The organism is Mucilaginibacter sp. SG564, from assembly GCF_013149275.1.
GTDB lineage: Bacteria > Bacteroidota > Bacteroidia > Sphingobacteriales > Sphingobacteriaceae > Mucilaginibacter.
On sequence record NZ_JABGNA010000002.1, the window covers coordinates 114590 to 575962 of the forward strand.

General features: G+C 43.2%; 404 protein-coding genes, 5 tRNA genes and 3 pseudogenes (2 of these 412 only partly in view). 208 read left to right on the forward strand and 204 right to left on the reverse strand.

Annotated elements, in window-relative coordinates; genetic code table 11:
• The 3 genes from FHW89_RS05030 to FHW89_RS05040 form a co-directional block, all read right to left on the reverse strand.
• A protein-coding gene (locus FHW89_RS05030) for a S41 family peptidase (RefSeq protein WP_172333939.1) crosses the window boundary here: on the reverse strand, window positions 1-1271 show its 5' portion. It extends 484 nt beyond the left edge of the window; only the first 1271 of its 1755 coding nucleotides appear in the window; its start codon is at window positions 1269-1271; its stop codon lies beyond the left edge, outside the window.
• A gap of 53 nt (window positions 1272-1324) precedes the next feature.
• Entirely contained in the window at window positions 1325-1540 is a 216-nt protein-coding gene (locus FHW89_RS05035; protein WP_172333940.1) for a hypothetical protein, read from the reverse strand.
• A gap of 735 nt (window positions 1541-2275) precedes the next feature.
• The gene (locus tag FHW89_RS05040; protein ID WP_172333941.1) at window positions 2276-2917 is read right to left on the reverse strand and encodes a pyridoxamine 5'-phosphate oxidase family protein; all 642 of its coding nucleotides are present in this window, start codon (window positions 2915-2917) and stop codon (window positions 2276-2278) included.
• Window positions 2918-3417: 500 nt separating this feature from the next.
• Between FHW89_RS05040 and FHW89_RS05045 the strand changes: the two genes are divergently transcribed.
• On the forward strand, window positions 3418-4866 hold the full coding sequence (locus FHW89_RS05045; RefSeq protein WP_172333942.1) for a PLP-dependent aminotransferase family protein: 1449 nt from the start codon (window positions 3418-3420) through the stop codon (window positions 4864-4866).
• 260 nt (window positions 4867-5126) lie between these two features.
• Window positions 5127-5699, forward strand: coding sequence for a porin family protein (locus FHW89_RS05050; protein WP_172333943.1), 573 nt, complete (start codon window positions 5127-5129; stop codon window positions 5697-5699).
• A 368-nt stretch (window positions 5700-6067) separates the two neighbouring features.
• Here the strand turns inward: FHW89_RS05050 and FHW89_RS05055 are convergent, their stop codons facing one another.
• Window positions 6068-9499 carry a ThuA domain-containing protein gene (locus tag FHW89_RS05055; protein WP_172333944.1) on the reverse strand — a complete coding sequence of 1144 codons (3432 nt, stop codon included), beginning with the start codon at window positions 9497-9499 and terminating at the stop codon, window positions 6068-6070.
• A 486-nt stretch (window positions 9500-9985) separates the two neighbouring features.
• A tRNA-Asp gene (locus FHW89_RS05060) sits at window positions 9986-10097 on the reverse strand.
• Between the two features lie 152 nt (window positions 10098-10249).
• On the opposite strand from FHW89_RS05060, the gene FHW89_RS05065 reads away from it, so the two are divergent.
• Complete coding sequence (locus FHW89_RS05065; protein WP_076373882.1) at window positions 10250-10726, forward strand: Lrp/AsnC ligand binding domain-containing protein; 477 nt, start codon at window positions 10250-10252, stop codon at window positions 10724-10726.
• A 116-nt stretch (window positions 10727-10842) separates the two neighbouring features.
• Here FHW89_RS05065 and FHW89_RS05070 read toward each other — a convergent pair whose 3' ends face one another.
• The 3 genes from FHW89_RS05070 to FHW89_RS05080 form a co-directional block, all read right to left on the reverse strand.
• Window positions 10843-13116, reverse strand: coding sequence for a Tex family protein (locus tag FHW89_RS05070; RefSeq protein ID WP_172333945.1), 2274 nt, complete (start codon window positions 13114-13116; stop codon window positions 10843-10845).
• A gap of 300 nt (window positions 13117-13416) precedes the next feature.
• Entirely contained in the window at window positions 13417-14190 is a 774-nt protein-coding gene (locus FHW89_RS05075; RefSeq protein WP_172333946.1) for a GDSL-type esterase/lipase family protein, read from the reverse strand.
• Between the two features lie 333 nt (window positions 14191-14523).
• Complete coding sequence (locus tag FHW89_RS05080) at window positions 14524-16647, reverse strand: prolyl oligopeptidase family serine peptidase (protein WP_172333947.1); 2124 nt, start codon at window positions 16645-16647, stop codon at window positions 14524-14526.
• A 400-nt stretch (window positions 16648-17047) separates the two neighbouring features.
• Here FHW89_RS05080 and FHW89_RS05085 point away from each other — a divergent pair, with 400 nt between their 5' ends.
• Entirely contained in the window at window positions 17048-17800 is a 753-nt protein-coding gene (locus FHW89_RS05085; RefSeq protein ID WP_172333948.1) for a hypothetical protein, read from the forward strand.
• A gap of 298 nt (window positions 17801-18098) precedes the next feature.
• Here FHW89_RS05085 and FHW89_RS05090 read toward each other — a convergent pair whose 3' ends face one another.
• From FHW89_RS05090 to FHW89_RS05100, 3 genes are all read right to left on the reverse strand, one after another.
• Entirely contained in the window at window positions 18099-18305 is a 207-nt protein-coding gene (locus tag FHW89_RS05090) for a hypothetical protein (protein WP_172333949.1), read from the reverse strand.
• Complete coding sequence (locus tag FHW89_RS05095; protein ID WP_172333950.1) at window positions 18302-18439, reverse strand: hypothetical protein; 138 nt, start codon at window positions 18437-18439, stop codon at window positions 18302-18304. The genes FHW89_RS05090 and FHW89_RS05095 overlap by 4 nt, the downstream gene beginning before the upstream one ends.
• Window positions 18440-18500: 61 nt before the next feature.
• Window positions 18501-18749 (reverse strand): hypothetical protein, encoded by a 249-nt coding sequence (locus tag FHW89_RS05100; protein WP_172333951.1) that lies wholly within the window; start codon window positions 18747-18749, stop codon window positions 18501-18503.
• 114 nt (window positions 18750-18863) lie between these two features.
• On the opposite strand from FHW89_RS05100, the gene FHW89_RS05105 reads away from it, so the two are divergent.
• Window positions 18864-19616, forward strand: coding sequence for a UDP-2,3-diacylglucosamine diphosphatase (locus FHW89_RS05105; RefSeq protein WP_172333952.1), 753 nt, complete (start codon window positions 18864-18866; stop codon window positions 19614-19616).
• Here the strand turns inward: FHW89_RS05105 and FHW89_RS05110 are convergent.
• Window positions 19613-19939, reverse strand: coding sequence for an SHOCT domain-containing protein (locus FHW89_RS05110; RefSeq protein WP_216650488.1), 327 nt, complete (start codon window positions 19937-19939; stop codon window positions 19613-19615). The two genes, FHW89_RS05105 and FHW89_RS05110, sit on opposite strands and share 4 nt — an antisense overlap.
• Before the next feature lie 239 nt (window positions 19940-20178).
• Here FHW89_RS05110 and prfA point away from each other — a divergent pair, with 239 nt between their 5' ends.
• The 10 genes from prfA to FHW89_RS05160 all read left to right on the forward strand — a co-directional run bounded on the left by prfA (window position 20179) and on the right by FHW89_RS05160 (window position 28804).
• On the forward strand, window positions 20179-21252 hold the full coding sequence (gene prfA / locus FHW89_RS05115) for a peptide chain release factor 1 (protein ID WP_172333954.1): 1074 nt from the start codon (window positions 20179-20181) through the stop codon (window positions 21250-21252).
• Between the two features lie 308 nt (window positions 21253-21560).
• The gene (locus FHW89_RS05120) at window positions 21561-22508 is read left to right on the forward strand and encodes an FAD:protein FMN transferase (protein WP_172333955.1); all 948 of its coding nucleotides are present in this window, start codon (window positions 21561-21563) and stop codon (window positions 22506-22508) included.
• A 193-nt stretch (window positions 22509-22701) separates the two neighbouring features.
• A complete protein-coding gene (locus tag FHW89_RS05125; RefSeq protein WP_172333956.1) occupies window positions 22702-23031 on the forward strand; it encodes a hypothetical protein in 330 nt (109 codons plus the stop codon).
• Window positions 23032-23052: 21 nt separating this feature from the next.
• Window positions 23053-23931: a hypothetical protein gene (locus FHW89_RS05130; protein ID WP_172333957.1), complete on the forward strand. Its 879-nt coding sequence runs from the start codon at window positions 23053-23055 to the stop codon at window positions 23929-23931.
• 6 nt (window positions 23932-23937) lie between these two features.
• A complete protein-coding gene (locus FHW89_RS05135; protein ID WP_172333958.1) occupies window positions 23938-24621 on the forward strand; it encodes a response regulator transcription factor in 684 nt (227 codons plus the stop codon).
• A 3-nt stretch (window positions 24622-24624) separates the two neighbouring features.
• On the forward strand, window positions 24625-25959 hold the full coding sequence (locus tag FHW89_RS05140; protein ID WP_172333959.1) for a cell wall metabolism sensor histidine kinase WalK: 1335 nt from the start codon (window positions 24625-24627) through the stop codon (window positions 25957-25959).
• 230 nt (window positions 25960-26189) lie between these two features.
• A complete protein-coding gene (locus FHW89_RS05145) occupies window positions 26190-26870 on the forward strand; it encodes an OmpA family protein (RefSeq protein WP_172333960.1) in 681 nt (226 codons plus the stop codon).
• 143 nt (window positions 26871-27013) lie between these two features.
• Window positions 27014-27403, forward strand: coding sequence for a hypothetical protein (locus FHW89_RS05150; RefSeq protein ID WP_172333961.1), 390 nt, complete (start codon window positions 27014-27016; stop codon window positions 27401-27403).
• Between the two features lie 77 nt (window positions 27404-27480).
• The gene (locus tag FHW89_RS05155) at window positions 27481-27981 is read left to right on the forward strand and encodes a heavy-metal-associated domain-containing protein (protein ID WP_172333962.1); all 501 of its coding nucleotides are present in this window, start codon (window positions 27481-27483) and stop codon (window positions 27979-27981) included.
• Window positions 27982-28003: 22 nt separating this feature from the next.
• Complete coding sequence (locus tag FHW89_RS05160) at window positions 28004-28804, forward strand: hypothetical protein (RefSeq protein ID WP_172333963.1); 801 nt, start codon at window positions 28004-28006, stop codon at window positions 28802-28804.
• Window positions 28805-29024: 220 nt separating this feature from the next.
• Here the strand turns inward: FHW89_RS05160 and FHW89_RS05165 are convergent, their stop codons facing one another.
• Window positions 29025-29939, reverse strand: a complete 915-nt coding sequence (locus FHW89_RS05165) for a hypothetical protein (RefSeq protein ID WP_172333964.1) — start codon at window positions 29937-29939, stop codon at window positions 29025-29027.
• Window positions 29940-30290: 351 nt separating this feature from the next.
• On the opposite strand from FHW89_RS05165, the gene FHW89_RS05170 reads away from it, so the two are divergent.
• Window positions 30291-31853, forward strand: a complete 1563-nt coding sequence (locus FHW89_RS05170; RefSeq protein WP_172333965.1) for a glycoside hydrolase family 10 protein — start codon at window positions 30291-30293, stop codon at window positions 31851-31853.
• Here the strand turns inward: FHW89_RS05170 and FHW89_RS05175 are convergent, their stop codons facing one another.
• From FHW89_RS05175 to FHW89_RS05190, 4 genes are all read right to left on the reverse strand, one after another.
• Window positions 31854-32603, reverse strand: a complete 750-nt coding sequence (locus FHW89_RS05175) for an SDR family NAD(P)-dependent oxidoreductase (protein WP_172333966.1) — start codon at window positions 32601-32603, stop codon at window positions 31854-31856. It lies immediately after the preceding gene.
• Window positions 32600-33394: a DUF1835 domain-containing protein gene (locus FHW89_RS05180; RefSeq protein ID WP_172333967.1), complete on the reverse strand. Its 795-nt coding sequence runs from the start codon at window positions 33392-33394 to the stop codon at window positions 32600-32602. Before FHW89_RS05180 ends, FHW89_RS05175 begins: the two co-directional genes overlap by 4 nt.
• A 181-nt stretch (window positions 33395-33575) precedes the next feature.
• Complete coding sequence (locus FHW89_RS05185) at window positions 33576-34316, reverse strand: carboxypeptidase-like regulatory domain-containing protein (RefSeq protein ID WP_172333968.1); 741 nt, start codon at window positions 34314-34316, stop codon at window positions 33576-33578.
• 696 nt (window positions 34317-35012) lie between these two features.
• On the reverse strand, window positions 35013-38339 hold the full coding sequence (locus tag FHW89_RS05190) for a vitamin B12-dependent ribonucleotide reductase (RefSeq protein ID WP_172333969.1): 3327 nt from the start codon (window positions 38337-38339) through the stop codon (window positions 35013-35015).
• Window positions 38340-38623: 284 nt separating this feature from the next.
• Here FHW89_RS05190 and FHW89_RS05195 point away from each other — a divergent pair, with 284 nt between their 5' ends.
• Window positions 38624-39118: a thioredoxin family protein gene (locus FHW89_RS05195; RefSeq protein WP_172333970.1), complete on the forward strand. Its 495-nt coding sequence runs from the start codon at window positions 38624-38626 to the stop codon at window positions 39116-39118.
• A gap of 154 nt (window positions 39119-39272) precedes the next feature.
• Here FHW89_RS05195 and pyk read toward each other — a convergent pair whose 3' ends face one another.
• Window positions 39273-40709 carry a pyruvate kinase gene (gene pyk / locus FHW89_RS05200; RefSeq protein ID WP_172333971.1) on the reverse strand — a complete coding sequence of 479 codons (1437 nt, stop codon included), beginning with the start codon at window positions 40707-40709 and terminating at the stop codon, window positions 39273-39275.
• A gap of 69 nt (window positions 40710-40778) precedes the next feature.
• A complete protein-coding gene (locus FHW89_RS05205) occupies window positions 40779-41198 on the reverse strand; it encodes an IPExxxVDY family protein (RefSeq protein ID WP_172333972.1) in 420 nt (139 codons plus the stop codon).
• 154 nt (window positions 41199-41352) lie between these two features.
• Here FHW89_RS05205 and FHW89_RS05210 point away from each other — a divergent pair, with 154 nt between their 5' ends.
• From FHW89_RS05210 to rnc, 3 genes are read left to right on the forward strand one after another with little or no spacing between them, the layout of a single operon-like run.
• Window positions 41353-41589, forward strand: a complete 237-nt coding sequence (locus tag FHW89_RS05210; protein WP_031266521.1) for an acyl carrier protein — start codon at window positions 41353-41355, stop codon at window positions 41587-41589.
• A 19-nt stretch (window positions 41590-41608) separates the two neighbouring features.
• A complete protein-coding gene (gene fabF, locus FHW89_RS05215) occupies window positions 41609-42862 on the forward strand; it encodes a beta-ketoacyl-ACP synthase II (RefSeq protein WP_172333973.1) in 1254 nt (417 codons plus the stop codon).
• A gap of 12 nt (window positions 42863-42874) precedes the next feature.
• The gene (gene rnc / locus FHW89_RS05220) at window positions 42875-43600 is read left to right on the forward strand and encodes a ribonuclease III (protein WP_172333974.1); all 726 of its coding nucleotides are present in this window, start codon (window positions 42875-42877) and stop codon (window positions 43598-43600) included.
• 142 nt (window positions 43601-43742) lie between these two features.
• On the opposite strand, the gene FHW89_RS05225 is transcribed toward rnc, so the two are convergent.
• Window positions 43743-44540, reverse strand: a complete 798-nt coding sequence (locus FHW89_RS05225; RefSeq protein WP_172333975.1) for a hypothetical protein — start codon at window positions 44538-44540, stop codon at window positions 43743-43745.
• A 249-nt stretch (window positions 44541-44789) separates the two neighbouring features.
• On the opposite strand from FHW89_RS05225, the gene FHW89_RS05230 reads away from it, so the two are divergent.
• The 4 genes from FHW89_RS05230 (at window position 44790) to FHW89_RS05245 (ending at window position 47683) form a co-directional block, all read left to right on the forward strand.
• Window positions 44790-45665: a YicC/YloC family endoribonuclease gene (locus tag FHW89_RS05230; RefSeq protein WP_235953954.1), complete on the forward strand. Its 876-nt coding sequence runs from the start codon at window positions 44790-44792 to the stop codon at window positions 45663-45665.
• Between the two features lie 62 nt (window positions 45666-45727).
• Window positions 45728-46330 (forward strand): guanylate kinase, encoded by a 603-nt coding sequence (gene gmk, locus FHW89_RS05235; RefSeq protein WP_253952174.1) that lies wholly within the window; start codon window positions 45728-45730, stop codon window positions 46328-46330.
• 90 nt (window positions 46331-46420) lie between these two features.
• Complete coding sequence (gene nadD, locus FHW89_RS05240; RefSeq protein WP_172333976.1) at window positions 46421-46993, forward strand: nicotinate (nicotinamide) nucleotide adenylyltransferase; 573 nt, start codon at window positions 46421-46423, stop codon at window positions 46991-46993.
• A gap of 90 nt (window positions 46994-47083) precedes the next feature.
• Complete coding sequence (locus FHW89_RS05245) at window positions 47084-47683, forward strand: tRNA-(ms[2]io[6]A)-hydroxylase (protein ID WP_371742426.1); 600 nt, start codon at window positions 47084-47086, stop codon at window positions 47681-47683.
• Window positions 47684-47840: 157 nt separating this feature from the next.
• Here the strand turns inward: FHW89_RS05245 and FHW89_RS05250 are convergent, their stop codons facing one another.
• Window positions 47841-49439, reverse strand: coding sequence for an FAD-dependent monooxygenase (locus FHW89_RS05250; protein ID WP_172333977.1), 1599 nt, complete (start codon window positions 49437-49439; stop codon window positions 47841-47843).
• A 7-nt stretch (window positions 49440-49446) separates the two neighbouring features.
• Window positions 49447-50157: an SAM-dependent methyltransferase gene (locus tag FHW89_RS05255; RefSeq protein ID WP_172333978.1), complete on the reverse strand. Its 711-nt coding sequence runs from the start codon at window positions 50155-50157 to the stop codon at window positions 49447-49449.
• A 57-nt stretch (window positions 50158-50214) separates the two neighbouring features.
• Here FHW89_RS05255 and FHW89_RS05260 point away from each other — a divergent pair, with 57 nt between their 5' ends.
• The 4 genes from FHW89_RS05260 to FHW89_RS05275 all read left to right on the forward strand — a co-directional run bounded on the left by FHW89_RS05260 (window position 50215) and on the right by FHW89_RS05275 (window position 52387).
• Complete coding sequence (locus FHW89_RS05260) at window positions 50215-50931, forward strand: hypothetical protein (RefSeq protein ID WP_172333979.1); 717 nt, start codon at window positions 50215-50217, stop codon at window positions 50929-50931.
• A gap of 108 nt (window positions 50932-51039) precedes the next feature.
• A complete protein-coding gene (gene gcvH / locus FHW89_RS05265; protein WP_172333980.1) occupies window positions 51040-51420 on the forward strand; it encodes a glycine cleavage system protein GcvH in 381 nt (126 codons plus the stop codon).
• Between the two features lie 190 nt (window positions 51421-51610).
• Window positions 51611-51991 (forward strand): glycine cleavage system protein GcvH, encoded by a 381-nt coding sequence (gene gcvH / locus FHW89_RS05270; RefSeq protein WP_172333981.1) that lies wholly within the window; start codon window positions 51611-51613, stop codon window positions 51989-51991.
• On the forward strand, window positions 51992-52387 hold the full coding sequence (locus FHW89_RS05275) for a VanZ family protein (protein WP_172333982.1): 396 nt from the start codon (window positions 51992-51994) through the stop codon (window positions 52385-52387).
• Window positions 52388-52589: 202 nt separating this feature from the next.
• On the opposite strand, the gene FHW89_RS05280 is transcribed toward FHW89_RS05275, so the two are convergent.
• Entirely contained in the window at window positions 52590-52976 is a 387-nt protein-coding gene (locus tag FHW89_RS05280; RefSeq protein ID WP_216650489.1) for a hypothetical protein, read from the reverse strand.
• Window positions 52977-53188: 212 nt separating this feature from the next.
• On the opposite strand from FHW89_RS05280, the gene FHW89_RS05285 reads away from it, so the two are divergent.
• The 10 genes from FHW89_RS05285 to FHW89_RS05330 all read left to right on the forward strand — a co-directional run bounded on the left by FHW89_RS05285 (window position 53189) and on the right by FHW89_RS05330 (window position 61219).
• Window positions 53189-53404 carry a FeoA family protein gene (locus FHW89_RS05285; RefSeq protein WP_076373926.1) on the forward strand — a complete coding sequence of 72 codons (216 nt, stop codon included), beginning with the start codon at window positions 53189-53191 and terminating at the stop codon, window positions 53402-53404.
• A gap of 12 nt (window positions 53405-53416) precedes the next feature.
• The gene (feoB, locus tag FHW89_RS05290; RefSeq protein WP_172333983.1) at window positions 53417-55531 is read left to right on the forward strand and encodes a ferrous iron transport protein B; all 2115 of its coding nucleotides are present in this window, start codon (window positions 53417-53419) and stop codon (window positions 55529-55531) included.
• A 139-nt stretch (window positions 55532-55670) separates the two neighbouring features.
• Window positions 55671-56282: a SprT family zinc-dependent metalloprotease gene (locus tag FHW89_RS05295; protein WP_166094937.1), complete on the forward strand. Its 612-nt coding sequence runs from the start codon at window positions 55671-55673 to the stop codon at window positions 56280-56282.
• Window positions 56283-56483: 201 nt separating this feature from the next.
• Entirely contained in the window at window positions 56484-57122 is a 639-nt protein-coding gene (locus tag FHW89_RS05300; RefSeq protein ID WP_172333984.1) for an MBL fold metallo-hydrolase, read from the forward strand.
• A gap of 118 nt (window positions 57123-57240) precedes the next feature.
• Window positions 57241-58416: an FtsX-like permease family protein gene (locus FHW89_RS05305; RefSeq protein WP_253952175.1), complete on the forward strand. Its 1176-nt coding sequence runs from the start codon at window positions 57241-57243 to the stop codon at window positions 58414-58416.
• A gap of 9 nt (window positions 58417-58425) precedes the next feature.
• Window positions 58426-58797 carry a hypothetical protein gene (locus tag FHW89_RS05310; RefSeq protein WP_172333986.1) on the forward strand — a complete coding sequence of 124 codons (372 nt, stop codon included), beginning with the start codon at window positions 58426-58428 and terminating at the stop codon, window positions 58795-58797.
• A 106-nt stretch (window positions 58798-58903) separates the two neighbouring features.
• Window positions 58904-59275, forward strand: coding sequence for a 30S ribosome-binding factor RbfA (gene rbfA / locus FHW89_RS05315; protein ID WP_172333987.1), 372 nt, complete (start codon window positions 58904-58906; stop codon window positions 59273-59275).
• Window positions 59276-59284: 9 nt separating this feature from the next.
• Window positions 59285-59971 (forward strand): peptidoglycan DD-metalloendopeptidase family protein, encoded by a 687-nt coding sequence (locus tag FHW89_RS05320; RefSeq protein WP_172333988.1) that lies wholly within the window; start codon window positions 59285-59287, stop codon window positions 59969-59971.
• Between the two features lie 61 nt (window positions 59972-60032).
• A complete protein-coding gene (locus tag FHW89_RS05325; protein ID WP_172333989.1) occupies window positions 60033-60707 on the forward strand; it encodes an energy transducer TonB in 675 nt (224 codons plus the stop codon).
• A 26-nt stretch (window positions 60708-60733) separates the two neighbouring features.
• Window positions 60734-61219 carry a hypothetical protein gene (locus FHW89_RS05330; protein WP_172333990.1) on the forward strand — a complete coding sequence of 162 codons (486 nt, stop codon included), beginning with the start codon at window positions 60734-60736 and terminating at the stop codon, window positions 61217-61219.
• Here FHW89_RS05330 and FHW89_RS05335 read toward each other — a convergent pair.
• Window positions 61208-62062, reverse strand: coding sequence for a hypothetical protein (locus tag FHW89_RS05335; protein WP_172333991.1), 855 nt, complete (start codon window positions 62060-62062; stop codon window positions 61208-61210). The two genes, FHW89_RS05330 and FHW89_RS05335, sit on opposite strands and share 12 nt — an antisense overlap.
• A 96-nt stretch (window positions 62063-62158) precedes the next feature.
• Window positions 62159-62725, reverse strand: coding sequence for an RNA polymerase sigma-70 factor (locus FHW89_RS05340; RefSeq protein WP_172333992.1), 567 nt, complete (start codon window positions 62723-62725; stop codon window positions 62159-62161).
• Between the two features lie 243 nt (window positions 62726-62968).
• Between FHW89_RS05340 and FHW89_RS05345 the strand changes: the two genes are divergently transcribed.
• The 4 genes from FHW89_RS05345 to FHW89_RS05360 all read left to right on the forward strand — a co-directional run bounded on the left by FHW89_RS05345 (window position 62969) and on the right by FHW89_RS05360 (window position 70772).
• Complete coding sequence (locus FHW89_RS05345) at window positions 62969-64021, forward strand: FecR family protein (protein ID WP_172333993.1); 1053 nt, start codon at window positions 62969-62971, stop codon at window positions 64019-64021.
• A 232-nt stretch (window positions 64022-64253) separates the two neighbouring features.
• Window positions 64254-67742, forward strand: a complete 3489-nt coding sequence (locus FHW89_RS05350; protein WP_216650490.1) for a TonB-dependent receptor — start codon at window positions 64254-64256, stop codon at window positions 67740-67742.
• 22 nt (window positions 67743-67764) lie between these two features.
• Window positions 67765-69534 carry a RagB/SusD family nutrient uptake outer membrane protein gene (locus tag FHW89_RS05355; RefSeq protein ID WP_172333995.1) on the forward strand — a complete coding sequence of 590 codons (1770 nt, stop codon included), beginning with the start codon at window positions 67765-67767 and terminating at the stop codon, window positions 69532-69534.
• Between the two features lie 107 nt (window positions 69535-69641).
• Window positions 69642-70772, forward strand: a complete 1131-nt coding sequence (locus tag FHW89_RS05360) for an acyltransferase family protein (RefSeq protein ID WP_172333996.1) — start codon at window positions 69642-69644, stop codon at window positions 70770-70772.
• 743 nt (window positions 70773-71515) lie between these two features.
• Here the strand turns inward: FHW89_RS05360 and FHW89_RS05365 are convergent.
• The gene (locus FHW89_RS05365; protein ID WP_172333997.1) at window positions 71516-71878 is read right to left on the reverse strand and encodes a hypothetical protein; all 363 of its coding nucleotides are present in this window, start codon (window positions 71876-71878) and stop codon (window positions 71516-71518) included.
• Window positions 71879-72133: 255 nt separating this feature from the next.
• On the opposite strand from FHW89_RS05365, the gene FHW89_RS05370 reads away from it, so the two are divergent.
• From FHW89_RS05370 to FHW89_RS05380, 3 genes are all read left to right on the forward strand, one after another.
• Window positions 72134-73582, forward strand: coding sequence for a circularly permuted type 2 ATP-grasp protein (locus FHW89_RS05370; protein WP_172333998.1), 1449 nt, complete (start codon window positions 72134-72136; stop codon window positions 73580-73582).
• 141 nt (window positions 73583-73723) lie between these two features.
• Window positions 73724-74659: an alpha-E domain-containing protein gene (locus FHW89_RS05375; protein ID WP_172333999.1), complete on the forward strand. Its 936-nt coding sequence runs from the start codon at window positions 73724-73726 to the stop codon at window positions 74657-74659.
• 8 nt (window positions 74660-74667) lie between these two features.
• Entirely contained in the window at window positions 74668-75627 is a 960-nt protein-coding gene (locus tag FHW89_RS05380; RefSeq protein WP_172334000.1) for a transglutaminase family protein, read from the forward strand.
• A gap of 115 nt (window positions 75628-75742) precedes the next feature.
• Here the strand turns inward: FHW89_RS05380 and FHW89_RS05385 are convergent, their stop codons facing one another.
• From FHW89_RS05385 to FHW89_RS05445, 13 genes are all read right to left on the reverse strand, one after another.
• Complete coding sequence (locus FHW89_RS05385; RefSeq protein ID WP_172334001.1) at window positions 75743-76234, reverse strand: thioredoxin-like domain-containing protein; 492 nt, start codon at window positions 76232-76234, stop codon at window positions 75743-75745.
• Between the two features lie 41 nt (window positions 76235-76275).
• The gene (locus FHW89_RS05390) at window positions 76276-77295 is read right to left on the reverse strand and encodes a Gfo/Idh/MocA family oxidoreductase (protein ID WP_172334002.1); all 1020 of its coding nucleotides are present in this window, start codon (window positions 77293-77295) and stop codon (window positions 76276-76278) included.
• 449 nt (window positions 77296-77744) lie between these two features.
• On the reverse strand, window positions 77745-78329 hold the full coding sequence (locus FHW89_RS05395; protein ID WP_172334003.1) for a DUF4142 domain-containing protein: 585 nt from the start codon (window positions 78327-78329) through the stop codon (window positions 77745-77747).
• 202 nt (window positions 78330-78531) lie between these two features.
• A complete protein-coding gene (locus tag FHW89_RS05400; RefSeq protein WP_172334004.1) occupies window positions 78532-79791 on the reverse strand; it encodes a pyridoxal phosphate-dependent aminotransferase in 1260 nt (419 codons plus the stop codon).
• A 360-nt stretch (window positions 79792-80151) separates the two neighbouring features.
• A complete protein-coding gene (locus tag FHW89_RS05405) occupies window positions 80152-80886 on the reverse strand; it encodes an acyl-CoA desaturase (RefSeq protein WP_172334005.1) in 735 nt (244 codons plus the stop codon).
• Between the two features lie 333 nt (window positions 80887-81219).
• On the reverse strand, window positions 81220-82230 hold the full coding sequence (locus FHW89_RS05410; protein ID WP_172334006.1) for an LLM class flavin-dependent oxidoreductase: 1011 nt from the start codon (window positions 82228-82230) through the stop codon (window positions 81220-81222).
• Window positions 82231-82715: 485 nt separating this feature from the next.
• Window positions 82716-83177 carry a MaoC family dehydratase gene (locus FHW89_RS05415; RefSeq protein WP_172334007.1) on the reverse strand — a complete coding sequence of 154 codons (462 nt, stop codon included), beginning with the start codon at window positions 83175-83177 and terminating at the stop codon, window positions 82716-82718.
• Between the two features lie 64 nt (window positions 83178-83241).
• Window positions 83242-84858, reverse strand: coding sequence for an ATP-dependent DNA ligase (locus FHW89_RS05420; RefSeq protein WP_172334008.1), 1617 nt, complete (start codon window positions 84856-84858; stop codon window positions 83242-83244).
• On the reverse strand, window positions 84855-86132 hold the full coding sequence (locus tag FHW89_RS05425) for a ligase-associated DNA damage response exonuclease (protein WP_371742427.1): 1278 nt from the start codon (window positions 86130-86132) through the stop codon (window positions 84855-84857). Before FHW89_RS05425 ends, FHW89_RS05420 begins: the two co-directional genes overlap by 4 nt.
• Before the next feature lie 64 nt (window positions 86133-86196).
• Window positions 86197-88350 (reverse strand): carboxy terminal-processing peptidase, encoded by a 2154-nt coding sequence (locus FHW89_RS05430; protein ID WP_172334009.1) that lies wholly within the window; start codon window positions 88348-88350, stop codon window positions 86197-86199.
• A 184-nt stretch (window positions 88351-88534) separates the two neighbouring features.
• Complete coding sequence (locus tag FHW89_RS05435; RefSeq protein WP_172334010.1) at window positions 88535-89158, reverse strand: tetratricopeptide repeat protein; 624 nt, start codon at window positions 89156-89158, stop codon at window positions 88535-88537.
• 461 nt (window positions 89159-89619) lie between these two features.
• Window positions 89620-90462, reverse strand: coding sequence for an isoaspartyl peptidase/L-asparaginase (locus FHW89_RS05440; protein WP_172334011.1), 843 nt, complete (start codon window positions 90460-90462; stop codon window positions 89620-89622).
• Window positions 90463-90652: 190 nt separating this feature from the next.
• A complete protein-coding gene (locus FHW89_RS05445; RefSeq protein ID WP_172334012.1) occupies window positions 90653-91573 on the reverse strand; it encodes a cyanophycinase in 921 nt (306 codons plus the stop codon).
• A gap of 270 nt (window positions 91574-91843) precedes the next feature.
• Here FHW89_RS05445 and cphA point away from each other — a divergent pair, with 270 nt between their 5' ends.
• Window positions 91844-94477, forward strand: coding sequence for a cyanophycin synthetase (gene cphA, locus FHW89_RS05450; protein WP_172334013.1), 2634 nt, complete (start codon window positions 91844-91846; stop codon window positions 94475-94477).
• Window positions 94478-94559: 82 nt separating this feature from the next.
• Here the strand turns inward: cphA and FHW89_RS05455 are convergent, their stop codons facing one another.
• Window positions 94560-95207: a DNA-3-methyladenine glycosylase gene (locus tag FHW89_RS05455; RefSeq protein WP_172334014.1), complete on the reverse strand. Its 648-nt coding sequence runs from the start codon at window positions 95205-95207 to the stop codon at window positions 94560-94562.
• Window positions 95208-95397: 190 nt separating this feature from the next.
• On the opposite strand from FHW89_RS05455, the gene FHW89_RS05460 reads away from it, so the two are divergent.
• A complete protein-coding gene (locus tag FHW89_RS05460; RefSeq protein WP_172334015.1) occupies window positions 95398-96678 on the forward strand; it encodes a replication-associated recombination protein A in 1281 nt (426 codons plus the stop codon).
• Window positions 96679-96762: 84 nt separating this feature from the next.
• Here the strand turns inward: FHW89_RS05460 and FHW89_RS05465 are convergent, their stop codons facing one another.
• The gene (locus FHW89_RS05465; RefSeq protein ID WP_172334016.1) at window positions 96763-97113 is read right to left on the reverse strand and encodes a hypothetical protein; all 351 of its coding nucleotides are present in this window, start codon (window positions 97111-97113) and stop codon (window positions 96763-96765) included.
• 206 nt (window positions 97114-97319) lie between these two features.
• On the opposite strand from FHW89_RS05465, the gene FHW89_RS05470 reads away from it, so the two are divergent.
• Complete coding sequence (locus tag FHW89_RS05470; protein ID WP_172334017.1) at window positions 97320-98795, forward strand: DUF5687 family protein; 1476 nt, start codon at window positions 97320-97322, stop codon at window positions 98793-98795.
• 1 nt (window position 98796) lies between these two features.
• Window positions 98797-99546: an ABC transporter ATP-binding protein gene (locus FHW89_RS05475; RefSeq protein ID WP_172334018.1), complete on the forward strand. Its 750-nt coding sequence runs from the start codon at window positions 98797-98799 to the stop codon at window positions 99544-99546.
• 122 nt (window positions 99547-99668) lie between these two features.
• Here the strand turns inward: FHW89_RS05475 and FHW89_RS05480 are convergent, their stop codons facing one another.
• Both FHW89_RS05480 and FHW89_RS05485 read right to left on the reverse strand, forming a co-directional pair.
• Window positions 99669-100913 (reverse strand): peroxiredoxin, encoded by a 1245-nt coding sequence (locus FHW89_RS05480; protein ID WP_172334019.1) that lies wholly within the window; start codon window positions 100911-100913, stop codon window positions 99669-99671.
• Between the two features lie 221 nt (window positions 100914-101134).
• On the reverse strand, window positions 101135-102274 hold the full coding sequence (locus FHW89_RS05485) for an acyl-CoA dehydrogenase (protein ID WP_172334020.1): 1140 nt from the start codon (window positions 102272-102274) through the stop codon (window positions 101135-101137).
• Window positions 102275-102674: 400 nt separating this feature from the next.
• Between FHW89_RS05485 and FHW89_RS05490 the strand changes: the two genes are divergently transcribed.
• The 3 genes from FHW89_RS05490 to FHW89_RS05500 all read left to right on the forward strand — a co-directional run bounded on the left by FHW89_RS05490 (window position 102675) and on the right by FHW89_RS05500 (window position 107288).
• The gene (locus FHW89_RS05490; protein WP_076373966.1) at window positions 102675-102917 is read left to right on the forward strand and encodes a helix-turn-helix domain-containing protein; all 243 of its coding nucleotides are present in this window, start codon (window positions 102675-102677) and stop codon (window positions 102915-102917) included.
• 87 nt (window positions 102918-103004) lie between these two features.
• Window positions 103005-105056, forward strand: a complete 2052-nt coding sequence (locus tag FHW89_RS05495) for a M13 family metallopeptidase (RefSeq protein ID WP_172334021.1) — start codon at window positions 103005-103007, stop codon at window positions 105054-105056.
• 180 nt (window positions 105057-105236) lie between these two features.
• Window positions 105237-107288, forward strand: a complete 2052-nt coding sequence (locus FHW89_RS05500) for a M13 family metallopeptidase (RefSeq protein WP_172334022.1) — start codon at window positions 105237-105239, stop codon at window positions 107286-107288.
• Between the two features lie 172 nt (window positions 107289-107460).
• On the opposite strand, the gene FHW89_RS05505 is transcribed toward FHW89_RS05500, so the two are convergent.
• Window positions 107461-107955, reverse strand: a complete 495-nt coding sequence (locus FHW89_RS05505; RefSeq protein WP_216650491.1) for a GNAT family N-acetyltransferase — start codon at window positions 107953-107955, stop codon at window positions 107461-107463.
• A gap of 12 nt (window positions 107956-107967) precedes the next feature.
• On the reverse strand, window positions 107968-109218 hold the full coding sequence (gene pepT, locus FHW89_RS05510; RefSeq protein ID WP_172334024.1) for a peptidase T: 1251 nt from the start codon (window positions 109216-109218) through the stop codon (window positions 107968-107970).
• 78 nt (window positions 109219-109296) lie between these two features.
• Between pepT and FHW89_RS05515 the strand changes: the two genes are divergently transcribed.
• From FHW89_RS05515 to FHW89_RS05530, 4 genes are all read left to right on the forward strand, one after another.
• Window positions 109297-110049 carry an outer membrane beta-barrel protein gene (locus FHW89_RS05515; protein ID WP_172334025.1) on the forward strand — a complete coding sequence of 251 codons (753 nt, stop codon included), beginning with the start codon at window positions 109297-109299 and terminating at the stop codon, window positions 110047-110049.
• On the forward strand, window positions 110046-110402 hold the full coding sequence (locus FHW89_RS05520; protein ID WP_172334026.1) for an MmcQ/YjbR family DNA-binding protein: 357 nt from the start codon (window positions 110046-110048) through the stop codon (window positions 110400-110402). Before FHW89_RS05515 ends, FHW89_RS05520 begins: the two co-directional genes overlap by 4 nt.
• Window positions 110403-110501: 99 nt before the next feature.
• A complete protein-coding gene (locus FHW89_RS05525; protein WP_172334027.1) occupies window positions 110502-112250 on the forward strand; it encodes a M14 family zinc carboxypeptidase in 1749 nt (582 codons plus the stop codon).
• Complete coding sequence (locus FHW89_RS05530) at window positions 112251-112880, forward strand: rhomboid family intramembrane serine protease (protein ID WP_172334028.1); 630 nt, start codon at window positions 112251-112253, stop codon at window positions 112878-112880.
• On the opposite strand, the gene FHW89_RS05535 is transcribed toward FHW89_RS05530, so the two are convergent.
• The gene (locus FHW89_RS05535) at window positions 112849-113838 is read right to left on the reverse strand and encodes a hypothetical protein (protein ID WP_172334029.1); all 990 of its coding nucleotides are present in this window, start codon (window positions 113836-113838) and stop codon (window positions 112849-112851) included. The two genes, FHW89_RS05530 and FHW89_RS05535, sit on opposite strands and share 32 nt — an antisense overlap.
• A gap of 164 nt (window positions 113839-114002) precedes the next feature.
• On the opposite strand from FHW89_RS05535, the gene FHW89_RS05540 reads away from it, so the two are divergent.
• A complete protein-coding gene (locus FHW89_RS05540; RefSeq protein WP_172334030.1) occupies window positions 114003-115022 on the forward strand; it encodes a dipeptide epimerase in 1020 nt (339 codons plus the stop codon).
• 44 nt (window positions 115023-115066) lie between these two features.
• On the forward strand, window positions 115067-116608 hold the full coding sequence (locus FHW89_RS05545) for a P-loop NTPase fold protein (protein WP_172334031.1): 1542 nt from the start codon (window positions 115067-115069) through the stop codon (window positions 116606-116608).
• Between the two features lie 68 nt (window positions 116609-116676).
• Here the strand turns inward: FHW89_RS05545 and FHW89_RS05550 are convergent, their stop codons facing one another.
• The 5 genes from FHW89_RS05550 to FHW89_RS05570 all read right to left on the reverse strand — a co-directional run bounded on the left by FHW89_RS05550 (window position 116677) and on the right by FHW89_RS05570 (window position 120043).
• Complete coding sequence (locus tag FHW89_RS05550) at window positions 116677-117462, reverse strand: alpha/beta hydrolase (RefSeq protein ID WP_172334032.1); 786 nt, start codon at window positions 117460-117462, stop codon at window positions 116677-116679.
• Window positions 117463-117566: 104 nt separating this feature from the next.
• Window positions 117567-118418 carry an AraC family transcriptional regulator gene (locus FHW89_RS05555; RefSeq protein WP_172334033.1) on the reverse strand — a complete coding sequence of 284 codons (852 nt, stop codon included), beginning with the start codon at window positions 118416-118418 and terminating at the stop codon, window positions 117567-117569.
• 207 nt (window positions 118419-118625) lie between these two features.
• The gene (locus FHW89_RS05560; protein WP_172334034.1) at window positions 118626-119528 is read right to left on the reverse strand and encodes a prohibitin family protein; all 903 of its coding nucleotides are present in this window, start codon (window positions 119526-119528) and stop codon (window positions 118626-118628) included.
• 9 nt (window positions 119529-119537) lie between these two features.
• Window positions 119538-119726 (reverse strand): DUF6358 family protein, encoded by a 189-nt coding sequence (locus FHW89_RS05565; RefSeq protein ID WP_172334035.1) that lies wholly within the window; start codon window positions 119724-119726, stop codon window positions 119538-119540.
• A 2-nt stretch (window positions 119727-119728) separates the two neighbouring features.
• A complete protein-coding gene (locus tag FHW89_RS05570) occupies window positions 119729-120043 on the reverse strand; it encodes a rhodanese-like domain-containing protein (protein ID WP_172334036.1) in 315 nt (104 codons plus the stop codon).
• Window positions 120044-120253: 210 nt separating this feature from the next.
• Between FHW89_RS05570 and FHW89_RS05575 the strand changes: the two genes are divergently transcribed.
• Entirely contained in the window at window positions 120254-121372 is a 1119-nt protein-coding gene (locus tag FHW89_RS05575; protein WP_166095059.1) for a DUF4407 domain-containing protein, read from the forward strand.
• Window positions 121373-121464: 92 nt separating this feature from the next.
• Window positions 121465-121893 (forward strand): PepSY-like domain-containing protein, encoded by a 429-nt coding sequence (locus tag FHW89_RS05580; protein ID WP_172334037.1) that lies wholly within the window; start codon window positions 121465-121467, stop codon window positions 121891-121893.
• A 54-nt stretch (window positions 121894-121947) separates the two neighbouring features.
• Here the strand turns inward: FHW89_RS05580 and FHW89_RS05585 are convergent, their stop codons facing one another.
• From FHW89_RS05585 to pafA, 7 genes are all read right to left on the reverse strand, one after another.
• Window positions 121948-122292, reverse strand: coding sequence for a four-helix bundle copper-binding protein (locus tag FHW89_RS05585; protein WP_172334038.1), 345 nt, complete (start codon window positions 122290-122292; stop codon window positions 121948-121950).
• A 157-nt stretch (window positions 122293-122449) separates the two neighbouring features.
• Window positions 122450-123532, reverse strand: coding sequence for a GDSL-type esterase/lipase family protein (locus FHW89_RS05590; RefSeq protein WP_172334039.1), 1083 nt, complete (start codon window positions 123530-123532; stop codon window positions 122450-122452).
• 142 nt (window positions 123533-123674) lie between these two features.
• The gene (locus FHW89_RS05595) at window positions 123675-124760 is read right to left on the reverse strand and encodes a DUF6515 family protein (RefSeq protein WP_172334040.1); all 1086 of its coding nucleotides are present in this window, start codon (window positions 124758-124760) and stop codon (window positions 123675-123677) included.
• A 162-nt stretch (window positions 124761-124922) separates the two neighbouring features.
• Window positions 124923-125498, reverse strand: a complete 576-nt coding sequence (locus FHW89_RS05600; protein ID WP_172334041.1) for a thiamine diphosphokinase — start codon at window positions 125496-125498, stop codon at window positions 124923-124925.
• Window positions 125499-125884: 386 nt separating this feature from the next.
• Entirely contained in the window at window positions 125885-126379 is a 495-nt protein-coding gene (locus tag FHW89_RS05605) for a hypothetical protein (protein ID WP_172334042.1), read from the reverse strand.
• Window positions 126380-126534: 155 nt separating this feature from the next.
• Complete coding sequence (locus FHW89_RS05610; RefSeq protein ID WP_172334043.1) at window positions 126535-127158, reverse strand: thiamine phosphate synthase; 624 nt, start codon at window positions 127156-127158, stop codon at window positions 126535-126537.
• 85 nt (window positions 127159-127243) lie between these two features.
• Window positions 127244-128917 carry an alkaline phosphatase PafA gene (pafA, locus tag FHW89_RS05615; RefSeq protein ID WP_172334044.1) on the reverse strand — a complete coding sequence of 558 codons (1674 nt, stop codon included), beginning with the start codon at window positions 128915-128917 and terminating at the stop codon, window positions 127244-127246.
• 93 nt (window positions 128918-129010) lie between these two features.
• Here pafA and FHW89_RS05620 point away from each other — a divergent pair, with 93 nt between their 5' ends.
• Window positions 129011-129151: a hypothetical protein gene (locus tag FHW89_RS05620; protein ID WP_172334045.1), complete on the forward strand. Its 141-nt coding sequence runs from the start codon at window positions 129011-129013 to the stop codon at window positions 129149-129151.
• 58 nt (window positions 129152-129209) lie between these two features.
• On the opposite strand, the gene FHW89_RS05625 is transcribed toward FHW89_RS05620, so the two are convergent.
• The 4 genes from FHW89_RS05625 to FHW89_RS05640 all read right to left on the reverse strand — a co-directional run bounded on the left by FHW89_RS05625 (window position 129210) and on the right by FHW89_RS05640 (window position 134380).
• The gene (locus FHW89_RS05625) at window positions 129210-129491 is read right to left on the reverse strand and encodes a hypothetical protein (RefSeq protein WP_172334046.1); all 282 of its coding nucleotides are present in this window, start codon (window positions 129489-129491) and stop codon (window positions 129210-129212) included.
• Between the two features lie 476 nt (window positions 129492-129967).
• Entirely contained in the window at window positions 129968-131053 is a 1086-nt protein-coding gene (locus FHW89_RS05630) for an acyl-CoA dehydrogenase (RefSeq protein WP_172334047.1), read from the reverse strand.
• Between the two features lie 65 nt (window positions 131054-131118).
• Entirely contained in the window at window positions 131119-131721 is a 603-nt protein-coding gene (gene pnuC, locus FHW89_RS05635; protein WP_172334048.1) for a nicotinamide riboside transporter PnuC, read from the reverse strand.
• Window positions 131722-131926: 205 nt separating this feature from the next.
• Window positions 131927-134380, reverse strand: coding sequence for a TonB-dependent receptor (locus tag FHW89_RS05640; RefSeq protein ID WP_253952176.1), 2454 nt, complete (start codon window positions 134378-134380; stop codon window positions 131927-131929).
• Between the two features lie 406 nt (window positions 134381-134786).
• Here FHW89_RS05640 and aspS point away from each other — a divergent pair, with 406 nt between their 5' ends.
• The 9 genes from aspS to FHW89_RS05685 all read left to right on the forward strand — a co-directional run bounded on the left by aspS (window position 134787) and on the right by FHW89_RS05685 (window position 143002).
• Complete coding sequence (gene aspS, locus FHW89_RS05645; RefSeq protein ID WP_172334049.1) at window positions 134787-136532, forward strand: aspartate--tRNA ligase; 1746 nt, start codon at window positions 134787-134789, stop codon at window positions 136530-136532.
• A gap of 224 nt (window positions 136533-136756) precedes the next feature.
• Window positions 136757-138253, forward strand: coding sequence for a hypothetical protein (locus FHW89_RS05650; protein WP_172334050.1), 1497 nt, complete (start codon window positions 136757-136759; stop codon window positions 138251-138253).
• A gap of 59 nt (window positions 138254-138312) precedes the next feature.
• Window positions 138313-138804, forward strand: a complete 492-nt coding sequence (locus FHW89_RS05655; protein WP_172334051.1) for a hypothetical protein — start codon at window positions 138313-138315, stop codon at window positions 138802-138804.
• 147 nt (window positions 138805-138951) lie between these two features.
• The gene (locus tag FHW89_RS05660) at window positions 138952-139419 is read left to right on the forward strand and encodes an FKBP-type peptidyl-prolyl cis-trans isomerase (RefSeq protein WP_172334052.1); all 468 of its coding nucleotides are present in this window, start codon (window positions 138952-138954) and stop codon (window positions 139417-139419) included.
• Window positions 139420-139570: 151 nt separating this feature from the next.
• Entirely contained in the window at window positions 139571-140050 is a 480-nt protein-coding gene (locus FHW89_RS05665) for an FKBP-type peptidyl-prolyl cis-trans isomerase (RefSeq protein ID WP_172334053.1), read from the forward strand.
• 87 nt (window positions 140051-140137) lie between these two features.
• Window positions 140138-141442 carry an amidohydrolase gene (locus tag FHW89_RS05670; protein WP_172334054.1) on the forward strand — a complete coding sequence of 435 codons (1305 nt, stop codon included), beginning with the start codon at window positions 140138-140140 and terminating at the stop codon, window positions 141440-141442.
• Between the two features lie 27 nt (window positions 141443-141469).
• The gene (locus tag FHW89_RS05675) at window positions 141470-141982 is read left to right on the forward strand and encodes a nuclear transport factor 2 family protein (RefSeq protein ID WP_172334055.1); all 513 of its coding nucleotides are present in this window, start codon (window positions 141470-141472) and stop codon (window positions 141980-141982) included.
• A gap of 25 nt (window positions 141983-142007) precedes the next feature.
• Window positions 142008-142673, forward strand: coding sequence for a hypothetical protein (locus FHW89_RS05680; protein WP_172334056.1), 666 nt, complete (start codon window positions 142008-142010; stop codon window positions 142671-142673).
• A gap of 14 nt (window positions 142674-142687) precedes the next feature.
• A complete protein-coding gene (locus tag FHW89_RS05685; protein ID WP_172334057.1) occupies window positions 142688-143002 on the forward strand; it encodes a low molecular weight protein tyrosine phosphatase family protein in 315 nt (104 codons plus the stop codon).
• 101 nt (window positions 143003-143103) lie between these two features.
• Here FHW89_RS05685 and FHW89_RS05690 read toward each other — a convergent pair whose 3' ends face one another.
• From FHW89_RS05690 to FHW89_RS05705, 4 genes are all read right to left on the reverse strand, one after another.
• Window positions 143104-145998 carry a DEAD/DEAH box helicase gene (locus FHW89_RS05690; protein WP_172334058.1) on the reverse strand — a complete coding sequence of 965 codons (2895 nt, stop codon included), beginning with the start codon at window positions 145996-145998 and terminating at the stop codon, window positions 143104-143106.
• Between the two features lie 347 nt (window positions 145999-146345).
• Window positions 146346-147464: a DNA polymerase IV gene (dinB, locus tag FHW89_RS05695; protein WP_172334059.1), complete on the reverse strand. Its 1119-nt coding sequence runs from the start codon at window positions 147462-147464 to the stop codon at window positions 146346-146348.
• 109 nt (window positions 147465-147573) lie between these two features.
• A complete protein-coding gene (locus tag FHW89_RS05700) occupies window positions 147574-148134 on the reverse strand; it encodes a DUF922 domain-containing protein (protein WP_172334060.1) in 561 nt (186 codons plus the stop codon).
• A 21-nt stretch (window positions 148135-148155) separates the two neighbouring features.
• The gene (locus FHW89_RS05705; RefSeq protein ID WP_172334061.1) at window positions 148156-149106 is read right to left on the reverse strand and encodes an SPFH domain-containing protein; all 951 of its coding nucleotides are present in this window, start codon (window positions 149104-149106) and stop codon (window positions 148156-148158) included.
• Between the two features lie 92 nt (window positions 149107-149198).
• Here FHW89_RS05705 and FHW89_RS05710 point away from each other — a divergent pair, with 92 nt between their 5' ends.
• Window positions 149199-149384, forward strand: coding sequence for a hypothetical protein (locus tag FHW89_RS05710; RefSeq protein WP_172334062.1), 186 nt, complete (start codon window positions 149199-149201; stop codon window positions 149382-149384).
• 177 nt (window positions 149385-149561) lie between these two features.
• Here FHW89_RS05710 and FHW89_RS05715 read toward each other — a convergent pair whose 3' ends face one another.
• From FHW89_RS05715 to FHW89_RS05735, 5 genes are all read right to left on the reverse strand, one after another.
• Window positions 149562-150020: an SRPBCC domain-containing protein gene (locus tag FHW89_RS05715; protein ID WP_172334063.1), complete on the reverse strand. Its 459-nt coding sequence runs from the start codon at window positions 150018-150020 to the stop codon at window positions 149562-149564.
• Window positions 149974-150345: a helix-turn-helix transcriptional regulator gene (locus tag FHW89_RS05720; RefSeq protein WP_172334064.1), complete on the reverse strand. Its 372-nt coding sequence runs from the start codon at window positions 150343-150345 to the stop codon at window positions 149974-149976. Before FHW89_RS05720 ends, FHW89_RS05715 begins: the two co-directional genes overlap by 47 nt.
• A 122-nt stretch (window positions 150346-150467) precedes the next feature.
• Entirely contained in the window at window positions 150468-152813 is a 2346-nt protein-coding gene (locus tag FHW89_RS05725) for a DPP IV N-terminal domain-containing protein (protein ID WP_172334065.1), read from the reverse strand.
• Between the two features lie 77 nt (window positions 152814-152890).
• Window positions 152891-154027 (reverse strand): CapA family protein, encoded by a 1137-nt coding sequence (locus FHW89_RS05730; protein ID WP_253952177.1) that lies wholly within the window; start codon window positions 154025-154027, stop codon window positions 152891-152893.
• Window positions 154028-154153: 126 nt separating this feature from the next.
• The gene (locus FHW89_RS05735; RefSeq protein ID WP_172334067.1) at window positions 154154-154741 is read right to left on the reverse strand and encodes a C40 family peptidase; all 588 of its coding nucleotides are present in this window, start codon (window positions 154739-154741) and stop codon (window positions 154154-154156) included.
• Window positions 154742-155238: 497 nt separating this feature from the next.
• Between FHW89_RS05735 and pdhA the strand changes: the two genes are divergently transcribed.
• Entirely contained in the window at window positions 155239-156234 is a 996-nt protein-coding gene (gene pdhA, locus FHW89_RS05740) for a pyruvate dehydrogenase (acetyl-transferring) E1 component subunit alpha (protein ID WP_172334068.1), read from the forward strand.
• A gap of 131 nt (window positions 156235-156365) precedes the next feature.
• The gene (locus tag FHW89_RS05745; protein WP_172334069.1) at window positions 156366-158039 is read left to right on the forward strand and encodes a dihydrolipoamide acetyltransferase family protein; all 1674 of its coding nucleotides are present in this window, start codon (window positions 156366-156368) and stop codon (window positions 158037-158039) included.
• Between the two features lie 465 nt (window positions 158040-158504).
• Here FHW89_RS05745 and FHW89_RS05750 read toward each other — a convergent pair whose 3' ends face one another.
• Window positions 158505-159032 carry a DinB family protein gene (locus FHW89_RS05750; RefSeq protein WP_172334070.1) on the reverse strand — a complete coding sequence of 176 codons (528 nt, stop codon included), beginning with the start codon at window positions 159030-159032 and terminating at the stop codon, window positions 158505-158507.
• Between the two features lie 519 nt (window positions 159033-159551).
• Here FHW89_RS05750 and FHW89_RS05755 point away from each other — a divergent pair.
• The 7 genes from FHW89_RS05755 to FHW89_RS05785 all read left to right on the forward strand — a co-directional run bounded on the left by FHW89_RS05755 (window position 159552) and on the right by FHW89_RS05785 (window position 165867).
• Window positions 159552-159980, forward strand: coding sequence for a cytochrome B (locus tag FHW89_RS05755; protein ID WP_172334071.1), 429 nt, complete (start codon window positions 159552-159554; stop codon window positions 159978-159980).
• A 233-nt stretch (window positions 159981-160213) separates the two neighbouring features.
• The gene (locus tag FHW89_RS05760; RefSeq protein WP_172334072.1) at window positions 160214-161626 is read left to right on the forward strand and encodes an anthranilate synthase component I family protein; all 1413 of its coding nucleotides are present in this window, start codon (window positions 160214-160216) and stop codon (window positions 161624-161626) included.
• 85 nt (window positions 161627-161711) lie between these two features.
• Complete coding sequence (locus FHW89_RS05765) at window positions 161712-162287, forward strand: aminodeoxychorismate/anthranilate synthase component II (RefSeq protein ID WP_172334073.1); 576 nt, start codon at window positions 161712-161714, stop codon at window positions 162285-162287.
• Window positions 162288-162430: 143 nt separating this feature from the next.
• A complete protein-coding gene (trpC, locus tag FHW89_RS05770; protein ID WP_172334074.1) occupies window positions 162431-163213 on the forward strand; it encodes an indole-3-glycerol phosphate synthase TrpC in 783 nt (260 codons plus the stop codon).
• Window positions 163214-163531: 318 nt separating this feature from the next.
• Window positions 163532-164092 (forward strand): hypothetical protein, encoded by a 561-nt coding sequence (locus tag FHW89_RS05775; protein ID WP_172334075.1) that lies wholly within the window; start codon window positions 163532-163534, stop codon window positions 164090-164092.
• Window positions 164093-164103: 11 nt separating this feature from the next.
• Window positions 164104-164841 (forward strand): DUF4184 family protein, encoded by a 738-nt coding sequence (locus FHW89_RS05780; protein ID WP_172334076.1) that lies wholly within the window; start codon window positions 164104-164106, stop codon window positions 164839-164841.
• Window positions 164842-165021: 180 nt separating this feature from the next.
• Window positions 165022-165867, forward strand: coding sequence for an NAD(P)H-binding protein (locus FHW89_RS05785; protein WP_172334077.1), 846 nt, complete (start codon window positions 165022-165024; stop codon window positions 165865-165867).
• Window positions 165868-166041: 174 nt separating this feature from the next.
• Here FHW89_RS05785 and FHW89_RS05790 read toward each other — a convergent pair whose 3' ends face one another.
• The 4 genes from FHW89_RS05790 to FHW89_RS05805 form a co-directional block, all read right to left on the reverse strand.
• Window positions 166042-166911, reverse strand: a complete 870-nt coding sequence (locus FHW89_RS05790; RefSeq protein WP_172334078.1) for a M57 family metalloprotease — start codon at window positions 166909-166911, stop codon at window positions 166042-166044.
• Between the two features lie 226 nt (window positions 166912-167137).
• The gene (locus FHW89_RS05795) at window positions 167138-168028 is read right to left on the reverse strand and encodes a DMT family transporter (protein WP_172334079.1); all 891 of its coding nucleotides are present in this window, start codon (window positions 168026-168028) and stop codon (window positions 167138-167140) included.
• Between the two features lie 271 nt (window positions 168029-168299).
• Window positions 168300-168767, reverse strand: coding sequence for a DoxX family protein (locus FHW89_RS05800; RefSeq protein ID WP_172334080.1), 468 nt, complete (start codon window positions 168765-168767; stop codon window positions 168300-168302).
• Window positions 168768-168849: 82 nt separating this feature from the next.
• Window positions 168850-169446: a Crp/Fnr family transcriptional regulator gene (locus FHW89_RS05805; RefSeq protein WP_172334081.1), complete on the reverse strand. Its 597-nt coding sequence runs from the start codon at window positions 169444-169446 to the stop codon at window positions 168850-168852.
• A gap of 376 nt (window positions 169447-169822) precedes the next feature.
• Here FHW89_RS05805 and FHW89_RS05810 point away from each other — a divergent pair, with 376 nt between their 5' ends.
• The gene (locus FHW89_RS05810; RefSeq protein WP_172334082.1) at window positions 169823-170641 is read left to right on the forward strand and encodes an SDR family oxidoreductase; all 819 of its coding nucleotides are present in this window, start codon (window positions 169823-169825) and stop codon (window positions 170639-170641) included.
• A gap of 90 nt (window positions 170642-170731) precedes the next feature.
• The gene (locus FHW89_RS05815) at window positions 170732-171622 is read left to right on the forward strand and encodes an AraC family transcriptional regulator (RefSeq protein WP_172334083.1); all 891 of its coding nucleotides are present in this window, start codon (window positions 170732-170734) and stop codon (window positions 171620-171622) included.
• A gap of 57 nt (window positions 171623-171679) precedes the next feature.
• On the opposite strand, the gene FHW89_RS05820 is transcribed toward FHW89_RS05815, so the two are convergent.
• From FHW89_RS05820 to FHW89_RS05845, 6 genes are all read right to left on the reverse strand, one after another.
• Entirely contained in the window at window positions 171680-172261 is a 582-nt protein-coding gene (locus tag FHW89_RS05820; RefSeq protein WP_172334084.1) for a TetR/AcrR family transcriptional regulator, read from the reverse strand.
• A 165-nt stretch (window positions 172262-172426) separates the two neighbouring features.
• Window positions 172427-173176 (reverse strand): SDR family NAD(P)-dependent oxidoreductase, encoded by a 750-nt coding sequence (locus FHW89_RS05825; RefSeq protein WP_172334085.1) that lies wholly within the window; start codon window positions 173174-173176, stop codon window positions 172427-172429.
• Between the two features lie 264 nt (window positions 173177-173440).
• Window positions 173441-173863 (reverse strand): GCN5 family acetyltransferase, encoded by a 423-nt coding sequence (locus FHW89_RS05830; protein ID WP_172334086.1) that lies wholly within the window; start codon window positions 173861-173863, stop codon window positions 173441-173443.
• A gap of 25 nt (window positions 173864-173888) precedes the next feature.
• Window positions 173889-174764: a subclass B3 metallo-beta-lactamase gene (gene bla, locus FHW89_RS05835; RefSeq protein WP_172334087.1), complete on the reverse strand. Its 876-nt coding sequence runs from the start codon at window positions 174762-174764 to the stop codon at window positions 173889-173891.
• Between the two features lie 55 nt (window positions 174765-174819).
• A complete protein-coding gene (locus FHW89_RS05840; RefSeq protein WP_172334088.1) occupies window positions 174820-176121 on the reverse strand; it encodes an HlyD family secretion protein in 1302 nt (433 codons plus the stop codon).
• A gap of 135 nt (window positions 176122-176256) precedes the next feature.
• On the reverse strand, window positions 176257-178434 hold the full coding sequence (locus FHW89_RS05845; RefSeq protein ID WP_172334089.1) for a peptidase domain-containing ABC transporter: 2178 nt from the start codon (window positions 178432-178434) through the stop codon (window positions 176257-176259).
• A gap of 386 nt (window positions 178435-178820) precedes the next feature.
• On the opposite strand from FHW89_RS05845, the gene FHW89_RS05850 reads away from it, so the two are divergent.
• A complete protein-coding gene (locus FHW89_RS05850) occupies window positions 178821-181343 on the forward strand; it encodes a DUF5686 family protein (RefSeq protein ID WP_172334090.1) in 2523 nt (840 codons plus the stop codon).
• 306 nt (window positions 181344-181649) lie between these two features.
• On the opposite strand, the gene FHW89_RS05855 is transcribed toward FHW89_RS05850, so the two are convergent.
• The 3 genes from FHW89_RS05855 to prpB form a co-directional block, all read right to left on the reverse strand.
• Window positions 181650-183101: a bifunctional 2-methylcitrate dehydratase/aconitate hydratase gene (locus tag FHW89_RS05855; protein WP_172334091.1), complete on the reverse strand. Its 1452-nt coding sequence runs from the start codon at window positions 183099-183101 to the stop codon at window positions 181650-181652.
• 214 nt (window positions 183102-183315) lie between these two features.
• A complete protein-coding gene (prpC, locus tag FHW89_RS05860) occupies window positions 183316-184470 on the reverse strand; it encodes a 2-methylcitrate synthase (RefSeq protein WP_172334092.1) in 1155 nt (384 codons plus the stop codon).
• Window positions 184460-185362: a methylisocitrate lyase gene (gene prpB, locus FHW89_RS05865; protein ID WP_172334093.1), complete on the reverse strand. Its 903-nt coding sequence runs from the start codon at window positions 185360-185362 to the stop codon at window positions 184460-184462. The genes prpC and prpB overlap by 11 nt, the downstream gene beginning before the upstream one ends.
• Window positions 185363-185934: 572 nt before the next feature.
• Between prpB and FHW89_RS05870 the strand changes: the two genes are divergently transcribed.
• Window positions 185935-186858, forward strand: a complete 924-nt coding sequence (locus FHW89_RS05870) for an aldo/keto reductase (protein ID WP_172334094.1) — start codon at window positions 185935-185937, stop codon at window positions 186856-186858.
• Between the two features lie 168 nt (window positions 186859-187026).
• Here the strand turns inward: FHW89_RS05870 and FHW89_RS05875 are convergent, their stop codons facing one another.
• From FHW89_RS05875 to FHW89_RS05900, 6 genes are all read right to left on the reverse strand, one after another.
• Window positions 187027-187692 (reverse strand): hypothetical protein, encoded by a 666-nt coding sequence (locus FHW89_RS05875; RefSeq protein ID WP_172334095.1) that lies wholly within the window; start codon window positions 187690-187692, stop codon window positions 187027-187029.
• A gap of 111 nt (window positions 187693-187803) precedes the next feature.
• Window positions 187804-188184, reverse strand: coding sequence for a VOC family protein (locus FHW89_RS05880; RefSeq protein ID WP_172334096.1), 381 nt, complete (start codon window positions 188182-188184; stop codon window positions 187804-187806).
• 102 nt (window positions 188185-188286) lie between these two features.
• The gene (locus tag FHW89_RS05885; protein WP_172334097.1) at window positions 188287-189582 is read right to left on the reverse strand and encodes a leucine-rich repeat-containing protein kinase family protein; all 1296 of its coding nucleotides are present in this window, start codon (window positions 189580-189582) and stop codon (window positions 188287-188289) included.
• A gap of 511 nt (window positions 189583-190093) precedes the next feature.
• Entirely contained in the window at window positions 190094-190852 is a 759-nt protein-coding gene (locus tag FHW89_RS05890; protein WP_172334098.1) for an SDR family NAD(P)-dependent oxidoreductase, read from the reverse strand.
• Window positions 190853-190880: 28 nt separating this feature from the next.
• Entirely contained in the window at window positions 190881-191501 is a 621-nt protein-coding gene (locus tag FHW89_RS05895) for an NADPH-dependent F420 reductase (RefSeq protein WP_172334099.1), read from the reverse strand.
• An 18-nt stretch (window positions 191502-191519) separates the two neighbouring features.
• Window positions 191520-192272: a glucose 1-dehydrogenase gene (locus FHW89_RS05900; RefSeq protein ID WP_172334100.1), complete on the reverse strand. Its 753-nt coding sequence runs from the start codon at window positions 192270-192272 to the stop codon at window positions 191520-191522.
• A gap of 106 nt (window positions 192273-192378) precedes the next feature.
• Between FHW89_RS05900 and FHW89_RS05905 the strand changes: the two genes are divergently transcribed.
• Window positions 192379-192756, forward strand: a complete 378-nt coding sequence (locus FHW89_RS05905) for a helix-turn-helix domain-containing protein (RefSeq protein ID WP_172334101.1) — start codon at window positions 192379-192381, stop codon at window positions 192754-192756.
• Between the two features lie 255 nt (window positions 192757-193011).
• Here the strand turns inward: FHW89_RS05905 and FHW89_RS05910 are convergent.
• Together FHW89_RS05910 and metG are read right to left on the reverse strand one after the other, a co-directional pair.
• Window positions 193012-193083: transfer RNA gene (locus FHW89_RS05910), tRNA-Arg, on the reverse strand.
• A gap of 127 nt (window positions 193084-193210) precedes the next feature.
• Window positions 193211-195280, reverse strand: coding sequence for a methionine--tRNA ligase (gene metG / locus FHW89_RS05915; protein ID WP_172334102.1), 2070 nt, complete (start codon window positions 195278-195280; stop codon window positions 193211-193213).
• Window positions 195281-195564: 284 nt separating this feature from the next.
• On the opposite strand from metG, the gene FHW89_RS05920 reads away from it, so the two are divergent.
• Both FHW89_RS05920 and FHW89_RS05925 read left to right on the forward strand, forming a co-directional pair.
• Entirely contained in the window at window positions 195565-196491 is a 927-nt protein-coding gene (locus FHW89_RS05920; protein ID WP_172334103.1) for an LD-carboxypeptidase, read from the forward strand.
• A gap of 342 nt (window positions 196492-196833) precedes the next feature.
• Window positions 196834-197241, forward strand: a complete 408-nt coding sequence (locus FHW89_RS05925) for a DoxX family protein (RefSeq protein WP_172334104.1) — start codon at window positions 196834-196836, stop codon at window positions 197239-197241.
• 82 nt (window positions 197242-197323) lie between these two features.
• Here FHW89_RS05925 and FHW89_RS05930 read toward each other — a convergent pair whose 3' ends face one another.
• The 4 genes from FHW89_RS05930 to FHW89_RS05945 form a co-directional block, all read right to left on the reverse strand.
• A complete protein-coding gene (locus FHW89_RS05930; protein ID WP_172334105.1) occupies window positions 197324-198763 on the reverse strand; it encodes a SusD/RagB family nutrient-binding outer membrane lipoprotein in 1440 nt (479 codons plus the stop codon).
• Between the two features lie 5 nt (window positions 198764-198768).
• Window positions 198769-202104 (reverse strand): SusC/RagA family TonB-linked outer membrane protein, encoded by a 3336-nt coding sequence (locus FHW89_RS05935; protein ID WP_172334106.1) that lies wholly within the window; start codon window positions 202102-202104, stop codon window positions 198769-198771.
• A gap of 395 nt (window positions 202105-202499) precedes the next feature.
• On the reverse strand, window positions 202500-204029 hold the full coding sequence (locus FHW89_RS05940) for a SusD/RagB family nutrient-binding outer membrane lipoprotein (RefSeq protein ID WP_172334107.1): 1530 nt from the start codon (window positions 204027-204029) through the stop codon (window positions 202500-202502).
• Window positions 204030-204051: 22 nt separating this feature from the next.
• Window positions 204052-207192 carry a SusC/RagA family TonB-linked outer membrane protein gene (locus FHW89_RS05945; RefSeq protein ID WP_172334108.1) on the reverse strand — a complete coding sequence of 1047 codons (3141 nt, stop codon included), beginning with the start codon at window positions 207190-207192 and terminating at the stop codon, window positions 204052-204054.
• A 184-nt stretch (window positions 207193-207376) separates the two neighbouring features.
• On the opposite strand from FHW89_RS05945, the gene FHW89_RS05950 reads away from it, so the two are divergent.
• The 4 genes from FHW89_RS05950 (at window position 207377) to FHW89_RS05965 (ending at window position 212449) form a co-directional block, all read left to right on the forward strand.
• Window positions 207377-207709, forward strand: a complete 333-nt coding sequence (locus FHW89_RS05950) for a PadR family transcriptional regulator (RefSeq protein WP_172334109.1) — start codon at window positions 207377-207379, stop codon at window positions 207707-207709.
• Window positions 207710-207733: 24 nt separating this feature from the next.
• Window positions 207734-209407: a PspC domain-containing protein gene (locus tag FHW89_RS05955; protein ID WP_172334110.1), complete on the forward strand. Its 1674-nt coding sequence runs from the start codon at window positions 207734-207736 to the stop codon at window positions 209405-209407.
• Window positions 209408-209435: 28 nt separating this feature from the next.
• On the forward strand, window positions 209436-209654 hold the full coding sequence (locus tag FHW89_RS05960) for a hypothetical protein (RefSeq protein ID WP_172334111.1): 219 nt from the start codon (window positions 209436-209438) through the stop codon (window positions 209652-209654).
• A gap of 344 nt (window positions 209655-209998) precedes the next feature.
• Window positions 209999-212449 (forward strand): outer membrane beta-barrel family protein, encoded by a 2451-nt coding sequence (locus FHW89_RS05965; RefSeq protein ID WP_172334112.1) that lies wholly within the window; start codon window positions 209999-210001, stop codon window positions 212447-212449.
• A 150-nt stretch (window positions 212450-212599) separates the two neighbouring features.
• On the opposite strand, the gene FHW89_RS05970 is transcribed toward FHW89_RS05965, so the two are convergent.
• Window positions 212600-215104, reverse strand: coding sequence for a M14 metallopeptidase family protein (locus FHW89_RS05970; RefSeq protein ID WP_172334113.1), 2505 nt, complete (start codon window positions 215102-215104; stop codon window positions 212600-212602).
• 201 nt (window positions 215105-215305) lie between these two features.
• Here FHW89_RS05970 and recQ point away from each other — a divergent pair, with 201 nt between their 5' ends.
• Together recQ and murF are read left to right on the forward strand one after the other, a co-directional pair.
• Window positions 215306-217462: a DNA helicase RecQ gene (gene recQ / locus FHW89_RS05975; RefSeq protein WP_172334114.1), complete on the forward strand. Its 2157-nt coding sequence runs from the start codon at window positions 215306-215308 to the stop codon at window positions 217460-217462.
• Between the two features lie 194 nt (window positions 217463-217656).
• Window positions 217657-219000, forward strand: a complete 1344-nt coding sequence (gene murF / locus FHW89_RS05980; RefSeq protein WP_172334115.1) for a UDP-N-acetylmuramoyl-tripeptide--D-alanyl-D-alanine ligase — start codon at window positions 217657-217659, stop codon at window positions 218998-219000.
• Here murF and FHW89_RS05985 read toward each other — a convergent pair.
• Window positions 218997-219596 (reverse strand): short chain dehydrogenase, encoded by a 600-nt coding sequence (locus FHW89_RS05985; RefSeq protein WP_172334116.1) that lies wholly within the window; start codon window positions 219594-219596, stop codon window positions 218997-218999. The two genes, murF and FHW89_RS05985, sit on opposite strands and share 4 nt — an antisense overlap.
• Before the next feature lie 122 nt (window positions 219597-219718).
• Window positions 219719-220459 (reverse strand): SDR family NAD(P)-dependent oxidoreductase, encoded by a 741-nt coding sequence (locus tag FHW89_RS05990; protein ID WP_172334117.1) that lies wholly within the window; start codon window positions 220457-220459, stop codon window positions 219719-219721.
• 94 nt (window positions 220460-220553) lie between these two features.
• Between FHW89_RS05990 and FHW89_RS05995 the strand changes: the two genes are divergently transcribed.
• The gene (locus FHW89_RS05995; RefSeq protein WP_172334118.1) at window positions 220554-220952 is read left to right on the forward strand and encodes a helix-turn-helix domain-containing protein; all 399 of its coding nucleotides are present in this window, start codon (window positions 220554-220556) and stop codon (window positions 220950-220952) included.
• Window positions 220953-221276: 324 nt separating this feature from the next.
• Here the strand turns inward: FHW89_RS05995 and FHW89_RS06000 are convergent, their stop codons facing one another.
• Window positions 221277-222416 carry an FAD-binding oxidoreductase gene (locus tag FHW89_RS06000; protein WP_172334119.1) on the reverse strand — a complete coding sequence of 380 codons (1140 nt, stop codon included), beginning with the start codon at window positions 222414-222416 and terminating at the stop codon, window positions 221277-221279.
• 189 nt (window positions 222417-222605) lie between these two features.
• Here FHW89_RS06000 and FHW89_RS06005 point away from each other — a divergent pair, with 189 nt between their 5' ends.
• A complete protein-coding gene (locus FHW89_RS06005; protein ID WP_172334120.1) occupies window positions 222606-223334 on the forward strand; it encodes a zinc metallopeptidase in 729 nt (242 codons plus the stop codon).
• Between the two features lie 109 nt (window positions 223335-223443).
• Here FHW89_RS06005 and FHW89_RS06010 read toward each other — a convergent pair whose 3' ends face one another.
• Window positions 223444-225120, reverse strand: coding sequence for a GMC oxidoreductase (locus tag FHW89_RS06010; RefSeq protein WP_172334121.1), 1677 nt, complete (start codon window positions 225118-225120; stop codon window positions 223444-223446).
• A gap of 292 nt (window positions 225121-225412) precedes the next feature.
• Between FHW89_RS06010 and FHW89_RS06015 the strand changes: the two genes are divergently transcribed.
• Window positions 225413-226444, forward strand: a complete 1032-nt coding sequence (locus FHW89_RS06015; RefSeq protein ID WP_172334122.1) for a YXWGXW repeat-containing protein — start codon at window positions 225413-225415, stop codon at window positions 226442-226444.
• 108 nt (window positions 226445-226552) lie between these two features.
• On the opposite strand, the gene apaG is transcribed toward FHW89_RS06015, so the two are convergent.
• The gene (gene apaG, locus FHW89_RS06020; RefSeq protein ID WP_166095331.1) at window positions 226553-226939 is read right to left on the reverse strand and encodes a Co2+/Mg2+ efflux protein ApaG; all 387 of its coding nucleotides are present in this window, start codon (window positions 226937-226939) and stop codon (window positions 226553-226555) included.
• 46 nt (window positions 226940-226985) lie between these two features.
• The gene (gene dusB, locus FHW89_RS06025) at window positions 226986-227978 is read right to left on the reverse strand and encodes a tRNA dihydrouridine synthase DusB (protein WP_172334123.1); all 993 of its coding nucleotides are present in this window, start codon (window positions 227976-227978) and stop codon (window positions 226986-226988) included.
• Between the two features lie 39 nt (window positions 227979-228017).
• Here dusB and FHW89_RS06030 point away from each other — a divergent pair, with 39 nt between their 5' ends.
• From FHW89_RS06030 to FHW89_RS06045, 4 genes and pseudogenes are all read left to right on the forward strand, one after another.
• Entirely contained in the window at window positions 228018-228962 is a 945-nt protein-coding gene (locus FHW89_RS06030) for a CPBP family intramembrane glutamic endopeptidase (RefSeq protein ID WP_172334124.1), read from the forward strand.
• Window positions 228962-229174, forward strand: coding sequence for a DUF2007 domain-containing protein (locus FHW89_RS06035; protein WP_090473416.1), 213 nt, complete (start codon window positions 228962-228964; stop codon window positions 229172-229174). The genes FHW89_RS06030 and FHW89_RS06035 overlap by 1 nt, the downstream gene beginning before the upstream one ends.
• Window positions 229175-229321: 147 nt before the next feature.
• Complete coding sequence (locus tag FHW89_RS06040) at window positions 229322-230122, forward strand: phosphatidate cytidylyltransferase (RefSeq protein ID WP_172334125.1); 801 nt, start codon at window positions 229322-229324, stop codon at window positions 230120-230122.
• Between the two features lie 134 nt (window positions 230123-230256).
• Window positions 230257-230910, forward strand: a pseudogene (locus tag FHW89_RS06045) (phosphatidylserine decarboxylase family protein); the annotation flags it as partial.
• Between the two features lie 539 nt (window positions 230911-231449).
• Here FHW89_RS06045 and rplS read toward each other — a convergent pair.
• From rplS to FHW89_RS06080, 7 genes are all read right to left on the reverse strand, one after another.
• Complete coding sequence (rplS, locus tag FHW89_RS06050) at window positions 231450-231797, reverse strand: 50S ribosomal protein L19 (protein ID WP_166095341.1); 348 nt, start codon at window positions 231795-231797, stop codon at window positions 231450-231452.
• Between the two features lie 224 nt (window positions 231798-232021).
• Entirely contained in the window at window positions 232022-232696 is a 675-nt protein-coding gene (gene trmD, locus FHW89_RS06055; RefSeq protein ID WP_172334126.1) for a tRNA (guanosine(37)-N1)-methyltransferase TrmD, read from the reverse strand.
• A 176-nt stretch (window positions 232697-232872) separates the two neighbouring features.
• Complete coding sequence (locus tag FHW89_RS06060; RefSeq protein ID WP_172334127.1) at window positions 232873-233262, reverse strand: VOC family protein; 390 nt, start codon at window positions 233260-233262, stop codon at window positions 232873-232875.
• An 11-nt stretch (window positions 233263-233273) separates the two neighbouring features.
• Window positions 233274-233474, reverse strand: a complete 201-nt coding sequence (locus tag FHW89_RS06065; RefSeq protein WP_172334128.1) for a helix-turn-helix transcriptional regulator — start codon at window positions 233472-233474, stop codon at window positions 233274-233276.
• Entirely contained in the window at window positions 233471-234385 is a 915-nt protein-coding gene (locus tag FHW89_RS06070) for a hypothetical protein (RefSeq protein WP_172334129.1), read from the reverse strand. Before FHW89_RS06070 ends, FHW89_RS06065 begins: the two co-directional genes overlap by 4 nt.
• A gap of 122 nt (window positions 234386-234507) precedes the next feature.
• Window positions 234508-235035, reverse strand: a complete 528-nt coding sequence (gene rimM, locus FHW89_RS06075; protein WP_172334130.1) for a ribosome maturation factor RimM — start codon at window positions 235033-235035, stop codon at window positions 234508-234510.
• A gap of 97 nt (window positions 235036-235132) precedes the next feature.
• Window positions 235133-235660, reverse strand: a complete 528-nt coding sequence (locus tag FHW89_RS06080) for a 30S ribosomal protein S16 (RefSeq protein WP_172334131.1) — start codon at window positions 235658-235660, stop codon at window positions 235133-235135.
• 155 nt (window positions 235661-235815) lie between these two features.
• Here FHW89_RS06080 and FHW89_RS06085 point away from each other — a divergent pair, with 155 nt between their 5' ends.
• Together FHW89_RS06085 and FHW89_RS06090 are read left to right on the forward strand one after the other, a co-directional pair.
• The gene (locus tag FHW89_RS06085; protein ID WP_253952178.1) at window positions 235816-236358 is read left to right on the forward strand and encodes a 5'(3')-deoxyribonucleotidase; all 543 of its coding nucleotides are present in this window, start codon (window positions 235816-235818) and stop codon (window positions 236356-236358) included.
• A gap of 67 nt (window positions 236359-236425) precedes the next feature.
• Window positions 236426-238144 (forward strand): PAS domain S-box protein, encoded by a 1719-nt coding sequence (locus tag FHW89_RS06090; protein WP_172334132.1) that lies wholly within the window; start codon window positions 236426-236428, stop codon window positions 238142-238144.
• A 16-nt stretch (window positions 238145-238160) separates the two neighbouring features.
• Here the strand turns inward: FHW89_RS06090 and pfkA are convergent, their stop codons facing one another.
• The 4 genes from pfkA to FHW89_RS06110 all read right to left on the reverse strand — a co-directional run bounded on the left by pfkA (window position 238161) and on the right by FHW89_RS06110 (window position 242290).
• A complete protein-coding gene (pfkA, locus tag FHW89_RS06095) occupies window positions 238161-239138 on the reverse strand; it encodes a 6-phosphofructokinase (RefSeq protein WP_172334133.1) in 978 nt (325 codons plus the stop codon).
• Between the two features lie 147 nt (window positions 239139-239285).
• Window positions 239286-241040 (reverse strand): protein-disulfide reductase DsbD, encoded by a 1755-nt coding sequence (locus FHW89_RS06100; RefSeq protein WP_172334134.1) that lies wholly within the window; start codon window positions 241038-241040, stop codon window positions 239286-239288.
• A gap of 22 nt (window positions 241041-241062) precedes the next feature.
• Complete coding sequence (locus FHW89_RS06105) at window positions 241063-241515, reverse strand: protein-disulfide reductase DsbD domain-containing protein (protein ID WP_172334135.1); 453 nt, start codon at window positions 241513-241515, stop codon at window positions 241063-241065.
• A gap of 4 nt (window positions 241516-241519) precedes the next feature.
• A complete protein-coding gene (locus FHW89_RS06110) occupies window positions 241520-242290 on the reverse strand; it encodes a biotin--[acetyl-CoA-carboxylase] ligase (RefSeq protein ID WP_172334136.1) in 771 nt (256 codons plus the stop codon).
• Between the two features lie 47 nt (window positions 242291-242337).
• Here FHW89_RS06110 and rsfS point away from each other — a divergent pair, with 47 nt between their 5' ends.
• The 8 genes from rsfS to FHW89_RS06150 all read left to right on the forward strand — a co-directional run bounded on the left by rsfS (window position 242338) and on the right by FHW89_RS06150 (window position 250384).
• Window positions 242338-242712 (forward strand): ribosome silencing factor, encoded by a 375-nt coding sequence (gene rsfS / locus FHW89_RS06115; RefSeq protein ID WP_172334137.1) that lies wholly within the window; start codon window positions 242338-242340, stop codon window positions 242710-242712.
• A 94-nt stretch (window positions 242713-242806) separates the two neighbouring features.
• Window positions 242807-244909, forward strand: coding sequence for an ATP-dependent zinc metalloprotease FtsH (ftsH, locus tag FHW89_RS06120; RefSeq protein ID WP_172334138.1), 2103 nt, complete (start codon window positions 242807-242809; stop codon window positions 244907-244909).
• A gap of 55 nt (window positions 244910-244964) precedes the next feature.
• On the forward strand, window positions 244965-245615 hold the full coding sequence (locus tag FHW89_RS06125; RefSeq protein ID WP_172334139.1) for a lactate utilization protein: 651 nt from the start codon (window positions 244965-244967) through the stop codon (window positions 245613-245615).
• Window positions 245616-245958: 343 nt separating this feature from the next.
• Complete coding sequence (locus FHW89_RS06130; RefSeq protein WP_172334140.1) at window positions 245959-246468, forward strand: hypothetical protein; 510 nt, start codon at window positions 245959-245961, stop codon at window positions 246466-246468.
• Window positions 246469-246695: 227 nt separating this feature from the next.
• Entirely contained in the window at window positions 246696-247061 is a 366-nt protein-coding gene (locus FHW89_RS06135; RefSeq protein ID WP_172334141.1) for a hypothetical protein, read from the forward strand.
• Window positions 247062-247843: 782 nt separating this feature from the next.
• The gene (locus FHW89_RS06140; RefSeq protein WP_172334142.1) at window positions 247844-248674 is read left to right on the forward strand and encodes a sensor histidine kinase; all 831 of its coding nucleotides are present in this window, start codon (window positions 247844-247846) and stop codon (window positions 248672-248674) included.
• Complete coding sequence (locus tag FHW89_RS06145) at window positions 248640-249284, forward strand: response regulator transcription factor (RefSeq protein WP_172334143.1); 645 nt, start codon at window positions 248640-248642, stop codon at window positions 249282-249284. The genes FHW89_RS06140 and FHW89_RS06145 overlap by 35 nt, the downstream gene beginning before the upstream one ends.
• 29 nt (window positions 249285-249313) lie before the next feature.
• A complete protein-coding gene (locus tag FHW89_RS06150) occupies window positions 249314-250384 on the forward strand; it encodes a PA0069 family radical SAM protein (protein WP_172334144.1) in 1071 nt (356 codons plus the stop codon).
• On the opposite strand, the gene FHW89_RS06155 is transcribed toward FHW89_RS06150, so the two are convergent.
• The 5 genes from FHW89_RS06155 to FHW89_RS06175 all read right to left on the reverse strand — a co-directional run bounded on the left by FHW89_RS06155 (window position 250381) and on the right by FHW89_RS06175 (window position 253542).
• On the reverse strand, window positions 250381-250755 hold the full coding sequence (locus FHW89_RS06155; RefSeq protein WP_172334145.1) for a DUF2809 domain-containing protein: 375 nt from the start codon (window positions 250753-250755) through the stop codon (window positions 250381-250383). The genes FHW89_RS06150 and FHW89_RS06155 overlap by 4 nt on opposite strands.
• A complete protein-coding gene (locus FHW89_RS06160) occupies window positions 250755-251201 on the reverse strand; it encodes a DinB family protein (RefSeq protein ID WP_172334146.1) in 447 nt (148 codons plus the stop codon). Before FHW89_RS06160 ends, FHW89_RS06155 begins: the two co-directional genes overlap by 1 nt.
• Window positions 251202-251300: 99 nt before the next feature.
• The gene (locus tag FHW89_RS06165; protein ID WP_172334147.1) at window positions 251301-252044 is read right to left on the reverse strand and encodes a zinc ribbon domain-containing protein; all 744 of its coding nucleotides are present in this window, start codon (window positions 252042-252044) and stop codon (window positions 251301-251303) included.
• On the reverse strand, window positions 252044-253141 hold the full coding sequence (locus FHW89_RS06170; protein ID WP_172334148.1) for a Nif3-like dinuclear metal center hexameric protein: 1098 nt from the start codon (window positions 253139-253141) through the stop codon (window positions 252044-252046). Before FHW89_RS06170 ends, FHW89_RS06165 begins: the two co-directional genes overlap by 1 nt.
• Window positions 253142-253173: 32 nt before the next feature.
• A complete protein-coding gene (locus FHW89_RS06175; protein ID WP_172334149.1) occupies window positions 253174-253542 on the reverse strand; it encodes a TM2 domain-containing protein in 369 nt (122 codons plus the stop codon).
• Window positions 253543-253748: 206 nt separating this feature from the next.
• Between FHW89_RS06175 and FHW89_RS06180 the strand changes: the two genes are divergently transcribed.
• The 7 genes from FHW89_RS06180 to FHW89_RS06210 all read left to right on the forward strand — a co-directional run bounded on the left by FHW89_RS06180 (window position 253749) and on the right by FHW89_RS06210 (window position 259400).
• The gene (locus FHW89_RS06180; protein ID WP_172334150.1) at window positions 253749-254417 is read left to right on the forward strand and encodes a family 16 glycoside hydrolase; all 669 of its coding nucleotides are present in this window, start codon (window positions 253749-253751) and stop codon (window positions 254415-254417) included.
• A gap of 59 nt (window positions 254418-254476) precedes the next feature.
• The gene (locus tag FHW89_RS06185) at window positions 254477-255559 is read left to right on the forward strand and encodes an NAD-dependent epimerase/dehydratase family protein (protein ID WP_172334151.1); all 1083 of its coding nucleotides are present in this window, start codon (window positions 254477-254479) and stop codon (window positions 255557-255559) included.
• Complete coding sequence (locus FHW89_RS06190; RefSeq protein ID WP_172334152.1) at window positions 255547-256338, forward strand: SDR family oxidoreductase; 792 nt, start codon at window positions 255547-255549, stop codon at window positions 256336-256338. Before FHW89_RS06185 ends, FHW89_RS06190 begins: the two co-directional genes overlap by 13 nt.
• 7 nt (window positions 256339-256345) lie before the next feature.
• Window positions 256346-256621: a hypothetical protein gene (locus tag FHW89_RS06195; RefSeq protein WP_172334153.1), complete on the forward strand. Its 276-nt coding sequence runs from the start codon at window positions 256346-256348 to the stop codon at window positions 256619-256621.
• A gap of 111 nt (window positions 256622-256732) precedes the next feature.
• A complete protein-coding gene (locus FHW89_RS06200; RefSeq protein WP_172334154.1) occupies window positions 256733-257167 on the forward strand; it encodes a VOC family protein in 435 nt (144 codons plus the stop codon).
• A gap of 188 nt (window positions 257168-257355) precedes the next feature.
• Complete coding sequence (locus FHW89_RS06205; protein WP_172334155.1) at window positions 257356-259014, forward strand: glutamine--tRNA ligase/YqeY domain fusion protein; 1659 nt, start codon at window positions 257356-257358, stop codon at window positions 259012-259014.
• Window positions 259015-259166: 152 nt separating this feature from the next.
• Window positions 259167-259400, forward strand: a complete 234-nt coding sequence (locus FHW89_RS06210; RefSeq protein ID WP_172334156.1) for a hypothetical protein — start codon at window positions 259167-259169, stop codon at window positions 259398-259400.
• Window positions 259401-259416: 16 nt separating this feature from the next.
• Here FHW89_RS06210 and FHW89_RS06215 read toward each other — a convergent pair whose 3' ends face one another.
• The 4 genes from FHW89_RS06215 to FHW89_RS06230 all read right to left on the reverse strand — a co-directional run bounded on the left by FHW89_RS06215 (window position 259417) and on the right by FHW89_RS06230 (window position 261824).
• Complete coding sequence (locus FHW89_RS06215) at window positions 259417-260250, reverse strand: N-acetylmuramoyl-L-alanine amidase (RefSeq protein WP_172334157.1); 834 nt, start codon at window positions 260248-260250, stop codon at window positions 259417-259419.
• A gap of 8 nt (window positions 260251-260258) precedes the next feature.
• Window positions 260259-260465 carry a neutral zinc metallopeptidase gene (locus tag FHW89_RS06220; RefSeq protein ID WP_172334441.1) on the reverse strand — a complete coding sequence of 69 codons (207 nt, stop codon included), beginning with the start codon at window positions 260463-260465 and terminating at the stop codon, window positions 260259-260261.
• A 52-nt stretch (window positions 260466-260517) separates the two neighbouring features.
• Window positions 260518-260703 (reverse strand): hypothetical protein, encoded by a 186-nt coding sequence (locus FHW89_RS06225; RefSeq protein WP_172334158.1) that lies wholly within the window; start codon window positions 260701-260703, stop codon window positions 260518-260520.
• 254 nt (window positions 260704-260957) lie between these two features.
• Window positions 260958-261824: a neutral zinc metallopeptidase gene (locus FHW89_RS06230; protein ID WP_172334159.1), complete on the reverse strand. Its 867-nt coding sequence runs from the start codon at window positions 261822-261824 to the stop codon at window positions 260958-260960.
• A 273-nt stretch (window positions 261825-262097) separates the two neighbouring features.
• Between FHW89_RS06230 and FHW89_RS06235 the strand changes: the two genes are divergently transcribed.
• From FHW89_RS06235 to FHW89_RS06250, 4 genes are all read left to right on the forward strand, one after another.
• Complete coding sequence (locus FHW89_RS06235; protein WP_172334160.1) at window positions 262098-262778, forward strand: DUF6134 family protein; 681 nt, start codon at window positions 262098-262100, stop codon at window positions 262776-262778.
• Window positions 262779-262856: 78 nt separating this feature from the next.
• Window positions 262857-263444 (forward strand): RNA polymerase sigma-70 factor, encoded by a 588-nt coding sequence (locus FHW89_RS06240; RefSeq protein WP_172334161.1) that lies wholly within the window; start codon window positions 262857-262859, stop codon window positions 263442-263444.
• On the forward strand, window positions 263437-264420 hold the full coding sequence (locus FHW89_RS06245; protein WP_172334162.1) for a FecR domain-containing protein: 984 nt from the start codon (window positions 263437-263439) through the stop codon (window positions 264418-264420). The genes FHW89_RS06240 and FHW89_RS06245 overlap by 8 nt, the downstream gene beginning before the upstream one ends.
• Before the next feature lie 18 nt (window positions 264421-264438).
• Window positions 264439-266136 (forward strand): hypothetical protein, encoded by a 1698-nt coding sequence (locus tag FHW89_RS06250; RefSeq protein WP_172334163.1) that lies wholly within the window; start codon window positions 264439-264441, stop codon window positions 266134-266136.
• Between the two features lie 371 nt (window positions 266137-266507).
• On the opposite strand, the gene FHW89_RS06255 is transcribed toward FHW89_RS06250, so the two are convergent.
• Together FHW89_RS06255 and FHW89_RS06260 are read right to left on the reverse strand one after the other, a co-directional pair.
• Window positions 266508-268460 (reverse strand): hypothetical protein, encoded by a 1953-nt coding sequence (locus tag FHW89_RS06255; protein ID WP_172334164.1) that lies wholly within the window; start codon window positions 268458-268460, stop codon window positions 266508-266510.
• A gap of 174 nt (window positions 268461-268634) precedes the next feature.
• Window positions 268635-270173, reverse strand: a complete 1539-nt coding sequence (locus FHW89_RS06260) for a Do family serine endopeptidase (protein ID WP_172334165.1) — start codon at window positions 270171-270173, stop codon at window positions 268635-268637.
• Window positions 270174-270360: 187 nt separating this feature from the next.
• Between FHW89_RS06260 and dapF the strand changes: the two genes are divergently transcribed.
• Complete coding sequence (gene dapF / locus FHW89_RS06265) at window positions 270361-271155, forward strand: diaminopimelate epimerase (protein WP_172334166.1); 795 nt, start codon at window positions 270361-270363, stop codon at window positions 271153-271155.
• A 361-nt stretch (window positions 271156-271516) separates the two neighbouring features.
• Here the strand turns inward: dapF and FHW89_RS06270 are convergent, their stop codons facing one another.
• The gene (locus FHW89_RS06270) at window positions 271517-272026 is read right to left on the reverse strand and encodes a hypothetical protein (protein ID WP_172334167.1); all 510 of its coding nucleotides are present in this window, start codon (window positions 272024-272026) and stop codon (window positions 271517-271519) included.
• A complete protein-coding gene (locus FHW89_RS06275) occupies window positions 272023-272604 on the reverse strand; it encodes an RNA polymerase sigma factor (protein ID WP_172334168.1) in 582 nt (193 codons plus the stop codon). The genes FHW89_RS06270 and FHW89_RS06275 overlap by 4 nt, the downstream gene beginning before the upstream one ends.
• A gap of 316 nt (window positions 272605-272920) precedes the next feature.
• On the opposite strand from FHW89_RS06275, the gene FHW89_RS06280 reads away from it, so the two are divergent.
• Both FHW89_RS06280 and FHW89_RS06285 read left to right on the forward strand, forming a co-directional pair.
• Window positions 272921-273610 carry an SIMPL domain-containing protein gene (locus FHW89_RS06280; RefSeq protein ID WP_172334169.1) on the forward strand — a complete coding sequence of 230 codons (690 nt, stop codon included), beginning with the start codon at window positions 272921-272923 and terminating at the stop codon, window positions 273608-273610.
• A 236-nt stretch (window positions 273611-273846) separates the two neighbouring features.
• Complete coding sequence (locus FHW89_RS06285) at window positions 273847-274221, forward strand: DUF6249 domain-containing protein (protein WP_172334170.1); 375 nt, start codon at window positions 273847-273849, stop codon at window positions 274219-274221.
• Between the two features lie 78 nt (window positions 274222-274299).
• Here the strand turns inward: FHW89_RS06285 and FHW89_RS06290 are convergent, their stop codons facing one another.
• Window positions 274300-274818: a DinB family protein gene (locus FHW89_RS06290; protein ID WP_172334171.1), complete on the reverse strand. Its 519-nt coding sequence runs from the start codon at window positions 274816-274818 to the stop codon at window positions 274300-274302.
• A complete protein-coding gene (locus FHW89_RS06295) occupies window positions 274796-276016 on the reverse strand; it encodes a HAMP domain-containing sensor histidine kinase (protein ID WP_172334172.1) in 1221 nt (406 codons plus the stop codon). The genes FHW89_RS06290 and FHW89_RS06295 overlap by 23 nt, the downstream gene beginning before the upstream one ends.
• A gap of 150 nt (window positions 276017-276166) precedes the next feature.
• Between FHW89_RS06295 and gltX the strand changes: the two genes are divergently transcribed.
• On the forward strand, window positions 276167-277696 hold the full coding sequence (gene gltX, locus FHW89_RS06300) for a glutamate--tRNA ligase (protein ID WP_172334173.1): 1530 nt from the start codon (window positions 276167-276169) through the stop codon (window positions 277694-277696).
• Window positions 277697-278096: 400 nt separating this feature from the next.
• Entirely contained in the window at window positions 278097-278510 is a 414-nt protein-coding gene (locus tag FHW89_RS06305; RefSeq protein ID WP_172334174.1) for a hypothetical protein, read from the forward strand.
• A gap of 10 nt (window positions 278511-278520) precedes the next feature.
• On the opposite strand, the gene FHW89_RS06310 is transcribed toward FHW89_RS06305, so the two are convergent.
• The gene (locus FHW89_RS06310; protein WP_172334175.1) at window positions 278521-279846 is read right to left on the reverse strand and encodes an APC family permease; all 1326 of its coding nucleotides are present in this window, start codon (window positions 279844-279846) and stop codon (window positions 278521-278523) included.
• Window positions 279847-280329: 483 nt separating this feature from the next.
• Window positions 280330-282132, reverse strand: a complete 1803-nt coding sequence (locus tag FHW89_RS06315; protein WP_253952179.1) for a M61 family metallopeptidase — start codon at window positions 282130-282132, stop codon at window positions 280330-280332.
• Between the two features lie 383 nt (window positions 282133-282515).
• Between FHW89_RS06315 and FHW89_RS06320 the strand changes: the two genes are divergently transcribed.
• The 6 genes from FHW89_RS06320 to FHW89_RS06345 all read left to right on the forward strand — a co-directional run bounded on the left by FHW89_RS06320 (window position 282516) and on the right by FHW89_RS06345 (window position 289953).
• Window positions 282516-282950, forward strand: coding sequence for a MarR family winged helix-turn-helix transcriptional regulator (locus FHW89_RS06320; RefSeq protein WP_172334176.1), 435 nt, complete (start codon window positions 282516-282518; stop codon window positions 282948-282950).
• A gap of 34 nt (window positions 282951-282984) precedes the next feature.
• The gene (locus tag FHW89_RS06325) at window positions 282985-284067 is read left to right on the forward strand and encodes an efflux RND transporter periplasmic adaptor subunit (protein ID WP_172334177.1); all 1083 of its coding nucleotides are present in this window, start codon (window positions 282985-282987) and stop codon (window positions 284065-284067) included.
• 138 nt (window positions 284068-284205) lie between these two features.
• On the forward strand, window positions 284206-287331 hold the full coding sequence (locus FHW89_RS06330; RefSeq protein ID WP_172334178.1) for an efflux RND transporter permease subunit: 3126 nt from the start codon (window positions 284206-284208) through the stop codon (window positions 287329-287331).
• Between the two features lie 5 nt (window positions 287332-287336).
• On the forward strand, window positions 287337-288653 hold the full coding sequence (locus FHW89_RS06335) for a TolC family protein (RefSeq protein WP_172334179.1): 1317 nt from the start codon (window positions 287337-287339) through the stop codon (window positions 288651-288653).
• A gap of 68 nt (window positions 288654-288721) precedes the next feature.
• A complete protein-coding gene (locus FHW89_RS06340; protein ID WP_172334180.1) occupies window positions 288722-289102 on the forward strand; it encodes a response regulator in 381 nt (126 codons plus the stop codon).
• Window positions 289099-289953, forward strand: a complete 855-nt coding sequence (locus tag FHW89_RS06345; RefSeq protein ID WP_172334181.1) for a BadF/BadG/BcrA/BcrD ATPase family protein — start codon at window positions 289099-289101, stop codon at window positions 289951-289953. The genes FHW89_RS06340 and FHW89_RS06345 overlap by 4 nt, the downstream gene beginning before the upstream one ends.
• 91 nt (window positions 289954-290044) lie before the next feature.
• Here FHW89_RS06345 and FHW89_RS06350 read toward each other — a convergent pair whose 3' ends face one another.
• The 3 genes from FHW89_RS06350 to rsmI form a co-directional block, all read right to left on the reverse strand.
• The gene (locus FHW89_RS06350) at window positions 290045-290239 is read right to left on the reverse strand and encodes a hypothetical protein (RefSeq protein ID WP_172334182.1); all 195 of its coding nucleotides are present in this window, start codon (window positions 290237-290239) and stop codon (window positions 290045-290047) included.
• Window positions 290240-290381: 142 nt separating this feature from the next.
• The gene (gene lnt / locus FHW89_RS06355) at window positions 290382-292010 is read right to left on the reverse strand and encodes an apolipoprotein N-acyltransferase (RefSeq protein WP_172334183.1); all 1629 of its coding nucleotides are present in this window, start codon (window positions 292008-292010) and stop codon (window positions 290382-290384) included.
• A gap of 256 nt (window positions 292011-292266) precedes the next feature.
• Complete coding sequence (gene rsmI, locus FHW89_RS06360) at window positions 292267-293010, reverse strand: 16S rRNA (cytidine(1402)-2'-O)-methyltransferase (RefSeq protein WP_172334184.1); 744 nt, start codon at window positions 293008-293010, stop codon at window positions 292267-292269.
• A gap of 129 nt (window positions 293011-293139) precedes the next feature.
• On the opposite strand from rsmI, the gene serS reads away from it, so the two are divergent.
• Window positions 293140-294411: a serine--tRNA ligase gene (gene serS / locus FHW89_RS06365; protein ID WP_172334185.1), complete on the forward strand. Its 1272-nt coding sequence runs from the start codon at window positions 293140-293142 to the stop codon at window positions 294409-294411.
• 139 nt (window positions 294412-294550) lie between these two features.
• Here the strand turns inward: serS and FHW89_RS06370 are convergent, their stop codons facing one another.
• Entirely contained in the window at window positions 294551-295441 is an 891-nt protein-coding gene (locus tag FHW89_RS06370) for an AraC family transcriptional regulator (RefSeq protein WP_172334186.1), read from the reverse strand.
• A gap of 305 nt (window positions 295442-295746) precedes the next feature.
• Between FHW89_RS06370 and ppsA the strand changes: the two genes are divergently transcribed.
• Together ppsA and FHW89_RS06380 are read left to right on the forward strand one after the other, a co-directional pair.
• Complete coding sequence (gene ppsA, locus FHW89_RS06375; protein ID WP_172334187.1) at window positions 295747-298197, forward strand: phosphoenolpyruvate synthase; 2451 nt, start codon at window positions 295747-295749, stop codon at window positions 298195-298197.
• 133 nt (window positions 298198-298330) lie between these two features.
• Window positions 298331-299989 carry a M28 family metallopeptidase gene (locus FHW89_RS06380; RefSeq protein WP_172334188.1) on the forward strand — a complete coding sequence of 553 codons (1659 nt, stop codon included), beginning with the start codon at window positions 298331-298333 and terminating at the stop codon, window positions 299987-299989.
• Between the two features lie 128 nt (window positions 299990-300117).
• On the opposite strand, the gene FHW89_RS06385 is transcribed toward FHW89_RS06380, so the two are convergent.
• From FHW89_RS06385 to FHW89_RS06395, 3 genes are all read right to left on the reverse strand, one after another.
• Window positions 300118-300480 carry a TM2 domain-containing protein gene (locus FHW89_RS06385; RefSeq protein ID WP_172334189.1) on the reverse strand — a complete coding sequence of 121 codons (363 nt, stop codon included), beginning with the start codon at window positions 300478-300480 and terminating at the stop codon, window positions 300118-300120.
• A 203-nt stretch (window positions 300481-300683) separates the two neighbouring features.
• Window positions 300684-300992, reverse strand: coding sequence for a DUF2752 domain-containing protein (locus FHW89_RS06390; RefSeq protein WP_253952180.1), 309 nt, complete (start codon window positions 300990-300992; stop codon window positions 300684-300686).
• Window positions 300985-301398: a DUF4199 domain-containing protein gene (locus FHW89_RS06395; RefSeq protein ID WP_172334190.1), complete on the reverse strand. Its 414-nt coding sequence runs from the start codon at window positions 301396-301398 to the stop codon at window positions 300985-300987. Before FHW89_RS06395 ends, FHW89_RS06390 begins: the two co-directional genes overlap by 8 nt.
• Window positions 301399-301681: 283 nt before the next feature.
• On the opposite strand from FHW89_RS06395, the gene mfd reads away from it, so the two are divergent.
• Window positions 301682-305038 (forward strand): transcription-repair coupling factor, encoded by a 3357-nt coding sequence (gene mfd / locus FHW89_RS06400; RefSeq protein WP_172334191.1) that lies wholly within the window; start codon window positions 301682-301684, stop codon window positions 305036-305038.
• Between the two features lie 123 nt (window positions 305039-305161).
• On the opposite strand, the gene hpt is transcribed toward mfd, so the two are convergent.
• Complete coding sequence (hpt, locus tag FHW89_RS06405) at window positions 305162-305698, reverse strand: hypoxanthine phosphoribosyltransferase (protein WP_172334192.1); 537 nt, start codon at window positions 305696-305698, stop codon at window positions 305162-305164.
• Window positions 305699-305851: 153 nt separating this feature from the next.
• On the opposite strand from hpt, the gene FHW89_RS06410 reads away from it, so the two are divergent.
• Together FHW89_RS06410 and def are read left to right on the forward strand one after the other, a co-directional pair.
• On the forward strand, window positions 305852-307078 hold the full coding sequence (locus FHW89_RS06410; RefSeq protein ID WP_172334444.1) for an insulinase family protein: 1227 nt from the start codon (window positions 305852-305854) through the stop codon (window positions 307076-307078).
• A gap of 23 nt (window positions 307079-307101) precedes the next feature.
• Window positions 307102-307674 (forward strand): peptide deformylase, encoded by a 573-nt coding sequence (def, locus tag FHW89_RS06415; protein WP_172334193.1) that lies wholly within the window; start codon window positions 307102-307104, stop codon window positions 307672-307674.
• A 114-nt stretch (window positions 307675-307788) separates the two neighbouring features.
• On the opposite strand, the gene FHW89_RS06420 is transcribed toward def, so the two are convergent.
• From FHW89_RS06420 to FHW89_RS06430, 3 genes are all read right to left on the reverse strand, one after another.
• Window positions 307789-308478, reverse strand: coding sequence for a hypothetical protein (locus FHW89_RS06420; RefSeq protein WP_253952181.1), 690 nt, complete (start codon window positions 308476-308478; stop codon window positions 307789-307791).
• A 60-nt stretch (window positions 308479-308538) separates the two neighbouring features.
• Window positions 308539-308817 carry a NifU family protein gene (locus FHW89_RS06425; RefSeq protein WP_166095485.1) on the reverse strand — a complete coding sequence of 93 codons (279 nt, stop codon included), beginning with the start codon at window positions 308815-308817 and terminating at the stop codon, window positions 308539-308541.
• A 126-nt stretch (window positions 308818-308943) separates the two neighbouring features.
• Entirely contained in the window at window positions 308944-310023 is a 1080-nt protein-coding gene (locus FHW89_RS06430; RefSeq protein ID WP_172334194.1) for an Mrp/NBP35 family ATP-binding protein, read from the reverse strand.
• 117 nt (window positions 310024-310140) lie between these two features.
• Between FHW89_RS06430 and FHW89_RS06435 the strand changes: the two genes are divergently transcribed.
• The 10 genes from FHW89_RS06435 (at window position 310141) to FHW89_RS06480 (ending at window position 319626) form a co-directional block, all read left to right on the forward strand.
• On the forward strand, window positions 310141-312387 hold the full coding sequence (locus tag FHW89_RS06435; protein WP_172334195.1) for a transglycosylase domain-containing protein: 2247 nt from the start codon (window positions 310141-310143) through the stop codon (window positions 312385-312387).
• Between the two features lie 108 nt (window positions 312388-312495).
• Window positions 312496-313125, forward strand: coding sequence for an NAD(P)H-dependent oxidoreductase (locus FHW89_RS06440; RefSeq protein ID WP_172334196.1), 630 nt, complete (start codon window positions 312496-312498; stop codon window positions 313123-313125).
• A 146-nt stretch (window positions 313126-313271) separates the two neighbouring features.
• Window positions 313272-313649: a PleD family two-component system response regulator gene (locus FHW89_RS06445; RefSeq protein ID WP_172334197.1), complete on the forward strand. Its 378-nt coding sequence runs from the start codon at window positions 313272-313274 to the stop codon at window positions 313647-313649.
• A 77-nt stretch (window positions 313650-313726) separates the two neighbouring features.
• Window positions 313727-313957, forward strand: a complete 231-nt coding sequence (locus FHW89_RS06450) for a hypothetical protein (RefSeq protein ID WP_172334198.1) — start codon at window positions 313727-313729, stop codon at window positions 313955-313957.
• Window positions 313958-314128: 171 nt separating this feature from the next.
• A complete protein-coding gene (locus tag FHW89_RS06455; protein WP_172334199.1) occupies window positions 314129-316159 on the forward strand; it encodes a sensor histidine kinase in 2031 nt (676 codons plus the stop codon).
• Complete coding sequence (locus FHW89_RS06460; RefSeq protein WP_172334200.1) at window positions 316152-316775, forward strand: response regulator; 624 nt, start codon at window positions 316152-316154, stop codon at window positions 316773-316775. The genes FHW89_RS06455 and FHW89_RS06460 overlap by 8 nt, the downstream gene beginning before the upstream one ends.
• 170 nt (window positions 316776-316945) lie before the next feature.
• Window positions 316946-317407 carry a hypothetical protein gene (locus FHW89_RS06465; protein ID WP_172334201.1) on the forward strand — a complete coding sequence of 154 codons (462 nt, stop codon included), beginning with the start codon at window positions 316946-316948 and terminating at the stop codon, window positions 317405-317407.
• 43 nt (window positions 317408-317450) lie between these two features.
• Window positions 317451-317660 carry a hypothetical protein gene (locus FHW89_RS06470; RefSeq protein ID WP_172334202.1) on the forward strand — a complete coding sequence of 70 codons (210 nt, stop codon included), beginning with the start codon at window positions 317451-317453 and terminating at the stop codon, window positions 317658-317660.
• A gap of 41 nt (window positions 317661-317701) precedes the next feature.
• Window positions 317702-318541: a hypothetical protein gene (locus FHW89_RS06475; protein ID WP_172334203.1), complete on the forward strand. Its 840-nt coding sequence runs from the start codon at window positions 317702-317704 to the stop codon at window positions 318539-318541.
• A 101-nt stretch (window positions 318542-318642) separates the two neighbouring features.
• On the forward strand, window positions 318643-319626 hold the full coding sequence (locus FHW89_RS06480) for an NAD(P)-dependent oxidoreductase (protein WP_172334204.1): 984 nt from the start codon (window positions 318643-318645) through the stop codon (window positions 319624-319626).
• Window positions 319627-320145: 519 nt separating this feature from the next.
• Here the strand turns inward: FHW89_RS06480 and FHW89_RS06485 are convergent.
• The 11 genes from FHW89_RS06485 to FHW89_RS06535 all read right to left on the reverse strand — a co-directional run bounded on the left by FHW89_RS06485 (window position 320146) and on the right by FHW89_RS06535 (window position 336245).
• Window positions 320146-321030 (reverse strand): AraC family transcriptional regulator, encoded by an 885-nt coding sequence (locus tag FHW89_RS06485; RefSeq protein ID WP_172334205.1) that lies wholly within the window; start codon window positions 321028-321030, stop codon window positions 320146-320148.
• 34 nt (window positions 321031-321064) lie between these two features.
• The gene (locus FHW89_RS06490) at window positions 321065-321865 is read right to left on the reverse strand and encodes a heparin lyase I family protein (protein WP_172334206.1); all 801 of its coding nucleotides are present in this window, start codon (window positions 321863-321865) and stop codon (window positions 321065-321067) included.
• 3 nt (window positions 321866-321868) lie between these two features.
• Window positions 321869-323296 carry an alpha-L-fucosidase gene (locus FHW89_RS06495; protein WP_172334207.1) on the reverse strand — a complete coding sequence of 476 codons (1428 nt, stop codon included), beginning with the start codon at window positions 323294-323296 and terminating at the stop codon, window positions 321869-321871.
• Between the two features lie 118 nt (window positions 323297-323414).
• The gene (locus FHW89_RS06500; protein ID WP_172334208.1) at window positions 323415-325469 is read right to left on the reverse strand and encodes a discoidin domain-containing protein; all 2055 of its coding nucleotides are present in this window, start codon (window positions 325467-325469) and stop codon (window positions 323415-323417) included.
• Between the two features lie 15 nt (window positions 325470-325484).
• Window positions 325485-326906: a polysaccharide lyase 6 family protein gene (locus FHW89_RS06505; protein ID WP_253952182.1), complete on the reverse strand. Its 1422-nt coding sequence runs from the start codon at window positions 326904-326906 to the stop codon at window positions 325485-325487.
• Between the two features lie 115 nt (window positions 326907-327021).
• Complete coding sequence (locus tag FHW89_RS06510; protein WP_216650493.1) at window positions 327022-328716, reverse strand: glycoside hydrolase family 28 protein; 1695 nt, start codon at window positions 328714-328716, stop codon at window positions 327022-327024.
• A gap of 83 nt (window positions 328717-328799) precedes the next feature.
• A complete protein-coding gene (locus FHW89_RS06515; protein ID WP_172334209.1) occupies window positions 328800-329471 on the reverse strand; it encodes a fasciclin domain-containing protein in 672 nt (223 codons plus the stop codon).
• A 19-nt stretch (window positions 329472-329490) separates the two neighbouring features.
• Window positions 329491-330939: a RagB/SusD family nutrient uptake outer membrane protein gene (locus tag FHW89_RS06520; RefSeq protein ID WP_172334210.1), complete on the reverse strand. Its 1449-nt coding sequence runs from the start codon at window positions 330937-330939 to the stop codon at window positions 329491-329493.
• An 11-nt stretch (window positions 330940-330950) separates the two neighbouring features.
• Window positions 330951-334292: a SusC/RagA family TonB-linked outer membrane protein gene (locus tag FHW89_RS06525; protein ID WP_172334211.1), complete on the reverse strand. Its 3342-nt coding sequence runs from the start codon at window positions 334290-334292 to the stop codon at window positions 330951-330953.
• A 223-nt stretch (window positions 334293-334515) separates the two neighbouring features.
• Entirely contained in the window at window positions 334516-335595 is a 1080-nt protein-coding gene (locus FHW89_RS06530; RefSeq protein WP_172334212.1) for a FecR family protein, read from the reverse strand.
• Window positions 335596-335657: 62 nt separating this feature from the next.
• Window positions 335658-336245, reverse strand: a complete 588-nt coding sequence (locus FHW89_RS06535) for an RNA polymerase sigma-70 factor (protein ID WP_172334213.1) — start codon at window positions 336243-336245, stop codon at window positions 335658-335660.
• Between the two features lie 337 nt (window positions 336246-336582).
• Here FHW89_RS06535 and FHW89_RS06540 point away from each other — a divergent pair, with 337 nt between their 5' ends.
• The 4 genes from FHW89_RS06540 (at window position 336583) to FHW89_RS06555 (ending at window position 342171) form a co-directional block, all read left to right on the forward strand.
• Window positions 336583-339411, forward strand: a complete 2829-nt coding sequence (locus FHW89_RS06540) for a TonB-dependent receptor (protein WP_172334214.1) — start codon at window positions 336583-336585, stop codon at window positions 339409-339411.
• Window positions 339412-339430: 19 nt separating this feature from the next.
• Complete coding sequence (locus tag FHW89_RS06545) at window positions 339431-340855, forward strand: hypothetical protein (RefSeq protein WP_172334215.1); 1425 nt, start codon at window positions 339431-339433, stop codon at window positions 340853-340855.
• Between the two features lie 61 nt (window positions 340856-340916).
• Window positions 340917-341474 carry a histidine phosphatase family protein gene (locus tag FHW89_RS06550; RefSeq protein ID WP_172334216.1) on the forward strand — a complete coding sequence of 186 codons (558 nt, stop codon included), beginning with the start codon at window positions 340917-340919 and terminating at the stop codon, window positions 341472-341474.
• A gap of 175 nt (window positions 341475-341649) precedes the next feature.
• The gene (locus FHW89_RS06555; RefSeq protein ID WP_172334217.1) at window positions 341650-342171 is read left to right on the forward strand and encodes a DUF937 domain-containing protein; all 522 of its coding nucleotides are present in this window, start codon (window positions 341650-341652) and stop codon (window positions 342169-342171) included.
• Window positions 342172-342394: 223 nt separating this feature from the next.
• Here the strand turns inward: FHW89_RS06555 and FHW89_RS06560 are convergent, their stop codons facing one another.
• The 5 genes from FHW89_RS06560 to FHW89_RS06580 all read right to left on the reverse strand — a co-directional run bounded on the left by FHW89_RS06560 (window position 342395) and on the right by FHW89_RS06580 (window position 351427).
• Window positions 342395-342754 carry a DUF2019 domain-containing protein gene (locus tag FHW89_RS06560; RefSeq protein ID WP_172334218.1) on the reverse strand — a complete coding sequence of 120 codons (360 nt, stop codon included), beginning with the start codon at window positions 342752-342754 and terminating at the stop codon, window positions 342395-342397.
• Window positions 342751-346416, reverse strand: a complete 3666-nt coding sequence (locus FHW89_RS06565; RefSeq protein WP_172334219.1) for a DUF6443 domain-containing protein — start codon at window positions 346414-346416, stop codon at window positions 342751-342753. Before FHW89_RS06565 ends, FHW89_RS06560 begins: the two co-directional genes overlap by 4 nt.
• A gap of 31 nt (window positions 346417-346447) precedes the next feature.
• The gene (locus tag FHW89_RS06570) at window positions 346448-349717 is read right to left on the reverse strand and encodes an RHS repeat protein (protein WP_172334220.1); all 3270 of its coding nucleotides are present in this window, start codon (window positions 349715-349717) and stop codon (window positions 346448-346450) included.
• Window positions 349718-349849: 132 nt separating this feature from the next.
• Window positions 349850-350809, reverse strand: coding sequence for a hypothetical protein (locus tag FHW89_RS06575; protein ID WP_172334221.1), 960 nt, complete (start codon window positions 350807-350809; stop codon window positions 349850-349852).
• Window positions 350810-351353: 544 nt separating this feature from the next.
• Window positions 351354-351427, reverse strand: a tRNA-Pro gene (locus FHW89_RS06580).
• A 180-nt stretch (window positions 351428-351607) separates the two neighbouring features.
• Here FHW89_RS06580 and FHW89_RS06585 point away from each other — a divergent pair.
• The 5 genes from FHW89_RS06585 (at window position 351608) to FHW89_RS06605 (ending at window position 358410) form a co-directional block, all read left to right on the forward strand.
• The gene (locus FHW89_RS06585; protein ID WP_172334222.1) at window positions 351608-353209 is read left to right on the forward strand and encodes a serine hydrolase; all 1602 of its coding nucleotides are present in this window, start codon (window positions 351608-351610) and stop codon (window positions 353207-353209) included.
• A 454-nt stretch (window positions 353210-353663) separates the two neighbouring features.
• A complete protein-coding gene (locus FHW89_RS06590; protein WP_172334223.1) occupies window positions 353664-356993 on the forward strand; it encodes a DUF4175 family protein in 3330 nt (1109 codons plus the stop codon).
• Window position 356994: 1 nt separating this feature from the next.
• A complete protein-coding gene (locus tag FHW89_RS06595) occupies window positions 356995-357420 on the forward strand; it encodes an ATP-binding protein (protein WP_172334224.1) in 426 nt (141 codons plus the stop codon).
• Window positions 357420-357851, forward strand: coding sequence for an rRNA maturation RNase YbeY (ybeY, locus tag FHW89_RS06600; RefSeq protein WP_172334225.1), 432 nt, complete (start codon window positions 357420-357422; stop codon window positions 357849-357851). The genes FHW89_RS06595 and ybeY overlap by 1 nt, the downstream gene beginning before the upstream one ends.
• A gap of 43 nt (window positions 357852-357894) precedes the next feature.
• Window positions 357895-358410: a glutathione peroxidase gene (locus FHW89_RS06605; protein ID WP_172334226.1), complete on the forward strand. Its 516-nt coding sequence runs from the start codon at window positions 357895-357897 to the stop codon at window positions 358408-358410.
• A 186-nt stretch (window positions 358411-358596) separates the two neighbouring features.
• Here FHW89_RS06605 and FHW89_RS06610 read toward each other — a convergent pair whose 3' ends face one another.
• The 4 genes from FHW89_RS06610 to FHW89_RS29055 all read right to left on the reverse strand — a co-directional run bounded on the left by FHW89_RS06610 (window position 358597) and on the right by FHW89_RS29055 (window position 361755).
• Window positions 358597-359385, reverse strand: coding sequence for an MlaD family protein (locus FHW89_RS06610; protein ID WP_172334227.1), 789 nt, complete (start codon window positions 359383-359385; stop codon window positions 358597-358599).
• A complete protein-coding gene (locus FHW89_RS06615) occupies window positions 359382-360173 on the reverse strand; it encodes an ABC transporter ATP-binding protein (RefSeq protein WP_172334228.1) in 792 nt (263 codons plus the stop codon). The genes FHW89_RS06610 and FHW89_RS06615 overlap by 4 nt, the downstream gene beginning before the upstream one ends.
• A 1-nt stretch (window position 360174) precedes the next feature.
• On the reverse strand, window positions 360175-360951 hold the full coding sequence (locus tag FHW89_RS06620) for an ABC transporter permease (protein WP_172334229.1): 777 nt from the start codon (window positions 360949-360951) through the stop codon (window positions 360175-360177).
• 93 nt (window positions 360952-361044) lie between these two features.
• On the reverse strand, window positions 361045-361755 hold the full coding sequence (locus FHW89_RS29055) for a pirin family protein (protein ID WP_172334230.1): 711 nt from the start codon (window positions 361753-361755) through the stop codon (window positions 361045-361047).
• Between the two features lie 85 nt (window positions 361756-361840).
• On the opposite strand from FHW89_RS29055, the gene FHW89_RS06630 reads away from it, so the two are divergent.
• The 5 genes from FHW89_RS06630 to FHW89_RS06650 all read left to right on the forward strand — a co-directional run bounded on the left by FHW89_RS06630 (window position 361841) and on the right by FHW89_RS06650 (window position 368387).
• Window positions 361841-362497, forward strand: coding sequence for an oxidoreductase (locus tag FHW89_RS06630; RefSeq protein ID WP_172334231.1), 657 nt, complete (start codon window positions 361841-361843; stop codon window positions 362495-362497).
• Complete coding sequence (locus FHW89_RS06635; RefSeq protein WP_172334232.1) at window positions 362494-364359, forward strand: ATP-binding cassette domain-containing protein; 1866 nt, start codon at window positions 362494-362496, stop codon at window positions 364357-364359. The genes FHW89_RS06630 and FHW89_RS06635 overlap by 4 nt, the downstream gene beginning before the upstream one ends.
• 1 nt (window position 364360) lies before the next feature.
• Complete coding sequence (locus tag FHW89_RS06640) at window positions 364361-364606, forward strand: hypothetical protein (RefSeq protein ID WP_216650494.1); 246 nt, start codon at window positions 364361-364363, stop codon at window positions 364604-364606.
• 150 nt (window positions 364607-364756) lie between these two features.
• Entirely contained in the window at window positions 364757-366619 is a 1863-nt protein-coding gene (mnmG, locus tag FHW89_RS06645; RefSeq protein ID WP_172334233.1) for a tRNA uridine-5-carboxymethylaminomethyl(34) synthesis enzyme MnmG, read from the forward strand.
• A gap of 115 nt (window positions 366620-366734) precedes the next feature.
• The gene (locus FHW89_RS06650) at window positions 366735-368387 is read left to right on the forward strand and encodes an Ig-like domain-containing domain (protein WP_172334234.1); all 1653 of its coding nucleotides are present in this window, start codon (window positions 366735-366737) and stop codon (window positions 368385-368387) included.
• Here the strand turns inward: FHW89_RS06650 and FHW89_RS06655 are convergent.
• Window positions 368377-368889, reverse strand: a complete 513-nt coding sequence (locus FHW89_RS06655) for a gamma carbonic anhydrase family protein (protein ID WP_172334235.1) — start codon at window positions 368887-368889, stop codon at window positions 368377-368379. The genes FHW89_RS06650 and FHW89_RS06655 overlap by 11 nt on opposite strands.
• Window positions 368890-368967: 78 nt before the next feature.
• Between FHW89_RS06655 and FHW89_RS06660 the strand changes: the two genes are divergently transcribed.
• Window positions 368968-369040, forward strand: a tRNA-Gly gene (locus tag FHW89_RS06660).
• 15 nt (window positions 369041-369055) lie between these two features.
• Here the strand turns inward: FHW89_RS06660 and FHW89_RS06665 are convergent.
• Complete coding sequence (locus FHW89_RS06665) at window positions 369056-369679, reverse strand: hypothetical protein (RefSeq protein ID WP_172334236.1); 624 nt, start codon at window positions 369677-369679, stop codon at window positions 369056-369058.
• Between the two features lie 3 nt (window positions 369680-369682).
• A complete protein-coding gene (gene nadB, locus FHW89_RS06670) occupies window positions 369683-371275 on the reverse strand; it encodes an L-aspartate oxidase (protein WP_172334237.1) in 1593 nt (530 codons plus the stop codon).
• Window positions 371276-371682: 407 nt separating this feature from the next.
• On the opposite strand from nadB, the gene nadA reads away from it, so the two are divergent.
• The 3 genes from nadA to FHW89_RS06685 all read left to right on the forward strand — a co-directional run bounded on the left by nadA (window position 371683) and on the right by FHW89_RS06685 (window position 374498).
• Window positions 371683-372675, forward strand: a complete 993-nt coding sequence (nadA, locus tag FHW89_RS06675; RefSeq protein ID WP_172334238.1) for a quinolinate synthase NadA — start codon at window positions 371683-371685, stop codon at window positions 372673-372675.
• Between the two features lie 344 nt (window positions 372676-373019).
• Complete coding sequence (thiL, locus tag FHW89_RS06680) at window positions 373020-374063, forward strand: thiamine-phosphate kinase (protein ID WP_172334239.1); 1044 nt, start codon at window positions 373020-373022, stop codon at window positions 374061-374063.
• Window positions 374064-374069: 6 nt separating this feature from the next.
• Complete coding sequence (locus FHW89_RS06685; protein ID WP_172334240.1) at window positions 374070-374498, forward strand: hypothetical protein; 429 nt, start codon at window positions 374070-374072, stop codon at window positions 374496-374498.
• Between the two features lie 121 nt (window positions 374499-374619).
• Here the strand turns inward: FHW89_RS06685 and rmuC are convergent, their stop codons facing one another.
• From rmuC to FHW89_RS06715, 6 genes are all read right to left on the reverse strand, one after another.
• Complete coding sequence (rmuC, locus tag FHW89_RS06690) at window positions 374620-375987, reverse strand: DNA recombination protein RmuC (RefSeq protein WP_172334241.1); 1368 nt, start codon at window positions 375985-375987, stop codon at window positions 374620-374622.
• A 96-nt stretch (window positions 375988-376083) separates the two neighbouring features.
• On the reverse strand, window positions 376084-376671 hold the full coding sequence (locus FHW89_RS06695; protein ID WP_253952183.1) for a DUF4269 domain-containing protein: 588 nt from the start codon (window positions 376669-376671) through the stop codon (window positions 376084-376086).
• Entirely contained in the window at window positions 376650-377792 is a 1143-nt protein-coding gene (locus tag FHW89_RS06700; RefSeq protein ID WP_172334242.1) for a hypothetical protein, read from the reverse strand. Before FHW89_RS06700 ends, FHW89_RS06695 begins: the two co-directional genes overlap by 22 nt.
• A gap of 48 nt (window positions 377793-377840) precedes the next feature.
• Window positions 377841-378323, reverse strand: coding sequence for a gliding motility lipoprotein GldH (locus FHW89_RS06705; protein ID WP_172334243.1), 483 nt, complete (start codon window positions 378321-378323; stop codon window positions 377841-377843).
• Window positions 378323-379738: a regulatory iron-sulfur-containing complex subunit RicT gene (locus FHW89_RS06710; protein ID WP_172334244.1), complete on the reverse strand. Its 1416-nt coding sequence runs from the start codon at window positions 379736-379738 to the stop codon at window positions 378323-378325. The genes FHW89_RS06705 and FHW89_RS06710 overlap by 1 nt, the downstream gene beginning before the upstream one ends.
• A gap of 2 nt (window positions 379739-379740) precedes the next feature.
• Window positions 379741-380886, reverse strand: a complete 1146-nt coding sequence (locus FHW89_RS06715) for a hypothetical protein (RefSeq protein WP_172334245.1) — start codon at window positions 380884-380886, stop codon at window positions 379741-379743.
• 189 nt (window positions 380887-381075) lie between these two features.
• Between FHW89_RS06715 and ruvX the strand changes: the two genes are divergently transcribed.
• Window positions 381076-381489 (forward strand): Holliday junction resolvase RuvX, encoded by a 414-nt coding sequence (gene ruvX / locus FHW89_RS06720; RefSeq protein ID WP_172334246.1) that lies wholly within the window; start codon window positions 381076-381078, stop codon window positions 381487-381489.
• A gap of 138 nt (window positions 381490-381627) precedes the next feature.
• Here ruvX and FHW89_RS06725 read toward each other — a convergent pair whose 3' ends face one another.
• Window positions 381628-382017: a GxxExxY protein gene (locus tag FHW89_RS06725; RefSeq protein WP_256367763.1), complete on the reverse strand. Its 390-nt coding sequence runs from the start codon at window positions 382015-382017 to the stop codon at window positions 381628-381630.
• A gap of 112 nt (window positions 382018-382129) precedes the next feature.
• On the opposite strand from FHW89_RS06725, the gene FHW89_RS06730 reads away from it, so the two are divergent.
• From FHW89_RS06730 to FHW89_RS06755, 6 genes are all read left to right on the forward strand, one after another.
• On the forward strand, window positions 382130-382768 hold the full coding sequence (locus tag FHW89_RS06730) for an O-methyltransferase (protein WP_172334248.1): 639 nt from the start codon (window positions 382130-382132) through the stop codon (window positions 382766-382768).
• A gap of 3 nt (window positions 382769-382771) precedes the next feature.
• Window positions 382772-383317 (forward strand): glycoside hydrolase family 73 protein, encoded by a 546-nt coding sequence (locus FHW89_RS06735; RefSeq protein WP_172334249.1) that lies wholly within the window; start codon window positions 382772-382774, stop codon window positions 383315-383317.
• A 104-nt stretch (window positions 383318-383421) separates the two neighbouring features.
• A complete protein-coding gene (locus tag FHW89_RS06740; RefSeq protein ID WP_172334250.1) occupies window positions 383422-384255 on the forward strand; it encodes a glucosaminidase domain-containing protein in 834 nt (277 codons plus the stop codon).
• A 134-nt stretch (window positions 384256-384389) separates the two neighbouring features.
• A complete protein-coding gene (locus tag FHW89_RS06745) occupies window positions 384390-385187 on the forward strand; it encodes a hypothetical protein (RefSeq protein WP_172334251.1) in 798 nt (265 codons plus the stop codon).
• 372 nt (window positions 385188-385559) lie between these two features.
• Window positions 385560-386480, forward strand: coding sequence for an NPP1 family protein (locus FHW89_RS06750; protein ID WP_172334252.1), 921 nt, complete (start codon window positions 385560-385562; stop codon window positions 386478-386480).
• Window positions 386481-386685: 205 nt separating this feature from the next.
• Window positions 386686-388194, forward strand: coding sequence for an MAC/perforin domain-containing protein (locus tag FHW89_RS06755; protein ID WP_172334253.1), 1509 nt, complete (start codon window positions 386686-386688; stop codon window positions 388192-388194).
• 88 nt (window positions 388195-388282) lie between these two features.
• On the opposite strand, the gene FHW89_RS06760 is transcribed toward FHW89_RS06755, so the two are convergent.
• The 5 genes from FHW89_RS06760 to FHW89_RS06780 form a co-directional block, all read right to left on the reverse strand.
• The gene (locus tag FHW89_RS06760) at window positions 388283-389527 is read right to left on the reverse strand and encodes a CehA/McbA family metallohydrolase (protein WP_172334254.1); all 1245 of its coding nucleotides are present in this window, start codon (window positions 389525-389527) and stop codon (window positions 388283-388285) included.
• A 169-nt stretch (window positions 389528-389696) separates the two neighbouring features.
• Window positions 389697-390038: a hypothetical protein gene (locus tag FHW89_RS06765; RefSeq protein WP_172334255.1), complete on the reverse strand. Its 342-nt coding sequence runs from the start codon at window positions 390036-390038 to the stop codon at window positions 389697-389699.
• A gap of 29 nt (window positions 390039-390067) precedes the next feature.
• Window positions 390068-392464 carry an ABC transporter permease gene (locus FHW89_RS06770; protein ID WP_172334256.1) on the reverse strand — a complete coding sequence of 799 codons (2397 nt, stop codon included), beginning with the start codon at window positions 392462-392464 and terminating at the stop codon, window positions 390068-390070.
• Between the two features lie 165 nt (window positions 392465-392629).
• On the reverse strand, window positions 392630-393265 hold the full coding sequence (locus tag FHW89_RS06775) for a response regulator transcription factor (protein WP_172334257.1): 636 nt from the start codon (window positions 393263-393265) through the stop codon (window positions 392630-392632).
• The gene (locus tag FHW89_RS06780; RefSeq protein ID WP_172334258.1) at window positions 393252-395216 is read right to left on the reverse strand and encodes a sensor histidine kinase; all 1965 of its coding nucleotides are present in this window, start codon (window positions 395214-395216) and stop codon (window positions 393252-393254) included. Before FHW89_RS06780 ends, FHW89_RS06775 begins: the two co-directional genes overlap by 14 nt.
• 371 nt (window positions 395217-395587) lie before the next feature.
• Here FHW89_RS06780 and FHW89_RS06785 point away from each other — a divergent pair, with 371 nt between their 5' ends.
• Complete coding sequence (locus tag FHW89_RS06785) at window positions 395588-396058, forward strand: hypothetical protein (RefSeq protein WP_172334259.1); 471 nt, start codon at window positions 395588-395590, stop codon at window positions 396056-396058.
• 108 nt (window positions 396059-396166) lie between these two features.
• Here FHW89_RS06785 and FHW89_RS06790 read toward each other — a convergent pair whose 3' ends face one another.
• Entirely contained in the window at window positions 396167-396697 is a 531-nt protein-coding gene (locus FHW89_RS06790) for a YceI family protein (protein ID WP_172334260.1), read from the reverse strand.
• A 98-nt stretch (window positions 396698-396795) separates the two neighbouring features.
• Complete coding sequence (locus FHW89_RS06795; protein WP_172334261.1) at window positions 396796-397377, reverse strand: Crp/Fnr family transcriptional regulator; 582 nt, start codon at window positions 397375-397377, stop codon at window positions 396796-396798.
• A gap of 172 nt (window positions 397378-397549) precedes the next feature.
• Between FHW89_RS06795 and FHW89_RS06800 the strand changes: the two genes are divergently transcribed.
• Entirely contained in the window at window positions 397550-397891 is a 342-nt protein-coding gene (locus FHW89_RS06800; RefSeq protein ID WP_172334262.1) for a hypothetical protein, read from the forward strand.
• Between the two features lies 1 nt (window position 397892).
• On the opposite strand, the gene FHW89_RS06805 is transcribed toward FHW89_RS06800, so the two are convergent.
• The gene (locus tag FHW89_RS06805) at window positions 397893-398399 is read right to left on the reverse strand and encodes a hypothetical protein (protein ID WP_172334263.1); all 507 of its coding nucleotides are present in this window, start codon (window positions 398397-398399) and stop codon (window positions 397893-397895) included.
• Between the two features lie 88 nt (window positions 398400-398487).
• The gene (locus tag FHW89_RS06810) at window positions 398488-399006 is read right to left on the reverse strand and encodes a 3'-5' exoribonuclease domain-containing protein (protein WP_172334264.1); all 519 of its coding nucleotides are present in this window, start codon (window positions 399004-399006) and stop codon (window positions 398488-398490) included.
• A gap of 173 nt (window positions 399007-399179) precedes the next feature.
• On the opposite strand from FHW89_RS06810, the gene FHW89_RS06815 reads away from it, so the two are divergent.
• From FHW89_RS06815 to FHW89_RS06835, 5 genes are all read left to right on the forward strand, one after another.
• The gene (locus FHW89_RS06815) at window positions 399180-399737 is read left to right on the forward strand and encodes a TetR/AcrR family transcriptional regulator (protein WP_172334265.1); all 558 of its coding nucleotides are present in this window, start codon (window positions 399180-399182) and stop codon (window positions 399735-399737) included.
• 38 nt (window positions 399738-399775) lie between these two features.
• Window positions 399776-400510 (forward strand): SDR family NAD(P)-dependent oxidoreductase, encoded by a 735-nt coding sequence (locus FHW89_RS06820; RefSeq protein WP_172334266.1) that lies wholly within the window; start codon window positions 399776-399778, stop codon window positions 400508-400510.
• Window positions 400511-400804: 294 nt separating this feature from the next.
• A complete protein-coding gene (locus tag FHW89_RS06825) occupies window positions 400805-401827 on the forward strand; it encodes a DUF3078 domain-containing protein (protein ID WP_172334267.1) in 1023 nt (340 codons plus the stop codon).
• Window positions 401828-401942: 115 nt separating this feature from the next.
• Entirely contained in the window at window positions 401943-403136 is a 1194-nt protein-coding gene (locus tag FHW89_RS06830; RefSeq protein WP_172334268.1) for a hypothetical protein, read from the forward strand.
• A gap of 4 nt (window positions 403137-403140) precedes the next feature.
• A complete protein-coding gene (locus FHW89_RS06835; RefSeq protein WP_172334269.1) occupies window positions 403141-404568 on the forward strand; it encodes a hypothetical protein in 1428 nt (475 codons plus the stop codon).
• A gap of 6 nt (window positions 404569-404574) precedes the next feature.
• On the opposite strand, the gene FHW89_RS06840 is transcribed toward FHW89_RS06835, so the two are convergent.
• Window positions 404575-405528, reverse strand: coding sequence for a helix-turn-helix transcriptional regulator (locus FHW89_RS06840; protein ID WP_172334270.1), 954 nt, complete (start codon window positions 405526-405528; stop codon window positions 404575-404577).
• Window positions 405529-405600: 72 nt separating this feature from the next.
• Here FHW89_RS06840 and FHW89_RS06845 point away from each other — a divergent pair, with 72 nt between their 5' ends.
• The 7 genes and pseudogenes from FHW89_RS06845 to FHW89_RS06875 all read left to right on the forward strand — a co-directional run.
• The gene (locus FHW89_RS06845) at window positions 405601-406260 is read left to right on the forward strand and encodes a CatA-like O-acetyltransferase (protein WP_172334271.1); all 660 of its coding nucleotides are present in this window, start codon (window positions 405601-405603) and stop codon (window positions 406258-406260) included.
• A gap of 36 nt (window positions 406261-406296) precedes the next feature.
• Window positions 406297-406854 (forward strand): DUF1543 domain-containing protein, encoded by a 558-nt coding sequence (locus FHW89_RS06850; protein WP_216650496.1) that lies wholly within the window; start codon window positions 406297-406299, stop codon window positions 406852-406854.
• Between the two features lie 476 nt (window positions 406855-407330).
• On the forward strand, window positions 407331-408659 hold the full coding sequence (gene ffh, locus FHW89_RS06855; protein ID WP_172334272.1) for a signal recognition particle protein: 1329 nt from the start codon (window positions 407331-407333) through the stop codon (window positions 408657-408659).
• A 121-nt stretch (window positions 408660-408780) separates the two neighbouring features.
• Window positions 408781-409884 (forward strand): hypothetical protein, encoded by a 1104-nt coding sequence (locus FHW89_RS06860; RefSeq protein ID WP_172334273.1) that lies wholly within the window; start codon window positions 408781-408783, stop codon window positions 409882-409884.
• Window positions 409885-409992: 108 nt separating this feature from the next.
• Window positions 409993-411570: a M1 family metallopeptidase gene (locus tag FHW89_RS06865; protein WP_172334274.1), complete on the forward strand. Its 1578-nt coding sequence runs from the start codon at window positions 409993-409995 to the stop codon at window positions 411568-411570.
• Window positions 411571-411809: 239 nt separating this feature from the next.
• Complete coding sequence (locus FHW89_RS06870) at window positions 411810-412205, forward strand: hypothetical protein (RefSeq protein ID WP_172334275.1); 396 nt, start codon at window positions 411810-411812, stop codon at window positions 412203-412205.
• A 139-nt stretch (window positions 412206-412344) separates the two neighbouring features.
• Window positions 412345-413202: pseudogene (locus FHW89_RS06875) on the forward strand (YifB family Mg chelatase-like AAA ATPase); the annotation flags it as partial.
• A gap of 1222 nt (window positions 413203-414424) precedes the next feature.
• Here FHW89_RS06875 and FHW89_RS06880 read toward each other — a convergent pair.
• Genes FHW89_RS06880 through FHW89_RS06890 form a run of 3 tightly spaced genes read right to left on the reverse strand, consistent with a single transcriptional unit; the run spans window position 414425 to window position 417545 of the window.
• Complete coding sequence (locus FHW89_RS06880; RefSeq protein ID WP_172334276.1) at window positions 414425-416632, reverse strand: S8 family peptidase; 2208 nt, start codon at window positions 416630-416632, stop codon at window positions 414425-414427.
• 29 nt (window positions 416633-416661) lie between these two features.
• Window positions 416662-417216 carry an ImmA/IrrE family metallo-endopeptidase gene (locus tag FHW89_RS06885; RefSeq protein ID WP_172334277.1) on the reverse strand — a complete coding sequence of 185 codons (555 nt, stop codon included), beginning with the start codon at window positions 417214-417216 and terminating at the stop codon, window positions 416662-416664.
• A gap of 2 nt (window positions 417217-417218) precedes the next feature.
• On the reverse strand, window positions 417219-417545 hold the full coding sequence (locus tag FHW89_RS06890; RefSeq protein ID WP_172334278.1) for a helix-turn-helix domain-containing protein: 327 nt from the start codon (window positions 417543-417545) through the stop codon (window positions 417219-417221).
• 469 nt (window positions 417546-418014) lie between these two features.
• Here FHW89_RS06890 and FHW89_RS06895 point away from each other — a divergent pair, with 469 nt between their 5' ends.
• From FHW89_RS06895 to FHW89_RS06920, 6 genes are all read left to right on the forward strand, one after another.
• Window positions 418015-418704 carry a multiubiquitin domain-containing protein gene (locus tag FHW89_RS06895; RefSeq protein ID WP_172334279.1) on the forward strand — a complete coding sequence of 230 codons (690 nt, stop codon included), beginning with the start codon at window positions 418015-418017 and terminating at the stop codon, window positions 418702-418704.
• A complete protein-coding gene (locus FHW89_RS06900) occupies window positions 418679-419857 on the forward strand; it encodes a ThiF family adenylyltransferase (protein ID WP_172334280.1) in 1179 nt (392 codons plus the stop codon). Before FHW89_RS06895 ends, FHW89_RS06900 begins: the two co-directional genes overlap by 26 nt.
• Entirely contained in the window at window positions 419838-420296 is a 459-nt protein-coding gene (locus tag FHW89_RS06905) for a DUF6527 family protein (RefSeq protein ID WP_172334281.1), read from the forward strand. The genes FHW89_RS06900 and FHW89_RS06905 overlap by 20 nt, the downstream gene beginning before the upstream one ends.
• A gap of 132 nt (window positions 420297-420428) precedes the next feature.
• A complete protein-coding gene (locus tag FHW89_RS06910; protein ID WP_172334282.1) occupies window positions 420429-420650 on the forward strand; it encodes a DUF2188 domain-containing protein in 222 nt (73 codons plus the stop codon).
• 240 nt (window positions 420651-420890) lie between these two features.
• Entirely contained in the window at window positions 420891-421778 is an 888-nt protein-coding gene (locus tag FHW89_RS06915) for a hypothetical protein (RefSeq protein WP_172334283.1), read from the forward strand.
• 319 nt (window positions 421779-422097) lie between these two features.
• On the forward strand, window positions 422098-422664 hold the full coding sequence (locus FHW89_RS06920; RefSeq protein WP_172334284.1) for a recombinase family protein: 567 nt from the start codon (window positions 422098-422100) through the stop codon (window positions 422662-422664).
• Window positions 422665-422682: 18 nt separating this feature from the next.
• Here the strand turns inward: FHW89_RS06920 and FHW89_RS06925 are convergent, their stop codons facing one another.
• On the reverse strand, window positions 422683-422967 hold the full coding sequence (locus FHW89_RS06925) for a hypothetical protein (protein ID WP_172334285.1): 285 nt from the start codon (window positions 422965-422967) through the stop codon (window positions 422683-422685).
• Window positions 422968-422970: 3 nt separating this feature from the next.
• Window positions 422971-423300: a hypothetical protein gene (locus tag FHW89_RS06930; RefSeq protein WP_172334286.1), complete on the reverse strand. Its 330-nt coding sequence runs from the start codon at window positions 423298-423300 to the stop codon at window positions 422971-422973.
• A 165-nt stretch (window positions 423301-423465) separates the two neighbouring features.
• On the opposite strand from FHW89_RS06930, the gene FHW89_RS06935 reads away from it, so the two are divergent.
• Complete coding sequence (locus FHW89_RS06935) at window positions 423466-425250, forward strand: hypothetical protein (protein WP_172334287.1); 1785 nt, start codon at window positions 423466-423468, stop codon at window positions 425248-425250.
• On the opposite strand, the gene FHW89_RS29105 is transcribed toward FHW89_RS06935, so the two are convergent.
• From FHW89_RS29105 to FHW89_RS06950, 3 genes are read right to left on the reverse strand one after another with little or no spacing between them, the layout of a single operon-like run.
• Window positions 425234-426298 carry a TniQ family protein gene (locus FHW89_RS29105; protein ID WP_371742431.1) on the reverse strand — a complete coding sequence of 355 codons (1065 nt, stop codon included), beginning with the start codon at window positions 426296-426298 and terminating at the stop codon, window positions 425234-425236. The two genes, FHW89_RS06935 and FHW89_RS29105, sit on opposite strands and share 17 nt — an antisense overlap.
• Window positions 426279-427169 (reverse strand): TniB family NTP-binding protein, encoded by an 891-nt coding sequence (locus FHW89_RS06945; protein WP_172334289.1) that lies wholly within the window; start codon window positions 427167-427169, stop codon window positions 426279-426281. The genes FHW89_RS29105 and FHW89_RS06945 overlap by 20 nt, the downstream gene beginning before the upstream one ends.
• Window positions 427166-429043 (reverse strand): Mu transposase C-terminal domain-containing protein, encoded by a 1878-nt coding sequence (locus FHW89_RS06950; protein ID WP_172334290.1) that lies wholly within the window; start codon window positions 429041-429043, stop codon window positions 427166-427168. The genes FHW89_RS06945 and FHW89_RS06950 overlap by 4 nt, the downstream gene beginning before the upstream one ends.
• Window positions 429044-429246: 203 nt before the next feature.
• Here FHW89_RS06950 and FHW89_RS06955 point away from each other — a divergent pair.
• Window positions 429247-429966, forward strand: a pseudogene (locus FHW89_RS06955) (YifB family Mg chelatase-like AAA ATPase); the annotation flags it as partial.
• A 476-nt stretch (window positions 429967-430442) separates the two neighbouring features.
• Complete coding sequence (locus tag FHW89_RS06960; RefSeq protein ID WP_172334291.1) at window positions 430443-432143, forward strand: hypothetical protein; 1701 nt, start codon at window positions 430443-430445, stop codon at window positions 432141-432143.
• A 57-nt stretch (window positions 432144-432200) separates the two neighbouring features.
• Here the strand turns inward: FHW89_RS06960 and FHW89_RS06965 are convergent, their stop codons facing one another.
• From FHW89_RS06965 to FHW89_RS06975, 3 genes are all read right to left on the reverse strand, one after another.
• Entirely contained in the window at window positions 432201-432890 is a 690-nt protein-coding gene (locus tag FHW89_RS06965; RefSeq protein ID WP_172334292.1) for a hypothetical protein, read from the reverse strand.
• Between the two features lie 349 nt (window positions 432891-433239).
• Window positions 433240-435015, reverse strand: a complete 1776-nt coding sequence (locus tag FHW89_RS06970; RefSeq protein WP_253952184.1) for a cellulase family glycosylhydrolase — start codon at window positions 435013-435015, stop codon at window positions 433240-433242.
• A 42-nt stretch (window positions 435016-435057) separates the two neighbouring features.
• Complete coding sequence (locus FHW89_RS06975) at window positions 435058-436467, reverse strand: glycoside hydrolase family 30 beta sandwich domain-containing protein (protein ID WP_172334293.1); 1410 nt, start codon at window positions 436465-436467, stop codon at window positions 435058-435060.
• A gap of 303 nt (window positions 436468-436770) precedes the next feature.
• Here FHW89_RS06975 and FHW89_RS06980 point away from each other — a divergent pair, with 303 nt between their 5' ends.
• Window positions 436771-437145, forward strand: a complete 375-nt coding sequence (locus tag FHW89_RS06980) for a response regulator (protein WP_172334294.1) — start codon at window positions 436771-436773, stop codon at window positions 437143-437145.
• Between the two features lie 74 nt (window positions 437146-437219).
• On the opposite strand, the gene FHW89_RS06985 is transcribed toward FHW89_RS06980, so the two are convergent.
• Window positions 437220-440168: an outer membrane beta-barrel protein gene (locus tag FHW89_RS06985; RefSeq protein WP_172334295.1), complete on the reverse strand. Its 2949-nt coding sequence runs from the start codon at window positions 440166-440168 to the stop codon at window positions 437220-437222.
• A gap of 213 nt (window positions 440169-440381) precedes the next feature.
• Window positions 440382-440987, reverse strand: coding sequence for a collagen-like protein (locus FHW89_RS06990; RefSeq protein ID WP_172334296.1), 606 nt, complete (start codon window positions 440985-440987; stop codon window positions 440382-440384).
• 189 nt (window positions 440988-441176) lie between these two features.
• On the opposite strand from FHW89_RS06990, the gene FHW89_RS06995 reads away from it, so the two are divergent.
• Window positions 441177-441449 (forward strand): hypothetical protein, encoded by a 273-nt coding sequence (locus FHW89_RS06995; protein WP_172334297.1) that lies wholly within the window; start codon window positions 441177-441179, stop codon window positions 441447-441449.
• A gap of 123 nt (window positions 441450-441572) precedes the next feature.
• Here the strand turns inward: FHW89_RS06995 and FHW89_RS07000 are convergent, their stop codons facing one another.
• Both FHW89_RS07000 and FHW89_RS07005 read right to left on the reverse strand, forming a co-directional pair.
• Complete coding sequence (locus tag FHW89_RS07000; RefSeq protein ID WP_172334298.1) at window positions 441573-444215, reverse strand: zinc-dependent metalloprotease; 2643 nt, start codon at window positions 444213-444215, stop codon at window positions 441573-441575.
• An 85-nt stretch (window positions 444216-444300) separates the two neighbouring features.
• On the reverse strand, window positions 444301-445548 hold the full coding sequence (locus tag FHW89_RS07005) for an aspartyl protease family protein (RefSeq protein WP_172334299.1): 1248 nt from the start codon (window positions 445546-445548) through the stop codon (window positions 444301-444303).
• Between the two features lie 58 nt (window positions 445549-445606).
• Here FHW89_RS07005 and FHW89_RS07010 point away from each other — a divergent pair, with 58 nt between their 5' ends.
• Window positions 445607-446932 carry a D-alanyl-D-alanine carboxypeptidase/D-alanyl-D-alanine-endopeptidase gene (locus FHW89_RS07010; protein WP_172334300.1) on the forward strand — a complete coding sequence of 442 codons (1326 nt, stop codon included), beginning with the start codon at window positions 445607-445609 and terminating at the stop codon, window positions 446930-446932.
• A gap of 143 nt (window positions 446933-447075) precedes the next feature.
• Here the strand turns inward: FHW89_RS07010 and FHW89_RS07015 are convergent, their stop codons facing one another.
• Together FHW89_RS07015 and murQ are read right to left on the reverse strand one after the other, a co-directional pair.
• Window positions 447076-447642 carry a hypothetical protein gene (locus FHW89_RS07015; protein ID WP_172334301.1) on the reverse strand — a complete coding sequence of 189 codons (567 nt, stop codon included), beginning with the start codon at window positions 447640-447642 and terminating at the stop codon, window positions 447076-447078.
• Window positions 447643-447765: 123 nt separating this feature from the next.
• Window positions 447766-448572 (reverse strand): N-acetylmuramic acid 6-phosphate etherase, encoded by an 807-nt coding sequence (gene murQ / locus FHW89_RS07020; RefSeq protein ID WP_172334302.1) that lies wholly within the window; start codon window positions 448570-448572, stop codon window positions 447766-447768.
• A 101-nt stretch (window positions 448573-448673) separates the two neighbouring features.
• Here murQ and FHW89_RS07025 point away from each other — a divergent pair, with 101 nt between their 5' ends.
• On the forward strand, window positions 448674-450251 hold the full coding sequence (locus FHW89_RS07025; protein ID WP_172334303.1) for a S41 family peptidase: 1578 nt from the start codon (window positions 448674-448676) through the stop codon (window positions 450249-450251).
• 129 nt (window positions 450252-450380) lie between these two features.
• Here the strand turns inward: FHW89_RS07025 and der are convergent, their stop codons facing one another.
• The gene (gene der, locus FHW89_RS07030) at window positions 450381-451682 is read right to left on the reverse strand and encodes a ribosome biogenesis GTPase Der (RefSeq protein WP_172334304.1); all 1302 of its coding nucleotides are present in this window, start codon (window positions 451680-451682) and stop codon (window positions 450381-450383) included.
• 146 nt (window positions 451683-451828) lie between these two features.
• The gene (gene era / locus FHW89_RS07035) at window positions 451829-452707 is read right to left on the reverse strand and encodes a GTPase Era (RefSeq protein ID WP_172334305.1); all 879 of its coding nucleotides are present in this window, start codon (window positions 452705-452707) and stop codon (window positions 451829-451831) included.
• A 146-nt stretch (window positions 452708-452853) separates the two neighbouring features.
• On the opposite strand from era, the gene FHW89_RS07040 reads away from it, so the two are divergent.
• Window positions 452854-452926 (forward strand) — tRNA-Met (locus tag FHW89_RS07040).
• Between the two features lie 222 nt (window positions 452927-453148).
• Window positions 453149-453571, forward strand: coding sequence for a hypothetical protein (locus tag FHW89_RS07045; RefSeq protein ID WP_172334306.1), 423 nt, complete (start codon window positions 453149-453151; stop codon window positions 453569-453571).
• A gap of 134 nt (window positions 453572-453705) precedes the next feature.
• On the opposite strand, the gene FHW89_RS07050 is transcribed toward FHW89_RS07045, so the two are convergent.
• Window positions 453706-454797: an MBL fold metallo-hydrolase gene (locus FHW89_RS07050; RefSeq protein WP_172334307.1), complete on the reverse strand. Its 1092-nt coding sequence runs from the start codon at window positions 454795-454797 to the stop codon at window positions 453706-453708.
• A gap of 178 nt (window positions 454798-454975) precedes the next feature.
• On the opposite strand from FHW89_RS07050, the gene FHW89_RS07055 reads away from it, so the two are divergent.
• The 6 genes from FHW89_RS07055 (at window position 454976) to FHW89_RS07080 (ending at window position 460529) form a co-directional block, all read left to right on the forward strand.
• The gene (locus tag FHW89_RS07055) at window positions 454976-456385 is read left to right on the forward strand and encodes a DUF3943 domain-containing protein (protein ID WP_172334308.1); all 1410 of its coding nucleotides are present in this window, start codon (window positions 454976-454978) and stop codon (window positions 456383-456385) included.
• 207 nt (window positions 456386-456592) lie between these two features.
• Window positions 456593-457468, forward strand: a complete 876-nt coding sequence (locus tag FHW89_RS07060; protein WP_172334309.1) for an alpha/beta fold hydrolase — start codon at window positions 456593-456595, stop codon at window positions 457466-457468.
• Between the two features lie 204 nt (window positions 457469-457672).
• Entirely contained in the window at window positions 457673-458698 is a 1026-nt protein-coding gene (locus FHW89_RS07065; protein ID WP_172334310.1) for a serine hydrolase, read from the forward strand.
• Window positions 458699-458835: 137 nt separating this feature from the next.
• Window positions 458836-459003 (forward strand): hypothetical protein, encoded by a 168-nt coding sequence (locus FHW89_RS07070; protein ID WP_172334311.1) that lies wholly within the window; start codon window positions 458836-458838, stop codon window positions 459001-459003.
• Window positions 459004-459097: 94 nt separating this feature from the next.
• Window positions 459098-459679, forward strand: coding sequence for a cyclic nucleotide-binding domain-containing protein (locus tag FHW89_RS07075; protein ID WP_172334312.1), 582 nt, complete (start codon window positions 459098-459100; stop codon window positions 459677-459679).
• 139 nt (window positions 459680-459818) lie between these two features.
• On the forward strand, window positions 459819-460529 hold the full coding sequence (locus tag FHW89_RS07080; protein WP_172334313.1) for an alpha/beta fold hydrolase: 711 nt from the start codon (window positions 459819-459821) through the stop codon (window positions 460527-460529).
• Window positions 460530-460545: 16 nt separating this feature from the next.
• Here the strand turns inward: FHW89_RS07080 and FHW89_RS07085 are convergent, their stop codons facing one another.
• Window positions 460546-461373, reverse strand: partial view of an acyltransferase gene (locus tag FHW89_RS07085; RefSeq protein ID WP_172334314.1) — the 3' portion only. The gene runs 279 nt beyond the window's last position; only the last 828 of its 1107 coding nucleotides appear in the window; the start codon falls outside the window, past its right edge — the gene reads right to left on this strand; its stop codon occupies window positions 460546-460548.

Consider the following 461373-nt stretch of genomic DNA (forward strand, 5'->3'; position numbering starts at 1 on the left):
TAAACGGTAGCATAGTCAAATATCAGCAATTTACCTACCAGGGCCTGGGTTACATTGGCAAATTTTTCCTGCTTGATAAAAATATCCGGGTAAATGCCGCTACCATCAAAAACCGAGCGGCCATTTTTTGTTTTAAACTCATGTATCAGCGAGTCGGCTACTTTTACCACGCTGCCGTCATCTTTACGATGGGTATAATCAAGCGCCTGTATACAACGCCCCGATGGCACATAATATTTGGCAATGGTAATTTTAACCAGGCTGTTATAAGGCAGATTAAACGTTTGCTGCACCAGGCCTTTGCCATAACTGCGTTGGCCGATAATAATAGCCCTGTCAAGATCTTGCAGAGAGCCCGCCACAATCTCCGAGGCTGATGCCGAATGACTATTTACCAATACCACCAAAGGCAAATTGGGTTCTAATGGCGTATTTACTGTGCTATAGGTAAAGTTCTTATCCTTGATTTTCCCTTTTTGCGAAACCACCTCTACATCTTTCTGTACAAACAGGTTCACTATCTTTACCGCTTCCTGCAATATGCCGCCGCCATTTGAGCGCAAATCCAGTATGATACCGTTAGGGTTACTCTTTTTTAGTGTTACAAGCGCGTTGGTTACCTCGGCGGCAGAGTTTTCCAGGAACTTATCCAGCTTAATGTAACCCATGTTGCCGTCAACCATACCGAAGTAGGATACATTGGGCTGTTTGATCTCATCCCGGATGAGGTTCTTTTCAAAGGGCTGCGGCGTATTATCGCGCTTGATTAATAATTTTATAGGAGCCCCTTTAGATCCTTTGAGCAATTGGCTTACCTGGTCGTTATTTTTCCCTGTAAGATCAATGTCATTTATTTTCAATATTTGGTCGCCGGGACGAATATCGGCCTTCTGGGCCGGGAAACCGGCAAAAACATCAGATACAAACACCTTCCCATTACGTGCAAAAATGCTGGAACCGATGCCTCCGTACTGGGTGCTTACATAGTGTAGCTTATAGTCTTCAATTTCCGATTCGGGAACAAATTCGGTGTAGGGGTCGAGCCCATCGAGCATAGCATCGACACCGGTTTTTACCATTTTGGCCGAATTGATATTATCTACATAATTGATATTCACCTCTTTATATACCGAGGCAAAAACATCCAGGTTTTTGGAAATCTGGAACAGGTCGTCATTAAAAGCCAGCCCACCGCCTGCCAGCAATGCTATACCGGCAAATAAACCTATCTTTTTGTACCTTTTATTGATCGCCATACCCTGTTTCGTCATTAAGCCTATAAAAATACAAAAAAGCTTATTGTTTTTTACAAACCGGGCCTTATTTACAATCGGTTATTGTCAATATTTACCAAAGCTTTCTTTAAAGTGAACACTACATACTTACGGTCGCGGTTCACCAGGTCCATTAATCTGGTTATCAGGCTTTCTTCCTGACCCTCTGCGTATTGCAATTGCTCGTCGGTAAGGTGGTTATATTTGCGTTGTACCTTTATTTTGATGCGCTCCCAATCTTTGTTGGTGATACTGATCTCAGCCATGATTAATTATTTTCAGCAAAAATATAAAAAATACACGGCAGCAAAATTAAAATGTCAGCCGCCTACAGGTTGCTGCAAAAAAACTTTTTAAACCTTGAATTTTAACAAATTTTGGGGCGAAAATGACATAAAAACTGCCCAAAATTTATTCAAAACATCCATTTTAACACTTTTTAACAAATTTCAGCGCTGTTTTGGCATGTTTTTAAAACTTTAAAAAGTATTAAAAAATTGACTTTCAAATAACTACACACCAAACGATCGGTTTTTGGACTTATTTTTCTTTAAACCAAACAGCCCGGATGCCTGGTAAAAGACACCCGGGCTGCCGGTTGGATATAAATATACGAAATTTTGGGCGGAAGTGGAAATGCCCTCATCTACTCATCCGACCATCGTTACGCTTGGTCATCCTCTCTTCGCCTTTGGCGGAAAGAGGGGAATACTTTCTGCGCGTCATTGAAGCACAGAGTGGCAATCCCTAACTTTACAGAGTCGCTCTGCTTATCGGGGATTGCCACGTCGTTCCTCCTCGGAATGACGCGCGGGGAGCTCCAACCCTCTTTCCAGCGAAGCTGAAGAGAGGGTCGCCCAGCAAAGCGTGGCCGGGGTGAGTCGTATGCAGCGGGCTTTGAGTCACCCGGCTAAACCCCTTCCTCTCCTTCCCGAGGGAAGGAATCGCACGTGCTTCTGCTTTTTTCTATAAACTTTGAACTTAAAAATTCAGTCTCCCAACTAAATCCCCACACCAACCAAATGCTCTGGTAACGCTATATCCCGGCTTAACTCATCGGCTATGGGCGCCATACGGCCGTTTTGCAGCGGGATCAAGCCCGACCAGATGGGCAGCGACTGGTCCTCTTCATCATCAACCGGCATACCGGTACGGAGCTTGGCCGATGCTTCATTGATGCTGAAAGCTAAAGCCGTGGTTTTGCGCACTTCATTTTCTTTTATCGGCCGCAGGTAATCCCAGCTGCCGGGTACAATTTTATCGGTGAGCCATTTAAAGGCTTCTATCTTATCCTGCACCCTTTCTACCTTTTCGGCTTGTGCAAATATCACTACCGAGCGGTAATTCACGGAGTGGTGAAAAGCTGATTTGGCCACAACCAGGGCATCCATTAGGGTTACGGTGATACATACCGGGATACCTTTTTCCAGTTCGCGGATAAAGTGGCTGCCTACCGAGCCGTGGATATAAATTTTATCCCCATACCGCACAAAAGCCGTAGGAATCGAAAACGGCTTGTTTTCAAACGAATAGCTGATGGTGCAATAAAGCGCCTCGTCTAATATACTATGGATGGTTTCCGGTTCATAATTGGCCCTTTTGGCCGACCGGCTTGGAATGAGATGTGATTTTTGGGTTGCCATTGTTTTTATTTATCTATTTAATGATCAATTGTTTATAAACAGCCGCGCTTACCGGTTACAGAAAGCGAGGATATGATTAATGCTCTTTTGTCCACGAGGAGGCTCTCCCAGTATACGTTTACCCAGGGTTATTGCCGGATTTAAACACCTCCTGATCACTTTCAGGAGCCCCGTAGGGTATAATTGAAGCAGATGTGATTCCTGAGTTACCATACTTTTGTTTGTTTAAATCCCCACTTGAGCGGGCAATAGCCCATCTGTTTAAATTTCCGCCATCTTTTCCCCTCTTGAGAGGGGGCGCGTAGGCCTTAGTTGTGGCAGGGGTGTGTTATTAACCGTTTTTTCGCCTTGATGAACACACCCCTCCGCCCCTCTCAAGAGGGGATTCGCACTAATCCACCGTTCTTTAATCTGTCTTCCATTTTGTTTTTTATAAAATTATACCTTTATTGGATCACCATAATCATCCAATTTTTATAAAACGGATAGTCCAGTTTGTTATGCAGATACTTTCATCGCTTTTAAATATTGATAAAAACGCTGCCCAATCGGTTTATTTACAAATTGGTAACCAGCTAATGGCGCTGATTAAGGCAGGCACTTTGCCAGCCGGGTACAGTTTACCCGGAACCCGGCAGCTGGCGCTTTTGTTAAATGTCCATCGCAAAACAGTAATACGCGCTTACGACGAATTACTGGCGCAGGGCTGGCTCGAAAGCCAAACCGGCAGCGGTACCTTTGTAGCCCGGCACTTGCCCACCTTTAAGCCACAGCCTTTAGTTTCCGTTTCAGCAAACACCAATCAAGTGGCTGGTTTCGCCATTCATGGTGCTCCGCATTTGAATCGCAAAATAGCTAACCTGAATACCCCTCTTCACCTTGACGATGGCTTTCCGGATACTCGCCTGGCGCCGGTACTTGATCTGTCAAGGGCATACCGTACACAACTATTAACCGGCGACCCGTATATCCGCTTGGGTTATGGCGATACCCGGGGTACGGCCTGGCTGCGCGAAGAACTGGCTGTGTACCTTAATCAAACACGGGGTTTGCGTATTACGCCCAACAATATTCTTATTGTACGCGGAACGGTGATGGGTTTGTATTTAACCTGTACCGGCTTGCTGCAGCCTGGCGATACCGTAGTAGCAGGGGACCCGGGCTGGGCCGGCGCGCAAATGAATTTTTTACAGGCAGGAGCCAATCTGGTCAAAATACCGGTTGACGACTATGGTATGGACATAGACGAGCTGGACCGCCTTTGCCGCCAACAACCGGTGCGCATGGTTTATGTAACATCGCATCACCACTACCCTACCACCGTAGCGCTGCGGGCCGATCGCCGGATACAATTGCTGGCCCTAGCTCAAAAACATGGCTTTATTATTTTTGAAGATGATTATGACTACGATTTTCACTATCAAAACAAGCCGCTGATGCCGCTTGCCAGCGCCGATGAAGCAGGTATGGTGTTGTATTGCGGTTCTTTTTCAAAAAGCATATCGCCAGTTATCCGGGTGGGATATCTTGTCGGCCCCGAAAATGTGATCACACACCTGGCCCGCCTGCGCCGTATTATCGACCGTCAGGGTGATGCTTTACTGGAAAGCGCGGTAGCCGAGCTGTTACAAAACGGCATCATTCAGCGCCATTTGCGCAAATCGTTACGAGTGTACCGGCAACGGCACGATGTTTTTTGCGATCTGATGACCAGCCAACTGCACAATTATGTACAATTTAAAGTACCCGACGGTGGATTAGCTGTGTGGACACAATTCGATCCCCGGATTGACCTGGCAGCACTATCCCAAAGGGCCTTAAAAAAGGGTTTATTTATTGAAGGAGAGAGCAACGGCTCCAATGCTATCCGGCTTGGCTTTGCCTCATCTACCGTTGAAGATCTGCAGCTAAGTGTTGACATTCTGGCCAAATTGCTCCGGGATATTTAAACCAATAATCAATTTCATCTGTAGAGACGCATACTTGCGTCTGGTTACCAAATGAGCCTTATTACAAACCGGGAGACACAAATATGCATCTCTACAGAAGGGTGTAAAACCAAATTCCACAAGCAACATTTAACCTTTTAGCACGTCAATTGATAAGTTATGTATACGCTTTTGTTACAAAAGCCGTTTATAGACTAATTTATTTTAAAACAGTCGCGTGTGTAAATCAAAACTCATGCGGCATCACCAACATCAAGATTATGAAAAAATTACTATGGAGTACGGCACTACTGATAGCGGTAAGCATCGGGGCCAAAGCACAGGTTTCATTAGGTATTAAAGGCGGTGTCAATTTTTCGAAGATCAGCACCGATAATGTAAAAGAGTCGACCCTTACCGGTTACCAGGCCGGTTTATTTGCCCGTGTAGGTAATACCTGGTATTTTCAGCCCGAACTTTATTTAAGCGGTACAGGCGGTAAATTTGAATCGAGCGATAACAATACCGCTTTTAATGGTAAAGTACGATTCACTAACCTGAACGTACCCTTGCTGATAGGCAGATCATTTGGTCAGAAAGATCTGAACTTTCGGGTAATGGCGGGTCCTATCTACACCTACCAGTTGGATGACAAGGTGAGTTTAGGCAATAACGTGAGCGGAGCCTTCGATAATTTTAATAAAAGCAATTTCGGCTACCAGGTGGGCGCCGGTGTTGATATCGGCTCCATCACAGCCGATTTGCGCTACGAAGGCGGCCTAACCAAGGTGAGCGACAGCTTTGCCAAACGCCAGAATCTTTGGGCGCTTAGTGTAGGATTTAAGATACTTTAAGGATTAATCCACAATAAATTTGTCATGCTGAACGGAGTGAAGCATCTGTTAGCCGTTATACATAGTCCGTTAATAGATCCTTCGCTCCGCTCAGGATGACAAAGAAAATTTAAACCCGAAGTCATGCCGAACTTGTTTCGGCACCCCATCAGCAGGGTTACATACATGATGTATAACGGCCCTGTGGGATCCTGAAACAAGTTCAGGATGACATTCTTTGTAAAACAAAAGCCCCGGCAGGTAACCTGCCGGGGCTTTTGTTTTTATTTATACTTCAGAGCGAAGCGTGACAACCCCCGATTAGCAGAGCGGCCCTGTACAGTTAGGTATTGCCACATCGTTCCTCCTCGCAATGACGTACGGGGAATTTACTTCGCGTTAAACTGCAAGCCTGTTACGCCAGCTACTAAAGCCACTTGTTTTACTGGTTTGTAAATAAAATACAGCTTGTGCATCTTGCCATCTGTTACCGGGTTGATGGTTACATGGGTAAGCCCGGCTTTCTGATCGGCTGTAGGTACAGGCATGCTCCCTTTACCTACCAGCTCACCATCGGGCGCATCTAAACGAGCCTCAAAATCAAGACTTGTGCTTGGTGGTGCCTGCCAGAAGTTGGTCATGTTTACGGAGCGTACACCGGTTAAATCAATATCATCTACCTCAAACCAGCCACCGTTTTGCGGAATGATCAGCAGGTTAATGCCGTTGTATTTAAACGAGGTAAAGCCGCTTACTTTTTCGTTACCGGCAAACTGATAGTTGCTGCTCTTTAATGTTGCCACACCACGACCAGTTAAAGCTTTGATGTTTTTACCGCCATTATCTGTATAAGCAGCTGATAATACCATGGTCGCGTTTGACTGCTTGCTGCCCGGTTTTGGCAGGATGCTACCCTCGGCTGGTAATGATTTCTTTTTATTGCCCTGGTTATTGATCGATAGTACCCAGGTAATGATCTGCTCCACATCGGCTTTCTTGATGCTTGGATGCGCAGACATCGGCACCTCACCCCAAACACCGGCGCCGCCTTTGATTACCTTTTGGATCAATTTGTTCATCGCCTTCGGGTCTTTTTTATATTTAGCCGATACTTCGGTAAATGATGGACCTATTGATTTACCCACTTCTTTATGGCAGCTTTTGCAATCCATGCTCAGCATAATGGCTTTACCGCTATTTTCCGGCGTGGTTTGTTCTAATTGCGTTGCCGATACGGGCTTTTTATAATCATCAATATAATCAACAGCCACCAAAATGCGACTACGGTCAACACTGGCTGTTTTAGTACCATCGGTTACCTTAACCGCGTATTTAACCGGTACGCCTGGAAGGTAAAAAGATTTGTTACCACCGGTAAACTTTACCGTTACCTGTGGTTCTTCGTTACCGGCGTATACATTTATAGGTGTACTTTTGGTTTTGGCTCCGTGTACGTCCTTGGCGGTAACTGTAATGTTATAGCTGCCTGCTTTGGTGTATGTATAGTTTAATTCGGGAGTTGTGGTTTCTTTAGTAACCCCATTACCTAAATTCCATGAATAGGTGATGTTGTCGCCTTCGGGATCAGTTGCTTTGGCGCTTAATTTAACAACAAAGGGTAAATTACCCGACGTTTTATTTGCCTTCACCAAAGCTATTGACGGCGGCCTGTTACCACTGATATAATCGATGCGGAACAATCCGGCATCAGGGTTCTTACTGAACCAGCCGCTGCCATATTCCAAACCATATAGCCTGCCATCCGGACCTACTTCCATATCGATCATAGAGTTCGATTTCAGTTTCGGGAAAAATGGTTCCATTTTATCAAAGTCGCCTTCTGGAGTCATGCTAACCGCTTTTATCCAACCGCGCATCCACTCATAAGCCAAAAATTTGCCGTTATAATAATCGGGCAGGCGTGTCGAATCGGGATACATGTCGGTATAATAAACCGGACCGGCCATAGCGTTACGGCCGCCTGTACCTACCTGCGGAAACTCTGCCGATGCTCCATACGGGTACCATATAAAGGCAGGCTGCGCGGGTGGCAAATCGCGTAAACCGGTATTGTTGCGCGACTCATTAACCGGATGCTCCGGGTCAAACGCTGCACCGGAAGTACCAGTGGCGTAATCATAAACATGGTATGGCTTATTATCAGCCACAAAATACGGCCAGCCATAGTTACCGGCTTTACGGGCCTGGTTCACTTCGTCGTAACCCATTGGGCCGCGGGTATCCAAACTATCGTTGTGCGCGTCGGGGCCAACCTCGCCCCAGTACAGGTTACCGTTCTTTTGATCGACCGAGATACGATAAGGGTTCCTATCGCCCATTACATAAATTTCAGGACGGGTTTTTGGCGTTCCTTTCGGGAAAAGATTGCCTTTGGGAATATCATAAGTACCATCGTCATTGATCTTGATACGCATAATTTTACCGCGCAGATCATTGGTATTACCGGCCGAGCGGCGGGCATCAAACTGGTAGTGGCCTGGCCTGTCGTCTAAAGGCGCATAACCACTGGTTACATATTTCTGCTTTTTCTCGTCAAATGGCGTCGAGTTATCACCTGCCGAGAAGAACAATATTTTATCGGGACCCGGACCAAAGGCGATAGAACCGCCGGTATGACAGCAGATCTCGCGCTGAGCTTTTACTTCCAGTATTACTTTCTCGGTTTTTTTGGTGATCGTATCGCCCTCAAAAGTAAATCTCGACAAGCGATTAACCGAGCTATCAGCCGGACTGTAATAGATATAGATCCAGTGATTTTTGGCAAAGTTAGGGTCTTTAGCCAGGCCCAGCATCCCTTCTTCGGCATTTACACCGGGAGTATGCAGGGTTTTGTAATATACATCAAAAGCGCCTACCTGTTTTACCTTTTGAGTACTGTGGTTATACAACATAATTTCGCCGCGGCGCTGTAACACCAGGATATCAAAATTGGGCAGGATAGTCATCTCGGTAGGCTCATAAAACTTACCTGTTGATAACTGCGTTTTTCTAAACCGGTCTTCATCGGGCGGCAATTGTGTTTTAACTTTCGAATAATTGAGGTCTTTGTTGTCGCCGATGGCATATTTTATACCGCCGAGCAGCATTTTAAGATAGTCGGCATCTTTATAAGTTTCCTCGGTATGGCCAAGCTCGGTATAAAAGGCACGCCCGCCATCAAAATCATGGTACCATACCATTGGGTGATAGCCCATTCTTTTGCCTCCGGTATAGCTGCTTTCGTCAATAGTAACCAATACGTGTACATCGGGGGCCAGCGCTTTTTTAAAGCTGTAAAACTCGTCGGTATGTTTCCATACTTTGGGCAGGTGTTTGGTGGCCGCATTATTGTTATCAACTACATTTAAAACACCCGGCTGCACGTTAGGGCTTTTATCATGAATACCCGGGTGGTCATAAAACCAGGCGCCTGCCAAACGGCCATACCAGCCCCAGTCGTACTCGGTATCTGTAGCAGCGTGCACACCTACATAACCACCACCGGCTTGTATGTAGCGTTCAAATGCGGCTTCCTGGCGGTAGTTGAGTACATCGCCGGTGGTGCTTAAAAAAATAACGGTGGCATATTTTTTAAGATTCTCATCGGTAAACATACCGGCATCTTTAGTAGTATCCACGTCAAATCCGTTTTCACTTCCCAGTTTCTGAACGGCTGCGATACCCGCATCAATGGAGGCATGGTGGTAGCCCATTGTTTTTGAAAATATGAGCACACGGGGTTTACCGCGCCCGGCTATATTGAATGCAAGATAAGTGATGCAGCAACAAGCCGTAAGAAACAGAAGTAGGATTTTTTTCATGGTGCTATTATAGTTGGTTTTTTTGGGTTTAATTGATCGGGAACAAGGGGCTTCGCAATCGATTACAATAATAAGTATTCGATCAAATTTATCATAAAAATATTAAGATAATAATATCAATGCGTAAAAATGACACAATTGGAAAAGAATCAGGAAATTAAGAGCCAGGAATCAGGAAAAATGTATTCAATAAATGCCCATGAATTGTGTATTAGCTTTCTTTCTTGATTCTTGGCTCTTGATTTCCTGCCTTTCCTTGAAAAACCTATAAAAACAGCAAAGCCCCTGATGGGCAGGGGCCTTTACTAACCAATTATAAACCTAAATTATGAGAAGAGCTGTAGGAGAAGGAGTCGAACCTCCACGGAGTGGTTATTTTTATTGCTAAAAGTTTCCCAATTTCTCCGCCACCGCGACAAGGAGGTGTGTCTGCCAAAATTTCACCATCCTACAGGATAAAAGTTCCACGACTTGCTGAGGAACTTGCTGTTGGGGAAGGATTCGAACCTCCACAGAGTAGTTAGCCCGCTTCGGGTTTTCTATGATCTCCGCCACCGGGACAAGGAGGTGTGTCTGCCAAAAATTTCACCACCCAACATTGTTTTTTTGTTTAAAGAACAGAAAGCAATTGTCATTTGCTTGATACAAATTTAATAGACCCATCAATTCCTTGCAAATATTTCAACAAAAATATTTTATTTTTATTCAAATTTTAATTAAACTTGTATTTCAATATAGATATTCAAATTTATGTCCCACAGAAAAGCTCAAAATTTAGAAATTGATAATCTTGATATCCAGATTTTATCAATATTAATGAAGAATGCTACCACTCCATACACCGAGATAGCAAAAGAGTTAATCGTTTCTGGCGGAACCATACACGTGCGAATGAAAAAGTTGGAAGAGATGGGTGTAATAAAAGGAGCCAGCCTGGAAGTAGATCCTCAGAAATTAGGTTATGATATTACAGCGTTCCTGGGTATCTACCTCGAAAAGGGCTCGCAATACAACGAAGCTGTTAAACAATTGAAAACTATAAAAGAAATTGTTGAGCTGCACTATACCACCGGCGAGTGGAGTATTTTCGCCAAGATCGTATGCCATGATACCACCCACCTGCGCGAGGTTTTGAACGAACAGATCCAGGGTGTTAAAGGTATTCAACGCACTGAAACCTTCATCTCGCTTGAAGAAAGCATCAGGAGGCAGATCACTTTGGAATAAAATTTTACTTGATATAAAAAGCGAAGGCTGTCATCCTGAGCTTGTCGAAGGATAGGGCGCAGAGGCCCTACCCACATGCTTCGACAAGCTCAGCATGACAGCCATTAATTTATTCCCTACTTAAATTTGTTCTTCAGCGCTGCCAGTTTTAAAGCCATATCTGTTTCCGGTTCCTGGGCCGGTTTTTTGTTATAAGCGGGCTTGTTGTTATTGCCGCCGGCAGGCTTTCTGTCGTTATTCCGCCTTTCCTGCGGGGCGCTCTTATCATTTTCTTTCATGGATAGGGCTATGCGCTTGCGGTTCACATCAACCTCGGTCACGGTAACCTCTACTTTCTGGTGTACCTTCAGCACCTCGTTCGGATCTTTGATATACCTATTGGTGATCTGGCTCAGGTGAACCAGGCCATCCTGGTGAACGCCGATATCCACAAAAGCGCCGAAATTGGTGATGTTGGTGACGATGCCGGGCAGTTTCATACCCACTTTCAAATCGCCTATGGCATTTACGCCATCGGTAAAGCTAAAGGCCTCAAACTGCTCGCGCGGGTCTCGGCCGGGTTTGGCCAGCTCGGCCATGATATCATTGAGTGTAGGCAAACCCACTGTTTCTGAAGTATATTTTTGCAGCGGGATGCTTTTGCGCAATGGAGCGCTGCCCATCAGGTCTTTCACCGTGCAGTTCATATCTTTGGCTATCTGCTCCAACAAGCTATAACGTTCTGGGTGCACCGCGCTGGAATCCAGTGGGTTTTCGGCATTGTGGATGCGTAAAAACCCGGCCGCCTGCTCAAAAGCTTTATCGCCCAGGCGAGGAACTTTCTTTAGCTGATCACGGCGTTTAAAGGCACCGTTCTGATCGCGGTATTCCACAATGTTTTGCGCCAATTGCGGACCAAGACCTGATACATAGGCTAATATTTGCTTAGATGCCGTGTTCAGCTCCACGCCTACTGCGTTTACGCAGCTCATAACGGTATCATCCAATGAGGTTTGTAGTTTGTTTTGATCCACATCGTGCTGGTACTGCCCCACCCCTATTGATTTGGGATCGATTTTTACCAGCTCGGCCAGTGGGTCCATCAGTCTACGGCCTATAGATACCGCGCCTCTTACGGTGATATCCTTATCCGGGAACTCTTCCCGAGCCACATCAGATGCCGAGTAGATAGATGCCCCGCTTTCGTTCACCATTACAATCACCGCGCCTGGTAAATTCAGGTTGCGCACAAAAACTTCCGTTTCGCGACCAGCGGTACCGTTGCCAATAGCAATAGCTTCGATATTATATTTTTCAAACAAATGTTGAACGGTTTTTTCGGCTTCACGAGCTTGTCCAGCACCGGTATGTGGGTAAATAGCTGTATTTTCCAGCAGCTTGCCCTGCTCATCCAGGCAAACCAGTTTACAGCCCGTGCGGAAACCCGGGTCAATAGCCATAACCCGTTTTTGCCCCAGAGGCGCGCTTAATAACAACTGGCGCGCATTCTCGGCAAAAACACGGATAGCCTCTTCGTCGGCTTTCTTTTTGGTAACCAGGCGCACTTCGGTTTCCATAGATGGTTTCAGCAAGCGTTTGTAACCATCGGCAATGGCCTGTTTAATCTGGTCGGCCGATGGGTTGATACCTTTTACAAAAGTATCTTCCAGTATGGCAATGGCTTCTTGCTCTTCGGGTTTAATATCAAGCCACAGGATCTCCTCTTTTTCGCCCCGGCGCATAGCCAGGATACGGTGTGATGGTGCCGATTTTACAGGCTCTGTCCAGTCGAAATAATCTTTATACTTGATACCTTCTTCTTCCTTACCTTCGGCAACTTTGGATTGAAAGGTTCCCTTTTCAATAAACAACTCGCGGATGCGGGTACGTACCTCGGCATTTTCGCTGATGGTTTCGGCGATGATATCCCTTGCACCGGCCAGGGCTTCTTCTATACTGTTCACCCCTTTTTCGGCATCTATATAAGCCTCTGCAGCGGTTTCCAGGTCGACTTTGTTTTGCTCCAATAACAGATCGGCCAATGGTTGCAAGCCTTTTTCGCGGGCCGCGGTAGCACGGGTTTTGCGTTTGGGGCGATAAGGCAGGTAAATATCCTCCAGCGTCACCATAGTTTCGGCCTCGTCGATCTGTTTTTCCAGTTCGGGTGTTAGTTTACCCATGTCGGTAAGCGATTTCAGGATGGCTTCGCGGCGTTTATCCAGATCGCGCAGTTGTTGTACGCGGTCGCGGATCTCGGTCACCTGTACTTCATCGAGCGTACCGGTAACCTCTTTACGGTAACGGGAAATAAACGGAACGGTAGCGCCCTCATCAAGCAATTCAACAGTGGCACTTACCTGCTTTTCGGCAATGGAAAGCTCCTGGGCTATTTTTTTATAATGCGATATCATAGTAAACTTTGGACTGCGAAGTTGGGTACTCTTTGGTTAAAAAGCAAAAATGGTTTGTAAAAAGAATGGTGAAGGTATCGAAGCCTCACCCAACCCTCTCCAAAGGAGAGGGCTTTAAAATACTTTTTATAAGTTCCTCCGGCCAATGTTGGTGTTGTCACCAACATTATACGTTCTGGTTAATTACTCGTGCAGATTGTTGTTGGTGACAACACCAACAACGGCGGTGCTCCCTGCGGTCGGTTGTCCACGCTGCGCTCGCAATGACATGATATAGTATTTATTACTTAAGATAATCCATTACTTAGCCACCTTCCTCAACACCTTCTCAATCGCCTTACCCCAGAACTCACCCAAAGCCAAGGCGCCTTGTTTGTTGGGGTGCAGGTAAAATGTGCCCTGATTGCCCTTTTCAGGTATCAGATCGGTTAGGTGATGTTTCTTGAAATAGTTGAATCCTTTTTTATCCCCCACAAAAACATGGTTTGGGTTGGTGGTGCCGTAAGCAAATACCAGGCTGTCCAGTTTAGGCACATAGCTTTGCAGGCGGGATAAACCTTCTTGTAAATACCTTGCACCATTATAAGTATTGGGGCTATACCAAAGGGGATGCTGATAAATAACGATAGCTTTCGGAAAATCGGTCAGTAGTTTCTCCGTTATCGTTTTTACATTCTGGATATAATCAACCGGAGAAACTGGCGAACCATGAGGACCTTGAATGGCGCTGTCATTAGTACCCAGTTTCATGGAGAATATGAGCAGAGCATCCTTATCGGCGAAAGCACCCGCGGCTTGTTCTACCTGGGCAAAGGTGTTGGTGCCGGGTAAAAAATCAAGCGTGGTATAACCGCTGTGGCCCTGGTTGCTAAATTCAACCGTCCCCAGGTTGGCCTGTTTACGCAGCCAGGCGATCGCGGTAGCTGGCGGCGCTTCGGTAGCAGGATCAGCCAGTTGTACGCCTTGCGTAATGCTATTACCGATAAAAACAACATTGATATTTTGCTTTTTTGATTGGGCAAAGGTTGATGAAATGCTGCAGAATAATAGTGCAGCAATAAAAAAATGCTTCATAAAATTATTTAGTTCCTCAAATATTGTTTTTCAAATTTCCCGCTCATGAAAAACCATGCAACAAGAGTCGAACGCAGTATAGACTCACCCCGACATCGCTGCGCTCGTCACCCCTCTCTCCGCTTCGCGCATAGAGGGGGTTTTCATTTCTTTTTTCTCAACCCTCTTTCCGCCAAAGGCGAAGAGAGGGTGATCCAGCGAAGCGCAGATCGGGTGAGTCGGCTCTGCGTCATTGTTATTCTTTAACAAAGCTTGTTCTGTCTGATCATGTGCTATTATCCTCTCAAGAGGGGATCCGCACATACCCGGCTTTTTCACTCACTACTCACAACCTTACCATTTCACGCCCATATTCCAGAACATGAATGCCCATTTATCCACCTGGCCGCTGATCACCTGGGCTGTTGACTGCCCGGCACCGTGGCCCGCTTTGGTTTCAATACGGATGAGTACCGGGGCGGTGCCTTTTTGATATTCCTGCAGGCGTGCGGCAAACTTAAAGGAGTGCGCTGGTACTACACGGTCGTCATGATCGGCGGTGGTAACCATGGTGGCCGGGTATTCCTGCGGTTTTAAGGCATGATATGGCGAATAGTTGTACAGGTATTGGAACATCTCTTTCGAATCTTCGGCGGTACCATAATCATAGCTCCAGCCCGCGCCCGCTGTAAATTTGTTGTAACGCAGCATATCCAAAACGCCTACGGCAGGGAAAGCTACCTTAAACAGATCAGGCCGCTGGGTGATCATCGCTCCTATGAGCAGGCCACCGTTTGAACCGCCGGATACTGCCAGGTGCTCCTTAGAGGTATATTTATTTTTGATAAGGTATTCGGCAGCAGCAATAAAATCATCAAACACGTTCTGCTTTTTCATTTTGATGCCCTTGCGATGCCAGGTTTCGCCATACTCGCCGCCGCCACGCAGGTTCGGCACGGCGTAAATACCGCCATGCTCCAGCAATATAATGTTTGATGTGCTGAAAGCAGGTGTTAAGCTGATACCAAAACCACCATAGGCATATAATAAGGTAGGGTTTTGACCATTCAGTACCGTACCTTTTTTATAGGTGATGATCATCGGGATTTTGGTTTTATCCTTCGAGGTATAAAACACCTGTTTCGATTCGTATTGCTCGGGATCAAACTTCACTCCCGCTTTTTTATACAGGGTTGATTTGCCCGTAGCAATATCCAGCTTAAAAATGGTGGTGGGATATACATAATTGGTAAACGTGTAATAGGTTTCCTTCTCTCCCTTTTTTGTTCCAAAGCCAGAGGCTGTACCTACCGATGGCAGGGTAATGGTGCGTTCCAGTTTGCCATTCATATCGTACTGCTGCACAAATGAGGTAGCATCCTGCAGGTATTCGGCGAAGATCTTGCCGCCGCCGGTGGTGGCGCTCAATACATTTTTGGTTTCGGGGATGAGGTTTTGCCAGTGGGTTACGCCTGGGTTTGCCGCATCAACAGTAACAATTTTAAAGTTGGGCGAATAAATATTGGTAAGGATATACAGCTTACTGCCCACATTATTTAATATGGAATGCTGGTTATCAAAATTATCAATCACGTTTACAATATCGCTGCCGGGTTTGCTCAAATCCTGGATATACAATTCATTACCGGTGGTTGATGTAGCCGCGGTGATCACCAAAAAACGCTCATCTTCGGTAAGGTACGCACCTATATAGCGGCGCGGGGTTTTATCACCACCAAAAATAAGCTTGTCGGTACTTTGCGGGGTGCCCAGTTTATGGTAATATAATTTGTGATACTGTGTCATACCCGACAGCTGACTACCTTCCTTTGGTTTATCATAACTGCTGTAATAAAAACCATCTGTACCTTTCCAGGCAAGGCCGCTGAATTTGATATCGGTGAGGGTATCGCCTACCACGCTGTTATCGGCGGTTTTGATCACGATCACCTTGCGCCAATCAGATCCGCCTTCGGATATCTGGTAAGCGGCCAGGTCGCCATCTTTGGTAAAATCTATCCCTTGTAGCGAGGTAGTGCCATCGGCCGAAAATTTATTGGGATCTAAAAACACTTCAGGGGTACCATTATCTCCCATCTGCCGGTACAAAACAGACTGGCTTTGCAGCCCGTCGTTCTTATAAAAATAGGTGTATTTGCCTTCTTTAAATGGAGCGCTGTATTTTTCATAGTTCCACAGAGTTTCCAGCTGCTTGCGTATTTCTTCGCGGTATGGGATCTGGCCCAGATAGTTTTGGGTAACCTTATTTTCAGCTGTCACCCACTCTTTAGTATCAGCCGCCTGGTCATTTTCCAGCCAGCGGTATGGGTCAGGTACTTTGGTGTCAAAATAAGTATCAACGGTATCAACTTTTTTGGTTTGAGGGTAGGGAAGTGTTTTTATAGTCATTTGTTGTTGTGCATGGGTATAGCTGCAAAATAAAACAGCAAACGCGAATAAACAGGTAGTTAGTTTCATATTGACTTTTAAATTACAGGAAAACTAAAGGTAGGAAATTTGTTCATTTGCTCACTGGTTCATTTGTTCATTGGTCTTAGCAAATTGGAGTCGCTGGCTTATCCATCTTGTACCCATGAACAAATGAACCAATGAAAGTTAAAAGTTGTTAATTTTAATTAATCCTGCTATTTAATTGAGCGGGGCGAGCTATATTAGCCCCCGAATAAGGAAACAAGCCCAAACCAGGGTAATTAATCTGGTTTGGATTGATAATGGGCTTCGCGTGTAATTATTTATTTACAATGGATATTTACTATCCGGGCCTTTATTGATAATAATGCTTTTTTTTACACGTTTGCTAAACCGGATAATGCGGTGAACGGCAAACCTATACAAGTTGTTAGTACAAATTTATAACATGAAAAAAATCTTTACATTAATTACGGCAGCCCTAATGATGCTGATAGTGTTGAACGCAAGGGCCCAGGATAGTCAGAATGATGGCGATGCACCGGCCAAGCTTAAAAGCTATATTGGCATATTTGGTGGCCAGTCGCGCGCGTTGAGCGATTTTAAAAGCACCGATTACAGTAATCCAAAAGCAGGCTTTGCCAAAAATGGTTTTGTAATGGGTATAGACGGGGCCGTTTATTTTTACAAACATTTTGCCATAGGTTATACCATATCCAAGCAAGACCAGGGTAATTTAACCTTTGATGATGATCAAAAAATTTCACAAGGATATACTGATGATTTTAAAGCCGACGGTTCAACCGTAACTGCCGACAAGCGTTACCGTAGCTACAATATTTTGCTCGGCCCGCAATATACATTTGTATACCACAGCTTAAGGTTTGACCTGAGAGCATCAGCAGGTGTTATTAAAAATACCGCCACACCAAGTGTAGAAGTTGCCATTACCGGGGTACCTGCGCAAACTGCAACATTTACCCAACAAAGCTCAAAAGGTACCGCCTTTGCTTACGGAGGTAGTGCAGCCATTCGCTTTGATATGGGCTCTGGCTGGGATCTGTTACTGAAAGGCAATTATGTTAAGTCGGACGGGCCAACTATTTCTACCACCGGCCGCACCAGCAACGTGGGCCGTATAGTTACCAAACAACCTATGACCGAAGGGCAGATAGTTTTTGGCCTGGTAAAAGAGTTTTAATTGAAATAAAACAGACGAAATCTGTTTAGCAAAAAAAGAGGCTGTATCATCAATCATGATCGGCCTCTTTTTTTTGCCCTATTCAGATACCGGTTGGGATTGATTCCATTAACAAAAGTGGGTTTACATGGTTTACATTTTTTAGGGTTAACATCGACTTATTTTATTGAAAATCAATTATTTAAATATTTTTTTAGAACAAAAAGTGTAAACCCACTTTTTTATAAATATAACCGGCTAAACTTCAAATTACGGGTAGCCCACACCAAGGGTAGTTTGTATGACACGCCTTTTTTGTTTAATGCACTTCTATCTGTTGAGGCTGGGTAGCCACAACTTCGGGCTGTTCTTTAAACATTTCGAAAGTGCCCGTTACGCAAACTTGCTTGCCTTTGATATGCTGCAGATCTAACGTTGTTTTGCCTTTTACCGCGATGGTATATTTTTGATGCGGGTAAGCACCGCCCAGGTTTAGCAGGGTAAGAGTATCGCTTACCATTTTCATAGAGTAAACAGTATCGCAAAGGGTGCCGGTTTACCCAGGTTGTTTTTAAATTCGGTGGCGTTAAAAGCATGCTGCGCATTTGCCGCTCCGGCAAACATCAACAGCAAAGAAGCCGAGGTTAATATCTTTTTCATTGATGTAAGTATAAATCAAAGCTTTGATATACCGAGCTTGTCATCAAATATTTACAAATGTTTAACCACCCGGTTTGTTATCCTTATTCTTACCTTCCTGCTGATCTGCTTTTGGCGCAATCCCGTCTTCAAAGTTCAACGTAAAGGCTGATTCCGAGGCTCGGCTTGCCCTTTCCAGGCCGCTGATATTGGGCTCGTCGGCATCCAATATTTGGTTGCCGGTATCATGTTCTTCGCCCTGTTCAAATTCATTACCAGGGTCTTTCTCTTCCTGAGCATCGTCGAGGTTGGGGTTTTCTGGGTTTGCCATAATTTTATTGGTTTAGTAGATATATAACCATAAGCAGGGCCGGATGTTTGGCTTATAAATACCGTGCCCAGCTCCGCTTCTTCCTTTCGTGCTTAAACTGTATTTTTGCCGGATATGCCAACCCGTAACAAACTTTACTTTGCTTCTGATTTTCACTTGGGCACCGGCGGCTATGCTGAAAGCCGTAAACGCGAAGACCGGATAGTTCGCTGGCTGGATAGCATTAAAGCCGATGCCGCCGAATTGTTTTTAATGGGCGATGTATTTGACTTTTGGTTTGAATATAAAACCGTAGTACCCAAAGGGTATACCCGTTTTTTAGGCAAACTGGCAGAGCTTACTGATGCTGGTGTAAAACTTTATCTTTTTAAAGGCAACCACGATATGTGGATGTTTGATTATTTTGAAAAGGAATTTGGGGCGATCATCATTAGCAACGAATTGAAAATAGAACGGAATGGCAAAAAGTTTTTCCTGCATCATGGCGACGGGCTCGGGCCGGGTGACGGATTTTACAAAGTGCTGAAAAACTTTTTCCGCAGTAAATTTTGCCAATGGCTTTTTGCCCGCATACATCCTAACCTTGGGGTGGGCATTGCCAATTACTGGTCAACCAACAGTCGTATCAGCAATCAAAAGAAAGAAAACCCCAAACCCGGAGAGCAGGAATGGCTGGTTACTTTTTGCCGCGAAGAACTGCAAACCAATTTTTACGATTACCTCATCTTCGGCCACCGGCACCTGCCACTGGATATACAGCTAAACCCCAACAGCCGCTACATTAACCTGGGCGAATGGGTAAATTACAATACCTACGCTGAGTTTGACGGAACCGAGCTCAAACTAAAGCAATTTGAAAAGCTTTAATATCCGTTTGAGTTTAAAATCCTGGCTTTTTGAATCCGGTATTCCGCTTCGGTTATCGCACCATTATCCAATAGCTGCTTATATTTTTTCAATTCATCTGCAGATGACTGATCAGGGAAGTTGTAGCTCTTTTGCTCATCAATTCTGTTGGTGCAATAAACTATAATTATGCCAATCCAGTTCAAAAACAGCCCTAAGAGTAAACCACCTATAGGTCCGATAGCTCTTTTTGAACCCGCTCGGTACCCCCATACCGGAAAAATGATTATAATGCCAAATGCAATAAGAACAAGAATAATTTCTGGTGCTCCAAGTCCACCCATGATAATAGGATTTAAGTTGATGGATAAATATATGAATTTTCCAGTCATCTATATCACTCGCTGCTCATCATTCGCCGCTTACTACCCATAACTTACAATACACTGAATTATATATGCCTGAAAATATGTATTTTTGTGCGCTTTTTACAGTAAGTCTGTATCCCGAACGAAAACATAAAGAATTTTCTTAACCCGGACCACCATTAACTGTAATAAGTTATAGATATTGAGGATAATATATGTTAGAGAAATTAGAACTGATATTTCAACGTTGGAAAAGTGTTGAAGGTGAACTGAGTAATCCGGAAGTAATGTCGGATATGAAACGCTTTGCCCAACTGAATAAGGAATATAAGGACCTTGCCAAAATTGTTGATGAGTACCATATCTATCGCAACATCATCAGCAATATTGATACTAATAAAGAGATCCTGGCTACAGAAAAAGACGAAGAGTTTCGTGAAATGGCCAAAACCGAACTGGATGAGCTATTGATCCAGCGCGAAGAAAAAGAAGAAGCGATCCGCCTGATGCTGATCCCCAAAGATCCGGAAGACAGCAAAAATGCCATCGTCGAGATCCGCGGCGGTACCGGTGGTGATGAAGCGGCCCTTTTTGCCGGCGATCTTTACCGCATGTATATGCGCTATTGTGAAAAACGCGGCTGGAGAACCGAACTGGTTGATTACACCGAAGGTACAAGCGGTGGCTATAAAGAGATTGTGTTTAACGTAAATGCCGAAGATGCTTACGGTAACTTAAAATATGAATCGGGCGTTCACCGGGTGCAACGTGTACCCGATACCGAAACCCAGGGCAGGGTACATACTTCGGCCGCTTCGGTGGTGGTATTGCCCGAGGTTGATGAATTTGATATCGATCTGCAGGTAAGTGATATCCGCAAGGATCTTTTCTGCGCTTCGGGACCAGGCGGTCAGTCGGTAAACACCACCTATTCTGCAGTGAGGTTAACCCACATCCCAACCGGCATTGTGGCGCAATGCCAGGATCAAAAATCGCAGTTAAAAAACTACGATAAGGCTTTGCAGGTATTACGTTCACGTGTGTATGAAATGGAATTGCAAAAACACCTGGAAGAAACCTCTAAAAAACGTAAAACCATGGTATCAACCGGCGATCGTTCTGCTAAGGTTCGTACCTATAATTATCCGCAGGGCCGCTTAACCGAGCACCGCATCGGGCTTACCATATACAACCTCCCCGGCGTAATGAACGGCGACCTGCAGGACATCATGGAAGCCTTGCAATTTGCCGAGAATGCCGAAAAATTAAAAGAAGGAACAGTAGTTTAAAGCTGTTTTCACCTGATTTGTGATCAGGGCAAAAACCCTTTAATGATATAAAAATGCCTTAAGCCCTATGCTTAGGGCATTTTTAATTTACAGGTAACCCCTCACACCTAACCAACTGTAATCCAATTTAAAAAATGTGAAAACTATCGCGATGCGATAATTACACTGTCTTTTTCATCTTATTTTCATATAAGGGGGCTACTTTCGTTTTTGTACAGCGATAATGTAGCGCTTTTAACAACACTTCCGTATTGCTTTTAGCGTTTTACAACACTGTTTATTTTTTTGACAATAATTAAATTTTATTTATGCTGGCAGTAAAAACTTTAACCAATAATTTAACCACTTACAAGCGCAGTGTACGCTTAATGGGTGATAAATTTGAAATTAGTGTAGTTGGGAATGATCCTCTACTGGCCGATGAACAAATTGATATTGCCATCAACGAAATTAACCGCGTTGAAAAATTACTGTCGGCTTTTAGCGAAGACAGTCATATTAACCAGATCAACCGCAACGCGGGTATCGAACCGGTGAAAGCGAATGCCGAAATTTTCAGACTGATTGACAGGGCACTGCAAATATCAGAGCTTACACACGGAGCATTTGATATTACCTATTTTACCGGTACCACTTATACTGGTGATGATACCGCGCTTACCGAAAATGCCGATGTTAAGATAGCACCTTCGCCGGTGATGCTTACCAATTATAAAAATGTAGTGGTTGATGCCACTAAACAAACCGTTTTTTTAAAGGAAAAAGGTATGCGTATTGGCTTTGGCGCTAACAGCAAAGGTTATGCTGCCGACCGGGCCAAATACATTTTGCAAATGAATGGAGTAAGCAGTGGCGTTATCAACGCCGGTGGCGATCTGCTAACCTGGGGTACGCAACCCAACCAAAAACCATGGACAGTTGCCGCTGCCGATCCGGAACAAAGAAAACAACCATTTGCCCACCTGGATATCAGCAACATGGCATTTGCCACATCAATTAATGCCGAAAAATATGCCAGCATCAGCAACAAAAAATTTGTAAGCGTGATGACTGCCAAAAAGGGATTCCCGGTAAGCGAGATCACCAGCGTGAGCATCATCAGCCCAACAGCCGAATTATCAGATGCTATGGCTTCGCCACTTATCAACATTGGTGTTAACGCGGGCCTGTATATGATCAACCAGTTAAATCAAATTGCCTGTATTATTATTGACGACCAAAACCGTATTTATACGTCAAAGGATGTTAGTATCTGATACAAGCATTTATATATAAACATATCATCATTATTCTGGCCAACCTGCAGTTTCTCATTACCCATCTGCTTTGGCGTTTTGTATACAAAGCGCCAAAGCAGATGGTATTTTTATTAACAGCATCCCTCCCCTTGGATTTAACTGTTTAAATTGACCGATATTTGACAACAATTTTAAGTTTTTCTTCCCCTCAATGATAAAGTGGTTTGCGTATATTGTCCTGATATTGATATTTGCACCATGTTTGTTATTTGCCGGCGCTAAAAACAGGCTGTCAGACCCTGTCTATAGTACTATCGCCATCATTCAGCACTATAAAATTCCTGCGGATACGATATTGGCAAAAAACGCGAAGGATGAAAAAAATAAAATTAAAGAGGTAGCAAAACCAAAAAAGCAGGCTAAGCCCACAAAGGTTGATGATTCAGGGGAACCCGTTACCTCTAAACCCAAACCCAAAAGACAACGCCGGCCAGAGGGCATGGAACGCCCGCCGGAGATACCCAGAAGAAATGGCAATTAACAGGTTAATAAAGATTTATTGATGAAGTACCTTTGCTTACTTTTTTTTATTGCCGGCAGCAATGCCCTATACGCTGCAGGTATTGACAGGAGCCTTCTGCCAAAAGGTCGCGACTATAAACTTACTGCCGATACCGACACCATTGTCAGGAAACAATCGGTTTCTGTGGGTGTAAGTTATGGCAGCGACGCCTTATTTTTCGGTCGCACCGGCCCAATCAAGTACCCCTTTATTACCGGCGATGCGATATATAACAGTAAATCGGGCGTGTTTGTATACGGTTCGGTGCTCAAAGTATTGGGTTATGCCCCCGTTGACGAGGTTGATGTAGGTGGCGGCTATTTTTATAAGTTTTCCAAATCATTCTCGGGCGCGGCCAGTTATACCCGGTTCATATTTAACAAATACGCCAATGTTATCAAATCGGCATCATCCAATGATATCAACCTTAAAAATGCTTACGACTGGAAACTCTTTAAAACCACCGTTATCCTGGATTATCTTTTCGGGAAATCGAACGACTTTTTTACTACCGTAAGCACTTCAAAGTATTTCGAAAGCAGCTGGAGCATTTTTGATGATAAAGACTATCTGTCGTTCAATCCTTCATTCAATGTGATTCTGGGAACACAGAATTTTGTGCAGCGTTATGAAGTTGATCATAACTATCAGCATGTTTTACCTCCCGATGTATTGGAACACCTTAATCTTGCGGCCGCGCGCCGAAACAGGGTTTTCAATGTGCTCAATTATAGTTTTAAAGTCCCGGTTGCCTATAACCGGCCGCATTATACCCTGGAAGCCTCTTGGCGCTACTCGATGCCGGTTAACGTGGAAGGCACCCTCGAAAACAGGCGGGAATCGTTTTTTAACTTTACATTTTACTACCTTTTTTATTAACGGCGTATGAATGTACTGATCATTGAGGACGAACGCGCGCTTGCACAGGAGCTGGAAATATTCCTGACCAATTATAACTACATCTGCGATGTGTGTTTCAACGGTACATCAGCTTCTGAAAAAATAGCGGTTAACTTGTATGATTTTATTCTGATTGATCTGGGCCTACCCGATTATGATGGCCTCGATCTGTTAAGGGAAGCAAAAAAAGTAGATTCTGAAGCCGCCTGTATCATACTTACTGCCCGGGCCGAAATTAATGATCGCATCAAGGGTCTTGACCTGGGCGCCGACGATTATTTACCCAAACCGTTTTCATTGCTCGAGCTTCAAAGTCGTATGCAGGCTATCATTCGCCGCAAATTTGGGGTAAAAAATAATACCATTGAACTTGGAGACTTCCTCATCGATCTTACCAATCGTACTATATCGCATAGCAACAGCGTTGTAAATACCATAACCAAAAAAGAATTTGACCTGATAGCCTATTTAATTTTACATAAAAACAGAACCTTAACCCGTATGCAGTTAAGTGAGCATATCTGGGGCAGCGTGGTTAATAACGACTATGACTCCAATTATATTGATGCCCACATCAAAAATATACGGAAAAAGTTAAACGCCTTTGGCTCGCCAGATTGGCTGGAAACGGTGCGTGGCCTGGGCTATAAAATAAAGATCAACGCTTAAGTATTGAGACTCAGAACAAAACTTACGCTTTTTAACGCCATATCAAAACTGGTTATCGTAGTACTGTTTGTATTGCTGGTACCCGTATTGATCAAAAATATAAGCAGTAACTATGTTGATAGTAAGCTCATCAAACAAAAAAACAAGCTGTTGCAAATAGTAAAAAGCCATGGTATTGAAACTTATATAGAAAATGGCGAGCCTTATGGTAGTTATCTGCCCCTTAAAGAAGAATTCATAAGTTTGGACGAAGTAGATCCAAATTACTTTTTAGATACCATTAAACTGGGTAAACGCTTGTTCAGCGAAGGCGACACCCTCGAATACCGGATACTAAGCCATACATTTAAAGTCAAGAATAAGAATTATCTACTGGAAATAGGCAAAAGTGTGGATACGCTTGATGAAACCAGCATCCCGCTGCAAAATATCGCCTTCCAGGTATTGCTGGGTATGATATTACTGACCATTCTGGCCGATCAGTTTTATTCCAATTATGTGCTCAAGCCTTTGCGGCTTATTATTAAAACCAAGCTTGTTGGCCAAAAGTTCCCCAATTTTAACGCTTATAAAAAAGTACGCACTACTACTACCGACTTTGAATACCTGGATATCAGCATCCATAAAATGGTGGAGACAATTGCCGATAAGTTTCAGAAGGAACGTGAATTTATTTCCAACGCTTCGCATGAACTGATGACCCCCATCTCTATCCTGCAATCCAAGATCGAGAACATGTTTGAGGAAGAGGACATCAGCGACGACCTGAAGGTACGTCTGATCGAAATGCAGAAGATCCTGAACCGTTTAAAGAGTATTACCAAAACCCTTTTGCTGATATCACAAATTGAGAACGAACAATTTTTAAAAGAAGATAAAGTTCCGGTAACTGAATTACTGCAGGATGTATATGACGAAATTTCCATACGCCTGCAAGATAAAAATATCAGTTACAGCATTGATATCCCCGAAAACTGGAACATGGTGAATATTAATAAATTCCTGTTGTTTAATTTATTTTTCAATCTCATCAATAACGCTATCAAATACAATAACGAGGGTGGCTACATCCAGATAACAGGCACCGCCGGACATAATAACTTTATCATCAGCATAGCCGACAATGGTATTGGTATCGACGCCGAAGCCATTCCTTTTATATTTAACCGTTTTAAAAAGTTCAGGCAATCACTTCAGCAGGATAGCTTTGGTCTGGGTTTACCTATTGTTAAATCAATAGCTACCTTTCATGACATCGATATTGAGGTAATTTCGGATAAAGGCGCGGGTAGTACCTTCAAGTTGATATTCCCAACTACACTTATCGTGGCTAATTGATCATATAGGCGGTCATATTTGTATCGACAATTTTACATTTTTTGTACTAAAAACAAGCCATTATTTGCAGTCTGGCCAAAATATCAATCGCCATTTTGAAAATTCCTTACTTAAATATTAAAAAAATATAGCCGCAATACACTTTTAGGCACTTTAAAAAACAAAGCCTGTTTTTTATTGTTTTTGGCACTGGCTTTGCAAATGATATCTAAAACATATCATAATTATATATGAAAACTCTTCGAATTAAGATAGCCTCCCTGAGTTTGGCTTTAGCCACCGTCGGCATTTTAGGCTCAGGCTGTGATTCATTGACTAAAACTCAAAAAGGCGCAGCGATTGGCGCTGGTGCAGGTGGTACAATAGGTGCTTTTATAGGTAAAGCAGCAGGTAATACCGCGTTAGGGGCCATTATTGGTGGTGCTGTAGGCGGTACTGCCGGTGCCTTTATTGGCCGTAACATGGACAGGCAGGCTGCCGAAATAAAACAAACCGTTCCCGGAGCTACCGTTACACGTGAAGGTGAAGGCATTTTGGTTAAGTTTGATTCGGGTATATTATTTGACACCGACAAATCTGATGTTAAACCCGCTGCCCAATCTAACCTGCAAAAATTGGCTACCTCGTTACAAAACAACCCCAACACTAATATTTTGATAGTTGGCCATACCGATAGTACTGGTACAGCACAACATAACATGGATCTGTCTATCAGAAGGGCCGAAGCTGTGAAATCATATATCGTGTCTAATAATGTAAACTCATCCCGCTTAACCACATCTGGCAAGGGTAAAACCGAACCGATTGCTGATAACCGGACACCAGAAGGCCGTGCGCAAAACCGCAGGGTTGAGATAGTAATTGTGGCTAATGATCAAATGAAACAGCAGGCTAAACAATCTGCCCAATAATAACCATATAATAAGATCAAGTTAATTAAAGAACCCGGCCGCGAGGGCCGGGTTCTTTGCGTTTATACCCATCAGCTCAATCTATTCCCGGAATATCTAAAAACAATTTGTAATCAATAAGTTAATCCGTTATTTTTGTTATTATGATAAAAAGATCGGGAGCTTTATTATTAACCTTGCTGTACACGGTTACAGTACTGGGCTTTGCTCTTAATCTGCATTATTGTGGTACGCAGATAGCTTCTGTTAAAATTGATTCGCCGGCCGTTAGTTGTAAAATGGCTCAGGATTGCAGCAAAATGAAATGCTGCAAGGACAAACAAATACAGATTAAGGTAAAAGACGCGCACCAGATTGAACCGGTTTCCATCATCTCTAAACTTTTTGGATTTGATATCCCCCGTTTATCTTTCAGCGGATTTTTTACACCATCCAGGCAATCATTTGCCAGCCCTTCGCCTAAACGCGGGCCGCCCGGCATGCCCTGGCAAAACGTAGCCACATTTATTAAAAATTGTATTTTTCGTATCTGATCAACATTAATTGCTTATCGAATACCCGGTAAAATTACCGGTAGTTTATTTTTCAACAATTAATTTAAAAGATCAAAATGAAAGCTCTAAAAATATTTATTGTACTTTTTGTATTTACTGCTACCGCAGCAAAAGCCCAGTTCACCAAAGCCGAGCTGCAAGTTAGCGGCCTTACCTGCGCCCTGTGCGCCAAATCAACCGAAAAAGCATTACGTACCCTCCCTTTTATAGGCGATATCAAAACCGATCTGATGCACAACTTATATCTCATTACTTTTAAAAGCGATGTGCCGGTAAGTTTTGAGCAGATCAGCAAAAAGGTTCAAGGCTCAGGCTTTTCGGTAAACAGCTTAAAAGCTACTTTTAACTTTGATAATACCAAGATTGCCAATAACATTTTCAGTTATGGCGGCGATACATACAGGTTATTAAACCCTGCTGATAAAGCCATTACAGGCAATGTAAATTTCACAGTAGTTGATAACGGCTTCGCCCCAAAATCGGTGTCCAAAAAATACCTGGGCCAGGTTACCGATACTGCCCCTGCAAGCGGTCGTATTTATCATTTAGCTATTTAATTCTTCATCAAGCATTATCATCATGAAGAAATTGATATTGGCTATTGGCCTTATGGCACTGACGTATCCGGCATTTTCGCAGGAATTATATGTAAATACTGAACCAGCCAGCAATATGGCCACAGGCTCGCTTGGCCTGCGTTTGGAGAACCAGGGATTTTTTAAACCCGACTATAAAAACCGTACAAGCTTTGAGGCCATGTATGGCGTAAGCAGGCATTTAATGATACACGGCTCATTATACGTATCTGATTATTACAGCAATAATCAGCATTTTGAAGGGGGTAGTGTATATGCCAAATACCGGTTCTTATCTATAGATACGGTACAGAAGCATTTTCGTGGAGCATTTTTCGCGAAGACGTCCAGCATCAATAATCCCATTGTTAACCAGGAAATAACGCTGGAAGGCGACAACTCCGGCCTGCAAAGCGGTGTGGTATTTACCCAGCTTTTGCATAAGCTGGCATTATCCGGCTCGGCAAGTTATTTGCGGGCTTTTGATAATCGTGGGGGCTATAACCTTTCGCCGTTACAAGCCCGCAACGCGTTGGCCTATACTTTATCGGCCGGATACCTGTTATTCCCAAAAAACTATCGCGATTATCAGCAAACCAATGTTAACCTGTATGCTGAGTTATTGGGTAAAACCAATCCGGGTCATGGACAAAGTTACCTGGATATTGCACCGGCAGTGCAGTTTATATTTAACAGTGTTTGCCGCCTGGACCTGTCATACCGTACGCCACTTTACAATGACATGGTACGCAACAGCAAGAACATGTACCTGGTAAGGCTGGAGTATAACTTTTTTAATTTGTAAACCGAGAGTGAGAGCCCCTGGGGTGAACGATCAATTCGCGATCATGCATATTGCTAAACAGATCCTTCACTATCGCTAACCATCATCTATTGAACAGAGGCTTTAATCAATTGCGTTATTTCGCCCATAGAGACTCTGGACCTTACAACCCTGGATGAAAAAAACAAAAAGCCCCGTTCCGATATCCGGAACGGGGCTTTTTTATATGTATTAAATAAACTTATTTAAGTGTAAAGCCTGTTTTACCCATGGTACCACCATCGGCATAAAGTAATACGGTATAAGTACCCTTTTGGAAAGGTAGGTTCGGGTTTACCCAATCAATAGTGTACTGGCTGCCGTCGTCCTTAAAGTCGATGGACGTTTTGTAGGTGTATTGCAGATCCTGGTTGTCGGCACTGAAAGTTCCGCCATCGGCAGGGGTAATCAGATTGCCTGTTGGATCAATGATACGCACATAAATATCGTGCAGACCTTTTATAGCGATGCTATTGCTGGCCACTGTAAAGTTGATCTTGATTTTTTTAGCTGGGCCGGCACGGGTAACATCAACCTCTTTACCGCTGTTCTTCACCTTATACGCTACTACATTTGCCGTGGCCAGCTTAAGGGCTTGAGCCACCTTCACCTTCGCGTCCAGATCCTGGTTTTGTTTAGTGAGCGTATCGGCCTTTTTAGCTACCGTAGCCAGGTTGGTTTTTAGCGTATCCCTTTCGGTAGTTAACGATTGATTCTGCTTTTTCAGTTCTTCAATATCGGCAGTGTATTTAGTTACAAAATACCTTAATTGTTTCACATCTTCCTGGGCCTTAACCAATTCAGCTTTGGTTAATTTCCCTTTAGCCAATTGGGTTCTCAATACTTTAATTTTGGAAACCAATGAGTCGTTTTTGGCTTGCATTTGCTGGGATAATTTGGCTTTACCTGCATTTACCTGCTGAATTTGTGATTCAAGACTGTCTAATTCTGTTTGCAGGCGGGTTTGTTCATCATGCTGGTACACGATCTTAGTATCCGACTTGTTTTTTTGCAAGTACAGATACACATCGGTACCCAATAGAGCCAAGACCACCACAATGAGGAAATAAATGACGTTGGAGTTTTTCTTAGATGGTTGACCGGATTGATTTTCCATAGCAATTAAATGTTTAATGTTTTAATACAGTTAAAAAGCAAAGCTGTTTTAAAAAAATGCAGCTATTTAACTATTGTGATTAATTTACAAGCAAATCTAAACTGATAGATATTGCCCGCTTTACCTGTATTTTTCTTTTTATCAGCACTTTCATGCCCAACGATATTTAAACGTTGAAACACTAAAAATATGATTTTAAACAGAATTACAGGTAAACAATTATGTTAGGCAACGGTTAAAAATAAATACAATATGCTAAAATCACAATAAACCTTCAAATTTTATACTTCATAATAAAAGTGCAACGTTATGAGTTTTATATCTTTGCAGCTTTTACTTTAATCCCCGTTGATGCATATATTTCGCCGCTTTATACTACTGATCGCCCCCCTGCTTACCATGGCAACCGTTTACGCGCAGCCTGCCGAACCCGCTTCTGATGAACCAATAGTTAAAACTGAGCCCAAACGGGAATTCAGAGGAGTGTGGATAGCAACAGTAGTCAATATCGACTGGCCCACAAGCACTAAATTTACTGCTGATAAGCAAAAACAGGAGCTGATAGATATCCTCAACTCGCATCAGGAAACGGGCATCAACGCCGTAATGCTGCAGGTACGCCCTGCTGCCGACGCTTTTTATGCTAAAAGCCGCGAACCCTGGTCTAAATATTTAACCGGAAAGCAGGGTCAAGGCCCTTATCCTGCTTATGATCCCCTGGAGTTTGCCATAACCGAAGCGCACAAACGCGGCATGGAGCTACATGCCTGGTTTAACCCCTATCGCGCCACTTTCGATGGTAATTTTGCCGCGCTGAGTCCGCAGCATATCACCAAAACAAAACCCGATTGGTTCTTTACCTATGGCGGTATCAAAACATTTAATCCCGGGTTGCCAGAAGTTCGCGAATATATTGTACAGGTAATACTGGATGTGGTTGACAACTATGATATCGATGGCGTACACATGGACGATTATTTTTATCCATACCCAATTGCCGGCCAAAAGATCAACGACGATGATACCTTTAGAAAATATGGCCAGGGCTATGACAATATTAAGGACTGGCGCCGCCACAATGTGGATCTGCTTATAAAAATGATTGGCGACAGCGTACACGCACACAACCCGGATATCAAATTCGGTATAAGTCCGTTTGGTATATGGGCCAATAAGGCGCAGAATGATGAGGGTTCAGAAACCAGCGGCGGATCATCCTATTATGAAAACTACGCCGACTCACGCGAATGGGTTAAACAGGGCTGGATAGATTACATCAACCCCCAGCTTTACTGGCCTATTGGTAACCGGGCAGCTGATTTTGAGAAACTGCTCAACTGGTGGAGCGATAATACTTTTGGCAGACACCTGTACATTGGGCAGGCGGCTTACCGCATCAATGAGCGAAAAACCGTGGCCTTTAAAAACCCCAAACAATTACCAGATCAGATCAATATGATGCGGGCCAACCCCAGAGTTCAGGGCAGTGTTTATTTCAGCTCCAATTCACTGACCAACAACCCTCTGGGCTTTACTGATTCGCTTCGCGAAAATTATTATAAATACCCGGCCTTGCCGCCGGTAATGCTTTGGCGCGACTCGATTGCTCCGAATGTACCCCGGGAATTTACCGCGAAAGCCATACAGGGCCATGTACAATTAAGATGGATGGCACCCACATTGGCCAGAGACGAACAGCCTGTTTATGGCTACGTGATCTACCGGTTTACCGATGGCGAAAAGATCAATATTGATGATCCTAAAAATATATTGCGCATACAATATAACAGTGGCTTAACCTTTGAGGACAGCACAGTACAAAGAGGAAAAACTTATATGTATGTGATTACCGCGCTTGATAGATTAAAGAATGAGAGTGACCGCTCGCCAACTATCGCGGTCACGGTTCGCTGATCAGCTATTCATCACCGAACCGCAGTTAATATCAAGGGTTTGCCCGGTGATAGACCTCTGGCTTAACAGGTACGCTACCAACCCTGCAATTTCATCGGGCTGGCTCATACGTCTGAGTGGTACACTTTGCATGGCAATTTCATAAAACTCCTGTTTGCTGATACCTATACCATCGGCTATGCCCTGTAAGCCATCCTGCGACATTTCGGTATCTACCCAGCCCGGGCAAATGGCATTCACCAGGATATTTTCGGGAGCAAATTGCACTGCCCATGAGCGCATCAATCCCAGCAAACCTGCCTTAGAGGCGCAATAAGCCGAATAGTTAGCCACACCCAGCCGCGCCAGTACCGACGAGGTGATCAGTATATGTTTCTCCCCCGTTGCATTACGCAGCGCGGGTAAAAAGGTATTCACAAAATTATAGGTACCGGTAAGGTTGGTGTCTATAATATCTGTCCAGCGGTCATCATCACCCCAGTAATTCTCACCCCCGATGCCCGAATTGGCAACCAGTCCGTTCACCACAACGCTCCCCAGTTGTTCAAAAGTACGGGCAAGACTTTGTTGATTCCGGATATCCGCTATCAATAGGCTATGATTGCCCGCAGGCAGGCTTTGCAGTGTTTGTTGTAACTTTTGTTCGTTGCGGCCAAGTAAAATACAGGTATTACCATCATGTGCCAGTTTCTGCGCGATAGCTTGTCCAATGCCGCTCCCGGCGCCGCTAATGATATAGGTGTTGCTCATATTGACAGGCTGATAAGTTGTTTTTGTTGCAGGCTGTCGAGGTAAATATCTATCTCTGAATCGCCCATACCAAATATTTTATCCTCGTTCCAAAAGGTGGCATATATGGATGATCGGGTTTTAGCACCACTATTGTAGATATCCAGCAGTCGCTGTTCAATATAACCCAAACCGGCTTCATTCACCTGTAAACGTTTCAAGTGAGCTTGTAAAGCAGGTTTTAGCAAAGGCATACCTCCCCAGAAGTTATTTTCATTCAGCCACTTTTCCAATACGGCGGCATTGCCCTGTACATATAATTGCCAGGCTTCGGTAGCAAGTTCAAACTCCCATTCGTTCAGGCGTTCACGGCCATCATACAGCTCTTCAAATTGTTCGCCGTTGAGCTCACCCAAACCTTTGGCAAAATTAAACTGGACGCAATCGGCCAGGCAAATGAGGTAAATAGCCGGTGCCGACATATCCGTTTTGCGGCTAAGCATCTGTAAAACACCCAACAAGTTCACCTGACAATGCAGATCAAACTCAAACCAGAGGTTAATCTCGGTATAGTCGCTGTTGAGCTTGCCCAGTTCGTCAATTACCTTATGCTGGTAAAAATCAATGTTTTCATGGAACGTTTGACTGATCCACTGGGCGCGTGCGCTCCAGAAACTGCCCGAAAGTATATTTTCCTGCAATGGGCCCTCAGAAAGCACTTCGCGCCATACCAGTACATCACCATCAAGTCCGGTTTCATTAAAACCCGACAAGGCGGCATCCCCGTTTAAAATATGCAATATGTTACTCATTGGTTTTTAGAATTAGTAGCGGGCCTCAGTCAATGAAGCATCCTGATGGTAAAAATAAATTTAAAAAAGCAGCAATTATACTTCATTAAAAATTTGCAGGAAATTTTGAAGATGAAATGATTTTGTTTTTCAACTCCCTCTCTTCCGATAGCTATGGGGATGAAGAGGGATGAGCGAGGCTTTACTTAGTTTTTACCAAACTATCTCCCATCAATTTTTGCTGACTTGTTTTAATATATACCCGGATGTCATAGTCCGACATTTTTTTGAGCAGTTCGATGCCCGGGCGGTATTTATCCATAAAGTCCAGCAGGGAATCGCCTTTAAGATTGGTGACCGTTCCGACCAGGCTTTCGCTGAACCGGCTGTCGATGTACCGCCTTTCTTCATCCCTGATCAGTACTTTTTTAAATTTATACTCCCGGCTGTGTTTGTAGGTGAGGGCGCGGATAAACTGTGATGGCACAATGGTGATACCAGCTACCGGCAGAAGCCCGGCATTGCTACCCGATACCGCTATCATATCCTTGAGCTTAGGCGGCGAAGAATTAAACTCTTTTGCAAACATTTTACGGTTATTCAACGAATCTTTTATCCTGTCTCTTTTACCTGTTACATGAACTTCGCCCAGCTCAATAACCGCAGCATCTAAACCTATCCTGATATTTTTATTATTTGCCGAATTAAGCGGAAGTACAAATAACTTATATCCCTGCATTTTTACCCGGAGCGTGTCATTATTTTTTTCTGTAGCGATACTAAACTCACCCTGTATACCGGTAATGACATTTGCTTTGGATGTAGCTACCCAGGTCCCAGCGAGTGGTTGCCCCGTTTTTTTATCAGACACCATGCCGCTTATACCTTGCCCGTAGGAGCATAAACAGGTACACATCAAAAACAGGATAAGCAGGCTACGCATTGGTTTATATGTTTTGATAATCAAATCATTACAAACATAACTACCAAACCTAACTCATGAAATTGGTTTAACATTCTTTAACTTATGTGTTTTGTTAAGGAATGATTTGATGCACCCGTTCTGCATATTCAACAATAGATCCTTCGCTGCGCTCAGGATGACAAAGAAAGGTTAAAGTCATGCCGAATTTGATTCACTGCCGTTGTTGGTGTTGTCACCAACAATATGCCGGGCAATTCCCGAAACAAGTTAGGATAGGCTTATTTTTTTACCTTATCCGTTTAAAATATGCGGTAATTGATTGAAATATTGGTGGTTGATGGCTAAATATTCCCTATATTTAATTACCATCAAAAAACCAAAGCCATGAAAACTTTACTTATCGCGATCCTGTTTCTAATGGCAACTGTACCATTAGTACTGGCACCGCCACCACCCATCCCCAGCAAGAAAGGTATTCATCACGCTACCATTTGCAAAGCAGCAATGCTTTCGAAAAAGGGGGGATGCGCTAAGGCATGCAATCATCACTGCCCAAAAACTTAGCACATTTAATAACCGCTCCTTTCGCTCACCATGACACCCTATTTTGTTTATATGTATTATTTAATCATGACAAAAGAACCCTGCCTTGCGGCAGGGTTCGCACATTTAACTATTTATACTGAACAAAAAACTACGATTGTTTAACCCTCTTTACGAACAACCCATCGAGTTGCCGCAGTTGAGGCATTTGTAACAGGTGCCCGAACGCAGGGTGGTGTGCCCACATACGTTACAGGCAGGGGCATCGCTTTGTACACCCATGCTCAGATCAACAGAAAACCCCTGTTTCTTAGCACCGGTAAAACCATCTGGATTATTAACAGGTACATATACATTGCTTTCGTCGGTATTGAAATCCTCGTCGCTCATTTGCGGGTTGCCGAGGGTGGCGTTATTTTCGGTAAGCACGTGTACCAGGTCGGTACGGTTCTGGTATTCGTAACCCAGCATCCGGAAAATATAATCGATAATACTGGTGGAGCTTTTGATGTTGGCATGGCCCACCACCATACCGGCAGGCTCAAAACGGGTGAAAGTAAATTTCTCTACATATTCTTCCAGCGGTACGCCGTACTGTAAACCTACCGAAACAGCAATAGCAAAACAATTCATGAGCGAGCGGAAAGTAGCGCCTTCCTTGTGCATATCCACAAATATTTCGCCCAGGGTACCGTCCTCATATTCGCCGGTGCGCACAAATACATTCTGCCCATCGATAGTAGCTTTTTGGGTGAACCCCCGACGTTTAAAGGGCAGACTCTTCTTTTGCACCACGCGCGACAATTCGCGCATAAAATTGGTATCCTTTGATTTCTCCATAATGGCTATGGCCGCCTCGATCACCTGCTCTGGTGTCAGATCGCTTAGTTTTACGTTGGCGGCTTCGCCCAGTACTTCTTCTACCGTTTCTAGTTTATCGTCAACCTCTTCTTTCGTATCCGATTTGGTGGATAGCGGCTGGCTTAGCTTACAGCCATCGCGGTAAAGGGCATTGGCTTTCAGGCCCAGCTCCCATGACAATTGGTAGCAATCTTTGATTTCATCAACTTTAGCCTCATTGGGCAGATTGATGGTTTTAGATATAGCACCCGACAGGAAAGGCTGTGCCGCAGCCATCATTTTGATATGACCATGCGCATGGATGTAACGCTCGCCTTTGGCGCCGCATTTATTGGCACAATCAAAAATGGGGTAATGTGCTTCTTTCAGATACGGAGCACCTTCAATAGTCATGGTACCGCAGATGTATTCGTTAGCTTCTGCTATTTGTTTTTTATTGAAACCAAGCGCGCGCAGCACGTTAAAGTCGGGCGCGTTGTATTGATCGGCAGTGATGCCGAGGCGTTTCAGGCATTCTTCACCCAACGACCAGATATTGAAAGCGAAGCTGATCTCAAAGGCCGATACCAGTCCTTTGTCGAGCTTTTCCAGTTCATCATCGGTAAAACCTTTTGCTTTTAAGCTATCAGTATTAATATGTGGCGCGCCTTTCAAGCTGGCCGAACCTTTGGCGTAGTTTACAATAGCGGTAACCTCGTGCTCGCGATAGCCCAGGTTGCGCAGGGCTTCGGGCACAGCCTGGTTTATGATCTTGAAATAACCGCCGCCTGATAGTTTTTTGAATTTTACCAGCGCAAAATCAGGTTCGATGCCGGTAGTATCGCAATCCATCACCAAACCGATGGTGCCGGTTGGAGCAATAACGGTGGTTTGGGCGTTGCGGTAGCCATACTTCTCGCCCATTTCCACAGCCTTATCCCAAGCGTTGCAAGCAGCAGACAGCAGATAGTCCGGACAGTATTTAGGGTCGATACCCGGAGGGGCTATCTCTAAATTCTCGTAATTTTCGGTGGAGTTATAGGCGGCATAACGGTGATTGCGCATCACCCGCAGCATATGTTGTTTGTTATCGTTGTATTTGCGGAAAGGCCCCAGCTCACGGGCCATTTCGGCCGAGGTGGCGTAAGCCGTACCGGTCATAATAGCGGTGATAGCGCCGCCAATAGCGCGGGCTTTGTCGCTGTCGTAAGGGATGCCGTTCACCATTAATGCCGAACCTAAATTGGCATAACCCAGGCCCAACGTACGGTAATCGTAAGAGAGCTGCGCCACTTCTTCGGATGGGAATTGCGCCATCAGTACGGAGATTTCCAACACGATAGTCCACATGCGACAAGCGTGTTCAAAACCTTTTACATCAAATACCCGGGTTTGCGGATCAAAGAAATGCGCCAGGTTGATAGAGGCCAGGTTGCAGGCTGTATTATCAAGGAACATATACTCTGAACATGGATTGGAGGCGTTGATACGGCCGCCTTCCGGACAGGTATGCCACTCGTTAATGGTGGTATCAAACTGTACACCCGGATCGGCGCAGGCCCAGGCCGCGAAAGCGATATCGTCCCATAATTTTTGCGAAGCGACAGTTTTGGTCACCTTCCCGGTAATGCGGCTGGTGAGTTCCCAGGGCTTACTGCCTTTGAGGGCATGGAAAAAACTATTGGGGACGCGCACCGAATTATTGGAATTTTGACCCGATACGGTACGATAAGCCTCGCCTTCATAATCGGATGAATAACCGGCGGCTATCAGCGCAGCTACTTTCTTTTCTTCCTCTACTTTCCAATTTACAAAACCTTCTATTTCGGGGTGATCCAGATCAAGGCAAACCATTTTGGCTGCCCGGCGTGTTGTACCACCCGATTTGATGGCACCGGCAGCTCTGTCGCCTATTTTGAGGAAAGACATCAGGCCCGACGAATAACCGCCACCGGCCAGTTTTTCCGTTTCGCCGCGAATCTTAGAAAAATTGGTACCCACACCCGATCCATATTTAAATATGCGGGCTTCGCGCACCCAAAGATCCATGATACCGCCCTTGTTCACCAGGTCGTCATCAACAGAAAGTATAAAACAAGCATGTGGCTGCGGGCGTTCATAAGCCGAGGTTGATTTGCTCAGCGTTTCGGTAAGCGGATCAACAAAGTAATGCCCTTGTGGCTTGCCCGTGATACCATACGAATTATGCAGCCCGGTATTGAACCACTGCGGCGAGTTTGGCGCGGCCAGTTGCCCAACAATGGTATAAACTATTTCATCATAAAAAATATCGGCGTCTTTTGGACTGGCAAAGTAGCCATAGCGTACGCCCCAGTCTTTCCAGCAGTTGGCCATACGGTGGGCCACCTGTTTAATGCTTTTTTCGGAACCGGTGCTGCCATCGGCCTGCGGTACGCCAGCCTTGCGAAAATATTTTTGCGCCAGTATATCGGTTGCCACCTGGCTCCAGGTAACCGGCACTTCTACATCGTTCATTTCAAATACAGCATCGCCGGATGGATTACGAATCACAGACGATCGCTTATCATATGTAAACAGATCAAATACGTTAATTCCGTCTTTAGTGAAATAGCGTGTTGTTTTAAGCCCTTTCCCGCTGCTGGAGGCGGACATTTTGGAGGTAATGTTTTTGGCCATAGTATAATAGATTGGAGGTGAGAGTTGGTATTTTCAAAACACTAAGGGTGTTTTAATCAAAGCTATCAGTATGCGTATTATCTTTTATTTCAGAGTTTTCCACACATGTCAATTAATTGGCTCCAATATCATATATTAATTTTTAATTACCTGATTATTAAATAATTAAACGTGTTAATAATTAAAAAACTATCGTTCTATATCATTTTTTTGTATCTTGAAGCGTATTGATCCTGCCCGATACGTTCATATTAAACTGTCAATTAAATTACCCGTCCCTACACATGAAAAAATTAATTCTGATAGCGTTCATCGTTGTTTTTACACTGAGTGCCCGAGCGCAGGAACAACCCCATGTATATAATCCTAATGCCGATGCCAAAGCCGAGATTGCTGCCGCGGTAAAACAAGCCGCCCAACAGCATAAAAACGTGCTTTTACAAATTGGCGGCAACTGGTGTATTTGGTGCATCCGGTTTAATGACCTGGTGACCAAAGATGCCGACCTGAGCAAATACCTGAATGATAATTACGTGGTTTTGCACGTAAACTACAGTAAAGAGAACGAAAACAAAGCCGTACTGGCCGATCTGGGTTATCCGCAGCGCTTCGGCTTCCCGGTATTTGTAGTGCTGGATGGTAAGGGCACACGCTTGCATACCCAAAACTCAGGCTACCTGGAAGAAGGCAAAGGCCACAGTAAAGAAAAAGTTATGGACTTTTTGAAGGACTGGTCGCCAGCGGCTATCGATCCTAAAACTTACGAAAAAGCGAGGTAGCACCTCTCCCAACCCTCTCCAAGGGAGAGGGCCTTGATTAGCATATTTTTATTATCCGCTTGCGCAAGTTTGTCCTATTCAAAATAATTATTACCAACAAAAAAGGCTCACCATTTGGCGAGCCTTTTTCCATTAAAAGTATATTTAAATAAGGTTATTCAACAACACTTACTTTAAGCATGTTGGTTTTACCTTGTTTAATAATAGGCACAGCGGCAGTGTTAATCACTACGTCGCCGGCTTTGATGAGGTCTTCTGCTTTTAGCATAGCATTTACATCAGCAATAGTTTGATCGGTACTTTCCAATTTATCATAGAAAAAGGCACGTACGCCCCAAACCAAACTTAAAGCATTTAGCAATTGCTTGTTGGATGTAAATATATAGGTGCTAGCCTGTGGTCTGTGGCTCGAGATCTGGAAAGCGGTATAACCCGATGTGGTCATAGAAACGATGCCAACCGCGTTGGTGTGTTGTGCCAGGTGAACGGCCGATTCGCAAACCGCGTTGCTAAGGTAATCTGGCGACGATGGATCGATATCATTAACTTTGGCGGTATTGAAGTTGTAGCCATGCTCTTCTACATTGCGCACAATTTTGGCCATGGTTTCAATAACAATAACCGGAAATTCACCAACTGATGTTTCGCCGCTAAGCATCACCGCGTCGGCACCATCCAATACAGAGTTAGCTACGTCATTCACCTCGGCACGTGTTGGGCGCGGGGTGGTGATCATCGATTCCAACATCTGGGTAGCTACAATTACCGGTTTTGAAGCCGCACGGCATTTTTTGGCGATCATTTTTTGCAGCAATGGCACTTCTTCCAATGGCATTTCTACACCAAGGTCGCCACGGGCTACCATCACACCATCTGTAGCGGCAATAATTTCGTCGATATTATCAATAGCTTCCGGTTTCTCTACTTTAGCGATAACCTTGGCTGCTTTGCCGCTTTGGGCAATAATGCGTTTAAGCTCTATAATGTCCTGACCGGTACGTACAAATGATAAACCTATCCACTCCACATCATATTTCAACGCGAATTGCAGGTTGATTAAGTCTTCTTCGGTTAAGCTTGGGATAGATACTTTGGTGTTAGGCAGGTTAACTCCTTTACGTGAAGTTAGGATACCGCCGTGTACCACTTCGCATATAACGGTATCTTTTTTGTTGGTTTCAATAACGCGTAACTGCAGTTTACCGTCGTCCAGCAAAATAATTTCATTGGCCTGAACATCTTGCGGAAAGGTATCATAAGTAATATAGATCTGCTCGTCGTTACCGATACATTCTTGAGTGGTGATTTTAATATGAGTTCCGTTAACCAGGTGTATGCCCCCATCTTTTACTAAACCAATACGAATTTTAGGGCCCTGCAAATCGGCCAGGATACCTACATTGGTTTTATATTGTTCGTTAATTTCGCGAATGATGTCAATTACGGCTTTATGATCCTCCGGTCTTCCGTGCGAAAAATTAAGGCGGCAAACATTAACACCGGCTTTGATCATGGCTAATAAAACATCTTTTTTAGCTGACGCCGGGCCCATGGTGGCTACAATTTTAGTACGATTATAGTATAGTTTCATATTGTTCGGGTTAAACTGGCTTACATTTATATTTAGTGTAAAACCAACACTCTTTTTTTAAATTTTGCGCTAAAATAACAGATTTTCCCGTGATTTTATTTTTTTCGGATCAATCTTTACGGCGGCCACAACTTCGGGTATCTTATTAATGGTTGATACCAGGCTGTCCAGGTCATCGTCGTCAATGTAATTGCGGATCATGATAAAGTAATCGGCGCTCCTGATCTCGGGCACCAGATAACCGTCAGATCCCTTATTACCAATAAAATAGAAGTCGGTTTCGGTGGTTTCCCACTGATAATGAAACAGAGAGAACAATACAGGCTCGGCCCCCTGATAAATATCAACGGCAAGGTCGTTTGACCTGGTAAAATTAAAATTTAAAGATTTGTTGATAAGGTAACAAATGCGGTAATCTTTTAATGATGTGGTTATGGCGATAAGCACAAAATCAAAATCGATCTCAAACTTTAAAAATTTCCTGTTCAAAATCATTACTTTTACAAACGTCAAAATTACGAATACAAACCGTTTGAATAAAATTTTGTTACCGAAATATATTGTAAAAGTTTTAGATTTGATAATTGACAGAATTTATTTTTCTTTGCACTGAATTTTTATTAATCATTAAACTATAAAGACTATGTCTGATATCGCTTCAAGAGTAAAAGCTATTATCGTAGAAAAACTGGGTGTTGACGAAAGTGAAGTTACACCAGAAGCGAGTTTCACCAATGATCTTGGTGCCGACTCGTTAGACACCGTGGAACTAATCATGGAGTTTGAAAAAGAATTTAACGTGGCTATTCCTGACGATCAGGCTGAAACTATTGGTACTGTTGGCCAGGCAGTTGCTTATCTTGAAAAAAACGTTAAATAAGACTCCCTAACTGGATTAAATGGAGTTTAAAAGAGTTGTAGTAACCGGGCTTGGAGCACTTACTCCTATTGGTAATACCGTTTCGGAGTATTGGAACGGGCTGATCAATGGGGTAAGTGGCGCTGCCTTAATCAAAAGTTTTGATACCGAAAAGTTCAAAACTAAATTCGCATGTGAAGTTAAGGGCTTTGATGCGGATGGTTTCCTGGGCCGTAAAGACGCCCGAAAATTAGATCCCTTTGTTCAATACGCTCTTTTTTCAACCGAAGAAGCTGTAAAGGACGCGGGATTAGATTTCGAAAAATTAGATGTTAACCGTATAGGTGTTATATGGGGAGCGGGCATAGGTGGCTTAAAAACCTTCCTTGATGAGGTGATGAACTTTGCTAAAGGCGATGGTTCACCACGTTTTAACCCCTTCTTTATACCTAAAATGATAGCCGATATTGCCCCTGGTCATATCTCTATCAAATATGGCTTACGCGGCCCCAACTTCACAACCGTTTCTGCCTGCGCTTCATCAAACAATTCCCTGATCGATTCATTTAACTATATCCGCATGGGTAAAGCTAATATGTTTATCAGCGGTGGTTCTGAAGCTATCATTAATGAAGCGGGTATTGGTGGTTTTAACGCTATGCACGCCCTGTCAACCCGTAACGATGATCCGGCAACGGCTTCACGCCCGTTTGATCTGGATCGTGACGGCTTTGTGGCCGGCGAAGGTGCAGGCACCATCATCCTGGAAGAGCTGGAGCACGCTAAAGCACGCGGCGCAAAAATTTATGCCGAAATGATAGGCGGAGGCATGAGTGCCGATGCTTACCACATGACCGCTCCGCACCCGGAAGGTTTAGGCGCGGCAGCCGTTATGCGCGCAGCTTTAGAGGATGCCAACCTTACTCCTGCAGATATTGATTATGTAAATGTTCATGGAACATCTACACCAATTGGCGATCCGCAGGAGATCAAGGCTATACATGATGTATTTGGCGATGATATTTACCGTATCAATATCAGCTCAACCAAATCCATGACCGGTCACTTGTTAGGTGCGGCTGGCGCGGTAGAAGCGATAGCATCAATATTAGCTTTAAAAAATGGTATCATCCCCCCTACTATAAACCATTTTACTGACGATCCTGCTTTTGACCCTAAAATCAATTTCACCTTTAACACTGCTCAAAAGCGTGATATAAGGATAGTTCAAAGCAACGGATTTGGTTTTGGTGGCCATAATGCTTCTGTTATATTTAAAAAGTACGAAGATTAATTGTGGTTGTGAATGCCTATCAGTCAGTTTTATAAGCTATATCTATCACCCAACAGGAAATACGTTAAGATTTTAAAGAATTTGCTCGGTTTTGTGCCGGGCAATTTGTCTTTATACCGTTTGGCGTTCCGGCATAAGTCGGTAGCCCAAAATGTAAAGAAAGGGGTAAAAAACAGCAACGAACGCCTGGAGTTCCTGGGCGATGCTGTGCTTGGCAGTGTTGTTGCCGAAGTACTCTTTAAACTATACCCGTATGAAGACGAAGGTTTTTTAACCGAACTGCGCTCCAAAATAGTAAGTCGTGTAAATCTTAACCAGCTTGCCCGTAAACTGGGTTTTGACAAACTGATTGAATACGATAGTCGTATGCTTAACTCCAGCCGGCAAGGCTCATTACTGGGTGATGCGTTTGAAGCCCTGGTTGGCGCCGTGTATTTGGATAAAGGGTATGATTTTACCAAAAGCTTTTTGATCAATCACATCATCAAATCGCATATTGACATTCATAAGCTGGAGCAAACCGAAACTAACTTCAAAAGCAAACTGATCGAGTGGTGCCAGCGCCATGGCCGCGATATTATTTTTGAACTGGTAACCAACCAAGAAGGCGAAAGTGCCAAGCTTTTTACCGTACAAGCCAGTGTTGATGGTGAAGTAGTGGGCGAAGGCAAGGAATTCAGCAAAAAGAACGCCGAAAAACTAGCCGCCGAAAAAGCCTGTGAGTCTTTAGGGATTTAAGGCATCGGCTTAAAGCGTCATCCTGAACTTGTTTCAGGATCTCACAGGACTTAGACCGATGTTATTCTTTTCATATTTTAAACACTTCTGATGGGATGCCGAAACAAGTTCGGCATGAATGACCCTTTATTTAATTCTCCAGTTAATGTTTTTCTTTTTTCAAAGTTTCACCGGGTTGTGATAGTTGCAGTGTGCTATCCCTTTTGATAAAAGTTGGCGAGTTCAATCCTTCCAACACCTCCTTTTGACCACTGTTTTTATAGTACTCATATGACTTTTGCATGTGCTTGATCAGGTCATAATCGGTCCAGCCTTTCAGGTCTTCGTATGATGGGGTATAGTAATTCATAAACCTGCGGGCGGCGCTATCGGTTGGTAATTTGGTATATTGTTTTACAAAATAAACATTGTAGCGCCTGTTAATTTCGGCCTGTTCAGCTTCGCCCTTGGCAAAGTTGGCAAAACGGCGCGCACGCCCTGGAGTTTTGCCAAAAAGCTCATAAAGCCCCGTAAGCGGACTGCTTAGAAACGAAAGTACTGGTGGTTTGCCGCTATAATAAGTACCCTGTTTGCGGTAATCGTTCATGATGGCATTAAGTTCTTGCTTTTTAGTTTGGCCAAGCACTTTTACTTCGGCCAGCTTAATCACTGGCTGCATGTATACCGGCATATCGCTGTTGTTCAACACCACAATTTTTTGCGGGGTATACTCATCTTTGGTAAAAAGCAAGGTATCGCCGGTAGACGCTTTTATGGAAAACCAACCCAGATCATCGCTGATCATGAGGCTGTTTGTTTTGAGATTTTTGATCAAAACCTGCCCCATTCGTTCGGGCGTGCTCTTTTTTGAGATCACTCCTTTGAGCGTAAATTCCTGAGCTGAAGCTATTAAAGCAGAACAAATACAGGCAATAAGAAGCAGGGGAAAACGATAACGCATGTGTGATATTGAACGCAAAGATACCAACAGTATTTCACACCAAATGTAAAAAAGTGTTAAAGTTCTGTGGTAGGACAAGTCCGATAAGTCAGTAAAGTCCGGAAGTTTTTAACACTAAATATTTCTGGTCTGTTGAGTAAATATATTTCGTCTTTCGGTCTTATCGCACTTTTCGGGCTTTCGGACTTTACCGACTTATCGGACTTCCCCACTCTTTCAAACTTCAAAACAAAAATCCTATCTTTGCACATGATAAAATCCATGACAGGGTATGGAATTGCCAGTTTTGACTCCGGTAATACCAAATATACCGTTGAGATCAAATCCCTGAACAGCAAATTTCTTGAGCTATCCCTTCGCTTGCCCAAAATATTCTCTGAAAAGGAGTTTCAGCTGCGTAATGATTGCAGTAAGCAAATTGAGCGCGGCAAGGTAAACCTGTCTATCAATATTGAGCAGGTAAACACCGCGGTAAAAGCTGCCGGTATTGATAAAGATCTGCTTAAACAATACTACCTGCAGTTAAAAGAGGTGAGCCAGGAGCTTAATGAGCCAACCACCAATCTTTTACAGCTTGCCTTGGGATTACCTGAGGTAGTAAAATACGATGATGAAACCGCATCAGAGGATGAGTGGAAGCTGGTTGAAAAAACATTTCAGCAGGCTTTGGCAGCCTTTCAGCAATTCCGCTCTGATGAAGGTAACGTGCTCGAGAACGATGTAAAACACCGCATCAATATCATTCTGAAAAACCTGGAACTGGTAGAACTGGAAGATCCTAAACGTGTACCCCTGATACGTGAGCGCCTGAATACTTTTTTAAGCGAAGCTGCCGACAGGGAAGCTATTGACCAGAACCGTTTTGAGCAGGAGCTGATATACTATATTGATAAACTGGATATTACCGAAGAGAAAATACGCCTGAAAACCCATTGTGAGTATTTTATCGAAACCCTAAAAAATGCCGACGCCAATGGTAAAAAACTGGGCTTCATCTCGCAGGAGATCGGTCGCGAAATAAATACCCTGGGCTCTAAAGCCAACGATGCCAACATTCAAAAGTTGGTAGTGGGCATGAAAGAAGAGCTAGAAAAAATTAAAGAACAACTGTTAAACGTATTGTAGTAGCTTATAGTTGATGGTTCATAGATCATGGCTTTTTTGCCTTGAGCTATTTGCTATTAACTATGAACCATTATCCATTAACTATGAACCCGGAAGGTAAACTCATCATATTCTCAGCTCCGTCGGGGGCGGGTAAAACCACCATAGTACATCACCTGCTTAGCAAAATGCCCGAGCTTGAGTTTTCCATTTCGGCCACTACCCGTGAATGCCGTGGCGATGAGGTGCACGAAAAAGATTATTACTTTATCAGCAAAGAAGAATTTTTGCATCGCATAGCTAAAAAGCAATTTGTGGAGTTTGAAGAGGTTTACAGCGGCACATTTTACGGCACCCTGCGTACCGAAATTGAACGCATCTGGGCAAAAGGGAAAACCGTGATATTTGACATCGATGTGGAAGGCGGCATGCACCTGAAACGTAAATACGACGGACAGGCCTTAGCCATATTTGTACAGCCCCCTTCACTGGAGGTTTTGATAGAGCGCCTTACCGGCCGCGGTACCGATAGCGAAGAAAAACTGAAAGAGCGTTTTGCTAAAGCCGAAAAAGAACTTAAATACGCCCCACAGTTTGACATTATCCTCAAAAATTACGATCTTGATACGGCTTGCAAAGAGGCTGAAGAACTGGTGAGGAACTTTATTAGCCCCCCAGCCCCCTGAAGGGGGAGCTCTAATTTACTTAGTCAAGAGGTTTACAACATAAAAACATAATTATTCATTCCCCTTCAGGGGGTTAGGGGGCACCTGCTAATGAAAATAGGCTTACTGTTTGGTTCATTTAACCCTATACACATAGGGCACCTGATTATTGCCAATTACATGGCCAACCATACCACGCTTGATAAAGTTTGGCTGGTGGTATCGCCGCAAAACCCACTCAAAAAGTATGGCGACCTGATCAATACCTACGACAGGTTGGAAATGGCTAAACTGGCTACGGATCATGCCACCAACATTACCGTAAGTGATGTGGAGCTAAAACTGCCTCAACCTTCCTACACTATTGATACGCTCGCCCATCTCAAAGAAAAGTATCCGGAGCATGACTTTGCCCTTATCATGGGATCAGATAACCTGGGGACACTGCACAAATGGAAAAACTATAAGTTGATCCTGCGCGATTACAAAATATACGTATATCCACGCCCCGGTTATGAAAATGCCGAACTGGCCGATCACCCTGCGGTTACCATCACCATGACCCCGCAAATGGAACTATCGGCAACCTTTATCCGCAAATCCATCGCCGAAAAAAAGAACGTGCAATATTTTGTACCAGACCCGGTGCTGAAATTTATTGAAAGTAAGGGACTATATAGGTAAGTTTAAAGCCGAAAGGTTAAGGGTTAAAGGTTTTCCCTTAACATCCCTCTGTGCTTTTATCTTTCGCCCCCTTAAACTATCTTTGTTCCTGTGAGCGAAAAAACCATACTGAAACTGCAGCTGCCCACCGATCCGCTTTGGGTCAAAAACGTGGTGGAAAGCAATATTGAGGAGTTACTGACCGATCATGCTTTTTGCGAGCAAAAGGCGGCCAGCAATGCTATTACTCTTATTGTGCAAAACCCCAATCTGAATGATCTGGTACAGGAAATGGCACTGTTGGTTCAGGAGGAGATGGATCATTTTAAACGCGTGCACGATATTATACTGCAACGGGGTTTTGTACTGGGCCGCGAGCGCAAGGACAATTACGTGAATGAGCTGCGCAAATTTATTATCATAGGCGGTGGTCGCGAAGCGCAATTGATAGACAGATTGTTGTTTTCGGCCATGATAGAGGCCCGTAGCTGCGAACGCTTTAAAGTGCTTTCGGAAAACATCGGCGACACCTATTTATCTGAGTTTTACCACGAGCTCATGGTAAGCGAAGCCACTCATTACGCCACCTTTATTCGCCTGGCCAAAAAATATGCGGTTGAGATTGATGTAGATAAACGCTGGGCCGAATTTTTAAAATACGAAGCGCAAGTGATCCAAAACTATGGCAAAAGCGAAACCATACACGGGTAGTTTAATAGTGAGTAGCCATTAGTGAGTGGTTAAAGCTTGTTATCGATAATTTACTCACTATATAACCTAAAAATTATTATCTATAATTCATTACTCACTATTTAAACTGAAAGGTTTATTGCCCACATTTCACTGCTAACCATTCATCACTCACCGCTTAAACCTTAACAAACCCTACCACATTTTGCAGATAATTGTCCATCATCTCGATATCCACTACATCATTAATAAAGCCGATGTGCATATCGGGGCGAACGATGATGGCTTTCTTTTGCTTTTCTTTAATACCAAAAGCATCAAAAACATGTTGGTTTTTGGCTGATGGCGGCAGATAAAAAAAGTTAAGGGCGCCGGTATAGTTTTGGGTGATCCATTTGGCCAGGGTAAACAAGTCGATCTCCTGTAGCTTACCCAGGGTTATCATGGTAAAACCGGGCTTGCTGCACCATTCATGCAGATCGGTTTCCTGCTGTTTCTTTTCGTCAAACACTTTGAGATACGGCAATCTGTCGCCGGCTTTTACGAGCGAATCATGGCTCAGGTGCAGGTTGATCTGGCTTTCGCGATAGTTGATGCCGGTTTGTGAGAGGCGCTTAAAAAACGAATCCCGCAATACGGGCTTACCCCAAACGTTTTTCAGGATAGCAGGAAGTGCCCATTTTTTTAACAGGCCCACAAACCAATTGCGCGACAGTATCAATTTAAAAACACGATCGGTAGTGTTCAACAGGTCTTTGGCTACAGGCATACGCTCGGCAGCGTAGCTATCCAGTATTTTTTCCTGTAATTGATTATTCACTACACCTGCCAGTTTCCAGGCCAGGTTATAGGCATCCTGTAAACCAGTGTTCATCCCCTGCCCGCCCACTGGCGAGTGGATATGCGCAGCATCGCCAATCAAAAAAGACCTCTTTTGCCTGAAATTATCGGCCATGCGATGATGCAGGCGATAGGTAGTAAACCAGTTGGTATGTTCTACCCCAATGGTTTGGCCGGTAATAGCATTCAGGTGAGGTAGTATTTCTTCTATTGGCATATCCTCTCTTTGACTAAGCTCAACGGGCACCTGACCAACAATTCGGTAACAATTTTTTTGGGGCATTGGGAAAAATCCGGCGAACCCTTTTTTCGCTAAAAACAAATTCACCTTGTCGCTAAAAGCATTGCTTATTTTCACATCGGCCAGGTAAAACTGGTATTGGTAGGTATCGCCATTAAACGGTATACCCAGTTGTTTGCGTACCATACTGCGTGCACCATCGGCACCAATAAGCCAGTCGCAGGTAATATGCTGGGTTTCCTCCCCGCTTTGTAGTTGCGCTATCACCTTATCGGCCTGCTGCTCTATGGCCAGCAACGAGGTATTCCAGTAAACCGGGCAGCAGTTCAGTGTTAAAAAATCCAGTAAAAGCCGTTCGTTTTTGCTCTGCGGATACAGATGCACAAATGGAAAGGCAGTTTGCCCATCGCCAACATTATTCAATGATAATTCAAGTACATTTTTGCCTTTCTGGTTAAATACCACGCCAGCGGCCTGCTTGCCTCCTTTTATAATGGCATCAATAACGCCCATTTGCCGGTATATCTCCAACGACCGGGCCTGCACAGCCAGTGCTTTAGAATGGGTAGTTGGCCCTTGCTTACTGTCAATAATTACCGGCTGTACACCATAACGCAATAGCTGGGCAGCCATCATTAAACCCGAAGGACCTGCGCCTACTATCAACACACTGGTATGCTGCTGCGTAACCGTCATTGTTTATTTATGGATGAAAAAGCAGAAAAATGGTTGGCCGCTTGTGCAACTCGGGAACTTTTTTCTGCCACTCGGCAATGGTTTTGGTTTGTACAAATTCTGTAGGCGCAGTTAAATCGGTTGCTATGCAGAGCTTGGTTTTAGGATTTGCTGTTTTTAAAATCTCTTCCAGCATAGGGTTATTGCGAAATGGGGTTTCAATAAATAGCTGTGTTTGATCGAGCTTAATGGCCGCTGCTTCCAGCTCTTTGATCTTTTTGCTGCGCAGCGCTTTATCAATAGGCAAATAACCATGGAAAGTAAAGCTTTGCCCGTTAAAGCCAGATGCCATCAGCGCCAGCAAAATAGAGCTTGGCCCTACCAGAGGCACCACCTTAATACCCATGCGATGTGCCTTATCTACAATCTCGGCGCCGGGATCGGCAATGCCGGGACAGCCGGCTTCGCTCATCAGGCCTACGTCGTTACCCGCCTGTAAGCCTTTAAAAAAATCGGCTTTACCCATATCGCGGTTATGCTTACTGTAATCATGAATGAGGAGTTCGCTTTGGGGCGTTTTTAAGCCCGCCAGCTTTAAAAACTTGCGGGCGGTTTTCTCATTCTCCACAATGTACTCTTTGATACTGTTAATGGTATCAACCAGGTAAAGGGTAAATGATTGGGCGGCTGTTTCTTCGGCCAGCGGTACGGGTATTAAATAAAGGGTTCCATAGGGCATATTGCAAAGTTGCTGTTTTTTGTTTAAATTAAGCTATTGAAAGGAGTCTGAAAAAAAATGAATTCATTGGGCGTAAACTGGTTTATTGAGGGATATATCGATTTTGAACAAAAAAAGTACGTTCTCCTGAATTATTTACAAGAAATTAACCGCCACTTTGATAAGAGTCGACTATATCCCAACCTGGCCGATCTTATTTTTCATTACAACAACCTGGTTGATTTTAGAAAGAACAAAACTGTGTTGCAACAGGCCTTTCCGCAGCGTTTAACGCAGGCTGATATCGACGCAGTAAAGCTTACCTATCAAAAGATCATTAAGGACGATCAGAACATGCAGGAGATTGAGCAGATTATTGCCTATGCCCTGGCACAGATGGATCCTGCGATACAAACGGGTAAAGAGATCTATGATTTTGTGGAGAGCCGCCTAAATATCGATCCGGTAGGTATTGTTCCCCTGATGCCTTATCATGGTTATTTTTCGTTACGCAACGGCAAGGAGCGCACCAATTGGATATATGAATATCACCTCACTATTTTTGAGGATAAGGACGATAAATACCGCGGCATCAACATTTCCTTTATTGATACCTATGAGCACAGCATCACCAATACACCCGAGGCCATAAAGCTGAACCTGATTAACCGTAATAAGTTTTTACCCAACCCCGCGGTATATTATGTGCATAGCGACATCACTTTCCCTCTGGAGCAAACCTTGTTGCCGGTAGCCAAAAGAAGCCTGGTAAAATATATTTCGAGGGCGGCATAAAGTTTTCTGATCCCTTAATCCTATAAAAATCATGGCTAAAATGAATGGGCCTTACCCCTTGTAGTGGTATAAAGTTTTACTACTTTTAAATAACCAAAACCAACGAACATGGATTTTCCAAGTAATTTAAAATACACCCGAGATCACGAATGGGTACTTGCAGAGGGCGATACAGCAACTATAGGTGTTACCGAATTTGCGCAGCGCGAGCTAGGCGATATTGTTTTTGTTGACATCCCAACCGTGGGGAAAAAAATCGAACAGGAAGAGGTTTTTGGGACAATCGAGGCCGTAAAAACCGTATCTGACGTATTTATGCCCGTTGCCGGCGAAATTATTCAATTTAATGAGGAATTGGAAAGCAGCCCGGAGATTATAAATGAAGATCCGTATGGCGATGGCTGGATTGTTAAGATTAAGCTCAAAGATCCAAAATCTGTTAATTCGCTTTTGTCTGCAGACGAATACAAAAAACTGATAGATCAATAATTTTTTATAAAAACTGAGGCTTGCTTTTTAGCAGGTCTCCTTTTTTATCCGTTCCATTTGATCTGAGTGACCCCTGATATTTCGTGGATATTTTCCAGCGATCCTGAAAATTTATTGCCTATAACAATAAATTCCCGGATATTGTGATAGCCCAAAGTTTTACTATTTTTGGGCTCACAAAATTAACAATATGAATTTTCCAGCTGAGTTAAAATACACTAAAGATCACGAGTGGATACGCGTTGAAGGTCAAGAAGCAACTGTGGGCATCACCGAATTTGCACAGCGTGAATTGGGCGACATTGTTTACGTTGACGTTCCTACCAAAGGAAAAGCACTTGAACAGGATGAAGTTTTTGGAACGATAGAGGCCGTTAAAACAGTATCTGACCTATTTTTACCGGTTGCGGGAACAGTTACCGAGCTTAACCCCGACTTAGACGGAGAACCAGAGTTGGTGAATACCGACCCTTATGGCGACGGTTGGATAGTGAAAATACAACTTGCTGATGTATCTTCTGTTGATTCACTTTTATCGGCAGCTGATTACGAAGCTTTGGTAAACGCTTAAATGAAACTATTTTTAAAATATCATGGGCTCACAATTTTGTGGGCCTTATTTGTTTTTACGATGTGCGCCGTTGATCTGGGCAATGCGGATAAGTCGCCTATGTTTTTCCCGGGCTTTGATAAACTAACCCATACCGGCTTCTTTTTCACGCTGATAGTGCTTTTTTGCAACGGAATAATAAGGCAACAAAAACCACTGTCGCTCTCGTATAAACAAATAGTTTTAGTTACCATAGTTGCCATTATTTTTGGTGGGCTGATAGAAATACTTCAGCTCACCATTTTTACTTGGCGCAGCGCCGATTGGAGCGATCTTTTTGCAGATACTTTGGGTACTTGCATGGGTATGTTCGCGGTACTGGTAACATTAGGAGCAACGGGTTATGGTAAAAAATAAATTCATTGTATTAGGGGCACTCGTATTATTAACGGGCTTATCGTCATGCGGCATATTCAAAAAAAGCTGTAATTGCCCGCATTTTTCTGATGTGCGGATGTGCAAATATGCGGATGGGCAGAGGATGGGGTAAATCGATGTGCAGATGTGCGAACATGCAGATGTGCAGATGATGGGGTGGTTTGATGTGCTGGCAGTATGCTCAAATAAGGCGCAAGGGCGGATCTTCCCAAACATCTTCATAATTTTCTGTTATCAAAAATCTCGTTCCAGGAGCAAGGCCTAAATATTTGGCGATTATCGGAAATGATTCAATGACATGTATTACATGTACAGGTTCAAAAAAGTCCGGATCTGATGAAAAGTTTTCTCCGGCCCAGATATACCAACCTGTTGTATCACCCTCTAATGGATGACGAAGCCCATTTATAGGCCAGATACCATCTTTTAAATTCTTCGCTATCCCGATTTTTAAAAACGGCAATGATTCATAATACGCTGAGCCATATTTTTCACATATAGCCATCTGTTCGGTTTTGTAACCCATCATTTTATTTCCTCGCATAAATATCCAAATAATCCATATCATTTCTCATTTGCACATCTGAAATCCGCACATTTGCACATCTTAAAACTGTCATCATTTTATCATTTCTCATTTGCACATCTGCATATTCGCACATCTGCACACCTAAAACGCATCTGCACCTCTAAAATCTGCACATTTGCACATCAATCGCGTTCCCCTTATTTGGATTTAATATAAATAAGATTACATTTGCTGTGGTTTAAAATTATACGATGACACTTTCACAACTTGAAGTAGGCGAAATAGGAATTGTAAAGGAATTTACTGATCTGGAAATGTCGGTAAAACTGATGGAAATGGGTTGCCTGCCAGGCGAGGAAATAAGAATTTCGCGCATTGCTCCCCTTGGTGATCCGATCGCTATTCACGTTTCGGGCTATCAATTAAGTCTGCGGAAATTTGAAGCCTCCACCATCGTATTGCAATAGTATTTGTAAAAATTGAAAGCCGATATAAGAGTTGCACTTGTAGGAAATCCCAACACCGGTAAATCAACTCTCTTTAATATACTAACCGGTCTTAATCAAAAAATAGGAAATTTTCCTGGGGTTACTGTTGATAAAAAAACTGGCTTTTGTCAGCTCCCTGATGGCCGCACCGCCGAAATCATTGACCTGCCCGGTACCTATAGTATTTATCCCAAAAGTAAAGACGAATCCGTTGTATTTTCGGTATTGGCGGATAAAGCCAAAGGACTAACACCCGATTTGATCGTGGTAATACTGGATGCCTCCAACCTGAAACGCAATTTATTGCTTTATACCCAGATAGCCGATTTGAAAATACCCATCGTGGTGGCTTTAAACATGATCGACGTATCTGAAAAAGCAGGTATTGATATCGACATCAACCTGTTCGCTAAAAAATTGGGGGTGCAGGTAGTGCCAATCTCGGCACGTAAGATCAAAGGCATCGACCAGCTTAAAAACGCTATCGCCCACACCAATAAAATAGCCCTGCAGCAAGATACCATTGATGTAGAAGTTATTGCCCCGCAAATTATAGCGCAGATCAAAGACGATCTGAAGATCGACAACTCTTACCTTGCCCTGCAACTGGCGCATCAGCATGAAACGCTGAGCTATCTTTCCACCGAGCAAAGCGACAGGATAGAAAAACTGGAACACGAGTTTTCGTTTCATTCACAAAAATCCCAGGCCGCAGAAACCATCGCCCGCTATAATTTCATCAACGATTTATTGTACGATACGGTTAAAAAGCCCGAAACGGCACATGACGAAACCGTAAGCAATAAAATTGATAAGATATTGACGCATAAGATGTTCGGCTTTGTGATCTTCTTTGCCATACTCATGTTCATCTTCCAGGCCATATTTTCCTGGTCGGCCTACCCTATGTCGCTGATCGAGGATCTGTTTATCTGGCTGCAAAAAGTAATCAGTAATATATTGCCTGCCGGTCCGCTGGTAAGTTTGATAGTTGATGGTGTGCTTGCCGGATTAAGCGGAGTAATGGTATTTATACCGCAGATTGCTATCCTCTTCGCGTTGATATCCATCTTAGAAGATACTGGCTATATGTCGCGCGTTACCTTTATGATGGATAAGGTGATGCGTAAGGTGGGCCTCAACGGCAAATCGGTGGTGCCGCTTATTGGTGGTTTTGCCTGCGCGGTGCCCTCTATCATGAGTACCCGCAACATCGAAAACTGGAAAGACAGGATGATCACCATTATGGTTACCCCTTTGGTAGCGTGTTCAGCGCGATTGCCTATTTATACGCTGATGATCGCGCTGGTGGTACCCAACCGCAACGTATGGTGGATATTTAACCTGCAGGGCCTCGCACTTACCGCTATGTATCTGCTCAGCATTGTTTCGGCAGTTACGGTAGCTTTTGTCATGAAGTTTATTTTAAAAGCCCGCGAACGTGGTTATTTTATTATGGAACTACCTGTATATCGTATGCCCCGATGGAAAAACGTGGGCTTTACTATGTATGACCGTTCCAAAACATTTGTGCTACAGGCAGGGAAGGTAATCATTGCCGTATCGGTGATATTATGGGTGTTGAAATCATATGGCCCCGGCGATACTTTTGCCAAAATTGATCAAAAGTACCATCAACCGCAATACGTAAAAACCATGACACTCGATAGCCTCACCAAGGTTATCGCCTCAGAAAAACTGGAAAGTTCTTACGCCGGCGTATTTGGCCACGTGATTGAACCGGTAATTAAACCATTAGGCTTCGACTGGAAGATAGGCATAGCCCTCATCAGCTCCTTTGCTGCCCGAGAGGTTTTTGTAGGCACCATGGCCACCATTTACAGCGTGGAAGGCGATGCGGATAAAATGCAATCGGTTCAGGAAAAAATGCACGAGGCAACCAATCCCAATACCGGGCAGCCGGTATTTACACTGGCCGTCGCGTTTTCGCTCATGATGTTTTATGCCTTCGCTATGCAATGTGCCAGCACCGTCGCCGTGGTATATCGCGAAACCAAAAACTGGCGCTGGCCCGCCGTGCAGTTTGCCTATATGACTGCCCTGGCTTATACCGCCAGCTTTATAGTTTACCATTGGCTGAAATAGGCTTTGGGTTCATGGTTGATAGATTTTGGATTATGAACAAATAATAATCTCTTTGTAAATACTTTAAAAACTTCTGGCTATGATCCATGAGCCATCAACTATGAACCGATGATTCCCTATATTTGTATAGAGGTAAAAATTGGATAAAGTAAAAGTTTTAGAAAAGTATCTTCCGCCAGACGCGGCTCCCCTTATTGGCCGCTGGATTGATTACTTTAAATGTGAATTTAAAATTTCGCGTAACCGCGGCAGTAAATTTGGCGATTACCGTGCACCTTACGGCGGCAAAGGTCACCGCATCTCCGTTAATTACGATCTTAACCCATACGCTTTCCTGGTAACTACAGTACATGAATTCGCGCATCTGCACACCTGGAACGAACATAAACAAAAAGCCAAACCACATGGCACAGAATGGAAGGCCAATTTCAAAAAAATGATGCAGCCTTTTTTTGAAAAAGACATTTTCCCTGCCGATGTAAAACATGCCATTACCAGCTATCTGAATAACCCGGCAGCATCCAGCTGCTCGGACTTGAATTTGTACCGTTCCCTACGCAAATATGACGCGCCTAAAGAATCTGTACTTACGGTAGAAAAAGTGCCGCTAAAAGCACTATTCAAAATAAAAGGCGGCAGGATCTTCCGCAAGGAAGAGCAATTGCGCAAGCGTTTTAAATGTACAGAGATAGCTACCAAGCGCGTTTATCTATTTAGCCCGGTTGCAGAGGTGGAGTTGGTAGAAGATTAGTTTTGATTCCGGATTTTATCTGAACCATGATTTACCAGATTAAAGGATTATAGGATTTTTTAATATCGTGGTAATCCTCAAATCCCACAAACGGCGTAGCCCTCAACGGAGTTAATCATGGTTCAGAAAAATTCTTCTATCAAATAAATCCGAAATCGAACATCCGAATTCCCAAATCAATAAAATCCTTACTTTTGGGCCATGGCAAAAGTGAAATCGTTTGTGAATAATCCTTACCAGGAAAACACCTATCTTTTATATGACGAAACCGGCGAATGTGTGATCATTGATCCGGGGATGTATACCGCTTCCGAACAAAACGCGCTTACACATTTTATAAGGGACAATAACTTAACACCGGTATTGTTATTAAACACCCATTGCCATATCGACCATGTATTGGGTAACAAATTTGTATTTGACACGTACGGGCTAAAACCAAAATTTCACGAGGGAGAATCTGAAGTACTAGCTGCTGTAGTAGCCTATGCCCCGCAAATGGGCATCCGTTATGAAGTATCTCCCCTGCCCGATGAGTTTCTGCCCGAAACCGGCAGCATCCAATTTGGCAATACCACCTTGCATTTGATCTTTGCTCCTGGCCATTCGCCTGCCTCGTTATGTTTTTATGACAAGGAAGCCAATATACTGATAGGCGGCGACGTGCTGTTCAGGCTGAGCATCGGCCGGTATGATCTTCCCGGCGGCAATTTTAGTACATTAATGGATAACATTACCACCAAATTGTTTCGCCTGCCCGATGATTGCATAGTTTATCCTGGCCACGGCCCAGAAACTACTATCGGTTACGAAAAACAAAACAACCCGTTTTTAAATTAAAAGTCAAAATTAAAAAGTCAAAAGTCCTTCCCAACTCATAACTTGCAACTTACAACTCCAAAACTAATTGAACACCTCGGTATATATAGCTAAACGGTACCTTTTTTCGGGCAAAAAAATGCACGCTATTAATATCATTTCGGGTATTTCCATGCTCGGTGTTTTAATTGGCAGCGCAGCGCTCATCATTATTTTATCGGTATTCAATGGTTTCGAAAAAGTGATCCTTTCGTTGTACAGCAACTTTACCCCAGAGATCAAGATAGAAACCCGCCTTGGTAAAACTTTTAATCCGGATACCGCCTATTTTAATACCTTGCATCAGGATAAACGCCTTATTTCCTACACCGAAGTATTGCAGGAAAAAGCACTGATCAAATATGGCGACAAAACCTTCCTGGCGACTTTAAAGGGAGTAAGTGACGATTTCTTGAAAAACAAACAGCTGGATAGCACCGTACAGGTGGGCTCTTTTACCTTAAAAAGCGGAGGGCGCAACTTCGCTGTTATTGGAGCTACTATTCAAAATAATCTGGGTATTAATGTTCATGATGAGCTTTCGCCCATACAAATATACTCGCCCAGACGGGGGACGGAAAGTTCAGACAATCCGCTTAATGAATTTGTGGTTCGCTCCATCAATCCATCCGGCGTGTTTGGTATTCAGCAGGAGTTTGACGATATTGTAGTAACTCCCCTGGAGTTTGCCCGCGATCTGCTTGATCAGCCCAAAGAGGTATCATCTATTGAGCTTACTTATAAAAAAGGCACCAATCTGGCATCGGTACAAAGCAAATTAATAGAAGATATTGGCAAAACATTCACCATAAAAAATCGCAAACAGCAAAACACCGAACTTTACAAAACCTTGAACTATGAGCGTTGGTCGATATTTATGATACTCACCTTTGTACTGATCATAGCAATATTTAACATTATTGGTTCGTTAACCATGCTAGTAATTGATAAGCGAAAGGACATTGCCATACTAAGCAGCCTTGGTGCCAACAAGCAAACCATTCAAGGCATCTTTTTTTTTGAAGGGATGATGATATCTCTCATCGGCTGTATTGCCGGCATTGCTTTGGGCCTGATATTCTGCCTGCTGCAACAGCATTTTGGCTGGATAAAAATGGGCGCGCAAATGTCGGTGATTGATGCTTATCCGGTTGATATTAACCCGGTTGATGTTGCCTTGGTATTTTTAACAGTTGGCATCATTTCTGTAATAGCATCAGGCATTAGCGCACGATTAAGTATTAAAGGTTTAGATGAAATCAAACAGGATTTGTAAATTTGCGGTATGAGGATAGGGTATATTAAATATTTCGCGTTCTTACTTGTTTTAATTGCTGCATGCTCATGTAACAGGAACTCATCAAAAGCCAAAGAACAAACAGTTTTTAAGGGTTTATATAGTTTTGGCCCCGAAATAAAATCATTCAAAGATTGCGATAGCGGCAGAGAGTTTTGGGTTACCGACAGTTCGGCCCAGTTAGAATTGCAATACTCACAGCTCAATTTCGAAAAACCTTACGAGCCTGTATATGTGGAGGTAGAAGGTATCAAATCAAAATCAGGAAAAGAAGGTATGGGATCTGAGTATGACAGTACCCTGGTTGTAAAAAAAGTTATAAAAATAACCAAAGAGATACCCCAGGACATTTGCAATTAATACGTTATTATTAATAGCTTTAATCATTCACAACGCCTGCTATATTTCAGCCGTTCTAAACCAAATAAATAAAACTCATTTGCCACAGTGGCGTTAATTAACTATTATGGAATCAAAACGTCAGCAAAAATTTGCCGGAGTAATACAGCAGGATCTGGCCGCCATATTTCAGCGCGAAGGCATGAACTATTTGCCAAATACCCTGGTAACCATTACTAAAGTACGCGTAACACCAGACTTGGCCATCGCCCGTATATTTTTAAGCTTTTTTGGCAACAACAACCTGCAACTGGCCCTGCAAACCATTAAATCACACGCATCCGAGATCAGGTATAAACTAGGCGCCCGTATTAAAGACCAGGTAAGGATCATTCCGCAGTTGGAGTTTTTTGTGGACGACACCAGCGAATACGTAGAGCGTATGGACAAGATATTTGAAAAACTAAGCAAAGAAGAGCGCCAGCCCGATACCGAATAACACTGCCGGATGGATCCGCATGCCCGTTTAAAAACTTACTTGCAAAACAACCCTGCAGCCATTGGCAAAGTGGTTGATTATAATGCCGGCTCCGACCGGCTTTTTCCGTTGGATTTTACCGCCGCTAACACCGACCTTAATATAGATATCATTGCCGATACACAACGGTTTACTGATTGGGTAAGTGAGAAATTAAAAGCCAGTAACTCCCGGTATGGCATTGGCGGCTATATGGAGCACCGCACCATTTACGCCGTGAGTTCACACTTTGATACCGATGATGAGCCGCGCCGCTTGCATTTAGGCGTTGATATCTGGGGCGATGCAGGTACGCTTATTTATTCGCCGTTTGATGGTACAGTTCACAGCTTTCAGGATAATAATAACCTGGGCGACTATGGCCCAGCCATTATATTGCAACATAACCTTGATGGCCTAACCCTGTACAGCCTCTACGGGCACCTAAGCCGCAAAAGCTTGAACGGACTGACAGTTGGTATGCCCATCCGTAAAAACCAGCAGATAGCCACACTGGGCAACAACCAGGAGAACGGTCAGTGGCCGCCACACCTGCATTTTCAGCTCATGTATGATATGGAAGGTAAATATGGCGACTATCCCGGCGTATGTAAATACTCCGAAAAGGAAAAATACCGGCTGAATGTTCCCGATCCTGGCTTGGTTTTAGGCTTCTAACCCCACGTAAAAGCTAATTCATATTAAACTTTATATCCGTTTTATTGTCGATATTTATAGGATGATAAAGCGCCTGTTTATATTCGTTTCGCTGATGGTAACAACGGCATTAATGGCCTCCGCCCAGCCTGCTTTCAAAGGCGGCCAAAACGCGCTCCTGGATTTTTTAAGAACCAAGATAGTATATCCAGAATATTCCAGCAAAAATTGTATTTCGGGCACTATTGATGTAGCATTCAGGATTGACCGTAACGGCAAGGTTACCAGCGCCAGCGTTCAGCGGGGCCTGGGTATCGACCTGGATGATGAGGCCCTGCGGGTTATCAAACTTACATCAGGGCATTGGACTATACCAACCGACTACAACGAAAACACCAACCTGGTACAACCTATTCGTTTCGATCCGTCCCAAACCAACTGCGGCTATCAGAATAACACGGCAAATATGCAGGCCGCCATTGATGATTATAAAAACCGGCAGGAGTTGGAAAACGCCGTAACTAATTACTATATCAATAAATACAAAGGCACAGCAGATACCAGTAAAGAACCTGCCATTCTGGCCTTAAAAAAACAGTTGGGTTTTGACGACGAGCTGATCAGCGACCTGCTGAAACAGGCTAATCAAAAATTAAAACAGGGTGATAAAGAAGGCGCCTGCACCGACTGGACCTTTATCCGCAATATAGGCAGCGATAAAGCCGACAGCTTTATTAAAAAATATTGCGGGCAATAACTTTATAAAACCATTACATTCACTGCATGGTTCAACACGAGCAGCAATTACGCAAAAAGGTAAAAACCTGGATCATTATATTCATCATCGGCTTAGTATTAAGTGGTGTAACTGCCTTCCCCATCGAAACTGAACTGGCCTTTTTCGCGGCACACGCCCAGGCTTTCCCCACATTTATGCAACCTTGGATCATGAAGGTGTACCTGGCCGTAAAAACTACCAATCAAAACTATCCTTACTTAAGTTATGGTACCGATTGGCTGGCATTCGGCCACCTGGTAATAGCCATGGCATTTGTTGGGCCGTTAAAAGATCCTGTAAAAAACATCTGGGTTATCCAGTTTGGGATGATCGCCTGTATTATGGTGTTTCCATTGGCCTTTATCGCAGGTCCGATACGCGGTATCCCCATTTACTGGCGCTTTATTGATTGCTGCTTTGGCATTTTTGGCATTATACCGCTTTATATCTGCTATCGCGATATTAAAAAGCTGGAAGCCCTAACTTCCTGAGGAAAGCATATGTGGTGCTTTGGGCTTAGCGTTAACTATATCCCGGCTACCCGAAGGCACTGTCGAATTATTTCGATATAGTTGATTCAAAATATACTGCACTATCAGTTTCCCCATTTTTTGCTTCCCAATTGTTGACAGGTGGCCACTGTTTCGATAGAGGATCTTATGTTTTTTATAATTATCACATACCATACTAAAGGGCACCACTATGGTTGAATCCTGCAGATGGGTGTCTTTTAACAACTGATTAACCTGTTTGCGGTAATCATCAAGGCTACCCGTACTGCCATTATCAATAATTAAAGAAACTACTTCGTTACGGGCCTTTTGTAATACATCCAAACTATCGGTGGTTTCCTTAAAACCAAAATCGGGCATGGTCACAAAAACAGGCTCGATGTTATTTTTTAACAGATCTCCTATAATGAGCGAACAGTAATAAGCGTAAAACTTGGCCCCCATTTCACCGGCGGCATCACTGGTACCTGCTAAAACAATGCAGTAATCAAGGTTGTGGTGTAAAATTTCGCTGCTGGAGTAAGGCGTACCCGGGTTGGTGTAAAGGTTATCATATATCTGTTTTGTTTTGGCCTCCGGCTCGCCAAATGAAATGATCTCTGTTTTTAAACCATGCTTTAAAAACTCATCGCTGATAATGGTATCGAGCGTGGTTCCGCTGGCCCAGCTATCGCCAATAATACCAATCCGGAGTATGTTGTTTTTGTGCTTTATTTCGTGCCGGGATAAATGCCTTGGTTCAAAAGAATATCTTTTATATAAGTAATAACCAAATTCAATTAACAGCACACCTGTTAATAATAACAACAGCTTTATTCGCATACTTATACCAGTTACAAAAGGGGGTTACGTAACAGCATTATTTTACGATCAAATATCCAATAAAGATTTACTTTTTATAAAATATTTCGGGAGTAATTATAGAAAAAACAGGTAAGTTACATGTTTTAAAGTTTGCCGCAGCTTTTCGAGCGCTATGCTCACCTGGCGCTCAACAGTTTTAGGAGAGATATTGAGCTTACTGGCAATCTCTTTATACTTCATATCGCTGAAACGGCTCATCACAAAAATTTCACGGCATTTCTGGGGCAGGGTGTCAATAGCCGCATTAATCTGCCGGGTTAGTTCCTTTTCTTCATACCCACTTTCTACGGTGTTACGTACCTCATCAAAAAGATTATTCTTTTCCAGATAAGCCACGTATAAGTTTTCTATTTTTTGATGTTTTAAGTAATTCAGGCTTCGGTTTTGTACCATTTTAAACAAATAAGACCCAACCGAAGTTGAAAAACTAACCTCATGACCTTTTTCCCATAAAAGAGCGAAAACATCGGCAACAATTTCTTCAGCAATAGAAAGATCATTAACAAAACGGTTGCAAAAAATCGTAAGCCGGGTATAATAAAGCTTAAATAAAGCTTCAAAAGCCCTTGCATCACCCTGCGTAAGTTTTGTAATGAGTATCTCGTCGCTTTTAGTAATCATTTATTCATAATCAAATCAAAATGAGGCACTTTTTAAAAAACTTTAACAAGTTAGCTAAAAAAATTTAAAAGTTTCAAATTTAATATCGAAATAATGATAAAGTAATTATAAAACATTCTGCATAGTGTAGCATAAACACAATTAATTCGGGGTTTTAATGCCCATTGCCGAATATTTATAAAAAATATTTTATAAAGTTTTGAGGGTAAGCCGTTTTTTAGTTGTCTTGCTAATATAATAAGAATGGATAACGAAGAGATAAAATTATTACTGGTAAAGTACATTACCCGTGAGGCCGACGAGCAGGAGACAGATCGCATAAGGGAATGGGTAAAAGCGCATCCGGAAAATGAGCAGTACTTTGCCCAGTTGTATGAAAGCTGGCAAAATATGTTGTACCTGAAGCCAGAAATTGTTGATGAAGAAAAAGCATATCACAAATTTTTGTCGACACTGCCCCAGGAAACAAAATACAGGCAATTGTACAAATGGAGTAAAGTGGCGGCGGCTGTAGCGCTGGTTGGTATATTGTCTGTTTTATTAGTAAGGCATTATGCGCAAAATGTGCAAAGCATCAGAGTAGTATCTGTTAAGCAGGGAGGTATAAAAAAGATAGTTTTAACCGATGGCACCCTGGTTTGGTTAAACGCCGGCAGCAAGCTGAACTATAATACTGATTTTGGCAAAAAAAACCGCACCGTTTATTTGGAGGGTGAGGCATTTTTTGAAATAGCTCCGGGTAAAAAAACAATACCATTTATTGTAAACACAAAAAATTATACCGTTAGGGATATCGGCACCAAGTTTAATTTGAAATCATACTCTAACGACTCTTTCTTTGAAACAACAGTTGTAAAGGGAGAGGTTTCTGTTGAAGGCAATATTGATAATAATACACGCGAAATGAGCCGCATATATGTTAAGCCATGGCAGGTATTGCGAATATACTATCAGCAGCAAAAAGAAAAATACACTTATAAACCCGATGACCAACATGATCTGAACGAGATACAGGTATTACAGATCGATTCGGCCAAGATGGATAAATATGATGGCTGGAAAGAGGATCTGCTGGTGTTTGACGGAAATACCCTTAATGAAATATCAAGGGTACTGGAACGCCGATACAACGTAAAAATAATCATGAATGATGTCGGGTTACAGAACATTAGGTATTATGGAAGCTTTAAAAATATAGCCACCATTGATAAGGTATTGAGCTTAATAAAAGGGAATACAGACATTGACTATACCATAACAGGCAATACCGTAACCATCACTAAAGAAACCAACTAATCAACAATAAAACATAACTATTAAAAAAGCGCATATGGCAAAAAAATAACTCCTTCTCTTTTCAATAAAAAACCCGGCGTGCGCTAACACTCCGGGCTATGTAAAAATTAATAGCTAATACCCTACGCTTGGGGAAGCCTAGTATTAACTAATTAACAAACACAAATTTATGATAAATTTTGACAGAAAATCTGTATGGCCTGCGCATGCATGGCAAAAAACCATTAAAATTATGAAGCTTGTTACTGTTTTGCTCTTTACGGGTATAATGCACATACATGCTGCCGTTTATTCACAAAACGTTTACAATTTTAACCTTAATAACATTTCGGTAAAACAGATGTTCAGGCAGATAGAAAAGAACAGTAAATACACTGTTTTTTACCGGCTTGATCAGGTAAATGCCGACAAAAAAATAAACGTTGAGTTACAAGACGCCAGCATCGAAACGGTGATGAAAAATGTGCTTCAGAACCAACCATTAACGTTCCAGGTAGTTGATGATATTATTATCATTAAACCTGCCGATGGCAAAGCCATTGCAACGGTTACCGTAACCGGGGTGATTAAGGACGCGAGCGGCACCCCGCTTCCCGGAGTAAGTGTTAAACTGGCGGGAACTTCGTTAGGTACGGTAACTGATGTTAATGGTAAATACAGCCTCACGCTGCCCGATGGCAATGGTACGCTGGAGTTTACTTTCCTAGGCTTCACCACTCAACGGATAGCCGTTAATGGAAAAACTTCTATCAACGTAATCCTGGCAGAAGAATCAAAATCACTGAACGAGGTGGTTGTAGTAGGTTATGCGACTCAAAGGAAAAAGGATTTGACAGGCGCCGTAGCTGTGGTTGATGTACAAGCCATGAACAAGCAAGCTTCAGGATCGGTAAATAGCCAGTTACAAGGTCAGGCATCCGGTGTTACCATCATAGGATCTGGTCAGCCTGGTGCCGAACCACAAGTACGTATACGGGGCTTCAACTCCTTTGGCAATAACGATCCATTATACGTTGTTGACGGTATACCAACACAGGATATCAGCACCATTAACCCTAACGATATTGAAAACTTTCAAATATTAAAGGATGCCAGCTCGGCCTCTATATATGGCGCGCGTGCATCTAACGGTGTAATTATCATCACTACTAAAAAAGGCAAGGGAAAAGTTACTATTCAATATGATGCCTACTACGGGAGGCAGGTACCTAAGGGAGGCAACGTATGGCACACGTTAACCCCTCAGGAGCTCGCCGATTTAAAACACCTGGCCCAGGCAAACTCTGGTGTTACCGATTTTCAGGACGATCAGTATAACCCTGATGGAAAAGGCTCAACTTATACTTTACCTGATTACATTTCACCGGCTGGTGCAAAAAATGGAGATCCATCTACCGATCCTTCATTGTACTACGTAAACCCTAATTATACCACTTCCGACGATTACAACAGTTTTTACCGGATCACCAAAGCTAACAAAGCCGGTACAGACTGGTACCACGAAATATTTAAAACCGCCCCTATGACCAGCCACAACCTGGCCGTAAGCTCAGGCAATGAACAGGGAAGTTATTTGTTCTCGTTAAATTATTTCAATCAACAAGGTACACTGATCAATACCTACGAAAAAAGGTATACCATTCGTGCCAACAGTCAGCACAATTTCAATAAGCATGTGCGCATTGGCGAAAACCTGGCTTATTCCGTAGTTAATAATCCTCAGGTAGGCTATAACAATGGTGATGCGGTTATAGCTCATGCCTTCAGGGAGCAAACTATTATCCCTGTATATGACATTAAGGGCAACTATGCCGGTGATAACGGATCTGGCCTGGGCGATGCCTTTAACCCCGTAGCTATGCAGCAACGCACAAGAAACAATAAATCGCTTGCTTACAGGCTGTTTGGAAACGTATTTGCGGAAGCTGATTTTTTAAATGACTTTACTATACGCACCAGTTTTGGTGGCGAAACGGCTTCCGGGGCCTCTCATAGCTTCACCTATCCTCAATATGAAAACGTAGAGAACTCGCAAACCAATCAGTATAATGAGGATTCATACAGCAATTATAACTGGACCTGGACCAATACTTTAGCTTATCATAAAACAATTAATAAGCATGATATTAAGGTACTGGTAGGCTCAGAAGCTAATCAGAGCTACTCCAGCAACCTGGGTGGTGCAAGACAAGGATATTTTAGTTTTGACCCTAACTATGTTGATTTAAGCACAGGTAATGTGAGCAGCGCTAGTAACTACAGCTATCGTGGCGAATCATCCTTGTTTTCGTTATTTGCCAGGGCCGATTACATTTTTGATGGCAAATATCTTTTCAATGCCACCGTTCGCCGTGACGGAGCCTCCAATTTCTCACAAGTTCATCAATATGGCTGGTTCCCGGCTTTCAGTGCAGGCTGGAGGATATCTCAGGAAGGCTTCATGAAAGGTGCTGCATGGCTTAATGATTTGAAAATACGTGGTGGATATGGCATTATGGGTAACCAGCTTAACATCACCTCTTCAAACCGGTTTGATGCGTTTAGCAGTGCCGTAGGCCAATCTTATTATGCACTTAATGGAGGCAACAACGTTGTAGCAGGTTTTTATCAGTCGCAAATTGGTAATCCCAACGCTAAATGGGAAAAAGACGCCAATACCAACATAGGTTTTGACGCTTCTATATTAAACAGCGCTATTACCGTTACAGTTGATTACTATCGTAAAGATATCCGCGATCTATTGTACAATCCGGAGGTGTTAGGCACTATCGGCAACGGCGCGCCACCGTTTGTAAATATCGCTAAAATGAAAACGGACGGTTTGGATGCCAGCATAGCTACCAATTTTAAAGTAAACAAGGTTGGATTTAACGCCACATTCAACATTACCACCTTTAGCAATAAAATAACCAAAGTATCCAATGATGCCAATTATTTTGATAGCGATAACCCCAGAGGTTTTGACATTGGATTTGTACGCAATGAGGTAGGGCATTCATACGGCGAATTTTATGGTTATAAAATAGCAGGCTTCTGGAACTCGCAACAGGAAATAGATGCGGCTAACGCAAAAGTTCAAAAAGCGTCAAATGATCCTAATGCAACCTACCAAACGGATGTAGCTGTTGGTCGTTTCAAATATGCGGATGTTAATGGCGATGGTAAGATCACAGATGCCGACAGAACTTTTATTGGTAATCCTAACCCTAAATTCACTTCAGGCTTAAACCTTGGGGTTACCTACGCAGGCTTTGATTTTAACGCGTTATTTTACGGTGTTTTTGGCAACAAAATATGGAACAACGTTAAACGCTGGAGAGACTTTTACTCATCATTTACCACAGCTAAAAGCCAAACAGCACTTTATGATTCCTGGACGCCAACAAACCAAAACGCTAAAGCGCCAATACAGGAAGTTAACTCTTCATTTAGCAGTAACGCACAGCCAAACTCTTATTTTGTTGAAAATGGTTCATATGTACGCCTGCGTAATGCACAGATAGGCTACACCTTTTCACCAAACGGCCTTAAAAAGTTAGGTATTCAAAAATTAAGATTATATGTATCAGGGACCAACTTATTTACGATAACCGGATACTCCGGCATCGACCCTGAATTACAGGGGCAACCCGACAGTCAGGGGCATACCACTTTTGGAATTGACGAAGGCACCTATGCAAGTCCCCGCACCTTCTTATTTGGTGTTAATCTAACATTATAATTAATCATTAAGCACGATTACAATGAGAACAAAAATATATATCGCTTTAAGTATGGCTCTTGCCATATCAATTAGTTCATGTAAAAAATCATTGGATAAGCCGTTGTTGGGGGCCTTGGAATCTCCTCTGCTCCAAACAAAGGATGGCGTTAATGGCCTGCTTGTAGGTACTTACGCCGCTTTAGACGGCATGGCAGGCACATCGGCCATAGGCGGTGGCAATCCCTGGGAAACCTCGCCAGATAACTGGGTTTTAGGTGGCGTGGCCGGCGGCGATGCGAATAAAGGCAGTATAGCGGGCGACGTATCTGAGATTGAACCCATCATGCAATTTTACAGCGACCCTACCAACGTTTTTTACAACAGTAAATGGAAGGCCGATTATGAAGGCATTTCAAGGGCCAACACTGTTTTAAAGGTAGTAGCCAAGGTACCTACCCTTACTGATGCCGAAAAAGCCAACATCATTGGGCAAGCCCGTTTTTTAAGAGCACATTACTACTTTGATCTGCGGAAGATCTTCAAAAATGTGCCTTATATCGACGAAACGACCACCAATTTTAATCAGCCTAACAATACCGATGTATGGTCGAAAATAGAGGCCGACCTTGACTTTGCTTATAAGAACCTGCCGGCTACACAATCAAGCGTAGGCATGGTCAATAAATGGGCAGCTGGATCTTACCTGGCAAAAGCTTACTTATATCAGCAAAAATACCCACAGGCAAAAACCGTGTTTGACGATGTTATTCAGAATGGTGTTACTTCAAACGGCCTTAAATATGGCTTAAACGACAAGTTTGATGACAATTTTACACCAGAAACAGAAAATTCAAAAGAAGCGGTATTTGCTATACAAATGGCAGCTAATGTTGACCCGGATGGCCCCACCAATGCCAACAATGGCGATATGCTGAACTTCCCTTATGGCACAGACAGCCCATTCCCATGCTGCGGTTTTTATCAGCCATCTGCCGATCTGGTTAACCACTTCCGTACCGATAATAACGGCTTGCCTTACCTCGATGATTTTAACAGTCACGCTATAAAAAATGATATGCACCTGTCATCATCTGACGACTTTACACCAGATGACGGTAATATCGACCCCCGTTTGGATTGGACAGCAGGCCGTCGCGGTATTCCATACCTTGACTGGGGTATACACCCGGGCGACTCGTGGGTTCGGGATCAGAGCTATGCAGGCCCCTACTCGCCAATAAAAAATGTTTATTGGAACGCGACACAAAATACCGATGGCGATAACCACTCCTGGGCACCAGGCTCGGCCATTAATTATAATGTGATCCGCTTTGCCGATGTGCTTTTAATGGCTGCCGAAGTTGAAGCCCAGCAGGGTAATCTGGCCAAGGCAGAAGATTATGTGAACCAGGTGCGTAACAGGGCTGCAAATCCAATTGGCTTTGTACATACCTACATCGATCCTGCAAATCCAACCAAGGGTTTTACAAATACACCGGCGGCTAATTATAAAGTGAGCCCATATCCAGGTGGGGCATTTTCCAGCCAGGCATTCGCTCTGAAAGCCATTTATTTTGAGCGCAAAATTGAATTAGCGATGGAGGGGCACCGCTTTTTTGACCTGGTTAGGTGGGGCATTGCCGATACCGAGCTGAATAACTATTTTAAATACCAAAACACCGTTACTACCGACCTTAGGAGCGGAAAGTATGTTAAAGGTAAAAATGATTACTATCCTATCCCGCAAAGGCAAATTGACTTAAGTGCAAGTGGCGGCAGTCCTGTACTTAAACAAAACGCAGGTTATTAATAAAAATTCAGCTAAAGCTTACCGGGCTAACCCCGCCTGGTAAGCTTTTTTAACCAATTGCTTATCACGCCCCTGTTTTTAAGCACACCAAACCTAAATAATAAATTATGAATAAATCATCAACGCGGTTTCTGTCGCTGGATGTATTTCGTGGTATGACTATCTGTTTCATGATCATTGTAAATACGCCCGGTAGTGGCGCGGCCCCTTTCTCGCCACTTGAACATGCTACCTGGCATGGCTTTACCCCTACCGATCTGGTATTCCCTTCATTTCTATTCGCCGTGGGCAATGCCATGAGTTTTTCCATGAAACGCTACCAGGAACTGGGCAATGCGGCTGTTTTAGGTAAAATATTTAAACGCACCCTCCTCATTTTCCTGATAGGCTATCTCATGTATTGGTTTCCCTTCTTTAGTTTTAAGGGAGGTCATGTTTCCTTATCTCCTATTGCAAATACCCGCATTATGGGCGTATTGCAGCGGATAGCTTTATGCTATTGCTTCGCCTCGCTCATGATCCATTTTCTGTCAAAGCAGTCGGTTGTTATTCTATCTGTACTGTTATTAATTGGCTACTGGATCTTGCTGCTGGTTTTTGGCGACCCGAATGATCCCCTAAGCATGACCGGCAATGCGGGCATATTCCTGGATAAATTCATCCTGGGCGACAGCCACATGTATCATGGCGAAAAAATAGCCTTTGATCCCGAAGGTATCCTGAGCACGCTGCCTGCTATAGTGAACGTGGTTATTGGTTACTACGCAGGTAAATTCATACAGCAAAAAGGCAAGGGTTATGATACCATAGCAAAAATGCTGCTTACCGGCGCGCTGTTCATCTTTCTGGCCTTATGCTGGAACATGGTATTCCCGATCAACAAAAAGCTGTGGACAAGCTCATTTGTACTGGTAACCACCGGGCTCGACCTGGTGATCCTATCATTCCTTGTTTACGCCTTGGAGATCAACAATTGGAACAAGGGCAACTGGACACGCTTTTTCACCATCCTGGGCAAAAACCCATTACCCATTTATGTACTGTCAGAAATACTGGTGATATTCTTTTACATGCTCAGCGTAAAAGGAACCAGTTTTTACGACTGGATCAATACTTCCCTTTACCAGGTAATAGCCCCGGGAGCTATCGGCTCGCTGCTATTTGCCATAAGCTATATGCTTATTTGCTGGTGCGTGGGCTGGTTGCTGGATAAAAAGAAGATCTATATCCGGGTTTAAATTTTTCAACCTAAATATATTGCTAAAAGGGGCTACATCATTAATCATGATCAGCCTCTTTTTTTTATTTGACTTATCCGGATACTCAGCCACGAATTAATGTATCATTCGGGGTTGGACGAATAGGCTCTATTAGCAAAAAAGTGGGTTTACATGGTTTACACTTTTTTGGGTTTACATCGATTTAAATTACTGATAATCAATTAATTAATAATTTTTTAGGCAAAAATGTGTAAACCCACTTTTTGCATCAATATCACAGGTCTAACGTTAATCCATAGATAACAAAATACCTATGAACATCAATTCGATTGATGATAAAACCTCTTTCTGGTAATAGCACATGAGTAGATATAGCACATCAATAACATCACAAAAACAGGGTTGTCACCCTGAGCTCCGTTGAGGGGTGGAGCGCAGAGGCCTACCCACCATACTTCGACGGAGCATGGCATCATCAAAACAGCCAAAGCCTTGTGCGATTCCTTCCCTCGGGAAGGGGAGGAAGGGGTTTATGAAACAGAATAGTCATTGCACGCAGAAACCCCACCCTCCCATTACACCTGTCCTACGCGCCCCTCCCGTGGGGAGGGAATTAAAAATGATTTTACTGTCCCCTCACGGTCTCTCGCAGAGGATCCTGAGGTATAAACTGGTTTAGAAACAACCTCAGGGTCTCTTTCAGGAGACCCTGAGGGGATTAAGACAAATGTCTATTGATTTTTATATCATCCCCCTGGTCATCAGCCTTGTTTGCCAATAAGCTTATAACCATCGGCCATATCAGGAATTTGATCAAAGGACATACCTGCATACCGCTTTTCTATCCTGCCAATATGAGTGCAGGCATGTTCCAGATACTCATCGTCAATAACTTCCTGTATCGTATCTCTGATACCTTCGTGGCTCAGGTTTGCCGCGATGATCATATCAGATGCCCAGAAACTGGCCGAACCGGATTGTGCCATTAATCTTTGAATATTTGCCAGCGTAAATAGTGTAGCTACAAACACGTTACCATTTTCAAGTATAATATGAACATCGATATTGTCATCAAGTTCATTGGTTTCGTTATAGCCAGCCGGAAAAGTGATCTTAAAATCCATCTTTATTTATAAAAGTATAAAGATAAGATTCCCTTAGTTATTCTTTCAAATTAACAAGTTCACCATTTTTCAGTCAAAAGCAACAAATCATCTTAAATAAAAAGCAATAATTTATTAAAATTTACTTAAAATGAATTATTTATATAAATAATTGGATTTTTTTGACATTTTTTTTGCTTTTTTAATAAAACACTTCATAAATTACATTTTATAAAAAATAACTGATTGATAAATTTATAATTATGGCAATTTTACATGAAAGAATCAGCTTATTTTAATCAATACACTCCCATTAACGGCGTATGGGACGAAATGTATGGTACAAATTGCAATGTTCGCGACCATTATTTGAAAGTTATCGAGTACATTTCAAAAGAATCGGCCGATGATCTGAACAAAAAAGAAGAGCTGGCCAAAAGCCTGTTCATGAGCCAGGGTATTACTTTTACCGTTTACAACAGTGGCGAGGGTATCGAAAAGATATTCCCTTTTGATATTATCCCCCGTATTATTACCGCCAGTGAATGGGCTTTTGTAGAGAAAGGCATCAAACAACGGCTTACCGCCCTTAACCTGTTCCTGAAAGATATATATAACAACCAGTTTATTGTAAAGGATGGCATAGTGCCCATTGATATTATTTACTCCTGTCCGCATTTTTTGCGGGAGATGTACCAGCTTAAAGTGCCCTATGATATCTATGTACACATATCTGGCATCGACCTGATCCGTGATGAGGACGGCACTTTTTATGTGCTGGAAGATAACCTGCGCACCCCATCAGGAGTAAGCTATATGCTGGAGAACCGGGAGATCACCAAGCGTTTGTTTCCGGATCTGCTGCCCCAATGCGGGGTTCGCAGCGTAACCGAGTATCCAACTATATTGTACAAGAACCTGCTGGCGCTTTCGCCCAGGCAAATATCAAACCCAACCATTGTATTGCTAAGTCCGGGCATATATAACTCGGCCTATTTTGAGCATACTACCCTGGCCCGTTTGATGGGCGTTGAACTGGTAGAAGGCCGAGACCTGGTAGTTAATAACCATAAGGTATACATGAAAACCACTACCGGCCTGCAGCAGGTAGATGTGATATACCGCCGGGTTGACGACGAGTACCTGGACCCACTCGTTTTTAATCCCGAAAGCATGCTGGGTGTTGCCGGCATCATGGGCGCTTACCGCAAAGGCAATGTGGCTATTGTAAATGCTATTGGCACCGGCGTTGCCGATGATAAAGCGGTTTACGCTTACGTTCCGGATATGATACGTTACTACCTGAACGAGGAACCGATCCTGAAAAACGTACCCACCCACCAATTGGGCAACCCTGATGAACGTGAACATGTGTTCAAAAACCTGAATAACATGGTGGTTAAAAAAACCAATGGTAGCGGTGGCTATGGTATGCTGATGGGTCATGCCGCATCTGAACAGGAAATTGACGACTATAAAAAAGAGATCCTGAAAGATCCGCGCAATTTTATTGCCCAGCCAACTATTAGCCTTTCGGCGGCGCCTTGTTATATGCAGGGCCTGTTAAAACCCCGCCGGGTCGACCTTCGCCCTTATGCCCTTTACGGGCCCGACGGCATTGAGATAGTGCCGGGCGGATTAACACGCGTGGCCCTTAAAGAAGGTTCACTGGTAGTAAACAGCTCACAGGGCGGCGGCAGTAAAGATACCTGGGTGCTCGCCTGATTTGAGATTTCGGACGTTCGATTTCGAATTTAGTGGCAGTCCATTACTTTCGTAATTTAAACTCCGCAACCCATCAGGCACAATAAATCATTAAAATAAATCCGAAATCGAACATCCGAAATCCGAAATAAAAAGACACATATGTTAAGCAGGGTTGCAGCAAGTTTTTATTGGTTAAGCCGTTACATTGAGCGCAGCGACGGCATGCTGCGAATGCTCAAAATAAACTATGCCTCATCGCAGGATACCGTACAGGAATTTACCTGGGAACCGGTGATCAGGATATTTGTTGGTTTGCACGAGACTGATGCCGACACGCTGGACAACGATAGCCGGTCTGTTTTAAAATATATGGTAACTGGTAAAAACAACCCAAACTCCATACTCAATATTATTACCCTGGCCCGTGAAAATGCCCGCGGCGTGCAGGAGCACATCACCAAGGATCTGTGGCAGTGCCTTAACGAGTATTATCATACCGTAAAAGACCCGCGGATAGAACGCGCCTTACAGCGGGAAGACCCGATTGGCGTATTGGATGTTTTAATAAAACAGGTGATGCTCTATTACGGTACCGTCGAAATTACGATGGAACGTGGCGAAGGTCGCAGCTTTATGAACATCGGCAAATACCTGGAACGGGCCATACAGTCGGTCGACATCCTGGATACCAAATTCAGTTCGGTGAGTGACAATCCCAACCTGCTTACTGATACTACTTACTGGAAACACCTGCTGCTTTCATTAGGCGGCTATGAGCTGTACCTCAAAACCTATCGCGAAGGTTTTGAGGCCGAGAACATCCTGGAACAGGTGGTACTCAACAATGATTTCCCGCGATCGGTTATTTATTCGGTAAATAATATCCAACGCTATTTTGACAGGTTGAAAAACGATACCAATGTGGACACCTATCGCGAAATGTCGTTCCAGATAGGAAGGTTGCAGAGCCGTATTAAATATAGTTCGGTACGCAGCATCAGACAGGAAGGCCTGCATGGATTCCTGACCCAGATCAGGAACGAACTGTACAGTGTAGGTAACTCTCTGAATGAATACTATTTTGCCAATTCATAATTAACCATATGCCAGAGTTTAAAATACAACATATAACCAAATACACCTATGAAGGACTGGTACGCGACAGCGCCAACCAGATCATCCTTTTTCCGATAAAGGATGAGTATCAGGATGTAATAAAGCAGGAACTGCAAATTACCGGCAACCCGGTTGTTGACACCCATATTGACTATTATGGTAACGAAGTAGGCAGCTTTACCTATAGCGAGCCGCATTCCCAGTTACTCATCAGCTCTAAACTTGATGTGATCACCCGGCAACGCCCGCTACCCGTGAATGACATTTTCCCCGAACAACAGTGGGAGGATTTAAAACGCCTGCAATACATGGTGCCTTATATTGATTTTTTAAAGCAGGAATACTTTGAAGGACTGCCGGAGCTACAGGTTATTGTAGAACAGGAAAGATCAAAAGACGAAACACCCTATCAGGTAGCTCTCCGTTTTTGCCAGTACGTGTATCAGAACTTTGAATACATTAAAGGCGTTACCACCGTTGAAACCACGCTCGACGAGGTTTGGCAATTGAAGGCTGGTGTTTGCCAGGATTTTGCCCATATTTTAATGGTGATGCTCCGCCTGCTTAAAATACCGGCACGCTATGTAAGTGGCTATATTTGCACTCACAGTAGCGCCATGCGGGGCGAGGGCGCCACCCATGCCTGGGCCGAAGCCTATATCCCTGATTATGGCTGGTTAGGTATCGATCCTACCAATAACTGTATAGCTAACGAAACTCATGTGCGCCTGGCCGTTGGCCGCAGCTTTCCGGATTGCTCGCCGGTAAAAGGTGTGTACAAAGGTTCATCTGGGCATAAACTGGAGGTTGCTGTAACGGTTGACGATGAAAACTCACCCGCGTATGATAACCATACCATTCAGGAAACTGCTCCTCTGCAACCAGTAACCGAGCCCGCCAAAAACAGCTATCAGCGGCATATGGAGATCATGCAACAGCAGCAGTGATGATGATGTGAGGATTTCTGAACCATGATTTTCATGATTAAAAGATTTAAGGATTATCTGTATTTAATCAAGGTGATCCCAGAATCCTACAATCATGGTTCAGAAAATCTGAAAGTTAAACTACTTTTTTAGCCGAGGCTACCAATACCGGGATAACCGGTACCTTATCGTAGGTCTTTGATATCTTGCCATTGCGGTCATAAATGGCAATAAAAGGCGTATTTTTTATCTGAAAATACTTCTGCACCAGGTAAGTATACCCCTCGGTTCCTATGGTGATGTTATGATATTTAGCCAGATCAAAATCACGTTGAAAAACCTGTATGGCTTTCAGTTGAGTAACAAAAGTGATCAGTACGATCTGCACATCCTGCAGATTTTTCAATTGCGGTTTCAGATCATACATCAAATGCTGGCAGTGGCCACAATCTGGCGAAAAATAGATCAGCATTACCGGCTTGTTCTTTTTCAGGTTGGCCGGGGTAACATATACGCTATCGGTAGTTAATATATGATACGGAGGGATGCCGGTATTAGCGCCTAAGGTTTGGGCTTGTGTACAGCCAGCCGCGATAAGCAAACAAAGGAACAGATATATCTTTTTCATTAGATTAATATAGTATTTCATTAAGCATATTTACGATATTTTTAACTCTCCAGCAATTCCAGCTGCCAGGCTATCTGCTCTTCTGTTATAGGGAACAACGCGTTTTCACGCACGGTATGATAAACGGCCTCAAATAAACCATTATAATTACCTTTGTCTGACGGTACCCACTCTACTGTTTTCTGATTATCGGCCCCCATCAGCACCAGTTTACCTTCACTGCCTTCGGGTTCAATACCAAAACCTTCTTCATTTGGCATCGTGCCTGCATCCAGTTGTGCCTCCTGCACGTCGGTACGCAATTTTACAAAGCTACCCAAGGTACCGTGGATCACAAAACCAGGCAAATGTTCGGCTATCAGTAAGCCCGAGGTTAAATATACATTGAGCTGGTTGGGGTACGAAAGGTGAATATTAAAATAATCATCAACCTGCGAGCCCGGCCGGTGCGAAGCCATTGTTTTCACATAGCTCAGCGGTTTGCCAAATATACTGATGGCATTATCCACCAGGTGCGCGCCCAGATCATAGGTAAGTCCATTTCCCGGAGTATCTTTGGTTTCCTTAAATACCTTAGGCCCGATAGGCATCCGGTACCTGTCCAGCCTAAAATGCACCTCGATCAGTTCGCCCAGTCTTCCGCTTTCAATTACTTTTTTTACCGAAATAAAGCCGCTATCGTACCGGCGGTTTTGGTAGACCATCACCTTCAAATTCAGCTTCTTACCCAGATCGAACAAGGTTTTTACTTCTGCCGATGTTACTGCCGCGGGTTTTTCGATCAGCACATGTTTACCCGCGTTCAGGGCCTGTATGGCATAATCAAAGTGGGTATTGTTGGGGGTGTTAACGATGATCAGTTCAATTTCGGCGTCGTTCAGCAACTCATCGGTGGTATTGTAGCTGATCACATCGGGATAAACCTTCCCGGCCTTTTTTTCGTGGCGTTCAACAACCGCTTTAAAGGTAAAACCAGGATTGGTGGTTAAAAATGGCGCGTGAAATATCCGGCCCGACATGCCGTAGGCCATAAGGCCGGTAACGATTGGTTTTGATGACATAGATAGATAATTATTCGTGGGCTGAAAGCTCAAAGCCAAAGGCCCAAAGCTTTTGTTTATTTAGTTTTTTAGCTTATTACAAGAAACAAACAACGTATGTCTCAAAAATACTTTTTAAACCTTGAATTTTAACAAATTTCTTATCGAAAACAGTGTAAAAACAGTTCGGATTTTATCCAATACCATCGCTTTTAACAAATTCCCACTCGACTTTAATCTATTTTAAAAACTTTAAAAAGTATTAGATTATTGATCGTTAATGAACTGCATACCAAACAGCCGTTTTTTATGCCGGTTGTTTCCTTTAACCAAACGGCCCCGCTTGCATTTTTCAAAGCAAGCAGGGCCGTGGTGGTGATGCAATCTCTAAATTCTAAACCCTAAGCTCTAAATTCGAAATCGAACATCTGAAATCATTTGCACATCCGCACATTTGCATATCTGCACATCTATTTCAAACCTTTTTTAATGGCTTCTATTTCTGTAAGGTGACCTTTTATTACCGGTAAAGTGTTGGTAGCAAAAGCCTTCAGGTCGGCATCTTTACAATTTTTGGCAGCATCCTCAAACAGGGTGATGGTTTTCTTATGCCCGTCAATCATGGCATCTACATAAGCCTTGTCAAAATCGGTTGTTGATTTAGCCGAAAGATCTTTCAATTCTTTTTGCTTTTCTTCGCTTGGTTCGGCAGGCAGCGTGATGTTTTTGATCTTGGCTATGCCCATCAATTCCTCATTGGCTTTGCTGTGGTCTTTTACCATCATTTCGGCAAATTTTTTCACCTGCGGATTGATCGCCTTTTGTTCGGCCACTTTGGCTACGGCTACTTCAGCCATACCACCATTTGCGGCATCGGTGGCAAATTTGGCATCGCCCTGGTCAACCGCTATGCCTGTAGCGCCGGTTGTGGTTGTGTCTTTAGTATGATTTGCACTGTCTGCGCTTTCCTTACTGTCGGTTTTGGCACCGTTATTACATGCCTGGAACATCCATGCCGACAGCACGAACATCATCATTAAACTTAACTTTTTCATAGTGAATGTTTATATTGTTTTTATAATCAACAATTTTTACTCAGATAAGTTTCATTTTCTTATTTGTAAAATAATTTAACATAAAAACACGCTACATCCACACGTCATTACTTCGTACCTCGCAATGACGTGTGGAAAAGGAAAGAAAACCCAAAAGGCCATCATGCATGCATGATGGCCTTTTATCTATATCAATGAATACTTATTTCAATTTTTCCAGAGCGGCTTTAAGTCGTGGTATCAACTGCTGAATGTCATCCGGAGTAACGGTACCTACCGAAGCGCGGAACCAGTTTACGTCATCGCCGGTACCAAAGGCCGAGAACGGCACCAGGGCTACCCCTGCTTCTTTGATGAGGTAAAAGTTGATATCGGCCGAATCTTTCAGCACCGCGCCATCGGGCGTGGTTTTACCCGCGTAATCTATTTTTAGTGTGAGATAAATGGCGCCCATCGGTTCAATGGAATCTACCTGCAATCCGTCGGCTTTTAAGCTCTGGAAACCCTCGTGCAGGGTATTCAGGCTGGCTTGGATCTTGGCTTTTATATCGGTAAGGTAATTATCTACAGCAGCGGCATTGGTAATAAAGCCCGCCATGGCCATTTGCTCGGCCTTGGGCGACCATGCACCCATATGCCCCACAATGGCTTTCATATTTTCAATTACGTGGGCCGGGCCAAAGCCCCAGCCTACCCTTACCCCTGTTGAGGCGAAACATTTGGAAGCACCATCAATAAATATGGTATAATCCCTCAGTTCGGGGCGCAGCGTAACTGGGTCAAAGTGTTTGTGTTCGCCAAAGGTTAGCTGCGAGTAGATCTGATCATACATCAGGTACAAGGGTTTTTCGCCGGCTGCACGGGTTTTATTTTCGGCAATTACCAGGTCGCAGATCTCTTCCAGATCCTTTTTGCCAAACATGGTACCGGTTGGGTTCAATGGAGAACATAAAGCCAGCAATGCCGCTCCTTTTAAATGTGGGCGGATCTCATCGGCCGTAGGCATAAAATTGTTTTCGGCACGTGTTGGTATCATTACCGCCTGGGCGTTCAACAGATCGCTGTAGTGGTTATTATTCCATGATGGCAAAGGGAATACCACCTTTTCGCCAGGATTAACCACCGCCAGAAAGGTGGAATAGATAAGCGGACGTGAACCGCCGGAGATCAGTATTTCGTTATTTGCCGAGTAATCCAGGTTAAAGCTTTTCTTTAAAAAGGCCGAAACGCTCTGGCGCAGGTTCAGCATACCATCAGCCTGGGGATAATTGGTTTGCTTTTGGTTATATGCTTCTACTATACCGTCCTTCAGTTCGGCTGGGATGGGGTAAATATTGGAGTCAAAATCGCCAATAGTTAAGTTGGCGATGTTTTGGCCTTGTCTTTTCAATTCGTTCACCTCGGCCGCTATTTTGATAATTTCGGAGCCGTGGAGGTTTTGAGCTAATACGGAGATACTCATTGGAAATATGAATTTTATGAGCGGCAAATATACGGGGAAAAGCTGAAAGCGAAAGGCCGAATTTGGGGATGAGACTCACCGGATTTGTGTTGAGCTCTCTTAAAAACTCCGTCATTGCGAGCATAGCGTGGCAATCCCCAACTTACAGAGACGCTCTGCATATAGGGGATTATTAATGTGTTAGTTATTTTTTAATGGCATTAATGAACTCCCTCCGGTCGGTTGTCCACGTCGTTCCTCCTCGCAATGACGCGTGGAGAGAAAAGCTATTCAGGCTAAAGCTATAAAACAAAAAAAGCGAAAACTAAATATCAGGAGATCTTACTTTTCGCTTTCAGCTTTTTGCCTTTGGCTTTTAGCTTACAAATATGCTTTCCTAAGCTTAATAATGCGCATCCAGTGCATCAGTTTCATCACCGGGTAAACGGGATCGATCTCGAACCATTTGGCGCCGAAATTGGCACGGTTGGGATGTTTGTGGTGATTATTCTGGAACAGTTCGCCCAGCATTAAAAAGTCAAACGGGGTAGTATTTTTTGATTTGTCGCCATTATCAAAATTGGCATAACCGTATTTATGGCCGCACCAGTTTACGATGGCGCCGTGGATTGGGCCCATTAAAAAGTGGATCGGAATTAACAGATACATCCACCATTGTGTGGCAAATACCACGTAAAAAGCGATATACAATATCCCGAATGATATGCGCGATACCATAGATGAACCTACATAGTCAACAAAGCGCCACTCGGGTATATTTCCTTTAAAACGCTCTTCCGGGTTCGACAACCTTTTTACATGCATACTGTAACTTTTGGAGGTGTAGATCATCATCTGAAAAACATCCTTAAAAAAGTGCGGCGAATGTGGGTCCTTCTCGGTATCGCTGTAAGCATGGTGCTCGCGGTGCATAATGGCATAAGCCCGCGGGTTTAAAAACGACGAGCCCTGGCAAATATAGGTAAGCAGGTAAAACACCCCTTCATAAAACTTATTGGTAGTGAACATTTTGTGAGAAGCATACCTGTGTAAAAAGAACGTTTGGAAGAATAGCGACAAAAACCAGTGCGCTATAAAGAATATAATAATTACCACTGAGTTAAATAAATTAGAATTTGAATGTTATTTATAATCTTTCCAAAGATACGATTAAAACCCAAATAAAGTTTTTCCAGTTTCGGAATGATACTTATTTAACGCAAAAAAGGGGGTTGTGTGTGTTGTGGAGAGAAAATTTTTATTGGGGAAGGTGCGGGGAAGAGTGTGCGGTAGTATGTTTTGCTCCAAGCCCTTTTTCACCCTGTCATTTCGATGAGCAAGTGTGTAGGGTTGAATAAGGGGCGAAGAGAAATCTTCTGCAGCTGATGTATCCGGCGTATAAGATCTCTCCTCGTACCTCGTTCGAGATGACAATAGTTAGTTTTTTTATTACAATTCAAATTGCTGAGCCAACAGCTTATAAGACTCCAACCTATCTTCAAAATGCTCGGTAATAGTTACAGCCATAATTTCATCCACGTCATAATCTTCGGCCAGCCAGGTGAGTTTTTTCTTGATCTCCATGGGGTTGCCGGTAATTACGCGGTAGCTGTTCTGCCTGATGCGCTCCTGCTCGCTCGCGTCATATACCACATCTTTCACGTCATTATAACTTAGCGGCACAATGGGGCCGCCCTTTTCAAACTGTAAAAACCGATGACTCATTACAGCCCGGTGTTGTTTTATTTTTTCTTCATCCTCGGAACAAAAAACAAATATGGCTACATTAACCATAGGCTCCGCCAGATCGTCTGAAGGCTGAAAACGTTCGCGATACAACTTCACATTGAGCGGACCACCGCTTGGGTTAATAAAATGCGCGAAGGAAAAGCCCATACCAAAGTGCGCGGCAAACAAACCGCTTTGTCCGCTTGAGCTTAACAGCCATTTATCGGGCACGGTTTTTACCTGTGGGATAGCCGTTATCCGGGCTTGTATAGTACCGGGCTCATAGGTATCATGAAAATAGTTGTTCAGATCGGTCAGCTGCTCCACAAAATCATCTTCCCTGAACTGGTTTGACGGGTTAAGCACCGATGCGGTAATACGATCGGTGCCTGGCGCGCGCCCCATACCCAGGTCGATACGACCGGGAAAAAGAGCTTCGAGCATCCGGAAGTTTTCGGCCACTTTGAGGGTACTGTGATTGGGCATCATGATACCGCCCGAGCCGATCCGCATGCGCTGGGTTTGTCCGGCCAGGTGGGCTATGAGCACTTCGGGCGTTGAACCCGCCAGGATGCCGGTGTTATGATGCTCGGCAACCCAGTAACGGGTATAGCCCAGCTTTTCGGTATATTTTGCTAATTCGATGGTTTCTTTTACGGCCTGTTCGGCAGTGGCGCCTTTTCTTATCGGCGACTGATCCAGCACGCTTAAACGGATTTTCTTTGTGTCCATAATGATAATAAACACAAATGTAATGATAGGGTTGCTGCCCGGGTTTATGAGGGGCTTTTTATGGCATTGGGATTATAATATACAAACGCGTCATTGCGAGGAACGAAGCAATCGCAAACTATGCAGAGGAAGATGTCTGTCGTAGAGCGCTCAATTGCCGCTAAGGCTGTTACTTTTGTCTTGATACAAAAGTAACCAAAAGATCAAGTCATCAGAAATGCTTCTTTGCCCTGCAAATCCGACAGAACCACGGCTGCAATTATTTTGCCCAACTTTGTTCCCACAACCCTATGCTTCTGCAAAATTTGCTATGCCCCTGCAACCGCACCGGCCTGCATTGTTCTGCCCGCTTTCGCCCGAAGCTTATCTGCTGACGGGGAAAGGAATAAAATCAAGATATCAGAATCAGGAATCGAGACAACGGCAATTAAGCAGCTAAATATGTCCCGGCCTCATTCACTAATTCAATAATTAAAATCTGGCTCTTACTCATTAAAATGATACAGAAAAACCACATCGCCGGAAAAGGCGGGTTTCTTTTGGCCTTCAATTTCCAATACAACCGACATGGTGGTTTTTGTAACGCCACGCAGGTTGATGAGGTTAAAGAGTTTAACTTTCAATCGTACTTTATCATTCACCAGCACCGGCTGGGCAAAACGCAGGTTCTCGATGCCGTAGTTGATCTCCATTTTGAGGTTGCGGATATCGGCCACCTGTTTCCACAGGTACGGGATAAGCGACAGTGTCAGATAACCATGGGCGATGGTGCTTTTGAAAGGACTTTCGTTTGCAGCTTTTTCCGGATCGGTATGGATCCATTGATGATCAAGCGTTGCATCGGCAAATTTATTGATCTGCTCCTGGGTGATGGTGTGCCAGTCGGACACGCCCAACTCATTACCTAATTGCGCTTCAAACTCGTTATAGTTATTGATAGTGATCATCCTTTTCTGTTTATATTTTATACAGCAAAGTAATGAATTAATTACGTGATCTGATATTAAATTATCACTCACCCAGGAGGGCCTTTAAACTTTCGAGCGTATCTGCTTCTTCCTTAGGCTTATCATGCCGCCACCGCAATATCCTTGGAAAACGCAGCGCAATGCCCGATTTATGCCGACTTGATTTGTTAATACCCTCAAAGCCAATCTCAAACACCAGCTCGGGTTTTACTGTACGTACGGGGCCAAACTTTTCGATGGTGTTACGCTTGATAAAGTAATCAACCTTGTTGATCTCGGCATCTGTAAGTCCCGAATAAGCTTTGGCAAAGGGCACCAGTTTATCGCCGTCCCAAACGGCAAAGGTGTAATCGGTATACAGATCGGCCCGGCGGCCGTGCCCTTTCTGCGCATAGATCATCACGGCATCGACCGACAACGGGTCGATCTTCCATTTCCACCAGTCGCCCCGGCGGCGGCCCACCTGGTAAGCTGCGCTTTTGCGTTTCAGCATAATACCTTCGGCTATCATGGCGCGAGATTGCTCCCGGATGCTTCCGAGCTCATCCCAGTTATCAAATTTGATGAGTGCCGAAATCCGAAATACCTCCGAATAGGGCGTTGCAGCCTGCAATTGCTCCAATATGACCCGGCGTTCTGTTTGGGTTTTATAGCGAATATCCTCGCCCTTGTATTCCAGGCAATCATAAGCAATTACCGCAACCGGACTCTCTTCCAGTATTTTTTTGCTCAGGTTTTTACGCCCGATGCGGGTTTGCAGCACATTGAAAGGCATGGGCTGGCCATTTTGAAAACTCAGGATCTCGCCATCAATTACAGCACCATCTGGCAAGGCGTTTAAAAAGGGATGCAACTCCGGAAATTTTTCGGTAGCGAGGTCTTCACCCCTGCTCCAGATAAATATTTCGCCCCCTCGTTTGATAAGTTGGGCACGTATGCCATCCCATTTCCATTCGGCCTGCCAGTCGGCGGCGGCGCCCAGTGCAGCGCCAACCTCGGCAGGTGCTTTCTGCTTTTCGGATGTTTCCTGTATGGGATAAGCCAGAAAAAAGGGATACGGGCGTGATATGTTCAAATCGGCATCCTGCTCTTCTACCAGCTGACTGTAGGTATAAGTTTCGGGCATCCAGCTGCCCATAACACGGTGTGTAAGAACGGTGGCTTCCAATCCCGTTACATCGGCCAGGGCCTTGATCACCAGGTTTTGGGATACACCAACCCTAAAGCTGCCGGTAAGCAGCTTATTGAATACAAAACGTTCCTGGCTATCCAGCATGGCCCATGATTCCATAAGCCATAACTTCTTTTCGGCCTCGGTTTTATCAGCTAAAGCGTTGATCTCGGCTATCCACTCCGTGAGGGTTTTATTGCTGCTGTTGGCGGTTTCGGGCATCAGCAGGGCCATGGTTTCGGCCAGATCACCTACCACATGGTAGCTTTCCTCAAACAGCCAGGCAGGGATATTTGATGCTTCGATGGCCCAGGTGCGTACCAGCGTAGAGTTGATCTGCCGCTTGGGCTTACGCCCGGTGAACAAGGCCAGCATGTTCATTTTGTCGGTATCGGGCACCGCATTAAAATAGTCTTTCAGGATCCTGACCTTTTCATTGGTCTTATTGGTTTCATCTAACGAGAGGAAGAGTTGGGCAAAGGCTTTCATGAGACAGAGCCTCCAGCCTCATCTAATCCGATAGCCATCGGATCCTCTCCATTCCGATAGCTATCGGAAGAGAGAACTTTACTTTCATTTTTATCGTTTCCATTGCCGGTATTTTCCTGCTCCCCCTCCCCTGGAGAGGGCTGGGGTGAGGCTTCCTCCTCATCTACCCCATACAAGGTGTGCACTTCGTGAGCGTCGAAGCCTATTTCATTTAAGTACCGGGCAAATGTGGCGGTATAGCCATGGGTAAGGTAAACGCTTTCGCAGCCGGTAGCATCGATGGCGCTGATGAGGCCGTTCCAGTCGGCGTGATCAGACAGTACGAAACCTCTGTCGGCAGCACGGCGGCGCTTGGCTCCGCGAATGGCCATCCAGCCCGAGCAATAACCAAAACTATAGGGCTGAAACCTCCGCATCCAGGGCGTACCTACCGATGATGGCGGCGCCAGGATAATTCCTTTTCGCACGTCTTCCTTAACAGAATCGGGAGTGATCCGCTCCGTTGGGTTCAACAATACGCCATTGCGGCGCAGAGCCTCGTTGGTATTTTCAATAACGCCATGGGTGTATACTTTGCCATTAAACAGGTCGAGGTTTTGCAGTATGCGCTGGGCTTTACCTAAGGAATAACCTACCAAAACCGTAGCCCTATTATTGTGCAGGTTATCGCGCCACCAATTATTGATATCGTCAAATATCTGCATCTGCGGCTTCCAGGTATAAACAGGCATACCGAAGGTACATTCCGAAATAAAGTGATGGCACCTTACCGGTTCAAATGGTGTCGAAATACCATCGTCCTCCACTTTATAATCGCCGGATACTACCCAAACTTCACCCTGGTATTCCACCCTCACCTGCGCCGACCCGATCACATGGCCTGCGGGGTACAATGAAATAGATACGCCATTCTTCAGCACAGTTTCGCCATACTCCACTGTTTGCAGCTGAATTTCGCCCAGGCGATAAAGTAATACTTCTTTTGACAGGTGATGAGCCAAATAATGCCTATGCCCGGGATAGGCGTGATCGGCATGGGCATGGGTGATCACGGCATCGGTAACCGGTTTCCAGGGATCTATATAAAATTTACCCCGGGCGCAGTAAATACCCCGGTCGGTAAATTCCAATAACGGTTTCTTAGCCATAATATTAACATAACCTACAGAAAGCGAATTGGTTTGGCCTCTAACCCCCTGAAGAGGGAACAAAAAAATGCGCAGATGTGCAAATTTCAGATGTGCAGATTTTTTATCTTCTGCTTTTCTGATCATTTGCATATCTGCACATCTATAATCTGCACATCCAACGCTCCCCCTTCAGGGGGTTGGGGGGCTGTTATTTCATCACCCCGGTGCCAGTGCTGGTTAGTTTAGGCTCCAGGCTAATGTAATCTGTCATGATCTGGCCGGCTTCTTTTTTCACAAAATCCAGGTCCTCATCTTTTGGTTTGGCCTGTCCTTTTTTAAGGGCCGGTAAACCGAAAGCTATCCTGCGCAGGTTATTGCGTTCAAAAGTTTTCTTTTCGTCGGCGTCGCGTTGTTTTTTTAGTGCGGCCTCGTTCAGCGTTACGCTGTCTTCAGCATCATGTTTTTTGAAGTCGGCAATATCTTCCAGCATATATTTATAGCTGTCACTGGTAGTCATACGCTGATCATGCAATTTCTGCAGTTGCGGTAAAACCGTATTAAAGTTACCTACTTTAGCAAAGTCGGTTTTCGGGATAATGTCAAATGGCATGGCCGAAGGCTCGGTATCTTCACCATATTTATCCAGCGGAATTAACGATGGGAATGAAATATCTGGTGTTACCCCTTTATGTTGTGTGGAGTTACCACTAATGCGATAAAACTTGGCAATGGTTAAATTCAACTGACCATAAGTGCTTTGGCTGCCGGTTGATATTGCTTTTTTACCTCCGGTTGCTGCACCGGCCAACTGGTTAATTTTATCGCGGATGGGCGAGCCTAAGATCCTGTCGAGATCAATGGCGCTTTGAACCGATCCTTTACCATAAGTTTGCGTACCCATGATAATACCACGGCCATAATCCTGAATAGCACCGGCAAATATTTCGGATGCCGAAGCACTGAAACGATCAACCAGGATACTCAGCGGACCAGAATAAGCCACAGCCGCGTCATCGTCTTTATCTACCTCAATCTGTCCCTGGGTATCTTTTACCTGTACCACCGGGCCTGTTTTGATGAATAAACCGGTAAGCTCAATCGCTTCCATTAATGAACCGCCGCCATTTTCGCGCAGGTCAATAACCACACCATCCACATTTTGTTGCTTCAGGGAGTCCAATATCAGCTTCACATCGTGTGTGGTGCTTTTATAGTTAGGGTTACCCGCTTTATAATCGTTAAAATCGATATAAAACGCAGGGATAGAGATCACCCCTATTTTAACCGTTTTACCATTGCTGTTATACGTGCGGATCTCTTTTTTAGCCGATTGATCTTTCAGGATGATTTTTTCGCGCACCAACTCTATAACTTTAGGTTTAGCACCCGCGCTTGCACCTGCAGGTAATATTTCCAGCCTAACCACGGTTCCTTTTGATCCGCGGATAATGGCGATGGCGTTATCAACTCTCCAGCCTATGATGTTTTGAAATTCGCCTGTTTTACCTTGTGCAACACCAACTATACGGTCGTTAATGTTAACCTGATGACTTTTATCGGCAGGGCCACCCGGTACTATGGTTTTAATGGTCACATACTCATTTTCGGTAAGCAGTGAAGCACCAATACCCTCTAACTGGCGCGACATTTCGATATTAAAGTTTGCCGCGTTTGATGGGTTAAAGTAATTGGTATGCGGGTCGATAGCCTCGGTAAAGGCATCCATAAAATACTGGAAAACATCCTGGTTAGATAGCTTATTGGCTTGCGTCAATAAATTCTGATAACGTTTTTTAAGCGTTTCTTTATTTTTAGCCATATCGTTGCTGGCCAACTTCAGATTCAGCAAATCATATTTTACGCGTTGCGTCCACATGGCATCCATATCGGCCTGTGTAGCGGGCCATGGCAACTTATCGCGGTCATAAACAAAGTTTTCGTCCTTATTGAAATCAAAGTTCGCATTGATCTGCGCCAGGGAATAGTTTACATGCTCCAGGTATCTTTTTTGAAATACGTTGAATATATAAAACGCGTCGTTCAGGTTACCACTTTTCAGATCGTCATCCAAAACGGTTTTATATTTATCAAACTCTTTGATATCTGAAGCTAAAAAATAACTGTGGTTTTCGTCAAGCAGTTTAATGTACCTGTCAAATATCACGGTTGAAATAGAATCGTTCAGATCAACCTTTTTATAATTATGGTTCAATATCAATGAGGTGATCTGCTTGCAAACAACGGTTTGTTGTTCATCAGGTTGCAGATCGGTGGAGCCAGGGACTTTTATTGGTTTTGACGGCGACGCTTTACACGCAAGCGCGGCAGCCAGTAACAATACTAAATATACTTTCTTCAACATATCTTTTACTGTAGTTAAATCGGGATTTGTGTAAAACATCAATACTTGCGCCTTTTATTAATTTGCTAATGTAAATAAAAAGAGACAGTGAAATACTGTCTCTTAATTACAATAACAATAATACGATAATGTTTTGCTTGTAGTATATAACTACCCGCATTTTACGCTATTGTTACAAAAAAAATTACTTTATAGCCGCTTTAGGGTCAGTATCAGGGGTTTCGGCGTAGCGGATCTCGGTTTTCAGACGGGTTTTGTTTTCTTCCAGGTAACGCATTTGTTTATCAACCGCGGCTACATCCATGGTAAGGCCCATTGAACTGGCAATGTTGCGGGCTTCGATCAGATCCTGTTTGGCCTGCGGAAAGTCGCCATAGCCGGTTTTTACCGCGGCCAGGTTAATGAGGTTGGTGATGGTATGCCGGTTATCGTTTTGCTGGCGCGATATCTGCAAACTTTGCAGCAAATACCATTTGGCTTCTGATAACCTATTCTGTTTCAGATACATTTGTGCCAGATCACTAAAATTATAGCTGGCAGAATTATAAACCCTGAAACGCATATTATGCTGCGCCGTTTTCATAACCGACGCTTCCATCAGGAAAAGCGCGTACGGGGTGCGCTCTATCTGCGCATACATGATCTTGGGTTTCGCGATCTGGGCAACGGGTAATCTTTTGATGGAATGATCCTTCAAAAGCGCGATCTGCGGAAAGCGTTCATGCTTTCTGAAAGGGTTGTACTTATACCACTGTGCAGATGCAGAGAGGCTAAGTGAACATAACAATACGAGTAAAATGATCCTCATCTAATCTTTTTAACTGGGCTTAATCAATTTAATCAGCAAACAAATATAATAATATATATTATTGTTATGCAACACCCTGTATGTGGGCTGCTTACATAAACAGCTTCTTTAACGCAGGAAAGAGACCCAATGTTATAATTAATTATTTTAATTTATCCAAAAAGAAAACAAACGGGTAGTTCTTACAGAATATACTTCATAATTTTTTATCGCTACACAGACATGCTCTTTAGGAGCTACCTATTTGTAGTATATCAAAGTTAGTTTGTCTTTGCCTCGTAGAGGCTACCAAAATCGAGTGGCTTTGCTTGTTCTTTAGGGTTGCACCTACGGAGCAATTTGATTGTATAATTCATATCTACAAACAGGTAGTCCCTATGGGACATACTATCCTGCGGATTATCTTGAAAAAGGGTATATGAGAGTTGTAAAACAAACAACCAGTTAAAATTAAACCGCTTTTAATCAAAAACTTCCATATCGCCATCATGCAAGGCCCAAACCATGTAAGGATGGGTATCGGCATGATAAATATGACCGTCGGCTGATATGCCGACAATGCCTGCAAAACCGTCAAAAGGTTTTAATTCATCCAATGATTTATCGGCAGCCGCGGAGATGGGCATACCATCGGTAACCCGGGTAACAATTTTTGAAGCCACAGATCCGCTTACAATATCCTCACCAACCCCGGTACAGGAAATACCCGCATGAGCATTGGCATAATTACCCGCAGTGGTGGCCGAATCGCTCACCCGGCCGGGGATCTCAAAACCTTTACCTCCGGTTGAGGTAGCCGCTGCCAGATCGCCATAAATATCCAGCGCTACGCAGCCTACGGTACCCAGGCGGATAGAGTCGCGCAGCTTTTTCTCATACTCCTGGCGGCGCTGCGGGGTTTCGGGATTATAATAGCCGATGCCATTTTCGGTAGCAAAATCCCGGGCACCTTTGCCGCTCAGTACACGATCATCATAGGCCAGCAGTTTTTCGGCTATACATATTGGGTTTTTAACATCCTCTATATTGATCACCCCCGAAAAACGCTGCGTTTTACCATCCATCAGCGAAGCACTCAACCGTATCTTACCGTCGCTTTGGATCTGCGAACCGGTTCCCGCGTTAAACAGGTCGCAATCTTCCAGCAGCCTAACCGTGTACACTACCGTTTCCAGGGCATTGTGCGTTTGCAGATATTTATATCCGGCTTCCACTATCTCCTTTAAGGCTTGTTGTTTGGCCTGCTTTACTTCCTGGTTGGTTCGCGATTCGCTAAAGAAACCGCCGTGTATAATGATCTTCATAGTAAGCTGAGTTAATTGGTCAAAAAGCTGTATAAACTATAACTCTTTTGTGATGGGTTTATTTTGGGTGTGCAAACCAGCCTGTCATGCTGAACTTGTTTCAGCATCCCACATGCATGGCTTTAACAAGATGGTTAAACCTTCTGATGAGATCCCGAAATAAATTCGGGATGACTCTACTAATTGGTTTTTATTGTAACAAATCGCTATCCGGCGCCTGTATAAACACCCCTTCCTCTACCTTCATTGTTTTTTTGATGATCAGACGGTGCTGTGATAAATCGTATATATCAAATATAGACATAACATGTACTTTCAAATTATCAATAGATACCGGCGAACCCATTTCCACATCATAAATATTGGTGGCTACAATATTCCGGCCATCAACCAGGATGATCAATCCCGAGCCTATGGCTTCCATCATATTACCTCCGGTGATCAGCAAGCCGGTATCTTCGCCCAAACCAATACCCAAAATGCCGGGGTTAGTAGCCACGGCATACATTAAGCGGCCAATACGGCCACGCTGTACAAAGTGAGTATCTACAATTACCGAGTCGATAAAACCCAGGCCGGCTGTGATCTGCACTTCGCCTTTGATGAGGGCCTCGTTGCTTTGGCCGCGGTAGATCATGTGGGTAGAAGCTGCCGCCGCGCCTGCCGATGTACCGGCGATGACAAAGTTCTCGTTTTGGTAACGCTGTTTCAGTATTTGTAAAAATTCGGTACCGCCAAAAATAGCTGTAAGCCGCAATTGGTCGCCCCCGCTGAACATCACCACATCGGCTTTGCGGATACGGTTAAGATATTCGGGATTGGCCGCATCCTCCCGGGTTTTAATGTGCAGTACATTAACATTGGTTACATTGAGCTGCCCAAAAGCTTTTACATATTCGTTACCTACCAGCTCGGGGATCTGCGATGCGGTAGTTATTACTTCAATTAATGAACCTTCGTGTTTGGCCGATTCGGTAATAATTCTTTTTAAAATTCCCTGTTCAAAAAATTTAATATAATCGGGCTGCATGATGTGCTCCTGGATGGTCACGTTACTTCCCATGTCAACAGCGCCGCCTATAATGATTAGTTTACCTTTCGGGACAGTCATAGTTATTATTATATTTAGTTGAAGGGGCTGATCAGGCTATTTCAGGCCGACCGAGTTAGCCTAAATTGGGTAATATCCCATAAATAACCTCTTACTCCGTCAACTTTTTTACCTAATCAACCGGTTTTAAATACAAATTAAGATAAAAACCCGCACAAACGCAGGCTGTTGTGAACATTTAATGCTTTTTAACTTCAAAAGTTTTATTTCCACTATTAAGTTTTATAGTTTTAAAGAAATTAAGCCGGCTAAAATTTTTGTAACCAAGGTATGAAGATCGAGAATATACAAGTGTTACGCGGACCAAACATCTGGAGCATCCGTCGTAAAAAATTAATACAAATGCGGCTTGACCTGCAGGAGATGGAGCACAAGCCCACCAATGAAATTGAGGGCTTTTATGAGCGGCTCGAAACACTGCTGCCCAGCCTGTACACGCATCGCTGCTCGCCCGGCGTACCCGGCGGATTTTTTCAGCGGGTTATCGCCGGTACCTGGATGGGGCATGTGATAGAGCATATTGCACTGGAGATACAAACCCTGGCAGGCATGGATACCGGTTTTGGCCGCACCCGCGAAACCAAAACCAAGGGCGTATATAATGTAGTGTTTGCCTACCTGGAAGAAAAAGTAGGTGTTTTTGCCGCCGAATCGGCCGTGCGTATAGCCGAAGCCCTGATAGCTGGCGAAGATTATACCCTGCAACTGGAAGCCGATATACAGCAAATGCGCGAAATACGGGAGAACACCCGCCTGGGCCCGAGTACTGGTTCCATAGTAGAAGAAGCCATTGCCCGTGATATCCCCTGGATCAGATTGAACAATCAATCGCTGGTGCAGCTGGGTTATGGCAAAAACCAGGTTCGTTTCCGGGCTACCATGACCGAAAAAACCAGCAGTATAGCCGTTGATATTGCCAGTAATAAGGACGAAACCAAACGCATGCTGCAAGAGCAGGCCATTCCCGTTGCCAAAGGTATTACCATATCCTCTATCGAAGGTGTGGCTGAAGCTATCCGCAAGATAGGTTTCCCCCTGGTATTTAAACCGCTTAACGGCAACCACGGGCGCGGCATATCCATCAATATTAAAACCGAGGAAGAAGCCATTGCTGCATACCAGCATGCCGCCAAAATATCCTACAAAGTAATTGTAGAACGTTTTATTACCGGCTTTGATTTCCGCGTACTGGTGATCGACAATAAAATGGTAGCCGCCGCCCTGCGCGATCCGGCCCACGTTATTGGCGACGGCAGCCTCACCATACAGGAGTTGATCGACAAAGAAAATGCCGACCCTCGTCGTGGTTACGGACATGAGAAAGTTTTAACGCTGATCGATATTGACCGCGATACACTTGATCTGTTGGAGAAAAAAGGCTATACGCTGGAAACCGTACCAGCCAAAGGCGAAAAGGTATTTGTGAAATCAACGGCCAACCTGAGCACAGGCGGTACTTCTGTTGATGTAACCGACCATGTGCACCCGCAAAATATTTTTATCTGCGAGCGCATCTCCAAAATTATTGGTCTGGATATATGCGGCATTGATATCATGGCCGAAAACCTTACTGAACCGTTGACCGAAAACGGTGGTGTGGTGTTGGAAGTAAATGCCGCGCCGGGTTTCCGGATGCACATTGCTCCAAGTGAAGGCCTACCCCGCAACGTAGCCGGCCATGTGCTGGATATGCTTTATCCTACCGGTAAATCGGCACGGATACCTATTATTGCCATTACCGGCACCAACGGTAAAACTACTACAACTCGCCTGATAGCTCACATTGTGAAAAACAATGGCCACCGCGTAGGCTTTACCACGTCAGACGGTATCTACGTACAGAACAATATGATGCTCAAAGGCGATACCACCGGCCCGGTAAGCAGCGAGTTTATCCTACGCGACCCAACCGTCGACTTTGCCGTGCTGGAAACTGCCCGCGGGGGTATCCTCCGCTCAGGTCTGGGTTTTGGCTTTTGCGATATTGGCGTAGTAACCAATATCCAGGAAGATCACCTGGGACTGGCCGATATCCATTCGTTGGACGACCTGGCCCGTGTAAAAAGTGTGGTATTGAACTCAGTTAAAAAAGATGGCTGGGGTGTTTTAAATGCCGATAATGAGCATTGCGTACGCATTGGCAATAAGGCTGATTGCAACATCGCTTATTTCAGCTTAAATGAAAATAACCCCATCATCAAGTCGCATTGCCGTAAAGGGGGGATAGCCGCCATTTGCGAAAACGGTTTTATCACCATTCAAAAAGGCGACTGGAAGATCCGCGTGCAGCGTACCATCCTCATCCCGCTTACCTTTGGGGGTACCGTGCCTTTCATGATCGAAAACGTACTGGCCGCCACGCTGGCCACGTTTTTATGGGGCTTCAAAACCGAGGATATCAAAATGTCGCTGGAAACCTTTATCCCATCGGCAGCGCAAACTCCGGGACGGATGAACATCTTTGAGTTCAAGGATTTCCGCTTTATGATCGATTTCGCGCATAATCCGGATGGTTATAACGGCATCAAAGAGTTCTTAAAACATATCGATTCGCCACTCAAGATAGGCATCATAGCCGGTACTGGCGACAGACGAGATGACGACATTCGTGAACTTGGCAAACTATCGGCCGAAATGTTTGATTATATCATCCTGCGCCAGGAAAAACACCTGCGCGGCCGTACCGCCGAAAACATCATCGGTTTACTCAGAGAAGGCATCGAATCTGTTGATGTGAACAAACCAGTAGAAGTAATTCCCAAAGAGGTTGATGCCATAAAACACGCCATGAGCCTGGCCAAACCCGGCACGTTCATCACCGCCCTGAGCGATGTAATAGATAACGCCATCGAAACTGTTCAAAACTACCAGGAACAGGAACGGAACGGGTTGTTTAATGTTTAGAGCCTCACCCTGCCCTCTTCTTTGGAGAGGGCTTTGAATAGTATTATGAAAGCCATTTTGTAAAATAACAAAATGGCTTTTTTTATAAAGTCCTCTCCTTTGGAGAGGATTTAGGTGAGGCTAAGTAATAATGCCACAACAACATACTCGCCACTGTTCGGTATGGTGTCCATTGTTCGGCAATAGCTATCAGCTCTTCCCGGGTAGTTTCTTTGGGTAATGATTTTACTCTTTTAAGCGCGTTTACCGCGGCCAGATCGCCTATCGGGAAAATATCCGCGTGTTGGAGTACAAACATCAGGTATACGTCGGCGGTCCAGTTGCCAATGCCTTTGAGGGTCGTGAGTTTGGCGCGGATAACATCATCGGGTAATTGTTCCAGTTCGGCCAGGTTGATCTGTCCGGTCAGGATAGCCTCGGCCAGGTATTTGGTATACGTAGTTTTTTGACGGCTAAAATAACAGGCTTTAAACTCTTCGTCGGTCAGCAGCAATACTCTTGCCGGAGTGATCTCCTGTATATATCCCCGCAGTTTATTCAACGCAGATAAAGCCGATGCCAGCGAAACCTGTTGCTCAAGGATGATGTGCACCAAAGTTTCAAACGTATTGGGCCGTGACCATAAAGGCGGATAACCATGAGCCTTAATGATATTGGCCAAGTCGGCATCAGATTGGGCAAGCTTATCGCAAATAGAATGATAGTTGGAATGGTTAAACTGTTTTAACATAGGTTTGTTATCATATAAAAAACGCGTCATTGCGAGCGCAGCAATCCCTAACTTTACAGAGTAGTAAAGCAAGTTGGCCTTGCCTATTGGGGATTGCCACGCTGCGCTCGCAATTGACGGCGGGGTATGGCGCCGATTAAATTACTAATTTTTTTAGGATTTAGCATTTAGTTTTCTGAATTTTACCTTTATGAACAATCTGCCGCCTTTAGCCGAACGTATGCGCCCGGGATCGCTCGACGATTATGTGGGGCAAAAACACCTTGTAGGGCCGGGCGCGGTTCTTCGTAAAGCCATTGAATCGGGCTCGCTGCCTTCCATGTTATTCTGGGGGCCTCCGGGGGTTGGTAAAACTACTTTAGCTTATATCATTTCGCAGTCGCTCTACCGGCCGTTCTTCTCTTTGAGCGCTATCAACTCTGGTGTAAAAGATGTAAGGGAAGTGATTGAAAAAGCATCACAGCTTAAGGAATTGGGTGAAACATTACCTGTATTATTTATTGATGAGATCCACCGTTTTTCCAAATCTCAGCAAGATTCTTTGTTAGGTGCCGTAGAGCGGGGTATTGTAACACTCATCGGTGCTACTACCGAAAATCCTTCGTTCGAGGTGATCTCCGCTTTGCTTTCGCGCTGCCAGGTGTATATCCTGCAACCGCTGGCAGAGGAAGATCTGCTCAACCTGCTGGATAAGGCCATGAAAGAGGATGTAGTGCTCAAGGATAAAAAGATCGTGATCGAAGAGCATGAAGCCCTGCTCCGCCTTTCCGGCGGCGATGCCCGTAAGCTGCTCAATATATTTGAGCTGCTCATCAATGCCTTTGATACGCCAGAGATAGTTTTAACCAACGAGGTGGTGCTGGAACACGTACAGCAAAACATGGCCCTGTATGATAAAACCGGCGAGCAGCATTATGATATTATTTCGGCTTTTATCAAATCCATGCGGGGATCTGACCCGAATGGCGCCGTATACTGGCTGGCTCGTATGATCGTGGGCGGCGAAGACCCTTTGTTTATCGCCCGGCGTATGCTCATCCTGGCATCGGAAGATATTGGCAATGCCAATCCCAATGCCCTGTTACTGGCTCAAAGCTGTTTTGAGGCGGTTAACAAGATCGGCATGCCTGAGTCGCAACTGATATTATCGCAAACGGCTATTTACCTGGCAACATCGGCCAAAAGTAATTCGGCCACAACAGCTATCGGCGCGGCTATAGCATTGGTACGCCAAACCGGCGATCTGCCCGTTCCATTGCATCTGCGTAACGCCCCAACAAAATTCATGAAGAATATAGGCTACGGTAAAGACTATAAATATGCCCATAGCTACGAGGGCAATTTTACCGATCTGGATTTTTTACCTGATGCTATCCGCGGCGCGCAAATTTACCAACCCGGCAACAACGCCAAAGAAAATGAATCAAAAGAAAAACTCAGAAAACTCTGGGGCGATAGATATAAATATTAGTTTGGAGAATCAAGACCGGAGGAAAAAACAATTGATCGGCTTTTTTGTCCTGATTCCTGACTCTTAATGTCTTGGTTCTCTAGTTTACTCGTCTTTGATAAAGAAAAACCTGGATGCGTTTTCGTCACCCCAAATTTTTACACCTCCCGCGGTAACCAGCTTCCAGCCATTCTTATAATAGGGTTGTAATAATTGCATGATTTGGGCTTCATGAGCTGCATCCATGTCTTTCACTTTAACCTTGAGGCTAAACTCCACGTATTTCTGAACCTGTGCCGTATCATCCCTGGTAATAAACATATTCGGGACACGTCCCCTCCCAGAAAATGTTTCCATAATGGTGATGGTCATATGTTTGGCTTTGCCATTTTTCTGCGCAAAGGCATGATAAACCGAACCAATAATCAATATCGGGATCAGAATTGCTGTTTTCATAAGTTAAATTGAGTTGTTGTTTAATTGATAGACTCATTCTTTGGTTTTGGTTTAACACACTTATAATTAATACTTTAAAAGCATTTATGTACTTCTTTCGAAAGTAAATAAATGCTTTTTTCTCCTTCTTGATTCCTGCCTCTTATCTCTTGCCTCTAATAATTTTGTATATTGAGCCCATACTTCACCTAATACTTTAAACACTCATGATATCTACTTTCATCAGGCATGAATTAAAAGCTTTCTGGCGATCAAAAAACACGGGTAAAAGTATAGCTGTACGCATAGTGATGATCTTCTTGATCCTTTACCTCTTTGGCTGCATATTGCTGGCCGGAATTGGCATGGATAAGATACTGGAAATTGCATTCCCTAATGACGACCTGGTAAAATCATTTTGCGGTATCGTTCTTATTTATTTTTTGTTTGATCTGTTTATGCGCCTGCAGTTGCAAGAGCTGCCCACCCTTAGAGTACAGCCGTACTTGCATTTGCCCATCAAAAGGAATACACTCGTTGGCTATCTGGCTATTACCGCCGTTTTTTCCATGTTCAATTTGTGGCCTTTCCTATTGTTTTTACCTTTTATCTTTAAAATAATAGCTCCGGATTCAGGCATTATAGTGGCATTGGCATTTGTTGTGGCAATTATAGGGATCTCGGTTTTCAATAACTACCTGGCCTTATATTTAAAAAGAAAATCAAACCTGAACGGCTGGATATTTTTGATAACCGCAGCTGTTTTGATATTGATCGTTATTGCCGATTTCTGGTGGCATTTTTATTCACTGCACAATATATCTTACGCATTTTTTGGCCGTTTGCTTACTATGCCGATACTGGCCATCATACCAGCACTGCTGGGTATAGTGATGTACTATTTTAACTTTTTGTATCTCAAACAAAATCTTTATCTCGAAACCCTCACAGCCCGTAAAGTAAAAATATACAAAAGCAATACCGATATTCCATTCTTATCTCGCTTTGGCACCATAGGTGATCTTGCGGCCAATGAAATTAAACTGGTATTCCGCAATAAACGATCAAGATCGTCATTGATCATCGGTTTGTTTTTTATGTTTTACGGGCTTATTTTTTATACCAATAAAAGCCTTGGCCAGGGTTGGTACCTTTTTGCGGGTATGTATATGACGGGAGCATTTGTAGTTAATTACGGGCAGTTTATGTTTGGCTGGCAGGCTTCACACTTTGATGGTATCCTGGTAAGCAAAATAAACTTCAGCGATTTCGTAAAAGCTAAATATCTGTTGTTTACTACTGTATCTGCAATATCATTTGTACTCACCATACCATACGTTTATTTTGGCTGGCATGTTTTGCTGGTGCATTTTGTAATGTGCGTGTGGAATATTGGCGTAACAACTACTATTGTATTGTTTTTTGCCAATCGCAACTTTAAACGTATCGACCTGTCTAAAAGCGGCACTATGAATTGGGAAGGCGTTGGCGCCAGTCAGCTTTTGTTAACGCTGCCCCTTATATTAACGCCGTACATTATTTATACGCCCTTTGCTGTTTTCAAACATCCGGATATTGGCCTGGCCTTATTGGCGGTAACAGGCTTTATAGCCATACTAACCCGTAATTATTGGATTAAACAACTGGAGGCCGACTACTACTCTAAAAGATACCGGATAGCCGAAGGCTTCAGAAACAAATAATATGATCGAGATCAAGAACCTGAAAAAAATATACGGCAACGTTACTGTTGTTGATATCCCTCACCTATCTATTGCCAAAGGCGAAAGTGTTGGCCTGGTTGGCAATAATGGTGCAGGCAAAACTACGCTGTTCCGTATGATCCTGGACCTGATATTGCCCGAAAGCGGTGAAATAACATCCAATGGCGAGATAGTTGCCGGGCATGAGCATTGGAAAGCTTATACCGCATCATACCTGGATGAGGGCTTTTTGATAGAATACCTTACTCCAGAAGAGTACCTGTATTTTATTGGTGGCCTGCACCAGCAAAGCCGGGCTCAGGTTGATGAAACGCTGACTGCTTTAGGCGATTTTTTTAATGGCGAAATATTAAACCGCGGCAAATACATCCGTGACCTATCCAAAGGTAACCAATGCAAAGTGGGCGTGGCATCATGCCTGCTGCAAAACCCGCAATTATTGATGCTGGATGAACCTTTTGCTAATATCGACCCCAGCACACAGTTCAGGCTGAAAAATATGCTGAAGGATGCCAACAAAAGCAAAGGTGTTACCACCATTGTATCCAGCCATGATTTGAACCACATCACCGATGTATGCGACCGCATCCTGTTGATGGAAAAAGGCGTGATCATTAAAGACATCGCCACCAGTTCATCAACACTAAGCGAGCTGGAAGATTATTTTGGTGTGGGGCAAACTGTGGGTGCGACGCCGGTTGTTAAAATTGACGAAGAAGAAAATCATTAAAAGAAAATTTGTCATCCTGAGGAACGAAGGATCTATTCAACATTATGCATAGTTGAATAATAGATTTTTCACTACGTTCAAGAGATCGTTCTTCACTACGTTCAGAATGACAAGTTTTATATTTATTTAGAAGCCTCTGCCTTTTCAGCCAGCAAATCATTCGTCAGTTTTTCAAACTCACTGATAAACTCGGTATAATATTCGCCGGTGCCTGGGCCGCTAAAACCGGTATGGATCTTGCGTACATCGCCACTTTTGTCAATAATAATGGTGGTGGGGAAACCCACTACTTTGGCCAGCATGGGCAGGCTCTTGGCGGTTTCCACCTTGTTACTGGTGTATCCGGTTATCAGTAAAGGGTAAGGCACATTGAACCTGTTTTTTACCTGCTGTAAAGCCTTTTTTGATTTTTCGAAATCATTGGTGCGCTCGTAAGCTAAGCCAATAACTTCTACACCTTTGGGTCGAAATTTTTTGTAATAGTTTACCATGTAGGCTGTTTCGTCCATACAATTTGGGCACCAGGAACCCAGTATCTGCACAATCACCACTTTATTTTTGTAACGGGCATCCTGAAGCGAAACTTCCTTGCCATTCATGTCCTTAAAGGTGAAATCTATTTTCTTGTAGCCAGGCTTTAGCGCGGTAAGCGAATAAGCATCGGGGAGTTTGGCGTTAGCATCTTTTACGGCTGTCCAGGCTTGTACTGATCCTACACTTACAAATTTGCCATCGGTTATGGTTTGCGCATCTTTAACTGTTGCCGTAAAGGTGTAAGCATGCCCACCGTCAAAGCAGGATAGCAATAATTGATTGCCCGATACCGATCCTTCCAAAAAGCGGTAATCGCCGGTGGTGGTTAAAAATGTACCGGTAAGCTTGTTGCCAGTTTGCTTAAACTCGCCAACGGTGGTATCGGCTCTTTCACCCTCACCAATCACCGCCGACCAGCGACCGCTAATATCAAAGGTTGGTTTTTCGGGACTTGACGTAAAGCGCCATGAGGTATTTGGCTCGGCCGAAAATTCGATCAATGCATCGCGCTCACCTAAATGCCGTACCCAATTTCCTTTTAAATTGCCAGCCTCCACTTTCAGTTTAAATTCCGAATCAAACAGGGGCATGTGGATAAATACCGAGTCGCCTTTGCTGCTTACATCGGTTACTTTTAATCGCTCGGAACTGTTGAGTACAAACAGTTCCTGCTTGCCAGCATTATCTTTCACTTCAAAGTTGAAGGGGATATCTATACCTGATTTTGATTTAAGTGCGCCGCGCCACACCCCTGTTTTAAGTTTGGTTTGCGCGTTTGATGCCTGTAAAATTAAAACGAAGATCAGTGCCGTGATGATCGATTTATAATTCATTTTTTAAAATAGTCTACTAAGTTGATATACTTTGTCAAAAGTATGAAAACATGGCAACTATTTCAAAACTATTTAGGCTCACACACGTTTGAACATGTAACAAAAACATATAAAAAGGGTGTCACCCTAAGCGCCGTCGAAGGGTAGAGCACAGAGACTTACCCACCATGCTTCGACGGAGCTCAGCATGACACCCATACCGGGCAATCATTTTTTATAAACTATTTCAAAACCCCACGCGATATAACAATACGCTGAATTTCGGATGTACCTTCATAAATCTGGGTGATCTTGGCATCCCGCATCAGGCGCTCTACATGATATTCCTTTACAAAGCCATAACCTCCGTGTATCTGCACCGCCTCTGTTGTGGTACGCATAGCTACTTCGGATGCAAAAAGCTTGGCCATGGAACCGGCCTGTGTATATGATTTGCCATGATCCTTTAACCAGGCTGCTTTAAGACATAATAAGCGGGCCGCTTCAATTTCGGTAGCCATATCGGCCAGTTTAAACTGGATGGCCTGCAAATCGGCAATGGTTTTACCAAAAGCTTTACGTTCTTTGGCGTATTGAACGGCCAGCTCATGGGCACCTGAGGCTATACCTAATGCCTGGGCGGCAATACCAATACGGCCACCCTCCAGGGTGCTCATAGCAAATTTAAACCCGAAGCCTTCATCGCCAATGCGGTTTTCTTTGGGCACTTTTACATCGGTAAACATGAGGGAATGTGTATCAGATCCGCGAATGCCCATTTTATTTTCTTTGGGGCCTATGGTAAACCCTTCCATACCCCGCTCAACAATAAGCGCATTAATGCCATGATGCTTTTTAGAAGCATCTGTTTGGGCCATCACAATATAGGTAGATGCGGAATTACCGTTGGTTATCCAGTTTTTGGTGCCATTAAGCAGGTAATAGTCGCCCATATCAATGGCGGTGGTACGTTGCGAAGTTGCATCCGAGCCGGCTTCCGGTTCCGAAAGGCAGAAAGCGCCTATCACTTCACCTTTAGCCAGGGGTACCAGGTATTTTTGTTTTTGCGCTTCGGAACCATATTTTTCCAGTCCATAGCAAACCAGGGAGTTATTTACAGAAACCACTACCGACGCCGACGCGTCGACCTTGGAGAGTTCTTCCATCACCAATACATAGGATATGGCATCCATACCACTCCCACCGTATTGCGGCGAAACCATCATTCCTAAAAAGCCCAGCTCTCCCAGTTTTTTTACCTGCTCGGCCGGAAACTTTTGGTGTTCATCGCGTTCTATTACTCCCGGCTTTAATTCTGTTTGTGCAAAATCGCGGGCCGCCTGGCGTATCATCAGTTGTTCTTCTGTAAATTCGAAATGCATAATATTTAAAAAAATAAATATAGCAATTACTATGCATGCATAGCAAACTTATTCCATAAAAAAAGAGAGCTTTTTTCAAAGCTCCCTTTCCCCTAATTAATTTAAACTATTGATTAAACCCAAAACAAAGAACAAAAAATCTCAACTTGGGCGTCTGAGAATTCAAAAAAAGTTTTTCATTGGTAGATGATTTTTTAATTTTTTCACAGATCAAATGCAGGGCGAGTTGTAGTAAACAATTTTGTTGCCACAATTTTAAATTTTCGCTAACTTAAACGTCAGTAAATATCTGTTCAGACATATATTATTATCAATATTTTTACGCAATTTTAAATACTTATAATTATTTATTTTTTCATAAAGGTAACTTTCCTATTTATAAACCAAGCCGATACCACCTATGCTACTTACTGATTTTGAATATCTTAACAACTCCGACGAAGCCTTTAAGAAAAAAGTAGCGCTGCAAATTAAAAATCTGCGAAGGCAGAATCAGGTAACCCAGGAGAAATTTTTTACCGAAACAAACATCAATATAGCTCGCTTAGAATCGGGCAAAATAGATATCAGACTGGATACTTTAAGGAAAGTTTGTTACTATTTTGATGTTTCTTTAGCCGGTTTTTTTCAAGGCATTTATTAAACAGGTATTTTTTTTATTAAATTGCTATTTCAAATTCTATTATTCCATACATCCGTTGTATTTTTTAACATACACACTTAAAAGTTTATGATCAAAAGAACACTCACTGCGACAGCTATCGCTATTATCTTTGGCATGCTGGCACTTTCGTCTTGTAATGATAAAACCAAGACTTATGCCGATAACGATCCGGTGTTTAAAAACATGGATACTTCCGTAAAGGCAGGGGACGACTTTTTTAAATACGCCAATGGCGCCTGGCTCAAAAAAAATCCGATACCGGCAGCCTATGCTTCCTGGGGAATTGGTAATGTGGTAGAAGAGGAATTACGCAACCGCATGAAAAAAATAAATGAGGATGCGCTTAAAGCCGATGCCCCCAAAGGCAGCAATACCCAAAAAATAGGCGATTTTTACTACAGCGGCATGGATACCGTTGATATCGAGAAGCAAGGTTTATCGCCCCTCAAAGATGAGCTCTCCAAAATTGACCAGGTAAAAGATATTAAAGGCTTAATCGAGGAGTTTGCGCACCTGAGTACTATCGGCGTTACTACGCCTTTGGGTACCTATGCCGGTCAGGATGCCAAAAACAGTGGTAAGATTGTTTTGCAACTGGGTCAGGATGGTATAGGCCTGCCCGATCGTGATTATTATTTTAATACCGACGCTCATAGCGTTACCTTACGAAATGATTACCAGCAAAAACACCTGCCCACACTGTTTAAACTAATTGGTTTGCAAGCTGATGCTGCTACGGTTGCCGCCAAACAAATATATGCCCTTGAAAAGTCACTGGCCGATAGCAGCCGCAAACTCGAAGACCTGCGCGACCCTTATCATAATTATAACAAAATGCCGCTTGCCGGCTTAAGTAAGCTGGTACCTGAGGTTGACTGGAAATCGACATTTGAAAAAATGGACTATAAAAATGTGGATACCGTTATTGTTGGTCAGCCCGAATATGAACGGGCTTTCAGCAAGGCACTCCATGCCTATAGTATAGACGACTGGAAAAACTATCTCCGCAAAAACCTGGTTTCGGAGTTTGGCCCTTACCTGAGTAAACCTTTTAATGAAGAACTTTTCCGCTTTTACGGTACTGTTCTTAACGGCAAAAAGGAACAACTGCCCCGCTGGAAACGCGTACTGGATACCGAAAACGGCGTTATGGGCGAAATACTGGGGCAAATATTTGTAAAAGAATACTTTCCCGAAAAAACCAAGGAGCGGTATGTGAAACTGGTAGAGGCCATGCGGGCTACTTTTAAAGAACACATTGAAAAGCTGGACTGGATGGGCCCACAAACCAAAGAAAAAGCCTATTATAAACTGAGCAAGGTAATGCCAAAAGTAGGCTATCCGGATAAATGGAAGGATTTCTCGAACCTGGAGATTAACCGTGGCCCATATGCTTTAAATGTAATGCGTGCCAATAACTGGTGGCATAAATACAGCGCCGCCAAACTGGGCAAACCGGTTGATCGTACCGAATGGGGTATAACACCACAAACCTATAATGCCTATTATAATCCTTCAAACAATGAAATTGTATTGCCTGCCGGCATATTTACTATTCCAGGTGCTAAAGATGAAAACATTGACGACGCGGTAATATATGGTTATGCAGCAGCCTCCACCATCGGCCATGAGATGACGCATGGCTTTGATGATGAGGGTCGGCAGTTTGATGCTGAAGGTAATTTAAAAGCATGGTGGCAGCCACAGGATTCGGTGAAGTTTACTCAGCGCGCGCAAATGCTGGTGAACCAGTTTAATGGCTACAGCATTTACGGCCTGCATGTGAACGGCAAAGCCACTCAGGGCGAAAACATTGCCGATCTTGGCGGTATTGTAATAGGGCTGGATGCCTTTAAGAAAACCGACCAGTATAAAGAAGGAAAAACTATTAATGGATTAACCCCGGTGCAACGCTATTTCTTGGGTTATGCCCTGGGTTGGCTCGGGCAGGATCGGCAGGAATCCCTATCCAGTCAGATACTTACTAATCCGCATGCACCCGGCTTTATGCGCGTAAACGGACCATTTACCGATGTGCCTGAATTTTATGAAGCCTTCCATATCAAAAAAGGCGATAAAATGTGGCTTGATCCGGATAAGCGCGTGAAGATCTGGTAGAAGCCCCCCGCCCCCCTAAAGGGGGAGCAATAAAAACACATGTCATTGCGAGGAGGTACGACGAAGCAATCTCCTCGCAACTGAACGTTAAGTCGAATAATCCCCATCAACACTGTTACAATCAACAGTAAATCAACAGCTTGTTTTTATTTAAATTTGCTGTAAAACACACATAACCATATGATAAAACTTTACAAAGCAACGCTTCTGGGCTGTGCCTCTGTAGCAATTTTAGCCCTAAGTGCTTACCAGGTTCAGCAAGCAGATAAACCGGTCGATCCGGTTTATGACAATATGGATAAATCCGTTGATCCGCGCACCGATTTTTTTAAATATGCCAATGGCGGATGGCTTAAACGCAATCCTATCCCCGCGGCATATTCCAGCTGGGGAATTGGCAATGTGGTACAGGAAGAGATCCGCAACCGGTTAAAAAAAATCAATGAAGATGCCTTAGCCGCCAGCGCGCCAAAAGGAAGTACTACCCAAAAGATCGGTGATTTTTATTATAGTGGTTTGGATACGGTCAATATCGAAAAACAAGGAATCAACCCATTGAAAACACAGTTGGCCCTGATAGACCAGGCCAGCGATGTTAACGGTATATTGAACGCCGCGGCCGTGTTAACCACTACCGGCACCCGCAATTTCATCGGTAGCCGGGTTGGTCAGGATGCCAAAAATAGTTCAAAAATGATGTTGCAACTGGGGCAATCCGGCCTGGGTTTGCCTAACCGCGATTATTACTTTAAAACCGATGCCCGCACTACCCGTGTGCGCACCGATTATAAAAGCACACATTTGCCAACCATGCTCAAAATTAGCGGATGGGATGAGCAGCAGGCAGCTAAAGGAGCTGAAAGTGCCTTTAAGATAGAACAGTTTCTGGCCGATAGCAGCCGTAAACTCGAAAACCTGCGCGATCCATATCGCAATTATCATAAAATGACCGTTACGCAATTAAACAGGCTTACCCCCAATATCAACTGGACTACCGTATTCAAAACGCTGGAGCTAAAGCCGGTAGATACTGTGATTGTTGGTCAGCCTGAGTATTATCGTGCAGTTAATACCGCGCTGAAAACATTTACCATTGATGACTGGAAAGCTTACCTCCGCTGGAAACTGATATCCTCATATGCCCCTTATCTCAATGCTGCTGCCGAGCAGGAAAGCTTTCGCTTTAGCGGTAAGGTAATATCGGGACGAAAAGAGCAGTTACCAAGTTGGAAACGCGTATTGGACACAGAGAATGGATTGATGGGCGAAGCTTTGGGGCAGCTGTTTGTGAAAGAATATTTCCCGGCTACGGCCAAATTGCGTTATACCGAAATGGTGGAAGCTATCAGACAAGCCTATCGTGAACATATTGCCAAACTGGACTGGATGAGCCCCGAAACCAAGCAAAAAGCCTTAATAAAGCTCAATGCTATACATCCCAAAGTAGGCTATCCGGATAAATGGAAAGATTTTTCGACCCTGGTGATGGACCGCGAATCATACGCTGGCAATGTAATGCGTGCCAGGCATTGGGCTTATGCCGTAAACATTAACAAATTAGGCAAACCCGTTGACCATACCGAATGGGGCATGACACCGCAAACCTACAATGCCAGCTATAGCCCATCCAATAATGAGATCACACTGCCCGCTGCCCAGTTCACCATTCCCGGTGTGAGGGATAGCGAGGTTGATGACGCTGTGGCTTACGGTTATGTAGCGGCATCAACCATAGGGCATGAAATCACCCATGGATTTGATGATGAAGGTCGTTTATTTGATGCAAAAGGCAATCTAAAAGCCTGGTGGACGCCTACCGATTCGGTTAAATTTACCCAACGCGCCAAAGTACTGGCTGATCAGTTTAGCAGTTATGTAGTATTGGATAGCCTGCATGTAAACGGCAAAGCTACCCTTGGCGAAAACATTGCCGATTTGGGTGGTATAGTTTTAGGTATCGACGCTTTTAAAAAGACCCAACAATATAAACAAGGCAAACCGATAAACGGATTAACTCCCATGCAGCGTTTCTTTTTAGGTTACGCACTGGGCTGGCTTGGACAGATCCGTGACGAAGCCCTCGCTAACCAGATTTTAACGGATGTTCACGCTCCTGGCTTCCTGCGGGTGAATGGCCCCTTTAGCGATGTGCCCGAATTTTATGAGGCCTTCAAGGTAAAAAAAGGCGATAAGATGTGGATAGACCCGGCTAAGCGGGTGAAGATCTGGTAGAAGTCCCTATAAAAATATCAAAAAATACCGTCATTGCGCAGCGTGGCAATCCCCGATTTGTAGAGCCGCTCTGTACAGTTAGGGATTGCCACGCTGCGCAATGACGCGTTTTTTTTCCTTTTGGAGAGGGCTGGGCAAAGTTCTCAGCAATGACATGCGTTGATTAAATTAGCTACAACTCCTTGCGCATCACATAGTCATTCATCCAATACGGACCAATGGCTATATCGTCTTCTGAAACAACGGCAAAGCCCATTTTTTCATAAAAGGTTTTGGCGTTGTTATAACGGTTCACGTTCAATTCCAGTATTCTTTTGCCGGCGTCTGTTGTTCTTTGAACCACTTCGTTGATCAGCACTTTACCATAGCCTTTACCCTGGGTTTTGGGCAGACAATACAATTTGTGCAGTTTATAAATATCAGCGTTCTCTTCACGTGGCGAATAGGCGGCAAAGGCTACAGGCTCTTCCCCTTCTAATAACAGCATAAAAGTTTGCGCACCGGTTTCAATTTGCTTACTGATCTTTTCAGCCGCATAGATCTCGTTCAGCATAAAGGTGATCTGCTCTTTTTCTAATATCGGGCTATAAGTTACCCACCAGGTTTCGTCGGCTATTTGTATAATGGCTTCTACATCTTTTACGGTGGCTGTTCTTATCGTATACATATTCATTTATTATTAGCTTCTTTCTTCCCAAATCATACACAGGTGCAATATGGTTTCCACGGCTTTTTGCATGTCCTGTACCGATACCCATTCCTGTTTGCTGTGAAAAGCGTGTTCGCCGGCAAATATATTGGGACAAGGCAAACCCATGAATGATAACCTGGATCCATCGGTACCACCCCGGATGCTGCACAGTTTGGCAGTGATGCCGGTACGGTTAATGGCTTCCATAGCATACTCTACAATTTCCGGATGCTTATCCAACACTGTTTTCATGTTGCGATATTGCTCACTCACGGCTAAACTGTAAGTTGATGCCGGATATTTTTTCAATACCCCGTCTGCAGTTTTACGGATCACATCAGCATGATTGCTTAACTTATTCGCGTCAAAATCACGGATAATAAAATCAATCCCCGCGGTTTCCACATGCCCCTCAATAGCTACAGGATGTATAAAACCCTGAATCTCTTCGGTATGCTCCGGCGATAAATTATCAGGCAAAGCCACGATGATCTCACCGGCAATTTTGATGGCGCTTTCCATTTTCCCCTTGGCAAAACCCGGGTGCGAGCTTACCCCGTTGATGGTTAGTCTTGCTCCGTCTGCCGAAAAAGTTTCATTCTCCATATTACCCGCGCTTTCGCCATCCATGGTATAACCAGCATAGGCCCCCAGTTTGGCAATATCCACATAATCAACCCCATGCCCAACTTCTTCGTCAGGGGTAAATAATATCCGGATATTTCCGTGTTTTATTTCGGGATGATTTATCAGTTGGTAACAGGCATCCATGATCTCAGCAACACCGGCTTTATTATCAGCTCCCAACAAAGTGGTACCACTTGCGGTTATCACATCGTTCCCTATCTGATTTTTCAGGTCGGGATGTTCGGCCTGCTTTATAATTTGTGTGGTATCATCAGGCAATATAATATCTTGTCCCTGGTAGTTTCGATGAACAATGGGTTTTACATTTTTTCCGCTGCAATCGGGCGCGGTATCCATGTGGGAGCAAAAACAAATTACGGGCACTTGTTTGCTGGTATTTGAAGGGATGGTAGCGTATACATAGCCATACTCATCCATGTGGGCGTCGGCTACACCTATTGCAAGTAGTTCGTTCACCAGCAGGCGGGCCAGGTCTTTTTGTTTTTCTGTTGAAGGAAATGAAACAGAAGAGGGGTCTGATTGCGTATCAATGGTAACGTAACGTAAAAAGCGTTCGGTTACGGTGAAGTTTAGTAATGAATTAAAATTCATAAAGCTATATATTAGTAAAGTTTTGCCGGTAACCGTACCCGACATGTTCCATTTGTAAATATTGATTAAAATTTAGCTTTGAAAAAATTTATTCTGCTTTTTGTTTTCACAATCGCTGGTTTTATAGCAAAGGCACAGGACGGATACAACTATTATGAATGGGGTATCGGTGGCGGCATTGGCTATGGCAAGGCTTATGCTGATATGAAAAGGGAAGATTACCACCCTATTTATAATATCAATATCGCCTACAATTTTAACCCTTACGTACCTGTAGCGCTCGAGTACCAGTTCGGCACACTTTCTGGCGGCGGCCGCACGCCTGATAAGGATGCCTTTGGCCGGATCTATAGAAACTCCTACAAAGCCTTACTGCTCCATGCCGATGTACAACTGGGAAGTTTTATTGATTATGCCGACAATGGTTTTTTAAACGTGATCAAAAACTTTTATGTGGGCACCGGCATAGGCGCCATATCCAACAATATGAAGGATATACAGCGTACCAACCTGCCTGCATATGTTCAAAACGGCCCGGTGGGCAGCACCAATGGTTTCCAGGGCAAGGACAAAAGCACCAACATGGTATTACCGCTGCGCTTTGGTTACGAGTTTAAAATTTATGATTCCTATGAGCAGGTAGGTTATACCATTACGCTGGGTTACGAACACAATTATACCTTCGGCGAAGGGCTCGATGGCTATAATGATCCCCCTGCACAGTTTAAGAACAATGCGCCCGACCAGTATGCCCACTTTACCATAGGTTTCCGGTACAATTTTGGAAATACGGTATCTTATAATAAACTGATCAGAAATTTCGGATTTTGAATATAGAAGAATTGCGTGACTATTGCCTGCAAAAGCCGGCCGTAACAGAAGGTTTCCCTTTTGGCGAGGATACCCTTGTTTTTAAAGTTGCCGGTAAATTGTTTTTACTCATTGGGCTGGAAAGCGGCAACCGGTTTAATGTAAAGTGCGAACCAGAACTTGCCGTTGATCTGCGTGAACGTTATCCCGAAGTGCAGCCAGGCTACCACATGAATAAAAAAATGTGGAATACCGTGTATATGGATGGCTCGCTAACCCGCAAACAACTTTGTGAAATGATTGACCATTCCTATGAGCAGGTGATCCTGGGCTTACCCAAAAAACTACAGGCCGAACTAAAAGCAATAGATTAGATATAATAATCGGGGCCAATTACAGTATTTGATGCATCTTGACTCTTGTATCTCATCTCTTGGCTCTCAAATACTATATTTGGGCAATAATACATCTCAATGAAGAAAATTCTATCCGTTTTATTGATCCTCTTAGTTGCTATTGCTTCAGCATATGCACAATTAACTCCATTCGAGCAGCATCCGGACCATAACTATACTGCTACCTATGCCGAAGTGATCGCGTATTACCAAAACCTCAACAGGCTTTACCCCCAACAGATGAAGCTGATCAATTACGGCACAACGGATATAGGAAAACCGCTTACCTTGATTGTGCTGTCGCGGGACAAGGTATTTGATCCGGCGCTGATCAAAAAGCAAAACAAACGGGTGCTCCTGATCAACAACGGCATACACCCTGGTGAGCCCGAAGGTATTGATGCCAGCATGATGCTGGTGCGCGATCTGCTTAAAAAAAATCAGCTCCCAAAAGATGTGGTGATCTGCCTCATTGCTCTTTACAATATTGATGGCAGTTTGAACCGCGGGTTGAGCCGGGTTAGTCAGAACGGACCTGTGGCTTATGGCTTTAGGGGTAATTACCGCAACCTGGATCTGAACCGCGATTTTATTAAAGCCGATAGTCGCAATGCCCAGGCATTTACACAGATTCTAACTGCCTGGAAACCCGAGATCTTCCTGGATAACCATACCAGCGATGGCGCCGATTATCAATATGTAATGACACTTATTGAAACACAAAAGGATAAACAAAACCCTATCCTGGCTAATTATACCACTAAAACGCTTACGCCATACCTGTACAGCCACATGAAAAAAAGCGGCTATGAGATGATTCCCTATGGTGCAGGTGAGGAAGGTTTGCCCGACTCGGGCATTGTGAGCTTTTTAGAAACGCCGCGTTTTGCCACAGGCTTCGCGGCTCAGCACAATATCATCAGTTACATTACAGAAACACATATGCTCAAGCCATTTGACAAACGGGTATATGCTACGTATGATTTTATGCAGCACCTCATCGATATCAATCAACGTGATGCTAAACTGATAGGCGAACTCAAGCAACAAGCCGATGCACAGGTAACTCAACAAAAAACGTTTGCGCTCAACTGGGCCGTCGACCGGCAAGCTATAGATACCATTACTTTCAAAGGCTATGCCGCCGGCTATAAAACCAGCGAAGTGAGCGGCTTAAATAGGCTGTATTACGACCGGAATAAACCTTACACCAAAACCATCAATTTCTGGAACACCTATAAAGTTACCGCCACAGCCGATAAACCCGTAGCCTATGTGATTCCGCAGGCCTGGGGCAAGGTAATCGATTTGTTTAAACTGAATGGGGTTAAAATGCAGCAACTGGCCCATGATACCACCCTGGGCTTACAGATGTATTATATTGAGGATTATAAATCCCCGCAAAAACCTTATGAAGGGCATTACCTGCACTCAGCTGTTAAACTGAACCCGGTGGATACGCGTGTTAAATTTTACACCGGCGATTACGTAGTGTATACTAATCAACCCATAAACCGTTATATTGTGGAAACATTGGAACCGCAGGGTGTCGACTCTTTTTTTACCTGGAACTTTTTTGATTCGGTACTGGGCGAAAAGGAATATTTTTCGGATTATGTATTTGAAGATATAGCTGCCAACTTATTGAAAAAAGACCCTGAACTGAAAAAGAAACTTGATGACGCGAAAAGTAAAGACCCTAAACTGGCCGGCAGCGCGCAGGCGCAATTATTCTTTGTTTACCGCAATTCACCCTATTTTGAAAAAACTTTTATGCGCTACCCGGTGGGCCGCTTGCTAACCGATACCAAACTCGATCTTAAATAAATGGAATATCTTATCCTAACGCCTGTAGCGTCTGTCATTTTTGTTATTACGCTCATCACTTCGTTATATGCCTTTTACAATCAAAACGTGTTAGGCAAAATGATGCTGCACCCTTATACGGTTTCGCGTGGTAAAGATCTGCATACGCTCATCACCAGTGGCCTCATCCATCGCGATACCATGCACCTGCTGTTCAATATGATGTCCTATTATTTTTTCGCCTTCCAGTTGGAACAAGTCATCGGGCATTGGCAGTTCGGCTTATTGTATATAGTAAGCCTGGTATTGAGCGATATGCCTTCGGTGCTTAAAAACCGGGATAATTATAATTACTACAGTCTTGGTGCTTCTGGTGCAATAAGTGCTGTAATATTTGGAGCGATATTATACTTCCCATTGGCAAAAATGGGCCTGATATTTTTACCTATCCTGATACCGGCTTACGTATTTGGTATATTGTACTTAATATATTGTACCTACGCCTCTAAATACAGCCATGACAGCATTAACCATGATGCTCACTTATATGGAGCCCTGAGTGGTTTAATGATCACCATTTTGCTTAATCCCCCGGTTTTGCCAGCATTTATTCAGCAAATTACCGGGGCAATTCAATCGATGCTGCATTAAGGATATTGCCATCGGCATCAAACAGAAAGCTCATTGGTTCTTCGGGATTTTTGATGATCTCGAACAGTAGGAATCCCCAGTTTTTCCAGAAGTTTTCCAGCACCTGGCCATAAACTTTGGGTACCCAATCGTCAAACAGCGGTTTGGTGCTGGTGCCCCGCAGGGGCATGGCTTCTACGTAAATGATATCTTCCACAGGTAAAATATTATACTCTGGCAGGCGATTGAACAGGTATGCCGAATAAAAAAAGCGCGCGTTAACTTCTTCAAACTGGATAGGGTGCAGGGTGTGACCTTTAATTTTCTCCAACGCCTCCCTGTGATAGCTGGCATTGGCGCCGTTATCCTGCAGGCAAATGATCAAACCAAAATCTTTGATCCGAAGCGAAAATGTCAGCGTGTTGATCTCATCGCGATAGCCAAAAATATCCTCAGCATTATCCACTTTAAACAATACCAAACTAAAAGGTTTAAAACCATCCAGCTCGATAGGCAGATTCAGACTTTGCAGCATCAGGTGCAGGTGGCTGAATTTATGGATAATGGCCTGCGACATGCTAAACTCTTCGCCTTGCGCATGCTGTTGTTTAATGCCCGCCTGGATCTCATTAAATATAATACCATACAACAGTTTACTTGCCCATTGAAACAATTTCAGCTCATCCAATTGCTTTACGGCTTCATAGCCAGCGTCAAAAGCAGCAGCGATCTCAGCCTCCAGGGGTTCCAGGAATTGTTCGTTGATGGCAGCGGTGCAGGGCAGTTTCAGGTCTTTGTAAGTGGCCATGCTTTCGTCGAGCAGTTTAAAAGGTTTATCTTCCAGGTTGTAGCGGCTCATGAGCCATTGCGGAAAAACCTGTATCTTTTCTTCTTCAGAATTTAAGGGCTGCCCGCTCAGGAAGCACTTATTATTACTGAAATTAAAACGCTCGAACGGTGAATAAATTTGTGCCGACATGGCCGCAAAGATAAGGATGAAACAGATGTGCGGATGTGCAAATATGCAGATGTGCGGATTTTTTGACATAACTTGCACATCATTTTTCATCTGCACATTTAAAATTTGCACATCCGCACATCATTTTTCATCTGCATATTTGCACATCCGCACATCTAAGAAACATGGAACTGACATATCAACCCTTTGAACTGCAACTCAAACACGCTTTTACTATAGCCAAGTTTTCGCGTACCTCTACCCCTATTATGCTGGTGCAAATTAAGCACGAAGGTTATACCGGGTATGGTGAAGCATCTATGGTGCCCTATATGGGCGAAAGCCATGAAACCGCTACCGCTTTTTTGAGTAAGGTTGATATCAGCCGGATCAGTTATCCCATTGATTTTGGCGCGGTGATCAATTACCTGGACAGCATAGCTCCGGGCAACCCGGCCATTAAAGCCGCTATTGATATTGCCCTGCATGACCTGGATGGGAAGATCAAACAACAACCCTGCTGGCAACTGCTGGGCAGCGACCCTGCAAAAATGCCGGTAACCAGTTTTACCATCGGTATCGATACACCCGAAATGATCATCAAAAAAGTAAAAGAGGCCGAAGGTTTCAAGGTGATCAAAGTAAAACTGGGTAAGGATAACGACAAAGAACTCATCAGCACCATACGCTCTGTGACCGATGTGCCCCTTTATGTAGATGCCAACCAGGGCTGGACAGACCTGCAACAAAGTCTCGACATGACTTACTGGCTGCAGGAACAAGGTGTACAACTGATAGAACAACCCATGCTCAAGACTGATCCTGACAGCAATGCCTGGCTCACCGAGCGCAGTCCCATCCCTATTATTGGCGATGAAGCTGTACAGCGTTTTGAGGATGTAGATAAAGCCAAAGGTGTTTACACGGGCATCAATATCAAACTGATGAAATCGGCAGGTATATATGAGGCCAGCCGGATGATCAAAAGAGCCCGGGAACTTAATCTGAAGATTATGATAGGCTGTATGACCGAAACCAGCTGCGCCGCCCTGGCTGGTCTGGCCCTGGCCCCACAAAGCGACTGGGTTGACCTTGACGGCCCCTTCCTGGTAAGCAATAACCCCTACCAGATGCCCGATTTTGCTGATGGCAAATATATATTGAATAATGACACGGGTTTGGGGATAAGGCATGTAATAAAATAGCAAAAACTCTGGCACATGCACTATATTAGTCATAAAAATAACCTATGCCCAAACCATCACTAACTTTTATTGATCAAGGCAGTGTTAAAACTGATTTTGAACAACATATAAATGACGAATCAAATAAGAGGATATTATTTTCAGCTCGATTCGGAACAGGAAAATCAACCTTTTTAAATAATTTTTTTGAAGAAAACGATAAGTATATCACTCTAAAATTATATCCCGTCAATTACTCAATAGCTCATAATAAAGACGTGTTTGAGTTGATTAAATATGATTTAATTTATGAACTACTATCAAAATATCCTAACGAAATAAATCTTCAAAAAGAAGATTATTCAACGGCTCTCATTGGACAAATGTTCATTCTACACAATTTAAAAATTGAGCCCCTTTTAAAATCTATCTTAAAAGCTGTAAAACCGGGATCAGAAAGCTTTATATCTATTTTTGATGAAATCCAATCCATATCAAATGATTTCAAAGCTCATAAAGATATCGTTTCTGCAGGAGAGAGTGACCTACTATTAAAATACATTAAGAATCTAAAAGCGTTTAAGGGTTCTGCTCACGAATATGATGATATTTCCGAACTAATATCAACGATGCTCGAAAGGGTTAAAACGCCGACTAAAAGCCCGGAAAATAACAGCACAATCATCAAAGAAACGGTATTAATAATTGATGATCTTGATAGACTGGACCCTGAGCATGTTTTCAGATTATTCAATATTTTTAGTGCTCATTATGACAGTGTCAATCAAGAAAATAAATTCGGATTCGATAAAGTAATTTTCGTTTGTGACTACAACAACATAAGACTAATGTATGAACATCGTTATGGGAAAGGAGTCGATTTTAGCGGATATATTGATAAATTCTTCTCCACAGATATTTTCTTATACGACAATCGAAAATATGTAGTAAAAGCGCTTCAAAAAATATTTATAGATAAGCCCCAAAATATCCCACAGAAACTACAAGGTAATTATTCACCGATAAATTCATCCCTTTATAAAGCATTTGAGTATATCTTAATATCATTATTCGAAATAAATGTTATTTCATTAAGAAGTCTTGAACAGTTTATTTGTTATGATACACCGTCATTTAAAATAAGTGCTGGCCAAAGAAAATATAACTATCCAGCGAACGAGTTTCCTTTTTTAGTATTAACACACTTATTAAAAAAACTATTCAGCTCAGTAGATTTAAAAAAACATTTAGAAGCTTTGGCAAATAGGTTTGAAGCTACCTCAGGAAATTTGAACACGATTGATTATCCAGAAAGTATCGAAAGAAGTCTTATTAAAGCATCCCTATTATTTATCATTGATCAAAATATAATTTTTAATGATGCCAACGTTGATGAAAATCAAAATAAAAAGTCAGTAATAGTGAATAAGCAAATAGCAAATTTTTCATTGCATAAAAATTCAAGAGATGATTATAGATATATATCGCTAGATAACGTCACTTATGATAGCGATTACAATCCCCCTGCTATAATGGAAAGACCAAACGTTTTTGATTTTCTAATCTCTGCATTGGAAAAAAGTGAGAATCTTACTATGGTAGATTAATTTTATTTATAACAACAAAAAGACCGCCTATCTTAAGATAAGCGGCCTTTTGTCTTATAATCTAAGAATCATTTGACATTATTTGCTGCATCAATAATTACTTTGGCAACGGCATCTGGATGTGAGATGAATACTACGTGGCTTGCTTTTATTTCGGTTACTTTGGCGCCAGCACGTTTGTACATGTTACGTTCAATATCGGGGTTAATGGCTTTATCTTCAGTGGCTACTATACCATAGCTTGGTTTGGTTTTCCAGGCGGCTTCGGTAATTGGGGCTACAAAACCTTGTGCTGCGATAGGGCCTTGTGAAGCATACATAAAGTCGGCTACTTCTTTGCTCAGGTCGGCAGCAAAACCAGCGTGGAATTTTTCTTTGCTAAAATAAACAAAGCCTTTTTCGTCCGGAGGCAATATGCCGTTTTCTGGGGCGGCTGGTAATGATTGAACCAGTTTTAAAGTAGTTTCGCCATTATCAGGAGCAAAAGCGGCTATATAAACCAGTGCTTTTACTTTAGGGTTTGTACCGGCTTCGGTAATTACGGTACCACCCCATGAGTGACCAACCAATATTACAGGCCCGTCTTGTTTTTCGATAACACGATTGGTAGCATCCACATCATCTTTAAGAGATGTTAATGGGTTTTGAACAACAGTTACATTATAACCTTTTTTAGTCAGGATATCATAAACACCTTTATAGCCAGATCCATCAGCAAAGGCGCCATGCACCAATACTATATTTTTTACGGTTTGGGCTTCGGCTTTAGGGGCTGAACCAATAATAGTTGATAAAATAATAGCTGAGGCAGCTAAGCTTGTTTTTAATGCATTTTTCAGAGTTTGAGTTTTCATTGTCGTGTGTGTTGATGTTTGTTGTTTGAATCAACGATACAAAGGTGCATCAACTATTGCACCTGCGGAATGAGTATACTTCCCGACAACTTGTAATTATTTCCCTACGCTACCATTTTCTTGCTATTTCTGAATTCCGACGGTGATAAAGAGGTATGCTTTTTAAAGAAATTACTGAAATAGGCCGCGTCATCAAAACCCAGTTCATAGGTAATTTGCTTGGCCGATTTATCGGTATAAAATAACAGGCGTTTAGCCTCTATCAATATCCGCTCCTGGATGATCTGGATGGGCGTTTTATGATTGTACAGTGCGAAAAGGTTGGATAAGGTCTTGGGCGATTTATTTAACCTCCCTGCATAATAACTCACACTGTGTTGTTCGCGGAAGTTCATCTCAACCAGTAAATTAAATTTGCGCAGGATGTGAAAACGGTCGTCGTTCAATTTTACATCTGGGAAAGTACCAGCACGGGCCAGCCGGGTGATCATGATAATAAGCCGTTTCAGCAGCATGATGAGCAAATCGGTCTGGATATCGTCCTTGGTATTCAGTTCCTCAATAAATACATCCAGCAGTACTTTCAATTTTCGCTGCGTATCCGGATCCAGGTCGATGAATACATTATCATTCATCCCAAACAAAAAGCCAACGCAGCTTACTTCGGTATCATGGTCAACAATGCAATAAAATTCGCGGTTAAACTGCCAGGCCACCACATCGTTGGGATTTTCAAAATAAAACGACTGGTTAAACATGAGCGGCAGTACAGTATTTGGCATAAAATCATGGGCCACGCCATCAATGGTTACGGTTTGTTTGCCGCCCCGGTTCCAGGCTATGGTAAAATATTTATAGTCGTAATCGCGTGTGTAAAACAAGCGGTCGAGCTGCGGTTCGTTATGGTGCAGCAACAGATCGCCGCCGGTGTTCTGGTCTGATACTGATAATTTCATGCCCGAAGATATTATAAAATCACAGCAATATACTCAGGAAAATGACATTGAATACTTTGTGCTGCATGGTTTACATGGGTTTACACTTTTTACGGTTTACATGCAGCTATATAATTAACAATCAACAGATTATGCGAATTTATGTCTAAAAAAGTGGGTTTACATGTAAACCCACTTTTTTAACAAAATGACCAGATTGTTCAGGTATTACTTATCGCTCAGCATAATAGGATTACCCTTACCGCCAATAATGATCACTTTGGCGTTGGGCGATAAAGCGATCTCTTTTTGGGCCTTAATAGCTTCGTATTGAAGTTGCTTGTCTGATAATCCGGTTGAAAGGATCTTTTGATAATCGGCTATACCCTGGGCCTCTACGCGTTTACGCTCGGCTTCCTGACGTTCCTTTTGCAGCACAAACTGCATTTTCTGGGCGTCCTGTTCGGCATTGATCTTTGATTCGATGCTGGCCCTCACCGAGGCAGGCAGGGTAATATTGCGTACCAGGATCTGCTGTAGCTCCAGGCCGCGTTTTGCAAAATTGGCCGTTATGTACCGGTTTATTTTATCCTGAAACTCCTGTCGCTTGGTGGAGTACAGATCAACAGCGGCATAATTAACCGCATTGTCGCGTATAGCCGTGCGTGATACCGGGCGTACGATCTTATCCAGGTAATTTTCGCCGATATTCTGCAAAATAAAAGGGGCCCTGTCGGCGGTTACTTTGTATAATACAGACAGATCAATGGTAACCTCTAATCCATCGCTTGACAGCACGCGGATGGCGTCGTCACCTTCCTTCTGGCCCTCGTTGCTTACGGCGCTCATGGTATACGTTTGGGTTTGTATATCAAATGTGGTGATATCAACCAAGGGGTTAATGATGTGCAAACCGCTCTCGAGTACATGATCCTGCACCTTACCAAAAAGGGTTTGCACACCCACTTTACCAGGCTCAATTACTTTAAATATGGATAGCAACAGGCCAACGGCTACTATGACTAATCCTATAACGCTTGCTGTGCCGCTAAAGCGGCCTGCAGGTTCGGGTGAACGTTTGAGCACTATACCCACAACGAGCACAATAACTCCCAAAATTGCTATAAACATACAATGAAGTTACTGCTTTTTTTGCGAGTTCCTTACGTCTTTTAACAGTCTTATTTTTAATACAATAACTACCCCGGCAACCAATATGGCCGCACCCAAAAGGGTAAAGTTTTTTGCCGTATTAGCCTGGTATGCAACAAACAGGCATAATACAATGCCTATAGTGTACAATACATTAAGCACTAACTTAAGGGCCATAATTAATATACGTTAAGTGTAGGATCAATTTCGGCAGCCCAGGCCAGGATACCACCGTGTAAATTAGTCAGGTTGCTATAGCCTAACTGCTGTAGCTGCATAATGGCTGCCGCGCTGCGCTTACCGCTGCGGCACATTACCACTACGGGTTTATCTTTACTTACTTTGTCGGCTTCAATTAAAATGCCGCCAAGCGGTATTAATTGTCCGCCCAGGTTTGAGGTTTCATATTCAAACTCTTCCCTTACGTCAATCAGTTGAAAATCTTCGCCTTTGTCCAGTTTTTCTTTTAGTTCCTGTACGGTTATCTCGTTCATGTTAAATAAAATTATAATCCAAAGGTAGCTTTTTTTCTATATCAAATAATTAAGCCCGATTTTTGTAACAATCGATGTCTAAGTGCGTTTTATGTATAATATTGCACAGTATTTGTGTTTTATTACGTTTACGTGCAGTAAAAAAAGAGATGAGCGCTGAAAAGGTTTACATTAACCCAACACGATCGTCCATAAAATGGATCATAATAGATGAAAAAAGTAACACGCTTTTTCTGGTTTTGTTCAGGAGCGCATATTGATACCCTAAAAAAATATCCTATTGAACATAATAAATATGTAGGCATTGGCGCCACCATATTTTTCACGGCATTATTCGCATCACTATCTGGCGGCTATGCTATGTACTTTGTTTTTAACGGAGATGCCTTTGCCGTAGGCTTTGCCATCTTATTTGGCTTGCTGTGGGGTACCGCCATTTTTAACATGGACAGGTACATCGTATCCAGCATCAACAAAGAAGGCAGCACCAATCAGCAGATATTGCAAGCCTCGCCGCGTATTTTATTGGCGATAATGATAGGTGTGGTTATTTCGCGCCCATTGGAGCTCAAGATATTTGACAAAGAGATCCGCCAAAAATTGAAAACAGCTTACCTGAAAGGCCAGCACCGCAAAATTGACACCCTCGAAAAAACCTATCAGCAAAAATACGCGATGGAGATGGGCAAAAACGGCGATCTGAAAAAGGAAAAGGATTCGTTGGAAAAGGATATCAACCGCTCGCGCTATCAGCTTAACCAGGAGGTTTTTGGCGATAAAACCAACCAAACGTCGGGCATCACCGGCTACGGCACCTATGCCAAGCAAAAACAGGCCGTGCTGGAAGAAAAAGAAAGCCGCCTGAAGGAGGTAACCCAAAATTTAGGCCAGATGGACCAATACCTGGCCGCCCGAAAAGACTACGAGGGACTGAACAGTACCCGCCTTTTCACCGAACATCAGCTGGATAGCCTAACCAATATTGCAGGCTTTAGCGACCGTAACTGGGCCCTGGGGCAGCTAACCTATAACGAGAACGGCACTCGCGACCTGGATACATACCTGGCCATATCATTTATAGGCTACCTGTTTATCCTGTTTGAGTGTTTACCGGTATTTGTAAAACTGATGTCGCCCAAGGGACCTTATGACGTGGCCATAGCAAAAACTGCCGAAGCCAATATTCATTTCGCAGAACGGGATAAAGAACGGGAAAATACGGTTACTGATAATATTTATGATCACTCCGTGGGTACCGATATTGAGCGGCGAAAGAAGATCATAACCTCACAATCTGACTATGATTTTGAGCGGCACAGTTACGAGTAACAGCTTATAAGTATTTCTTTAGAGATTTCCCTCAAAAAGCCGCCAGTTTTTCTACAGCTTGATATTTTATACTTGTATAAAGCAAAAATATCATGAAAAAAACATTATCACTGCTGATGGGCTTTGGCTTTATAGCTACTGCCGCGTTGGCCCAGGACCTGAAGCCAAAAGATGTACCTGTTGCTGTTAAATCAGCATTAGCATCAAAGTACCCTGCGGCAAGTAAAGTAAACTGGGAAAAAGAAAAAGGCAACTACGAAGCCAATTGGGGCGGCAAGTCGGGCGAAGATAATTCGGCCGTATTTACACCTACAGGTGCCTTTGTAGAAATTGTAAAGGCCATACCCATTACTGATCTCCCTAAAAGTATCGCGCCTTACGTGAGCATACATTATAAAGGAGCAAAGATTAAAGAAGCCGGTAAAGTTACCGACGCTACGGGAAAAACATTTTACGAAACGGAGATCAAAGGCGGCGACCTGATTTTTGATGAGAACGGCGTATTTGTGAAAAAGAACTAATTAACGCTTGTATAATAAAAAGGCCCATCACCCAACTGTGATGGGCCTTTTTACTTAATCCTGTGTTACAGGCTCGTGATGCTGGTGGCAAGCCCCCGCGCAGGCCAAACAGGTTTCGGCGCATTGGCGGCAATGGTCGTTATTATGCTTGCCGCATTCATCGGCGCAAAGCCGGCATATTTCCTCGCATATAACCAGGTACTGATAGGCAATAGGCGAGTCCCGTTGTAATAGCAGGACTGCCTGCCCGCATATATCGGCGCAATCTCTGTCGAGCCTGATGCATTGGGCCATCATTTTTACATCCTCTTCACGCAAACAGGCATTAGCACAATGTTCGCAAGCCAGCACGCAATTAAACAGCTTCTGAATTAATTGCTGGTGATCATGATTCTTCATAGCTATTTTATTAATTGGTATATAATAACAATAGTCAAAAACCATGAAAGGTTTTTTTTATTTTAAACCATCATGAGCCAAGGTTCGCAAACCGGTGTTAGTAAACCGGCTCAGGATAGCTTCATCACCATTAAAAACAAAATTACGCTGATGAAAATCACCAGCCCTTAAGCTGCTTCAGATAGGAAGTTAATTCGTCGGCAATAAATTCATGTTCTTTCATATCCGGGTGAGTACCACAGCCCTGATAATATCGCCTGGAAAAGAAATATTTATATACCTTTTTATCGCCGCTGTTATTAACCTCGGCGGTAATAGCGGTAAGGTAATTTTGTAATGCTGCTGATAGCTTTTCGTCGGCCATGGGGCTGCTTAAACATACAATATCCGCCGCCGGGTACTTCTGTCTTACTGTTTTAATAAACTTGGTATAGATGTCACAATAGCGGGTAGAATCGCCCAGGGCGTCATTTTGCCCCAGGCAAACAGTTACTACATCGGGCTGGTAATGCTTAAAGTTCCAGGCGATGGAGTCATTGCGCAGAAAAATCTTATCAAATACCAGGGGCATGGTGATATTCATATTACAACAACTATGAGCCATACCAATACCGGCAACCGAAGTAAGCTGCCATTGCGCGTTCAGATTTCGAGAGGTACGCGGTCCGTAGCTCATATAGGCATTATGCTGATCGTACCATTCGCCTTTACCACATGGAGTGATGGATTGATCCATGCCAGCCCCGCTGGTTATAGAATCGCCGATGTATTCAATTTTACGTGCTGGCTGAGCCGGCGGTGGCAAAAGCTTAGCGCACCGAACACCTACAAAATCAATATAACCAATCTGCGATTCGGTGTCTTTGCAAATAACAACTGTATGTTCGCCGTCGGCAAGCTCTTCCCCTATCGTGATCAGATTGGCTTTACCCGTAGTTTGCACCCGGTAAGGTGTATTATTATCAATAGCTATCTCCAGGTAATTGTGACTTTTGCCATACAATACTTCATCATTAATCAGCAGTTCACATTTTTTGCCTTCGTAGCGAAATTTGATATAAACACCCGGCGACCACATCCTGGGTTTCAAGGGGTTTGCAAAATCAACGCGACCAACATATTGTACGTTGGGATTATTGGCCTTGTATAATTTTAAGGCTTCTTTGGGAGCACCTGCATAGACGTTATAGGACATCTGCAGTAATAGGACAAAAAACAGACCAGCTATATATTTTATCATATCAGGGTTAATAGTGTAGCGTATATTAGTTTCTATAACATTTTTACCGCCCTAGTGTTCCCTGAAATTATAAAAAAACGGGCTGCCTCAGTTAAGAAGCAGCCCGTTATATGCTATTTAAGGTATTTTATATCCCTTGCAATTAGTTCTGATCGGCAGGATCATCGGATGGTGTACCTACAATTTTGTAGGCTTTGTTACCATTATTGTCGGTAGTTTCCTGGTAGTAATAACCATCAGGAGATACATACAATTTTTCGCCGTTGATCTTTATTTTCCTGCTGTCTTGCGGTAACTGACCAACCATATCACCTATTTGAGGTGCTTGCTGAACATCACCATTACCACCCTGGTCAGTATTTAATTCACCGTCTTTACCGGCAATTACATAAGTGGCGGTTCCGTCGTCTTTAGTAATTGGCTGATAGTAAACACCGTTTGATTCGTAATACTGTTCGCCATTGATCATTATTGACTGCGCATCTTTTGGCAGCTGTTTGATCTCGGCACCTACAGGTGGCTCAACTACAGTATATTGATCATTGATCTGTTGGTAGTATAAACCATCGCTATAGTAGTACTGATAATCGCCCCAGAAAAATGGGTAGTATCCGTAAGGTAAAAATCCTATGCTAAAGCCCAATCTTGGCAAATAGTATGAGTTATAGTAGTTACGGTATGGATACCAGTAATGATTACCAAAGTAACCACCACGGCCACCGTAACGATAACTGGAATACCCACCACGGGCATAACCACTACCACCGGCAGTTCTGTAATAGGTACCACGGCCACCGGCGTATGCATTTCTGCTCACACTGGCATATCCACGGGTTCCGTAACCATAGGTGCGTGTAGCCACTCCACCACTTGTACGACTAGGCGCTATAGCAGCATTGCCACTAGTACGCTGCGCAGTACCATAAGTACGCTGAGGCGCTGCTGTAACGCTGCCACGTGAAGCAAAACCACTGCTGCCATAGGTACGCTGTGGCGCAGCTATCGCCGACCGTTGCGCACCACCATTAAATGATGGACGTGAAAAACTGGCTCCACCACCAGATGGGCGGGAGAAACCTCCACCGCCGCCGCCGCCACCGCCAGATGATCTTGAGCCGCCACCACCGCCTCCGCTGCTCCTATGCTGTGCACTGGCAGTAAACGCTAAAGATGAACTCAACAGAGCTCCTAAAGCAAGTGTGAATAATTTTTTATATGTGCGTTTCATGATGAAAAATTTTTAACTAACCAACCCGGTATTCTTTGCTGGTATAGGTATATAGACTAATAAATGATTAAACGGTTTAACGCGTATTTAATTATATTTAACAAAAAGTACACCAATATAGTAGTTTGCTGTAAAAACAGCTCAATTATACACTTTTCTGACCTAATCCAGCCCTTCTGCAAGCCATAAAAAGGGCTGTTCAAAGCTCAGGGTAAAAAAACCATCTTCTACAGTTCTGAAACTATCCGGTCCGGTTTGTTCCAGGCCCGTATAGTTTAGCGCTTTTGTACTGTTTAGCACCCTTATTTCCTCGCCTGCCGGTTTCCACTTGCTAAAACCGGAACTCACAGTATAAATTTTTTGATCTCCCTGAAATATCACCAGGTCAATTTTGCCGGTATAGTTTTGCATTTCATCCAATACTGGTTCATCCATTATTACGTTTACAGCAGGGTAATGGTTGGCTATCAGGTAATTTAATGCCGTTGTTGCCAATGTATTATCGCCCGGAACCATCAGTTTAACATCCGATTGTACCAATCCCTCATCCCGGTTATTGCTGATCACCCAGTCAACCTTGATGCCCAGCATGTTTAGCTTTTCGGCGGTATCGGGTGTGGTTATCACTGTTGGGCTCCATTCCAGCAGTTGGCCAAGTAACTCTTCCGGAAAATCATCAAGCCCCAGCACCAATAATGCCGGTTCCTGTTTTTCCCTTACAATATGGTGAGAAGACATCGATTAAAAGTAGATAGAATAAATGAATATTTAATGAATGTGTTTAAACAACTATGTAACAATAACGATCAGACCCAGGGGTTTGCAAAACTTTTTAAACCTTTAATTTTAACAAATTTTTGATCGAAAAGGCGGTAAAAAGTTCTGCTTTTTGGTCGTTTAACTAAACTTTACCACCATTTTAACACTTTTTAACAAATTTTTGGCCTGTTTTAAAAGGTTTAAAAAGCATTAGTTTATTGAAAGTCAACTAATCATGAAATTGTTTTTTGAGCTCTTTTCTCGCTCCGCTGCCGCGGCTTCAGCTTTCACCTGAACTAAAGCTGGAAGCTTTAACCATGCCACCCACGAGATACGCTGCGCCAATCTCGCGGGAGCGAATTGACTTAAATCTCCATGCTTCCGTTTGGATTGGGAAATCCAGAGTAATACACACTATAATTATCAGAAGTCCATGTGCCATTTAGCATTTGAATTATAATATCTATTGTCGAAATCAAACTACTTGTTTTGACGGAAAAAGCCCATTTATTAATAAACGCTGGATCTATTTTATTACTTTCAAATTCATTTAACGTCATAATGCTAAGTTCAGGTCCCTTTGCCTTAAGTATAGGTTTTGTTTTTTCTAAAACAGCAATAAATGCAATTTTATCTTGCGAACCATCTACGTAATCGTCCAAAAAAACATCTACCATTCCGCGGTAGGCCCCAGATCTATTGGCATTACATTGTGTATACGTTTTTTGCAAATTCGACGAAATGTTACTAATTCCAATCTTTTCAAAAGATTCACAAATATATTGGCTCAACACTTCAATAAATGACTCGGATATCCAAAACCCTTTGTCTCTATAAGAGATATTTGTTTGATTTGGCATGTTTTTAACTTCTAATCTATCAGGGCTTTACCTGCTCCTACGGGGTTTTCAGCTGAACTAAAGCTGGAAGCTTTAACCATGACATCCACGAGATACGCTGCGCTAATCTCGCGGGAGCGAATTGGCTTAAAACTCCCCACTGAAAGATTTCAGACTTAATAAACTTTCCTGTAAAACTCTTTTAACGCGGCACCGGGATTGACAGCCAGGTTAACGGCCCCTGATACAGCGATGCCATAAATAGCTGTTTGCAACAGATGCTCCACATCGGCTAATTGTATGCCGCCTACGGCTATCACCGGGATAGCGACGGGCAATTTTTCCAGCTGGCGATAGCCTTCAAAACCCAGCAGCGGGTAATCGTTATGTTTGGTATGGGTATGCGCAAAGGGGCCATAGCCACAATAGTCGGCAACGCCCAGGTTTTGTATTTTTAGTAGTACATCGGGATTAGGGGCCGATGCGCCTAATGTTTTTTCCTCCGTAATCACCCTACGTATAGCTGCCAGATCGGCCAGGGGATCTTCGATGTGTACGCCCTGGGCATCTACCCTATCCAGCAAATGGTAATGGTTGGTGATAATGAGCGTTGAGCCCCAGTCATCACAAATACCGGCTATTTCATTCAGCTCTTCAATCAGCTCATCTTCGGGTTTGCTCATGCAGCGGTATTGTACCCAGTTGGCCCCGGCTTCGCAGGCTATCTGTACCTGCTGTACATGGCTGCGCCCGGGCAGATCCTGCGTAAGGTAGTGTAATTTGGAGATGTACTTTTTCATAGTCTTTTGTCCGAAAGTCAGTAAAGCCCGGAAGAAACTCAGTAAAGATAACTGTTTTAAAACTTCCGGGCTTTCCCAACTAATGCTACAATTTCTCCTGTGTCAGCGCTTCGCTGATGGTTTTGCCGATATTGCCGTTTGGCGCCTGTATGTGTAATAACGATGCTACCGTTGGCGCAATGTCCGTCATGTGTGTTTGGCGGGTAAGGCTGCCATGTTTAATGCCCCAGCCCATAAATACCAAGGGTATGTGGGTGTCATAAGGGTTCCAAGAGCCATGTGTGGTACCCGTACTGCCGTGCCCCGTAAAATATCCAGGTTTCAGGATAATCTGGATTACGCCGCTATGCTCCACGTTATAGCCGTTGATGATGCGCGTACGCAGATCTTCGGGGATATTGGCCGTTTGCGCTTTTTGCATATCTACCGCAAAGGCAATGGCAGGTTGCGCCTGCAGGTAATCTACGCAGATCTGTTTCAGGGCATCAATATTCAAGCCTTCTTTTTTGATGATGCCGTTGTTAAACGTTACCTGGTAGTTGGCCATGCTGCGGATCAGGTTTTTCACCTTGAATTTATCTTCCATCAATTTCTCCATATCCACAACGGCTTTATAATCGTCCCAGTAACCGGCAGGAATATTATGATCAATTAAATATCTGGGGTTATGCGCCGCGCCATGATCGGCAGTTAAAAAAACCGAGTAGTTGCCCTTGCCCACGGTGGCATCCAGATAGCTAAAGAACGCGGCCAGATCTTTATCCAGCCTCAAATAAGTATCCTCTGCCTCAACCGAATTTGGCCCAAACTGGTGACCCACATAATCTGTAGATGATAAGCTCACGGCTAAAAAGTCGGTCACTACGTTTTTGCCCAATTGCTCCCCTTCCACCGCGGCGCGGGCCAGGTCGAGCGTCATGGTATTTCCAAACGGGGTAGATCGGATCATACCCACTTTACCTTTATATAACTCCGATGTTTTAATGGGGAGGGTTGGCGCTTCGGTTCCACCAAATTTACCTTCATAACGCGGACTGTTATCAGGGGCGCTTTGTACATAAGTATTGATCGGGTACAGCGCGTTCCAATCCTGTTTCAGGTATTTTTCGGCCACTTTCTGGTTATTGAAATTTTTAACCCAGGCCGGCAGGTCATTCATATAATAGGTACTGCTGATCCAGTTGCCGCTTTCGTCATCAAACCAGTAGGCCGCGTTTGCCGTATGACCGGCGGGCAGGATACCGCCCCTGTCTTTCAGTGCAATACCGATAACTTTAGAGCGGAAATTGGTAGCCAGTCTTAACTCGTCGGTAACGGTAGTTACCAGCAAATTGCGCGGCGACATTTGGCCGGCTTTTGATGTGCTGCCTACAGCCACCACCGTGCTATCATCTGTACAATACATAGATTTACCGGTGGCCTGTATAATAAAATCATTACCGGCTATGCCATGCAGGGCCGGTACCGAGCCAGTATAGATACAAGTATGCCCGGCAGCGGTTACGGTTGGTATATAGTCTATATTGGTGTTTTCGCAAGTAAATCCTTCGTTCAGTAAACGCTTAAAACCTCCGGCCTGGTAACGGTCATAATACCGGTACAGGTAATCCCAGCGCATTTGATCAACCACCAGGCCAACCACCAGTTTGGGTTGAGGCAGTGAAGTAGCAGCCGGTGCCGTACCGATCTTCTTTTTTTGTGCCGATACCGAAACAGCGGCCACACACAGGGGAACAAGGAGTAGATGTTTAAGCTTCATTTTTTTAGTATTTGGAGAAACCCAAATATCAACAATGCTTTTAAAATGCGGTATAGTTTTTTGTTAAATATAACTTTTAGTTATGTAAAATTGATGAAGCACAAAGGAGTGATACTTTGCGCTATGCCTTCGCTTAAACCGACAGGGGCGTTGCCTTTGGCCCGCGCTATCCGCTCATACTGCACCGGCATTAGGCACTGGCCGGTATCCACTGCTATCGCTAACGCAGTTTAATTATTGAATTACTGATTTTTTGAATTATTGATTAAACCCAGGCTTTGATAAAGTTGCTCTATTTCATGCAAAAATAGAGCGTAATAACCAATAGTATCTGGAACCCAACAGTCGCCGAAAGCCGTTGTATACCCATCACTTTGGATGGGCCAAATAAATAGGCCACCTGTGATAAAAAATATATAATCAGCGTCAGGCCTCCAACTATCAACAGATTTGGGCCCTCCGGATCGTGAAAAAAAACGAACAGCAGTCTGGAACAAATGATAGCCGTTACCGCCAATATCATTAACGAAGCCTTTTTCGACTGAAAATACAGATCTACGGTATTGTTATTCATGGCATTAAGATTAACTGATTAACAAATGTAATCATTTCATGGGATGTTATTTTTTGTCATCCTAAGGTACGAAGGATCTATTATTGAACTATGCTCTCGCCAATGTTGGTGTTGTCACCAACATTCTACTGCTTGGTCGCGATGATAACAAATTGTTGGTGACAACACCAACAACGGCGCGAGGACTCTTCAATTGTTGACGCACGCGTGTCGCGTGCGCATCCGGACGCAGAACCATGATTAAGGCTATTTATGAAGCACACGCAGCATGCATGCGCCAGCGAAGGGCTATGCGGGCTTGAATGATCTTATTTCATAAACCCCTTCCTCCCCTTCCCCGAGGAAGGAATCGCACAGGACCCTGGCTTTTGCGAGGTGTCATCCTGAGGTACGAAGGATCTATTGTTGAACTATGCTGCCAGCAGAATAGATGCTTCACTTCGTTCAGCATGACAAACTCTTGTTTTAAATACGCACTACTCCTCAAACACCAGTAACGAATGCTGACTGGCCGTATGCAGATCGCGCCATACCTGGTTGAGTTCGGTTTCGGGATTGGCGGCTTGCAGCCCGCAATAAGGAAATAGTTCATCCACGCATTCGCGGGCGGTACGGGCCAGTTTGCGGCTGCTTTGGCCAATTTCCTGTAATTGCGTGGCTTTACCCATGAGGGCGCCCTGCCAGGAGGCATCAACGGTGCTGTAAAACTCCAGGCGTGCGGCGTTTAATCTGCCGGTCAGTTTTTCATGGAGTTGTTTGATGACCGCCCGTCTGTTGGTGGTGAGGTATTTATTTTCGGGTTTTTCATCAAAAATAGTGGCGCACAGATCGGTAAAATGAACCGCCATGCCCGATATATTGGCCGCCAGCGTGGCCTCGGCCAGTTGCATAAAAGGGTATTGGTATAAAGGCGCGGCAATTACTGCACTATCCGGATCAATTTTAAAACATCGGTTGCCTGCCACAAAAAGATCACGCACCTCATAGGCATCGCTGCCCGTACCCATCATGCCCATAAACTTCCAGGCCGATATCAGGGTTACGTCTTTACGGTCGAAAATAAAGGGTAAAATCATCGGCGAGCCATCATCATTCAACACTGGTTCATCTCCTTTTTTGATGACGCAATTAGCCGTTAAATGCGTGGCGTGATGTACTCCGCTGGCGTATTTCCAACGCCCACTGATGAGGTAGCCACCATCGGTTATGGTTGCCGTACCCGTTGCGGCTCCGCTGCCAGCCAGGCATAGTTGAGGATCGGCAAAAATACGCGGAGCAACAGCCGGCGATAAAAAGCCGCCAAACCAGCCTGCCCCGGCACAAAGCGTAACCACCCAGCCCAGGCTGCCATTGGCCCAGGCCAGGCTTTCTTCCAGTCGCACCATATCGGGTAACGACAATTGCAAACCACCGTATGCCCCTGGCACCAGGAATTTGAACCAGCCCTGCTCATGCACCAGCGCTAACTGTTCGGGCTGCAGCATCCCCGCCTTTTCGGCCGCGGGTACTGCTGCTCGTATGATATTTACCCATTCGGGTTTGAGGTGGGTTGAGGGATGCATTTGAATAGTGAGTAGTGAAAAACTTTGGTTGCTTGGCCTTTATTTTGAGTTTTACTTCAAACTCACTACTCATCACTCACCACTTTCCGCTTCCAGTCAAAATAGCCAAAACAGGCTACGATGAATAAAAATATAGTGAGCACGGCAAACATGGGCAGTTTTTTATAAAACAACAACGGTACGGCAAACAGGTTAGATATGTTTAAAAATATCCAGTTCTCCACTTTCCTGCGGGCCAGCAGCCACATGCCCGCCCAGGCAGTTGAGGATACAAAAGCATCCCATAAGGGCACGTTTGAGGGTGTAAAATATTTGAGCAAAAAGTACAGCACTGCCCAGCCACCAAAGGAGATGGTGAGGCTGATGATCCACTCTGTTTGGGTTGACCAGGTAATTTTTACCGGCGGCTGATCCCGCTTTTTTATCCAGTATATCCAGCCGTAAACACTCATCACAATATAATACACGTTGAGAAGCGATTCGGCGAACAGCTGCGCCTCCATCAACAACAGGATAGATAAAGCCGTGCCCAGTATCCCCGCAGGGTAAAGCCAGATGTTGTTCACCCGCGCCAGCAGCACCTCGGCAACACCCAAAGCCACGGCCAGCCATTGCACCCAGGTGGTTTCTTTGATCTGCTCTATGAATAAATGAAGAAGACTTTGCATGCAATTCGTTTAACATATTTTTTTAATCCCCTCTTGAGAGGGGGCGCGTAGGGCTTAGCGTTGGCCGGGGTGTGTTCTTACGCGTTTTGTTCGCCTCCATAAACACACCCCTCCCCCCTCTCAAGAGGGGATTCGCACATGGCCATCCTCACTTTTATTTCTTCCCATTCGTGAAATTCGTAACAATCCGTGCAATTAGCGTTCCTTAAAAACTCAAACTTACCGAGGCCATAAAATTGCGTGGCGCCTGCGGGAAAAAGTAATTATAGTTCAGGATATTATTTCCTTTCACATCGGCATAGGTAGCACCATTGGCTTCATACTTCTCGCTGAAGATGTTATTGACCTGCAAGCCCAATCCAATGTTTTTTATACCCTTTACTTTAAAGTTATACCTTATCCGCACATCGTTCACAAAATAACTGTTTAATAAGCGGTTGGCGGCATATGGGTTACCAGCATTTTCGGGGGTTATGGTATAGCCCTGCGGGTTTTGGTTGGAGGTATTATCAATATACTGTCGGCTTACATATTTGCTGATGAAAGAAATCTCGCCGCCTTTTACCGGGCTATAACTGATGACACTTGAACCCGTTAACGATGGTGAGAAAGCGATATCCGTTTTTTTCAGGGTTTCGCCTACCAGAGGACCCTCATCTTCATCGGCAAAAAACTGCTGGTAGTTTTTGATCTTGTTGGTGCTCCAGGTAGCGGTTAGCGCCCAATACAACTGGCTGGCAATTTTCACCTTGCCATCAAATTCCAAACCGGCGCGGTAGCTGTCTTTTACGTTGGTACGTACCGGGCTGCCTACATCATTCAAAGCGCCCGTTAACACCAGCTGATTTTTGTACAGCATATAAAAGCCGTTGATGCCCCCCGTAAATACCGGGCCGCTAATACGGTAACCCGCTTCAAAATCTTTCAGATTTTCGGACTTTGGCCGGTTCTGCGGCGGCGAATCTACATAGTCATCCCGGTTGGGCTCATGGTTACCTACCGCGAAGGAGGCATACACATTACTATGCTCGTTAAACTGATAGGTGATACCCGCTTTAGGGTTAAAAAAGTTGAGCTCGGCGGTTTGCTGCGCGTTGTTCAGGTTTTTATCTATCCCATAAAAGGAGTAATAAATATGGCGGTACTGCATATCGGCATACAGCAATACTTTATCCAGATGCCACTCGGCACGGGCAAATATGTTAAAATCGTTCTTTTTGGCGTTGTCGCGGTAGTACTCATAATCGGCAGGTAAACCAATATCAGTGGCGGTAGAGATCACATCGCCATAATGAGCTCCCTTGTATTGATTATAAGCACCGCCCAGGGTCATGTTCAGGTTGCTTTGGGGCTGATATTTGAGCGCATAGGTTACACCATAAAAATCATTATTGAGCCAAAGCCTGCGCACCAGGTCGGTAGCGCCGATGGTGTTGCCACCAACCACAACGGGGTTTATGCCATAGTTTTTGAGGGAATCGGCATTGCGGTATTCCTCGTAATATCCTTTGCCTTTGGTGTAATGCAGGGCCCCGCTAAAGGATAGCTGGCTGGATATTTTTTTATCGTACAGTAACTGGTAATGGTTTTGGGTATAATGATCTACCTGGTTTTTATAGAATGCCCCGTTCGACATCAGTCCCAATTCATTGTAAGTACGGTTATCTGAGCGGGTATCGTCACCTATCACATAGTCGGCAATACCGTTCCAGGCCTGGTAGGTGGTTTCATAACCCGAAAATACATTGGCCCTTAAAGTGCTGTTTTTACCATACCAGGCGCCGCTCACAAAAAATGATTTGAGGTTGGATGATGCCCTGTCGATATACCCGTCGGAATGGATACGTGACACACGACCGTCCAGACTAAAATGCCCGCCCAATAAGCCTGTACCCGCGCTCACCGTGGTTTTGATAGATCCGTATGAACCTGCCGAAGCATTGATATCGGCATAAGCGGTATCGCGGCGAGTGGTGGTTTGTATGTTGATGCTACCGCCAAAAGCGCCCGCGCCATTGGTTGATGTACCCACCCCGCGCTGTACCTGGATGTTGTCAACAGAGGACGTAATATCCGGCAGATCGACAAAGTACGAACCCTGGCTCTCCGAATCGTTATAAGGGATACCGTTAATAGTGACGTTGATCCGGGTGGCATCTGATCCGCGGATGCGGATACCCGTGTAGCCTATCCCCGCCCCGGCATCAGAAGTAACCACTACCGATGGCGTTTGGTTGAGCAAATACGGCAAGTCCTGCCCGAAGTTATTTTTGGCCAGGTCTTTTTTGCTCAAATTGGTATAAGCCGTTGGTGAATTTTTAATGGCCCGGGTAGCGCTTACCGTTACCTCCTCGGCGGTAAGTGTGCCGTTGGTCAGACTGATGTTGACAACCTCATTTTTATTTAGGCTGATGTTTTTACTAACAGCCTGATAACCGATGTAGCTGGCCTTAAGCACATAAGTGCCGGCTTTAAGATCGGTAAAGCTGAATTTCCCGGTGGCATCGGCAACGGTGCTCAATGCCGGGTTGTTAATAGTGATGGTAGCGCCGGGCAAAACCTCGCCTGCTGTGTTGGTGATCTTTCCGCTGATGGAAAGCTGGGCCGATGCCACAACAGGCAGCAGCAAAGCAGCGATAGCCGCAAACAAATTTTTCAAAATAACGAATATAAAATGTAGTTAAACCATCTGCCTATCAGGGTAAATACGCAGTACACTTAACTTATTACCTATCCCTACGCCGGCATTATCCGGATCAGGTGCATGTTTCTGAAGTCTTAAGTTCTAAGTATGGAGTCTTAAATCGCTTAAGAGTTTTTTACTTTTGAATTTTGACTTCCAAAACAATGGGTTTGATCTCAGCCTGTCTTTCAGTTTGATTGCTCAAAGCAAGGCACCCCCTTGAGAAAATTATGAGGCAAAGATAGTTTTTTAGTCCGAAAGTGGAAAAAGCCTCCAAATGAACAGCCTTAAATTACTTCCGGCATAAAACCTTTCACCTTTTGCCTTTCTCCTTTCACCTCAAAAGTTTACTTTTGCAGACTTTTATAAAACTATTGCTATTATGCTTAGAACTCATACCTGTGGCGAATTAACTATCAGCAACTTAGGCCAAACAGTAACCCTGTGCGGATGGGTACAAAAATCACGCGATTTGGGCGGTACCACATTTATTGATGTGCGCGACCGTTATGGTTTAACTCAATTGGTGATCAATACCGATACCGACGCTGCCGTACGTGAAATTGGCCGCGGTCTTGGTCGCGAGTTTGTGATTAAAGTTACCGGTAAGGTTCTGGAACGTACCAGCAAAAACAACAAAATACCAACCGGCGAAATCGAAATTGCCGTTGAAAGCATCGAAATACTAAACGCCGCCAAACTACCTCCGTTTTTAATTGAGGATGAAACCGATGGCGGCGAAGAGCTACGTGCCAAATACCGTTACCTGGATCTGCGCCGCACGCCTATCCGCAACAACCTGGTGCTGCGCCATAAAATGGCCCAGGAGATCCGCAAGTATTTGGATAAGCTGGATTTTATTGAGATAGAAACCCCTGTGCTGATCAAATCAACACCCGAAGGCGCACGCGATTTTGTGGTGCCAAGCCGCATGAACCCGGGCGAGTTTTACGCCCTACCACAATCGCCGCAAACCTTTAAGCAATTACTGATGGTAAGCGGTTTCGATCGTTATTTCCAGATCGTGAAATGTTTCCGCGATGAGGACCTGCGTGCCGACCGTCAACCGGAATTTACGCAGATAGATTGCGAGCTTTCATTCATTACCCAGGAAGATATATTAAACATTTTTGAGGGCTTAACCCGCCACCTGTTCACCACCGTAAAAGGTATCGACCTGGGCGATTTCCCCCGTATGCAATATGCTGATGCCATGCGTTTGTATGGATCAGACAAACCCGACATCCGTTTCGGGATGGAGTTTGTGGAGCTGAACGACATTGTAAAAGGTAAAGGCTTTGGCATTTTTGATAATGCCGAACTGGTAGTAGGCATCAACGCCAAAGGTTGCGCCAGCTATACCCGCAAACAAATTGACGAGCTGACCGAATGGTTAAAACGCCCGCAAATTGGCGTTACCGGTATGATATATTGCCGTTACAACGAGGATGGCACCCTGAAGTCATCGGTTGATAAATTTTATAGCGAGGATGAGTTGACCAACTGGGCAGCCGCATTCAACGCCGAAAAGGGCGATTTGATGCTGATACTGGCAGGCCAAACCGATAAAGTACGCAAGCAACTGAACGAGCTTCGCCTGGAGATGGGCAGCCGTTTGGGCCTGCGCGATAAAAACAAATTCGCGCCGCTTTGGGTATTGGACTTCCCTCTTTTGGAGTGGGACGAAGAAACCAGCCGCTACCATGCGATGCACCATCCGTTCACTTCACCAAAACCAGAGGATATTGCCCTGCTGGATACCGATCCAGGAGCCGTGCGCGCCAACGCGTATGACCTGGTGATGAACGGTACTGAAGTTGGCGGTGGTTCTATCCGGATCCACGACCGCGCCATGCAGTCGCTCATGTTTAAACACCTTGGTTTTTCGCCCGAAGAAGCACAAAAACAATTTGGCTTTTTGATGGATGCCTTTGAATATGGCGCACCTCCGCATGGTGGCTTAGCGCTGGGATTTGACCGCCTGGTATCTATTTTCGCCGGCTTGGATTCTATCCGCGACGTGATCGCTTTCCCGAAAAACAACTCAGGCCGCGACGTAATGATCGATTCGCCATCCACCATCGCCGATACGCAGATGACCGAGTTAAAAATCAAAACAACGGTTTAAGCAAAACCGATAAAATAATAATAGAAGCTCTCTTCAAATTCCGCACTTTAGCTGATATTTGAAGGGAGCTTTTTTGATTACCAATACTTCTTGCTGGTAAGTCATCTGGCTTACCTTCTTCCTCAGTCAAGGTATGCCACGGTTCACAAATACCGTGTTTTCACCTATTGTGTTACTAAAATTGCAACAATATATTAGGTGTATCATTAGCGATACCTAAACCCATGCTCAAAAAACTATATTTCTTACTTGCCGCCACTTGTTTTATTGCCATTATTATTAACAGCTGTAAAAAAGACTCCAACACAGCACAGCAAGATAAAATTTCTGATCCGGTCATTGCTCAGGCTAAAAACTGGTACGAAAGCACTTACCCGGCAACCAACATCAAACTAAGCACACTCGCTACAGGTTCACATATTGATCTGAGCCAATTGATCAAGCCCGACTGGCAGCATAATGCCAGCTATACCCGTTTTAACCGGTCTGTATTGGAATTGCCGGTTGATGCCTCTTCGGTTAAAACAGCTATCACCTTAAGCAACTCACCAAGCGGAAATCCTGTTTATAAAAAGGAATACAGCCGCAGCTCATTTCTGACACTTAACAATGGCTCGGGCTATAAAGCTTATGTGATGACGGTAATTGCCGATTCATCATACCTGAAAGGCGACCTAACCAAACTTGATCATAACAAATACAATAAACACGATGCTGATTTTAGCGGAGCGGTCATATACTCCACGCCCAAAGGGGCATTTGTGAGTGGCTGGTTTTACAAAAACGGCAGTATCACTGGCAAAATTTCTTTCCCGAAGATAGGTGCCGGTCATTCGAGCACCGTATCAAAAGCGGCGGTTAACAGTCTGAAAACAAATATGCTGAATTGTGTAGACTGGTATCAGGCATATTATGTAAATGGCAATTTAGTGCTTGGCGAATATCTTGGCAGTACAGGTGATTGCAGTGAGGACACACCTGTTTTGCCCGGTAGCGGTGGCGGTAATACAGGTGGGAATGGTGATGGCAATACAGGTGGTGGCGGTGTTATCCCGCCTGGTGATCCCTGCGCGGGCCTGCATTCCGTTTCGCCAACCCAAGCGGTTAACAGTATCAAAGAAATTAATATTGTTAATCCCAATCCCCCGGATGGGTCGCCTAATCCTCCAGGCGACGGCGGTTTTCCACCTCCGGAACCTGATCCGCAGCCATCACCTTGTGTGGTTAGTATGCCGCCGCCGGGTAGTGATGATACTAATGACTCTGGCAATAGAGTAAGTACTGATTGTGGCTCCTTTAACTTTACAAAGACATCTATAGCAAATTGGCAGGAAGCAGGGGTACGTCAAATAAGACTTAAATGGGTGTGGCTTGATGGAAAGAGTATTGGCCAAACACGTACAGTTTATTTACCATCAGTAGTATTTGGGCTGCCCACTCAATATCAAAATACTGATGGCACGGTAACTACTCTTTCACCTGGTGCAGCAGCAGTGAAGGCTGCAAAAGCAACAGAAGCTGCCAAAATTCTTACATATGTTGAGTTCAGAAATAGCCCCTATGTCCCGTCCGATGCAGAAGTACTTCAATACTTCAAGGGAGCTTTAGCAACTGCTATGGCTGCTGAACGAGGAACAGCTGGGGCTACTGGAAGTGGTAGTAGCGCAATCGTTTTTAGAAATGAAGAAAGAAGCGATATTTTTCCTTATAGTTGTGATTAATGAAAACTATCATAAACTTATTTTTATTGTTAGTAATATCAAATTTATCATACTCGCAAGTGAAAAAAACAACATATTTTGAATTAAAAGATATTATTTTTAATGAGCGACTATTAACTTCATTTGTTAAAAGCAAGTTTATCCCCATTAAAAACACCAAGCGAGCCTTACTGGAAAATAATCACCCTTTAGGTTCTTATAATTTTAACAGAGTCATTAGGAGTGCGTTTACTTCATATAGCCTCATGAGTATTCCTGTAACAGGACTTTATGCTTATTTAAAAGACGACAATCAAGTTTGTTTGTATTTACTTATCCAGCTAACTGGCTACAAACAAGTTGACACCCTCATAGATCAAATAGGCTGGCCATGGAATATTACTAAAGAAGACTATGAGTTACGGGATTTTGAATCACTACTTTGGCAAAAGCAACAATTGGAGATTACTTTATCTAAGAATTTTAACTATGAAAATCCCCAAAGCGGGAATTTAATAAGGATCGCCAACATGCCTTTAATTGAACTTATAAATTCGGATTCCTGGGAGTAGATTATAAAATTTAAGTCGAATAAATAGGTGTGACCGAACTTAAGATCAAAACAACGGTTTAAGCAAACCGATAAAATAATAACCAAAAGCTCTCTTCAAATCCTGCATTTTAGCAGATATTTGGAGGGAGCTTTTTGATTAAAAACTATGAAAAAATACATTTTACTATTAAGCGCCTTCGCTTTGATTGTTCTGGCATCCTCATGCGGTGGTTCTATGTCGGCCCAGATGGCGCAGCAGGCTAAGATTGATGATTCCCTGATCCGGGTATATCTGAAGGCTAATCCGCAGATCAAGGCGGTGAAAGATCCCTCGGGCTTGTACTATCAGATCATCAAACCAGGTACGGGTGTTGCCCCTACAGAGAGTTCAACCGTTACTGTTAATTATACCTGCTCTCTTATGGGCGGACAACTGTACGATAAAGGCAGCAATTTTTCGAGCCCCTTATCGGGTCTGGTGAAAGCCTGGCAAATTGCGGTGCCGCATTTAAAACCGGGTGGTAACATGGTGCTGTACGTGCCATCGCACCTGGCTTACGGCGTAAACGGTGCCGGTCCCATCCCCGAAAACGCGGTTTTGACATTTGATATCGACCTTGTCAGCGTGCCATAAAAAGCCCTTGTATTATATCAAGCTGTATCTGAAAGCTGGATTTAGGCCTCAGCCATATCCTGACATTGTATTTTATTCATTACGATTTCGCTTTAATCAACGGTTAAATTTATATTAGATGCGCTCAAACTACTATTAACGACATATAAACATGAAAAGATATTTTTTACTCTTAGGCCTGGCCATCATCACCTTATCGTCCTGCTTAAAAACGGAGCAGCAGAAACCACCCGTTGTGGTTGACCCAGCGGTACAGGCAGCCACCGATGATGCGGCCATAAAAACGTACCTGGCTGCGCATACCGATATTACAGCTATTAAAGATACCTCGGGCATATACTATCAGATTGTAACGCCCGGAACCGGACCTAACCCCTCAGGCGGATCAACCGTTACCGTTAACTTTACCGGCAAACTGCTTAATGACAATCCTTTTGATTCGGAAAATAATGTTCAAACCAGCCTGACAACAGTTATTCCCGGCTGGACCATCGGCGTACCCTTTATTAAAGCCGGTGGCCGCATTATCCTGCTCATTCCATCCCGGTACGGTTATGGCCCTTATCCAAATGGCCCAATACCGGCCAACTCGGTATTAATCTTTACGATAGATCTCCTGAGCTTTAAATAAGCAACGGCAATTATTCATAAAAAAGGCAGCGTGTTAACATGCTGCCTTTTTGTTGTTTATATTTATATTTAGAGTAAATAATGCTGCATGAAAAAACTTTACACCTTATTACTCTCTTTAACCAGCCTGCAAGCGCTTGCGCAAACAGATGCGTCAAGCGCAATAAATACAAAAGCCGATGCCCTGCAAACCCAAATGGTTGCCTGGCGGCGGGATTTTCATGAACACCCGGAACTGGGCAACCATGAGGTACGCACTTCGGGCATTATTGCCAAACACCTGCAGTCCTTAGGCATTCAGGTGCAAACAGGCATTGCTACAACGGGTGTAGTAGGAATTCTAAAAGGCGATAAACCAGGCCCTGTTGTGGCTTTACGGGCCGATATGGATGGCTTACCGGTGGTTGAGCGTACCCCTGTGCACTTTGCATCCAAAGTAAAAACAACTTATAACGGACAGGAAGTTGGCGTAATGCACGCCTGCGGGCACGATTCGCACATGGCCATATTGATGGCTGTGGCGCAGGTGTTATCCACAATGAAAAGTGAGCTTCATGGTACCGTAAAATTCATTTTTCAGCCAGCCGAGGAAGGTGTTGAACCCGGCCAGAAAGGCGGCGCCGAAGAAATGGTGAAGGAAGGCGTGCTCGAAAACCCAAAGGTTGATGCCATATTTGGTTTGCACATCAATTCCCAAACCGAGGTAGGCAAGATCACCTATCGCCCGGGCGGAACCATGGCCGGTGTTAATGATATGCAGATCATCGTAACAGGCCGATCGGCACATGGCGCCTATCCATGGTCGAGCGTTGACCCGATAGTTGTTTCGGCCGAGATCATCAACAACCTGCAGACTATTGTAAGCCGTAATGTTGATGTAACGCAAAACCCAGCCGTAGTAACTATAGGCGCCATCAAAGCTGGCAACCGCTCCAACATTATTCCCGAGCGGGTAGAGATGTTAGGTACCTTACGCTCTTTTACCATCGCTGATGAAAAACTGCTGATTGAAAGGGTTAAACAAATAGCCACCAAAACTGCCGAAGCTCAAGGTGCTACAGCCGAGGTAAAGATCCCATACAGCAACCATTACCCGGTTACTTTTAATGACCCTAAGCTAACGGAAAAAATGTTGCCGAGCCTGCAGCATACCGCCGGGGCCGAAAATGTGCTACTTCGCCCGCCTGTTACCGGGGCCGAGGATTTTAGCTTTTACCAGGAAAAGGTGCCCGGGCTTTTCTTCTTTTTAGGTGGAATGCCCAAAGGCCAGGATCCACTCAAGGCGCCATCACACCACACACCCGATTTTTTTATTGATGAAAGCGGGTTTACATTAGGAGTTAAAGCCCTTTGTAACTTAACTTTGGACTATATGAATAGCCATGGCAAATAGTACAGTTGATATTAAAGCTCCCGGAAAATGAAAAACATATTCACTATAGCATGTGCAGGTTTGCTCTTAACCTTTTCGATTGCGAACAAAAGCTATGCTGCAGGTATTAATAGCGTAGATACTGCAAAAACTATAAAAACATTAAAGCCCGAAGTTCTGGAAATTGTGAATACGGTACTCAAAGCTTCCTATACTTTTAATATCGAAAAGATATCTGATTTTTATACGCCAAATGCAGTAATAAGCGATGAGCAACAGCCTTTTTCATGGGCTGGCCCCCTGGCAGGTGTACAATGGATAAACTCGGTACAAAAGGCGGTAAAAGGGTTTAAAATAAAAGATTTTAAGGTTGAGGTTAAGCGCATTAAGGTTTTTCAACAAACCGAAGAAGTAGCCTACCTGGTAGTACCCGTTGAGTATACGGGCACCATTAACGGCGACCCATTTGATGAAGAGGGCGCCTTTTCATTTGTACTGCGGATTGTGGGCGATAAATGGCTCATCAAAAGCCAGGCCTGGGTACCCAAAAATGGTCTTTGATCTATAATACTTTAGCTCCATCTATATGCAACCTGAACTTATCACCTTTAAACACTTTAATGATCCGGCGTTGGCAGAAGATCTGACCGGGGTTCTGGAACAACATGGCATCCCTTATGAAGTAGAAGAGGGTAAATTTTCATTTGATCCGGCGTTTGTAAATAGTGAATTATCCAAGGATTACGCTGTAAAAATACGTGCGGTGGATTTTGAACTGGTAAACCGGCTGCTTAATGATAACGAACGCTCCAATATTGATCAGGCAGATCCTGATCATTACCTGTTTGGTTTCAGTAACGATGAGCTCATAGATGTTTTGGCCAAAGCCGACGAATGGAGCCCATTCGATTATCAGCTCGCCCGTAAGATACTAACCGAACGCGGGGTTGAAATTAATGATCAGGAACTATCTAACCTTCACAAAAGCAGGATAGAAGCGCTTAAGGAACCCGAAGCACCACAAACCACCTGGATTATCTTAGGATATATATTCGCTATTGCAGGTGGGCTATTAGGCATTTTTATTGGCTGGCACTTGTCATCCTTCAAAAAAACGCTTCCCGATGGCGAACGTGTATACGGCTATAGTGAAAACGATCGAAAACAAGGAAAACGAATATTTTACTTATCCATTGTCTTCTTTATCATCGGTATTATATTCAAATTTTCATCAGCACTTAGTGCAAACTGATATTAGATCAACCTTTGGCCAACCTTCTTTTCATCTGCAGTAAAAATCAATGGCGAAGCCCAACGGCCGAGCTTTTATTTAAAAACCACCCCGTGCACCAGGCATACTCAGCCGGAACCAGCGACAAAGCGCGTATCCGGGTAAACCAGAAAATGATTGACCGGGCAGATGTGATATTTGTGATGGAGCGCAAACATCAGCAACTGTTAAAACAGAGATTTGACGTGACTGGTAAAGCTTTACTGGTTCTGAATATTGAAGATAATTATCAGTTTAATGCCCCGGAGTTGGTGGCGATTTTGGAAGAGGCTTTGAGGGAGTATTTGTAGCACAACTTTAATCAAATAATAATTGCGTCATTGCGAGCGCAGCGTGGCAATGACGTGATGGGTTAGGCCATCTGCACATTTGAAATCCGAATATCTGATCCCTACCCCAATATCTCCCGGATATCATCAGCGGTAAGCGATTTGATAAAACTTTCTTCGGTGGTGATGAGCGCGCGACTCAGGCTTAGTTTGCGCTGCTGCAAGGCCAGGATCTTTTCTTCCACGGTATCTTTAGTGATGAACTTGTAGATGAACACGTTTTTGGTTTGGCCGATGCGGTGCGTACGGTCAATAGCCTGTTGTTCTACAGCCGGGTTCCACCAGGGGTCGAGGATAAATACATAGTCGGCCTCGGTAAGGTTTAAACCTACCCCACCCGCTTTTATCGAGATCAGGAACACGCGTGTTTTTTGGTCTTCCTGGAATTGTTTTACCACATCGCCGCGGTTTTGGGTGCTGCCATCCAGGTATACGTAAGGAATCCCTTCGCGCTCAAAATGTTCGCGGTAAATGCTCAGCTGTTTTACAAACTGCGAAAATATGAGCACTTTATGGCCGCCATCCAATACGTTGGTTAAGGTATGTGTCACATTCTCAAACTTACCGCTATCGCCCTCATAATCATTATCGATCATGATAGGGTGATTGGCTATCTGCCTTAGTTTAATAAGACCCTGCAACACCTGTATCTGGGTTTTGGCGAAGGTGCCATCCTCCAGGCTTTTCAACAATTCGTTACGGTACTCTGATTTTACTTTTTCGTATACCGATGCCTGCTCTTCGCTCATCTGGCAATAGAAAAGGTTTTCGGTTTTTGGTGGCAGCTCGGTAGCTACCTGCTCCTTGGTACGGCGTAAAACAAAAGGTTTTATGAGCGCTTGTAGTTTGCGGGCTTTATCTTCGTCCTTTTTCTTTTCAATAGGCGTTACAAATTCATTCTGAAAAAACTGCTGACCACCCAGCAAGCCCGGATTGATGAACGACATTTGTGTCCACAGGTCATTCACAGAATTTTCCACAGGGGTTCCGCTCAATATCAGCTTAAAGCGCGATTTCAATTGCTTAACCGCCTGAAATGATTTAGATGACGGGTTTTTGATATTCTGGCTCTCGTCCAATATCACATAATCAAAAAAGTACTCTTTGAACATGCCAATATCAATCCGACTGATACCATAAGTAGTGATCACTACATCGTAATTGGCAAACACATCGGCCGAGCGATAACGCATGGTGCCGGTATGTACCATCAGTTTAAGCTGTGGCGCGAATTTTTTAGCCTCGTTAAGCCAGTTATAGATGAGCGAGGTGGGCATAATTACCAGCGAGGTAGCTTTGCTGCCCGCCGCCTCGGTGTCCTCTTTATGTTTTTGCAGCAGGGCCAGGGTTTGTATGGTTTTACCAAGCCCCATATCATCGGCCAGGCAGCCGCCAAAATGATAGTTCTTTAAAAAATGGAACCAGTTATACCCGGCCTTTTGATAAGGTCTTAAATTTCCTGCAAAATGCTCGGGCATAGCCTCCTCTTCCAGCTCTTCAAAGTCGGTTAGTTTTTGCAGCTTGCGGGTCATGGTCACATTAGCCATTTCACCTTCGGCCAGATCATTCACCAGGCCTATATGATGGCGGCGCAATTTCAAGTCGTTATTACCTTCCGAAAAATGGAGCAGGTTGCCATATTGCGAAAACCATTTTTCGGGGATCACTGCGATCTCGCCGGATGGCAGGGTAAATTCCTTTTTACGGTTAAGTATGTGGTTCCGGAGCTGGATGAATGGTATGCTGTAAGGCCCAAACCATACAATGGCATGAATATCAAACCAGTCGTTATTTTCTTTTACTTCCAGGTCAATTTTGCTGTTGCCAAACACATAACGTTTTTGGCCATCGGGTTGCTCCAGCTCAAAGCCCTGCTCAATCAACTCGTCGTGGTGCTGGTTAAGCCATTCAAACACCGAGAACGAATGATCGGCATCTTCATCGTGGTTATCCACCTCCAGGTTCTGGAACAGGCTCGATGCGGTTTTCAGCCCCATCTGCTCCAACTGCTGCATCTTGTTCTTTTCCCAGGTGATGGAACGTTTGATGCGGTGGAATATATAATCGTCCCCATTTTTCTCCATCCGTACCGATACGTGCCTGCCATCGCCGTAAGGGAAAATATAGCCGGCGTATTTAAAATACAATTGCAGCTGCGAAGTGCCTCCTTCAATATAAATAGGCTTCAGCGCGGCCTGCGCATCGTATTTTTCGGTGTTGATGGTAAATCCTTCAGCATAAACATTATGCTTTTCAATCAGCGGAGCCACAAATTTCTCAAAGTATGATTGCTCTGACGACCGTGGAATGGCGATATATCGTTTATTCAGGAATGGCTGTAGCTTTTTACCTTCTATCTCTTTATCAAAATAATAAAGGGTATCGTCCAACAACATCCAGGCTGGGTGGTTACAAATGATCTCGGCATTTTTGAACATGAATTCAATACGCATGCCCTGGTATTTAATGGTGGGGAAATACCTGATCTCCTCCTCATTACGCCTGAAATGGAACAATACCGACGCGGCTTCGGTGGCTATCTGAAGCTTACGCTCGGCAGGGTATCCCTCTTTGCTCATCTGGTATACGGGTTTACTGCAGAGCAAAGCCAATGCTTCGGCCATACGCTTTTCCATTTTGGGGCGGATGGTATCAAAAAGCTGTTCGTTAAATATCTTGGAGAAAAATTCAAAAGGGCGGATAGGCTTTTTATAGTACCGTTTAATCACGTTGCCCTGCTCCATCTCCTCCAATATCTTAATCAGTTTAATATCGGTATCGTCCAAACAATGGATAAATTCCTTGGCTGTATTAGAAAATAAACGCTGATGGGTTAGTGAAAATTCGCCGTTGGGATTAAGCTGAACGATGTGTGGCTCAATAACGTACGACAAATACTCATGCCGGGCAATGGCATAAATGATCTGGCATGGTTTGGTACTGTCGACGCGTAACATTAACTTTTGATAAAAAATTAATAGAAGTTACATCAACAAAAAATTCAAACGTAATGAGAATTTACTTTATTTGAAAGTGTTTTCTGTTAAATAATTGTTAACACGGTCTATTATTTAATTAAAAGTTGATTTTAATTCCCCGCTGCGGTGGGCAAGCTCATTCAATTAAGGGATTTTGTAACCCCAGCGGGGTTAAAGCTTTGTAGAAAATGATATGCTTAAAACTCAGTGCTGTAGGTACTGTACTCAGGTTGCATACCTACGGCATGCTAAATGCTTCTGTTTTGTTTGCTACAAAGCTTTTACTCCTACGGAGTATGCTTAAATAATGACATTGGTGGTAGGGGCTAAAATTCCAAGGCCAGCTGATCGCCCGGGCCGGCTTCTTTTTCCTGCTTAGGCTTGGTTACCACATCGCCGAAGTTGGAGAGGGATATACCCAGCAGCCGCACTTTGGCATCCTCGGTATAATTAGCCGCCATAATTTGTTTAGCTGTTTTACAGATGGTTTCCAGATCATTAAAAGCCTCCGGGAAGGATTGGTTGCGGGTGATCTGTTTAAAATCGCTGTATTTTACTTTGAGGGTGAGGGTGCGGCCTTTCAGCTCATATTTGAGCAGGCGGTTATAAACGGTTTGTGCTATTTTGTCGAGCTCGGCATCCATTTCCTCGAGCGTGGTTAGGTCATAGGCAAAAGTATCTTCGGCCCCCAGCGATTTGGTTTCGCGGTGGGGTTGTACCTCCCGGTTATCCACACCCCGTACTATCTGGTAGTAAAACCTGCCCGTTTTACCAAAATGCCTTACCAGTTCATCTTCAGTTAGTCTTTTGAGGTCGGCACCTGTATGCAGCCCCATTTGCTTCATTTTTTGGGCGGTCACCTTACCCACGCCAAAGAATTTTTCAACGGGCAACTGCTCCATAAAATCTTCGATACTGGATGGGCCGATGAATTTTAGTCCATCTGGTTTATTGATATCCGATGCAATTTTGGCTACAAATTTATTGATGGATACACCTGCCGATGCCGTGAGCCGCAATTCGTCTTTAATAGCTTGTTTTATCTGTTGGGCTATTTCAATGGCCGAACCTATGTTCAGCTTATCGTTGGTTACATCCAGATAGGCCTCATCCAACGATAGTGGCTCGATCAAATCGGTATACCGGCTGAATATCTCCCTGATCTTTTGTGATACTTCGCCATAAGCGGCAAAACGAGGGCGTACAAATATAGCATCCGGACAAAGCTGTAAGGCTCTTTTTGATGACATGGCGGAGCGAACACCAAACTTGCGCGCTTCATAACTCGCCGTAGCTACTACCCCACCCCTGCCTTGCGGCGAACCGCCCACCACCAGCGCCTTGCCCCGGTACTCGGGAAAATCGCGCTGCTCCACAGACGCGTAAAAAGCATCCATATCAATATGGATAATTTTCCGGATGATCAGGGTGGATTCGTTTGACATGCAGGACAAAGATACGGAGAGCCTTTGCTAAAATGAATAGCTAAATAAAGAGTTAACTTAGTCCGACCGTTGCTGTAAAAACGCGTCATTGCGCTTTTATATATTGTGTTTACCGCCCTTCCCTATCCTCTACCGGCCTAAACTGCAACTGCTTTTGAAAATATACATCCCAGCTGTGCTGCTGCACGCGGTTGGTCATGTGTTCGGTGTCCTCATCGTAATCGGTATTCATTTGTTTGTATTTGTTATCGATACGGTTGAACAGGTTCATGGCCTCGTATTGGTAATTGCGACTGAAGCGGGTTTTGCCAATTTCGCGCAGTAATTCCTGCTGTTCCAGGTAGGCGATGGTATAGTGGCCCTGCTCGTGTTTCAATACTTCGGACAGTACCTGATTGGATGTCACGCGGCTTCGGTCAAGCCACGATCTTTCGGTATTCAGCACCAGCTTTACAAAGGCATTGAGCATGTAACCTCCGTTTACCCGGCTGGCCTGGTACTTAAAATCAATGGTACAATTGGTATAAGCAACAACGCCACGCGCGTTTGCGCGCGGCGTGCCGCCAAAATCGTTTATGGTTAGTTGATGAAACTGCTGAGCCTTTGCTCCCGTGATCGTTATTAAAAACAGGGCTAATATTAACGCCCCCTTCAGCCATCTTACATTCATGAAATATGCAGGTTAAAACTTTTACTTTTTGACACCTTTGACGGCGTCATTATGCAAAAGGTTTAAACTCATCATTTCTTTTAAGGTGTGCTGCATCTGATCGGTTGATCCATCCAGGAAGATCACGTTGCCCTGTGAATTTTCGGCAAAATGCTTGATGGACTCTGTCCACATGGTAAACATAATCACCGAAGTATCCATATTGGCCTCGGCCATTTCTTTAGCGGCAACGGTCATACCACGGGCCACTTCCTCACGGAACAGGGCAATACCCTGGCCACGCAATTGAGCCGCTTCACGCTCGGCCTGTGCCGAAATCTTGATGGCGTTACCTTCGGCCTCAGCGGCTTTTGTTTTGGTGATCAACAAGGCCTGGCCTTCGTTTTCGGCAGCGGCTTTCAGGTTGTTGGAAGCCACTACCTGGCTCATTGATTTCATGATCACATCATCAAAGGTAATATCGTTCAGTTGCAGATCCTGCAGGTGATAGCCCCAGCTTTCCAGTATCTGATCAAGCTGTTCTTTTACGTGTTCTACAATATCGCGGCGCAATATCAGTACTTCGCTCTGGCGTTTGGTAGCTACAAAGGCGCGGATAGAACCCTCAACCGTACGGATAAGCGCCTGCATGAGGTTACGCTCATCAACAAACTTAAAGGCTACGTTTTTAATGGTTTCTTCCTGCTGGTCAAGCACCGAATACAGCAGCATGGCCTTGAAATAAACATTAGCCTGATCATACGTTACGGCCTGGAACTCCAGCTCCACCGAACGATTCTGGATAGATATTTTGGAGTATACGTTTTCGATGAAAGGCAATTTAAAATTCAGGCCCGGCGTAAGTATGCGCCGATATTTACCAAATACGGTAATTACCACTATAGTGCCCTGTTTTACAGACACAAAAGAGGTAAATATGATAATTAAAACAATGAACGCAATAATAAAAAAACTGATTTGTCCTGGTCCCATGGTTGATAATATTTAGATAAATAAATGTAGTACAAATTATTGGTGTGTTATTTGTTTTTATAAAAATGCTTTATAAAACAGCACCAGACAACATGAACCTAAAACGAACTTTTGGAGCCGTATTAACCGTACTCGGTATCATTGGCTTAATTTATACCGGACTGGGAGTTATTAATCATAGCAGCCAAACCACCACATTGGTTGTTGTAGGAATTATAGCCGTACTATTTTTCTTTACGGGGATCAGTTTGATACGGAATACAAAAGACGAAGCGTAGGGCTTCGTCTTTTGCCTTTTGTTTTTTTAACCCAATGTCATTTCGAACGAGGTACGAGGAGAAACTATCTCTTGAGCGTAGCGAAAAATTTTCTGCTCCATACAAGCGTGAGCATTGCAGGTTATATAAGACTTCTCCTCGTACCTCGTTCGAAATGACAAGTTTTTTATAGAAGTTTTAGTCTTCGGATTTGCTAAGCAATCCTAAGAGATATTCTCCCAGTTTCTCAACGTTTTGTTTTAATCCTTCATCGGCTTTGTGAACTTTGACAACCGTTTCAAGTATTTCCGCGTTATCGAATACCATTGTCCAATCAACTTGAGTTTCATCGCCTTTGGATTCAAAAAGAACGGTAGTAAAAAAATGCGGATTGAAATGCTCAAACACGATTTTCTTCAAGAGGATAATTTCTTTGTAAATGCTCTTGTTTGGATAGTTGGTACCATTGGGTGCATGCAGCGTCAGGTTCCATTCACCCTCTTCCTTAAAATCCATTTTGTGGATGGTGGTGGTGAATCCGTTTGGCCCCCACCAGTTTATAATATGCGCGGGGTCGGTCCAAACTTCCCATAGCAACTCAACCGGGGCTTTAAAGGTTCTGGTTATCCGCATCTCGTGGTTTTCTGTCTTTGCCATAATTTCTGTCTTTTTGAATTTTTGCTATATAATTTTCAAGGTTATCAAAGCGAGCCTCCCATATCACGCGTATCTGATCAAGCCAAACATCAATCTCCGTCATCTTATCCATTTTGATCTGGTAATAGATCTCCCGCCCCTGCTGGTTTGACTCTACAAGGCCGCATTCTGTCAGTATCTGGATATGCTTGGATATGGTAGATCGGGCGCCATCAAAATTATCGGCTATGGCACCTGCGGTAATGGTTTGTGAAGCCAAAAGTGCCAGGATGGCCCTTCTGGTAGGATCGGCTATGGCCTGGAAAATGTCTCGTCTTAATATCATCTTGTCGTCAAATAACGACAAATATATGTAACGCCAAATGACGACGCAAATTTTTGCTGCATTTTTTATAAAACAAAAAGGCGGATCAATTGATCCGCCTTTTTGTTTTATATCTTCGATGCTTATTGCGCGCTGTTACGCGGATCGGCTTTTGTTTTTAATAGGTATTCTTTAGGTGTTTCGGCACCTGCCAGGTTTTTTACAAAGTAATCCCAGCGGCGGCGCATCATATAGTACGAATTCTGTCCATAACCATGAGCATTGTTCGGGAATACCACCAGGTCATAGTCTTTGTTGGCTTTTTCTAAAGCTTCAATAACCAGCAGGGTATTGTATGGCGGCACATTATCATCCATTAAACCATGGGCAAGCATAAGTTTACCTTTCAGATTTTTAGCATAGTTCTGGTTGGCTTGCGCTTCGTAATTGGATGTACCATCTGCCTGTGTAGTTAACAAACCGATGTAGCGTTCGCCCCAGTCATCCTCATAGTTGCGATTTTCATGGTTACCCGACTCGGATATACCCACTTTAAAGAAATCCGGAAAGCGGAACATAGCCGCGGCAGTCGCGAAACCACCACCTGAATGGCCCCAGATACCTGCTTTATTGATATCGATGTAAGGATATTTTTGAGCCAACTGCTGCATAGCCGTAACCTGGTCTGGCAGTGTATTTTCAGACATGTGGCCGTAGTTCATATCATGATAGCTTTTGGAACGCAGCGGGTTGCTGGTACCTTCTATTTTAACTACCACAAAACCCAGTTCGGCCAAAGCCTGGCAATCGCCGTGGGCGGATGCGAAGCCCCAGTTGCCTACGCTTCCACCCTGTGGGCCAGGATAAATATTGTTAATGATGGGATATTTTTTGTTAGGATCCATATGGGTTGGTACAAACATCACCCCGTAAATATCGGTTTGCCCATCATGCGCTTTAACCGTTACCGGGATAGGCGCTTTCCAGCCCGAAGCCAACAGTCTGCTGACGTCTGTTTTCTCCAAATTGCTGATCAATTTGCCATTCAGATCGCGCAGCACGGTTACCGGTGGTACGTCGAATTTAGAATAGCTATCGATAAAATAGTTTTCATCTGGCGACAAACTGATCTGGTGAGTGCCATCACCCGGGCTCAAAAGCGTAAGTGCCTTGCCATTAAATCCAATTTTGTACAGGTGCGTATAATATGGATTGCCCGGTTCGCGGCCATCGGCCAGGAAATAGATCTGGCGGTTCTTTTCGTCCACTTTCAGTATTTCGGTTACGGCCCAATCGCCTTTGGTGATCTGGTTTTTAACTTTGCCTGTAAGCGCGTCATATAAATACAGATGCCCCCAGTTGTCGCGTTCCGAAAACCAGATGATCTCGTTGGTTTTGGCCAGGTATTTCCAGTTGATAGTACCCTGCCCCGATTCATACTGTGTAGCCACGGTTTCTTCAAAAACCTCCTTTACGGCACCTGTAGCTGCATCGGCAATACGGAATTTTTCCTGTTTGTGATCGCGCGAAGTGGATACAAAAGCCAGTTTGGAGGCGTCGGCCGTCCAGTCCACATCATCAAAAGTACCGCTGCTGGCAATATCATCGCTCAGGGTGGCGCGGTGCGGATCTGGAGCAACTTGTATGTTGATCACTTTGGGCTCATCTACATTAATGATCACCCGGCTTATCATCGCGATTTCCTTATCGCCAGGAAGCGGGTACTTCCATGCCTTTAGTGTCGGGTGACCAACATTGGTAGTCACCAGGTACATATCGCCCACATTACGCTGATCCTGTTTAAAGGTGGCTATCTTCTTAGAATCGGGCGACCAGCGTACAATGGGCCCATCTGATGATTTCCAGCCGGCATTATCGGTAGCGTATCCAAAATCTTTTACCCCATCCGTTGTGAGTTGCGTTTCTTTCCCGGTTTTTATATTACGCACCCAAAGGTTGTAATCTTTGATGTAGGCTACCTGACTGCCATCCGGCGAAGCAACCTCGTCATCACCTCCCCTTCTACGGGTATGTGCTTTACTTTGGCCAACCATCGCATTATCTGGTGTACACTGATAGTTTTGCAAATCGCATTTCCATGATTTACCATCGGCACTAAAAGAAATAGACTTCAGATCATCAGAAAAACTGAAGGTGCGGAACGGTAGCTTGCTGGCTTCATAAGTTTTACCGGTAGCTGTTGATATAGCTGCGGCCAGTTTCTGGTGATCAAAGGCTTGTCCGCGTGTTTTTTTGGCGGGGTCAACCAAAATAAATTCGCTGCCCTGTGATGTTAATATCCGGTACCAGAATTTATCGCCCGGCAGCCAGTTAGGCATTACCCTGCCATGATCAACCAATTGCTCGGTATTATAGCCCAGGAAATTTTCGGCGTGGGCATAATCTTTATCTGTTAAGGAGGGGGATTGCTGCGCGTTTGCTGTCCAAACAAATGCTGCGGCAGTTAATGATAATAAATATTTATTCATACGCTTTTGAAAGTGCGGAAAATAAGGTGTTAATAGTTAAAATTTAAACCATGCAAATTAATGCTTTTTTTAATGGTCTATTGGTTGGGTTCTGTAACTTTTGTGAGTGAATTATCAAACCGAGAAACAGCGGTTATTTCCCCACTGTCGGCAATACTCAAACCAGCATCCGGGAAGTCGGTTTGGGTGAGCATCCGGATGCGGCGCATGGCCTGATTCAGCGTATCCTTCACCAATCCTTTATCATGTGCCTGCTTAAATGAGATGATGCGGCCGCCTAAAAATTCGCCTTTTTTATTGACGTAAACTTTTAGCAAAGGAGCCATACCACAAATGCCGCTTACGCTTACACATTTATAGGTACAAAAATTACCCAGGCTATAAGCTATAAGCCGGTTCTTATACATCTCCATAGCACGGTTCACATGCGGACCGTTACCAAATATCAGATCGGCACCGGCATCAATGGCGTTGTGGGCAAAAGCATATACATCGCCCCGCTTTTCGCCAATGAAGGATTCCACCGCAAATGGCACATGCTCGTAGTCAACACCCTCGCCCCCCCCGTGGAAAGATACGATGACTACATCACAGCGTTGTTTCAGATCGCTGATGATTCGGGCTGCACCTTTCAGATCATGTATAGATACGGTATTGGCATTGGGCGCAAAGGAGCAAAAACCATAGCGTACACCATTTACCTCAAATACCGTTGAGGGTTTAATCTGCAAACCAGCATAGTTTATTCCCAGGCTGTCTAACGTTTGGGTAGTGCTCTTACGTCCGTGCGCGTCAAAATCATTGATGTGGTTATTGGCCAGGCTCAGTAAATTAAAACCAGCACTTTTTAAAACAGATCCGTAACGCGTAGGCATCCGGAACAAATAAGCCTTACTTTTTTGATGCAATTTGAAATGGGCAGGGCCACCGGTATCCACAAGGGCTCCCTCCAGGTTGCCGAAGGCCACATCTGTATTTTTCAATTCGGCAAGAGCGGCTTTAAAACTGTTGCGGCCACTATCGGGGGGCAGCGTAGTGCTATCCGGGTATGAGGTACCCATCATGATGTCGCCAACGGCGGCAATACAAAGCGAGTCATGTTGTAGGGGCCTGGGTTTTATTGGAGGCGATACTTCTTTTGCAACCTGATGCTTTTTGTGTTTAGCAACAGGCGGGTTGCTTTGAACAGGGTTTTCGCATGCCTGTAAAATCATTAATAAGCAAGCTGTTAAAAGCAAAAACTGTAACCTTCCGGCAAAAAAAAATCCCCTCATATTTTTGAAGGGACTAAATTAATTTTTTTATTTCGGACTTCGGATGTTCGACTTCCGAAATCAGAACTAATTACTCTTATCGTCGTCGGTTTCGGTAGCCGAACCGGTAAATTCATTTTTAAATGATGCCAGTAAACGACCGCCTTTGTAAAAATAACGGCTGTAATAATTGTCATCCAGGCTGCTGATAGCTACGCCTTTTGATGAAGCATGCGCAAAACGGCCATTACCCAGGTAAATGCCCACATGCGAAATGCGGCGGCTGTGTATCTTAAAGAAAACCAGGTCGCCTTCTTTCAGATCGTCTTTACCAACAGGGTTTACCATGCTGAAAATATCGCGTGAACTTCTTTTTATATCCAGGTTAAAAACCTCGCTGTATAATTCTTTTGTGAATGCCGAGCAATCGATCCCTCTTCTTGATTCACCGCCGAAATGATAAGGAGTACCTATCCAATCGTATACAAAGTGAAAAAGTTTCATGTTTGAGGTGGCGGATAACGCTACACCCATGATCTGAGATAAATAAGTTTTAGCTAAACTTTCCTGCTCATCAGGAGCCTTGTCGGCAGTGGTGTTTGGAGTACTTGCGGTTTGGGCCTGCGAGGCTAAAACGCTGAAAAGTAGTACTATAGCAAGAGTAATTTTCTTCATTTAACGCGTTAGTTTGCTGTTAGGGGCAACAAATTGTTTATTAAATCAGACACTTATGTCCACCAGTGGCTACAAAACTATCTATATTTTTTAAAATTGCAAATAAATGGCACTTTTTTTTCAAAAAATATAAATAAATTATCTATACTAAAAATCTTATCAATTAAAGCCTACCATTATTACGCACATGATACTTTTAAGGTTATCTTTTCTGCCCGTTTTTTCTGCTTTTTGTAAAAATTATATGTCTCAAAGAGTCTAAAAACGCTCAAAGCTATCGCTAAACTGCATTATCAGATCAAAAAGGCTTCGGTAATATCACCATATCGCCATATAATGTTTGGTTAAACTTATAAAACGCGGTTAAGGCTGCTCATTTATAGCCCTTTCTTAAAATAAAAGATAAAACATCACAACAAATTCGTCGCAGTTTCGATATTTTCAAGGATATATTTAGATTTGCGCTTTACTCCAAGATTATTGATTGTTTTAATTACATGAGTTCAATCGAAATTAATAAAGACACTTACCTGATGTGGTACGAACAAATGCTGTTGATGCGTAAGTTCGAAGAAAAAGCAGGACAGTTATACGGACAACAAAAAATCAGGGGCTTTTGCCACCTGTATATTGGGCAGGAGGCTGTACTGGCCGGAGCCATGTCTGTAATTAAACAGGAAGACAGCATGATCACCGCTTACCGCGACCACGCTCATGCGCTTGCCAAAGGTGTAACCCCCAACGCGGTAATGGCCGAATTATATGGCAAAGCTACCGGATGCTCAAAAGGCAAAGGTGGTTCTATGCACATGTTTGATAAGGAAAAACACTTTTACGGTGGCCACGGTATCGTAGGCGGCCAGGTACCACTGGGTGCCGGTATCGCTTTCGCCGAAAAATATAAAGGTACCGAGTTTGTGAACATCGCTTACATGGGCGATGGTGCTGTACGCCAGGGTGCCTTAACAGAAACCTTTAACATGGCTGCTTTATGGCAATTACCTGTAATTTTTGTTTGCGAAAACAACGGTTACGCCATGGGCACCTCTGTTGAACGTACCACTATCCAAACAGATATCTATAAATTAGGCTTACCTTACGGTATACCATCATCAGCTGTTGACGGTATGGATCCCGCTGCTGTACACGTAGCTATGGACGAAGCCGTTCAGCGTGCACGCCGTGGTGAAGGCCCTACCTTCCTGGAAATGCGTACTTACCGCTATAAAGGTCACTCCATGTCCGATCCGCAAAAGTACCGTACTAAAGAAGAGCTGGAAAGCTACAAGGCTAAAGACCCTATCGAAACTACAAAACAAATTATAGTAGAGAAAGGTTACGCTGATGAGAAATGGTTTGAAGAGATTGATGCCAAGATAAAAGACATCGTTGATGAATCAGTTAGATTCTCTGAAGAATCACCATGGCCGGATGCTTCTGAACTATATACAGATGTGTATGTTCAGGCAGATTATCCATACATCAGAGACTAAATGGAGAATAGTGAATGGAGAGTAGTGAGTAGTAAAATTTTATACTAAAAAAGAAAACTCACTATTCACCACTCTACACTCACCACTTAACTGTTATATTTATATCAAAATTTATTCTATCCAAATAATATATGGCCGAAGTAGTTAAAATGCCTAAAATGAGCGATACCATGACCGAAGGGGTATTGGCGAAATGGCATAAAAAAGTTGGCGATAAGGTAAAATCCGGCGATGTGTTGGCCGAGATCGAAACCGATAAAGCCACCATGGATTTTGAATCGTACCAGGATGGCACCTTATTATACTTAGGTGTTGAAGAAGGCAATGCCGTTCCGGTTGATGCTGTTATTGCTGTTTTAGGCAAAGAAGGCGAAGATTACAAAGCAGCCCTTGCACAGGCTGATGGTGGTTCTGAAAAGAAAGAAGAGAAACCTGCTGAAGCTGCTGCCCCCGCAAAAGCCGAAGATAAACAGCCTGCACCAGTTGCAGCCGCTGCACCAAAGGTTGATCTGTCGAGCATTCCGGCAACCGTAATACGTATGCCAGCCCTTAGTGATACCATGACCGAGGGTGTTATCGAAAAATGGAACTTTAAAGTTGGCGATAAAGTAAAATCTGATGATTCCCTGGCCGATGTAGCAACCGATAAGGCTACTATGGAAGTTGTGGGTTATGAAGCAGGTACACTTTTATATATAGGACCAAAAGAAGGCGAAGCCGCACCGGTTAATGGCATTATAGCCATTGTTGGTAAAGAAGGTACCGATATTACACCTTTATTACAGGATGCTACAAGCGCGCCTGCTGCTGCACCGGCCGCAGAAAGTGCTGCTCCCGAAGCAGCACAAGCATCAGCACCAGCCGCACAGGAAACTGCCTCGGCTTCAACCGCTGATGACAGCCGTGTTAAAGCATCACCGCTTGCCCGTAAAATAGCCAAAGATAAAGGCATCAACCTGAATGATGTAAAAGGCAGCGCCGAAGGCGGCCGCATTATCAGGAAAGATGTGGAAGGATTTGTGGCTCCGGCTAAAACAGCCGCGCCTGCTGCTGCTCCAGCCAGCACAGAAGCCGCTGCTGCTCCGGCTAAAGCACCTATCGTTCTGCCAACTTATACCGGCGAAGAGAAATTTACCGAGCGTACAGTTACTCAAATGCGTAAAGCCATTAGCCGCCGCTTAAGCGAAAGCTTGTTTACCGCTCCGCATTTCTATGTAACCATGAGCATCGATATGGATCAGGCTATAGCTGCCCGTACCCGCATCAACGATATCGCTCCGGTTAAAATATCATTTAATGATTTTGTAGTTAAAGCCGTTGCCGTTGCTTTAAAACAGCACCCTGCCATTAACTCATCATTCCTGGGCGATAAGATCCGTACCAATGAGCACGTACACATTGGTGTTGCCGTTGCTGTTGACGAAGGTTTGCTGGTTCCGGTTGTTAAATTTGCCGATGGTAAATCATTAAGCCACATCTCTGTTGAGGTAAAAGAATTTGCCGGTAAAGCAAAAGCTAAAAAATTACAACCTGCAGAAATGGAAGGCTCAACCTTCACCATATCCAACTTAGGTATGTTTGGTGTTGATGAGTTTACCGCTATTATTAACACACCAAATGCTTGTATCCTGGCTGTTAGCGGTATACAACAGGTTCCCGTTGTTAAAAACGGCGCTGTAGTACCAGGTAACGTAATGAAAGTTACCTTAAGCTGCGACCACCGCGTGGTTGACGGCGCAACAGGTGCCGCGTTCCTGCAAACCCTGAAATCATTACTGGAAGAACCAGTAAGACTGTTAATATAATTTTTGATTTCGGATCTCGGAATTTCGATTTTTCACCGTTGTTTATATTCAATGGTGTTCAAGAAGGCTTCGCCGTTTCGGATTTATCATAGAAAAAAGCGCTGGATTAACCCAGCGCTTTTTTTGTTTTTATAAATATTTCCAATTCCCTCGCTTGTGAGGGGCGCATAAGGTGATGTATTGGAAGGGAGCGGTTTCAACGGCGTACTGTCCAATAAACCCTTTCCTTCCCTCCTACAATGTCATTAAGTTAAGAGATTTTGTAAACCCCATCAGGGTTAAAGTTTTGTAGTAAAAAGTCAATTCTCCCATTCAGTACCATAGGTACTGTACTCAGGTTGCATACCTACGGCATACTAAATGCTTATTATTTATTTGCTACAAAGCTTTTACTCCTACGGAGTATTCTTAACTTAATGACATTGTACCCACACAAGGGAGTGAATCGCACGAGCACTTCCTTATCTAAACATCCAAATGCCCTATAATATTCTTGAGCTGCTGCGTATGCCTTTGCGCATGATAAACCGCCTGGTAAGCCCACTCCAACCGAGTAAGGTGACCTATGGTCGGGAATTCCCAAAGCAGACAAGTATCGGTTAGGTCCTTTACCTCCACCAGGTAGATCAGGCTGTTGTATACCGTTCTGAGCTTTTTGATCAATATATCCCGGTCATAAAGCTTGGTTTCGGGTGTGATGGAAGGCGCCGATTTAAATTTCAGATCGAAATTCAAAAACATGTCTTTTACACTCTGCACGTATTGATCGGGCGCCCGGTCGGTTGCTTTTACAGGCCCGCTTAGTACCTCTACAGAGCTCCCTATAGATAATACCATGTGTTCTATCAGTTCGGCGGCTGTCCAGCTTCCTTCAAAAGGGATACGATTAACTTCGCTTTGTTTAACGGGTTCAAATAAATTCAGTTGCGCCTCTGCTACAGACCCGATCAAAACCGGCAGGGGTTGTACCAAAGCATTTTTTTGTTGTTCCATAATTTTATGATCTTCTTTGATAAGTCAAAGTTCGGCAGATCAGTCCGGATACGTAGGTGGCAACAAAGACAAATTAAGGGTGATTTGCGACAATAGCACATTAAAAAGTGGGTTTACATGGTTTACACTTTTTTGGGTTTACATTGGTTTAAATAACTTATAATCAAATAGTTATATAAAAAACATCATCAAAAGTGGGTTTACATGTAAACCCACCCAAGGGTCGCTTTCAGCAGCCCCAGAGTTGAGTGCAATTCAGCAAAAATTGTCGCCCGTAAAATCGAATACCCAAACATCATTGCGAGGTACGAAGCAAATAATTTCTGTCATTCTGAGCGGAGCGAAGAATCTAATCGCCGATAGATCCTTCGTTCCTCAGGATGACAAATTAATCATAGAGATTGCCACGCTACGCTTGCAATGACGGATGAATGGATAAATCCGTTAACCAATTGTCAAATAAACACCTTGCTTTTACAGCTTTTGGTTTTATTGTATATTCACACAAAAATTTTTGTTATGACGTTTTATAGCTTTCTTCAGCATCTTCACTCCGGTTTCAGGTACATAGTTATGGTGCTTGTTATTGTGGCAGCCCTATTGGCGCTTCTTGGCCTTACAGGTAAAAAACCATATACCGATGGCAACCGTAAGCTCAACCTGTTTGCCATGATCTCGGCACATACGCAATTACTCATCGGTATTGTGCTGTATTTTGTAAGCCCCTTTGTACAGTTTACAAAAGATACCATGAAAAACCCAGCTACCCGTTATTTCACTGTAGAGCACTGGGTTATGATGGTTATCGCTATTGTTTTGATCACTGTCGGTCATAGCAAATCGAAAAAAGCCGCTACCGACGAAGAAAAGCACAAAGCTGTTTTTGTATTCTATATACTGGGTATGATCGTCATTTCAAGCGGTATCCTATTAATTCCACGAGGCTAATAGGATTTAGCAAATAAATAATTTCAGAAAAAATTTGACAATTCAAATTTCTTTCTAAATTTGTGACCACGATGATTAAAAGCACTCATAAAAACAGCTGGTGGCACCAATTAAATTTGGCAGCCGGTTGCGTTTTTAGTCAGAGATAACTAATCAATTGTAAACCTAAATAGGAAACCCGGCGACCCCAATTCGCCGGGTTTTTTTGTTTAATACGCTTTTTGAAACATAACATGAATAAATTTAAAATAACCACTACTTATAAAAAGCTGCTTGCCGATACTACCACACCGGTAAGCATTTATCTGCGCCTGCGCGATGTGTTCCCGAACTCGTTGCTGCTCGAAAGCTCGGATTACCACAGTCGCGAAAACAGCTTAAGCTACATCTGCTGCGAGCCCATTGCCGGTTTGGTTTTAAACAACGGTATCCTCAAAAAGCATTATCCGGATGATAGCCAGGAAACGCATGAGGCGGGCACCTTCGATCTGATCGACCAGATCAACCAGTTTATAGCCGGTTTTGATACCGATGCCAACCCTATCGCCAAGATCATATCCAACGGCCTGTTTGGTTATTTTACCCATGAGGCGGTGGAGCATTTTGAAACCATCAAACTCAAACAAAGTACCGATACCACCCGCCAAATCCCGGTGATGCAGTATCATGTTTACCGCTACATTATCGCGGTTGACCATTTTAAGAACGAACTCTACATCTTTCATAACCAGGCCGAAGGAGGCCCTACCAACGGCGGCATCGAGAAACTGGAATACCTCATCAAAAACAAAAACTTCCCCGAATATAACTTCAAGAGCATCGATGCAGAGCGCTCAAACCTCACCAACGAGCAGTTTATAGCTATAGTGGAGAAGATGAAACAGCATATTTACCGCGGTGATGTTTTCCAGATAGTACCATCAAGGGCATTTTCGCGCACTTTCCAAGGCGATGAATTTAATGTTTACCGTGCCCTGCGTTCCATCAACCCTTCGCCCTACCTGTTTTATTTTGACTTTGGCGATTTCCGCATCTTTGGCTCATCGCCCGAGGCCCAGATCACTGTTAAGAACAACGTGGCCAGCATATTCCCTATCGCAGGTACTTTTAAACGCAGCGGCGACGACGAAAAAGACGCCGAAATAGCCCGCAACCTGGAAAACGACCCCAAAGAATCGGCCGAGCATGTAATGCTGGTGGATCTGGCCCGTAACGATCTGAGTCGCCATTGCGAGCAGGTACAGGTGAAGGCATTTAAAGAAGTACAGTACTATTCGCACCTCATACACCTGGTATCGCACGTAAGCGGCAAGCTGCTGCCGGGGGTATCCTCCTTTAAAATTGTGGGCGATACCTACCCTGCCGGTACGCTGAGCGGTGCGCCAAAATACCGCGCCATGGAAATTATTGATGAGAACGAAAATATTAAACGCAGTTTTTACAGCGGCGCTATCGGTTTCCTGGGCTTCAACGGCGATTTTAACCATGCCATCATGATCCGCTCGTTCCTCAGCAAAAATAATACGCTGCATTACCAGGCCGGCGCGGGTATTGTGGCCGGTTCCATACCCGAAAGTGAGCTGAAAGAGGTAGATACTAAAATATCGGCCCTCCGAAGAGCGGTAGAACTGGCGGAGGAACTTTGATCGGGTGCGGGATGCCGGTTGCCGGAACATTCCGTTGTTAGAATTTAGAAATTAGGATTTAGAATTTCCTTTTAAGGATTAAAAAATGAGCAAGATATTAATAATTGACAATTACGATTCCTTTACCTATAACCTGGTGCATTTGGTTAACGAGCTTGGCCTGCAGTGCGAGGTTTGGAGGAACGATAAATTTGCCATCGGCGATGTGGACGCTTTCGATAAGATCATCCTTTCGCCGGGGCCGGGCATTCCCTCAGAAGCAGGCTTGCTGCTGGAGGTGATCGAAAAATACGCGCCAACCAAAAGCATATTCGGCGTTTGCCTGGGTCAGCAGGCCATTGCCGAAGTATTTGGCGGCAGCCTGTACAACCTGAGCCAGCCGATGCATGGCATTGCCACTCCTATTAAGGTAACCAACAGGCAGGAGGAGCTTTTTAAAGGCCTGCCAGAAAGCTTTAAGGTGGGCCGCTACCATTCATGGGTAGTAAGCGATAAAGATCTGCCACAAACGCTGCAAATAACCGCTATCGACGAGGAGGACAATTCCATCATGGCACTGGCCCACCGCGAATATGACGTGCGCGGCGTGCAGTTTCACCCGGAATCCATACTCACCGAGTACGGTAAGGAAATGATGCATAACTGGTTGAGCAGTAAATAATATATTTGCGCTGACAGAATGACAAAGAACAAACCCGTCATTGCGAGCGATAGCGTGGCAATCCCCGATCTGCAGAGCCGCTCTGTACAGTTTGGGATTGCCACGCTATCGCTCGCAATGACGCTAATAATAATATGTACCTCATGAATATACTTGATAAAATAGTTGCCAATAAAAAAAAGGAAGTAGCATCTGCAAAAAAACGCGTTTCCTATGTTGAACTGGAAGAATCAGAATATTTTCATCGCGACACTTACTCTTTTAAAGAGTTTTTGCTTGATCCGGAACGCAGCGGTATTATTGCCGAATTTAAGCGTAAATCGCCCTCTAAAGGCATTATTAACGATAAGGTAAGGGTTAGCGCAGTTACCAATGGTTATGCCAGCGCGGGTGCCTCGGCCCTATCCGTTTTAACCGACCGCAACTTTTTTATGGGCCGCAAGGCCGATCTGGTAAAAGCCCGTTCGGTAAACAATATCCCCGTTTTACGCAAGGATTTTATGATAGATGAGTACCAGGTGATCGAAGCCAAATCATTAGGTGCTGATATTATTTTGCTGATAGCCGCCATACTTACCCCTGCCCAAATTGATACCATGGCCACACTGGCCAAAAGCATTGGCCTGAACGTGCTACTGGAAGTGCATAACCTGGAAGAGCTGGAACGCAGCATCCACCCCAAACTGGATGCCATTGGCGTAAATAACCGCAACCTTGCCGATTTTACCGTATCTGTGGAAACATCATACCAGCTGGCTAAACACATCCCGGCAGAGTTCATGAAAATATCCGAGAGTGCTATCAGCGATCCGGAAACTATCCGTCACCTGAAACTGGCCGGCTTCAACGGCTTCCTGATCGGCGAAACATTTATGAAACAAGCCGACCCGGCCCTGGCCATGCGCGATTTTGTCGCCCAGTTATAACAGATGCGGTAAACTTTTTAAACCTTGAATTTTAACAAATTTCTGTTCAAAATTGGGATAGAAACGGCTCAAAATCGCCAGAAAAAAACGCGTTTTAACGCTTTTAACAAATTGCAACGCGGTTTTGATGTGTTTTGAAAAGTTTAAAAAGTATTTATTGACTTAAGTCATGCCGAACTTGTTTCGGCACCCCATAAGCAGGTGTACAACACGTGAATTAGTTTGTCTTAGGAGATTCTGAAACAAGCTCAGGATGATTTATTATGTGGAAGACAAATTGATTCGGGAATCATATCTTTGATAAACAAGTAAATCGATATGACAATAAAATTGGGCGATTTTTTTTCTAAAAAACCGGTGAACGAGCCCAGTCTGGATCTTAACAGCTCTGTATGGAAAAACATGGAAGGCGGGTATAGAAGAACAAGCTACGATGCCTCCATAGCTTTAAAAAAATTGGAACAGGCCAATACCCTACAGGCCATAGAGCCCATTTACCAGGAATTATGGGATGAACTCCACCATCAGGGTGATGTTGGACTTGCATCATATTACGCTGTTCCTCATTTGATCAGGATAGCCCGAGAGAAGCAATTGGTAGATTATAATGTTTTGGGGCTTGTTTCTGTTATTGAAATACAACGGCACAAAGAAGATAATCCTAAATTACCCAAAGCCCTGACACCTGATTATGAGATGGCCATAAAGGAACTGGGTGAGCTTGCCAAATTTATTATGAATCAAAATTGGGATTTAAGCCTGACCTCTTGTGCTTTAACCGCAATTGCATTAGCTAAAGGCCAGATAAAGCTTGCCAATGCGATACTCAATATGGATAGCGAAGATCAGATAGACGAGTTTCTGGAGACTTATAGCTAAACAGATCACGCATGCCCTTTACCTTCGCGCACCCGGCCCTGGTTTTACCATTAAAACAACTTCCCAAAAGGTGGATTTCTATGACAGCGCTGGTGATGGGTAGCATGGTACCCGACTTTGAATATTTTTTCAGGATGCGGGTGCGCAGCATTTACAGTCATACCCTATCCGGCTTGCTTTGGTTTGATCTGCCGGTAGGGCTATTGTTGTTTTTGGTCTACCATAAAATAGTAAAAGACAAGCTGATCGATCATTTGCCTATTCAGCTTAAGCAACGGCTTTCCAAATTTAAAGGCAATACCCAAAGCGGTGTTTCACCGGAATACATCGCTGTAATTGTAATATCAATACTTATAGGCAGCACCTCCCACTTATTGTGGGACAGCTTTACTCACCCTGCCGGCTATTTTGTTATGGCCATCCCGGTCTTAACGTATACTATCCATATCGGAGATCATCAGTTATATGGTTACAAATTAGCCCAGCATGCCAGTACGGTATTGGGCGGAGCAGCCATACTATGGGCTTTATTGATCATCCCTAAAGACATAAGCAGCAACGTTAATGATATTTCTGGCTACTGGCTCAAAGTGTTGAGTATTACTATTGCAGTAACTACAATCCGATTAATATGCGGGTTAAATTATCATGAGTATGGCAATCTGGTAGTTACCAGCATCGCGGGTATGTTTATTGGACTAGTGGTTGTATCTTATCAACACACCACAGAAGCCTCGCAAATTAAGTAGGGGGTTTATTTTTGCCATGCTGAATTGAGTGAAGCATCTATTGTTTACCAAGCATAGTTTAATAGCAGATCCTTCGTTCCTAAGGATGACAAATTATGTTTCCCGCGTTTTACCCCCCTGTCGGTTTTGTTCTATTTTCCCTTTTCATGGTCCTATAACTTTGATAAAAAATTAATGACCATGAAAAATCAGGAAAACAACAAAAAACAAATATTGGTACTGGGTGGTACCGGAAAAACCGGCAGCCGTGTAGTGAGCAAACTACAACAATTGGGCTGGCCTGTACGCGTTGGCAGCCGTAATGCCGCCATACCTTTCGATTGGAACGACCAAAGCACCTGGGGCCCGGTGCTGCAGGGCATCGATTCCGTTTATATCGCTTATCAACCCGATCTGGCCGTTCCCGGCGCTACCGACACCATCCGCAATCTAGCCAAACTGTCCATAGCCAATGGGGTCAGCCATTTGGTACTGCTATCGGGCCGTGGCGAGGAAGAAGCGCAGGCCTGCGAAAAAATAGTAATGAATGCCGGCGTTAACTGGACCATTTTGCGCGCCAGCTGGTTTAATCAAAACTTTAGCGAAGGCTATCTCCTGGATCCTATCCTGTACGGACAGGTTGATCTGGCCGTTGGTGATGTCCCCGAGCCTTTTATTGATGCGGATGATATTGCCGACGTAGCCGTAGCCGCGCTAACCACCGATGGCCATGCCGGGCAATTATATGAATTAACCGGTCCGCGATTGCTTACTTTCCACGATGCTATACAGGAAATAGCAACGGCTCTTGGCACCCCCGTTCAATATAACCAAATTTCGATGGATGATTATAAGGCGATGATGCGCGAATATCAGATTCCCGATGATTATATCTGGCTCATCAGCTACCTTTTCACCGAAGTATTGGATGGCCGCAACGCCAGCCTCGCTGATGGCGTAGAACGTGCACTGGGCCGTAAACCCACCGATTTTTCGGAATATGTACGCAAGGCTGTAGCCGCTGGGGTGTGGCAGGTTAAGGCGTAATTTAAACAAAGCCGGCGATGCCGATCAAATTCCCTCCCCACGGGAGGGGTGCGGCCGGATGTGCTGTGGCAGGGAGGGGTTCTCTGCACAATTCAATAAACCCCTCCCTACCCCTCCCAAGGGAGGGAATCGCACACACCCTTACTTTTTAGGGTGTCACCCTTTTTTCCGGTTTTACTTCTTCACCGGATAAAGCGACTCAATAGCCACCACATCACTTGGGGTAAATGGTCGGTCGGTACCATCGCTGCAGGCCAGCATCCATGATCCGGGTTCGCCGCCTATGGGGGTGCCGGGGATATAAAAAGCAAGGCCCCCTTCGTCAACAGGTAATTTAAAGAAAGCCTGTAAGATCCCTATCCACGAAGAAGTATCATAACCGCAGCTATAGGCCCTGTTCTGGAAATCGGTATGTCTGAAACCAATGGCATGCCCTATTTCGTGCGCGATAACGGTAGTAAGCTCGCCTTTATCCACAAAAGTATGGGTATACCTGGAACTATTAAGCGCGATAGGCGTGGCCGGCCTGCCATCGGGCCCGGGAAAGCCAGACGACTGGCCCAGGATGTTGGGATCGCCAAATTGCTGCCCCTGGATCAAGATATCCTCCTTGTCTGTCGAGGCCGAATCCAACAGCGTAAACGTCAATGTCAGGTTCAGGTTGTTATAGCGTTTAATGGCATTCCTGGCCGCCGTGGTAAATACCTGTTGCGATGCACCCGCGCTCACCTTTACCTTAATAGCGTTGGTTAAACCGGTAACTATAAACAAGGTGCGATACTGTTCGGTCACTGGTTTTTTGAATATCACCTCATTCACATGCTGACTTTGAAAATCAAGATCAGCCTGTTTCAGTAAAATATCTCCTTCTACAATAAAGCCTCCTTTAACCCGCACCGCGTTGGTGGGCGAAAACCCGGCTTTGGCAATGCTTAACTGCTCGTCCTGGGTGAGCGCCGTACTGGCAACCTGCGGTTCGTTGGGAGCACTACTCTTTTTACAGCCTATAGCGGCTACAATGATTAATAAGATCGCGAAAAGCATTGTTTTTGGGAGATGTAGGGATTTTTGTTTCATTTTTGGTCGGTAAATAATAGATAGTTATACAAAATAAATAGTTGCTTATTAGGCAATAAATATAACCGCATTTATTACACATATTTAAAAATGCACAAATTGAATAAATATTAATAACCAATAGTTAAATTGATAAACATTTAAATGAAGGTTGCTGAAGTAAGGGGACCATGTAAACAGGAATCTGTTATAATTAAACCTTTGCCGGTTTTTTAAAGCGCAGGTTCATGGCGGCGATGGCTATGATAATGAGCGCCACGCCGGCCCATTGTATAGGCATTACGCTTTCATTAAGGATAAAGTGTGCGAATAAGATAGATACCGGTATCTCTACCGAAGATACAAGGCTGCCCAAACCTATCCCTGTTTTGGGCAAACCTTTGGTAAACAGCAGCGGCGGCAATATGGTACCGAACAGGGCCAGGAAAGCCCCCCATTTCCAGATCACCGAAAACTGAAAATCTCGTATAAGCTCCACATTCCAGAAGATCAGGATAGCTAACAACCCGCCCAGTACCAGGTACATACTCCGTTTTACACCAGGCAGGTGCAGCGCTATTTTGTTTGACGAGTACATGGCCACTGTATAGCTCATGGCCGATAGCAGGCCGAATATCAAGCCACGTCCGTTAAAATTTACCCGCGTATCAAAAATATTGGTGGCCAGTAAAGTACCCGCTATCACAATAAGCGCCGCGATGATCTTTTTGGCTTCGGGTGTTTGCCGGGTAAGCACCCACTCCAGGATGATACCCATCCAAACGGTTTGCATCAGCAAAATAATACAAACAGATACCGGTAGGTATTGAACAGAAAGGTAATAAAAAGTGCTGGTGAGCCCCAGCGAAGTACCTGCCAACAGCATTTTTAACCGAGGGTTTTTATCGTCTGCTGGTGCTGCCTCTCTTTGTTTTTTGCTAAACAGGCTCATGATCAATAAAACCACAAAACCAATGAAAAACTGCGAAAAAGTGATCTCGCCGGTATGGTATCCCTGGCCGTGCGCCACTTTTACAAAAGTGGCCAGCACCCCATAACTCGCTGCGCCAAGCGCCACCAATAATATCCCGCGTATCTTTTCCATAGTATTTTATTGTGGCGCAAAGGTCGGCTAAAGGTGGCGTATAAAACGTTTACAAATGTTGAGGTTTGGGGAATATTACTTTTTGATGAAATGGGGCCCTTATGCTTGCTGCTGAACCGGACGAAAATTATTACGCGCGTCATTGCGAGGTACGAAGACAACCGACCGGAGGAAGCTCATTAATACTTATACAGCCCCCTCTGCACATCGGGGATTGCTTCGTACCTCGCAATGACGCGCGGTTGGATGCAGGCGCTTGAATAGGTTGTATTTATGAATTACCTTTTTTAAGATTTTTGTGCAGCAGCAGATCCAGACTGAATTTTCCGCCGCCGCTGATGATCAAACCAACAGCTACGCCAATCAACAGCAGGTGGTATTCAAAGCCTTCGCCTTTTTGATTGCCAAACCAGTTCATAAAAAAACCGTTCTGCAGATGCACGTTTGCAATCATCCCCAGGAAAAGGACCACAAAGGCTATGGCAAACCAGCGTGTGCCTAATCCGAGCAAAATGAATATGGTACCAAAAAACAAAAGAAAAATAACCAGGAAGGCGATGATCCAGGGCAGACCGGTATTGGTAAAATAAGCCATTGATCCCGAGAAGCCGTGCCCGCCAAATGAGCCTAATAATAACTGGGCTCCATGCGGCCAAAGTACAATGGCCAACGTAAGCCTTAAAACCAGCGAAGTGATATTTATTTCTGTTGCTATGGTTTGTTGAAGTAATGCTTTCATGTTTTTAATTTTATGAACGCAAATTTACCCGGGTGGTAAATATCCTTCAATGAACTATGTTAAGGCGCCATCTTAACTTAGTTTAAGATTTTTTGGCAGCTATGCGGGTCTTCACCTTACTCAAAAACTCGGGTGTAATACCCAGGTACGAGGCGATGAGGTATTGCGGCACGCGGTTTTCCAGGGCCGGGTATTTTTTTACAAAACGCAGATAGCGCTCGTCGGCCGTGGTGCTCAGGGCGTTTAAAATACGTTCGTTTTGGGAGATGATAGCATTCTGGTACAGGATCCTGAAATAGATATTCAACGCGGGTATCTTGTTGAACATTTCATCCTTAAGCTCCCTTCGCAGTTTAATTACCTCGCCCTCTTCCAGGGCTTCCACATGGTATTTGGAGGGCGCTCCGGTAAAAAAGCTTTGCAGATCTGTCATCCACCAACCTTCCATAGCAAAGGCGGTGGTGTGTTCAACACCTGTTTCATCTAAAAAGTAGTGGCGCAAACAACCCTTTACCACAAAATATTCGGCATTGGCCGGGTATGGCGGCTCCACCAGCAGCTGGTTTTTACGCAGTTTGCGCACTTCCAGATAGGTTGAAAGCAATGCCGCGTCATCATCAGATAAAGTAACATGCTCGCGGATCTTTTCTATAATGGTTTCAAACATATGGTGAATCATGTACAGGTTCTGTAAAAGTAGTGATTTTTGGAGCAAGGATTTGGAGAGCAAGGATTTTGGGAACAAGGAGCAAAGACGGAAGGAGAAGATTTAAAAAGTTGGGACTATTTTATTGTGTCATCCTGAACGCAGTGAAGGATCTATTCTGCGGTATGCATGTTGCCAAATAGATCCTTCGGTCCTCAGGATGACAAATTTCTTTTTATCCTTGTTCCTTCCGTCTTTGCTCCCAAAGTCCTTGTTCCAAAAGTCCTTGTTCCTTATTCCAAAAATCCCTTCTTCCTTAATCTGTATCAGTATTCCCCGGTTCTGTATAAATTATCCCGGCGAGGCCCAAATACCTTTGTCTTATTAAATTAATTCAATCATTAAAACAATGTCAAAGACAATTTTTATAACCGGAGCTTCCCGTGGATTTGGAAAACTTTGGGCCGAAGCATTTTTAAAACGTGGGGATAAAGTAGTAGCCACTGCACGTAACCTGGATAGCCTTGCCGACCTGGTAAGCACCTATGGCGATGCCATATTACCTATACAATTGGATGTAAACAACCGCGAGGCCGACTTTGCAGCCGTTGCACAGGCTAAACAACATTTTGGCTCTATCGATGTGCTGATCAACAACGCCGGCTACGGTCTGTTTGGCGCCATTGAGGAAGCTACCGAGCAGGAAGCCCGCGAACAAATAGAAACCAACGTATTTGGTTTATTATGGATTACCCAGGCCGTATTGCCAGTAATGCGTGCGCAGGGCCATGGCCACATCATCCAGCTATCAAGCGTGGTAGGTTTGGTTACGCTGCCTGTTTTGGGTATTTACAATGCTACTAAATTCGCGGTTGAAGGTTTGAGCGAAACCCTGGCCACCGAGGTTGCGGGTTTTGGCATCAAAGTAACCCTTGTGGAGCCAAACGGTTTTGCTACCGATTGGGCTGGCGCATCAGCTGTACATTCAGAAGCCATACCGGCTTATGATGGTGTAAAAGCCGCTTTCCAGGCTGGTTTAACTGAGGATATTTTTGGTGTACCAGAAGCTACATCAGAAGCTGTATTGAAACTGGTTGATAGCGAGAATCCGCCGCTGCGTTTGTTCCTGGGTAAGGTAGCTTTACCATGGGTAAAACAGGTTTATGAACAACGCCTGGCTACCTGGGAAGAGTGGCAACCTGTAGCAGCTGCAGCTCACGGCAAATAAGCCATTGTTAATTTTACTTTAACCCAACTTAATAACCCGGCATAATTCATACTTTTAATAGTGTGAATTATGCTTTAATTATTTCTGATCATGAAACATTATAAAAGCCTGGCCCAGATGAACCACGATAACGGTTTTCCGCCTCCCGAAAATCCGCTGCTTTACCTGGTACGTTGCAACAATATATGCCATATTGTTGAACAGGAGTTTACCAGCGATTTTTACCTGATCGGGTTAAAAAAAATAGTATCGGGCATGTTCCTGTATGGCCGTACCAGGTATGACCATGATAATGGTTCCATGTCGTTTGTAAAACCACGGCAGATCACCGAGTTTAAAAACATGAGGTTTGAGGAAGATGGTTTCCTGATACTGATGCATGAGGATTACCTGAACGGACACCCGCTGTATAACGAGATTAAAAAGTACGATTATTTTGAGTACGAAACCAATGAGGCCCTGCACCTTTCGCCCAAAGAAGAGCAGATTATCTGGGGCCTGTACAATGAAATCAACACCGAATACTACAACAACCAGGACGAGTACAGCCGCGATATTATTTTGGGGCACATTGAATCCATCTTAAAATATTCTCAGCGTTTTTATAAACGGCAGTTTATTAACCGGATTGAGGTGACCGGCAAAATGGCTTCCAGGTTTAATGGCGCGCTTTCTGCCTACTATGAAAAAGGCCATTTGTTGGATAAAGGCCTGCCCACTGTTAAATCGATGGCTGCCGAACTTAACCTGTCGCCAAATTACCTGAGCGATCTGCTGAAACAGGAAACCGGCAAAACGGCTATGGAACTGATCCATATCTCCTTAATATCCGAGGCTAAAAACCTGCTCAAAGGATCACACCAAAACATTGCCGAAACCGCTTATACCCTGGGCTTTGATAACCTGCCCTATTTTTCGCGCTTGTTTAAAAAAGAAGTTGGGATCAGCCCTGTTCAATTCCGTAAACAGATCATGAATTGATCTGCAGGCTGGTTATACACGCTTCGTGATCAAATTAACTTAGCGTTAAAGGGTGTTTTAACCTAGCATAAGCAACGCCAGCCTTACAATATCATCAAAAACGGCTTTTTCGCTGGTTGATTTGGCAGTTACCTGCATGCCCTTTACCGTATTGGCGATAGAGCGGGCTATGGCTCTGCCGTCTTGAGCATGATCAATCTCTCCGCTGTCCTGGCCTTTTTTAATAACCTGGTAAAAAGTATCCTCCATCTGCTGATCGTTCCGGCAAACCATCTGCTTTACCTCAGAATCATGCGGAGCATTCTCTACCTCGGCATTTACCATGAAACAACCCTTGCGACTATGATCGCTCAATAACTCGTTGGAAACAAACTCCAGTATCTGTTTAATGGTTTCTTTGGCAGGCAGGTTGCTGGCCACTATCTGTGATATTTTATCCGAGGCCGCGCACTGATAAGTTTGCAGGGCTTTAATAAACAGCGCATGCTTGTCGCCATAGGTATCATACAAGCTCGACCGGCTGATACCCAGCCCATCCACAAGGTCTTGCATAGACGTACCATTGTACCCCTTTAACCAAAAAAGATCAATGGCCTTATTCAGCACCTCATTTTCATCAAACTCTTTAGTCCTTGCCATAATTGCAAATAGCTTTGCCTAATAATTAGGCAAAGCTATTGATTGAACGTCAGGAATCAAGAAACAAGTGTCAAGAATCAAGAAAAAAACTCAATTACCTTCAACACATCATCAAAAATAATTCCTGGTTCCTGGTTCTTGTTTCCTGATTTCTGACTTTAAGCCTTACCTTACACCGCCACCGGCCAGCAGGGTTTCGCCGGTTAACCAGCGCGACTCTTCGGAGGCCAGGAACACGGCTACCAGCGCAATATCTTCTGGTTGCCCAATACGGCCCAGTGGGGCTGTACGTTCTGTTTCGGCCTGAAAATCGCTGCCAATGAAACCAGCGGTATGTGTACCCTCGGTTTCAACCATACCCGGGTTAATGGAGTTAACACGGATTTTTTTAGGGCCCAGCTCTTTTGATAATACATGGGTTATGGCATCAACCGCGCCTTTGGTAGCTGTATAAATAGAGCTGCCAACCGGGGCGATATTGCTCACCACCGAACCAATATTGATGATACTGCCACCGTCGGCATTAAAGCTTTTTAATGCGCCTTGTGTTGTGAGCAATAAACCCAGTACGTTGGTGTCAAACTGATTGTGAAAATCTTCGGCACTGATTTCCTCGATGGCGCCAAATTTATAAACACCGGCATTGTTCACCAGGATATCAACCGCGCCAAAAGCTTTGGTGGTTTCGTCAAACAAACGGCTGATGTCGCCTGCTTTTGAAACGTCGCCCTGCACGGCTATGGCTTTGCCGCCATTGCTTACAATTTCTTCAACCACTTTGTCGGCGCCAGCCTTTGCCGAAGCATAATTAACTACTACAGATGCTCCTGCTGCCGCCAGGCTTTTAGCAATACCGGCACCAATACCTTTTGATGCTCCGGTGATAACTGCTACTTTATTTTCTAATTTTTTCATTTTAGGAATGATTAATTTTTTCTTATTTGGAATAATCGTTCCGCAAATATATGCCATAACGGAACATTCGTTCCGTTTTAATTATAATATTATGCAGGCATGACAAATGGGGAGATTTTCAATGCTCTTCTTAGATATTTACAACATCGCGAAAAGCCTTAAAAACAACACATTATATAGAAATTGTTACTGGAAATGGGAATAAGAACACTGCGGCATCTGGTGTGATCCGATTAATGTCAATTACCTGTCGGGCAGGAATTATCAGTGAAGGTCGCGTAATATTTGAATCCTGTTATCAGGAGCATCCGGAGCAAAAAAATCAGGGATAGTGCTTGAGGTCCTTCTTGGTCGGGTAAGAAAATCTGCCGGCCACTCCGTTAACCTTTCTTCTTTCACGTGTATATATTTACCTGGCTCTGGCTCACCTATATATTCCTCTTGCAGAATAAGCGCTAATGGAGGTTCAGCTCCCTGAGTGTCCTCCGAAAACTGGAGGGCCTCTTCGTAGTTATCAAAAAAATAATAATAGTCACCCTCTTCATCAATATCAGGAGCTCCGTCCTCGGGATGGCACCATACCCGGTATTCTAATACCTCATCCCAAACATAACCACCCCCCGATTTTACGAACGCAGGATATGTGCCTACTAACTCCTGATTTTTAACTTTTGGGTATTTTGACATCTAAATTTTTAATTGCTTCACCCGGTTATTCTTTTACTTTCTTTAAAAATTTACCCTGCAGATCGTCCATCTCCGCATCGTAGTCTTTTCTACCGAAAAATGCATCTGGATTATAACCGCTGCCGGGTTTGTGTTTGCCTTGAAGATCAAACTGACTGGCATGGGATGCCAGCCAAATATCAAACGACAGCTTTTTCATGGCATCCAGCGTGTAAGCATAATCTTTGGCAATATTGGGGTACCCGGGTATCTCCGAGAATTTTTTATCGGTAACTATAGTAGGCATATTAGCAATCAGCACCCGGTATGATCGTTTCTGATCTTTCACCTTAAACAAAAAACTACAGGAACCTTTAGTATGCCCTGGATGATGGAGCATAACCAATTGCATATCCCCTAATTTGATGATATCCCCGTTATGCAATATCCTGTCAACCTGTACCGGTGCGTAATTGCTGATGCTACCCCCGGTGGAGTAATCTGAACGGCCGCCATCGGCTACTATCGGCGCGTCGCCATAGTCCACCATCATTTTGGCGCCGGTTTGTTTTTTTATGGCGGCCATTGCGCCCATGTGGTCAAAATGCGCCTGGGTGGTTAAGAGTGTCCTGACATCTGCAAATTTGAACCCCAAAGCTTCGATATTGGCTTTAATAAGGGGAGCCGAATCTGCCAACCCTGTATTAATGAGTATATGGCCTTTGGGTGTAGTAATAAGATAGCAAGCCAGCTCATACGTGCCCACATAATACAGGTTACCGGCTATTTGAAATGACGGAAACGGCTTTGACCAATCGGTATTGGTAATTGCAGGCTGCAATACTTGCTGAGCCGATGCGCCAAACCCCAGGCACAAAAAACAGATCAGCAAGCAAACCCTTTTAAGCTTTTTTACAGTCATATATAAACGAATGAACAATAAGCTAAAATATTGTTCATATTGCGATTAAAAAAATCTAATTACTCCGAAGCACCTTAAATACACTCCGGCTTATCCGTTGTAAAATCGTTGCATCCTGGGTGATAATTTCCGCACTCGCTATCATGCCTTGCTTCAGGTGGATGGGTTTCTTCATATCCGACGCGCTTCTAACTTTAAAATCCACTTTAGAAATAAAGACACTGTCTTTGTAAGGGACATCCGCAATATAGCTGATTCTGCCCCTGATCATGCCATACTCTTCAAACGGGTAGCTTTTTAATTTTACCAATACCTCCTGTCCTTCTTTAACCTTACCCATGTTATCCTGGGGGATAGCCATTTGACCAAAAAAGGCTTCGTTGCCCGGGTTTATGTTAAAAACTTCCTGCCCGGTGCTAAGTACCTGGTTTTCCTGAACAATACCGGCATAGGATAATTTACCTGCCTGGGGGGCGGTTAAAATATACTTGCTTTTCCAATCTTCGGCCTGGCTGATCAGGCTGTTGAGCGCCTGCAGGAATTTGGCTTTTTCTTCCCTGATCTGGTTATCCAACTCCAGTATATCTTTTTGTTTAGCGGCATAGTTATTATTCGCGGTGATCAGGGCCGATTCTGTTTGTACAAGGGGTTCTTTTTGGGCCAGGTATTTACTTTCCTGCTGCCTGAGTTCGGCCGGGGTTTCTACCTTTTCTTTCTCCAGCTTTTTATGCATCTGATAATCATCGTCGGCTATAGCAAAATTGCGCTGCTGTATCTGTTTTTGCTGATTGAGCTGCTGTGTTTGCTGAGTAAGTGCCAGAAGATCATTTTGCAAAAACGCTCTCTTCTTTAAATAAAACCCATCATTAACAGCCGATTTATAATTCAAATACTCCTGGTAAAAAGTTTGATAGGCCGATTGCAGCTCGCCTAACTGGATATTATCTGATTGTGAAAAAAGCACCGCGCTAATGGGTTTATTTTGCAGCACCTGGGTTTGCAGACTCTTTAAATTTGCAGCCAGTCGCCAGATCTTGTCATGATCGCCCGTGCTTTCCAGATAGGCCAATGCCTGGCCTGCAACAACCGTAGTATTTTCTTTTACCAAAAGCCTGATCAGTTTACCAGGTACTTTGGCAACTACGGGTTTTGGCGAATTTGGTGATTCTACTTTAAGTTGTGTTTTAACAATATCCGGATATTTTACCAATGCCGACAGGGATACGATCAGTACCAGGATGCCAAAAAACAAGGTAATGCCCCAGCGCAATATCCATGAAGGCACCGTGGTAATAATATCCTGCATATCATCTGTATGCCTCTCCTGTCCGTTATTATTAATATATGTTACCGGCATAATTGTCTGAATCAGAATTTACAGAATTTTAGAATTAATAAAATGGATTTAAAACAATTGGCTAAATCAGAATTTACGGAAAGTATCATGAAAATTCTTTAAATTCTATAAATTCTGATTCAGACACATCTAATCTCATGCGCCCAGCTCCAATTGATTTTTAACTAATTTATAGTAGTCGCCTTTAAGCGCGGTTAACTCCTGATGCGTTCCCTGCTCAATGATACGCCCTCTATCCAATACAATAATATTATCGGCATTGCTCACCGTACTTAACCGGTGCGCAACAATAACCACGGTACGTCCTTCAAAAAACTCATCCAGGTTATCCATGATCACCCTTTCATTATTGGCATCTAATGCGTTGGTAGCCTCATCAAAAAATATATAATGTGGGTCTTTATAAACAGCGCGGGCTATCAGCATCCGCTGGCGTTGCCCCTGGCTAATACCGTTTCCTTCGGCCCCTATTTTGGTATTGAGCCCCAATGGCAGGCCATCAATAAAATCCTGGATATTGGCGATCTTTATGGCATTCCTCAATTTGGTTTTATCCGGATAGTCATCACCCACGGCAATGTTACGTTCTATGGTATCTGAAAAAATAAAGCCATCCTGCATAACCACACCGCAGCCGCTGCGCCAGGTTTTAAAACCTATATTACTTATTTGCTGGCCACCTACTTTAATTTCTCCTTTTTGAGGTTCGTAAAAACGCAAAAGCAGTTTTAATATGGTTGTTTTTCCGCTACCGCTCATGCCCACTATAGCCGTGGTTTTGCCCTGGGGAATAACTATATCTATATTTTCCAACACCAGCTCATTTCCGGCACCGGGATAACGGAAAGTAAGATTACTGAGGGATAAACTTTTATTTTCGGGCAGGGCATGGCTCCATTCCTTATCAACGGGCTCCTCATCCTCCATCTGGTGAATTTCGTTCAAACGTTCCAGGCTGATCTTGGCATCCTGGAAGCCCTGAATAAAGCCTAATAATTGTTCAATAGGACTGCTTAACTGCCCAACAATGTATTGCACCGCAACCATGGCCCCTAAAGTGAGGTTACCGGTGATTACCGCCTGGGCGCTTAAAAAAGTGATCAGTATGTTTTTGCCTTCGTTAATAAAGGTAGCGCCGCCCTGCTGATATTGATTAAGCGCCAATGTTTTAACACTGAACTTAAATAACCGGGCCTGGATATGTTCCCACTCCCAGCGTTTTTGCTGCTCGCAATTGTTCAGTTTAATTTCCTGCATACCGCTTATCAGCTGCACAATGCTGCTCTGGTTTTTGGCCGAAATTTCAAAACTTTTGTAATTCAGCGCTCTGCGCCGTTTTAAAAAGATCACGATCCACGCGGTATACAAGGCGCTGCTAACCGCGAAAACAAAAAATATAGTTGCATTGTAATAAGCCAGCACTATCGAAAAAATAAGCAGGTTAAACATGGAGAAGAGCGTGCTTAACGTAGATCCGGTTAAAAAGCTTTCAATCCTTTTTTGATCACTCATGCGCTGCAGGATATCGCCGGTCATTTTGGTATCAAAAAAGCTCATGGGCAGTTTCATCAGCTTGATTAAAAAATCGGTAAGGATAGAAACGTTAACCCGGGTACTGATATGCAGCAGGATCCACGACCGGATAAAATCAACACTAACCCGGCCTATAATGAGCGCCGTTTGCGCAAACAGAATGATATAAATAAAATTAAGATTGCGGGTATTAATGCCAATATCAACTATAGACTGTGTTAAAAAAGGCGCGATGAGCTGCAATAAACTGCCGATACCCAGGCCAAATAGCAGCTGAACAACCAACCTGCGGTAAGTGATGAGATATCGCAGCAGGAACGACCACCTCACTTCACTCCCCTTTTCATCCTCCTGTTCATAAAACTGCGGAGTAGGCGAAAGCAACAGGGCGATGCCCTCCATGGTTTCTGTGTCACTTTCCCAATTGCGTTTAAAATCTTCTTCGCTTAGGGTTATCAATCCATCGGCTGGGTCGGCCAGGTAGTATTTATGATTTTTAATCTTATATAATACCACAAAATGATTTTGCCGCCAGTGCAGGATACAGGGCAGCTCCGCCTCTTTTAGCTGTGCGGCATTGATCTTAACCCCCATTGACCTAAAACCAATTTTCTCGGCAGCATCGCTAATACCCAATAAGGAAACGCCTTCTTTGTTGATCTCACAAAGCCGCCTTAACGTTTGTACGGTGAAATTACGGCCATAATGTTTCGCGATCATCCGCATACAGGTAGGACCACAATCCATTTGATCGGGTTGCTTATAAAAAGGGAAGGCCATTAATCTGGATTTTATTATTTTATATTATTATATGAAGATAAAGATAAATGTAATACTTAAGGTAGTGGGGAAATTAGTATTATTTCTATATCGTTTTTTAGGTTGCCGCTAAACAAGTAAACCCACGCGGCCAAAATCAATTGAAGCGGCGCCATTTGTTAAATATGTTAAAGCATAAGGCTAATACGGATTTAAGTATTAAATTAGGGCTAAATTTTAAACGCACCTGAATGACGGCATAAATACCAACTTTATTTTTTATCAATAAATTATTTATTCAGTTGGCATTTTCTTTTTGGGATCCGCTTATTCGATTGCCCCCTAAAATACGGGCTATTACCTCGTTGCAAAGCGTTTATAAATATAAGAAACTAAGCTTTTTATATTTGATTTTTATTTCGTTAAGTGTATCTGCGCAGCAAAACAATAGCGGGGTTACACAGGTAAGCGGGCGCATTACTGATGCCTTGTCAGGAGCCCCACTTCCTTTTGTCCGCATCAATTTTACCGGCAGCAATCACAGTACAAGCTCCGATAATCATGGCAATTATTTATTAAGCGCGCCCGGCTCTTTTAATCAGGTATCTTTTTCATCTATGGGGTACATGCCGGAAAACAGAAAAATTAATCCCGGGCAGATCAATAGCATATCTGTTAAACTCAGGTATGCCGAAAACCAGCTAAAAGAGGTCAAAGTTATATCGGGAAAAAAAAACCGGTACCGTAATAAAGGAAATCCCGCCGTTGAACTCATTCAGCAGGTTATTGACCACAAGGAACGGAACCGTATGCAAAGCTCAAACTACCTGCAATATGATTTGTATGAGCGTATCGGTCTTTCTGTTTTTAACCTGTCAAATAAATTCCTGAACGGCCGTTTTTTTAGCAAATACAAATTTATGCTGGATACCACTTCCAAAGTAAACGGGCGAACGCAGACTACCCTGCCTGTATTTTTCAGCGAAAAAATGTTTCAATACTATTATCGCAAAGAGCCTTCAAAATCTATCCAGATCCTTAATGCTCAAAAACAAACCAACATTATCAAATTTATAGATACCGCCGGGCTCGATATTTATGTCAACCGGCTTTATGGCAATAGTATCGATATATATTCCAATAACATCTTTGTTATCAACCGTCAGTTCCTGAGCCCTATCGCCAACCATTCCCCAGACTTTTATAAATTTTTTATCACCGATACCATTAAAACAACCGCTGAAAAATTGATAGAGATCAGCTTTACCCCACGCAACAAAGGCGATCTTTTGTTTGAAGGCAAATTATATGTTACGATGGATGGTAGTTATGCCGTTAAATCATGCGAATTGAATGTAAATAAAGAGATCAACATCAACTTTATGCGCAGCCTCAGGATCCAGCAGGATTTTAAGCAGGATTCGGGTCGCTATTTTCTGGTAAAAAGCACAGTCAGGGCCGATTTTGGTCTTTTAAAGAATAAAGGGTTCGGGATACTTGGTGAACGCACCGCCGTATTTTCCAATTATAAATTAAACGCCCCGCAACCCGATGCCTTTTATAATGGAAAAAGTCTGCAGATTGCTGCAAATTCCAACCAGGCCGACACCAATTACTGGGCCCGCCACCGGCCAGATACATTGACCCAACAGCAGGCTACAGTATACGCGCATATTACCCGGCTGGAGAAGATGCCCTCCTTTAAAAGAACCACCTGGATCGCATCGACTCTTACTGGTGGCTATGCTAATATCGGACCGGTACAGCTTGGGCCCCTGGGCTCTACTTTCGCGTATGACTCACAGGAGGGTGCCCGGCTCCAGGCAGGCGGAAGAACAACACCCCAATTTAATAAGACCATTTATCTGGAAGATCACATCGCTTATGGCTTTAAGGATAAACAGGTTAAATATAACCTTAACACCTATTTTTCGCTCAACCAGGTATCCCCTTTTCGATACCCCCGCGATTATTTTAAAGTAAGTTATCGCTACGATGCCGACCTCCCCGGGCAAAGCCTCACCGTTATTCCTGAACAGGCCGCGCTTACATCCTTCACTACAGGCAAAACGGACTATTGGTTATATAACAAAACGTATACAGTTGCTTATGTAAGGGATTTTGAAAATCATTTCTCTTTTAACATCGCGCTCAGAAACTGGAACCAGCAACCGGCAGGTACATTGGAGTTCAGATCGAATAACGCCGATAATCATAGCATATATAATTTAACTACCAGCGAGGTGGAGCTGAACCTGCGGTACGCGCCGCATGAACAAATAATACAGGGTACGGAAGTACGGCATACGATCCGCAGCCGGTACCCGATCCTGAACCTGCAGATAAGGCACGCGTTTAAAGATGTACTTAACAGCTCATATACCTATAACAATATTACCGCCAATATTTACAAGCGCTTTTTCCTTTCCCAGTTAGGCTACTCCGATATTACCTTATTGGGGAGTGTTACCACCGGAAAAGTGCCATTCCCGTTATTGAGCATTCTGCGGGCCAATCAATCCATAGCCTACGACCCCGATGCGTATAACAAAATGAACTACCTTGAATTTGTGAGCGACCATTACGTAGGCCTTAACTTTACGCACAGTTTTAGCGGCTTTATCCTGAACAAAATACCGCTGATACAGCATTTAAAATGGAGGGAATATCTTTCCTTTAAAGTATTGTATGGAGGTTTACGTAACGAAAACAATCCGCTGTTTTCAAAAGATCTGTATCAATTCCCGGCAGCTGCAAACGGAGCAAACGGCACTTTTTCATTGGGCAATACACCGTACACTGAAGGGGGTGTTGGCATAGGGAATATTTTCAAATTTTTAAGAATAGATGTGATCAAAAGGTTCAACTATCTTGATCATCCCGCGGTTTCGCCCTACGGTGTAAAACTTAGCTTTGATCCGCATCTTTAAATTCTTATAGCTGCTGTTATCAGTATAAGTATTCGGAAGAAATGAATACTTATATAAAAATTGTCATTTCGATAGAGCAAGGGAAGGAACGAGCGTTGTGCGAAAGAGAAATCTTCTACAGTATAAAAGGCCCATTTGCAAATCGTATAAGATTTCTCCTCGTTCCTCGTTCGAAATGACAGCTCTCTTTATTTCTTCCGAACGTTTGTGCCCGCCTCCCTTCATTAGAAAAGAAATTCAACAAAAAAGCCTTCAGATTGATATCTAAAGGCTTTTGAATAATGTTTTATTGCGATTGATATTACGTTATACTACCATCAGATCTACAAATTCATTTACCGGGGTATCCGCCAGCTTTTGGAAATCTAATGATGCATTTAAAATGCTCTGTTGCTGTTTTCCGGCAAATATCCGGGCCAGGTTAATCTTGAATTTTTCTATCAGTTTCGGGATGCCCTCTTCGCGCCTGCGTTTGTGGCCGATAGGATATTCCACCACTACTTCATCCAGTATTTGGCCGTCATTAAATTCTACGGTTAAAGCATTAGCTATGGAGCGTTTTTCCGGGTCGTGGTAATCTTTGGTAAACTGCGGATCTTCCACACAGGTCATTTTATCACGCAGTATATCAATCCGGCTGTCGGCAGCGATATTGTCTTCATAATCGGCAGCTGTCAGCCTTCCATAAATTAATGGTACGGCAATCATATATTGGATGCAATGATCCCTGTCGGCAGGGTTGTTCAATGCCCCTTTTTTATCAATAATGCGGATAGCCGCTTCGTGGGTGCGTATAGTAATCTTCTTGATATCGTCTGTTGTTTTGCCCGCCGCCTTCAGTTGCTCATGCAGGGTCATGGCCGCTTCTACCGCGGTTTGTGAATGGAACTCGGCCGGGAACGAAATTTTGAACAACACATTCTCCATCACATAAGAACCATAATCGCGCTGGAACTTAAACTCATTCCCTTTAAAGGAAACATCATAAAAACCCCAGGTTTTAGCGGTAAGTACCGACGGGTAACCCATTTCGCCTGTTTTGGCGATGAGTGCCAGCCTTACGGCTCTTGAAGTGGCATCGCCCGCGGCCCATGATTTACGACTACCGGTATTAGGCGAATGACGATAGGTACGCAATGACTGCCCATCGACAAAGGCCAATGATACCGCGTTGATCAGCTCATCGCGGGTAAGCCCGATCAGTTTTCCGACAACGGCCACAGAGGCCACTTTCACTAAAAATACGTGATCAAGGCCTACTTTGTTAAAGGAGTTTTCCAAAGCCAATACACCCTGAATTTCATGCGCTTTGATCATGGCATCCAGCACATCTTTCATCAGCAAGGGGGATTTTCCGTTGGCAACGGCTGTTCTGGAAAGCCAATCGGCAGTGGCTAAAATACCGCCCAGATTATCCGAAGGGTGTCCCCACTCTGCTGCCAGCCAGGTATCGTTAAAATCCAACCAGCGAATAATAGCGCCTATATTAAAGGCAGCCTGTACAGGATCGAGCTGAAATTGCGTTCCGGGAACTTTCGCGCCATTGGGTACTATGGTTCCAGGTATAATGGGGCCCAGTAATTTGGTACAGGCCGGGTAAGTTAAAGCTTCCAGACCGCAGCCTAAAGTATCCAGCAAGCAGTAGTGGGCCGTTTTCCAGGCCAGATCGTTTTTAATTTCGTAGTTTAAGGCATAGTCCACAATGTCGGTTAGTACTTTATCCGGCTGTGGTCTTTCGTTGGAGATATGGGCTGACATTATTATTTCAGATTTTTTTTGATGATATTATTTAAACTTCCCTTCCGGGACCAATCCCCTTTTTCAGCAGAAAAGTGGGTTTACATGGTTTACACTTTTTTGGGTTAACACAGGCTTAATTTATTGACAATCAATAGATTAATAAAAAATACGATAAAAAAGTGTAAACCCACTTTTGTGCAAATATTGTTCATATTTCCTGTTCTTCCCGGGACTATTTTCTTTTGCTCAGGGGAACGAATTCTTTATTATCGGGTCCGGTATAATTGGCGCTCGGGCGGATGATCTTGCCGTCCTGCCGTTGTTCGATGATATGCGCGCTCCATCCGGTAACCCTCGATACCACAAAAAGCGGCGTAAACATCAGCGTAGGTACGCCCATTAAATGGTACGATACCGCGGAGAACCAATCGAGATTGGGGAACATCTTTTTCTCGTTCCACATCAGTGTTTCCAGGCGCTCGGCAATGTTGTATAACTGCATATCTCCCGACTCTTCCGAAAGCTCTTTGGCTACCTTTTTGATCACCACATTTCGCGGATCAGAGATGGTATATACCGGGTGACCAAAACCGATGATCACCTCTTTATTGGCTAAACGTTTACGGATATCCTCCTCGGCCTCATCAGGCGTGCTATAGCGGCTTTGAATATCATAAGCTACCTCGTTGGCTCCGCCATGTTTCGGTCCCCGCAGCGCGCCGATAGCCCCGGTAACAGCCGAGTAGATATCGGATCCGGTTCCCGCTATCACCCTGCTGGTGAAGGTAGAGGCGTTGAATTCATGCTCGGCATACAGGTTCAAAGAAACCTGCATGGCCCTTTCCCATGCCCCGGATGGTTTTTCGCCGTGCAACAGGTGCAGAAAATGCGCGCCAATGGAATCGTCATCAGTTTCAACCTCGATGGTTTTGCCGTTATGGGCGTAGTGATACCAGTACAGCAATGCCGAACTTAAACAGGCCAACAGCTTATCGGCAATATCCCGGGCTCCCGGAAGATTATGGTCGTCTTTTTCGGGCAGAACAGTCCCCAAAGCAGAAACGGCCGAACGCAGTACATCCATAGGATGCGCGGCGGCGGGTATCTGCTGCAAAATATTTTTTACCGCGATGGGTAAACCCCTTAGCGACTTTAGTTTTGCTTTATAATTGACCAGTTGCGATTGATTGGGCAGCGCGCCGTAAATAAGCAGATAGGCCACTTCTTCAAACTCCGCCTTTTCGGCCAGGTCAAGGATATTGTAGCCCCGGTAATGCAAATCGTTACCGCTTTTGCCCACACTGCATAGGGCTGTGTTGCCCGCAACAACGCCGGACAGCGCCACACTCTTTTTAGGTTTGAACGTACTTTCGGTATTAGTTTCCATCCTGCTTCTTCTTAAAAAGGTTATCTAATTTTTGTTCATAATCATGGTAACCGATGCTTTTGTACAACTCTTCGCGGGTTTGCATCGTATTCAGTACATTTTTTTGCGTACCATCCTTCCGGATATGTTCATACACATTTTGAGCAGCTTTATTGGCTGCACGAAATGCCGACAACGGGTAAAGGATTAACTCCACACCGGCCTGGCCAAGCTCCTCAACGGTATACATGGGGATCATGCCAAACTCTGTAATATTAGCCAATACCGGGATGCCTGTGGCTTCCACAAATTTGCGGTAATAGCTCAGATCGGGCACGGCTTCGGCAAAAATGAAGTCGGCGCCTGCTTCTTTGTAAGCCACAGCGCGTTCCAGAGTTTTTTCTAATCCTTCGCCGGCAAAAGCATCGGTCCGGGCACCAATCACAAAATGTTCATCTGTACGGGCATCCGCCGCGGCTTTTAAGCGATCAACCATTTCCTCTTTACTCACGATCTCCTTACCCGGGCGATGTCCGCAACGTTTAGCACCTACCTGGTCTTCGATATGCAAAGCGGCGGCACCGGCTTTGATCAGTGATTTTACGGTACGGGCAATATTAAAAGCAGAAGGGCCAAAGCCGGTGTCCACATCTACCAACAGCGGCAGATCGCACACATTGGTGATGCGCTGAATATCGATCAATACATCCTCCAGGGTGGTAATCCCCAGATCGGGAATGCCCAATGACCCGGCTGCCACACCGCCGCCTGATAGGTAAATAGCGTTAAAACCTGCCTGTTGGGCTAATAAAGCATGATTGGCATTGATAGCGCCAATAATTTGTAATGGCTTTTCATTTTGCTGGGCCTCCCGGAACTTTTGACCCGGAGATTTAAAGTTATTAGTCTGCATGGTAAACTTTTCGAAAAATGCTTCTTCTTTAAACGTTCTTTAGTTCATAATACATCGCTCCGGGGAAAAATGTTCAGAGCCCTGTCCTGGAGACAGAACAATTCCCTGGTCAATTCAAAATTAGGTAATGTTTTTTCCGGTTGATGGTATATAAAAGAACGTTGGCAAGTTAGAAAATAAATATCAACAAATTGGTCTGTTGCTGATGAACTTCGTTGGGGCATGGGCGAAATTCACGGTATCAACTCACCCCGACATCGCTGCGCTCGTCACCCCTCTCTCCGCTTCGCGCATAGAGGGGAATGCCTTTCTCCGCACGTCATGGCGAGCGATAGCGTGGCAATCCCCGATTAGCAGGGCAGCTCTGTAAGTGGGGGATTGCCACGTCGTTCCTCCTCGCAATGACGTATGTATTAAAAAAGTAGACCTGCTGAATCAGCCCATTTTCACATCAATCCAGCTTCCATTCGAATGTGATATAGGTCACGCAGGTATCCGGAAATTCCTGTCGTACTTTGTTATACAACAACGAAACGTAATCGCCAAAAAAGAAAACCATAACAAACTATATCATGAAAACACCCAATAACCCCATCCATATGCCGTCCCTCGGGTTTGGTACGCTGATCCCCGATCCGGCTTTAACCATAAGCGCAACCAAAGAGGCACTGGCAGCCGGGTTCAGGCATTTTGATGCCGCGGAAAGATACCGCAACGAAAACGAAGTGGGCGAGGCATTGCAGGCAGGACTTGCCGCCGGGAACATTGCCCGCGAAGATATTTTTGTTACCACCAAATTGTGGAACACCAACCACCGGCCCGAGCGCGTAGAACCGGCTTTTGAAGCGAGCCTGAAAAGACTCCGGCTCGACTACATCGATCTCTATCTTATCCATACCCCGTACGCGTTTCAACCGGGCGACAACCAGGACCCGAGGGATGAAAACGGCAATGTTATTTACGACCGCGGGGTGACTTTACTCGATACCTGGCGGGCGATGGAACGTTTGGTAGATGGCGGCAAATGCCGGGCCATTGGATTGTCTGACATTACTCTAAAAGATCTGATCCCCCTTTATGAGGCGGCGAGGATTAAACCCGCCGCGGTGCAGATTGAATCGCATCCGTATCTGCCCGAAACAGAGCTCCTGGAATATTGTAAGGAAAAGGGCATTGTGTTTTTAGCTTTTGCACCACTGGGCCACGGTATGAGGCCGGGACTGCTTGAAGATCCGGTTATTTTGTCCATTGCCGCACGGGTTGAAAAAACACCAGCCCAGGTATTATTGGCCTGGGCCGTACAACGTGGCACAGCCATATTGACCACTCCCAAAACCGCCGATCGGGCACGCGAAAATTTTGACATCTCGCCCCTGCCCGAAGATGCTTTTGATGAAATCAACCGCATCCAAACCAGGCAGCGTTTAAACCCGGTGGTGCACACAGGTGTTCCTGGTTTTATCCCCCAAGTAAAGGCGGACGGGACCAAAGGATAAGTTCAGGAGGGGCTGTATCATCTTTAACAACTGCATTCAAAAAAGCCAGTAATTAAGCATAATTACTGGCTTTTAAATTCCACCTTGGTTACAAAACCCATACTCTTTTTGGTGATTTATATTGTACGGCGGGATGTCGCGCTGTGATAACATTGACCATGGGCTGCACTAATTAAATTTCAACGCTGTAGTAAAATTATCATTGCCAGTAATTGATTTATATTCTTCGAACATGGCATCTTCGCTTTTAAATAAATACAAAATATAGGCGTCGGCTGTATTGTCTTTATGGATCATCATGTAAAGACCATAAGAATATTCTGAACTAAAGGCCCCGCCAATGGGTCCCATGGACATCGCACCCTCATCCGCACGGAAGTCGCTTTTTACGGTCGGAGTAGTAAAGGGCTGTAACTTGACTTGATTCGGAGAAATTTTACCACCCGAAATTTTACTGAATGCAAATAGCGCGAACTGCTTATGAAGCTTATTCGGCTCCAGAATGGTATCTCCGGGTGATGGTTGACGGTTGTTGTAGGTATCAAACATCCACTTATATATTGGCCAGACCGAATACCTGATCTCAATGTTTTTGTCGTTAAGTTTTAGCGCATAATCATAATGCATTCCTGCATTTTCAACTATAGGCACTTCACTGGTATTTTTAGGTCTTGTGAAGACCATTTTCGACTCAGATAGTTTTTTTTGAAACTTTTCCGGGAGTGTATTTGCACTGCCATTTTCTGAGTTTGCTATTTGTGCTTTGACTCCGGTAGCCAGAAATAATAATAGCAGTAGTATAGAATTTCCGCTCATAAATTTGCGGTTCAGCATCACCGCCTCATTTTATTACATTATTTAATTATCTGCAAAAGTGCCGGTAATTATGATCAATTACCAGCACTTTTGTAAGTTATATGCGGATTAAAAACACTTATCAGCTGTCTATTCATCTGCCGGTTCCCAAAGCTCAATAATGTTCCCTTCCGGGTCGAGTATATGAACAAATTTTCCATAATCGTACTCGGCAATTTCATCCACAATGGTTACGTTTTCCTTTTTTAGTTCGTCAATCAGTGCAGCCAGATTTTCTACGCGGTAATTGATCATGAAAGGTTTTTCGGAAGGATTGAAATATTTGGTATCCTGCGGAAAAGTGCACCACGAGGTTGATCCCTCTTTTTCCGGATTATCAGCTTGGCGCCACTCAAACGTTGTTCCGTATTCGGTTTGAGGCAATCCCAGATTTTTGGCATACCAGTCGTTCATACCTTTGGGATCATTGCATTTAAAAAATACGCCGCCAATGCCTGTTACTTTTTTCATATTGATTGGTTTAGTTTTATTTGTAAAATAGCGTGGAATATTTGATGAACTAATATAATAATTATTCATCCACCGATACAGGTTATTACCTTCTAAAAATACTTAAACCTGTGCCGCTACCAAATCCTGAAACCTTGGGCGGTTTGATACCAACGGGGCTACACAACGGTCTCTTAAGGTCGCTAATTTTAATAAAGTTTGGTCAGTGTCGGCTTCTTTACACAAACTTAGCAAGTCGTCCAGTAAGTGGCCATAAGCGCTTACCTCTATCCGTTCCAGGGCATCAGCCAATTCGATGTCCGATCTGTCGTAAAAGCCAGACGCGCCAAAATCACCAAACAGCGTGTTTCCTTCTTCGTCTATCAAGGTGTTATGCGCATACAAGTCGCCATGCATAACACCATGGCTATGCAATTGTGCTGCTAAAGACGTTATGGTTGACGCGATTTTTATAACCTGTTGTGCAGAAAGAATCATGCCCTCATTAAAAACATCGCGGGTACAGCTGGCAAAGCTGGGCGGGTTACCCAGGTTAAAAAATCGCTCTGGTATTAATTCCATCACCAAACCTTGTTTTCCCTCCGGATGTGCCGATATCTTCCCGAGCAATTTTACAAGTCCGTAATGGTTCCCCGAGGCTATATAGCAAAGCATCTCGTCTTCCGGAAGCCCGTCGCTGGTAACGGCCCCTTTAAATATTTTGACGGCTACTTCCTTGTCTTCATCGTTACTTCGCCACCGGGCTTTGGATATAATGCCCGACGCGCCTTCGCCAAGTTGGTGTCCCCACTCCAGTTCCAGGTGATCAATAGAGTTCATCGTGGCTATTTGGGGCTTTATGTTAAATAAATTACCAGAAAATGCCAGCCAGGAAAGCTTGGGCATACTCAACAACCACCGCGGAAGCTCGCTTAACTGGTTGGCAGAAATGCGCAAAAGCGATAAATTGCGACAATTTTGGAGCTCGGCAGGCAGCTCCTTTAACCTGTTACCGGCAAGCATCAGCTTTTGCATACGGGTGCAATTTCCTATTTGAGCGGGTAGCGTTGTTACCCTGTTATTGGTAAGTATCAACCAACGAATGTTAGGATTAAGCGCCTTAGCCGACACTGTTTCTATCCGGTTTGATTTAAAACCCACGATATCTAAAATGGGGCAATCAGCCAGAACTTCGGGTAAAGCAGTAAACAAATTTTCCGAACAGAATAAGATCTTCAACTTTTTTAACCGGCCAAAATCGGCGGGCAATTCACTTAAAGCGTTATCAGAAAGATCAAGCATCTCTAACGTATCCGCCAGCTCAAATATCGCCTGCGGAAAGTGCGAAAGTCCCTCTGCCAGCTTTAAGGAAACGGCACCTTTAAGTTCGCCGTTTTTTAATTGTTCAAGTGTTTGCATGACTGTATAGAGATCAAGTGCCCGGCCGAAATTATGATCTCCCGCCGAAATTTTATTTATACCGCAAAAGTAACTGTTTCGGCCGCTTTTTGTTAGCATAAAACAGCACGCAGACACAGTTCGTCTCTTTTTTCATTCGCTATGTTTTTTCCTTGACGCAAGAAATCCGGTAATTATCGTTAGTTATGGGCTTCAGGCCTGATCAAAGCTAAATCAAGATATTTAAAAGCAAAAAAAGTCAGATTTTAATCTAAAGGCCTTTTTGACTTTTAATCTTGACTTAATCGTAGTGTCCTTAGACTATAAAGCTCGAACTCTTCTATAGGTGATTTGTATTGTGCAGCAAGATTAAAAGATAATTAGTGAAGTTATTTGAAGCAACAAAAAATCCCTGTTTTAGAAAAAACAGGGATTTAATAAAAACCTATATTTTAGAAACCATTATTTTAGTGTGTTTTGAAGAAATCACCGCTGTCAAATAATTCCGTCCCTTTATATTTCATTTTTTGATTTAAAAACCATACATACCACCCGAAACGGAAATTTGCTCTCCTGTGATCCAGGCGGCATCATCGGAAGCCAGGAATACGGCGGCTTTGGCAATATCTTCGGGCCTTCCTCTGCGGCCAAGCGGTGTTTTTTCAACAAACATCTTTTCGTATTCACTACCGGCAGTAACGCCTGCGCTGGCTGCGCCTTCTGTATCCGTAGCACCCGGCAATATAGAGTTGATGCGAACGTTTTTCGCACCCAGTTCTTTTGATAAAGCGATGGTGAAAGCATCGAGTGCTGCTTTGGTTGACGAATATAAGGAGGCATTCGGGAGTGGATATTTACTGGCACCCGAACTAATATTGATGATATTTCCGCCCTTATCGCCGAAATGTTTCAGCGCTTCCTGGATAGTCAGGATTGGCCCCAGCACATTAACGTTAAAGCTCTGATGAAAAGCCTCCACTGATATCTGTTCAATTGGTGCGTATCCTTGCGAGACTGCATTATTGACTAAAATATCCACATTGCCAAAAGCTGTCTTCGCCGTTTGGAACAACCTGGTTACATCAGCTTTGTCAGATACATCACCCTGAACTGCAATGGCTATGCCGCCACTGTTGATTATTTCTTTTATCACTTTATCAGCACCTTCTTTACTGGAGGCATAATTAACTATGACCTTTGCGCCTGCCGCCGCATAGTGTTTGGCGATAGCTGCGCCTATTCCTTTTGAAGCACCGGTAATTACCGCTACTTTGTTTTCTAATTTGCTCATTACTCTATTATTATAATTTATTTAAGATTTAAAACTTGACCAGATCCTGAAAGATCAGTTTACCCCAGCTGTTTCCCTGCGCTTGTACAAGCAGCCCGCCTTCTGAAAGCCCGCCAAGCTTGACCGGCGCAAAACCAAGATTTTCTGCAAGCACACTAATCTCTGCTGCCGCGCTGTCATCGTCACTTGTGAGAAACACTACTCTTTTACCACCATTTACAGCCGGATCCTGATCAAGGATCGCAGCACCTAAATGATTAAAACCCTTGACCAGTTTTCCGCCGGTAAAGGCCTTTGCTACGAATCTGGCAGATGGCAGTCCTTCCATTTGCTCAGGAGTTACACCGTAGGCATTGGTCACATCAACGATAGTTTTTCCCTGCCAGTTAGGAAGCGCCTTCGCTACATCCGGGTGCGATTCAAAACGCACCGCCAAAAAGATAATGTCTGCCTTAACCGCTTCGGGCAGTGTAGCAGGGATGATCTCCGGGCCGATCGCGGTCGCTTCGGCGGTAAAGCTTTCCGGGTCACGCGTGGTGGCAACGGCTACTTCTATACCCTTGCGGGCAAACGCCCTAGCCAAGGCCTGGCCAATCTTGCCAAAGCCGATAATGGCGTAGCTTGCTGCTTTCTTTTCTGAATTGCTCATTTTATAAATTTTTAAGAATTATTTTGATAAATAGGTCATGCCGCCATCAACCAGTAGTTCGGCACCCAACATGAACGAAGAATCATCAGAGGCCAGAAAAACTGCCGTTTTACCAATGTCAGATGGTTGACCGATCCTGCCGATAGGCATTTGATCGGCAAAGTGTTTTTTGACTGCTTCCATTTGTTCTGCGGGAACAAACTTGTCAAACGCCGGGGTATCTGTTGTACCCGGTGTAATCACATTAGCCCTGATCTTCCGGTCTAAAAGGTCGCTTGAAAATCCTTTGGCTAAATAGATGACTGCCGCTTTTGCTGCCCCATAAAGGGTGAAGTTCGCATAAGCCCGATGGGCGGCATTTGACCCGATTAAAATAACAGAACCTCCATAATTCATATGAGGCAACGCTTTTTGAACAGTGAAATAAACACTTTTTAAGTTCAGATCGATCGCCTGATCAAATGCAGCTTCATCAAAAGTTGCTACTGTTCCTACCGCTCCGGCACCCGCATTAGCGACAACCACATCTATCTTTCCAAATTTTTCAGCTGTTGCTGTAAATGCTTTTTCCAAATCGGCAATATTGGTTACATCGGCATTGATGGCGATAAAACCATCGCCAAGCTGTGCAACGGCCCGATCTAAGGTTTCCTGGTTCCTGCCGATAATAGCGCCCTTCGCACCTTCGTTTTTAAATGCTTCCGCAATTCCAAATCCAATACCACTGTTGCCACCCGTGATTACGGCTATTTTATTATTTAATCTGCCCATTACTAAATATTTTTAAATTTGTTTCACAAAGTTACTATCAATAGTTTATTTTTGTAACTAATATAGCTTATTCTGGTTACTGGGAGGTAACTACAAATTAGAAAATATGAGAGACGAGAGATTTTGCGCATCGAATTGCCCCTTCACGAGAGCCATCGGTACTATTGGTAATAAATGGAAACCGATCATTATTAATGTTATCGGAACACGTACCGTACGTTTTGGTCAGTTGGATTCCATTATACCGCTTATTTCAAGGAAAGTATTGACAGAACAACTCAAAGAGCTGGAAGAAGATGGAATGCTGGCAAGGTTAGCTTATAAAGAACTACCACCAAGGGTAGAATATAAATTGTCTGAAAAAGGCTTGGCTTTTTTGCCCATTTTAGAAAGTATAAAAGAATGGAATTGTAAATATGAGGTAGCTCCAATGCCTGGCGAGGCTGATAAAAAAAACAGGATAAATTATGCCCGGGCATTGTAAAATTGAATCCTAAGAATGAACGGAAATGAAAAGTTCCGATCATTTTATCAAAAGGCAATTTTCCGGATTTTGTCATCGACAGATTGGGAAATTGTACACCGAATAAAAATTGCCGGAAATAAGTCCGATCTTTATTGAGTATCGTCTTACGATATTACTTGCGGTCTGTGTTAACATCGACTGCAGTCAATAAAAAAAGCCTTCAGATTTCCACCTAAAAGCTTTTCACAATCATTCCCATGTATGGGTTAGTAGTGGTCCCGACGAGAATCGAACTCATATCTAGAGTTTAGGAAACTCCTATTCTATCCGTTGAACTACGGGACCTTTATGGTTTACAGGACGTACATCCGCAAACAGTTTGCAAAGGTGCAAATTATCAATGAAAAATCACACTCCTGCTTGCAAAATTTGTTAGGGGCCTATTTACACATCTGCACATCCGCACATCTAATTACCTGATTACCGATCCGTTATGGAAATCATCAACCGGAGCTACAAAGCTTAGCTTGCCTGTACTGTCTTCGGCCATCAGGATCATGCCTTGCGACAGTATCCCTTTGATTTCGCGGGGTTCCAGGTTTACCAGTACGCTTACCTTTTGGCCAACAATGGCTTCCGGTTCGTAATACTCGGCAATGCCCGATACGATGGTGCGTTCGTCAATACCGGTGTCGATGGTTAGTTTGAGCAGCTTTTTTGTTTTGGCTATCTTTTCGGCGGTTAAAATGGTACCCGTGCGGATATCCATCGTGGTAAACGTTTCGTAATTGATGTTTTCCTTCGCAGGCAGCACATCGGCCGATTTTGGCGCTGCAGCTTCTTTTTTAGCCTGCAGCTTTAGCAACTGACGCTCAATCACCTCATCTTCAATTTTTTCAAACAGCAGAGCCGGCGGGTTCAACTGGTGACCATTATTAAAGTAGATCTCCTGGTCATAGTGGATCACTTCATTTGGCCAGTTGAGCATACCGATGATCTTTTTAGCCGTAGCCGGTAAAAATGGCTGTGCGCAAGCGGCCAGGTGCCCTATTAGCAACAGGCAATTATGCAGGGCTTGCTTCGCTCCTTCCGGGTCGGTTTTAATGGTTTTCCAGGGCTCTTTTTCGGTGAGGTAACGGTTACCCAGGCGGGCGATATCCATTACGGCCTGTAAGGCCTGGCGATAACGGTAAGCTTCCAGGTTCTTTTCTATCTCATCATAGTAATTACCCAACTCTGCGTTCAGTGTGGCGTCGGTTAGTTCGATACGATCGCTTGTGCCTTCTACCTTGCCTTCATAAAACTTGTGCATCAGGATCATCACCCGGTTCACAAAGTTGCCTAATATGGCCACCAGTTCGTTATTGATACGTGCCTGATAATCTTTCCAGGTAAACTCGCTGTCGCTGGTTTCGGGTAATATCGAGGTCAATACATAGCGCAACTCGTCCTGTTTGTTTGGCAGCTCTTCCAGGTACTCATGCAGCCAAACAGCGTGGTTGCGCGAGGTGGAAAGCTTATCGCCTTCCAGGTTCAAAAACTCATTGGCAGGCACATTTTGAGGCAGAATATATTCGCCATGCGCATGCAGTATGGATGGGAAGGTAATACAGTGGAATACGATATTATCCTTACCAATAAAATGGATCAAACAGGCATCGTCCTGCTCGTCGGCCTGCTTTTTCCAGTATAGCTTCCAGTCTTTATTATTATCAATAGCCCATTGTTTTGTGGCCGATATATAGCCTATAGGCGCATCCATCCAAACGTATAGTTTTTTGCCTTTGGCATCGGCCAGCGGCACGTCGATACCCCAATCCAGGTCTCGGGTCATGGAACGTGGCTGCAGGCCTTGTTTAAGCCATGATTTGCACTGGCCAAATACATTCACCTTCCAGCTACCCTCTTTGGCATCTATCCACTGCTCCAGCCAGGGCTGATATTTATCCAGCGGCAGGTACCAGTGTTTGGTTGGTTTTAAAACCGGCGGCTTCCCGCTCAAGGTTGATACCGGGTTGATCAGGTCGGTCGGACTTAACGAGGTACCGCATTTTTCGCACTGATCGCCATAGGCATTCTCATTATGGCAATTAGGGCAGGTACCAATAATATATCTGTCGGCCAGAAACTGGTCAAAATCCTCGTCGTAATACTGCTCGCTTACTTTTTCAATAAACTCATCCTTTTCATACAGGTTCAGGAAAAACTCCTGCGACAACTCATGGTGTATAGGTGATGAGGTGCGGTGATAAATGTCAAAAGCTATCCCGAATTGCTCAAAGCTGTCTTTTATCTGCTGATGGTATTTATCAATAATAGCCTGTGGTGTAGTGCCTTCTTTTTTGGCCTTAATGGTAATGGCGGCGCCATGCTCATCAGACCCGCAAACGTATACTACATCCTTTTTTTTGAGCCTCAGGTGGCGTACAAAAATATCGCCCGGGATGTAGGCTCCTGCCAGGTGACCAATATGCAGCGGACCATTAGCATAAGGCAAGGCAGATGTTATAGTGAAGCGTTTGTATTTGTTGAGTTGTGACATGAAATATGCGGCAATGTAAATAAGCCGCAAAGATAATTCATTTAAGCCGGAAAGTTTGGAAGTGCGGGTTTCTTTGTCCTAAAATCTTTTATGGGGTTTTTAATGAGCATGTAGCAGAATGGGTACTTTACCTCCGTTCAGCATGACAAATCTATTTTTTACCCCTTTCCGCTATAGGCGAAGAGAGGGCCGTACAGCGAAGCGTAAACGGGGTGAGTCGGCTCTGCGATCTGGCTCCGCAAGCTTTGCTGCCACAAAAGCAAAACTTTTACTATAATTGCTTTATGCATAAACCAGCCGACGACGCTTCTTCCGGACTCCGCCCACCTTATTTAAAAAAAGGCGATAAGATAGCGATCACCTGTCCGGCAAAGAAACTGCCCCGGCCCATGAACGATGCCGTGGCCCTGCTACAATCATGGGGACTGGAAGTGGTTTCGGGCGATACAGTAACCGCATCTTACCACCAGTTTGCCGGCGATGATGATCTGCGCGCGCGTGATCTGCAACGCTTTATTGACGACGACAGCATCAAAGCCATTATAGCGGCCCGTGGGGGCTATGGCACCATCCGGATGATTGATAAGGTTGATTTTAGCCGCTTTGCCAAACACCCAAAATGGCTCATCGGTTTTAGCGATATCACCGTGCTGCATACCCATTTGCTGGCCAACTATGGGGCTCAAACCATACACGGGCAAATGCCGGTTAACATTCCCGATGCGTCCAAACATTCATTGGATACTTTGCGCCAGGCCTTGTTTGGTGAAGCGTTAAGTTATCAATACCATGCCCACGGCAAAAACCGCAGCGGCAACGGCAGCGGAATATTGGCAGGCGGCAACTTATCCCTATTGGTAAGCGTAGCCGGTTCGGTATCCGACCTTGACTATGCGGGCAAAATATTATTTATAGAAGATGTTGGCGAATATCTTTACTCGGTTGACAGGATGCTGCGCAGCCTGAAACGGGCAGGCAAGCTCGCCTGGCTCGCGGGCCTGGTTGTAGGTGGTTTTAGCGATATGAAAGATAACGACATTCCCTTCGGGCAAACCGTACCTGAGATTGTTATGAATATTGTGCAGGAATATGATTACCCCGTATGCTTTGATTTTCCGGCCGGGCACATCCCCGATAATTGCAGTTTGATATTTGGCAGGAAGGTTCAGCTATCTGTACAGGGGCAGGACGTAGGTTTGCAGTTTCTTTGAACTTAGAATTAACTCCGTTGAGGGCTTCGCCGTTTCCAGAATTAAGGGGGTTACTGGATCTCCCTCGCCCAAAAGATAAAAACTTCTGCGATTTAGACCAGGTATTTTTCCAGTTCTCTCCCTACGGGAGAGGTGCGGCTGACATGAGTGTAAAAGCAAAGGGGTATTTATACAAGCAGTATAAACCGGCAATGATACATAAACCCCTTCCTCCCCTTCCCGAGGGAAGGAATGTCACAGGCCCGGGCTTTTGCTCGGCATGCCCATTTTCTTCCTGAAAGTATTTTTTATATATTAAAACCAAATTTCAACCCTGTTAAACAAAACTTACCATTATAATTTATGGCAATACTGAGCAACTTAAGCAATTACAAAAACTTTGGACTGTTGATCATCCGCTTGGGACTGGGTATCACTTTTATTTTTTATGGTTACCCTATGCTCATGGGCGGCGTAAGCGGCTGGAAGGAGCTGGGCCACTCTACCAGGCATATCGGCATCCATTTCTGGCCGGTGGTGTGGGGTTTCCTGGCGACGCTAACAGAAGCATTTGGCGGCGTTTTACTCATTATAGGCTTTGCCTTTCGTCCGGTATGCATACTGATGATATTGACGCTTATTGTAGCTGCTGCATCCCATTTTGCCAGAGGTGAAGGGTTTGGCGGCGCTGCCCATGCTCTAGAAGATGCCCTGATATTTGCTGGCCTTTTATTTGTTGGCCCGGGTAAATACAGCGTGGATAAAAAATAAACTGTTTAATTTTGGACTGTAATAAAAAAGGGATTTGCCATGCTGGCAAATCCCTTTTTTATTATTTAAACGTTATAGCTAACTATTTAGGCATAACATTTTTATCAAAAAACAGCCTGGTTGTTACCACATCGCCGCCAATGGCTGCAGATGCTGCTTTATAATTAGCTGGGTTTACATTTGCCTCATCAACCGGGTATTTGAAACGAACCGGAAAATCACTAAACGCGCCGGTTGCTGGTTTATAAAGCACAGGAAAGTCAAGTCTCCTGGTCTCGATCCATGCATCCCACCCCCTGTTAAAGTTAGCAACCCATTTTTGAGTAGCCAGGTTATTAGCTGTATAAGGGTTAGCAGCAATAAAGGCTGTCGCGCTTCCCGCTTTCCAATAATCAAACGAGGCCTGAACACCTTTTTCATAATAAGAGGCGGCGGCATCTCCGTTAGTTATCAAGTTTTTTGCTTTTGCTTCTGCTAAATAAAATGAAACCTCTGCGTAATCAAGCAATAAACCAGGGGCAGTAGCTGCAGTTACAACAGCTCCTACATGCGAAAAACTTTCATAGTTTGCTTTTACACCAGGATCGGCACCTAAATATATACCTGGATCATTAGCTGTTGCCTTATAAAGGGTGAAATATTTTGATGCGCGGGGGTCAAGTATCCCGTTACTGTTATTGAGTTGCTTAACTAATGTAGCACAAGCTACAAAGTCATTTCTGCCGCTTTGAACAAGGTCAACCCATATTGGGTTGGTATTCGGTGTTGCAGCCAGGTATACCAATGTAGCATTATCTGCATTATCGGTAAAAACACCTGCATCCAATGCCGCCTGAACAGTTGTTTTAGCTAAAGCCGCATCATAATCGGCAATGGTCATACCCATTTTCAATTTAAATGAGTTGGCAAATTTTTTCCATTTGGCAACGTCTCCGCCATAAATAATATCGGCAGAACCCAAACTTGCCGTACCGCTTAATGCAGCCACATCGGCATCAAGGCGTTTTAACAGATCTTTATAAATGGTTGCCGCATCATCATATTTTGGAAAATTGTTTTTAGCATCAAGCGCCTGCGAATAAGGCACATCGCCAAAAGTAGTAACCAGGTAATAAAAAGAGTAAACCTGTAATATATCGGCAATCGCGATATCATTCTTTTTTACAGCATCGCCAACTACGGTAGGGTCGCCGGGAATGATGTCTTTAGCTAACTTTAAATTGTTTAGCACATCACGAAACAGGCTACCCCACATCTGCCGGTTGATGTTACGGGTATCAAAATTGTACAAGCTTTCGTCGTTATAAGTAGTTTCCTGCCATTGTTGTTCAACCAGCCTGAAAACATTATTATTTACGCTTGCTGATGTAAGGGCATTTGAAAGTTGCCGCTCGGCCTGTGTAATTAACGTTGGAGCAGGTACCGTAGGGAAAAGCTTAGGATTGGTATTCAGGTTTTCAAAATCCTTTTTGCACGCCCCCAGCATAACCAGCGGAAGCAGTGCCCATATATATTTTTTCATATTGGTTAAAATCTTACTTTTAAGTTTAGGGTAAACATTCTGGCCGTTGGGAAAGCACCGCTTTGATAACCTTGAAGGTTACCTGCACTCAGGGCTTCTTCAGGATCTGAGTAGGGTAGATTTTTGTGGATGATCCATAAATTTCTGCCGCTTACTGCAAGCTCAACTCCTTTAATTGGCCCCCATTTAGAGGTGAGGCTTTGCGGAAACGAATAGTTCAATGACGCTTCGCGCAATTTCACATAACTTGCATCGTAAACATAAGCAGCTGCCGGGTTGTGCTCATAACCATATAAACCGGTAGCATCATTGCGTACCCTGATATTATTTTTGTTGCCATTAGCCGCAATACCTTGAATGATTACCCCTCCGCCGTTAGCAAGCGAGTTTCTTGACGGATTACCCAGGTCATTATTGCCAACGGTTTCTGGATATAAACCCGTATCCATACCATAGTAAGTATCCAGGGAGAATACGTCACCGCCTTTACGAATATCGATCAGGAAGCTCAAAGTAAAGTTTTGAACGCGTACAGAGTTGGTAATACCCCCTATCCAATCCGGGTTAATATTACCTATGGTACTGGTGCTCGGCGATTGTTTATAATAACCCGCGTTATCGCCGGTTTGATCAACAACACGGCCACCGTCTTTGTTCAGGTATGGTTTTCCGTTGATATCGGTAAAAGCAGTACCGCGGATATCGCCATACGGACGGCCCAATGTAGCATTCAATGATACACCGCCCTGGAATGATGATAACAACAGGTTTGTTGCAGGCTGGCCGGTTGGGTCTACATAAAGCGATAAAACCTTATTCTTGTTTTTAGTGAAGTTAACGCCAACTTTCCAGGTTACCAGCTTACTGTTTACAGGGGTACCGTTCAATGAAACCTCGATACCCTTGTTTTGTATAGTACCGGAGTTAATATAGGTAGCATCGTAACCGGTAGCTCTTGACAGGGCAACAGGCAAAAGCTGATCGCTGGTTTTAGATTCATAATAAGTGAAATCAAAACCTAAACGGCTGTTAAAAAACTGCATCTCTAAACCCGCTTCTTTCGATTTTGAACGTTCGGGTTTTAAAGTGGCATTGTTTTGAACAACGCCTATGAAAGATTGCGGGTTTGAGCCAAACGGTGTACCAAAAGAATAAAAGTTTTTGGTAAGGAAAGGCTGACCGCCATTACCCACTTCGGCATAGTTAACTCTTACTTTACCGTATGACAACCACTCATATTGTTTAAGCAGTTCGGAAAAAGTAAAACCTAAATTAACAGATGGATAATAAAACTTATTGCTGTAAGATGGTAAAGACGATGAGGCATCACGGCGTAATGTTCCGTCTAAAACTACCATTTTTCTCCAGGTAAAGGTGGCTCCTGCAAATAAGCCATCAACTTCTTGTCTGATATCGTTTTCGGTAGGAGCAGCCGGCGCATTTTTAGAGTTTGCCAAAGCATAAACATTCGGGATAATTAAACCGCCGTTTGTTGCTGCCGAAATTAACTCATATCGGTTTTTCCTGATGTTAACACCTAACAATCCTTTAAAATTAAGGTCGGAGCTAATGTTTTTGTCAACCGTAGCCAGGAAGTCTAAATTGGTTTCGTTAAAATTGATATTTCTCCTGGTATAAGCAGATACGCCTTGTGAGCCAAAAGCACGTCTTTCTTCCTGTATCATGCTTGAATTATCAACGGTTACACGACCCATTAAATTTATCCAGTCGTTAACCTTATAATTCAGGTTCACATTGCCAAAGTAATGGTGACGCCTGTCTGTTTCATAATTTTGATAGCGGGTGAAGTATGGATTATCCTGGAAATTAGGAACAAGGTTGGTTGGGCTTTTCCAGTTCCAGGTGATATCTTTTCCTCCCGATGCAAAATAGGCGTCTTTTTGTGCCTTAATATCGGTATTCATCTGCCACCATTGCCTAAAGTTGCGTATAACGTTTTCGGTTTGATAACCACTGCCATAGCGGCCCTTACCATCTGTACGGGTGTAATTAATACTTGCGCCCGCGGTTAATTTGTTGGTAATTTTATAGGTGCTTGCAAAATCAACACTGTTTTTTAATTCATTACTGTTAGGTAAAAAACCGGTTTGATTATTACGGGTATAACCTAATTTAAAGCTGCCGTTATCGCCGCCATTGGTAACAAACAAACTTTGGTTATTAGTTACCGGGTGAACAAAAAAGGTAAGCGGATCATTGGCCGCGGCAACCCATGGCGTTGCTTTTCCAAAATTTGGAGATGTGGCCACAAATGAATCCCATTGATAAACCTTTAAATTAGGATCAAACCGATGGCCATAAGAAGCATCTTCATGCATAGGGGCTACCAGGTCGGTAACACCATCGCCATTAACATCCTGCGTCAGGAAATAGCCGGTTGGGTCTATCCCATCCTTTTTATTATAAATAGGACCATAACCAGCGCCGTACTCATGCTGATAAGTAGGCAATGTTGATTTATCAACGGCGCCAAAACCAACGCTACTGTTAAAAGTAACACCTAAGCCTCTGCCTGGCTTTTTAGTGGTAATTACAATAACACCATTGGCACCTATAGAACCGTACAGGGCGCTACCTGCCGCTCCTTTAAGTATGGTAACCGATTCTATATCATCAGGGTTAATATCCGAAATAGGTGATCCGTAATCATACCCCCCCCTGCCTGTTTCAACAGTACCAAGGTTACCCGATGCATTAGCACCTGTACCGCCGGCACCGGCATTATTACTTCCGCCGTTTCCTGAGCCCGGGCCACCATTGTTCATGGGCACACCATCAACTACAAATAATGCCTGGTTGTTTCCTAACAATGACTTTGTACCCCTTAAAACCACGTTGGTTGAACCACCTAACGCGTTGTTTTGCCTGATCTCTAAACCGGCAACTTTACCTGAAAGGCCGCTTACAAAGTTTGAACCACGCTGTTTGCTCACCTCATCACCGGCAACCTGCTGGGCGGCATAAGCCTGCTGGTTACGGGTTCGGCTTAAGCCTAAAGCGCCAGTTACCACAACTTCGCCAAGCTGCTTGCTCGACATGGCAAGCCTTACGTTTACTACAGAACCCTTTACCTGTACCTCTTGCGTTGCATAGCCAATAAAGCTGATGATCAGTGTAGAACCATCCGGAACACTTAACGTGTATTTTCCGTTGCTGCTGGTTTGGGTACCAGTTGTAGTTCCTTTTACCTTGACGGTTACTCCCGGGATTGGCAGGCCGTCTTCCAGGCCTGTAACCGTACCGGTAACTGCACGGTTTTGTGCAAATGTTTGTGTTATTGACAACAGGAAACACAAACTTACTAGTAGAAGTTTTTTCATTTTTTGTGAATAAGATCAATTAATAGTTAATACTATGTGAATTGTGGCGTTATCGTATAATATATTTTGCAGAACTATAAAATAACGCAGGGGCTATATTACATAAAATATTGTAAGAAATTAACTCTTTTTTAAATTATTGTAACATATTTATTACATATTTTACCTATAATGCCTACCTGATATATATATTATTTTATTGCCTTAAAGGATGCTTTTTTGCGTAAAATAAAATTTATTGACAGATTGTTAAGAGTGCTTTGCTGAAAGGTTTTCAAGCCGTTGGGCGCGGAAAAATGTAACGCGGATGAGCAGTGGTTTACTGCTCGTTTCAAAAAAAAAATGACGGTTTCTGTAATGAAAACCGCCATTCCTATGGTTTTTATAACTTTCAATTAGTCAACATCCCAAAAAATTCTGTTATTAAAAATATCAATTTTAGGAACATTGGCACCGTTTCCATTCACTTCATTTTGTGGATAAGGTAATCGTACCGGGAATTTGCCACCGCTTTGTTGATTTTGCGTAAGTGGGTTTCCTGTAGGATAACCTGTTCTTCTAAATTCGCACCAAGCTTCAAAACCATTGATCCCGTTTAATGCAATCCATTTTTGAGTTATAATGGCCTCGATTTGCTGATTTAAACCTACCGCTAAATTAAAGTTAATTAACCGATTAGCTGCGCCTGCGGTAATATAAGCATCCGCTGCATTTGCTGTTGAGCCCAATACTTTAAATGACTCTTCAACACCTTTTTGATAATTGATTGCTGCACCTGCTACCCCACCTGTTAAATAGCCTCTAACTTGGGCTTCTGCTTGTAAAAAGTAACTTTCCGAAGCGGAAATTAAATAGGCCGGCGTAGCGTATCCGCCATCCGCTGAAGCTTTAACAATACTTGCTCCAACAGGGGATAAATCGGCCGATCTATTACCTGAAGCAGCTGTACTTCCAGCTATAACACCTTTATAAACATTCGATGTGGTAATATTTGGAACAGGGCGATAAAGTAAAGTCAAGCGAGGGTCACTACTATTAGCTAAAAAGTCAACAGCAAATTTATTACCTCTGGTGGCCTGATAATTACTGGTTTGCGCTCCTGTTAAAGTAAAACCAATAGAAGTATAAATTGGACTGAATTGACCAGATTGATTTGCATAACCTGGATTACTTGCAGCATTAGTCTCTAAAAATGAGGCGCCAGATAAAGATGCAAAGCCTGCTGTTACTTGTGATGTCCTGCTTGTAGCACGACTTTGACGTATCAAAACCCTTAACTTCAATGTATTTGCAAAACGTTTCCAAAAATCCATTTCAGCAATAAGAGCAGAGCTACCGAATACGATATCGGCAGCAGCTGGTCTAATTGCGGTTGCTGAAACATCAATACTAGCCACGCCATCGTCAATTAGTTTAATAATACCATCGTAAACACTGGTTGCAGCATCATATTTAGGGGCAATAACTTTTGTATTCTTTAGCGCATCGTTAAATGGAATATCTCCCCATGCATCAGCCAACACCTGAAAATCATAAGCCTGCATGATCTTTGCAATTGCCACCAGGTTCTTTTTACCGTTAGCATTATCAATCACATACTGCAGGTTTTTTAATGAGTTGGCGTAAAAGTTAGTCCACTGGGTATCATAAGTACCAGGCGTAAGGTTGTAAGTTTCCTGTGGAAGATAAAACAGAAAATCTGGCGCCTGTCCCCAGTTGCCGGTAAGCAAGTTACCTAGCACGTTAAAACTACCATTTACCTGGCTGCCTGCAAAGTTCACTGCACTAGGTAAAACCAACTCAGGTGTTGAAGTTGATGGATTGTTTGGACTCGTATTCACATCCAAAAAATTCTTTTCACAGCTCGAGGTTGTTATTGCCAGGGCGGCCGCCACAAATCCTCTTAAAATATATTTAGTTTTCATTATCTTTTTAAATTAAACATTATTAAAATGTTGCTCTAATATTCAAACCAAAGTATCTGGTTGATGGCGTATTGCTGATCTCACGACCCTGAGAATTATTGGTACCAAAAGCATTAGCTTCAGGATCAATGTATTGATTAGATTTTGGAGTCCACAATAAAATGTTTGATCCGGTTAATGCCACACTTGCACGACCAAAAGGAGTACCTTTCAACAGGTTTTTTGGTAATTGGTATTCTAATGAAACATCTCTTAATTTCAGGAAGGCAGCATCAACAATATTATTGGCGGCAACTTGATTATAAACACTATACCAATAATCAAAGCCACCATCGGCTGTTTTCAGTGTGGTATTAGGTGTATAACTTCCGTCTGCATTTTTAATTACAGAGTTAGGGAACACAAATGGCTGACGATTATATTGAGTTGTTAAAGGAGTTGAACCAGTAAAGATTAAAGTATTCATTGTACCTGAATAGATCACATTTCCTGTTCGGTAATCTAAGGTACCACTCAGTGTGAAGCCTTTGTAAGAGATGCTATTAGAGAAACCTATGATATGTTTCGGGTTTACCTGTCCTAGTACCTGGTTAGAAGGGTCTTTAATAGGGTTACCATTAGCACCTACTACAACATGCCCCTGACCATCTGTTAGGAATTTACTTCCGTATAATACCGGGTATTGCTGGCCAACAATTGCTGCCGGAACAGGGTCTCCTGTACCTAACGGCAATATTTTAGAATCCTGATAAACTCTGGTCACTTTACTGTCGTTATGGGTATAGCTTACTGTAAAATTCCAGCTAACTCCATTTGCACTTGAAAATGGCTTTCCTCTTAAAGCAATCTCAACACCCTTATTCTTGATATCGCCAGCGTTAAGTGTAGCTTGAGTATAACCTGTTGATGATGCTAAAGCAACGTTAGTGATCAGGTTACTGCTTTTGGTTTGATACCAAGTAAAATCCAAGCCCAGTTTATCTCGTAAAAAGGATAGTTCTGTACCTAACTCATATGAGGAAGTAAACTCTGGCTGTAAATTAGGATCCGGGTAAGTATTAGTCAAACTAAATGAGGCAGCTGAACCGTATGGGTAGCCGCTACCAGGATTAAAGGTTGGCAACAAACTGTACGCGTTAGCGTTGTTACCCACTTTAGCATAACTGGCTCTTAATTTAGCAAACGATAAAGCATCGCTATTTTTAAGCTCAGGAATTGACTCTGTTAACAAATAACTTAAGCTGGCAGATGGGTACCAGTATGATCTGTTACTCGGAGCAAGTGTTGATGAATGGTCATTTCTTAATGTTGCATTCAAGTATAAATATTTACGAAAATCAACTGTCAAGTCACCTGCAAATGAATATCTTCTGGTCAGGAATGTTTGCTCTGAACCGGATAATTGTCCAACCGCATTGCTCAAGTTAAAAAAGCCCGGTATAGCGATAGCATTTGCTGTTGTAGAAAGCAATCTTTGGTTGGTTTCATATATGTTGTTTAACAATATGAAGGTGGTGGAGAAATCTTTGTTTAGATCCTTTTTAAATGTAAGCAATAAATCTGAGTTTAAGATACGCTCATAGTTGCTTCCCTCTATCACACTACCGGTAGTTGAGCCCGGGCGCTGAGTGGGGCTAATGGCCGTTAAACCATAGGTTGTTCTTTCAAAAGTTTGCTTACGATTGTCAATACTCACATCTGTACCTAAACGATAAGTGATGTTTAACCACTTGAACGGATCATAACCAACTTGCATACTACCTAACAAGTGATCCAACATACTGTTAAACCTGTTATTTTCCAGTGCGTAATATGGGTTAGGATAGTAACCATCAAAATAACCATCAGGCCCCGCAAACGGATTATGCCTCCAATCCTTAAAGTTTTCAATATTGATTTGGCGGCTGCTGTTTAAAACTGCGTTATAAACACCAGTTGCTCCGGTACCTCCTTGAAATGAAGTCCGGGTAATATTCCTGTTGTATTGAATATTGCCGCTAATTGTAAATTTATTTGACAACTGAGCACTACCGGAAAGCTTTACTGTATTACGACGGAATTTGTCCATTGGGATAACACCGCTTTGTTCAACATCAGAAAAGGAAGAATAAAATGAGCTTTTATCATTACCTCCACTAAAAGCAACAGAGTTATTCCAGGTTTTGCCTGTGTTAAAGAAGTCTTTAACATTGTCTTTAACAGCCGAAAAAGGAATCATGTTTTTGCTGCCATCGGCCAGAGTTGGGCCAGACTGAACCATATGACCATCTAACTCAGGCCCCCAATTTGTATTCTCAATCTGATCATATTCTCCGTTATAACCGGAACCATACTGGTTTTGGAAAGTAGGAAGCTTTTGAACCTTGTCCAAGCCAAAAGATGAAGAAAAGCTTACCTCATATTTCTTATTACGGTTTTTACCATTTTTTGTGGTAATAATAATCGCACCATTTGATGCCAATGAACCATATAATGCCGCTGCGTTTGGACCGTTCAGCACGGTTACCGATTCAATATCCTCCGGGTTAACGTCACCAATTCGACTACCAACGTCAACCTGATTTCCAGATGTTGTTGAAGGCTGGATGCTGCTATTACTCACCGGAACACCGTCGATAACGAATATAGGTTCGCTTGATTTTGAGAATGAGCGCTGTCCTCTTAATGAGATACGTACCGCTGTGTTAACGCCACCTGTTGAACGCCCAATTTGTAAACCCGGCGCTTTAGCCGATAAACCACTTAGTAAGTTAGTTGGATTAGCCTGGGTAATTTCACCTGCTTTAATGGTGTTTGCGGCAACACCTAAGGAGGCTGCCGAACGAGTGATACCGGCTGCGGTTACAACCACCTCTGTAAGGTCTCTTGAGGTGTTGGCTAAAGACACATTGATCACCTCGCTTGTACCCACCTCTTTAGTAACTGGCGCATAACCGATAAAACGGAAAATTAGCACGGCATTACCGGAAACGCTGATTGAGAATTTACCATTTGCATTTGTTTGTGTACCGCTGGTAGTACCTTTTACGATAACGCTTACTCCCGGGAGGGGTAGACCATCATCTTTGGCCGTAACCGTACCAGTAACTGTACGGTTTTGTGCAAAAACCTGTGTAATAGACAACAACAGAATGCACAAACTTGCTAGTAGAAGTTTTTTCATTTCGTTAATAATAAGATCAGTTAATAGTTAATTAATCATAAAAGTAATGTTACATTATCAAAAAGTCAAGTTAATTCTGATAAATGCATGACTTTTTTTTAAAAAACTCAATTTTTACCTACAATAATAATAATTACAGTACTATGTATTGCATAATACAATTTAAAACATATATCTTTGTATTATGATCGTAGAAAACACACAAACCCAAATGAGGAAAGGCATACTGGAGTATTGCATTCTTTCCATCATATCCCGGGGCGAAATATATGCGTCAGACATTATTGCTGAACTTAAAAAAGCCCAACTACTTGTAGTTGAGGGTACTCTGTATCCTTTACTTACGCGGTTAAAAAATAATGGTCTGCTCACTTACAACTGGGTCGAGTCTGTTTCGGGCCCGCCACGAAAGTATTATGTACTATCGGAAGAAGGAAAAAACGTATTGGAACAGCTGGATAAAACCTGGCAGGAACTGGTTTATGCCGTGCAAACCGCCATTGGCGACAGAAAATAAAAACCTATAAAAAAATCACAGATCATGAATAAAACTATCATCATAAATATAAATGGCATCGTATTTCATATAGAAGAGGATGCTTATGAGGTACTCAAAGCTTATATGACCGACGTAAAACGTCACTTTTCCACGTCGGCCGACAGCCTGGAAATAACCACCGACATCGAAAACCGCATAGCCGAAATGTTTAACGAGCTATTAGCAAACCAAAACAAACAGGTAATTGTAGAAGCTGATGTTAAACTCGTTATTGAGCAAATGGGTTCGGTGGAAGATTTTGAATCGGCCGAAGATGACGCCAAACCTACCGGTAATGCTTCTTATAGTTATAATACAGAACGCCGCCGCCTTTTCCGCGACCCCGACGACCACCTGGTTAGTGGAGTAGCCGCCGGTATTGCCAATTATTTTGACATTCCGGCTGTTTGGATCAGATTGGCCTTTGCCCTTTCACTAATTTTCGCGGGTAGCGGACTTATATTATACGTTATATTATGGATAGTAGTACCCAAAGCTACAACCCGGGCCGACCGTATGGCCATGAAAGGCGAAAAACAGGATCTGAAAGGCTTTAAAAAGAACTTTGAAGACGAAATGAGCCTGGTAAAAGAGAACCTTTCTAATTTTCGCCAGGAGGCACGCCCCTTTGTTTATAAAGTGCGTGATTTTCTGGGTGATTTTTTTGACCACTTTGGTACATTTATAAGAGGCACCGGTAGTTTCCTGGGCAAACTGATTGCAGTAGCTATTCTATTAGTCAGTTTTGGGCTTGCTATTGCCCTTATTGTGGTGTTCATCGGCTTTATCGCTTTTGGCAAAACAGATATATTCCATATATTCCCGTTCAATATTGTTAATGAAGATACCAATCTGGTATTTCTTACCGGAGGTTTCTTGCTTTTGGCTATACCTTTATTAACCCTGATATTAGTAACCATCGGTTTTTTATTCAAAAATGCCTCCTTCAACCGCTCTATTGGTACTACCTTACTGTGTGTATGGCTTGCATCGCTTGGCGCGGTTGTATATTACGGAGCGAAGGCCTCGGCCGATTTTAGGGAAGGCGCTAAGCTGAGCAAAACCATTAACATCAAGGCAACGCCCAACAACACCTATTATTTACAGTTGAACGATGCCAAGTATTTAACCAACGAGGATAGTACCCGCCTGCGCATTAAAGAAAGGTTTAATGGCATGGTTATTCTTGACGACGATTATAATAGTAATGATTTTGACAGTCCGGATCGTGTTCGTATTGATATTGAAAAAAGTGACGTGCCTCAGCCAATCCTTGTTCAGTCGTTTATGGCAAGGGGGCGTAATGATGAAGATGCGCTTACCAATGCCCGCAACATCAGCTATCGCTTTGTACAAAAAGACTCGGTATTGAAGTTTGACCGCCACCTGGAAAGACTTGGCCGTGCCATGTGGCGCGGACAGGAGCTGCACATGACCCTCAAAGTTCCACTGAACGCCAAACTAATCATTGATGGCAAACTTGACCGTAACCTTGATCTTAATTTATACAATTGCGGACAGGATAATACACCAAAGAACCCGGCCGGCGCTGTGTACATTATGGCCAATGATGGTTTGCAATGTAAAATAGATACGGCGGCAAGAGCAGCAGCCGCAAAAGCCGACAGTATCAAAAATCACTTGGTGCCCGATACCGCAAAAAATCAAGACGAATAACAACTCAACCTAAACCTATCATTATATAATGAGAGCTCTGATAAAATACATAAGCCTGCTATTATTTAGCGGGCTTATTGTTCCCTTTTGTTTTCAGCTAAGCACCCAAACATCACTTCCATTAAAATCCGGGCAATTGATATCGGCAAAAAACACACCGCTTAAAAATCCAACACATGGGATTCTGTTTATTGCCCGCCTGGTTAAAAATGCCTTCCCGGTATTAAAAAGTTTAAACCCGCTGTAACCTTATTCCTCTTTTTAGCATCTTAATGTAAAATCCACACCAAGCCGGGATTTAGCCGGGTTGGGAAATATAAAGTAAAAGGGTTGTAAATGTTCATCGGCGTTTTTGGGGCGTTTACCGGAAGTTTAGATATTTTCGCCTAAAAGCATTACTCAAAAACCGGATCTGTTTGCACATTTGAACTATAAAAAACAAACACAATGAAAAAAATCGCCTATATAAAATAATATACTAAAACCATTGCCGATTAACAGCCGGATCGACCAAAAACTTATTCATCAAATTTAAAAAGAAGCATATTCTTTGATGGCTCGCTATTGCCTGAACATTTTAACACCAAAAACATGAAAACTCTTACAAACAACATATTTTGCACCCTCCTGCTTGTAGCTATCAGCTGGAGTACCTCTTTTGCCCAGGGTGGCAAATCAGGCGGTGCCAGAGTATCCGGTTCATTATTGAATGAACAGGGTAAACCTATGGATTACGCCACCGTAAGCCTCATCAGGGCCACCGACTCAACCGTTGTTAAAGGCGCATTGAGTAATGATAACGGTGTTTATACCTTTGATAACATCCGCTCAGGCAAATACCTGGTTAAGGCTTCTGTAGTGGGTTATCAAAAAGCGGTAACTACGCCTTTCACCGTTCCGGAGAGTGCCGCAACCGTTACCGCGCCAGCGTTGAGCATGCGTGTAGGCAGTACCGAATTGAAAGGTGTAACCATTACCGCCAGCAAACCACTCATCGAACGCAAGATTGACCGCACCGTAATGAATGTGGAAAACAGCGTACTGGCAGCAGGCAATACCGCATTGGAGATATTGGAGAAAGCGCCAGGTGTTACTGTTGATAAAGACGATAACATCAGCCTGAAAGGCAAACAAGGCGTAACCGTGATGATCAATGATAAATTGACTTACCTGAGCGCCGCACAACTGGCTACCTTATTACGTTCAACAGATGGTAATACTATCAAATCCATCGAGATCATTACCAACCCATCAGCCAAATATGATGCTGCCGGTAACTCAGGTATCATCAATATCAAACTTAAGAAAAACAGCCAATCAGGCACAAATGGTAGCATTACTGTGGGTACCGCCCGTGGTAAATACTGGAGAGATAATACCAGTTTAAACTTAAATCATAAAGAGGGAAACCTGAATGTGTTTGGAACTTTTAGCCGTGGCGATAACAAAAACACCCGCGATATCTATATCGACCGTATTACCCGCGACAGCACAGGCAAGCCTACTTATTTTAACCAGCTCACCACTATGCCGCACGTTTATCATTATAATAACTACCGCATAGGCGCCGATTATGATGTAACTTCTAAAAACACTATTGGTTTTGTGGTAAGCGGTTATTCAAACTCCGAATTGGACAATAACAACGGCAGTACTAAAATTGGCGCGGCACCTAACCGGGTCGACTCCTCTTTAACGACCGTATCAACCATCGATCAATCATACAAAAACTTTGCTGCCAACCTGAACGACAGGTTCAAGATTGATACCAGCGGCCAGGAATTAAGCGTTGACCTGGATTACTCTAAATTTAAAAACAATTCTATAGCTCAATATAATACTAACTATTTCCTGCCCGATGGCAGCACACCCCACGCACCCCAATTGCTGCGTAACCAAACCCCATCAAACATTACTATATATACAGCCAAGGTTGATTATACCAAACCGCTTTCTAAAACCGTAAAGCTGGAAACAGGCGCAAAATTCAGCAGTGTTAAAACAGATAACAACCTACAGGCCCAGATATTTAACGGTAATAACTACGTGAACGACACCACCCGTACCAACCGCTTTATTTACACCGAGAAAATAACTGCCGGCTATCTTAACCTGAACAAACAGTTCAAAAAAACATCCATACAATTAGGCCTGCGTGGTGAGTACACCCAATCAAATGGTAACCTGTTGGGCAGCACCCCGGTTGATCGCAGTTACTTTAATATTTTCCCAAGCGCGTTTATCAACCATACGCTGAATGATAAAAACGAGATCAGTTTTTCTTACAGCCGCCGTATCGACCGCCCGGGTTATGACGATCTGAACCCATTTGTATATTACCTTGATCCGTACACTTTTTCAAAAGGCAATGCCTTCCTGAAACCACAATACACCAATAACTTTGAGTTTAACTATACCTATAATAAAAGCATCAATGTAAGTTTAGGTTATAGCCGCACTACCGATGTGATCACCGAGATCATATTAACCGAAGGCCAGAAATCATTCCAAACCAATCTGAACCTGCAAACTCAAAACTCATACAGCCTTAACATCAATGCGCCATATACCATTACCAAATGGTGGAGCGGTAATGTCGACGTAAACAGCTTTTACCTGGGCTTTAAATCAGACTCAGTTGGAACCGGCAAGCTAAGCGACGGGCAAGTAACCGTGCAGATCAAAGCCACACAAACATTAACATTCGGCAGCTACAAATTTGAGATCAGGGGCGATTACCAATCACCGCTTACCTATGGTATCTACAAAATAAAACCACGCTATGGTGTTGATGCCGGTGTAAGCCACTCATTCGCCAACAAAAAAGCGAATATAAAACTGGCGCTTGATGATATATTCTTTATCCGTCGTAATAACGTAAGCAGTCATACCCTGGGTAACGATTTTGATATCCGTCAAATTAACGATTCACGTGTTGGCCGCCTAACCTTTACCTACAACTTTGGTAACAACAAAATCAAATCCCGCGAACACCGTAGCGGCGCCGACGATGAAAAAGGCAGGGTGAAGGGAGCGAATTAAGAGAAGATGTGCAGATGTGTGAATGTGCAGATGAAAACCACATAAATAAAAAGACCTTCCTGTAATTCAGGAAGGTCTTTTTATTTACTTCACAATGGTTATATCATTTCATCATCTGCACATCTATATATCCGCACATCTGCACATCTTTTACTGTCCCACCATAAACACCGCGTTGCTGAACAGCAGTTTGCCGTTTTCCCAGAAACTGCGGAACAACGGATCATCAACCATATAGATCACCGAGCCGCGACCCTGTGATTGCACACCCAGCAACAAGCCATTATTGATTTTTTGTTTGGACTGTGCACCCACAAAACCCGATACGTAGCTGTTCTTTTTCACCGTACCTACGTTCCAGCCATCTTCGCTGCTTAAATAGTCATAAATATCGTCATTTAGTTTTAGCGAGTAATAATAGTTGGGTAAACCGAAACCAAGCGGGTGTGTATTATCCAGCGTGAGCTTAAATATAGCGCCTGGGATCATGGAGCGGATGGCATCACGATCTCGGTCGCCATATATTTTAATATTCTCTTTTTCTTTGGCCTCGGCTTTTTCGTCCTTCTTCTCTTCTTTCTTTTTCAGGGCGAAACCTTTTTTATCAGCCAGTTGCGCTACCGCGTTATCCAGGGCTATTAATCTGCCGCCATCACGGATCCAACCCTGCAGTTTCTCTGACGGAAAATCATCATAATTACCATCCGGAAAAATAGCCACATCAAAATCGGCAAGCCGGGTACGACCAAGACTCTGATAGTTTACCAACGTAATAGGATAACCCAATTGCTGTTCAAACAAATGCCATACCTCGCCCATGGCTTCGGCGTTTACGCCCTCGCCAGATATGAGCATTACGCGGGGCTGGCGGATATACCTTACGGCATCCGAGCCCAGGTCTGATCCTTTATCCACAAAGCCCGAAGCCAAAGGCGTTAATCCTTCATTTAATGCAGCTGCCGTTTGGGTAACTACCTGATCAAAATCGCCCCTATCGTTACTGGCCCTGGTGATGAGCAATGAGCCAGCCATGAATTTTTTACCGGCGGCTTCAAACGGTTTTTCGGAGTAGCGCACCTTAATATTCTTTTTGAGCAAAGCGGCCAAAAACCGCACATCATTAAGCGATTGCCAGTTGGCCACATAAGCATAGGCATGGGTATTAATCAGCGGCTGCGGCTCAACAATGCCCGAAATTGTACTGGCCGGTTTTAACGACTCTTTTACGCCATAGGTTTTTAAGCCATAAGCATAAGGGAGCGCCCAGCCCGTAATATCATAAGTATTGGAGTCGGCAATAAAGGTTTTGGGTTCTAGCAATACATGCAGCAGCACCGCTTTGGGCTGATGCGCGTTGATCACCATATCATTGGGCCCTACTTTATATTGCTCGGTTTTGCCGGTAAAATAATCGTACCCGATAACGGTTTTATTGCCTAAGCCAAAACCATACTGGATACCATTACGACCCAGCATTTTGGCCAGGGTATTGATGTTATTGTTATTATCGTTTTTGATCACATAGGTTTTATACTCGCCCGGAGGATTGGTACGGTTATTATCATAAAATTTCTTAAACTCCTCCAGCAGTTTCGGGGCGTTGGCCGATGCTATTTCAACTGTGCTTAAACCTGTGGTATGGTGATGCGCTATCCGCTGGGCAAAGGTAAGCGTATCGCCACTACGGGTAAGCACGGCCAGCCCGGCACTGATACCACCCTGCTCATAGGTCATGCCGATGGAGCCATTATATAAAGGATAAGTATCGCCATAAGATGGATAAAGCAGATCGAACTCCTGCTTGGTAAAATACATCCAGCCATTCTGATCAAAGTATTTGGCGTTGTTTTTACCGATGGTCACCTGGAAATCGCGCTGCCATTTGGTGATATCTTTATGATATGGCTCGGCAGCGGGGGCAAAATAATAAGGCGCGTTATATCCCTGTTCATGATAATCAACATGAACTTCGGGCAGCCATTGGTTAAACAGGCCTACACGTGCCTGCGTTTCTTTTTGTGCCTGCCAGGCCCAGTCGCGGTTCAGGTCAAAATAATAATGGTTGATGCGTCCGCCGGGCCACGGCTCTACGTGCTCACGGGCTGTGGGGCTGGCATCGGGAACAGCGCCTCGCACCGAATTATAGAAATGTACATAACGGTCGCGCCCGTCGGGGTTCAAACAGGGGTCGATAACCACGACCGAGTTTTTGAGCCAGGCTTTTGTGGTCGTATTTGCAGGGTCAACCATATCAAACAAGGTCCACATGGCGGCCTCGCTTGATGCCGGTTCGTTGCCGTGTACGTTATAGCTCAGCCAGGTAATGATGGGCGCGTTGGCAATGGTGGTACCGCCCTCCATACCAGCCAAACGCAGGTTGTTGTGCCGTATCTCTTCCAGGCGACTAATATTCTCGTCCGAGGCGATGAACATGGCCAGCAGCGGGCGACCTTCATTGGTACTGCCAAACTGCTGCAGCTTTACATTTTTTGATGCCTGGGCAATATATTTAAAGTACTCCACAATGCGGTAATGCGGTGTAAACTGGTCGCCCAGTTTATATCCCAGGAATTCATCGGGCGATTGTATTTTTTGTGCAAAAGCAGCCGATGCGGAAGCAACAGCTATTAAAATAAGGAGTAGCTTTTTTAGCATAGTAAAGATACAGTTAAGTTATACGCTAATATGCAGAATTTAATTGATGTGCGAATGTGCAGATATTCAAATGTGCGGATGAAAAAGATATGCGGATGTGCAAATTTCAGATGTGCAGATGAAAAAACTGTTAACGTTGATTCAAGCATCATCCAAAATTTGCACATTTGCATATCTGCACATCCGCACATCTAAACTGACATGACACCCCAGGAGGCCCTTCAAAAATATTTCGGTTACAGCAAATTCCGGCACCAACAGGAGGCCATTATTCAGCATGTGTTAAACAAGCAGGATGTAATGGCGCTGATGCCTACTGGTGGTGGCAAGTCGCTGTGTTATCAGTTGCCCGCGGTATTGCTCAATGGGCTTACCATCGTGATATCGCCGTTGATAGCCTTGATGAAAGATCAGGTGGACAGTTTGAATGTAAGCGGCATCCCGGCAGCGTTTTTGAACTCGGCCCAAACACCCGAGGAGCAGCGCCAGTTGGTGGAGCGGCTAAGAAACAGCCAGGTAAAACTATTATATCTGGCACCCGAGCGTTTGTTTGGCGCTGAAAACAAACTGGTGCCATTTTTAAAAACACTCAACGTTGTACAAATAGCTATTGACGAGGCGCATTGCATATCGCAATGGGGTCACGATTTCAGGCCCGAATACCTGATGCTGGCCCAACTCAAAAATGAGTTCCCGAATGTGCCGGTTATCGCCCTAACAGCCACAGCCGATAAGCTGACGCAAAAGGACATCCTCGAAAAGCTGAACCTGCATCAACCTAAAGTATTTGTATCCTCATTTAACCGGGCCAATATCACTTACCGGGTTATCCCTAAAAAGAACAGTTTTAAACAGCTCATCGCTTTTTTAAACGAGCGCCCGGACGAATCGGGCATTATCTATTGTCTTTCGCGTAAATCAACCGAGGATCTGGCAGCCGACCTCAAAGATGAGGGCTTTGCCGCCGAAGCCTACCACGCGGGCCTTAACAATGAAATTAAAGCCAAAAACCAGGAAGCTTTTTTGCGTGATGATGTCAAGATCATTGTAGCCACCATCGCTTTTGGTATGGGTATCAATAAATCAAATGTGCGCTACGTGGTGCATATGGATCTGCCGAAGAATATCGAGGGTTATTACCAGGAAACCGGTCGCGCCGGTCGCGATGGTTTAGCGTCGGAAGCCTTGCTGCTTTATTCGCCGGGTGATGCGGGTAAGCTGCAGCACTTTGCGCGGATTGAAGGCAACGAAGAGCAGAGCCGCATTATGCTCAACAAGCTGAACGATATGGTTCGGTACTGCCAGCTGCAAACCTGTCGCAGGCAATATCTCATGAATTATTTCGACGAGGCATTTCCACCGGATTGTGGCTCCTGCGATGTTTGTTTGACGGAGTTTAAGCGTTTTGATGGAACCCTGATCGCTCAAAAAGCACTGTCGGCAGTATCGCGGCTCAATGAACGGTTTGGGATTAACTATGTAATCGATTTTTTACGGGGATCCAAAAATGAAAAGATCCGCGAAGAACATAAACAACTTAAGACCTACGGCATTGGCGCCGATATCAGTAAAGTGGATTGGCAACGTTACATCAGGGAGCTAATCACCCTGGAATATTTACAGGTAACCGATGATGGCTACCCGGTATTGAAATTAACCGGCCAGAGCTCGCTGGTGCTTAAAGGCCTGCAAAAAGTTGAATTTATTGAAACACAAACCACCGAAGAGCACTATACCGAAGCCGCTCCACCGCATGAAGCCGAATTGCTGAATTTGTTGAAAAGCGTCCGTCGGGATATTGCCCAACTGGAAAATGTGCCGCCATACATCATTGTTTCTGATGCTACCCTGCTGGAAATGGCCACCTATCTGCCCCAGAGTTTAGATGAATTGAGATTGATATCCGGCTTTGGCGATATTAAACTGGCCCGTTACGGTCGTGAACTTTTACAACCGGTAAAAGATTATTGCAAGGCCAAAGGTCTGGAATCAAAGATCGCCTATAAATCACCCAAGCGGGAGCGCAAAACCAAAACGGAACGCCCTGCCCGCTCTCCGCGCAGCGGAACAGATACCCGTACCGAAACTTTTAACTTATACCGCCAGGGTAAAAATGCTACAGAAATAGCCGCGGCACGAGGTCTTTCGCTGGTAACTATCGAAAGCCATTTGAGCCATTTTGTACAAACCGGTGATCTGGATGTTAAAGAGCTCGTTGCCGAAAACAAGCTGACTATAATCATAGAAGCCGTAGAAAACTACGGTGCCGAACGCCTGGCCCCACTCAAAGAAGTACTGGGCGATGCCTACACCTACGGCGAAATCAAAGCCGTGATAAGCTGGATGAATAAAAATTAGCTAATTAGTATCAAGTATCAAGACAAAAAAATGCATAATTTAGTAGCAAGCAACTAGTATCAGGTATCAAGACAGAAAATGCATAATTTTAAGGCGTTTTAATACATCAATAGAAAAGTATCGGCATTTAAGAAAAAGTCTTGATACTTGATACTAACTACTTGATACCAGAATCAGCTACTTGATACTAAAATATGACTACTACTGAACAACTTTACAAGATATACCTCCAGCATCCCACAATAAGTACCGATACCAGAAAAATTACACCGGGAAGCCTGTTTTTTGCGCTTAAAGGCGACAAGTTTGATGCCAATACCTTCGCACAGCAAGCTATAGAAGCCGGGGCTGCTTATGCCATTATCGATAACCAGGAGTATCAGCTGGGCAACCGCTATTTACTGGTTGAAGATGCGTTAACCGCTCTGCAGGATCTGGCCCGTCACCACCGCCGGCAATTAAAAATTCCTGTTGTAGGGCTTACCGGCACCAATGGCAAAACCACTACCAAGGAACTTATCAACGCAGTATTATCCCAGCATTTTAAAACCCAGGCCACACAAGGCAACCTCAATAACCACATCGGTGTACCGCTTACTGTATTAACCATTGATTCCACGCATGAGGCGGCCGTAATTGAAATGGGTGCCAATCATCAAAAGGAAATCGAATTACTTTGCAGCATCTCGCAGCCATCACACGGCCTGATCACCAACGTGGGTAAAGCGCATTTGGAGGGTTTTGGCGGCGTGGAAGGTGTAAAAAAGGGCAAAGGGGAATTGTATGATTTCTTAGCCACTCAACTCCCTGAAGGGGGAGCAAGCCGCATTGCTTTTATTAATAGCGATGATACGGTGTTAATGGAAATGGCCGCTGCACGGCATTTACATCATGTAGTTTATTACGGCATACAAGATATTGATAACCTGATCAGTGGTGAGATCATCAAGAACGCGCCACTACTTACCATTCAGTGGACCAATAATACAACTGGCCAAACCTATACTGTGAAAACCCAGCTTACCGGGGCTTATAACCTCAACAATATATTGGCAGCCATTAGCATCGGTACTTATTTTAAACTAAGTGCACAGGAAATAAACGCGGGTATCGAGGGTTATCAGCCCAAAAACAACCGTTCGCAAATTGTGCAAATGGCTACCAATACCCTTATTTGCGATTATTATAATGCCAACCCGAGCAGCATGGCCGTAGCTATCGAAAATATGGACAAGATTAGCGCGAAACGCAAGGTATTGATCCTGGGTGATATGTTTGAACTGGGTGATGAATCGCCTGCCGAGCACCTCACCATCCTTCAAAAAGCGCTGGATGTACCCGTTAATGAACGGATATTTATCGGCAAGGATTTTGAAAGTCAAAAGTCAAAAGTCAAAAGTCAAAACCAGGCAGCCACTTTTTATTTAACGGCCGAAGAAGCCATTGCGGGGCTGAAAGCTCATCCCATAAAAAATTCCACCGTTCTGATCAAGGGTTCGCGGGGAATGGCTTTGGAGCGTTTGGTGGAGTTGTTTTAATAAACACGAAGTATCTTCCCGGTAATATTGGTGTTAAGGCATTGCAGATAGGCATCGGTGATTTCGGTCATAGGTATAGCCCGTAATCCGGGAAAAAGATGACCGTAATCTTTTGCGGAATCTTCCACCATGCCGGGGCTCACCACGTTTACCCGCAAGCCTCTTTTCAGCTCTAAAGCAGCCGAAAGCACAAAACTATGCAACGCACCGCTCACCACACCACCACCGGTTACACCCTTGGCGGGTTCATCGGCAAATATGCCGGATGTAAGGGTAAATGAACCATTGTCATTTAAATAGTGCTGTCCGGTTAAAACCAACTGGGCCTGGCCAAAAAACTTGCCCCTCATATTATCATAAAGCGCGTCGGCAGTGAGTGTGTCAAAATCGTCCATAGCCCCCGATGCCGCGGTACATATCAATGCATCAACTGAACTTACTTTTTTAAACATTGCTTCGATAGCCTGCCCTGAAGTAATATCAACCCTGATGTCACCACTGTTTCTACCGGCGGTAATAATCTCATGACCGGGGCTTATCTGCTCCATGATCCTTTTTCCCACAGTACCTTGCGCACCTACGAATAATACCCTCATAATAGCTGTTATTTTATCAGAACAAATTTAACAGCCTAAGTTTATTCCGGCTCAACAACACCTAATTGTAAGCACCTTACAAAAAGTAAGTATGGCCGTTAATATATAACGGCCATAACTCATTAACTATTAAACCCGCCATCAATGGTCATGATAGACCCAGTTGTAAAGCTTGCTGATGGGCCGGCTAAATAGGCCACCACCTCGGCTATCTGCTGCGGATCGCCATATTTGGGGATGGCCATTAAGCTGCGTGCTTTATCGGCATGGCCGCCATCTGCCGGGTTCATGTCGGTATTCACCGGCCCGGGCTGTACCAGGTTCACCGTAATACCCTTCGGACCTAAATCGCGGGCTAACCCTTTTGTAAGACCAACCAATGCCGATTTGCTCATAGAATACAATGTTCCTTGTCCGGCAACCACCCTATCGGCCATATTACTGCCGATGGTAATAAACCTGCCCGATTTTTCCAGCTTTTGCGCTGCAAAAATGGCCGCCTCAAAAACCGCTTTTACATTTATATCCATAACAAAGCGGTAATCATCCAGCGTGTGATCTTCCATCGGCTTGCCGCCATAAACCCCGGCGTTGTTCACCAGGATATCCAGCTTCCCGAATTTTTCAACCGTTTGCGTTAAGGCCGAGGTTATTTCGTTCTCTAAAGCATTATCCGCTTTAACCGCCGATACATTTAATCCTTCACTGGTTAATTCATCCACCAATGCTTGCGCTTTTTCTTTCCCGTTTACATAGGTAAAAACCACGGTGGCGCCTTCCCGGGCCATTTGTTTTACTATCGCCGCGCCCATACCCCGACTGCCTCCGGTAACCAGGGCTATTTTATCTTTTAATTTTTGCATTACTGTTTGTTTTTAATACTGTTGCAAAGCTACCGCCAAACCCATACATTTGTATATACTGATAAATTTGTATAGTACTAACATAAATGTAAGTATGAGAAAAGAAACCTCCACCAACCTGGAAAATGAGCAGCTGATCCTGGCCGGTTGTGGAACCTCCTACACGCTCGACCTAATCGGCGGCCGTTGGAAACCGCAGATCCTGTGGCGATTGCTATTGCAGGGCAGCATGCGTTATAGCCAGCTCAAAAATTCCATGCCCAATGTTTCTGAACGGATACTGATTTTACAACTGCGTGAACTGGAAAAGGATAAACTCATCAGCAGGCAGGTTTACGCCGAAGTACCACCAAAAGTAGAGTACCGGCTAACCGATTTGGGCCTGAGCCTGAAACCCGTACTGTGTTGCCTGTCTACCTGGGGCGAAGCCAACCGACCGAATAGGGTTGAGAACCCAGCACCGGAAGTTGTAATTGAAGGGGTGCAAGTTTAGATTGTAAAATCAATTCTCTTCATGTCAATGAGGATAGACACCAATAATGTTCGAAAGAAATAAATTTCTGTCAAATTTGTCATTTCGATGAGCCGAAGTGGGGATTTGTGTTAGCAGGCGAATAGAAATCTTGTACTATTTGCTAAGCCTGACGTATAAGATCTCTCCTCGTGTCTCGTTCGAAATGACAAATTCTTCTTATTCCACTCACAAACAGCCCATTAAGAATATCAATACTATACGTATACGCCCGGTAAAGCGGCCCTGCATATCGGGGATTGCCACGTCGTTCCTCCTCGCAATGACGAGCTAAATTAAAAAGGCCTATCCTTTCAACATCAGCTCCGCTACCTCTTCCCCTACTAAACTCCCCATTGCCACGCCCATCCCATTGCAGCGAACAGCGCAATAGATATTGGGTTGTATTTGCTTGACTATCGGAGTAATTTGCTCACCAAAACCCATGATGCCGCTCCACCAATAGTCAACTTCAACATCCTGGCCCGGTAATATTACTTCACGCAGGTAACAAATCAGTTTCTCTTTTACCGCATCGGTATGTCCAAAATCCCAGGTTTTTTCAGCATTGTAGTCGAGGTTGCGGCCGCCGCCAAAGAGTATGCGGTTATCAATATTCCGGAAGTAGTAATAGCCTTCGTTAAAATGATAAGTGCCTTTCAGTTTTAAGCGGGGGACTGGTTTGGTAACCAACACTTGTCCCCTGCCCGGGATTACGTTGAGCTCGGGATATAGCTGACTGGCAAAAGCATTGGTAGCCAATATCACCCTGCCTGCTTTAAAGTTACCCTGCGAAGTACTGAGCCTTAAATGTTTATCATCCGGTTCAATAGCCGTTATTTCGCAATCGTTTAATACCAGCATACCTAAACTATATACCTTATATAATAGGGCGCGCATCATTTTGCCGGTATGCAATTGGCCTTCAAACGGATTATATATCATGTGACTAACATTGCCGAAGCCGAAATCTGCAATTTTTTCATCAGCTACTGCATAAATGTCAGGCTTGCCGATGGCTTGCTGTAATAATTTATTGAGATGACCGATTTTTTCTATACAGTTTTGAGCTATAGCTTTTTCATCACTCATAAAAAGCTCGTGTCCACCATACTGGTAATAATCCATTCCGGCATCGCCCAGGTTTTCCCTTAAGCGCTGTAAACCACTCCATTTATAGGCCACTAAACGCATGGCTTCTTCTTCTGAGGATTGATTGATGACAGAAATTTGCTCAGAAACTGTACCAAAACAGGCAAAACCTGCGTTTTTAGTACTGGCGCCTGATGGTAAAAACCCACGCTCCAAAACCAGTACTTTTAAATTGGGTTGTTGCTTTTTCAGATGAAGCGCAGCGCTGAGGCCAACAAGACCACTGCCGATAATGACTACATCGGCCTGATCAATAAACGCAGTGCGCTCCCAGTATGAAAAAGACGGCTTCATTTTAAGTCAAAAGTAAAAATTGCGAAGCACTCTTGAACACCATAAACAATAAAACGTGAAAAATTCAAAATTCAAAAGTACTTACATACAAGAAACTTAAATTTTGAATTCGCCGACTGGCTTAAACCGGAATAGTTTTTGAATAGAGAAATTGACGGGGATTTTGAATTTTAACTTTTGAATTAACAAATGAATCACTTATCAATAATTATTGGATATATCGGCTACAATTCGGCCTGGTTCCTGATGATCGCAATCGCTCTGATAAGCTTTATAGTACAGTGGCGGTTCCGAAGTAAGTTTAAACAATACTCAGAGGTTGCGTTATTGTCCGGCCTTTCAGGTCAGGAGGTGGCCGTAAAAATGCTGCGTGCCCATGGCATATTTGACGTACAGGTAATATCTGTTGAAGGACAATTGACCGATCATTATAATCCCGAAACTAAAACGGTAAACTTAAGCCAGGATGTTTTTTACGGCCGAAGTATTGCCGCCGCTGCAGTAGCCGCGCACGAGTGCGGTCATGCGGTACAGCATGCACAGGCTTATGGGTGGTTAAGTTTCCGCTCGGCTATGGTGCCTGTTATTAACGTGGCATCAACCCTAACCCAGTGGACTTTATTTATAGGTATCATGCTATTATTCTTCGCCCAGAGCCCCTATGTCTTGGCTGTGGGTGTTGCCGCGTTGGCATTGGTTACCTTTTTTAGTTTTATAACTCTGCCCGTTGAATTTGACGCCAGCAGGCGGGCGTTGGCCTGGCTCGATAATAACTACAGCATCATGCAAACCGCACAGGAACATGAGCAAGCCAAAGATGCCCTCTGGTGGGCTGCCATGACCTATGTAGTTGCCGCACTAAGTGCTCTGGCTACGCTGGTTTACTATGCTTCGTTTTTGTTTAATAGAAGAAATTGAGGAACGAGAGGCAATAATCAAGAAATAAGACTTCTGACCTGATCGTAACGAACAGGCCTTAAAAAAAACATGTCAGCAATGGCATGTTTTTTTTATCGAGTTTTCCGACTTACAAATTCCCCAACTTTAACTCTTCAACTGCAAAATGTGCAGCTCGTGCGGTAAAGGCCATGTAAGATAAGGATGGGTTTACACAGGATGAGGATGCCATGAACGAGCCATCGGTAACAAATACATTTTTGGCATCCCAAACCTGGTTCCATTTATTAAGCACCGATGTTTTGGGATCATTCCCCATACGCGCCGCACCCATTTCATGGATTGCACCTATGTTTTTCCGGGCGATAAAACCTTTCACATTCTTTAGTCCTGCTTTTTCAAACATCTCTACCGCGTCGGCTAGCGACTCTGCTTCCATTTTACGCTCATTTTCCTTCATTTCAATATCTACAGATAAAGTATTGAGTCCCCATTTATCTTTAACCTCTTTATTAAGGCTGATCTTATTATCATGATAGGGCAGTACTTCGCCAAAGCTCGCCATTGACATGGCCCAGTTTCCGGGTTCAGTCAGCGCATCCTTAAAATCGGCGCCTATGCTTAGCTCCGCGATTTCCCTGCTCCAGCCTTCGCGCCCAGCAGATCCCTGGAAACCAAAGCCCCGCAGGTAATCGCGTTTATCGCCAAACAGATTGCGATAACGTGGTATATATATGCCGTTGGCCCTGCGGCCAAAGTAGTATTTATCCTCATAGCCTTCCATAATACCGCTGGCAGCACCGGCTACGTGGTGATCCATCACGTTATGCCCCAGTTCGCCGCAGCTGCTGCCCAATCCGTCGGGCCATATATCCGTTGCCGAGTTCATCAATATCCAGGCGCTGTTAAAAGTGGAGGCGTTTAAAAAAATGATCTTTGCGGTATAGGTATAGGTTTTATTGTTTTCAGCATCCAGCACCTCTACACCTGTGGCCTTTTGGGTATCCTTATTATACAATACCCGGGTAACTATTGACCATGGGCGAACCGTAAGGTTACCAGTAGCCATTGCAGCGGGCAGTGTTGACGATTGTGTACTGAAATATCCACCGAACGGACAGCCCAGCGCGCACTTATTGCGGTACTGGCAATTGGTTCGGCCGGGTAATGGTTGGGTAATATTAGCCGTACGCCCAATGATCATATGCCGCTGACCATTGTATTGTTTTTTTATACGAACTGATACGTCCTTTTCCACACAATTCAACTCCATGGGGGGCTGAAACTGTCCATCGGGTAAATGCGGCAGGTTTTCGAGCGAACCGCTAATGCCGGCAAAACGCTCCACATGGTCATACCAGGGTGCAATATCTTTATAACGAACGGGCCAGTCGATAGCGATACCCTCTTTGGTATTGGCTTCGAAATCAAAGTCGCTCCAGCGGTAGCTCTGCCTGCCCCACATTAAGGAGCGGCCACCTACATGGTAACCCCTGCGCCAATTATAGGGCTTAACCTGCGTATATGGGCATTCCTGCTCGTTCACCCAATAATCCATATTGGCTTCATTAAGCCCGTGGGCCTGATTTTGCACCTGGTATTCCTTTATTTTTGCTTGCGGCGCCACATCGCGATGCGGCAGCTCCCAGGGAGCCTTGGTAGCATTGGTATAACCTTTTATATGTTCAATATTTTGTCCGCGCTCCAGCATCAATACCTTTAAACCCTGTTCGGTAAGCTCTTTTGCCGCCCATCCACCCGAAATTCCGGAACCTACAACAATGGCATCATAATGGTAATTATCCATAACGGTTTATCATATTATTGGTGATGTTACTTTGCCAGGCGCAAAGCATCTTTTGCTAAAATAAAAATACGCTTTGTATTTTTTATATGTTATATATACAATTAAAAAAATAGCCTGCTTTAAAAACCGCAAGGGTCATTAGCCGCTCTGCCAGTCACGCCCATCTATCATATTTATTTGTTTTTCAGCAACTTACAATTTCATGAAGCTTTGATGAAGAGCTATTTAAGTCGTGATAAATCTTAATGTAATATTCATGTTACCCCTATAGGTTTGGTTAAAATTTATCGACATGAAAAAAAACATTAAAATATTCATACTGCTTCTGGCAACATCGTTAGTGGCAGTTAAAAGTCATGCACAGGTAAGCATTGGTGTATCAGTGAGGATAGCCCCGCCGGCACTACCGGTTTACGCACAACCCCCATGCCCTGTTGATGGCTATTTATGGACTCCCGGTTACTGGGCTTATGCCGACGATGGTGGCTATTACTGGGTACCCGGTGTTTGGGTAGCTCCTCCCCGCGTGGGCTTCCTGTGGACCCCCGGCTATTGGGGATACGATGGTGGCGTGTATCTTTTTCACCAGGGTTACTGGGGCAGGCACATTGGCTTCTATGGCGGTGTAAACTATGGCTATGGTTATGGCGGTGCAGGCTATGTAGGCGGCAGATGGGCCGGTAATTCCTTCCAGTACAATACCGCTGTGGTTAATGTAAATAATACCGTGGTACACAATACCTACATCAACAAAACGGTTATCAATAATAACGTAACTGTAAACCGTACCAGTTTTAACGGCCCTGGCGGTGTAAATGCCCAGGCAAGGCCCGAAGAGCTGGCCGCAGCCCGCGAACAACACGTACAACCAACCAATGATCAGGTGAGCCATCAGCAGGTGGCTGGTAAAGATCATAACCAGTTTGCGTCGGCCAATAATGGTCGCCCGGCTACAGCAGCCATGAATAAGGTGGATGGAAACCGATTTAATACCGAAGGTCGCCGAGCCCGGACCTCATCGCCCGACGGCACAAATAACATTGCCGACCGCAACAATCGCCCACAAGCCAACAACAATCCTGATAACCACAATCCGGCCAACCAGGATAATGCTAATAAAAGCGCGTCACCGGCCAACCAGCCTGCAAGGACTCCGCACCAATGGCAAACAGGTAACAATCCTAATGCAGGTAATGCTCATCAACCGGCCCAACATCCACAGGCTAACAACATGGCCCGTGCACCAAGACAGCTGGTAAGACATCCCGCACCCGGAAGACCACATCCAGCTCCAAGGCCCGAAGGGCATGAAAGGCACAGATAATTTCTTTTCCCCAAATTTAATGTTATATATACGCAAAATCCCGGTTGATAAATCAAACCGGGATTTTTTATATCTTGATTCTTGACTCTAATCTCTTGATTCTTTTCCCTAATTCATCCTGTATGGGGCGATCAGGTAAAATTCGGGGATTTGTACATTAAAAGAAGCATTATCCAACAAACGGTTCATTTGGTACTCGCCTTTCATGCTGCCCATATCGGTTTTAAGGTTACAGCCCGATACGTATTCGTGCGCATGCCCTGGTTCAATAACCGGTTGCTGGCCTACCACACCTTCGCCTTCCACTTCACGTTTCGCCCCGTTTGAATCAAAAATATACCAGTGCCTGCTGATCAGTTGGATAGCATAGTTACTCATATTTTCGATATTCACCTTGTAGGCAAACATAAAATGGTCATTAGCCGGATTTGAATATTCGGGCTGATATACGGTCTCGATAGAAACCTTAACACCCTCAGTTATAGTAGTAACCATGTGAATTGTTTCTGTTTAGTTCCAAATATAAACATCTAAACAAATATTACGCCATCTCAACAGTATATTTTTCGTCAATTTCTGCTAAAATTTCGTAGAGCTCTTCCAATGTACCGGCTGTTACCAGTTTCATACGATATTCTTTAAAGTTTTCGATGCCTTTAAAGTAGTTGGAATAGTGTCTGCGCATTTCAAAAACACCTGTTTTAGGGCCTTTCCATTCAATTGATTTTTGTAAATGGGTAGTACAGGCAGCAATACGCTCGGTGATGGTTGGCTTGTCCAGATGTTCGCCAGTGGCAAAAAAATGCTTCACCTCGCGGAATATCCAGGGATAACCAATCGCCGCACGGCCTATCATCATACCATCCACGCCATACTCCAGGCGCCAGTTAGCGGCCTTTTCGGGCGAATCGATATCGCCATTGCCAAATATCGGAATTTGTATGCGGGGGTTTTTCTTAATATCGCGTATCAGCGACCAATCGGCCACGCCTTTATACATCTGTGCCCTGGTACGGCCATGAATGGTGAGGGCTTTTATCCCTACATCCTGCAGGCGCTCGGCAACTTCGTACACGTTTTTGGTATTATCGTCCCAACCCAGGCGCGTTTTTACGGTTACCGGCAAATGTGTAGCATTCACAACGGCTTTTGTCATGGCCACCATTTTGTCAATATCCTGTAATAAACTGGCCCCGGCACCGCGGCAGGCCACCTGTTTTACCGGGCAGCCATAATTGATGTCCATCAGATCGGGTTTGGCCAGCGTAGCTATCTCGGTGGCCTCGCGCATATGATCAATATCACTGCCAAATATCTGGATGCCTATGGGGCGCTCATATTCAAATATATCCAGTTTCTGGCGACTCTTGGCCGCGTCACGGATCAATCCTTCTGATGAGATAAACTCTGTATACATCATATCCGCGCCATTTTGCTTGCACACATAACGGAAGGGTGGATCACTCACATCCTCCATCGGCGCCAGCAACAGCGGGAACTCACCTAAATCAATATTTCCTATTTGTACAGACATGCTTATCTTTAGCCTGCAAAAATACGAATTTTACAACAAATGATAAAAGACCCCACTAAGGAAACACAAACCTATCAGACTGATATATATCCACTATTACAATTACTGATTATTTTCTTCTTCCTGATCTTTGTTCCCGGGATAGGTTATTTTGTAGCCAAAGGCATCACCACCCTGCTTTATGGAGCAAAAACCTGGGCCGATGTCGGCACTTTTAACATTGCAAACCCCAATGTAAAAAACGGCCTGTGGATATTACAGATCGTGAGTACCACTATTCCATTATTTGTAATCCCTGTACTATTTGCCCGTTTTATTGTACGCGATACGCGAACTTACTTAAAATCAACCTTTAATTTCCCACCGGTTTTATTGGTATTGGTATTCGCGATCATGCTGTTTTCATCACCGGTGATGGAGGTACTGGTTAATCTGAATCAAAAACTTACCCTGCCTGCTCCTCTTAAAGCCATTGAGGATTTGATGCGTACCATGGAGCAGCAGGCTCAGAAAGCTACCGATGCCATGCTGAGCATGAAAAACATTGGCGACCTGCTTTTTGCTATATTGACTGTTGGCTTATTAACCGCTATTGCCGAAGAATTTTTATTCAGGGGATGTATCCAAACCATCTTTGTTAAATGGACCGGCAATACCCACGCTGCTATCTGGATCACGGCCATAGCGTTCAGCGCCTTTCACATGGAGTTCTTTTCGTTTTTACCACGCGTAGCACTGGGCGTTTTCTTTGGCTATTTTGTAGCCTGGAGCGGCAGCGTGTGGACGGGCGTTTGGGCGCATTTTTTAAATAATGGTTCGGCAGTGCTAATCACATATCTGTATCAGCACAAACTTATCAAGCTCAATCCCGACGATCAGCACGTATTTAATTATGGCGCATATGTGTTTAGCTTGATAATTATTTTAATTTTGCTTTACATATACAGGAATATAGCGCTCAAAAGGCCCATGTTTGATTTTTAATGGAAAAAGGCTGGATCAAAATTTTTACTTCGTCCAATTTTTATCAATCAGAAATTGTTAAACAGGTACTAACCGGCCATCATATTGATACGGTTTTGATCAACAAGCAAGATTCATCACACAAAGCCTTTGGCAATATAGAAGTATACATTCACCAGGAGGATTTTAGCAAAGCCATCGAGATCATGATTCTCAATCAAATTAATTTATGATTTTGGGAGTAAAGTTTTTGAGAGCAAGGATATTTAGACCGATGGTTTTATAGAAGCAAAAGATGAATACAGAAAAGATAAAAAATACTTACTCCAAATATCCTTACTCTTTGCTCCAAAAATCACTAATTCACTAATTCAAAATTAATGAAAGTACGCGCCATTACCGGCTTCTTTTTTGTTATCGTAATGCTGGGCTCCGTTTTCTTGGGCTCTTATGTATTCAGTGCATTTTACCTGATACTTACTTCTTTTTGTTTGTTTGAATTTTACAAACTGGTACGCGAAGGGGGTTTTAAACCCAGTCGCGAAAGTGGGCTCATTAATGGTTTCTTGGTATTCCTGTTTTTCGCTGCCCAATACTATTTTCCTGAATGGAAACTTATCTTTTTATTGCCGGTAACCTTAAGTGCAATTTATATACAGGAGTTGTATAAAAAATCGCCTAACCCGTTTCCTAACTTGGGTTTTACTTTTTTGGGGATCCTTTTAGCGGTTGTGCCCTTTATATTTTTTCACGCCATGGCCTTTATAAGCGGAAGTTTCAACTTTCATATCCCCATGGGCTTTTTGATCATGTTGTGGAGCAATGATACCGGGGCTTATTTGGCTGGCCGCGCGTTTGGGCGAACCAAACTGTTTGAGCGCCATTCGCCCAAGAAAACCTGGGAGGGATTTTTTGGTGGCGTGGTGATCAGCGCGGTAGCGGCACTGATTATGAGCCATTATTATGCAGAGCTTTCCTGGAAACAATGGGCAAGCATAGCTGTTTTAATATCCTGTTTCGGCACTCTGGGTGACCTGGTAGAATCCATGTTTAAACGGAGCATCAATGTGAAAGACAGTGGCGGGATATTACCTGGACACGGTGGTTTGCTTGATCGGTTCGATGGGCTTTTATTAGCCGCGCCAATTGTTTACGCGTACCTATACTTCATTTCAAATTAGTAGTTTTGTAAATAAATAATAGTATCAAGTAGCTAGTATTACGTATCAAGATTTTCTCACTTTCTGTATTGCCTGCAAGTTGTCGTGATACTTGATACTAGCTAATTGATACCCAAACAATAAAACATCGTAACATGACTTTTCATAAAGAAGGATATACTTCACTGGCCATAACAGTATTGTTTATTTTTGTATTAAATGCCCTAATACAGTTTTACCTGCCACAGGCACACGCATTAAAATGGATCGTGTACATTTTATCGTTCCTACTGTTTGTAATTATCGTGCAGTTTTTCCGCAGTCCGTTTTTTGATATTACTACAGACGAAACTACTGTACTTTGCCCTGCCGATGGTAAGGTTGTGGTAATAGAAGAAGCTGACGAAACCGAATATCTGAAAGACAAACGCATCCAGCTATCCGTTTTTATGTCGCCGGTAAATGTACACGTAAACCGCAACCCAATAGCAGGCGTGGTAAGTTACTTTAAATACCACAAAGGCAAATACCTGGTGGCCTGGCACCCTAAATCATCAACCGAAAATGAGCGTACTACCGTTGTTGTTCAAAACCGTGAAGGTGTATCGGTATTATTCAGGCAGATAGCCGGAGCATTGGCCCGCCGTATTGTATGGTATGTAAAAGAAGGTGATATTGTGGAACAGGGCCAGCAGTTTGGCTTTATTAAGTTTGGGTCGAGGGTGGACTTATTTTTACCCCTTGGCTCCAAAATACTGGTAAACATTGGCGATGTAGTTAAAGGCGGCCGTACTGTTCTGGCCGAGTTGCCCAGCGCGTTAACCGCGGTTACCACTGCAGAGGAGCCTGCTATCAAACCGGTATCCATAGAATCGCTAACAGCCTCTGCACCTATTGCAGAACAAATAGCCGAAGAAGAGCTAACTATAATTGAAAACGAAGCTCATCAAGGCGAATTACCATTGGTAATTGATCATCCTAAAGTCGAAGAGCCTAAAAAGCCAGCAAAGAAAGCGGCGCCAAAAAAACCCGCTGCAGCTAAAACACCCAAAGGTAAAAAGGAGTAATTATTTATTGCGATAAGCCGGTTTATGACCGGCTTTTTGTGTTCTTCCACCTCATTGAGCGGAGCCTGACAATCCCTGATAAAATGAGCCGCTCTGTAATTAGGTGATTCCCATGTCGTTCCTCCTCGCAATGACGCATGGAGAGAAATCAAACATACATATCTCAGGTAAATCAATAAGACAAATAAAATTTTTCCCATAAAAAAGGCCTTCCCGGATAAATATCCAGAAAGGCCTTTTGCAATATCAAATACTTTTCCGTTATAAACGGAGAAGGGAAATTAAACTCTTTTTGATTTGATACGGGCTGCTTTACCGGTAAGGGCACGCAGGTAGTATAGTTTAGAACGACGTACTTTACCTACGCTGTTCACTTCAATTTTATCAATGTTTGGAGAGTTGATAGGGAAGATACGCTCTACACCTATGCCATTTGAAACTTTACGAACGGTAAATGTTTCAGTAGTACCAGCACTGTTACGTTGAATAACAACACCTTGATAAAGCTGAACACGTTCTTTATTTCCTTCTCTGATTTTATAATGTACACTTACAGTATCACCAGCCTTAAAGGAAGGAAACTGCTTTTTTTCTACTGATTGCTCTTCAACAAATTTTACTAAATCCATGATTTTTAGCTCTTAAAGCGATTTTTAGCCCGTAAAAATCGGATTGCAATTATAGGGATTTTTTTTAATATATGAAAGTGTATTTTAAAAATTTCCACATTTTGTTTTTTACTAACAAAATATGGGTGGTTTTTGGTTGATTTTATTGATTACGAGCGTGGTTAGCAATTATAAAAAATCAAGAAACAATTGTAAAATAGTATTACCTTTTGCTCTAACTCGATTTACTCCAGCAGATCGGGTCTACGAGCTTTGGTGCGCTCCAAAGCTCGTTCGAAACGCCACTTTTCAATTTCGGGCGTGTTGCCGCTCAGCAGAATATCGGGCACCTTGTGGCCATTCCAGTCAGCCGGGCGGGTATATACCGGGGCATCGAGCATATCATCCTGGAAGGAGTCGCTCAGGGCTGATGTTTCGTCACTCAGCACACCGGGTATCAATCGCACCACCGCATCTACTAAAACAGCAGCAGGCAATTCGCCACCCGATAGTACATAATCGCCAATGGAAATTTCACGGGTTACATAAATATCGCGGATACGCTGATCGATACCTTTATAATGTCCGCATAAAATAATGATGTTGCCTTTGATGGAAAGCTGATTGGCGATAGCCTGATTTAGTCGCTCACCATCCGGCGACATGAAAATGATCTCGTCATATTCCCGCTCGGCTTTCAATTTTTCAATGCAAGCCGCAAAAGGTGGAATGGTCATCACCATACCGCTGCCACCACCGTAAGGATAATCGTCTACGCTTTTTTGTTTACTGGTGGAGTAATCGCGCAGGTTATGCACATAAATTTCGGCGATGCCTTTTTTTTGGGCACGCTGTAAAATGGAGTGTGCAAACGGACTTACCAACAGATCGGGCAAAACGGATATGATATCAAAACGCATGTGCAAATATGCAGATTATTGATCGATGTGCTTTAAACAAATTGTCATCCTGAATGAAGTGAAGGATCTGCTATTGAACTGTGCATTACATTGAATAGATCCTTCGTTCCTCAGGATGACAAGTTTTTCTATTTGATTTGTCTTGATTCCTGATTCTAATTTCTTGACTCTCTTCCTTAAATAACTTTTTCAATTATCCACCGGTGGCCAAAAGGGTCTGTAAATTCACCCTGGCGATAACCGTATTCAAAATCGGTAACGGGCATTACCAGGGTAGCGCCGGCGGCAATGGCCTTGTCAAAAACGGCGTGTACATCATCAACCATTAAACCAACGCTAACCGTACCCCCACCAGCGTTCGCAGGCGTTTTGGTGCCGCTAAATTGCGTTACCTCATGAACGTGAAACATAGCGCCGTCTATAGTAAATTCGGCCACGTGTATGCTGCCATCATCGTTTCGAAGGCAAAAATTTTCGATAGCGTTAAAAGCCTTTTTATAAAAATCAATGCTGGTTACCCCGTTGGCTATAGCCAGCATGGGTGCAAATGAAGTTTTTGTTTTCATTATTGGCTCATTTAATCTTCATCCTCTAATATAAACACTTCCTCAACAGGTTTTTCAAATATGCGGGCTATTTTTAAAGCCAGCACAGTTGAAGGCACGTATTTATTACTCTCGATGGTATTGATGGTTTGGCGTGATACACCTACCTGATCGGCCAGATCGGCCTGCGTAATATTTTTGATAGCGCGCTCTACGCGGATGTTATTTTTCATGACGCCAGCTCCCCCTGTTCTGTTGCTTTGTTGTACTTCCGTAATATATAGTTAAACCGTATCACAAAGAAAAGCGTAATGGTGCTCAGGTTTATAAACATAAATACCATAAAATCTGTGAAAAATAAAAAGCAATTAGCTACCAGCAAAATAATATAGTTTGTATATACTGCCAACTGCATTGACTCTAAACGGAGGGTTGCGATAAATTCATCTTCGTTCTTTTCTTTGCTGTAGGTCCAAAGCAGTAATGCCAATGGTAAAAAAAGCATCATATCTTCCAGAATATCCTCATTAATTCTGTTGCCACTCACCCATTTTATTATAAATGACAATAATATCCCCGTCAGCATTACAATAGATACTGATATACCTATTACTTTGAAGGGCTTATAAGGCAAATAAAACAACTTATCAATCTTGTATTCGTTGTTTTTACTGTACCGCAGATAATAATACCTGATCACAAAAATAACAAGCGGTGTAAAGAGGTTATATATCCATATGGGCAATATATCTGTAAAAAAATTACTCAGAACCCGGACCTGGTTGTTAAAGAAAAAAAGATCGTGTACAAGTGCAACAACCAACCAGACACCGTAAATTAAATAGTTGATTAGTATGGCCCAATATAACGCATTATAACGCATCCTAACTGTTAGCTCATCTTCTTTTTTTTCTCTAGAGAAAGCAATAAACAACAGCCCCAGCAAAACCAATATCAACGCCAGCTCATTGGTAAAATTCTCGATTGATGGTACAAACAGGGCATCCTTGTCTCTCAATCGTAATTCAAAACCTGGTATCTTATATTCATGATATAATACAAAATAACCTAAAACAAATCCTGGTACTGCTAAAAACCACCCCAGCAGCTTAAACTGGTATGGAAATAAGAATCGTGATTTCATGGTTGTAAAGTTTAATTTACCAAATGTAAAATAAGCTTTACAAATGTCAAGTATATTTGACAAAATATTTTCAAATAAAAAAGCCAGTGTTATTACAGGCTCTTTTATCCTTACTCCAGAAGCTACCCTTCCAGGTAAACATCCAGCAAACCTTCGGGCAGATCAATATAGATCTCGCCGCCTTCAACATCAATACCTTTTATAATATCCACATTAAGCGGGAACATTACCTCCTTATTTTTGTATTGAACAGTGGCTATCAACTGTTGAGGATATTCCTGCACCTCCAATATTTCGCCCAGTTCGCCGTGGGTTTCATCAACTGCAATAAAGCCTTTTACATCGTTCAGGGTAAATTCGCTCTTTTTCTTTTTGGGTTTTAGCTTGTTGGGTAGGTAGATGTCTTTTTTTACCAGCATGGCTGCTTTTTCAATAACATCTACATCCTCCAGGTATAAATAGGCATTATTCTTTTGCAGATATTTAATGGAGGCTACAAAGTAAGGAATCAGTTTACCTGCAATATCCACAAATAAAGCGTCGAACTTAATGGCATCCAGGCCGTCAAAATCAACGTATATCTGCATCTCTCCTTTAAGGCCCTTGGTTTTTAATATACTACCTACCCGGAAACAATCTTCGGTTTTCATAAAAAATAGCTTTTAAAAACAAAGGCGAAGCTGTTTTGCTTCGCCTTTGATGAGAATTGAGAAGTCGGACTTTAAATTCCTTACTTCTTCAAAAAAATTATTCTGCGCTTTCAGCAGCGTCTGTTTCAGCAGCAGCTTCTTCGGCCGGAGCTTCTTCTTCTGCAACAGGAGCGTTTTTAGCAGCAATAGCAGCAGCTTTTTCTTCTTTCTTTTTAGCTTCAGCAGCCAAAGCAGCTTTACGCGCTTCGTCTTTTGCTGATAGTAAGCTGGTTTTTTTGCCAGTGATCTTACCTTCTTTTTGCTCAGTCCATTCTGCAAATTTAGCTGCAGCTTGTTCTTCGGTTAAAGCGCCTTTTTTAACACCACCTTCTAAGTGTTTTTTGTAAAGCACACCTTTGTATGAAAGGATAGCACGACAAGTATCTGTTGGCTGGGCACCAGTGTTAACCCATTCTAAAGTTTTGTCGAAGTTAATGTCGATAGTTGCAGGATTAGTGTTTGGGTTGTATGAACCTAAACGCTCAATGAAACGACCGTCGCGTGGAGCGCGGGCATCTGCTACTACGATGTAGTAAAAAGGTTTGCCTTTTTTACCGTGTCTTTGCAGTCTGATCTTAGTTGCCATTTTTTCTTTTTATGTATTCAACATGTCCCCGGAGTACTTTCTGCGGGGATGCAAAGGTATAAATTATTTGTAATAATTTAAAACCCTTGTAATTAATTATTTATTTAGCCCGAACAAGTTATGGTGTAATTGAAAAAAATCGCAATTTCAGGCCCATGAGCTTAAATAGAAAACTACGCATAGCTATTGATATGGACGAGGTAATGGCAGATACCATTGCCAAATTTATTACCCTGTATGATGAACGGCATCAAACTAAAATATCGCTGGGCGATATGCATGGTAAAGAGTTTAGGGAGATACTCCCACCCCATCTGAGCGCCACCCTCAGGGAATACATCAACGAAAGGGGCTTTTTCCGTGATCTGCCGGTGATGCCAGACTGCCAGGAAGTGGTGAAAGCATTACATGAAAAGTACGATGTGTACATTGCTTCGGCGGCCATGGAATTTAAGTACTCATTGGAAGATAAGCTGGATTGGCTTAATGAACACTTCCCTTTTATTTCCTGGACAAATATTATTTTTTGCGGTCACAAGATTTTGGACGTTGACATCATGATTGATGACCGCATCAAAAATTTTGTCACCTTCAAAGGCCGCAAGCTATTATTTACCTCGCCACATAATCTTTTGATCACCGATTTTGAACGTGTAAACAGCTGGAATGAGGTTGCAACTAAATTATTACGTGAATAAGATGAACAAGTTGTGAAATAAATATCCTATATTTAATTGGTAGCCCCCCTTACCATTAATTTATAGTATGTTAAACCATACAACTATTAACGCCGTTGATTGCGTACTGGCTTATGATACCCATGAGCAAAAGTACCTGTTTGTAGGGCCTGGCATAGATACCATTTTGGGTATAACTGCTCAGGAGCTCTATCAAAATAATGACGCATGGGATCAACTGATCCCCAAAAAGCATCTTGCGGGCATAAAATCCCTCGTTAATAATCTCGCAGAGAACAACAGCATTGAGTTAAGTTATCAGATAACTACCCCTCAACAAATCATTAAAAGTATTACCGATAAAAAAAGTCTCATTACCGATGAGGCTACCGGGCACAAGATACTATTAAGCACCATTAAAGAAACACCGGCAAAACCGATCTGCATTACCGCAGCATCAACCGGCGCCGAACATAGTCAGCAGTTCCTAAATTCACTTATTGATTCACAAACTAGTTTTTTGATCCGGATAAACACTGATGGAAATTATACTTTTGTTAATAAACAATATTTAAAAACCCTAGGATATAAAGCCAAAGATGTTTTAGGTCAGCATTTTTCGATAACAAGCTTACCCGAAGAATCCCATCTTTGCGAGACTGCTTTTATGGAATGTCTCAATAATCCGGGTAAGGTTGTTCGCTTATTGCACAAAAAACCCGATGTGCACGGCAATCTGCATGATACCGAATGGGAACTGATATCTATAGTTAATGAAACCGGCCAGGTGTGCGAGATACAGGGAATTGGCCACGATGTAACGGAGAAGATCAAGATAGAAGCTGAGATCAGGGACACCGCTCAAAAGCTGGATACTTTTATTGAAAGCATTACTGATTCGTTTTTTATTATTGATAACGAATGGCGGTTTGTACGCGTGAATGCCGCGTTTGAAAAAGTATGGGGGAAGCCCCGTGCACAGTTATTGGGTAAAACAATATGGGATCTGTTTCCTGAGCTCATTAATACTCCTTTTGAAACCGCGTATCGTGAAGCGCGAACCAAACAGGAAAGCGTAAAGTTTATGGTACATTTTGCCCCATTGAATAAATGGTTCCGTACGGCAGTTTACCCATCTGCCGAGGGCTTAACCGTATTTGCCAAGAATGTTACTTATGAGATGCGTGCGCAGGAAGATGCACTGTGGACCAAAAACAACCTGGAAGCGCTGATCAATAATACAAATGATAAAATATGGTCGGTAGATACAGAAAGCCGCTATGTTTATATGAACAATGCCTATATCGCGCAAATAAAGGCTATGACAGGCGTATATCCGCAAAAAGGGGAATATTCTTATAAAGACATGGGCTTTCCGCAGGAGGTTATTGACGAGTGGAGCGCCTATTATCAGCGTGCATTAAATGGCGAAAATTATACCCTTGTTTTAGAAAGCGTTGATGATGAAGCCAAAAATCCTGCCTTCTACGAGGTAAACTTTAACCCTATTTTTGCTTCAAACGGCGAGATCAAAGGTGTTGGCTGTTTTGCCCATGACATATCAGAGCGGCTTAAAATAGAACAAGAACTGCTGAGCCAAAATAAACGTATGCGCAACATAGCCTCGCTGAGCTCCCATGAGTTAAGAAGACCTGTTGCCAGCATGCTGGGGCTCATTAATATTATCGACAGGGAAAACCCCAACAACCCCGAGAACAAACAAATTATTGATTATCTGCAAATTGTAAGCACCGAAATAGACGATGTAATACGCCTCATAGTTGATCACACTTTCACGGGAAAATAACCGCGAAGGCTAAAACTTACATAGACAGTATTTCAACCAGTTTTAACAGGTTGGGATTGATCTCGATGTGGTGTTTAATGGCGTGCTCAAATGGAGTATAGGCTATCTCGTTATGAATAATACCTATCATTTCATTACGGTGCCCGTCTCTTAAAGCCTCAACTGCAGCAGCTCCTACACGGCTGGCCAATACCCTGTCCATACAACTTGGCGCGCCACCACGTTGTATGTGTCCTAATATAGAGATGCGGGTATCATAATGCGGAAATTTTTCCTGAACCAGGCGGCCAACCTCAAAAGCACCACCGGCTTCTTCACCTTCGGCTACAATAACAATCCTGGAGGTCTTATCTTTCCGGCCATGTTCAAGCCGATTAAATAACCCTTCCATTCCACCCTTACTTTCGGGGATAAGTATAGCTTCGGCACCGGCAGCAATACCCGTGCGCAGGGCGATCAGACCAGAGTCGCGGCCCATTACTTCAACAATAAATAAACGGTCGTGTGATTCGGCGGTATCTCGGATCTTATCCACCGCTTCAACAACCGTATTAATGGCTGTATCATAACCAATGGTAAAATCGGTGCCCAGCAAATCATTATCAATGGTACCGGGTAAACCAATTACCGGAATATCGTATTCACTGCCAAATACTTTTGCACCGGTAAAAGTACCATCGCCCCCAATAGCCACCAGGGCATCAACATTATGTTTTTGTAACTGATCGAATGCTTGTTTGCGCCCCTCAGGCGTTCTGAAATTGTCACAGCGCGCTGTTTTCAGAATAGTACCTCCGCGTTGTATAATATTGGAAACCGATTTGCGATTCATGGGTATAAAATCGCCCTTGGTCATGCCGTCATAACCCCGGCGAATGCCCGTTACTTCAATACCATAGTATATGGCCGTACGTACAACCGCCCTGATGGCAGCATTCATTCCCGGCGCGTCGCCACCTGAAGTAAAAAGTCCGATATTTTTAATCTGCGTCATTTTTTATCCTGATACGGGCATTAGGGGCCCTACCTTTAAAAAATTGAATAATTTAAATTTGAGTGCTTTTAAAGTAGCCTTTAAATAAAAACGCGGCTAAGCTTTAAAACTTGCCGCGAATTTACATTTTATTTTTTAACGCCGTGCCTACTTTTTGAAAGCTGCTATGCCGCTATCTAAAAATTTAGTATAACTGGCTATATCGTAATCGGCCGGAGAAGTTGGGATATCCTTACCTGTGGCATCTTTTAAAAAGTTGCCATCGCTATCCAACATCACGTATAAAGGCTGGGAGTTAGAGTTAAAACGACTGGCCTCCAAATCACTCCACTTACCTCCAAGTGTAGTTATTTTTTTGCCACTATAGGTTGATACAAACTGGTCTTTTACATCCAAAGAGGCTTTATCATCAACAACCAATTGAAGCAGTACAAAATCATCGCGCAATCGCTTGAAAACTCCCGGATCCGACCAAACATTGGCTTCCATTTTACGGCAATTTACGCAGTTAAATCCGGTGAAGTCAATCAAGATAGGTTTATGTGTAGCCTTTGACACTTGTAAAGCCTGGTCATAATCATACCATGAATCAAGCCCACGGGTTTTTATCCGGGTATAATTGTTAGCATATTTCTTTTCACCAATGCTCGCAGGTATAACAGCTGCGGGAGCTGAAGAAGGCGCTGCCGCACCACCCGGAATACTTGATAAGTTAAAATCCTGCGTTGCCTCAGGAGGCAGAAATGCGCTTATAGATTTTAAAGGAGCCCCCCATAAACCCGGTATCATATAAATTACAAACGCAAATACAACGATAGCCAAAAAGGTGCGCGGGATAGAAAGATAAGATACATCACTGTCATGCGAAAACTTGATCTTACCAATAAGATAAAGCCCCATCAACAAACCAATGGCAATCCATAGCGACAAAAATATTTCCCTGTCGAACCAGTTCCAGTGATAAGCCAAATCAACATTTGATAAAAACTTAAGCGCGAAAGCCAATTCCAGAAAACCCAAAACTACTTTTACACTATTGAGCCAGCCCCCTGATTTTGGCAGGCTTTTTAACGCTGAAGGAAACAATGCAAATATGGTGAATGGCAGGGCCAGTGCTAATGCAAAACCAAACATACCAATGGCTGGACCCAGTCTGTCGCCTTTGGAAGCTGCATCAACCAGCAGGGTGCCAATAATTGGCCCGGTGCATGAAAAAGATACCACTACCAGGGTTGATGCCATAAAGAATATGCCGGCAAGACCTCCCTTATCTGCATTTGCATCCAGCTTATTAGCCAGTGAACTTGGCAACGTAATTTCAAACGCGCCCAGGAACGACATACCAAATACAATAAGCAGTAAGAAGAAAAATATGTTGAATATACCGTTAGTTGCCAGCTGATTAAGTGCATCGGAGCCAAAAATAATAGAGATCAGCAAACCCAGGGTTACATAAATAATAATGATGGAAACCCCATAAATAAGTGATTGACCAATAGCTTTTTGGCGGCTACCGCTTTTTTTGGTAAAAAAGCTTACTGTTAATGGTAGTAATGGGTATATACAAGGCAATATTACAGCAGTAAACCCGCCTAGCAGACCAAATATAAATATCTGCCAAAGCGTTTTTGGTTTTTCTGTTGATGGCGCTTTTTGTGATAGCGTCTTTTGCTTTGCCGCAGCCTGTGTTTTCGCTGCCGAGTCGGCAGCTTTTTTCCTGATCGCTATGCTATCGGCAGCAGTAGGAATATCCGTAAACTGAACATCTGTAGTTGATACGGTATCCGCTTTACTTTTTTGTACGGCTAAGGCTGGTGCAGAGCCTACGGAACAAAAAATGGCCAGTACCATCAATGTAGCCAGTATAACGCGTAAATAAACGCCCTTTTTTAATAGTTTCATTGCTATCTTCCTTAAGGTAAAATTACTTGCCTAAAGGAATAGTGAAGTCAACATCTTCTGGTGGAAGACATTTTTTGTCGTTACAGGTCATGTACGTGAGCTTGCCGGTTACGCTGGCCACTGATGCTGATTTAAGACTTATTTTTTGTTGAAAAACCACTTCTTTTTCAAAGTAGCTTACATTCATACTAAAAGCTTTCTCGAATTTGGTTACCGGGGTTGGCTCTGATGGTTTGCCCACCGGAGCGTACAGTTTTGAAGGTGTAAATTCAAATGAAGTTTTTATTGGACCGCCATCTTTAACATTAAGGGAGTAAATATGCCAGCTGGGTTGAATAGTAGCTTTTAAAAATACAACAGCTTCTTTATCATTCAACTTTTTTGCCGCGTATGACCATCTTACAGGCGTTTCGATCTGGGCATAAGCCCCTGCGCATAGCACTAATGCAACAATTACCAACAGTACTTTCTTCATTTAATTATTTATTTAAAAATTCAATTTGTTTTAAACTAAACTCTTGTTGCCCGTTATTATTTTCAACAACCAGCATTCCATTTTCTTTTACGTTTTTTATAACTCCTTCAAAAACCTGGTCGTTTGACCTGAAGGGCTTTGCTTCGTTTAACCAATATAGTCGGGATAAATAAGTATTTCTTACAAACAAAAATTTACCCGCCCTTAAATTAAGGTAATATGCTTCAATATGACTGCAAATTTCTGACAATATTGTTTTTAAATCATAATCCCTGTGTAAGATTTGCTTGAGGGAGATGGCGTTGCCAGCTCCAGATTCAAAATTCTCCTGGTTAATATTAAGCCCAATACCAATAATAGCATCCTTGATATGGGTACCCTGTATGTGTGTTTCTATGAGTATACCGCCCAATTTCCGGTCGCCATAATATATATCATTGGGCCATTTTATTTTAAGTTCATCGCCAAGGTACGGATACAAACCCTCGTAAACACCCAAGCTTATAACCCGGTTCAGGTCAAACTGATCGCTCACAGCCAGAAACGCCGGTGTCAGTAAAATACTGAAAGTAAGGTTTTTTCCGGGCTCACTATGCCACTTATTTTGCTGCTGGCCTCTGCCTGCATATTGGCTTTCTGCCATAATGACCGTACCTTCGGGCAATGGCTTGGAATTTGACAGTAAAGTTTTAAGGAATGTGTTAGTTGAGTCAACTTGTTGAATTGTTACTAAATTTTGACCAACAAATAATGCCGAAAATATGTTATTTTGCAAAGTATAATAATTTTTAACCCAAGAACGTTCAAAACTAATTCTTTTTGATGGTAAAAAACAAAGTGTTAAATCAATCGGCCTATATTTCTGAGCTGGCCATACATGGCATACAGGAAAAAAAGGGGAATGATATTATAAGGTTAGACCTCCGGAATATATTGGGCTCGGTATCGGATTATTTTGTGATCTGCCATGCCGATTCATCAACACAGGTAAAAGCTATTGCCAATAGTATTGAAGAAGAAATTTTTAAAGCTACGCAACAGGAACCCTGGCGCAAGGAGGGACTTGAATATGCAGAATGGATACTACTTGATTATGTGGACGTTGTAGTTCATGTTTTCAGAACCGACAAACGTGAGTTTTACGGCGTGGAAGATCTGTGGGGTGATGCCGAGATTAAATATTACAAAAGTGCTTAAACTTTCGTCACAATTACCCTCCGGTTTGAGTCATGGTACTAAACCTTTGTAAATTTTAAATTATAGATTGTAAGTTTGAGCTCGTAATAAAGAAATGAAAGATATTAAAGATAATAAATCAGAAAGTCCGAAACCTATCAGGAAAATACTTAATAAAAAAACACCGCCTAAACCACCCAAGTTTAATATTATGTGGCTTTATGGCATTGTTATTTTAGCGTTTTTATTGGTGCCTACCCTTTTGAGCGGCGGTTCGGGTACCCCTACTACCTTTAAAGATGTGGAAGGCATGCTTAAGCAAAATGATGTTGAAAAACTGATAGCTTATAAAAGCGGCGACCTGGTAACAGCCGAAGTTTACATCAAAAAAGAAAGTTTAAACAAACCACAATATGCCAAAGCCGGCAAAGACCAGCGTTTGTTTAACACCACAAATAATGGCCCTCAATACACTTTTACCGATGCATCATACGAAAGCCTAAAGCAATCTGTAGCGAATGCACAGAAAGACATGCCGGAGGATCAAAAAATAAATATTCAATACGAGCAAGGGCATGAGAGCTTTTTATCAAACTGGTTGGTACAAGGCGTTATCATGGTTATCCTGTTTGCTGGTGTATGGATATTTATTATGCGCCGCATGTCAGGTGGTTCAGGAGGCGGCCCGGGTGGTCAAATATTTAATATCGGCAAATCAAAAGCTACTCTTTTTGATAAAGAAGCACAGGTATCGGTAACATTTAATGATGTAGCCGGCCTCGAAGAAGCAAAGCAAGAGGTAATGGAAATTGTAGATTTCCTTAAAAACCCCAAAAAATACACTAACCTGGGTGGTAAAATACCCAAAGGAGCCCTGTTGGTAGGTTCACCAGGTACAGGTAAAACATTATTGGCCAAGGCCGTTGCCGGCGAAGCACAGGTTCCGTTCTTCTCGCTTTCAGGGTCTGATTTTGTGGAGATGTTTGTAGGTGTGGGTGCTTCACGTGTACGTGATTTATTCCGCCAGGCAAAAGATAAAGCTCCATGTATCATATTTATTGACGAGATTGATGCTATTGGCCGCGCCCGCGGTAAAAACAATATTGTTGGTGGTAATGATGAACGCGAAAACACGCTGAACCAGTTATTGGTAGAGATGGATGGTTTCGGTACCGATTCGGGCATTATTATCCTTGCTGCAACCAACCGCCCTGATGTATTGGATTCGGCGCTGTTACGCCCGGGCCGTTTCGACAGGCAGGTATCTATTGATAAGCCTGATTTGATCGGTCGAGAGCAGATCTTCAAAGTTCACCTGAAACCTATCAAATTATCTGATGGCGTTGACGCGAAAAAATTATCGGCACAAACCCCAGGCTTTGCCGGTGCAGAAATAGCTAACGTTTGTAACGAAGCCGCTTTGATAGCCGCCCGTAAAAATAAAGAATCGGTTGATATGGCCGATTTCCAGGATGCTATTGATCGTGTTATCGGTGGTTTGGAAAAGAAAAACAAGATCATATCGCCCGAAGAAAAACGCATTGTTGCTTACCACGAAGCTGGTCACGCTATTGCTGGCTGGTTCTTGGAACATGCCGACCCATTGGTTAAAGTATCTATCGTTCCGCGTGGTGTGGCAGCATTGGGTTATGCTCAATATCTGCCAAAAGAGCAGTTTTTATACACTACCGAACAATTGCTTGATGAGATGAGCGTTTCGATGGGTGGTCGTGTTGCCGAGGACATTGTTTTTGGCAGGATATCAACCGGCGCCCTAAGCGATCTGGAACGTATTACCAAACTGGCTTATGCCATGACCAAAATCTACGGTATGAACGGTAGTGTAGGTAATGTATCCTTCTACGACCCGCAAGGCGAATATCAGTTTAACAAGCCTTATTCTGATACTACTGCCGAGATGATCGACAACGAAGTGCGTAAACTGGTTGACGAGGTTTATCAGAAAACCAAAGATTTGTTGAATAACAAACGCGATGGACTTGAAAAAATAGCTCAGAAATTGTTAGAGAAAGAAGTACTGTTTCAATCAGATCTGGAAGAGATATTGGGTAAGCGGCCATTTGACGAACGTACCACTTACGATAAGTTTGTGAACGGCGAGGCTGCGCTAAACCCCGATGTGGATAACAATGCCATTCCGGATAACTTAACAAATCCGGAGCTTTCCAGAATTGACGGAGAAGATCCAAAGTTTTAATATACATTAATCGTATAAAGCCATCAGCTAAGCTGATGGCTTTGCTGTTTTTACCATGAGGGATATTACCACATCAAAAGAAAAACTGCTTAAAAAGATCCGCAAGGCTCTTCTGGAGAAAAGGGACAACCCCTACCCTCAATTGGAGGACCTGCCGCTTTATGCAGCCGCTGAGGAGATCCCGGAGGTAATGTTTGCCCAACAGTTCACTACCGTTAACGGGCAGTTTGTTTTTTGCGAGGATGAAGTGCAGTTTATTGAAACCTTGCTTACCCTGGCCGAAGAGCGAAACTGGCGCAAAATATATTGCTGGGAACCCGGCTTGCAGGAAATCCTTACCCGTTTTGAATACCCATTTTATGAAACCGACAAAGACTTTGAACAGGCCGACGTTGGTTTTACCTTTTGCGAAGCCCTGATAGCCCGTAATGGAAGCATACTCCTGTCAAACGGCAACATGGCAGGCCGTCGCTTGAGCATTTATCCCCCAGTACACATTGTGTTGGCCTATACCTCCCAAATGGTGCTCGATCTTAAAGATGGCTTTAAGCTGATCAAAAAGAAGTATGATAACCAGCTGCCATCGATGATCAGTAATGTGACCGGCCCAAGCCGCACCGCCGATATCGAAAAAACTCTCGTATTGGGCGCCCACGGCCCCAAAGAACTTTTCGTTTTTTTGCTGGATGACAGCAACTTATCTTAAAATAATATTTTGCCCCTAAAGTATTATTTTGCGATTATAAATTTTATTGATAAGATCAACTACTTGCTTTAAATTTAACTTTCGTAAGGGATAGTACATAAACAATGCTTTAATTTACTTTTCCTCTGTCGTTCTACCACCAAACACATAAATATAATAATATCGATAATAGCGTTTATCTTTACTGCCATCAGTAATATCTATGTTTTATTTATATTTCTTTTTTGAATTATTTGCATTTATAAGTTGCCTGTACGCTTATAAAAACCTAGATAGAAACTTTAAAATTTTTCTCCCGTTTCTCGCATTTGTTGTTGTTTATGAGTTTATAAATATCTTCTTTATGAAGCTAATTTTATTACATCATTCAAATGCCTGGTGCAATAATCTGGAGGGTGTTATCGAACTATTGGTATATGGGCAATTCATGGCATCCTTAGATGAGCGAAAAAAGTACAAAAAGAGGGTGTATATGGCCGTTGCCATTGGCCTGTTTATAACTTTGATTGACATCTTTTTTATTCATAGTTTCTGGACTGTCGCTACCGTAGCCAGTGCATCACAAAGCATTATATTGGCTACCATGGCATTTGTATATATATATAACTTATTTAAACATTCGGACGAATATCCCTATTTGCTCTTTTTCCCGCCATTTTTAGCTGCCGTGGGATTATTGTTGTACTCATTGGCCAATTATTTTTATTTCGCATCATTTGACAACCTATTGGTTAAAAACAATTATCATTTTTATTCGATCGCTCATTTAATCTGCGAAATGGCTTGTTTATTTATATATGTATTTTTAGGCCTTGCGTTTTTATGCTTTACAAAAGTCAAAAAACTATCCTGATATACATTATTTTTCGCCTTATTTTGATTTATATCCGTATAAGGATAATTTCTAAAAAAAACCTATTTTTGAGTAATCCGTATTATTTATGGATTTTGTACTGATCTTATTTACGTTTTTCACCAACCAACCTAAGCTGGCGTTTTCCTCGTATATTATACCCCCTATCAAATTCGGCTGTATTTTATTAAGGAAGAGACAGCTTAATTGAATAAAAACCACAAATAATGGAACCTATCGATTTATCTATCGCCCAAAAAATGGTGGACCACTACGCTGCCACCCGAAAAAAACTGATTGACAAAGAACACAATATCAACGATACGCAGTCTGTCTGGATACCGCTTGATAAATTAAAATCCTTTATCAACAACCTACCCGAGCAGGCTACGGGAGTAAGAATTCATTTTGCCGCTTACGATCATAAAAACGAGCATTCGCCCAATCAAACTACAGCTATATTGATAGGCACCGTTGAAAATCATACTGAACATACCGATGCCATAGAAGATGGCGTTGGGCCATTGGGCACTGAAGATCCAATGGGGCCTTTTAACAATGGCAGAACATGCCCTCCACTTTGCCCATCGTAAGCAATCCTTTAAAATATTTTTGTAAGGCCATATTCGTCAAAAGGCAAATGCTTTAATGTAATCTTATGCTTGATTATATCTATTTTTATTTTGAGCTTTTTGCGTTTTTTGTTTGTTTATACACCTACAAAAAGCTTGATCGTAACTTTAAGGTATTCCTTCCTTTTTTGGCGTTTATCGTAATTTATGAGTTTGCGAACCTTAAATATTGGACGCTATGGCACCATACCAATGCTTGGTGCAGCAATCTGGAAACAATTATTGAAATAGTTATTTACACCCGCTTTATAAGCGCTCTTGATACAAGAAGATCATACAAAAAAAGGGTAAATATTGTGCTTTTCATAATAGTCCTGTTTTCTTTTATAGACATGATCTTTATTCAGGGCTTTTTTATGCTAAACACCATTGCCATAGTACTTCAATACAGCATGCTTACTGTGTTGGTGTGCTTGTATTATTTTAAATTAATTAACAATGTTGATGAAAGCCTCGATATTATACGTCACCCGCCATTTTGGGCCACTGCGGGAATATTATTTTATACGCTTGCTTTTCTGTTTTATTACATAGCTTTCAGTTACATGGCTTACAAACAAAATTATAAGTTCTTTATATTGGCTCAGGTTATACCGAATATTGCTTGTCTTATTTTATATTCGTTACTGTCTGTTGCATTTATATATCAGTATAAAAAAGCAAAATCTATTGCCGCTGTTATAAAAACATAGTAACATCTTTTATCTATATCCAAACCATTAATATGATCAGCCCATTCAAATATGCTGTTTAAGGATGAAGAAATCATTTTATTGATAATTGCAGGCACCGCCATAGTGATGCTGCTGGGGGTTTTTATCGTCAGCTTTTTGTTGCTATACCAACGCAAACAAAATAAAAATGTATTGGAAAAGGAGCAACTGAAATCATCCTTTCAACAGGAATTGCTGAAAACCCGCATGGAAATTCAGGAAGAAACGCTAAATCATATTAGTCGCGAGTTGCATGATAATATTACCCAGGTGCTATCATTTGTAAAACTTAACCTGGGCGTGTTGGGCAGAAACCTGGGCGAACATGAAAAGGCCCGGGTAAATGACAACCGCGAACTTATTGCCCAATCCATAAGTGATCTGCGAAACCTTTCCAAAAGTCTTAGTTTTGAACATATCAGTGTAATGGGCCTCATAAAAACGCTGGAAATAGAAACCGAACGTGTTAACAGAAGTGGTATCATTAACGTATCGTTATTGGTTGATGGTGATTATTACACACTTGGCGAACAGCGGGAGCTGGTATTATTCAGGATCTTTCAGGAGGCCTTAAATAATGCCTTAAAATACGCGCAAGCCGATAACTTTAAAATGAGTTTGTATTATAAGGAGCAAATGTTTAATTTAACCATCGAAGATGACGGTGTTGGTTTTGAGCCTGAATTGCTTAAAGATAAGGGGGGCTCGGGTTTGCGTAACATTGTGAACAGGGCCGCCTTAATAGGAGCCGAAGCAACTATTAATAGTTCACCAGGCAATGGCTGCAGCATTAACCTTTCACTCAACCCCCTCATACAAGAAACTTATGTTAACGGAACCTATTCAAATAGCCCTGGTTGATGATCATCGCCTTTTCAGAAGCGGCATTGCTTCTATGGTGGAGAGCTTTAACCGCTACAACATACTATTTGAAGCCGCGCATGGTAAAGAATTGGTTGACAAAATAGCTTCGGGGTTAGTTCCAGATATTGTTATTCTGGATATTAATATGCCGATAATGGACGGCATTTCAACCGCGCAATGGCTTAAAAAGTTCCAACCATCTATCCGTACTATTATCCTATCCATGTTTGAAGACGCCGAAAAGGTACTCACCATGGTTAAAATGGGTGTAAAAGGGTATCTTCTTAAAGATGCTGAACCACATGAGTTTGAGGCTGCTTTGCTCAAAGTAACAGAAGGAGATCTTTACTATCCGGATTTTGTTACTAAGCATTTATTAAATAATTTCAATAACGATAAAACGGCCGTTGTAAAGTTAAATCCCCGGGAAATTGAATTTTTACGCTTAACCGGAACCGAACTCACCTATAAAGAAATTGCCGACACCATGTGCATCAGCGTGCGTACCGTTGATAGCTATCGCGATCAGCTTTTTGAAAAACTGGGCATTAAGAGCCGCGTTGGCCTGGTATTATACAGCATAAAAAACAAACTGATCGATTTGTGATTTGCTAAAAATATTAGCAAATTTGTTAAATGGAACAGGATGATAATACCGGCTTTTTTAAAGGTCGGGGAGCGCAGCTAAATACCCACAACAAATTTTTAAAGAATAAATATGTCGCCGAGCACATCGAGGGGATCGACGAGCCTTTATTGGAAAATACCGCCACACAGCTTTTTGAGGAAACACCCAAAAAGATAGTAAGTGAATCTAATAGTCCAGATCTGAGCCACATGTATTCTATAAATCCTTACCAGGGTTGCGAACACGGTTGCATTTATTGTTATGCCCGCAACAGTCATGAATATTATGGTTTTAGCGCTGGGCTTGATTTTGAACGCAAGATCATCATCAAACCCAATGCCCCTGAGCTTTTGGAGCAGTATTTTAACAAGAAAAACTATCGGCCGGTATCTATCATGCTTTCGGGCAATACCGATTGTTACCAGCCTGTAGAACGTCGCTTAAAGATCACCCGTGGACTACTGGAGGTTTTTTTGAAGTATAAAAACCCGGTAAGCATCATCACCAAAAACAATGTGATCCTGCGCGATCTGGACATTCTTACCGAACTAGCCTCTATGAAACTGGTGCATGTAAACGTTTCTATTACCTCATTGAATGAGCAGCTGCGTCAAAAACTGGAACCGCGGACCGTGACGGCTACCGGAAGGCTGGCCGTGGTACAGAAACTATCCGAAAAAGGGGTCCCTGTGAGGGTAATGGCAGCTCCTATTATCCCAGGACTTAACAGTAACGAAGTACCCAGCATTATCAAAGCCGCTGCCGACCGGGGCGCGTTGGCCGCAGGATTTACCATTGTACGACTCAATGGCAGTATAGCCGAGATATTCAGCGACTGGATATACAAGGCTTTTCCTGATCGTGCAGAGAAAGTGCTCAACATGATACGCTCATGCCATGACGACAAATTAAATGATAGCGATTTTGGCCGCCGTATGAGCGGCGAAGGCAAAATAGCACAATCCATCCACCAGATGTTCCGGATGGCCTGCAATCGCTTTATGGCGGGTCGGGAGATGCCCGAATACGACTATACCTTATTTGTGCCCAGGAAAGGTAAACAGACGAGTATGTTTTAGGTTGTACTGTGCTGTTGAATTAACCTATCAATCCAAACACCAAAAACAATTCCAATAGTATAACAGAGCAGATCGCTCCATAAAAATCCTTCGCCCAAAACCAGGCGACCAAACAGCGTGTGCCTTAAATTATTTATCCAGGGCGCTTTATACAATTGACTAAATTCTATGATATAGCAAAACAACAGACTGGTTATAACAATGAGCTTAACAGGCTTATCAATAAACAGAAACCGCATAATAAAGTAAACCATCAAGGCCCAAAGGATATCGCCTATAAATAATGGAATAAAAGAAAAATGACGGGATAGCAGGCCTGAGCTAATGGCGATAACAATGAGACAGGCATATGTTACCCTTAACCTGTCCATTAATTATCCAGTAACCTTCGGTGGTAATTAACCTGCCCCAGGTGATATGACAAATGAGTAGCCAGATGCGTTAAGAAATATCCTGTACTTACTTTTCCATCAGACACATCCTGAGGATATTCATCAGCCATTTGCTCCTCATTTAGTTTATCAAGCGTTCCAGCTATCATCCGTGAAGTCTCATCTATACGCTTCAAAAGTTCGGCTCTTGGAATAGGACCTGATGAAAACTCCAACGGCCGATCGCGGATATAACCCGTTTTGCCCAGTTCTGCCCCGATATAAGTATTCAAATTGCCTATCAGATGCAAGCAAAGATTACCGGCCGTATTGGCAATTTGTTTATCAATAATCCAGATATTTTGCTCCTGCTGATATAACTCCAACTCTGTCTTAAGTTTTTCCAGATCGCGCAGAAATAGTTTTTTCAGGATAGATAGTAACATGGATAATTGTTTATTGGCTATGGCAAGATAGTTAATTATTCAGGTAACAAAAAAGAGCGCCTGATTGGGGCGCCCTTTTTAATATTTATAAACTAACGTTTATGCTTCTTCTGCTTCCAGAGCCATTTGCTCATCAACAAGGATACGTCCGCAATGCTCACAAACAATAATCTTTTTACGCTGACGAATGTCAGACTGACGTTGAGGCGGGATCTGGTTAAAACAACCTGAACATGAATCGCGCTGGATAGTTACCACAGCTAAACCATTTTTTGCGTTTTGACGCAGGCGGTTATAGGCGGTTAATAAACGCTCTTCGATATTTCCGGTAGCTTTTTCTGCCTGGGCAACCAGTTCTGTCTCTTCTTTTTCAGTTTCGGCTGTGATGGTACCTAGTTCTTCTTTTTTAGCATCAAGATCACTCTTGCGCAAATCCAGATCGGCCAGTGCTTTTTCATATATCTGGGTTTTTGAAGTGATCTCAAAACCATACTCGCGTATTTTTTTCTCGCTTACCTGAATATCTAATCCTTGTATCTCAATTTCTTTTGATATGGCATCATACTCACGGTTGTTCTTAACTTCGTTAAGTTGCGCTTCGTATTTTTTGATATTGGCCTGAGCTTCTTTGATCAGGTTTTTGCGGGTTACAATCTCATCTTCTACATCATCCAGCTCGGCTTTGATCTTTTGAATGCGGGTTTCAAGACCAGCAACATCATCTTCCAGATCTGCAACCTCCATTGGCAGTTCACCTCTTACCTGGCGAATTCTATCAATTTTGGTGTGGATGGTTTGTAGTTCGTATAAAGCTTTAAGCTTTTGTTCTACGGTTTGTTCCATTAAATAAAATATTTGACGGGGTTTGTATTTACTTCTGTTAAACGGACGGCAAAGATAGGAAATTTTTTCCTTATTATTTCATACAATAATTGCGCCGTAAATTGTTCACTCTCAAAGTGTCCGATATCTGCGATCACTATCTTTCCTTCAGCATCAAAAAACTCATGATACTTGTAATCAGCAGTGATAAAAACGTCGGCACCTGCCGATATGGCATGCTTTAATAAAAAGCCTCCGGCACCACCACAAACAGCAACTCTTTTCACATGTTTACCGGTTAATGCCGTATGCCTGATCACATGGGTGCGCATCTTATCTTTTACATGAAACAGGAAAGATTCTTCGTTCTGCGGTATCTCCAATTCACCGATCATACCCGCTCCTACCTGCTGATGTTGATTAGTCAACGGAAACAGATCGTAAGCCACCTCTTCATACGGATGAGTCAGCACCAGCGCCATCAGTATTTTACTTTCCAGGTTAGCTGGGTACACAGTCTCGATACGTACCTCATTTTCCTGATGACGACTACCCGGCTCCCCAACATAGGGATTGGTAACCTCGTTACCTTTAAATGTCCCCTTACCTTCGGTATTGAAACTGGTTTCGCTGTAATTACCAATATTTCCAGCTCCGGCAGCAAATAGAGCATCGCGCACGGCATCGGCATGGCTGCCTGGTACAAAAGTTACCAACTTTTTCAACAGGTTATGCTTAGGTAATAAAATGCGGCAGTTCTTCAGCCCCAGGGTATCACAAATACGCTGGTTTACGCCCTCCATGATATTATCCAGGTTAGTATGTATAGCGTAAATGGCAATGCGGCTGCGAATGGCCTTCTCTACTACCCTTTCCACGTATGTTTTGCCGTTAAACTTTTTAAGTCCTTTAAAAACTATGGGATGGTGAGATATGATCACCTGGCAACCAGTGGCAATGGCCTCATCAACCACAGCTTCGGTACAATCAAGAGACAGTAATGCCTGGGTAACTTCCTGTTCGGGGCTTCCCACAATAAGACCCGCGTTATCATAATCTTCCTGGTACACCAAAGGGGCCAGGCTTTCTAAATATGCGGTAAGTACAGCTAATTTCATGAATAGATTTTGTAATATGGCCGATTTATCCTTTATTTCTGATTACTCAGAATGGCCATCCGGTGGCTTTCATAAGCCATTTCCTTATTATACTTTAAAGTAAGCGATTTATTGTTCACCAGGTCAACAATAGTACCTATTAAACAAAGACCGGCAGTTAAAAAATAAAGGATACCCATACCTATCTGTCCTAAAACAAACCGGTGTATTCCAGAAACACCCACTAAACCAAGCAATGTAAAAATGAGTATTTCATTCGCATTCTTGCGTTTACCGCTATAAACCATATAAAAATATTTCTTCTGGTCTTCGCTAAGCTCCCTGGTAGCTTGCTGCAAGAAACCCATTTCTTCGGGGCCCATATCGGCAAAGTTCATGTAGGGATCCTGGTGTATGTTCATACTATTAAGGTTTGTGGTGAGTGCTTTTTCAAAAATAAATATTTTATGATATAAACCTATAAGTAAGCCGCGGTAATTTGCCTGGTCACTTATGAAACTTTATCTGTAAAATTTATAATTGTAATTATGTCACTTTCACCGGGTAAACGCGTCTGTATAAAGATATCCACCCTTCGCATTCACTTTAAAACCAACGGCTTCTTAGCATGAATTGTAAAATAATCATAGGCTCTATCATTTTAGCCTTTTTATTAGGATCAACAAGCGCCTTCTGCCAACAGCATACCGTTAGTTATGATCTGTCGAAATTGCTTTCAGCACATCAGCTCAGCATCAGCAACCGGGAGGCTGCCGTATTGCCTAATCATGAAAAAAACGGGATCATGTTATCGGCCAATGATGATGACGGTGTAGCCTTGATCAATGATGTAACTTTTAGCGACGGCATTATTGAGCTGGACATCCGCGGAAAAGATGTGTATCAAAAGAGCTTTTTAGGGGTAGCTTTTCATGCGGAAGATGCCAAAACTCTTGATGCGGTATACTTTCGTCCTTTTAATTTTTTGACAACTGATTCTGTTCGTCATATACACATGGTACAGTATATATCTCATCCGCAATTTCCCTGGTTTGTATTGCGCGATAAATTTAACGCGCAGTATGAAAAAGCAATTACTTCGCCCCCGGATCCCAATCAATGGTTCCACATCCGGATAGAAATAAAATATCCCCAGGTAACGGCTTTTATCAATGGCCAAAAAACACCTTGTTTAAGCATTAAGCAATTGAGCGACCGTAAAAGTGGAAAACTTGGATTATGGGTAGGCGATAGCTCTGACGGTGCATTTGCCAACCTAAAAGTTACTTTTTTTTAAATAGATAAAAATTTACAGCCAGACGTAGGGGTAAATGATTATCCGGGTGTAATACGGGTATGAAAGTATTAGTTACCGGAGCAACTGGTTTTATAGGCAGGCAATTATGCCTTGCATTAGCAACAGCGGGTTATGAGGTAAGGGCTTTATGTCGCGATACTGATCATCCTTATCTCATCACACACCCCAACATTGAACCCGTATTAGGCAATATCCTTTACAAACAAACATTGGCCAGGGCCATGGATGGATGTGAACAGGTTTATCATACCGCCGCCATGGCCAAAATGTGGTGCCGCAACCCCGACGACTATCATGAAACCAATGTTACCGGAACCCGTAACGTACTGGAAACAGCCAAAAGTTGTGATGTAGAAAAAATGGTATATACCTCCACCTGCGGCGTATGGGGGCCAACTATAAAACACCCAATGACCGAAACCGACCCGCGTATAACCGGTTTCCCCATCGCTTACGAACGTACCAAATACCTGGCCGAGCTGGAGGTTCAGCAATTTGTAAAACAAGGCCTGCCCGTTGTTATTGTAAACCCTTCAAGGGTATATGGTGAAGGTCCGGTGACCGACAGCAATACCGTTGGCAAAATGGTATCGGGCTATTTAAAAGGAACTTGGCGTTTTATTCCCGGTAATGGAGAACAGGTGGCCAATTATGCTTTTTTAGATGACGTAGTTGCCGGCCATATAGCTGCCATGAGCAAAGGAGTCATGGGCGAACGTTATATTTTGGGTGGTCATGATATCAGCTTTAATACTTTTTTTGAAACATTACAACTACTATCAGGCAAAAAGCTGGACATGGTTCGCATACCACTAAAACTCATACAGTTTTACAGCCAGTTGGAATGGCTCAAAACCAGGCTCACCGGTATTGCCCCTGTATTTTTACCCGAATTTGCCGACCGGCTTAAATACGACCAAAAATATAGCAGCAATAAAGCGATAACCCAATTAGATTACAGGATAACCCCATTTGCCGAAGGTTTGAGCAAAACGGCTAATTATTTAAGAGGATTAAAGAATAATGACCTTGGGATTAAAGACAACGAATCAAGAGACTCTATTAATCCCATACATCAGGGTTCAGAACTCAATCAACCTGCGCAATTATGCAACAACTAACAGCCATTGTAACCGGTGCCAGCGAGGGTCTCGGAAAATCATTTGCTATTGAATTAGCAGGGAGGGACATAAACCTGGTACTGGTGGCTTTACCCGGATCCGGGTTACCAGAACTGGCCTCCTTTATCCGTAAAAACTTCGCGGTGACGGTTCATCATTTAGAGATCGACCTGACACATACCGAAAGCTACGCTGAAATTTTTACCTGGCTAAAAGAGCAGCACATCACAGCGCATCTGCTCATCAACAATGCCGGGCTGGGCAATTGGTCGTGGTTTGAGGATAAAAACATCGCCTTTTATAAAATGCAGATTGAGCTGAATGTGATTACGCCCGTGCTGCTTACCCGCTTGTTTCTAGCCCAGGCCGATGCATCTGTTACCTCTTATATTTTAAATGTGGGTAGTTTAGGTGGTTTGTTCCTGGTGCCGAAGAAGCAGGTTTATGGCGCCACCAAATCATTTATCCGCTACTTTACCAAGTGTTTACAGTTGGAATTGTACGGATCAAACGTAAAACTCAGTCTGCTGAGTCCTGGCGGTATTAATACCAAACCCGAGTTGCTGGTGATGAACAATACCCTGAAAGGAATATCCAAAGCTACTGTATTGGAGCCCGAACAGGTTGCCCGTATAGCCATTGATGGACTGTTGAAAGGCAAAAAAGAGATCATCCCCGGCGTAGTTAACCGCTTACTGGTTTTATTAAACAGTTTACTGCCTGCTTATATAAAAGATAATATTATCAAACGAAGATTAAATACTATTTTAGTATCGTGAATTGAATATGATCCTATCGTTACCAATATACCGACTTATCAAAAATTTGCGCAGCTATTTTAACCGCACCAGCAATACCTGCGAGGTAATTGATGATGAGATCATTATTGTTAACTCGGGCAGTTTGCGTGGATTGATCCTGGAGTTTCATTATAATTTTTGCCAGGTAAAGATCTGCGGGCGTTTTAGCCTTTGTATCGACATTACCCGTGATATTTCTGTAGATGTACTTATGCGGATACTAATGAGCCACAATATTATTTCGAGCCCTCCAGCCCCCTGAAGGAAAAGGTTTTGACTAGCCTATTTTACATTGTTATTGGAAAAAACAGGACAATTTGTTCGCTGCTTCATCTAATAATTAAGGAAACAAAATAAACCAACAATAAAAATCATGCGAGCAATTAATCCCTGGATCAACTTCAATGGCAATGCCGAAGAAGCATTCACTTTTTACAAATCAGTTTTTGGCGGCGAGTTTACAAAAATCATCCGTTTTAAAGACTTATCAGGCCCTGAATTTCACGTAGCCGAAGATGAGGCAAGTAAAATAATGTACATTGGCCTGCCGCTTGGCAAAAACAATGTTTTAATAGCCAACGATATTCCCGGATTCATGGGGCGGGTAAGCGAAAATGAAAACCGTTCTAAAATATATTTGAATGCCGAAAGCCCTGAAGAGGCAGATAAAATATTTAACGGATTATCTGCAGGCGGAGAAGTGGAAGGGCCCATTGGCGACAGCCCATGGGGTACCTATGCCGGAATGTTCAGGGATAAATATGGCATTGAATGGATTGTAGAGTTCGATCCAGGTTATAACGGGTAAGGCAGCCAGCACCCTTTCGTTGGCGCATGTACGTTGTGTGCGCAGAAACTATAATACCAAAAAAGAGGCAGTCCCATTTAAAACAGCCTTTTTTCTCATTTCCTTCCATCAATCTGGTCAAAACTTCCCCCTTCAGAGGGTTAGGGGGCAAATTTTTTGTTACTTTTGTAACTATTGCTATTTTATTTATGAGCGAAGAGAGATCACTGAATTTTTTAGAAGAAATTGTTGAAGAAGATATAGCTGCCGGTAAAAACGGCGGTAGGGTATTAACCCGTTTTCCGCCAGAACCTAACGGTTATTTACACATAGGGCATTCCAAATCCATTTGTTTGAACTTTGGACTGGCACAAAAATACAACGGCAAAACCAACCTCCGTTTTGACGATACCAATCCCACCAAAGAAGAGACTGAATACGTAGACAGCATCAAAGAAGACATCAAATGGCTTGGTTTTGAATGGGCCGAAGAGTTGTATGCTTCTGACTATTTTGACCAGCTATATGAGTTTGCCGTAACCCTGATCAAAAATGATTTGGCTTATGTTGATGACAGCACCGCCGAAGAGATAGCTAAACAAAAAGGAACTCCAACCGAACCCGGTACGCCAAACCAGTACCGTAGCCGTTCTGTTGAAGAAAATCTGCAGTTATTTGCCGATATGAAAGCCGGTAAATATCCGGATGGAGCCAAAGTGCTACGCGCCAAGGTCGACTTGGCATCGCCAAACATGCACCTGCGCGATCCACTGATGTACCGCATTAAACACGCACATCATCACCGCACGGGTGACAAATGGTGTATCTATCCGATGTATGATTTTGCCCATGGCGAATCAGACGCTATCGAAAAGATCACTCATTCTGTTTGTACACTGGAGTTTGTACCACACCGTCCGCTATACGATTGGTTTATTGAAAAGCTCGATCTTTTCCCGTCAAAACAATATGAGTTTGCCCGGTTAAACCTCAACTATACTGTAATGAGCAAGCGTAAGCTGTTGCAATTGGTAGAGGATAAACATGTGGAAGGTTGGGACGATCCGCGGATGCCTACCATTAGTGGCTTGCGCCGCCGTGGTTATACGCCCGCCAGTATCCGTGAGTTTTGCGACCGCATCGGCGTAGCCAAACGCGAAAACATGATCGACGTTGGTTTGCTGGAATTCTGTATCCGCGAGGATCTCAATAAAACCGCCTGGCGCCGCATGGCTGTACTTGACCCGATCAAATGTATCCTGACCAACTACCCGGAAGGTGAAACCGAGATTATGCATGGTGAAAACAATCCCGAGGTTGAGGGTGGCGATGGTAGCCGTGAGTTTCCGTTTAGCCGCGAACTATGGATTGAGCGCGAGGATTTTATGGAAGAGCCACCAAAGAAATTCTTCCGTCTGGGTGTTGGCCTAATGGTACGCCTGAAAAATGCCTATATCATCCGCTGCGACAGCTTTATAAAAGATGCTGATGGCAACGTGACCGAGATCCACTGTACTTATCTGCCCGAGTCAAAATCAGGCAATGATACCAGCGGTATCAACGTAAAAGGCACCATACACTGGGTGAGCGTACCACATGCTAAAACTGCCGAAGTGAGATTGTACGACCGCCTGTTTCAGGTTGAAGATCCATCAAACGAGGATGGTGACTTTAAAGATTACCTGAACCCGAACAGCCTGCAAATATTACCGAAGGCCTATATAGAACCCGATCTGGCCAACGCCACACCAGGTAAAGCCATACAGTTTATGCGTAAAGGCTATTTTACCTTAGACAAATATTCTACTCCAGATCATCTCGTGTTTAACCGCACCGTGACATTGAAAGATGGCTGGGTGAAGAAATAAACGAAGCCCCAGCTCTCTAAAAGGGGAGCTTTTGATTGGCATATTTTTTAAAGCCCGGTTTTCAGGAATCGGGCTTTTCTTGTTTTCGGAGTAAGGGTATATACGCATTAAGGTGTCATGGTTTTATGAAAAAGTTAATGCTATCCATCATAATGCTCGTATTCTTGATGAGCTGCAAAACGCAACAAATATCATTGGGCTTATCCGAGCAAAAATTCACCCGGGATCACCCTACTGCTACTCGTGTAGAACTCTCCGTTTACAGAACCGTTTACCAGGATAATCAGACCACCGAATTTTATTATTTTAAAGACGGTAAGCTATACAAAATGGATCATGGATTTGCACCTTATGGGTCAACAAAGCCGGTACCTACACGTCAATGACTCCTCTCTTAAGGAATTAGGGAGTATATTTTTTGTATACGTTGTATAGGATATTCAGATCGAATTCGGTCATGGTTGGAGTTTCGTCTGTTTGAACAAAGTGACGTTTAAAGGCTACGATGGCTGCGGTAAGGTCGCGGGTATCATAGCCGATGAGTTTGAGGGCCGTGGCATAGTCGAAATTATCGGGTGGAACCTCCAGCAGGTAATCGCGCCAGTAGCCGAAGCCTTTATCGGCGAGCAATTTCCAGGGAAAGAAGGGTCCAGGGTCGGGCTTACGCAGCGGGGCTATATCTTGGTGCCCAATAAAATTACTTGTTGGGATACCGTACACTTTTTTAAGCTGTGTTAACAAGGCCAGCAGGCTTTTTACCTGGGTATCATTAAATGGTTCGTGCCCATTATTATCGATCTCGATACCGATGGAGCAACTGTTCATATCGCTGATACTACCCCAACGGCTGATGCCTGCATGCCAGGCCCGAAGATAGTCATTCAGCATATGATATATCTTACCATCCTTACCCACCACATAATGGGCGCTCACCTGTGGCTTTACCAAAGTAAATGTTTTAAGCGTTTGCTGTATAGAATCCTGCGCGGTAAAATGAATGATCACATAGTTGGGTTTACGCAAGTTAAAATTCACCGTGCCCACCCACTCGCCAGGAATATTAGCGCCTGCACTATCCACCAGCATAGGCACCTGTGTCTGTTCGATCACTTTTACAACCGAATCTGTCTTGCTCGTATACACCTTATTGGTTAAAGCATAAGGCCCTTTCGGCGAACAGGAACTCAAAGCCGCCAATGCAGCTATGGAAAATATGATGTAATGGTAGTTTTTCATGCGGATTGCTAATGTAAGCAAATAACACGCGAGGAGGGAAAGCGTTTTAAATGAATTCTATGTTGCCCATGGCTTGTTTTTTTAGCTGGTTCATAACCAATGGGATTGGCAGCATTAAAGGGCTCTTCAATATCACCAGGGTCGAGCACATTTTTGAGACTTTGCTCTAAATGTGCCCAAACACCGGTTAAAAATCGGATTAAAGCTTTACAGATGGTTTATTACATACTGACCCTTTGAACCGATTGTGAATTTCATTTATTGGGCTTAAAAACCAAATCCAGGATTCGCAATAGGGCATTCCCAAGGACGAGCAAGACGAGCATAAGGGCGACAATCATCTACATTGTCCGATTCTCTACGTCCTTTCCACTTAAGGCCGCCTTTAATTTTTCCCAGGTCTTTGATTTCGAATTCTTTAAACTTTTCCAGTTTGCTTTCTTTTTTTTCCATAATACAGTGTTTTAAGGTTATCCCTCTAATGACCCTCATAAATAGCAGTGATCGTTTTTAGAGAGATTCCAAATTAAACATATGAATTAACATTATCAATTGTTTAACCGATTTCTCAAAAATAAAAAACACTATCATTTTCTGGTATTTCTTATAACCCCGTAAAAATTTATGGAATCACTTATGGGTAAATTTGCTTGCTGTAAAACAGACCAATTACTTAACATAACAACTAACGGGGGCGTTTATAACGGTTACTCCAAATCCCCATTTCCAAAAGTATCACCCTGGTTAATATCTCCCGTTTCGTAGCCTTTTTTAAACCAGTACATGCGTTGGGCGCTGGTTCCGTGGGTAAAGCTATCGGGTTCTATGTGGCCGGTGGCTTGTTTTTGCAGACGGTCATCACCAATGGCGTTGGCTGCCGTGAGGGCTTCTTCAATGTCGCCCGCGTCGAGCACTTTTTTCATGCTTTGCTCGTAGTGAGCCCAAACACCAGCATAAAAGTCGGCCTGGAGTTCCAGCTTTACGGAGAGTTTGTTGTACGCGGTTTCGCTAAGGCGGTTACGGGCTTCGTCCATTTTGGCCGAGGTTCCCAATAGATTCTGCACGTGGTGACCAACCTCATGGGCTATGACATAGGCTTGCGCAAAATCGCCACCAGCACCAAAACGGTTCTTAAGCTCGTCATAAAAAGAAAGATCGATATACACTTTAGAATCTGCCGGACAGTAAAACGGCCCGGTTGCCGCACTGGCATTACCACAGGCCGATTCGGTATAATTTCTAAACAAGCTTAAATGAGGTTTTTCATACGTTTTGCCCATATCGCTGAAGATCTTCGTCCAGATATCTTCGGTATCGGCCAATATCACCCCCACAAACCGTGAGGCATTATCTTTGGATGCGTTTGGATCCCTGGCCTGCTGTTCGGTTTGCACCTGCCCATTGCTGGCAACCTGGTTCAACAATTGCGAGGTATCAACCCCGGTAAAATAGTAAATAGCCAGCGCTATGATACTTATAATACCACCACCCAGGGCAAAACGGCCACCGCCGCCTCCACCACCACCCCGGTTATCTTCTACATTGTCGCTTTCGCGTCTTCCAAGCCATTGCATATTAAGCCCCCAGCCCCCTAAAGGGGGTATTTTAATTTTCTGTAGTACAAGTTACAAATTATTGGACTTATTGTTTACCCTTTTTTGATTGGAGTCCAGCGAAGTGTCGTTGGAATCGAATAGAAAAAAAATAAAAACTACTAAACTGATAGTCTTTTTTTTATATATTCGTAAATATATTATGAAATCACGTAGGGGTAAATCTTTAATATGTTGTAATAGCTGTAGTTAACATCACTAACAGTTGTTTCATTTCTATTAAATTTTACCACCATGATACCTGCCCTACTCATCTGGCTCTTCAAAAAGTACCTGGCCCCGGTCTTAAAGGATAAACATATTAGCCCCTTAACTTTCATCGCGCCTTTAAAAAAAGTGGCGACCCTGCTGGCACTGCTTTACTTTTCATCGGGACTAATGGCGCAGGAGCAAATTGTTAAATACAATGTATTGCACAGCGGCAAAATAGTAGGTCATATGGACCTTTACCAAAAACGCGAGGGCGATGACCTGTCATTGAAAATGATATCGCAGGTAAAAATGCGTTTCATCATGAGCATCCAGGTAGATATCCATGAGGAGTCTGTTTTTCAGAAAGGTAAGCTCATCAGCTCCAGCATTTGCCGCAAGGTGAATGGCAAAGAGAAAGCCAGTCGTCAAACCAAAGCTTGTGGAGATTGCTACCAGACGCTAAACGATGGCAAGAGCGGACAACTTGGCCAAAAACAGATCAGTCAGAACTTAATGCTGCTATACTGCCGCGAGCCCGATAATAACGCGCAGATCTATTGCGACAACTTTCAGCAGTTTTTGCAAATAAAACAGGTATCGCCGCATGTGTACCGCATTGATCTGCCCGATGGTAACTACAATTTTTACTCCTACACCAACGGCGTATGCAGTAAGGTTGATATTCACCACTCGCTGTACACCATTCAAATACAACTGGCCTGAATTTTACAATTACGCTCTTCGTCCGTGAATTTGACTGCCAAACAAGCTATCTTTAACGCAAACTTTCACCCTTTTAAAGTGGAATATAGCGATAGCTCGGTCATCAATTTACTCAAACAAGGCAGTCAAAAGGCTTTCGAATGGCTATTTAAAGAACACTTTAAAAGCCTGCACGCCTATGCCTATACTTTTTTAAAAGATGATGAAATGGCCGAAGAAATTGTACAAAATGTATTTTGCCGGATCTGGGAAAAACGCGATAATCTTAAAACCGATGGTTCGCTCAAATCATACCTTTACCGGGCTGTGCATAACGAAAGTTTGAACTATTTAAAACATGAAAAAGTAAAGGCCAGCTTCGGCGTATATTATGCCGGGCAGCTGCAGCAGGACGAAGAAGAACAGGCATCAACCAAAGTAATGACCATCGAGCTGCAACAACGTATAGAAGAGGCCATGAGCGAGCTGCCACAGCAATGCCGTACTATTTTTCAGCTCAGCCGTTTTGAGCAGCTCAAGTACCAGCAAATTGCCGATCATCTAGGGCTTTCTATCAAAACCATAGAGAACCAGATGGGCAAGGCACTGCGGATAATGCGCCAGAAACTGGCGGAGTTTTTACCCATTATTTTATTTTTATTAACCCGATGGCTACACAATGAGTAACGCCAATATACATATGGATGATGATCTGCTGGTGAAATACCTGGCCGGCGAAGCTACGCCTGCTGAACGCCAACAGGTAGAGGATTGGATGGCCGCCAGTGAAACCAACAAAAAGCTTTTTGCCGATTTTAAACTCATATGGAATCAAAGCCCGGTAACCGATCGAAATGTAAGTGAAGATGACGCGTTTATCCGTTTGAAAAAGCGTATTGACAGTAATGCCGCCCCCCGGCGTGAGGCTGTGATCAAAAAACTGAGCCGCAAACAGTGGATAGGAATAGCTGCATCATTAGTTTTAATATGTACGGTACTCTGGTTAACTTTTAATCATGTTTACGATAATGGTTCGGTTTCATTTGTACGGATAGATAGTAAAGATAAAGTGCAAACCCAATCCCTTCCCGATGGGTCGGTGATCACCCTCAACACCCGATCAACTATTGTGTACCCGGGCCGGTTTACCGGCAACATTCGCCCGGTAAGTTTACAGGGAGAGGCCTTCTTTAAAGTAAGCCCAGATAAAACAAAGCCATTTATAATTAAGGTGAATGATGTAACGGTTAGGGTAGTTGGAACGTCATTCAATATCAAGAGCCGTAATGGCAAAACCGAAGTGATTGTAGAAACGGGTATTGTACAGGTGAGCAAAAAGCAAAACAGCATTGACCTGAACCCGGGCGAACAGGTAACAGTAACCAACGATCAGGCCTTATTAGCCAAACAACAGAGCAGGGGCAAATTGTATAACTATTACCTCACAGGACAACTGGTTTGTGACAGAACTCCGCTAAGTGAGGTAGTAAGTACGCTGAACGAAGTATACAGTACGCACATTGTGATAGCTAATAAATCGTTGGAGAATTTGCCGATCACCACTACGTTTAAAGGCCAGTCGCTTGATGAAGTTCTGGATGTTATTTCCGGTACATTTAAGATCACCGTGATTCGAAATAACCAGCAGATCGTTTTTAAATAGCAACTTCTACCTTATACCATGGATAGTTTACGAAGACATGTGCTTCTCTTCCTGATCATATTTACGCTCCCCCTCGTTAGCCGGGCCACAGAAGGTGAATCTATCCTGGCCAAAAACATCTCTGTTCACGTAAGCAACATGCGTTTGGGTTCGGTGTTAAAAACCATCGAGCAAAAAGGAAATTTTACCTTCTCCTACAACAGCAACATCGTTAAAACAGATAGCCTGGTAACTCTCAATGTCGATAACTGGACCATTAAGGAAGTGCTTGATCAAATGCTCCTGAACCGTTTTGAGTACAAGGAAACCCGCAATTTTGTGATCCTGCGCTACGCTCCCTTACAGTTATCCCTAACTACCGAAAAAGCCATAACCGAAGACGGAGAATACAACATCAGCGGCTTTGTAACCGACGACCGTAGCGGTAAAAAACTGGAAAATGCCAGCGTGTATGAACGCAGTCTGCTGCAATCAACCCTCACCGGTAAGGACGGGCGGTTTGAACTCCACCTCAAAAATAACGGTAAACCTGTAATACTTACCGTAAGTAAAGAATACTACCGGGATACCACGGTCACCTTTCTTTCTGGTGTTACGGTAAACTCCAACCAATCGCAGCTTGACGAGGACGGCTACATGATCAGCAATGATGATGACGGCATTGAGCGCACCGTTCTGGGCCGTCTTTTCACATCTGCCAGGCAAAAGGTACGAGCGACCAATCTGCACGGACTTATTGCGCAGGCCCCCTTCCAGGCGTCGGCCATTCCGGGTGTAAGTACTCACGCCGAGTTTAGCGGCCAGGTAGTCAACGCCGTTTCGCTGAACGCGGTTGGTGGCTATAATGCAGGCGTAGACGGCTTTGAACTGGGCCTGATCTTTAATCTGGATAAAGGAGACGTAGGGGCCGTGCAAATTGCCGGGATATTCAACGTAGTAGGCGGTAATGTGAATGGTATACAGGTTGGCGGTCTTTACAATAATGTACTGGGCAGCGTTCGGGGCATACAGCTTTCGTTACTGCACAACAGTGTGAAACGCGATCTGAACGGCATACAAGTAGCCGGGCTATATAATCACACGCGGGGTTCGGTAAGGGGTATACAATTGGCGGCTCTGGGCAATATTGCCGGGCAAAAATATAGCGGCATGCAAATAGCCGGATTGTTTAATTATACCCATAACCTGCGTGGCGTACAATTGGGGCTCATCAATGTGGCCGATACTTCATCGGGTTACAGCATCGGGCTTATCAACATTGTACGTTATGGCTATCATAAACTAGCCCTGTCATCCAACGAAACATTGAACGCCAATATTGGCCTCAAAACCGGCAGCAAAAACCTGTACACCATATGGACAGGTGGCCTCCGGGTAAATGACAATAGTAAACTATACGCCTTCGGTTTTGGTTTCGGTCGCGAAATGGGCATGGGTAAGCACCTGGCCTTTAATCCCGAAATAACCGAACAATATGTTTACCAGGGCAACTGGGCCCGTACCAACCTGCTGGGCAGGCTTGATGCTTCCTTAACCTACCATGTTGCCAAAGCATTTTCTATTAATGTAGGGCCGTCGCTTAATCTTTTTTATTCCGACCAGCGCAACGCAGTCAATGGATATGCTTACGTCAAGGACCTGCATCACAGCTTTATCAACAACAGCAACAGCTGGACCGGTTGGGTTGGCTGGACGGTTGGGGTGAGTTTCTTTTGATGGATTTACCCTGACCAGCATGAAGCATAGCCGACTCACCCGGCCCACGCTTTGCTGGACCACCCCTCTCTTCGGCTTCGCCGCAAAGAGGGTAAAAAATTAAAAACCCCCTCTTTCCGCCGCAGCCGAAGAGAGGGGTGACGAGCGCAGCGACGCCGGAGTGAGTCAATACCTCGCATCCGATTCTTATCTTCTGTCTACTGATGTTATACCCAAAGCCCCACCATTTTGCTAAAAAGTGGGTTTACATGGTTTACACTTTTTTGGGCTAACGCGCAATTATGTCACTAACAATCAACACATTACATCAATTTAACACAAAATAGTGTAAACCCTCTTTTTTGCTGTTTTCAAAATAAAAGTCCCTGGCGTTATACCCGTTTTAATACATTACCATTAGCGGTATCAACCCATATTGATCCGGGATTTAGGCCCGTTGCCGAAGTTGGCAAAAGCGATAAATCAAACTGTTCAAATTTCAACCGGCCAAATGCAATGGGTTCTCTGGCATGGTAAACTCTTACCCTGCCAATAGCTACGGTTCCGGAGCTGCTGTTCAACCCGGCGAAATTAACATTAAGCTGAACCGCATTATCCCTAAAAACAAAGGGGAATCTAAATCGCTGCCATGAATCAGGAACCATACATATCCTTTGAAAATGGACAGCGCCTCCGTTATACTGTATTTGTACCACGATGTTTTGTAATGGTGTTGCCCCGGCTTTTACCAGATCAAATTCTATCCAACTTGGACTTCCTTTGATAACACTGCTATTAGAAAGATATCCCAAGGCAAAACTCCCTCCCGGTATATTATATTGCCTGGCTTCCGTTCCACCCGTAGCATCGGTAAGAGATCCAACGATGGTAGTCCCCCCGTTTACAGACAAAGCCCCTGTAGTTATAGAGCTATACAGTTGTACAAACCCGGCATAATCCTGGCCACCCCCTGTATAAGTATGAATGTTAACCGGATTACCGTCATATTGCGAAAGCGAATCCGTTAATATCCCCACACCCAAACCATTTGATATATTTAGCGGCATGGTTAAAATGCCGTAATCGAGGCCAGTATTGTCTTCAAACAAGTTTCCCTGATTGCTGTAATTCGGTGTCGGGGCGTTCAAAAAGTTCAGCAAAAAAGATGGAGATATGCCATCAAATACGTTTTGCGAAATCGTGCACAACCTGACGTTTATTGTTGTAGTGTATATAAAAGGGATGCTCACCGAACCGCTCACTTTATTTGATTTTATCAAATGCCCGGTAATATATCCGCTTGATGCATTTTGCAGATTAGGTAAACGGTCACCATTATATGTTCCGGACAACTCATCTGCGTATACAATTCTATAATCTATGCTGCTTTGGTTCTCGTTACCAAACTTATTCCCCTCAATGAATAAGCCGGTGCCCGGCACTGTGGCGTTAGCATTCGGAACTATCCAAACGCTCATCCTTGATTTTCCGTCGCCACCTGTAAACTGGATAAAGTCGTTCCCCCATATATTTGAACTTATGCCGCCGCCTCTTATCTTAATGTGGATCCGGTTTGATAGAAAATTACAGCCTTCAATAATGGTTTTGTCGGCATTATTGCCGATTGCCACACCAATTGGATTAATTGGGTTAAGTGGATCCGGAGAATTGGCCGAAGCCTTAAAAACACAGTTGCTGATTCTCCAATAGGGTTCATCTGTTCCATTACTTTGGATTGCACATTCTGTATATTCGAAAAAATTACAAAAACGAAATGCCTTTAAGTTAGATCCGTTACTTCCCGGAAATGTTGATCTGAATGCTCCTAATCCCCCAGAGAATGTGATGTTTTCAATTAACATGTCCGTTTTACCTCCTGCAGTATCAATAAAATACGAAGATGTACTAATTGATATGGTGGTTACACCAGCTCCATCCCCCGAAATAAACAACCGGGGATTGTTAAAGTTAAAGCCAGATCCGCTATACATGTAACTACCTGCCGGAAAACGCAATGACTTGGTTTTAACATTACAATAGGTAAGCGCCTTAGTAATATTGCCTGTATAATCAGTAGATCCGGGAATAGCGCCAAACCAGTTTGCGTTGATCACATCTGTAACTATCCTTTTCCAGCGGCCGGTTGCAGCGGTGGTTTGGATTATTGTTCCGCCATCCTGGGTTTCGGTACTTAAGCTATCCCAATAAAATTCCCCTCCTCCTCCGTCATTCACGGCATAATAGCCCAATAACTCAATAGTTTGTTTGTCTGTAGTACCTGGATAATTTGTAAGATCTGCAATGGTATTGATAGATCCTGAAATGGGGTTTGGTGTTGTTGGCATGATGTATTTTTAGGTTAAGGATTGTTTAGATATAACATTTTTCCAAATTGGTTTATTGTGGTTGTTATATAATTTAATTCCTTCCATATTCTCTGCTTGAACCCTTAACTTCTTTCAAAAAAACCCGGCCATTATAGCCGGGTCTTCTTACACAATCACTTTATTTAAACTTTCTTATTGCACCTGGAACATATTGTTAAAGTTTGTTCCATCCGGATAGTAACCTGAGATAACCAGGTTGCCATTGCGCAGGTTGGTGATGGCTTTGTCGATATCGGCCACACTGTTGATAGGCTGTTTATTGATGCTGGTGATTACCGATCCAACCGGGATCTCAAAGTTATCAAACAAACGGCCTTCACGCACCTGGGTTACTTTTACACCTGAGTTTACATGGAACTTCGCTTTTTCGGCACCGCTCAATGGTTGGAAACTTGCACCCAATTTGTTAAACAGCTCCTCGGCCGATTTTGAAACGGCTGCGGTACGGTTTGTTGGTGTAGCATCAGCCTTAAGGGTTACGGCAAATGCTTTCTCCTTACCATCACGCAAAACAGTTACATTCAGTTTATCACCTGGCTGCATCCGGCCAACATGCTCCTGCAGGTCTGATGATTCATAAACAGGTGTACCCTCTACTTTGGTAATGATATCTCCTTTTTTAATACCGGCCTGCTCGGCACCACCGCCTTCTACCACGTCATTAACATATAAACCATTGTTATTGGTAATGTTCAGTTTCTGAGCAACATCTGGGTTAAGTTCGGTAAAGCTTACGCCCACAAAGCCACGTTTTACGGTACCGTATTTTTTAATATCGTTCAGTACTTTTTTGGCCAGGTTAACCGGGATGGCAAAGCCATAGCCTTCATATGAGCCTGTATGCGATGCGATAGCCGCGTTAATACCCACCAATTCGCCTTTGGTATTTACCAGGGCGCCACCACTGTTACCCGGGTTAATAGCCGCATCTGTTTGGATAAATGATTCGATAGCTTTATTCAGTTTTGGAGCGCCTTGCTGATTGCGGGTACGACCAAACGGATTATCATCATCGCCATTATCCTGGCTGCCAATGATGCCTATATTACGGCCTTTGGCGCTCACAATACCCGCGGTTACGGTTGACGTTAAGTTAAATGGATTGCCCACGGCCAATACCCACTCGCCTACTCTCACTTCATCAGAGTTACCCAGTTTAACAATGGGCAGGTCGTTAGCGCTGATCTTGATCAGGGCCAGATCGGTGCTTGGATCGGTACCAATAACCTTAGCCTGGAAAGTACGGTGATCATTGGTGGCTACAGTAATTTTATCAGCCTTTTCAACCACGTGATTGTTGGTTACAATATAACCATCGGGCGAAATAATTACTCCTGAGCCAGATGCCATTTGCGGACCGCGCTGCGGCGAACGCTGACCAAACATATCGCCAAACATTTGCTCCATCATGTCCTGGCCTCCGCCCGATTGACTGCTGTACGTAGTACGAATATACACTACCGCGGGGGTCGCCGCTGCTGCCGCTTCGGTAAAATCGAGCGACCCTGTTGATGATACGATCGGGGTGGATTTATTACTGGTAAAATATACTTTTTGCTTTTCTTCAAAGCTCATGTTATCTGAGTATTTATTCTCGATAACCTTGTATGCGCCTAAAGCAAGTGCACCTCCTACAAAAGCGGTTAATAGTGTTAAACCTATCTTTTTCATTTATATTTGCCTTTCTTTATTTTGTTTATATAATTTAACAACTCAAATTTAATACCATATAGACTACATAGTCAACCATTAGTTAAAGGTTTTTTTGTTAAAATTTGTTAAATTAATTACCGTTGCTATTTTAATTATGGCCCTTAGTTTGGTAAATGCTAAATAGCTGATATTAAATGACATTATTGTGAATATACGATTTTATAAATACCAGGGCGCAGGTAACGATTTTATACTGGTTGACAACCGTGAAGCTAAGATAGATCATACCAACCCCAAACTCATTTCTTCGCTTTGCGACCGTCGTTTTGGTATCGGCGGCGATGGGATGATGTTTTTGCAAAACAAGGAAGGCTTTGATTTTGAAATGGTTTATTACAACGCCGATGGTGCGCCCAGCAGCATGTGCGGCAATGGAGGGCGTTGTATTGTAGCCTTTGCTAAGTTCCTGGGTATCATCGATTCGGAGACTGAATTTTTGGCGGTCGACGGCCCACATCATGCCAAAATTTCAGATAGCGGCGATTGGGTGAGTCTGCAAATGATCAATGTTGATCAAATTAATACCGATAACGACGCTTATGTGCTCAATACCGGATCACCCCATTATGTAAAACAGGTAGAAGACCTGGAGCATAGGAATGTATACCAGGAAGGCAAAGCCATCCGCAATAATGCCACTTATCGCGAAAAAGGTATCAATGTAAATTTCGTAGAACCAACTACCGACGGATACTTTGTTCGCACCTTTGAACGTGGTGTTGAAGACGAAACCTTTGCCTGCGGAACAGGTGTTACCGCGGTGGCCCTGGCCATGGCCAGCCATAACAACAAAACCGGGCACATCACTACCCCTATTAAAGTTTTAGGCGGCGATCTGAACATCCGTTTTAATTACGATGGCAAAGTATTTACTGATATTTTTTTAGAGGGCCCAGCGGTGCAGGTATTCAGTGGCGAGGTGAGTCCTCCTGCCCTCTGAAGGGGAAGTCTTTAAACTATGATCCTGAAGCTATGCTATGATAGTGGGGCATTTTTTTGCCTTTTTACCTGGTGATCATGCCAATCAATAGTTCCCCTTTAGGGAATTAAATAGCCTAAAAAAATAAAAGCCCCCCAGACTTGCTCCGGGGGACTTTCAACCTAAACCTTATCACAATTAAACCGGTAAGTTTACCAGTTCATGTAAGATTATACAATTACTATACCAAAACTACCACGGGTTGTAAATTTTATGATTATGTAATGTAAAATACTTTAACTTACACTAAAATCTGATACCCGGATTACATAACTGACTAATTGTTTGGTCACCTGTCGGTTTTGGCAGACACACCACATACTTATTGTAACTGCCTGGTGGTCTTTTTTCTATGCAGATAGGCATCTGTTAAAAACAAAGCCAACACTACATCAAATATCAAAAACCACTTTACAAGCGGGCCGCTAAAAACACTGTTGGTGCTGGGTAGCTTTACACCGGCAGGTAGTTTAATATCCGCTGCACTGATGTTAATTCCGGAAACATGAACGTTGGCAAAAACAACTACCAATAGTGCCAATATGGTAAATACAAAGAAAATGGCGATGCCCAGGATAACACGCTTATCGATATTGGCCTTTAGCGGCTGCATGGCATTCTCGGCACGGATGGCTTCCATTACGTTATAAGTAAAGGCCATAGGCGGCTCATCCAGCTCCATAGCGGCAAACTCCTGGTTAAGCGCCAGTAGTTCCTGATACTTTTGAGCGTACGCCTTATCCTGCTCAATAAGCCGGGCTATGGCATCCTGCTCAACCGGGCTGCAGGTGCCATCAATATAATTCCAGAGTTTTTCCTCAATCGTGTTCATATCAGTTCTTTCACCTCTTGTTTTAAATTTTGCTCCAGCTTCTCTTTCAAACGCTGGCGTGCTCTAAATAGTTTAACCTTAACCGTATTTGTTTCCATCCCCAATGCCTGAGCGATTTCTTCCAGTGATTGCTCCCCTTTATAAAAAAGGGTGATAATGGTAGCATCATCAGGCAGCAATTGTGCTATGGCCTGGTTAAGGTAAAACGACCTTGATTTGTTCTCGATATTGTTGGTATCATAACCCGATTCCTGGCTTTCAACCTGGATAAAGGTATTTTCATCATCGATGGAATCTGTTGCTACCCGTTTTTTTCTTAAAAATGTCATGGCAGTAGTATAAACTATACTGTACAGCCATGTACTGAATTTCGACTGCCCCTGGAACGATGCCAGCGAGCGGTACGCTTTTATAAAACAATCCTGGGCAATCTCTTCGGCATCTTCACGCCCTTTTGCAAAACGCAAAGCTAAAGTAAATACAAACCGCTGGTGCCGTTTAACCAGGTCGGCATAGGCCGATTGGTTACCCGCCAGGCTTTGTTCTATAAGTTCGATATCTGAAAGCTTGCTTTGCATGTGTTACAACCTCTCTGACGCCGTGGTTTTAAATCAGGTTACATGGTTACGTAAATTTAGTAAAAATTTAACCCCATCCCTATCTTGTTTTGGCCTAAAATTCAAAACAAAAGCTGTAGCTTTATATAATTCTGATAACTAAGCCAAGGCACAAATAAATTATAACACCTGTTACATATTAAACTTTTGGTACGTTATCATAGTCACATAACATATAATATTTATAAAATAACTATCACATGAAACCTTTCATGAGCCGCCCAACAAACACAAATGCGGTTCTGGAGAGTTTCGCAATCTAAAAACAACTTACCCCATGAAAAAGCTACTTATCCTTGCAGCACTAATTATGACTACTTATGGAACCTTCGCGCAAACGGTTGATCTGCGCCGCAAAATTGACGTTACCGGCATTGCCGAACAGGAAGTTACCCCCGACATTATATATGTTTCTATTTCACTACAGGAATATATGAACGGTAAAAACCGGGTTACTATTGATGTTTTGGAAAATCAATTGGAAAAAGGTGTAAAAGACGCCGGAATCCCTAAAGAGGATTTTACCATAAACGATGTTTCGGCCTGGAACAACACCTATCAAAAGAAAAAAGCTCCTGATTTTTTGGCCGGCAAACAATACCTGGTTAAAGTTACCGACCTGAATAAATTTAACCAGATACTGGCCAAGGTTGACCCAAAAGGTATTCAATCAACCAATATTCAGAGCTATGACTACTCCAAGATCAATGAGTTGAAAAACACCTTGAAATTAAAAGCATTATTATCGGCCCGTGATAAAGCCGCGTTCCTGGTAAACGGCCTGGGTGATAAATTGGGCTCTGCAATAAGTATCAGCGAAAGTGATAACAGCAGCTTTCCGCAGCCTCGTACTATGATGATGTTTAAATCAGCTGCCGCAGATGCTGCCGGCCCGGCTGAATCTGATATCGACTTTAAAAAAATAAAACTGAGCTTCCAGATACAAGCTACGTTTGAAATAAAATAAGGCTTTTAAGATAAAAGCCGAAAGGTAAAAGGCGAAAGGTGATAAATCTTTCGCCTTTTTTATTGAACTATTTTTTCAAAAAAACTTTCTCCTTTGACCTTTAGCCCTTCAACCATCTTTTTTTTACTAAGGGTGTAACCTGTTTAAAAACAGTGTGGTCATAGCTTACAAATACACCGCATTGGTGATTTAGAAACAAGAAAAAAAATTAATTAACTTATTAAAATTGAAATAATATGGAAACTGCTCAACTGGGTGTATTAGCTGGAATTTTAGTACCCCTCGGCTTCTTCGCCATGATCTTCGGGATCGTTTATCTGAACAAGCGCGAAAAATTATCAATGATTGAACGTGGTATGGATCCACGTAGTTACAAACCACAATCAGCTCCTTATCAAAACTTAAAGTGGGGATTACTACTTATCGGTTCGGGTGTTGGTTTATTCCTGGCCTTTATTTTAGATCATACCATATTCCGTTCTATGGATGATGAGGCCTTTTTCCTTTACGTAGCCCTGATCGCGATATTTGGTGGTGCCGGCTTAGTGCTCTCTTACCGGATAGAAAAAAAGGAAGTATTGGATAAAGATGAGCTTGCGCTGCAAAAATAATCAGCAGGGAAAGCTCTCTCCGTCGATAAGAAGCATCTGTGTTAACAGGGGCTTTTCGGCGTTTGGTATGACTCGTCTTTAGCTCCCTATATGATATTGCTCTTTAAAAGACCGAAGGTGATGCAACTCGTGCCCGGCCATCATATACACAAAAGCCCTTACCGAAAACAGGTGGTTACTGGCAATACCTGTACGCAATAATTGTTCTTCGCTAAACCCTTTGATCATATAAATATTTGATAAGCGTGTTGCTTTAAATTCCGCCGCCAGGCCCTGTATACTTTGGGTATTGAAATCGGTATTATCTACATAAACGTCCTGGTCAAAGCCCGGCAATTCAATATAATTTCGCGAAAAAACAAGGGCCCGGTAAGCAAAGGTGCGTTCGGTATCAATCATATGGCCAAGCGCTTGTTTAACTGTCCATTTCCCGGGCGCGTAGGCATAAGCGGCCTGCTCATCGGTAAGCTTACTGAACAGTTGATAGCTTGATTCCATCAGACGTTCCAATAGTTCAATAACATGGGTATCCGGAACAAGGCCTACATAGCCGGCTGCAAATGGCGAATATTCTTCAGGAGATGGCTTGCTTATCATTACGCGTGTTTTTTAATATGATCCTAAATGTTGTACCCTTACCTATTTCGGAGTCTTTTACAAATATCTGCCCATTATGGTAATTTTCTATCATACGTTTAGTTAACGACAAACCTAAGCCCCAGCCCCGCTTACGTGTAGTATAACCAGGTTGAAAAACGGTATCAAATTTAGATCGCTGTATGCCTTTGCCGGTATCTGTCACATCAATAAAAACCTGGTTCTTTATCTTGTTACCCCCAATTTCTATATGGATACCCCCTTTGCCATCAATGGCATTCACCGCGTTTTTTAACAAATTTTCCAACACCCAATCAAACAAGGGGATGTTAAGTCCGGCTTTGAGGTGTGGGTTGCCCGTCATCTCAAAGCTGATATTTTTACTTACCCGCACTTTAAAATAATCAACAAAATCTTTTACCACGGCATAAACGGCATGTTCTTCCAACACCGGTTTCGATCCTATCTTCGAAAAACGGTCGGCCACTATTTCCAGCCGTTTTACATCGTTTTCCATTTCGGCTACCAGGGTATCATCTTCGGCATTAAACTTTTCCTTCATCAATTCAATCCACGCCATTAATGATGATATAGGCGTACCCAGTTGATGCGCCGTTTCCTTAGCCAAGCCAACCCAAACCTGGTCCTGTTCCGATTTTCGTGAAGAACTGAAGGCGGTATAAGCCATCAGTAAAAATATAGCGATCACCGTTAATTGCACATAAGGGAACAAACGCAGTTGCTGCAGCAAAGGCGAATCTTTGTAGTAAACAAACCACTGTTCGCCCAACATTTTCAGCTTAAGGTTAATAGGCGCGTGTTGATTTTTCATATATTCCAGCTCCGCCTTAAAATATTCCGGATCATATTTCTTTGTCTTACTTCCTTCGGCCTGAAGTTTCACAAAGACCTTAGCAGTATCCAACCCACGCGCATATAAAATATCACCCTTTTCATCGGTAACAATGGCCGGCACGGCTAAACTATCACGCACTGCCGTTGTAAATTGCAAAAAGTCGTCATCATCAGAGTTAAATATCTGCCGCATGCTCATGGCCCAAACCTGAACGCGGGTACGCTCAGACCGGGCTATATTTTTTACCAGGTAACGGGTATAAAACAGGGAGCCAAAGGCAATAACTACGGCAAACGCGAGCAGAAAATATTTCCAGCGCTTTTTCTGTTGGTATGGGTTCATACTGGGCACAGTCCAAATAACGTAAAATTATTTCAAATGTGCAGATTACAGATGTGCGGATGTGCAGATAATTGATTGTCCGTCATTTTTCATTTGCACATCTAAAATCCGCACATCTGCAAATCTTAAAAAAACTATCTTTGCCCCATCATGACCGATAAAAAAGTAAGAGTTCGTTTTGCGCCAAGCCCTACCGGTGGTTTGCACCTGGGTGGCGTACGTACCGTATTATTTAACTATTTATTCGCCAAAAAACATCATGGCGATTTTGTTTTAAGAATTGAGGACACCGACCAGACCCGTTATGTGGAAGGTGCCGAGGAATATATTTTAGATTGTTTGAAATGGTGCGGCCTGCAACCCGATGAAAGTCCGGTGGTTGGCGGCCCTTATGCCCCCTATCGTCAAAGTGAGCGCAAAGCCCTTTATCGCGAATATGCCGAACGCCTGGTGATGCAGGGCCATGCCTATTACGCGTTTGACACCCCCGAGGAGCTGGATAAGAACCGTAAAGAGATTCCTAATTTTCAATACGGCCAGGTTTATCGTGATGGTTTACGCAATTCACTTTCATTACCACAACATGAGGTTGATGCCCTGCTTGATGCCGGCACGCCACATGTTATCCGAATAAAAATGCCTGCCGATGAAACCATTAGTTTCAATGACCTGATCCGCGGGCATGTAAGTTTTGAAACCAACCAGGTTGATGACAAGGTATTACTAAAGGCCGACGGTATGCCTACCTACCACTTAGCTGTGGTTGTAGACGATTACCTGATGAAAATTTCGCACGCTTTCCGCGGTGAGGAATGGCTCCCATCAGTTCCTGTGCATTTACTGCTTTGGGACTACCTAGGTTGGAAAGCCGACATGCCGAAATGGGCGCATCTGCCTTTAATACTAAAACCCGACGGCCATGGCAAGCTTAGCAAACGCGATGGTGCCCGTTTGGGTTTCCCAGTATACGCAATGAATTGGTTTGATGCCAAAACAGGCGAACTTACACCTGGTTTCCGCGAATTGGGCTTTTTGCCCGAAGCGTTTTTAAACCTGCTGGCTACCCTGGGCTGGAACGATGGTACCGACCAGGAACTGTTTACGCTGGATGAACTGATCGAAAAGTTCTCCCTGGAACGGGTAAGTAAAGCCGGCGCCAAATTTGATTTTGAAAAAGCCAAATGGTTCAATGCCGAGTGGATCAAGAAGTCGGAAGCCCAAAGTCTAAAGTCAGATGTCAGCACAATTTTAGCCGAAAAAGGTATTGTTGTTACCGATGATGCAAAACTCCTGTCGGTTATCAACCTTGTGAAAGAGCGCTGCGTTTTATTGCCCGACTTTTATCAGCAGGCTGGCTTCTTTTTCGAACAGCCCAAAACATATGATCTCAACGCGGTACAACCCAAATGGACCGATGCTAAAGTTGATTTCTTTAATGCCCTTACAGCCTTGCTAAATAGCTCCGCAGCAGATTTGGAAGCTCATTCTTTTGAGGAAGCGTTTAAAGCCCTGATGGAAGAAAAAGCATTAAAAGCAGGCGATGTGATGCTGCCCTTCCGCATTATGCTGGTTGGCGGCAAATTTGGCCCGCATGTGTTTGATATAGCAGCGATATTGGGCAGACAAGAAACCATCAGCAGGATAGCTAAAGCATTAGACGCGTTTAGCAGTCCGGCTTAAAGATCTGCCGGTTCCGTAACCGCATCAATATAGTTTTGACAGCCATTGCCAGCCCAGGCAATGGCTGTTTTGCAAAACTCCAGACGGTACTCCATATAATGCACTTATTTACATGGCGGTACATTAAAAATATTGAAACAAACCCACTCCTGGCATCGTAATAAGGTCAATCCGCCAGAAAAAGAATAATACTTTATTATTTTAATCATTCGCGGGGACAATTGACATCGTTTTACTTTCAAGGAAATTTATTTATTATATTAGAAAATACTGATTGTCAGAATTTTACCATCAGCACCGATTACGCTTTTTTTGTATCAATATTATTACAATTGGCGATAATATTTTGTAGAAATGATATTTAAAATCTAATTTTATGAGCCCCCTTAATTAATTGGTCATGATCCGCATACGATCTAAAAATGTACTATTGGTTGCTGCCGATACTTTTTCGGCTGAGTTACTGCCTAACAACAACACGTTCAGGCATATTTCGGCTGCGGGCAGCATCTTCCCCACCATACATGAAATTAAGCCCAATGTGGTTATATTTGATTATGACCACCTAAGCAAGGACATGGAAAAGATCCTGCGCCGTATCAGTGCTAATCCGGCCTACAGCAAAATAAGAATATGCTGCTATAAAACCACGGCCCATACCAAAACCGATAGTCTGTTAAAAGTGCTGGGGGTTGATCATATCTTTTATTCCGAAGATTTTAAAAAATCCGCCGAAAGCAAAAATATCGCGACCGTTTTATCCAGTATTTTTGATGCCCCCATTACCAATCTGCTCGCCAAAGCCTCAAACTAAATCGTTCCCTTTAATTTATCTTTAAATGTGGCCTGCTGATTAGAATGATCCGCCAGGCTACTTCTGCGCTCAATAATGCGGTTAAGGCAAATATCGCGGCTTTAAGCGCCTCTGGGGTTGATGATAATGCTCCACCCAAAGCCACGGCATATACCACAAAAGGAAAAACCAATATCAGACAAAGGCCGATAACATTTAATGGTATCCGGAATGGCCGGGCCTTCTGCGGCTCCTTTAACCGAAGCCTTACCAGGGCAATATATTCCAGGGATAACCCCGCACCATAAACTGTTACGTCAATGATGAGCAGATCGGCAAAAGTCCACAGCACCATAAAGCTTACTACTAAGGAGCAAATGATAAGAGATATATAAGGCGTTTTAAAACGCCTGTGCAATTTGTTCAGCCCGGCAGGCAGTAAATGATCTTCGGACATAACCTGTGGCACCCGCGATACCGATAATAATACCGCTGCGTAAATACCCAGTGTACTGGCCATACCACCCGCCGCTATCACAATTCCCAGCCATCTGCCGGCCACCAGTACCCCTAAAGCCGGGAACCCATCATTAGTAAGCGTATTGTGATTAATGCCCGATTGCTGAGCTATCCAGGTGATAAAAAAGTAAACCACCATTACCAGGACAAAAGCAATGATCATGGATACCAGGTACGATTTGACCGGTTTTTCGACCTCCTCGGCATAGGTGGTAATATTATCCCAGCCCAGGCAGTTCCACATGACGGTATATAGCGCCATGCCGAAGGACGGAAAAGTAATTCCTTTTAGTGATGGCGAAGGGATACTCAAACTGCCACTATGATGATGAATAGCCAGTACTATCAAAATAATAACCGGCGCCAGCACGGCCGCGCTCAAAAACAGCGATACTTTACCTACCGGCACTATCCCCAGTATATTTAACCCCGCCGATGCCCAGATGATAAGCAGGCATACCGGCACCTGGTACTGCAGCAAAACCGGGAAAAAGAACGACGCGTATTGCACAAACAGAACCGGGTATATAGCCAGATCAACAAAGGTGTAGAGCCAGGTCCACCAGCCCTCGTAAAAGCCCCAGCGTGTGCCCAGGGCATATTTTACCCATTTATAGTAACCCCCGGTAATGGGCATCATACTGTTAAGTTCCAGTACAGTGAATATGGCGGGTACGTCCCAAAGTAAAGGGGTTATCAACAGGATCAGCAGCGCGCCATGATCTCCGGCATAACTGAGCAAGGGTTCCAGGCCATATGGCCCGCCGGATACGGTAAAGAAAATAACAGCGACAAGCTGTATCGGTCTGATTTTTTTTAAGGCTGCGGCTGATGGCATAGGTTATAAAAATACAATTTAACCCGCGTTACAAAAATCAAACAATTCATCCTTTTTAAAATACTTTTTAAAGCCCGATTTTAACACTTTTCGATGCGAAAAGCGGGTAAAATGAATCGAAAACATTTCAAAACTGATTCAAAAACATCGATTTTAACACTTTTTAACAAATTTTTGACGGGTTTTAAAAACTTTAAAAAGTTTTATAAAGCTAATATTCAATTAACTAAGTAAAAATTACTCATCTTTTTACCTCATTTTGTTCCTTTAAACAAATGGCCCTGCTTACGTTTTTCAAGTAAGCAGGGCCATGGTGTTTATGTACTTAAATATACGAAAAAAAACCGTCTGAATCAGAATTCACAGAATTTTAAAATTAACAGAATGAGCTTTTATATTCTGAAAATCCTGATTCAGATAATTTTAAAATTAGCCGAATGCATTTTTATATTCTGAGAATCCTTAAATTCTGTTAATTCTGATTCAGATACTCAGCCACTTTTTACGCACCAGCAATTGCTGTGCTGTTTCGTTGCCTACAGGTACAATTTTGTATTTAACGCGGGTGCTTTTCAATAAGGTAACCTGTAGTGTAAGCGGTAGTCCGTCGCGGATAACATCCACTTTTATTTTGTCTCCCGTTTTTTTACCATTCAGCATGGTTGCGGCGTCGGTAACCGGGTTATCATCAATGGCTACCAATTCGTCGTTCACATTAATGCCATCTATATAGGCCGATGTGCCACGGACAACGCTGGTTACGATCAGTTTTTTATTGGCCGTAACAGCGGTAGCTACGCCAAAAGCCGGATCGTTGTTATCAGCCAGTTCATCCACTATTTTATAGCCTGCATAGCCCAGGTATTTATTGTAATCAACAGGGGTTAAACCATTGATATAGTTTTTATAAAAATCGTCCAGCTTTTTACCGGCGAATTTTTCAAAGCCCAGTTTAAACTCCGCATCGGTATAGCCGCGTTTTTTAGTTTTGTAATATTCGGTATACATATACTTCATTACATCATCCAGCGAATATTTGCCTTTGCTGCTGTTGATGATCTCCAGATCAAGCATCATCCCAATAATGGCCCCTTTGTTGTAATAGGATATGGTGGTATTGTTGGAGTTTTCGTTAGGGCGGTAAGCTTTTATCCAAGCATCGAAGCTCGATTCGGCTACGGTTTGTACATTTCTGCCCGGCAGGTTTTCCAATATATTAAACTCTACTGCTATCTGGCCCAGGTAATTTTCTGGCGAATACAAATTGGTACGGCGAACTGCTATTTCCTGGTAATATTCGGTAAAGCCTTCGGCTATCCACAAATTGGTGGTATAGTTCTCGTTATCGTAATCAAACGGGCCCAATACTATCGGGCGCAGGCGTTTTACATTCCATAAGTGGAAATGCTCATGCGCGGCCAGGCTCAAAAAGCTTTGATAGCCTTTTTCTGTAGCATAGTTATCGCGCGAAGCGCCTAAAACGGTAGAGCTTAAATGTTCCAGACCGCCGCCACCGCGTAAATGATTATGCACAATAAACACATAATGCTTATTGGGATTTTCGCCAAAAATGGCGGTTTCCTGTTCAACAATACTGTGCAGGTCTTTTTTAAGGCGTTCTTTATCATAATTGCCGCCGCCGTACATACACACCTCATATTTTACTCCGGCGGCATCGAAACCAAAAACATCCTGGTTACCCACTTCTATCGGCGAATCAAAAAGGATATCATAATTGGGCGATACACGGGTAAAAGGATCGTTATTCACCATTTCCAGACTGGTTGAAACCTTGGCCCAGTCTTTATAAGGTTTAATGTGGATGGTTGAAGGTGCATGCAGCATATTGGCCGGGTAAATAAATATGCCGGATGTTGACAGGAAACCATGCGACGCATCGATATAACTGGTACGTACCGAAATCTCATTAGCATAAACCCGGTATTTAATATTTACGGTTGATACGCCTTTGGTGGCAATGCGCCAGGTATTTTTATTGATCTTGGGCGATGGCACCGCTTTGCCGCCCGCATCGGCGCTAAAAGCTTCGATGTTTTTGGCAAATTCACGTACCAGGTATGAGCCGGGTGTCCATACGGGCATTTTAAGGTCGAGCGTATTTTGTTTTAAGCCCGAAATATGCATTTCGATATCAGCATAATGCGCCTGTGCCTCGGGGAAAGACACGGTATAAGATATATTGGCCGTAGTTTGCGCTTCACTGACAGATGGACTCATATAAGCTATGATTAATAAAAAAGTAATGATATGTTTAAATGGTTTCATGCCGCAAGTTAAAAAATTTATGTATTTCTCTGCAGCGTCATTCTACTTGCGCTTGTTTGCAAAGGGGCACGAGAGTGAGTGGTTATTCTCCACGCGTCATTGCGAGGAGGAACGACGTGGCAATCCCCTACTTACAGAGCGGCTTTGCTTATCGGGGATTGCCACGCTGCGCTCGCAATGACGCGCGGAGAGCAGTAGCCCTCTTTCCGCCGCAGGCGAAGAGAGGGTCGGCGAGCGCAGCGATGCCGGGGTGAGTTGGCTACGCCATACTTCGCCCGGTGCAGGTTCTCCTCCCCATTCCCTAACCTAAAATTAACCTTGTAAAATGGTTGATACATACAACCATTTCTACTGTATACTGTTTATGTTTGTGCAACCTTATAATGTCGTTAATTGAACCTATATCCCGCAAACTGATACGTTTGGGTAAATTGTACCAAAGCCTGCTCGCTAAAAGTACAGAACACCTTGACGTAAACCGCTATCACTATGTGCTATCGCTGATCTATCATCACGACGGGCAATTATCGCAAAAAGCACTTGCCGAAATACTGGATAAAGACAAATCGGCTATGGTAAGTATCATTAATCTGCTTACCGCCAAAGGATTTGTGTACCGGGAAAACAACCCCAACGACCGTCGCGAACAATTGTTAAAAGTTACCGAGAAAGCAAAGCTCGCGGTTCCGCAGATTGTAGCTTCAATTAAAAACATCAATACCGACATCACCCGGGGAATATCCGACGATGATATGAAAGTATTTGAGCGCGTATTACTTCAAATGCAAAACAACATCAAACCCTTAATAACAACCTGATCAGAAACTAAATCACAAAAATGATCCATTTAATATGAGAACAAGGTATATCATTTACACCGCGCTGGCTTTGCTGGTTGCCTATTTAATTTACAACAAATTCTTTAGCAAAAACGCCAAGGAATCTGCTGCTGCCATGGCTGCTGGGGGCAAGGGTGGAAAGAAAAAGAACGGTCCTGTTTCCGTTAACATTATGATTGTAAAGGATACCGCCATCAACAATATCATCGATGTAACCGGCTCTATCGACGCCAACGAAAAGGTAAACCTGGTGAGCCAAACCGCCGGCAATATTACCGGCATCTATTTTACCGAAGGCAGCAAAGTACAAAAAGGACAGTTGCTGGTAAAAGTGTATAACCAGGACCTGGAAGCATCGCTTAAACAAGTGAACTACCAGGTGGCGCTGGCCAAACAAAATGAGTATCGCAACAAAGTATTGCTGCAAAAAGAAGCCATCAGTCAGCAGGAATATGATACCTCGTTAACCTCCCTAAACTCATTAAAAGCCCAGGGCGATATGATCAAGGCGCAAATAACCCGCACCGAAATCAGGGCACCGTTTTCGGGCACAATCGGGTTACGCAATGTGAGTCCGGGTGGCTATTTATCACCACAAACTTCTATCGCACAGTTGGTGAATATCGATCCGGCAAAGGTTACCTTCTCTGTTCCGGAAAGATACCTTTCTATCATTGGCCCCGGCAGCAAGATCAGGTTCACAACCGAAAGCTCGAGGGAAAATTTCACGGCTACGGTGTACGCTATCGATCCGGCTATTGATGTGAATTCACGAACGCTTACCGTAAGGGCCAAAGCGCCAAATCCAAAAGGCTTACTGACGGCCGGAGCATTCGCCAAAATTAATTTAACGCTCGACCAGATACCTAAAACCATTTTGCTGCCCACCCAGGCCGTTATTCCCGACCTGAAAAGCAGCCTGGTTTATGTTTATCATAATGGCGTTGCTATGAGCAAACCGGTTAAAACTGATATGCGCACCGACACCAAAATACAGATCATTGATGGCCTGAAACCCGGCGATAGCGTGGTAGTATCGGGCATTATACAAATGCGTCCAAAGGTTCCTTTAAAAATTGCTAAAGTTATTAAATAGAAGCAAGAGATAAGAGTCAAGAATCAAGAGCCGGAATAAGAACAAAAGCTTATTTACAATAAAGATCGGCCTGCTTTTTTTCTTGATTCTTGACTCCCGGTTCTTGATTCTTAACAACAACTCTTAATAAAAAACTATATGAGTTTATCCTCAGTCAGTATAAAGCGGCCGGTATTGGCCACGGTAATGTCGGTAGCCATTGTGGTGTTCGGTATTATCGGTTATAAATTTTTAGGGGTGAGGGATTTTCCTTCGGTCGATCCGCCTATCATTTCGGTATCCACCAGTTACGCGGGCGCCAATGCCGATGTAATTGAATCGCAGATCACCGAGCCATTGGAAAAGGCCATCAACGGTGTTCCGGGGATCCGTAATCTGTCGTCGACCAGCTCGGTGGGTTCCAGCAACATTACCGTGGAGTTTGACCTGGATGCCGACCTGGAAACCGCCGCCAACGACGTGCGCGATAAGGTAGGCCAGGCCCAGCGCCAGCTGCCTCAAGATATCGACGCACCACCGGTTGTAACCAAGGCCGATGCCAGCGCCGACCAGATCATTACCCTGGAGGTACAAAGTAATACCCGCAACATTAATCAACTGGATGATTATGCCGAAAACGTTTTGCAGGAAGGTTTGCAAACCATTCCAGGCGTAAGTACCATTAACATACAAGGCCAGCGCCAATACGCCATGCGTTTATGGATAGACCCAAATAAGCTTACCGCCCAGGGTGTTACCGCAAGTGACATTGGAACGGCCTTATCCAAAGAGAACGTGGAGCTGCCTGCCGGTAAAATTGAAGGTAACAATACCGAGGTGACCATCAGGGCGCTGGGTAAATTATCCACCGAAAAAGATTTTAACGATCTCATTATCCGGTCAGACAGTAACCGGGTGGTGCGCCTGCGCGATGTGGGCTATGCCGTTTTAGGGTCGGCCAATGAGGAAACCATTTTTAAGGAATCGGGCGTGCCGATGATCGGCCTGGCCATTGTGCCGCAGCCTGGCGCTAACTATGTACAGATAGCCAAAGATTTTTACAAACGTTTGGAGCAGATCAAAAAAGATCTTCCGCCGGATATTAAGGTAAATGTGGCACTGGATAATACACGGTTCATCAACCAATCCATAACCGAAGTACAGGAAACCCTTATTGTATCCTTTGTGCTGGTGGTAATTATCATTTACCTGTTTTTCCGCGATTGGCTCATCGCTTTCCGTCCGCTGATTGATATCCCGGTATCCCTGATCGGGGCGTTTTTCATCATGTATATTTTTGGTTTCTCCATCAATATATTAACCCTCCTGGGCATTGTACTGGCAACGGGCCTGGTGGTGGATGACGGGATTGTGGTAACCGAGAATATCTATAAAAAGGTAGAGGCCGGCATGGCTATCCGCAAAGCGGCTTTTGAAGGTTCGGCCGAGATATTTTTCGCGGTAGTGTCTACCTCGGTTACACTGGCAGCCGTGTTTTTACCCATTGTGTTTTTACAGGGCTTTACAGGCCGTTTGTTCCGCGAGTTCGCGGTAGTGGTGGCCGGTGCGGTACTGATATCAGCATTTGTGTCACTGTCGTTAACCCCCATGCTGAACGTAAAACTGATCCGCAAGAGCAACAAAAAATCAAAGTTCTACGAGCGTACCGAGCCTTTTTTTGTGAACATGACCAACTCTTACACCGAAACGCTGGTTAAGTTTATGAAAGTGCGCTGGGTATCTTTCGTGATCCTGGCCGTATCGCTGCTCATTATTGGTGTTTTGGTGCGGGTTATCCCATCTGAGCTGGCTCCGCTGGATGACCGCAGCTTGTTGCGTTACAGCGTTACCGGATCTGAGGGTGCCACTTATGAGTACATGACCAAGTACATGGACAAGGTATCGCAACTGGTAGAAGATTCTATTCCGGAGGCGAAGGTTAATTTCGAGATCGTTTCGCCATCCTTTGGTGGCGGTTCGGCCAACTCGGGCTTTGGCCGTATCGGTCTAGTCGCCCCGGACGAACGTGGCCGGAGCCAACAGCAACTGGCCGACTGGCTCAGCAAAAAGCTCACCCGCATGCCCGATGCCCGCGCTATTGTGATACAGGAGCAAACCATCAGCGGCGGCGGTAGCGGTGCCCGTACATCGTTACCGGTGCAATACGTGATCCAGAACCAGGATTTTGAAAAGATCCGTAAAGCGCTGCCCAAGTTTTTCTCCGAAGTATCCAAAAGCCCGGTATTCCAGGGAACGGACGTCAACCTGAAATTTACCAAGCCGGAGTTAAGGGTAATTACCGACCGTGACCGGGCCCGCGACCTCGGGGTATCTGTTGATGATATTGCCCAAACTCTGCAATTGTATTATAGCGCCGGCCGACTGGATTATTTCCTGATCAACGGCAAACAATACCAGGTAATTGCCCAGGTAGATCGGGCCAACCGCGATCAGCCGCTCGATCTGAAATCCGTTTACCTGCGCAGCACCAAAGGCGGCCTGGTACAGCTGGATAACGTAGTAAAAGTAACCGAAGGGGCAACGCCTCCGGCTATTTATCACTTTAACCGGTATAAATCGGCCACGGTATCGGCGGGTTTAGCCCCGGGGCGTACCGTTGGTGATGGTATTAAAGAAATGGACCGCATCTCCAAAGAAATACTGGACGACACCTTCAGCACCGCTCTGAGCGGCCCATCACGGGATTATGCCGAAGGTTCATCAAATATATTATTCGCCTTTGGTTTTGCGCTGTTGCTGATATACCTGGTACTGGCGGCACAGTTCGAGAGTTTTATGGATCCGTTTATTGTGATGCTGACCGTGCCGCTGGCTATTTCGGGGGCATTCTTATCCCTGTGGCTGTTTAACCAAACGCTGAACATTTTCAGCGAGATCGGTATTATTACGCTGGTGGGGCTGGTAACCAAAAACGGTATCCTTATTGTGGAGTTTGCCAACCAGCGCATGGAACATGGCGTGGCTAAATATGAAGCCGCCATTGAAGCAGCAACAGCCCGTTTACGCCCGATATTGATGACCAGTTTAGCCGTGGTGTTGGGTTCGGTGCCTATCGCCTTTGCATTGGGCGCGGGTGCCAAAAGTCGTGTATCATTGGGTATAGTAATTATGGGCGGGATGCTGTTTTCGCTGGTGCTTACCCTGTACATTATTCCGCTGATGTATGTGATTTTCGCCTCCAAAACCCGCCGCGATCCTGATCATGAACCGGAAGACGCGGAACTGGATGAGACTAAAAAACCTCTATTGATTGAAAACCTGTAACCCTTATGATGATTAAAAAAATAGTTTTCTCCATTTTTTGCAGTCTGTTTTTTAGCATAACAGCCTGGGCACAGGATGCGCCTTTGCTTACGTTGAAAGAGGCTGTGGAGATCGCGCTTAAAAACAACTATAATATCAAGCTGTCGCAAAACAACTCAACCATTGCCGCTAATAATGTTACCCTGGGTAACGCGGGTGTTTTACCGCAGCTTACGGGCAACTTTGCTACAAATGCCAGCAGGCAAAACACCAAGCAAACGCGTAACGATGGCACGGTGAATAATATCAACGCCCATAACTCCAATAATAGTTATGGCGTAAATCTTAACTGGACCATTTTTGATGGTTTTAATATGTTTGCCACCTATGATCAGTTAAAAACCGTTGATACCTTAAGCGCTATCCGGCTCAAGGATACCATTCAAACTACCGTAGCCAATGTGATCACTACTTACTATGACCTCATCAACCAAAACGAGCAGATCAAAGCACTCAAAGGGGCCATAGATATTTCGCGCACACAGCTGCGTTATGCTAACGACAAGTACAAGGTTGGCAGGGCATCGGGCCTGGATGTGTTGAACGCGCAGGTTAACCTCAATACCGATACAGCCAACCTGGTTACACAATACCAACAGTTTAAAGCAATCAAAATACAACTTAACCAGCTCCTGATCCGCGATCTGCAAACCGATTTCGCGGTAGGCGATACCATTCTGATTGATGATAAACTAACCCTTGCCGAGATCATCAACAGCGCCCAATTACAAAACCCGGCCATTTTATCGGCACAGATCAATAAACGCCTGGCCGAAATTAACCTGAAACAGGTGCGCTCAACCCGGTATCCGCAGGTGGGTTTAACTTCTGGCTATACTTTTTCCAATAGCAAAACACCGGCTGGTTTTACGCTGTCGCAAAACGTGCATGGTTTAAACTATGGACTTACAGCCAGCATCAATATATTTGACGGCTTTAACCAAAACCGCCGCGAAAAGAACGCCAAAATACAGATCGATAACGCCAATATCAGCGCCAAACAAACCCGGCTGAATGTAGAAGCGCAGATCAATAACTTTTTTGTAAGCTACCTGTCGGGACTTGATCTGATCAAACTCGGGCAGGCCAACGTAACTATAGCTAAAAAGAACCTGGATATATCATTAGAAAAATATAAGCTTGGTAATATTACACCTTTAGAGATAAGAGAAGCCCAGCGCAATTACCTGGATGCACAATCCAAGTTCTTTGCCGCTCAGTATCAATCAAAACTCGCGGAGGTAACTTTAAAACAGATAACCAGCAGTATTAATATTAATTAAGTACTAATAAGTATTTATTTATGGGGTATGTTTCTTAATTTGCTTTAAAAAGCTATTTTTGGAACACGATGTTAACCCCCTACAAAACATGCTTGTTGATCGATGATAACTACATCGACAACTTTGTAACACGCAGGATTTTGGAGAATAGTAACTTTGCCGAGCAGATCATCGTAAGACAATCGCCTGCCGAAGCCATTAATTCGCTCCGGGAAGGCACTATAAAACCCGATGTTATTTTTTTAGATGTGCGTATGCCTTTGATGAGCGGTTTTGAGTTTTTACAGGAATACGATAAGTTATCGATCAATAAAAAAGATATTAAAATATTTATGCTTTCCTCCTCCCTTGACCCAACAGATATGAAAGAGTCGGTAGGAAACAAGTATATTACCCAATTTATACATAAGCCATTAACCATTAAAGCGCTCGAAGAAATTTGTCCATGATCTTAGTTGCCGATAGCGGATCTTCAAAAACAGATTGGTTGCTCAGTATCCCACAGCAGGAACCAATATCATTCAAAACCGCCGGCTTAAACCCATACTTTTTAACCGAAAAAGAAATAGCTAAAATAATACAGGACCAGGCGCCAGATATGGTAGCCTATGCCAATGATATTGCCGAAATATATTTTTTCGGAGCCGGTTGCTCCAGTCCAGACAGGCATGAGATCGTTTCAAACGCTATCAGCCAGCTGTTCACCAAAGCCTTTGTAAGTGTCGACAGCGACCTTTTAGGCTGCGCTTATGCCACCTGCGGGCACGAAAAAGGCATTTGCTGTGTAATGGGCACGGGGTCAAACATCTCGTATTTCGACGGGGAAAACATACACGACGGGCAGCATGGACTGGGTTTTGTTTTGGGCGACGAAGGCTCGGGCACCTGGTTTGGCAAAACCCTCATCACCGATTTTCTGTACGGCAACATGCCCGCCGATATCAACGAGGCATTTAACAAAGCCTACGGCTTGAATAAAGAGATCGTGATCAAGAACGTATATCAACGGCCCAATGCCAATACCTACCTGGCCTCGTTCTCGCGTTTTGTAAGCGAAATAAAAACCACACCATACGGGCAGGAACTGCTGGAAAAAGGTTTATTGGAATTTATTGACAGCAACATCAAATCGTACCCGGAATATCACCGCTATAAATGTCATTTTGTAGGGTCCATCGCTTATTTTTTTGCGGAGGAATTAACTACGCTTTGCCATCAGCAGGGTGTAAAAACCGGCAAGGTGATCAAACAACCGATCAATGATCTGATGGCTTTTATTTTGAAGAGAAACGAGGAGTAGCATCTTTGTTCAGTGGTTCAGTGGCTCATTACTTTATTGGTGCCCATCAAACGGATTGGCATATTAGTAGCTTGCCCAAATTATGTACTTACTATTTTCTTCCTTTTCCCGTCAGCAGATAAGCTTCGGGCGAAAGCGGGCAGAACAATGGTGGGCGGTGCGGCTGCAAGGGCATAGCGAACCTTGCCTGAAGCGTGGGATAATGCGCGAACGAAGTGGAGGTAAGGGTTAGCAGCCCTGGTTCTGCCTGATTTGCAGGGCAAAGGCCATGAGCGCACAGAAGCATTTCTGCTGACAGCCTTTTTGGTTACTTTTGTGGCGACAAAAGTAACTGGCCCTCCCGCGGCCAAGAGCGGGTATACGCCATGCCTACCGGCAAATAGATCCTTCGCTCCACTCAGGATGACAAACTTTTTAAAAAGACTGCTTTAAACCGCTGCCACCGCCTTCTTCCTAAACCTCCCTTTCACCACCACAAACCCAATCAGCAAAACAGCAATAAAGCTCCCGGCTTTAGGCAGATAATCGCCATGCTCTACATAAAAGGTCAGTTCGGAGTTAAGGTTGATATCCTGTTTTATGGCAGCTTGTGTCCACCATTTGGTTTGCTGTACAATGTCGCCGCGCTGGTTGATGAAAGCCGAGATACCGGTATTGGCCGAACGCGCCACCCAGCGCCGGGTTTCAATGGCCCGCAGCTTGGCATAATCCAGGTGCTGATCTTTACCCGATGTATTTTCCCACCAGCCATCGTTGGTAATAACAGCGATAAACTGGGCGCCTTTGCGTACCGAACGCGCCACATATTCGCCCCAGATAGATTCGAAACAAATCACCGGATCGGCACCGATACCACTTTGTGAGTAAAAAACACCCGCATCAGGCTGGCTGCCATAAGCCCCCGTAGCACCACCCAAATGTTCAAATACAGGTTTTAAAAAGGATAACGCATTCCCAAATGGCAGCGATTCTGCCCCTGGTACCAGTCTCGATTTATGATAGATCTGTACATTGCCGCTATTTTCAATAGCCAGTGCCGAACTAAAATTATCCGCGAATACACCAGGCTGTTGTGTAGGACTGGCTGTTGGGGTCGCCCTGTTATTATAAAACCGGTAGGTTTCACCCCCGGTAATCAGGGTGCTGTTTTTGTATTTGCGTAAAAAATATTGGGCCTGTTTAAAGTAAATATTACTGTTGATGCCATCCTCGTTCATATACTCCGGAATGGCGGTTTCGGGCCATAAAAAAAACTCGGTATTCGGCTGGGCTACACTTCGCGACAGGTGGATCATGATATCGATCTGCAGATTGGCGGGGATACTCCCCTCCTTTTCATAAGGATCGATATTGGGCTGAACCGCCACCACGTTGGATGGGTTTTTCTGTTCGGTATAGTTATAATAGGTGTATAACGAAAAGCTTATCGGCAACAAAATCACCAGCACAAACGCGCTGATGAGTTTCAGGCGTAGCTTTTTTGCCTGTGCTTCGCGTAAGCCTATATAAATTAAAAACGCCAGTATGTTTACTACCCATACCCAAATAGTACCGCCATAAACACCCGTATACTCATACCATTGTATCCATTGGTGGCTCACCGCAAAGCCGTTACCCAAAGTCATCCACGGGAAATTCAGATCCCAGCTTTGGTGCAGATATTCGTAACCTATCCATAAACAAACCAGGCCTGCCAAACTCCAGCCCCGGCTGGTTACTAACCTTAAGCGGTAATACAGCCAGCAAGCCAAAGCCATCAGCAATGGCCCCAGTGCGTATGGGATCAGCGTAATGGGAATAGCCACCAGTTCGCCCACCATTTTCAGGGCATTGTATACCCAGTAAACGGAGGCTGTATTCCAGATAAAAAAGCCGATAAAAGCCAGGGTGAATACTTGTTTCCCTTTTTTGGCTGAGGTTGATTGAATAATGTTTTCTATCGCCAGCAACATCGGCACAAAACCAATAAACAGCAAAAAGGTAGTATAAGGTGTAGGCGGCCAGGCTATCCACAGCAACAATCCGGAAAGTATGGCTAAAGGAAGGTTTTTTTTCATTTGTTTAATATATCCCAATCGTCATTGCGAGGTGCGAAGCAAGAGCCCCCTCTAAATCTCCCCCAAAAAGGGAGACTTCAAAAAAGCATTTTAAAGCCCTCTCCTTTGGAGAGGGTTGGGTGAGGCTTCGTGCCTCGCAATGACATGTTTTTTATTTTTATTTGCTTTCCCAGGCTGTCATGCTGAGCCCGTCGAAGCATGGTCGGCAGGCCTCTGCGCGCGTCCTTCGACAGGCTCAGGGTGACAGTCCCTGTTTTTATTCCTCTTCGTCGTCTTTATATTTATTCTTTGATGTTTTGGCTTCGGCACCGGCCACACAGATCACAAACTCCCCTTTTGCAGGGTGTGTTTCATAATATTGCTTTACCTCGATTACGGTACCGCGAACAGTTTCTTCGAACATTTTGGTAAGCTCGCGCGATACGGATAACTGGCGATCGGCCCCAAAATAAGTCGCCATTTCGTCCAGTGTTTTCAGTAAACGGTGCGGCGATTCATACAGTATGATCGTACGCTCCTCGGCAGCCAAAAATTTATAACGCGTTTGCCTGCCTTTTTTCAGCGGCAAAAAACCTTCGAAACAAAACTTATCTGTAGGGAAACCAGAATTTACCAGTGCAGGCACAAAAGCTGTAGCACCAGGCAGGCATTCTACCGCGATATCAAACTTCAACGCCTCACGAACCAGGTAAAAACCCGGATCGGATATGGCTGGTGTTCCAGCATCAGATATCAGGGCGATATTTTTCCCTTCCAGCAAAAATTTCACGATCTCGTTAGATGATTGATGCTCGTTATGCTGATGATGCGAAAACACTTTCTGATGAATATCGAAATGCTTGAGCAATGGCGCCGACGTACGCGTATCCTCGGCCAGTATCAGGTCGGCCTCCTTCAAAACACGTATGGCCCTCAAGGTAATATCCTCCAGGTTGCCAATTGGGGTGGGTACTAAGTAAAGTTTACCTTTTTCGTTCATGGTTGATGGTTCATAGTTCATGGTTAGGGATCATGGTTGATGGTTCATAGTTCATGGTTTTTGCAAATCAACTATGAACCATAAACGAAAAACCATGAACTATGAACCATAAACTATGAACTAATTATATCTTTGCCTAAAAATAAAATAATGCTGCAAGTTAGTTATATCCGCGATAACCGGGAACAGGTTTTAGAACGTTTGGCTGTAAAAAATTTTAAACAGACCGAGCTGGTTGATGAAATAATTCAGTTAGACGATAAACGCCGTCAAACACAAACCAGTATGGATAACGTTTCGGCCGAGGCCAATTCAGCCGCCAAACAAATTGGCGACCTGATGCGCGCGGGTAAAAAAGATGAAGCAGAAACCATCAAAGCCAAAACCGGCGCATGGAAAGAGGATATCAAAAAGCTGGGCGAGCAGCTGGCTTTTATTGAAGAGGAACTATACCAAAAGCAGGTTCTGTTGCCTAACCTGCCCCACAGCTCTGTGCCCAAAGGCGTAACCCCCGAAGAAAACGAAGTGGTGCTGGAAAACGGCTCAAAACCCACGCTGCCTGCCGATGCCCTGCCGCATTGGGAACTGGCCGCTAAATACAACCTGATCGATTTTGAACTGGGCGTTAAAATAACCGGCGCCGGCTTCCCCGTATATAAAAATAAAGGTGCTAAATTACAGCGTGCTTTGATCAATTTCTTCATTGACGAAGCCGAAAAAGCAGGCTACGGCGAAGTAAGCGTGCCTCTGATGGTAAACGAAGCATCGGGCTTTGGTACCGGGCAACTGCCGGATAAGGAAGGACAGATGTATCATGTTGGTGTTGATAACTTATACCTGATACCAACTGCCGAAGTACCCATCACCAACCTGTACCGCGATGTGATACTGAAGGGCGAAGATCTGCCGGTAAAAAACTGCGGGCATACCCCATGTTTCCGCCGCGAAGCGGGTTCATACGGAGCGCACGTACGCGGTCTGAACCGCCTGCACCAGTTTGATAAAGTAGAAATTGTTCAAATAGTACAACCCGATCGCTCTTACGAGGTTTTGGAGCAAATGAGCGCCCATGTACAGGGCCTGCTGCAAAAATTAGGCTTGCCTTACCGCGTATTGCGCCTTTGCGGTGGCGATATGGGTTTTGCATCGGCCCTCACCTACGATATGGAAACCTGGAGCGCCGCGCAGCAACGCTGGCTGGAAGTATCATCCGTATCCAACTTCGAAACCTTCCAGAGCAACCGCCTTAAACTGCGTTTCCGTAATACCGAAGGTAAAACCCAGCTGGCTCACACCCTCAACGGCAGCGCCCTGGCCCTGCCCCGCATTGTGGCCACCCTACTGGAAAACAATCAAACCGAAAAAGGCATCCGAGTACCGGAAGTACTGGTACCATATACTAAATTTGAGTGGATTGATTAAAGCATCGTCCTAAACTTATACTCCCATACTCCACGCGTCATTGCGAGCGTAGCGTGGCAATCCCCTATTTGCAGAGCCGCTCTGTATAGTTAGTGATTGCCACGCTCGCAATGACGTTGTTAATTAAACTCGCCCCCTTCTACAAATACTGCCGAAACTCCTTCCTAACCGCCAAAGGCTTCTTCCCGGTAATCGCTTTAAAATGCCGGTTAAAATTGGAAAGGTTGGAGAAACCCGATTCGTAACTGATGATCACCATGCTATAGTCCGTCTCTTTCAGTAGTTTGCAGGCATTATTAATGCGCACTTCCAGTAAAAAATCAAAATAGCTTTTCTGCACCCGCGATTTAAAATACCGGCAAAAAGCATTCGGGCTCATGTAAATAACAGCCGATATCTCTTTTAGGGTGATCACCCGGTGAAAATTATTCAGCGTGTACAGATAAATTTTGGTGAGCCTGGTTTCATCACCCGCGTTAAAGGTATGCTGTTGTATCTGGGGGTTTATAGGGCGGTATTCTTTTTCGCTGGCAATCGGCGCCAGTAATTGCATTAGTAAGGGAATCCGCTCGCTGGCTGTGGCATTAAGTAACTGGTTTAGCAAAACTTTCAATCGCGTACGCAAACTACCCTGAAACGCGAGCACGTTTCCGGACCGGTGTATCACCGTGCGCAGGTATTCGTTTTCGGGCAGGCTGATAAACTGCGCGCCGAATATCTCGGGGTTAAAATGTAGGGTAAGCAATTGTACAGGCAATTTTATCCGGCCTTGTTTCTGCAAAGGATATTCAAAAGTATGGGTATCAAACCGGAATAAATGCGGCAGATTTCCGCCCAGCATCAGCAAATCTCCGGCGGCAACCGGTTCTATTTTATCACCTACCAGCAGTACCCCATGCCCTTCGATAATATAAATGAGCTCAATTTCGGGGTGATAATGCAGTTCATTATAAGAGTGATAATGCCCCGTAAGCTCCAAACTAAACGACTGATTAGCCGGTGTACTCAACTTTTTTAACCGCGCGCGCATTGGTAATTACTGAATTAGTGGGTTAGTGAATTAGTAATTTTTTATCGCCTCCGAAGATCCTTGTTCCTGCTACATAAATCCTTACTTTATTATATAAACTATATCATTTACACTTTTTTATGTTAAAAATAGGCATAATTGGTTAATATAGTATCATTTATTGTGTAGAACATCCTGTTTCCAAATGAGCTATCCGATAGTTTTGTAGAAAAAAATGCAAATGAATTAGTCCCGATTTTTTAAGACACGCCAGGCATGTAAAAAATCACTAATTCACTAACCCACTAATTCAAAATTATTCAGCGATGGAAACAACAAACTATATTTTGCAACTCAACGAGGCTGGCATTAATGATATCGACCGCGTAGGCGGCAAAAATGCGTCGCTTGGCGAAATGCTTCAAAATTTGAAACTATTGGGTATCGACATTCCCTTTGGGTTTATTGTGGTTGCCGATGCTTACTATAGCTTCATAAAATACAATAAGCTCGATGTGTTTATCAGCACCATCATCGCCCAAACCAATGTGGATGATCTGGAACAACTTAAAAGATGCGGTGGCACCATCCGCGGACTTATCCGCGATGGAAAATTTCCTGAAGATATCAAAACGCAAATTGCCGGTGCTTATACCGCCTTATGCGCCTACTATGATAAAACAGATGTTGATGTGGCCGTCCGATCATCTGCAACTGCCGAAGATCTGCCCGATGCTTCTTTCGCCGGACAACAGGATACTTATTTAAATATAACCGGCACCGATGATCTGCTGAATGCCATACGTGATTGTTTTGCATCGCTGTTTACCGATCGGGCTATTAGTTACCGCAAAAGCTTTGGGTACGATCATTTCCGTATCGGGCTTTCGGTTTGTGTACAAAAAATGGTGCGTTCGGATATCGGCGCCTCCGGCGTAGCTTTTTCGCTTGATACAGAGAGTGGATTTAAAGACGTGGTGGTGATCAACGGCGCCTTCGGCCTGGGCGAAATGGTTGTTCAGGGAGCCGTAAAGCCCGATGAGTTTACCATATTTAAACCGTTGCTGGGCAAACCGGGTCTGCGCCCTTTAATCGAAAAAAAATTAGGCACTAAGGATAGTAAGATGGTTTATGGCGAAGCTAATGAGCCGCGTGTAAAAGTAGTGCCTACTACCGAACCCGAAAAGGCACATTTTTGCCTAACTGATGATATGGCCCTGCAACTGGCCAGTTGGGTGGTTGCCATCGAAAATTACTACACCGCGCTTAAAGGCCGCTGGTGCCCCATGGATGTGGAATGGGCAGTTGATGGCGAAACCAGACAGCTTTACATTGTACAGGCCCGGCCCGAAACCATTCACTCACGCAAAGCGCAGCAAACCCTGCAGGTATTTACCATGGATGTCAAAGCCAAGAGCACGCAATTGCTATTACAGGGTATTGCCGTTGGCGACAAGATAGCATCCGGAAAGGTACACTTATTGGACAACGTAGATACCGTTTCCCTGGCGCAACTAAACTTTAAGCCAGGCGATGTATTGGTAACCGGCATGACCGACCCCGACTGGGAACCCTTGATGAAAAAGGCGGCGGCTATAGTCACCAATAAAGGCGGGCGTACCTGTCATGCCGCTATTGTGGCACGCGAGTTGGGCGTACCGGCCATTGTGGGCTGTGGCAATGCTACCGAATTATTGAGCACAGGTATGCAGGTAACCGTATCCTGCGCCGAGGGCGAAAACGGCTACATCTATGCCGGAGATATTCCGTTTAAAATACAGGAGTATGATCTGAGTACGCTCCCATCTGTTGATACCCCCATCATGATGAATGTGGCCTCGCCAGATATCGCATTTAAGCTGGCCGGTTATCCGCATCGTGGTGTTGGCCTGGCGCGCGAGGAGTTTATCATCAGCAATTATATTAAAATACACCCGCAGGCCTTGCTACAACACCGGGAGCTGAAAGACGAGGCCCTTACCGCGCTGATTGAAGATACCATTAAGGGTTATGCCGATGAGCAAACTTATTTTATAGACAAGCTCTCCTTCGGGATTGGTAAAATAGCTTCGGCTTTTTATCCGCATAAAGTGATTGTACGGTTCTCTGATTTTAAAACCAACGAGTATGCCAGCATGCCCGGCGGCAGTTATTTTGAACCATCTGAGGAAAACCCAATGATTGGCTGGCGGGGAGCTTCCCGCTATTACTCTGCTGCTTATAAGGAAGCATTTGGTATGGAATGCCGCGCCATCAAAAAAGTGCGCGAAACCATGGGACTCAAAAATGTGGTGGTCATGATCCCTTTTTGTCGCACCATCAACGAGTTGCTGCGGGTTTACGAAACCATGAAGGAATATGGCCTGGTTCGCGGCGAAAACGGCTTGGAAGTATACCTGATGGCTGAAGTTCCATCCAACGTGATCCTGGCCGATCAGTTTGCCCGGTATATTGACGGGTTCTCTATCGGATCAAACGACCTCACCCAACTGGTGCTTGGGCTCGACCGTGACTCGGCTCTGGTAGCGGAGATCTATAACGAACGCAATGAAGCGGTAAAAATGATGATCTCACAATTGATCAGGGCAGCGAAAAAGGCCGGCATTAAGGTGGGTATCTGCGGCCAGGGACCATCAGATTATCCCGACTTTGCCCAGTTTTTGGTGGAAGAAGGCATCGACAGTATCTCCATAACTCCCGATTCGTTTCTGAAAACCGTTGAGGCGATCAAGAAAATAGAAGACCAGGCTACCTATCAAGTAAAGCAGATTGCCTGACATTTTTATATAGTACCGACAAATAACAATAAAAGCGGCCCTGAAGAAGCCGCTTTTTGTTATTATCAGAGTATGTCTTTGCTTGCACTAAGCATTTCCTTTAACTACATTTGGGATAAACACGTTTACACATATGAAGAACAAATACCATTACCTGCTGGGGTTAAGCGGCAGCATATTGATTGCTGCCTGCAGTCAAAATAAAAAGGAAGATCAGGAATCCCTCAAAGCCATAACTCCCGACGAGATCAAATCGCACATCGCGGTGCTGGCCAATGATTCACTGTTAGGGCGCAAGCCTTTTACTCCCGGTGAAAACAAAGCCATAGCTTATATCTCATCGGAATTTAAAAAAGCCGGATTAGAACCCGGCAATAACGGTGGTTATTTACAGGATGTGCCCATGGTGGAGATCACCAGCCAACCATCCGAAACCATGGAGATCAGCGGTGCTAAATCGCCAATGAGCCTGCATAAACTCACGGATTTTGTAACCTTTAGCCGCCGCGAGGTTGATTCGGTACAACTTAAAAACTCGCCGCTTGTTTTCGCCGGCTACGGTATTGTCGCCCCCGAGTTTCACTGGAATGATTATGCCGGGCTGGATGTAAAAGGCAAAACCGTAGTTGTGCTGGTGAATGATCCCGGCTTTAAAAGCGGCGATCCTACCATATTTAAAGGCGATACTATGACCTATTACGGCCGCTGGACCTACAAATTTGAAGAAGCCGCCCGCCAGGGTGCCGCCGGCGTGATCATTGTGCACCAAACCGAGCCTGCCAGTTATGGCTGGGAAGTGGTATCCAACAGTAATTCGGGCGCTAAACTTTACCTTACCCAGGCAGACAAACATATGTCCCGCTGCAAGGTGGAAGGCTGGATCACGGAAGACGCCGCTAAAAAACTATTTGCTGATGCCGGTATCACCGGCGATCTGCGCGCTATTGCCCGCAGCAAAAGCTTTAAGGCTGTTCCGCTTAACCGCTCAGTTTCTTTAACTATCAACAATAAGCTTAAATATTCAACCTCGCATAATGTTATTGGCACCATCAAAGGCAGTACATCGCCAGGTGAGTATATTTTGTATACCGCTCACTGGGATCACCTGGGCATTGGCAAACCCGATGCCAAAGGCGACAGCATTTATAACGGCGCTGTTGACAATGCCAGTGGTGTAGCCGCTATCATCAGCGTAGCCAAAGCATTTCAACAGGCCAAAGAAAAACCCAAACGCTCCATTGTATTTTTAGCGGTAACTGCCGAAGAACAGGGTTTACTGGGCTCGGAGTATTATGCCACTCATCCCGTTTATCCGCTCAACAAAACCATTGCCGATCTGAACATGGACGCCCTGGGCAGCTATGGCGAAACCAAAGACATCGCTATCACCGGCAAGGGTCAAAACGATCTGGAAGATTATGTGGCCGATATAGCCAAAGAGGATGGCCTCACCACCGTAGGCGACCGTCACCCGGGCGCGGGCAGCTATTACCGGTCTGATCATTTTAATTTTGCCAAACTGGGTGTTCCGGCACTGGATATTAACAATGGCAGCATCAGCAAAACACAGGGAGCTACTTACGGCGAAGACAAGCAAAAGGAATATAACTCGCAGCGCTATCACCAACCGGCTGATAATTACAGTGCCGATATGGACGCTACCGGCATGGCCCAGATTGCTGATATCCTTTACCGTATAGGCACCAAACTCAGTAACGAAACCACCTTTCCCGGCTGGAAACCGCATTCGGAATTTAAGGCTGTGAGAGATAAGGCAGTCAATGGTCGATAGACCATGGTCCATGGACTATCGACTATGGTCAATTAACCAATGAACAAACAAAAAATCCACCCCGTAACAGAAGGTGGATTTTTTTTGATATATATATATAGTGAAACTATCATCCCCCAAGGGCTTGTTTAGTTGCTCATTTTAGCAATATTGAAGCTTTCGATAGCCATTTGTTTGTTGTAATCGGTGGCTATGTTTTTATAGTTGATCAGGTCTACAACAGTACCGATAAGGCAAAAGCCACCGGTAAAAAAGTAAACCAGGCCCATGCCTATCTGGTCGGTCATAAAGCGCTGCACGCCTGATACGCCAAGGAATCCAAGCAGCGTGGCCAGCAGAATATCCTGTGGGTTTCTTCTTTTGTTGCCGTAAATACCTATAAAATACCGTTGCTGATCTTCGGTTAATGAGGCTAATGCCTGTTGTAAAAAGGAAAACTCTTCGGGAGTAATACCTTCAAACATCATATATGGATTTGGGTAAGTGTTCATTTTCGTAGCGTTTAAGGTTATCGTTTGTTTGATGATATAAAGGTATTACGATAAGCAAAACGAGCCTATGGAAAACTGGTTAGCAGCAGGAACATGTCGGTGAGCGGGGAAGTTTTGGCGGTGAAAATATAGAGCCGGGATCATGGAGCGAGGATCGAGGTTCAGGACTTATGCGTTGTACGATGTTTTTATGCTACTCCTTCTTAAAAACCCGAATCCCGCTCCCCGAACCGCGTAACACGAGTTACGCTCAAAACATAAATCCGGTGAAAAATAACGACCACGGCAGGGATGCCCAGCCAATGGGCGTGAAAGGAATTGGGGATATCGCCGTGGAACAAGTAAATGATGGAATGTCCCAGTCCGCAGCCAGGGCACCATTTAAAGCCCATCAGTTTTAAGGGGCACAGTGTAAAATGCGATTCAGCGCCCGGCGTACTAAAAGCCAGGGCAAGCATAGCCGCTACCCAGAAAAACAGTTCAAAATATTTTGAAAAGAGCCTTTTAATCAACCTTGTTCGCTTTGTTATGATACAACAAAGATACGGCAAAGGCCAGTAATACGCCCACCAACAAAGCCCCGAATATGCGGCCCGACGAGGCCTCCATTACGTTGCTCATAGATACATGCGCATAGCTAAAATATAATATGGTGGCAAAAATGGTTACAATACCTCCTGCAATTAATATTTTAAAACTTTGTATCAAGGCTTCCAAAAAGCCCATCTGTCCTTTACAGTCGTTTTTACGATAGTTGTAGATCCCTATAAGTAACCCAAGGGCCGGAATCAGAAATGAAAAGTACTCCAGTGTGGCCACCTTTTCGTCGGTTGGTGAGATGCCCGAACCGTGCATCACAAACATCCAAGCTCCACTTAATACGCCAATGACAATACCCCAAATAATTGCATTCTTCATGGTTATAAAATTAGGTTAAAACAATAGGTAGGTTATAATGATAAGTTTATTCAATTTACTATTAAAAAGTAATAATTCATAGAGATTGTTTCATTTTGGAACAAAGTTTTTTGGAGTAAGGACTATGGACTGTGATATGATTGGATCGTTGGACCTTAGTATGATTGAACTGTAATCCCCAAAACCTTATAATTCCAAAGTCATATACGCTAAAAGTCTCCTATTCCTAAAATCCAATAGTCCCCAAAAGTCCTATCATCTTTTTCCGTATATTTGCGCAGTTTTGAACATCCGTGATATTTTAGACAGATATAAAGCTGATGACAGGATAAAAGCGTTGGCAACTGCGCTAAACGCTTCCAAAAATCCAAGGATACAGCTACGTGGTTTAGTCGGATCAAGTGATTCGGCCATGGCGGTAGCTTTGTATTTTTTGCAGCACAAACACATGGTATTTGTACTGCCCGATCGGGAAGAAGCCGGTTATTTTCAGGCCGACCTGGAAAACCTTACCGGTAAGGAAGCTCTGCTTTTCCCTTCCTCCTACCGCAAGCCCTTTGAATTTACCCAACCCGATAGCAGCAATGTACTGGCACGCGCCGAGGTACTGAATGAGCTTAACCACTCTACCGAGTTTGGTCAATTGATCGTAACCTACCCCGAGGCCCTTGCCGAAAAAGTAATCGACCGCTCATCGCTCGAAAAAAACACGCTCGAAATAGCCGTTGGCAGCAAGCTGAGCATTGAGTTTATTAACGAGTTTTTAATTGAGTATGATTTTGACCGGGTTGATTTTGTGTACGAGCCCGGGCAATTCTCTGTTCGCGGGGGTATTGTTGATATCTTCTCGTTTTCGCATAACCTCCCTTACCGGGTAGAGTTCTTTGGCGATTTTATTGAGTCGATCCGTACATTCGAGATTGAAAGCCAGTTGTCTGTTGAGCAGGTTAAAAGCATCACCATTGTACCCAATGTACAATCCAAGTTTTTAACCGAAAGCAATATTTCCCTGCTGGAATATGTGGAACCCGGCACCCAGGTATGGATCAAAGACGTACAGTTTACGCTTGACATTATCCAAACCGGCTTTAAAAAGGCGGTAAACCTATGGAAGGCCCTATCTGCTGAAGAAAAAACGCAGAACCCCGAATGGATAGACCCTAAATTTGGTTTCACCGACGAGAAACTGATAGCCGATCAGCTATTTGATTTCCCTGTGGTAGAATTTGGCAAACAGTTTTTCTATCAGCCTACGACGTCTATCAATTTTGATATGCGGCCGCAGCCATCTTTCAATAAGGATTTTACGCTGCTGATTCACAATTTTAAAAACAACGAGGCCGATAAGATCGAGAATTTTATCCTCACCGACTCGGCCCGGCAGGTAGAGCGTTTATATGCAATTCTGGATGATCTGGATAAAACCGTAAAGTTCACCCCCATCAGCGTTTCTATCCGTGAAGGTTTTGTAGACCATGAACAAAAACTGGCCTGCTATACCGATCACCAGATATTTGACCGCTACTATAAATACAAGCTCAAAAAAGGTTACCAGCGCTCGCAGGCGATCACATTGAAAGAACTGCGCGACCTGAAACCCGGCGACTACGTTACCCATATTGACCACGGTATAGGCAAATACGCAGGCCTGGAAAAGGTGGAGGTTAACGGCAAACAGCAAGAGATGATCCGCCTGATTTATGCCGATAATGATCTGCTGTATGTAAACATCAACTCGCTTAACCGCATATCTAAATACAGCGGTAAAGAGGGCATGGTGCCTAAGATGAACAAGCTGGGCACCGATACCTGGGAGCGTTTGAAGAAAACAACAAAAAAAAAAGTTAAGGACATAGCCCGCGATCTGATCAAGCTTTACGCTCTGCGTAAGGCCCAGCAGGGTAATGCCTTTTCGCCCGATAGTTACCTGCAAACCGAGTTGGAAGCCTCCTTCCTTTACGAGGATACGCCAGACCAGGAAAAAGCCACCGCCGACTTTAAAAAGGACATGGAATCGCCGCACCCGATGGACCGTCTCATTTGCGGAGATGTAGGCTTTGGCAAAACCGAGGTTGCCGTTCGCGCGGCATTTAAGGCCGTAGCCGATAGCAAACAGGTGGCTATATTGGTACCAACCACCATTTTAGCGGCACAGCACTACAAAACATTTACAGACAGGCTCAAAGGCTTCCCGGCTAATATTGATTATATCAACCGGTTTAAAACCAGCCGGCAGATCAAGGATACTTTAGAGAAGCTGAAAGAAGGCAAGGTGGATATCATCATCGGTACACATCGGCTGGTGAGCAAGGATGTGAAATTTAAGGACCTGGGGCTGATGATCATCGACGAGGAGCAAAAATTCGGCGTATCAACCAAAGAAAAACTGAAACAAATGCGTGCCAACGTGGATACGTTAACGCTTACCGCCACGCCTATTCCGCGTACGCTTCATTTCTCGTTGATGGGGGCACGTGATCTTTCCATCATCTCCACACCACCGCCCAACAGGCAGCCCGTAGTTACAGAGTTGCATGTGTTTAACGATACGCTGATCAAAGAAGCGGTAGAGTTTGAGCTGGAACGTGGCGGACAGGTATTCTTTATCCATAATCGCGTGGCCGATCTCCCGCAACTGGGTGGTATGATCCACAAGCTGGTGCCTAAGGCCCGTGTGGGTATTGCCCACGGACAGTTAGAAGGTGACGCGCTGGAAGATGTGATGCTGAAATTTGTGAACCACGAGTATGATGTATTGGTGGCCACTACCATTATTGAAGCCGGTTTGGATATCCCGAATGCCAATACCATCATCATCAATTACGCTCACATGTTTGGCCTGAGCGATCTGCACCAGATGCGTGGCCGTGTAGGGCGGAGCAATAAAAAGGCGTATTGCTATTTGTTAAGTCCGCCATTGTCTACCTTAACCAGCGAAGCCCGCAAACGCCTGAGTGCGATTGAAGAGTTCAGTGACCTGGGCAGTGGTTTTAACGTGGCCATGCGCGATCTGGACATCCGGGGCAGCGGCAACCTGCTGGGCGCCGAGCAAAGCGGCTTTATTGCCGAGATCGGGTTTGACATGTATCACAAAATATTGGACGAAGCCATACAGGAGTTAAAAGACGATGAGTTCAAAGGCGTTTTCCCCGATGAAAAACCACGTCCGTTTATTTCCTTTACCCAAATTGATACCGACCTGGAGATCCTGATCCCCGATGAGTACGTGACCAATATATCGGAGCGTTATAACCTGTATACCGAACTATCCAAGCTGGAAAACGAGGTGGAATTGGCCGCTTTTCAACAGCAACTGCATGACCGTTTTGGTAAGGTACCACCACAGGTTCATGATCTGCTGAACACCATGCGCATGCAATGGCTGGGCAAAGCCATCGGCTTTGAAAAGATCTCGCTTAAAAAGAATGTATTGCGGGGCTATTTTATCAGCGACCAGCAATCGGCATATTTCGAGACAGACGCCTTCCGCAATGTGCTCACTTTTGTGCAATCAAACATGCGTCGTACCAACCTCAAAGAAGTAAAAAACACCCTGCGCCTCAGCATTGAAGGTGTAAACAGTATTGATCAGGCCCTGTTGTTCCTGAGTGAGATTGCGGGCATGGTTGGGGTTGATTAGGCACCCATTTCTATAACAATCGCCATTGCGAGCGCAGCGTGGCAATCCCCGATTAGCAGGGCAAATATGCAAAGTCGCTCTGTAACGTTAGGGATTGCTTCGTACCTCGCAATGACGTTGGGGCTATATTTTCTTATAAATATCTCTCAAATTTCTACCCATTTCCTGGTAATCCAGGCCATAACCTACAACAAACTCATTCTCGATCTCAAAACCTACATATTTCAGCTCCTCAATAGGGCTAAGTAATGCCTCCGGCTTTAGTAATAAAGAGCATACAGCTATGGATGCAGGGTTACGTTTTTTTAGTTTATCAATGAGGTAATGCAGAGTATTGCCGGTATCCACAATATCCTCAATAATTACTACATCACGGTCTTTAATATCCATGATCAAATCAATATCATCGCGGATCTTCAGCTTGCTGGTAGTGCCACCATAGTACGAGGCCAGTTTAGTAAAGGCAATTTCGCATGGGCGATCAATTTCTTTGATCAGGTCGGCTATAAATAAAAAACTGCCGTTCAGTACGCCAACAAATACCGGGATACTGTTCTGATAATCGGCATTTAATTGCTGACCAATGGCTTTAGTGCGTTCAACTATTACTTTTTCGCTAATGAGGGGTTCAAATTCGAGATCGGCAATTTTAATTTTCATACGAGGGGGATTACTTTAATGTTTGGGGCATTTCTAACTATGGTATGCTGAGCAGGTACATACGCATTACGATTTTTGCCCTAAAATAGTATAAATCGCTTACAATAGCATCAAAATAATTATACCGCATATAATGTATCTTTACCATCCATGATCGACTACCAGGCATACACTTTACCCAATGGCATCCGCATATTATATAAACATGCCCCCTTTGCCATAACCCATTGCTGTTTTATTATAAATGCCGGCTCGCGCGATGAGGCTCCGCAACAGGAGGGCCTCGCGCATTTCATTGAACACCTGCTGTTTAAAGAAACCGAAAGGCGCAATACCAATCAAATTTTAAACCGCCTGGAACTGGTGGGAGCCGATCTGAATGCCTATACCACCAAAGAGTACACCTGTATACACGCGTCGTTGCTTAACCAGCATCTGGAGCGCTCGATGGACCTGTTTGAGGATATCCTGTTCCACTCCACCTTTCCAGAGGATGAGCAGGAAAAAGAAAAAGGTGTGATCTTGGATGAGATAGCCTCCTACCTCGATCAGCCGGAAGAAGCCATACAGGACGATTTTGAAGAACTCCTTTTTAAAGGCCACACCCTCGGCAACAACATTTTAGGTACAACCGAATCTGTTGGGCGGATGAACGGCGATGATATCCGGGCCTTTATCCGGGCCAATTACAGCACCTCCGAAATGATATTTGCCGTTCATGGCAATTATGATTTTAAAAAGATCATCAAGTTATCCGAAAAATACTTCGGGGCTATCCCTGCGCATCATCCTCAAAAAAACAGGATAGTTCCGCAGGCCAATCAAAATGGCATTCATATTGTTAAAAAACCGATATCGCAAACGCATTGTATTATTGGTAACCAGGCCTATTCCTCCTCACATCAGCACAAAAGTGGTTTATTACTGCTTAATAACTTGCTGGGAGGCATGGGTATGAGCAGCCGGTTGAACCTGGAGATCCGCGAAAAGTATGGTATTGCCTACACTATTGAGTCGAACTATACTACGCTTACCGACACCGGTATTTTTTCTATTTATTTTGGCACCGATGCCGAGAAAGCCGACAAAGCATCGCGCCTGGTACACAAAGAATTAAAAAAACTGCGAGAGCAAAAGCTAGGTACACTGCAGCTGCACCAGGCCAAAGAAAAATTTATAGGGCAGATTGCCCTGGCCGAGGAAAACCGCATGAGCCTGATTATATCAATGGCAAAAAGTTTGCTCGATTTTAATCATATTGATACACTGGAAGATGTTTTTGCCAAAATAAATGCCGTTACAGCCGATCAATTATTAGAAATAAGCAACGAAATTTTTGATATTGACAAGCTAATTACACTGAAATTTGAACCTAAATAAGAATAATCCTGTATTTTTATAAAATGAAGTATCCTATCATCGCCTACGGAGATCCTGTTTTAAGGAAAAAAGCAACAGCCATTGAACCAGACGAGTACCCTCATATCAAAGAATTGGTTGAAAACATGTTTGAAACCATGTACGCCGCGCACGGTGTTGGCTTAGCAGCCCCTCAAGTGGGCATGTCTATGCGATTATTTGTGGTTGACGCTTCTGTTTTTAGCGATGATGAGCCTGATTTGAAAGACTTTAAAAAAGTATTCATCAACGCTACCATATTAGAAGAAACCGGCGAAGAATGGGGCTTTAATGAGGGCTGCCTGAGCATACCCGATATCAGGGAGGATGTATACCGCAAACCCGTTGTAAAACTATCTTATTATGACGAAGAATGGAAGCATCACGAAGAAAGCTTCAAAGGTCTTGCTGCGCGCGTGATACAGCATGAGTATGACCATATTGAAGGTAAATTGTTTACCGACAAGCTAAGTCCGCTGCGCAAACGTCTCATCGAGAAAAAACTGAACGATATTTCAAAAGGCATGGTTGACGTTGACTACAAAATGAAATTCCCTGCTGTTAAAAAGGGACGATAGTTTAAATCGTAAGTCTGGGGTCTTTTATTCTAAGTCAAGAAACGGATATGTTTCCGAGCCTATAAAGACTTTGCCTATAAAAATATTTATGACTTCAAACTCTGAGCTTCAGAATTAATTACTGCTCTTATTATCCGCATCGGTTATCTGTTTAACCAGGCTTCCCCAGGCAAACGGATTAAGTAATGGGTTTGGTGTTAGTGAATGCGAATTCAGGATGGTGTTATGCATGCTTTGGGCCGTGGCGGATTGTATTTCCTGGGCATCACGGGGCAATACGTTTCCTAAAGCAACTAAGGTGGTACGGTTAATATTTTTACGCGCTATCTCCAGGTCATCATCGGCCAGTTTTACAGCTAAAAAGTCTTTCTTAAACTCATCTGTAGTAGCCCATGGGAACACATGGAACGTAGGCAGATTAATGATCTGTGCTTTCAGGTTAACTTGCAGGGTATAGCTTTTATTAGGCACATTGGAAGGTATAACAACCGTTACAGGTCCGTATCCAACGCAGGTAAAGCGCAGGGTATCCTGCTCGTGAACTACAAATGAAAAGTAACCTTTATAGTTTGATTGCCCTGCCGAATTATGCGCCGAAGTATTAGTAATGGTAACATAAGGAACGATCACAGTGGCACTATCGGCGTTATGTACAACACCTGTAAACTGCACAACGGGCCTGTCGTCATGTTTTTGTGCAAAGGCGCCAATTGATGCAAATAAAAATAATATGGCTATCAGATATTTCATATACCAATCACCCTCCCCGGATATATTACAGGCTATGCCCGGAAAAAGTTTCAAAACTTTAACAAAAGTACGTTAATGCCGTAAATAAGGCTGGCATTTTAACAATACTTAACATTATCTCAAATTTTCAGGAAGCACCGCGTTAGGGTCGTCAATGTCTGTCAGGTTGATAGCCTCAATCCCGGTCACTTCCGGAACAGCTTTTTTAATAGCCTGTTCAATGCCAGCTTTAAGCGTCATGATGCTCATGGGGCATGACCCGCATGAACCTAACAATTTTAATTTAACTACACCTTCTGGGGTGATCTCCTCAATCGAAACATTCCCGCCATCAGCCTCCAAATACGGGCGGATGGTATCTAAGGCTGTCTCTACTTGACTTAATAAACTCATTTTAACTAAATTATAATATAAAGTAAAGTTACAACAATTTGTTTATTTGTTCATCAGTTTATTAGTTCATTGGTCTTAACCATGTAATCTTACCTAATTAATGACAAGGCACCAATAAACCTTGAATTATTGAACTAATGAACCAACAGCTTTCGCGTTTGAAATAGCTACCTGCTGCGCCACGCGGCGGGCCATCTCTAAAAATGCCTGGGCCATTACCCCATCTTCTTCCAGTATGGTTGGCTTGCCCGCATCGCCAGAGTCGCTTATACCCTTTACTAACGGAATTTCACCTAAAAATGGTACATCCAGTTGCGCGGCCAGTTTTTGCCCGCCACCCTTACCAAAAATATAATATTTATTCTCCGGCAATTCGGCAGGTGTAAAGTACGACATGTTTTCGACCACGCCTAGTATCGGCACATTTATGGCCGGCATTAAAAACATGCCTATCCCCTTTTTAGCGTCGGCCAATGCCACGTTTTGCGGCGTAGTTACAATTACCGCTCCTGTAACCGGGAAGGTTTGTGTAACCGTAATATGTATATCGCCGGTTCCTGGCGGCAGGTCTATCACTAAATAATCCAGTTCGCCCCAGTCGGCATCATTAAATAGTTGTTTTACCGCGGTTGATACCATCGGCCCGCGCCATGGTACGGGCTGATTTGGATCGGTAAAAAAGCCGATGGACAACAGTTTGATACCATATTTTTCAATCGGCTCAATACGTGTTTTGCCATTAACCTCGCTGGCTTGCGGGCGGGCCCCTTCCAGTCCGAACATAATAGGGACAGATGGGCCATAAATATCTGCATCGATTAAGCCTACCTTAGCTCCGGCTTTAGCCAATCCCAATGCCAGGTTTGCAGCCACGGTTGATTTACCAACACCTCCTTTGCCAGATGCTACCGCTATAATATTTTTAACACCGGGAACGCCGGTATTTTTTTGCGATGTAACCCTCGAGGTCATGTTAATGCTCACCACAGCCTCTTTGCTTATAAAGTGACTGATAGCGTTACGGCATGCATTTTCTATCATTGCTTTCAGCGGGCAGGCCGGCGTGGTCAATATCACCGAAAAGCTAACGTTGTTGCCATCTATATGAATATCCTGTATCATGTTCAAGGTAACCAGGTCCTTTTTCAGATCCGGCTCTTCCACATTGCCCAGGGCTTGTAAAACTTGTTCTTTGGTAATTATCATAATATTATGGCAAATTTATGAAAACAGGCCGTTGATTTGCGTTTGTTAAAGAAACAATTTGCAGAAACAACCGTTTGCAGGGGATAAGATTTAGTTTAGTTTTGGAAAAATTTACACATGAAGCGTCTTAATCCTAAATACATACGCATAGCCGCATTTATACTGATACCCTTACTGCTTATCCTTTTAATAGGTGGCTACATTGCCTATTCAAAACGCGAGGCTTTGCTTCAAAAAGCCATCAGCAAAGCTAAAGCAAAAGCCAGGAGGGATTATAATTTAGATGTAAAAATAGGCTCGGCCCACTTTACAGGCTCCAGCACAGTAGCATTTTCAGACATCTCGATAGTGCCCGAGCAGCGCGATAGTTTACTGAATATCAAGAGCCTGGTGGTAAGTGTTAAGCTGCTGCCGCTTATTGTCGGCGATATCAAACTGGCCGATGTTTCCCTGCAGGACGGCTTTATTAACCTCACCAGCGTAAAAGGGGTTAAAAACTTCGACTTCCTGTTCAAAAAGAAAAAAGATACTACCGCAACGCATGATAAGGTTGACCTGGCCGACCTGGCCGATCACCTGGTGAACGAAGTGCTTTACAAGATCCCGGATAACCTGCACCTGAATAATTTTTCAATCAGTTTTAGAGACGACAGCACGCGCCTAAAACTGCTGGCTAAAACCGCACTGATCAAAGACGGAAACCTTACCTCAACCATTGATGTGGATAACGGCACAGCCACCTGGCATATAGCCGGTAAAATGCACCCCTCTGATAAAGACATCGATGTAAAACTGTATGCCGATGGTAAAAAAGTGGAGTTGCCCATCATACAAAAAAAATTCAGGCTGGTGTTGAATTTCGATACCATCAGCACCAAGCTTACCAAGGTGGAGCATAGCGGCGGCGAAACAAAAATTTATGGTTCATGGGCTGTACATAACCTGCTCATCAATCACCCGGGCATATCATCAGATAATATTGTTTTCTCCGATGCTTCTATTGATGCTAATGTGTTTGTGGGCAGCAATTATGTATCTGTTGATAGTTCATCGCTCATTCACATCAAAAAGCTTACAGCTCGTCCCTTTATCAAATACACGCTGAACCCGGTAAAAATTTATGAGCTCAAGATCAATACCGGCTGGTTAAATGCCCCTGATATCTTCGACTCTTTCCCATCCGGTATGTTTGACGCTTTGGACGGCATACAGGTTGCGGGCAAGCTCAACTACGCGCTTAACTTTTATATGGATTCATCCAAGCCCGATGATCTGCAATTTGATTCGCGCCTGAGCAAGGATAATTTCAGGATAGTGAAGTATGGCAAAACCGACCTCACCAAGCTAAACAGCACTTTTGTATACACGCCATATGAAAAAGGCAAGCCCATGTCGCCGCATGTGATCGGGCCCGAAAATCCGGAGTTTACACCACTGGAGCAGATTTCGCCCAACTTGCGCAATGCAGTAATGACCGCAGAAGATCCTTCCTTTTACACCAATCACGGTTTTGTTGAAGAAGCTCTGCGCAAATCATTGGTGACCGATTTTAAAACCAAAAAGTTTAAACGGGGAGGCAGCGGTATATCTATGCAGCTGGTAAAAAACGCCTTTTTAAGCCGCGAAAAAACGCTTGCCCGTAAAATTGAAGAGATCCTGATTGTTTGGATCATCGAGAATAACCGGGTGATGACCAAAAACCGGATGTTGGAGGTTTACTTTAATATTATTGAATGGGGCCGTGGCATATATGGCATATCTGAGGCCTCACATTACTATTTTGGAAAATCACCGGCAGAACTTACCCTGGGCGAAAGTATTTATCTGGCCAGCATTGTACCATATCCAAAGGGTGGCTTATATGCTTTTCAGCCCGATGGAACGCTCCGTCCTGGTTTGCATGGATATTTTAACCTGATTGGTAAATTAATGGCGCAAAAAGGCTATACGGCCCGCGATACCAATGCTTATGGCTTTTATGGCGTTCGTCTGCGCGAAAGCCTGCGCCGGGCCATCGCGCCGGTGGATACCGCCACTGCCGACAGCCTGATGAAACAAAGTGATGACAATGAGGTAATGCCTGTACTGGAAGACCCGGTAAAGAAACCAAACTTCTTCCAGCGTCTCTTCGGTAAAAAAGATACTACCGCTAAAAAAGCTGAGGAGCAGGAAAAGCAAAAAGAGAAAACCGCTAAGGAAAAACTAAAAGAGCAAATTGAAGCCCTTAAGCAAGAGTACAAGCTAAAAATAGACAATATTGATACCGCCGGCAAAACCCGGAAAGATATAAGACAGGAAAAACGCCGCCTGAGGAAAGAGCAGGATGAGAAAGAGGATGAGCTGAAGCAGAAGGCCAATTTATAAGCAGATCAGGTTAACGTGTCAATTAGGTGTTTAAACACCTAATTGACACGTTGGTGACTATTCTAACTGTTTGAACATCTAATTTTGTTCCAACAAATAAAAAAAGATATGTCACTCATAGATAAATTACAATGGCGCTCTGCCATCAAAAAATTCGATCCCGCTAAAAAACTAACAGCCGACCAATTAGATAACCTGTTAAGTGCGGTGCAATTAGCACCATCATCATATGGTTTGCAATCATACAAAGTAATTGTTGTTCGGGATGCCGAAACTAAAGCCAAGCTGCGCGCCGCTGGTTACGATCAGGCGCAAATCACCGATTCATCTGCCTTGTTTGTTTTTGCGTCGGTAACTAATCTTGACAATGATTTTGGCAAAAAATTCATCGACCTCGTTGCTTCAACCCGTAATGTTGCCCGTGAAACCCTACAAGGTTATGAGCAGGTTGTTTTAGGAGCACTGAACGGCCGTACCAGGGAGCAAAATATAGCCTGGTCGCACAAGCAAGCATACATTGCATTGGGTGTATTGTTAAGCGCCGCTGCTGATCAAGGTATTGATGCCGGACCAATGGAAGGTTTTGATGCCGAAAAATTTGATGAAATACTGGGATTAAAAGAAAAAGGTCTAACTGCTTCAGTTATCGCCGCCGTCGGTTTCCGCGCCGATGATGATCGTTATAGCCAAATGATCAAAGTGCGCCGTCCAAAAGAAGAATTGTTTATCCACATTTAATTAAGAAGCAAGGGCCAGGAAACAAGAGTTAAAGACTGTACCGGACAGTCCTTTCTTGATTCCTGGCGCTTAATATCTTGACTCTTAGCACCCTCCCCGTAACATCAAGTTAATCAGTGGCATGGCCTTTGCATATTTACCCAGAGATGGAAACGATAAAGGCAAAAAAGATACTAATTGTTGACCACAATGGCCTGATGACCGAAGTAATGTCATATATACTGGGCAATAATGGCTACGATGTGGTAACGCTTGATAGTGCCGAACATATATTTGGCAGCATCCGTAAAGATCACCCGGATCTCGTTATTCTCGACGCTGTTTTACCAGGCATAGATGGCATTGATGTATGCCGCCTGCTGAAATGGAACAAAGAAACCCAAACACTCCCCGTAATTATTTGTACTGACAGCGATGATACCGAAGCCTATTTAAAACAGGAAGGCGCCCCAGATGGTGTACTGCACAAACCTTTTGGGATGAATAACCTGATAGAAATTGTGAGCCATCAGCTGGCTGCATGAACAATCCGTACACCAGTTTTCTTTAAAATACCAGATTTATCATCAACAATTGTATATTTACCCCCGAGGAGAAAAAGATGGGCCTGCCACTACGCATAACTTATAACGACACAGATCACGTTTACCAGATAAACACCACGCCAATCAGCAAGGCAACTACAGAGCTTGAAATATTGTTAAACGGCGAAAAAATAATCATTCAGAAAGACGTTCGCGGAGCATGGATACAACAAGGCGAGGGCCCGTTGATCGACCCGGAACTGGCCCAGGCATTGGGACGGTCCATCTCTTTACGATTCCGGATGTAACTATTGTTTTTGTTATTCTTCCCGGTTATTATATGTAGAATAAACTCTACATATTTCTCCTTTTCGGTATAATACAAGCTTTTGCCAAAAAACAACGGCTCATTACGAAGCTATCTGCCTGTTTATATATTAAACATATTATGCATATCTTGGTTAAAGAACAATTAACCCATGTTTTCACCTAAAGCAACTTTTTCGGTTACCGTTAATTTTTTAATGCTTGCATTAAGCCTCTTCTTGTGCACTGACGATGCTGTTGCTCAGGTACCCATTCTTATTAAACGGCGGGATAGTTTAACCAGCCTGCTAAAAACACAAACAGATACCAGCAGGGGCTTTACCCTGCTCCGGCTAAGTGATAATTATTTAAGATTGAATGACGGGCATAATGAGCCGGCTATAAAATATTCTACAGAGGCCTATCAGATATTTTCTAAGGCAAAGAATGGTTATGGCATGGCCTGGGCTAAATTTGAAGAGGGGACAGCCTATATGTCGCTCCGTAAATTTCCGCAGGCATTATCGGCATTAAATATTGCAAAGGATACTCCGATCAGCGATACCATCAAACGGAAAAACGAACTGTTGGGCACTATATGGAACCAGATAGCTACCATATATGACGATCAGGGCAACATGGTACAATCAACCGATATCCTGATCAAAAAAGTTCTTCCGTTTTACGAGGCCGCAAAAGACGAGCGCAATATCGCGTTCACCAATGCCTCTTTGGCTACCACTTTCCTGAATTTTAAACAGTACGAAAAAGCGGTATATTACTATAAAAAAGAACTGATTGATTATAAGGGCCCAAAAACGGAAAGCTATTTTGCGATCGACTATAGTAGGCTGGCCCTTTGTTTAACCGAACAGAGTAAATTAAAGGAAGCCAAACCTTATTTAGATTCGGCGCTGAAGATACTGCAGGCCTACCCCAAATCGTACCCCTGGCTTAAGTATTATTACGGCAATGCCAACTGGTATCAAAAACAAGGACAGCATGATCAGGCCCTGGTTAATTACAACGAAGCCCTGGCGGTTGCCAAACAAATTGGCGATCAGTATAATTCTATCAACATCCTTTTTGGTAAATATGATGTGTTGTATTCGCAAAAGAATTACACTGCTGCCAAACCCGTAGCCTACCAGATCTATAACCTCAACCGGCAACTGAAAGATACGATAAAACTCGATCGTATTGGCATTTATAAAATACTGTACGAGATAGAAAAAGCAACCGGAAACAACACCGCCGCGTTAAACTGGATGGAACACTATTCGGCCCTTGCCGATAGCATCAACAAAACCGACGAGAAACTAAAATTTAACGGACTGGAAGAAAAGTATCAGGCGGCTAAAAAAGAAAAGGACATCTTAAAATTGCAAAACCAGGCAAAAGAACAACAGCTTAGTCTTAACAAAAATCGTTTGTTCCTGGTGCTTTTACTGGGCGCGCTTATTATCCTGACATTGCTGCTGCTTACCTATTTTACCATCGCCAAAAATAGAAAACGAGCCGCTGAGCAGAACGAAATATTGCATCAGCAGCAACTTAAACAAAAAGAAAGCGAGCAGCAATTATTAACATTCAACGCCATGCTGGAGGGACAGGAGAAAGAGCGCACCCGCCTCTCCCGCGACCTGCATGACGGCCTGGGCGGCACGCTGGCGGGTATTAAATTACACTTGCAAAGTCAGGCCAACCAAACACAGCAACCTGGCTTGCAGCCCATTATTGAGCAAATGGCCGATGCCGTTAAAGAACTCCGCCGCATAGCCCATAATACCATGCCCGAGAACCTGTTGCGTTTTGGCCTGGAAGCGGCGGTGTCTGATCTGTGCGAAAACCTGCAAACACCGGCTACTGTTATTAATTTTTACGCCACTAATTTAAGTAAACACCTGTCGCAGCAGGAGCAGTTAACCATTTACCGCATTATACAGGAGTTATTGGGCAACGCGTTAAAATATGCCAATGCCTCCGAGATCCTGGTACAATGTATCCAGAGTGAAAACCATTTTAGCATTACTGTTGAGGATAACGGCAATGGCTTTGATGTGGATACAACCATGGATAAAAGCGGCATGGGATTATTTAATGTTCAAAACCGTACCCGATATTTGCAGGGAACAATGGACATTCAATCATCAAAAGAAGTGGGTACCACTGTGAATATTGATTTGAAAGTGAACAATGGATAAAACAATAAACTTGTTGTTGGTAGATGACCACCCCATGGTGCTGGAGGGCTTGCGGGCCTTGTTGGCCACAAGTAAGGATGTATCCGTCAAGGGTGCTTTTACCAACGGTACCGATGCTTTAAGCTTTCTGGAAAACAATAATATCGATGTTATCCTCCTGGATATTAATCTGCCGGGGATGAATGGTTACGAGCTGTGCAAACTCATCAAAAAGAAATACCCGGTTGTGAAAGTAATTGCGCTGAGTACTCATACCGAACGATCGGGCATCACCCGCATGATCCAGAACGGGGCATCGGGCTACCTGTCAAAAAGCGCCGACAGGAAACAGCTTCTGGCAGCAATACAAGCCGTTTACACCAACAATATTTACCTGGGCGATGAGATACAAATGGAATTGGCTTCGCCTGGATCAATCTCGCTGCCCAAACTTACCCGGCGCGAAAAAGAGGTGCTCGCCCTCATTGCCGAAGGTAAAACAACCGCGCAGATGGCAGATACGCTTTTCCTGAGTCATTTAACGGTCGAAACCCATCGCCGGAACATTATGACGAAGTTTGAGGTAAGCAATTCGGCTGCGCTCATCAAGCTTGCGCTTGAAAATGGGTTGATCTGAGCCATTATCTTTTTATTGTAAAGACGCAAATATGCGTCTGTACAGAACACCGTTATTGATGACTCGCATACCCCCCTTTCTACCTGAAAACAGGTAGAAAGCAAAACACCAATTTTCTGCGATTGATAGGCTTTTAGGCATGCTTTTACTTTGGGGTAAAATCTATTATCATGAAAAAGATATCAATTATGATGCTGTTGGCAACAGCGATTTTTGCCGCGGCGTGCTCCAAGAAAAACGATAATGGTGTTGATCCCCCCGCCAATAAAGGAACAAGCATTTCTGTACAAAGCGCCTCAAACTTTACAATAGCTATTGATACACTGTATATCGCTGTGTTCAAAGGCACCACCATTGATCAGATCAATAGTGATAAATCACCCGATAGCCATAAAACCTATAAGATAGGCCCGCTTCCTAAGGGTCAAACCTCAGCCGCGCTCACTATTGATCCCCAGTTTAAGAGCTGTATTGTTCTTTATAAAAACTACAATTCCATTTTAAAACAATACCTCGTAAGCCAGGTGATGTCATTGGGCGATGGCACCAATACCAACCCCTATGTTTTAAAAACGGGCGAGGCCAAAACCATCGTACTCGACGATAAAACCAAAACTAAATTTATTTACTAAGATGTGGTTAACCTGGTTTGCCCTGATGTTTTACTCCCATTAAATGAAAAGCCTCCTATTACTGATCATAGGTATTGCATTGATGGATAGCTCGACGAAGGGCAGCCAACCCGGCGATCTTTTGTCCTTACCCGCCTATACCATTGCCATTGGGCGATGGTACAAGGACCAGCCGCCTTACCCTAAAACACGGCGGGGCAAAAAGGACCGCTCGCGGCGACAAGGTCAAAGGTATGTGTTTCAATATGGATAACCTGCTTTGTATTCAAACAGATGTTTCTTAAAACTGATCGTATGAAAAAAATAATAGTACTTCTTGCAATAGCTGCTATTGGCTTAGGCAGTTGCAAAAAAGACAATAGCCCCGCTCCCGATAAAAATGCCAGCGTAAAAGATATGGCCGGCTGTTTGGGCTATGCTACCGGTTACTCCAACTCCGGTACCATTGGCCCTGCAAATACCTTTGATTTTAAAATAGCGCAGAACAACCAGTTCTTTGCTGGTGAGGTTACCAATCAGCGTAACTTTTGGCTGGGTATCCCTGCAGAAGTGCATGTATTGTATGAGCCTACTGCCGACTATAAAAACGCCTATGCCAGTCCGGATGGTAGCATTTTATTCGGTTACCAGATGTTTTATTACCTGGTTAACTCGTTTAGCAAGCTGCCCAATACCAATACCTTATCGCCCTTACCGGTTGATGGCGTACTGGCGCATGAGTGGGGGCACAGGGTACAATTTACCGTAGGCTGGAACGACTACGCACAACCATCCGAACGGGAGCTGGAAGCCGATTTCTTTTCGGGCTATTATATGGGGCTGGCCAAACAATGGCTTTGGGGACAGATCAAAACCTATTACTCGGCCATATATGCTTCCGGCGATTATTATTATAATTCGCCACAACATCATGGCACGCCGCAGCAACGCCTCAATGCGGCTTATGCCGGGCTTACTACGGCGGTGTATGAGCTCAACAACAACGTTCATTATACGTACGCTCAACTTCATGCTATCTTCAGATCAAAGCTTCCGTCGGAGATCTCCGTTATGCATGGCGAACAATTCGCGGAGGTATCCTATCCCAGGCATTTAACCAAGGAAAGTGTACAGCGGTTGTTCCCCAGAATATAGCCTGCCTTAACCCTGTTTGTATTTGCAGAAGACGCCTAACACCAGGCGTCTTTTTTTATGAGCAAATGGTTTTTCTAAAGCAAACCGGATATTTTTGTTGCATGAATATTCTTGTAACCGGAAGCGCCGGTCACCTGGGCGAAGCTATTTTGCGCAGCCTCAAGGGACAAGGCGTTCAAGCGAGGGGTGTGGATATCAAAGCATCGGCGTTTACAGATCATGTGGGCTCTATAACCAACCGGGAATTTGTAAGCAACTGCCTGAAAAATGTATATGCCGTGATCCATACGGCAACGCTGCATAAACCTCACATCGCTACGCATAGCAATCAAAACTTTATCGACACCAATGTTTCGGGCACACTGGTATTACTGGAAGAGGCCGTAGCTGCCGGTATAAACACCTTTGTTTATACCAGTACCACCAGCACATTTGGCGCGGCCATGAATCCTGCAGCTGGCGAGCCGGCAGCCTGGATCACCGAAGAAGTAATCCCCATTCCCAAAAACATTTATGGTGTAACCAAAATAGCGGCCGAAAACCTGTGCGAAATGTTTGCCCGCAAACACAACCTGGGCATAGTGATTTTACGGACATCCCGATTTTTCCCCGAGGCGGATGACGATGCCGCCGTGCGCGGAAAATACAGCGCGCCCAATGTACAGGCAAATGAGCTGCTGTATCGCCGGGTAGAAATGGAAGATGTTGTCGATGCGCATATCCTGGCAGTTGAAAAGGCCAAGGCAATCGGGTTTGGACGTTATATCATTTCGGCGACAACACCGTTTACCAGGGATGACCTGGCGATGCTCCACACCAACGCCCCGGAAGTGGTAAAACGGCTCTTCCCGGATTACGAACAACTTTTTGCCTTTCAGCAATGGACGATGTTTCCGCATATAGACCGTGTTTATGTGAACAGTCGTGCCCGGGCCGAGCTGGGCTGGCAACCCAAATATGATTTTGCCTATGTACTGCAATGCCTGAGCGAGGGCATCGATTTCAGAAGCCGTTTATCTCGGGATGTAGGCAGCAAAGGCTACCATGATACAGTTTTTGAACAAGGCCCCTACCCGGTTGAGTAGCTAAAAGTGGGTTTACATGGGTTTACACTTTTTATGATTTACATTGATTTAGTTTATTGAAAATCAATGCATTAAACTAAATTTTGTCTCAAAAAGTGGGTTTACATGTAAACCCACTTTTTGGTCTCTTTAGGGGTTCCTGAATCTGCTTCCGGCCTAACAATATAAGGGGGCTGTAAAAGATCGATCGCACGAGATTGACTCACCCCGACATCGCTGCACTTGTCACCCCTCTCTCCGCTTCGCGCATAGAGGGGCCGTAAGTCTCTTCTCTCGACGCGTCATTGCGAGGAGGAACGACGTGGCAATCCCCAATAAGAAGGTCCGCTCTGTAAGTAGGGGATTGCCACGCTGCGCTCGCAATGACGTGAATATTAAAAAACGCAGACAGCTGAGTATAGATAAAAACTATACCCGTTCAAGCGTGAACGCCTATTCAAGCGAGGACGCTTGAATAGGCGTTTTTCTTTTCAGCCTTTAGTCTGTGGGTTTTTACCGCACTTGTTTCGATGCTCTCCCTTACCAGGAACTTGTTTTGGTGTGGATAAACTCTCTTTGGTAATTCAATGGGCTTTTACCGGTTATTTGCTTAAAATACTTATGGAAATTGGTAAAATTATTGAACCCGCTTTCGTAGCAAAGCTGTTTCAGGGGCAGCTTGTTTTCGATCAGCAGTTTACAGGCATGGCCCACCCTGATCTCCAGTAGAAACTTAGAATAGGTTTTGCGCGTACGCGATTTAAAATAACGGCAAAAGGAGTTGGGACTGATGCCCGCCAGATCGGCCAGTTCATCCATGTGGATCTTGTTTTTGAAATTGGCCATGGAGTACTCGTAGATCACGTTGATACAATCGTTACCGGATTTTTCAATATTCGGACTAAAACCAATGGAAGATAAAACCTCGGCCTGATCACTGCCCGCAATAATGTTGAGCGCCTCCATCAATAAAATGATCCGTTTTGTACCCTCGGCAGTAAGCAGATCTTCCATAATGCCGGCAATCACTTTCTTTGCATTACCGGTAATTTGTATCCCCCGTTTAGCTTTCTCCAATACGGTCTTGATCATTTTATTTTCGGGCAATTGCAAAAACCCGTTTCCCCAAAAATTCTCACAAAAATGAGCCACACGGATATCAACCGGCGCTGTATCTTCTGTTGAAAAATACGCCTCGTCAAAACGCCAGTAATGCGGCAGGTAAGTGCCTATCATCACCATATCCCCGGCATTAAACGGCCTGATATTATCGCCCACAAACTGAGTTCCGCTTCCTTTTTTAAAATGGATCAGTTCAATTTCGGGGTGATAATGCCACCTGTTGTTGATACACGGAATGAGGTCTTGCCTTGCACTAAAAGACTGAGCAGGGCCTGCTGATACTTTGAGTAATTGTGGCTTCATTCAATTGGTTTTTAATTGGTTATTAAAACAAAAACTATTGCTCCCTGATAGAGATATCGGCAAAATAAACGTCCTCATCTCTGATGTATTCTGCACTTTTTAAGCTCCGGTATACGCCCCATTTTGGCCGGCAAAATGATGTGCCCTTTCGCCACAGATCGATATCCTTATTGGTATAATTCAACAATACTTTGCCATCGGCCACCCGTTTAATCGTAACGGAATAACTGCCATGGGTATCGTAATGCATGGTTTCAGTCGCTTCAACCCAGGTGCCTTTAAAATCGGCCAGGTTCACTTTTGTCAAAACACCCTGCGAGGTTTCTTTTACCGCCCCGGTATGGATTACCTCCAACAGATCGGGCTGACCATACCGGGGCGTAAAGGTGATGATCGGCGCGCCGGCATCGCCATCGCCGGCCTTGATCTGGTGAATGTGGGTAAATGTGGGCTGAGCTTTAAAACCGCTGTCTATTTTAAATTTCCATTTGTATTCAACCGTTTCGCCCTGCTCTCCTTTCAAATTAGCGGCAGAGGGGCTATAGGTTTTGATCTCCACCCGCTCCCGGTCGAAATTTTTGCAGCGGTCATTATCTTCCTTAACATGACTGTGAAAAACAAACACATATTCGTTCAGCTGTTTATCAAACGCCTCGGTAATATGTTTAACTGGGTGGGCGCAATCCGGCACTTCGCAGGCACTCCCTCCTAATACGCGCGATATTTGCTTATAGGCGTCGCTGCTGCCATCAGCTTTCAGCACAACCTGCGCCTTGAGCGTGCCGCCCGTAAGCAGCACGCCGGCAATTAAACATAGGGGATTATTCAATTTCATGGCTTAGTCCAATGCTCCGGTTTTCATTTTACCATTTTGATTTGCTGCTTGGGAAGCTACCGCTCCTTTCACTTCCACTTTAATTACGGTAGCTATATTATCTGTGGCATTAGCCGGTACATTTATGGTTGTTCCGTCGCCAGAGGCTTCGGTTTTTAAAGCCGCTCCGCCTGCCAGCATTTTTGCGCTAAGGATCTCGTTTTTTAAACCGGGAACAACCAATTTGCCATCAGCTGGCCAGTTAAATACCGATAGATACAGCGTGGTATTTTTACCATTGGGTTTAAGCGTGCAGCGCCCCCAGCTTAGTGCAGGCAGCGGACTTGCCTTGGTGGCATATATGGCTTCGCCGTTTGCCTTCATCCATTCGCCCATTTTTTTTAGTGAGGCTATGCTTTCCTGCGGAAACTCGCCCTCGGCATTTGGACCAACGTTTAACAGGTAGTTACCCCCTTTTGACGCGATATCGATAAGGTTATGGATCAGTATTTCGGGCGATTTCCATTTATGGTCATAGCTTTTATAGCCCCAGGTACCATTCATGGTCATGCAAGTTTCCCAGTCTTTACCATCAAGCTCACTTAGGTTGGGGATCTTTTGCTCGGGTGTTTTATAGTCGCCAGGAAAGTTGGGGCGTTTTAAACGATCGTTGGTGATGATATTGGGCTGCAGTTTTAATACATCGTTCAATTTTTGAGCAAACTCATCGGTCATGTTGGTTGGGGTATCCCACCAGATCACGGCCACATCGCCATAGTTGGTCAGTAATTCTTTTACCTGCGGAACGGCTACCCGGTCGATATACTCGGCCATGGTTGAGGTGGTTTGTGCAGGGTCCCAATGCCCGGTGTGCTCGGCTGTATAGGCATCTATTTTGGCCGAATCGGGGTTTGCCCAGCCCTCGCTGCTCACCTTGCGGGCAGCAGCGCCCCCCGGATTATTCCAGTCCTGCGCTTGCGAATAATAAAAACCCAGCTTGATACCATATTTTTTACAGGCCGCAGCCAAAGGTTTTAAAACATCCTTACCATATGGAGTAGCATCGGCGATGTTCCATTTGCTGGCGTTTGATTTAAACATCGCAAAGCCATCGTGATGTTTGGCGGTGATCACAATATATTTCATACCAGCTTCCTTAGCCAGTTTTACCCAGGCATCGGCATCATATTTTACGGGGTTGAATTTTTTGGCAAACTCCTGGTATTCGGCTACGGGGATCTTGGCCCGGTTCATGATCCATTCGCCACCACGCCCCACTTCATGCCCTTTGTACATACCGGCCAGCTGGGCATAATCGCCCCAGTGAATAAACATACCGAAACGGGCTTCTCGCCACCATTTCATGCGCTCATCGCGCGAAAGCTCTTTTTGAGCAAAAACACTATGTATAAAAAAGACGGACAGCAAACATGCTATAAAAAGTTTCTTCATCAGGTTTATATTTTGGCAAGTACAATACTCACCCTGGTTTATAATACTACTATACAATGCGCGTGGTATTTGGTACCACATTTCTCTGGAATAATCTACGCAATCGTTTTCGCTCGAATCAGATCTTACTGCCCGGGCTTCTCCCCCTTTCCATATACAGCCCGAAATTATTGATGCCCACATAATCATTGGCTTTTGATACAGTCAGGCGAACCTTCCAGGCAATAGTTGCCGGGAATTTTACGACCAGGTTTTTCCCGATGGTGGTTCCTTGTGTCAGCAGCTTCCAATCACTATCCAGCTGGGCCTCGACTTTATAGGCGTTTATGTGCTCGCCTTGTTCGTTGATCTGCAGGGTGTTTATTGCTACAGGGCCTTCCATGTCCACCTCGAGCGTCGCTTTGGTTACGCCATCGTTGGTGCGCCAGTATGTGGCCGGGTTACCGTCGATCGCTTTTTCGCCGCCAAATTCGCGGGTACTTCCTTTTACATCGCTGGTATTTACCGGGCGGTCAATGGCCTCATTAAAGCCGAGTTTATCGCTTTGTGTTTTTAGCGGCAACAGGCTTACCTGTTTATTCGGGAACATATCCACAGTATTGCCTGTGTACCCTATATTTTTAAGCCCCTTTGCGCCTAAACGTTCGGCCAGCTGGGCCAGGTAAAGGCTTTGGATCTCTACAGGCGAGCCATGCGAATCGAAATTGCCGTCGGGCAAAACAGGGGCGCTGTCAAATAAGCGTGCGGTTTGTTCGCGTTTGCCAATACAGCCGATGGCCCAGTTTACCGCGCCCGGCGGGTTTTGGATAACATATGTTTTGGCGATACAATTCCAGGCTACGGCCCAGCCCATCGTCCAGCCATGACCCGAGCCTGCGATACCCCGGTTCATAAAATCTATCCCGCCATCGGGCACGGTACAGTTATCCACCAAAAGCCCGGTCGCCCACCGCTGATGGGGTTGCACCCGGCTGCGTGTACCCCTAAAGGTGCAATTGAGTAAAACATTGGGGCCGGCAATTAAGGATGAGGTCCACACGAAGTACATATTGCCGCCGGTGATCTCGCAACGGTCGATCAGGTTTTGGCCTCCCTCCAAACTAAAATCTGTTGGTTTTGATGCACCCAAATTAGCGTAGGTGTGTTTCACGATCACCTTTTCCATGGTGATGCGGTTACCGGCAAGCACCGTGGTGTTCATGGTTTCTTCGCAATACACATCCTTTACCCAGCAGTCATCGCCGCCAACACGGATGCCTGCATAAGGAGCATGACCATAGTCAATTTCGAGCGGCGGGCATTGGATGTGTATATTTTCGATACCTGCCTGCGTAACCCGCGATACCGGCTTTGCTTTGACGATGACGATACCGGGAGAATTTAAAAACTGCGCGTCATAAGAGTCGGCCAGGGGAATATCAATAGTGAGTTTATTACCTGTTATGCCGACTATCTTTCTTTTGATAACACCCCGTGAACCTGCTTTGAGCCAGGTTTCTTTTTTACCATCGCGCCACATGTCGTCCATTCTCATAAAGTGCACCCAGCTTTCGGTTACCGGGCGGTTGATCGCTATAGTATCACCAATGGCAAATACGGACGCATCGGCAACACTAAAAGATGTACTGCCCGATGGTACATAGGCATCCGAGATAGTGGTTTTAGCAGTATTAACGGCACTACTATCCCCTCTTTCTGTTCTCCCCAAAGACACATTGGTGTTTCCCCGACCAATTACTATTGCAGTATGATGATCGCCGACCATTTTGATGGTAGTACCATTTGCACCGCTGCCGTTACCCTGTAATACTACGCCGCTTGTTGATAAGAGGATTGGGCCAGAACAGGTAAATGTACCCGGAGCAAGCTCTACCGCCCCCCGGAATCCATTTTGCAAAGACATCGCCGACACCTCATCTATAGCACTTTGTATGGCCTGGGTATCATCATTCCCCGATGGTTTTACTACTCGTTTTATAGGAACTGTCGGCAATGCCACGCCACCGCCCATATAGCCGGCCGCTGAAAAATCCATGATCCTGTCGCCGGCGGGTGTGATTTTGTAAACCAGTTTGCCATCCTTGCCCCGGTATACCCACTGACTTTTATTTTTTTGCGCAAATGTGCTGGCTGCAATGAACCAGCATAATATAAATACACAACTGTTTTTCATGTTGATAAGATCGTTTTAATTTTTAGCCTGATAACCAACCTCTGCCGGACTAAGCGCATGTGCTTTTACAGGCGCATTACTTAATTCGTCGGCACCGATATCAAAAGGCTGGACGCGTAGCTGGCCATCCATATCTGTAGTCATACCAGGATACACGGTCGTTCCGTGGTCAATAGCGGGACTGCCCGCCTGTATATGATATGTTCCTGATACGTTTTTTGCCAATTTAGGATCAACTGTAGTATACCCTTCCGCAGGTATATTACCGGCATCCTTTACCTGGAACAATATATTGCGCGCCCATTGCGGATTGGTGTATGGCCCGGATATAGTAGCTGCCGGTCCGCCACCCTGGATGATATTATCGGCTACCGTGATATAAGTAGCGCCCATTCCGTTTTTGCGGCCGGTTTGGATGATGTTTTCTTTATTATTAACCAGCGTGTTGTAAGCGATAATCACACGGTCGGGCCTGTCATGCGCGGTAAGTTGGGCCCCATCGGCAACTTCTCCATCACCATTGCCTATCACAATGGCCGGGCTGCAGTTTTCAAAGTAATTACTGTAGATAATGTGATCGTCGCCAAAGATCCTTAAGCCCGGCGTATTGAAAAAGTAATTGCCATATACCAAACTTTTGTTGCCATGGCGCAGGGTAAATTGTGCAGGACAATCACGAACAGTATTATACCGAAGCGTTACGGCCGATGCTTTAACCGAGATGAGCTCGTTTTCCCCTTCGCAGCGTTCAAAAAGGTTGTATTCAACAATGCTATTGCTGGATGATAAGCTGAAGCCGCTTAAGCCAAACTGCAATGCCTCGGCTCCGTTTTTACCGCCCTGGCTGGCGAAATTGTTAAAATAGTTATGGTGGATGTACAGCCGTTCGGCTATTTGCTTGCCCTCGCCGCGAATGGCGATGAACCTGCCCATGGCGTTTTTGTTTTGGAACGTATTATGATCCACTTCGTGGTCGCTGCCGGCAACGGTTAAATCTTCTCCATCGCCCTGGTTTTCAAATATGTTTTGCGTAAAACGGCAGTGAGTGGTACCTATTCCGGTTTTGGCTTTGGATGCCGCATGGGTGAATTTAAATCCGCGGATGATCACAAATGCCGCCGGGCTTTGTAGGCTAAAACCGCCTTTGCCCGTAATTTCCGCAGCACCTGTATGTTGCGCTGCAATGGTGATCGGTTTTTCGTGGGTGCCCTTTCCACGCACAGCGATATCTTCGGTGGTAGTATAAACCCCGTCGGCCAGCAGGATCTGGTCGCCCGCTTTTGCCTTATCAATGGCCTTTTGTAAGTCGGTAACAGACGATACGGTAACCGCTTGCGCCAATATGTTTTGGGATGGCAATACTAATAAAACAAGCCACGCAATAGTCAGGCCACCCATGTTGTTTTTTAAATAGATGTAAAACTTTTTTTTGTACATGATGCTCGGTTTTTAGGAAGATAAAAAGTATGATCTGACTAACATCGGTTTATTTTTTAGCGGTTCATTTGCACCAATAAGCTAATTAATACACTCCATTGGCCTATCGTTATTGTTACAAACCCCTCAGCTTTACCGCTTGTGCGGATGCGCCCGATGTTAATACCAGCACCTTGTCCGCCTTTGTGGTATCACCTCCATCTATAATGATATTGGCGCATGCCTTGCCTTCGGCCTGCAGCAAATTGGTTACGGGTGTTAGTACCCTTAGAGCGCTTACCAAAACATCCCGGGTATTGATGAAGCGGAGTAATGATTCGGAACCTTTTTGGCCCTGTGCGCTCAGTCCATTCAGTGCAGCGTCTTCCACATTATCGAGTACAACAGCCGGGCGCAGATCTGGGCTGTCCATGGTCAGTCGTACGTTATGGAGGGTTAGGCCGCGTACATTCCGGGCATATATACCGTATGCGGGTGGTACTCCTATCTGGTAATACTCCGCGGCTACTTTTGGCACATCGCGCACCGCTCCTTGTTCTGCCGTGCCTCCACCGGGAAATGTGATATGAACATCATTAAAACTGATATTTTCCAAAAAGATATCGTCCATGGCATTCAGTGTAACGCATGAAAATATTTCGCCGGGATTGTATTTGCTTGTAAACTCCGAGCCGCGAAGCTGCACCGGCTTTACCACCGTTGCATGGATATGATTAAAGGAAATATTGCGTACAATCGCCTGGGAATTCGCGACGGTATTAACGGATGATTTCCCGTTGCCCGAACCAATGGAAATAGGTCCGGTTACGTCCTTCATCACCAGGTTTGAAAACGAGATATTCTCAAACCGAGAACCAGGTGAACAACGCATCTTTATAGGGCAGCCATAGGTTTCATAAATAATGCAGTTAGAAACGGTAATGTTCTCGGCCTCACCTCCGCCAAACCGGAATACGGACCAGCGTGTACTAAACGAACAATCAGAAACGGTTACAAATTTACAGCTGCCAAACAAGGCGCAGGCATCATCCTGGCATTGCACATCGCAATTGGAAACATGCATATAGCTACTACCGATAAAATGAAAGCCATCATTATTATGGATCACTTTGCTGCGGATGTATAAGCCTTCGAATTTCCCCAATGTACACATACAAACCCTGATGGAATGATAGGCGCTGTTGTAGAGCGAAATATCGCGCACCGTTAAATTTTTACATTGATAAAAAAGCAAATGATATGGGCGGTGATTTCCTGAGATACCCGCCGGTGGCAATACACCTTTGGTATCACTGCGGAATTGCGCGCCTTGTCCATCAATACTGCCATTACCTTCAATGGTGATATTCTCGGCATTGGCGGCAAATATCAAACCTACGTTACCATCGTTCATGGTCCAGCCAACGTCCAATGGAATAGCTTCACTGGCATGGTATTGTTTACCATCAGCGCTGCCTAATAGTTTTCCTTGTGCGGCAATATGCAGTGTAACATTGCTTTTCAGCTCCACCGTGCCGATAACAAATACACCTGCCGGTACCAGCACCGTTCCGCCCTGTTCCTTGTTGCATAAATCAATAGCCGATTGCACAGCCGCGGTATCCAGCGTTTTACCATCGCCCCTGGCCCCAAAATCGCGAATGTTATATACCCGTGCTCCAATGTCATTATTGGTTGCTTTTACCTGTCCGGGGCGTTCGGCGCCAAATGATCCTGCACCGACTGCTGTTAGTCCGGTTGCCAGCGAGATCTTGCCCATAGTGCCCAGCCAGTTTCGGCGGGATACGGAGTTGTCATGTGTGTTTGCCATTTGTTTTCATTTTCAGTGTGTTTAAAAAGAGCCGGCCGCAACAGGGAGCCCCGTCGCGACCGGCGAACCAATTAAACCACGTACTATTTTGTTTGATAAAAAAGTACCCTGTCTATCACCTGTATGGCCCCGTTTAAGGCCAAAATGTTGCTGGTGCGCACACTCACATAAGCTACCGAATTGGAAAAATCATTTAACCGCATGGTAAAGTTCTGATCATTATTAACCCGCAGGGTCATGATCGATGTGGGGTTCAGCGGATCGTAATTTAACGGCTGAAGCGTTGTGGCTACCACATTGGTAGGTGTTAAATTGTTAAATGAATACGCCCCCTGTACTATTAAATACAACAGATAATTTTTTACCTGTTCCTTGGGGTAATCGCTCCATTTGGTGGCCGGTTTGCCGTTTACCAGGTATTTACCCCAGTAACAATCGGCAGTGATCACCTTGTTTGATAGCCTGTAAACGGCGTCGTTATGCAGAAATATAAAAGTGCAATCGGTTTTGATATACAAATTGGTATCAATACCGGAGTATTCGATAGCCTGGCGCATCAGCTTAAACACCGTATCTTTCCCGGCAAAGTTGTAGCTGCGCTCCTTGATATACTGCCAGGCGGTTTTATTGATATGCGGATCGAGCACATAGGGGTGATAATCGGCATTTTCCTGCAATTTTAATCCGGCCAGGTTACAGCCAGCCATACTTATTAAAAGGCCCATACATGCAAGCCATACAATTGCTTGTTTCATCGTTTTCATTTGCTATAAATTAATAAGGTGGATTTTGAGTGAGCTTGGTATTGGCATTCAATACATTTTGGTTTATAGGCCAGTATATTTTGCGGACATCGCCAAAACCTGTTGGCGGAAATCCTTTTAACGTTTGCCGTATTTTAATTAAAGGATCCATGGTCGAAACGATAATACCGTTACGTTGCAGATCGAACCAGCGTTTGGCTTCGCAAAATAATTCCAGTTGGCGCTCACGCAGAATGCCGTTTCCATTTACCGGGTTGCCGTATAACATATCATCGGCACTGGCAAAATCACTTGCCTGATAGGCGGGTAAACCTGCCCGGGTATGCACCATGTTTAAATAAACGAGCGCGTTGGCCAGGTCGCCTGTCCGGTTTAAGGCCTCGGCCCGTAAAAGGTAGATATCCGCCAGGCGGTACAGCGGGAACAGCAAGTTGGCCTGCGGCGAATTAGGATAGATCTGGTTGCCATTCTTATCCAGATTAGGGGCGTAATACTTCCATATTTTATCGTGGTTGTTCACTTTAAAATCAATGCTCTGGGCGCCACGTATATCGGCAGTGGTGGTTGTAAAATAGGTCCACAATGCCGGGTCAACGGCAAAATCGCTGTTGGTATCGCCAGCCCCTATTTCCTGCGATGTTTTATTACCGCCATCAACCGTAAAATCCCAGTTCAAACTCCAGATATCTTCTTTAGAATTTGTGGGCGATGTAAAGATGTTTTTCCAGGTGGCTGTAGGCTCCAGGCTGTAGCGTTTTAATGCCAGCAGCTTATCGCACCATGATAAAGCATTGGCATAATCATGGTTATACATATAAACATCCATCAGCATGGCTGCTATGCCTCCCGAATTCACGTTCCAGACAACCGCTGCGGTTTTATCAGACAAGTCATAAGCTTTTAACAGATCGGGCAGGATCTCATTTTTCATGATATCAGCCGCCGGGGTTACGCCTTTATAGGGATCGGTGCTCAGATCTTCGTAGGGCTGTGTCCATAGTGGAACATTGCCCCAAAGTCGTATCAACCAGAAATAACAGTAAGCCCTGATACTCAATGCCTGGGCCTGCAGATCATTGGAGGTAGCCGCATCAATTACCGGAATAGTCGGGATGTATTTTATAGCAAAGTTGGCCCGACTGATAGTGGTGTAGATCAGGGTCCAGTCGGCCCCATTTGTGCTGGGTGTTAGCACGTTGATCGCCAACGGCAGGGCGTCGTTATACGTTGGGTGAAAAGTGAGATTATCGCTCCGCCCGTCGCCCCAATAAATGAACTGGCTGTTGAACATATCCTGGATACCGTCATATATACCCGCAACGCCTGCTTTGGCGTCATCGGCGTTTTTCCAGAATTTATCACTTCCTAACTGACTTTTAGGGGGCTGATCCAACAGCTTTTTACAGCCCGATACGGTGATCAGCAAGGTTAAAAAAGTAACGCTTAATATTTTTTTCATATCTCGATGAATTAGAAATTAACATTTATACCAAACCCAACCTCGCGCCTGCGCGGATAGCGGCCATTATCATTACCCGGTGTAAGCGCCGAGCTGGAAGAAAATTCAGGATCATACCATGTATAATTTGTCCAGGTAAGCAAGTTGGCGCCGTATACATAGGCCCCTATGTTTTTGAGCTTATACCGCGATGCCAGGTTGGCGGGCAGATTATAAGTAAGCTTGGCATAACTCAGCCTGATGAACGAGGAGTTTTCCAGGAACCGGGTTTGTGTTCCGGGGAAATTAGCGGTGGAGTTTTTGCGGCCCATGTAAGGGATATCGGTAATATCGCCCTGCTTTTTCCAGGAATTATAGGTGGTATTATTATCAGCCACAATACCCGATGTAGCCAGGTTATCCAGTGTTTGCCGCGGACTGTCATAGATCTGGCCACCCCAGGTAGTGTTCAGGGTAAATGATAAGGTAAACTGTTTGTAGTTTATGGTATTGATGATAGACGCGTAGAATGATGGCTGCGCGTTACCCAATACCTGGCGGTCATTGGCATCAATAACACTGTCCTTTTTAACATTGTCAAATATCATGTCGCCGCCAAGCAGTAAAGCGCCGCCTGCATACATGTGGTGTACGGTACCGCTATAAGTTTGCCCGTTCAGCGTATATTTTTGAGCGGTTTTACCATCGGCGGATACCCCTACTGGTGTCAGTCTGTTCCAATTGCCATCATAAGCGTTGGAGGCATCATACTGGTAAACCCCCAAGCCTTTGTAGCCATAAAAATCGCCGATCTTTCCACCTTCCTGCACCAGGTAAGTAGCTCCTCCCGAAGTTGCCAGGAAGGGCTGATGATTGTACAGGCTCTTGATGCGGTTGCGCTCAATGGTGAGGTTGGCTCCAATGTTCCAGTTAAAGTTTTTGAGGGCCAGCGGTGTTGCATTAATCGAAAGCTCAAACCCTTTATTGGTAACGTCTCCCACATTTACATATACATTGGTAAAACCTGTTTCAACCGGGATATTACGCTGGTAAAGCAGGTTTTTGGTTGTCTTTTTGTAGTAATCGGCGGTTACATTCAACCTTGAATTGAAAAATTGCAGATCGAGCCCGATGCCTTTTTGGATGTTACTTTCCCATTTCAATTGAGAGTTGCCAAACTGGTTGCTTAATACCACACCGTTTACAGCATTATAAAAGGAAGAGCCAAAAGTATAGATCAGCAAATTAGAGTTAGATGGGATACGGTCGTTACCTACTTCACCATAATTTACACGGAGCTTGGCATCATTCATCACTTTTTTTGCCCAGCCCATAAATGGCTCATCGGTAAATCGCCAAGCTGCAGATGAGCCGTAGAAATCGCCATATTTATTATCCTTACCAAACCTTGATGAACCGTCTTTTCGGTAAACAACATTGAACATGTAGCGGCTTTTATAATTATAGGTAGCCCGGGCGTAAAGTGATTCACGGCTGGTTGAGCCCGCATCGGTACCGGTATTGGTTTGGTCAATAGTGCCATAAACGTTGGAGGTGTATATAGTTTCGTTGGCCGAATTTGAACCAGCTATTTTAAAACTGTTGTTCTGTGTTTTTTCGGCACTTACACCCGCCACTGCTGTTATGGAGTGGTTGCCAAATGTTTTAGCCCAGTTTAAAAATCCCTGGTAGGCCCAGTTGGTATTAACCGCAAAACTTTCCCTGCCCGAGTTAACCAAAGGGTTGGCGCTGCTTAGCAACTTAGGATCAAAAAACACATTATGCGGTGTTGATAAACCAAAGTCGAAATTATTGGTCAGTCGCAGATCTTTGGTTATTGTATAATCGATCTGGTTAAACAGGTCGCCGTTATACGTATTGGTTTGGTTAATCTCGAGCAAAGCAACCGATAGTTGGTTACGCCGTCCGCTAATGTAACCCGTTAAAGTGCCGTCGGGATAATATAAAGCTAAGTTTGACGGTCGCTGGAAGGCCTGGTTAATGGTATTCCCCTCGTTGATATTGTTATTGGTATTATACCCGAATGACAGGCGGTTACTGTATTTAAATCGGGGGGATACCTGGTAATCGAGGTTAAACCGAGCCTGCAATGTTTTCGCGTAGCTGTTAACGATAAGCCCCTGATCATTAATGTACCGGATACTGGAATAGTACTGCACACTTTTTTCGCCCCCGCTTACACCAAAGTCAAGGATATCCCGCTTGGCTGTCTGGGTGATTACATCCTGGTTGTCGTTATCGGAGTTAAAAACAACGTTTAGTGAATCATTGGTGGTTGTGGGTTTGTCGGGACTTGCTCCGTTATATAAATTCCGCTCAATACGCAGGTCCCTGGAGTTTGGCTGCTCCAGTTTGTGCGCCATTACGCCAAAGATGCGGGCATACTGGGCATTGATGAGAGGCTTACCTGCCCTGCCCCGTTTAGTAGTGATCAGGATAACACCATTTGCCGCTTGCGAGCCATAAATAGCTGCCGATGCCGCGTCTTTTAACACCTCGATGGATTGGATATCATTGGGGTTTACATTATCGGCGCTTTGACTTAAAATACCGTCGATCACGAATAACGGTGCGTTGCCCGCGCTCGAAAATGTTGATCCGCCGCGGATCTGGATAGAGCCTGTCGCTCCCGGTTCGCCCGAATCATTGATAACCAGCACACCTGATGCCTGTGATTGCAAGGCATCTATCAGATTGATCGGGTGGCGTTCTTCAATCTGTTTGGCGGTTATGGTTGATATAGCACCGGTGAGGTCGCGCTTGGCTACCGACTGACCATAACCCGTTACAACAACTTCACTTAAATCGGTCGCCGACTCTTTTAATGTCACATTAATGGTTTTACGATCGCCTACAGGAATCTCTGTCGCAACATAACCAACCGACGAAAACACCAGTATCGCATTGTTGTCGGCCACATTGATCAGGAACTTTCCATTACCGTCAGTAAGAACGCCAATCTGCGTACCTTTTATTTTTACACTTACACCGGGCAAGGGGCCTTTGGAGTCGCTCACCACTCCGGATATGGAAATCGGTGCTGATTGCAGCCTTTTATCGGTAATGATAACCAGGTTATTTCCGTTCAGTTTGTAGGTAAGATTTGTTTGTGACAACAACATTTCCATCACCTCAACAATGGAGGCATTGCTCAGATCAACCTTACCAATGAGCTTTGAGCTCAAAGCATCATCGTTATAAACAAAGCGATAGCTGCTTGCCTTTTCCACTTCGGCAAGTGCTTTCTTTATCGAAACATTATGCAGGTTAATATTGATCTTATCCTGCCCGTAGCCTTTTGAAAAAACCTGAAAGGATGATATCACGATCAGGATAAGGGTACACTTTGTCATGAGGAATATTTTTATAAGGCATTGCAACCGCATATGGCTTATGCGGCAAGCATTTTTTTTCATAATTTAGTCTTTAGGTTACTTGAATTATTGGTTTTAAGACGACTCGTAATTTTGAAGGACCAAACCGCGGGGGATGCGTCAACATTCTCCGCTTTTTGGTTTTAAGGTGTTTTATGTATCGGTTTTAATCATATGCGCTTTGTTTTAAGGTTAATGGGGTTTAATAAATAGTCACTTTATCGTTATCAATTAAAAAGTTAAAATTGCTGGTGGCCTTAAGCGCATCCAGGGCTGTGGCCAGTGATTCTTTGGTAAACTTTCCGCTAAACTTTTTCTGTTTTAGCTCTTCGTTTTTAAAGGTGATCGAAACACCGTACCACCGCTCCATTTTTTTGGCCACATCATCAAAGTATTCATCATCAAATACCAGCTTATTTTCTAGCCATTGGGCCTCGGCCGGTAACGAATCATTTTGCTCATGATGCAAGGCGCTTAGTGTTATAAGGGTGTTATTATCACCGTTACTGTGCACATTTTTATTGGGTAATGTTAGTTTTTCGGAGGGTTTTAAGATGATCTTATGATCGGGGTTTGATACCGGGGTAAGCTCTATCCTCCCCCTGATCAATGAGGCTTCGGAAGTATTATCATTGGCATATGCCCGCACATTAAACGCGGTACCCAGAACCTTTATCTGCATGGTTGTGGTATTTACAATAAAGGGGTGCTCACTATCCTTTACCACGTCGAAAAAGGCCTCGCCGGTTAGGCGTATTTCGCGATATTTATTGCCATAGTTTGTTCCATAAAATATTTCGCTGCCGGCATTTAGCCATACTTTGGAACCATCGGGTAATATTATTTTACTGATGCCGCCCAGCGGAGCCGCTATCTGGTAAGTTTTACCCGAGTTATTCCCGCTAAAATTTCGCCAATAAAAAAGTGACAATAGGCCAAATACCAAACATGCTGCCGCCGCGGATAACCAGAGCGGATTGTGCCAGATGTTCTTCATTTTTGCCGGGGTATCTGTTTTATCTTCCGGCCCCTGAAAACTATCAGTATGTGAATCATCCACTTCCAACCTGCTTTCCAGGCGGTCCCATTTTTCCTGTAATTTGTGCGAAATAAAGCGGGGCGGCCGATCAGGGTTTTGTTTCCACAGGGCCTCCAAAACCTGTATGGAGTATGCATCGGCCCAGGGTTGAGCAAGTAATATATCCAACTGCCGAAGCTCGTCGGCAGTAGCTTCGTTATTCAGTTTCTTTCCTAAAAGTATCCAAAGAGTTTCCTGGTCCATTGTTTTTAGCTTCAGTAACAAGGACAGGGAAAAATGAAAACACCCCAGTGAAAAAATGAAAATTAATTGGCCGATGCCTTTTTGAATACTTTTTTATGATGACCAGGCGAAGTTGAAATAGCCGCCGCTATAGCTTTAAGCGCATTGCCCATATGGTATTCTACCGTTTTGGAGGATATATTGAGTATTTCTGCTACGTTCCTGTACTTCAGGTGATCTTCTTTGACCAGTTTAAATACCAATTTACATTGTTCGGGCAGGCGATGTATGGCCTCATTAATAACTTTAGCAAGCTCGGCAGTGATCAGTACATCTTCAACAGAGGCATTAATATCCTTTAATTCAAACCCAACAGATTCAATGTCGACATATACGATACGGTTTGCCTGGTTATAGTTAAGCGACTGGTTTTTTACAGCTACGTACAAGTAAACCGTTAAGTTATTTACCTCGCTTAATTTGGCCCGGTTTGCCCACGCTTTTACAAATACATCGTCAACAATTTCTTCGGCTACTTCCGTTAGTTTTACAAAAGAACAAGCCAGTTTCAAGAGGCGCTCATAATACAAAAAGTAGATCTTTTGAAAAGCGACAAGATCACTATCACGCGCTATTTTTTCCAATAGCTCTTTAAGGTCAATGTTTAACATGTATAATCAGGTTTGAACTGGTGCATTTACGTTGGAGAAATGCTGGTAATTGGTTAACCTAATTTAGGCCTGAAAAACAGCGCAGAAATAAACTATATTGACTAAATACTAACTTGTATTTACAATTTTATCAAAGATGATCGCCTAACTATCATTCTGTAATGACTCTGGCTCAATCATGTATGTATCAACATATAACTGCCCATGGCATAACTATTTAACCCGGTAAATTAAGCCAATGTTAAGTTTCGGTTATTGAATCTGTTAGGACTTAATTATTCAGTTTTTCTCCAGTATTCCACAGGTTTCTTTGCGGAAAATCAAAAATCCGTAGTCCATGAAACACTCCTACTTCCTTAACAGGTTATTGTTGTTTTCTTCTTTAATCTTCCTGTTTGCTTTTTCGTCTGTAGCGCAGACCATAAAAGGTAAAGTTGATGATTATAAAACCGGCGAGCCCCTGGCCGGAGCAACAGTACATTTAACACAACAGGGCGTAAATAAAATTGCTCCCGTAAACCTGAACGGGGCTTATATCTTTAAAAACGTACGCACCGGGCCTTATAAAATTCAGGTAAATTTTATAGGCTACAAATCTTTGCAAACGTATGAGGGAAACATTAATTCAGCCGACGAAATAAAGATCATCAATATAGATCTGCAGGATGCAAGTACACAGGTAGCAGAAGTTAAAATTACGGGGCAGGGAAATAAAGAAACCGATCGCGCGGCGCGGGGCATCGAGAAAAATGCCAGCATGATTCAAAACATCCTTTCGGCAAATACCATCAAGCTTTTACCCGATGTAACCGTAGCCAATGCATTACAACGGGTAAGTGGTGTAAGCATCCTGCGTTCGCCAAGCGGCGAGGGGCGTTACGCCATTATACGCGGTATGGAGCAACGTTATAACTCCACACTGGTAAACGGAATCAAGATACCAAGCCCAGATCCAGCCTATCGATTTGTGCCCATGGATATATTTCCGTCAGAAATGCTTGACCGCCTGGAGATAATTAAAGCCCTTACACCCAGCATGGAGGGCGATGCTATTGGCGGGGTTATGAACCTGGTGATGAAAAGTGCCCCAAATCAGTTTGTTCTTAGCGCCAATGTATCCGGTGGTTTTTCTTCTTTATTCTCATCCGGCAGGCCATTTGTTGCATTTAACCCATCCGTCAACGGGCAATCGCCGGCAAGCATCCATGGTAATAGTTATGCAGCCACCTATAGTGATTTTAATAACACAGCGATCACAAGCGATAAGAATATGTCGACCCCGTTTAGTTCAACAGCTGGTTTAACTATTGGCGATCGCTTTTTGGATAATAAGCTGGGGGTAATTGTTTCTGCAAGTTACCAGAATATCTACCGGGGCTCTAATTCCAAAAGATTAATACCAAACGCCCAGCCAGATTTTCAGCCTTTACCAAACTCACCCCAATTTTCTGATTCTTATGACCGTACCTATTCTACGCAAACACAGCGTTTAGGTATCCATAACAAAATTGATTATGTGTTTGATAACAAAAACAAGATCTCGTTATACAATTTGTACATCCATCAAAACGAATACGAATCACGCCTGTCATCAGATACTTTGGGTCTGGGCTTAAACTCAACCGCCTTTAGCAAGCAGATCACCTTATCAAACAGGAGCACCTTAACCCAGCAAACCATTTATAACTCCACCCTGCATGGCGAGCATTTATTAGGTGATGAATGGAAATTTACCTGGGACGGGGTTTATTCCAGGGCTACCCGCAATATGCCCGACAGAACTGAGTTCTCCTACGATGCCAATAAGGCCATTAATAGCGCAGGGGCGGTTACCAACGAGTATGATAACAATACCGTATTAACCCACCATTGGGAAAATAATAAGGACCAGGATATCAGCGGTTACGCCAACCTGATCTATACCCCTAAAATTGCAGGTAAGCCCGTCGAGTTTTCTACCGGTGGCTTATTTCGGCATAAAATAAGAGATGCGTACTATATGGAATACACGTTAAAAGGAGGCTCTACGCTGTATAACAATAATTTTAGTTCTATTCCATTTACCTTGTCATCACCTATTGATGGCACCGGTAACAGCAACACCAATTTAGCCAACAACTATCATATAACCGAAAACGATAACGCGGAGTATGTGCAGGCCAAGTTTGATCTGCTGCCTAAACTACAGGTTTTAGGTGGCGTCCGGATCGAGAATACCAACCTCTCCTATCTTACCCAATCGCCAATTACCGTATCTGCCCGAAGCGGAAAATATATTTATACTGATGTTTTGCCAAGCGTGCACTTAAAATACGCGTTAACCGATGAGCAGAATCTCCGGGCATCGTATTTCGCCTCTATCAGCCGCCCGGGCTTTGGCGAACAGGTTCCTTACCAAATAGATGGGGAATATTATAAGGAGGAAGGCAATCCGAATTTAAAACACATCACTGCTGATAATTATGATTTGAGATATGAATTTTTCCCGGGAGGGGCAGATCAGCTATTGCTGGGCTCTTTCTATAAAAAGATCTATAATCCTATTGAGTATTACGTTGTGCGTGGCTCCGGACCGAGCGATCTGCTTATCCAACCTCAGAATGATCCTGGAAACGCAACCAATTACGGTTTTGAAGCCCTGGCAACCAAGTTTTTTGGCATCATTGGCTTCTCTGCTAACTATACTTATACCCATTCCCGTGTTACTACACCCAAGCTGCTGTACGCCCCAACAGGCGCTAATGGCCAGCCAATGAACAGCATTATAGATGAAACACGCCCCTTACAGGGTCAGGCCAATCATGTGGGCAATGCATCTATATTATTTAAAAGCGCTAAACTGGGCTTAGATATGCAGCTGGCTTATGTATATACCGGTGAGCGCCTTGCCCAGGTATCGGCATACGCTAATCTCGACTTTTACCAGCACGCTTATGGTCAGTTAGATTTCTCGTTTGAAAAAACGATTGCCAAACATTTTTCTTTTTACGGCAAGATCAACAACCTTACCAATGCAGCTGCCAGGATATATCTGAAATATCCGCATGATAAAATTAAGTCGCAGCTGCAGGAGTTTTTGGGCAAACAAGATATAGCCGCTCAAACCCTGGTTCAAAGCGATTACTACAAAACACTATTCCTTGGCGGGTTCAGGTATAAACTCTAATAACAAATAAACTATAACGATGAAAAAATATATAATCCCCATCATCTCCCTGATATTATTAGCATCAGTCTCCGGCTGCCAAAAATGGAAAGGCGAACATACCGAGATCTATAATTATACCCCACCCGCAGCCAACCCGGTAAGTGATAAAGCCCCGCTGTCTTGCGGTGGCGGCAGTACGGTTAGCGCGGTAAAGGGCACTATGCTCAGCGGAAAAACCTATACCGTACAAGCCGGCTGCGACCTGGTTATTAATCCTTTGGATACTTTATTGATGCAGCCTGGGGTTACTTTAAATATGGGCACAGGCAGTAGTTTAATTGTTTTGGGTACCTTGGTGAGCAACGGTTCCAAAAATCAACCCAACTGGATAACTGTCCCCGGAATAACCAAAAACGATGCACCGGGTGGTGTTGCCCCTACTGCCGATCCGGCTTACTCGGGTAAATGGAAAGGTATTATTGCAGGACCAACCTGTAACCTGATGGTATTGCGTTGGACCCACATAGAGTATGCCGGGTTAACCGAAGGTGACGCAACATCTAAACTTGCCAGTTCGGGCTCTGGTAACCAGTACAGTATTCTATTCGCCAATTACAAAGGGAGTTTTATTATGGAAGATTCCTGGTTATATGGGGGTGTGGATGATCCTATCCGCATATCGGCTGGTAAAGTGGCCATTTTTCGCAATACCTTTGAAAAGAACGGAGCCAACGGCGGCGATTGTTTAAATGCCAAAGGTGGCACTGTAGGTACTATGGCTTATAATCTTTTTATAGGTACCGCGACAAACGGTCAAAAAGCATCTAATAAAGGACAGGCTATCGGTGCGCCGCAAACCAACCTGGTGATGTATAATAACACCTTTGTAAGCGGCGGATACCGGCAACAACAAAGCGGACGTGGTGGTTGTATCAATTATGAAGAAGGCGCCGCGGGTATGTATTACAATAACGTAGCTATCAACTGCCGGTTTGGTTACCGGGTAGTTGGCAATCCTGTTGCCGATGTGGCGCATCTTTCTTACGGTAATAATTACCAATGGGCCGATTCACTGAGCGTGGCCAACCAGTTTTATCCAACTGGTTATATTACCCAACCACAAACTACCGATATTCCATCAATTACCACTTCGGCAAAATATCTCCCAACCAATTACCCGCTGGGATCTGTTTATGATGGTAGCGATGTGGTTCAGAAAAATAATCCTGCATTTTTGAATTTTCCTTTACCTACAACAGGTCATGCTCTTTCTCAATACAGCGCTGTTGGAAATTTCAATTTTCATCTGCAGGCAAGCTCGCCACTGATTGGAAAAGGGAACACCACTATAAAACCTTTGATCACCGTTCCACTGGATAAAATTTATGGCCTCTCTGATGCTACTCCTCCCGGTGCCGACCTTGGCTGCTATCAGTTAAACGGTACGGGCAATCAACACTAATTTTAACTACCAAGGCCGGCTGAACTTTCGTTCAGCCGGCCTTTTATAATCCTATTATAAAATGAATTTACTCGTCAAAAGCAGCTTTATATTACTGATCTGCGCCTGTTTTATAACAACAACGGCTTTCTCTCAATCCTCCGACTTAAAGATCATATTGATACGCCATGCCGAAAAACCGGTGAAGGGCGATAACCTTACTTGTCAGGGAGTGAACAGATCGTTAAAACTTCCGGCTGTTATTAACGCCAAATTTGGTGTACCCGCTTATCTTTTTGTACCAGCCATGGGCTTGGGTGAAGCCACCAAACACTCCCGCATGTTTCAAACTATTATTCCTTTAGCGGCAAAGTACAACCTAACAGTTAACAGCAGCCGTCAGGAAAAAGATTCGTTAGGTATGGCTGCCGATCTTAAAAGCAGGGCCGGTACCGTCCTGGTGGTTTGGGAACACAACAATATTGTGCCCATTGTAAGAGCCTTAGGCGTAAAAGAAACCGGCCTAAAATGGCCCGATGACGATTATGACAGCATCTGGGTGGTGACTTTTAAAAACGGAAATGCTATGATTGCTTTTGATAAAGAAAACATCCATCCTTCTGTCGATTGCGGTTTTTAAATCTTTGTCCCACCCAGAGTACTTATCCTACTTGCTCTTATCAACTTTTATGGATAAAGATTTTGCTTATCACTGCTTTTTTCTTTTTTGATAAGGATGGGTTGTGTATCTTTATATACCTTCCTTAGATCACACCGTATATTATCAATCAATTATATCCTTAAAAAAGAAAAACATGTTTGACGAATTACTTAAATTGGTGCAAAACAATGCAGGCGCAGCAATTACCAACAATCCCCAAATTCCAAACGAACACAACGAAGCCGCGGTACAGGATGCTTCCTCATCCATCACGGATGTATTAGGCAGTCACTTATCATCTGGTGGTGGTGGATTATCTGGTGTACTATCATTACTTAAAGGCGGTGGTGGCGACTTGGCCAGTAATCCCATTGTGAGCCAGATTATACAACAGTTTAGCGGTAAACTCCAAAATAACTATGGGGTTGATGGCGACGCGGCCCAATCAACAGCAAGCAGCCTGATACCACAGGTTTTAGGACAACTGGCCAACAAAACCAATGATGCCGGCGACAGCTCTTTTGATATCCAAAGCATTTTACATTCACTAGGCGGTGCCGATGGCAAATTTGACATGAGCGATGCCCTGAATCTTTTCCACGGAGGCAATAACAACGCGGAAAGCGGCGAAGGTATATTAGGAAAACTGACGGGGCTATTTGGCGGGGCTAAGTAAGATAAATTTATAGACGAAAAAAGCCCAACGTTTGGTTGGGCTTTTTCTCGCATTGTAAATGCTTGATTCATATTACGCACTATAGATGGCCATATTCAATGCCCAAGACTCGAATAGCTTACAAAAAGTAAAGCTCAACATAGTGTTGGGCTTAGTTTGTTACTTATTAATTCGTGCTCACGCGCCACAGGCGTGCGCTAGCTAAGGGGTTGTAGCGGAAGAATTAAGCATAAATCCGCTTTAAGTTTCCTTTCAACCATTCGCTGAGTGTAGTTTTCGCAGTAGATGAAAGTATTCCTTGGGTACTTTTGCCGACGTCTTCTAAAGTTGCGATTCCTTTTTTTTCGTTAATCGGTAAAACATAAGTAGCGGCCCAAATTCGAACTCCTGTTGACTTATGATCTAAATAATCTAATAGCACTAATAGACTATCATGATCCTTAAGAAAGGTGTACGCGTTGGCGATTTCCTTATAGCTTTTATTTGCTATTTTATAATCACCAGTTTGAGATGCTTCTGCGTGTTTACTTGCAGCATCGACGAACTGGCAAAGTGCTGCATTGATATCATTTAATTTTTTCATGGTGTCCAACCAAAATCTTTTAATGTCTGAATGCCAAAATTGTATTGGGCCTCAAAGCTTTGTGTACTAAGCCACTGCCTAACAACTTGCCCTTCGGAAAAGGGTTGAATTGATGAATAATAGCCAGATATGCGAGCGTGAATTGACCCGGCTCCATGCGCTAATTTAAGTATATTATTAGTATTATGTATTGCCTCATTTCCAAAATTAGCCACATTATTGGGGGTTTGCTCAACAATATGGTGCCAAGCCTGACCCTGTCCGGCAGGTCCTAGGGCTCTTTTAGCGGCAGAAAAAGAGCCAAATCCAGTTCCTTCATCGACAGCTAAATTGGCTGCCAATCCATCTGCAAAATCAGCTTTCCGAGCAACCCCATTAATTAAGAAATTACCTCCGACCTCTCCAGCTCCCAAACCACCACTCATAACCATCGTGGCTCCAATAGACACTCCCTGAGCAGCATCAAGCATCGGCATATTAGCTCTTATCCCATCTTGAAGGGCCATTGTTGTGCCTTCATATGGAATATCTTTTATGGGATTAATAAAATCCCAGCTATCTTGCCCAAATTTGACATAAACACCATCTCTTCCGGTTGACCAGGTTTGGCCACTTACATCTTTTGCTCCGGCGCCATATTTAGCCGTTACTTCCGCTTGATTGTGTACACTTTTGTCATCAAATGCCGTTCCATCATCTAAGCGAACCATATCAAACATTCCGTCAACATCGATATGACTGATCGGATTGTTGTGGCCATAACTATATGAGCTCCACCGACGATCTTTTTCAGCAAGCGGATCCACAGTGTAAAACCTGGCAATCGTTGGATCATAGAACCTGGCACCGTAATCATATAACTGAAGGTTCTCTTGCAGCTCCTTCTTATTGTAAAGATACTCATTTTTGGGGCTGGCTGTACTCGTGCTGATCTCCATCCCGAAAGGATAGTAGTCATCTACCTGTACCTGCCTCGCTACGCCCGTACCTGTATCAAAGTTTACCCGGCTATTGCCCAGATGATCCGTTAATGTGTATTCATAGTTATAGCTTGCTGCATCTTTGGGTAAGGCTCTGCCCTCTTCTGTCTGGATAAAACTGATTGTGGATGACGCTGCTGTACCATCGTACTGGATGCCATTAACATAATCCGTTTTTGCTGTGCCAATTAATCTGCTAAGTTTTTCTCCTCCAGCATCATAGGTATAGGTAGTGTTCTTGCCAGTAATAGTTTGTGGCAGGTTCAGCAGGTTATAGGCAATATTGGTGATCCCTTTGCTGTTGTCACTGATCAGGTTACCATTCCCATCATACGCATAGCTCGCTATCCCGCTTTTCTGACCGGCATTGTTCGTCGTCGCATCCGTTACCGCCTGTAACTGGCTGCTACCTATTGGATACGTGTAGGTCAATTGATCGATCAGCGCGCCTCCCTGGTAACGGTTTAAGCCCGTGATATTGCCCAGCAGATCATACGTAATGTTGTTCTCATGGTTACCCGTTGATGCCGTCGCCGAGGTCAACCGGTTCAACTGGTCATAGGCATAAGCGTAATTCTTAGTCAGGTTACCCGGTGTTCCCCAGTATTGATAGGGGATATTCCCGTTATACTGTTTACTGCTCCCGGTATTGTAATACAGTTGCTCAGCAAACAGCGGTGCGCTGCTCGTGTTCAGCCAGCCACGTTCATTATAGCTATAGGTGATGGTTTGTTTAAAGTTGGTACTATCCGTACTGTGCAGGTTCTTCTTCCATACCTGCCCCAATTCGTTATACTCCATTTTCGACAGGATCGGGTTTACATCCGCTGCCTGGCCCCCGTTCTGGATCTGCCCCCGTGTGGTCAGCTTCCTGCCCATATGGTCATAGCTGTACTGGTTGATGATCGTCAGTTTGGCTGTTCCTCCTGTAGCCGCGGTAAAATGTCTTCGGCTGGTCGTCATTACCTGGTCATTGAAATTGTACGTGTTCAATACCACATCGAAGTTGCCCGTGTTTACTGTACCGCCCAGATAGTGTTGTTTATAGCTTCGGATATTTCTGCCTTTATCATCATAATAATTGACATCCCAAAGCGTGTCCGGTTTGTCATTGGCAATTGTGTTCAGTACCGTCGTCAAACTCGCGGTCAGCAGACCTTTGGTCATGGTACTCACGCCATTGGTTACCAGGTAACCTGCCGGAAGATTAGGGACATTATAATCATCGTAATAGTTTATCGTTAACCTCTTGGTCAGCACCGGGTAACTGCCCAGCACGTATCCTGTTGGATTGGCCGTGGTATTATTGGTCTGGTCGCGAGTATCCCATTGGGGTTTGGCATAGATACTGTCTTGCAGGTTTTTTAAAATCTTGGCAGAGCCCGCGTTCCACAGACCTGTGATAATTACCCGGCCCAGCGCGTCGTATTTGCTTACCGTCCATTGATTACCTTGTCTTTGCAGGCTATCCTGGCTCAATACAGGCTGGTCCAGACGGTTATATACCGTAAACTCCCAGCCCTTGCCCGGGATCTTCTTTTGCGTCAGCCGGTTTCGTTCATCATAACGGTACTGGTAACACAGGTTATTGAGCAACATCGCTGAGGGTAAGGCGATATCTGCCAATGCTCTGGGCGGCAATACAAAGGCCAGATTACCCAGGTCGTCATATACATAATAGGTAGATAGGATCTGCAAAGTGGCAGCAACTGTCGGGTTACTTTTAGCGGGTAAATAATTAAACGTCCTTTTCAGCACAACATGACCTTCTTTGTCTTTATATTCTTCGGAGGTACCGCCACGGCCGCTTTTCCAATTTTCATCCTTAGTTATCGTCACATATAGCTGGCCGGCTCCGTAATTGCCATTCCTCGCTAATGTCCGGCTCCCATTGGCGTTGATGGTTGTGGTATAAAGCGCTACCAACATGGTATTTGCCGTATCTGTTATGCCCTTAACATTATTCGTCGTATAGGCTATTTTCTGGGTATGACCGGTCATATTGTTCGCTACCGGCTGCCAGTCGGTTCCCGGCGCGCCTTGTTCTATCATCCGATTCAAGGGCGATGGCTCGAAATTCGTGATAGAAAAAGGACTGTTTGTTGTCACAACTCCTGCAGGTGGCGCTGTATAAAACTGGCTTTGAGCTCCGCTCAGTGCACCTGTTTTATAGCTTCCATCATTATTGCTCGCGGTAACATAGGGCAGATACTTCTGTGCTTCGCGCCCGAATTGGTCATAGGCGAACGGCTGTACCACATCACTACCCAGAGGGCTCCCTTTCACCTGTACCGTTTGCAGGGGTCTGCCCAGGCCATCAAAGTATTGTACCATCTGCATCAGTTCGCAGGTGTTCCTGTTTGCAAAATCCCCGGAGTTTGGGGTTGAGCCTACCGTTCTCATACCCCCTACCCGAGGTACAGAGGTGACGATGTAATTCTGGTTCTGGTTAAAACTGTTCGCAAATTGCTGGCAGTCTGGATTGGCAATGTATAAGCTCAGGCTACTGCCTGGTGCTGCCGTAAAACTGAAACCGGGGTTCAGCGTGATGCTATTGTAGCTAAAATACAAGCCCGGGGCAGGTGTGCCCGTCATCGGTGCTGTTACCTGTATCTGCGCCTGGCTGCTGAGCGTCAGGAGCATAGAGTAGCAAGTAAAAAGCAAGCTTTTTATATTTTTCATGTGATAAAGTCTTATGGGTTGATACTTCGGATTACTGCCCTTGATAATGATAATCCAGGTGCTTGACAATGTTCCCGTCTTTATCCTTTACATTCATCAGGCGCTGAAAACCGTCATATTCATAATACGTCGTCTCGCCTTTAGGATCGGTTGAGCTTGTCATGCCCACCAAGGGATCATAGGTGTAAGTGGTAACCTGGGCGTTTTTTAACTGTAATCCATTTTTTATAGGAGCTAAAAATGAATCTATCTCACTTTTAGAGGGATTAGGTTTAGCCTTAAAAGTACTTATGTTGGCAGCACCTAATAAAGATTCAATAGTACCATAATCAACATTTTTTATCTCTGCAACAGGATAATGGCCATTGTAACTCCAAAGGTAGTTTAACTTCGCACCTTGTTCTTTCGCCACACTTTGAACATTCCCCTGATTATCATAGTTATAATAATGGATTCGTGTTTCTAAAGGAGTGGTATTTAAGCCCTGAACAGCAATGGTTTGAGGGTAATATTGATGTAAATTGGGTTGATAATAATTAATACGGGTAAAGGCTGTTTGTTTTGAATCTGTAATTTGTTGTTCTTCAATTACTGGCTGGATCACCTGATCGTTGATCATTGCCCGATAAACGCCGGTGATATCACGCCCTTCAGCTATTATCTCATGAGGGTATTTGTAAATTACCTCCGATATCTTATTATCACTGTTAAGCGTTCTCGATTTAGTAAGCATCGTGTGGAGAGGATTAGCATAGGTATAATCGGTTTTGCTGATCGCCACTCCATTGTTAGGAAAATAATCGTACACGGTAGTCGTATCTTTATACGTCCATGCTGAATAAAATTTATATTTATCTATTTGAAACCCCTCAAATTCAACGTATTGAGGAGGGGTGGTATGTGCCGGATAATCTGTGTATTTGGTAATGATATAGGCTGTTATACTATTATTAACTGTGGTATCTATCTTGTATGAATTAACTGTTCTCTTCAGGTTATAAAATAGACCATCCTGCTTTTTAAATATTAACTGCTCTTTCTCCAGGCCATTTCCAAAGCCGTTATTCGTTAATTTAACACCCAGTAATGCAGCAGGGCCATGCAGCGGTACAGAATAACCATCCCGGTTAATGATATAAGTATGTTGTGTTCCACCTCCGGAAAAATCGTCACCCAAGCCTTCAATAACTGTTCCGTAGTAAATATAATTTTGAGAATAAGAGTATGAATTTATGAGAGAGTTGGAATGTGCAACCCTGTTCGTACAAGTATATATAGCGATGTGCCCAGCTGATTGGCTTGTTGAAAAATCACATCCTCCGCCATTAAAAATAAATTCAGAACTGAATAGGTTTGGCATCCGGCCGGCTACGCCTGAAGATTTAGAAAGGTTACTCACATCTGCATAGTAATAGTTTTTAATAATAGGCACCCCCTGAGCAGATCTTGTAATCAGTTTACTTACCCTTAATCCGCTTGTAGTAACATTTACATCAATAGGTGGTAGTGTTACCTGGTAAGATAAAACAGCAGAGCACTTGATGTTCGGAACGAGTGATGTTATTTTTAGTGTATACGCCGAACCTGCAAGTAATACTGTAATATTTTCACCTGTAAACCCTTGGCCTGCTTTTAATGCTTTTGTATAAACAGATACGCCATCAGATACATGAATTATTTCAATAGTGAGCAAATCTGTATTGGGATCATATGGGGACGATCCATCAGCATTCATTTCGACCAGAACATTACCACTTAATGAACCTCCGTTAGGCGAGCCTGGTGTAAAACTTGGAGAGGCTTTTATAATGGGAGCAGAATCAGTTTTGGGAATTGATAAAGATACACTTTGTGATTGAGTTGGGCTTTGTGTTGTATGATAATCATTCAAAGCATAAACAATGCTATCCGATCCGCCTGTTGGATAATCAACCCGTGTTAATACTCCTTTTAAGGTACTTGTCAAATCCGCCCCCCTATCAGCTGTAGCCCGCCAAAACAATTGTTGATCATATGTGGCGTCTGGTTTCGGAATAAATGAACTATTGTATTTTCCATTAAAAAAACCAAACATATCCTGCGCATATGACAAACGTGGTGGTAAACCATTCTTATCATTATAGGTAAAATAATGCTTTCCGGCTGTCTCTTCATTTTTACCAGTTGCATAAACAGAGGTAAGAAACGGTCTGTATCTTACGGTTATCTGTTCACTTTCAGGATTTAAAAAATTAGTCGATGAAACGCCATAATCGTAAACAAAATGAAAGGCTTTTATTTTATTCCCATTATTGTTAAGGGTTATTGTACTCAGTAGTTTCTCACTATTACTATTGGGCGAGGAAGACGGTAGATCCATACGATCAACATAAGTAAAGTCTGCGCTTAACTCCCTAAATGAGATATTAGTTAACAGCTTTCCAGCTACATAGTTCTGGTTAAAACAAGTTGCTTGATTATCGATTTTAGCACATTGTAATGCAGGGCATGGATTTTCATTTTGCAAATCCAAAGATTTTGTCATAGTTTGAGAGAAACCCGCAACATAATTATAAGCGATATTCTGATAGGTAAAACTTACTTGTTCTTTATTGGGAAGTATGACTCGGGACAGATACCAGGATGTTGCTATATCGGCCCCTACCTGACCAACGTTTCCTGTGCAATCATTACTTGTTGAGGTATATTCAACATCTTCAAAATAGTACTGGCTTCCATCTGGTGTTGTGAAAACAATTGAGGACGAACTTGTGCTGTTAAACGTAACCGTCACCTTTAAATTGGAATACGGTATCAATACAGGAGCTCCATTTAGCCCCAAGACGAATTTGCCCGAATAACCATTAAAGTTAAAATTAAACTCATCAGGTTCTGAATCTGATCCTCCCGGACCTGGCAAAGTCACGTTCTGCAAATAGGTCAGCAGATTTTGATCAAAAGCCTGCCAGTTATAAGGCAATGTTGAGCCTGTACTCCAATCGTCCGGCTTGCCGTTTACACTTCGGGTTACAACTCCACCAGCATTAAGTGCCCACCCAATACCTACCCTCGAGGCAATCTGATCAACCTTTATTCCCGTTGTTGCATATTGTATATCAACAGGCATGTCCCATTGCAATCCATCAATATTAAATAGAGGAACTCTGAAATTTAATGATCCTGTTTGTAAACCCACATCAAGGCCCCCATATTTTGATAACTCCGCTGCATTGGGCGCAACGGGAATAATTACAGGTAATTTATTATAAGACGTTTGCGCGTAAGATATTTTAGTATAAAAAGCAATGATGAATAGAAGCATTATTACCTTTTTGAATACGGAAATTAAGGACCTTCTTTCCCTTGTAGTTTTAGTGTTATAGCACATAGCAATTGTATTTATTTGTTTGTTTGCTAGAAATAATGTATTCCATTAGTATAATAAACAGCGACTCTATTTTAGCTTATTGGCTAAGTGGTCAATCTGTTCTTGCAATGATTTATTAATTCTTTGTTGATTTGCCATCTTTTTATTCTGCACAGTCATCTCTTGATCCTTCTCAATCAAATACAGCGTCAACTCTTCTACCTTCTTCAGCAGTAGTTTATTCATCTCACCCAGATTCAGGCCCTCTTTTGCGATTTCCTGCTGAGATGGAATTTCGGGTAAATGCTGGTTTTGATCGATATAGGCTTTAACTTCTTGAAGTGTAGGTAGTTGATAATCCTTTTGGAAAACATAGTCAGGCCAGTTTGTTGCTTCAACCTTTATTTGTTTGGCGCGGATATTACCATTTACCGATAGGGTTTCTTTAGGAGTTAAGGTTCCTATACCTACGTTTCCACTGTTTATTGCCAATGGATAAAAACCCTGAGTTGTTGTATTGCCTGGCAACGAGCCTCCCCAGTTGGGGTTATATGTGCCTGTACCACTAAAATAGGCAGTAACTACAGTTCCGCCGTTCCTGTTGGCAACATCAAATACGAGATAAACAGTAGACATATCGCCATTAAAGAGGGTACGAAAATTTGACATAACGGTATTACCTCCGTATGAGGTATTACTCAAAACAGAAATAGAGCTGGCTCCATCATACTGATTTGCATTTACATGTAATTCTACCGTTTGTACCCGGTTGGTAGCTTCAAAAGTAAGTGTATATGTTCCTTTTATTCGTGAACCACTGGCGATAACATAGGTGCCATCCGTTGGAACACCAATCGGGGAGGAATCATTTACATTAATTCCCTTAATGGAAAGAGCCCCGTTGACATCTAGTTTACCAATGGGAGTCTGCGTTCCAATACCAATAGAATTGGTGGTTGATGTAACAGCGCCACTGGTCGTCCATTGGGCATTTACGAAAGACGAGATGCTTAAAAATAGCGATAATGAAAGGATGAATTTTTTCATGATATAAGGGGTTAAAAATTTGTTTAGGAATATATCCTTGGCCACCTGTATTAGTTCGGTAATGGTTTTTTTGAACTAAACTGATACTATTTAGTTCGCTTTATTATAATGAACCGTTGGGGTGGAATTTAGAGCGCGATTAACGCCATAACAGATTATCAAAAAATGTTGCTCAACACTTTTAAAACCAGATATACACAAATGTACCTGGTTAAAAAGGTTTGAATGGTGGCACTACTTTGTCAGTGAAGTTAAAACCAACACATACAAATATCTCTGGTTAAAGTTATTTAAGCGGTGACGCTACTTTGTCAGTAAGACTTAATTTGAAAAAGTCTGGAGTTATACGGGTACAGTACTATTAGCTTAAACTTTTCGTAATTAAAAGTAAAAGCGTTTGTTTGGCTTTAAGAACTATTGCTATGGTCTCTGCTATTAATTTGTTAAGACAGTACGATTAAAACAGTGGGAAACAAAAGCAAAAAAAGCATATCCAATCAGTCCTAAAACTGCTCAGATATGCTCTCTTGTAATTATTTTTTCGTCGGGATGGCGGGATTCGAACCCACGACCTCCAGCACCCCATGCTGGCGCGATACCGGGCTACGCTACATCCCGAAAAGGTTAGAGAGGCAAATATAATAAGTAGACACTTATCTCAAAATGATTTGTATAAAAGTTGAGCTAATTCACTAACCATATTGGCTATTCCACGAAAAGGATACCTTCATTTATAAAAATTATTATCCACGAAAAAGCTTATTTTAGTTTTAATTATAAATCCTCAAAATTATCGGAATGCCTATTCTTCATTTACCTCCTGGACGAATTGCCACAAGATCATGGTTTGGGTCATGCGTAAAGCAATTGTTTGCTGTAGTTTTATACTTTCTGTTATTTAATGGTTCAATTTACGCCCAAAAAACAAGCTCCTTTCCTATCAGCACGCCCGAAGCGGAAGGTGTTTCCGCAGCCGGGATAGATAGTTTTTTGAATGCGGTGGCACAGAGCAAGCATGAATTTCATAGTTTTATGTTTTTACGGCATGGCAAAATAATAGCACAGGGTTGGTGGGATCCGTACCGGTCAACTTTAAGACATAGCCTCTACAGCTGTAGCAAAAGCTTCACTTCAACGGCTATTGGCTTTGCCGTTAGTGAAAAGCGTTTGTCGGTAAATGATAAGGTGGTCTCTTTTTTTGCCGGCAGCTTACCAGATACTATACCGCCTTACCTGGCAACGCTTACAGTAAAAGACCTTTTGACGATGAGTGTAGGCCAGGCTATCGACCCAACTTTTGCTATTGTATCCAAAGAGGATAATTGGGTAAAGGCTTTCCTGGCATTGCCTATAGCGCATAAACCCGGCAGCCAGTTTTTATACAATTCTATGGCTACGTTCATACTATCGGCCATTATACAAAAAGTAACCGGACAAAAAGAGGTTGATTATCTTAAACCCCGTCTTTTTGACCACTTGGGCATAAAAGGCATGGATTGGGAAATTAATAGGCAAGGCATTAATACCGGTGGTTGGGGCCTGCGTGTAAAGACCGAAGATCTGGCGAAGCTGGGTCAGTTTTACTTACAAAAAGGTGCGTGGAATGGCAAACAATTATTGCCAAAAGACTGGATTGAAGAAGCTACAACATTTAAAATTGACCAGGCACCAGGCGTAGCTCAAAGCAAAAGAGATTCGAGCGACTGGATGCAGGGATATTGTTATCAATTCTGGCGCTGTCGCCATAACGCATTCAGAGCCGATGGGGCTTTCGGGCAGTACATTATTGTGATGCCAGAACAGGATGCGGTGATCGCGATCACCTCGGAAACAAGCGACATGCAGGGAGAGCTTAACCTGGTATGGAAATATTTACTGCCGGCCATGCATCCGAAGGCATTATCGCTTGATAAGACCAGTGATGTTAAGCTCGAGAAACATTTAGCAGATTTAAGTTTACCTCCTAATACGGATACCCGCAGCAATGCAAACAGCACCTTCACCAAAACCTTTTCTATTCAACCAAATGCGCTCCATATCAGTTCAATTTCTTTTAATATAGTTAATAAGGTTTGCCATGTGACCTTGAAAAAAGATTCGGCAAGCTATACGCTCAATTTTGAAACAGGCAAATGGTTGCCTGGCGAAACCGACAGGCAAGGCCCTGGTTTAGTTACAGGTGGTAGGGAAGATTTTTCATTATTGGTCCCTTACAAAGTAGAGGGCAGTTACGGATGGAGTGATAACCAAACATTACAGTTAAGGCTACGATATATTGAAAGTCCACATACAGAAATCATCACCTGCCATTTCAACAATCAGCAGTTAAATGCCGATGTGGAATATAGCTTTAATTATGGCAAAAATAAATTAACGTTACATGGGGAACTGGTTAAGTAAAGAATAAGACCTAATGACAACCAGTCTATTACCTTACTTCAATCTTATAACTTAATTCAACAAAAAGTTGTTAAAACAATTTATATATTTTGACATCAGCTCAATTTCAGAAAAAGTCATAGTAGCCATATATTCGTTACCAAGGCAAATATTTAATGCAGATAAGATGTTCCCCTTAACATCTTAAAAAACAATAGTATACCGATACACAGAAGTACACATCCATTGCAAAATATATTTTGCTTCTATTCTTAAATTGGCATGAATTCCAAATCAATATGACAACTTATTTACAAACAAGTAATTTATAAAACATCCACAGTTTAGAGCAGTCGCTTGATTTTAAATTATTCATATTGTTTATTATTCCTCCTCGTATTAACTTAATTGGGGTATTATATATATTGTTCTGTTTTTTCGTTTAATATTGTGTTGGGAATTTTTGCACCTGTATATGAATTCTGCTGAAAATTATGACGTGCTTATTGATAAGATCAACATCTTTATCCGGAAGTACTATTTCAATAATTTTCTACGCGGACTGATCTTTTTGGGTGCCGGCCTGTTTACAGCTTATGTAGTTATTACGCTGAGCGAATATTTCGGCAATTTTAACGTCGTTTTCCGTAGTATCCTTTTCTACTTTTTTATAGTTTTAAATATCGGGCTGGTATGTTGGCTCATTTTACCACCATTTCTGTCATGGCTCAAGCTGGGTCACTCCCTAACCCATGATGAAGCAGCCGAGATCATCGGTAAACATTTTCACGATGTTAATGATAAATTGCTAAATACACTACAGCTTAAAAAACTGGCAGCTGCCGACGAAAAACACCGGGTTCTTATTGAGGCCAGTATCGATCAAAAGATCGAAGCCCTAAAACCGGTTAGTTTTCCTTCGGCTATCAATATCCGGGAAAACAATAAATACTTAAAATGGGTGCTGGCCCCTGCTGCAGTCATCATCGTCATCGCTTTTGCCGCTCCATCTATACTTACCGAAAGTACAAAAAGACTCATCAGGCACAATGAATACTTTGCCCCGGTAGCTCCTTTTCGTTTCCATATTTTAAATAAAACCCTATCTGTAGTTCAAGGAGATGACCTTAAACTTGATCTTAAACTCGATGGCAACCGGCTGCCTGTCGATGTTTATATAGAAACAGCCAACAATACTTTTAAGCTCGATAAGGAAAATATCAGCAAGTTTCATTACCTGTTCAGCAATCTGCAGCAAAATACAACGTTCCGGCTGCTGGGGAATGGCTTTGCTTCGGTTCCTTACGAAATAAGGGTAAACCAGAAACCAGCTCTATTGCATTTTGATGTAGAATTGAACTATCCGGCCTATTTGCATAAAAAAGCAGAAAAACTGCTCAATGCCGGCGACCTGGTAATTCCGGAAGGTACCACGGTAAATTGGCTCCTGCACACCCAAAATGCTTCTGGCCTGCAGTTTTATTTAAATGGGATTAAGCATAGCGCCAAATTAAGCGGGACTGACTTGTTTGAGTATAACGAAAAAATCTTTAAAAGTGCCGTTTACAAACTTAACCCCGTAAACCCACAGGTTAACCACAGCGACTCTTCTGCTTATCATATTAATGTAATAGCTGACGAATCCCCAACCATTACCGTAGAGGAAAAATCGGATTCAGTAAGCACTAACGCATTGTATTTCAGCGGAAAAATGCAGGATGACCATGGTTTTTCATCACTCATTTTTCATTATAGCGTACAAAGAGCTGGCAATAAGGCCCCTCAAAAAACGTTTACCAAACGAATTGATGCCGCGATGAACCAAACACAGTCAAACTTCTTTTATTTCTGGAATTTGAAGGCGTTGGGTATAGAACCAGGGGCACGTGTAAGCTATTTTTTTGAGGTTGCCGATAACGACGGAGTAAACGGACCTAAAAGAGCCAGAACTGCAGAGCGCACACTTAATTTGCCCGATGCCAAAGCCATTAATGAACAATTGAATGCTGGTACCCAGGCGGTAAAACAAAAAATGCAGTCGGCCATAAAATTAGCTGGTCAGGTTGAGCATGATTCGCAAAAACTCAATCAGTTACTGCTCAATAAAAACACACTATCCTTTGATGAAAAAAAACAGGTAGAAGATCTGCTGCAAAAACGGCAGGACCTGGAGAATCTGGTAAAAGAAATAAAAGACGAGAACCAGAAAAACCTGTATAACCGCAAAGAAAATCAGCAACAAAACGAAGAGTTGCTAGCAAAGCAAAAACAAATTGAAGACCTGTTTAATAATGTGCTTGATCAAAAGACAAAAGAACTCCTGCAAAACCTCCAAAAGCTTTTAGATCAGGAACAAAAAGATGCTACCCGCGATGAATTATCAAAAATGCAAATGGATAATAAATCGCTCAAAAAAGAGCTTGATCGCATGCTGGAGCTTTATAAAAAGCTTGAATTTGATCAAAAGCTGAATCAAAGCGTTGATCAGCTAAATAAACTGGCCGATAAGCAGCAGCAACTCTCTGATAAAACCAAACAACAGGGGGCTGATCAAAAAGCGTTACAGCAGGAACAGGAAAATCTGAAAAATGATTTTCATGATATCAAAAAGGGCTTGGAAGATCTGCAAAAAACCAACGAACAGGCAGAACACAAACAGGATTTTCAAAACCCCGAAAAAGAAACGCAAAGCATTGATCAGCAAATGGATCAAAGCGCCGGCGAATTGCAAAAAAATAATAAAGATGGTGCCTCAAAATCACAAAAACAGGCCGCCAAGCAAATGCAGCAATTAGCCGCCAAATTATCGCAGGATAATGAAGAGGGCGAAAGCAAAGAAAATGCTATTGATGCCCAGCAACTGCGCGAGTTATTAAAAAGCCTGGTGAACAGTTCATTCGATCAGGAAAAGGTGATGCAAACCTTAAAAGGTACTAATCCTACTGATCCTTCTTACATTTCGCTTTCACAAAAACAAAAAGATATTAAGGATAACCTGAAAACAGCCGAGGACAGTCTTTATGCCATCAGCCGGCGTATCCCTCAAATACAGTCGACCGTGAACCAGGAGATCAGTGGTGTAAACAGTCATATCGACCAGGCATTGGATAACCTGGGAGATCGTCGTACAGCCGAGGCCAACCGTCATCAGCAGTATGCCATGACTGCCATGAATAACCTTGCCCTGATGCTAAGCGAAGCATTGGAACAACTGCAAAAACAGATGAATAAAGGCGGAAAAGGCAAGGGTAAAAAGCAATCTGTATCGCAACTGGCAAAAATGCAGGAACAGCTTAATCAAAACATGCAGAAGGCTCGCGAGCAGATGCAACAGCAAGGCAACCAAGGTAAAAGCGCACAGGGCAAACAGGGTAATATGAGCGAACAACTGGCCCGGATGGCGCGTCAGCAGCAAATGATCAGGGAATCTCTTGAACAGATAAACCGGGAGCAAAACAAGGACGGGAAAAGCGGATTAGGAAATTTGGATAAAATTTCTAAAGAAATGGAACAAACTGAGCATGATCTCGTAAACAGGAAGATTACAGATGAAGCGTTAAAAAGACAGGAACAAATCCGGAGCCGGTTATTGGAGGCTGAAAAGGCAGAACAGGAGCGTGAACAGGATCAGCAAAGAGAAAGCCATGCCGGTAAGGATGTACCTCCTGGTTATATAAAAGCACTGCAGGGATACCAGCAACAAAAAAGCAAACAAACGGAGCAAATAAAAACAGTGTCTCCGGCACTTAATTTGTATTATAAACAAAAAATTAAATCTTACTTTGATCAACTTAATGCCAAATAACATGGAACAGGCAAATGTTCATACCAGCAGCGAATTGTTTACGTTACAACTACCGTCAAAAACGGAAAGTATAGCGCAACTTGAGCAGCTGATTGAAGAAATTGCTGATAAATATCATGTAGCCGAGGATACCTTCGCTAACATGATGACCTGCCTTAACGAAGCCACCATCAATGCCATTATTCATGGCAATAAGCTCGACGAAACAAAAAAAGTAATTATTAACGCCGAGGTAGAGCCTAAGCGCATTATATGGACCGTTACCGACGAAGGCCCGGGTTTTGATTATGTAAACCTGGCCGATCCAACTTCTCCTGAGAATCTGGAGAATTTGACCGGCAGAGGCGTTTTTATTATCAAACATTTGGCCGACCAATGCATTTTTAATGCATCGGGCAATACTATCGAACTACATTTTAAAATATAATGCCCGCTATTCAGTTTTTTGAAGAAGACATCAGTTATAAACTTAAAAATAAAACCCTTGTGCGCCAGTGGATCAAAGATACCATCATCGCCGAGGGTTTTAAATTGAAAGAACTTACCTACGTTTTTTGTTCAGACGCGTATTTGTTACCCATGAACCAGCAGTATCTTGACCATGATACCTATACCGACATTATTACTTTCGATAATTCAGAGGCTGAGGGCGAAATTGTAGGTGATATTTTTATTTCTATTGAGCGCGTACGTGAAAATGCTGCTAAGTTTAAGATCACAGAAACCGATGAGTTACACCGTGTAATTATCCATGGTGCTTTACATCTTTTAGGCTATACAGATAAAAGTGTTGTTACAAAGAAGAAAATGACACAAAAAGAAGATGAGTATTTGGCTAAACGAAGTTTTAATAGTTAATTTTACTCAAAGAAATTTGTTTCAACATCAATTATAAAAAACAATGAAATTACTCGCTTTAATATTCGCGTTCCTTTTTATCGCAGCGCCCTCATCTGTGTATGAGTTTAAGCTGAAAAGTATTGACGGTAAAGATTTTACCCTGGCCAAATACAAAGGCAAAAAAGTACTTATTGTAAATACGGCTTCTAAATGCGGTTTCACCAAGCAATACACTGATCTGGAGAAATTATCCGAACAATACAAAGGTAAATTAGTAGTGGTGGGTTTCCCGGCAAACAATTTTGGCGGACAAGAACCTGGCACCAATCAGGATATCAAAACCTTTTGCAAAGAAAACTTTTCAGTAACCTTCCCAATGAGCGGAAAAGTTAGCGTATTGGGCCTGGATATTGATCCATTATTCCAATATTTAACCACTGCACCAAATCCTGATTTTACAGGCGATATCAAATGGAACTTTGAAAAATTCCTGATCGATGAAAATGGTAAACTGATACATCGTTTCAGATCACAAACAACACCATTATCACCGGATATTACTAAATATTTGAATTAAGATCTTACTTTCAAAAAGGCAAAAAGCCGTAGGATAGTATCCTACGGCTTTTTTGTTCATTTTGTTCACCGAATATGCCTGTTTTTTAGGGCTAAATGTATAGTGTTGGTGTATATTATTCTATATAGTTGTATTTAGTTGATTTATCGCAAAAAGATATTACAAAACTATCACGTAACATTTTTGCTAATTCCCTTTATTGCCTTGCTCCTTGGCTGCTTTTTCCTTGTCCTTTTGAGCCTGCTCTTGTACCTTTTTTATAGAATCCTGTTTGGCCTTCGCAGCTTTTTTCTTTTTGTTAAAAAAGCCCCTCAGTAAAAAATTATGCTGTGCTGCTTGCAAGTCTTCATTTAAAGTATTGGTGGTTGTATGCACCTTTTTCATAGTAGTTTGTGCTTGCTTAACCGTACTTTCGATGTTTTTAGCCATCGCATCATTATTTAGCAAGCGTCCTATACTTCCTTTTCCATTATTGATTTTTCCTACAATCTGTGAAAGATCTGTTGTCAACGTCTCTGCATTATCAGCAACACGGGTAAGCTTGGTGATGATCTTGTCCACATCAACAGGATTAATGGATCCTAAACGACCTCCTGGCTGTACCTCCTGCTGACTTGTTATACCTCCCGGGGCTATCACAACCAGCTTATCGCCCATTAAGCCATCGCTTCCAATACTCATTTTCGCATCGGTCTTGATGAACTTTTTAACGCTGTTATTCAGCGTCAGATCAACCCTTACCGAACTATCCGTAATAATGTTAATTGACTGTACTACACCTATGTTAATCCCGGCAAAGCGTACATTATTACCTACCTGCAAGCCACTCACATTTTTAAAGGTGCCATAAACATTAAAAGTGGAATTAAACAGGCTCTTTTGACTCCCTATAAAAAATATACCCAATACAAGCACCACCAGTCCGGCGAAGGTGAACAGGCCAATTTTTATTTTTTGCGATGATGTGGTTTTCATGTTGTTTCGTTAAAAAATGATCTAACCATTTTATTATCCGATTTTTGCAGCTCTTTATAAGAGCCTTCGGCTATGTATTCTCCGTCATCCATCACCACAATCCGGTCGGCCGTAATGCGGGCACATTCCATATCATGTGTGATAATGATAGATGATGTTTTATATTTCTGCTGCATATGGAGTATCAGCTCACTGATCTCCCGTGAGGTGATCGGATCGAGCCCCGTAGTTGGTTCATCATACAGCATGATTTCGGGCTTTACAATAAGTGTGCGGGCCAGGCCTACCCGTTTGCGCATTCCACCAGACAGGTCTGAAGGCAGCTTATCAATAGCATCCAGCAAACCCACCCCATCCAATACCTCTTCCACCCGTTTATCTATATCCTGCTGATCGGTAAGCTTTAACACGCGGGTTAAAGGAAACTCCAGGTTCTCCCGTACGGTCATGGAATCATACAAAGCCCCACTCTGGAACAGAAAGCCAATCTTCATTCGCAACTGTTTCAGTTCTTCATCCCCCATTTCAGCAACATTTTCGCCTAATACTGTCAATGTACCAGCATCCGGTTTAAGCATACCCACAATGCATTGAATGGTTACTGATTTACCCATACCTGACTTTCCCAATACCACCATATTCTCCCCCCTTTTCAAGTCAAAATTGATATTTTTCAGTACCTCTTTATCACCAAAAGCTTTGGCTATCCCTTTAGCATGTATAACTACCTCAGTCTTTTTTGATGAGGCGGGCTCTTTGATTTCTTTATTTTCGCCGGATGCTTTCATATCAATGATAAAATAATATACTGGTGATCTGAACAGCGATAGCGTCAATAACAAATATCCAGAGGGAAGCAGTAACCACAGCCGAATTGGCGGCTATACCAACGCTCTCGGTACCTTTGTTGGAATGATAGCCTTTATAACAGCCCACAAAACCTATCGCGAAGCCAAAAAATACAGTCTTTACCACAGCCGGTAAAAAGTCCGAAAAATCAAGAGAGGAGATACACTTATTAAAATACAGTGAAAAGCTGATGCTATCCGTAATATTCAGAGCCAGGAAGCCACCAAACAGGCCTATAGCATCGCCAATAATAGAAAGCAAGGGCACCATGAGACTGGTGGCAAAAATGCGCGTAACAACGAGATATTGCAGTGGATTGGCGCCTGATACTTCCATGGCGTCTATCTGTTCGGTAACCTTCATGCTGCCCAGTTCGGCACCAATACTTGAGGCTATTTTGCCGGCGCAGATAATAGCCGTGATAACAGGCCCTATTTCGCGTATAAAAGAAACCGTAAGGGTTTTTGGTAACATACTGGCAGCACCGAGATCAACTAATGATGGTCTGAGCTGTACAATTAAAACCAGCCCCATGATAAAGGAGGTAATACCCACCAGCATCATGGAGCGGTAGCCTATTTCATAACACTGCCGTACAAATTCCGACCATTCAAAGCCGCCGGCAAATATATTTCTGAAAAACCTGGCAAAGAAAACGCATTGTTCACCAATGCCTTCTGCCCATCTCCTCCATCCGGTAATCGCTTGTTCTGCCATAAGTTACGTTAACTAATTGTCAGGAGTAAAACAAAATTTTACTCATTTGTTTTGCAGTTCAAGAAAATCAACCTTTAGGTTCGGCTTGCGGGTTTATGCCATTGGTATATCAATGATCAGGAAACGGGAAAAGTCTTCGGGTTCAATTGTAAATGAACTGGTATCATAAACACCCAGCGCATCCCTTTTGTTTAAAACCATATTGTTTATTTTAACAGAACCCTCAATAACAAATACATAAGCCCCATTTCCCGGTGTCTTTATATCATAATTTAAGCTTTTACCGGCTTCAAAATCTCCCATGCTAAAAGTGGCATCCTGGTTTAACCAAAGGGTATCCGGCCCTTTTACCGGGGATATGAGTGTAGTGAGCTCATTTATTTTTAAAAGTGGTTTAAAATCCTTTTGATCATAGCGTGGTTGTATGTCACGCTCTTTAGGAAAAAGCCAGATCTGTAGGGTTTTAGCCTCTTCTGTACGTGATGCGTTATATTCAGAATGATAAATACCCGTTCCGGCCGACATTACCTGTACTTCACCTGCACGGATCACACCGGTATTACCCATGCTGTCTTTATGCTCCAGGCCTCCTTCCAACGGAATGGTTATGATCTCCATATTATCATGCGGGTGTGTCCCAAAACCGGTACCGCCGGCAATAATATCATCGTTTAATACTCTTAATACACCAAAATTAACCTTGTTGGGGTCATAATATGATGCAAAGCTGAATGAAAAGTTGGCTTTTAACCAGCCCAGGTTATTTTTTCCACGTTCATTTTCGGGATAAAATATCGTTTTCATGATGTTCTCCTATTTATATGTTTAAACACACAATTTTTATTCCACAATTTATTTATGTGTATTTTTGCAAAAAATTGTGCAGACCATGTCAAATAAGGCTATTATTGCGGGTTCAAGTGGACTAATTGGCAGTAATTTATTGGATATTTTACTACGGGAGGCTTTTTATGATGAAGTTTTAATTCTGGTTAGAAAAGAATTACCCATACAACATCCTAAATTGACTCAATTGGTAGTGGATTTTGATCAGCTGGAGCGTTATTCCAGTGCTATAACCGGTCACGCTATATTTTGCTGTCTGGGTACAACCCGGCACAAAACACCAGACAGAACTGTTTACCGCAAAATTGACCATGACTATCCTTTGATGTTGGCACAATTGGCGCATAAGAATGGAGTAGAGCAATATCATTTAGTATCCTCTATTGGCGCTAATGCTGCTTCATCAACGTTTTATATTAAAACAAAAGGCGAGATAGAAGCAGATATACAGTTGGTCGGTATTCCTTCGTTGCATATTTATCGCCCATCTATGCTAATCGGTAAAAGAACAGAAAGACGGCCTGAGGAAAAAATAGTAACCGGCTTATTTAAAATTATAGATCCCCTATTATTTGGCGGGCTCAAAAAATACAAAAGCATCCTGGCGGCAACTGTGGCTGTTGCTATGTATAACCAATCAATACAAACTAACAAGGGCTCATTTATATATGAGTCTGACAAAATAAAAGAACTATCGTGAGCACTTACATTTCTGCTGAAAATCTTGGTCATCAATTTCATGACAACTGGCTGTTTAAAAATATAACCATCGGTATAAACCGTGGCCGCCGGGTTGCGTTGGTTGGTGTGAATGGCGCGGGTAAATCTACCCTGTTAAAATTATTGGCCGGTCACTTAAAACCAACCGAAGGCAAGGTTGTGCAGGCCCGTGACCTGAATATGGGTTACCTGGAGCAGGATCCTCATTTTAAAAACGCGGTAACCATTAGTGATTATATTTTTCATGCTGATGATGTACAACAACAGTTGATCCGTAAGTATGAAGAGCTTTTGGAAAACGACCCCGACAATGCCAAAGCCATTGAGAAAGTAATGGAAGAGATGAGTGAGGTTGATGCCTGGGAATATGAGTACAAGATCAAGACTATTTTGGGTCGGTTGGATATCCATCATCTGAATCAAAAGATCAATACCCTATCCGGTGGACAAAAGAAACGTTTGGCCCTGGCCAAGTTGCTTATTGAAGATCCGGACATTTATATTCTGGATGAGCCTACCAACCATTTGGACATTGATACTATAGAGTGGCTGGAGAAATTACTAACGGAAGGCAACAAAACCATATTAATGGTTACACACGATAGGTACTTCCTGGACAATGTATGTAACGAGATATTAGAGATAGACCGGGGTAAAATACAACCCTACAATGGCAGCTACGGATATTATTTGGAAAAGAAAGCAGAACGTGATGCTGCGGATGAAGCCACTTTCCAAAAAAACAGCAACCTATTGCGCAAAGAGTTGGAATGGATGCGCAGGCAACCACAAGCCCGCGGAACCAAATCAAAAGCCCGCATTGATGCTTATTATGACCTGGAAGAGAAAACCAAAGCTGGTGGCATACGTGAAAAGGTTGAACTGAGCGTAAAAACTGCACGCCAGGGCAACAAGATCATGGAAATGGAACACCTTTTCAAATCATTCAGCGATCGTACTTTTATTAATGACTTTAGCTATATATTCAAAAAGGGCGACCGTATTGGTTTAGCTGGCCGCAATGGCAGTGGTAAATCGACCTTACTTAACATTATCACCGGGGGCTTACAACCAGATAAAGGAACCGTAGTAAAAGGAGAAACTACCGTATTAGGTTATTTCCACCAGTCGGGCATTACTTTTAAAGATGATGAGCGCGTAATTGACATTGTAAAAAATGTGGCTGAGTTTATCACTATGGCCGATGGTAAAACCATCTCTGCCTCTGCCCTGCTTACTTTATTCCTCTTCCCTCCTGCTAAACAATATGGCTTTATATCCAAATTAAGCGGCGGGGAAAAGAAACGTCTGCAGTTGATGAGCATCCTGATGAAGAATCCAAACTTCCTGATACTGGATGAGCCTACCAATGATCTGGATATTGACACACTGAATGTACTGGAAGAGTTTTTAACTAACTATACCGGCGTACTGATGATCGTATCGCACGACAGGTATTTATTAGATAAACTAACCGATCAGCTATTTATTATGGAAGATGGCGGCCAGGTACGTATCTATAATGGCAATTACTCTTCTTACCGTATTGATCTGGAAGAAGAAAAGCAACAAGCTAAAAAGCCTGCACCTGTCGCCCCTACGCCTGTAGCTACACCTAAAAAAAGCAAGCTAAGCTTTAAGGAAGCTAAAGAACTGGAAGCAACAGAAGTGGAAATACAAGCTATAGAAAACAAGATAAAGGACAAAACCGAACAATTAAATACTACAGGTATAGCTCCGGAAAAACTGAATGAAATACTGGTTGAGATTGATGCTTTAAATAAACAATTAGATGCAAAAAGCATGCGTTGGATGGAGCTTACTGAACTAAACGAATCATAACGTGAAAATATCCGATATCATTGCTTCTGTAGGTGTAATCATACTTTTGATCGCTTTTTTATTAAATTTATTCAACAAATTATCAGCCGAAAGCAAGATATATAAACTCATGAATTTTGTAGGTGCAGGCACTTGCTGCTATGCCTCTTACATGGTTAGTTTTTATCCATTTGTTGTATTAGAGGGCGTTTGGGGCTTTGTAGCCTTAATATCATTATTAAAAGTTCCACGTGGAACATCCATATAGATTGAATAATTTTGTATTCTATTATTCAAATAAGAATAAAACAACCTAATGTTCCACGTGGAACATTAACAATAAACAAGATCAAATCGCTTTATTTAAGCATAATTGACTATAAGATCATAATGTTCCACGTGGAACATGGAGGTAAAAATGTTTAAAAAATATAATGTAATAGTTGTTGGTGCAGGCCACGCCGGCTGTGAAGCTGCTGCTGCTGCTGCCAACCTGGGATCATCTGTATTGCTCATCACCATGAACATGGGCACCATTGCACAGATGAGTTGTAACCCTGCTATGGGTGGCGTTGCCAAGGGACAAATAGTGCGTGAGATAGATGCCTTAGGTGGATATTCAGGTATTATTACAGATAAAACTTCTATCCAATTTAGGATGTTAAACCAGTCAAAAGGCCCTGCTATGTGGAGCCCAAGGGCACAAAGTGACCGCATGCGCTTTGCAGAAGAGTGGCGTTTAGCTTTGGAAAGAACTCCAAATGTCGACTTCTGGCAGGATACTGTTACCTCCCTTTTAGTAAAAGATAATACCATAAAAGGAGTACGCACTTCTATAGGTGTAGAGATAGAAGCAGATGCCGTAGTACTCACCAACGGTACCTTCTTAAATGGTGTGATACATATAGGCGAAAAGAAATTTGGAGGTGGCAGATCAGGCGAAAAATCGGCTACTGGTTTAACCGAACAGCTCATTACTTTAGGTTTTGACTCAGGTAGAATGAAGACTGGTACCCCACCCCGTATTGACGGACGCAGTCTTAATTATAGCCTGATGGAAGAGCAATGGGGTGATGAAGAACGTGGCCGTTTTTCCTTCACCGATGTTGATATGATCCAGGAACAACGCTGCTGCTGGATCACTTATACCAATACCAAAGTACACGAAACATTAAAAGAAGGCTTTGAAAAATCGCCCATGTTTACTGGTCGTATTAAAGGATTAGGTCCCCGTTATTGCCCTTCTATCGAAGATAAAATAAACCGTTTTGCCGAGCGCGACCGTCATCAAATATTTGTTGAACCCGAAGGATTGAATACAGTTGAGATCTATGTAAACGGTTTTTCAACTTCTTTACCAGAGGATGTACAGTACAAAGCACTCACCCAGATACCAGGTTTTGAAACTGCAAAAATGTTCCGCCCAGGCTATGCTATCGAGTATGATTACTTCCCACCTACCCAGTTAGGTTTAACCTTAGAGACCAAATTGATCAGTAACCTGTACTTCGCCGGACAGATCAATGGTACCACCGGGTATGAAGAGGCCGCCTCACAAGGCTTCATTGCAGGCATCAATGCGCACCAAAAAATCAACAATAAACATGAATTGATCCTGAAAAGATCAGAATCATATATAGGTGTATTGATTGATGATTTGGTAACAAAAGGTACCGAAGAACCCTATCGTATGTTTACCTCCAGGGCCGAACATCGCCTATTGCTACGCCAGGATAATGCCGATATCAGACTTAGCCCAATGGGTCATGAACTGGGATTGATCAATGATGAACGTTTGGAAAAGGTAAAACAAAAGGTTAAAAACTCCGATGATATCGTTGCCTATACCAGGAACAAATCAATAGACCCAAGTCATGTGAATGGCCTGTTGGATGATTTAGGTACAAGCCCCCTATCACAAAGTGTTAAACTCTTTAATTTATTAAGTCGCCCTCAAGTTGGTTTTAATGATCTTAAAAAAGCCGATGAGCCCTTAGCCGAATTATTATCAGCCTATGATAAAGAAACTATTGAGCAAGCTGAAATAAAAATCAAATATGAGAGTTACTTTATAAAAGAATTGGAAATTGTCGATCGCATGAAAAAAATGGAAGACAGAGAGATCAATCCGGAATTTGATTACCATACTCTGGTATCACTTTCAAAAGAAGCGCGCGAAAAATTAATGAAGATAAAACCACGCACATTAGGTCAGGCATCCCGAATTTCGGGTGTGTCACCGTCTGACATTTCAGTTTTAATGGTTCATGTATCCAGATAATTTATAACTAATTGATAATAAATAAGTTATAAAATATTGTTTTAAATCGATTATTTTAAATTTTTAATATCACAGATCATAAAAAAATAAAAATCGCTTATATCGCCTAAAAACTATGTTAAATAAAAAACGGGTTAATTTTTCCTATTTTCCATCCTATTTTTTGGCCATTTTATTTCTTTTTGGCTGCGCAGCCCAACAACCACCGCAGGGAGGACCTCGCGACCTTACTCCACCAAAATTAGTGAAGGCAATACCTGCCAACAAAACCCGAAATTTTACGGCTAAAGAAATTAGCCTCGAATTCGATGAGTTTATTAAACTCACCAACCAGTACCAGGAAATAAGCATGAGCCCTACGATGGATAAACAACCGGAGTACACTGCTAGCAAAAGGATACTAAAAATAAAATTGAAGGATACCCTTCAAAAAAATACTACTTACGTTATCAATTTTGGAAAAGCTATCCAGGATGTTAATGAAAGCAACGTGCTTAAAAACTTTACCTACGTTTTTTCAACCGGCCCACATATTGACTCTTTGAGTATTTCCGGAACCGTTACCAATACCTTAACCCAGGAAAAAGAAAAAGATGTAACCGTGATGATCTTCACGTTAAAACAGGACTCCCTCCTTTTCGGGAAAAAGAAACCGAGCATCTTTGCCACAACAGATTCTTCAGGGAACTTTAGCTTAAACAATCTTCGTGAAGACACCTATCGCATCTATGCTTTAAAAGAAGCATCGCCTAATAAGATATTTGATAACGATCAGGAGCTAATAGCTTTTTTAAAAAAACCTATCCACCTCAGATCCGATACTTCAAATGTTCAATTAAATCTGTTTAAGCAAAATCCCGAAAAATTCAGATTCTCCGAAAAACGTTTTGATACCGACGGAAAAATGCTTTTTGTTTTTAATAAAGCACTAACTAATCCTTCTATAAAAGTTATTTATCCTGCAGACATCGACAAACAAAAACAAGTAGATTTTAGTAAAACAAAAGATACTGCTTCAGTTTATCTGCGCAATATGAATTTCGACTCCATCAGAGTAGCTGTTTTTGATAATGGCAAACCAATTGATTCTACTTCGCTTTTAAAAGGCAAAAAGGAAAGCTTTCAGCGATCGTTAACCTTTCAATATAACATTAATGGTAACAACCTGCTTAAGCCTGGTAACGACTTAAAACTAACGGCCAGTCTGCCTATAGAAAACTTTGATAATTCACTCATCACGCTAAATGAAGACTCTGTGGCAGTTGCTACCAGTGATCTTACTTTGCAAAAAGATACAGGGAACTTCAAAAAGCTCACAGTAAAATACCGCTGGCGACAAGGCAGTAAATATGAAATCATTTTTAACGAAGGCGCTTTTACATCTATTTATGGAGATAAGAATAAAAGAATATCAAAGAAATTCCAGATAGATAAAACAGATAACTATAGCACGCTCACCCTAAAAGTTACACTCCCTGCCGACACTTCAAAAGCTTATGTTGTTGAACTGTTGAATGATCAGAAAAAAGTTTTACAAAGTGACCCTATTACGCGTAATGGCTCTATAGTTTATAAAAACATTATCACCGGTAAATACCTGTTCAGAGTTATTTATGATGAAAATCACAACGGAAGATGGGACAGCGGCAACGTGCATCTAAAAAAACAACCCGAACAAACCTGGGTAAGTGATAAAGTAATATCCTTAAGACCAAACTGGGAAGCTGAAGAAGCTATAACGGTACCTAAGGAGCCTATTATTCCTTAAACCAACCGGAATACATAATATAATTATTGGGGAGCTGCTTTAGCATCGCCCTTTGTTCATCTGTAAGGGGTTTTATCTTTTTTGCTGGTATCCCGGCATAAAGATATCCTGATTCGCATATAGTATTTTCTAATACTACTGCACCTGCAGCTATGATCACAAATTCATTTACAACGGCATGATCCATCACAATGGCACCCATACCCACCAGGGTATGATCATGCAGTGTACACCCATGTACAAGGGCGTTATGGCCTATGGAAACATTGCTCCCAATGTTGGTAGCAGCTTTTAAGTAAGTGGCGTGTATAACTACACCATCCTGTATATTGGTATTATCCCCTATTTTAATGTAATGCACATCACCGCGAATCACCGCGTTAAACCAAACCGAACAGTTTTTGCCCATTACCACATCACCCACAATAGTAGCATTTGGCGCTATAAAACAATCCTCACCCCAAGCAGGGCTTTTATCTTTAACGGGCAATATAACAGGCATACAATTAATTATTGAATTAATGATTTATTGAAGTATTGATTTGATGTACTTTTTATTTATGTTTGAATACAAATTTAAGCGGAAATAGCTCAGCTGGTAGAGCATCAGTTTCCCAAACTGAAGGCCGCGGGTTCGAATCCCGTTTTCCGCTCAAATTCATACTTATCTAAAGCAACTGCTCGTCACCGAACTCATCTTCAAAAGACTTTAGTATATCAAATGTCTTTATACAATCAGGTATATGGCGTTCCAAACTTTCTGTTTGTGAAGGGTACTCGTCTATAAAGTTCAAATTATCATAGACATTTAATTCATATTGCTCCATTACAGAAATAAATCTCTCTACTTCCATACCCCAACATTGTAAGTATTTAGGCTTTTTAACAAATATCTCATCCAATGAATTTTCCCTATGAGATATAACACCATATTCTAAAAATCCATCCTGACATAACTCTACTTCAAACCCATCTAAAAAATTTATCAAAGCAAACTTATCTACATACATCCCATACTTGGGGCTATTATCAATATGATGATAGATCAAAGCAACTTCATCCGGCATTTGTATAACAAGGGTCTTAAATAATGCCCACAATTTGTCATTATCTACATTTATCTCAGCATAAAAATTATATACATCCTCATTAGAAGATAATCTTGTGAGTACATACCCCTCAACTATATTAGCAGTTTCTCTTTCTTTGATTCGTTTTGCTACATCACTATCAGGTGAATAATAAGAAAGTTCTGGTGTGCTAATAGTAGGAGCCAATTTTAAAGGTTTCATATTTTAAAAAACCGTATCTTCTACTTTTTCTGCATGCACAGGATAATCCGTAGTATAATGTAATCCCCTACTCTCTTTTCTTAGCATTGCCGATTTTACTACAATAAACGATACTTGTATTAAATTACGCAACTCGCAAAGCTTTACCGATAGCTTTGTTTTCTTATAAAAAGATTCAGTTTCTTCATATAATAAACCTAAACGACGTAAAGCTCTTTCCAGCCTGAAATCAGAACGGACGATACCTACATAGTCATTCATCAGTTTCTGCATTTCGCGTACATTATGTGTTACCAGGATATCCTCATTTGATAACTGTACCCCCTTTTCATCCCAATCGGGGATATTATCGGGTATAACAAAAGCTTCAAATTTACTTACCGCGTCTTCATATATACGGTGTGCGAAAACCAAAGCTTCTAATAAGGAATTGGAAGCCAACCGGTTAGCTCCATGCAATCCTGTTGATGAACACTCACCACAAGCATATAAACGTAGTATAGATGACTGCCCCACATGGTTAACCATAATACCACCACACATATAATGACATGCCGGCGCTACCGGTATCATATCCTTGGTCATATCAATACCTATCTCCAGACATTTGGCGTATATATTAGGGAAATGATTCAAAATATCCTTTTTACTGCGATGCCTGATATCGAGGTAAACAAAATCCTCACCCGATTTTTTGATCTCCGCATCAATAGCACGTGCTGTAATATCTCGCGGAGCTAATGATTTACGCTCATCATACTCCTGCATAAACTCTTCGCCATTGGTACGCCTTAACACACCACCAAAACCGCGTACTGCTTCTGATATCAGAAAGGAAGGATACTCGCCCGGATTATATAAAGCCGTAGGATGAAATTGTATAAACTCCATATTCCTTACTTTTCCTTTGGCCCTGTAAACCATCGCCACACCATCACCGGTAGCAATGGTTGGATTAGTGGTTACCGCATAAATATGACCGGCACCACCCGAAGCCATCACCGTCACTTTGGATAAGATCTTCTCCACAATATTACTTTCGGTGTTGAAAGCATAAATACCATAGCAGGTAATATCGGTACTGGATTTGCCAACCAGCTCGCCCAAATGATGTTGTGTGATCAAATCAACCGCGAAATAATGTGTTAATATCTCGATATTGGGGTTCTTATGAATCTCTTCCAAAAGAGAACGTTCTATCTCCCAACCAGTTACATCTTTATAATGCAACACCCTAAATTCGGAATGTCCACCCTCTTTGGCCAGGTCATAAAAGCCTTCGTTTGTCTTGTCGAAATTCGTTCCGTAATCAATAATTTCATTGATGCGGGCCGGACCTTCTTTAACAACGGCTTCCACAACTTCCTTGTCGCAAAGACCATCACCCGATATTAAGGTGTCTTCTATATGTTTTTCAAAAGAATCTTCTTTTTTATCCACAACCACCGCAACGCCGCCCTGGGCATACTTAGTGTTTGATTCATCTTCGTTTGATTTTGTAACTATCAGAACCTTACCATGCTTTGCAGCTTTCAGCGCAAAACTCAATCCGGCAATACCGGAACCCACAACCAGAAAATCAACAGTTTTGGTCATATTTATGTGTAAATTGTGTAAAAGTATAATTAGTGTTAACAACAGGTATAAAACCTGTTAATTTCATGTAAACAAATAGCTAATAAATAATCAACTCGTGGATAACTCCCATTTTTGATGCTAATATGAATAATTTTTGAGCGACTTTTGAGGTACTAAAGTCATATAGCTAACATTTTCCCCACTCACAAAATATTAACATAAAACTTTTTTACATAAAATTTGATTGTCATACGAATCACAAAATCAATCAAATATAATATCAAAAGATGTGGAAAACTGTTAGTAAAATGTGAAAACTAATTAATGAAACAAAATATATCACGACTTTTGCACAATACTAACACACCAATAAACAATAGTTTTATTTATATAAAAAATTAGTTGTTATTAATTGAAATGTTGAAATGGATATCTTCGAAGAATTAAATGTGAAAGGATTTGTGGACGAATACATCGACCCCACCTTGGATCTTTTTGATGAGATTGAAAAACTTAAAAAGGAAAAAAATGCAGTTATTTTGGCTCATTATTACCAGGAACCCGATATCCAGGATATTGCGGATTATATTGGAGACAGTTTGGGGCTATCACAACAAGCCGCGAAAACTGACGCCGATATCATCGTTTTCGCCGGGGTACACTTCATGGCCGAAACCGCCAAAATACTTTCACCAAACAAAAAAGTTTTATTACCCGACTTAAAGGCAGGTTGTTCATTAGCAGATAGTTGCCCACCCCATTTATTTAAAAAGTTTAAGGAAAACTATCCGGATCACCTGGTGATCACTTATGTAAACTGTACTGCTGAACTGAAAGCTTTAAGTGATATTGTTTGTACATCAAGTAACGCGGTAGCCATTGTAGAGAGTTTGCCAAAAGATCAAAAGATCATATTTGGGCCGGATAAAAACCTGGGTGCTTATGTGGCTAAAAAAACAGGACGCGACCTGGTATTGTGGAATGGAGCCTGTATGGTTCATGAAATTTTCTCGAGGGAAAAGATAACCAAACTCAAGGAAAGATACCCCAATGCAAAATTACTGGCACATCCTGAATGCGAGGAAGTTATATTGCAAATGGCCGATTATATAGGCTCAACAACCGGGATATTAAAATATGCAGGCAGCCATCCGGATAAAGAATTTATAGTAGCAACCGAAGCAGGGATATTACACCAGATGCAAAAAGAAAACCCAGATAAAACATTTATTCCGGCGCCGCCAAATAATAATTGTGCTTGTAACGATTGTCCGCATATGAAAAGGAACACATTGGAGAAATTATACCTGTGTTTAAAAAACGGATCACCGGAAATTACCGTGCCTGAGCATATCATTGAACGCGCTGTAAAACCAATTGAACGGATGCTGGAAATATCGGCACAATTGGGCTTATAAAAAGGAATTAGTTTTGTTAAGAGGCTAAAAATCCAAAAAATTTTTTCCCGACTTTGGCGGATATAATGGGTTTGTGCTGCTGCCGGGCGGATTTGTCTGATAGCCTAAAATCGGTCAAAAATTTCCCGCCTTCGGCGGTAGGAGGCATAAAGGAAAGAACCTGTAAAGTACAATGTGTATTGAGCTTAAAATCTCAAAAAATTTTTCCGCCTTCGGCGAAAGACATCATGTGGGTTTTGCGACGGCTCGAAAATTTTTGAGCTGTATGTGCTAATTACCAACACTAAGAAATTTACAGGTGGTCGAATTTTAGTATTTTTGCAGATTATCATATTTAAGAAAAAATGTTTGAAAACCAGGACAGGACGAATTTAGAAGACTTAGGAGAATTTGGCCTGATAGGTCATCTGACAAAAAACATCAAACTAACTCAGCAAAGCACGGTGAAAGGTGTCGGTGACGATGCTGCTGTATTGGACTTTACGGGTAAAAAGGTTTTGGTCAGCACCGATATGTTACTGGAAGGAATCCACTTTGATCTGGCTTATACTCCTCTAAAACACTTAGGCTACAAGGCTATACAGGTAAACCTGAGCGATATTTACGCCATGAATGGTACCGCTTCGCAGGTTACGGTATCCATCGGCATGTCGAGTAAGTTCCCGTTGGAAGCCATTGAAGAACTCTATGAAGGTATTTATATCGCCTGTGAAAAATATAATGTCGACTTGGTTGGCGGTGATACCACCTCGTCAAAACAGGGTTTGGTGATCAGTGTAACGTCTATCGGTTATGCGGAGGAAGCAGATGTTACTTATCGTAATACCGCAGGTGAAGGCGACCTGATCTGTGTATCGGGCGATTTAGGTGGCGCATATGTTGGTTTACAGCTGTTGGAACGCGAAAAACTGATCTACCTGGAAAATCCGCAGGTTCAGCCCGATCTGGAAGGCAAGGATTATATCGTGGAGCGTCAGCTAAAACCCGAAGCCCGTCGCGATATTGTGGAACTGTTGAAAAGCATTGATGTAAAACCAACAGCCATGATTGATGTATCTGATGGCCTCGCATCCGAGATATTACACATTTGTAAACAAAGCGACAAAGGCTGTAACCTGTACGAAGACAAGATCCCGCTTGACCCGATGACCTATGAAACCGCCCGTGAATTTAACCTCGACCCTACAGTATGCGCACTAAGCGGTGGCGAAGACTATGAACTGCTTTTTACCGTAAAACAAGCCGATTACGACAAGATTAAGTTCAAGATGGATATCACCATCATCGGACATATCACCGAAGCTTCAGCGGGCTGTAACCTCATTACCAAAACAGGTAATGTACATGCCCTGAAAGCACAGGGATGGAATGCCTTTAAAAAAGATTGATAAGGCATGTTCAATAGTATCTTCAAAAAACTCAACGGACAGGATCCGGATAACGATAAGCCAAAGCAGGTAGCCACCGCGGTGATGTTGTTGTATATCGGGTTTATCCTGTCCATGATCACCGATTGGCTCGATGGCATCGGCATCATTCCCTTTCTTGTTGTTTTTATTGTGATCAGTGCAGTGATCACTGCTATATCGGCAGGTAAAAAATGGGCCCGGATACTGATGATTTTGTTTGTGCTTTTTAACCTGCTCTCCTTCGGTTTTACTTTGGCCCAGTTACTAAGTCAGGGTGTAAAAGAAAAATTAACTGTCCTGGTTATCGTGCTATACGCCATCGAGATTATTATTGAACTGTTAGCCTTGCGGCTGTTATTCTCTAAAGCGGCTAATGTTTGGTTTAATGAGCAAAGGGAAGATGTGACTACTTAGGCGCTTTTTCTCTCGTTTTGTCATGCTGAACGAAAGTGAAGCATCTATCTATTCTGTGGGCATAGTTCATTAATAGATTCTTCGTTCCTCAGGATGACAAATAAGTTATAGCTTTTATCGGCTACTCCCCTATAAACTTCTGATCGATCTGTTTATCAGCCTTTGCACCTAACTTTTTAATCTTCTCCGCAGTAGTTGTTAAATTTCCGCGGCCTTCCGATAGCTTGTTCAGAGCCGTATTATAGGCGCTTTGGGTCTGGTTGATGTTACGGCCTATGCTATCCATATCGCCCAGGAACCCCACAAATTTATCATACATATCACCACTCAGACGGGCAATTTCCAATACGTTTCGGTTTTGGCGTTCCTGTTTCCACATACTGGCAATGGTACGCAGCGTAGCCAGTAATGTTGACGGGCTCACGATCACCACTTTTTTGTCCCAGGCATAATTGAACAGCTCGCCATCCAACTGCACGGCTATACTGAAAGATGACTCTATGGGAACAAAAAGAAGTACAAAATCGGGCGAGTTGATCTTGTACAGATCGTGATATTTTTTGGAGGATAAACCACCGATATGGTTACGGATGGATTCGATGTGTGCCTTGGCAAAAAGTTTCCGGTCTTCCTCTGTATCGGCGTTAACCAGGCGTTCATAAGCGATCAGCGACACTTTGGAGTCGATCACCAGGTGCTTGTCATCAGGCAGGTCAATAATTACGTCGGGCTGGTAACGGGTCCCATCTGTAGTTTGCATAGCGGCTTGTACACGGTATTCCTGATCGCGTACCAGGCCCGATCGTTCCAGCACCCGCTCCAGGATCACTTCGCCCCAGTTGCCTTGCTTTTTGTTGTCGCCTTTGAGCGCTTTGGTCAGGTTCTGCGCTTCATCGCTGATCTGCTTGTTCAGGTCCATCAGCTGGGTGATTACGCCTTTCAGTGTATTGCGTTCTGCCGCTTCCATATTATAAACCTTTTCTACCTTATCCTCAAAAGCTTTCAGGTTTTCCTTGAGCGGGTTGAGGATCGTATCCAGGTTGGCACGGTTTACGTCCACAAACTCCTTCGATTTTTCTTTCAGCAGCTTTTCGGCCACATTTTCAAACTCACGTTGGAATTGTGTACGGATCTGTTCTACCTCTATCTTTTGTTCCTGTAGTTTTTCCTGCTGCGACTGATGGTAAGCTTTGGTGTTTTCTAATTCCTTGTTGGCCTGGGCCAATTGGCTGCGCTCAAATAACAATTCATCAAGCAGCCGGGTTTTTTCGTCCTTCAATAACTGGATGATATTTTCCTTTTCTATAGATATGACATTGCCTTTTTCTTCGGCCCTGGCCAGGTTAATTTTAAGCAGATCCTGCTCGGTGCGGAGCCGGTTCAACTCTTCTGCCGATATCAGTTCAATCGTTTTAGGCTTCTTCAAAAACAAAAAAACAGCAAGGAAAAGTATCGCCAGGGAAACAACTAATAAAATATCATTACTCATATTGATAAAAATATTAGTAAAAATATGATAATAATTTTAGCATTTCAAAATAAAATATACTTAACCTGGTATTTCGGAGTACTCGATAATGGCTTTTTATTTGGTTTTAAGCTGATTGATCAAATCGGGTTTTAGTAATTCCAGATAGGGATCGCCGCTTAATCCAAGTAACCTGGCAAAGGCGGGTTCGGTTTTGTAACCCTGCTTTTTGAGCTCAACTACCTCTTGCCTGAACGATTCGCCGTGATGCTCCAACAGCAGATACTCTACAATCATATGCCGGTAGGCGTTTTGTTGCCGGGTGGGAATATATTGACCAAAAACCTCTACAGGCCAACCATCAACGGAAAAATTAGCGACGATGGTTTCCTGTTGATTTATAATGGTATCTAATAGGCTGAAATTTTCAAAACCTGAAAAGGCTAAGATTACTGCATTTTTGAAATCGGCTTTATCGTTAAAACAACAAATGATATCCAGGTCGCTGTTTTCTATATCGATATTAATAGGAATAGTACCGGCCAAAACAGGGTCGAATGGTTGCAGAATGCCAAACACATCGTATTCCAAAAGTAGGTTATAGGCGGCCTGTTGGCGGGTGTTGCCAGCGCTTAAGTAGGTTAAATTATGGAATTGTTCTACAGGCACGTGCATACGATGGGCTATTTCGAAATGGTATACCATGGGATGCTCAGCAAGCCCTTTTTCAAATGAACATTTACCGTTGATCCGATGGTGTCCTGAAAATATTCGAATTGGGAAACATCAATACTTTCTATATCCCTTTGCGGCCCCCATGGACCTATTACCAGGTGATAATGTGTGCCTTTGCTATGGGTGATGTTGTGATTAATAACAGACGCGTGGAATTCCTTGTCAGAAGATTTGTCAAATGAGCAATTGATCAGTCTGAAAGTACAAAAACCATATGCCAGGCTTGTTGCCAAAAACAAAAATATGGAAGCGAGCCCCATCGCAGTAGCGGCCTTTTCCGAATTAGCAAATTTTAAGGCGAGGAAAAAAACAACACAAATAATTAAAAAAGCAGGTAAGGTATGGCCCGATGGCAACAGGTAATAGTTATCCATAGATTTAATAAACATGGCCACGATGGCTGCAAAAGCTCCGAAACAGATGCTGTAATAAGGGCTTTGTTTATTAATGTAAAAATAGATAAGTCCCTTGCCGGTGAATAATATGAAAATGCTTATGATCGGATACATAATAAGCAAGCCCTCGTAAAAGGCATCATGACCAACTAAAAAATTTATAAGGAAAAGGACAACCCCCAATATATTATAGGTAAAAGAAATGATTTTTGCTTTTTTAAGTGCAGCTTTCCGGTCCTCCTCAGTATAACCCAAAGATTGATCTGTCAGAATTTTTTGAAGGTCGGCTTTATAATCTGCAGCGACCAAATCCTGGTAATTTTCCCTGAGCCACAGTAATAACTCCCGATAATCGGCAAGTTCCGAATAGCTGCGTACGGTCATTTTTGAAGTAGCCGACTCTATGTAAAACACTTTGCTCTCTATCCTGAAACCTTTGATATCGGTAAGGGCAATGCTTTTGGTTTTGAATAAGCCGGTTTGTACAAAGCTGTCTGGGTAGATAGAGATATTGCTTTTTAATTTATCCGCCACCAATATAATGCCGCCGATAATGAAAAACAGAGGAAAAAGATATATGGCTGCGCTGCCAGGAGTTGGCGTGGTGAGTAAAAAAGCGCCAAGGCCGATCATGCCAAGCGCAATAACTCCATAAAATATTTTGTACCCGGTTGATACCGGAAATTCCTGATTCATGGTAATGCGATAATTAGGTAGAACAAGATAGTAAAATAAGCGGAGTACTTACTTTGATTTCTCTACCCTTAAACCCACATCGCTGACCTCATGCAGGGGATTGTCGCGCATGTTTTGTTCTATCTCAAAGTGATAATTGCCTTTGGCCGGAAACTTTACGCCTGTTTTAAATGGTACCTGGTAGCTGTACAAATTGCCCGATCCTTTACCAAACCATTCACCATCGCGACCGGCAAGCTTTACTTCGTAGCGGGTAACTTTTACCCGCTTATCTGGCGATGTTTCGTAGATAAGCACAAACAGGTTGGAGTACTTATAATTGTCGGTAACCCGTAAATTCAGGTATAGGTTATAGGCCACGGCATCGTCGTCAATTTTGCAATCAAATTTAACCCTGTTTACATAGCTCCAGTTATGATCGGCAAGGGGAGTATTATTATCCACAACCAAGTTGGCATCAGAACAGCCGGCTAATATGGCGATCAGCAAAATACCTGTTACTACGCAAAAGGAATTCAGAACCCGTTTCATTATGCTTTATTGTCCGGAGGTGGATTATTATTGTTTTTATTTGGACGATTTGGTCGGCGTCTGTGGTTCCGGTTGCGGTTTTCCTGCGCGGGTTTGTCGCCTCCCTGGGCCTGTGGCTGTTGTTGTGGTGGTCTGTTGTTTCCTTGCTGTTGTGGTTTATTAGCCGGTCTGTTAGGTTGTTGTTGTTCCGGTTTGTCTGTCGATGGCGCAGCACCTTGCGGGCGTGGTTGATTACCGCCACGATTCTCCGGAGCAGAGTTCCCGTCTTTACGGTCTTTATTATTGCGGTTCCGGTTATTATTTTTCTTTTTATTGTTGTTGCGGCGTTCGTCCAAACGGGTTAAACTATCCTGGCCAACCACATTTTCATAATCAAGCACTTTTGCTGATTGGGTTTCTACCTCCACCAGTTCGCCCAGATCGGCAGGGATAATACCTTCTTTATTTTGCTGCTGAATTTCTTTTACCTTGCTGATAGGCAATGGTACCCATGATTCTTCGCGGGGATAGCTAAACCACATGATCTTTTTAAATATATCCGTTTTTTGCAAACGGGCATCACCTTTTTCGGTACGCAATACGTTCACATTATCGGGGATATATTTCAGTGCATCCATATAGGTGTCCAGCTCATAGTTGAGGCAGCATTTCAACTTACCGCATTGGCCTGCCAGCTTTAAGGTGTTTAGCGAAAGATTCTGATAACGTGCCGCCGAAGTAGATACGGTTTTAAAATCGGTAAGCCAAGTGGAGCAGCATAACTCGCGACCACATGAACCAATGCCGCCTAAGCGACTTGCTTCCTGACGCATACCTATCTGCCGCATCTCGATACGGATCCGGAACGTTTCGGCCATTTTTTTGATCAGTTCCCTGAAATCAACGCGGCCTTCGGCTGTATAATAAAAAGTGGCTTTGGTTTTATCGCCCTGGTAATCCACATCGCTCAGTTTCATACTCAGGTTAAGGTCAAGGGCCAGCTTGCGCGATTTGTGCATGGTTTCCCATTCCATATCCTTGGCCGCTTTCCACTTATCAACATCGGCTACGGTAGCTTTGCGGTATATCTTTTTCACCACATCAGCTTCCTTTACATGGCGTTTAACCATTTGCATGCGCACCAGTTCGCCGGTTAACGATACATGGCCAATATCATAACCGCCGGTAGTTGCTTCTACAGCCACCAATTCGCCGGCTTCCAGGTAAATATTGTCGTTATTTACAAAAAACTCTTTTCGTGAGCCTTTAAATTTTACTTCAATAACCGGGAACGGTTTATAGTTTGTTGGCATGTCCATGTGGGCAAGCCAATCGTAAACATCTAATTTGCTGCAACCATTAGTAAGGCATGAACCATTACTTTTGCAGCCCGCAGGCGAACATCCGCCACCTGTTGAACAACTTCCACAACCCATAATTAATTTGGTATATATTGACTCCCCTGAGGGATGGTTTTTAAATTTAATATTTTAATAATCTGTAAAGATACATCTAAAAATAAAATTTTAGGGTTCGCATTTCGCTCTACATGATAATGTGCTTTTTCGAGCTCATCGCTTATATATTGGCTCTTTTCGATGCTCAGCACATTGGTCATTTTTTGCGCTGTTTCCAGCTCTTTTGCGGGCAGGTGCACCAGATTACCGGCTCCGGCCATCAGCAGGCAGCACTCGCGTATAAAGCTAATGCCGTAGCGTATAAAGTTTTTCTGGTTTTCGCGGCCCATTTTGGCAAACTGATCAACAAAGCTTAAAACTTCCAGTCCCTTATTGCTAAAGCAAAGGCGCAGCCATTGTACAAAAAGGTCGTGATAGCCTTTATTGTCCTGCTGTAGCATGGCCAGGGCCTCGGTCAGGTTGCCATTGCTTAAGTAGGCGATTTCGGCGGCGGCATCCTCGGTTTGGTTATGTTGGGTAAGGAGGTGTTGTTTTATTTCGTCGTACGTTAGGCTGGGTATTTTAACCAGCTGCGTGCGCGACAAGATAGTGTTCAGGATCTGATCCTGATTTTGCGCTACCAATATAAACAGTGTGTTGGGCTGCGGCTCCTCAATAATTTTTAGCAAGGCATTGCCTTCTTTGTCCAGGTATTCGGGCAGCCAGAGGATCAGGATCTTATAAACTGATTCAAAAGGTTTAAAGCTGAGTTTTTTAATGATCTGGTGGCACTCGGCAATATTGATATTGGCCTGCTTGTTTTCGGCATCCAGATATCCGCGCCAGTCATCAAGGCTCAGGTAGGGATTTACCGTGAAAGCTTCGCGCCACTGCTCAATGAAGGTAAGGGCAGTATCATCCTTATGTTTTGCAAAAAAGGGATAGGAGAAATGCAGATCGGGATGCATCAGCTTTTGATATTTACGGCATGATGCGCATTCGCCGCAGGAATCATCCGCCTGCTTGTTTTCGCACGATAAAAACTGCGCGTAAGCAACTGCCAATGCCAGGCTGCCAGACCCTTCGGGACCCAAAAATAACTGCGCGTGGCTTACCCGGTTCTCGGCTACCGTGTTCACCAATCTTTGCTTTACAGCCTCCTGTCCAACTATATCTTTAAACTGCATTTGGTGCAAAATAAGAATTAGATGTGAGATATGAGATATGAGATATAAGATTGCCTTGCTTTTTTGTAATTAATGGGCTGTTAATAAGCTATTTAATTGATTGTTGCGATAGCAATAGTTTAAAAAGAATATCCTATACCTTTGCATAATGAAAATATCACATCTCATATCTCATATCTTACATCTATTATGAGGGTAATGGCTTTTGATTATGGTACCAAACGTATAGGCATCGCGGTAACCGATCCCCTGCAGATTATTGCTACAGGACTGGATACCATACATCCGCAGTACATCGTAGATTACCTGAAAAACTACCTGCAAACTGAGCAGGTAGAGCGCTTTATAGTGGGCGAACCCAAGCAAATGGATAACACACCCTCCCAATCGGCTGTGCATGTAAAAGGCTTTGTAACCCTGCTTAAAAAGAACTTTCCGGATGTTCCCATCGAAATGCTGGATGAGCGGTTTACCTCCAAAATGGCATCGGCCACTATCGCCCAAAGCGGCATGAACAAGAAAAACCGGCAAAATAAGGAATTGGTTGATACGATATCGGCAGTGATATTGCTGCAAAGCTACATGGACCGTAGATTATTTTGAACCATGATTTACATGATTAGGGGATTTCTTGATTCTCTGCATAATATCTGAAGCATGATTAATAGGATTTATTGATTAGCACGATTGAGAAAAAAATCCTATTAATCCTTCAATCAAGCGAATCAAGGTTCAGAAACATTACAATAGCTTATTATTATGCACACGTTTAAATTGTAAGCTTTTTGACCCAAAGTTTATCAATAACCCTATTTCCATTTTGTAGGCCTCTAAATAATTCATGGCTTGGGCCAGATGTACTTCTTCTAAAGCGATAATGGCTTTTAGTTCTACCATAATTGAGCCTTCTATAAAAAAGTCAACCCTTCGTGTGCCTATTTCAATGCCGTCATAATAGATGATCATATCCAATTCTCTGGAGTAAGCTAAGCCTGCTTTCGATAGTTCTATGGCTAATGCCCGCTGATAAATGACTTCTTGAAAGCCATTCCCTAAGGCATTATGAACTTTCATGGCACACCCAATTATTTTTTCAGTTAATTCTTTATGCTGCAATAAAAAAATGATCAATAAACTAAAATCAAGGTAATCAATAAATCCTATTAATCATGGTTCAAAACACTAATCAAGCAAACCATGGTTCAGAAATTCTATTAAAAACAAAATCCTTATCTTTGCCTCCATGGATATTCTACCACATGGCCTACAGGCATACTTAGATGACCATTGCGATCCCGAGCCGGCAGCGTTGCAAAAGCTCAACCGGGAAACGCATTTAAAGGTGCTCCGTCCGCATATGCTGTCGGGTCATTATCAGGGCCGTTTGCTCAGTTTTTTGAGCAAAATGGTACAGCCTAAATTGATTCTGGAGATAGGCACTTTTACAGGCTACTCTGCCATTTGCCTAGCCGAAGGCCTGGTGGAAGGCGGTATTCTGCATACCATCGAAGTGAACCGCGAGATGGAGGAAATCATCAATTCACACTTTAAATCAACAAATGTTGAAAACAAAATAAAACTGCATTTTGGCCAGGCAGAGGCCATTATAGCTGATTTAGAGGAAGATAATTTCGACCTGGTGTTTATTGATGCGGATAAAAAGAATAATTTTACTTACTTTCAAATGACTTTTGACAAGGTCAGGTCCGGAGGATTAATAATAATTGACAATGTTTTGTGGAAAGGAAAGGTGTACGGTGACGAAAAAGATACCGATACCGAGAACATCCGCAAACTAAATGACCAGATAGCTGTTGACCCCAGGGTTGAAAAATTGATCCTGCCGGTACGCGATGGGCTGTTGGTTATCAGAAAAAAATAAATTATGAAAAAAATCTTACTGATTACATCATTGTTGATCTCAACATTAGCTGCTTCAGCACAGAAAAATACCCCAACTTCTTACATAGAAAAATTCAAAGACGACGCCATCCGCATTATGCACGAAACCGGGATCCCGGCAAGTATCGTTTTAGGCGTGGCCATGCATGAGTCAGCCAGCGGTAACAGCACTCTGGCTCAGCATTTAAACAACCAGTTTGGCGTAAAAGGCGGCGGCGGCGCTGTTTTTTACAAAGGCCATAAAAAAGTACGTACGGCATATAAAAAATATGATTCGGTGATGGATTCTTTCCAGGATTTTGCCCGTATCATGACCGAGCGCAAACAGTTCAGTCACCTGGCAGATGCGCTCACACATTATGATTACCTGGGATGGGCCAAAGGCATACAACGCAGTGGCTATGCCGGCAGCCGCAAATGGGCCTCGCAAGTGTTGGGCATTATCCGCAAGTATGACCTGCATGATCTTGACGAAAAACCACAGGATTCCGTAAAGCAGGTAAGGCCTCAATTAGCAGAAACAAACTAATAAAGAATTGCGAGTCAGGAGTTAAGAGAGTCAGGAATCAAGATGGAAGAAAGGTCCTTCGTCTTGATTCCTGACTCTCTCGATTCTTGTCTCTTTTTAATAGTATGCAAAAACAAATCTATCTCCTACTCGTCGCGGCTGTTTGCCTTGCTTCCTGTTCATCCAAAAAGAAAACCATCTCTAACAGGCAGGTTCGGCAAAACAACAATACCATCAAAAAGCAAAACCAGGACGCTATTGCCAGTTATCAGTCGTACACCTCGCTTTCCTATATCGAACGGTTTAAAGGCATAGCCATACAGGAAATGAACCAGTATGGTATACCGGCAAGTATTACACTGGCGCAAGGTTTATTTGAATCGGGCAGCGGCAATAGCGACCTGGCCAAAATTGCCAACAACCATTTTGGTATTAAATGCACCAGCGAATGGAGAGGGAAAAGTTATTATAAAGACGATGATAGCCACAATGAATGTTTTAGGGTATATGATAACCCCGATGACTCTTATCGCGACCACTCTGCTTTTCTGAAACGTAAAAACTATGCCCGACTGTTTGAACTGGACAAAAATGATTACGAAGGCTGGGCCCGCGGACTAAAACAGTGCGGCTATGCCACCAACCCCAAATACCCCGAGCTGCTCATTAATATTATTGTGCGTTATCATCTTGACCAGTATGATCGCCCTGAAGGAGAAATTGCCAAAATCAAACGCGAAGACCGTGTGCTTACGCAAATCAATAATAATATAGGTAAAGCCGATACCGATACCATTGCTAAAACCAAACCCGACGATAAAATATATACCGTTAAGCAAGGCGATACACTATACAACATATCCAAACGTTTTGGAATAACAGTTGATGAGTTAAAGGCGCTGAACAGTATTGCTGATGACCGCATATCCATTGGCCAAAAATTGGTAGTGGTGAAGTAGCTGCGAGTATCAAGTAGTTAGTATCAAGTATCATGATTCCTTCCTGCAGTATACAGATATCGCTTTCAAAAGTCGTGATACTTGATACTAACTACTTGATACCATCAAAAAGCTGTTAATTGTTGTTAAATAATATGAACAGGCATTGCCAAACGTTTATTTTTGGCGTCACCATGAAAATATGGTTGCTATTGATTTTATGTACCCTATCTGCAACGGTTTTTGCTCAGCAAAAAACAGTTGATGGTATTGTATTTGATAAAGACAGCAAAGGCCGTATTGCCAAAGTAAATGTGCTCAACGCTACAACCGGCAAATCAGTTTATAATACCTTTAAGGGGGAGTTTAATATAGAGGCTAAACCCGGCGATGTGCTTATTTTCACCAAGCCCGATCATTATGCCGATACCCTTCAATTGCAAAACAATGCGTCGCTTGCTGTTTATATGAAACGGTCGGCCATACAACTTAAAGAGGTTTTTGTGCGTGATACGATGCTCAATCCGCAGAAACTGCTGGAATCGACAAAAAGGGACTATACCAAAATTTATGGATCGCTGGATAATCATGACCTGCTTTCTGTCGCGCCAGGCCTGGGTGCGGGCCTGGGTATAGATGCTTTATGGAATGCACTAAGCCGCAGCGGCCGCAATGCCGAAAAGCTGCGTGGCATTATTGAGCGCGATTATAAACAGAATGTGATCGACTTTAGGTTTAACCGTACCTACGTTGGCAACATTACCCATTTGAAAGATCAGCAACTGACCGATTTTATGCAACGTTACCGCCCTGGCTACTACCTGGTGACCACCGCCAGCGACTATGAATTCATTGCCTCTATCAAATCAAACCTCAGGCGCTTTTTGCGCTCGCCCCGGGCGTTTGCTTTACCTCAACTGGTTGCACCTAAGCCGGGGGATCTGGCAAATTGATGTTTGCTATTCCCGCCCCGCCAATATCGTTACATATTAAAATAGTTATTTCGAAAAAGTCTATCCTATTAAGAAAAAATAAGATAATTGCACTTGCCGAATAGCGCCTTGTGCGATATTTTTTTCTTTTTAATATTAAATAATAACATAATATTATCCATTAGTTAACAAGGATAATCCATTTTTGAGTTAAATGTATTTATTTATATTGGAGTAATATTTAACCAATAATAAACAAAATCAATAAGCCTAACCCAATGAGTAACCTTATCACCAGGTATTTACGCTTTGTTTTTATTTCGGTTCCATGCCGGTTAGTTTTTTGTAAAAAAGTTCAACTAATCAAAAACTAATAAATAAAAACCACTAACCATGAAATCAAAATCACTATTGCCGGTATTGCTGGCCCTGATCGCTGTGCTGTTTACTCAATGTAAAAAACAGGAAGACGTTATCGGCGGTACCAACGAAAGCAAAGCCAAACAAAAAGTTAGTTCTGTAATGTGCCAGGATTGTGCCGAGAGTACAACCAAGATCACCGGCTCGCAGGCCCAAACACTGGCCTCTACCTATGCCCCACAGCTTAACTTTGATCAGGCTACGCCAGATTATCCTACCTCTGTTGAAAATGTTTTTGCCAATACCGATCCTGCCAGCATTGTTTGCGGCGGTACACTTTCGCTGGTTAATCGTGATGCGCCCCGCAGCAAGGATTTTCCAACTTACTACGAAGTTCAACAAAACCCCAATAATAGCAGCCGCGTATTTATTGATTACTGGTGGACTTACAAAACACAATCAACCTGCTTCCAGAACCTGGGCGGCCATGATTACGACTGGGAGCATGTTGTGGTACAGGTAAACACCCAAACCAACAAGATACTTACCGTTACTTACTTTCAGCATGCCGGCTGGTATACCCGCGATTGGCGCACTGTTGCCGCCGGAACCCGTGTGCAGGTATGGGTGGGCAAAACCGCCCACGGTAGCTACCACTTTGGCAACTCCATCTCTTTTCCGGGTTATGCCTGCTCTTATTATGGCGATTACCGGAACCCTGCGAGTGCTAATGACCAGGTGCTTACCGGTAACAACCTGGTAGAAATCAGCTGTAATATTACGGCATTGAGCTTTAATGGCAACTGGGGCACAACCGTGGGTAAAGGTCCGTTGTATCGCGGCCGCGCTTACTGGTCGTTCTCAACGTGTGCCGGGCACGATGGTATTACCGGTACCGATGGCTGCAGCCAAAGCAGTTTTGCTGATGGTACACTGATAGGTAGCATTAATTAAGCCTGAATTAAAATAAGAAAAAAATAAACAGTAAAGAGGCTGCTATATAACAGCGGCCTCTTTACTGTTAAAATTATCTATAGGTTAATATATTTTAATAAACACGCGATTTAATTAATAATGCATTATATGCAATATAATAATGAATTATTAATAAAAAAAATACATTTTAATGTGCTAATATTGTGCATAAATAAAAAAAAATATGAAAAAAACACTACTCTTGAATTCTTTACTAACGGGTTTTCTCGGATCGGTATTACTTGTTGCCGGTTGTAAAAAGGACATGGTCAAAACTCCGGGAACAGACACCGGTAACCCGAAATTAAAAACCCAATCTGCCGGCGATAATAAGTATGATCTGCTGGGTTTTGGCTACGATGCAACCGGCGAATATGCCAGTTCAAATTCTGCAACTTACCAGGTGATCGATATTGATAAGCTGGTGCAGAATGAGCCCGGACGTTATGTGCCCGATGTAAATGTTACACAATATGCAGAATATGCGGCAGGTGGAAATGCTTCGGATTATTTGCATAGCTTAACATCAAACACAACTGCTACATTGTCGCCGTTGGGGTTGAGCAGCTTTTGGGGCGCAACACTTACCGTAAACTTTCATGAAACAAGTAAGATCTCATCAAAATACTCGTATGCCAGCGCATCGGTGATCATCAAACAAAAAAGATTAAAATTTAACGCGCCGATTGATCTGATCAAAAGCACGTATTTAACCTCTATATTCAAATCAGACGTGAGCACCATGTCGGCTCAGCAATTGGTGACCAAGTATGGTACCCATGTTTTAACCGATATTGTTTTAGGAGCCAAGCTGAATGTTTTTTATCGCTCACAAAGCTCAAGCTCAAACAGGGGCCTTTCGGTAAAAGCTGGTTTAGATGTTCATGGCCTTTTTCATACGTTTGGCATAAAATCAGATGTAACTTATGCCGATTCATCTGTAAATTCAAACTATGATCAAACCATGTACTACAGCACAGTGGGTGGCGACGGAACAAAAGGTGTATTTGGCCAGCTTAGCCTTGATAATACCGCACCAAAAGTAGATATCACCGCATGGCAAAGCAGCTGTACACGTGATAATGCTGCTTTTATACAAATAAGCAACGTGGCTGGAGCCGCTATTCCACTACAAGACCTGATTGATGATCCGGCAAAAAAACAAGCGGTAGCAGATTATATAGCCCAGTATATAGCAGGCAAGCAAATAACTTTAGCGGATGTATTGGCAACCATTGGATCGAAACAGTTTTATAATGTTTTTCTGAGAATGGATGGCTCAAAATTTGTTTCAAATTCGGCAGGCAGCGGCGTTGTAAATGCGCAATATAGTGCGGGCCCGTATGAAAAAATGTTATTTACCAAACAGCCAGACGGTACTTACGTCATCGAATCGAATTACTTCCCCGGGTTGTTTTTAAGAATGGACGGCAGCAGTGTTCCCAATAATCCAGCTAACGGCGCCGGTATTGTAAACCTGAATAACCCGGTTGGTCCTTGGGAAAGGTTTAATATTACCAAACAAAGCGATGGCACTTATACCATACAATCAGCCGCTTTTGCAAATACTTACCTGCGGATAGATGGTAGCGGCCTTAACTCTTTTAATGGTAATGGTGGCGGTCGTGTAAACTGCCAGAAGCCAACACCTGGGCCTTGGGAAAAATTTGTAATAAAACCAGATCTGTACTAATCAGAAAATAAGAAAAGAAAAAAGGCCCTGGTTTTGATCAGGGCCTTTTCTTTTTTAACAATAGATTTTTATATCGTGTTGTGTGTGATCAAAAATTAGGATCAAAGTTAAAATAGATGGGGTTTGATAAGCCCACCATGTTACCGCTCAGGGCGATGGAGTCCGGAACCTGAGGATATGGGGTTGACGGACCTTGTACTTCTATACGATAGTAGCTGCGGCCCTGCGCTTGCGGGGTATCTGTAAACTCCACAGAGGCTATCTTCCCGCTTACCTGGTATGTGCCAAACTTATCGCCATTTTTTATCACGTTTACGGTATAGGTGGAGTCGGATACGGTTTTGCCGGTTAACTTAACCTGGAACTTTGCGGGTTTGCCCGTGGCTTTGGTGTTATCGCCCATCATCATATCCATTTTACCGTCCTGATCAATATCCGCATAAAATTCAACACGCGGGGCGTATGGGTTTGAGCTTATACATACCCGGCCATTGGTAAGCGCGTCTATCACAGCCTGCGAGGTTCGCGCCGTAGCAAATACCCAGGTGGTGGGTGTGCCTACATAATTGGCTTTGGCCTGATAGGTGTTTTTGGATGGTTGCTCGGTTCCTTCTGGTGTGCCGTGGTGAGCGTCGCTGCCTCCCCTGCCGGTTAGTTTACGGCCGGAGGAAAGCATATCGTCCCAGATCATGATGGCTTTGGCGTTTTTTGACCAGATAGCCGAGTTCCAAACCTCAATGGAGTTCACCATATCATAGGAATATCCGAAATGATCCTTCCCGCTTGGATGATTGGCCGACAAATGGATGCCCAGCTCTTTTTTTACGGCGCCAACTACAACATCACGCTGATCGCGTACGTCATACAGCCGTTGATGATCATAGGGTTTGGCCGAAAACGCGTTGCCATGCCCGCGAACGGTGGTCCACTCGGCGCCATACAACAGTAGTATCGAGTCCGACTTAAATTCCGGATCGGCCCAGGTATTGTGTGCTACATCGCCGTTCACATGGTTGTCATGATCGGTGATACAGATATAATCGATACCAACCGCTTTTGAAAAAGAGAGGATCTTGGCGATGGAATTGTTGAATGACTCCTTGCTGTGGCGGGAGTGTACATGCAGTTCGCCTTTGAGCCATACGCCTTTACTCAGGCTGGCAATGGGAGGCAGTACCTCTGGTGTAACGGGTGCCCAGGGATTGCTATGAGCCGATGGCGACTGACTTTGCGCATAGCTACCGGAGTAGGCCAGGAAGATGGCCAATGCAGTACCGGCAATACCCTTGAATAACGGGTTGCCGGGAAGAGATTTTTGTAAAAAGGAGTTCATTTGCTTTATATATAACCATGTACGGGGTATCTGGCAGCCAAACTACTCTATGGATATTAGCAAATTGTTAAAGGCCGGAAAATGTAGTATAAATGTGACAAAGCAGAAAATCTCTGTAGCAAGGATTTTTAAGGAAATACTGAATGATCGTTTACATAGAAACGGAGTATCAAAATACACCTAAATTGTAAATGTTTAATACAATATAAATAAATCCTGTAAACAGAATAACCGTACTGCAATACACCAGCAGATCGGACAATTGGAACCTTTTTGAATATGGCGGCTGCGGCTGCCTGGAGATGGATAAGTGTTTAACAGGTGCTTTTTTAAAGGTTACATCTGCCGGTTGCAGGTAAAGCATATCATGCCAGGTTTCATATAGCTGGGCAAAATACTGCTCATTCTCGGGATGGGCATTTATCCATTCCTTAATTTGCGTAATCTCCGCGGCGTTGACGGCATGGGTAATATACCTCACTAATAAGTATGTAATTTCATTGTTATCCATACTCAAATTATCATTGAGGAAAATCCGTTTTAGTTATTCCTTATACTTTTCACAGGATTTGATATAGCCGCCCTGATGGCCTGAATGCTTACTGTTAAGAAGGCAATACCCAGCGCAACCACAGCCGCCAGGCCAAATACCCACCACGTAATTTCAATACGATACGCAAAATTTTGCAGCCAGTTATGCATGGCCCACCAGGCAATGGGGGTGCCTATAATAATGGCTATCATGATGAGCTTTAAAAAGCTGCCGGTTAACAGGCCAACGATATTACTAACAGAAGCACCCAATACCTTGCGTATGCCTATCTCTTTGGTGCGCTGCACAGTAATTAATGATATTAAGCCCAGCATGCCTAAACAGCTGATAACAATAGCTATGATAGAGCTGGTTTTGATGAGTTTGTTGATCATTTCATCTTTACGATAAAAATCGGCGAGTTGCTCATCCAGAAAATGATATTCAAATACGTTTTGTGGAAATGCTACCTGCCACTTTTGTTGAATGGCGTTAATGGTTTGGCTTTGATGCTGTCCTGAAATTTTTACCGCGGCATACTCATACAAAGCCGATTTGGATGCAATTACGGCAGGATCAATTTTGTCATGTAAAGAATGGATATGAAAGTCTTTAACAACGCCTACAATGATCCCGTTTTTGTCGCTGAAATCACCGTCTGTTAATTGGCGCCCAATAATCTGTTCGGGGTTTTTGATCCCTAATTTTAGCAATAGCTGCTCATTAACCAGATATGCGGTAGCATTGGTGTCTGTAGCGGTTATATTGCGGCCAGCCAACAGCTGTAAGCCAAAGGTTTTGGTATAGTTTTCATCACCAATTACACTTCTAACAGCGAATTTCTCCCATGGTTTATTATCAAAACGGATGGTGCCTCCTTTATCCGATGTTGAAGAAGGTGGACGGTAGCAAAAGCTCACGTTTTTAACATCGGGATTGGCGCTAAGCTCGTTGTGCAGAAACGATAGCTTTGCAGCGTCGTTATTTGGAACCGGGAGCATAATAACAGCATCTTTGTTAAACCCGAGATTGGCGTTTTTAAGAAATTTTACCTGCAGGGTTATAATTAAAGTACAAACAATAAGCACCTGGGCTACTACATTTTGAGCAACAATTAACACCCCGCGCGATAATTTTGACGTAGGGTTAATGTTACTGATGATGTTTTTTAGAGCGTTTACCGGTTTAAACCGGCTGAGTATGACGGCCGGATAAAAACCGGCTATAAATACTACCAAAACGATCAACACACCCAAAAATAAGATAAGGTTTTTGTTGATAGCCAAAGGCAGTTGAAGCCAGCTATTGAGCTGAGGTAAAAACAAAGCGGTCATTAAAACGGCTATAGCTGCGGCAGCCAGCGTTACATAAGCTGTTTCGGTTATAAATTGCCAGAAAATACCTTTCTGGGTGCTTCCTAAAACCTTGCGGGTACCAATTTCTTTGGCCCGGGTAAGGCTTTGGGCAGTAGCCATATTGATAAAATTAACACAGGCTATCAAGATCAATGCAAGCCCGATAGTGGCCAGTATCAATAGCAGTGGTTTGGCAATGGTTCCGCTGTAGCGGTTGTCAAAGTGAATATCGACCAGGGGTTGTAAATGAAAATGATAAACGCCGCCGTATGCCTCCAGCGGTTTTTTAGTGATCTCTGGTATGCGCTGATCAACCGCTTTTAATGATTGATCATCATGTAATAATACGTATACATGGTTTTTAGAAGAAATAAAGCCAATATCGGTCCAAAAGTCTTTCATATCCGGATACATCGGTTTAACCGATGCAAGCGACAGGAACATTTTTGATTGTACATCGGTGTTTTTGGGATTATCCTCCAAAACACCAGTGATCGTTACGTTATATTTATTATCCAGCCTGATGGTTTTGCCGGTAGCATCTGTGGTATTAAAGTATTTTTTAGCCAGGTCGGCAGTAATAACAGCGGTATAAGGCTCTGTTAAGGGGGTATTTTGGTTGCCCGATATCCAGTTATAGCTAAATAGTTTGAACCAGTTATTATCAGTAAAGGCTACGGTTTCTGTTTCGTTAAAAAGATTTTGTTTGGTTGTGCCGGATTGAGTTGCAGCCACGGTAAAAGTGCGTTTTTCAAGCAATACCGTTTGATTTTCAACCGCTGGTATCCCCTGTTTTAGTATTTGTCCTAAAACGTAAGGCGTGCCCTGGTCATATTCAATGCTGCCATCGGGTAAATGCAGCTCGGTCACTGCACGGTATACGCGTTTGGCATTGGCGTGGTAGGTATCAAAACTTAAATGATATGAGATAAATAAAAACAGCACAATAGTACAGCTTATTCCCAGGGCCAGGCCAAATATATTGATGAGTGAATAAAACGGACGCTTGTAAAAATTTCGCCATGCTATTTTTAAGTAACTACGGATCATATTATACTAATTATTAAAAACCAGCAGCATATTTAATACCAAAAATATAAAATGCTATCAGTCAGATGATTAATGGCCGTTTATGCTAATGTGATTGTTCGGTACCGAACAGGCGCGTTTGCTAATGATACAGGTGTATGAAATAGCTTAGCAAGGACTGTTGGATTACAATAATTTCTGCTGTACTGCTGCCATTAATAGCTCTGCGGTGTTTTTCACTTCAAACTTTTGCAGCAGGTTTTTTCGGTGTGTATCAACGGTAAGGGGGCTCAGGAAAAGTTCTGTGGCAATGGCCGCTGTGGTTTTGCCCTGGGCTAGCAACTCCAGGATCTGTTTTTCTCTTTTGGTGATGGAAGCCACCTCATTTAGTCCGGCTTTTGAGGGGCGCCCCATGATCTCTTTGGCCTCGCGACTAAAGGAGATCAGCCCGTGCAGGGCTTCCTGTATACAGGTGAGCAATTCATCGGGCGATACATTTTTGAGCAAATAGCCGCTGGCGCCGCTCTGCAGCATTTGCAGCATCATACTGCGTTCGGTTTGATTGCTCAGCCCCAACACAATGGTTTCGGGCGAGATCTTCTTGATCTCCTTACATAACTCAATACCGCTCACATCGGGCAAACTAATATCTAACAATACCAGGTTTACGTCGTTCTGCCTTAAAAAAGAAATAAACTCCATGCCCCTTGTAAAGCTTACCGTAGCATAAACAGCAGCTTCGGGTTTTAACAATGATTTCAGTCCCTCTATCACCATGGGGTGATCGTCAATAATGGCTATTATAATCTTATCCTGCCGCATTTAATTCGATGTTAATGGTGGTCCCTTCATTGATCACCGATTCTATATCCATTTTCCCCTTCATATAGTCTACCCGGTTTTTAATATTACTAAAGCCTATCCCTTCGGCATCTAAGGCCGCCTGGGTATCAAACCCAATGCCGTTATCTTCAATAGTTATTAAAAAGATCTCGTCGTTTTGGCTGCATTGTAATATGATATTGCTGGCTTGCGCGTGCCTTACCGCATTTGATAAAAGCTCCTGTACAATACGATAAATGTTAGCCTGTATAACCGCGGGCATATCTTTCCGGATATCATAAGCCTGGAATTTGATCCTGGTTTGTGTGCTCATCAATGATTCGCACAGATCGCGCAGGGCTGTTTCCAAGCCCAGCCGCAGCAGGCTTTCGGGCATCATGTTGCGGGCTATGCGCCGCAACTCTGCCACCGAATGGTCCAGCTGCAATATCACACCGTCAAGCTCCTGGTGCCCTGCCGCCTTAGCCTGTCCCGAAAGTTTTATTTTGATACCCGAAAGCATGCCGCCCAGGCCATCATGCAGATCGCGGGCCACACGTTGCCGTTCCTGCTCTTCGCCGGTAAGCATGGCCTGGGTAAATTTGAGCTGCTGCTGCTGTTCTATCTCTTTTAACTGTTGCTGATGGTTCAGTTCCTTTTGTTGCGCCAGTTTTTTGCTGTTGCGATAATAGTAGATCAAAAATACCGTAATGATGAGTAAAGTGATGCTGGCAATACCCAGTAACCAATTGGTCAGTTTAGCTTTTTGCCTGCCAGCTTCCAGCTCCGTAATTTTTTTCTGTTTTTCGGCAGTCTGGTACTTTATTTCCAGCGAGTTTATTTTGGTTTCCAGGGTACTGTGGGCTATGCTATCGCTCAGGGCGCTGTACCGTTTCATCCAATCATAGGCTCCGGCCTTATCCTTGAGTTCTTCATCAGTTAGCGCCAGACAATAAAATAACTGCGACCGGTTTGAGGCGATGTTCATGAACGGCTTACGGTGGCTAAGATCAAGCGCAACACTCTTGGCCTGCTGAAAGGATTTTTTATTATACAGGGCATAAAATTTTTGCATCAGCAGCCGCTGTTCCGGATACTCCTGCTGTAATTTTTGCGCCAGCGCAATACCCTTATCAATAACGCTGAGCGATTGATCAAACTGCCCGGCTATAGTAAGGCGCATGCCCTCGCCGGCATAATAATCAAGCCAGATATCGGCATCGGGGTAAGGTGTTAGTAAAACGCGCATGCTATCCAACATGGCGGCGGCTTGTGTTGCCTTGCCCGATAGTGAATAGTTTTCAGACAGTGTATGATAGGCCGATGCCAGGTATTGCGCATCTTTCGGCGCATTTTTAAGTGTGGCAATGGCTTTAAAAAGATAAATCTCGGCTTTTTTAAAATTGTTTAAATTTTTAAACGCGAAAGCTATATCCAGGTAAATTTTACCAGTATAACCGCGGTCGCCGGCCTGTTGGGCCAATGGAAGGGCCTGGTTCAGGAGGATGTTTACGTAAGCTTCGGGGTTGTCATTTTTATATTGCAGCAAGCGGGCATAGTCATGCAGGCCTTTGGCTCGTATCAAATAAGCATCGGCGGTATGATACTTTTGTAGTTCTTTATCGGCTTGTAAATACGTTTTTATAGCCGAGTCGGGGCGCGAACCAGGTAATGTACCCGCCTGGAAAACCAAAAAAACAGATCGCAGGTATTTATTGTCGCCGCTGTATTTACGCCCCTGCTGTAAGTATTGGCGGGCCTTTAAGGTATCTTCCGACAGGATAAAATAATCTGTTAGCCGGAAACAGCTGCGGGCCTTGGCGCTATCGGGTACAGGGGTGTTTAGGGCTAAGCGTATGCTGTCGGCATAATGCTTTCCGTTAAGAGGCAGCTGCGCGCGACTGCTCAAGGCTATCGCCATAAAAACTATCAGATTGTAATATTTTTTCATTGGTTTAAGCTGAAGACTTTGGTAGATGCAGGATAATCAGGGGCCTAAATTTAATGGTAAAGTTTTCTTTTATCCAAATACCAGCCCTGAAATTCCTTTTATGCAAAGTTGAATTATTTAAAAAGCATTAAAAATACCTAACTATAGGTATAAAAAAATACCAGATATACCTGATTGTTTGGTGTGATTACCCACCCTACTTTTGAAACGCCTACTCCCTAACATGGCACCCGCCGACAAATAGATTGAAAACGTATTGAGGAAGAAAGGATAAAAACAACAATTAAGAACAACAAGCTTGCCCTTATCCGCCGATCGCGGATATGGAAATTTTATAATTAATCAATCACAAACAATTTAAAACAACTCTTATGAAAAAAGCAATTTTATGGATAAACCTTGTCGTTTTGGGTTTATTAACATTTAGCGGATGTTCCAGCAAGAAAAACGATCCGGACCCAACCCCAGGCATCACTCAAAAGAACATGAAGTTCACCATGTCAACCACCGGTTTGCTGGCATCTGATGATTTTGACCTGGCTATTGTAGGTACCACAGCAACAGCCAATACCACAACTATTTTTAAATTAAATGGTGTTGTACAACCCAATCAAACATCGCTTACCATAACAAATGCCCAGTTCAGGGCCGGGCAGGTGGTTATAGAAACAACCACACCAATATATCTTGCTGCTATTTCTACGGGTGGGTTTAGCGCTACTGCAGGACATAGCTTTACTTTTAAATTGGAACCTGTAATTGACGGAGCCGCGCAGCCCGTCATCACCAAAACCATTACTACAACGCCTTATTCTGGCGATTTTGAATATAAGGCAAATTAATAACGACACTCCTATCCTTATCAATATTAAATAACAACATCTTTATCTTAAAAACCCCGGACGCGAGGCCCGGGGTTTTTTATTTAGATGAAGGCAAGGGGTATTAAATTACTGTTTGATCAACTGAATATCAAAATGCAGCTTGATTTCTTCGCCTATAATTAAAGCACCAGTGTCGGTAAGCATGCTCCAGGTAAGGCCATAATCTTTACGGTTAATTTTTCCGCTTGCCTCAAATCCGGCCCGCACATCGCCATTGCGTCCTTTACCGATGCCGGTAAATTCTACATCCAGTACAATAGGCTGGGTGTTTTGGCGTATGGTTAAATTGCCTGTGAGTTCATACTTGCCGGCTTGCTTTTGTAATAATCCGTTAAAAGAGATCTGGGGAAATTGATTGGTATCAAAAAACTCCTCCCCCTTAAGGTGTCCATCCCTTATTTCGTGCTGGGTGTTAATACTGTTTGCGTCTATCGCCAAATTAATTGCTGCGTTGTCGAAATCTTCTTTGGGGCTAATTACATCACCCTTAAATGTTTTAAAAGTACCGGCAATATTTGATATGGCCAGGTGCTTTACTTTGAATTGTATCTCGGAGTGATCGGGGTCAATTGACCATGTTGATTTTATGTGTTCCATTATCCTTATTTATTTGAACACAAAATTAAAACGCAGTCAGCCGGCACAAGATGAACCAGGTTATGAAATGCGGGGCGAAATCTTGAACCGGATTAAGCTTACTTTAATAACAACCGCTTACGGATCTTGCTCAAAAACTCGGGGGTTATACCCAGGTAGGATGCAATGTATTTTTGAGCGATGTACTGATCTATATTGGGGAATCTCGATTGAAACCTTACATAGCGCTCCTCTGCGGTTAATGAATAACTTTCAATAAAGCGCAATTGCTGCCTGATGAGTGAGGTTTGAAACGTGATGCGGAAATAGCGTTCAAACTTGGGATATTTTTCAAATAATTGATCCTGGGCCGACCGGGGTAACAGCAGCAGTTCGCCATTGCTCAGGCCTTTAGTTGAATAGATGGTTCTGGGGTCGGCGCTTAAGCTAAACAGATCGCCGCTCCACCAGCCTTGCGCTGCAAACTGAACCACATGGTCATCACCAGCCTGATCGGTATAATAGCTCATGATATACCCGGAATTCACAAACATGATATAGCGGGCAACATCCCCGTTTTGTACAATCAGTTCATCATGCCTGAATGGCCTTGAAATTAAAACAGATTCCAGGTATGTCCGTTCATCCGAGTTTAGCTGAACGTGTTCATTAATATTAGAAAGGATGATTGCGCTATTCATTTGCTCGGGTAAAAAAGCAAAGTAACCAAAATTTATGGGTTTGTTGCTGCTAAGACAGGCCGCTCTTTACCACAAAAAAACAGGTATTCACCGACATCTTTAATCATGCCGCCAATTTTGCCTTCATATAAGTAACCAGCTACCCTAATTTGGCTGAATAAAAAATTGTGTCATGAATGATGATTATATCAACACCACTGCCATATTTGGCGAGGTAAAAAAGCAGATCCTGTCAAAAGAATTCAAATATGGCCAGCTCACCAATTTATTTGGCCGAACAACGGTTGACTTTAGTAATGCCGATCTCAACGGAGCGGTAGTATTAGATTGCACTCAGTTTTGCGGGGAGATCAGGATCAAGGCGCCGGCAGGCTGGCATGTGATCCCGGAGGTAACCAATATTTTTATGGTGGTAGACGATAAACGGCGAAACCGCTATGTAGATACGGATAAAAATAAAACACTCATACTGCGTGGAGTTGGCATTTTTGCCAGCATTAATATTATGGATTGAGTTAATTTATAAATAGATAACTGCATACCAAACGGAGATAAAGTAATACCGCCAAACCGCTGTTTATCAAAAAGATGCTCCGCTTTGTTTTGCTTTCAGAAAGAAAATTTATGATTAACTGACCTAGGATATCAAATATTATAGAAAGTTCAAGTATCCCAACAGCAAGGTCAAAACCATTGAAATGCTGAAACCCTATTTTTAGCTGTTGTAAACTCATAATACAACAAAAGTAAAACAGGTAATAAAGTATGGCGGATATATGTAATCCGGCGATGATAAATACAGCAACTAATAAAACCAACTTAGCAGCAATATTTAAAATGCCGAATAATTTAAATTCTTTATCCCGAATTGCAGCATCCTGATTTTCTTTAGGTTTTAATCCCACTATAAAGAAAAAGGTTAAGCCTATTTTTACTTTTACCTTTTTTATATAAATACAAAAAATATTGTCAATGCCGATCTCTACTTCTTCTATCTCCCGTTTAACTATTTTAGTAAACAAAAAAAACAATATGCCAATGTAGCTAAACTGAATACTTAAAGTAACAATAAGATATGTGAATATATGATGCACCGCTGTCGTGACTTGGTTAAAACTTAATTTTTAATCCATATTCGTACTTCATCGTTAATAGGGCTTCTGCATTTCCTTTTGCATCATCTACCGGGTGATGTGTATGCGTTGTTTTTCGCAAATGTTTAAATGTTTTAAAAGTGTCTTTTTCTATCCCTTTATATAAACTACCTAAATTTTGTGAACTAAACCCAAAAGGATTTTCGCCTGTAAAATGATGAAAATACCAGCAAATGAACATCCAATCAAATCCATTATTGTCGCTAATAAATATTGGCCTGTCTTTGCAAACTTTTTTTATCCATTCGGCAAACTCAAGCATCACTTTTTTAGGATCATCAAAAGATAAAACATCTTCCCTTGTATGCCCGGAAACGGCTAAAGCCTCCGGGATAAATTCTTCTGAAATTGGTTTTAATTTTCCGTAAAACGTTTCATTTAAATCGTTACTTACCAGAACAGCTCCAAATGAGATCATAGAATAATCGCCCGGTATTGGTCCATCGCTTTCAATATCAACCATTATATATGCCATCGAATTATTGTTTTATTTTAAATGTTTATTATTGCTAATCTACAAATAAAGCTCATTCTATATATTAAACTTGTCAGTTTCCACGGGTCTTCATATCATCCAGATGTAACAATTCAGCAATATAAATGAACAGACTTGTATGTTCATTTGTGAAAATATACCTTTGTTTCACCATGAAAAAAGAAAGTGTCGACGAGCGGATCATGCAAACCGCGGCCCGCTTATTTTATACCCAGGGCTATAACCTCACCGGCATTAACCAGCTGATAGATGAAGCCGGCATTGCCAAGCCATCTTTATATAATAACTACCGGTCAAAAACCGATGTATTGCTGGCTTATCTGGACAGGCAGGCATCAGCTTTATTTGATGCCTTAGAGGGTCACCTGCGTGAAATACAGGGTGCTCGTAATAAAATCATTGGGATCTTTGAATATTCGATAGCACGGAACCATGCCACCAACTTTGGCGGCTGCCCGTTTTTAAAGATCAACGCGGAGATAATGCCTTCAGAAAAAATAGTTTTGGAGCGTGTACAAGCCGTGAAAAGCCGCTTCCGTGATCTGCTTTTTCAACTGGTAACCGGGTTGGATGATAAAAAAGGATTTTCTGATCAGGCACTGGCCGATATGCTTTATTTTATGCTGGAAGGCTCCAGGGCAAGCGCGTCGATCAGCAAACAAATAGCCGATATGGAAAGCGCGATAGCAACTATCAAGATGATCATATAACCTGCGGATCGGAGAAGCACACAACGAATTAAACACTCATGAAAAATATACAATTAGCGCTCATCACCGGTGTGGGTAAACAAACAGGGATTGGCTTTGAAGTGGCCAGGCAGCTCGCCAACCAGGGCTATCAGGTAATTATAACCGCCCGGAAACAGGAAACTGCCGATGGGCTTGCCAACCTGTTAATTAAAGAACAGCTGGATATTGTGCCGATGGCATTGGATGTTACGGATGAAGTGATGATACAGGCCGTCGCGGCAGAGGTGAACAACCAGTTTGGGAAGCTTGATGTACTGATCAACAATGCCACCTTGTTCCCCGATCAGTATGATACGGAAACGATAGATTTAGATGATATAAGAAAAGTATTCGAAAGTAATTTTATTGGCGTATGGGGCACGGTTAAGTATTTTATCCCCTTACTCAAAAAAAGCGAACATGCGAGAATCGTGAACGTATCTTCGGGCTCGGGGTCATTTGGCGGGGAAGGCTACAGTCTTGTTAATCCCTGGAGAGATGTCATATCTGCCTACAGCATCTCCAAGGCCACACTGAATGCCTTTACGCTTAAAGCGGCAGCAGATCTGAAAAAAGATAGCATTTTGGTGAATGCCGCCACCCCCGGCCTCACCGCTACCCACGATATTTTAGCCGGCTTTGGCGGAAGATCGGTAAGCGACGGAGCTAAAAGTATCGTATTTGCCGCAACGCTACCCAAAGGAGGCCCAACAGGTCAATTTTTCAAGGATGGAGAAATCATAAGCTGGTAATAGCAGAAGGGGACTATTTTGTAGCCTGTATGGGGCAGGCCTCTGCGCTCTACCCTTCATTCGACTACCCTCTCTTCGCCTCTTCCTGTTCACGCGTCATTGCGAGGAGGAACGACGTGGCAATCCCCGATTTGTAGAGCCGCTCTGTATAGTTTGGGATTGCCACGCTATCGCTCGCAATGACGCTCACAATAATCTCTCTCCCCTCCTCCCTAATCTCAATTTTTTAAAACCATCTTTCCAAATTTTTATTAATCTGTTATAAAAGGAGATTTTTGCTTTAATTTGTTCACTATGTTTAAAACCCGACTTGTACTGCCATTTCTGGCATTAATAGCCCTGGGCATCAACGCCAAAGCACAACAAACCGACTCCCTGAAGCGCGATACTGTTAAAATTGATACGGCGAAAATCAATAAACTCCGGATAGATTCGCGCAAAAATGCCATCCCCACACGTGTGCGGCCCGTACAATTGCAAAGATCGCAGATACCGATGACCATGCTGGATTATAAGGTGAACTACTGGAAAAAGTCCATCACCTTTGGGTTAAACTTTAATCAATCGTCATTTACCAGTAATTACGCGGCGGGTGGTGTAAACGCTGTAGCATTAGGATCAAACTTTATTTACCACACCGAATATAACAAGGCTCCATTTAGCTATGTATCTGAGCTGAACCTGCAATATGGTATATCCAAAAACAAAGGCCAGGGCAAACGTAAAACCAACGACCGTATTTATTTCGATAACAAGATAGCCTCGCAATTATCCAAACACTGGTACATATTTGGGTCGTTAACGTTTGAGTCGCAGTTTGATAAGGGCTACAATTATATTGATAATGGCAACGGCACTTTTACCTCGCAGTATATCTCCAATTTTATGTCGCCGGGTTATTTAACCGAGGCGCTGGGTTTTGAGTATAAACCTACCGGCTATTTCGATCTGCGTTTGGGTACTGGTACCGCCAGGCAAACTTTTGTGCTCGACCATGCAATTCACAAAGAGCAACAGGATAATTATGGTGTTGATACCTTGAAGACGGTAAAAAACGACCTGGCCTTCCAGATGGTTGCCCTGTTTGATAAGGATATCATGAAAAATGTCCACCTGAATACCCGCTATGCCTTATTTATACCCTACGGGCAGGACCTTAAATTCATTACCCATCGTGTAGATATGGTTTTATCGGCCCGGGTTAACCGGTTAATCAATGTTAGTCTTAACGGTACGCTGCTTTATGATAAACATACCTCGAAAGACGCACAGGCAACAGAAGGTCTGGCCCTGGGGATGTTGTATAAATTCCCTTAAATTGAAATAAATTTTGTAATTTTAGCCTGTCTATTCTACCTTCCCGAACGTAATAACTTAAGAAACGCAAGTGTCTAAGTTGTTGCTATTAATAAAATTTGTACTAAACCTTAAAATGAAACCAAACCTTATCTGTCTGGCATTTTTAATGTCATTCTCTGTCGCGTTGTATGCACAGAACATTTCCTCAGAAACAATCGAGTTTCAATTGCTTAAACAACCGCAAACGGTTCTTGATGAAAGCATTAAAAGCTTCAGGGTTACCGTAACATCGCCGTATAACCTTACTACCGACGATGTGATCAGGAAAGCAAAAGCCGATTATCAAAAATCTGTTAATGATTATGGCAGCGTAGTTGCCGCCAGCGAAAAAGATTATCAGCAAAAATTAAAGGATTATGATGGCGATGTTCAAAAAGCGAAAGAAAAATACGAAACCGAATCGGCCGAGTTTAAAAAGCTTTCGATGGTAGAACGCCTAACCTTAACAAGCGACGGAAAAAACCCAAAACTGGTGCAGCCAGCAAAGCCTGTTTATTACAAGCCACAACCCCCGGTATACCGTGAGCCCAATTTGAACAATTTTACCATTGTAGATAATAATGTGTTGGCTTCACAAATAGCCGTAACCGGCTTTACAAGAGGCGATGCGGATATAGATATTAATGCAGATATAAAGCAGGTGAACTTTCAGGACAATGCCGGCCAAACGTTTGTTAACCAGCCTACCAAACTGGTGATTAAAATAAAAGGTGTTGAAAAAGTAAACACTTCGTTTTTTCAGGACTATGTTTTTTTATCGTCATCGCCAACCAATAACATTAACAAACCGCTCGAAGAAAAAAACCACTTAACCACGGTAATTAAATCTTTAAACGATTATATCAATAATCTGTATGGTTTTCAGGCAACCGCCAAAAGCGTTAAAATACTGAGCGTAAAAAATAAGGGTAAATATGACGATCTGGAACGGGCTGATATTTACGTAAAAACCAATTTAAGAAAACTACAGCCCACCAATAGCGACATGAATACTGCCGCTTTTGCCAATATGCAAAAGGGAATCGATATCTGGACACAAACCCTGGCCAAAGTAGAGTATAAGAATGATAAGGCCGATTTTAATGATAAGATAGCCCGGTACATATATTTCAATTTAATAAACCTCAACATCGCGCTGAACAAGAGAGCAGAAAGCGAAAAATATTTAAACCAGTTACAGGATAACCTGGTGTACATCAAACTCTCGTACGATGAAGCGAACGAGTTAAAGAAAATGGAAAAAGACGTTTATCAATTAAAAAAATAAAAACATGAAATATATATACACCATTGTCCTGTTGCTAAATTTTCTTTCTTTTAGCTGGGCCCAGGAAGGGAAAAAAGAATACGGAGCAAAATTTGAGTTCGACTCGGAAAATGAAAAGGATCCGCATTTTGTACTGGTTGATAATTATAACACCTACCTGCTAACGGTTCTGGACGTTTACGGGGTAATGGCCGGGCACCAGGTGATCGTCAGAAAATTTGATCAAAAGAACACCCTGGTTGAAACCTATAAATATGATTTTCCCATAATTGGCGAGAAGAATATGTTTAACAATTCCTTGTTTAACTATTTGGGCTACGCCGAAGGCCAAAATGGCAAAGTTGCCGTATTTACAGAAGTATATTCAAACAAAACAAAAACCTATCAGATTCATAAAGTGGAGTTTGATAAGGCCACCGCTAAATTTACCAGTACGGTACTGGCCGAAGGAGAAATACCATCTGCCATGAAATCTGGCAGTCTGTTTTCAGAAAAATCTGATAATGGCAATTACCTGGCCATTAACTATCATAAATACCGGGCAAAAGGCACTCCGGATAAAAACCAGCTGATCGTTATTGACACCAAAACGCTTAGCATAGCCTGGCAAAAAGAAGTAAGCTTTGATAACGAATTTACCTCGGATAAATTTACGGTTACCAATTCCGGCAAAGTGGTGTTGGTTAGGGATATGAACGGCTCAAAAAAAGGGATAACCTATCTTACGGTTATATCAGCCAGCGGACAGGAAGACAAAAACTTCGACTCGCAAATTTTCCTTAACGAACTTAAATCGGTATCCATCGGATCACAGGAGTATTTGATTGCATTTAACAGCAGCGCCATAGATTTTAAAGACGAATACTACAAAAACCTGCTCTTATATGATCTGCAATCAGGAAAGATATTGAGCAATAATAAGATCCCGGAGTTTTCACCAGGGAAAGGTATTATCGATGTAGATATCCGCAACGTTATGCTGCAAAATAACGAAATGCACATTTTCGCGGAAGGCAAAACCGAGTTAAAAGAAAAAATGACAACGGGACTTGAAATGATGAACGCCAAGCCAAAATATAATTTTGGTCCCGCTTATTTATTTGTTACCTCTTTTGACGGGCAGCTGAAAGCCACAAAAAAACTATCAACACAGCATTTTTGCAGTGCCGATCTGCATCACTCTTTCGGCCTGGCTAATGTTAAAGGCACCTACTACGTAAATGCAGGCGAATATTATGGCATTTATGTATTAGGCGATAACCTCCAAAAAGAAGAAACCAAAATAAGCTTTAATGTACCCAGGTGGCGAAGCGAAGAGCCAAATCAGTTTGTTAACCAGTTATTTACTTATTTCCCGGATAAAAACAGTTTCCTATTGGCTAAAGTGATCAGTAAGGGCGAAATGGCATTGGTTGATATCTCCGGATTTTAATAAAACCTATTTTTGGGTCCCTGGCGAATAGCCATGATATTGTTTAAACGCTCTTATAAAAGAAGCATCAGAGAGGTAGCCCGTAATAACGGCTGCCTCTCCTACTGTTATACCCCCGCTGCGCATCAGCGTTAAGGCATGGTTCATGCGCAGGCCCTGCACATAGCCAAAAACGGTAGTGCCAAACAGCTTTTTAAAGCCGGCTTTCAATTTAAATTCATTCAGCAAAAAATCACGCGAGAGACTCCGGAGGCTCATGCTGTCCAGGTAGTGGATGTCCAAATGGTCTTTAACACTATGCAGCTTTTCCACATCCGCCGTGTTAACCGCTGTTGGTATCCTGGTTTCGTATTGGCCCGAAAGCGTAAGCAGGGTAAGCTCGGTAATTTTATTTTTGATGTAAGCGTTGCGCAGCGAGTCGGCCACGGGTGGTTCGGTAAGCAGGCTTAGCCCGGAGCTTTGCAGATGGCTTATCTTTTTATTATCCGGAAACAGGGCGAATGGCCTTGCGCCACGGCTTTGCTGTAACAGGTTATCATAAGCTTCGCCACAACTTAATAGTATCTCATTAAAAAAAGCGGGTTTTAAACCCACGCAAACATACTCATACCGCTTTTGCTTCGGAAAAACAAAGGAACTCACCGGGTTAACACAATTAAGCAGGTTAAACTGCCCGCGGTTCATGGTCGAGGTGGCATCAAAACCCGAAATAAGTGCGTCTGAACAGCCATGCAGCTGAAAATGGATGCTCACATGCGTGGCATCCTGCATATTGTTAATGCGCAGGCCGTCCTCAAAGCGGGCCCCAAACCGCAGGATGCTAAAATCATCGGCTTTAAGACCCTGGGCATAGCAATCAAAACGGTTAGGTATACTGCCGGTAGCGTACGTGGTTTCAAAGGATGTACTGAACTCCCTTTTCATCAACCTGGCAAACTCAACCCCTTCTAACTGGTACATATAATCCGTTTATGCTAATTAAAAATCCGTTTGGGCATATCGTAAACGGCTCAGAACCGGCAACTTGCGCCCATGAATAATATCTGCAAATATAAGGTGAATACCGCAGGCTGGAAACGCGGGGTGCATTATAATTTCTTCAAAAGCTTTGCACAGCCCTTTTTTGGCATCAGTACCGATATGGATGCTACAGAAGCTTATGACTATTGCAAACAGCATGGCCAATCGTTTTTTCTGTTTTACCTGCACCGCTCATTACTGGCGGCCAACCAGGTGCCCGAGCTGCGGCAACGGATAGAAGATGGCGAAGTTTATGAATACGATACTATATCTGCATCGGTTACCGTATTGCGGCCCGATGATACCTTTGGCTTTGCCTATATGGACCATTACGTAGAGTTTGAGCAATTTGCCCCGCCCGCCCGCGCCGCCGTCGATCATGAAAAAACGACCGACAGGCTGCAACTACGCGATGGGTTTAACAGCCTCATTCATTACTCTATACTGAAAGATATCCGCTTTACCAGTATGCAGCACGCGCAGCCCTTAGCCGGTGACGATAGTGTGCCCAAGATCGTGTTCGGTCAGTTTTACAGGCGCGATGGCCGGGTTTGGCTGCCCGTAGCCATCCACGCGCATCATGCCCTTTGCGACGGGCGGCACATGGGGCTTTTTGTGAAGCGCTTTCAGGAACAGATCAACCGCATACCTGCCGATAGTATTAAAGGATAATGGTATTTTAGCCATATAAAATCAAAATACCCCCATATGAAATTATTTATGCTGATGCTTGGCTGTACACCTCCGGGAAGGCATACCGAACAACACGATATTTTTTTTGGAATAGGCGAAACCGTAAAAGATCTTATCCCACAGATTAAAGCTTTCTGGCCCGAAGGTCAGGACAGGTTACATGTGGATGCCTGGCGCGAAGTAACCCTGGTTAACGGATACCATGTGCAGGTAACTGAGCAACCCGGTAGTACAGATGCCGAGCTCCTCAGGCTGTTTTTTATAAACCTAGGCGGCTACCAGGAGGGTTTGTTTGATGAGCCACATTTTAAGGTGCTCACCGTACAACCCAACAAATCAAAAGCGTTTGCCTATGCCAAAGACACGCCGTTTTATCACCAGGTTCATTTTCCCGGCGCCGAATCGCACATCGATGATAAATATGGATTGGATGTGGACGACCTGCATGAGATAGCAGAGATTTTACCAGCTGAACAGAAAGCGCAATACGCCCTGCATATTACCCCCGCAGCTGACGGTGCCCCGGAAGACAAAATACATTTGGGGTATTTTAAGTTGGATAAACTACCGTGATGAGGACGGGAGAATAGGATAAGAGAGTTGTCATTCCTCGCAGTCGCTCGGCGCCTGCGATATGCATGCCTTTCCTAAAGCCCAAAGAATTCCGTATATTTGATATATACCAACAGCCCGGTTCCCGACCAACGGAAACCGGGCTGTTCTGTTAAGGAAAAGACAGATCAAAAATCGCAGGTTTGGTAAATAGTTATTTGATAATCAAAAAATTAATACTTTTTAAAGTTTTAAAAACGGCTCAAAACAGGGCCATAATTTGTTAAAAAGTGTTAAAACAGGATTTTTTCAAATATTTTGATTCGTTTTTACCCTGTTTTTGGCCAAAAAAGTGTTAAAATCCGGGGTTTAAAAAGTTTTTGTTAGCCCGATGTAAAAGCTCTTTTCAAAAAGCGGCATCGGGGTCAAAATAATTCAACGGATATATTTCAAAATCATACCTTTGTAACCTTTAAAGATTAAAGTACTTTATAATAATGTTTGAAAATCTTTCGGATAAACTCGACAGGGCGTTCAAGGTCCTGAAGGGTCAGGGAACTATTACTGAGATAAACGTGGCCGAAACCATGAAGGAGATACGCAAAGCCCTTCTGGATGCCGACGTTAACTATAAAACAGCCAAAGCCTTTACCGATGAGGTAAGGCAAAAGGCACTGGGGCAGAATGTATTAACAGCTGTTTCGCCGGGCCAGTTGCTTACCAAGCTCATGAACGATGAGCTGGCCGAGCTGATGGGCGGCACCACTGCCGAGCTTAATTTTCCGGCTACGCCAACCGTTATCCTTATAGCGGGTTTGAACGGTGCGGGTAAAACCACGTTTACTGGTAAACTGGCCAACTACTTAAAAACGCAAAAAAATAAAAAGCCCTTACTGGTTGCTGATGATATTTACCGCCCTGCGGCTATTGACCAGCTCGAGGTATTGGGACAGCAGATAGGTATCCCTGTATATGCCAACCGCGATTCAAAAGATCCGGTAGCTATCGCCCGTGAGGGTATTGCCCTGGCTAAACAAAACGGCCATAACGTGGTGATCATCGATACCGCCGGTCGTTTGGCTATTGATGAAGCCATGATGGTGGAGATTGAACAGGTAAAAGCAGCGGTTAACCCGCATGAGATCCTGTTTGTGGTTGATTCCATGACAGGCCAGGATGCTGTAAATACCGCCAAAGTGTTCAATGACCGGTTGGATTTTACCGGTGTGGTTTTAACCAAACTGGATGGCGATACCCGTGGTGGTGCCGCCCTGTCTATCAAATCGGTCGTAAGCAAACCGATCAAATTTATCGGTACCGGCGAAAAAATGGAAGCGCTGGATGTTTTCCACCCCGATCGTATGGCCTCCCGTATCCTGGGCATGGGAGACGTGGTATCCCTGGTAGAACGTGCTCAACAGCAGTTTGACGAGAAAGAAGCGGCCGAACTGCAAAAGAAGATCCGCAAGAACAAGTTTGATTTTAACGATTTTTACAGCCAGATACAGCAGATCAAAAAAATGGGTAACATGAAAGATCTGATGGGCATGATACCCGGCGTAGGTAAAATGATGAAAGATGTGGAAGTTGACGATAACGCTTTTAAAGCGATCGAGGCCATCATCCAGTCGATGACCCCATTTGAAAAATCAAACCCCGAAACCATCAACCAAAGCCGCCGTACCCGCATAGCCAAAGGCTCCGGTACCGACCTGGCCGAGGTAAACCGCCTCATGAAGCAGTTTGACGACATGAAAAAGGTGATGAAACAAATGAGCAACCCGGCAGCCATGGCCAGCATGATGCGCCGTATGCCTAAGATGTAAATTGATTAACCCCGCTGGCTTGGCGGGGTTTCCCAAGACAAAAAAACTCCCCTGTCGCAGCTTTTTTCGGGTTATATCATAGCCATATACCTAAATGTGTATTTTTAGTAAAATATGAGCAATGAAAAAGCTATCCATCATTTTACTTTTGGTTTTTACCAGCCAAGTATTTGGGCAAACTATTTCGGTAGCCCAAAACCGGCATAGTGAGGTAACAGAAACACTCAGATCCCGGATCATAACTTCACTGGACAGCCTTTTTGCCAAAATAGAAACCAATAAACTAAGCGGGAACGAGGTTTCAAAAGATAAGGCAACGCTCAGTATTTCCATCCTGAAATCGTTAAAGACAGAATCGAATGCCGGTCCGGATCATCAGGAGCTAATCAATTTATACCCGGTTTCCGGCAAACAGTATTTTGTAACCATAGCCATTACAAGCAGAGATAATCAGTTAAAAACTATTTTTAATTTGATAGTCCTCGTTGAGGAAAAGCAGATCACTTTTGCGCTGCCGGTAAATTACCTCACACGTACATGGAAGACCAAAACCGTTGGTCGTATTATTTATCATTATCCGGATAAACTTAATGTTGCACGGGCTCAAAAGTTTGACCAAAACAATACGCTCATTGCCCAAAGGCTGGGTTTGTCGCCAGAAGTAATGGATTTTTACATGTGTGCTAATTATCAGGAAGTATTGCAGCTGCTGGGATACGAATATGACCGGGCGTCAATCGGTAAAACCAAAGATGGTTATGGTGTTGACGGGAACTGTATTTTTTCGATCATGAATAATGAAGATTTTTCGCATGACGCGTTTCATTACTACGCAGCGAAGGTTCGGACCGGCTCCCGTAACTCGGCCGCCGAAGAAGGCATTGCTTACAGCTGGGGCAACGCATATTACACCGATGAAAACGGCGAAATGATATTACAAAAACAACTGGTTAAACAATTGAAGCAATATGTACGACAGCACCCGCAGGTAAATTTATATGATCTGTTTAGTATCAACCCGGTGGTCTTTAATTCAATGGCAAAGGTGCGGTCTGTGATCGCGGGTTTAATAGCGGATGAAGTGGAACAAAAAAAGGGCCTACCGGGAATCATAACGCTAATTAATTGTGGTAAGGGCGATGAGAATTATCTGTCGGCAATTGATACTTTAATTGGTATTAACAAAGTGAATTTTGATAGCAAGGTTAAAGCATTATTAAAGTAACATATCAACAGCAGATAACATCGTTTTTAAATATAAACCAGGAGCTGTTTTGGCCGGTTTTTTATTTTAGTTTTGTGTAATACACCATGCTATATCCCATTTAAATATATGCGTAAAACGATATTATCCTCGGCTCTTTTAATTTTAAGTATAACCGTAAAGGCACAGGTTCCGGGTGCTGTTATTGATGTGCAGCATTACAACTTCGCGCTGCAACTGACCGATGTGGACAATAACATCAAGGGACAGGCCACGGTAGATGTTAAGTTTTTGAAAAACGCGTCGGCCTTTAGCCTCGACATGGTAAAAAAGAACAGCGAAGGCAAGGGGATGCTCGTGTCATCAGTTACCGAAAATGGAAAAAGGCTCAAATTTGTACAGGATACAGGTGTGGTGAAAATTTATACCAATACTAAAGCAAATAGTCGGCACAGCTACAAAATAAGCTATGCCGGTATCCCCGCCGATGGCTTGATCATCTCGACCAATCACTTTGGCCACCGTACCTTTTTTGGCGATAACTGGCCAAACCGCGCCCATAACTGGTTGCCCTGTGTAGATGTCCCGGCTGATAAAGCCTCAGTTGATTTTGTGGTGACCGCTCCAGATCATTATGAGGTAGTATCCAACGGGTTAAAAATAAAAGAGCAGCAATTGCCCAATCATCTGAAATTAACCCACTGGCATGAAGCCGTTGTTGTACCTACCAAAGTAATGGTGATAGGTGTAGCAGCATTTGCTATTGATCATCAGGGCGATGTTGGCAATATCCCGGTATATACTTATGTTTTCCCGGAGAGTAAAGAGGCTGGCTTTAAAAGTTATGCTGTGGCTAAGGATATACTGCCGTTCTTTATCAAACATGTTGGCCCATTCAGTTATGAAAAACTGGCCAATGTGCAATCAAAAACCATATTTGGGGGTATGGAAAACGCCAGTGCTATATTTTACTTTGAAGAGTCGGTAACGACACCCGATATAGAAGAATTGATGGCGCATGAGATTGCCCATCAGTGGTTTGGCGACGGCGCCAGCGAAAAAAGTTTCTGGCATCTGTGGCTCAGCGAGGGTTTTGCTACCTACATGACCAACCTGTACCTGGAAAATAAATATGGAGCGGATACTTTAAAAAAACGGATGCTGGCCGACCGTAAAAAAGTGTTGGGGTTTGAAAAAGAGCGTCTTACTCCGGTTGTTGACAGCGCGGTGAAAAACGACTATATGCAGCTGCTCAATGCCAATAGCTACCAAAAAGGAAGTTGGGTATTACACATGCTTCGGCGCAAACTGACCGACGGGCTTTTTTGGAAAGGCATACAAAACTATTATGCCAAATACCGGAACAGCAATGCCAATACCGACGATCTGCGCCGGGAGATGGAACAAGTTAGCGGCCTGGACTTAACCCTGTTCTTTAACCAATGGTTGCGTAAGGCTGGGCACCCGGATTTGAACATTGGCTGGCATTACGATGCGGATAAAGGGGCGGTTAGCGTTAATGTTTACCAAAAGCAGGATAATTTATATGAGTTTCCGCTGGAGATAGCTATTAATGGAGAAGTGTTTCACATGCAGGTAAAAGATAAAACTACGATTGCTCAATTCCCGGTAAAAGTAAAGCCGGAAACTGTTGTGCCTGATCCGAATGTAAATGTATTGGCCTCATTTAGTATCGAAGCTCAATAGATAATCAGGACCCACCACAAGGCTGCAAGCGACCGCCGCTGCATAGATGTTAATATTTTTGTGGTATTCATAAGGATAATTTGCCACAATTTCATTTTTCGGCAAAATGTGGTATTTATTTAATAAAAATAGAGGGTTGATAAAAAATATTTGATTTGGCACAATAAAATTCTGAAAAATTGCGTTATTTCGATATATAATATTACAACAAGCCATTATTAACCTTAAACCAATGATCTATGAACACTACAAAATTTTATAAATCCATGTATGTAAGCTTTTACAGATGGAGTTTCAAAAATTTCGGTCAGGGTAGTTTACCGCGATTTAACTCGCTTTTTGGGTTGAATTTTTTGCTGATCGTATTACTAACTACTTTATTGCTGATCGCACAGATCTGTTTAAAATCGAGTTGGTTTAATGTTAATCCTATGGCCGGCACTTATATCATGCTGGGGGCCGTGGGCGCATTGCTGCTCAACTATTTTGTATTGCTAAACAACAAGCGGTTTAATAAACTTAACATTGCCTTTGAAAAAATAAGCAAACATCATCAAAAAATGTGGTCGGTTATGATACTGGCCTGTGTAATTGCCTCCTGCGGGTTTTTGATGATTATTGCCCAGGTAGCTTAATTTTCAAGATCAAAAATAGCGGCCCGCCGTCTCTTGATATAGAGGCGGCGGTTTTTTGTATATACTTATTTAATATCTTTTCTGTTTTCTTCTGCTAATTAAAAATATTTAACTTACGCGTTGATTAAACTTTATCACAGTGTTGGTTAAAACTTTTGGCAGTGCGGTTTATGGTATCGAGGCTATTACCATAACAGTTGAGGTAAATATAGCGGCGGGTACCAAATATTTTATAGTTGGCCTGCCCGATGTGGCTGTAAAAGAAAGCTATTTCCGGATCGAGTCGGCGTTAAAGAATACCGGTTTCCGAATGCCGCGCCAGCAGGTGGTGGTGAACATGGCCCCTGCGGATATCAAAAAAGAAGGCTCTTCCTATGATTTGACCATAGCCACAGCTGTTTTGGCCGCCTCTGGCCAAATGGAACCGGAAAATCTGGATAAGTATATCATCATGGGTGAGCTATCGCTGGATGGCAGCTTACAACCCATTAAAGGAGCTCTCCCTATCGCCATACAAGCCCGTAAAGATGGTTTCAAAGGATTTATTCTGCCCAAACAAAACGCCCGGGAAGCAGCAATTGTGAACGATCTGGAGGTTTATGGCGTAGATAACATCAAAGAGGTGGCCGGATTTTTTAACGGCGACTTAAACATCGGGCCTGAAGTGGTGAATACCCGCGAGGAATTTTACAACAGCCTGAGCAATTATGACAGCGACTTTAGCGAAGTAAAAGGCCAGGAAAACATCAAACGCGCGCTGGAAATTGCTGCGGCTGGTGGCCATAATGTGATATTGATTGGTCCGCCGGGAGCAGGTAAAACCATGCTGGCACGTAGGCTGCCCTCTATTTTACCGCCATTAAGTTTATATGAATCGTTAGAGACCACCAAAATACATTCGGTGGCGGGCAAACTGGCCGCGGCTGATGCTTTGGTTACGGTTCGCCCATTCCGCTCGCCGCACCATACTATTAGTGATGTAGCTTTGGTGGGTGGTGTTATTTACAGAAGTAATTGCGAAAACACATAAGTTATCGCGAAAATCACATTTGTAGTTGCGAAACTTTAAATCCATGAAAGACATTTGTTAGGCGCTGTGTAATCTAATGCTGACTTCGAATTGATTACAAATACATGTTCTTCTATTTTCAATATAAATCATAGCCTATAAAATGGAGAAAAGCAGAAGTCATTCTTTTCTTCCCTCCGGTAACTGCTTCCACAGCTGTTGTCATTTATTCCTTTCTTATAATTTACAATTGTAATGCGAACACGTATATTTGCTATGAAAATAAAGGGCGTAAGCCGTCACAATATTGAATGCTTTGCGTTCGCATAGAGTCTCGTGTTAGAAAACTGGTAATTTTTAAGACAAACGGGAGGATAAGCGCAACGCTCACGCTTTGGCGTGGGCTTGCTTATTCGTTTGTCGGGTATACCAGTACCTCTAACGCGGATAGGTCAAGACCTGCGCCATATTTTTTGCAGGTGGATTTTTTATTATTCATGAATTCAAAATCATCTAATAGCCACCGCCTTGCCGACTTCGTTTTACAAACGGTCGATCAGAGGTATTACGTCAATCATTTACCTACTAAAACAATCTTTTACATACATTCTGCATCATATTCTTACCCCGACGGAATTGATGAAGGTAGATACCATCATCCTGTTCGTTCAGAATGCGCAATACCAGAATTTTATTTGATTGTTCAAAGCAGTTTTGCCGACTTATCTATCTTGTGGATGATTGTGCTCGAGGCAGAATTCTGGTTTAGAAATGAGGGCTTAATTCTTCTTCGCAGTCTTTAATATCAGAAACCAGTTTGGGAAATATTTTATATTCCCGAACTGTATAACACATCGTAAAAACGCATCCACGCCCCTTTTTAGAGTCTTTGAGATTTTTACAACTTCCCATAGTTGTCCATTGTTACAAAATTGCGCCTGATACATAAATATACATTCTATATCCGCAATTTGATTGCCTTTTTAATAATTACAAATTATTCACACTGAATGCAGAATGGGTATTACCGATAAACTTTTTGAACTAATTCTTTTACGATATTGATTTAATTATTTCATCCAATACCCCCACCCAAAACCAGTAAACGCTGTTTGACCATTCTAATTATTGCATCGTTCATAATTTGTATAGTAGGTAAAATAGAGAGGGTAGATATTCTTTTTAAAGCAAATGCTTTCCAAACTTACTCTTAAGCAGCTACACGCATTTTGAACTTTTTATAAATTGAACCATAATCATGGACTAGGTCGTCGTATACGTTGGTTTTTTTATTCTGGTCCAAGATTTCTATTGTAACTGCATAATCCTGTTTGTAATTAGGACTTAGATCCCCCCTCGTGTAAAGGCGTAGCCTTAATTCCCAGGCGCCTGTAAGATAACCCCTTGTAAATGATTTTTCAAAGTGAATTGTTGGATTCCAAGGTATTGAATAAGTGGTTTCGTCCGATATCCCTAATTCTTTCATGCCTGTGGAAGTTGGCTTGCAAAGAGAAGCAGAGATCCTTGCTTTTGAGTATTCTAAATCATTTGTAATATTAACGGGGGGGTCATAAGTCAATGTAATTCTCACTCTTAACTTAGAATCCTTATTCGTTTCAGCAAGTGAGTTTGGAATGTGAAAAGTTACAAATTGATAATTGCTTTGATCTAATTTTCCTTCGTATATAAACGCAGCATTGTTTAATCCAGCTTGGGTGGCGTTTTCAATCACAGGTTCCCCAAAGCCGACATAGTGATTATGATTTGACGTGATTGCTTTATGTACTGCACGCTGTTCGGCAAAGTGACAAAGCAAGGCTTTTATCAAGTTTGGATTACTTTTAGGATAGATATCAAATAGCTGCTGGGCATAACGTGAAATAAGAGGGGCTGAGAAACTCGTGCCGTTATCGACTGATAAACCACTTCCGTCACCAGAGATACCATATGTTCCCAACCTAGGCGAATATTTATAGGTGGTTGGCAAATTTCCACCGTGAGCAACCAACTCCGGCTTTACACCCCCATCAGCCCCTGGCCCAACCCTCGAAAACGGCGAGACTTCATCTTGGGATGCTAACGAAGATAAATCAGCATATTTTGCAATAGACCCCACTGTTAGACATAATAATGCTTCCGCAGGTGAATTTATTCTCGACAACGGATCACTAAAATGTGGCAATGGGTAGCTCCCTTGTAGTTTTCTGATATTTCCTCCTGCAACTACGAATAAGACCTGATACTCCTTAGTTAAGTAATCGAGAAGTTTCGCAAAATTTGAAAAAAAACCGCTTTTTATTGAGGAGTCATCTCCAACAGATAAGTTATAGACTTTTATTGTTTTATAGTTCTGATAAACTATATCTTCAACTATTCCCATTAAGTCGTAAATTTCATGTCCTTGAACATCACCGTTTGGCAATTTGCCAAAAACCTGCACATTCATGACTTTACAATAGGGACGCAAGGGCTCACCTGATAGACAAGTGTCTAAAGTGTCCCCGAAAATACAACGACTTGCAACAAATGTTCCATGGTCGTAAGATGGATAAACACAGTTTTTGGGTAGGTGAGTGACCACTTTTGATATCAAACCAGAAAATATCTTGTTGTGCCTGTGTACGCCTGAATCGATTATACAGATTGAAGAACCGGATGCAGGTTTTTCGATTTTTAAAGAACCAGGCAGGGCATGCAAGGGAGGCATAGCCGTTGTGATAATGCTAGTAGAGTTAAGCTTGACTTCATTGATCGTTGTATATTCATTAACGATACTCGAAATCGACGAGGCGCTTATCTTGCAAGTAATGGAGCAGACGCCGTTCCCAAATATTCGGCTTTTGGCTTCAAAAGATATGTCACTAATCTCATCCAGTAAATTTTTAACGATTAATTCTTTTTCTTGATGTGGCAGTGTGCTAAAGATTGTGAATGCTATCGAAACAGTTGCACGAGATTGAAGACTGATATTATTGTCAACCTTGCTGTCAACTGACAGTAGATGTATATCTTCTATAATGGATATATTACTTCTACCCACATGACTTGCGCTCTCCTTATATACTTTAATTTTTTCGATTAGTATATCAAATTCTGCTTTTTGTATGTAGGCGGTACCTTTCGCCGGGTTTTCTGCGGAATAGTTTAAAATGTTTATTCCGAGGTTTTGAAGTTTTAGCTTTTCGTTTTTGATGGCCCGGTCAAAAGGAACTTCAACTTGAAAAAAAATCTGCGATGTTAATTCAAAATCTTTCTTGTTTGATTCCCCTTCATATAATTTCCCATAACGGTCCAACAACTTCTCGGCGTGTTCATAATAATTGGAACGAGGGTACGCCCTGCCAAAGCCCCGTTTTTCATATTTCTCGCTACGGATGTTGTCTTTAGGAATTTGTAAGTGAAATCTTTCGTCACTCATAACTTGGAACCCATAAAGTTAAAGGGGGATTAGTAGAACATTTGGAGATTGGTTAACCTGTACGTCATAGCTGGCTCACTTACCTTAAATTTGTTAGCAAGCATTTTAATAATATTTGCCTCTTCCAACCTTTGATATTCTGGTCTATTTAGTTCCTTTTCAATGAAATGTTTAGGCATTAATAAAGCAGCTGCAAACATGTTGGCTTCTATTTCTTGTCTGACTTCTTCAGGATTATAGTCATTATTAGTATTTCTAAATTTCATGAAGAGATCTTTATCCACGAAAACCTCTTGGTTTATTTTAGACGTAGGTTTCCAGTGTAGTGTATAATGCGCCAGCTCGTGGGCCTTGGTAAAACGAATTCGTTCTACACTGTTTTTTTGATTGTAACCGATTGTTGCAACATTATCCTTTATCACCAAAACGCCTGAAACTTGCTCGTCAAACCCATAGGGCGTTGATGTAATGTTCTTGTTGCTGATGATTTGATCAACATCGACAAAAGGCTCGAAAACGTTGTTTTCTATTAGCATCATGGATGCTATGTTTTCAATTTCTTTATCTCTGCTTGAATATTTCATAGTTATTTAAGATTAGAAAGCGTTGCCCTGACGAAATTCTGCACAGAATTAGCTTTAAGTTCATCAGTAAACTTCCTGTTTATCTTAGAAACAATTTCCTGATTTACTTCAAGGTTGCTTTGTTCTGTTGGGATAAGATCAGAAAGTTTGACTTCCAAAAAATTGGCGGCATCGACCAAATTGTGAACGAGTATTTTTTGCCTGCCTTTTTCAATATTTACCACGGTAACCCTGCTTAGCCCTAAAGTTTGAGCCAATGCGTCCTGACTTTTATTAGCGTCAATTCTCGCTTTTCTTAGCTTTTCCCCAAGTTGTTGATAGAATTCCATTTGATTTTTTACACAATATACAAATATAACAGTTTTTTACATAAAAAAGTTTTTATTACCAACATTGTTTGCATTGCGAACAACCAACAAGATGTTGATAACTTTTGTAAAATAATTATTGCATGATACAGTTTTATGCATACCTTAGCGTTGTTGAGTTAAAGTTAATCGAAAATGAAAAGGGAAAGAAAAGAATAGATATATAAAAAAACCAGGTAAAAATTACCTGGCTTGTAATTTCCAAAAATCGAAGCTTCCCGGCTTCTATTTTGGGGTAAGAATGTTTTCCACTTCAAACCTACCTCGTTTTTGGCAATTCTGCAAGTCTAAGTACATTTTTTTAATGCGGCATAGTGTCTCATTCGTGCCCTGGGGTCGGAAAGTGATTTTCGGCTGTGGTTCCTGATCTGGGTTTACCAGTGTTGTTGTCACTAAAGACAGCTATTTAATAATGTACAAAATTAAAAAGATGCAAAACGAAAGTAAAGGGGCGCCTACGCAAAAATTAAAAGTTGCCTTAAAGTATGTTACCGAAGGCAAAAAGTTCGAAACTTTTGAACAGTATAAATTGGGATCAACGCTTAAGATAGAAGCCGGAATCCCTTTAGACACAGAATTGTTTTTGTCTATTGCTAGGCCTTATAAGGACGAGTTGATTGAAAACGATAAATTAGTGAACTTGGCGAGACCTGATACGGAATATTTCTTCGTCAAGAAAAAACTTCATTTCACTATCAATAAACAAGAATTCACCTGGTATAAACAATTTATCAGAGGCATCCAACTTAGGGAATTAGGTAATATCAGCCCTAATGACGACCTATTTTTAGATCTCAAAGAGGGGTACGTTGATGATTTCATTACTGACGACGAGGTTGTTGATTTGGCACGTCCGGGCAAGGAACATTTCTTTTCTAAACATAGGGAACCTATTACCATTTATGTTAATGGAAGGCCTAAAAGCTGGACGGAAAGAAATATTTCTTTTGACCAGGTAGTGAGCCTGGCAGAGAATAGTTCTGGAAATGGTAATAAGGCTTATACGGTTACCTATTCTAAAGGCCCAAAGGATAATCCGGAAGGCGAATTAGCTAAAGGAGATGTTGTTTGTGTGACTAACGAAATGGAATTCAATGCAACAGCAACTGATAAGTCTTAATCCTGATCTGAAGCAACTTCAGGATAAAGGGTATGAAATAATGATTAGTGGTGGATACGTAGTTATCCACCACATACCCTATGTAAATGGCGATTGCGAAGTTAAGTATGGAACGTTGATTAGTCAGCTAACCATGCAATCTGCTACGCTATCGGGGCCGCCAAATACGCACGCAATATATTTTATGGGCGAAGTACCATGCCATAAAGATGGAACACCAATGAATGAGATATTAAATAGCAGCCCCAACCAACCGCTTCTTGATGAGTTGGTGGGTAATCACTATTTTTCCAGTAAGCCTACTAGTGGTGCGTACAAAGATCACTATGAGAAGTTTAAAAGGTATATTGATTTACTTTCTGCACCTGCTAAATCATTGGACAGGGATGCAACTGCACGGACCTATAAACCTGTTACAGCTGATGAAGAAACGGTTTTTCAGTATCTGGACACTAATGCGAGCCGGGCAAATATTACGCATCTTAATGATAAGTTTAATGGGCACAAAGTGGGAATCATTGGCTTAGGCGGTACAGGTTCTTATATCTTAGATTTAGTATCCAAGGCTGCAGTTTCCGAGATTCATATATTCGACGGAGACAAGTTTTCTACCCACAATGCGTTTCGCTCACCAGGAGCTGCATCGGTTGATGACCTAAGCATGCTCAGTAGTAAGACGGAATACTTCTATAATATTTATTCAAAAATTCACAAAGCAGTCATCCCTCATAAAGTTTTTGTAAATGAGAAGACCAGAAATCTTTTAGAGGGTTTAAATTTTGTGTTCTTATGTGTAGATAACAATCTCGTGCGCTGGCAAATAATCAAAATCTTGTTAGAACTTAAGATATCATTTATAGATGTTGGCTTAGGTGTAACAGAAACTGACGGGCAATTAACCGGAATCCTTAGAACAACAACAGGTACAGAAGATAAAAACGATCACCTTGAGAAGAGGATTTCTTCAGAAGATTCAACTGATAACGATTATGTCACAAACATCCAGATTGCAGAGCTAAATGCACTAAATGCCGTACATGCAGTTATCAAATGGAAGAAAATAGTTGGCTTCTATCAAGACAGAAAGTTGGAACACCATTCAACATATTCAATTAATATTTCACAATTGTTAAATGGAGACACTACAGCATAAGTTCGTTGACATTATCCCCGAGTACCTTGAGAACGGCATTTTATATATTTCAATTCCCCGACGAACAGCACTGCACAAATGTGTATGCGGTTGCGGAAATGAAGTGATTACTCCACTATCTCCAACTGATTGGGAACTTACCTTTAATGGCACAAGCGTTTCATTACACCCATCGATTGGAAATTGGAGCTTTAAATGCAAGTCCCATTATTTTATTACAGAAAACAGAATAAAACATTCGGAAAAGTGGGGCGAGCGGGAAATTGATAATAATAGAAAAAGAGACAAGAATCGTAAAGATCAATTCTACAAGAAGGTCGAGGAAAACAAAGTTAAAACGATCACAGAACCGATAGCGGCGATTAAGCCCGTATCAAAATGGAAAAAGTTCTTAAGCTTTTGGAGTGTCAATATCACGAAGAAAGGAGGTATAGAATAATGAGTAAAGTATCAGTCAAAATTAATAAAAGCGCAATCACAGGCAGATTCGTCTCTAATGCGCATGTTAAGCGTAGTCCAAAAACAACCTACGTGCAAACAGTTAAAAAATCAAAATAGTTAATTACACATTATGGCAAGAAACCAACATGTTGTACCGCATAACGGGAGTTGGGCGGTACGTGGTGCAGGGAATGATAGAGTCACCCGCATCGCAGAAACGCAATCGCAGGCAATAGAAATTGCGAGAGAGATTGCACGAAATCAGGGCTCAGAATTATTTATCCATCGACCGAATGGACAGATAAGGGAGCGAAACTCATACGGCAACGACCCTTTTCCACCGGAGGGGTAGTGTATGAATGCTTTTTAAAAGGCCATAACTGATTTGTTATGGCCTTTTTATTGGTTGGGGCTCTGTAAATATCTATCTTTCCCAATGATGAATCTGTTCCGCACATTTATAATCGTTGATTCGAAAACAGCCATCGCGCTTGAACAATTAATATATCCAGCCGAGTGGAGTTTGCAATTTCTTGATGACCCCAGTCTAAGGCATTGGGAGTACAATGATGGTTCAGGCTTTCTTACAAGTATGGGAACAGGAGAAGACCATTCCGGCAAAGGCATGATGCCTGCTAAAGAAGTTCTTATTTTAGCTGAATCTGAAGCAATGGCAGAAAATGTTTTTAGTTTAATGTACTCATCTTCTCTGCTTGCCTATCCAGATAAATATAAAATTAAAAGCACCTCTGGACTTAGGGAGGTCAGAAACTCCGAGACTATTGATTTTATAGGCAGCAGTTTTGGGGATTATTTTATTCGTAATGAGTACTTATACATTGGTGTCCTTATTCTATTGAAAAGTTGGGGCAGTCCATCAAATTTGTACTCTATTGAAAAGTATGAAGTAACTCTTGGACTTGATTCTTTCACTCCCCATTCGGCGAACCCGATTTACGGTCAGGTATTTGATAATTTTAACCCATCGTACCATTACCATGTTATTGCTTCTTATGCTATTATCTGCGCATTCTCTATAATTGAGGAAATTGGACTAGAAATAAGATCTAGTGCTACAAAACAGCGCTTCATTAAGGAAGGGGCGAGTTCCGTTTGGAACCCAGTCATTTATAATGAAACAGATGACAGGCTTAAAGAGGTGGGGTTATCCGCATCCTATAATTTCCCCTGGGTAGAAAGAGGTGCGGAAACTGAGGTACAGAAAGATATTAAACCCAAGTTCGGCGCCCCTGCTTATCCAGGTCATCCGGAAATTAGGGATGTAAACATGGAACTAATTGAGGCAATACATAGATGCAGTTATATTCGCAACTTTATAGCAGCTCATAAATTTAAGATGCTCACCCAATTCATAAGTCCTTACGACGTTTATAATGTTCAATGTGTTAGTAGATTACTTTTAGTTCATAAATTAGGATTGTGGAATAATTTACTAACCTGGAGGGATGATATTAAATAATCCTTTAAAATACGGATACACTTGATTGTGGCTAAACAGGAAATCTCGTTCGAGTTTGACCTTTTCCACCCAGGTTTCACCTTCAGTTATATGTACCGGCTTCTGTTTAATTACAGCCATCAGTTCTTATAAGCGAGATCACCAAAGGGTGAAAATCATTTCATTAAAACGACCGATTAAATGAAATCCGCGATGGCCGGTTTCCCATCCTATATTTTCAGCTTTTACAGCATCGCTGATCACCGAAGATATTACACATTGCCGTTTGCGAAATCAAATTTCATTTTATACATTTATTCACGGGTAAAGTGAAATATTTATGATCATTGGTTATATCAGGGTATCGAAGGAAGAACAAAATGAAAACCTGCAGATCGATGCTTTAAAAAAATACGGGTGCGAAAAACTGTATATCGAAAAAATTTCGGGAGCATCAAAAAAACGTCCTGAGTTTTTAGCGATGATGGAATCGTTAAGAAGAAATGACGAGCTGGTTGTCTGGGATATCGACCGGCTTGGCCGGACAACGCTGGAGCTCATTATGCTGGTCGACACCCTCAATAGGTCCGGTGTTAAATTCAGGAGCATCATGCAGCCTTTGATCGATACCACCACCGCACACGGCGAATTTATTTTCCAGCTTTTTGCAATCCTGGCAGAGCATGAAAGAAAGCGGTTGATCGTGCGGACAAAAGCCGGACTGGATGCCGCCCGCGAGCGTGGCAGAAATGGCGGCCGCCCGAAAGGGCTGTCCCCTCATTACGCAGGCATCGCGGATATGGTAAAATCAGCCTATGCCCAGAAAAAAAGTATCCGGGACATTATGAAAGCGTTTAAAATTCCATCAACCGCAACGGTTTATAAAATACTAAGTATCGATAAGTAATATATTTCAGGAGTTGAATTAATACCGGGAAGTGTTATAAATCAGTTTCCTGTAATTGCCTTCTGTCCCCAAAGTTTCTTTGACCAAAGTAAAAGGCCGGTAGTCGATTTTTCGGTCAGCCAGTTTTTTTAGCGCCTTTTTTGACAACTGATAGTGTTTATTAGTTGCCGGCTGTTTCGGGATACCAAAGTCGTTCTTCAATTTTTCTTCTGGTGGATTGCCATTATTAACCCTACGCTTCTGACGCTTACTATTGCTTGTTGAGGTGGATATCAATGTAACTGATTTTACTCTTGGACGCATATTTTACAAATTTGTCATGAATGATGGAAATGATTCCAGTTCAATGCGGATCATTTCCTTAAACTCTTTGCTATAAATTTCCACAGCCTGTTTTTTTGATATCCAGTCGTTATACTGATAAGATCGCTTTAACCGCGCTATCTCCCGATACCTTTTGAAATATATATTTTTTGATTCAGAATGAAGCGGTACGCCAGAACATTTTGATTCTTTATAATAGAGCCGAAAATATACTCCTTTCAAACCATTAAACAAGCTTTCAAATGTTTCATCGATGGCAAATATCTCTATGCCTAACGGATCGTAAATGGAGTCACTGTTGATAGCTGCCATATACGAATATACAAAAATGCCTAATCAAATTGAAAGGCCCGTAAGGCTTGCTCACTTTCGATTGTTGCTTAACAAATGGAAAAGTCAGGTGCATAATATTTTTGCTTTGTCAGTAAATTGTTGAAATTATATTGCCATCTTAAAGTACAAAAGGTCAATATCGGAATGACTAATTTAATATCGTTTAACGACGCTTATTTAAAACTTAAAAATCCGGGGTATACTACCTGGGTGCTTTTTTTTATTGGCCCAATAAAATATAACAGGCATACAGGAAGCTTTAGCATTTGCGCCGAGTTTTTGCCAACTTTATTTTATAATGAGTTGATGATAGCTAAGGCATCGAAGGCCGAGATATCAGCTCATACAGTTAAATATGATATTCCCTCACAGTATGCATGTGATCTGATCTTAGGGAATGAATATGATTTGGACGGTAGCAGCCATCTAAATAAGAATATATTTAACGTCAATCGTTTACAGCTTGAGGTTTATAATCCGCATTTATTACATCCTGAATTTTGGGGCGGAATTCGGGGTGATTTATATGATAACCCTTTTGGTGAACGCCAAGTGCCCTGTGACAAACCTTTTATAATATACCAAAGCTGTCATACAAAAGATATCGTTTTAATTCCATGTTCTGAAGTTGCACGTTACTGCTTTTTTCCTGATAATTTGATTGAAGACATGATCTTAGAGGGCTCTTTACCTCACTACCTTAATACACCTATATTGGAAGTACTAAGCAGACTATCCGAGCTTCGGCACAGCTCTATTAAACCCAATGACGTTAATTATTATAAACCCTTGAATGTAGCTTATCGCCTGTTAATCGATCCGGTCTTTAAAAGGACGGCTAACTTGATTTCTTCAAAGCTTAAAGAGGCGTTTTATCAAATGCCTGGACACCCCGCTTCTGAATCGGCGTTTATTTATTGCGTATTGCCTTATAGTAAACCTATTCAGATAAACGCAACTTTTGTCGAAATAGGTACATCAAAAACTAATAACAAAGTTTACATGGTCAATAGGATCGTAAACATCTTCGAATATGAATGGCTTGAATCTTCAACGAGGAGATCTATAGCCAATGTGGCAACCATCACCCCAACGAAAGTATGGCTAGTAAACGAAGACGTACGATGGCCAGGAGACTCAAGCATTGGCTACAAAAAAGTTATCCAGATTAATTGCAGATCTAATACACTATCGTTCGAACATAATTTCACTTTCAGAAAGGATGATGGATGGTGGAAAAATGGAATGAACAAACAACTCTCCTTAAATATAAATTATTCTAGCGTCCCTCGTTTGGTTCTTCCTCTACCTAGAATAATCACTCAAAAGCGTGCCGTCGAAAAAGAAAAACATAAACAGATTGCTTTAAATTTAGAAGCTGTCCGCTTACGATTTGAATATCTATCAGGTTATCTGTTAAATGTTCTGGAACGATTAAAAACTTTTGGCTGGGATATCACCTATCTTGATACTCTGAGTGAACCTATCTTTGTCGAGCACCCCATAATGCTTTGTGTTGATAAACAATGTTATAAAATGATTATAGCTAAATTGAGTATAGTCACGGGCAATGGTTACAACGAGAAGACAAGAATGTATACGTTTTATATCTTTGAATGTTTAGATCTTGCACACGGCCCTCATCATATTGCTGTTATTCACAGCTTAAATTTAAAGCCTATTACTATTGCGAAAATTAATAAGGCCGTCCGAAACGGCCTTATTAACAAGTTTTTTTGGCCAAGATGCAAGTCATATATAAAAGACCTAAAATTAAAATTGGAAATAAAAATGCGTTATTACGATTGGTCTCGTCGCGATACGTCTGCTAAAACGGCGGAACAATATTTTAGAAAGAGCATAAAGGCTGTTCAAGCATCGGAACGAAGTAAATTTTTAAGTAATGTTCTGTTCATCTATTCGAATTAGTTATATAAAAATGAAACATAACTTCATAATCAAACCAATAATGCTTAGAGGTGAGATCTTTTAAAAGCCAGGCACTTCTCAAACGTTTAATTGGGTAGACGACGTTAATAAAGCGCGATGGCCAGTCTTCGAGTAAGTAATGAGCCAACAAAAGTAGCTTCATTCGTTCTCCGATTGGCAAGGTGTCAAACCGGTCCCGGTAAGAACCTATTGGTTGCCAGTATTCTAATTTATTGAGCTCGCATAATGAATGACGTAGTTGTGCTAAAAGTGTACTTTTACTATTGATCAACCTAATTAAATGATGTAAAATATCCAGGTATTGAAAAGGATAAACCAGGAAATCAATAGGTGGACTTTCGGCGATAAGACAGCGATTTAAGGTTGTTTGCAGCGTTATAATCGATTTGTCTGCTGGCATATTTATCTGTTCGTTTGATAGTTTTTCCCGGCATCGGTAACACCTGGCGATATTTACATCGGGCAAAATGTTTTTAAAGCCTACTTCATTTCGAAAGAATACTACAGGTGAATTGCAATTTGGACACCTGTCACTTAACCAGGATCCACAGTCAACACACGCAAAACTAAGACTTAAGCGCCATGACTTCCTGAAATATGGTTTGCTGATCTGCTCATCATTATACAAGCATCGGGGACAATACATTTGACCGTAACCGCTTCGGGTTCTATGATATATTCCAAGCGGAATGATCCAGTTCTGGTTAGTTTTGTATGTGGCTAATTCAAATAATTTACCTTCATACGAGCTTAAAAATGTGTTTCTGAGCTTATCAGGTGTGATCCTGGAATTGGCGAGGAATACCGCAGAAACTTTATCATAATAAAACCGGTCGATATCGCGATTCCAGAATGTTAAATTCTTCCAATATATTTTACAAAAGGTTTCGACTTTTAATCCATGCAAATGCGCAATCCTTGTTAGCCAGCTTGAAAATAACTCATCTGGTCGAGGATCCTCATATGCAGGCCATTGGCGGCTTGCATTTAACTGAAAAAAGGACTCTTTAGAAATCAATTTTATCAACTTGGCGTTTGCGAGCAGAAGGTGATATATAATCGATATGCTTTAAGATGGCCATATCGATCATTTCTTTCTCACTTGTTATTGCTAAAACAGCAGCCTTTTTTAGGATGGTAGAAATTTCCCCTATCTTTCCTTCTCCCATTGTAAGAATAGTTGTCGCAATTTCTTGTTGTATAAGATTGGAGGCTTTTTTTAATGGAATTTTTTGCTCAAAGCTTAATAACAACCTCAAGTATTCTTCATTTAGCTTCCATCGAGGTAAGGGTGCCGGCTCAAATCTGTTTCCTAATTGCGGGTCGGCGTTAATGGCATTATAAGCTTCTTTAGTGCCTACTGCAACGATTGCCATTTTTAGTTCGTTTGACAAATACTTGATAACGTTCAAAAAAACTCTTTGATTTGTCATTGTCCCTGCCAATATGTGATGGATTTCGTCTATGATCAGAATCTTGGTCTCCATGTGTTTAAGTACTTGTATAACTTGAAATTGCTGCTTTCCGACTCTGTCATTATGCCTAAAAGGAATAGCCAATGCGTCAAGTATGCTGCTATAAAACCTTTTTTCGTCCGGTTTTGGTGGAGCTTGTACATACACTACAGGAGCTATAAAAACATTGTCTTCATCTCGAATAAAGGGCAAATGTTTATTGAAAAAGCGGTTAACCAAAACGGTTTTACCATTATTGGTTTCTCCCATCAAAAGAAGATTAGGCATCCTTAAGGTCTTAGGGTGATTGTATAGCTCATCTAACTTGTCCAAGATGTCTTTGGCTCGGGAATATCCTATCCAAACATCCGCTTTTATCTTTTGAATACGTTCGGATTCTTTCAATGCCAAATAGTCTAATACAGATTCGTGCAAATGTTTCATATATCGTCGAACGGTTTTATCTCTTTGTCATCAAAAATGCTACTTAACGGCTTTTCGTCGGTATCGGCGATTTCAGAGGATTGCGCAGCCCTGTTTGAACTTCGTTCTATCGACAGAACAGCTTTTGATTCTTTTTTTATGCGTTTCGCCCTGGTCGTTTTACTTTTTGAACTCAACTCAATTTCTCTTAAAGCTTCATAAGCAAAAAAAATCGCATCTTCGTCAATGTGCTTTCTGCCTTCTGCTTCAAGTCTTTTGACTGCCTCACGGTATTCCCAAATAGTAATGGCAGGATGAGCGATGTTCCGGTAAGGAATCTCAAAATACTCATGAAGGTTTGGATCATAAAAATATATTAAGCTAATATCCCGCGGGTCACGTTTTACAATAAACTTTTTTTTGATACGCGTCCTTGTACCGGTTGCTTCGGTGGCATGAATCCGGTTTCTTAAGATGTCACTATAATAGGTGATGTGGTCAATCTTGATTCCATATCGCTGTATGGTTCGTTCTGATGTAGGTAAAAAATCAAGTTTAAGCTTTCTTTCATTGAAAACTTTTGGAGGAAGGCCAACACCTGGCTTAACATCAGTTCCTAAAATTCCTTCTTTGAACTTTGCTAAAGGCGTCGTTGATATCCCTTTATGCAATGTTTTGTGATAAATATTTACAATGTAGTAAACTAGCCATTTCTCAAACTCTTTAATTGAAAAGATGGCGTTAGTAACGCTGTCATAGTTACTCTTTTCGGCAGGATTTGAAAAAGTTGTACCAGGAAGGTCATGGACGTTATTCATACAGGTACCCATTAGCCTTTCAATATGTCCTCCAAAGTTAGGTTGTTTAACTGGCCGCCATTCGAGTTTGATATTGTATTCATTACACGCTTTTGCCAGGGTTTTGCCGTGAAACTCTTTCGCGTTGTCGACGTGGATCCTTTTCATAATTCCCCAATAGGGCCACTCGCCTTCAACTTCAAGTTTATTTAAATATATTTCCTTTGACAGTATAGCATTGTACAAGCACATGCCAACGCCTATAGTTCCGGGTGGATCATAGGACAGATAGATGCCCACGATCATTCGGCTATACACATCGAGAGCAACAGTAATCCACGGCCTTCCCATTGGCTTTCGGCTTGTTTCATCTACTAATTCCAGATCTACTTTAGTATGATCTATCTGAATTATAGAAAGCGGATAATCCGCGCCAGGCACTGAACCTCCAATTGGACTGAATTTTTCACTTGCTAATTTTTTCCCATATCTTTTTTTTGTGACCTCCTCCTCGGATATGCTGCTGAGTCTCTTGCGAAAAGTGTTGATATGCGGGACCTCTAAGCTTTGGCTTTTACATGCGGCAGCTATCTCCAGGTAAGCTTTTTTAATAGAAAATCTTTTTCTTGTAAGATACATTTCCTCTAAGAACGAATTAAGGATTATGTCTTGCCCTAAAGATAGCCGGCTGATTCCTTTACCACCATGTTTTCGCTTAGGAGCTAATGCTGAGATTGTCCCGATTTGCTCAAATTGGTTTAGCCACCTGTAAAGAGTCGCCGGATGAATGCTGTGTGTAGCAGCAATATGCTTTACCAGGCTTGATCTATTGGTAGAGGTATTTATTATCGGTTCGATAATGTTGTATCGTTTTTGGGCTGCTTCCCATCGTTCATCAGATATATTTTCTACAGCTTCGAAGTAGTCTCGCGATTCGCTTTTCAAAACCTCAAGATGATTTATTTCGGCCCTAATGTAGACTGCTGATTTTTCGAGGTGCCTAAGTAGCACTACTTTTAGGTCGATCACCCGCTGCACCATATACTTTTCAGCTAAGTATATCACTATGGCGCCTGGTTTTAACTCTAAGGTATTCATGCTCCTTAATTTGAATTGGAATGCTATAATCAATTTAATCTCATCGTCCAGTTAAAGCAACTCTCCTCTTTTAAAGATACTATGAAACTATTAAACTATTGATTAATTATTTTGTCGCATTTGGTTGTGTTAATTTTAAAACTTCTCGCAGCTTCATATGTAAATTTTCGCAACCCCTTTTGTATATTTGTTTAATTGCCTTGAATACTATATCGCATGTTCTTTTGTATTTGACAGGTGGTGGCGGTAATCCGCAGCCCGGCGAAATTTCATTGGCGCACAATGGGGTTTTATTTTTGGATGAACTGCCTGAGTTTAAGCGCAGCGCCCTCGAAGTAATGCGCCAGCCGCTGGAAGAACGACGGGTAACTATTTCAAGGGCCAAATTCACCGTCGATTATCCATCAAGCTTTATGCTGGTAGCCAGTATGAACCCCTGCCCTTGCGGTTATTATAATCACCCCGAAAAAGAATGCATTTGTCCGCCGGGAATGGTGCAAAAATATTTGAGCAAGATCTCTGGTCCGCTGTTAGACAGGATCGATCTGCATGTAGAAGTAACGCCCGTAAATTTCAGCGAATTATCCTCAGACCGTGCCGCCGAAAAAAGCGAACTGATCCGTGAACGTGTGATAAAAGCCCGGGAAGTACAGGTAGAGCGTTTCGGTAACCGCCCCGATCTGCATGCCAATGCCCAGATGAGCCCCCAGATGGTGCGTGACTTGTGTAAGATAGACGTAGCCGGCCAAACCCTGCTCAAAAGAGCTATGGAAAAGCTGGGTCTATCTGCCCGGGCATATGACCGTATCCTGAAAGTATCCCGCACCATCGCCGACCTGGCCGGTAGCGAAGACATCAAATTGGAACACCTGGCCGAGGCTATACATTTCCGAAGTTTGGATCGGGAAGGCTGGGCCGGGTAGTCTGGAGACGGAGCCTCTGGGCATGGTGGTTCAGTTTTGGAAACTACGGACAGCGGAGCAAAACAATTATTCGGGATACTAATCTATGAGAAACGTCATATTTTACACATATACCTGTTTGGTTGCAATTTGTGTGTGGCTATTAGCTAAATCCTTAATTAATTACGTTTCAAGGCCCTTGGTAAGGTATATACTATTGGCATATTTCCCTGTATTTATACTGTTGCGTGGGTTGATCAATTCTAGATATAGAGATTTGCTGAATTACCTTTACGGGGTATTTTTGATAATACTAATCCTTGTTTTAAGATATATCTATTTGTAAAGATCAAGCTATTTCCTGCTATCGCAAGCGTCCCGCTTGTGGCATCATACCAAGAAACCTTGTAACCCATTATCTTTACCACAAAGGACCCGCTTGCGGTAGCCGCGAATTCATCCGACATTTGCAATTGATTATACATGATATTTAAGCTATGTTGCTGAAAAAACTATTTGTTGCCATTATCTTATTGGCTCTCTACTCCAAAGCACATAGCCAGGTTAAATTGCAATTAAAAATATCGTATGCCGATAATAATGTGATCAACGGTATAGGTGTGACTTATGTACTGCCCGAAGGTTACGGTGATTCCAAAGACAAGATCATTCTTCTGTTTGACAAACTCACGCCATTACAGCGGACACGAGATACCGTATGCGACTTAAATGCGAAGGACAATTCGGGTCCGGTTAAATTTCATCAGGTAAAAAGTAAAACGATAAATGGCAATGATTACGACTGTATACAAGCAGATCGTAGTATAACAGGGCCTTTGCAAATTTCCTATCGTGTACCTCTCGCAAATCCCATTCCCGCCCAAAGCGGCCCCGTCAGAGATTTGCAGGCCGCAGGCGACGGCATATCCGGATCATTTGGTGGTTTTTTGCTGCTGCCCTATACAGACAAAGCTATGGAGATTCAGCTCGATTGGGAATCGCCGGGTACGGCCGATGCTGTATGTAGTTATGGCCCCGGAAAGTCAATAAAATTTCAAACAACTTTCGGTGATCTCTTAGAAGCACAGTTTTTAGCGGGGACGCTTAGTTCGTTCACCTCAACAGATCATCCTCGTGGCTTCAGCATGTATGGGCTCGGTAAGGGATCGGATAGTGAATTTAAGGCTGCTGCTAATTGGGCTGCAAAAGCCCACCAGGTAATCAGGGATAGCCTGGAAGGGTCGTCCGAAAAGCCTTTTTATTACTTTTTTCGTTCTTACAATGGTCCTCCTTTATCAAGCGGAAGGGCAACCAGTGGTTCGTTTGTTTTGTATGTGCCTACGGGTATTTCGCTGAATGATGAGGATATTAAATCGCTATCTGCTCATGAGATGATACATGTTTTTGTTGCTGATCTGTACGATCCGGACGGACTTGCTGATTGGTATGTAGAAGGTATCGCAGATTATTTATCTGTTAAACTTTTGTATGATGCAGGATTGATTAGCGAGAAACGGTATTTAGAACTTAGGAACGGCGAGCTCGCAGAATATTATACCAATCGGCTTAGAAATGTCCCCAATCAAAAAATCCCACAAATTATGTGGTCTGGCCGTAATGCCTGGACAACGCCTTATACCCGAGGCGCGCTGTATTTTGCCGATCTGGAAGGAAAACTTCGACAGCACCGGATAAAAAACGTTTCTGTGCTATCCCTCATCAGGGAAATGAACCGCCTGAAAGCAAGCGGCCTGCAAACTACCGAGCAAACGTGGATAGAGCTGATCAAAAAAAGAGCAGGCGACTGGGCTGTAAACGATTTTAAATTGATGATGGCGGGACGATTGCTCATCCCGGTTAATAACGCGTATGGTGAAAATTTCAAGCGGAAATCAGTCACTACGCAATTCTTTGATTTAGGTTTTGATAAACCCCAAGCGATAAAAGCCGGAGAAGGTATTGCCAGACTAAATCCAAAATCGCCGGCGGCTCTGGCTGGTTTAAAAAATGGAGATACCATTGCATCTGCTACCAATTTGATACCGGCTTATGAAAGCTATACTAATGCTGTAACTATTACCGTAAAGCGTAGCGGCATTGATTTGCCGATCACATTTAAGCCGCGTACAGGCCGCACCACGGGTTACAAATGGTTTTCTATTACCGCTGTATCTGCCAAACATTTACGCAGGCACTAAAAGGATCAGGCACATTGAATTTAACACAATGCTAAAGTATTCGCCAGGCCGGATAGCCTACCTGTTTTTGAGATAGGCCACATATTTTTGCAGTTCATCGCCTGTTTCTGTTGCGGTTAATGCAAGGTATTCGTTAAGCAGCACCGGGTCTTTTATGTACTCATCAATGGCCTGGAGGCAGCCAATTTTATGGTATTCCTCGTCAACCATTTCCCATGATTGTTTCAGGAGCTCTCTGATATCCGGATAGCCGAGTTTGGCCAATGACAGCAGGGACAAGCGTTTGGTATATTCGTCGCTGCAAAAGTAGAGTTCTAAAAGGGTGTCCTCTGTTTCCGGGGTAAGCTTATCCTGTTTTTTAAAAGATGACGCGAATTGCGATTTGGCATCGTTATACTCGGCCCCATGTAATTTGGAGACCGCCCGGGCAAGAATAAGAAAATCATCAATTGATAAGTGGCCAATATTTGACAATTCGGGCGCTGCGGATAACCAGGCAATCATCCTGCCCACATCCCAATGCCCGGCAATAAGGTAAAGCAAATTGGCCAGATCTTCATCATCCAGCTGATTGATCTGTTGGGCAGCAAGCAGACCCGAAAAATAATTTTCTATAGATTTCCAGTCGGGATAGCTGGTATCATCAAAGTGCAGATCCTGGATCTCTTGTGGGGTATGATGCGCAGACAACCACTTTTTGAATGCGCGTACAAAATCTCTAAGTATTGTTTTATGATCTGTCATCATCGGGAGGCAACAATGTTTAACAAAAATAGCAATAACCTAAGAATAACGACTTCGGGACAATGTTTCCGGAGTCGTTATTTTTAGACGTGATGAAAGACGATCTTACTAAAGTAGCGGAGATGATTGTGCTTTTGGATAGTTGGGCCAATAAGTAGTACGGCGAAGACTATGATCATTAATCAAAACTCTTCGCCGTGCTTAAATGGCAAATTCTGGGTTTACACTTTTTGAGTGTTATTTTTTATAATTTATTGATTATAAGATAAATAAGTCAATGTTAACCATAAAAAGTGTAAACCCATGTAAACCCACTTTTTTAAAAAATGGTCGGGCTATTCAATGATTTATTTTACTTATCCTTCCAAAACTGCAGCCAATGCAGGTTATACCCACCCTTATTGGCGTACACCCTTACTTTATTAACCCCGGCTTTTAGGCGGATATCTTTTACGGTGATCACCTGCCAGGTTTTTAGTCCTGCGGTGTTGGGAATAGCCACTTCTTTAGCTTGATCGGCACCGTTTATATTGAGCGTTAATTTGGCATCGTCGGTTGCTGCAGCTACTTTTAGCTTAACTGTGTATACGCCGGGTGTTTTTACCTGAATAGTGTATTGGGTCCATTCGCTAGTTTCTATATGGTCAACATAAAAACTGTTATAGGCGGAAGAATCTTTGCTGATATCTACACCATCATTACGGTAAGTGCGGCCATGGTTCCCGATACCCGGTTTCCCGGAGGTACGATAATCGGCAGTATCGGTATCAAAGTAAGCAAAGCCGTTGCGTCCGAGGTCATAGTCAACCGCGTTAATGATGGTGCCGTTGGTAACTTTATTGGCTTTAAATGGTTTGGTTGCGGTTGTAAAAGGTTGTCTGAAAATAGCATCGATCACATCATGGTGAATAATGGCGTTTTCCAGTTTGGCGTGTATAGCCATCTCGAGCGTACCACTATATACGTTACTTTCCTTAGGCTTATGTTTTCCCGTGTTGAGGTAATTGGTCACGTCATCATAGTTTAGGTTTGATGGGATCTCGATCGGATTGTTGTTCCCCATTTTTTTCAGTGGCCAAAGTGCCCAGCCTAAATTATTTTTCTCCAGCAAGTGTATCTCCTCTGTTAGCCATACGTTAGAGTTTTCGCCGGTCTCTCCTATCCAGGCAGGCACATTGTACTGATCGCGGGTTTTGATGATATGCTCTACCGATTTTTGATCGTTAAAGTTCCAGTATTTATGGAAGCTCAGCACCATGTTTTTATCCCAGGTGGGCAGTATACCGTTATAATTATTCCCCCAGCCGTTGCCCTCAATAATGATGATGTGTTTTTTATCCACCTCGCGAATAGCAGCCGTAATATCAACCATCAGTTTGCGTAAAGGGGCGTTAGTTTTTTCCTTTAGCCCATTCTTATCATTGGCTGGGTCATCAAAGCCCCAGTTGGGTTCGTTGATGATATCATAGCCGGCAATATTAGGTTCGTTTTTATACCTATCGGCCAGTTTGCGCCAAAGGGCTATCATTTTTTGTTTGTTGGCCTCGCTGTCCCACAATGATGGCACATCGGTATTACGATCTGATATATTGAGGTCGTTACCCTGTCCGCCCGGTGTGGCATGCAGATCAAGGATGAGGTACATGTGGTTGGCTTTGCACCAGGCCAGCAGATCGTCGGTCATTTTGAAGCCTTTGTCTATCCAGGTATTTTGCCCGGCAACCGGTTCTTTTTCAATTGGCAGGGTATAAAGGTTATAGTGCATGGGCAAACGTACAGAGTTAAAGCCCCAGCGGCGCATCGAGTCGATATCTATTTTGCGGGTATTGTTGGCCAGCCAGGTATCGTAAAACTCCTTGGTTTCTGCTGGTCCCATCAAATCTTCCAATCTTTCGCGGATGCGGTATTGGCGACTATCCCTGTTAACATGCAGCATATAGCCTTCCTGCAGCATCCAGCCGCCCAGACCCATACCGCGTAACAGCACGTTTTTGCCGCTTTCGTCAACTATCTTTTTGCCGTCGGCCTTTAAAAAGCTTTGCGCGTTGCCCTGTAACGAAATAAACGAAGCTGGTAGGGCCATAAGCAAAACCTTTACCGATATATTTTTAAAAGTTTGTAATAACATGATATACTTAGGTTATTGGTATAAACAAAGAATGAAGAACGCTTACCAGATATAAGTGCCTACCGAGCCTTTTTCTAAAGTAGCGGCGATGGCTTTGCCATTGTATTTAATATTGAACGATTGTGGCGAGTCGCTGGTATTGGCTACGATGAGCACCTTTTTACCGTCAGGTGTTTTGAAAGCCACGTTAGGCAGCTTATCTGAATTGTTAGAAGAGATACGAACCGAACCCGGGCGCACAAATTTGGATGCATGGGCTATGGAGTAGTAAGCGAGATTACGTTTTACGGAGTTTTTATCAATAGTTACTGCGCCCTGGCACATCGGACAGCCACCCCTGTCGGTGTATGGTTTATAATCCGGATCGGCCGCCAGGTTCCATTCCAGTACGTTGCGGCTCCAGTTGCGGGTTGCGCCAATGATCAGGCGTTTAACCGGCCAGGCAATATCGATGGTAGAACTGTTTTCTTTTTCTACCACCATTTGCTCCGTAAAATAGAGGTTTTTATCAGGGTGGGCGTTGTGCACATCGGTAAGGGCATCAATATTGCCTCCGTACAAATGGAAGCCTGAGCCGTCGATATATTTACGGGCCGCGGGATCGTTCAGGATAGAGATGGGGTAATCCGGCCTGTCGGCATTATGATCATAAATAATGATCTTGGTTTTAATACCGGCAGCTTTAAAGGCTGGCCCAAGATGGTTTTTGATAAACACTCCCTCATCAGGAGCTACCAATAGTAAGCTAGGGTTATTGCCCGGATGCAAGGGCTCATTTTGAATGGTTATGGCGTCAATTGGTATACCGTTAGCTTTCATGCCCTGTATATATTTTACCAGGTATTTAGCATAGGCCCCATAATATTCGGGTTTTAAACGACCGCCGCGGGTATCTTCATTGGTTTTCATCCATGCTGGCGGCGACCAGGGCGAACCCAGAATTTTGATGGCAGGGTTGATAGCCAGTATCTGTTTCATCACCGGGATCACATCCTGCTTATCGGGCCCCAGGTCAAAATGTTTTAAGGCTGGGTCGGTTTGGCCGGCCGGCATATCATCGTAGGAAAATACTTTTTCGTTCAGGTCAGATGCGCCGATGCTCAACCGGATATAACTTACCCCGATGTTATTACCATTGGTGGCAAACAATTCTTTCAGTAACGCGGCCCGGCTATCTGCGCTCATACGAATGATGTGCATGGCACTACCCCCCGTTAAGGCAAAACCAAAGCCATCAATTGGCTGATATGTTTTTTTGTCGTCAATAGTAATGGTAAATCCGTTATCGTTAGCCGGTTTAAAGGTTAGAGCATCTTTTTGCTTTTCAAACAAAACAGATCTGTCGGCTTTGGTAAGCCACAAACTGGCCTGATCTGCTTTTTGAGCATTGGCGGTAATTGTAGCGCCAAACAGCAGCGGCCACAGTAAAAGTGATCGGATATTTTTATTCATAAATTAAAATTTAACAGGGAAGTTACTGCTGTAAACTGGTTTAAATAAGGCTTAAATTGGATGGTAAATTTATTATTGTTTTCAATATAATGATGTATAATTTATTGAGTAACTAACATATTACGAAGGTGTAAAAAACACACCAGATTGCACATCGGAACTGATATTTTTGTTGCCCTATTTTAACACTACAGCAAACGGAATATAGCCCTGGCATTAAATGGATTACCAGGTATATTAATTAAGACTTTAAATTATTTGCCAGTATTAAAATTTATTTATAGTTTCACTGGAAGTATACGAATGGAAGAACCGCACAAAAAGATCATCATATTTGATGATGATGAAGATATACTTTCTATTTGCAGTTATATCTTAGAAGAGAAGGGATGGGAAGTGCATACTTTTACCGATTGCAATAATATTGTTGATAAAGTTTTGCCGATTTTGCCGGATGTTATATTGATGGACAACTGGATACCCGATGCCGGGGGAATAGTAGCTACCCAAACGCTTAAGAAAGCAGAAGAATTAAAGCATATTCCGGTCATCTACTTTTCGGCCAATAGCGATATTCAATTATTGGCAAGCCATGCCGGCGCCCAAACATATCTGGCCAAACCTTTTGATCTGGAAGATCTGGAACGCGTTATAAGTAATGTGTTGACAGGGGAGTAAATTAAATATAATACTGCTTTATACAGATAAAATAAAAGGCCTCATCTACATAGATGGGGCCTTTTTGTATACTGTTATTGCGGTCCGCCCGGAATTCCCGGAGGCCCACCGCCACCAGGCCCAGCGCCATCACGACGTCCGCCACCATCTCTGAACCGGCCGCCAGGACCCATATTATCCTGAACAGGGGCTTTGCCTGCAAACTTTTTCAGGTTAAGTGTAAAAGTTAACAGATAATATCTTGAAAGACGGTTAACCCGTGATTGCGTCAATGAACTGGCTGTTGATGTTGATGAAAAGCCAGTGTTTTGGTTAAATAAGTCAAAACCCGACAGGCGGATAGTAGCTTGTTTATTTTTCAAAAAGCGGCGCTCTACATATAAGTTCAGAATGTTGGGGTTGGTAACTTTGATATCTGAGCTATAGCCGTAGTTGGTGGCTTTAGAATAATCGTAGCTAAATGTCCAGTCGCCAAAGTAATTTTTACCGGTAAGGCCGATGTTCCAGGTCCGGATATTTGACGTTCCGTTAAGTAATGGATTTTGTACGGAATTACTGGTTCTGTTGATAGCGTAATTAGTTAAGATTTGCGCGTCAACAACGTTATTGATATCAACCCTGAAACGAACTTCCGGGGTAAATACCAGGTTTTTGGCAATATTTTTCTCGGTAGTGGCCGCAAATGAAGTAGAATCAATATTGGTGAGGTAGCCTATATTATTAGTGTAGGTAGCTGTACCATTAAAGGTAAGGGTGTATTTGCGGTTTTCCCATGGTTTGGAATAAGTTAAACGACCAGAACCTGTGTAATATCCATCAGCATTTAAATACTGAGTTAAAATAGTGTTTTGGAATCTCGGATTAGGCGAATAAAGACGAGGATAGGTAATGGTGTTGGTTACCACCTGGTTTTGCACACTCTGGAACGATAAGTTAGCAAAAAATACATCACCGGTTTGGAAACTGAACTTATTATACCTGATCGAAAAATTGTTAGTAAACTGTGGTTTCAGATTGGGGTTACCTTCAACCGGGTAAAGCGCGTTTGAAAAGTCGATCACGGGTTGTAATTGTGAAAAGCTTGGCGTGCTGCTTGATCCATTATAGTTAACACTGAATGATTGGCTGCGCGAAAAATTATAAATGAAACGGGCAGTGGGTATTACATTAAAGTTTGATATGTGCGTTGAAATGCCCGTTACCGGTGAGTTGCCATCTAAGACGGATGGTTGAACCCCCAATCCTAATGTATAGTTATATTTCTTTTCGATAAAACGGTAGTTTAAGCCAACCCTGTTAGTTGTAAAAGTGTAATTATAGCGATTACTTAACGCGCTGTCGCTTCTAAAAGAAAAATCAGCTACATTAAAAAGGGTATCGGTCTCTTTGTTGTTGGTTGTAATAGCACGGTTAAACGCGTAGTTAAGCTCCAGGTATGAACGTTTGCCTATTGGGTTCAGATACGAAACGTTAGTTCCATAGCTGTTTGTGCGGCTATAAGTATTGATCATTTGGTTTATTGGAGCAGTAGGATTACCTGCTGTATAATCATAAACCGGGTTTTGGTATGACCAACTTGGCGCCGAACTTACGGTAGCATTGATGCTCAGGTTATGGCGATTTTTAAAGCGATGGTTAAATAAGGCTGTAAAACCATAATTAGGTGCTTGCGAATCGCCGTTGGTAATAGCAGTGTAAGCCGATGATATATTCCCGTTTCTGCTGAAATTTACAGCCTCATTTTCATTAGTATTGGTGCCCGAGTATGAAAATGTAGGAGTAACTTTTAAGTAGTTAATAGTATCAGGTTTATACTCCATATTCCAGGTAAAGCGGTGATTTATATTTTGATCTTTTTCAACGCTGTTTTGATTTTGTGTTGTAGGGTTTGAGGCCGACCTGTTTTCCTGTAAGGTGTTGGTTGTTGTTGTAACCGTATTATCGGCAAAACTGTAACTTCCATATACCGAAAGCTTTTTACCCCATTGGTCACGGAAGTTTGTACCGATAGAGTGCGCGTTGGTTTCACCATTTTGCGTGGTTATCAAGCTGCCCGAGTTGCCGCCGCCACGGCCTGCATTACCCCGGCCGCCACCGCCAAAACCCCCACCGCCAAAGCCGCCGCCACCGCCGCCACTTGGACTGCCGAATGAAAAGGTATTAACGTTGGTATTATTAATGCTCCCTAAAACAGCGATTTGGCGATCGCCATTAAAATCAAACGCATTAACAGAGCCTATATAACGGTTTTTATCAGGGATATCCTGGCTTTGAGGTAAGGCATCTCTACCGCCTCCTGCAGTGGCCTGCCCAAAATAACCGTAGTTTTTATCCTTGCGGATAGTGATGTTCATGATTTTATCCGGCTCACCGGTTTTAACGCCGGTAAGGTTGGCCTGGTCGCCATAGTCATCAATCATCTGGATGTTCTCGATCACATCGGCGGGAAGGTTTTTGGTGGCGCTTTGAACATCGCCTCCCATAAAGTCCTTACCATTTATCCGCACCTTGGTAACTTGTTTACCCTGCGTGGTAATGTTTCCGTTTACATCCACATCAACACCCGGTAGTTTTTTGATCAGGTCCTCTGCCGGGGCATTCTCCCGTACTTTATAAGCGCTGGCATTGTATTCTACCGTATCCTCTTTCAGCGTTACCGGATTTACGCCCACAATGGTTACCACGTTAAGCATATTGGTTGAAGCCTTCATGATGATATTACCCAGATCAACAGGTTTTCCATCAGCATCAAGAGCGAAGTGTTTTTTGATGGATGTAAACCCGATGGATGATAATGTAAGTGTTATTTTGCTGCCTTTAATGCCCGAGAACGCAAATTTTCCATTAGCATCAGCTATAGATATGGTACTATCTCCCCCATTTGATACGAGCTTAATACTGCTGCCGGGTAGCGAAAGTTTTGTGGTATCAACAACGGTGCCGCTAATATCATGCGTGGTTTGTGCCAGCGTTTTGAATGCAGTTAAAATGGTTAGGCTTAAAATAAGGAACAGGGGTTTCATAGAGTATTTGTTCTACTTGAAAAATTATTAATTATACATTGGACACAATCCAATTGCAAATGTTCAACTTATAAAGTATTAAATGTTAAAAACGCATATGATTGTTACAAAAACGGCCCTAAACGCTTATTAATCATATCATTGTTACAAATCTTAAGGGTAAAAGAACCTTCAATATCAGCCCTTTCACCCTTAATATAACCTTTTATAAAATTAGTTGATGTGCAAAACGGTTGCTACTTCACTATAATTTTTAAAGTTGATGTTTGGATGCGCAATTTGCAGAGTGGTAACGCTGCCTCCGGGAATAACTACAATCTTAAAATCGAGCCCGGTTTGTGAAAAGTTGGCCTTAATATTAACATAGCCAACGCCAAAATCTGATAGTGTAATGGTCCTGCCAGCTTCGCTGTATGGCAATGCATAATAAGCTCCGGTGCTTCCAGTGGTTCTGAAGTAGGCTAAAACAACGCCGCTATCAACTATATCCTGTGTTATGGCCGGTATATTGAAATTGGTAAATCCGGTTAAGGTTACGCTTCTGTTAATTAACAAATAGCTTTTAACACTCATGGTGCCATCAGCTCCGTTGGCACCATCGGTTCCGTTAGATCCTGCTGGTCCTTGAGGGCCTGTTGCGCCAGTATTGCCAGTTGCACCTTGCGGGCCACCCGGACCTGGCGAACCGGTATCTCCTTTTGGTCCTTGTGCGCCATTGGTGCCATTGGTCCCGGCCGGTCCTGGATCTCCTTTTTTACAGGCGTTTATGCTAAATAAGCAGATCAATAAAACAGGAAAAATTAGTCGTAGTTTTCTCATGAATTTTAAATTTTTTGATGGAGTTGTGAACTTATTACGGATGTATGAATAATTAGTTGCAGGCGATGGGGATAGCGGAACAATTATTGTTGCTACTAAGAAAAGAAAAGTAATGTATTGTTTAAATAATACAAAAAGTGAACAACAAAACCGGCGAATGTTTCGTTATGTTTAAAATAAAATTAACCTATGAATAATATTAGCAGCACATTGCACTCAAAAGTGCACAATTGGATCGATGCGATCGGGTTTCGGCTAAATACTTCGCAAACGAATAACAAAAGCCATGTCACCACTAATCATTATTTCTTTGAAACGTTTAATTTTTTTGAGAAGAAGCGTAGGAACCATCCGGAAAGCACCAAGTTTTTGTGCTTTGATGCCTACGGCGAAAAAATTAATGTAAGATCATTACTCGATCTTCAGGTAGCCTTTTTCGAAAACATCAGCCAGCTTAAATAGCACTGTTATAGTTGGATATTAAATTTTGCTCATTTTTGCCTGATCAATGCTGCGCATCAGGCGTATTCATAAAAAAGCCTGCTTGGTTTACCAAGCAGGCTTTTTATTTAATTGATAAACGGATTAATTTTCTGTTGGTGTTTTTGGCCAGCAGTTCATATATCCGCCTTCTGTATTTTCTTTTATTACATCATTATTGTTAATACCGCGCATCAATGCGCCCTGTAAATTGATAATGGCTTTATCCGGATTCAGCGCGTCTTTAATACGCAGGTGAAGATCGGCAAAGTGTGCCGCGGTTAAGGCATCTCCGCCCTTTGGTAATCCGGCATCAATCTTCTTTAATTCTGCACGTACCATCGGCCTGATATCAGACAAAGCAATGTTTATTGGCGTTAGGCCAAAATAAGCCAACTGCGCGCTTGTTATACCCGGAAATGAAAAGCTCGCGTCGGTGATGAGTAAACTTTTTAGGTTTTCGATATAGCCGCGTTGCAAATTGCGTTTAAACGCATCTGGTTTACTGCTATTAAACACTCCTGAATGTACATCTGTAAATAGCTCTGCCACGGTGTATGCATTGCTGCCATTTTTGGCTTCATTATCATACATGCGTGCCAGTCTTGATGGGCTAAGCACATTACCCAGCACAGCTACCTGGAGTGCTTTGATGCGGTTAAGTACAACGCCATTATCAAATTTGCTTAACTCTGGCTTGTTTATTAACCATTGCGGGGTTTCAAACAATTGCTTGTTTAAAAACAGCATCGCATCGCGTTGCCGGTTTTTGTTTACAAAATCATAAACAGCGCCTTTTTGATCATAAGTTTTAAAGTTTTCATTCATCCCGCCAATATTGGTAGTAACGTGACCCATATAGCGGTTAAACTGACCTATCACCTCGTTGTATAATTCGGCCACATCGCTAAAATTCTCATTTTTTTGATAGGTCCATTTTTCGAGGTTTGGTAAAATGCGTTTCAGGTTGGCTATACCATAGGTGCTGGCTTTCATAGCATTGTCGCCCAGGTCTTCATTTTGCAGGCGTGGGTCAATCGATGTGCCCTGGCGTCCGAAATAGTAAAGCGGATTGCCTGCTTTTTTATCGGTCCAGTCGGCCAGTATTTCTTTCTCCTGTACGGCCGTCTTATTGCCCGGGAACCAACTGTAACCCCATTTGATAGACCACAGGTCATACTCGCCTATTTGAGGATAAAGATGAGTGACGCCATCGCCTGGTTGAGCTATATAGTTAAAGCGGGCATAGTCCATAATAGATGGCGCGGTGCCATGTTTATCGGTAAATGTTTTGGAGCGGAGTGAATCAACCGGGTACGCGTAGCTCGAACCGAAGTTATGTGGTAAGCCAAGTGTGTGTCCAATTTCATGTGATGATACAAAACGGATAAGTTCGCCCATTTGCTCATCAGAAAATTGTGCTTTGCGTGCGGCCGGATTTACGGCGGCAGTTTGTATCAGGTACCAATCGCGCAACAAGCTCATTACGTTATGATACCAGCCCACGTGGCTTTCCAGAATCTCGCCGGTACGGGGATCAGAAACGTGTGGGCCATAAGCGTTCTCCACATCCGATGCAAAATAGCGGATCACGCTGTAGCGCGCATCTTCGGTGCTAAACTCCGGGTCTTGTTTATGCGTTGGGGCTTCTTTACCAACAATAGCATTTTTAAAACCCGCAGCTTCAAAAGCCTTGTTCCAATCGTTTACGCCAGCTATAAGGTATGGTACCCATTTTTTAGGTGTTGCCGGATCAATATAATAAACTATTTGTTTTTTAGGCTCAACCAGTTCGCCGCGTGAATAAGCAGCGGGGTCTTTAGGCTCCAGTTTCCAGCGGTGTATATAGGCTGTTACCTTGGCTTTTTGAGCATCAGTTCCATAATCGGTTTGGCGCTGACCAAAAAAACCAACCCTTTCATCGCTGATACGGGCTTTCATTGGTGTTTTTGGCAATAATAGCATAGAGGTGTTAAACTCAAAAGTGATAGCTCCTGTAGAGTTATCTGTAGGCGATTCTGCCGAGCGGTATGTTTTTAAGGTATGCGCTTCCAAGTTTATAGGGAAACTTTTAATGGTATCAATATAAGAACGGGTATTATCAACGCCCGAAACTTTATAGGCTTTTTTAACATTATCTGTTAAACCAATAGCGCTTATATCGCCATTGTAAAAATCGGTAACATCAATGAGTACGCCTGTGCTGTCTTTATTGAATGCCTTAATATCAAAAGCGGCTAATACGGCATCGAGATTGGAGTTTTTTACCGATTGGTACATATCGGTAGTACTATCAGCCCGTATAGAGTAGCTGGGCACGCGTATAAATATCTGCTTGTCATGGCGCTCCCATTTCCAAACCTGGTCGTTCAACTCTTCGCCGCCATATTGCTGGCCAAATGTTTTTAGTCCGCCGGGAGTTTTAACATACCGGGTAACTACCAGCATTTCACGGTTGATCAAAGAGTCTGGAATTTCATAATAATACTTGCCCTCAACCTTGTAGGTATTAAAAAGACCGCTATCGGCTTTGGTTTTGCCGGTGATTATTTCGCTGAATTTTTTAATGCCCTCTTTTTTGGGTGCACCTGCCGTTGCGGTAGCTGTAGTTGTTCCGCCCGGGCCTGTTGTTTTAAGCGTTAAGGTTTGATTTGCCGTATGTTTTTTGGTAGCGCATGAGCTGGCTAAAACAGCAAAAATAAAAGCAGAGCCCCGTATATAACGGCCTGCGATAAGATGTTTTTTCATTTATGTCAATACTTAAACAGTAAACTTAAATAAAATAAACACGATGTTATAACATATAATAGGGTGATTTTTAAAAATCACCCTATTATATACGCCTTTTTAAAGTAAGCACCACTTTATCCAGCTTTTTATCGTGATAAACATCCAATAAAAGGCTACGATCATTACGGGATTTGAAGATTTCATCAATTTCTTCGAGGGTCATTTTAGATACGGGCTTAAAATTGATAGCTACTATTTCGTCGTCTCTTTCCAGCCCAACTTCATCAGCGGCCGAGCCCGGTTCAACCCGGTTAATAACAATGCGGTCAAAATTATCGCCGGCGGCATAATATTCAAGCCCGCTCATATCATGTTCAAAAGGTGCTTTAAAATTGGAGCCTGGCTTTAAGTACATGGTGTTATGGGTATAATCCAGGATCACCGAAAAACGTTTTAGGGTTCCTATCCCAAGATTGCCATCCCGGGGAACCGAAAGCGAGCTTTGGGCGCTATTGACGTCTGGAAAAGAGGCGATCAGCTGCTTGATCTTAAATTTACCCAGTTCCAACGATTCCAGCCGGCCGATATACCCATTAATTGGGCCGTTTAACCCAATCCCCAGGTTGGCCGAGGCAATAAATTTTTGCGGAAGGCCATATCGTTTCACCACCGTTTCGAGCGATATGGGGTGCCCGGCCCCCAGATCAATGATTAGCTTTGTTTTTATATTCTCGCCGCTTTGCAGTTTTACCCATGTTTCTACATAGGGTTTTCGGTCTTCAATAGTGATGGGAATAGGTACCCCCTTCCGAAACACTTTGAGGTCCTTTGGCCGCCAAACCGTTAATGTACTATCCGGAACATTGATCCTGACGGCCAGATTATTGAAAAACTCGTAGCCAAGTAAACCATGTATAGGCATACCCGCATATCCGGATAAGCTAAACAGATCCTTTTTAAGAATGGCGGCCGCTACGTCATAACTTACCAGGCCTGGGATCTCAACATCCAACGCTGAAGTAACATAAGCTTCTGCATCTTCCCCCTCACCAAGGCCGGGTATTTTTAAGGTTCGTTTGTTGGGAATAGAAATGGAATCAACTAGTTTGGGGTCGGTAATGATCATTAAACCAACGCCGGTATCCAATATGAAATTGAATGGGCCTTTATGATTTATATTTAATTTGATCACCATCAGGCTCCGTACCAGGCGGAAAGGGATATTTACTTTTTTTTTATTATAATCCAGATCAAAGTATTGTGCCTGGGCTGCAAAAAAACAAATCGAAAATAAACATACCAGCCATACTGCCCGGAATTGCTTTATTTTATGAAATAGCGTGAGTAGCAAGGTTATTATAGTTGGTGTATTAAATTTACAACAATAATTGGTTAAATTGAATAAATGTATGTCAAAAACAACTTTTGTATTTCTGTTAATGATTTGCGGCCTGTTATTATTTAATGATACCGTTTACGGCGGTGGAATTAAAAAGAGAAAGATAAAAAAGCAGTTTAAGCACTCGCAAATCATGCGGGATCATTTTACAGGTTTTGCTTTGTATGATCTGGACGATCAGAAAATGATATATGAGTTAAATGCTGATAAACATTTTATCCCGGCATCAAATACCAAGCTGTTTACTTTTTATACCTGCCTTAAAATGCTGGGCGACTCGATCCCGGCCCTTCGTTATGAAATGCGGCATGACTCGCTGGTGTTTTGGGGTACCGGCGATCCTTCTTTTCTGCATAGCGATCTGAGGGGAATCAATGGCCTGAAGTTCCTGGCACAGAGCAATAAAAAACTGTATTATTCAACAAAAGGCTACACGAACGAGTTTTTCGGTACAGGCTGGGCCTGGGATGATTATAATGATTATTACCAGGCCGAGATAACAGACCTGCCTGTAGAGGATAATGTAGCCTTATTATATGTCGATGCCAACAGCAATCTGCAGATCAAACCTTCTTACCTCAAACGGTTTTTAAACAGCGATACCAGCTATCATCCAACCAGGTTTAAAGTAAAACGCGATTTTTCGCATAACAGTTTTATTTATCCGGTAATGCCTGTACCGCCAGGCTTCCGGCAAGAAATACCCTGGAAAACAAGCACTGAACTAACGCTGGAATTGTTGCGGGATACATTGAGAAAATCGGTATGGCCTGTAAATATAGCGTTAAGCGCCGCCGCGAAAACGATCTATAACATAAATGCCCGTGCTGTGTACCAGCGAATGCTGCAACCCAGCGATAATTTTATTGCAGAGCAGTTACTGCTGGCCTGCTCCTCCGTGAAATTTAATACGCTCAATACCGATTCGGTGATCAGCTATTCCAAGGCACATTTTTTGAACGACCTGCCCGATGAACTGCAGTGGGTTGATGGTTCTGGACTTTCGCGGATGAATTTGTTTACCCCCAGGAGCATTATAGCCCTGCTGCAAAAAATTAAGAACGAAGTAAAGAATGATTCGCTTTTGTATAGCATGATGCCTGCCGGTGGTGCTACCGGCACGCTTAAAAACGCTTATAAAACAGATAACGGACAAGTATTTGTTTGGGCAAAAACAGGCTCCTTATCCAACAATTATAACCAAAGTGGCTACATTGTCACCCGCAAAGGCAAGCGACTGGCATTTTCGTTCATGAACAACAATTTTACCGGGCCCGTTAAGGAGATACGCGATGAGATGGTCAGGATCATGACCTATATTCATGAGGAGTTTTAGAGCTCTTTTAAAAAGGCATGAGAAAAAGAGGCTAAAAACGGCGTCATTGCGAGCGCAGCGTGGCAATCCCCGATTTAAAGAGTTACTCTGTATAGTTAGGGATTGCCACGTCGCTCCTCCTCGCAATGAGGTGTTTGTTTTGTTTAATTTAACCTGCGCATCAACTGTTCCTCTACCAGTTTAAACACCTGTATCGGTTTTAATGTGCGCCAGCCCAGATCATCAAGTACGCCACCAAAGTTGATATAGTAATCAATATTATTACGCTTAAACTCATCAACTACGTGCTCACGGAAATTGATACCGGCTATCCAGCCATCCTCAATATCCTGGAACCACTCTTCATAATAACAATCATCAGAGGAGTGAAAGTTGAGTACGTTTTCGCCGATAAGTATAAAATGGTTGATGCCATTATCGATCATGAGCTCCAGCAGTTCGCGCTTCAGCATCATGATATCGTTGTTGATAGCATCGTTCCATTCGCCAATAAATTCAATAATGGTATATCCCTTTTCGTAATCGGCAAAAAGTACTTTCAGGTATAATGTGTTGGAGCCGAAGGAATCCCATTGTGGGTGCAACAGATAGTTATATACCTGCTTATCAAATTCAAACTCACTGTATTCAGTAGCATAAAAAGGAGAATACTCGTCTTCTGATGCTATATAATCATCCCGCCACCGGTAATATGGTTCTATCTCGTGCATTTCTCTTAGCCAAATGTGCGGATATGCAGATGTTTCAGATGTGCAAGTGTGTGGATTTCAGATGTGCAGATTATCTTAATCATTTACACATCCGCACACTTGAACATCTGAAACATTTGCACATCATTTTTTATAATTATCAACCGCGCTGCGTACGCTCCCGTATTTTTTTAAAAGCGCTGCAGCCTCATCTTCATTTAATCCGGTTTCTTCCATCACCATACGAGCCCCACGGTTAACCAGTTTGTTGTTGCTCAATTGCATATCAACCATCTTGTTCCCTTTCACCCGGCCCAGTTGTATCATAACACTGGTGCTCAGCATGTTTAAAACCAGCTTTTGTGCGGTGCCGGCTTTCATCCGGGTTGATCCGGTTAAAAACTCCGGTCCGGTAACCACCTCAACCGGGTATTGTGCTTCGGCAGCCACCGGGCTACCACTATTACAAACTATACAGCCGGTTACAATATTATGTTGATGGGCCATTTTTAACCCGCCGATTACATAAGGCGTAGTGCCCGATGCGGCAATTCCTACTACAACATCTTTATCGGTAATGTGAAATTCTCCCAGATCTTTCCAGGCTTGTTCTGTATCATCTTCAGCAAACTCTACTGCTTTGCGTATAGCGCCATCGCCACCGGCTATGATACCTACAACCATATCAAACGGAACACCAAACGTTGGCGGGCATTCTGAGGCATCAACTACACCTAAACGACCACTGGTGCCCGCGCCAATATAAAATAAACGACCTCCATCGCGCATTTTAGCGGCGGTTACGGTGGCCAGTTGTTCAATTTGCGGCAAGGCTTTTTTAACAGCCAGGGGAACTGTTTGGTCTTCCTTGTTAATGCTTTCCAGTATCTCCAGAACAGATAGCTGCTCTAAATTCTTATAATGTGATTCCCTCTCCGTAATGGTTTCCATTAATTTTAAATAATTTATAACAAAATTCGGTAAAAAACATCAAATGCAGTGATGCCAATAAAAATTATTGATGAGGCATTGATTAACTTTGTTTGCTGAATATGAAAAAGACCGCGGGAGTTATTTTCAGGACAATGATCCTGGTGCTGTTAGGGATTACCATTGGGTTGCTGATAGGCGATAGAAAATTTGCTGATCGTAACCTTGGTTTTTCATTTTCAGATAATAACAAGCTGTCGAAAGTTTTGGAGCTGGTTAACCATAATTATGTTGATAGTGTTAATATTGATAGTATTGAAGGCGCATCGGTTAATGAAATGCTGCAAAACCTCGACCCCCACTCGCTTTATTTGCCACCACAGCAAGCTCAGTCTGTTAATGAGCGGTTAGACGGGGGGTTTAATGGCATCGGTATCGAATTCCAGATATTACGGGATACCATGGTTATTACCCAGGTTTATGATGGCGGGCCGGCTTTTAATGCTGATTTACCTAATGGCAGTAAAATAATTACGGTTGATAATAAAAAATTCGCAGGAACAAAACTTACTGTAGACCGGGTTAACAACGTTTTCAGAGGCGGAAAAGATTCTTCTTTATTGCTTGGTGTTGCCAACGGGCCAGCAATAAAAACGTATGCAATAAAACGGGGCCGTGTTGATCTGAGTAGCGTGAACGCGGCTTATATGGCCAACCCAACAACAGGCTATATCAAAATAGGCAAATTCGCATCGACTACGGATGTCGATTTTCGTAAAGCGCTAAGTAAACTTAAAATCGATGGTATGAACAGCCTGGTGCTTGACCTTAGGGGCAATGGCGGCGGATATTTGAACGCAGCGACATCTATGGCCGATGAGTTTTTGGGTAAAGGTAAACTCATTGTGTATACCAAAGGCATTCATGAACCCCGTACGGATTATTTTGCCACTGATTCGGGCTCATTTCAACAAGGTAAGGTTACTGTGCTTATTGACGAGTATTCTGCTTCGGCCAGTGAAATTTTGGCGGGTGCCCTGCAGGATTTGGACAGGGCGACTATTGTTGGCCGCCGCTCATTTGGCAAAGGCCTGGTGCAGCAACAGTTTCCGTTTGGCGATGGCTCCGCGGTAAATTTAACGGTGGCCAGATATTATACCCCATCGGGCAGATCGATCCAGAAATCATATAAAGGGGGCCTGGAGAGTTACCGGAATGAATTGGCTATACGTATGAAAAAGGGCGAACTCTTTTCGGAGCAAAGCATCCGTAACGACTCTGTTTTTAAAGGCTCATATCATACGCTAAACGGACGTAAAGTGTTTAGCGGCGGCGGCATTATGCCCGATGTTTTTGTACCGGCAGATACCAGTCAAAGCACCTACGTAGTGCAGAATTTAATTGATCAGCAGCTTTTTTCGGCTTACGTGATCGACAGAATGCAGCCGGTGTTGAATAGGTTTACAACCGTCGACGATTTTATAAAAAACTATACCGTAAGCGATGATGATTTCCACAATTTCATCCTCTACGCTTCAAAAACATTAAAGGAAATGGATTCGCACGAGTTGCTGATATCCCGCGGCTATATCAAAAGTATTCTCAAAGCCAATGCCGCCCGCTTTAAATGGGGCGACAATTCTTTTTACCAGGTGATGAACAGTAATGACGAAGCGTTTAAAAAGGCGCTGAGCAATTAACAGGATTTTTAGGATTAAATATGATTAACAGGATTTTTTCTTTACAAGATTAACTATTCACATAGTGCAATCGTAGTAGTAGTAAGAAAAAACCCTGTAATCAATCTATTTAATCCTGAAAATCGTGTCCTATTTCTGCCTGAACCAAACTTGTATAGGTGCCCCGGCAAAGTCAAAGTTTTCTCTCAATTTATTTTCGATGAAGCGATAGTAAGGCTCTTTTACATACTGTGGCAAATTGCAGAAGAACGCGAACATGGGCGATGCGCCTGCAATTTGAGTGATGTATTTGATCTTTACGTATTTGCCTTTGATAGATGGCGGTGGATAGTTCTCGATAATTGGCAGCATTACCTCGTTTAGTTTGGAGGTAGATACTTTACGGGCCCTATTGTGGTAAACCTGGTTGGCTACATCAATTACTTTCAACACGCGTTGCTTTTCGGTAACGGAAGTAAATACAATAGGCACATCGGTAAATGGCGCTATCTTTTCGCGGATCTGCTCTTCAAAAACCTTAATGGTTTTATTGTTCTTTTCGATGAGGTCCCACTTGTTTACTACAATGAGTACGCCTTTTTTATTTTTTTCGGCCAGGTGGAAAATATTCATATCCTGCGACTCAAATCCTTCCACGGCATCAATCATCAGGATGATGACATCGGCCTCTTCCAGGGCTTTAATGGTGCGCATTACGGAGTAAAATTCGATGTTCTCCCTCACCTTTGTTTTTTTACGCAAACCGGCGGTATCAATCAGCATAAAATCATGACCGTACTGGTTGTAGTGGATATGGATGGAATCGCGTGTGGTGCCAGCTATAGGGGTAACAATATTACGGTCTTTACCGATCAGTGCGTTTATAATAGATGATTTACCCACATTCGGGCGGCCAACAATGGCATATTTAGGACGGGTGTTCTCTTCTGGAAATTCGTCTTCAAAGTGTTTTACCACTTCATCGAGCAACTCCCCGGTACCAGAGCCGGTCATGGATGATATATTATAGATTTCGCCGAGGCCAAGGCTGTAGAAAACTGTTGCATCAGATAACAGGGCATTGTTATCCATTTTGTTAACTACCACAAATACCGGCTTTTTACTTTTGCGCAGCATATTGGCAATTTCATCATCCAAATCGGTAATGCCGGTGGTCACATCAACCAGGAACAGGATAACCGAGGCTTCTTCAATAGCGATCTCTACCTGTTCGCGTATAGCGGCTTCAAATACATCGGCAGAGTTGGCCACGTAGCCGCCTGTGTCGATCACGGTAAAATGATGGTCGGTCCATTCAGAAACACCATAGTGCCTGTCGCGGGTTACACCGCTAAAATCGTCGACAATGGCTTTGCGGGTTTCGGTTAAACGGTTATATAAAGTTGATTTGCCGACGTTGGGACGGCCTACTATGGCTACTATGTTACTCATGGTTTTAAATTAGAGTCAAGAAGTAAGAATCAAGATTCAAGAATTATGCAAATCTATTTATCTTAAATTCCTGTTCTATGATATAAATGAAATTTTATTGTAGAGGCAGGAAGGTGTCTTGATTCTTGCCTCTTGATTCTAAGGGTCTACCCCTCGTATCCGAATTTTTTAAGGTAATTTTTCTTGCTGCGCCAGTCGGGGATCACTTTTACAAACATTTCCAGGAAAACTTTTCTTTGGAAAAACTCCTCCATATCACGACGGGCGTAGGTGCCCACTATTTTAAGCATTTTGCCACCCTGGCCAATGATGATATTTTTTTGCGAATCGCGCTCTACAATAATTTCGGCGCTGATGCGGTGCAGGGTTTCGCCTTCAATAAATGCAGTTACAATGACCTCCGCGCTGTACGGAATCTCTTTTTTGTATTGTTTAAGCAATTGCGCGCGAATCATTTCCGACGCGAAAAAACGGTCGTTACGATCGGTCAACGCATCCTTTTCATAATATGCCGGGTGCTCTGGTAGGTTTTCTACCACAAAATCCATAACGGCTTTAATATTGTGCTCCAGCAGGGCCGATATCGCGAAAATTGCTTTTGGTTTAAGCTTTTCCTGCCAGAATTCCACTTTCTTTTTTACTGTTTCCTCATCGCTTTGGTCAATTTTGTTGATCAATACGGCAACAGGGGCTAATGAACCTTCCAGTTTTTTGAGTACGTCTGTTTCGTCAAATTCTTCGTAAATGTCAGTAACCAGCAAAATAAGGTCGGCATCCACAATGGAGCCATCCACCTGGTGCATCATGCTTTCATGCAGGGCGTAGTGCGGTTTGATAACGCCGGGGGTGTCCGAAAACACGATCTGGTAATCGTCGGTATTAACAATTCCCAAAATACGGTGACGGGTAGTCTGCGCTTTGGGGGTGATGATAGACATTTTTTCGCCAACAAGGGCGTTCATAAGGGTTGATTTACCTGCATTGGGTTTACCAATTATACTTACAAAACCCGCCTGATGACTCATAAAAAAATAATTAAAAATATATTTGCACTGCAAAGAAACGAATTATATCTTTGCAGTCCAATTAAAACGGAGTGCAAATTGCATTTTTGATAATTGGAAGGAACTTTCCGGAGTTATGACCGGATCGCAACATATAAGAATAACAGTGCGGGATGGAGCAGTTGGTAGCTCGTCGGGCTCATAACCCGAAGGTCGTAGGTTCGAGTCCTGCTCCCGCTACGAAAGTTAAAAGCCTCAAGTCGAAAGATTTGAGGCTTTTTTATTCCGAATTTCTTTACCTCCGCCTAAAAGGTATATTAGATTTTCGTAATAGACAGTCATTAACCTTCAGGCAGCGAAAATTATTGATGAGCACGATTTATAGGATTATTTAGTAAAACGTTTTATTAAGCCAGTCCTGTTGACTATATTTGAGTTATCAACCCAAGCCTATCCATAAAAATGAAATACCATATTCAAAATCCAGGAAAAAAACAATCCAAATATCTTTTTATACTGCCCGTTGTATTGGCACTTTATCTGAATGCTGGCTTTGCCAACGCCCAGCAATCAAAGCCAAAAGACAATAAGGAGATAAATGAAAAGCCTGTTAAACTTACTACCGCTCAATTGGCAGCGGTTGCAGGAAAATACCAATATATGGACAGCTACGTAACGATAACTCCTGCCAATGGCGGTATTGTGTTAAAGCAACTTCAGGGGCAAGGCACAGCAATAAGCTTTTACCCCACCGATCTGTACGAATTTCATACCCGTCATTTCGGTAGACCATATTGGATCAGGTTTGGCGGAAGTGGTAGGGATAAGAGTAAGACGACCCGTTTCCTCACCATTGACCAGGAAATTTGGGTTAAGGTCAAATAAAAGGTATTTAAAATCTTATTCTTATTTAACCTTCGCAGCGAAGGTTAAAAGCCTTAAATAGGAATATTTGAGGCTTTTTGTTTATTCGTTTAGATGTAATTTACAGTCATAGTTGCAGGACACCGGCTTATAAGCTATTCAAAATCCCACCAGGCTACTTTCTTCGGCGGGTTGCCTAAGGTATAAGGCTCTCCTATACGGGGAACATTTACCGGAACGCCCAGTTTTTCGGCAGCGGGTAACAACTTTTTTATAGGCTCGTTCCAGGGTTGGTCAGCTTCTACAAACTTGGCCCAGTGAATGGGCTGTAGCAGGCTGGCATGTAAATCAACGGCAGCCTGGGCAGCCTGCTCAAACCATAAGTGCGTCCATGGCCAATTGGGGCTATATTGCCCGCATTCCAGCAAGGCAAGGTCAAATGGGCCATATCGCTCTCCGATTTGCTTAAAATATGCACCATAACCACCATCGCCGCCGTAAAACAGCCTGTATTTACCTGCTTGTATCACGTAAGATGCCCAAAGTGTTTTATTTGCACGGGAATAGGTACGATTGCTACGATGCTGTGTAGGTGTCGCGGTTAACTTGAGCCCACCAGGCAGCGTTATTGATTGGTTCCAGTTTAGTTCAATGATTTTTTTAGGGTCAAATCCCCAATACACCAAATCTGAGCCAACACCCATTGGTACTACTGCCATTTTAATATTGTCTTTTAGTTTTTTCAGGGTACGATAATCCAGGTGGTCATAATGATCGTGGGAGATGATCAGTACATCAATGGGCGGCATATCCCCGGCATGATAATGTTCAGTACCCGGAAATGCTGTAACTAACCCAGGAACAGGCCCGGCATGGTTACTAAAAACAGGATCGATAAGTATATTACTTTGCCCGGTTTTGATTAGTAAGGATGAATGCCCGAACCAAACAATTATGGGCGCGGAAGCAACCATGGCCTTCAGATCTGTTTTAACCCATGGCAGTGGAGATGAAGGCCTGATGGTTTTAGGGCGGCGGCGCAAAAAAAGCCACCGGTTATGCCTGTTTGCCGAATTAGCTTGTTCTGCAGAGTTTTCGAAACTGCCATTTTTGTAATTAGGCAACGTATCCAGCCGGGCAAGCGCTTCCCCCCTTGGGTTTCTGCCTACTGACTTTATCAAACCACAACCAATAATTACCATCAGCAACAACCCGGTGATCGTTAGCCATAAACAATTCTTCGCCATACACTTAGTAGAATAAAAGTAACGGGAAACATGGATGATTGTTTCTTCGACAAAGAACCAGGAAAAAAAGAACCTTTTCTCCCGGGTTATTTAACTACAAGGAAAAACCAAATTAATTATTGGATGTTACAACAAATACCAAATTATCAGGCCACGTCACAACGCACCGATCCATCAAATGAGCTTAAATAACCCAAAAAGAACTTTATTTGCAGCACTTCTGATTTGCGGTGCCCTGTTAACCGGGTCTTATAATTCTCTTGCACAGATTCGTATAATTGAAAGAACTTTAAAGAATAATCACCAGTCTCTTCCTTCTGATTCGTTATTGGTTAAAAAAAAATTCGGTCATGCTGCGCTGCAGTTTGGCCTGGCCGAACTGCTTCCTCAGGCTTTTGATCAATATATTACAAAAAAAGATTACGCCCAGATATCGTTCAAAACAATAGGGCACAATTTAAACCCCGGTAGCTGGCAATTCGACAACGACCCGCTTCAAACCAATCAATTCGGGCATCCTTATCATGGCAGCCTTTTCTTTAATTCATTCCGCACAAACGGCTATAATTTCTGGGAGTCTGCAGCTGCAAGTTTCGCGGGGAGTTATATTTGGGAAACCTACGCCGAAAATCAACCACCGGCACCAAACGATTTCATCAACACGGGTTTTGGAGGGGCTGTTTTAGGAGAGATGACTTATCGTTTATCAAACAGGATCGTGAATAATGAAAGCAGGGGGTTTAAGAGGCAGGTTAATGAGGTTTTAGGGATGCTGGTTGATCCGATGAACGGTCTTTCGCGAATATTAGATGGTAAATGGGGTAAAGTTTCGGCAAACACGTCTCTCAAGGATTCTACAAAAATAATAGCAGAATTCAACGCCGGCATCAGAAGTATTGAAGTTAGCAATCAGGTTCACAGCGGCTGGTATGGCCATGTGAAGATATATTATGGTGACCCACATGAAAATTACCGAACCCCCTTCAGTAATATATTGATCAATACCGAAATAGGGCAGGACGACAGCTCCAAGGTTAACATTGTGAGTGTTTATGGATCTTTAGCGGGCTGGGAAATCAAATCGACCGAATCGGTAGAGCACCTGGCTATATTATCTGCCAATTACGATTATATACGTAATGTGGCTTTTTTCTATAGCGGGCAAAGTGTACGGATAAATCTTTTATCAGAATTTGATGTTTCAAAGAAACTTACTATCAATACCACACTCGGAATGGGGCCAATTATACTCGGCGCCGCACCCGATAAGTACATCACCCCCAATGGCCGGAATTATGATTATACCATGGGTTGGGGAGTCAATGGCAGCGCGGCTTTTAACATAGCGGGCAAATTATTTTTCGACCTATATTACCGGGGCGGTTGGTTGGCAACTATAAATGGTAATTCCTCTCATTATTTTCTGCATACTGTATCCGGTGAATTAAGTTACAGGCTGATCAAAGGTCTTTCGGTATGTGCCGAGCCGGGCTATTATTCTTTATCCGGCAGATATCGGGATTACCCTGATATTTTCAAGAACTATCCGTACTTCAAAGGGTCGTTTAAATATTCGGTAAATCTTTAAATAAAGGGCATTGACTGCTTGGTCCTGCGAAAGTTAAAAGCCTCCAATCGAAATATTTGGGGCTTTTTTGTTTATATTCGATAGTCGGATGTTGCAATCTGGCAGAAGTCGTAATCAGCCCCCTAATTTGTCGTTTTGGCACAGCATAAAAACCTGTAAGGCCGCCCATCTTTGTATTGTCAATCAAATTAATTTAAATAACATTTTATGAAACGAGTATTTAAAGGATCTGATATCCTAAACCCGGTGTTAATAATGGCCCTGCTTTTTTTTACAGTATTGCAGTCAAAAGCGCAGCAGCTTAAACCTGCCGACAGCGGCTATGTGCCTGTTAACGGCATCAAAGTTTATTACGAAGTATATGGCGAAGGCAGGCCCGTTGTTTTGCTGCACGGTGCTTTTATGACCATTGAAGGCAATTGGGGTCAGTTGATCCCCGAACTGTCAAAAACAAGAAAAGTAATTGCTATTGAATTACAGGGACACGGACATACACAATTCTCAGACAGGAAATTAGCGCATACTACTTTAGCCAGCGATGTGACCGGCGTAATGGACCACTTGAAAATTGACAGTGCCGATGTGGTAGGATATAGTTTTGGCGGCACCGTAGCTTACCAGGTGGCTATACAAAGCCCTAAACGGGTAAAGAAATTAGTGATCATATCTTCTACTTATAAAAGCACCGGCTGGAGGCCCGAAATAGCTAACGCGTTTAAAAATATGAAGCCCGAATATTTAACAAATACCCCCATGAAAACTGCCTATGACGCGGTAGCACCCGACAAAACAAAATGGACAAAGTTCCTGGAACAGATGATCGCTTTTGCCGGAACCCCATTCGATTTGGGGGATGCCAATGTCGCCAAAATTTCTGCGCCGGTATTGATCATCTCGGGCGACAACGATGGTCTGGATAAAGTGGAGCTGATGAAGACGTATCAATTACTGGGAGGGGGCATATCTGCCGATCTGGCTCCAATGCCAAAATCGCACGTGGCCGTTGTGCCCGCGCAGAGCCATGTTGGTTTGATGATGCAAACCAAAACTATATTAGGTTACCTGGATGGCTTTTTAAAGTAAACATAATCTTATCGCGTAGCCCCGATAAATATTTTCAAGCGTACTACGAAACCAAAAAGCCTCAAATCGGAAGATTTGGGGCTTTTTGCATTGAATGGGATGAATGAATTCGATATCTGTTAAATCCCGGTACTTCAAATGCGGACTAACGCTGGTTTTATCAAACAATTAAATTCTATCTTTAATCTTCTAAACACTTACGCAATGATTCAAAAAATAGCCAGTCTTTTATTGCTGTTTCTTATTTTACAAAGTTGCACTCATGCACAGAATTTCGATAAAGCCAAATTAGACAGCTTTTTTGTCGCGCTGAATACGAAAGACCAAAACATGGGCAGTATCGCTATAGCTGTAAACGGGGGCTTGGTTTATCAAAACGCCATCGGTTATAGCCAGGTAAATAAAGAATTAAAAACACCGGCGACTATTGAAACAAAATACCGGATAGGCTCTATCACCAAGATGTTTACGGCAACGATGATCTTTCAGCTGATTGATGAGAGTAAGCTGAGCTTTGACACACCTTTGTCCACGTATTTTCCACAGCTCCCCAATGCCAGGAAGATCACGATAAGAGAAATGCTTCAACACCGTAGCGGACTCCATAATTTTACGAGCGACTCGCTTTATGCAACCTATATGACCAGCTCTAAATCGGAAGCCGAAATGACTGCCATATTTGCCGGGCAGAAATCTGATTTTGAACCGGATACAAAGGCCGCATACAGCAATACTAACTTTGTGCTGCTGGGTTATATTATTGAAAAATTGACGGGTAAACCTTATGCTGAAGAATTAAAAAAACGCGTTACTTCAAAAATAGGCTTGACAGAAACTTATTATAGCACCAAAGCTAATTGGTCTAAAAACGAAGCATACTCTTACAATTACACAGGGCAATGGACACAAATGCCCAAAACAGATATGAGTATTCCTGGTGGCGCTGGCGCTATTATTTCTACGCCGGCCGATCTGGTTAAATTTATAAATGCGCTTTTTGATGGCAAACTGATTAGCCCTGCGAGCTTAGAGCAGATGAAAACGATGAGGGACAATTTAGGTATGGGCATGTTAGCTACGCCGTTTTATGATAAAAAAGGTTATGGACATACCGGAGGCATCGATGGATTTTACAGTTTATTGATGTATTTTCCAGAAGAGAGGGTAGCGATAGCTTATACTTCCAATGGGACACGATATTCCTATATTGATGTGGTACGGGGGCATTGAGCATTTATTTTAACAGGCCATTTACAATCCCGGAGTTTAAAACCATTACGCTAAAAACAACTGATCTCGATCAATACCTCGGTAAATATTCCTGCCCCACATTTCCCTTGAAAATTGTTATAACTAAAAGGAATGCTATGCTCTTTGAACAAGCCGATGGTCAGGGTGCATACCCACTGGAAGCCCAGGGCGACAACAAATTTACTTTCGCTCCAACTAACGCTACTTTTCAATTTGATCCGGCTAAAAAAACGTTCACTGTAATTCAAAATGGAGTTACCCATCTATTTACTAAAATCGACTAATTTAATGCGCCAACTCATCTTCTGAAAGGTAATATCAGTTGCATTTATATTTTCTTTACTAAATTGACTCACAAAAACACATACAAAAGAACCTGTGATTATAGAAAAGCTATTTTCAAATTTCGATAATTATCTGCCACTTAATTCGGCGGAAAAGCAAGATCTGGCGGGGCGGGTTATCCAGCGAAAGATCAAGCGGAAGCAATTCATATTACAGGAAAATGATATTTGCAAGCATTATACCTTTGTAGCTGAAGGTTGTTTCAAAAAGTTTCAGGTGGATGATAAGGGCACAGAACATAATCTGCAATTTGCTGCCGAGGGCGACTGGCTTATGGAGATTGTTAGCTTTTACTTGGAAAAGCCAAGCCGTGTTTATATTGAAGCCATAGAGCCATCAGTTATATTCCAGATCTCCAAGCCTGATCTTTATCATTTGTATGATAGTAACCCTAAGTTCGACAGAAATTTCAGGGTGATTATAGAAAACCGTTTAGTTGAAACAGAGAACAGGGTTTTACAGGCCATCAGTTCAACGGCCGAAGAGCGCTACCTTGCTTTCATTAAGCAATACCCCCACCTGCTGTCGAGGCTTCCAAACACACAAATTGCTTCATACTTGGGTATTACCCCTGAGTTCTTGAGTAAAGTTCGTAAAGATCTCCTCAAAAAATAGGCCTTACTCTTAATCTACCTTAAGGGTATTTCTTAAGTTGCCTTATGTGTTGTTTTGGTTATTTGCAACCATCTTTGTCTCGTCATCAATTAATGATAAAAAATGAACGAGATCAAAGAACCAGAAGCAGCAAACGCTTATGAAAAATGAAAAAACATATGTGTTTATTCCGGGCGGATGGCACGGTAGCTGGGCTTATGACCCGATAACTGAAAGTTTGGAACAGTTAGGAAAAAAGTGTATTTCGTTAACCTTACCAGGGCTTGAACAAGTGGGGATACCAAACAGGATCATCAATTTAGATACGCATATCCAGTTCATCATAGATGTCTTCTTAAGAGAAAACCTTAGGGATGTGATCTTATGCGGCCATAGCTATGCCGGACTGGTTATCACAGGTGTTGCAGATAAAATTCCGGAAAGAATACATGCACTGGTTTATATTGATGCCTACATTCCCAAAGATGGAGATTCCTGCTGGAGTTTGACGAGTGAAGTATACCGGCAACGTTTTGTAACAGGAGCCGGCAATGACGGTTTCACGGTAGCAGACAGACCCGGGTTAGACGATCGAAGAAGACCGCATCCGCTGGCAACATTCATGCAAAGCTTAAGCTTGAATGGAATTTATGAACAGGTGCTTAACCGTACATTCATTTATCTCAGTGGTTGGGAGCAGTCGCCATTTGTTAAACAATATGAGAACTTAAAAGATTCTCCTGATTGGCATGTCGAAACCATACATTGCGGGCACAATGTGATGAAAGAACGCCCGGATAAATTGGTTGACATTTTATACAGACTGGAAGATAAATATAGTGAGGCCAAACGGCTGCCTAATTTGCTGTAGCAAGCGACTTTTTTATTTAGCCAAGCTTTTTTCGCAGCCATTTACGAACCGGCTCATCGTAGTATTTCAAAGCGATATACGCCAGGAAAATGGCTCCTATTAAGATAGCCAGGGCATAGGGCCAGGCTTGTACAATGGTTACACCTTTGTGATTGCTGATCCAGGCCACGTAAAAGTAAACAAGCGGATAATGCACCAGGTAAAGCGGATAGGATATATCGCCAAGAAACTTGCATATGCTGCTCTCTGTTTGAGTATGCACCTGGCCGCTGGCGCCAAGGTAAACGATGAGGGGAAAAACGATAATGATGCAAACAGACTCGTATATCCCATTCATCCAAAGATGCTGAGCGCCGCCAATACGTGGCATATATAATACGAGTGCTATTAAAAGGCTGCACCATAAAAATGCATGCTTTACGCTGGTTGGTTTAACTATGCGCAAGAGCAACAGACCGGCAAAGAAGGGGTATATGGTGCGGGTAATGCCTATGCGCACCTGTTCCACATTAAGGGTCCAGCCACCGCTTACATCGCCATTGGTGATGGCCAGATGCGCCAAAGCCACCGCCGCAATACATACTAATATTGACAAAGTTGTTTTTGAAAATTTTCTGATCCAAACCGCGTAAAGAATGTTGGCGATATACTCAAAGAATAACGACCATCCCACGCTGTTCAAGGGATGCATTTCTTGCCAGCCGCGTATATCCAGCGACAGCGGTATCGGCAGTATGGTGTAACCGATGAGCAAAACCAGCAGCATTTTCCAAAGAGGTACGGTATGGATAAGCGGCCAAAGCGTGGAATCGGTGAAGTAAAAGCCGATGGCCCCCAATGTCAT

What these genes read in the sequence shown, in the direction of transcription:
- nadD (WP_172333976.1), top strand. Translation starts at nt 46,421, where the DNA reads ATGAAAATAGGCTTACTGTTTGGTTCATTTAACCCTATACACATAGGG.
- FHW89_RS06230 (WP_172334159.1), bottom strand. Translation starts at nt 261,824, where the DNA reads ATGCAATGGCTTGGAAGACGCGAAAGCGACAATGTAGAAGATAACCGG.
- FHW89_RS05580 (WP_172334037.1), top strand. Translation starts at nt 121,465, where the DNA reads ATGAAAAAAACATTATCACTGCTGATGGGCTTTGGCTTTATAGCTACT.
- FHW89_RS06395 (WP_172334190.1), bottom strand. Translation starts at nt 301,398, where the DNA reads ATGAAGAATGCAATTATTTGGGGTATTGTCATTGGCGTATTAAGTGGA.
- FHW89_RS05160 (WP_172333963.1), top strand. Translation starts at nt 28,004, where the DNA reads ATGAAGAAATTGATATTGGCTATTGGCCTTATGGCACTGACGTATCCG.
- FHW89_RS05855 (WP_172334091.1), bottom strand. Translation starts at nt 183,101, where the DNA reads ATGTCAGCCCATATCTCCAACGAAAGACCACAGCCGGATAAAGTACTA.
- FHW89_RS05765 (WP_172334073.1), top strand. Translation starts at nt 161,712, where the DNA reads ATGAGCAAGATATTAATAATTGACAATTACGATTCCTTTACCTATAAC.
- FHW89_RS05815 (WP_172334083.1), top strand. Translation starts at nt 170,732, where the DNA reads ATGAAACATTATAAAAGCCTGGCCCAGATGAACCACGATAACGGTTTT.
- FHW89_RS06200 (WP_172334154.1), top strand. Translation starts at nt 256,733, where the DNA reads ATGCGAGCAATTAATCCCTGGATCAACTTCAATGGCAATGCCGAAGAA.
- FHW89_RS06145 (WP_172334143.1), top strand. Translation starts at nt 248,640, where the DNA reads ATGTTAACGGAACCTATTCAAATAGCCCTGGTTGATGATCATCGCCTT.
- FHW89_RS06575 (WP_172334221.1), bottom strand. Translation starts at nt 350,809, where the DNA reads ATGAAAAAATTCATCCTTTCATTATCGCTATTTTTAAGCATCTCGTCT.
- FHW89_RS06695 (WP_253952183.1), bottom strand. Translation starts at nt 376,671, where the DNA reads ATGGTATACCATTTCGAAATAGCCCATCGTATGCACGTGCCTGTAGAA.
- FHW89_RS06995 (WP_172334297.1), top strand. Translation starts at nt 441,177, where the DNA reads ATGAATAATATTAGCAGCACATTGCACTCAAAAGTGCACAATTGGATC.
- FHW89_RS06715 (WP_172334245.1), bottom strand. Translation starts at nt 380,886, where the DNA reads ATGCAGTTTAAAGATATAGTTGGACAGGAGGCTGTAAAGCAAAGATTG.
- apaG (WP_166095331.1), bottom strand. Translation starts at nt 226,939, where the DNA reads ATGGTTACTACTATAACTGAGGGTGTTAAGGTTTCTATCGAGACCGTA.
- rplS (WP_166095341.1), bottom strand. Translation starts at nt 231,797, where the DNA reads ATGGATTTAGTAAAATTTGTTGAAGAGCAATCAGTAGAAAAAAAGCAG.
- FHW89_RS05885 (WP_172334097.1), bottom strand. Translation starts at nt 189,582, where the DNA reads ATGCAAACACTTGAACAATTAAAAAACGGCGAACTTAAAGGTGCCGTT.
- FHW89_RS06780 (WP_172334258.1), bottom strand. Translation starts at nt 395,216, where the DNA reads ATGAAAAAATATTACAATCTGATAGTTTTTATGGCGATAGCCTTGAGC.
- FHW89_RS05720 (WP_172334064.1), bottom strand. Translation starts at nt 150,345, where the DNA reads ATGATATTAAGACGAGACATTTTCCAGGCCATAGCCGATCCTACCAGA.
- FHW89_RS05995 (WP_172334118.1), top strand. Translation starts at nt 220,554, where the DNA reads ATGAGAAAAGAAACCTCCACCAACCTGGAAAATGAGCAGCTGATCCTG.
- FHW89_RS06490 (WP_172334206.1), bottom strand. Translation starts at nt 321,865, where the DNA reads ATGAAATTGAATAATCCCCTATGTTTAATTGCCGGCGTGCTGCTTACG.
- FHW89_RS06250 (WP_172334163.1), top strand. Translation starts at nt 264,439, where the DNA reads ATGGATAGTTTACGAAGACATGTGCTTCTCTTCCTGATCATATTTACG.
- FHW89_RS05760 (WP_172334072.1), top strand. Translation starts at nt 160,214, where the DNA reads ATGAATAAATTTAAAATAACCACTACTTATAAAAAGCTGCTTGCCGAT.
- FHW89_RS06610 (WP_172334227.1), bottom strand. Translation starts at nt 359,385, where the DNA reads ATGAAAACCACATCATCGCAAAAAATAAAAATTGGCCTGTTCACCTTC.
- FHW89_RS06970 (WP_253952184.1), bottom strand. Translation starts at nt 435,015, where the DNA reads ATGTTATTACAAACTTTTAAAAATATATCGGTAAAGGTTTTGCTTATG.
- FHW89_RS05775 (WP_172334075.1), top strand. Translation starts at nt 163,532, where the DNA reads ATGACAATAAAATTGGGCGATTTTTTTTCTAAAAAACCGGTGAACGAG.
- FHW89_RS06510 (WP_216650493.1), bottom strand. Translation starts at nt 328,716, where the DNA reads ATGGCAAACACACATGACAACTCCGTATCCCGCCGAAACTGGCTGGGC.
- FHW89_RS05820 (WP_172334084.1), bottom strand. Translation starts at nt 172,261, where the DNA reads ATGGCAAGGACTAAAGAGTTTGATGAAAATGAGGTGCTGAATAAGGCC.
- FHW89_RS06040 (WP_172334125.1), top strand. Translation starts at nt 229,322, where the DNA reads ATGAAAGTACGCGCCATTACCGGCTTCTTTTTTGTTATCGTAATGCTG.
- FHW89_RS06890 (WP_172334278.1), bottom strand. Translation starts at nt 417,545, where the DNA reads ATGGAATTCTATCAACAACTTGGGGAAAAGCTAAGAAAAGCGAGAATT.
- FHW89_RS06235 (WP_172334160.1), top strand. Translation starts at nt 262,098, where the DNA reads ATGATACCTGCCCTACTCATCTGGCTCTTCAAAAAGTACCTGGCCCCG.
- FHW89_RS05045 (WP_172333942.1), top strand. Translation starts at nt 3,418, where the DNA reads ATGCAGATACTTTCATCGCTTTTAAATATTGATAAAAACGCTGCCCAA.
- FHW89_RS06270 (WP_172334167.1), bottom strand. Translation starts at nt 272,026, where the DNA reads ATGAACACGATTGAGGAAAAACTCTGGAATTATATTGATGGCACCTGC.
- FHW89_RS05420 (WP_172334008.1), bottom strand. Translation starts at nt 84,858, where the DNA reads ATGAAAGCCTTTGCCCAACTCTTCCTCTCGTTAGATGAAACCAATAAG.
- FHW89_RS06930 (WP_172334286.1), bottom strand. Translation starts at nt 423,300, where the DNA reads ATGGCAGCTATCAACAGTGACTCCATTTACGATCCGTTAGGCATAGAG.
- FHW89_RS06480 (WP_172334204.1), top strand. Translation starts at nt 318,643, where the DNA reads ATGAATATTCTTGTAACCGGAAGCGCCGGTCACCTGGGCGAAGCTATT.
- FHW89_RS05540 (WP_172334030.1), top strand. Translation starts at nt 114,003, where the DNA reads ATGGAACTGACATATCAACCCTTTGAACTGCAACTCAAACACGCTTTT.
- FHW89_RS05070 (WP_172333945.1), bottom strand. Translation starts at nt 13,116, where the DNA reads ATGATATCGCATTATAAAAAAATAGCCCAGGAGCTTTCCATTGCCGAA.
- FHW89_RS05660 (WP_172334052.1), top strand. Translation starts at nt 138,952, where the DNA reads ATGAAAAAATACATTTTACTATTAAGCGCCTTCGCTTTGATTGTTCTG.
- FHW89_RS06285 (WP_172334170.1), top strand. Translation starts at nt 273,847, where the DNA reads ATGGAAACTGCTCAACTGGGTGTATTAGCTGGAATTTTAGTACCCCTC.
- FHW89_RS05435 (WP_172334010.1), bottom strand. Translation starts at nt 89,158, where the DNA reads ATGAGGATCATTTTACTCGTATTGTTATGTTCACTTAGCCTCTCTGCA.
- FHW89_RS06175 (WP_172334149.1), bottom strand. Translation starts at nt 253,542, where the DNA reads ATGAACATACACCAGGATCCCTACATGAACTTTGCCGATATGGGCCCC.
- FHW89_RS06965 (WP_172334292.1), bottom strand. Translation starts at nt 432,890, where the DNA reads ATGATGACAGATCATAAAACAATACTTAGAGATTTTGTACGCGCATTC.
- FHW89_RS05415 (WP_172334007.1), bottom strand. Translation starts at nt 83,177, where the DNA reads ATGATCACTATCAATAACTATAACGAGTTTGAAGCGCAATTAGGTAAT.
- FHW89_RS29055 (WP_172334230.1), bottom strand. Translation starts at nt 361,755, where the DNA reads ATGAAAACGATATTTTATCCCGAAAATGAACGTGGAAAAAATAACCTG.
- FHW89_RS05345 (WP_172333993.1), top strand. Translation starts at nt 62,969, where the DNA reads ATGGATAACGAAGAGATAAAATTATTACTGGTAAAGTACATTACCCGT.
- FHW89_RS06735 (WP_172334249.1), top strand. Translation starts at nt 382,772, where the DNA reads ATGAAAAAAATCTTACTGATTACATCATTGTTGATCTCAACATTAGCT.
- FHW89_RS05190 (WP_172333969.1), bottom strand. Translation starts at nt 38,339, where the DNA reads ATGGCCAAAAACATTACCTCCAAAATGTCCGCCTCCAGCAGCGGGAAA.
- FHW89_RS05585 (WP_172334038.1), bottom strand. Translation starts at nt 122,292, where the DNA reads ATGAAGAATCATGATCACCAGCAATTAATTCAGAAGCTGTTTAATTGC.
- FHW89_RS06980 (WP_172334294.1), top strand. Translation starts at nt 436,771, where the DNA reads ATGGAAGAACCGCACAAAAAGATCATCATATTTGATGATGATGAAGAT.
- FHW89_RS05555 (WP_172334033.1), bottom strand. Translation starts at nt 118,418, where the DNA reads ATGAAATTATCAGTATCAGACCAGAACACCGGCGGCGATCTGTTGCTG.
- FHW89_RS05755 (WP_172334071.1), top strand. Translation starts at nt 159,552, where the DNA reads ATGACGTTTTATAGCTTTCTTCAGCATCTTCACTCCGGTTTCAGGTAC.
- FHW89_RS05385 (WP_172334001.1), bottom strand. Translation starts at nt 76,234, where the DNA reads ATGAAAAAGATATATCTGTTCCTTTGTTTGCTTATCGCGGCTGGCTGT.
- FHW89_RS06335 (WP_172334179.1), top strand. Translation starts at nt 287,337, where the DNA reads ATGATGATTAAAAAAATAGTTTTCTCCATTTTTTGCAGTCTGTTTTTT.
- FHW89_RS06495 (WP_172334207.1), bottom strand. Translation starts at nt 323,296, where the DNA reads ATGAAGAAACTTTTTATAGCATGTTTGCTGTCCGTCTTTTTTATACAT.
- FHW89_RS05280 (WP_216650489.1), bottom strand. Translation starts at nt 52,976, where the DNA reads ATGATATGGATTATTTGGATATTTATGCGAGGAAATAAAATGATGGGT.
- FHW89_RS06755 (WP_172334253.1), top strand. Translation starts at nt 386,686, where the DNA reads ATGAAAAAAACACTACTCTTGAATTCTTTACTAACGGGTTTTCTCGGA.
- FHW89_RS05530 (WP_172334028.1), top strand. Translation starts at nt 112,251, where the DNA reads ATGGAATATCTTATCCTAACGCCTGTAGCGTCTGTCATTTTTGTTATT.
- trpC (WP_172334074.1), top strand. Translation starts at nt 162,431, where the DNA reads ATGAATATACTTGATAAAATAGTTGCCAATAAAAAAAAGGAAGTAGCA.
- FHW89_RS05970 (WP_172334113.1), bottom strand. Translation starts at nt 215,104, where the DNA reads ATGCTAAAAAAGCTACTCCTTATTTTAATAGCTGTTGCTTCCGCATCG.
- FHW89_RS06320 (WP_172334176.1), top strand. Translation starts at nt 282,516, where the DNA reads ATGTCGTTAATTGAACCTATATCCCGCAAACTGATACGTTTGGGTAAA.
- FHW89_RS05320 (WP_172333988.1), top strand. Translation starts at nt 59,285, where the DNA reads ATGGATCCGCATGCCCGTTTAAAAACTTACTTGCAAAACAACCCTGCA.
- FHW89_RS05425 (WP_371742427.1), bottom strand. Translation starts at nt 86,132, where the DNA reads ATGATCAGAAAAGCAGAAGATAAAAAATCTGCACATCTGAAATTTGCA.
- FHW89_RS05505 (WP_216650491.1), bottom strand. Translation starts at nt 107,955, where the DNA reads ATGTATACGATAAGAACAGCCACCGTAAAAGATGTAGAAGCCATTATA.
- FHW89_RS06770 (WP_172334256.1), bottom strand. Translation starts at nt 392,464, where the DNA reads ATGATCCGTAGTTACTTAAAAATAGCATGGCGAAATTTTTACAAGCGT.
- FHW89_RS05120 (WP_172333955.1), top strand. Translation starts at nt 21,561, where the DNA reads ATGCTGGCAGTAAAAACTTTAACCAATAATTTAACCACTTACAAGCGC.
- FHW89_RS05895 (WP_172334099.1), bottom strand. Translation starts at nt 191,501, where the DNA reads ATGAGCAATTCAGAAAAGAAAGCAGCAAGCTACGCCATTATCGGCTTT.
- FHW89_RS06205 (WP_172334155.1), top strand. Translation starts at nt 257,356, where the DNA reads ATGAGCGAAGAGAGATCACTGAATTTTTTAGAAGAAATTGTTGAAGAA.
- FHW89_RS06785 (WP_172334259.1), top strand. Translation starts at nt 395,588, where the DNA reads ATGAAAAAAGCAATTTTATGGATAAACCTTGTCGTTTTGGGTTTATTA.
- FHW89_RS06820 (WP_172334266.1), top strand. Translation starts at nt 399,776, where the DNA reads ATGAAAAATATACAATTAGCGCTCATCACCGGTGTGGGTAAACAAACA.
- FHW89_RS05690 (WP_172334058.1), bottom strand. Translation starts at nt 145,998, where the DNA reads ATGTTACGCGTCGACAGTACCAAACCATGCCAGATCATTTATGCCATT.
- FHW89_RS06840 (WP_172334270.1), bottom strand. Translation starts at nt 405,528, where the DNA reads ATGTACCAGTTAGAAGGGGTTGAGTTTGCCAGGTTGATGAAAAGGGAG.
- FHW89_RS06060 (WP_172334127.1), bottom strand. Translation starts at nt 233,262, where the DNA reads ATGAAAACAAAAACTTCATTTGCACCCATGCTGGCTATAGCCAACGGG.
- FHW89_RS06070 (WP_172334129.1), bottom strand. Translation starts at nt 234,385, where the DNA reads ATGAAATCACGATTCTTATTTCCATACCAGTTTAAGCTGCTGGGGTGG.
- FHW89_RS06485 (WP_172334205.1), bottom strand. Translation starts at nt 321,030, where the DNA reads ATGAAGCCACAATTACTCAAAGTATCAGCAGGCCCTGCTCAGTCTTTT.
- FHW89_RS05840 (WP_172334088.1), bottom strand. Translation starts at nt 176,121, where the DNA reads ATGCCGGTAACATATATTAATAATAACGGACAGGAGAGGCATACAGAT.
- FHW89_RS06380 (WP_172334188.1), top strand. Translation starts at nt 298,331, where the DNA reads ATGAAGAACAAATACCATTACCTGCTGGGGTTAAGCGGCAGCATATTG.
- pyk (WP_172333971.1), bottom strand. Translation starts at nt 40,709, where the DNA reads ATGAAACTATACTATAATCGTACTAAAATTGTAGCCACCATGGGCCCG.
- FHW89_RS05805 (WP_172334081.1), bottom strand. Translation starts at nt 169,446, where the DNA reads ATGATTCACCATATGTTTGAAACCATTATAGAAAAGATCCGCGAGCAT.
- FHW89_RS05335 (WP_172333991.1), bottom strand. Translation starts at nt 62,062, where the DNA reads ATGCGAATAAAGCTGTTGTTATTATTAACAGGTGTGCTGTTAATTGAA.
- FHW89_RS06130 (WP_172334140.1), top strand. Translation starts at nt 245,959, where the DNA reads ATGAAGCTAATTTTATTACATCATTCAAATGCCTGGTGCAATAATCTG.
- FHW89_RS05135 (WP_172333958.1), top strand. Translation starts at nt 23,938, where the DNA reads ATGAATGTACTGATCATTGAGGACGAACGCGCGCTTGCACAGGAGCTG.
- FHW89_RS06295 (WP_172334172.1), bottom strand. Translation starts at nt 276,016, where the DNA reads ATGAACCCATACCAACAGAAAAAGCGCTGGAAATATTTTCTGCTCGCG.
- FHW89_RS05380 (WP_172334000.1), top strand. Translation starts at nt 74,668, where the DNA reads ATGCCAGAGTTTAAAATACAACATATAACCAAATACACCTATGAAGGA.
- pnuC (WP_172334048.1), bottom strand. Translation starts at nt 131,721, where the DNA reads ATGCAAAGTCTTCTTCATTTATTCATAGAGCAGATCAAAGAAACCACC.
- FHW89_RS05665 (WP_172334053.1), top strand. Translation starts at nt 139,571, where the DNA reads ATGAAAAGATATTTTTTACTCTTAGGCCTGGCCATCATCACCTTATCG.
- FHW89_RS05225 (WP_172333975.1), bottom strand. Translation starts at nt 44,540, where the DNA reads ATGCGTTATCGTTTTCCCCTGCTTCTTATTGCCTGTATTTGTTCTGCT.
- gcvH (WP_172333981.1), top strand. Translation starts at nt 51,611, where the DNA reads ATGAATTTTCCAGCTGAGTTAAAATACACTAAAGATCACGAGTGGATA.
- FHW89_RS07070 (WP_172334311.1), top strand. Translation starts at nt 458,836, where the DNA reads ATGCTCTTTGAACAAGCCGATGGTCAGGGTGCATACCCACTGGAAGCC.
- FHW89_RS06190 (WP_172334152.1), top strand. Translation starts at nt 255,547, where the DNA reads ATGCAACAACTAACAGCCATTGTAACCGGTGCCAGCGAGGGTCTCGGA.
- FHW89_RS06160 (WP_172334146.1), bottom strand. Translation starts at nt 251,201, where the DNA reads ATGTTACTATCTATCCTGAAAAAACTATTTCTGCGCGATCTGGAAAAA.
- thiL (WP_172334239.1), top strand. Translation starts at nt 373,020, where the DNA reads ATGTTTGAAAACCAGGACAGGACGAATTTAGAAGACTTAGGAGAATTT.
- FHW89_RS07045 (WP_172334306.1), top strand. Translation starts at nt 453,149, where the DNA reads ATGAAATACCATATTCAAAATCCAGGAAAAAAACAATCCAAATATCTT.
- def (WP_172334193.1), top strand. Translation starts at nt 307,102, where the DNA reads ATGAAGTATCCTATCATCGCCTACGGAGATCCTGTTTTAAGGAAAAAA.
- FHW89_RS06475 (WP_172334203.1), top strand. Translation starts at nt 317,702, where the DNA reads ATGAAAAAAATAATAGTACTTCTTGCAATAGCTGCTATTGGCTTAGGC.
- FHW89_RS05590 (WP_172334039.1), bottom strand. Translation starts at nt 123,532, where the DNA reads ATGATAAAATATATAGCTGGTCTGTTTTTTGTCCTATTACTGCAGATG.
- FHW89_RS05275 (WP_172333982.1), top strand. Translation starts at nt 51,992, where the DNA reads ATGAAACTATTTTTAAAATATCATGGGCTCACAATTTTGTGGGCCTTA.
- FHW89_RS06150 (WP_172334144.1), top strand. Translation starts at nt 249,314, where the DNA reads ATGGAACAGGATGATAATACCGGCTTTTTTAAAGGTCGGGGAGCGCAG.
- FHW89_RS06605 (WP_172334226.1), top strand. Translation starts at nt 357,895, where the DNA reads ATGAAATTACTCGCTTTAATATTCGCGTTCCTTTTTATCGCAGCGCCC.
- FHW89_RS05785 (WP_172334077.1), top strand. Translation starts at nt 165,022, where the DNA reads ATGAAAAATCAGGAAAACAACAAAAAACAAATATTGGTACTGGGTGGT.
- FHW89_RS06555 (WP_172334217.1), top strand. Translation starts at nt 341,650, where the DNA reads ATGTTTGACGAATTACTTAAATTGGTGCAAAACAATGCAGGCGCAGCA.
- FHW89_RS06615 (WP_172334228.1), bottom strand. Translation starts at nt 360,173, where the DNA reads ATGAAAGCATCCGGCGAAAATAAAGAAATCAAAGAGCCCGCCTCATCA.
- FHW89_RS05100 (WP_172333951.1), bottom strand. Translation starts at nt 18,749, where the DNA reads ATGGCAAACCCAGAAAACCCCAACCTCGACGATGCTCAGGAAGAGAAA.
- FHW89_RS06535 (WP_172334213.1), bottom strand. Translation starts at nt 336,245, where the DNA reads ATGTTAAACATTGACCTTAAAGAGCTATTGGAAAAAATAGCGCGTGAT.
- FHW89_RS06870 (WP_172334275.1), top strand. Translation starts at nt 411,810, where the DNA reads ATGAACACTACAAAATTTTATAAATCCATGTATGTAAGCTTTTACAGA.
- FHW89_RS05470 (WP_172334017.1), top strand. Translation starts at nt 97,320, where the DNA reads ATGATATCTACTTTCATCAGGCATGAATTAAAAGCTTTCTGGCGATCA.
- FHW89_RS05680 (WP_172334056.1), top strand. Translation starts at nt 142,008, where the DNA reads ATGCAACCTGAACTTATCACCTTTAAACACTTTAATGATCCGGCGTTG.
- FHW89_RS05455 (WP_172334014.1), bottom strand. Translation starts at nt 95,207, where the DNA reads ATGTTAAAACAGTTTAACCATTCCAACTATCATTCTATTTGCGATAAG.
- FHW89_RS05370 (WP_172333998.1), top strand. Translation starts at nt 72,134, where the DNA reads ATGAAAGAATCAGCTTATTTTAATCAATACACTCCCATTAACGGCGTA.
- FHW89_RS05500 (WP_172334022.1), top strand. Translation starts at nt 105,237, where the DNA reads ATGATAAAACTTTACAAAGCAACGCTTCTGGGCTGTGCCTCTGTAGCA.
- FHW89_RS06765 (WP_172334255.1), bottom strand. Translation starts at nt 390,038, where the DNA reads ATGGATAACAATGAAATTACATACTTATTAGTGAGGTATATTACCCAT.
- FHW89_RS06530 (WP_172334212.1), bottom strand. Translation starts at nt 335,595, where the DNA reads ATGGACCAGGAAACTCTTTGGATACTTTTAGGAAAGAAACTGAATAAC.
- FHW89_RS05375 (WP_172333999.1), top strand. Translation starts at nt 73,724, where the DNA reads ATGTTAAGCAGGGTTGCAGCAAGTTTTTATTGGTTAAGCCGTTACATT.
- FHW89_RS05625 (WP_172334046.1), bottom strand. Translation starts at nt 129,491, where the DNA reads ATGAATAACAATACCGTAGATCTGTATTTTCAGTCGAAAAAGGCTTCG.
- FHW89_RS05830 (WP_172334086.1), bottom strand. Translation starts at nt 173,863, where the DNA reads ATGTCAAAATACCCAAAAGTTAAAAATCAGGAGTTAGTAGGCACATAT.
- FHW89_RS06470 (WP_172334202.1), top strand. Translation starts at nt 317,451, where the DNA reads ATGAAAAGCCTCCTATTACTGATCATAGGTATTGCATTGATGGATAGC.
- FHW89_RS06985 (WP_172334295.1), bottom strand. Translation starts at nt 440,168, where the DNA reads ATGAAACCCCTGTTCCTTATTTTAAGCCTAACCATTTTAACTGCATTC.
- FHW89_RS07065 (WP_172334310.1), top strand. Translation starts at nt 457,673, where the DNA reads ATGATTCAAAAAATAGCCAGTCTTTTATTGCTGTTTCTTATTTTACAA.
- pafA (WP_172334044.1), bottom strand. Translation starts at nt 128,917, where the DNA reads ATGAAGCTTAAACATCTACTCCTTGTTCCCCTGTGTGTGGCCGCTGTT.
- FHW89_RS06275 (WP_172334168.1), bottom strand. Translation starts at nt 272,604, where the DNA reads ATGCAAAGCAAGCTTTCAGATATCGAACTTATAGAACAAAGCCTGGCG.
- FHW89_RS06000 (WP_172334119.1), bottom strand. Translation starts at nt 222,416, where the DNA reads ATGAAGCCGTCTTTTTCATACTGGGAGCGCACTGCGTTTATTGATCAG.
- trmD (WP_172334126.1), bottom strand. Translation starts at nt 232,696, where the DNA reads ATGCGTTTTGATATCATATCCGTTTTGCCCGATCTGTTGGTAAGTCCG.
- FHW89_RS06440 (WP_172334196.1), top strand. Translation starts at nt 312,496, where the DNA reads ATGTCACTCATAGATAAATTACAATGGCGCTCTGCCATCAAAAAATTC.
- FHW89_RS06100 (WP_172334134.1), bottom strand. Translation starts at nt 241,040, where the DNA reads ATGAAACTATTAAAAAAGGGCGTTTATTTACGCGTTATACTGGCTACA.
- mnmG (WP_172334233.1), top strand. Translation starts at nt 364,757, where the DNA reads ATGTTTAAAAAATATAATGTAATAGTTGTTGGTGCAGGCCACGCCGGC.
- FHW89_RS05790 (WP_172334078.1), bottom strand. Translation starts at nt 166,911, where the DNA reads ATGCTTTTCGCGATCTTATTAATCATTGTAGCCGCTATAGGCTGTAAA.
- FHW89_RS06545 (WP_172334215.1), top strand. Translation starts at nt 339,431, where the DNA reads ATGAAAAAATATATAATCCCCATCATCTCCCTGATATTATTAGCATCA.
- FHW89_RS06195 (WP_172334153.1), top strand. Translation starts at nt 256,346, where the DNA reads ATGATCCTATCGTTACCAATATACCGACTTATCAAAAATTTGCGCAGC.
- FHW89_RS05395 (WP_172334003.1), bottom strand. Translation starts at nt 78,329, where the DNA reads ATGAAAAAGTTAAGTTTAATGATGATGTTCGTGCTGTCGGCATGGATG.
- FHW89_RS05145 (WP_172333960.1), top strand. Translation starts at nt 26,190, where the DNA reads ATGAAAACTCTTCGAATTAAGATAGCCTCCCTGAGTTTGGCTTTAGCC.
- FHW89_RS05630 (WP_172334047.1), bottom strand. Translation starts at nt 131,053, where the DNA reads ATGCATCCCTCAACCCACCTCAAACCCGAATGGGTAAATATCATACGA.
- FHW89_RS05870 (WP_172334094.1), top strand. Translation starts at nt 185,935, where the DNA reads ATGAAAACACCCAATAACCCCATCCATATGCCGTCCCTCGGGTTTGGT.
- FHW89_RS06315 (WP_253952179.1), bottom strand. Translation starts at nt 282,132, where the DNA reads ATGAAACCATTTAAACATATCATTACTTTTTTATTAATCATAGCTTAT.
- FHW89_RS06815 (WP_172334265.1), top strand. Translation starts at nt 399,180, where the DNA reads ATGAAAAAAGAAAGTGTCGACGAGCGGATCATGCAAACCGCGGCCCGC.
- FHW89_RS06210 (WP_172334156.1), top strand. Translation starts at nt 259,167, where the DNA reads ATGCTCGTATTCTTGATGAGCTGCAAAACGCAACAAATATCATTGGGC.
- FHW89_RS06010 (WP_172334121.1), bottom strand. Translation starts at nt 225,120, where the DNA reads ATGGATAATTACCATTATGATGCCATTGTTGTAGGTTCCGGAATTTCG.
- FHW89_RS05365 (WP_172333997.1), bottom strand. Translation starts at nt 71,878, where the DNA reads ATGGATTTTAAGATCACTTTTCCGGCTGGCTATAACGAAACCAATGAA.
- FHW89_RS06945 (WP_172334289.1), bottom strand. Translation starts at nt 427,169, where the DNA reads ATGAAACATTTGCACGAATCTGTATTAGACTATTTGGCATTGAAAGAA.
- FHW89_RS06540 (WP_172334214.1), top strand. Translation starts at nt 336,583, where the DNA reads ATGAAACACTCCTACTTCCTTAACAGGTTATTGTTGTTTTCTTCTTTA.
- FHW89_RS05825 (WP_172334085.1), bottom strand. Translation starts at nt 173,176, where the DNA reads ATGAAAAAATTAGAAAATAAAGTAGCAGTTATCACCGGAGCATCAAAA.
- FHW89_RS06685 (WP_172334240.1), top strand. Translation starts at nt 374,070, where the DNA reads ATGTTCAATAGTATCTTCAAAAAACTCAACGGACAGGATCCGGATAAC.
- FHW89_RS06795 (WP_172334261.1), bottom strand. Translation starts at nt 397,377, where the DNA reads ATGAATAGCGCAATCATCCTTTCTAATATTAATGAACACGTTCAGCTA.
- FHW89_RS06595 (WP_172334224.1), top strand. Translation starts at nt 356,995, where the DNA reads ATGGAACAGGCAAATGTTCATACCAGCAGCGAATTGTTTACGTTACAA.
- FHW89_RS05480 (WP_172334019.1), bottom strand. Translation starts at nt 100,913, where the DNA reads ATGAATTATAAATCGATCATCACGGCACTGATCTTCGTTTTAATTTTA.
- FHW89_RS07025 (WP_172334303.1), top strand. Translation starts at nt 448,674, where the DNA reads ATGAAAAAGACCGCGGGAGTTATTTTCAGGACAATGATCCTGGTGCTG.
- FHW89_RS06550 (WP_172334216.1), top strand. Translation starts at nt 340,917, where the DNA reads ATGAATTTACTCGTCAAAAGCAGCTTTATATTACTGATCTGCGCCTGT.
- FHW89_RS06665 (WP_172334236.1), bottom strand. Translation starts at nt 369,679, where the DNA reads ATGAAACCTTTAAAATTGGCTCCTACTATTAGCACACCAGAACTTTCT.
- FHW89_RS06620 (WP_172334229.1), bottom strand. Translation starts at nt 360,951, where the DNA reads ATGGCAGAACAAGCGATTACCGGATGGAGGAGATGGGCAGAAGGCATT.
- FHW89_RS05575 (WP_166095059.1), top strand. Translation starts at nt 120,254, where the DNA reads ATGAAAAAAGTAACACGCTTTTTCTGGTTTTGTTCAGGAGCGCATATT.
- FHW89_RS05390 (WP_172334002.1), bottom strand. Translation starts at nt 77,295, where the DNA reads ATGTCATCAAAACCAATCGTTACCGGCCTTATGGCCTACGGCATGTCG.
- FHW89_RS06430 (WP_172334194.1), bottom strand. Translation starts at nt 310,023, where the DNA reads ATGATAATTACCAAAGAACAAGTTTTACAAGCCCTGGGCAATGTGGAA.
- FHW89_RS06590 (WP_172334223.1), top strand. Translation starts at nt 353,664, where the DNA reads ATGAATTCTGCTGAAAATTATGACGTGCTTATTGATAAGATCAACATC.
- FHW89_RS05250 (WP_172333977.1), bottom strand. Translation starts at nt 49,439, where the DNA reads ATGACGGTTACGCAGCAGCATACCAGTGTGTTGATAGTAGGCGCAGGT.
- FHW89_RS06925 (WP_172334285.1), bottom strand. Translation starts at nt 422,967, where the DNA reads ATGCGTCCAAGAGTAAAATCAGTTACATTGATATCCACCTCAACAAGC.
- FHW89_RS05545 (WP_172334031.1), top strand. Translation starts at nt 115,067, where the DNA reads ATGCCCAAACCATCACTAACTTTTATTGATCAAGGCAGTGTTAAAACT.
- FHW89_RS06655 (WP_172334235.1), bottom strand. Translation starts at nt 368,889, where the DNA reads ATGCCTGTTATATTGCCCGTTAAAGATAAAAGCCCTGCTTGGGGTGAG.
- FHW89_RS06035 (WP_090473416.1), top strand. Translation starts at nt 228,962, where the DNA reads ATGGAAAAAGGCTGGATCAAAATTTTTACTTCGTCCAATTTTTATCAA.
- recQ (WP_172334114.1), top strand. Translation starts at nt 215,306, where the DNA reads ATGACACCCCAGGAGGCCCTTCAAAAATATTTCGGTTACAGCAAATTC.
- FHW89_RS06155 (WP_172334145.1), bottom strand. Translation starts at nt 250,755, where the DNA reads ATGGACAGGTTAAGGGTAACATATGCCTGTCTCATTGTTATCGCCATT.
- dusB (WP_172334123.1), bottom strand. Translation starts at nt 227,978, where the DNA reads ATGTCTGTACAAATAGGAAATATTGATTTAGGTGAGTTCCCGCTGTTG.
- FHW89_RS06290 (WP_172334171.1), bottom strand. Translation starts at nt 274,818, where the DNA reads ATGATAAGCAAGCCATCTCCTGAAGAATATTCGCCATTTGCAGCCGGC.
- FHW89_RS06565 (WP_172334219.1), bottom strand. Translation starts at nt 346,416, where the DNA reads ATGAAAAATATAAAAAGCTTGCTTTTTACTTGCTACTCTATGCTCCTG.
- FHW89_RS05735 (WP_172334067.1), bottom strand. Translation starts at nt 154,741, where the DNA reads ATGAAGAAAATTACTCTTGCTATAGTACTACTTTTCAGCGTTTTAGCC.
- FHW89_RS05965 (WP_172334112.1), top strand. Translation starts at nt 209,999, where the DNA reads ATGAAAACTCTTACAAACAACATATTTTGCACCCTCCTGCTTGTAGCT.
- nadB (WP_172334237.1), bottom strand. Translation starts at nt 371,275, where the DNA reads ATGACCAAAACTGTTGATTTTCTGGTTGTGGGTTCCGGTATTGCCGGA.
- FHW89_RS06570 (WP_172334220.1), bottom strand. Translation starts at nt 349,717, where the DNA reads ATGCTTCTATTCATCATTGCTTTTTATACTAAAATATCTTACGCGCAA.
- FHW89_RS05460 (WP_172334015.1), top strand. Translation starts at nt 95,398, where the DNA reads ATGAACAATCTGCCGCCTTTAGCCGAACGTATGCGCCCGGGATCGCTC.
- FHW89_RS05130 (WP_172333957.1), top strand. Translation starts at nt 23,053, where the DNA reads ATGAAGTACCTTTGCTTACTTTTTTTTATTGCCGGCAGCAATGCCCTA.
- FHW89_RS05095 (WP_172333950.1), bottom strand. Translation starts at nt 18,439, where the DNA reads ATGAAAAAGATATTAACCTCGGCTTCTTTGCTGTTGATGTTTGCCGGA.
- FHW89_RS05595 (WP_172334040.1), bottom strand. Translation starts at nt 124,760, where the DNA reads ATGAAACGCACATATAAAAAATTATTCACACTTGCTTTAGGAGCTCTG.
- FHW89_RS05085 (WP_172333948.1), top strand. Translation starts at nt 17,048, where the DNA reads ATGAAAAAAATCTTTACATTAATTACGGCAGCCCTAATGATGCTGATA.
- fabF (WP_172333973.1), top strand. Translation starts at nt 41,609, where the DNA reads ATGGAGTTTAAAAGAGTTGTAGTAACCGGGCTTGGAGCACTTACTCCT.
- FHW89_RS05955 (WP_172334110.1), top strand. Translation starts at nt 207,734, where the DNA reads ATGAATAAAACTATCATCATAAATATAAATGGCATCGTATTTCATATA.
- FHW89_RS06450 (WP_172334198.1), top strand. Translation starts at nt 313,727, where the DNA reads ATGGGCCTGCCACTACGCATAACTTATAACGACACAGATCACGTTTAC.
- rsmI (WP_172334184.1), bottom strand. Translation starts at nt 293,010, where the DNA reads ATGAACTATGAACCATCAACCATGAACGAAAAAGGTAAACTTTACTTA.
- FHW89_RS06305 (WP_172334174.1), top strand. Translation starts at nt 278,097, where the DNA reads ATGATCCGCATACGATCTAAAAATGTACTATTGGTTGCTGCCGATACT.
- FHW89_RS05055 (WP_172333944.1), bottom strand. Translation starts at nt 9,499, where the DNA reads ATGAAAAAAATCCTACTTCTGTTTCTTACGGCTTGTTGCTGCATCACT.
- FHW89_RS05125 (WP_172333956.1), top strand. Translation starts at nt 22,702, where the DNA reads ATGATAAAGTGGTTTGCGTATATTGTCCTGATATTGATATTTGCACCA.
- FHW89_RS05110 (WP_216650488.1), bottom strand. Translation starts at nt 19,939, where the DNA reads ATGGGTGGACTTGGAGCACCAGAAATTATTCTTGTTCTTATTGCATTT.
- FHW89_RS05305 (WP_253952175.1), top strand. Translation starts at nt 57,241, where the DNA reads ATGCACGCTATTAATATCATTTCGGGTATTTCCATGCTCGGTGTTTTA.
- hpt (WP_172334192.1), bottom strand. Translation starts at nt 305,698, where the DNA reads ATGAAAATTAAAATTGCCGATCTCGAATTTGAACCCCTCATTAGCGAA.
- FHW89_RS05465 (WP_172334016.1), bottom strand. Translation starts at nt 97,113, where the DNA reads ATGAAAACAGCAATTCTGATCCCGATATTGATTATTGGTTCGGTTTAT.
- FHW89_RS06460 (WP_172334200.1), top strand. Translation starts at nt 316,152, where the DNA reads ATGGATAAAACAATAAACTTGTTGTTGGTAGATGACCACCCCATGGTG.
- pdhA (WP_172334068.1), top strand. Translation starts at nt 155,239, where the DNA reads ATGAGTTCAATCGAAATTAATAAAGACACTTACCTGATGTGGTACGAA.
- FHW89_RS05310 (WP_172333986.1), top strand. Translation starts at nt 58,426, where the DNA reads ATGAGGATAGGGTATATTAAATATTTCGCGTTCTTACTTGTTTTAATT.
- FHW89_RS05490 (WP_076373966.1), top strand. Translation starts at nt 102,675, where the DNA reads ATGCTACTTACTGATTTTGAATATCTTAACAACTCCGACGAAGCCTTT.
- FHW89_RS05495 (WP_172334021.1), top strand. Translation starts at nt 103,005, where the DNA reads ATGATCAAAAGAACACTCACTGCGACAGCTATCGCTATTATCTTTGGC.
- FHW89_RS07080 (WP_172334313.1), top strand. Translation starts at nt 459,819, where the DNA reads ATGAAAAATGAAAAAACATATGTGTTTATTCCGGGCGGATGGCACGGT.
- FHW89_RS06330 (WP_172334178.1), top strand. Translation starts at nt 284,206, where the DNA reads ATGAGTTTATCCTCAGTCAGTATAAAGCGGCCGGTATTGGCCACGGTA.
- pepT (WP_172334024.1), bottom strand. Translation starts at nt 109,218, where the DNA reads ATGAATTTTAATTCATTACTAAACTTCACCGTAACCGAACGCTTTTTA.
- FHW89_RS05560 (WP_172334034.1), bottom strand. Translation starts at nt 119,528, where the DNA reads ATGTTTATAGCAATTTTGGGAGTTATTGTGCTCGTTGTGGGTATAGTG.
- FHW89_RS05065 (WP_076373882.1), top strand. Translation starts at nt 10,250, where the DNA reads ATGTCCCACAGAAAAGCTCAAAATTTAGAAATTGATAATCTTGATATC.
- FHW89_RS05920 (WP_172334103.1), top strand. Translation starts at nt 195,565, where the DNA reads ATGCATAAACCAGCCGACGACGCTTCTTCCGGACTCCGCCCACCTTAT.
- FHW89_RS06835 (WP_172334269.1), top strand. Translation starts at nt 403,141, where the DNA reads ATGAAATATATATACACCATTGTCCTGTTGCTAAATTTTCTTTCTTTT.
- FHW89_RS05925 (WP_172334104.1), top strand. Translation starts at nt 196,834, where the DNA reads ATGGCAATACTGAGCAACTTAAGCAATTACAAAAACTTTGGACTGTTG.
- cphA (WP_172334013.1), top strand. Translation starts at nt 91,844, where the DNA reads ATGAAGATCGAGAATATACAAGTGTTACGCGGACCAAACATCTGGAGC.
- FHW89_RS06255 (WP_172334164.1), bottom strand. Translation starts at nt 268,460, where the DNA reads ATGCCAACAACACCAAACCCCATTTCAGGATCTATCAATACCATTGCA.
- FHW89_RS06500 (WP_172334208.1), bottom strand. Translation starts at nt 325,469, where the DNA reads ATGAAAAACAGTTGTGTATTTATATTATGCTGGTTCATTGCAGCCAGC.
- FHW89_RS05985 (WP_172334116.1), bottom strand. Translation starts at nt 219,596, where the DNA reads ATGAGGGTATTATTCGTAGGTGCGCAAGGTACTGTGGGAAAAAGGATC.
- FHW89_RS06170 (WP_172334148.1), bottom strand. Translation starts at nt 253,141, where the DNA reads ATGAAATTAGCTGTACTTACCGCATATTTAGAAAGCCTGGCCCCTTTG.
- ppsA (WP_172334187.1), top strand. Translation starts at nt 295,747, where the DNA reads ATGGAAACAACAAACTATATTTTGCAACTCAACGAGGCTGGCATTAAT.
- FHW89_RS05620 (WP_172334045.1), top strand. Translation starts at nt 129,011, where the DNA reads ATGAAGCACAAAGGAGTGATACTTTGCGCTATGCCTTCGCTTAAACCG.
- FHW89_RS05285 (WP_076373926.1), top strand. Translation starts at nt 53,189, where the DNA reads ATGACACTTTCACAACTTGAAGTAGGCGAAATAGGAATTGTAAAGGAA.
- FHW89_RS05400 (WP_172334004.1), bottom strand. Translation starts at nt 79,791, where the DNA reads ATGAGTATCTCCGTATTAGCTCAAAACCTCCACGGCTCCGAAATTATC.
- FHW89_RS06080 (WP_172334131.1), bottom strand. Translation starts at nt 235,660, where the DNA reads ATGGCAACTAAGATCAGACTGCAAAGACACGGTAAAAAAGGCAAACCT.
- FHW89_RS05195 (WP_172333970.1), top strand. Translation starts at nt 38,624, where the DNA reads ATGAAAAAATTAATTCTGATAGCGTTCATCGTTGTTTTTACACTGAGT.
- rmuC (WP_172334241.1), bottom strand. Translation starts at nt 375,987, where the DNA reads ATGAGTAATGATATTTTATTAGTTGTTTCCCTGGCGATACTTTTCCTT.
- FHW89_RS05170 (WP_172333965.1), top strand. Translation starts at nt 30,291, where the DNA reads ATGCATATATTTCGCCGCTTTATACTACTGATCGCCCCCCTGCTTACC.
- FHW89_RS05475 (WP_172334018.1), top strand. Translation starts at nt 98,797, where the DNA reads ATGATCGAGATCAAGAACCTGAAAAAAATATACGGCAACGTTACTGTT.
- FHW89_RS06325 (WP_172334177.1), top strand. Translation starts at nt 282,985, where the DNA reads ATGAGAACAAGGTATATCATTTACACCGCGCTGGCTTTGCTGGTTGCC.
- FHW89_RS06845 (WP_172334271.1), top strand. Translation starts at nt 405,601, where the DNA reads ATGAATAATATCTGCAAATATAAGGTGAATACCGCAGGCTGGAAACGC.
- FHW89_RS06005 (WP_172334120.1), top strand. Translation starts at nt 222,606, where the DNA reads ATGAATCACTTATCAATAATTATTGGATATATCGGCTACAATTCGGCC.
- FHW89_RS06185 (WP_172334151.1), top strand. Translation starts at nt 254,477, where the DNA reads ATGAAAGTATTAGTTACCGGAGCAACTGGTTTTATAGGCAGGCAATTA.
- FHW89_RS05565 (WP_172334035.1), bottom strand. Translation starts at nt 119,726, where the DNA reads ATGGCCCTTAAGTTAGTGCTTAATGTATTGTACACTATAGGCATTGTA.
- FHW89_RS05075 (WP_172333946.1), bottom strand. Translation starts at nt 14,190, where the DNA reads ATGAAGCATTTTTTTATTGCTGCACTATTATTCTGCAGCATTTCATCA.
- gcvH (WP_172333980.1), top strand. Translation starts at nt 51,040, where the DNA reads ATGGATTTTCCAAGTAATTTAAAATACACCCGAGATCACGAATGGGTA.
- FHW89_RS05255 (WP_172333978.1), bottom strand. Translation starts at nt 50,157, where the DNA reads ATGCCCTATGGAACCCTTTATTTAATACCCGTACCGCTGGCCGAAGAA.
- FHW89_RS05325 (WP_172333989.1), top strand. Translation starts at nt 60,033, where the DNA reads ATGATAAAGCGCCTGTTTATATTCGTTTCGCTGATGGTAACAACGGCA.
- FHW89_RS06105 (WP_172334135.1), bottom strand. Translation starts at nt 241,515, where the DNA reads ATGAAGAAAGTACTGTTGGTAATTGTTGCATTAGTGCTATGCGCAGGG.
- FHW89_RS06830 (WP_172334268.1), top strand. Translation starts at nt 401,943, where the DNA reads ATGAAACCAAACCTTATCTGTCTGGCATTTTTAATGTCATTCTCTGTC.
- FHW89_RS05535 (WP_172334029.1), bottom strand. Translation starts at nt 113,838, where the DNA reads ATGTCGGCACAAATTTATTCACCGTTCGAGCGTTTTAATTTCAGTAAT.
- FHW89_RS06710 (WP_172334244.1), bottom strand. Translation starts at nt 379,738, where the DNA reads ATGGGTTGTGGAAGTTGTTCAACAGGTGGCGGATGTTCGCCTGCGGGC.
- FHW89_RS06030 (WP_172334124.1), top strand. Translation starts at nt 228,018, where the DNA reads ATGATAAAAGACCCCACTAAGGAAACACAAACCTATCAGACTGATATA.
- FHW89_RS06790 (WP_172334260.1), bottom strand. Translation starts at nt 396,697, where the DNA reads ATGGAACACATAAAATCAACATGGTCAATTGACCCCGATCACTCCGAG.
- FHW89_RS06310 (WP_172334175.1), bottom strand. Translation starts at nt 279,846, where the DNA reads ATGCCATCAGCCGCAGCCTTAAAAAAAATCAGACCGATACAGCTTGTC.
- era (WP_172334305.1), bottom strand. Translation starts at nt 452,707, where the DNA reads ATGAGTCATCAGGCGGGTTTTGTAAGTATAATTGGTAAACCCAATGCA.
- FHW89_RS05355 (WP_172333995.1), top strand. Translation starts at nt 67,765, where the DNA reads ATGAGAACAAAAATATATATCGCTTTAAGTATGGCTCTTGCCATATCA.
- FHW89_RS07015 (WP_172334301.1), bottom strand. Translation starts at nt 447,642, where the DNA reads ATGCACGAGATAGAACCATATTACCGGTGGCGGGATGATTATATAGCA.
- FHW89_RS06900 (WP_172334280.1), top strand. Translation starts at nt 418,679, where the DNA reads ATGCAACAGCAACTGATAAGTCTTAATCCTGATCTGAAGCAACTTCAG.
- FHW89_RS06895 (WP_172334279.1), top strand. Translation starts at nt 418,015, where the DNA reads ATGCAAAACGAAAGTAAAGGGGCGCCTACGCAAAAATTAAAAGTTGCC.
- FHW89_RS05550 (WP_172334032.1), bottom strand. Translation starts at nt 117,462, where the DNA reads ATGAAAACTCAAACTCTGAAAAATGCATTAAAAACAAGCTTAGCTGCC.
- FHW89_RS05960 (WP_172334111.1), top strand. Translation starts at nt 209,436, where the DNA reads ATGAGAGCTCTGATAAAATACATAAGCCTGCTATTATTTAGCGGGCTT.
- FHW89_RS06935 (WP_172334287.1), top strand. Translation starts at nt 423,466, where the DNA reads ATGACTAATTTAATATCGTTTAACGACGCTTATTTAAAACTTAAAAAT.
- FHW89_RS06165 (WP_172334147.1), bottom strand. Translation starts at nt 252,044, where the DNA reads ATGGAACAAACCGTAGAACAAAAGCTTAAAGCTTTATACGAACTACAA.
- FHW89_RS05035 (WP_172333940.1), bottom strand. Translation starts at nt 1,540, where the DNA reads ATGGCTGAGATCAGTATCACCAACAAAGATTGGGAGCGCATCAAAATA.
- FHW89_RS06515 (WP_172334209.1), bottom strand. Translation starts at nt 329,471, where the DNA reads ATGAAACAAGCAATTGTATGGCTTGCATGTATGGGCCTTTTAATAAGT.
- lnt (WP_172334183.1), bottom strand. Translation starts at nt 292,010, where the DNA reads ATGAAAAAAAACCTTCCTTTAGCCATACTTTCCGGATTGTTGCTGTGG.
- FHW89_RS06340 (WP_172334180.1), top strand. Translation starts at nt 288,722, where the DNA reads ATGTTAACCCCCTACAAAACATGCTTGTTGATCGATGATAACTACATC.
- FHW89_RS05485 (WP_172334020.1), bottom strand. Translation starts at nt 102,274, where the DNA reads ATGCATTTCGAATTTACAGAAGAACAACTGATGATACGCCAGGCGGCC.
- ybeY (WP_172334225.1), top strand. Translation starts at nt 357,420, where the DNA reads ATGCCCGCTATTCAGTTTTTTGAAGAAGACATCAGTTATAAACTTAAA.
- FHW89_RS05725 (WP_172334065.1), bottom strand. Translation starts at nt 152,813, where the DNA reads ATGAATAAATATTTATTATCATTAACTGCCGCAGCATTTGTTTGGACA.
- gltX (WP_172334173.1), top strand. Translation starts at nt 276,167, where the DNA reads ATGACCGATAAAAAAGTAAGAGTTCGTTTTGCGCCAAGCCCTACCGGT.
- FHW89_RS06750 (WP_172334252.1), top strand. Translation starts at nt 385,560, where the DNA reads ATGAAATCAAAATCACTATTGCCGGTATTGCTGGCCCTGATCGCTGTG.
- FHW89_RS05440 (WP_172334011.1), bottom strand. Translation starts at nt 90,462, where the DNA reads ATGAAGATCATTATACACGGCGGTTTCTTTAGCGAATCGCGAACCAAC.
- FHW89_RS06245 (WP_172334162.1), top strand. Translation starts at nt 263,437, where the DNA reads ATGAGTAACGCCAATATACATATGGATGATGATCTGCTGGTGAAATAC.
- FHW89_RS07010 (WP_172334300.1), top strand. Translation starts at nt 445,607, where the DNA reads ATGTCAAAAACAACTTTTGTATTTCTGTTAATGATTTGCGGCCTGTTA.
- prpC (WP_172334092.1), bottom strand. Translation starts at nt 184,470, where the DNA reads ATGGAAACTAATACCGAAAGTACGTTCAAACCTAAAAAGAGTGTGGCG.
- FHW89_RS07000 (WP_172334298.1), bottom strand. Translation starts at nt 444,215, where the DNA reads ATGAAAAAACATCTTATCGCAGGCCGTTATATACGGGGCTCTGCTTTT.
- FHW89_RS05430 (WP_172334009.1), bottom strand. Translation starts at nt 88,350, where the DNA reads ATGTTGAAGAAAGTATATTTAGTATTGTTACTGGCTGCCGCGCTTGCG.
- FHW89_RS05935 (WP_172334106.1), bottom strand. Translation starts at nt 202,104, where the DNA reads ATGAAAAAACTTCTACTAGTAAGTTTGTGTTTCCTGTTGTCAATAACA.
- FHW89_RS06800 (WP_172334262.1), top strand. Translation starts at nt 397,550, where the DNA reads ATGAATGATGATTATATCAACACCACTGCCATATTTGGCGAGGTAAAA.
- FHW89_RS06260 (WP_172334165.1), bottom strand. Translation starts at nt 270,173, where the DNA reads ATGAAAAAGATAGGTTTAACACTATTAACCGCTTTTGTAGGAGGTGCA.
- FHW89_RS06435 (WP_172334195.1), top strand. Translation starts at nt 310,141, where the DNA reads ATGAAGCGTCTTAATCCTAAATACATACGCATAGCCGCATTTATACTG.
- FHW89_RS06085 (WP_253952178.1), top strand. Translation starts at nt 235,816, where the DNA reads ATGAGCTTAAATAGAAAACTACGCATAGCTATTGATATGGACGAGGTA.
- FHW89_RS05675 (WP_172334055.1), top strand. Translation starts at nt 141,470, where the DNA reads ATGAAAAACATATTCACTATAGCATGTGCAGGTTTGCTCTTAACCTTT.
- FHW89_RS05445 (WP_172334012.1), bottom strand. Translation starts at nt 91,573, where the DNA reads ATGACTGTCCCGAAAGGTAAACTAATCATTATAGGCGGCGCTGTTGAC.
- FHW89_RS05950 (WP_172334109.1), top strand. Translation starts at nt 207,377, where the DNA reads ATGATCGTAGAAAACACACAAACCCAAATGAGGAAAGGCATACTGGAG.
- FHW89_RS06505 (WP_253952182.1), bottom strand. Translation starts at nt 326,906, where the DNA reads ATGTACAAAAAAAAGTTTTACATCTATTTAAAAAACAACATGGGTGGC.
- FHW89_RS05700 (WP_172334060.1), bottom strand. Translation starts at nt 148,134, where the DNA reads ATGAATGTAAGATGGCTGAAGGGGGCGTTAATATTAGCCCTGTTTTTA.
- rimM (WP_172334130.1), bottom strand. Translation starts at nt 235,035, where the DNA reads ATGAAAACCGAAGATTGTTTCCGGGTAGGTAGTATATTAAAAACCAAG.
- FHW89_RS07055 (WP_172334308.1), top strand. Translation starts at nt 454,976, where the DNA reads ATGAGCTTAAATAACCCAAAAAGAACTTTATTTGCAGCACTTCTGATT.
- FHW89_RS06705 (WP_172334243.1), bottom strand. Translation starts at nt 378,323, where the DNA reads ATGAAACGGGTTCTGAATTCCTTTTGCGTAGTAACAGGTATTTTGCTG.
- rbfA (WP_172333987.1), top strand. Translation starts at nt 58,904, where the DNA reads ATGGAATCAAAACGTCAGCAAAAATTTGCCGGAGTAATACAGCAGGAT.
- ruvX (WP_172334246.1), top strand. Translation starts at nt 381,076, where the DNA reads ATGAGGGTAATGGCTTTTGATTATGGTACCAAACGTATAGGCATCGCG.
- rnc (WP_172333974.1), top strand. Translation starts at nt 42,875, where the DNA reads ATGCCTATCAGTCAGTTTTATAAGCTATATCTATCACCCAACAGGAAA.
- bla (WP_172334087.1), bottom strand. Translation starts at nt 174,764, where the DNA reads ATGACTGTAAAAAAGCTTAAAAGGGTTTGCTTGCTGATCTGTTTTTTG.
- FHW89_RS05050 (WP_172333943.1), top strand. Translation starts at nt 5,127, where the DNA reads ATGAAAAAATTACTATGGAGTACGGCACTACTGATAGCGGTAAGCATC.
- FHW89_RS06370 (WP_172334186.1), bottom strand. Translation starts at nt 295,441, where the DNA reads ATGCGCGCGCGGTTAAAAAAGTTGAGTACACCGGCTAATCAGTCGTTT.
- FHW89_RS05905 (WP_172334101.1), top strand. Translation starts at nt 192,379, where the DNA reads ATGAGAGACGAGAGATTTTGCGCATCGAATTGCCCCTTCACGAGAGCC.
- FHW89_RS06905 (WP_172334281.1), top strand. Translation starts at nt 419,838, where the DNA reads ATGGAGACACTACAGCATAAGTTCGTTGACATTATCCCCGAGTACCTT.
- FHW89_RS06745 (WP_172334251.1), top strand. Translation starts at nt 384,390, where the DNA reads ATGAACAGGCATTGCCAAACGTTTATTTTTGGCGTCACCATGAAAATA.
- FHW89_RS05875 (WP_172334095.1), bottom strand. Translation starts at nt 187,692, where the DNA reads ATGCTGAACCGCAAATTTATGAGCGGAAATTCTATACTACTGCTATTA.
- FHW89_RS06960 (WP_172334291.1), top strand. Translation starts at nt 430,443, where the DNA reads ATGTTGCTGAAAAAACTATTTGTTGCCATTATCTTATTGGCTCTCTAC.
- gmk (WP_253952174.1), top strand. Translation starts at nt 45,728, where the DNA reads ATGAACCATTATCCATTAACTATGAACCCGGAAGGTAAACTCATCATA.
- FHW89_RS05605 (WP_172334042.1), bottom strand. Translation starts at nt 126,379, where the DNA reads ATGCCAAATCAAACAAATATCTCTTATAGAGACAAAGGGTTTTGGATA.
- FHW89_RS06885 (WP_172334277.1), bottom strand. Translation starts at nt 417,216, where the DNA reads ATGAAATATTCAAGCAGAGATAAAGAAATTGAAAACATAGCATCCATG.
- FHW89_RS05340 (WP_172333992.1), bottom strand. Translation starts at nt 62,725, where the DNA reads ATGATTACTAAAAGCGACGAGATACTCATTACAAAACTTACGCAGGGT.
- FHW89_RS05155 (WP_172333962.1), top strand. Translation starts at nt 27,481, where the DNA reads ATGAAAGCTCTAAAAATATTTATTGTACTTTTTGTATTTACTGCTACC.
- FHW89_RS06760 (WP_172334254.1), bottom strand. Translation starts at nt 389,527, where the DNA reads ATGAACTCCTTTTTACAAAAATCTCTTCCCGGCAACCCGTTATTCAAG.
- FHW89_RS06950 (WP_172334290.1), bottom strand. Translation starts at nt 429,043, where the DNA reads ATGAATACCTTAGAGTTAAAACCAGGCGCCATAGTGATATACTTAGCT.
- FHW89_RS06520 (WP_172334210.1), bottom strand. Translation starts at nt 330,939, where the DNA reads ATGAAAAAAATATTAAGCGTTACTTTTTTAACCTTGCTGATCACCGTA.
- FHW89_RS05750 (WP_172334070.1), bottom strand. Translation starts at nt 159,032, where the DNA reads ATGGAACAACAAAAAAATGCTTTGGTACAACCCCTGCCGGTTTTGATC.
- FHW89_RS06915 (WP_172334283.1), top strand. Translation starts at nt 420,891, where the DNA reads ATGGGAACAGGAGAAGACCATTCCGGCAAAGGCATGATGCCTGCTAAA.
- FHW89_RS05900 (WP_172334100.1), bottom strand. Translation starts at nt 192,272, where the DNA reads ATGGGCAGATTAAATAATAAAATAGCCGTAATCACGGGTGGCAACAGT.
- FHW89_RS06280 (WP_172334169.1), top strand. Translation starts at nt 272,921, where the DNA reads ATGAAAAAGCTACTTATCCTTGCAGCACTAATTATGACTACTTATGGA.
- FHW89_RS06135 (WP_172334141.1), top strand. Translation starts at nt 246,696, where the DNA reads ATGGAACCTATCGATTTATCTATCGCCCAAAAAATGGTGGACCACTAC.
- FHW89_RS06140 (WP_172334142.1), top strand. Translation starts at nt 247,844, where the DNA reads ATGCTGTTTAAGGATGAAGAAATCATTTTATTGATAATTGCAGGCACC.
- FHW89_RS05670 (WP_172334054.1), top strand. Translation starts at nt 140,138, where the DNA reads ATGAAAAAACTTTACACCTTATTACTCTCTTTAACCAGCCTGCAAGCG.
- FHW89_RS06090 (WP_172334132.1), top strand. Translation starts at nt 236,426, where the DNA reads ATGTTAAACCATACAACTATTAACGCCGTTGATTGCGTACTGGCTTAT.
- FHW89_RS05080 (WP_172333947.1), bottom strand. Translation starts at nt 16,647, where the DNA reads ATGAAACTAACTACCTGTTTATTCGCGTTTGCTGTTTTATTTTGCAGC.
- FHW89_RS05810 (WP_172334082.1), top strand. Translation starts at nt 169,823, where the DNA reads ATGTCAAAGACAATTTTTATAACCGGAGCTTCCCGTGGATTTGGAAAA.
- metG (WP_172334102.1), bottom strand. Translation starts at nt 195,280, where the DNA reads ATGTCACAACTCAACAAATACAAACGCTTCACTATAACATCTGCCTTG.
- FHW89_RS06850 (WP_216650496.1), top strand. Translation starts at nt 406,297, where the DNA reads ATGAAATTATTTATGCTGATGCTTGGCTGTACACCTCCGGGAAGGCAT.
- FHW89_RS07050 (WP_172334307.1), bottom strand. Translation starts at nt 454,797, where the DNA reads ATGGCGAAGAATTGTTTATGGCTAACGATCACCGGGTTGTTGCTGATG.
- FHW89_RS06525 (WP_172334211.1), bottom strand. Translation starts at nt 334,292, where the DNA reads ATGACAAAGTGTACCCTTATCCTGATCGTGATATCATCCTTTCAGGTT.
- FHW89_RS05360 (WP_172333996.1), top strand. Translation starts at nt 69,642, where the DNA reads ATGAATAAATCATCAACGCGGTTTCTGTCGCTGGATGTATTTCGTGGT.
- FHW89_RS06825 (WP_172334267.1), top strand. Translation starts at nt 400,805, where the DNA reads ATGTTTAAAACCCGACTTGTACTGCCATTTCTGGCATTAATAGCCCTG.
- FHW89_RS05185 (WP_172333968.1), bottom strand. Translation starts at nt 34,316, where the DNA reads ATGCGTAGCCTGCTTATCCTGTTTTTGATGTGTACCTGTTTATGCTCC.
- FHW89_RS05890 (WP_172334098.1), bottom strand. Translation starts at nt 190,852, where the DNA reads ATGAGCAAATTAGAAAACAAAGTAGCGGTAATTACCGGTGCTTCAAAA.
- FHW89_RS06910 (WP_172334282.1), top strand. Translation starts at nt 420,429, where the DNA reads ATGGCAAGAAACCAACATGTTGTACCGCATAACGGGAGTTGGGCGGTA.
- FHW89_RS06810 (WP_172334264.1), bottom strand. Translation starts at nt 399,006, where the DNA reads ATGGCATATATAATGGTTGATATTGAAAGCGATGGACCAATACCGGGC.
- ffh (WP_172334272.1), top strand. Translation starts at nt 407,331, where the DNA reads ATGTTTGAAAATCTTTCGGATAAACTCGACAGGGCGTTCAAGGTCCTG.
- FHW89_RS05600 (WP_172334041.1), bottom strand. Translation starts at nt 125,498, where the DNA reads ATGTCTTCTCACCATATTGTAAGGGAAAAACAGGAACCGGCATTATTG.
- rsfS (WP_172334137.1), top strand. Translation starts at nt 242,338, where the DNA reads ATGGTAAAAAACAAAGTGTTAAATCAATCGGCCTATATTTCTGAGCTG.
- FHW89_RS06860 (WP_172334273.1), top strand. Translation starts at nt 408,781, where the DNA reads ATGAAAAAGCTATCCATCATTTTACTTTTGGTTTTTACCAGCCAAGTA.
- FHW89_RS06180 (WP_172334150.1), top strand. Translation starts at nt 253,749, where the DNA reads ATGAATTGTAAAATAATCATAGGCTCTATCATTTTAGCCTTTTTATTA.
- FHW89_RS05040 (WP_172333941.1), bottom strand. Translation starts at nt 2,917, where the DNA reads ATGGCAACCCAAAAATCACATCTCATTCCAAGCCGGTCGGCCAAAAGG.
- der (WP_172334304.1), bottom strand. Translation starts at nt 451,682, where the DNA reads ATGAGTAACATAGTAGCCATAGTAGGCCGTCCCAACGTCGGCAAATCA.
- nadA (WP_172334238.1), top strand. Translation starts at nt 371,683, where the DNA reads ATGGATATCTTCGAAGAATTAAATGTGAAAGGATTTGTGGACGAATAC.
- FHW89_RS06630 (WP_172334231.1), top strand. Translation starts at nt 361,841, where the DNA reads ATGTCAAATAAGGCTATTATTGCGGGTTCAAGTGGACTAATTGGCAGT.
- serS (WP_172334185.1), top strand. Translation starts at nt 293,140, where the DNA reads ATGCTGCAAGTTAGTTATATCCGCGATAACCGGGAACAGGTTTTAGAA.
- FHW89_RS06445 (WP_172334197.1), top strand. Translation starts at nt 313,272, where the DNA reads ATGGAAACGATAAAGGCAAAAAAGATACTAATTGTTGACCACAATGGC.
- FHW89_RS05650 (WP_172334050.1), top strand. Translation starts at nt 136,757, where the DNA reads ATGCTCAAAAAACTATATTTCTTACTTGCCGCCACTTGTTTTATTGCC.
- FHW89_RS05945 (WP_172334108.1), bottom strand. Translation starts at nt 207,192, where the DNA reads ATGAAAAAACTTCTACTAGCAAGTTTGTGCATTCTGTTGTTGTCTATT.
- ftsH (WP_172334138.1), top strand. Translation starts at nt 242,807, where the DNA reads ATGAAAGATATTAAAGATAATAAATCAGAAAGTCCGAAACCTATCAGG.
- FHW89_RS06015 (WP_172334122.1), top strand. Translation starts at nt 225,413, where the DNA reads ATGAAAAAAAACATTAAAATATTCATACTGCTTCTGGCAACATCGTTA.
- FHW89_RS06125 (WP_172334139.1), top strand. Translation starts at nt 244,965, where the DNA reads ATGAGGGATATTACCACATCAAAAGAAAAACTGCTTAAAAAGATCCGC.
- FHW89_RS06650 (WP_172334234.1), top strand. Translation starts at nt 366,735, where the DNA reads ATGTTAAATAAAAAACGGGTTAATTTTTCCTATTTTCCATCCTATTTT.
- FHW89_RS06920 (WP_172334284.1), top strand. Translation starts at nt 422,098, where the DNA reads ATGATCATTGGTTATATCAGGGTATCGAAGGAAGAACAAAATGAAAAC.
- FHW89_RS05150 (WP_172333961.1), top strand. Translation starts at nt 27,014, where the DNA reads ATGATAAAAAGATCGGGAGCTTTATTATTAACCTTGCTGTACACGGTT.
- FHW89_RS05845 (WP_172334089.1), bottom strand. Translation starts at nt 178,434, where the DNA reads ATGGCCTTCCCTTTTTATAAGCAACCCGATCAAATGGATTGTGGTCCT.
- FHW89_RS05175 (WP_172333966.1), bottom strand. Translation starts at nt 32,603, where the DNA reads ATGAGCAACACCTATATCATTAGCGGCGCCGGGAGCGGCATTGGACAA.
- FHW89_RS05715 (WP_172334063.1), bottom strand. Translation starts at nt 150,020, where the DNA reads ATGGCAAAGACAGAAAACCACGAGATGCGGATAACCAGAACCTTTAAA.
- prfA (WP_172333954.1), top strand. Translation starts at nt 20,179, where the DNA reads ATGTTAGAGAAATTAGAACTGATATTTCAACGTTGGAAAAGTGTTGAA.
- FHW89_RS05350 (WP_216650490.1), top strand. Translation starts at nt 64,254, where the DNA reads ATGAAGCTTGTTACTGTTTTGCTCTTTACGGGTATAATGCACATACAT.
- FHW89_RS06215 (WP_172334157.1), bottom strand. Translation starts at nt 260,250, where the DNA reads ATGAAAAACTACCATTACATCATATTTTCCATAGCTGCATTGGCGGCT.
- FHW89_RS05570 (WP_172334036.1), bottom strand. Translation starts at nt 120,043, where the DNA reads ATGAACGAGATAACCGTACAGGAACTAAAAGAAAAACTGGACAAAGGC.
- FHW89_RS06385 (WP_172334189.1), bottom strand. Translation starts at nt 300,480, where the DNA reads ATGAACACTTACCCAAATCCATATATGATGTTTGAAGGTATTACTCCC.
- FHW89_RS05410 (WP_172334006.1), bottom strand. Translation starts at nt 82,230, where the DNA reads ATGGACACAAAGAAAATCCGTTTAAGCGTGCTGGATCAGTCGCCGATA.
- FHW89_RS06065 (WP_172334128.1), bottom strand. Translation starts at nt 233,474, where the DNA reads ATGAAAAATAACATCCGCGTAGAGCGCGCTATCAAAAATATTACGCAG.
- FHW89_RS06740 (WP_172334250.1), top strand. Translation starts at nt 383,422, where the DNA reads ATGCAAAAACAAATCTATCTCCTACTCGTCGCGGCTGTTTGCCTTGCT.
- dinB (WP_172334059.1), bottom strand. Translation starts at nt 147,464, where the DNA reads ATGTCAAACGAATCCACCCTGATCATCCGGAAAATTATCCATATTGAT.
- pfkA (WP_172334133.1), bottom strand. Translation starts at nt 239,138, where the DNA reads ATGACGCAGATTAAAAATATCGGACTTTTTACTTCAGGTGGCGACGCG.
- FHW89_RS05795 (WP_172334079.1), bottom strand. Translation starts at nt 168,028, where the DNA reads ATGGAAAAGATACGCGGGATATTATTGGTGGCGCTTGGCGCAGCGAGT.
- FHW89_RS06345 (WP_172334181.1), top strand. Translation starts at nt 289,099, where the DNA reads ATGATCTTAGTTGCCGATAGCGGATCTTCAAAAACAGATTGGTTGCTC.
- FHW89_RS05880 (WP_172334096.1), bottom strand. Translation starts at nt 188,184, where the DNA reads ATGAAAAAAGTAACAGGCATTGGCGGCGTATTTTTTAAATGCAATGAT.
- FHW89_RS05780 (WP_172334076.1), top strand. Translation starts at nt 164,104, where the DNA reads ATGCCCTTTACCTTCGCGCACCCGGCCCTGGTTTTACCATTAAAACAA.
- FHW89_RS06700 (WP_172334242.1), bottom strand. Translation starts at nt 377,792, where the DNA reads ATGAATCAGGAATTTCCGGTATCAACCGGGTACAAAATATTTTATGGA.
- FHW89_RS05090 (WP_172333949.1), bottom strand. Translation starts at nt 18,305, where the DNA reads ATGAAAATGGTAAGCGATACTCTTACCCTGCTAAACCTGGGCGGTGCT.
- FHW89_RS06865 (WP_172334274.1), top strand. Translation starts at nt 409,993, where the DNA reads ATGCGTAAAACGATATTATCCTCGGCTCTTTTAATTTTAAGTATAACC.
- FHW89_RS05525 (WP_172334027.1), top strand. Translation starts at nt 110,502, where the DNA reads ATGAAGAAAATTCTATCCGTTTTATTGATCCTCTTAGTTGCTATTGCT.
- FHW89_RS06990 (WP_172334296.1), bottom strand. Translation starts at nt 440,987, where the DNA reads ATGAGAAAACTACGACTAATTTTTCCTGTTTTATTGATCTGCTTATTT.
- FHW89_RS06425 (WP_166095485.1), bottom strand. Translation starts at nt 308,817, where the DNA reads ATGAGTTTATTAAGTCAAGTAGAGACAGCCTTAGATACCATCCGCCCG.
- FHW89_RS05610 (WP_172334043.1), bottom strand. Translation starts at nt 127,158, where the DNA reads ATGAAAAAGTACATCTCCAAATTACACTACCTTACGCAGGATCTGCCC.
- FHW89_RS07060 (WP_172334309.1), top strand. Translation starts at nt 456,593, where the DNA reads ATGAAACGAGTATTTAAAGGATCTGATATCCTAAACCCGGTGTTAATA.
- murF (WP_172334115.1), top strand. Translation starts at nt 217,657, where the DNA reads ATGACTACTACTGAACAACTTTACAAGATATACCTCCAGCATCCCACA.
- FHW89_RS05230 (WP_235953954.1), top strand. Translation starts at nt 44,790, where the DNA reads ATGATAAAATCCATGACAGGGTATGGAATTGCCAGTTTTGACTCCGGT.
- murQ (WP_172334302.1), bottom strand. Translation starts at nt 448,572, where the DNA reads ATGGAAACCATTACGGAGAGGGAATCACATTATAAGAATTTAGAGCAG.
- FHW89_RS05180 (WP_172333967.1), bottom strand. Translation starts at nt 33,394, where the DNA reads ATGAGTAACATATTGCATATTTTAAACGGGGATGCCGCCTTGTCGGGT.
- FHW89_RS06560 (WP_172334218.1), bottom strand. Translation starts at nt 342,754, where the DNA reads ATGAAAAAATTAAATGATATCAATGCAGCACTTTGCCAGTTCGTCGAT.
- FHW89_RS05300 (WP_172333984.1), top strand. Translation starts at nt 56,484, where the DNA reads ATGGCAAAAGTGAAATCGTTTGTGAATAATCCTTACCAGGAAAACACC.
- FHW89_RS06975 (WP_172334293.1), bottom strand. Translation starts at nt 436,467, where the DNA reads ATGAATAAAAATATCCGATCACTTTTACTGTGGCCGCTGCTGTTTGGC.
- FHW89_RS05330 (WP_172333990.1), top strand. Translation starts at nt 60,734, where the DNA reads ATGGTTCAACACGAGCAGCAATTACGCAAAAAGGTAAAAACCTGGATC.
- prpB (WP_172334093.1), bottom strand. Translation starts at nt 185,362, where the DNA reads ATGCAGACTAATAACTTTAAATCTCCGGGTCAAAAGTTCCGGGAGGCC.
- FHW89_RS05705 (WP_172334061.1), bottom strand. Translation starts at nt 149,106, where the DNA reads ATGGGACCAGGACAAATCAGTTTTTTTATTATTGCGTTCATTGTTTTA.
- FHW89_RS05800 (WP_172334080.1), bottom strand. Translation starts at nt 168,767, where the DNA reads ATGAAAGCATTACTTCAACAAACCATAGCAACAGAAATAAATATCACT.
- FHW89_RS05745 (WP_172334069.1), top strand. Translation starts at nt 156,366, where the DNA reads ATGGCCGAAGTAGTTAAAATGCCTAAAATGAGCGATACCATGACCGAA.
- FHW89_RS06225 (WP_172334158.1), bottom strand. Translation starts at nt 260,703, where the DNA reads ATGGAAAAAAAAGAAAGCAAACTGGAAAAGTTTAAAGAATTCGAAATC.
- FHW89_RS05260 (WP_172333979.1), top strand. Translation starts at nt 50,215, where the DNA reads ATGAATTCATTGGGCGTAAACTGGTTTATTGAGGGATATATCGATTTT.
- FHW89_RS06880 (WP_172334276.1), bottom strand. Translation starts at nt 416,632, where the DNA reads ATGAGTGACGAAAGATTTCACTTACAAATTCCTAAAGACAACATCCGT.
- aspS (WP_172334049.1), top strand. Translation starts at nt 134,787, where the DNA reads ATGCTTAGAACTCATACCTGTGGCGAATTAACTATCAGCAACTTAGGC.
- FHW89_RS05930 (WP_172334105.1), bottom strand. Translation starts at nt 198,763, where the DNA reads ATGAAAAAATATATATGGGCACTGCTTCCGCTGGTTATGCTGGGGGCG.
- FHW89_RS05165 (WP_172333964.1), bottom strand. Translation starts at nt 29,939, where the DNA reads ATGGAAAATCAATCCGGTCAACCATCTAAGAAAAACTCCAACGTCATT.
- FHW89_RS05730 (WP_253952177.1), bottom strand. Translation starts at nt 154,027, where the DNA reads ATGATTTTACAGGCATGCGAAAACCCTGTTCAAAGCAACCCGCCTGTT.
- FHW89_RS06775 (WP_172334257.1), bottom strand. Translation starts at nt 393,265, where the DNA reads ATGCGGCAGGATAAGATTATAATAGCCATTATTGACGATCACCCCATG.
- FHW89_RS06585 (WP_172334222.1), top strand. Translation starts at nt 351,608, where the DNA reads ATGCCTATTCTTCATTTACCTCCTGGACGAATTGCCACAAGATCATGG.
- FHW89_RS06350 (WP_172334182.1), bottom strand. Translation starts at nt 290,239, where the DNA reads ATGCTTCTGTGCGCTCATGGCCTTTGCCCTGCAAATCAGGCAGAACCA.
- FHW89_RS05210 (WP_031266521.1), top strand. Translation starts at nt 41,353, where the DNA reads ATGTCTGATATCGCTTCAAGAGTAAAAGCTATTATCGTAGAAAAACTG.
- FHW89_RS06730 (WP_172334248.1), top strand. Translation starts at nt 382,130, where the DNA reads ATGGATATTCTACCACATGGCCTACAGGCATACTTAGATGACCATTGC.
- FHW89_RS05940 (WP_172334107.1), bottom strand. Translation starts at nt 204,029, where the DNA reads ATGAAAACTAAATATATTTTAAGAGGATTTGTGGCGGCCGCCCTGGCA.
- FHW89_RS05990 (WP_172334117.1), bottom strand. Translation starts at nt 220,459, where the DNA reads ATGCAAAAATTAAAAGATAAAATAGCCCTGGTTACCGGAGGCAGTCGG.
- FHW89_RS06465 (WP_172334201.1), top strand. Translation starts at nt 316,946, where the DNA reads ATGAAAAAGATATCAATTATGATGCTGTTGGCAACAGCGATTTTTGCC.
- FHW89_RS06455 (WP_172334199.1), top strand. Translation starts at nt 314,129, where the DNA reads ATGTTTTCACCTAAAGCAACTTTTTCGGTTACCGTTAATTTTTTAATG.
- FHW89_RS05105 (WP_172333952.1), top strand. Translation starts at nt 18,864, where the DNA reads ATGCCAACCCGTAACAAACTTTACTTTGCTTCTGATTTTCACTTGGGC.
- FHW89_RS05710 (WP_172334062.1), top strand. Translation starts at nt 149,199, where the DNA reads ATGAACCTAAAACGAACTTTTGGAGCCGTATTAACCGTACTCGGTATC.